Annotated in this window: 301 protein-coding genes, 6 tRNA genes, 32 pseudogenes and 1 riboswitch; of the genes and pseudogenes, 190 read left to right on the top strand and 149 right to left on the bottom strand. The window is 44.3% G+C overall.

The window, feature by feature from the left end; translation table 11 throughout:
• Nucleotides 1-725: pseudogene (locus tag AC0IYG_RS23830) on the top strand (homocitrate synthase/isopropylmalate synthase family protein); the annotation flags it as partial.
• 138 nt (nucleotides 726-863) lie between these two features.
• On the opposite strand, the pseudogene purU reads toward AC0IYG_RS23830, so the two are convergent.
• Nucleotides 864-1,668, bottom strand: a pseudogene (gene purU, locus AC0IYG_RS23825) (formyltetrahydrofolate deformylase).
• Between the two features lie 141 nt (nucleotides 1,669-1,809).
• Between purU and AC0IYG_RS23820 the strand changes: the two are divergent.
• Nucleotides 1,810-2,297 (top strand): annotated as a pseudogene (locus tag AC0IYG_RS23820) (GAF domain-containing protein).
• A gap of 63 nt (nucleotides 2,298-2,360) precedes the next feature.
• Here the strand turns inward: AC0IYG_RS23820 and AC0IYG_RS23815 are convergent.
• Nucleotides 2,361-2,657: a muconolactone Delta-isomerase family protein gene (locus AC0IYG_RS23815; RefSeq protein WP_471713557.1), complete on the bottom strand. Its 297-nt coding sequence runs from the start codon at nucleotides 2,655-2,657 to the stop codon at nucleotides 2,361-2,363.
• Nucleotides 2,658-2,939: 282 nt separating this feature from the next.
• Here AC0IYG_RS23815 and AC0IYG_RS23810 point away from each other — a divergent pair.
• Nucleotides 2,940-3,510, top strand: a pseudogene (locus tag AC0IYG_RS23810) (RNA polymerase sigma factor).
• On the top strand, nucleotides 3,479-5,029 hold the full coding sequence (locus tag AC0IYG_RS23805; RefSeq protein ID WP_471713556.1) for an outer membrane beta-barrel protein: 1,551 nt from the start codon (nucleotides 3,479-3,481) through the stop codon (nucleotides 5,027-5,029). The pseudogene AC0IYG_RS23810 and the gene AC0IYG_RS23805 overlap by 32 nt, the downstream one beginning before the upstream one ends.
• Before the next feature lie 308 nt (nucleotides 5,030-5,337).
• Here the strand turns inward: AC0IYG_RS23805 and AC0IYG_RS23800 are convergent, their stop codons facing one another.
• Nucleotides 5,338-5,490, bottom strand: a complete 153-nt coding sequence (locus AC0IYG_RS23800) for a hypothetical protein (protein WP_471713555.1) — start codon at nucleotides 5,488-5,490, stop codon at nucleotides 5,338-5,340.
• Between the two features lie 114 nt (nucleotides 5,491-5,604).
• On the opposite strand from AC0IYG_RS23800, the gene AC0IYG_RS23795 reads away from it, so the two are divergent.
• The 3 genes from AC0IYG_RS23795 (at nucleotide 5,605) to AC0IYG_RS23785 (ending at nucleotide 7,222) form a co-directional block, all read left to right on the top strand.
• Entirely contained in the window at nucleotides 5,605-5,802 is a 198-nt protein-coding gene (locus tag AC0IYG_RS23795) for a hypothetical protein (RefSeq protein WP_471713554.1), read from the top strand.
• 161 nt (nucleotides 5,803-5,963) lie between these two features.
• Nucleotides 5,964-6,419: an LVIVD repeat-containing protein gene (locus tag AC0IYG_RS23790; RefSeq protein WP_471713553.1), complete on the top strand. Its 456-nt coding sequence runs from the start codon at nucleotides 5,964-5,966 to the stop codon at nucleotides 6,417-6,419.
• 218 nt (nucleotides 6,420-6,637) lie between these two features.
• On the top strand, nucleotides 6,638-7,222 hold the full coding sequence (locus tag AC0IYG_RS23785; RefSeq protein ID WP_471713552.1) for a hypothetical protein: 585 nt from the start codon (nucleotides 6,638-6,640) through the stop codon (nucleotides 7,220-7,222).
• 19 nt (nucleotides 7,223-7,241) lie between these two features.
• Here the strand turns inward: AC0IYG_RS23785 and AC0IYG_RS23780 are convergent, their stop codons facing one another.
• Together AC0IYG_RS23780 and AC0IYG_RS23775 are read right to left on the bottom strand one after the other, a co-directional pair.
• Nucleotides 7,242-8,369 (bottom strand): glycosyltransferase family protein, encoded by a 1,128-nt coding sequence (locus AC0IYG_RS23780; protein ID WP_471713551.1) that lies wholly within the window; start codon nucleotides 8,367-8,369, stop codon nucleotides 7,242-7,244.
• Nucleotides 8,366-9,235, bottom strand: a complete 870-nt coding sequence (locus AC0IYG_RS23775) for a UDP-2,3-diacylglucosamine diphosphatase (RefSeq protein ID WP_471713550.1) — start codon at nucleotides 9,233-9,235, stop codon at nucleotides 8,366-8,368. The genes AC0IYG_RS23780 and AC0IYG_RS23775 overlap by 4 nt, the downstream gene beginning before the upstream one ends.
• A 175-nt stretch (nucleotides 9,236-9,410) precedes the next feature.
• Here AC0IYG_RS23775 and AC0IYG_RS23770 point away from each other — a divergent pair, with 175 nt between their 5' ends.
• The 6 genes from AC0IYG_RS23770 (at nucleotide 9,411) to AC0IYG_RS23745 (ending at nucleotide 15,019) form a co-directional block, all read left to right on the top strand.
• The gene (locus tag AC0IYG_RS23770; RefSeq protein WP_471713549.1) at nucleotides 9,411-9,677 is read left to right on the top strand and encodes a hypothetical protein; all 267 of its coding nucleotides are present in this window, start codon (nucleotides 9,411-9,413) and stop codon (nucleotides 9,675-9,677) included.
• Nucleotides 9,631-10,857 carry an energy transducer TonB gene (locus AC0IYG_RS23765; protein WP_471713548.1) on the top strand — a complete coding sequence of 409 codons (1,227 nt, stop codon included), beginning with the start codon at nucleotides 9,631-9,633 and terminating at the stop codon, nucleotides 10,855-10,857. The genes AC0IYG_RS23770 and AC0IYG_RS23765 overlap by 47 nt, the downstream gene beginning before the upstream one ends.
• Before the next feature lie 132 nt (nucleotides 10,858-10,989).
• Entirely contained in the window at nucleotides 10,990-11,853 is an 864-nt protein-coding gene (locus AC0IYG_RS23760) for an SPFH domain-containing protein (RefSeq protein ID WP_471713547.1), read from the top strand.
• 1 nt (nucleotide 11,854) lies between these two features.
• Nucleotides 11,855-12,043, top strand: coding sequence for a type II toxin-antitoxin system antitoxin (locus tag AC0IYG_RS23755; RefSeq protein WP_471713546.1), 189 nt, complete (start codon nucleotides 11,855-11,857; stop codon nucleotides 12,041-12,043).
• A 47-nt stretch (nucleotides 12,044-12,090) separates the two neighbouring features.
• Nucleotides 12,091-14,271, top strand: a complete 2,181-nt coding sequence (locus AC0IYG_RS23750; RefSeq protein ID WP_471713545.1) for a S9 family peptidase — start codon at nucleotides 12,091-12,093, stop codon at nucleotides 14,269-14,271.
• A gap of 10 nt (nucleotides 14,272-14,281) precedes the next feature.
• A complete protein-coding gene (locus AC0IYG_RS23745; RefSeq protein ID WP_471713544.1) occupies nucleotides 14,282-15,019 on the top strand; it encodes a hypothetical protein in 738 nt (245 codons plus the stop codon).
• Nucleotides 15,020-15,046: 27 nt separating this feature from the next.
• Here the strand turns inward: AC0IYG_RS23745 and AC0IYG_RS23740 are convergent, their stop codons facing one another.
• The 3 genes and pseudogenes from AC0IYG_RS23740 to AC0IYG_RS23730 all read right to left on the bottom strand — a co-directional run bounded on the left by AC0IYG_RS23740 (nucleotide 15,047) and on the right by AC0IYG_RS23730 (nucleotide 18,422).
• Nucleotides 15,047-16,573, bottom strand: coding sequence for a M28 family peptidase (locus tag AC0IYG_RS23740; protein ID WP_471713543.1), 1,527 nt, complete (start codon nucleotides 16,571-16,573; stop codon nucleotides 15,047-15,049).
• Nucleotides 16,574-16,612: 39 nt separating this feature from the next.
• Entirely contained in the window at nucleotides 16,613-17,593 is a 981-nt protein-coding gene (hemB, locus tag AC0IYG_RS23735; protein ID WP_471713542.1) for a porphobilinogen synthase, read from the bottom strand.
• Between the two features lie 141 nt (nucleotides 17,594-17,734).
• Nucleotides 17,735-18,422: pseudogene (locus AC0IYG_RS23730) on the bottom strand (response regulator transcription factor).
• Between the two features lie 63 nt (nucleotides 18,423-18,485).
• On the opposite strand from AC0IYG_RS23730, the gene AC0IYG_RS23725 reads away from it, so the two are divergent.
• The 3 genes and pseudogenes from AC0IYG_RS23725 to AC0IYG_RS23715 all read left to right on the top strand — a co-directional run bounded on the left by AC0IYG_RS23725 (nucleotide 18,486) and on the right by AC0IYG_RS23715 (nucleotide 21,348).
• A complete protein-coding gene (locus tag AC0IYG_RS23725) occupies nucleotides 18,486-19,505 on the top strand; it encodes an alpha/beta hydrolase (RefSeq protein WP_471713541.1) in 1,020 nt (339 codons plus the stop codon).
• Between the two features lie 115 nt (nucleotides 19,506-19,620).
• Nucleotides 19,621-20,430 (top strand): annotated as a pseudogene (locus tag AC0IYG_RS23720) (enoyl-ACP reductase FabI).
• Nucleotides 20,431-20,592: 162 nt separating this feature from the next.
• Nucleotides 20,593-21,348, top strand: coding sequence for a hypothetical protein (locus AC0IYG_RS23715; RefSeq protein ID WP_471713540.1), 756 nt, complete (start codon nucleotides 20,593-20,595; stop codon nucleotides 21,346-21,348).
• A 63-nt stretch (nucleotides 21,349-21,411) separates the two neighbouring features.
• On the opposite strand, the gene AC0IYG_RS23710 is transcribed toward AC0IYG_RS23715, so the two are convergent.
• On the bottom strand, nucleotides 21,412-22,086 hold the full coding sequence (locus AC0IYG_RS23710) for a Uma2 family endonuclease (protein ID WP_471713539.1): 675 nt from the start codon (nucleotides 22,084-22,086) through the stop codon (nucleotides 21,412-21,414).
• Between the two features lie 40 nt (nucleotides 22,087-22,126).
• Nucleotides 22,127-23,669: pseudogene (locus AC0IYG_RS23705) on the bottom strand (YifB family Mg chelatase-like AAA ATPase).
• A gap of 62 nt (nucleotides 23,670-23,731) precedes the next feature.
• Between AC0IYG_RS23705 and AC0IYG_RS23700 the strand changes: the two are divergent.
• Together AC0IYG_RS23700 and AC0IYG_RS23695 are read left to right on the top strand one after the other, a co-directional pair.
• Nucleotides 23,732-23,968 carry a hypothetical protein gene (locus AC0IYG_RS23700; RefSeq protein ID WP_471713538.1) on the top strand — a complete coding sequence of 79 codons (237 nt, stop codon included), beginning with the start codon at nucleotides 23,732-23,734 and terminating at the stop codon, nucleotides 23,966-23,968.
• On the top strand, nucleotides 23,965-24,723 hold the full coding sequence (locus AC0IYG_RS23695) for an N-acetylmuramoyl-L-alanine amidase family protein (protein WP_471713537.1): 759 nt from the start codon (nucleotides 23,965-23,967) through the stop codon (nucleotides 24,721-24,723). Before AC0IYG_RS23700 ends, AC0IYG_RS23695 begins: the two co-directional genes overlap by 4 nt.
• A 5-nt stretch (nucleotides 24,724-24,728) precedes the next feature.
• Here the strand turns inward: AC0IYG_RS23695 and AC0IYG_RS23690 are convergent, their stop codons facing one another.
• Nucleotides 24,729-25,577, bottom strand: coding sequence for a TIGR01459 family HAD-type hydrolase (locus tag AC0IYG_RS23690; RefSeq protein WP_471713536.1), 849 nt, complete (start codon nucleotides 25,575-25,577; stop codon nucleotides 24,729-24,731).
• A gap of 45 nt (nucleotides 25,578-25,622) precedes the next feature.
• Complete coding sequence (locus AC0IYG_RS23685; protein WP_471713535.1) at nucleotides 25,623-26,663, bottom strand: aminoglycoside phosphotransferase/kinase family protein; 1,041 nt, start codon at nucleotides 26,661-26,663, stop codon at nucleotides 25,623-25,625.
• A gap of 149 nt (nucleotides 26,664-26,812) precedes the next feature.
• Here AC0IYG_RS23685 and AC0IYG_RS23680 point away from each other — a divergent pair, with 149 nt between their 5' ends.
• The gene (locus AC0IYG_RS23680) at nucleotides 26,813-27,787 is read left to right on the top strand and encodes a 1-acyl-sn-glycerol-3-phosphate acyltransferase (protein WP_471713533.1); all 975 of its coding nucleotides are present in this window, start codon (nucleotides 26,813-26,815) and stop codon (nucleotides 27,785-27,787) included.
• Here the strand turns inward: AC0IYG_RS23680 and AC0IYG_RS23675 are convergent.
• Nucleotides 27,784-27,975 (bottom strand): VOC family protein, encoded by a 192-nt coding sequence (locus tag AC0IYG_RS23675; protein ID WP_471713532.1) that lies wholly within the window; start codon nucleotides 27,973-27,975, stop codon nucleotides 27,784-27,786. The two genes, AC0IYG_RS23680 and AC0IYG_RS23675, sit on opposite strands and share 4 nt — an antisense overlap.
• A gap of 19 nt (nucleotides 27,976-27,994) precedes the next feature.
• Nucleotides 27,995-28,840: a VOC family protein gene (locus AC0IYG_RS23670; RefSeq protein WP_471713531.1), complete on the bottom strand. Its 846-nt coding sequence runs from the start codon at nucleotides 28,838-28,840 to the stop codon at nucleotides 27,995-27,997.
• A 295-nt stretch (nucleotides 28,841-29,135) separates the two neighbouring features.
• Here AC0IYG_RS23670 and aroB point away from each other — a divergent pair.
• Both aroB and AC0IYG_RS23660 read left to right on the top strand, forming a co-directional pair.
• A pseudogene (gene aroB, locus AC0IYG_RS23665) lies at nucleotides 29,136-30,171 on the top strand (3-dehydroquinate synthase).
• Nucleotides 30,172-30,259: 88 nt separating this feature from the next.
• A complete protein-coding gene (locus AC0IYG_RS23660) occupies nucleotides 30,260-30,835 on the top strand; it encodes a DUF4136 domain-containing protein (protein ID WP_471713530.1) in 576 nt (191 codons plus the stop codon).
• Nucleotides 30,836-30,843: 8 nt separating this feature from the next.
• Here the strand turns inward: AC0IYG_RS23660 and mraY are convergent, their stop codons facing one another.
• The 5 genes from mraY to rsmH form a co-directional block, all read right to left on the bottom strand.
• Complete coding sequence (gene mraY / locus AC0IYG_RS23655; protein ID WP_471713529.1) at nucleotides 30,844-32,058, bottom strand: phospho-N-acetylmuramoyl-pentapeptide-transferase; 1,215 nt, start codon at nucleotides 32,056-32,058, stop codon at nucleotides 30,844-30,846.
• Nucleotides 32,059-32,140: 82 nt separating this feature from the next.
• Nucleotides 32,141-33,619 carry a UDP-N-acetylmuramoyl-L-alanyl-D-glutamate--2,6-diaminopimelate ligase gene (locus tag AC0IYG_RS23650; RefSeq protein ID WP_471713528.1) on the bottom strand — a complete coding sequence of 493 codons (1,479 nt, stop codon included), beginning with the start codon at nucleotides 33,617-33,619 and terminating at the stop codon, nucleotides 32,141-32,143.
• A gap of 7 nt (nucleotides 33,620-33,626) precedes the next feature.
• Nucleotides 33,627-35,771 (bottom strand): penicillin-binding protein, encoded by a 2,145-nt coding sequence (locus AC0IYG_RS23645; protein ID WP_471713526.1) that lies wholly within the window; start codon nucleotides 35,769-35,771, stop codon nucleotides 33,627-33,629.
• Nucleotides 35,772-35,831: 60 nt separating this feature from the next.
• Nucleotides 35,832-36,257, bottom strand: coding sequence for an FtsL-like putative cell division protein (locus AC0IYG_RS23640; RefSeq protein WP_471713525.1), 426 nt, complete (start codon nucleotides 36,255-36,257; stop codon nucleotides 35,832-35,834).
• A 21-nt stretch (nucleotides 36,258-36,278) separates the two neighbouring features.
• Nucleotides 36,279-37,196 (bottom strand): 16S rRNA (cytosine(1402)-N(4))-methyltransferase RsmH, encoded by a 918-nt coding sequence (rsmH, locus tag AC0IYG_RS23635; RefSeq protein ID WP_471713524.1) that lies wholly within the window; start codon nucleotides 37,194-37,196, stop codon nucleotides 36,279-36,281.
• A 140-nt stretch (nucleotides 37,197-37,336) separates the two neighbouring features.
• Between rsmH and AC0IYG_RS23630 the strand changes: the two genes are divergently transcribed.
• The 4 genes from AC0IYG_RS23630 (at nucleotide 37,337) to AC0IYG_RS23615 (ending at nucleotide 42,242) form a co-directional block, all read left to right on the top strand.
• Nucleotides 37,337-38,584, top strand: a complete 1,248-nt coding sequence (locus AC0IYG_RS23630; RefSeq protein ID WP_471713523.1) for a peroxiredoxin family protein — start codon at nucleotides 37,337-37,339, stop codon at nucleotides 38,582-38,584.
• Nucleotides 38,585-38,722: 138 nt separating this feature from the next.
• Nucleotides 38,723-39,187 carry a MarR family winged helix-turn-helix transcriptional regulator gene (locus AC0IYG_RS23625; protein ID WP_471713522.1) on the top strand — a complete coding sequence of 155 codons (465 nt, stop codon included), beginning with the start codon at nucleotides 38,723-38,725 and terminating at the stop codon, nucleotides 39,185-39,187.
• A gap of 16 nt (nucleotides 39,188-39,203) precedes the next feature.
• A complete protein-coding gene (locus AC0IYG_RS23620) occupies nucleotides 39,204-41,609 on the top strand; it encodes a 3-hydroxyacyl-CoA dehydrogenase/enoyl-CoA hydratase family protein (protein ID WP_471713521.1) in 2,406 nt (801 codons plus the stop codon).
• A 183-nt stretch (nucleotides 41,610-41,792) separates the two neighbouring features.
• Nucleotides 41,793-42,242, top strand: coding sequence for an RrF2 family transcriptional regulator (locus AC0IYG_RS23615; RefSeq protein ID WP_471713520.1), 450 nt, complete (start codon nucleotides 41,793-41,795; stop codon nucleotides 42,240-42,242).
• Here the strand turns inward: AC0IYG_RS23615 and AC0IYG_RS23610 are convergent.
• The 6 genes from AC0IYG_RS23610 to AC0IYG_RS23585 form a co-directional block, all read right to left on the bottom strand.
• Complete coding sequence (locus AC0IYG_RS23610) at nucleotides 42,237-43,844, bottom strand: hypothetical protein (RefSeq protein ID WP_471713519.1); 1,608 nt, start codon at nucleotides 43,842-43,844, stop codon at nucleotides 42,237-42,239. The genes AC0IYG_RS23615 and AC0IYG_RS23610 overlap by 6 nt on opposite strands.
• Nucleotides 43,845-43,849: 5 nt before the next feature.
• On the bottom strand, nucleotides 43,850-44,797 hold the full coding sequence (locus AC0IYG_RS23605; protein WP_471713517.1) for a glycosyltransferase: 948 nt from the start codon (nucleotides 44,795-44,797) through the stop codon (nucleotides 43,850-43,852).
• A 50-nt stretch (nucleotides 44,798-44,847) separates the two neighbouring features.
• Nucleotides 44,848-45,924 carry an NAD-dependent epimerase/dehydratase family protein gene (locus AC0IYG_RS23600; RefSeq protein WP_471713516.1) on the bottom strand — a complete coding sequence of 359 codons (1,077 nt, stop codon included), beginning with the start codon at nucleotides 45,922-45,924 and terminating at the stop codon, nucleotides 44,848-44,850.
• 243 nt (nucleotides 45,925-46,167) lie between these two features.
• A complete protein-coding gene (locus AC0IYG_RS23595; protein ID WP_471713515.1) occupies nucleotides 46,168-46,419 on the bottom strand; it encodes a hypothetical protein in 252 nt (83 codons plus the stop codon).
• Between the two features lie 76 nt (nucleotides 46,420-46,495).
• Nucleotides 46,496-48,229, bottom strand: coding sequence for a M3 family oligoendopeptidase (locus AC0IYG_RS23590; RefSeq protein ID WP_471713514.1), 1,734 nt, complete (start codon nucleotides 48,227-48,229; stop codon nucleotides 46,496-46,498).
• Between the two features lie 53 nt (nucleotides 48,230-48,282).
• Entirely contained in the window at nucleotides 48,283-49,551 is a 1,269-nt protein-coding gene (locus AC0IYG_RS23585; protein WP_471713513.1) for a cation:dicarboxylate symporter family transporter, read from the bottom strand.
• 177 nt (nucleotides 49,552-49,728) lie between these two features.
• On the opposite strand from AC0IYG_RS23585, the gene AC0IYG_RS23580 reads away from it, so the two are divergent.
• From AC0IYG_RS23580 to AC0IYG_RS23550, 7 genes are all read left to right on the top strand, one after another.
• On the top strand, nucleotides 49,729-50,568 hold the full coding sequence (locus tag AC0IYG_RS23580; protein WP_471713512.1) for a heme/hemin ABC transporter substrate-binding protein: 840 nt from the start codon (nucleotides 49,729-49,731) through the stop codon (nucleotides 50,566-50,568).
• Nucleotides 50,569-50,574: 6 nt separating this feature from the next.
• On the top strand, nucleotides 50,575-51,684 hold the full coding sequence (locus AC0IYG_RS23575) for a FecCD family ABC transporter permease (protein ID WP_471713511.1): 1,110 nt from the start codon (nucleotides 50,575-50,577) through the stop codon (nucleotides 51,682-51,684).
• A gap of 26 nt (nucleotides 51,685-51,710) precedes the next feature.
• Nucleotides 51,711-52,475, top strand: a complete 765-nt coding sequence (locus AC0IYG_RS23570; protein ID WP_471713510.1) for a heme ABC transporter ATP-binding protein — start codon at nucleotides 51,711-51,713, stop codon at nucleotides 52,473-52,475.
• Between the two features lie 27 nt (nucleotides 52,476-52,502).
• Nucleotides 52,503-53,306: a ChuX/HutX family heme-like substrate-binding protein gene (locus tag AC0IYG_RS23565; RefSeq protein WP_471713509.1), complete on the top strand. Its 804-nt coding sequence runs from the start codon at nucleotides 52,503-52,505 to the stop codon at nucleotides 53,304-53,306.
• A complete protein-coding gene (locus AC0IYG_RS23560) occupies nucleotides 53,230-53,550 on the top strand; it encodes a ChuX/HutX family heme-like substrate-binding protein (RefSeq protein ID WP_471713567.1) in 321 nt (106 codons plus the stop codon). Before AC0IYG_RS23565 ends, AC0IYG_RS23560 begins: the two co-directional genes overlap by 77 nt.
• 304 nt (nucleotides 53,551-53,854) lie before the next feature.
• The gene (locus tag AC0IYG_RS23555; protein ID WP_471713508.1) at nucleotides 53,855-55,939 is read left to right on the top strand and encodes an adenosylcobalamin-dependent ribonucleoside-diphosphate reductase; all 2,085 of its coding nucleotides are present in this window, start codon (nucleotides 53,855-53,857) and stop codon (nucleotides 55,937-55,939) included.
• Entirely contained in the window at nucleotides 55,882-56,403 is a 522-nt protein-coding gene (locus AC0IYG_RS23550; RefSeq protein ID WP_471713507.1) for a hypothetical protein, read from the top strand. The genes AC0IYG_RS23555 and AC0IYG_RS23550 overlap by 58 nt, the downstream gene beginning before the upstream one ends.
• 401 nt (nucleotides 56,404-56,804) lie before the next feature.
• Here AC0IYG_RS23550 and purB read toward each other — a convergent pair whose 3' ends face one another.
• Nucleotides 56,805-58,160 carry an adenylosuccinate lyase gene (purB, locus tag AC0IYG_RS23545; RefSeq protein ID WP_471713506.1) on the bottom strand — a complete coding sequence of 452 codons (1,356 nt, stop codon included), beginning with the start codon at nucleotides 58,158-58,160 and terminating at the stop codon, nucleotides 56,805-56,807.
• Between the two features lie 152 nt (nucleotides 58,161-58,312).
• Between purB and AC0IYG_RS23540 the strand changes: the two genes are divergently transcribed.
• The gene (locus AC0IYG_RS23540; RefSeq protein ID WP_471713505.1) at nucleotides 58,313-59,053 is read left to right on the top strand and encodes an MIP/aquaporin family protein; all 741 of its coding nucleotides are present in this window, start codon (nucleotides 58,313-58,315) and stop codon (nucleotides 59,051-59,053) included.
• 1 nt (nucleotide 59,054) lies between these two features.
• Here AC0IYG_RS23540 and AC0IYG_RS23535 read toward each other — a convergent pair whose 3' ends face one another.
• Entirely contained in the window at nucleotides 59,055-64,514 is a 5,460-nt protein-coding gene (locus tag AC0IYG_RS23535) for an alpha-2-macroglobulin family protein (RefSeq protein WP_471713504.1), read from the bottom strand.
• Between the two features lie 151 nt (nucleotides 64,515-64,665).
• Nucleotides 64,666-65,889 (bottom strand): 4-hydroxy-3-methylbut-2-enyl diphosphate reductase, encoded by a 1,224-nt coding sequence (locus AC0IYG_RS23530; RefSeq protein ID WP_471713503.1) that lies wholly within the window; start codon nucleotides 65,887-65,889, stop codon nucleotides 64,666-64,668.
• 202 nt (nucleotides 65,890-66,091) lie between these two features.
• Here AC0IYG_RS23530 and AC0IYG_RS23525 point away from each other — a divergent pair, with 202 nt between their 5' ends.
• From AC0IYG_RS23525 to AC0IYG_RS23515, 3 genes are all read left to right on the top strand, one after another.
• The gene (locus tag AC0IYG_RS23525; protein ID WP_471713502.1) at nucleotides 66,092-66,655 is read left to right on the top strand and encodes an RNA polymerase sigma factor; all 564 of its coding nucleotides are present in this window, start codon (nucleotides 66,092-66,094) and stop codon (nucleotides 66,653-66,655) included.
• A gap of 93 nt (nucleotides 66,656-66,748) precedes the next feature.
• Entirely contained in the window at nucleotides 66,749-67,357 is a 609-nt protein-coding gene (locus AC0IYG_RS23520) for a hypothetical protein (protein ID WP_471713501.1), read from the top strand.
• Nucleotides 67,317-68,375: a hypothetical protein gene (locus tag AC0IYG_RS23515; protein WP_471713500.1), complete on the top strand. Its 1,059-nt coding sequence runs from the start codon at nucleotides 67,317-67,319 to the stop codon at nucleotides 68,373-68,375. The genes AC0IYG_RS23520 and AC0IYG_RS23515 overlap by 41 nt, the downstream gene beginning before the upstream one ends.
• Before the next feature lie 14 nt (nucleotides 68,376-68,389).
• Here the strand turns inward: AC0IYG_RS23515 and bshC are convergent, their stop codons facing one another.
• From bshC to AC0IYG_RS23480, 7 genes and pseudogenes are all read right to left on the bottom strand, one after another.
• Entirely contained in the window at nucleotides 68,390-69,943 is a 1,554-nt protein-coding gene (gene bshC, locus AC0IYG_RS23510; protein ID WP_471713499.1) for a bacillithiol biosynthesis cysteine-adding enzyme BshC, read from the bottom strand.
• Between the two features lie 248 nt (nucleotides 69,944-70,191).
• Nucleotides 70,192-72,007: pseudogene (locus AC0IYG_RS23505) on the bottom strand (acyl-CoA dehydrogenase family protein).
• Between the two features lie 141 nt (nucleotides 72,008-72,148).
• Nucleotides 72,149-75,043 carry a putative Ig domain-containing protein gene (locus AC0IYG_RS23500; RefSeq protein WP_471713498.1) on the bottom strand — a complete coding sequence of 965 codons (2,895 nt, stop codon included), beginning with the start codon at nucleotides 75,041-75,043 and terminating at the stop codon, nucleotides 72,149-72,151.
• Nucleotide 75,044: 1 nt separating this feature from the next.
• On the bottom strand, nucleotides 75,045-76,160 hold the full coding sequence (locus AC0IYG_RS23495; protein ID WP_471713497.1) for a glycosyltransferase: 1,116 nt from the start codon (nucleotides 76,158-76,160) through the stop codon (nucleotides 75,045-75,047).
• Nucleotides 76,147-77,163 carry a glycosyltransferase family 2 protein gene (locus AC0IYG_RS23490; RefSeq protein ID WP_471713496.1) on the bottom strand — a complete coding sequence of 339 codons (1,017 nt, stop codon included), beginning with the start codon at nucleotides 77,161-77,163 and terminating at the stop codon, nucleotides 76,147-76,149. The genes AC0IYG_RS23495 and AC0IYG_RS23490 overlap by 14 nt, the downstream gene beginning before the upstream one ends.
• 102 nt (nucleotides 77,164-77,265) lie before the next feature.
• Nucleotides 77,266-78,445: pseudogene (locus AC0IYG_RS23485) on the bottom strand (acetyl-CoA C-acyltransferase).
• Nucleotides 78,446-78,608: 163 nt separating this feature from the next.
• Complete coding sequence (locus AC0IYG_RS23480; RefSeq protein ID WP_471713495.1) at nucleotides 78,609-78,842, bottom strand: PspC domain-containing protein; 234 nt, start codon at nucleotides 78,840-78,842, stop codon at nucleotides 78,609-78,611.
• A 292-nt stretch (nucleotides 78,843-79,134) separates the two neighbouring features.
• Between AC0IYG_RS23480 and secA the strand changes: the two genes are divergently transcribed.
• Both secA and AC0IYG_RS23470 read left to right on the top strand, forming a co-directional pair.
• A complete protein-coding gene (gene secA, locus AC0IYG_RS23475; protein ID WP_471713494.1) occupies nucleotides 79,135-82,482 on the top strand; it encodes a preprotein translocase subunit SecA in 3,348 nt (1,115 codons plus the stop codon).
• A gap of 133 nt (nucleotides 82,483-82,615) precedes the next feature.
• On the top strand, nucleotides 82,616-83,278 hold the full coding sequence (locus tag AC0IYG_RS23470; protein WP_471713493.1) for a phosphatidylserine decarboxylase family protein: 663 nt from the start codon (nucleotides 82,616-82,618) through the stop codon (nucleotides 83,276-83,278).
• 16 nt (nucleotides 83,279-83,294) lie between these two features.
• Here AC0IYG_RS23470 and AC0IYG_RS23465 read toward each other — a convergent pair whose 3' ends face one another.
• A complete protein-coding gene (locus tag AC0IYG_RS23465; protein WP_471713492.1) occupies nucleotides 83,295-83,924 on the bottom strand; it encodes a rhomboid family intramembrane serine protease in 630 nt (209 codons plus the stop codon).
• Between the two features lie 29 nt (nucleotides 83,925-83,953).
• Nucleotides 83,954-84,926: pseudogene (locus AC0IYG_RS23460) on the bottom strand (polyprenyl synthetase family protein).
• Between the two features lie 139 nt (nucleotides 84,927-85,065).
• On the opposite strand from AC0IYG_RS23460, the gene AC0IYG_RS23455 reads away from it, so the two are divergent.
• Complete coding sequence (locus AC0IYG_RS23455; RefSeq protein ID WP_471713491.1) at nucleotides 85,066-85,896, top strand: aminotransferase class IV; 831 nt, start codon at nucleotides 85,066-85,068, stop codon at nucleotides 85,894-85,896.
• A gap of 54 nt (nucleotides 85,897-85,950) precedes the next feature.
• Here AC0IYG_RS23455 and AC0IYG_RS23450 read toward each other — a convergent pair whose 3' ends face one another.
• The 4 genes and pseudogenes from AC0IYG_RS23450 to AC0IYG_RS23435 all read right to left on the bottom strand — a co-directional run bounded on the left by AC0IYG_RS23450 (nucleotide 85,951) and on the right by AC0IYG_RS23435 (nucleotide 88,512).
• Entirely contained in the window at nucleotides 85,951-86,817 is an 867-nt protein-coding gene (locus AC0IYG_RS23450) for a hypothetical protein (protein ID WP_471713490.1), read from the bottom strand.
• A gap of 125 nt (nucleotides 86,818-86,942) precedes the next feature.
• Nucleotides 86,943-87,963: pseudogene (gene thiL, locus AC0IYG_RS23445) on the bottom strand (thiamine-phosphate kinase).
• 92 nt (nucleotides 87,964-88,055) lie between these two features.
• Nucleotides 88,056-88,208 carry a hypothetical protein gene (locus tag AC0IYG_RS23440; protein WP_471713489.1) on the bottom strand — a complete coding sequence of 51 codons (153 nt, stop codon included), beginning with the start codon at nucleotides 88,206-88,208 and terminating at the stop codon, nucleotides 88,056-88,058.
• A gap of 13 nt (nucleotides 88,209-88,221) precedes the next feature.
• Complete coding sequence (locus tag AC0IYG_RS23435) at nucleotides 88,222-88,512, bottom strand: hypothetical protein (RefSeq protein ID WP_471713488.1); 291 nt, start codon at nucleotides 88,510-88,512, stop codon at nucleotides 88,222-88,224.
• 137 nt (nucleotides 88,513-88,649) lie between these two features.
• Between AC0IYG_RS23435 and AC0IYG_RS23430 the strand changes: the two genes are divergently transcribed.
• The 14 genes and pseudogenes from AC0IYG_RS23430 to AC0IYG_RS23365 all read left to right on the top strand — a co-directional run bounded on the left by AC0IYG_RS23430 (nucleotide 88,650) and on the right by AC0IYG_RS23365 (nucleotide 102,578).
• Nucleotides 88,650-88,889, top strand: coding sequence for a cytochrome b5 domain-containing protein (locus tag AC0IYG_RS23430; protein ID WP_471713487.1), 240 nt, complete (start codon nucleotides 88,650-88,652; stop codon nucleotides 88,887-88,889).
• Between the two features lie 4 nt (nucleotides 88,890-88,893).
• On the top strand, nucleotides 88,894-89,739 hold the full coding sequence (locus AC0IYG_RS23425) for an N-acetylglucosamine kinase (protein ID WP_471713486.1): 846 nt from the start codon (nucleotides 88,894-88,896) through the stop codon (nucleotides 89,737-89,739).
• Between the two features lie 44 nt (nucleotides 89,740-89,783).
• Nucleotides 89,784-90,902, top strand: a complete 1,119-nt coding sequence (locus tag AC0IYG_RS23420) for a sensor histidine kinase (protein WP_471713485.1) — start codon at nucleotides 89,784-89,786, stop codon at nucleotides 90,900-90,902.
• Complete coding sequence (locus tag AC0IYG_RS23415; RefSeq protein ID WP_471713484.1) at nucleotides 90,835-91,035, top strand: sensor histidine kinase; 201 nt, start codon at nucleotides 90,835-90,837, stop codon at nucleotides 91,033-91,035. Before AC0IYG_RS23420 ends, AC0IYG_RS23415 begins: the two co-directional genes overlap by 68 nt.
• Nucleotides 91,035-91,722: pseudogene (locus tag AC0IYG_RS23410) on the top strand (response regulator transcription factor). Before AC0IYG_RS23415 ends, AC0IYG_RS23410 begins: the two are co-directional and overlap by 1 nt.
• Nucleotides 91,723-91,814: 92 nt before the next feature.
• Entirely contained in the window at nucleotides 91,815-92,054 is a 240-nt protein-coding gene (gene rpmB, locus AC0IYG_RS23405) for a 50S ribosomal protein L28 (protein WP_031528537.1), read from the top strand.
• Nucleotides 92,055-92,276: 222 nt separating this feature from the next.
• Nucleotides 92,277-92,624, top strand: a pseudogene (gene folK, locus AC0IYG_RS23400) (2-amino-4-hydroxy-6-hydroxymethyldihydropteridine diphosphokinase); the annotation flags it as partial.
• A 221-nt stretch (nucleotides 92,625-92,845) separates the two neighbouring features.
• On the top strand, nucleotides 92,846-95,215 hold the full coding sequence (locus AC0IYG_RS23395) for a TonB-dependent receptor (RefSeq protein WP_471713483.1): 2,370 nt from the start codon (nucleotides 92,846-92,848) through the stop codon (nucleotides 95,213-95,215).
• A 35-nt stretch (nucleotides 95,216-95,250) separates the two neighbouring features.
• Nucleotides 95,251-95,490: a hypothetical protein gene (locus AC0IYG_RS23390; protein ID WP_471713482.1), complete on the top strand. Its 240-nt coding sequence runs from the start codon at nucleotides 95,251-95,253 to the stop codon at nucleotides 95,488-95,490.
• On the top strand, nucleotides 95,480-96,190 hold the full coding sequence (locus AC0IYG_RS23385) for a DUF4249 family protein (protein WP_471713481.1): 711 nt from the start codon (nucleotides 95,480-95,482) through the stop codon (nucleotides 96,188-96,190). Before AC0IYG_RS23390 ends, AC0IYG_RS23385 begins: the two co-directional genes overlap by 11 nt.
• An 85-nt stretch (nucleotides 96,191-96,275) precedes the next feature.
• Entirely contained in the window at nucleotides 96,276-97,397 is a 1,122-nt protein-coding gene (locus AC0IYG_RS23380) for a DmpA family aminopeptidase (RefSeq protein WP_471713480.1), read from the top strand.
• Between the two features lie 49 nt (nucleotides 97,398-97,446).
• A complete protein-coding gene (locus AC0IYG_RS23375) occupies nucleotides 97,447-97,926 on the top strand; it encodes a hypothetical protein (protein ID WP_471713479.1) in 480 nt (159 codons plus the stop codon).
• Nucleotides 97,927-98,024: 98 nt separating this feature from the next.
• Nucleotides 98,025-101,000 (top strand): protein translocase subunit SecDF, encoded by a 2,976-nt coding sequence (secDF, locus tag AC0IYG_RS23370; protein WP_471713478.1) that lies wholly within the window; start codon nucleotides 98,025-98,027, stop codon nucleotides 100,998-101,000.
• Between the two features lie 126 nt (nucleotides 101,001-101,126).
• Entirely contained in the window at nucleotides 101,127-102,578 is a 1,452-nt protein-coding gene (locus tag AC0IYG_RS23365) for an amino acid permease (protein WP_471713477.1), read from the top strand.
• 159 nt (nucleotides 102,579-102,737) lie between these two features.
• On the opposite strand, the gene lhgO is transcribed toward AC0IYG_RS23365, so the two are convergent.
• The 5 genes from lhgO to recQ form a co-directional block, all read right to left on the bottom strand.
• Nucleotides 102,738-103,937: an L-2-hydroxyglutarate oxidase gene (gene lhgO, locus AC0IYG_RS23360; protein WP_471713476.1), complete on the bottom strand. Its 1,200-nt coding sequence runs from the start codon at nucleotides 103,935-103,937 to the stop codon at nucleotides 102,738-102,740.
• Between the two features lie 24 nt (nucleotides 103,938-103,961).
• Nucleotides 103,962-105,155 carry an anhydro-N-acetylmuramic acid kinase gene (locus AC0IYG_RS23355; RefSeq protein ID WP_471713475.1) on the bottom strand — a complete coding sequence of 398 codons (1,194 nt, stop codon included), beginning with the start codon at nucleotides 105,153-105,155 and terminating at the stop codon, nucleotides 103,962-103,964.
• A gap of 77 nt (nucleotides 105,156-105,232) precedes the next feature.
• Nucleotides 105,233-106,327 (bottom strand): PSP1 domain-containing protein, encoded by a 1,095-nt coding sequence (locus AC0IYG_RS23350; RefSeq protein ID WP_471713474.1) that lies wholly within the window; start codon nucleotides 106,325-106,327, stop codon nucleotides 105,233-105,235.
• Nucleotides 106,328-106,443: 116 nt separating this feature from the next.
• Nucleotides 106,444-107,733, bottom strand: coding sequence for a phosphoribosylamine--glycine ligase (gene purD, locus AC0IYG_RS23345; protein WP_471713473.1), 1,290 nt, complete (start codon nucleotides 107,731-107,733; stop codon nucleotides 106,444-106,446).
• A 50-nt stretch (nucleotides 107,734-107,783) separates the two neighbouring features.
• Nucleotides 107,784-109,997 carry a DNA helicase RecQ gene (gene recQ / locus AC0IYG_RS23340; protein ID WP_471713472.1) on the bottom strand — a complete coding sequence of 738 codons (2,214 nt, stop codon included), beginning with the start codon at nucleotides 109,995-109,997 and terminating at the stop codon, nucleotides 107,784-107,786.
• Nucleotides 109,998-110,089: 92 nt separating this feature from the next.
• Between recQ and AC0IYG_RS23335 the strand changes: the two genes are divergently transcribed.
• Nucleotides 110,090-111,064, top strand: a complete 975-nt coding sequence (locus AC0IYG_RS23335; protein ID WP_471713471.1) for a KpsF/GutQ family sugar-phosphate isomerase — start codon at nucleotides 110,090-110,092, stop codon at nucleotides 111,062-111,064.
• A 55-nt stretch (nucleotides 111,065-111,119) separates the two neighbouring features.
• On the opposite strand, the gene AC0IYG_RS23330 is transcribed toward AC0IYG_RS23335, so the two are convergent.
• The 5 genes from AC0IYG_RS23330 to rpmG form a co-directional block, all read right to left on the bottom strand.
• Nucleotides 111,120-111,596, bottom strand: coding sequence for a DUF4293 domain-containing protein (locus AC0IYG_RS23330; RefSeq protein WP_471713470.1), 477 nt, complete (start codon nucleotides 111,594-111,596; stop codon nucleotides 111,120-111,122).
• 72 nt (nucleotides 111,597-111,668) lie between these two features.
• Nucleotides 111,669-112,979: a 30S ribosomal protein S12 methylthiotransferase RimO gene (gene rimO / locus AC0IYG_RS23325; protein WP_471713469.1), complete on the bottom strand. Its 1,311-nt coding sequence runs from the start codon at nucleotides 112,977-112,979 to the stop codon at nucleotides 111,669-111,671.
• Between the two features lie 125 nt (nucleotides 112,980-113,104).
• On the bottom strand, nucleotides 113,105-114,067 hold the full coding sequence (gene ftsY / locus AC0IYG_RS23320) for a signal recognition particle-docking protein FtsY (RefSeq protein WP_471713468.1): 963 nt from the start codon (nucleotides 114,065-114,067) through the stop codon (nucleotides 113,105-113,107).
• A gap of 109 nt (nucleotides 114,068-114,176) precedes the next feature.
• Nucleotides 114,177-114,329 carry a DUF4295 domain-containing protein gene (locus tag AC0IYG_RS23315; RefSeq protein WP_015813059.1) on the bottom strand — a complete coding sequence of 51 codons (153 nt, stop codon included), beginning with the start codon at nucleotides 114,327-114,329 and terminating at the stop codon, nucleotides 114,177-114,179.
• Nucleotides 114,330-114,357: 28 nt separating this feature from the next.
• Nucleotides 114,358-114,540 (bottom strand): 50S ribosomal protein L33, encoded by a 183-nt coding sequence (gene rpmG, locus AC0IYG_RS23310; RefSeq protein WP_026632037.1) that lies wholly within the window; start codon nucleotides 114,538-114,540, stop codon nucleotides 114,358-114,360.
• 275 nt (nucleotides 114,541-114,815) lie between these two features.
• Here rpmG and AC0IYG_RS23305 point away from each other — a divergent pair, with 275 nt between their 5' ends.
• The 3 genes from AC0IYG_RS23305 to AC0IYG_RS23295 all read left to right on the top strand — a co-directional run bounded on the left by AC0IYG_RS23305 (nucleotide 114,816) and on the right by AC0IYG_RS23295 (nucleotide 118,137).
• On the top strand, nucleotides 114,816-115,370 hold the full coding sequence (locus AC0IYG_RS23305; RefSeq protein WP_471713467.1) for a c-type cytochrome: 555 nt from the start codon (nucleotides 114,816-114,818) through the stop codon (nucleotides 115,368-115,370).
• Nucleotides 115,371-115,456: 86 nt separating this feature from the next.
• The gene (gene gatB, locus AC0IYG_RS23300; protein ID WP_471713466.1) at nucleotides 115,457-116,953 is read left to right on the top strand and encodes an Asp-tRNA(Asn)/Glu-tRNA(Gln) amidotransferase subunit GatB; all 1,497 of its coding nucleotides are present in this window, start codon (nucleotides 115,457-115,459) and stop codon (nucleotides 116,951-116,953) included.
• 29 nt (nucleotides 116,954-116,982) lie between these two features.
• On the top strand, nucleotides 116,983-118,137 hold the full coding sequence (locus AC0IYG_RS23295; RefSeq protein WP_471713465.1) for a peroxiredoxin family protein: 1,155 nt from the start codon (nucleotides 116,983-116,985) through the stop codon (nucleotides 118,135-118,137).
• 52 nt (nucleotides 118,138-118,189) lie between these two features.
• On the opposite strand, the gene AC0IYG_RS23290 is transcribed toward AC0IYG_RS23295, so the two are convergent.
• Nucleotides 118,190-119,071, bottom strand: a complete 882-nt coding sequence (locus tag AC0IYG_RS23290; RefSeq protein WP_471713464.1) for a Rossmann-fold NAD(P)-binding domain-containing protein — start codon at nucleotides 119,069-119,071, stop codon at nucleotides 118,190-118,192.
• Between the two features lie 15 nt (nucleotides 119,072-119,086).
• Here AC0IYG_RS23290 and AC0IYG_RS23285 point away from each other — a divergent pair, with 15 nt between their 5' ends.
• Together AC0IYG_RS23285 and AC0IYG_RS23280 are read left to right on the top strand one after the other, a co-directional pair.
• On the top strand, nucleotides 119,087-120,097 hold the full coding sequence (locus AC0IYG_RS23285) for a gliding motility protein GldB-related protein (protein ID WP_471713463.1): 1,011 nt from the start codon (nucleotides 119,087-119,089) through the stop codon (nucleotides 120,095-120,097).
• 49 nt (nucleotides 120,098-120,146) lie between these two features.
• Nucleotides 120,147-121,232: a complex I subunit 1/NuoH family protein gene (locus AC0IYG_RS23280; RefSeq protein ID WP_471713565.1), complete on the top strand. Its 1,086-nt coding sequence runs from the start codon at nucleotides 120,147-120,149 to the stop codon at nucleotides 121,230-121,232.
• 10 nt (nucleotides 121,233-121,242) lie between these two features.
• Here the strand turns inward: AC0IYG_RS23280 and AC0IYG_RS23275 are convergent, their stop codons facing one another.
• Genes AC0IYG_RS23275 through AC0IYG_RS23265 form a run of 3 tightly spaced genes read right to left on the bottom strand, consistent with a single transcriptional unit; the run spans nucleotide 121,243 to nucleotide 123,591 of the window.
• Nucleotides 121,243-121,695, bottom strand: coding sequence for a YEATS domain-containing protein (locus AC0IYG_RS23275; RefSeq protein WP_471713462.1), 453 nt, complete (start codon nucleotides 121,693-121,695; stop codon nucleotides 121,243-121,245).
• A 58-nt stretch (nucleotides 121,696-121,753) separates the two neighbouring features.
• The gene (locus AC0IYG_RS23270) at nucleotides 121,754-122,947 is read right to left on the bottom strand and encodes an ABC transporter permease (RefSeq protein ID WP_471713461.1); all 1,194 of its coding nucleotides are present in this window, start codon (nucleotides 122,945-122,947) and stop codon (nucleotides 121,754-121,756) included.
• A gap of 17 nt (nucleotides 122,948-122,964) precedes the next feature.
• Nucleotides 122,965-123,591, bottom strand: a complete 627-nt coding sequence (locus tag AC0IYG_RS23265; protein ID WP_471713460.1) for an ABC transporter ATP-binding protein — start codon at nucleotides 123,589-123,591, stop codon at nucleotides 122,965-122,967.
• 245 nt (nucleotides 123,592-123,836) lie between these two features.
• Between AC0IYG_RS23265 and AC0IYG_RS23260 the strand changes: the two genes are divergently transcribed.
• From AC0IYG_RS23260 to AC0IYG_RS23240, 5 genes are all read left to right on the top strand, one after another.
• On the top strand, nucleotides 123,837-124,850 hold the full coding sequence (locus AC0IYG_RS23260; protein WP_471713459.1) for a DUF6089 family protein: 1,014 nt from the start codon (nucleotides 123,837-123,839) through the stop codon (nucleotides 124,848-124,850).
• Nucleotides 124,851-124,934: 84 nt separating this feature from the next.
• On the top strand, nucleotides 124,935-125,297 hold the full coding sequence (locus AC0IYG_RS23255) for a DUF6089 family protein (RefSeq protein WP_471713458.1): 363 nt from the start codon (nucleotides 124,935-124,937) through the stop codon (nucleotides 125,295-125,297).
• Nucleotides 125,194-125,565, top strand: a complete 372-nt coding sequence (locus tag AC0IYG_RS23250; protein ID WP_471713457.1) for a DUF6089 family protein — start codon at nucleotides 125,194-125,196, stop codon at nucleotides 125,563-125,565. Before AC0IYG_RS23255 ends, AC0IYG_RS23250 begins: the two co-directional genes overlap by 104 nt.
• Before the next feature lie 4 nt (nucleotides 125,566-125,569).
• Nucleotides 125,570-126,109 carry a DUF2911 domain-containing protein gene (locus AC0IYG_RS23245; protein ID WP_471713456.1) on the top strand — a complete coding sequence of 180 codons (540 nt, stop codon included), beginning with the start codon at nucleotides 125,570-125,572 and terminating at the stop codon, nucleotides 126,107-126,109.
• Between the two features lie 22 nt (nucleotides 126,110-126,131).
• Nucleotides 126,132-127,022: a trypsin-like peptidase domain-containing protein gene (locus tag AC0IYG_RS23240; RefSeq protein ID WP_471713455.1), complete on the top strand. Its 891-nt coding sequence runs from the start codon at nucleotides 126,132-126,134 to the stop codon at nucleotides 127,020-127,022.
• 1 nt (nucleotide 127,023) lies between these two features.
• Here the strand turns inward: AC0IYG_RS23240 and AC0IYG_RS23235 are convergent, their stop codons facing one another.
• Entirely contained in the window at nucleotides 127,024-127,719 is a 696-nt protein-coding gene (locus AC0IYG_RS23235; RefSeq protein ID WP_471713454.1) for a YjjG family noncanonical pyrimidine nucleotidase, read from the bottom strand.
• Nucleotides 127,720-128,100: 381 nt separating this feature from the next.
• Here AC0IYG_RS23235 and AC0IYG_RS23230 point away from each other — a divergent pair, with 381 nt between their 5' ends.
• The 4 genes from AC0IYG_RS23230 to AC0IYG_RS23215 all read left to right on the top strand — a co-directional run bounded on the left by AC0IYG_RS23230 (nucleotide 128,101) and on the right by AC0IYG_RS23215 (nucleotide 130,594).
• Nucleotides 128,101-128,700 (top strand): RNA polymerase sigma factor, encoded by a 600-nt coding sequence (locus AC0IYG_RS23230; protein ID WP_026632052.1) that lies wholly within the window; start codon nucleotides 128,101-128,103, stop codon nucleotides 128,698-128,700.
• Nucleotides 128,675-128,923 (top strand): hypothetical protein, encoded by a 249-nt coding sequence (locus tag AC0IYG_RS23225; RefSeq protein ID WP_471713452.1) that lies wholly within the window; start codon nucleotides 128,675-128,677, stop codon nucleotides 128,921-128,923. The genes AC0IYG_RS23230 and AC0IYG_RS23225 overlap by 26 nt, the downstream gene beginning before the upstream one ends.
• Before the next feature lie 64 nt (nucleotides 128,924-128,987).
• Nucleotides 128,988-129,650: an endonuclease III gene (gene nth / locus AC0IYG_RS23220; RefSeq protein ID WP_471713451.1), complete on the top strand. Its 663-nt coding sequence runs from the start codon at nucleotides 128,988-128,990 to the stop codon at nucleotides 129,648-129,650.
• Nucleotides 129,651-129,727: 77 nt separating this feature from the next.
• Entirely contained in the window at nucleotides 129,728-130,594 is an 867-nt protein-coding gene (locus AC0IYG_RS23215) for an FKBP-type peptidyl-prolyl cis-trans isomerase (RefSeq protein ID WP_471713450.1), read from the top strand.
• Nucleotides 130,595-130,650: 56 nt separating this feature from the next.
• On the opposite strand, the gene AC0IYG_RS23210 is transcribed toward AC0IYG_RS23215, so the two are convergent.
• From AC0IYG_RS23210 to AC0IYG_RS23195, 4 genes are read right to left on the bottom strand one after another with little or no spacing between them, the layout of a single operon-like run.
• Nucleotides 130,651-131,778: a DegT/DnrJ/EryC1/StrS family aminotransferase gene (locus AC0IYG_RS23210; RefSeq protein WP_471713449.1), complete on the bottom strand. Its 1,128-nt coding sequence runs from the start codon at nucleotides 131,776-131,778 to the stop codon at nucleotides 130,651-130,653.
• An 11-nt stretch (nucleotides 131,779-131,789) separates the two neighbouring features.
• The gene (locus tag AC0IYG_RS23205) at nucleotides 131,790-132,413 is read right to left on the bottom strand and encodes an acetyltransferase (RefSeq protein ID WP_471713448.1); all 624 of its coding nucleotides are present in this window, start codon (nucleotides 132,411-132,413) and stop codon (nucleotides 131,790-131,792) included.
• Entirely contained in the window at nucleotides 132,394-132,936 is a 543-nt protein-coding gene (locus AC0IYG_RS23200; RefSeq protein ID WP_471713564.1) for a sugar transferase, read from the bottom strand. Before AC0IYG_RS23200 ends, AC0IYG_RS23205 begins: the two co-directional genes overlap by 20 nt.
• 37 nt (nucleotides 132,937-132,973) lie before the next feature.
• A complete protein-coding gene (locus AC0IYG_RS23195) occupies nucleotides 132,974-135,382 on the bottom strand; it encodes an alpha-ketoacid dehydrogenase subunit alpha/beta (RefSeq protein ID WP_471713447.1) in 2,409 nt (802 codons plus the stop codon).
• A gap of 210 nt (nucleotides 135,383-135,592) precedes the next feature.
• On the opposite strand from AC0IYG_RS23195, the gene AC0IYG_RS23190 reads away from it, so the two are divergent.
• Nucleotides 135,593-135,991, top strand: coding sequence for a DUF1573 domain-containing protein (locus AC0IYG_RS23190; protein WP_471713446.1), 399 nt, complete (start codon nucleotides 135,593-135,595; stop codon nucleotides 135,989-135,991).
• Between the two features lie 73 nt (nucleotides 135,992-136,064).
• Here the strand turns inward: AC0IYG_RS23190 and AC0IYG_RS23185 are convergent, their stop codons facing one another.
• Complete coding sequence (locus AC0IYG_RS23185) at nucleotides 136,065-138,932, bottom strand: putative LPS assembly protein LptD (protein ID WP_471713445.1); 2,868 nt, start codon at nucleotides 138,930-138,932, stop codon at nucleotides 136,065-136,067.
• A gap of 117 nt (nucleotides 138,933-139,049) precedes the next feature.
• On the opposite strand from AC0IYG_RS23185, the pseudogene AC0IYG_RS23180 reads away from it, so the two are divergent.
• The 4 genes and pseudogenes from AC0IYG_RS23180 to AC0IYG_RS23165 all read left to right on the top strand — a co-directional run bounded on the left by AC0IYG_RS23180 (nucleotide 139,050) and on the right by AC0IYG_RS23165 (nucleotide 143,475).
• Nucleotides 139,050-139,842 (top strand): annotated as a pseudogene (locus tag AC0IYG_RS23180) (N-acetylmuramoyl-L-alanine amidase family protein).
• Nucleotides 139,843-139,882: 40 nt separating this feature from the next.
• Complete coding sequence (locus AC0IYG_RS23175) at nucleotides 139,883-140,848, top strand: MlaD family protein (RefSeq protein ID WP_471713444.1); 966 nt, start codon at nucleotides 139,883-139,885, stop codon at nucleotides 140,846-140,848.
• A gap of 114 nt (nucleotides 140,849-140,962) precedes the next feature.
• Nucleotides 140,963-142,576 (top strand): acyl-CoA carboxylase subunit beta, encoded by a 1,614-nt coding sequence (locus AC0IYG_RS23170; RefSeq protein ID WP_471713443.1) that lies wholly within the window; start codon nucleotides 140,963-140,965, stop codon nucleotides 142,574-142,576.
• 20 nt (nucleotides 142,577-142,596) lie between these two features.
• Nucleotides 142,597-143,475, top strand: coding sequence for an NAD(P)-dependent oxidoreductase (locus AC0IYG_RS23165; protein WP_471713442.1), 879 nt, complete (start codon nucleotides 142,597-142,599; stop codon nucleotides 143,473-143,475).
• Nucleotides 143,476-143,526: 51 nt separating this feature from the next.
• Here AC0IYG_RS23165 and AC0IYG_RS23160 read toward each other — a convergent pair whose 3' ends face one another.
• Entirely contained in the window at nucleotides 143,527-143,820 is a 294-nt protein-coding gene (locus tag AC0IYG_RS23160; protein ID WP_471713441.1) for a hypothetical protein, read from the bottom strand.
• 93 nt (nucleotides 143,821-143,913) lie between these two features.
• Here AC0IYG_RS23160 and AC0IYG_RS23155 point away from each other — a divergent pair, with 93 nt between their 5' ends.
• From AC0IYG_RS23155 to AC0IYG_RS23130, 6 genes are all read left to right on the top strand, one after another.
• Nucleotides 143,914-145,539, top strand: a complete 1,626-nt coding sequence (locus tag AC0IYG_RS23155) for an SGNH/GDSL hydrolase family protein (RefSeq protein WP_471713440.1) — start codon at nucleotides 143,914-143,916, stop codon at nucleotides 145,537-145,539.
• Between the two features lie 8 nt (nucleotides 145,540-145,547).
• Nucleotides 145,548-145,850 carry a hypothetical protein gene (locus AC0IYG_RS23150; protein ID WP_471713439.1) on the top strand — a complete coding sequence of 101 codons (303 nt, stop codon included), beginning with the start codon at nucleotides 145,548-145,550 and terminating at the stop codon, nucleotides 145,848-145,850.
• A gap of 63 nt (nucleotides 145,851-145,913) precedes the next feature.
• The gene (locus AC0IYG_RS23145) at nucleotides 145,914-146,177 is read left to right on the top strand and encodes a DUF4160 domain-containing protein (protein WP_471713438.1); all 264 of its coding nucleotides are present in this window, start codon (nucleotides 145,914-145,916) and stop codon (nucleotides 146,175-146,177) included.
• Between the two features lie 11 nt (nucleotides 146,178-146,188).
• Nucleotides 146,189-146,476 carry a hypothetical protein gene (locus AC0IYG_RS23140; RefSeq protein ID WP_471713437.1) on the top strand — a complete coding sequence of 96 codons (288 nt, stop codon included), beginning with the start codon at nucleotides 146,189-146,191 and terminating at the stop codon, nucleotides 146,474-146,476.
• Between the two features lie 86 nt (nucleotides 146,477-146,562).
• A complete protein-coding gene (locus AC0IYG_RS23135; RefSeq protein ID WP_471713436.1) occupies nucleotides 146,563-146,802 on the top strand; it encodes a hypothetical protein in 240 nt (79 codons plus the stop codon).
• Nucleotides 146,786-146,983: a type II toxin-antitoxin system RelE/ParE family toxin gene (locus tag AC0IYG_RS23130; RefSeq protein ID WP_471713435.1), complete on the top strand. Its 198-nt coding sequence runs from the start codon at nucleotides 146,786-146,788 to the stop codon at nucleotides 146,981-146,983. The genes AC0IYG_RS23135 and AC0IYG_RS23130 overlap by 17 nt, the downstream gene beginning before the upstream one ends.
• Nucleotides 146,984-147,069: 86 nt before the next feature.
• Here the strand turns inward: AC0IYG_RS23130 and AC0IYG_RS23125 are convergent.
• Nucleotides 147,070-147,979 (bottom strand): annotated as a pseudogene (locus AC0IYG_RS23125) (2-oxoadipate dioxygenase/decarboxylase family protein).
• 14 nt (nucleotides 147,980-147,993) lie between these two features.
• On the bottom strand, nucleotides 147,994-148,797 hold the full coding sequence (gene proC, locus AC0IYG_RS23120) for a pyrroline-5-carboxylate reductase (protein WP_471713434.1): 804 nt from the start codon (nucleotides 148,795-148,797) through the stop codon (nucleotides 147,994-147,996).
• Nucleotides 148,798-149,108: 311 nt separating this feature from the next.
• Between proC and AC0IYG_RS23115 the strand changes: the two genes are divergently transcribed.
• The 9 genes from AC0IYG_RS23115 to AC0IYG_RS23075 all read left to right on the top strand — a co-directional run bounded on the left by AC0IYG_RS23115 (nucleotide 149,109) and on the right by AC0IYG_RS23075 (nucleotide 158,542).
• On the top strand, nucleotides 149,109-152,537 hold the full coding sequence (locus AC0IYG_RS23115; RefSeq protein WP_471713433.1) for a transglutaminase family protein: 3,429 nt from the start codon (nucleotides 149,109-149,111) through the stop codon (nucleotides 152,535-152,537).
• Nucleotides 152,538-152,565: 28 nt separating this feature from the next.
• Nucleotides 152,566-152,829 (top strand): hypothetical protein, encoded by a 264-nt coding sequence (locus AC0IYG_RS23110; RefSeq protein ID WP_471713432.1) that lies wholly within the window; start codon nucleotides 152,566-152,568, stop codon nucleotides 152,827-152,829.
• A complete protein-coding gene (locus AC0IYG_RS23105) occupies nucleotides 152,826-155,120 on the top strand; it encodes a circularly permuted type 2 ATP-grasp protein (protein ID WP_471713431.1) in 2,295 nt (764 codons plus the stop codon). Before AC0IYG_RS23110 ends, AC0IYG_RS23105 begins: the two co-directional genes overlap by 4 nt.
• A complete protein-coding gene (locus AC0IYG_RS23100; RefSeq protein ID WP_471713430.1) occupies nucleotides 155,110-155,985 on the top strand; it encodes a transglutaminase family protein in 876 nt (291 codons plus the stop codon). The genes AC0IYG_RS23105 and AC0IYG_RS23100 overlap by 11 nt, the downstream gene beginning before the upstream one ends.
• Before the next feature lie 172 nt (nucleotides 155,986-156,157).
• Complete coding sequence (locus AC0IYG_RS23095) at nucleotides 156,158-157,138, top strand: pyruvate dehydrogenase complex E1 component subunit beta (protein ID WP_471713429.1); 981 nt, start codon at nucleotides 156,158-156,160, stop codon at nucleotides 157,136-157,138.
• 192 nt (nucleotides 157,139-157,330) lie between these two features.
• Complete coding sequence (locus AC0IYG_RS23090; protein ID WP_233854227.1) at nucleotides 157,331-157,717, top strand: TraR/DksA family transcriptional regulator; 387 nt, start codon at nucleotides 157,331-157,333, stop codon at nucleotides 157,715-157,717.
• A gap of 127 nt (nucleotides 157,718-157,844) precedes the next feature.
• Nucleotides 157,845-158,105 (top strand): DUF6922 domain-containing protein, encoded by a 261-nt coding sequence (locus AC0IYG_RS23085; protein WP_471713428.1) that lies wholly within the window; start codon nucleotides 157,845-157,847, stop codon nucleotides 158,103-158,105.
• The gene (locus tag AC0IYG_RS23080; protein WP_471713427.1) at nucleotides 158,095-158,358 is read left to right on the top strand and encodes a nucleotidyl transferase AbiEii/AbiGii toxin family protein; all 264 of its coding nucleotides are present in this window, start codon (nucleotides 158,095-158,097) and stop codon (nucleotides 158,356-158,358) included. Before AC0IYG_RS23085 ends, AC0IYG_RS23080 begins: the two co-directional genes overlap by 11 nt.
• Nucleotides 158,359-158,392: 34 nt before the next feature.
• The gene (locus tag AC0IYG_RS23075; RefSeq protein WP_471713426.1) at nucleotides 158,393-158,542 is read left to right on the top strand and encodes a hypothetical protein; all 150 of its coding nucleotides are present in this window, start codon (nucleotides 158,393-158,395) and stop codon (nucleotides 158,540-158,542) included.
• A gap of 4 nt (nucleotides 158,543-158,546) precedes the next feature.
• Here the strand turns inward: AC0IYG_RS23075 and AC0IYG_RS23070 are convergent, their stop codons facing one another.
• Nucleotides 158,547-159,770, bottom strand: a complete 1,224-nt coding sequence (locus tag AC0IYG_RS23070) for a metallophosphoesterase family protein (RefSeq protein WP_471713425.1) — start codon at nucleotides 159,768-159,770, stop codon at nucleotides 158,547-158,549.
• Between the two features lie 69 nt (nucleotides 159,771-159,839).
• Here AC0IYG_RS23070 and AC0IYG_RS23065 point away from each other — a divergent pair, with 69 nt between their 5' ends.
• Complete coding sequence (locus AC0IYG_RS23065) at nucleotides 159,840-160,403, top strand: polysaccharide deacetylase family protein (protein WP_471713424.1); 564 nt, start codon at nucleotides 159,840-159,842, stop codon at nucleotides 160,401-160,403.
• Entirely contained in the window at nucleotides 160,361-160,639 is a 279-nt protein-coding gene (locus AC0IYG_RS23060; protein ID WP_471713423.1) for a hypothetical protein, read from the top strand. Before AC0IYG_RS23065 ends, AC0IYG_RS23060 begins: the two co-directional genes overlap by 43 nt.
• A gap of 2 nt (nucleotides 160,640-160,641) precedes the next feature.
• Here AC0IYG_RS23060 and AC0IYG_RS23055 read toward each other — a convergent pair whose 3' ends face one another.
• The 4 genes from AC0IYG_RS23055 to AC0IYG_RS23040 form a co-directional block, all read right to left on the bottom strand.
• Nucleotides 160,642-161,757 (bottom strand): acyltransferase family protein, encoded by a 1,116-nt coding sequence (locus AC0IYG_RS23055; protein ID WP_471713422.1) that lies wholly within the window; start codon nucleotides 161,755-161,757, stop codon nucleotides 160,642-160,644.
• A 29-nt stretch (nucleotides 161,758-161,786) separates the two neighbouring features.
• Nucleotides 161,787-162,308, bottom strand: a complete 522-nt coding sequence (locus AC0IYG_RS23050; RefSeq protein WP_471713421.1) for a KdsC family phosphatase — start codon at nucleotides 162,306-162,308, stop codon at nucleotides 161,787-161,789.
• Nucleotides 162,309-162,372: 64 nt separating this feature from the next.
• On the bottom strand, nucleotides 162,373-163,176 hold the full coding sequence (locus AC0IYG_RS23045; protein WP_471713420.1) for a Rossmann-like and DUF2520 domain-containing protein: 804 nt from the start codon (nucleotides 163,174-163,176) through the stop codon (nucleotides 162,373-162,375).
• A 52-nt stretch (nucleotides 163,177-163,228) separates the two neighbouring features.
• The gene (locus tag AC0IYG_RS23040; RefSeq protein ID WP_471713419.1) at nucleotides 163,229-163,957 is read right to left on the bottom strand and encodes a 3-keto-disaccharide hydrolase; all 729 of its coding nucleotides are present in this window, start codon (nucleotides 163,955-163,957) and stop codon (nucleotides 163,229-163,231) included.
• A gap of 134 nt (nucleotides 163,958-164,091) precedes the next feature.
• Between AC0IYG_RS23040 and AC0IYG_RS23035 the strand changes: the two genes are divergently transcribed.
• The 18 genes and pseudogenes from AC0IYG_RS23035 (at nucleotide 164,092) to ftsZ (ending at nucleotide 178,679) form a co-directional block, all read left to right on the top strand.
• Nucleotides 164,092-164,796, top strand: a complete 705-nt coding sequence (locus AC0IYG_RS23035) for a hypothetical protein (protein WP_471713417.1) — start codon at nucleotides 164,092-164,094, stop codon at nucleotides 164,794-164,796.
• A 165-nt stretch (nucleotides 164,797-164,961) separates the two neighbouring features.
• Nucleotides 164,962-165,405 carry a 50S ribosomal protein L13 gene (gene rplM, locus AC0IYG_RS23030; RefSeq protein WP_233854153.1) on the top strand — a complete coding sequence of 148 codons (444 nt, stop codon included), beginning with the start codon at nucleotides 164,962-164,964 and terminating at the stop codon, nucleotides 165,403-165,405.
• Between the two features lie 3 nt (nucleotides 165,406-165,408).
• Nucleotides 165,409-165,795 (top strand): 30S ribosomal protein S9, encoded by a 387-nt coding sequence (gene rpsI / locus AC0IYG_RS23025; RefSeq protein WP_026631735.1) that lies wholly within the window; start codon nucleotides 165,409-165,411, stop codon nucleotides 165,793-165,795.
• Between the two features lie 88 nt (nucleotides 165,796-165,883).
• Nucleotides 165,884-166,712, top strand: a pseudogene (gene rpsB / locus AC0IYG_RS23020) (30S ribosomal protein S2).
• 184 nt (nucleotides 166,713-166,896) lie between these two features.
• Nucleotides 166,897-167,733 (top strand): translation elongation factor Ts, encoded by an 837-nt coding sequence (tsf, locus tag AC0IYG_RS23015; protein ID WP_471713416.1) that lies wholly within the window; start codon nucleotides 166,897-166,899, stop codon nucleotides 167,731-167,733.
• Between the two features lie 136 nt (nucleotides 167,734-167,869).
• Nucleotides 167,870-168,205 carry an RNA polymerase sigma factor gene (locus AC0IYG_RS23010; RefSeq protein WP_471713415.1) on the top strand — a complete coding sequence of 112 codons (336 nt, stop codon included), beginning with the start codon at nucleotides 167,870-167,872 and terminating at the stop codon, nucleotides 168,203-168,205.
• Nucleotides 168,206-168,318: 113 nt separating this feature from the next.
• Nucleotides 168,319-168,468 carry a hypothetical protein gene (locus AC0IYG_RS23005; protein WP_471713413.1) on the top strand — a complete coding sequence of 50 codons (150 nt, stop codon included), beginning with the start codon at nucleotides 168,319-168,321 and terminating at the stop codon, nucleotides 168,466-168,468.
• Between the two features lie 98 nt (nucleotides 168,469-168,566).
• Complete coding sequence (locus tag AC0IYG_RS23000) at nucleotides 168,567-168,773, top strand: hypothetical protein (protein WP_471713412.1); 207 nt, start codon at nucleotides 168,567-168,569, stop codon at nucleotides 168,771-168,773.
• Nucleotides 168,754-168,942, top strand: a pseudogene (locus AC0IYG_RS22995) (DUF3078 domain-containing protein); the annotation flags it as partial. The gene AC0IYG_RS23000 and the pseudogene AC0IYG_RS22995, both read left to right, overlap by 20 nt.
• Before the next feature lie 162 nt (nucleotides 168,943-169,104).
• Nucleotides 169,105-169,491, top strand: a complete 387-nt coding sequence (locus AC0IYG_RS22990) for a DUF481 domain-containing protein (protein WP_471713411.1) — start codon at nucleotides 169,105-169,107, stop codon at nucleotides 169,489-169,491.
• Nucleotides 169,492-169,516: 25 nt separating this feature from the next.
• Nucleotides 169,517-169,849 carry a large-conductance mechanosensitive channel protein MscL gene (gene mscL / locus AC0IYG_RS22985; RefSeq protein WP_471713410.1) on the top strand — a complete coding sequence of 111 codons (333 nt, stop codon included), beginning with the start codon at nucleotides 169,517-169,519 and terminating at the stop codon, nucleotides 169,847-169,849.
• A gap of 146 nt (nucleotides 169,850-169,995) precedes the next feature.
• Complete coding sequence (murD, locus tag AC0IYG_RS22980) at nucleotides 169,996-171,345, top strand: UDP-N-acetylmuramoyl-L-alanine--D-glutamate ligase (protein WP_471713409.1); 1,350 nt, start codon at nucleotides 169,996-169,998, stop codon at nucleotides 171,343-171,345.
• A 24-nt stretch (nucleotides 171,346-171,369) separates the two neighbouring features.
• On the top strand, nucleotides 171,370-172,524 hold the full coding sequence (locus AC0IYG_RS22975; protein ID WP_471713408.1) for an FtsW/RodA/SpoVE family cell cycle protein: 1,155 nt from the start codon (nucleotides 171,370-171,372) through the stop codon (nucleotides 172,522-172,524).
• A gap of 1 nt (nucleotide 172,525) precedes the next feature.
• Nucleotides 172,526-173,623, top strand: a complete 1,098-nt coding sequence (murG, locus tag AC0IYG_RS22970; RefSeq protein WP_471713407.1) for an undecaprenyldiphospho-muramoylpentapeptide beta-N-acetylglucosaminyltransferase — start codon at nucleotides 172,526-172,528, stop codon at nucleotides 173,621-173,623.
• Between the two features lie 33 nt (nucleotides 173,624-173,656).
• Nucleotides 173,657-175,048, top strand: coding sequence for a UDP-N-acetylmuramate--L-alanine ligase (gene murC / locus AC0IYG_RS22965; RefSeq protein ID WP_471713406.1), 1,392 nt, complete (start codon nucleotides 173,657-173,659; stop codon nucleotides 175,046-175,048).
• A gap of 191 nt (nucleotides 175,049-175,239) precedes the next feature.
• Nucleotides 175,240-175,671, top strand: a complete 432-nt coding sequence (locus tag AC0IYG_RS22960) for a cell division protein FtsQ/DivIB (RefSeq protein ID WP_471713405.1) — start codon at nucleotides 175,240-175,242, stop codon at nucleotides 175,669-175,671.
• Between the two features lie 196 nt (nucleotides 175,672-175,867).
• Complete coding sequence (gene ftsA / locus AC0IYG_RS22955) at nucleotides 175,868-177,223, top strand: cell division protein FtsA (protein WP_471713403.1); 1,356 nt, start codon at nucleotides 175,868-175,870, stop codon at nucleotides 177,221-177,223.
• Between the two features lie 37 nt (nucleotides 177,224-177,260).
• The gene (gene ftsZ / locus AC0IYG_RS22950) at nucleotides 177,261-178,679 is read left to right on the top strand and encodes a cell division protein FtsZ (RefSeq protein WP_471713402.1); all 1,419 of its coding nucleotides are present in this window, start codon (nucleotides 177,261-177,263) and stop codon (nucleotides 178,677-178,679) included.
• Between the two features lie 33 nt (nucleotides 178,680-178,712).
• Here the strand turns inward: ftsZ and AC0IYG_RS22945 are convergent, their stop codons facing one another.
• On the bottom strand, nucleotides 178,713-179,255 hold the full coding sequence (locus AC0IYG_RS22945; protein WP_471713401.1) for an NADPH-dependent FMN reductase: 543 nt from the start codon (nucleotides 179,253-179,255) through the stop codon (nucleotides 178,713-178,715).
• A 238-nt stretch (nucleotides 179,256-179,493) separates the two neighbouring features.
• On the opposite strand from AC0IYG_RS22945, the gene accD reads away from it, so the two are divergent.
• Both accD and AC0IYG_RS22935 read left to right on the top strand, forming a co-directional pair.
• Nucleotides 179,494-180,336, top strand: coding sequence for an acetyl-CoA carboxylase, carboxyltransferase subunit beta (accD, locus tag AC0IYG_RS22940; RefSeq protein WP_471713400.1), 843 nt, complete (start codon nucleotides 179,494-179,496; stop codon nucleotides 180,334-180,336).
• A 1-nt stretch (nucleotide 180,337) separates the two neighbouring features.
• The gene (locus AC0IYG_RS22935; protein ID WP_471713398.1) at nucleotides 180,338-181,315 is read left to right on the top strand and encodes a radical SAM protein; all 978 of its coding nucleotides are present in this window, start codon (nucleotides 180,338-180,340) and stop codon (nucleotides 181,313-181,315) included.
• On the opposite strand, the gene AC0IYG_RS22930 is transcribed toward AC0IYG_RS22935, so the two are convergent.
• Nucleotides 181,312-181,788 carry a hypothetical protein gene (locus AC0IYG_RS22930; protein ID WP_471713397.1) on the bottom strand — a complete coding sequence of 159 codons (477 nt, stop codon included), beginning with the start codon at nucleotides 181,786-181,788 and terminating at the stop codon, nucleotides 181,312-181,314. The genes AC0IYG_RS22935 and AC0IYG_RS22930 overlap by 4 nt on opposite strands.
• Nucleotides 181,789-181,846: 58 nt before the next feature.
• Between AC0IYG_RS22930 and smpB the strand changes: the two genes are divergently transcribed.
• The 21 genes and pseudogenes from smpB to AC0IYG_RS22825 all read left to right on the top strand — a co-directional run bounded on the left by smpB (nucleotide 181,847) and on the right by AC0IYG_RS22825 (nucleotide 204,644).
• Entirely contained in the window at nucleotides 181,847-182,305 is a 459-nt protein-coding gene (smpB, locus tag AC0IYG_RS22925) for an SsrA-binding protein SmpB (protein WP_471713396.1), read from the top strand.
• 77 nt (nucleotides 182,306-182,382) lie between these two features.
• Complete coding sequence (locus AC0IYG_RS22920) at nucleotides 182,383-182,892, top strand: HNH endonuclease (protein WP_233854189.1); 510 nt, start codon at nucleotides 182,383-182,385, stop codon at nucleotides 182,890-182,892.
• A gap of 198 nt (nucleotides 182,893-183,090) precedes the next feature.
• Nucleotides 183,091-184,929: pseudogene (rpsA, locus tag AC0IYG_RS22915) on the top strand (30S ribosomal protein S1).
• A gap of 74 nt (nucleotides 184,930-185,003) precedes the next feature.
• A tRNA-Cys gene (locus tag AC0IYG_RS22910) sits at nucleotides 185,004-185,077 on the top strand.
• A 263-nt stretch (nucleotides 185,078-185,340) separates the two neighbouring features.
• Nucleotides 185,341-186,657, top strand: coding sequence for a c-type cytochrome (locus AC0IYG_RS22905; RefSeq protein ID WP_471713395.1), 1,317 nt, complete (start codon nucleotides 185,341-185,343; stop codon nucleotides 186,655-186,657).
• A gap of 47 nt (nucleotides 186,658-186,704) precedes the next feature.
• A pseudogene (locus AC0IYG_RS22900) lies at nucleotides 186,705-189,780 on the top strand (TAT-variant-translocated molybdopterin oxidoreductase).
• Nucleotides 189,781-189,831: 51 nt separating this feature from the next.
• The gene (gene nrfD, locus AC0IYG_RS22895; protein ID WP_471713394.1) at nucleotides 189,832-191,265 is read left to right on the top strand and encodes an NrfD/PsrC family molybdoenzyme membrane anchor subunit; all 1,434 of its coding nucleotides are present in this window, start codon (nucleotides 189,832-189,834) and stop codon (nucleotides 191,263-191,265) included.
• 34 nt (nucleotides 191,266-191,299) lie between these two features.
• The gene (locus AC0IYG_RS22890; protein WP_471713393.1) at nucleotides 191,300-191,830 is read left to right on the top strand and encodes a DUF3341 domain-containing protein; all 531 of its coding nucleotides are present in this window, start codon (nucleotides 191,300-191,302) and stop codon (nucleotides 191,828-191,830) included.
• Nucleotides 191,830-192,453 carry a c-type cytochrome gene (locus tag AC0IYG_RS22885; protein WP_471713392.1) on the top strand — a complete coding sequence of 208 codons (624 nt, stop codon included), beginning with the start codon at nucleotides 191,830-191,832 and terminating at the stop codon, nucleotides 192,451-192,453. The genes AC0IYG_RS22890 and AC0IYG_RS22885 overlap by 1 nt, the downstream gene beginning before the upstream one ends.
• A gap of 30 nt (nucleotides 192,454-192,483) precedes the next feature.
• Entirely contained in the window at nucleotides 192,484-193,842 is a 1,359-nt protein-coding gene (locus tag AC0IYG_RS22880) for a quinol:cytochrome C oxidoreductase (protein ID WP_471713391.1), read from the top strand.
• 22 nt (nucleotides 193,843-193,864) lie between these two features.
• Nucleotides 193,865-194,971 (top strand): cytochrome c oxidase subunit II, encoded by a 1,107-nt coding sequence (locus AC0IYG_RS22875; protein ID WP_471713390.1) that lies wholly within the window; start codon nucleotides 193,865-193,867, stop codon nucleotides 194,969-194,971.
• A 28-nt stretch (nucleotides 194,972-194,999) separates the two neighbouring features.
• On the top strand, nucleotides 195,000-196,880 hold the full coding sequence (locus AC0IYG_RS22870) for a cytochrome c oxidase subunit I (protein WP_471713389.1): 1,881 nt from the start codon (nucleotides 195,000-195,002) through the stop codon (nucleotides 196,878-196,880).
• Nucleotides 196,858-197,883, top strand: coding sequence for a COX15/CtaA family protein (locus AC0IYG_RS22865; protein WP_471713388.1), 1,026 nt, complete (start codon nucleotides 196,858-196,860; stop codon nucleotides 197,881-197,883). Before AC0IYG_RS22870 ends, AC0IYG_RS22865 begins: the two co-directional genes overlap by 23 nt.
• 16 nt (nucleotides 197,884-197,899) lie before the next feature.
• The gene (gene cyoE / locus AC0IYG_RS22860) at nucleotides 197,900-198,793 is read left to right on the top strand and encodes a heme o synthase (protein ID WP_471713387.1); all 894 of its coding nucleotides are present in this window, start codon (nucleotides 197,900-197,902) and stop codon (nucleotides 198,791-198,793) included.
• A 19-nt stretch (nucleotides 198,794-198,812) separates the two neighbouring features.
• Nucleotides 198,813-199,400 carry a cytochrome c oxidase subunit 3 gene (locus tag AC0IYG_RS22855; RefSeq protein ID WP_471713386.1) on the top strand — a complete coding sequence of 196 codons (588 nt, stop codon included), beginning with the start codon at nucleotides 198,813-198,815 and terminating at the stop codon, nucleotides 199,398-199,400.
• Between the two features lie 11 nt (nucleotides 199,401-199,411).
• The gene (locus tag AC0IYG_RS22850; protein ID WP_471713385.1) at nucleotides 199,412-200,182 is read left to right on the top strand and encodes a cytochrome c oxidase subunit 3; all 771 of its coding nucleotides are present in this window, start codon (nucleotides 199,412-199,414) and stop codon (nucleotides 200,180-200,182) included.
• 29 nt (nucleotides 200,183-200,211) lie between these two features.
• A complete protein-coding gene (locus tag AC0IYG_RS22845) occupies nucleotides 200,212-200,541 on the top strand; it encodes a cytochrome C oxidase subunit IV family protein (RefSeq protein ID WP_471713384.1) in 330 nt (109 codons plus the stop codon).
• 9 nt (nucleotides 200,542-200,550) lie between these two features.
• A complete protein-coding gene (locus AC0IYG_RS22840) occupies nucleotides 200,551-201,180 on the top strand; it encodes a hypothetical protein (protein ID WP_471713383.1) in 630 nt (209 codons plus the stop codon).
• 2 nt (nucleotides 201,181-201,182) lie between these two features.
• Nucleotides 201,183-201,722 carry a DUF420 domain-containing protein gene (locus tag AC0IYG_RS22835; RefSeq protein ID WP_471713382.1) on the top strand — a complete coding sequence of 180 codons (540 nt, stop codon included), beginning with the start codon at nucleotides 201,183-201,185 and terminating at the stop codon, nucleotides 201,720-201,722.
• Nucleotides 201,719-202,000 (top strand): hypothetical protein, encoded by a 282-nt coding sequence (locus tag AC0IYG_RS22830; protein ID WP_471713381.1) that lies wholly within the window; start codon nucleotides 201,719-201,721, stop codon nucleotides 201,998-202,000. Before AC0IYG_RS22835 ends, AC0IYG_RS22830 begins: the two co-directional genes overlap by 4 nt.
• A 127-nt stretch (nucleotides 202,001-202,127) precedes the next feature.
• Nucleotides 202,128-204,644 carry a glycosyl hydrolase gene (locus tag AC0IYG_RS22825; RefSeq protein WP_471713380.1) on the top strand — a complete coding sequence of 839 codons (2,517 nt, stop codon included), beginning with the start codon at nucleotides 202,128-202,130 and terminating at the stop codon, nucleotides 204,642-204,644.
• Nucleotides 204,645-204,646: 2 nt separating this feature from the next.
• On the opposite strand, the gene murI is transcribed toward AC0IYG_RS22825, so the two are convergent.
• Nucleotides 204,647-205,456, bottom strand: a complete 810-nt coding sequence (gene murI / locus AC0IYG_RS22820) for a glutamate racemase (protein ID WP_471713379.1) — start codon at nucleotides 205,454-205,456, stop codon at nucleotides 204,647-204,649.
• A gap of 161 nt (nucleotides 205,457-205,617) precedes the next feature.
• Here murI and AC0IYG_RS22815 point away from each other — a divergent pair, with 161 nt between their 5' ends.
• From AC0IYG_RS22815 to AC0IYG_RS22710, 22 genes and pseudogenes are all read left to right on the top strand, one after another.
• Nucleotides 205,618-206,208 carry an RNA polymerase sigma factor gene (locus AC0IYG_RS22815; RefSeq protein ID WP_471713378.1) on the top strand — a complete coding sequence of 197 codons (591 nt, stop codon included), beginning with the start codon at nucleotides 205,618-205,620 and terminating at the stop codon, nucleotides 206,206-206,208.
• The gene (locus AC0IYG_RS22810; protein ID WP_471713377.1) at nucleotides 206,189-206,989 is read left to right on the top strand and encodes a hypothetical protein; all 801 of its coding nucleotides are present in this window, start codon (nucleotides 206,189-206,191) and stop codon (nucleotides 206,987-206,989) included. The genes AC0IYG_RS22815 and AC0IYG_RS22810 overlap by 20 nt, the downstream gene beginning before the upstream one ends.
• Nucleotides 206,990-207,000: 11 nt before the next feature.
• Nucleotides 207,001-208,104, top strand: a complete 1,104-nt coding sequence (locus AC0IYG_RS22805) for an outer membrane beta-barrel protein (RefSeq protein ID WP_471713376.1) — start codon at nucleotides 207,001-207,003, stop codon at nucleotides 208,102-208,104.
• A 168-nt stretch (nucleotides 208,105-208,272) separates the two neighbouring features.
• Nucleotides 208,273-208,355 (top strand) — tRNA-Tyr (locus tag AC0IYG_RS22800).
• Between the two features lie 58 nt (nucleotides 208,356-208,413).
• A tRNA-Gly gene (locus tag AC0IYG_RS22795) sits at nucleotides 208,414-208,486 on the top strand.
• Between the two features lie 201 nt (nucleotides 208,487-208,687).
• Nucleotides 208,688-208,759: transfer RNA gene (locus tag AC0IYG_RS22790), tRNA-Thr, on the top strand.
• Between the two features lie 125 nt (nucleotides 208,760-208,884).
• Nucleotides 208,885-210,072 carry an elongation factor Tu gene (tuf, locus tag AC0IYG_RS22785; protein ID WP_471713375.1) on the top strand — a complete coding sequence of 396 codons (1,188 nt, stop codon included), beginning with the start codon at nucleotides 208,885-208,887 and terminating at the stop codon, nucleotides 210,070-210,072.
• A 101-nt stretch (nucleotides 210,073-210,173) separates the two neighbouring features.
• Nucleotides 210,174-210,244, top strand: a tRNA-Trp gene (locus AC0IYG_RS22780).
• A gap of 16 nt (nucleotides 210,245-210,260) precedes the next feature.
• On the top strand, nucleotides 210,261-210,452 hold the full coding sequence (gene secE, locus AC0IYG_RS22775; protein ID WP_471713374.1) for a preprotein translocase subunit SecE: 192 nt from the start codon (nucleotides 210,261-210,263) through the stop codon (nucleotides 210,450-210,452).
• A 36-nt stretch (nucleotides 210,453-210,488) separates the two neighbouring features.
• On the top strand, nucleotides 210,489-211,043 hold the full coding sequence (gene nusG / locus AC0IYG_RS22770) for a transcription termination/antitermination protein NusG (RefSeq protein WP_026631776.1): 555 nt from the start codon (nucleotides 210,489-210,491) through the stop codon (nucleotides 211,041-211,043).
• A gap of 77 nt (nucleotides 211,044-211,120) precedes the next feature.
• The gene (rplK, locus tag AC0IYG_RS22765) at nucleotides 211,121-211,570 is read left to right on the top strand and encodes a 50S ribosomal protein L11 (RefSeq protein ID WP_026631777.1); all 450 of its coding nucleotides are present in this window, start codon (nucleotides 211,121-211,123) and stop codon (nucleotides 211,568-211,570) included.
• Between the two features lie 37 nt (nucleotides 211,571-211,607).
• A pseudogene (gene rplA, locus AC0IYG_RS22760) lies at nucleotides 211,608-212,307 on the top strand (50S ribosomal protein L1).
• A 1-nt stretch (nucleotide 212,308) separates the two neighbouring features.
• A pseudogene (gene rplJ, locus AC0IYG_RS22755) lies at nucleotides 212,309-212,840 on the top strand (50S ribosomal protein L10).
• Nucleotides 212,841-212,925: 85 nt separating this feature from the next.
• Complete coding sequence (gene rplL, locus AC0IYG_RS22750) at nucleotides 212,926-213,312, top strand: 50S ribosomal protein L7/L12 (RefSeq protein ID WP_026631780.1); 387 nt, start codon at nucleotides 212,926-212,928, stop codon at nucleotides 213,310-213,312.
• 321 nt (nucleotides 213,313-213,633) lie between these two features.
• Nucleotides 213,634-217,498: pseudogene (gene rpoB, locus AC0IYG_RS22745) on the top strand (DNA-directed RNA polymerase subunit beta).
• 79 nt (nucleotides 217,499-217,577) lie between these two features.
• Nucleotides 217,578-221,901 (top strand): annotated as a pseudogene (gene rpoC, locus AC0IYG_RS22740) (DNA-directed RNA polymerase subunit beta').
• A gap of 138 nt (nucleotides 221,902-222,039) precedes the next feature.
• Complete coding sequence (locus tag AC0IYG_RS22735; protein ID WP_471713373.1) at nucleotides 222,040-222,369, top strand: DUF3467 domain-containing protein; 330 nt, start codon at nucleotides 222,040-222,042, stop codon at nucleotides 222,367-222,369.
• An 87-nt stretch (nucleotides 222,370-222,456) separates the two neighbouring features.
• Nucleotides 222,457-222,918 (top strand): (2Fe-2S)-binding protein, encoded by a 462-nt coding sequence (locus AC0IYG_RS22730; protein WP_471713372.1) that lies wholly within the window; start codon nucleotides 222,457-222,459, stop codon nucleotides 222,916-222,918.
• A 2-nt stretch (nucleotides 222,919-222,920) separates the two neighbouring features.
• Nucleotides 222,921-225,065 carry a xanthine dehydrogenase family protein molybdopterin-binding subunit gene (locus AC0IYG_RS22725; protein WP_471713371.1) on the top strand — a complete coding sequence of 715 codons (2,145 nt, stop codon included), beginning with the start codon at nucleotides 222,921-222,923 and terminating at the stop codon, nucleotides 225,063-225,065.
• A gap of 96 nt (nucleotides 225,066-225,161) precedes the next feature.
• Complete coding sequence (locus tag AC0IYG_RS22720) at nucleotides 225,162-226,127, top strand: hypothetical protein (RefSeq protein ID WP_471713369.1); 966 nt, start codon at nucleotides 225,162-225,164, stop codon at nucleotides 226,125-226,127.
• A gap of 44 nt (nucleotides 226,128-226,171) precedes the next feature.
• A complete protein-coding gene (locus tag AC0IYG_RS22715; protein WP_471713368.1) occupies nucleotides 226,172-228,112 on the top strand; it encodes a KUP/HAK/KT family potassium transporter in 1,941 nt (646 codons plus the stop codon).
• 292 nt (nucleotides 228,113-228,404) lie between these two features.
• Nucleotides 228,405-228,809, top strand: coding sequence for a hypothetical protein (locus tag AC0IYG_RS22710; protein ID WP_471713367.1), 405 nt, complete (start codon nucleotides 228,405-228,407; stop codon nucleotides 228,807-228,809).
• A gap of 97 nt (nucleotides 228,810-228,906) precedes the next feature.
• Here the strand turns inward: AC0IYG_RS22710 and AC0IYG_RS22705 are convergent, their stop codons facing one another.
• On the bottom strand, nucleotides 228,907-229,158 hold the full coding sequence (locus tag AC0IYG_RS22705) for a hypothetical protein (protein ID WP_471713366.1): 252 nt from the start codon (nucleotides 229,156-229,158) through the stop codon (nucleotides 228,907-228,909).
• A gap of 268 nt (nucleotides 229,159-229,426) precedes the next feature.
• On the opposite strand from AC0IYG_RS22705, the gene AC0IYG_RS22700 reads away from it, so the two are divergent.
• Nucleotides 229,427-229,738 carry a hypothetical protein gene (locus AC0IYG_RS22700; RefSeq protein WP_471713365.1) on the top strand — a complete coding sequence of 104 codons (312 nt, stop codon included), beginning with the start codon at nucleotides 229,427-229,429 and terminating at the stop codon, nucleotides 229,736-229,738.
• 87 nt (nucleotides 229,739-229,825) lie between these two features.
• On the opposite strand, the gene AC0IYG_RS22695 is transcribed toward AC0IYG_RS22700, so the two are convergent.
• Nucleotides 229,826-231,142, bottom strand: coding sequence for a YihY/virulence factor BrkB family protein (locus AC0IYG_RS22695; RefSeq protein ID WP_471713364.1), 1,317 nt, complete (start codon nucleotides 231,140-231,142; stop codon nucleotides 229,826-229,828).
• 136 nt (nucleotides 231,143-231,278) lie between these two features.
• Here AC0IYG_RS22695 and AC0IYG_RS22690 point away from each other — a divergent pair, with 136 nt between their 5' ends.
• Nucleotides 231,279-231,665: a hypothetical protein gene (locus AC0IYG_RS22690; protein ID WP_471713363.1), complete on the top strand. Its 387-nt coding sequence runs from the start codon at nucleotides 231,279-231,281 to the stop codon at nucleotides 231,663-231,665.
• Nucleotides 231,666-231,721: 56 nt separating this feature from the next.
• Here AC0IYG_RS22690 and AC0IYG_RS22685 read toward each other — a convergent pair whose 3' ends face one another.
• Nucleotides 231,722-232,777 carry an SDR family oxidoreductase gene (locus AC0IYG_RS22685; protein WP_471713362.1) on the bottom strand — a complete coding sequence of 352 codons (1,056 nt, stop codon included), beginning with the start codon at nucleotides 232,775-232,777 and terminating at the stop codon, nucleotides 231,722-231,724.
• Between the two features lie 260 nt (nucleotides 232,778-233,037).
• On the opposite strand from AC0IYG_RS22685, the gene AC0IYG_RS22680 reads away from it, so the two are divergent.
• Complete coding sequence (locus tag AC0IYG_RS22680; protein WP_471713361.1) at nucleotides 233,038-233,727, top strand: helix-turn-helix domain-containing protein; 690 nt, start codon at nucleotides 233,038-233,040, stop codon at nucleotides 233,725-233,727.
• On the opposite strand, the gene AC0IYG_RS22675 is transcribed toward AC0IYG_RS22680, so the two are convergent.
• Nucleotides 233,702-234,727, bottom strand: coding sequence for a LacI family DNA-binding transcriptional regulator (locus tag AC0IYG_RS22675; protein ID WP_471713360.1), 1,026 nt, complete (start codon nucleotides 234,725-234,727; stop codon nucleotides 233,702-233,704). The two genes, AC0IYG_RS22680 and AC0IYG_RS22675, sit on opposite strands and share 26 nt — an antisense overlap.
• Before the next feature lie 127 nt (nucleotides 234,728-234,854).
• Between AC0IYG_RS22675 and AC0IYG_RS22670 the strand changes: the two genes are divergently transcribed.
• Genes AC0IYG_RS22670 through AC0IYG_RS22660 form a run of 3 tightly spaced genes read left to right on the top strand, consistent with a single transcriptional unit; the run spans nucleotide 234,855 to nucleotide 238,379 of the window.
• On the top strand, nucleotides 234,855-236,270 hold the full coding sequence (locus AC0IYG_RS22670) for a Gfo/Idh/MocA family protein (protein WP_471713359.1): 1,416 nt from the start codon (nucleotides 234,855-234,857) through the stop codon (nucleotides 236,268-236,270).
• 33 nt (nucleotides 236,271-236,303) lie between these two features.
• Nucleotides 236,304-237,053: a glucosamine-6-phosphate deaminase gene (locus AC0IYG_RS22665; protein ID WP_471713358.1), complete on the top strand. Its 750-nt coding sequence runs from the start codon at nucleotides 236,304-236,306 to the stop codon at nucleotides 237,051-237,053.
• Between the two features lie 12 nt (nucleotides 237,054-237,065).
• Nucleotides 237,066-238,379 carry an alpha/beta hydrolase family protein gene (locus AC0IYG_RS22660; RefSeq protein ID WP_471713357.1) on the top strand — a complete coding sequence of 438 codons (1,314 nt, stop codon included), beginning with the start codon at nucleotides 237,066-237,068 and terminating at the stop codon, nucleotides 238,377-238,379.
• 15 nt (nucleotides 238,380-238,394) lie between these two features.
• On the opposite strand, the gene AC0IYG_RS22655 is transcribed toward AC0IYG_RS22660, so the two are convergent.
• On the bottom strand, nucleotides 238,395-239,105 hold the full coding sequence (locus AC0IYG_RS22655; protein ID WP_471713356.1) for a LytR/AlgR family response regulator transcription factor: 711 nt from the start codon (nucleotides 239,103-239,105) through the stop codon (nucleotides 238,395-238,397).
• Nucleotides 239,106-239,129: 24 nt separating this feature from the next.
• Complete coding sequence (locus AC0IYG_RS22650; protein ID WP_471713355.1) at nucleotides 239,130-240,185, bottom strand: sensor histidine kinase; 1,056 nt, start codon at nucleotides 240,183-240,185, stop codon at nucleotides 239,130-239,132.
• A gap of 220 nt (nucleotides 240,186-240,405) precedes the next feature.
• Between AC0IYG_RS22650 and AC0IYG_RS22645 the strand changes: the two genes are divergently transcribed.
• Both AC0IYG_RS22645 and AC0IYG_RS22640 read left to right on the top strand, forming a co-directional pair.
• Nucleotides 240,406-242,628, top strand: a complete 2,223-nt coding sequence (locus tag AC0IYG_RS22645) for an outer membrane beta-barrel protein (RefSeq protein ID WP_471713354.1) — start codon at nucleotides 240,406-240,408, stop codon at nucleotides 242,626-242,628.
• A gap of 202 nt (nucleotides 242,629-242,830) precedes the next feature.
• On the top strand, nucleotides 242,831-244,297 hold the full coding sequence (locus tag AC0IYG_RS22640; protein ID WP_471713353.1) for a Gfo/Idh/MocA family protein: 1,467 nt from the start codon (nucleotides 242,831-242,833) through the stop codon (nucleotides 244,295-244,297).
• 276 nt (nucleotides 244,298-244,573) lie between these two features.
• Here the strand turns inward: AC0IYG_RS22640 and AC0IYG_RS22635 are convergent, their stop codons facing one another.
• The 3 genes from AC0IYG_RS22635 to AC0IYG_RS22625 form a co-directional block, all read right to left on the bottom strand.
• Entirely contained in the window at nucleotides 244,574-246,256 is a 1,683-nt protein-coding gene (locus AC0IYG_RS22635; protein WP_471713352.1) for a RagB/SusD family nutrient uptake outer membrane protein, read from the bottom strand.
• A gap of 28 nt (nucleotides 246,257-246,284) precedes the next feature.
• The gene (locus AC0IYG_RS22630) at nucleotides 246,285-249,326 is read right to left on the bottom strand and encodes a SusC/RagA family TonB-linked outer membrane protein (protein ID WP_471713351.1); all 3,042 of its coding nucleotides are present in this window, start codon (nucleotides 249,324-249,326) and stop codon (nucleotides 246,285-246,287) included.
• 940 nt (nucleotides 249,327-250,266) lie between these two features.
• On the bottom strand, nucleotides 250,267-250,527 hold the full coding sequence (locus tag AC0IYG_RS22625) for a hypothetical protein (RefSeq protein WP_471713350.1): 261 nt from the start codon (nucleotides 250,525-250,527) through the stop codon (nucleotides 250,267-250,269).
• Nucleotides 250,528-250,746: 219 nt separating this feature from the next.
• Between AC0IYG_RS22625 and AC0IYG_RS22620 the strand changes: the two genes are divergently transcribed.
• Together AC0IYG_RS22620 and AC0IYG_RS22615 are read left to right on the top strand one after the other, a co-directional pair.
• Nucleotides 250,747-250,935 (top strand): hypothetical protein, encoded by a 189-nt coding sequence (locus AC0IYG_RS22620; protein ID WP_471713349.1) that lies wholly within the window; start codon nucleotides 250,747-250,749, stop codon nucleotides 250,933-250,935.
• Between the two features lie 64 nt (nucleotides 250,936-250,999).
• A complete protein-coding gene (locus tag AC0IYG_RS22615; protein WP_471713348.1) occupies nucleotides 251,000-251,152 on the top strand; it encodes a hypothetical protein in 153 nt (50 codons plus the stop codon).
• Nucleotides 251,153-251,185: 33 nt separating this feature from the next.
• Here AC0IYG_RS22615 and AC0IYG_RS22610 read toward each other — a convergent pair whose 3' ends face one another.
• Nucleotides 251,186-251,563 carry a VOC family protein gene (locus AC0IYG_RS22610; RefSeq protein ID WP_471713347.1) on the bottom strand — a complete coding sequence of 126 codons (378 nt, stop codon included), beginning with the start codon at nucleotides 251,561-251,563 and terminating at the stop codon, nucleotides 251,186-251,188.
• 23 nt (nucleotides 251,564-251,586) lie between these two features.
• Complete coding sequence (locus tag AC0IYG_RS22605) at nucleotides 251,587-251,952, bottom strand: DUF2200 domain-containing protein (protein WP_471713563.1); 366 nt, start codon at nucleotides 251,950-251,952, stop codon at nucleotides 251,587-251,589.
• A 176-nt stretch (nucleotides 251,953-252,128) separates the two neighbouring features.
• Between AC0IYG_RS22605 and crtD the strand changes: the two genes are divergently transcribed.
• Nucleotides 252,129-253,598 carry a 1-hydroxycarotenoid 3,4-desaturase CrtD gene (gene crtD / locus AC0IYG_RS22600; protein WP_471713346.1) on the top strand — a complete coding sequence of 490 codons (1,470 nt, stop codon included), beginning with the start codon at nucleotides 252,129-252,131 and terminating at the stop codon, nucleotides 253,596-253,598.
• Nucleotides 253,547-254,248 (top strand): carotenoid biosynthesis protein, encoded by a 702-nt coding sequence (locus AC0IYG_RS22595; protein ID WP_471713345.1) that lies wholly within the window; start codon nucleotides 253,547-253,549, stop codon nucleotides 254,246-254,248. Before crtD ends, AC0IYG_RS22595 begins: the two co-directional genes overlap by 52 nt.
• A gap of 67 nt (nucleotides 254,249-254,315) precedes the next feature.
• Here the strand turns inward: AC0IYG_RS22595 and AC0IYG_RS22590 are convergent, their stop codons facing one another.
• The 6 genes and pseudogenes from AC0IYG_RS22590 to AC0IYG_RS22565 all read right to left on the bottom strand — a co-directional run bounded on the left by AC0IYG_RS22590 (nucleotide 254,316) and on the right by AC0IYG_RS22565 (nucleotide 262,125).
• Complete coding sequence (locus tag AC0IYG_RS22590; protein WP_471713344.1) at nucleotides 254,316-254,978, bottom strand: spheroidene monooxygenase; 663 nt, start codon at nucleotides 254,976-254,978, stop codon at nucleotides 254,316-254,318.
• A 280-nt stretch (nucleotides 254,979-255,258) separates the two neighbouring features.
• Nucleotides 255,259-255,332, bottom strand: a tRNA-Pro gene (locus AC0IYG_RS22585).
• Nucleotides 255,333-255,449: 117 nt separating this feature from the next.
• Nucleotides 255,450-258,882, bottom strand: a pseudogene (locus tag AC0IYG_RS22580) (efflux RND transporter permease subunit).
• A 77-nt stretch (nucleotides 258,883-258,959) separates the two neighbouring features.
• Entirely contained in the window at nucleotides 258,960-260,018 is a 1,059-nt protein-coding gene (locus AC0IYG_RS22575; RefSeq protein WP_471713343.1) for an efflux RND transporter periplasmic adaptor subunit, read from the bottom strand.
• 129 nt (nucleotides 260,019-260,147) lie between these two features.
• Nucleotides 260,148-261,509 (bottom strand): TolC family protein, encoded by a 1,362-nt coding sequence (locus AC0IYG_RS22570; protein WP_471713342.1) that lies wholly within the window; start codon nucleotides 261,507-261,509, stop codon nucleotides 260,148-260,150.
• The gene (locus tag AC0IYG_RS22565; RefSeq protein WP_471713341.1) at nucleotides 261,499-262,125 is read right to left on the bottom strand and encodes a TetR/AcrR family transcriptional regulator; all 627 of its coding nucleotides are present in this window, start codon (nucleotides 262,123-262,125) and stop codon (nucleotides 261,499-261,501) included. Before AC0IYG_RS22565 ends, AC0IYG_RS22570 begins: the two co-directional genes overlap by 11 nt.
• Before the next feature lie 344 nt (nucleotides 262,126-262,469).
• On the opposite strand from AC0IYG_RS22565, the gene AC0IYG_RS22560 reads away from it, so the two are divergent.
• Nucleotides 262,470-263,951, top strand: coding sequence for a type III PLP-dependent enzyme domain-containing protein (locus AC0IYG_RS22560; protein ID WP_471713340.1), 1,482 nt, complete (start codon nucleotides 262,470-262,472; stop codon nucleotides 263,949-263,951).
• Between the two features lie 247 nt (nucleotides 263,952-264,198).
• Here the strand turns inward: AC0IYG_RS22560 and AC0IYG_RS22555 are convergent, their stop codons facing one another.
• From AC0IYG_RS22555 to AC0IYG_RS22545, 3 genes are read right to left on the bottom strand one after another with little or no spacing between them, the layout of a single operon-like run.
• Nucleotides 264,199-264,729, bottom strand: coding sequence for a D-glycero-alpha-D-manno-heptose-1,7-bisphosphate 7-phosphatase (locus AC0IYG_RS22555; RefSeq protein ID WP_471713339.1), 531 nt, complete (start codon nucleotides 264,727-264,729; stop codon nucleotides 264,199-264,201).
• A gap of 12 nt (nucleotides 264,730-264,741) precedes the next feature.
• Nucleotides 264,742-265,767 carry a uroporphyrinogen decarboxylase gene (hemE, locus tag AC0IYG_RS22550; protein WP_471713338.1) on the bottom strand — a complete coding sequence of 342 codons (1,026 nt, stop codon included), beginning with the start codon at nucleotides 265,765-265,767 and terminating at the stop codon, nucleotides 264,742-264,744.
• Nucleotides 265,768-265,795: 28 nt separating this feature from the next.
• Nucleotides 265,796-268,246, bottom strand: coding sequence for a TonB-dependent receptor (locus AC0IYG_RS22545; RefSeq protein ID WP_471713337.1), 2,451 nt, complete (start codon nucleotides 268,244-268,246; stop codon nucleotides 265,796-265,798).
• 37 nt (nucleotides 268,247-268,283) lie between these two features.
• A riboswitch (TPP riboswitch) is annotated at nucleotides 268,284-268,380 on the bottom strand.
• A 91-nt stretch (nucleotides 268,381-268,471) separates the two neighbouring features.
• On the opposite strand from AC0IYG_RS22545, the gene rocD reads away from it, so the two are divergent.
• From rocD to AC0IYG_RS22520, 5 genes are all read left to right on the top strand, one after another.
• On the top strand, nucleotides 268,472-269,725 hold the full coding sequence (gene rocD, locus AC0IYG_RS22540) for an ornithine--oxo-acid transaminase (protein WP_471713336.1): 1,254 nt from the start codon (nucleotides 268,472-268,474) through the stop codon (nucleotides 269,723-269,725).
• Nucleotides 269,726-269,728: 3 nt separating this feature from the next.
• Entirely contained in the window at nucleotides 269,729-271,123 is a 1,395-nt protein-coding gene (locus AC0IYG_RS22535) for a S41 family peptidase (protein WP_471713335.1), read from the top strand.
• A gap of 59 nt (nucleotides 271,124-271,182) precedes the next feature.
• On the top strand, nucleotides 271,183-271,437 hold the full coding sequence (locus AC0IYG_RS22530) for a GlsB/YeaQ/YmgE family stress response membrane protein (RefSeq protein WP_082216587.1): 255 nt from the start codon (nucleotides 271,183-271,185) through the stop codon (nucleotides 271,435-271,437).
• Nucleotides 271,438-271,547: 110 nt separating this feature from the next.
• Complete coding sequence (locus AC0IYG_RS22525; protein ID WP_471713334.1) at nucleotides 271,548-273,062, top strand: GH3 auxin-responsive promoter family protein; 1,515 nt, start codon at nucleotides 271,548-271,550, stop codon at nucleotides 273,060-273,062.
• Nucleotides 273,063-273,065: 3 nt separating this feature from the next.
• On the top strand, nucleotides 273,066-276,164 hold the full coding sequence (locus tag AC0IYG_RS22520) for an AAA family ATPase (RefSeq protein WP_471713333.1): 3,099 nt from the start codon (nucleotides 273,066-273,068) through the stop codon (nucleotides 276,162-276,164).
• A gap of 502 nt (nucleotides 276,165-276,666) precedes the next feature.
• On the opposite strand, the gene AC0IYG_RS22515 is transcribed toward AC0IYG_RS22520, so the two are convergent.
• Nucleotides 276,667-277,776 (bottom strand): hypothetical protein, encoded by a 1,110-nt coding sequence (locus AC0IYG_RS22515; protein WP_471713332.1) that lies wholly within the window; start codon nucleotides 277,774-277,776, stop codon nucleotides 276,667-276,669.
• A 95-nt stretch (nucleotides 277,777-277,871) separates the two neighbouring features.
• Nucleotides 277,872-278,417, bottom strand: coding sequence for a hypothetical protein (locus AC0IYG_RS22510; RefSeq protein WP_471713330.1), 546 nt, complete (start codon nucleotides 278,415-278,417; stop codon nucleotides 277,872-277,874).
• A gap of 148 nt (nucleotides 278,418-278,565) precedes the next feature.
• Between AC0IYG_RS22510 and AC0IYG_RS22505 the strand changes: the two genes are divergently transcribed.
• From AC0IYG_RS22505 to AC0IYG_RS22485, 5 genes are all read left to right on the top strand, one after another.
• Nucleotides 278,566-279,765 carry a hypothetical protein gene (locus tag AC0IYG_RS22505; protein WP_471713329.1) on the top strand — a complete coding sequence of 400 codons (1,200 nt, stop codon included), beginning with the start codon at nucleotides 278,566-278,568 and terminating at the stop codon, nucleotides 279,763-279,765.
• Between the two features lie 111 nt (nucleotides 279,766-279,876).
• On the top strand, nucleotides 279,877-280,263 hold the full coding sequence (locus AC0IYG_RS22500) for a sugar 3,4-ketoisomerase (RefSeq protein WP_471713328.1): 387 nt from the start codon (nucleotides 279,877-279,879) through the stop codon (nucleotides 280,261-280,263).
• Nucleotides 280,260-281,357: a DegT/DnrJ/EryC1/StrS family aminotransferase gene (locus AC0IYG_RS22495; RefSeq protein ID WP_471713327.1), complete on the top strand. Its 1,098-nt coding sequence runs from the start codon at nucleotides 280,260-280,262 to the stop codon at nucleotides 281,355-281,357. The genes AC0IYG_RS22500 and AC0IYG_RS22495 overlap by 4 nt, the downstream gene beginning before the upstream one ends.
• Nucleotides 281,354-282,274, top strand: a complete 921-nt coding sequence (locus AC0IYG_RS22490; RefSeq protein WP_471713326.1) for a glycosyltransferase family 2 protein — start codon at nucleotides 281,354-281,356, stop codon at nucleotides 282,272-282,274. The genes AC0IYG_RS22495 and AC0IYG_RS22490 overlap by 4 nt, the downstream gene beginning before the upstream one ends.
• Nucleotides 282,271-283,041 carry a class I SAM-dependent methyltransferase gene (locus AC0IYG_RS22485; RefSeq protein WP_471713325.1) on the top strand — a complete coding sequence of 257 codons (771 nt, stop codon included), beginning with the start codon at nucleotides 282,271-282,273 and terminating at the stop codon, nucleotides 283,039-283,041. The genes AC0IYG_RS22490 and AC0IYG_RS22485 overlap by 4 nt, the downstream gene beginning before the upstream one ends.
• Nucleotides 283,042-283,050: 9 nt before the next feature.
• Here the strand turns inward: AC0IYG_RS22485 and AC0IYG_RS22480 are convergent, their stop codons facing one another.
• A complete protein-coding gene (locus tag AC0IYG_RS22480) occupies nucleotides 283,051-283,929 on the bottom strand; it encodes a PIG-L family deacetylase (RefSeq protein ID WP_471713324.1) in 879 nt (292 codons plus the stop codon).
• Nucleotides 283,930-283,982: 53 nt separating this feature from the next.
• Between AC0IYG_RS22480 and AC0IYG_RS22475 the strand changes: the two genes are divergently transcribed.
• The 3 genes from AC0IYG_RS22475 (at nucleotide 283,983) to AC0IYG_RS22465 (ending at nucleotide 286,491) form a co-directional block, all read left to right on the top strand.
• Nucleotides 283,983-284,777 carry an SDR family NAD(P)-dependent oxidoreductase gene (locus AC0IYG_RS22475; protein ID WP_471713323.1) on the top strand — a complete coding sequence of 265 codons (795 nt, stop codon included), beginning with the start codon at nucleotides 283,983-283,985 and terminating at the stop codon, nucleotides 284,775-284,777.
• An 81-nt stretch (nucleotides 284,778-284,858) separates the two neighbouring features.
• Entirely contained in the window at nucleotides 284,859-285,437 is a 579-nt protein-coding gene (locus AC0IYG_RS22470; protein ID WP_471713322.1) for a TetR/AcrR family transcriptional regulator, read from the top strand.
• A 52-nt stretch (nucleotides 285,438-285,489) separates the two neighbouring features.
• Complete coding sequence (locus tag AC0IYG_RS22465) at nucleotides 285,490-286,491, top strand: quinone oxidoreductase family protein (protein ID WP_471713321.1); 1,002 nt, start codon at nucleotides 285,490-285,492, stop codon at nucleotides 286,489-286,491.
• A 21-nt stretch (nucleotides 286,492-286,512) separates the two neighbouring features.
• On the opposite strand, the gene AC0IYG_RS22460 is transcribed toward AC0IYG_RS22465, so the two are convergent.
• The 9 genes from AC0IYG_RS22460 to AC0IYG_RS22420 all read right to left on the bottom strand — a co-directional run bounded on the left by AC0IYG_RS22460 (nucleotide 286,513) and on the right by AC0IYG_RS22420 (nucleotide 298,104).
• Nucleotides 286,513-287,898 (bottom strand): high affinity choline transporter 1, encoded by a 1,386-nt coding sequence (locus tag AC0IYG_RS22460; RefSeq protein WP_471713319.1) that lies wholly within the window; start codon nucleotides 287,896-287,898, stop codon nucleotides 286,513-286,515.
• A gap of 104 nt (nucleotides 287,899-288,002) precedes the next feature.
• Nucleotides 288,003-288,296: a hypothetical protein gene (locus AC0IYG_RS22455; RefSeq protein ID WP_471713318.1), complete on the bottom strand. Its 294-nt coding sequence runs from the start codon at nucleotides 288,294-288,296 to the stop codon at nucleotides 288,003-288,005.
• 219 nt (nucleotides 288,297-288,515) lie between these two features.
• Nucleotides 288,516-288,815, bottom strand: a complete 300-nt coding sequence (locus AC0IYG_RS22450) for a Dabb family protein (RefSeq protein WP_471713317.1) — start codon at nucleotides 288,813-288,815, stop codon at nucleotides 288,516-288,518.
• Between the two features lie 29 nt (nucleotides 288,816-288,844).
• Complete coding sequence (locus AC0IYG_RS22445) at nucleotides 288,845-289,936, bottom strand: sensor histidine kinase (RefSeq protein ID WP_471713316.1); 1,092 nt, start codon at nucleotides 289,934-289,936, stop codon at nucleotides 288,845-288,847.
• Nucleotides 289,937-290,136: 200 nt separating this feature from the next.
• Entirely contained in the window at nucleotides 290,137-291,411 is a 1,275-nt protein-coding gene (locus AC0IYG_RS22440) for a Glu/Leu/Phe/Val family dehydrogenase (protein ID WP_471713315.1), read from the bottom strand.
• 291 nt (nucleotides 291,412-291,702) lie between these two features.
• Entirely contained in the window at nucleotides 291,703-293,517 is a 1,815-nt protein-coding gene (gene typA / locus AC0IYG_RS22435) for a translational GTPase TypA (protein ID WP_471713314.1), read from the bottom strand.
• Nucleotides 293,518-293,839: 322 nt separating this feature from the next.
• Nucleotides 293,840-294,226 (bottom strand): hypothetical protein, encoded by a 387-nt coding sequence (locus AC0IYG_RS22430; RefSeq protein WP_471713313.1) that lies wholly within the window; start codon nucleotides 294,224-294,226, stop codon nucleotides 293,840-293,842.
• Nucleotides 294,227-294,325: 99 nt separating this feature from the next.
• Nucleotides 294,326-295,396, bottom strand: coding sequence for a T9SS type A sorting domain-containing protein (locus AC0IYG_RS22425; protein WP_471713312.1), 1,071 nt, complete (start codon nucleotides 295,394-295,396; stop codon nucleotides 294,326-294,328).
• Nucleotides 295,397-295,398: 2 nt separating this feature from the next.
• Nucleotides 295,399-298,104 carry a hypothetical protein gene (locus AC0IYG_RS22420; protein ID WP_471713311.1) on the bottom strand — a complete coding sequence of 902 codons (2,706 nt, stop codon included), beginning with the start codon at nucleotides 298,102-298,104 and terminating at the stop codon, nucleotides 295,399-295,401.
• 565 nt (nucleotides 298,105-298,669) lie between these two features.
• Here AC0IYG_RS22420 and AC0IYG_RS22415 point away from each other — a divergent pair.
• The 3 genes and pseudogenes from AC0IYG_RS22415 to AC0IYG_RS22405 form a co-directional block, all read left to right on the top strand.
• Nucleotides 298,670-298,816 (top strand): annotated as a pseudogene (locus AC0IYG_RS22415) (two-component regulator propeller domain-containing protein); the annotation flags it as partial.
• Between the two features lie 431 nt (nucleotides 298,817-299,247).
• Nucleotides 299,248-302,223, top strand: a complete 2,976-nt coding sequence (locus AC0IYG_RS22410) for a histidine kinase (RefSeq protein ID WP_471713310.1) — start codon at nucleotides 299,248-299,250, stop codon at nucleotides 302,221-302,223.
• Between the two features lie 22 nt (nucleotides 302,224-302,245).
• Nucleotides 302,246-302,632, top strand: coding sequence for a hypothetical protein (locus tag AC0IYG_RS22405; protein ID WP_471713308.1), 387 nt, complete (start codon nucleotides 302,246-302,248; stop codon nucleotides 302,630-302,632).
• Between the two features lie 64 nt (nucleotides 302,633-302,696).
• Here AC0IYG_RS22405 and AC0IYG_RS22400 read toward each other — a convergent pair whose 3' ends face one another.
• Nucleotides 302,697-303,389, bottom strand: a complete 693-nt coding sequence (locus tag AC0IYG_RS22400; RefSeq protein ID WP_471713307.1) for a T9SS type A sorting domain-containing protein — start codon at nucleotides 303,387-303,389, stop codon at nucleotides 302,697-302,699.
• A gap of 13 nt (nucleotides 303,390-303,402) precedes the next feature.
• Complete coding sequence (locus AC0IYG_RS22395) at nucleotides 303,403-304,944, bottom strand: tail fiber domain-containing protein (protein WP_471713306.1); 1,542 nt, start codon at nucleotides 304,942-304,944, stop codon at nucleotides 303,403-303,405.
• A gap of 261 nt (nucleotides 304,945-305,205) precedes the next feature.
• On the opposite strand from AC0IYG_RS22395, the gene AC0IYG_RS22390 reads away from it, so the two are divergent.
• The 3 genes from AC0IYG_RS22390 (at nucleotide 305,206) to AC0IYG_RS22380 (ending at nucleotide 308,681) form a co-directional block, all read left to right on the top strand.
• Nucleotides 305,206-306,009, top strand: coding sequence for a hypothetical protein (locus AC0IYG_RS22390; protein WP_471713305.1), 804 nt, complete (start codon nucleotides 305,206-305,208; stop codon nucleotides 306,007-306,009).
• A 194-nt stretch (nucleotides 306,010-306,203) separates the two neighbouring features.
• The gene (locus tag AC0IYG_RS22385) at nucleotides 306,204-307,796 is read left to right on the top strand and encodes a M28 family peptidase (RefSeq protein WP_471713304.1); all 1,593 of its coding nucleotides are present in this window, start codon (nucleotides 306,204-306,206) and stop codon (nucleotides 307,794-307,796) included.
• Between the two features lie 21 nt (nucleotides 307,797-307,817).
• Nucleotides 307,818-308,681: a TraB/GumN family protein gene (locus tag AC0IYG_RS22380; RefSeq protein ID WP_471713303.1), complete on the top strand. Its 864-nt coding sequence runs from the start codon at nucleotides 307,818-307,820 to the stop codon at nucleotides 308,679-308,681.
• Here AC0IYG_RS22380 and AC0IYG_RS22375 read toward each other — a convergent pair whose 3' ends face one another.
• Entirely contained in the window at nucleotides 308,682-310,139 is a 1,458-nt protein-coding gene (locus tag AC0IYG_RS22375) for an NADH-quinone oxidoreductase subunit N (protein WP_471713302.1), read from the bottom strand. It abuts the gene before it with no gap.
• 102 nt (nucleotides 310,140-310,241) lie between these two features.
• On the opposite strand from AC0IYG_RS22375, the gene AC0IYG_RS22370 reads away from it, so the two are divergent.
• Complete coding sequence (locus AC0IYG_RS22370; RefSeq protein WP_471713301.1) at nucleotides 310,242-310,907, top strand: hypothetical protein; 666 nt, start codon at nucleotides 310,242-310,244, stop codon at nucleotides 310,905-310,907.
• A 79-nt stretch (nucleotides 310,908-310,986) separates the two neighbouring features.
• Here the strand turns inward: AC0IYG_RS22370 and AC0IYG_RS22365 are convergent, their stop codons facing one another.
• From AC0IYG_RS22365 to AC0IYG_RS22345, 5 genes and pseudogenes are all read right to left on the bottom strand, one after another.
• Entirely contained in the window at nucleotides 310,987-311,487 is a 501-nt protein-coding gene (locus tag AC0IYG_RS22365) for a hypothetical protein (RefSeq protein ID WP_471713300.1), read from the bottom strand.
• 31 nt (nucleotides 311,488-311,518) lie between these two features.
• Nucleotides 311,519-312,840, bottom strand: a pseudogene (ffh, locus tag AC0IYG_RS22360) (signal recognition particle protein).
• A 131-nt stretch (nucleotides 312,841-312,971) separates the two neighbouring features.
• Entirely contained in the window at nucleotides 312,972-313,301 is a 330-nt protein-coding gene (locus AC0IYG_RS22355; protein ID WP_234605430.1) for a DUF6787 family protein, read from the bottom strand.
• A gap of 140 nt (nucleotides 313,302-313,441) precedes the next feature.
• Nucleotides 313,442-314,575 (bottom strand): cytochrome-c peroxidase, encoded by a 1,134-nt coding sequence (locus tag AC0IYG_RS22350; RefSeq protein WP_471713299.1) that lies wholly within the window; start codon nucleotides 314,573-314,575, stop codon nucleotides 313,442-313,444.
• Nucleotides 314,576-314,587: 12 nt separating this feature from the next.
• Complete coding sequence (locus AC0IYG_RS22345; protein ID WP_471713298.1) at nucleotides 314,588-315,397, bottom strand: MbnP family protein; 810 nt, start codon at nucleotides 315,395-315,397, stop codon at nucleotides 314,588-314,590.
• Between the two features lie 274 nt (nucleotides 315,398-315,671).
• Between AC0IYG_RS22345 and AC0IYG_RS22340 the strand changes: the two genes are divergently transcribed.
• The gene (locus AC0IYG_RS22340; RefSeq protein WP_471713297.1) at nucleotides 315,672-316,352 is read left to right on the top strand and encodes a MotA/TolQ/ExbB proton channel family protein; all 681 of its coding nucleotides are present in this window, start codon (nucleotides 315,672-315,674) and stop codon (nucleotides 316,350-316,352) included.
• Nucleotides 316,353-316,388: 36 nt separating this feature from the next.
• Nucleotides 316,389-316,781, top strand: coding sequence for an ExbD/TolR family protein (locus tag AC0IYG_RS22335; protein ID WP_471713296.1), 393 nt, complete (start codon nucleotides 316,389-316,391; stop codon nucleotides 316,779-316,781).
• A 3-nt stretch (nucleotides 316,782-316,784) separates the two neighbouring features.
• Here the strand turns inward: AC0IYG_RS22335 and AC0IYG_RS22330 are convergent, their stop codons facing one another.
• The 14 genes and pseudogenes from AC0IYG_RS22330 to AC0IYG_RS22265 form a co-directional block, all read right to left on the bottom strand.
• Nucleotides 316,785-317,810: a Gfo/Idh/MocA family protein gene (locus tag AC0IYG_RS22330; RefSeq protein WP_471713295.1), complete on the bottom strand. Its 1,026-nt coding sequence runs from the start codon at nucleotides 317,808-317,810 to the stop codon at nucleotides 316,785-316,787.
• A 132-nt stretch (nucleotides 317,811-317,942) separates the two neighbouring features.
• Complete coding sequence (locus tag AC0IYG_RS22325) at nucleotides 317,943-319,298, bottom strand: M56 family metallopeptidase (protein WP_471713294.1); 1,356 nt, start codon at nucleotides 319,296-319,298, stop codon at nucleotides 317,943-317,945.
• Between the two features lie 23 nt (nucleotides 319,299-319,321).
• Complete coding sequence (locus AC0IYG_RS22320) at nucleotides 319,322-320,206, bottom strand: TonB family protein (RefSeq protein ID WP_471713293.1); 885 nt, start codon at nucleotides 320,204-320,206, stop codon at nucleotides 319,322-319,324.
• Complete coding sequence (locus AC0IYG_RS22315) at nucleotides 320,203-320,631, bottom strand: hypothetical protein (RefSeq protein WP_471713292.1); 429 nt, start codon at nucleotides 320,629-320,631, stop codon at nucleotides 320,203-320,205. The genes AC0IYG_RS22320 and AC0IYG_RS22315 overlap by 4 nt, the downstream gene beginning before the upstream one ends.
• Before the next feature lie 11 nt (nucleotides 320,632-320,642).
• Nucleotides 320,643-321,019 (bottom strand): annotated as a pseudogene (locus AC0IYG_RS22310) (BlaI/MecI/CopY family transcriptional regulator).
• Nucleotides 321,020-321,195: 176 nt separating this feature from the next.
• Nucleotides 321,196-321,798 (bottom strand): Uma2 family endonuclease, encoded by a 603-nt coding sequence (locus AC0IYG_RS22305; RefSeq protein ID WP_471713291.1) that lies wholly within the window; start codon nucleotides 321,796-321,798, stop codon nucleotides 321,196-321,198.
• Between the two features lie 161 nt (nucleotides 321,799-321,959).
• A pseudogene (gene pyk, locus AC0IYG_RS22300) lies at nucleotides 321,960-323,398 on the bottom strand (pyruvate kinase).
• Between the two features lie 26 nt (nucleotides 323,399-323,424).
• Nucleotides 323,425-325,918: pseudogene (priA, locus tag AC0IYG_RS22295) on the bottom strand (replication restart helicase PriA).
• A gap of 75 nt (nucleotides 325,919-325,993) precedes the next feature.
• On the bottom strand, nucleotides 325,994-326,293 hold the full coding sequence (locus tag AC0IYG_RS22290; RefSeq protein WP_471713290.1) for a type II toxin-antitoxin system RelE/ParE family toxin: 300 nt from the start codon (nucleotides 326,291-326,293) through the stop codon (nucleotides 325,994-325,996).
• Nucleotides 326,284-326,514 carry a hypothetical protein gene (locus AC0IYG_RS22285; RefSeq protein WP_471713289.1) on the bottom strand — a complete coding sequence of 77 codons (231 nt, stop codon included), beginning with the start codon at nucleotides 326,512-326,514 and terminating at the stop codon, nucleotides 326,284-326,286. The genes AC0IYG_RS22290 and AC0IYG_RS22285 overlap by 10 nt, the downstream gene beginning before the upstream one ends.
• Nucleotides 326,515-326,556: 42 nt before the next feature.
• Nucleotides 326,557-326,787, bottom strand: coding sequence for an aminotransferase class IV (locus AC0IYG_RS22280; protein WP_471713562.1), 231 nt, complete (start codon nucleotides 326,785-326,787; stop codon nucleotides 326,557-326,559).
• A 17-nt stretch (nucleotides 326,788-326,804) separates the two neighbouring features.
• Entirely contained in the window at nucleotides 326,805-327,419 is a 615-nt protein-coding gene (locus AC0IYG_RS22275) for a chorismate-binding protein (RefSeq protein WP_471713288.1), read from the bottom strand.
• Complete coding sequence (locus AC0IYG_RS22270) at nucleotides 327,398-327,787, bottom strand: chorismate-binding protein (RefSeq protein WP_471713561.1); 390 nt, start codon at nucleotides 327,785-327,787, stop codon at nucleotides 327,398-327,400. The genes AC0IYG_RS22275 and AC0IYG_RS22270 overlap by 22 nt, the downstream gene beginning before the upstream one ends.
• 11 nt (nucleotides 327,788-327,798) lie before the next feature.
• On the bottom strand, nucleotides 327,799-328,131 hold the full coding sequence (locus AC0IYG_RS22265; protein WP_471713287.1) for a hypothetical protein: 333 nt from the start codon (nucleotides 328,129-328,131) through the stop codon (nucleotides 327,799-327,801).
• A 118-nt stretch (nucleotides 328,132-328,249) separates the two neighbouring features.
• Between AC0IYG_RS22265 and AC0IYG_RS22260 the strand changes: the two are divergent.
• Nucleotides 328,250-329,260 (top strand): annotated as a pseudogene (locus AC0IYG_RS22260) (YpdA family putative bacillithiol disulfide reductase).
• 3 nt (nucleotides 329,261-329,263) lie between these two features.
• On the opposite strand, the gene AC0IYG_RS22255 reads toward AC0IYG_RS22260, so the two are convergent.
• Both AC0IYG_RS22255 and AC0IYG_RS22250 read right to left on the bottom strand, forming a co-directional pair.
• The gene (locus tag AC0IYG_RS22255) at nucleotides 329,264-329,464 is read right to left on the bottom strand and encodes a hypothetical protein (RefSeq protein WP_471713286.1); all 201 of its coding nucleotides are present in this window, start codon (nucleotides 329,462-329,464) and stop codon (nucleotides 329,264-329,266) included.
• Nucleotides 329,465-329,501: 37 nt separating this feature from the next.
• Nucleotides 329,502-330,392: an oxidoreductase gene (locus AC0IYG_RS22250; protein ID WP_471713285.1), complete on the bottom strand. Its 891-nt coding sequence runs from the start codon at nucleotides 330,390-330,392 to the stop codon at nucleotides 329,502-329,504.
• A gap of 58 nt (nucleotides 330,393-330,450) precedes the next feature.
• Between AC0IYG_RS22250 and AC0IYG_RS22245 the strand changes: the two genes are divergently transcribed.
• The gene (locus AC0IYG_RS22245) at nucleotides 330,451-330,753 is read left to right on the top strand and encodes a YtxH domain-containing protein (protein ID WP_471713284.1); all 303 of its coding nucleotides are present in this window, start codon (nucleotides 330,451-330,453) and stop codon (nucleotides 330,751-330,753) included.
• Between the two features lie 61 nt (nucleotides 330,754-330,814).
• On the opposite strand, the gene AC0IYG_RS22240 is transcribed toward AC0IYG_RS22245, so the two are convergent.
• The 21 genes and pseudogenes from AC0IYG_RS22240 to AC0IYG_RS22140 form a co-directional block, all read right to left on the bottom strand.
• Nucleotides 330,815-331,363 carry a DUF4136 domain-containing protein gene (locus AC0IYG_RS22240; protein ID WP_471713283.1) on the bottom strand — a complete coding sequence of 183 codons (549 nt, stop codon included), beginning with the start codon at nucleotides 331,361-331,363 and terminating at the stop codon, nucleotides 330,815-330,817.
• A gap of 24 nt (nucleotides 331,364-331,387) precedes the next feature.
• The gene (locus AC0IYG_RS22235) at nucleotides 331,388-331,759 is read right to left on the bottom strand and encodes a hypothetical protein (RefSeq protein ID WP_471713282.1); all 372 of its coding nucleotides are present in this window, start codon (nucleotides 331,757-331,759) and stop codon (nucleotides 331,388-331,390) included.
• A gap of 44 nt (nucleotides 331,760-331,803) precedes the next feature.
• Complete coding sequence (locus AC0IYG_RS22230) at nucleotides 331,804-332,541, bottom strand: toprim domain-containing protein (protein WP_471713281.1); 738 nt, start codon at nucleotides 332,539-332,541, stop codon at nucleotides 331,804-331,806.
• A 45-nt stretch (nucleotides 332,542-332,586) separates the two neighbouring features.
• Nucleotides 332,587-332,733, bottom strand: coding sequence for a hypothetical protein (locus tag AC0IYG_RS22225; RefSeq protein ID WP_471713560.1), 147 nt, complete (start codon nucleotides 332,731-332,733; stop codon nucleotides 332,587-332,589).
• Nucleotides 332,730-332,867 (bottom strand): hypothetical protein, encoded by a 138-nt coding sequence (locus AC0IYG_RS22220; protein ID WP_471713279.1) that lies wholly within the window; start codon nucleotides 332,865-332,867, stop codon nucleotides 332,730-332,732. Before AC0IYG_RS22220 ends, AC0IYG_RS22225 begins: the two co-directional genes overlap by 4 nt.
• A complete protein-coding gene (locus AC0IYG_RS22215) occupies nucleotides 332,860-333,411 on the bottom strand; it encodes a CHC2 zinc finger domain-containing protein (RefSeq protein WP_471713278.1) in 552 nt (183 codons plus the stop codon). The genes AC0IYG_RS22220 and AC0IYG_RS22215 overlap by 8 nt, the downstream gene beginning before the upstream one ends.
• A 58-nt stretch (nucleotides 333,412-333,469) precedes the next feature.
• A complete protein-coding gene (locus AC0IYG_RS22210; RefSeq protein ID WP_471713276.1) occupies nucleotides 333,470-333,664 on the bottom strand; it encodes a hypothetical protein in 195 nt (64 codons plus the stop codon).
• A 48-nt stretch (nucleotides 333,665-333,712) separates the two neighbouring features.
• Nucleotides 333,713-334,180 carry a TerC family protein gene (locus tag AC0IYG_RS22205; protein WP_471713275.1) on the bottom strand — a complete coding sequence of 156 codons (468 nt, stop codon included), beginning with the start codon at nucleotides 334,178-334,180 and terminating at the stop codon, nucleotides 333,713-333,715.
• A 454-nt stretch (nucleotides 334,181-334,634) separates the two neighbouring features.
• Nucleotides 334,635-334,916, bottom strand: a complete 282-nt coding sequence (locus tag AC0IYG_RS22200) for a glycosyltransferase (RefSeq protein ID WP_471713274.1) — start codon at nucleotides 334,914-334,916, stop codon at nucleotides 334,635-334,637.
• A gap of 57 nt (nucleotides 334,917-334,973) precedes the next feature.
• Entirely contained in the window at nucleotides 334,974-335,489 is a 516-nt protein-coding gene (locus AC0IYG_RS22195; RefSeq protein ID WP_471713273.1) for a hypothetical protein, read from the bottom strand.
• Between the two features lie 163 nt (nucleotides 335,490-335,652).
• Nucleotides 335,653-336,240 (bottom strand): O-antigen ligase family protein, encoded by a 588-nt coding sequence (locus AC0IYG_RS22190; protein ID WP_471713272.1) that lies wholly within the window; start codon nucleotides 336,238-336,240, stop codon nucleotides 335,653-335,655.
• A 2-nt stretch (nucleotides 336,241-336,242) separates the two neighbouring features.
• Nucleotides 336,243-336,614, bottom strand: a complete 372-nt coding sequence (locus AC0IYG_RS22185; protein WP_471713271.1) for a hypothetical protein — start codon at nucleotides 336,612-336,614, stop codon at nucleotides 336,243-336,245.
• Nucleotides 336,614-336,892, bottom strand: coding sequence for a hypothetical protein (locus tag AC0IYG_RS22180; protein WP_471713270.1), 279 nt, complete (start codon nucleotides 336,890-336,892; stop codon nucleotides 336,614-336,616). Before AC0IYG_RS22180 ends, AC0IYG_RS22185 begins: the two co-directional genes overlap by 1 nt.
• Nucleotides 336,880-337,917: a CDP-glycerol glycerophosphotransferase family protein gene (locus AC0IYG_RS22175; RefSeq protein WP_471713558.1), complete on the bottom strand. Its 1,038-nt coding sequence runs from the start codon at nucleotides 337,915-337,917 to the stop codon at nucleotides 336,880-336,882. Before AC0IYG_RS22175 ends, AC0IYG_RS22180 begins: the two co-directional genes overlap by 13 nt.
• 109 nt (nucleotides 337,918-338,026) lie before the next feature.
• Nucleotides 338,027-338,161, bottom strand: a complete 135-nt coding sequence (locus AC0IYG_RS22170; RefSeq protein WP_471713269.1) for a hypothetical protein — start codon at nucleotides 338,159-338,161, stop codon at nucleotides 338,027-338,029.
• A gap of 79 nt (nucleotides 338,162-338,240) precedes the next feature.
• The gene (locus AC0IYG_RS22165) at nucleotides 338,241-338,849 is read right to left on the bottom strand and encodes an acylneuraminate cytidylyltransferase family protein (protein WP_471713268.1); all 609 of its coding nucleotides are present in this window, start codon (nucleotides 338,847-338,849) and stop codon (nucleotides 338,241-338,243) included.
• Nucleotides 338,846-338,947, bottom strand: a complete 102-nt coding sequence (locus AC0IYG_RS22160; RefSeq protein WP_471713267.1) for a cytidylyltransferase domain-containing protein — start codon at nucleotides 338,945-338,947, stop codon at nucleotides 338,846-338,848. Before AC0IYG_RS22160 ends, AC0IYG_RS22165 begins: the two co-directional genes overlap by 4 nt.
• The gene (locus AC0IYG_RS22155) at nucleotides 338,947-339,162 is read right to left on the bottom strand and encodes a hypothetical protein (protein ID WP_471713266.1); all 216 of its coding nucleotides are present in this window, start codon (nucleotides 339,160-339,162) and stop codon (nucleotides 338,947-338,949) included. Before AC0IYG_RS22155 ends, AC0IYG_RS22160 begins: the two co-directional genes overlap by 1 nt.
• Nucleotides 339,098-339,355, bottom strand: a complete 258-nt coding sequence (locus tag AC0IYG_RS22150; RefSeq protein ID WP_471713569.1) for a hypothetical protein — start codon at nucleotides 339,353-339,355, stop codon at nucleotides 339,098-339,100. Before AC0IYG_RS22150 ends, AC0IYG_RS22155 begins: the two co-directional genes overlap by 65 nt.
• Complete coding sequence (locus AC0IYG_RS22145) at nucleotides 339,294-339,461, bottom strand: hypothetical protein (protein ID WP_471713265.1); 168 nt, start codon at nucleotides 339,459-339,461, stop codon at nucleotides 339,294-339,296. The genes AC0IYG_RS22150 and AC0IYG_RS22145 overlap by 62 nt, the downstream gene beginning before the upstream one ends.
• A gap of 23 nt (nucleotides 339,462-339,484) precedes the next feature.
• Nucleotides 339,485-339,861, bottom strand: a pseudogene (locus AC0IYG_RS22140) (UDP-N-acetylglucosamine 2-epimerase).
• Nucleotides 339,862-340,093: the final 232 nt, after the last annotated feature.

Below are 340,093 nucleotides of genomic sequence, written 5' to 3'. Positions count from 1 at the left end.
GTGCTGATCTCGTTTTCCTTGCGCAATTGGTTGAAGTGGTGATCGGCGTATAGTACAGTAGTGAACATTCCGGATACGACGGGATATTGCCTTCCGGATGAGCATGGTTTGAAAATCAAATACATTTTCGAGAATGTTTCAAACATTCATAAAGCAGTTATTTCCATTCACTGCCATAATGATCTTGGACTTGCGACTGCAAATTCGATTGCCGGAATAAGCCAGGGAGCGCGACAGGTTGAGGTTACGATCAATGGAATTGGTGAAAGAGCTGGAAACACGTCTTTGGAAGAAGTTGTAATGGCTTTGACGGTCCACAAAGAACTTGGTTTGGAAACGGGCGTTAATACGCAATTCATTTATCCGACCAGTCAGTTGGTTTCGAAAATGATGCGTACTGCCGGTTTAGGCGAATAAGGCAATTGTGGGAAGGAATGCGTTTGCACATTCCTCCGGAATTCACCAGGATGGTTTCTTAAAACACCAGTTGACTTACGAAATAATGAACCCGCAGGATGTGGGCGTGGACAAGTCGGACATTGTTTTGACAGCCCGTAGCGGTAGACATGCTTTGAAGCACCGCCTCGAATTACTTGGATTTAGCTTCGACAAGCCAGCATTGGACGAATTGTATACAAGCATCCCTTGAAGTAGCCGATTTGAAGAAGGAAGTGAATGATGCGGATCCGGTAGATTTGGCCAGAACGGCGATCCCAGTGGAATAATTAGAAAATCATTAAAAAGCATAACCCATTGAATCTGAATTTGATGTTTTAAAGAATTATTTGTAACATTACATATTCAATAACATCCATCAGATTGCAAAAAGCCCTCGGTGATTCTGACTAAGGGCTTTTTTCTTGTTATAGGATAATGGTTCGATTGCCGTGGATAAACACGCGATCATTGAAAACCAGCTTCAACGCCTTCGACAATATCTTTTCCGTATCCCTTCCCAATGTAGCCATATCCGATGCAGTTTGCCTGTGATCGACAGATTTTACGTCCTGTGCAATGATCGGTCCTTCGTCTAAATCGTTGTTTACAAAATGAGCCGTGGCCCCGATAAATTTGACACCGCGCTCGTAAGCCTGTCGGTAAGGATTCGCGCCGATGAACGCAGGAAGGTAGGAATGGTGAATGTTAATGATCTTGTCCGGGAATTGATTCACAAAATTTGGCGTGATCACCCGCATATATTTGGCGATAATGATATTCCGGCCGGTAAATGTCCAGGGTTCTTAAAATCGCTTCCTCATGCTCTTCCCGCGAGCGGTTTTCGTGCGAAATGAAGTGAAATGGAATGCCAAATTTACCAACCAGCGGCTGTAATGTGTTATAGTTGCTGATCACGGCCAGAATGGTCGCATCCAGTTCATCAAAAGCATATCTTATCAGCAATTCGCCTAGACAATGGTGCTCCTTGGTGACCATAAGCACAATGTCTTTCTTCTTTTTGGGGTTAATGCGCAGGTTAAGGCCTGCGGGCAGATCCGTCTTCAAAACTTCCATCAGTTTGTCAATATCCGTTTCACCCTCAAACTCCGTCCGCATAAAGAAATATTTGGAGGGGCTTACATATTCGTCATTGCGTATAATGTTCTGATTATGAGCAAAAAGTATGCGGGTAACCTGATAAATCAAGCCCTTGTGATCAGGGCCGTCCATCAATAGGATATGTCTTTGAATCATTCGTTTTAAACTAAATGGACTTAAAATTAATATTTAACCCGTTATCTTTTCCAAAGGTCGCGGTAACTAATCGCCCTCCACGCCTGTTTCAATGATTGACAAAGATATTTACCAAAAATGGCAGAAGAACTAATAGTCCCCACAAGCACAGACAGAGCGACCGTTTACAAAGCCCTGTTTCCACAAATTGAAGCATTAGTAACAACCGAAAGCGACCTCATCGCCAATCTGGCCAATGTTGCCGCGGCGTTGAAGGAAGCATTCGGCTTCTTTTGGGTTGGATTTTATATCGTAAAAGAAGGCCAATTAGTGCTCGGGCCATTTCAGGGCCCGATCGCCTGCACGCGGATTACATTCGACAAGGGTGTTTGCGGAGCCAGTTACACCCCCAGAAAAAGATATTAATCGTGCCCGACGTTGAAGAATTTCCAGGACATATTGCCTGCAATTCCGCTTCTAAGTCAGAAATCGTTTTACCCGTTTTTCACCGCAATGGAACAGTTGCGATGGTGCTGGATGTCGATAGTGATGAATTGAATGATTTCAGTGAAGTCGATGCCGAAGAACTGGGCAAGATCATCAGACTTATTGAGCGAAAACTATAATTGATTTAAAGCAAAAAAGCCCTGCTACGGTCTTGTAACAGGGCTTTTTGTATGGTCTTTGGCCTAGTTCAAAGAAAACATCGGCAATCTCAGGGCAACAACATTGTTGAACATGAGTTTGGAAATTTTTGGATCCATATAATCAATCAGCGGGAATTCTGACACGAGTGACATTACTTCAAACTCGCTGTCTGCTCTTACCACGCACCAGGCTTGGAGCAAATCTTCCGAAAGGGCATAGGACATCAGCCGTCCCTGCTCCATCATTTCATTAATCTTTTTTCTTTGAGCAGGTATTTTCGCTGTAAAATCTTCCGACATAACAGCCGGAAGTTGAATTTCAACCATGTATTGGCTCATTGGTGATAGAAGTTAGGTGTACAGAAATACCTTAGCGTTTACTTCACTACTAATAAAAGGATATGCGGTTCTGATTAGTTCCTGCACGTAATGTACTAAACATTGTATAAAAACCTTTTCCTCTTTTTCCAACCATTTCAACTTATAATGTGTCAAACCAATTACGAATTGCCGGTTACACAATTGCGCAATGCGAAAGCCATAACGCAGTATTCAATTTATCTTTGGGATAGTGGTGCTGATATTGAGTAACAAACCGAACGAAGCACCCCTAAACTTCGGATGACCTTTAACGAACAGGAATTAGTGCAAGGCTGCAAGCAGCGCAACCGCATTGCCCAGAAAAAAACTCTATGAGATTTTTGGGGGTAAGCTGTTCGCTATATGCCTGCGTTACACGAAGAACAGGGCGGATGCGGAGGATGTTTTACAGGATGCTTTTATCAAGATTTATGAGAATATAGATTCATTCAGGAACGATAGCCCATTGGAATACTGGCTCCGTTCTGTTGTAGTGAACACCGCATTGAATCATCTGAGGCAGCAGAAACATTTAAAAGACCTGGATGACATTGATTTACACCATAATGGCATTGCTGATAAGGAAGTAACATTGGGGGATTTTCAGTTGAGACAGCTTATGGAACTGGTTCAGGAGCTGCCCACCGGATGTCAGACAATATTTAACCTGTATGCCATAGAAGGTTATCAGCACAATGAAATAGCCCAAAAGTTGGGGATATCGGAAGGAACCTCAAAGTCGCAATATGCGCGTGCAAGAGGACTTCTGCAACAGAAATTGAACAAAGAAAAAAGATTTAATGATGGATCCGTCCGAGATAAACAACTTTGAAGATCAGTGGCGAAAGGCTTTGAAAGAAGCCTCCGAAGCTCCTCCTCAATCCGTTTGGGAGGGCATTGAGGCGCGTCTTGATCAGCAGGAAGACAAAGGAATATTGCCGCTCTGGTGGCAGAATTCTAAAATATGGTATGCAGCTGCGTCCATTGCCGCGCTTTTATTGGTAGGAGGCGGAATTTGGTATTCCAATTCTGGCTTGAAAGGAAATAAAGCGAACGTGGAAGTTGCAGTTAAGGAAAACGCAAACGCCCCTGTTTCGCCTGAAAACGAGCCGCTGAAAAGCGATCCAGTAGTAAGTGCTGATGTTAAGAAAGAAGCGCTGGCATTGGAAGAAACAGAAGCAACGTCAAAAGCAGTTCGTAAGCCTGAAATTAGCAAGCAAAATGAAGCCTTAGCATTCGAGAAGGCATCAAGAAGCGCTTCGGATGCACGGAGAAATAGCACATTAAGGTCTGATAACAAAGGATCCGTTTCAGCTGCAAAAGAATCTGCTGTTGAGCAAAATCATGACGTTAACAATGTTGCGAAAGTTGATAAACCCGTAACTGCTCCGATCGACAATGAGAAAAGCAATGTTTCCGTAGCCTCGGAAATTGAAGAACGCACGATTGCCCAGGCACCAGCAGTTTCGGCGGAGTCGGAAATGACTGTGGCGCAGCTTTCGGCTTTGCCTTACAGCGATTTGGATGTTCACATGCAGAAGCGCTACGTTTTCTTCCGCCCTGATGTAATAAAAGAAGAAGTTGCTGCGCCTACCAAAAACAAAGAATATTATGCAGCAGTGAGCCTTATGCCCGCGTCTTTTAACCCTAATCTGACCGTTAAAGAAGCTCCGCAGGCGTTTTCAAATCAAGGTTTGTCGATGAGGAAAGCGGTTTCCGGCAGCAGCGAATCGGGCTCTTCCTATGCAGTGCAAACCCAGGGCGGCGTGAAACTTTTCAAACACTGGTCGCTTGAAATGGGAGTAAGTTATCTAAAAGGAAATTCAAGTTACGAAGGCGGCGGATATGTGTTGAGCGCCTTCAATAACCGCTCGGCTAATGTCCTGGAAAATGCACTTGCGGACCTTGCGCCTTCGCCTAACAACGCTTATCAGGACAAAAACGGCTTTTTCGCCAATAATGGAGCGCTTTACATTGATGTTGCCAAAACGGTCAGCAACAATTATCAATATTTGCAATTGCCCGTTCAGGCAGGATTTACACTTTTCCCCGAGAAAAAGCTAAGCTATTCTGTTTTAGGCGGAATGATGGCGAATTTCTTTCTGAGCAATGACTTGGAATCTGCTTCCGGCGAGATCATCACGACCAAAGCGAGCGACGAAATTTACCGAAGCATGAACTGGGCCGCAACAACCGGACTTCGTTTCAATTACAGGCTTTCGCAAAGATGGAATGCCAATCTGACCGGATCCTATCAGCAGTCGGTAACATCTGGTTTCAGGTCCAATCAAAGTCTCGAATCACGGCCGCAATTGTATGGTGTTTCGTGGGGAATGCGCTATTCTTTTTGAAATAAATCCAATTTGGTTCCAACCATTTTTCCATCTGATGAATCTAGTTTAATGTAGATTCTGGAAATCTATTAGCCATGAACAAGATATTTTAAAGAAATCAAAAATAAAAAATGCCGGTAGTCCTGGCATTTTCGGTGCGTTATCGTCCGGAGGCCTTGCTTTCGGACGATTTTGTTTTCAGGGTTACAACCATTTTCCGAAGCGTTGTGTCATGGAGTTAACTAAGTATAAATGTAATTATTACTTGACTCTTTACCCTAATCCTATGAAAACCAAACTTCTACAACTGCTCATCCTTTTTGCTGCTACGGCGTTTTGGTCATGCAATGATCAATGTAAAAGAAGACACGCGCTTCCAGACGATTTACCAATGTGACGCGCTCGTTGATGGAGTTGCGTACACAGGTTGCCAAACAGTCGCCAAGGGCGATGGAGCGGCCCGGGAAAATGTATGTCAAGGGTGATTATTTGTTTGTAAATGAGGTTAAGGAAGGCATTCACATCATCAATAACAAAGACAAGTCACATCCTGAATTTCTACTCAATTCATCAAAATCCCTGGCAATGGTGACGTGGCGGTCCGGGACAATATTTTATATGCAGACAGCTTTTCGGATCTCGTTGCATTGGACATTAGCGACCCGCTAAATCCGGTCGAATTGAACCGGGTTAAGAATGTTTTCAAAAGCGGTGTTTTTGACGGCGGTTTTTGGTCATTAAATGAGCTGACAGGCGCGATTAATGACCCAGGACGTTCACTTTGTAACTGAAACTGTAACGGTCAATTGTGAACAAGACATTATGCCAAGTCCCTGGTGGAACTGGGGCTTTTTAGCGGACCGCGCTGCAGCGTCGAGCTTCTCATCCGGAGCGGCTTCGTCAGCTCCTAAGGCTGCCGGCAGCAGTGGCCAGGCGGGGTCAATGGCGCGCTTTGCGTTGTATCAAAACTTCCTGGTACACTGTTGGACCAACAGACCTGCATTTATTTAACATTACAAATCCATCCAAACCAAAGGATTTCGCGGTTGTAAGCATCGGAACCGGCATTGAAACCATTTTTCCTTACGAAGACAAGCTGTTCGTTGGCTCTTCAACCGGCATGTTCATTTACGACAACAGCAATCCCGCAGCGCCCAAACAGCTTGCTGTGTTCCAGCATGGCCGCGCCTGCGATCCGGTTGTGGTGCATGATGACATTGCATATGTGACGCTGCGCACGGGAACAGCTTGCCAGGGAACGCAAAATCAGCTCGATCTGGTGGATATCAGCAACCCGTCTTCGCCTCAGCTCATCAAGAGTTATCAAATGGAAAATCCGCACGGATTAAGCATTGATTTTCCAGCGCTGTATCTCTGCGAAGGCGACAAGGGACTGAAAAGTTTTTGACGTGAAGGACAAGTTTGCAGTGGACCAAAATCAAATCTGGCGCATTTCAAAGACATGGATGCTAGACCACGTGATTTCATTGGGGAAAAACATTGTTACTGATCGGTAAAGATGGTTTTTATCAATATGATGCGAGCAATCCGCGGGACATCAGGCTGCTTAGCAAAATTCCTGTTGGTAAGGCTATTTAAGCAACATTCATCGTCAAAAACCTCCTGATGAAAACAACATTTCTTACTCTGATTATATGCTTGCTTTTGCTCAGCAGAGCGCAGGCGCAAAATCACGTTCCGCTGAAATACGTGAACCATACCGAGCTTGGCGGGCTGCTCGGCAGGATCAAATATCCCAACCTGAACAATGTCAATATGGATGTGGTGGAAAACCGGTTGAGTGTGACTTTACAAACATTCAACGGCGTGAAGCTGAGCGACAGGCTGGCGGCGGGTGTTACAGTTGGGATGGATTGGTATAAAACCGCCCTTCTAACACCCATTTCCGGTGGAATCAGATATGATTTTACAAAAAAAGGAAATGTGAAATTGTTCGGCACGGCGGATGCGGGTTACGGATTCGCCTGGTTTCAGGAAGATTCGGAAGGTTTTGATACAAAAGGCGGATTAATGCTAAATCCAGGCATCGGACTCCGGATCGGAAAGCCGGGTGAGGCTGCATTTACGCTGACAATGACTTATAAAAGACAGGAAGCGCACATCACTAAAACGCCGCTCTGGGATCAGGTTAAGCGCTTTGAAGACCGGGTTTACAACCGGCTGGCTGTGCGGTTAGGAATTAGCTTTTAAAAAATTTGGAAAATGATGATTAATGTCGGGCCTGAGATTTTGCTTTGGGCCTGACATTATTTTTATGTTCAAATGCCTCAATTTCTTTCAAAAACATCGCTTCCCCGCGGTGATACCAGTTCCGGAATTTTGGTGATTGGTCTAAATGTTTTGGTAAATAGTCAAGCATAACCGAGAGGTCAAAAGTTTTGGAAGTAACTCCCGCTCCTGAAATTACGCCATCCATGGCATTGCATTCCTGCTCAAAATGATTGGGAACTGGCACCATCATCACCGGTTTACCCAAATACATCGCCTCACAAACAGATTCAAAACCCGCCGTTGTTACCAATGCTTTGCAGCTGGCCAGCATGCGCAGATACTTTTCGCTGTTAATGCGATGGAAAGTTAATGTTTCGTCATAATCAAACACTTCGGAAACATCGTGATTGTCCCAAAAACAATGCAGCCTCACGTCTGGGTGTTGCAGGTGCCAGCTGATAATCTGCTTGCTCAGGCTGTGGTGCGTCATGTACACCAGTATAAAATCCTCCTTAGTCGGTGTCGTTTTCAAAATCTCGCGTCGCAGCAATGGCGGCACAACGGTAATTTTCAGATCGTTTCTCGATTCAATTTCCCGGAATGAAAGCGCAAGCCGCTTTTTTGAAAACCAGGAAGTGAGTTTGGAATTAAAGTTGATAATCAGCTGATTAAGCTTGCTATCTTTTGGAAAAATAAATTTCGGATGCAGCAAAAGATATTGGTGCGCAATGCAAACCATCGGAATTTTGGAGCGATAAAGCGCATTGTAAAGACCGCTGTAAGTCTCGTAAAAACTCACAATCAGGTCCGGCTGCAAGCGCTCAATGGTTTGGTTAATAAGGCTTAGCCCAGCCAAATATTTGGAGCAATTGCGGAAGAGACTGTAAACTGTTGCGCCGAGGTTAATGCCCTCAGCCTGTGGATTATAAACAATGTTAGGAGCGGAGAAATGGTAAACCGGTGCACCGATCTGCTCCTCAAAGAATGTGGGAATAATGCGGCCTTCTGACGCACCAACCATTGCCGCAATGACCTCGTGACCTGCGCCGCGTAAAATCTGACTCAGCGAAATGGCTTGTGTCAAATGCCCGCGCCCTTCTCCCTGCACCAGAAATACGATTTTCATAAATATCGTTGGTTTTTAACCGGGAAGCCTGAAAACGCCACCTGCTTTTCAATGTTGGCAGGGAAATTCTCGATTCTGGATGTGCTATCGCCTTTTTTGTTAGCCGATTTCTCTTGCACAGCATGTTGATCGTAATAAAGCAAACTCCAATTTCCGTCAAAATCTTCCACCAATGCGCTTAATGTTTCCACCCAGTCACCCGAATTCATGTACATGATTCCATCGATCTCGCGGATGGCAGGATGGTGAATATGGCCGCAAATTACGCCGTCACAGTTTCTGGATTTGGCAAGTTCGGTCAGCTTTTCTTCAAAATCGGTCATGTAATTGACAGCCATTTTAACCGACTGCTTCACGCGCTGCGACAATGAATAATAGGATAAGCCCCTCCAGGCACGATAACGATTGTAAAGCTTATTTACCCAAAGCAAAAATGTATAGCCCATGTCACCGAGGTAAGCGAGCCATTTCAGGTGTGTGGTTATGGAATCGAAAACGTCGCCGTGTGTAATATAATAGCGTTGTGCGCCGGAGTTGAGAATGTAATCTTTCCGGATTTGAAAATGCTTTCCAAGGCGCAACGGAATGATCTGGTCGAGGAAATCGTCGTGGTTTCCGCGGATATAAATCACCTTCGTCTTGTTCTCCTCGATCATTTTCAGCACACGCTTGAAAAACATGGTGTGCTTACGCTTCCAGACACCATATTTTTTGAGCTGCCAGGCGTCGATAATGTCGCCATTTAAGATCAGCTTTTTGCAGGAATAGCTTTTCAAAAAGTTGGTAACCTCTTCCGCCTTCGAGCCGCCTGCGCCCAGATGTAGGTCAGAAATGATAATTGTTCGAAAATGAGTTGTCTCTCCCATGTTACAAATATTCTCATTTAACATTAACTGCATGTTACTGGCAGGTTATCAGATGATTAAGAAATACTTGAAATGGGTGACAAAAAATTTGTAGAATTAGCTTTATGTTATTAGCGGTGACTTTTAATTATAGAAAGAATACTTTTTTTATATTTGTTTGAACAATTCATAAGTTATGAAACAACTTTTACTGCTCTTAATCTTCTGCGCTCCCACTGTTTTTGGCCAAAAAATACATTTGCCGCATGAAGTCGAAAAGGTCGCTGAACCCGCAGGCGGATATGCTTATATGAGCCAGTTTATCGCGTCCAATGTGCAGATCCCATTTCTGAGTGCTGTTAAAGGAATCAATGGGCGGGTTTATGTGAAAAGGCGTTGTCGAGCCAGACGGAAGCATGTCGCAATTGGAAGTTTCAAAAGGTCTGGATTCGCTTACAAATAAGGAGGCGATCCGCATGATGAGCCTTTACAAAGCCTGGAAACCGGCAATGTTAAAGGGTGAAAAAGTCAGACAATCCGTAATTTATCCGATCGCATTCAAAGCTCCTGCAACACCAAACTTTGACAGCACAAAGTTCGCTTTGGTTGACTATTTTGATAGTCAGTACAGGCCTGAAACCGACCCGAAAAAATATGAATACAGAAGCATAATGCCGCTGAATGAGCAGGGTTACATCAAAGCCGATGTGATTTATGAACAGTTGAGGGGCGGAAAATGGAAAGAAGTTGCACGTGTTCCTTTTCAAAAACAGGAGCTTTGGTACAAAGGCGAACAGTTGCCTGATGGTGTTGATTCCGTAAAAACATATTTGATAAGTGCGAGAGACGACAATAATGCAAGCCACACTTCCGAAGCCATATTTCAGACAAATGGAAAACTGCTGGCTTACACGGAATACGGACCGAATAACAAGTCCTCATTGATAAAAAATTACGATCTGAACGGACTGCTCAGGAATTTGCGGGTAATGTCAGACAGCACAACTTTGCACTTGTCCTGGTTTGACAATGGGCAGGTCAAAACCGTTACGGAGCTTCCCGCGAAAGCCAATGAATTTAGTGAAGAATTATATGTCAATGCCTGGGATCGGGAAGGCAATCAAGTCGTTAAAGACGGAGACGGTTACTGGAAATCTTCAAACAGAATACAAGACGGGCCTTTACTTTGGGAAGAAGGAGCTGTTTCATCAGGGCGGAAAGAGGGGAAATGGACCGGCAAATGGTCGGATAGCACATTGCATTACGTGGAAGTTTATCAAAGAGGAATACTGACAGAAGGAACTGCATTTGAAAATGGCCAAAAGCGCACTTACGATAAGGCCGTGATCAATCCACAGTTTAAAGGAGGCATCAATAAATTTTACAGATTCCTTGCAGAAAACATTCAATATCCGTCTGAGGCTGCCAGAAGAGGTGTCCGTGGAAGAGTATTTTTGTCATTCGTGGTTTGCGAAGACGGCACAATGTGCGATTACAAAATTTTGAGCGGCGTAAGCTTCGGATTAAATGATGAAGCGCTGCGGGTGGTCAAAAAAATGAATGGAATGTGGGAGCCCGGCGTTTTGCGCGGAAAAGTGGTTCCTGTCAAATACAATCTTCCAATCAACTTCGAGCTGCGGTAAATAGTTATAAAAACCACTTATCCAATTCCAAAGCCGGTCAAAGGCTTTGGAATTTTTTTATCCCAAAATCAACAGAATTCCGATTGTGATTTGATAATATTGTGATATCATTTTACTATCAAAAATATGACCATGAATGAGAAAGAATTACGTTCAATGTCGGGCTATTTGCTCTTTGTAGTTGGACTGCTTTTGCTGTTTGGTGGAGTTGGTTATGGGCTTAACACAGGCGATCCGCTGGTGGGCGGGCTGCCTTTTATAACAGGTTTTATCGTGCTGATCGGACTTACGGTCATTAATCCGAATGAAGCAGTTGTGACCACTTTTTTTGGAGATTACATGGGCACAATGAAACAAAATGGCCTTCGCTGGGTGAATCCGTTATTTCGCCGCAAAAAAATGAGCCTGCGCGCCAGAAACCTCAATGGCCAGAAGCTAAAAGTGAATGACAAACTCGGTAACCCTATCGAAATTGCAGCAGTTGTGGTTTGGCGTGTTGGCGATACGGCAAAAGCTTCGTTCGAAGTTGATGATTATGTAAAATATGTCGAAATCCAGTCAGAAGCTGCGGTAAGGCATTTGGCAGGCGTCTACGCGTATGACACAATGGAAGATGAAGATCTGCAGATCCAGGAAGTGACATTGCGGGACGGCAGCGGAAAAATCAACGAAATGCTCGAAGCCGAGCTGACAGAACGTTTGAGCCGCGCAGGCATCGACGTGCTCGAATCGCGGATCAGTCACCTGGCTTATGCGCCCGAAATTGCCGGGGCAATGTTGCAGCGCCAGCAAGCATCGGCCGTCGTGGCAGCACGTCGCCAAATTGTGAATGGCGCCGTTGGAATGGTGGATATGGCCCTGTCAATGTTATCTGAAAAAGGCATTGTGGAGCTGGACGAAGAACGTAAGGCAGCCATGGTCAGCAACTTACTGGTTGTGCTTTGTGGTGAAAAAGCCGCCACTCCGATTTTGAACGCGGGCACTTTGTATCCATAATATGGCAGAGAAAAAAGCATTTGTCTTACGCGTGAATCCTGATATGCTCAAAGAACTCGAAGCCTGGGCACAGCAGGATTTTCGCAGTTTGAATGGCCAGATCGAATTTTTGCTCAGCGAAGCACTCAAAAGGCAGAAGCGCGCTAAGGGAAAGGATCAAAAATCAGATGGTTCTGATCAAATATATTAAGTTTGTGTAACTTAGTTGTCCTACTATCTAATTTCTAAAAAACACAGATGAAGCACTTCGTCAGCACATTACTCTTAATATTATTCTCCCTTCAGATCCAGGCTCAGATTCCGGACACATTTCAGTGGCTCAATGACGGAACCGGTTACCGCGATGTCACTGAGCAAGGAATTGTAGAAACCACATTGCCTTCGAGACAAGAAAAAGTGATTGTTTCGCAGGGTTCGCTTAAAAATGCAGACGGATCTCCTATGCAGATCAGAAGCTACACCATGAGCCAGGCTGGTGACAAAGTGTTGATTTACACCAATTCAAAACGCGTTTGGCGTTATCAGACCAGAGGCGATTACTGGGTTTTTGACATTGCCGGAAAAGGTTTGAAGCAATTGGGCAAAGGCCTGCCTGCATCGTCACTTATGTTCGCGAAATTCTCTCAATATGGCAAAAAAGCCGCTTATGTAAGCAAGCATAACGTATATGTGGAAGATTTGGCCAACGGCGAAGTAAAACAATTGACAACCGACGGAACCGATCGCGTGATCAACGGAACATTTGACTGGGCATACGAAGAGGAATTCGACTGCCGCGACGGTTTTCGCTGGAGCGGAGACAGCAAATCCATCGCTTACTGGCAACTGGACGCGCGCAAGATCCGCAACTTCCTGATGATCAACACAACAGACTCTATTTATTCATTTAATGTGCCTGTTGAATATCCGAAAGTGGGTGAAACGCCTTCTCCATATAAAATCGGAGTGGTCGATATTGCGACTGCACAAACCAAGTGGATGAACATTCCGGGTGATCCGCAAAATACTTATGTGCCTAGAATGGAATGGTCAGGAATCGCTAATGAGCTGGTTATACAGCAGTTGAACCGCAAGCAGAATGAGAGCACATTGTTCTACATCAATACAACAGATGGAAGTGCCAAGCCTTTTTACACTGAAAAAGACGCAGCCTGGATCGATATCAAAAGCCGTTGGGAAAATGACCCGATGGGCTGGGACTGGATCAACGGAGGAAAGGAATTTCTTTGGGTGAGCGAAAAAGACGGCTGGCGCCACACTTATCGCGTGAGCCGTGACGGGAAAAAGGAAACACTGATTACGGTTGGCAACTTTGATATGATCAATCCGGTGCGCATTGATGAGAAAAATAACACTTACTATTTCACAGCATCGCCTGATAATGCCACGCAGACTTATTTATACAAAGCATCATTGGACGGAAAAGGCAAACCGGAGCGCATAACACCCGCAACCCAGTCGGGAACGCATGCTTATGAGATTTCGCCTGCCGGAAAATTTGCAAGACACCAGTTTTCCAATGCTAAAACCCAGCCGCTGACCGAGTGGATTTCTTTGCCAAAACATGTGTCCATTGACCCGTCAAATTCCATTGCACAATCCACAGATAAGATCAATGCAGGGAAAATGAACATTCAGTTTTTTAAAGTAAAAACTGCCGAAGGAGTCGAAATTGATGCGTGGATGGTGAAGCCAACCAATTTTGATTCAACCAAAAAATACCCGATCGTCTTTATGGTTTATGGTGAGCCAGCGGGGAGCACGGTGAAAGACGTGTATGGAACAGGACGCAATCGCTTGTATGCAGGAAGCATGGCCGACGACGGTTACATTTATGCATCCATTGACAACCGGGGAACGCCTTCACCAAAGGGAGCGGCCTGGCGCAAAGCGATTTACAAAAACATTGGAAGGATCAACATTAAAGATATGGATGGCGCTGCGACGGCAATGTTCCAGCAATATCCGTTCATTGACACAAGCCGCGTAGCAGTTCACGGTTGGAGCGGCGGAGGATCGTCGACATTGAATCTTTTGTTTCAATATCCAAATCATTTCAAAACGGGGATTGCAGTGGCGGCGGTTGCTAACCAGCTGACTTACGATAACATTTACCAGGAGCGTTACATGGGCGTGCCGCAGGAAAACCGGGAAGATTTTGTAAAAGGATCGCCCATTACGCATGCTAAAAATCTGCAAGGCAATCTGCTTTACATTCATGGAACAGGCGATGATAATGTGCATTATCAGAATGCTGAAATGCTTGTTAATGAGTTGATTAAAAATAATAAAGTGTTTCAATTCATGCCTTATCCTAACCGTTCGCACGGCATTTCGGAAGGGGAAGGAACTTCGCAGCATTTGAGAAGTCTTTTTACTGATTATTTGAAAAAGAATTGCCCTCCCGGGGCGAAATAACATTTTCGCAATGAGACGATTTTCTTGCTTTTTAATGGCGTTCATTTTGCTGTTTGGCATTGCAAACGCACAATTGAGTGAAGGAACAAAAGTGGGTGTCGCAACCGGCAAAGGCCTCAATACGGATCGGTCCGGCGTGTTTTGGAGCACGCCGACCGAATCTTCCAATGTAGTCGGCGATTTTTACATCGACTCGACCTGGCACGAAGGAACCGTAAAACTGAATGCGCCTATGTCGCAGTTTGGCGGTCTGGAATCAGACAGCCTTTCGGGGATAACCATTCGTTATAATGTTTTGAATGAAGAGCTGGAAGTGCTGGCAAAAAAGAATGACGTGCGCGTAATCAAAGCCAGTTATATCAAAAGCTTTGAAATCAAAGGCGCTGGAAGTCAGCAACGTTTTGCAAATATCAAGTCAATATTTCCGGAGACTGAGCTGAAAGGAATGAGTGAAGTGGTCAGTTCCGGGAAACTTACATTGGTAAAACTTTATAAGCCAAAAATCACTAAGCCCAATTACAATCCAGGCTTCGGAACGGGCCAAAAGAACACAATTGTGCGTCTGGACAGCGATTACTACGTTGTTTCAAACGGTAAATCAGAGAAATTCAACTCAGGCAAAAAGGCTGTTCTGGCCGTAATGCGCGATAAGACAGCAGAAATCGAAGATTATTTGAAAAAAGAAAAAGTCGCCCTTAAGAGCGACCTTGAATTGAAAGATCTGTTTGACTTTTATAACAAGCTGTAATTGCTAATAAGAATGAACCGGGCAGCATTACTTTCCGTATAATTTTTTCGCAGCCGCCTCGTATTTATCGCCAGCAGTCCACTGCGGAGCCACTTTCTGTTCCGCGATCAGTCGCGTCGCATAAGCATATGCCTGACTGAATTTGAGCAAATAGTTGAAATCAATTGTGTCCGGATTATCAGAAACCTGGTGGTAATTTTTCATGATATCCGCATTAAACTCCTTAAAACCGGGCGTAAATGTCGGTGCAGGAATGCCTTCTTTGGCAAAATTCACATTATCAGACCTGTCAAATAAGCCTTGTTCAGGAGAAGGATCAGCGAAAACGCCCAACCCGAATGCTTTACAAGCCGTCTCAATTTCGGCACGAGCACCTGTTCTGTCCAATCCCATTACCGAAACAATGGTCGTGTCATTATAACCCGCGCCATCAGAATTGATGTTGAAAATGCATTTGTTCAAAGGCAACAACGGATGCATTGCATAATATCTGCTTCCCAGCAACCCAACTTCCTCCCCAGTCAGCGCCACAATCAGCACAGAGCGTTTTGGCGGGTTCTTAGCAAGAGCCTCCGCTGCTGTCAGCAAAGCCACAGTTCCGAAAGCATTGTCGCGCGCACCATTGAAGATGCTATCTTCGGCTGTAAACGGCTGTCCGCCCTGTTTTCCAACACCAACGTGGTCATAATGTGCACTTAGCAGCACATATTCATCTTTCAGTTTCGGATCAGTCCCGGGAATATATCCGGCAACATTATAGCTTCCCACGATCTTCGAACTTCTGCCCGAAGTCTTAAATTCCACTTCCTTAACGGCGCGTAATGCGCGTGCATATTTCGCCTCTTTTCCGTTGATCCAAGCGTGCGGGATCGTTTTTGCAGCAGCGCCATCACTTTCGGCCAATGCAATTTTTTCCGCTGCAAACGATTTATTTACAACATTCCAGGGAATGGGCGCATTAAATAACTCAATAACCGCAATGGCACCTTTGTCCATGGCAATCTTGCGTTTTTCGTTCGATGTATTGATAATTTCGCGTGGAGTCTGCGATTCGGTTGTGCCACTTTCGACCAGAACAATTTTTCCTTTAACGTCCAACCCTTTGTAATCATCCAGATTTTTAGAAGCGTCTTCGAGGCCAAAACTCGCGTAAACGATCGGTGCTTTTACATCCAATGGGCCGCCGCTCATCAGGATCCAGTCCTCTCCGCTTTTCATGATCTCGGCATCCGCTGTGATGACGCCCGTGCCATTAGGACTCATTTTTTCAAAAGGCACATTCTGGAAATAAGTTGCATTATTAGCGCCTCCATTGCCAGGAACTGGAACTACGCCCAGTTTACGGAACTGCTCCGCAATGTATCGTGCCGCAACCAGATTCCCCTGCTCACCAGTCCGCCGCCCAAGCAATTCATCCGCCGCCAAAAAACGCATATGCGCCTCCGCCTCCGCCTTCTTAATCTGAAATTCAGGAAGGGAGTTTGATTTCTTTTGGGAGAAGGCAGGGGCATTCAAAGCGCCGAGAAAGAGAACGCCCAACAATATTTTTTTCATGGAGAGAATTTGATGTTTTGTCAGCTTTGAAGATAGTGATTATCTGTTCAATATCACCGCCGCTTCTTTTGCGAAATATGTCAATATGCACTTTGCGCCGGCTCTGCGGATGCTCATGAGGACTTCCATCATGGCGCGGTCGCCGTCGAGCCAGCCGTTTAATGCGGCTGCTTTGATCATTGCATATTCGCCGGAAACATTGTAGGCTGCAATGGGAATGTCGAAATTTTCGTCGAGCTGGCGGATAATGTCCAGGTATGATAATGCAGGCTTAACCATCAGCATATCAGCGCCTTCGTTGAAGTCAAGCTGTGCTTCCAAAAGCGCTTCGCGCTTATTGGCCGGGTTCATCTGATAGGTCTTTTTATCACCAAACTTAGGCGCAGATTCCAATGCATCGCGGAAAGGTCCGTAAAATGCACTCGCATATTTAGCTGAGTAAGACATGATGCTGACGTCCGTGAAGCCATGATTATCAAGATGTTGTCTGATATAACCAACCCGCCCGTCCATCATATCGCTTGGTCCGAGAATGTCAGCCCCGGCTTTTGCCTGTGCCAGCGACATGTTTCCAAGAATTTCCAAAGTTGCATCATTCAGGATCTTGCCGTTTTCAACAAGCCCGTCGTGGCCGTCTGAACTGTAAGGGTCCATGGCCACATCAGTAATGATCGTCAGCTCAGGAAATTTCTCTTTAATGGCCGTAATTGCCTTTAAATAGAACGTGTTTTCATGATAACTTTCCGAAGCGTGTGCGTCTTTTTTGCTTTCCGGATAATTTGGAAACAGGTCAATGGCACGGATGCCCAGGTCTGTGACTTCTTTTAGTTCTTCGAGCAGATTGTCCAGTGAATAGCGGTGAATTCCAGGCATGGATTTCACTTCCACTTTCAAATTAGTGCCTTCCTGCACAAACATTGGATAAATAAAATCAGAAACCTGAAGCGTAGTTTCCTGAACAAGATCTCTGATTGCAGAAGATTTTCTATTGCGCCGCGGACGGCGGGATATATTGATCATGATGGATTGGCTTTCGGCGATCAGCGTGCGGCTGTCGGCTTTTTTACTATATGACTAGGTAAAGAACCATCCGGAAAATGTTAGAGTTTCCCGGTTAAAACGTTTTTTGCAATTTCTTCACCCCTAATGTGCATGGCCGCCTTAGCCAACCATTAGTTTGAAACCTTCGCCATGCAGGTTCATGATTTGAATAGCAGGGTCCTCGCGCAGATATTTTCGCAATTTGGTAATGTACACATCCATACTCCGCGCATTGAAGTAAGAATCGTCGCCCCAAATCGTTTTCAGCGCAAAGCTGCGGCTGATGGGCTGATTGAGATTTTGGCAAAAAAGTTTGAGCAACTCCGATTCCTTGCTGGTAAGCCGCACCGATTTATCATTTGCCGAAAGCTGCTGATGTGCATAATCAAAAGTATACTGCCCAACCTGATAAATTTTCGCTTCTTCCTGACCGTCAGGCTGTTTCTTGTAGCGACGCAGAATGGCTTCAATGCGTAAAAGGAGCTCTTCCCTGTCAAAAGGTTTGGTAACATAATCATCGGCGCCCACCCGAAAACCCTGCATCGTGTCTTCCTTCATCGATTTGGCGGTCAAAAAAATGATGGGCACATCGCGGCCGCTCATGCGAACTTCCTTAGCAAGCGAAAATCCGTCTTTCTTCGGCATCATCACGTCGAATATGCACAGGTCGTAAGTTTTGTCAACAAATGATTGCCAGGCCTTTTTGCCCATCAGTAGCTAAATCGGTAGGAAAGCCTTTATCTATCAGATATTCCTGAAGCAGTGATCCCAGGTTGGCATCGTCTTCGACGAGTAAAAGATTGGGCATGGAAAGGATAAATTAAATTATGTTTGCAAGATAATATCGATAAACCTTCTTAACTCATAAAAAATGTTAAAATTCCTTCTTTGGATTGTTGGAATCATTGTAGTGCTAGGCATCGTTTACATTGCCGGTCCCAAAGTGCCTGAGGCTAAACTGACGCCCGTTTTGCCAACAATCACTTCCAATCTGCCTTTATTGGAGCAGGAGGTGAAGAAACTCGAAATGGCAACTCCCAATCTGAAACCGGACAATGAAGCGCGGATTATTTGGGCCGATTCTGCTAAAAAAGAAAAGACGACTTACAGCATTGTTTACATTCACGGATTCGGCGCAAGCTGGGCGGAAGGCGATCCGATCCATAAAGATCTGGCAAAAAGATATGGCGCAAACCTTTATCTGGCGCGTATGCACGACGCCGGCATTGCGGATACAAATGCCCTGCAAGATCTGACGCCTGCAAATTTTATGGCAGGAGCAAAGCGCGCACTGGCCATCGGGAAAGCATTAGGCGACAGTGTAATTGTGATCGGAACTTCGGCGGGCGGCTTGCTAACGACTTATCTTGCCGCAACGCATCCCGAAATCAAGGGCGTTGTGCTTTATTCGCCTTGCATTGAAGTTGCTAACTCAACATTAAAACTGATCACGCGTCCGTGGGGAAAGCAGATTTTGCATCAGGCAATCGGGGAATATAGTAAGTCCCGGGACACCATTCCGGAGCGCGCACAATTCTGGTTACAAGGTTATCATACCAATGGCCTGATCACATTGCAGCAAATGATGGACGCAATTTCCCGGCCGGAAGTTTTTGCGCAGATCAAAATGCCGATTTTCGTGGGTTATTATTATAAAAATGAAGAAGAGCAGGACAAAGTTGTTTCTGTAAAAGCCATTGAGAAAATGTTTCCGGAACTGGGCACGCCCGATGATCAAAAAGTGCTTAAAGCATTTCCCGAAAGCGGAGACCATGTGATTGCGTCAAGGCTTAGGTCAAAGGATGTGAAAGGCGTTTATGAGGCTACGGACCTGTTTTTTCAGCAAAAGCTGCATCTTAAACCAGTAGAAAATAGCGTTTTACAGCCTTGAATTTTTGGCTGCGCAAAAGCAAGTGGGGCAAAGAATCTGGTTTAACAAATCAAAAATGCTTTACTTTGCCGCCTTTAACAGACTATCCTAATTAATCAATTATAAAAGGAAAAACATGGCTTACGGTTTATTAAAAGGAAAAAGAGGAATTATTTCAGGTGCATTGGACGAAAATTCGATTGCCTGGGAAAGTAGCGCTGAAAGCAAAAGAAGAAGGAGCCATTTTCACATTGACCAACGCACCGATTGCCATGCGCATGGGAGCGATCAATGATCTGGCCAAGCAATGCGACGCACAAATTATTCCTGCTGATGCCACTTCTGTTGAAGACATCGAAAACCTTTACACCCAATCCATGGAGATCCTTGGAGGCAAAATCGACTTCGTTTTGCATTCAATCGGCATGTCTGTCAATGTGCGTAAAGGCAAATCATACGGCGATCTGAATTACGAATGGATGCAAAAAGGCATTGACATATCGGCCATTTCGCTTCATAAATTTTTGCAGGTGGGTGAAAAAGCTGGATGCGATCAATGATTGGGGATCGGTTGTAGCATTATCCTACATTGCAGCACAACGCACATATTCTTTTTACAGCGATATGGCAGAAGCAAAAGCGATGTTGGAAAGCATTGCACGCAGCTATGGTTATCGTTACGGAAAAAGGCTAAAAATGTGCGTGTTAACACCATTTCTCAAGTCTCCTACCAAAGACAAAAGCAGGCTCAGGAATTGAAGGTTTTGATGCATTTTATGACTTTGCAGAGAAAATGAGCCCATTAGGAAACGCAACAGCAGATGATTGTGCCAATTACGCGATCACATTGTTTTCCGATCTAACGCGCTTTGTTACGATGCAAAACCTTTATCACGACGGCGGTTATTCGTCGACCGGGATTTCTGAGGTAGTCTGGTCACAATGATCCAGTAATCAGCACAAGTAAGCAGACCGAAACATATTTTCAAACCCTTCAAGGCACACGTTTTGAAGGGTTTCTTTTTTATGTAAAATAATGCAGCCGATCGTCCGTTTCGCGTTGTGTAATGTTCGTGAACCAGTTAGTTTCGCCAAATTATTAAGCCCTATGGATTTAAAGGTAAATGTGCCTGTTATGAAGACTTTCAATATGCAGTGGAAGCTGCTGTTTTTAGCTGTTATGATGCTTTCGCTGGCTGGTTGCGGAGGTGATAAAGAAGAAGAAAAGCCCGCTGCCCCCGACGCACCCATTTATACATTGGTTTTTTTGGACAAAACGCAAAGTGTCCATGTCGATAAGCAATATGTCAACGACAAATATCGTCAGGCGTTAACAGATATTATCGAAACGAATATGAAGAATAAAGGCGACAAGCTGGAAGTCTATTTTATTCATGAAAACACTTCAAAAGCGCGCGCATTGTCCTTGACTGTGAGAAGTGAAAAAGATAATATGGAAGGTTCCAACGCCACCGACCGCGAAGGGATTGAAACTGCGTTTCAGCTTGCATTACAAAAGGAAAAAGGCATTTATTTGCGCCAGCTTCTGGCTAAGTTAAATCAGCAAAATACAGGCGCATCCAATCTTTCAACGGACATTTGGGCAAGTTTGCCGGTTATTGCAAAAGCAGGAGAAAGCGGTTCAGAAGTGAAGGTTTATTATTTCAGTGATATGGTGGAAAGCGTAAAAGGCGCGAATCGCCGCGATTTTCACATTAAGCCTCCTCAAACTGACTCAGAGGCAGAAAAAGATGCAAAAGAAGACGTCAAACAACTCGAAAAATACACAATCGGCTCACCACAAGTCACAATCGTTTCGCCTTTCGAGCCCACCGCATCCAGCAAGAAAACAACCCGCACGTAGCACACTACTGGACGACATTGTTTCAGGAATTGGGCGGGGTAAGTGTAGAGGAACTTTGAGTTTTTAGATATTACGGATCGCTTTCGCGTTCTCTAATTTATCAAAAATGGCAGCAATGGGAATCTTGAATCCTTCAACTACAAAACTTTCGATAAAACCTTTTGAAGAATTTAGTATAAGTGCATATTCGTCCGCAACCAAATGATATTGTTCAACCGTTTGGCTTTCAGGGTCGACCATCCAGAACTCTTCAACTTTATGGTTTTCGTAATCTTTAAATTTAATACCTCTATCCCTTGATTCAGTTGAAGGCGAAATTACTTCAACAATTAAATCCGGTGCAGGGAAGAGTATTTGATCTTCTTTAAACTGATCTGCCTTTTCTGACCTGAAAAAACAAATATCCGGCTCATAATCGTTGCGGGTTAATGTAATCATCATTTTTTCGACTCCCACAAATCCTAAACCATGTTCTATTGAATAAAGGTTAAGAAGTTGTGCAAGCAACAGCGTTGCGCGGTTGTGTTGCAGTTTGGCGGGAGAGTGCACAACAATTTCGCCATTAATAAACTCAACCTTTTCTTGTTCAGTAATGGCGTTGTAAAAATCAATTCGTTGTTCCTGCTCTTCGTTCAGCATAGCAGTAATTGCGTTGATGATAAAAAATGCATTGGGTTCTTTAAGGATCTCAGAAGCAATGCGTTTTTCGGTCACTGTTTTCAACATCAGTGTTTCCAAATTTAACAAAATTTAAGTGTAAAAAAATTGATTTCAAACTTCACCCAGCCCAATTCTCCCTGTCCAGACTACGATATTGAATTGCTTCGGCGAGGTGTTCTACTTTAATGTCGGGGCTTGAAGCTAGGTCGGCGATGGTGCGGGAGACTTTTAGGATGCGGTCGTAGGCGCGGGCGGAGAGGCCGAGGCGTTCCATGGCGGTGCGCAGGAGTGCCTTTCCGGGATCGTTGATAATGCAGATCTCTTTTACCATTTCGGGCGACATCATGGCATTGGAATAGATGTCTTTGTTGTTCTTGAAACGCTCCGTTTGCATTTCACGCGCTTTGATGACCCGCGCGCGGATCTGCTCGCTGCTTTCTGATTTACGGGTCGAAGCAATCTGGTCAAAAGAAACAGGCGTAACCTCCACGTGCAGGTCAATGCGGTCTAAAAGCGGCCCACTGATCTTGTTGAGATACTTTTGAACTACACCCGTTCCGCATACACATTGTTTTTCGGGATGGTTGTAATAACCGCAGGGACACGGGTTCATGCTCGCAATGAGCATAAAGTTGGCAGGAAATTCGACTGTCATTTTTGCCCGGGAAATCGTCACTTTACGCTCCTCCAAAGGTTGGCGCATTACTTCCAGCACCGAGCGCTTGAACTCGGGCAACTCATCCAGAAACAACACGCCATTATGTGAAAGCGATATTTCACCAGGCTGCGGAAAGCTGCCGCCGCCCACGAGCGCCACATCACTTATAGAATGGTGCGGTGCCCGAAATGGCCTTCTTGAAACCAATGTCGCCCTTTTTCCAAGCTTGCCAGCAACAGAATGTATTTTTGTTGTTTCCAGTGCTTCGGGCAAGCTTAATGGCGGGAGAATGCTCGGGATCCGCTTTGCCAGCATTGTTTTTCCGGCTCCGGGCGGACCGATCATAATCGCGTTATGGCCGCCGGCTGCGGTGATTTCCAACGCGCGTTTAATGTTTTCTTGGCCTTGCACATGCTCGAAATCCGCATCATATTCATTCTGTGAAGTGAAAAACAAATCGCGCGTATCAACCACAACAGGCTGCACGTCGGATTGTCCTTCAAAAAATGCGATTGCATCGGCGAGCGTTTCGACCGGAATGACGTCAATGTTGTTTACAATCGCGGCTTCATGCGCATTCTCGGCAGGGAGCACAAAGCCTTTGTAACCTTGCTTTCTGGCCTCGATTGCAATGGGCAGCACGCCTTTAACAGGCCGCAAAATTCCGTCAAGCGAAAGTTCTCCGAGGATAATGTAATCTTCCAGGCTACGCTGGCAATTGAGCTGTTCGGATGATTGCAACACGCAAAGTGCGATGGGGAGGTCGTAAGCAGAGCCTTCTTTGCGGATGTCGGCAGGAGCAAGGTTAACGACGAGTTTTTGCCTCGGCATTTTGTAACCAAAAAAACTTCAATGACGCTTCAACCCGCTGCTGGCTTTCTTTTACAGAACTATCGGCCAGCCCGACCATATAAAAGCCCATTCCCTGGGCCACATTTACTTCAATCGTTGTGATCGTAGCATCAACGCCATAAACGGCGCTTCCATAAGTTTTTGCAAGCATGTGTGTGTAATTTTAATTTCGGCAAAAATGCCTATTTTATCCAAAAATTCAATCCTAAACCTATGAAAAAGTTCTTGCTGGTGATATGCATCTCGCATGCGCTTATAACCAACGCCTTTTCCCAAAATGCACAAACATTAAAGGACAAGATCATCTGCATTGATCCGGGACATGGCGGCACAGCCTTAACCGACAGTTATCGCGTTGGCCCGGGAGGTGAACGTGAGGAATGGATTAATCTGAGAGTTGGGTTAATGCTGCAAAAAACGCTGAAGAAAGGGGCGCGAAAGTCATTATGACGAGGACGGAGGACAAAGCAGTCACACTTCTGGAGCGCGCTAAACTTGCCGTGGATAACAAGGCCGACGTATTCGTTTCGATACATCACAATGCAACCGCAGACTCAACTGTGAACTTCCCGATTATTTATTTTCATGGAAATGCTTCCGAAAACTTGGCTAGTGTGGACCTTGGCAAAGCATTGGCAACAAAACTGCTCAATTATCTGCATAAGCCGGATTCACCCGTTTCGTTGGTTTCAGATTTTACTGTTTTTGCAACGTCCGGTGCATCGGTTTTGAGAAATACTTACGGCATTCCGGCGATTCTCGCAGAGGCTTCCTTTTTTACAAATGCTGACGAAGAGCAGCGATTGAAACAAGAAAAGCACAATCGCGACGAGGCGCAGGCTTATGCAGAAGCTTTGGAAGCCTTTTTTGCAAAACCCATTGCCAAAATTCAGGCTAAGAATGCAAAAATGCCGGTTATCCCGCCGTTTATGGTTTTTCAGGAAGCGGAGCGGATGACGCCAACTGCAAAACGCTGGAATCAGGATTTTCTGGATGCAAAAAGCCTTATGACAAAGAATGACACGACATCGCTTAGCAAAGCTTTCGATCTTTTTACAAGATCAGCGCGCTCTTTTCCTGATTCTCCCGTGGCTGCGGATTGTCACGCAAATCGTGCAAAAATTCTCGCCTTGAAAGGGAAGAATGATGAGTCAAAGCAGGAAATTCAACGGGTAAACGAATATTACGTAAAGCTTCGTAATTAGTCAACTCATTCTACCACAGCTGAAACGCAAATGTATGTGGGGATGATCCCGGTTGCCCTTATACGGACTTCCGCATCTTCTGCCTGCGTGTTTCCGGTTAGCACCAATGCCGTGTCCAGGCCGAATTTGTTTCCTCCCAAAATGTCCGTATGCAATGTATCGCCCACCATCAGAATGTTCTGTTTACTTACATTCGGATAATTCTTAATGTGCTGATAAGCGAAAATAAACATTTGCGGATCGGGCTTTCCGAAGCGGATAAATTGCCTTCCAATGGTGTCTTCAATCATTTTTGCCAAAGCGCCCACGGCAATGGATAACCGGCTTTTGGATGCAGGATACGTTTTATCCGTATTGGCCACGATAACCGGAATGTTGCGTTTCCGAAGCAGATTCAAGGTTTTGGTCAAATCAGTGTTCCAGTCAAAACCTTCGTCGTCAAGGAAAACCAATGCGTTTACATCATTAACAGAATTAAGGTCTAATTCTCTGATCGATAGCGTTTTGAGATCGTGTGAACCAATGTAATGTGCTGAATTATCCGTCCCTAAATAAGCCACAATCCCATTTCTTACTTTCAGTTCCAGATATTCGCGGGCCAGCATGCCGGATGATATAATGCGGTCGGGAGTAACGTCGTTAATGCCAAGTTTTACATACGATTCCGCAAGCTGTTCGGGGCTGCGAGAAGCGTCGTTGGTGACAACGTAAAAGTCTTTTCCAGTTTCACGCAAATAGGCAAATGTGTTTTCAATGCCTGGAATGAGGCCATTATAGGTTTTTAAAACCCCAAAAGCATCAAAGAAAATTACTTCATATTTGGATATTACTGACTTAAAATTGTCGAGGATCATAGCATTGGTGTCTTAGGAGTGAAAAAAGGAGCGCGTAAGAGCGGGTTACAGTTGCAGGACCCTCAGTATTTTTTCTTCATCAAAACCATCAATTGAAGGAAAATAAAGCTCATAAGCCTCCTTTTGGAGTTTGGCACAATATGACCTGTGGAAGAAATATTTGCCGTATTTAATAACATAATTAAGAATAAAGAACCGGTAAGCCTCTTTGATAAACCGCACTTCACGCTCTGTTAAAGGATAAACCTGATGATATTCTTTCAAGAAAATCATGAAGCGGTCCTCCATCAGCGGCCCCATTAAATAGCTGAAAACCGTCCGGTCGCCCACATTAGAACAGACGCGCGCAAAGAAATAGAAATCCATGATGCGTGAAGAAACGCGGAACCAGTCATAATCCCATCTTGAATACAATTTCAGATCGTCGGTCACTGAAAAGTTTCCAATGTTCCAATCCACAAAAACAGGCATTTTATCAAATGAACTGACGTTCAGGCGCTGAATGTTCTTCATGAAAATATCGCATTGCCGCTTTAAAAGTTGAATGTAACCGCGATGCTCATATTGGCCGGTGTCCGATTCAAGAATTTCAAGCAGATGCTGAATGTCCGTCCGCAGGTTTTTGGATGATTTTGGAATTGACTTTCCAGCCCGCAGGCAGGCGAGGTGAAATTTTGCAGTCTCGCGTCCCAGCGCGCGGATCTGATCTTCATTAAGCCGTTTCGGAAGCCGGTTCATCGCCCGGATCGGATTATAGAAGACGACCCAGGTGTCTACAAAATCCTCCTGATAACGATATGTGTAAACCTGATTATTTTTTACCAACGACCTTGCAAGCACATTTTCAAACGGATAAAGCAGGTTGTTGGCAAGTGCTTGTATGATCCGGTGGTCTTCCTTGAAATGCTCGTATTTACCAAAATAAGACAGCTTCGCAATCACAATGTCGTCGTTGTCAAGCGTGACGCGGAAGACGTGATTGGTTGATACTTTGGCACTTATATCTTCAACAAACTTAACTCCAATGGAATTATCAAACCCTGCCCAGGCTTTTCGGATAATTTCAGGATAATCTTTTAAACGCATTTATATTTTTATTTGGGCAATGCAAAATGTTGATGCTATGCTCTTTAACAGAGCTTTCGGGCACCAAAGTTAGCAACTTCGCGTAAGCCCGCACGAGGCAAATATCGAAACTTTGAATAATTTTGCGGTTCAATTTTACCTGATACATTTTGTTCTTCTACTTCTCCCGCTTCCTGGTTCGCCTGGCGCTGCCCATATATCTTAAAAAGCTTTGCGTCCAAGGTTTTGATAAAATGCATCAAGGTCCGGTGCTCCTGGCTTCAAATCATTCCGGTTCGTTCTTTGACGCCGTTGTAATCGGCGCAATTATGAAGCAGCCCATTTTCACGTTGACCCGCGGTGATGTTTTTAAGAAAAAAGCGGCAGCATTTTGGCTTCGTCAGATCAAGCTTATTCCGGTTTTCAGAGGTTCGGAAGGACGTCAATATGTGAAGAACCACGACGTTACTGTTCAGGAAGGCCATGATGCGATGAAAAGCGGAGGCGCTGTCATCGTATTTTCGGAAGGAATTTGCGTCAATGAATGGCGGTTGCGGCCATTAGGAAAGGGAACGGCCAGAATGGCTTATCAGGTTTGGCATGGCAGTGATCCGTTGAAAAATATGGGGGTCGTGCCCACCGGCGTTAATTACGAACACTTTCGTGGACCGGGCAAAAGGGTTTCCCTGCAATTTGGGGACGCTATTCTGATTAATGATATCAAAACGAATCCGGAAGAGTACGAAAGATGGCTCCGGGAATTCAATGACCTTTTGGAACAAAAAATGAGCCGGGAAGTTTGGTCAATTCCTGCGGATATTTCGAAAGTGGAGCAGAAGCAACGCTTAAATACATTATTTGGCGACTGCCCGCTGCCGCCAAGCGGTAATGCATTTCAGAATGCTATCGGCTGGTTTGGGCGTGCGATCCATAAGCCGCTTTATAACTTTTTTGAAGGAAAAGCCGCTAAATTAACAGCCAGGACGGTTTTTTACGACTCCGTTTTGTTTGGGATGCTGATGTATCTTTATCCTACAGTCGTCGTTTTACTCTCGTTAATCTTGGGATTGATAGCCGGATGGCAGGCAGGATTAGCATTATTCTTTGCATTGCCAATCCTGGCCTGGCTCGGAAGTCGTTATTAGTCTTTCACCCTGCTCAAACTCATCATTTTAAGCATCCAGTCAGGCAAAGGCCGTTGGTGTTTTCTTTTCTGAATATCCAGGAACCAGCCAATTTTCTTTAAAATCGGTAGTTTGTGTGTTTCAACAAGCTCAATCAATGTGCCGTCCGGATCTTCCAGATAGGCAAACCGGCCAGCTGCCGATTCCATGCCAAAAGACCGTTCGCTATCAATCGTAAACGGATAACCCTGCGCCTGCCAGTTTGATTTTCAACGTGTCCATGTCCAATGTGTCAAAGCACAAATGGATGAATCCGCAATCACCCCAAAAGCGATTCTGGAATATTTTCTTCGGCGTGCGATCGAGCGCCTGCACGAGTTCTATTTGAATGTTACCCAGCAAACGGCTGAATGCGCCATCGGGTGTGAAAGATTTTCTTAACAACATTCTGCGAAAACGCTGTCCTCTGACAGTCGTCGGCATATCTTCAAAAACGCCGGTGCGGTCGTAAACGACTTCCAGCGGTTGCAATAAGTTTTGATAAAAAACCACTGCTTTATCAATGTCCGAAACGCCAATAACGACGCCAGCGACGCCGCCAACTGGTTTTCCGGTTTTCTGAAACCAGGATTCATCGCTTGTGATCTGGAATGTGTTTCCGTAAGGGTCATTGCCCCAGAAACCTTCTCCTTCCGGCAATGCAGTCAATGGGCCGACGCCTTCTTTTGACTGACTTTTTAACCATTCATGTGCTTTCCTGACATCGGGCGCTTTGAACCGGATCGCATTAATGCCGAGGTCTCCGATTTCAGGTTTGAAATTAGCCGGTTCCGACTTTCTGCTGGTAAACGACCAAATTTCCAATCCGCCGCCGCCTGCCATATTAATAGCCAGAAGTGCATGACGCTTGTGCACAACACCGCCCGTATAAGGCGTCATGAGCGGCGCTTCGGCTTTTTCGTCAAAAACGGGCACGTCAAATCCGAGCATTTGGCGATACCATTTAAACGCGTCGGGGACATTTTGAACACCAATTCCTACTTGTTGAATTCCTGAAATCAGCGGAGCACTCATTCTGAAAGATTATAATGGATCAATGAAGCCAGACATTAATTGTCAGCTTGAAACGGAGGGCAATTTTACAAAATAAAAAGCAAACGAGACATCAGTAAACGCAATTGTGGATAAAATGTGGAGTGTGGAAAAATTTTCTTAGGATACAAACAGTAAATGGTTATCTCATCTACATTATAATTCATATCTTTAAAAGAGATTTCCAGAATATTATTTTTAAAAAGCTGGTTATCAACGCATCCATTAAGGTGCATTCATCGTATGTGTTACGAGCGCCGTCTCAATAAATTGAAGAATGAACGAGTCAGTAGTGATTGCCCCAATCAGTGAAAGTTTAAGTGGTTTTTTAGGTTCAGCGGAATATTCCAAAGTGTTTTTGATAGCTGATAACAATACAAAAAGGCTTTGTTATCCTCACTTGAAGGCAGTTTTGCCAAGTCATAATGTTGTGAGCGTTCCGAGCGGTGAGGCCAATAAAGTTTTGGCAACCTGCGAAAAAATTTGGGATGCGATGACGAAGGAAGGTCTGGACCGGCATGCACTGGTAATTAATCTGGGTGGAGGTGTAATTGGCGATATGGGCGGATTTTGTGCGGCGGTTTACAAACGTGGAATAGATTTTATACAGGTGCCGACGACCTTGCTTTCGCAGGTGGATGCAAGTGTTGGCGGTAAGTTAGGCATTGACTTTCAAGGGTTTAAAAATCATTTAGGCGTTTTTACATTGCCAAAAAGAGTGCTGATCGATCCGGTTTTTTTACAAACATTGCCGGAAAGAGAGATAAGGTCTGGTTTCGCTGAAATCATCAAACATTGTCTCATTGCTGACGCGAAAAAGTGGGATGAGATCAGGCAGAAGGATTTTGAAGAGCAAAACTGGACGGACCTGATCGCGCATTCAGTTAAAATAAAGGAACAGGTTGTAGATCAGGATCCTACGGAAAAAGGTTTGCGTAAGATCCTGAATTTTGGACACACACTCGGCCATGCGGTTGAAACTTGCTTTTTGAATAAATCGGCCAATCAACGGCTGTTTCACGGAGAGGCGATAGCGGTGGGAATGATCATGGAAAGTTACCTTTCGTTTTCGAGAAAGATGATTGACCAGCAGACGCTTACAGAGATTGAAGAGTTTTTGTTTGCAACATATGGAAAAGTGCAGATAGCGCCGGAGGATGTGGAACAGATCATTGCACTTACACGGCAGGATAAAAAGAATAAAGGAAAAGAAGTGAGATTTTCATTGCTGAAAAGGGGCGGGGCAATGTGATTATGATGTGGTTATTTCTGCTTCTGAAATGCGTAAATCAATAGCTTATTATTTGGGATAGTTTTAAAAAGCATCTGGCGTAAGTTATTGGTTCTGTTGGATTTGTATTAATACATTCTTGATATATATTTCATAACCTGACAAATTAAATGCTTATGCTAAGGTCTATTACAACTTATGCCGCTTTACTCCTAATTATTATTATAGCGGGTTGCTCCAGTGGTCGGAAGGTGTTTGTGGAGCACGATTACAGCTACGAAACCAACTTTAAGGATTATTCTTCCTATACATTTCTCGAATGTGAGCGCGATACAAACAATCTCTGCACGGAGATTTACGAAGCTATCCGCCGCCAGATGCAGGTAAGAGGCTACAAGCTTACCGCAGAAAAACCAACATTGCTTGTTAACTATGGTATTTTTTACGACAACCTTCGTTACCAGGGTTATATGCAGCCGGTTATCAAAAACTGGGTTGATACAGAAAACGACGGTTTCCGCTACGAACCGATCAAATACGCATTGGATAAAGGCACATTAATCGTTTCCCTTATCGATGCAGAAAGTGATCAGGTTGTATGGAGGGGATATGCATCCGGGATTTTTAATGGCGTTGAAACTTCCAACAACCATTACAGAAGCGTCGTAAGAAGGATTTTTGACCAATATCCGCTTTTTGCGAAAGGTTATGATCCGAGACGTTACAGTGAAGCGGTAGGACGATAAACCGCTCCTTATCGTAATTTCAATGTTGCAAGCGTCAATATGGCCAGGATGATTCCAACGATCCAGAATCTTGTCACGATTTTGGATTCGTGGATGCCTTTTTTCTGGTAATGATGGTGAAGCGGCGACATTAACAGCACCCTTCGGCCTTCGCCATATTTACGCTTGGTGTATTTGAAATAGCTGACTTGTACGATTACAGAAAGGTTTTCAGCGATAAATATTCCGCACATAAAAGGAATCAGCCACTCTTTCCGGATCGCCAGTGCGATAACCGCAATAACACCACCAAGCATCAAGCTTCCTGTGTCGCCCATGAAAACCTGGGCGGGATAGGCATTATACCAGAGGAACCCGACGCAGGCGCCTATGAATGCGGCACAAAAAATCACAAGCTCGCCCGAGTTCGGAATGTACATGATGTTTAGATATTGCGAAAACTTCGTGTTTCCTGACAAATAGGCCAGAACGCCCAATGTAAGCGCAATAATCCCTGAAACGCCTGCCGCAAGTCCGTCAATTCCGTCGGTAATGTTGGCTCCGTTGGAAACGGCTGTGATGATAAAAATGGCAATGATGGTGTAAATCACCCACGTATATTCCTCAGGTAACCAGCCGAAAAGCAATGCTTTATAATCAAATTCATTGTTTTTGATGAAAGGGATTGTCGTTACGGTTGGATGAATAATGTCCCGGTAACGCTGGATTTCTCCCAGATTTGAGCTTAGCAACGGCTGTTCATAAATCCGGATCCGCACATTGTCGTTAAACGAAAGCGTTAGACCCACGATCACGCCCAATCCCACCTGGCCGACGATTTTGAAGCGGCCATGCAGGCCGTCTTTATTGTTTTTGAATTTTTTAAGATAATCATCGACAAACCCGATCATCCCCGTCCAGAGCGCTGTAATGATGAGCAGCACGATGTAAACATTACTCAACTTTGCAAAAAGCAGCACCGGAATAAGCAATGAGGCCAAAATGATAAAGCCACCCATTGTCGGCGTTCCCGCTTTTTCCATCTGACCGGCCAATCCCAAATCCCGGATTGTCTCGCCCATTTGCTTCTTTCTGAGATAATTAATGATCGTTTTTCCGTAAGTGGCGGCTATGAAAAGCGACAGGACCGTCGAGCCAAGCGCCCGGAAGGAAATATATTGGAAAACGCCCGCTCCCGGGATATTGAAATGCTTGTCGAGATAATCGAATAAGTAATAGAGCATGAATAATGTATTGGGGATGACGCTGCAAAGTTGCTTCTTTTCAAAGACTACACAAAAGGGCCATCGTTTTTTTCATCCCTGATTAAGCGTGTCTTGCTGCAAAAGCTTCGAGCAAAACCTCCTTATCGTCGAAATGGTGTTTTATTCCTTTGATTTCCTGATAATTTTCGTGGCCTTTTCCCGCAATGAGAATGATATCATCCGGATTGGCTTCATCATAAGCCCTGAAAATGGCTTCGCGGCGGTCTTCAATCACCGTTGTCTTTTTGTAATCCAATGGTGGAACGCCTTTGCGCATTTGTTCTAAAATATCAGCCGGATCTTCGTAACGCGGATTATCAGATGTGAGAATGACCCTGTTACTGAATTTGCAAGCGATAGCGGCCATTTTAGGGCGCTTTTCCGCATCCCGATTTCCGCCGCAGCCCACAACCGTGATTACTTTCTCATTTCCGCTGCGCAAATGGTTGATGGTTTCCAACACATTTTCCAATGCATCCGGCGTATGCGCGTAATCCACGATTCCCACAATGTTATCGGGTGAATGAAACTGTTCAAATCGTCCCGGAGGGCTTTTCAGGTTAGAAAGTTCTGTTAAAACGGACTCAGGTTTTTCACCCAAAAGAATCGCCGTGCCATAAACGGAAAGCAAATTATAAGCATTGAACCTGCCGATGACCCTAAACCAGACTTCCTGCATATTAATGTCCATATGCATGCCCGCCAGCGTGTCAGAAATGATTTTTCCTTTGAAATTGGCCAGCGTTTGAAGAGAATATGTTTCGATTTTGGCTTTTGTATTCTGCACCATTACCGAACCACGGCGGTCGTCCACATTAACAAGCGCAAAAGCCGACTCAGGAAGTTGGTCAAAGAAGCCTTTTTTTGCTTTAATGTAATTATCAAATGTCTTGTGGAAATCGAGGTGATCGTGCGTAATGTTGGTAAAAATCCCTCCTGCAAACTGCAAACCCGTTATCCTATGCTGCGCAACCGCATGCGAGCTCACTTCCATAAACACGTGACTGCAATTTTTCTTCTGCATTTTCGAAAGCAGCTGATTCAATGCAACAGCATCCGGCGTGGTGTGCGTCGAGGGAATAATTTCATCCTCAATTTGATTTTGAACAGTCGAAATCAGTCCGCAGCGATAGCCTAATGCACGAAAAAGCTGGAAAAGAAATGTGGCAACGGAAGTTTTACCATTGGTGCCCGTAACACCGACCAAAGTCAGGTTTTGCGAAGGATTATCATAAAACGCTGAGGAAATGGAGCCCAGCGCTTCTGCCGAATCCGGGACTTGAATGTAAGTCACTTGCTCGCTCAATGTCTCCGGCAATTCTTCACATAAAATAGCAGCCGCGCCCAGCTGTGTTGCCGTGTTAATGTATTGATGTCCATCCGTTTGCGTTCCTCTTAATGCAACAAATAAACTTCCGGGCAAAACTTTTCTGGAATCCAGAATAATGCTTTTGATAACAGCTATATCAGAGCCGGTAATGTTGGCTCCGGCAACGCCAATCAGGATATCGCTTAAAATTTTGTCTGGGGTGCTTTCCATGAAGGAACTACTGTAATGTTAATAGGATCGTTTTATTGCCAGCCGGGTTAGTGCCGGGCGGTAAAGATTGCTCTACGACCTTGCCGGAGCCTTTAAAAGTGACATTAAAGCCTTTGTTTTCCAAAATATACAAAGCGTCGCGCATGGCCATTCCCAGCAAATCCGGAACATCTTTCGTATCCATCACACGCGCCTGATAATTCGTTTTACCCTTTTTCAAAAGAGAGGCAGCTGCATATTCCGTGCCGTCGGGGACAGGCGTCAGTTTAAGTTCTTTGCTGATGATTTTCAGGTCTTCCGCACGTCCGGCCCACCGTACATCTTTGGAAACCTCCGGAATTGAATCTTTAACCGGCTTCTGAATGCTGACGTCATAAGCATAAATGCGATCGGCCACTTCTTTGAAAACCGGCGCTGCAACGCTTCCTGCATATAAAGTATAGTTCGCACCCTCACCCTGCGGCGTGTCAATAATCACAATAGCACTGTATTTTGGCTTATCTGCCGGAAAGTAACCCGCAAATGACGTGTAATATTTTCCTGGTGTGTAAATGCCATTGATCAGCTTCTGCGCTGTTCCCGTTTTTCCGGCGATCTGGTAAAGCTCCGAGCTAATATTCTTCGCAGAACCCGCTTTTACAACGCCTTCCAGCATTTTCTTCACCTTTTTTATCGTTTCTGCGGACGCAATTGGCTTATCCTCAACATATGGCGGGATTTTGTCTTCAACGCCTTCTGCATTGCGGATCTCGCGCACGATCATAGGACGCACCCAGTAACCATCGTTTGCAACAGCATTGTAAAGCGCCAGTGTCTGCAACGGCGTCATTGACATTTCATAACCGTAAGACATGAATGTGAGCGAATATGCGCTCCATTGCTTCGATGTGCGGTCTTTGATATAAGGCGGCTTTTCCCCCTTCATGTGAATGCCCGTCGGCGTGGTCAGGTGAAAGCGCTTTAAATACGAAAGATAGGTGTCAGGTTTGGAAAAGAAATAGCGCTGCATGAGCATATGCACGCCAATGTTAGACGATTTTTCAAAAACCTGCGTCGCAGTCAGCACACCGTGGCCACCTCTTTTTGAATCATTAATAGAAGTTCCGCGAAAGCGAACCGAGCCGGCTCCTGTATTAACGGTCACCTGGTCAGGGTTCATTTTTGTTTCTTCCAAAAGCGCCATCATCGTCGGCAGCTTAAAAGTAGATCCCGGATCAGCGCCACCTGCGACCGCGTAATTGAAAACTTCCTCATATTTGCCATCGCCGCGTTTGGTCAGATTGGCCATTGCCCGAATTTCACCGGTGGCCACTTCCATCACGATCACGCAGCCATAATTGGCTTTGCTTTCCATGAGTTTTCTCCGCAATGCAATTTCAGCGCGGTCCTGGAAATTCATGTCTAATGTGGTGTAAACATCACGCCCGGCCTCTGGCTGCACATTTAATGCATCTCCGACAGGAATTTTCATGCCACCTTCAACCATTTCCACCCATCCTATGCCCGCTTTTCCTTCCAGATTTTTGTCAAAGCTCGCTTCCAGACCAATGTAGCCGCGTCCGCTTTTCGGATCAATGCCGCCAATGGTCCGGTCGGCCATCGGACTGAATGGTTTATAGCGTCTGTAAATCGTTTCAAACTTTCCGCCGCCACCTTTGCGGTTTCTTGCAAAAAAGGGCCACAGTTTAATTTTTTCCCGATCCAGATGGCTGATCTGGCGATTTTTCAGTCTTAAATATCTTTTGTTCTTGCTCACACGATAACGCATGATCTTGTTCTTGTAACCTGATGCGGTAAACTCACCAAAACTCTTGGCAAGCAACGAAGAAAGCTCATCAATGTGATTGTAGAAATAAGCGGAATCGGCCACTTTGGTGTCCAGACCCACATAATAGTAAGGCAGGGAAGTCGCCAGCAAGCGGTCGTCTTTGGAATAAATATTCCCGCGCATGGCCGGAATCGTATCCAGTTTCAAATCGTTTTTTGCAGAATATTCGGCCCAGGTTTTTCCTTTAAATTCATCGTAATACTGCACGCGGATCAGTTTACCAAAAACCGCAATAGCCAGTACAAACAAAAGCCAGCCCACGGTCCGGGCACGGGCGATCAGCGCTTTCTTATTATTCTGACCGCTTTCAACGTCGTTCTTCATGACCTTTATTCGAAGAAATTGAGCTTATTATTGAGTAAATATTATGAGCGCCAGGGCCGGCTAATCGTCTTCTTCTTCCTTAATGATGATTTTTTTGGGAGGGATAAGGTTTTCTTCAAGACCTTCTGCTTTCACTTTTTCAATGATCACCGATTGCAGCCCGCTTTTCATGTATTCAGCATGAATGGAAGTGTATTCTGCCCGAAGATCGTCCACTTCTTTTTTCAGCTTAATGCTGTTGCGGACATATTGCTCGGACTGAAATCCAATGCGTTCATAAGCAACGAGCAAGATCACGATCCAACCGAAATAATAAAAATACTTGACGGGAAGGCGTTCCTCTTTTCCCGGCGCTTTCTCTCCGAAAACCTTGTCAAGTGGCAGAAACTTGTTCAGCCAGTTGAATAAATGATATTCCCGCTTGCGCTTCGCTGGTTTTGGAGGCTTAGGCGGAATAGGCTTAGGTCTTCGTTTATTTTCCGACATTCTCAAGTGGGATTTTAAAAACTATAATTTCTCTGCTATCCGTAATTTGGCACTTCTTGCACGCGGATTACGGGCCACTTCTTCGGGAGTTGCTTCCACCGGCTTTTTGGTAACGCTGTTAAGCGGCCTTATCGCATTTCCATAGAAGTCCTTTTCTAGTTCTCCGTCAAATTTTCCCTTTAAAATGAAGTTTTTAACCAAACGATCTTCAAGAGAATGATAGGACATCACAACCAGCCGGCCGTTCGGATTTAGCACTTCGGGAACCTGCGTCAGAAACTCTTCCAGCACAGCCAGCTCATCATTCACCTCAATCCTTAATGCCTGAAAAACCTGCGCGAAATATTTATTTTCACGATGTTTCGGTGCATAGCGCATCAAAATTCCTTTCAGTTCGGCAATCGTTTCAATCGGGGAATTGTGTCTTGCAGAAAATATCGCTTCTGCGGCCGTGCGCGCATTGGTAACCTCGCCATACATGCCCAAAATGCGCTGCAATTCAGCTGTCGACCTCGAATTAAGGACTTCCCGGGCCGTCTTGTCAATGTTAGGGTTCATGCGCATATCCAGGTCCGCGTCAAAGCGCGTTGAAAATCCCCGTTCGGGCGTATTGATCTGGTGCGAAGAAACGCCGAGGTCCGCCAGAATGCCGTCTACTTTTTCCGCCTTATGCAGTTTGAGATAGCGTTTCAAATGCCGGAAATTGGCTGCTATGAATGTAAATCTTTTGTCATCTTTGAATTCCGCAGCATTTGCCGCCGCGTCCGGGTCCTGATCAAAAACCAGCAGTCGTCCGGTCGTAAGTTTTTCGAGAATCGCGCGGGAATGTCCGCCGCCACCAAAAGTCACATCCACATAAACACCCTCCGGTTGAATGTTAAGCCCTTCAAGGCATTCGGACAACATGACAGGCTCGTGATATGTACTTTGTAAATCCATTTGTTAAAAGCAACGTACTTAGGAACTAATTCTTGCCAGGGGGCAGTTACAAACTTAGCAATTTTCAAGCGTACGAATTGCTGTCAGCAAAGGATTTAATTTCGGCACCTTACCGTTAATTTAATAATAACCCACTGTATATGAGAGTCATCAATCAGCTTGCGGCAGTATTGATTTTATTTGCCATGATCAGCTGCAATTCTTCGGCTGAACCCGACCTGAAAACGGGCATCTGGCGGGCAACATTGAGCCGGGAGGAGAACAAGCTTCCATTCCTTTTTGATCTTGCTAAAAATCCCGATGGCAAAACCTATTCAGTCACGGTCATCAATGATACGGAGCGGCTCAAAATGGACACTGCGTTTTTTCAAAATGACTCGCTGGTAATCCCTATGGAGCTTTTTGACATGAAAATCGTGGCAAAAGCCGAAGCGGAACAGTTGAAAGGCACCTATTATAGAATTGCAAATGGCAAAATTTCCGGCGGCATTCCGTTTGAAGCTAAGTTTGGTCAAAATTATAAATTCTTCAAGCCGGGTGAGGCAAAGAGCGCAAAATCCGTAGCCGGAACCTGGGACGCAACATTCATTACCGAAGCAACCGGCGACACCACGCAATCCGTCGGAACGTTTGTGCAAAAAGGAACCGACGTTACCGGATCCATTTTGACAACAACCGGCGATTATCGTTTCCTCACCGGAAGCGTTCACGGCGACAGCCTGTTCTTATCAACATTCGATGGTTCCAATGCCAAACTTTTCAAAGCCGCCATTCAAAACGATGGTTCTTTAAAAGGCTCTATGTGGTCAGGAATCAAAAGTGTGAGAAGCTTTACTGCCAAGGCGAACAAAAACGCCAAACTGCCTGATGCTGGCGGACTTACATTCCTGAAACCAGGTTTTGAAACGGTCGACTTCACATTTCCTGATTCGGACGGCAAACCGGTTTCACTGAAAGATCCGCGGTTTAAGGACAAAGCGGTGATCATTCAGATCATGGGTTCGTGGTGCCCAAACTGTATGGACGAAACCAATTTCATTGCGCCCTGGTATAAGAAAAACAAAGATCGCGGTGTGGAAGTCGTGGGGCTGTCTTTTGAAAGATCAGCAGATCCAAAAGTTTCTAATCCGAAGCTAAAAAGAATGATCGAGCGCATGGGAATCGATTATCCGATTTTGCTTGCTGGCACCAACACCGACGAAGCGACTGCCAAAGCATTGCCTATGCTCAATAAAGTAATGTCCTATCCCACAACCATTTTTATTGATAAAAAAGGCAAGGTGCGCGAAATCCACACGGGTTTTTCAGGCCAGGGAACAGGCGTTTATTTTGACGAATTCGTAACAGATTTTAACAGCTTAATGGATAAGCTGATTGCAGAAAAATAGTTTTTTAAGAGCGCATCGTCAGTTCATTCCGGCGATGCGTTTTTTATTGAACTAAATTAGTATGCTTGCATAATACTCGACTGATTTCTTACATTTGTGACAAGGGGCACTCCCGATACTATTAAGCTTTTTCAGACGATGCGCAAGGAAAAAACCATCGATTTCCAGATAAAATGGGCATGGCATTCGATTTCGAGAATGTACAATGCTTACGCTGCACGTTTTGACACAACCATGGCCGTGGGCTATGTCTTGCTCAATATTGACATTGAAAATGGCACGCCTGCAACCAAAATTGCGCCATTATTAGGCATGGAACCGCGCAGCCTTGTGCGCATGCTGAAAAACCTCGAAGAGCGGGGACTGATCAAACGCGAAGTGAGTGAACAGGATAAACGCTTTGTCCGGATCGTGCTGACAGACCTTGGAAAAGAAAAGCGTGAGCTGGCCAGGGAAGGCGTAATTTCCTTTAATACAATGATCCGGGATAAAATTCCTTTGGAAAAACTGGTCGTGTTTTTTGATGTAATTAAAGATATCAATAAGCTGGTGGAAGAGGAAAATCAGAAACTCAAAGCCGGCGAAATACAGGAAGAGCTTTAAACCAAACCTTTAAATAATGAATCGTTCAATTCGTAAAGTAGCCGTTTTGGGCTCGGGCATTATGGGATCGCGCATCGCGTGCCACTTTGCCAATATCGGTGTGGAAGTTTTGTTGCTCGACATTGTGCCAAAAGAGCTCAATGACGCTGAAAAAGCCAAAGGACTTACCAACGAGCATCCTGTATTTCGAAACAGGATCGTGAATGATGCATTACAGCAAGCAGTCAAAGCGTCACCCGCTCCATTATACAGCCCGAATTTCGCGACGCGGATCAAGACAGGGAATTTTGACGATAACCTCGCCGATATCAAAAATTACGATTGGGTGATGGAAGTCGTGGTGGAACGGCTTGATATTAAGAAAAGCATTTTTGAAAAAGTGGATGCGCTGCGCAAACCGGGCACATTAATCACTTCCAACACTTCCGGAATTCCCATTCACTTGATGGCAGAAGGCAGGAGTGACGACTTCCGTAAACATTTCTGCGGCACGCACTTCTTCAATCCGCCACGTTATCTGCGACTGCTCGAAATTATTCCGACGCCCGAAACAGATCCTGCAATTGTCGATTTCCTGATGCATTATGGTGATCTTTTCTTAGGCAAAACGACTGTGTTAGCCAAAGACACGCCGGGCTTTATTGCCAACAGACTTGGGATTTACGCATTGATCCAGACCATTCGCGTGGCGGCTGAAATGGGTTTGAGCGTCGATGAGGTGGATAAATTAACCGGCCCGGTTGTCGGTCGTCCCAAATCCGGGACTTATCGCTTGTCCGACGTTGTGGGCTTGGACACAACGGTGCATGTGGCCAACAATTTATATGCTTCCGGCGAAGGAAAGGATGAATCCCGCGACGCTTTTGTAATGCCCGAGGTGATGCAAAAGCTTTATGACAACAAATGGCTGGGCGATAAAACAGGTCAGGGTTTTTATAAAAAAGTAAAAGACGAAAAAGGTAAATCCGTCATTCTGGCGCTGGATTTCAATACATTAGAATACAAGCCTTCAGAAAAGGTAAGGTTTGAAACATTGGAAGTAACGAAGGCCATAAGCGACGTTTCAAAGCGTTTCGGCGTGCTTGTGGGCGGCCGCGATAAGGCAGGCGAGTTTTACAGAAAGACATTTTCCGACATTTTCAGATACGCCTCATTGCGTATCCCTGAGATTTCAGACGAGATTTTCAGGATCGATCAGGCCATTTCCGCAGGGTTCGGCTGGCAATATGGCTTGTTTGAAACCTGGGATGCGATCGGCGTGAAAAACATGCTTTCTATCATGGAAAGCCTTGATATGAAGCCTGCTGACTGGGTTTATGAAATGATTGCGGCAGGAAATGAGTCATTTTATAAAGTAGAAAACGGCAAGCGTTCCTATTACGACATTGTTTCAAAAACCTATAAAAAAATCCCCGGTCAGGAAAGCTTCATCTTGCTCAGCAATTTGTCAGATAAAATTGTCTGGAAAAATGCCGGTGCAAATCTGTATGACATTGGTGACGGAATTCTGAATCTGGAATTCAAGTCGAAGATGAATACGATGGGTTCGGAAGTGATTGAAGGGATTAACAAAGGCATTAGTCTGGCAGAAAAGGATTTCCGCGGATTGGTGATTGGAAACGAATCCAGCGAAGCATTTTCGGCGGGTGCCAATCTGGCCATGCTGTTTATGTTTGCCATTGAGCAGGAATTCGACGAGATCAACATGGTGATCGCGCAGTTTCAGCAAACCATGATGCGTGCACGATATTCATCGATTCCGGTTGTAACCGCGCCGCATACGCTTGCGCTCGGTGGCGGTTGCGAACTTAATCTGCATGCGGATAAAGTTGTAGCACATGCAGAAACCTACATTGGCCTTGTGGAATTTGGCGTCGGAATTATTCCGGCAGGCGGCGGCACAAAGGAAATGGCGCTTCGTTGCTCGGATATGTATCAGGCGGGTGACACGGAGCTCAACATTCTGCAGACCGCTTTCATGAACATTGCACAGGCGAAAGTTTCAACTTCTGCGCAGGAAGCGCGTGAAATGAATTATTTGCAGGAAAAAGATCAGATTGTTCTCAACCGTTCACGACTGATTGTGGAGGCAAAACAAGCTGCGATTGATCTGGCGGATAATGGTTATACGCAGCCGAAACAGCGAAATGACATCAAAGTGCAGGGCAAAACGGGCATTGCTTTATTTATGGCGGGCATCGCGCAAATGCGTTTGGCCAATTACATTTCGGATCACGATGCGAAGATTGCGAACAAGCTGGCTTATGTCATCAATGGCGGCGATCTGAGTTATGCACAAAATGTGACCGAACAATATCTGCTCGATCTGGAACGCGAAGCATTTCTGTCCCTATGCGGTGAAAAGAAAACACTGGAGCGGATGCAAGGCTTGCTAAATGGCGGCAAACCGCCCAGAAACTGATTATTCGAGAACAAGCAGATCTTTCCTAATTTGTCAAGGGAATTATTGTTTGACCGATTAATGTTTTGCAATTAGCAGGATATTCGGTGAAATGTTCGATATTTAGAAATAATCATCTTATGAATGGGTGATGCGGACGATTCGCCTACATGCTAAATCGACTAAAAGTACATTTGATCAACAATGATTTCAAAAAAAGCAAAATACGCGCTTAAAGCGTTGAAGGTCTTGGCAGAACAATACGGAAAAGGACCCGTTTTGATCTCCTATATCGCTGAGAAAGAGAAAATTCCGAAAAAATTTCTAGAAGCAATCTTACTGGATTTGCGTAACAATGGTGTGCTGCAAAGTCAGAAAGGAAAAGGAGGCGGTTATTTATTGAGAGTGCCGCCGGGTGAAGTCAATTTTTCAAAAGTGTTACGGATCATCGATGGTCCGATTGCGCCGGCGCTTTGCGTTTCAATGTTCTTCTACGGAAGATGTGATGATTGTAAAGATGAGGAAACTTGCAGCTTGCGATCCGTGCTTGAAAGATGGCGTGACGCTAACCTTGCCGTTTTGGACAGAACAACGTTAAACGACCTTTTGCAAGCGGAAAACGCGCAGCAATCAGACTTGTTATCTCAATTATAAGCGATCCTTGCGCACATATAAGCGTGTGTCATCAAAGTCGCCGATGTATTGATAATTACTTTGAACATATTGAAAAAGCTCAGGATAACTCGTTATTCCCTGGGCTTTTTTGTTTTGCACCCACATGCTGTTTTTCCCAACCGCATCGAGCACAACAGCAGGCTTAGTTCGGTGAATGTCAGAAAGATAGCGCTTCTTGTATGCATCCTGCATGGCATGATTGAAAATGGAACGCTCGGAATGGTTTTCAGCAGTGCCCTGCGCGAGCTGAGCTTCTACATAATAAACACATTGCCAGCCCCATACGACCATATAATCGCCATTTTTACTATATTTCTTTAATGCTTTTACAACTGGGCTTTGTGCCAGCGCCCGGGCTTCAACGGATACGAATGCATTGAGCCTGCGCTCTTTAACAAAATAATAAGCGTCATTGCCAGCAAACCATAACAGCACGGTTGCAGGAAAAACAACCGACCACTTTTCAATGCGGGCGAGTCCGTAGGCGGCAAGAAGCGTCCATGGAATGATGCAGAAATTCAGATAATGAATAAAGTCGTTGCCGGATTTGGTAACAGCGAAAATGCTTGAAATGAGCAGGGCAAAGATGGTTATCGGCACCAGCATGTCATGCTTCCTACCAGAAATGCTTTTTACGATCTGGAAAAAACCTGCAATAATCGGAATGATGAGTGCAATGGTAAAGACCTGGAAATCAGCACTAAGTTTGATAATTTTTACAAATTGAGCCGGAATGTCAAGCATTCCTTTTCCTCCAGCATAAATCGCATTGCCAAAAATATAGAAATCAAGCAAATCAGTAAAGACATTGAATGCAAGCGTCCAGAGCAGCACAATAGTGGGAAATGTTAGCCCCCCGAGCAACAGCAGAATGACTGGCTTTCCTTCTTTTTGTTTATTAAACCATTGGTAACCAACCCATAACCCTGCCGCAGCCAAAACCAGAGCCTGGGGAACAGCTTGCAGCTTTGCAAAAGGAATTGATCCGGCAACTAGTCCGAGTAAAAATAGATTCTTGCCGACATTTCCATTGTTAATGCTTGCGCGGGAAAGCAACCATAAGCATAAAGAAAGGAGAAAAACTGGCAGCTGCTCGCTCGAATAATGTACAAAGTCAACTTCTTGAGTGAATGTTAAAAAGAGAAGCGGCGGAAGGAAAGCTTTCCTCGCAATGGAAGTTCCGAACCAGTTTTTTAAGGTAAGAAACAAGAATAAAAGCGCTCCACCCGCACAAAGAAGCCCCATTATGCGTCCGGAAGTGTAATCGATCTGAAAACCCAGGAGTTTAGGGATAACCAGCAAATAATTGTCGAGCGGGCCAATGGTCGTGCCGTCTACCGAACGCCAATAAACCGGATCCTGAAATAAGGTGATCGCATGGCTTAGCATCTGGCTTTCGTCAGGATTGAGCTCCCTATTGAAAACGATCACCGGTAAACGCATGAAAATCAGCAATGTAATTGCTGATAGGATAAATATTCTGGTGGAAATTGATTTGTAAAAACCACTAAAAATAACAAACGCCGCCAGCGCATAACCAATGAACCAATATACAGGCGGTGAGTTGTCAAAAGTGATCATACGACCTAACTGAAAGTGTCTACTTTCTCAACGAAATCGCGGTAATGAACGGCAGGAATGAAGTGCTGCTGAGAACGATATTGTAATACCATAAACACCAAAAACAGCGAAATCAGGAAGGATTGCAGCATTAAGATCATGAGCGTGCTGCCCAAAGTGGATGCCCAGCCCGGCGTTGCATTGCCGATGAGTTTCAGGAAAATGATGAAAATGATAAACGCGATCGCTATGCCTGACATAAAGATTGAGAAGATTAAAATGCGGACTGCCGTGGTGTCAACCAGCACGGAAATTGCGCTTAATCCATGCAAAACAAGCGAAACGAAGTTCATTTTGCTTTCTCCGGCCAATCTCTTTGCCCGGTTCGTCAGGACAGAATCATAGGGAATTCTTGATCTGATGATTCCGCCCGGATAATTGTTCCAGATTTCGGAAACGCGCACGAGGTTCTGCAAGCGGTTCTGAGGGACAAGACTGAAATTGCCAAAAGTGATTACTTTTCCAGTCAGCATTTTGAATAACAGCTTGTAAATCACGTAGAACGACCGGAAAAGTAGATTTTCCGTGCGCTTATTCCGCTCAGCAAAAATAATTTTACCCGGCTCTTGTAAAGATCTTTGCGCCAGTAAGTTAATGTCGCTCGGAGCATCTTCCCCGTCGGCATCCATAACGATCACTTTGTCAGCAGCAATGTGCTCAGCGACGTATGAAAGGCCGATTGCGATGGCTTTCTGATGGCCGAGATTGCGATATAGGCGCAGAACCTTTATCTCTTTACCGCCAAATTTGACAAACGGCTGTGTTCTGTCTTTGGAAGAGCAGTCGTCGACAATAAAAAGGGTTGTGTTTTGCAAGATCGAGGGGTTCAAATCCTCGTTGATCTTCTGTATAAGCAGGTTCAGCGCCTCCCAGTCGTTGAATTGCGGAATGATAATGACAAAATTTTCTGGCATGGGGGAGGAGTTTGAAAGCCTCCGAAATGACTTCGGAGGCTTTTAAATAATTAAACTGTTTTTACTCCTAATCGGGAAGAAATACCGTCGTGAATTTGGGTAAGCGTCTCAGTCAGGCCATATTCCCAGTTCCATCCCGGATAATGTGATTTGAACTTCGAAAGGTCGCTGACATACCAAATGTGGTCGCCGATCCTATTCGTTTCTGAATATGAGTAAGATAATTTGTTTCCTGTAATCTGCTCGCACAATGCAATGGCTTCAAGCATTGAGCAGTTTGCAAAACGTCCGCCGCCCGCATTGTAAACTTCGCCCGGACGTGGATTTTGATAAAAATGCCAGAACATGTTTACAAGGTCATGGCTGTGAATGTTGTCACGAACCTGTTTTCCTTTATAACCGAAAATCGTGTAGTGATTTCCTGTAATCGCGCATTTCATCAAATAAGCAAGGAATCCGTGCAACTGCGCTCCCGAGTGGTTTGGGCCTGTAAGACATCCGCCTCGGAAAACCGCTGTTTTCATGCCGAAATAACGGCCATATTCCTGCACCATAATGTCGGCAGCCACTTTTGAAGCGCCGAAAACAGAATGTTTTGTGTGGTCAATGCTATGTTGTTCGTCGATCCCGTTCTCGAAATATGGGTGATTCTGATCAATTTCCCAACGCGTTTCAAGCTCGATCAATGGCAGATAATTTGGATTATCACCATAAACTTTATTCGTGGAAGTGAAGATGAACACAGCTTCCGGCGTGTGCAGGCGTGTCATTTCCAGCATATTAAGCGTTCCAACTGCATTTACACCAAAATCCGTGAAAGGCTCTTTCGCTGCCCAATCGTGACTTGGCTGTGCTGCTGCGTGGATAATAAGCTTAATGTCGTTTCCGTATTCTTTGAAGATGGGTTCCAGCTGGCTAACCTCACGAATATCAGCTGAATAATGCTTGTAATTGTTGAACTGATCCTGGATCCTGTTGCGGTTCCATTCTGTATTTCCGTCAGCTCCGAAAAAGTATTCTCTCAAATTATTATCAACCCCAATTACCAGATCAAACTTATCCGCTAAAAAAGCAACCGATTCACTTCCTATGAGTCCGGCAGAGCCGGTTACCAAAGCTATATTCATGTTTTTGTGTACTTTTAATTGCTTGTCTATGCTCGATTATTACCAATGTATCCTGCCTCGAATACGTAAAGTAAATTAAAAATGTTCAATTGTCACAACTTCAGTTAGTCTATGGACACCTGTAAAAGGAATAATACGCCAGACCCTATATTGAAATTGTTCAATCGGTTCTAAATGCTGTTTCAAAAAAAAGATATCCCCGGAGAAACGAGGATATCTTCAATATGTTGGCAAGAAATGCTGTTATTGTTTTACAACTGCACTGGATTCGCCGCTGTATAATTTTGCTCTGATGTCGTTTACACGCGTTTCCAGCTCAGGTTTGGCTTCGTATTTGAGAGACATTTGACGTGGTAACGAGTCCGGGCTTACGCCGTAAACAGTTTCATTGCCGACATTCAGGTCTTTCTGCTCAATGTGATTGTATTTCTGATATTCGCAAGAAGATAGCAACGCAACACCGGCAACAAATGCAACAATTTTATAGAATTTCATTTCTTTGATCGTTCATAGTAATATGGGCAAAAATAACCGTCATTTTCATAACCACCAAATCAGCCCGGACGAAATGTTACTTTTTTAATTCGGCCAATTCATTACGCACAAATTGCATCAGATCAGTGATATGCTGTTCCGAAAAGTCAAAAGGAATGTTGGCAGCCTGATAAATTTCCCCGATGGTTGCCGTATAGCCCAGTTTCAATGCGTCCAGGTAACCTTTCAATCCTTGCTCAGGATTCTGGCGATAATTTTTCCAAACCCCAATGGCTCCCAATTGCGCGATGCCATATTCTATATAGTAGAACGGAACTTCATAAATGTGTAACTGACGCTGCCACAGGTATTTTTTATAAATTTCCAGATTCGACCAATCCATTACATTATCCGTAAACTCGCCATAAATGCGCACCCATGCTTCCGTGCGTTGTTCGGCCGTGTGCGCAGGGTTTTCGTACATCCAATGCTGGAATTTATCCACAGTTGCAACCCACGGCAATGTTTCAATGATTGATTCCAAATGCTGGATCTTCGCTCTTTTCAAATCATTTTCGTTTTCGAAAAATTCATCCCAAAAGTCCATTGTGATTAATTCCATGGACATAGAAGCGAGCTCAGCAACTTCCGAAGGCGTGTGTTTGAACGAGTTAAGCTTCAAATCCCGGGTCACCAGCGAATGCACTGCATGGCCTCCTTCGTGCAAAAGCGTCACCATATCGCGCAAATTGGACGTCGCATTCATGAAAATAAACGGAACGCCAATTTCATCCAGCGGATAATTATAACCACCCGGCGCTTTTCCTTTCCGCGATTCCAGGTCAAGATGCTTCATCGTTTTCATGGTGCGCAGGCAGTCGCCCAGAAACGGATCCAGACGAGAAAAACAGCGGATAGTTTTATCCAAAAGCTCTTCACCCGTTTCAAAAGGTTTCAACGGCGCAAGTCCCTGCGGGTCCACTTTTGTGTCCCATGGACGCAGCTGATCGACTTTCAACGCTTGTTTTCTGCTTTCAGCCATTTCATCGAGCATCGGCACAAGGGCTTTTTTTACAGAATCATGAAAATTGAAGCAATCCTGAGGCGTGTAATCAAAACGGCCCATCGCCGCGAACATATAATCGCGATAATTGGCGAAACCTGCATTTTTACCAACATTATCCCGAAGCGAAACGAGCTTGTTCAGCAGTTCGTCCAGTTTTTCGTGATCTTCATAACGTCTGCCGCTGATCGCGCGCCAGGCTTCTTCCCGCACATTCCGGTCTGTCGATTGCAAACGGTCGGCGGCTTTTTGCAAAGTCATTTCTTCGCCGTCCAATGTCACCGTCATCGCGCCCGCAATGGCTCCGTAGTGGCGCTCCTCGGTTTGCATTTCTGTGATCAGCGGAATGTTCTCATCGCGGAAAATCTCAATGGCCTTCTTCATGCCGCGGATCGTGATGGCAAATCCGGCTTCGGTCAGCTCGCTCAGGTAAGGGCTGTCCACGACTTTTTTGTCCAGCGCATTGCCGTATTCAGCAAGTTTAGGCTGGATCTCGGAGATGAAAAATTGCAAGGCATTGATAAGGCTGGTATTTGCCGTGTCGCAAGTCTGGCGGATATATCGCCACGCAAAGTTTTCTGACAAATAAGATTCAATTTCGCTGCGATCCAGAAACCATTGCTGTAAATCCTGGGCCGAGTTGATTTCCCTGTTTTTCAAATTTTCAAAAAACGGCTCAACATCTTCCCATTTTTTCAAATCAAATTCTTCCCCAATAAAAACCCTTTTCGCCCGGGTCGGTATATCAATAATGTTGTCGTTAGTCATTTTTAATGTTGCTTATTACTAATTTTTCAAAGTTAAATCCGAATTGCAAATTATTAAACAGAGTCCGCGCGTTGCGTTGTGTCCGTTAAATTATCCGTTACAACGTTTTCCGTTTGGTTAACATTCGCGAAGGCGTATTCCATTTTACTGCGGTCGAATTCTTTTTCATTGTTTGCAAGCCAGATTGTGGCAACGCCGTTTCCGATAAAATTCGTGATCGCGCGCGCTTCGGACATGAACCGGTCGACGCCCAGCAAAAGTGCCAAACCTTCGACTGGGATCACTTTAATGGCTGTTAATGTGGATGCTAGCACCACAAATCCGCTTCCGGTTACGCCGGCGGCTCCTTTGGAAGTGACCATCAGAATGCCAATCAGCGACAGGATTTGTCCGAATGTGAGATGCACATTGAAAACCTGGGCCAGAAAAATCGTCGCCATGGATAAATAAATCGTCGTGCCGTCGAGATTAAAAGAATAGCCAGCCGGAACAACCAGCCCGACAACCGGCTTGGAACAGCCCATGCGCTCTAATTTGACCATTAGCGAAGGTAAACCCGCTTCGGAAGACGATGTTCCCAGCACAATCAGCAATTCTTCACGAATGTATTTCAGATAGGACCATAAATTGATCTTGTAAGTCCGTAAAACGAGCCCCAGCACACCAAAAATGAAGATCGCCATCGTGGCATAAACCGTTCCCATCAGCTTGGCAAGCGGCAACAATGTATCAATGCCGTATTTCCCAATGGTGTAAGCCATTCCGCCAAATGCTCCGATAGGCGCAAAAATCATCACCAGATGCAGGGCGCGAAAAACATATTTAGATGCGAAATTCAGCCATTCGGTCACTTTTTCCTTTCCCGAATATTTGCTCAGAACCGTTCCTAAAACCAGTGAAAACAGCAGCACTTGCAGCGTAACATTGTCCAGAAAAAACTGTAACCAGCTAAAATCCTGAACCTTACTAGTGTAAACGGATGCGTCACCTTTCTGTAAAGTGCTGGTTACGACGCCTTTTCCGGGCTGGATGATGTTAGCAACGACAACGCCGACAATGAGCGCAAACGTGGTCACAACTTCAAAATAAAGCAATGCTTTCGCGCCGACTTTCCCAACCTTCTTCAAATCACCCATCCCGATAATGCCGAGCGTGATCGTCAGGAAAATGATTGGATTGATAAAAATCTTGACGATGGAGATAAAACCCTTTCCCAAAAACTCCATTTCAATGGCCTGCTGCGGGAAATAGTGCCCCATGAGCGCACCGGCAGTTATGGCAGTCAGAACCCAGAATGTGAGATTGGTGAAGAGATTTTTCAAAATGTTAAAGGTCTAAATGCTGGGCAGTTGGCGCCAGGTTTCAATTTACAATAATAAAAGTCTGAGGAATTGTCCGTTCGAAGGAAAAAGTAAATTTTTACTAATTATTTATATTTGGTCTAAATTATAATTTATATTTGCCTCCATCTACTGGCCAACTTTAATACTGCCCACACAATGCCGATAAGTCGTATTTGCAAGTTATTGACATTCATTTTTATCATTTGCTTAAAAGCTTCTCACGCTTTTGCGGGAGCTGATTTACGCATTGTTTCAGCAAACGGGACATTAAGTGAAATCCTGGTTGGGTTGGGTTTGGAAAAACAATTGGTAGGCGTCGACATTACGAGCACTTATCCTGCGACACTCGAAAAAATCCCTAAAATAGGCCATAACCGCAGCATAGCAGCCGAAGGCATTTTGACGCTCAACCCGGATGTGATTATTTATACAGACCAAAGCATGCTCTCGCCTGCTGTTGTGAAGCAATTAAATAGCAGCGGTAAAAAACTGGTCGAATTCAAGCATGAATATTCGAAAGAAGGCGCAGTAAAGCTTATTCGCGAAGTGGGGGCTTATTTCAATGCAAAGCCACAAGCCGAAAAGATGGTCAAATCCTTACAAGCTGATCTTGCAAAAACAACAGCTAACACATCTCCGAAAAAACTCTTATTCATTTACGCCCGCGGGACAGGGACTTTAATGGTGTCAGGAACCGGCACTTCTGTTGATAAAATGTTTGCCCTGGCCGGTCATAGGAATGCGGTTCAAGGCTTTACAGATTTCAAACCGTTGACAGCCGAATCGCTGATAACGGCTAATCCCGATGTGCTGGTGCTGTTTTCGAGTGGATTGGAAAGTCTGCAAGGCATCGACGGACTGCTCAAAGTGCCTGGCGTAGCTAACACAAATGCAGGAAAAAATAAAAAAGTGATTGCAATGGATGGCCAATTGCTAACCGGCTTCGGGCCGAGATTAGGCAAGGCGGCATTGGAGCTTTCCCAAAAGGTTAAATAGCAAGCGATGTTGGCAGAAATCATAAAAGAACCGGATCTGATATTGGACGCTCATGCAGAAGCGCCCGGTCATCGGCCATCCGCCAAGGGCAAAATGACGTGGATCATGGGCTCACTGCTTTTCGCAGCAATGATTTTTTCCGCATGCACAGGCGCGCTTTCTATTTCTTTAAGCGAGTTATGGGACATTATTTTGTTCAAAACGGGCATCATTGCACAAACCAATGTTGAGGAACAAAAGTCGATCGTCTTCTGGATTATCCGCCTGCCTCGCGTTTGTCTGGCCGTGTCAATAGGAGCGGGCCTTGGCATTGGCGGCGCATCATTGCAAGGACTTTTCCGAAATCCCATCGCAGATGCAACATTGATCGGTGTTACTTCCGGCGCGTCGCTTTTTGCCGTGTTCGTTATCATGCTTAATGTTAAATATTTAGGCATTATGAATGAGTGGGCCGGAGTTTATGGCATTTCGTTCGTTTCCTTTCTGGGTGCAGCGCTCACCACATTGCTTGTTTATCAATTGTCGAAAGTTGCTGGCGACGGCAGCGTAACCACCATATTATTGTGCGGCATTGCGATCAATGCATTTGTTGGCGCCATCACCGGATTAATGACTTATCTGGCCGATGACGCGCAGCTTCGTTCTATCACATTCTGGAACTTGGGCAGTCTCGGCGGTGCAAACTGGATGTCTGTGCTGGCCATTGCACCGTTTGTCGGCATTTCTGTTTTTGCGATGCCTTATCTTTCCAAAGCATTGAATTTGCTGGTTTTAGGTGAGAGCCAGGCCGGAAGCTTAGGCGTTAATATGAAGGTTTTAAAGCGCAAAGTCATCATTCTGGCCACATTAGGCGTGGGCGCATCTGTGGCGGTTGCCGGGACAATCGGTTTTGTCGGGCTAGTGGTTCCGCACATTATCCGCAGCACATTCGGGCCCGATCACAAAACGCTGTTGACCGGTTCAGCATTAGCAGGCGCAATTGTGTTAACATTGGCCGACACACTTTCGAGAACCATTGTTGCACCCGCAGAATTGCCGATCGGCATTCTCACCGCATTGCTCGGGACGCCCTTTTTCATTTATATTCTTTGGGAGCAAAAAAGAAAAAGGCTATGATCGAAGTTCGTAACGCATGTTTTGAGATGAGGAATCGTAAGCTTTTGCAAGATGTCAGCTTCGACGTGCAAGCCGGAGAATTTTGGGCAATCGTGGGTGCAAACGGCGCCGGGAAGTCGACATTGATCAAAATCCTTGCATCCGAACTTGCCCCGACTTCCGGTAACATTACATTTCGCAACAAAAACCTGCGGGATTACAAACTGAAAGATTTGGCCAAATTACGGGCTGTACTTTCTCAACAGAACTCAATAAACCTGGCATTTACAGTCCAGGAAATCGTGTTAATGGGCCGATATCCATTTTACCAATCGCAACCGACACAACGCGATCTGGCGATTGTTGATGCCTGTCTGAGGAATGTTGGCATTGAAACGTTCAAAAACCGCTTGTATCCGACGCTTTCCGGTGGAGAGCAGCAGCGTGTGCAGCTGGCAAGGGCGTTGGCTCAAATTTGGGAAATCAAAAATGGCCTGCTTTTGCTCGACGAGCCTACAACCGGAATGGATCTGCTGCATCAGTTTGAAACATTCCAATTAGCCAAGCAACTGACTGCCAAAGGATTCTCCGTTGTGGCTGTTGTGCACGATCTGAATCACGCATTACAATATGCTGATAAAGTGCTTATGCTTAAAAACGGGCAGAGTTATGCCCTCGGAACGCCCGCTGAAACATTAAACGAAACCATTATCAAGGCAGTTTTTGGATTGCCTGTGAAAATAATCCGGCCCGAAACGCTCGGTCATCCGATCATTGTGCCACACGTTCCGCTGATGGCGGCGCAACATTAATCTCAGTATTTTAACAAAAGAACCATTATGGAATCAACCCTTTCACCCGACAGAGCAGCACTTAAAGAGCGCTGGGCAGAATACAAAGCCATTAATCCCAAAAGCCGCATTCGTGATGCCGCCAAAGAGCTGAGCACGACAGAGGCCGAGCTGCTCGCCACCGGAATTGGAGAAAATGTGTCCTTACTGACCGGAGATTTCAGGGAATTGATCAAAGAAGTGCGTTCGCTGGGGCATGTGATGGCGCTTACGCGTAACGACCATGTTGTGCATGAGCGCAAGGGCGTTTATGAAAATGTGTCCTTTAATAATCATGTGGGATTGGTTTTAGGTCCTGACATTGACCTGCGCCTTTTTTTGGGTGACTGGAAATTTGGCTTTGCCGTTTCCGAAAATGATCGTCACAGCTTGCAGTTTTTCAACAGTTTCGGCGAGGCTGCGCATAAGATTTATTTAACTGAAAAAAGCAATAAAGAGGCTTACGATGCATTAGTAGCAAAATATCTGGCTTCTGATCAGGAAGTTGAACTTGCAATTGCAGATAAGCCGCAAAAAAGTGCTGATTCAGCAGAAAAAGTGGAAGTTGATCAGGCTGCGTTTCAAGCTGAATGGCTTGCTTTGAAAGACACGCACGACTTTTTCACCTTGCTGCGCAAACACAAATTATCAAGAAAGGACGCCCTTCGCAATGCGCCGGAGGGTTATGCTTATCGAATCAAGCCGGAAAGCATGAAGGCCATTTTCGAAGCCGCTTCTGAGCAGCAGCTTCCGATTATGGTTTTTTGTTTCAAATCCCAACTGCATTCAAATTCACACCGGACCGATCAATAAGATATTTGTGATGGGACCGTGGCTCAACATTATGGATCCTGAGTTTAACCTGCATTTGCGTGAAGACGCCATTGACGAAGCTTGGATCGTTAGAAAACCAACCGAAGATGGGGTGGTTACGGGAATTGAATTGATCGATAAAGAAGGTGTAATGTTCAACCAGTTTTTTGGAAAACGCAAGCCAGGTGTTCCAGAACTTCCCGAGTGGCCAGCGTTACTTGAAAGTGCTGCTATCCGACTTTAAAACATTAAAATATTGTCACTCAGGCTAAATTGCTGAGTCTTTAAGAATAAATTTCGCCATAGTAATTAAAAAATTTCCGGTTCCACTTAGAGCCGGTTTTTTTTGTGATATAGCTTTTTGAAATAAATTTCGCTGTGATTAAATTTTGCAAACATTGTATTGAGTTTAAAAAAATAAGTATTTGTAAGACAATGTGTTGTAAATATTTCCTGCAAACATTTATAATTTTAACTAAGATAAAAGTGTAAAAATAATTACATTTAGAACTGGATTTTACTATCAACGATCTGCTGATAATATATATATGGAGACAACAAAACAGTCACAAACTCAGCCAACTTACACGACCGACGAGGCTTATCAGGCTTCTCTTCAATACTTTAAAGGAGACGATCTTGCAGCCCGCGTTTGGGTGAATAAGTATGCACTTAAAGATTCTTACGGAGCGATTTTCGAGGCAACTCCGAATGATATGCACCGCAGAATCGCAAAAGAAATTGCGCGCATTGAAAAGCTTTATCCAAACCCGTTGAGTGAAGATGAAGTTTTCGATCTGATCAAAGATTTTAAATACATTATTCCGCAGGGAAGCCCGATGACGGGGATTGGAAACCCTTATCAGATCGCTTCGTTGTCCAACTGTTTTGTGATTGGAAATAATGGTGCTTCGGATTCTTACGGTGGCATCATGAAAATTGATCAGGAGCAGGTTCAATTGATGAAAAGACGCGGAGGCGTGGGTCATGATCTGTCGCATATCCGTCCGAAAGGATCGCCGGTCAAAAATTCCGCGCTGACTTCCACAGGCATTGTTCCTTTCATGGAACGCTTTTCCAATTCGACGCGGGAAGTTGCGCAGGACGGTCGCAGAGGCGCATTAATGCTTTCTGTCGCCATTCGTCACCCGGATTCTGAGGATTTTATAGATGCCAAACTGGAACAGGGAAAAGTGACTGGCGCCAATGTTTCCGTCCGCATTGATGACGAATTCATGAAAGCCGTTGACTCCGGAAGCACTTATCGCCAGCAATATCCGATCAAAAGCACGACGCCGACGCATGAAAAAGACATTGATGCCAGAACATTGTGGAAGAAAATCGTGCATAATGCGTGGCAGTCTGCTGAACCGGGAATCTTGTTTTGGGACACAATTATCCGCGAGTCGGTTCCGGATTGCTATGCAGACCTAGGTTACGAAACGGTTTCAACAAATCCTTGCGGAGAAATCCCCTTATGCCCTTACGATTCATGCCGGCTTTTGGCGATCAATTTGTTTTCATACGTTGATAAGCCTTTCACCAGTGAAGCATCATTCAACTGGACATTGTTCAAAAAGCACATTGCCGCAGCACAGCGAATGATGGACGACATTATCGATCTCGAATTGGAGAAAGTTGATGCCATTTTGCAGAAAATCGATGCCGATCCGGAAGATGAGGAAGTGAAAAGAGTGGAGCGCAATCTGTGGCTGAACATTCAAACCAAAGCCCGAGAAGGGAGAAGAACGGGAATCGGCATCACTGCGGAAGGCGATATGCTGGCAGCATTAGGACTGCGTTACGGAAGTGACGAAGGCACTGAGTTTGCGGTTGAAATTCACAAAACGGTTGCTTTGGAAGCATATCGTGCGTCAGTTCACACGGCTAAGGAAAGAGGTTCATTTGCCATTTTTGATTCGGAAAGAGAAAAGAATAACCCGTTCATACTAAGGCTTAAAGAAGCGGATGCACAGCTTTATTATGAAATGCTGGAATACGGCCGCCGCAACATTGCCATGCTCACCATTGCGCCAACCGGAACTACCAGCCTGATGTCACAAACGACTTCGGGTATAGAGCCGGTTTTCATGCCTGTTTATAAAAGAAGAAGAAAAGTTAATCCAAACGATAAAGATGTTCGCGTTGATTTCGTGGACGAAGTGGGCGATTCCTGGGAAGAATATGTTGTTTTTCACCACCGTTTTAAAGAGTGGATGGAAATTAACGGACTGGATATCAGCAAGAATTACGGTCAAAAAGAACTGGATGATCTCGTAAAAAAATCGCCTTACTACAAAGCGACTTCCAATGATGTAGATTATCTAAAAAAGGTAAAAATGCAGGGCGCGATCCAAAAATGGGTCGATCACTCGATCAGCGTAACCATTAACATGCCCAATGATGTGACCGAAGAGCTGGTGGGTGAATGTTATATGGAGGCGTGGCGTGCTGGTTGTAAGGGTGTTACGGTTTACAGAGACGGGTCTCGTTCAGGTGTTTTGATCGCCAATACGGAGAAAAAGAAGAAACGGTTAGCGGCCAGGTGCCATTCCCAACAACCCGTCCCCAGATTTTGGAAGCGGATGTCGTTCGTTTCCAAAACAAAAAAGACAAGTGGATTGCATTCGTAGGATTGATTGACAACCAGCCTTATGAAATTTTCACGGGATTAGCGGATGACGAAGACGGAATCCTGTTGCCAAGATGGGTTAATGAGGGCGTGATCATCAAAAACCGCGAAGCAGACGGAAGTTCACGTTACGATTTCCAATATAAAAATACGCGTGGCTACAAAACCACCATTGAAGGACTTTCGTACAAGTTCAATCCGGAATATTGGAACTATGCAAAACTGATTTCCAGCACATTGCGCCACGGAATGCCAATCGAAAAAGTGGTAGACCTAATTAGCAGTCTGCAACTCGACGAATCCATCAACACATGGAAAAACGGCGTTGCCCGCGCATTGAAACAATACATTCCAGACGGAACAGAAGCAAAAAAGCAGAAATGCCAGAATTGCAACTCTACAAATTTGCTATACCAGGAAGGCTGCCTGACATGTAAGGATTGCGGCTCATCCAAGTGCGGATAATTGCGATAACAAAGTCCCAGCGGGACATAAATCCCAGAGGGATGCAACATCGGTAGCAAGAGGCAATGCGGGTAGAAGCAAATCCCGGAGGGATAAAATATCGGTAGAAACAGCGTAATGCATTGAAAAAAGCAAATCCCAGCGGGATGCAATATAGGTAGCAACAAGGAATGCATTGAAAAAAGCAAATCCCAGCGGGATGCAATATTGGTAGCACCAACGCAATCCAATTTAAAAATAAAATCCCGGAGGGATGTAACAGCATGTACGCCGTTACATCCCTCCGGGATTTTTGATTTGTGGGACATTGACAATTGCTACCAATATGTCATCCCTCTGGGATTTGCCTGTGCTTGCCGATGTCTTTGTTCTGATCGTCGCTATTGCTTCCCGCCGCAATTTTAATGCGTGTCCTCGACAACACCCAAATAATTAAACGGCGATAACGCCCTTAACTCTTCCCTTATTTTTTCCGAAACATCAAGCGTTTCGATAAAGCGGGAAATGGACTCGTGCGTTATTTTTTCGTTTGTTCTGGTTAGTTCTTTTAGTGCTTCGTATGGCTTTGGATAGCTTTCGCGACGCAAAATGGTTTGGATTGCTTCTGAAACCACTGCCCAGTTTTCTTCCAGTTCAGCTTTCAGGATTTCACCATTCAACTCAACTTTACCCAAACCTTTCAGCAACGAATTCAATGCAATGGCCAAATGGGCAAGCGGCACACCGATGTTTCTCAACACGGTCGAATCTGTCAAATCACGCTGTAAACGGGAAACAGGCAACTTTGCAGCGAAATGTTCAAATAATGCAGTCGCAAGACCCAAATTTCCCTCGGAATTTTCAAAATCAATTGGGTTAACCTTGTGCGGCATTGCAGATGAACCCACTTCGCCGGCTTTGATCTTTTGCTTGAAATAACCCATCGATATGTAAGTCCACATATCCCGGTTAAGGTCAGTAAGGATCGTGTTCAGCCTTTTTAAACAGTCGAAAGTGGCTGCAAGATTGTCATAATGCTCAATTTGCGTAGTATGACGGCTTCTTTTAAGGCCCAAACCTTCCACAAAATGATTTGCAAATGCCATCCAGTCTTGTTTCGGATAGGCGGCGTGGTGCGCATTGAAGTTTCCAGTTGCTCCGCCGAATTTTGCAGAATGCGGGATTTTGTCCAGCATTTCCAACTGGCGTTCCAGTCTTTCCACAAACACCAAAAATTCCTTTCCTACGCGTGTCGGAGAAGCTGGTTGTCCGTGGGTGAAAGCCAGCATTGGCACATTTTTCCACTCGATTGACATTCTTTTTAATACAAAAAGAACCTGGCGGAATAATGGCTTAATCTGCCTTTCCAACGCATCTTTCAGCGAAAGTGGAATCGCCGTGTTATTGATATCCTGGGAAGTAAGTCCAAAATGGATAAATTCCTGGCAAGACTCGATGCCGAGCTTTTCAAATTGCTCTTTGATAAAATACTCAACAGCCTTAACGTCATGATTAGTGACCTTCTCAATATCCTTTATATGCAACGCGTCTTCCTCACTGAAATCCTCATAAATCTTGCGTAAGGAAGCATAATTCTTTTTGTCAAACTCTGCCAATTGCGGCAAAGGAATCTCGCACAATGCGATAAAGTATTCTATTTCAACGTATACTCTGTAATAAATTAAAGCATATTCAGAGAAATAGGCGGAAAGCTCGGAGACTTGTTTGTAGTAACGGCCGTCAACAGGAGAGATCGCCGTAAGTTGATTTAATGACATGATTTTCAATACAAAACTTGATTTTTACGCAAAGTTAGTAGAATTAAGCGTCGAAAATTGGTAAAAAATGCAGGAAATATTCTTTTTGGTATTGGCGTCAGAAATTATAAAACTATTCGCATATTCGTTGATTCAACCTTCACATAACACTCATGCAGCCTTCGCCCTTTCTTGGAGAATTAGTCGGAACAATGGTTTTAATTTTATTGGGAAATGGCGTTGTTGCCAATGTTGTCCTTAAAAATACCAAAGGCGAAAGTTCCGGCTGGATTGTGATTACAGCGGGGTGGGGTTTTGCTGTAATGATCGGGATTTTCACGGCGAATGCATTTGGAAGTGCGGCTGCGCATTTGAATCCTGCGGTGACAGTTGGTTTTGCATTTCTTCGCCAGGACTACAGCTTACTCGCCAGTTATATTCCTGCACAGCTTATAGGAGCATTTTTAGGCGCAGTTTTGGTCTGGCTTCAATATTTTCCGCATTGGAAAGCGACTGAGGATCAGGGTTCTAAGCTTGCTTGCTTTGCGACCGGCCCAGCTATCCGCTCCGCGGGCCCGAACTTCGTGAGCGAATTTATTGCAACCATTATTTTGATCGTCGGCGTTGTTGCCATCGGTTATGCAGGCACTTCGGATCCTGACAGAGGTGGCATTCCGGCTGGGGTAACGCCTTATCTTGTGGGCTTGCTGGTGTGGAGCATTGGGCTATCGCTAGGCGGCACAACCGGTTATGCGATTAATCCGGTTCGTGATCTGGGGCCGAGGATTGCGCATGCCATTTTGCCCATTCCTAATAAAGGAAGCTCCGACTGGGGATACGGCTGGATTCCCGTGGCTGGCCCCATTCTAGGGGCCATTGCCGGAGGATTGATTCTGCGCTTTTTTTACTTCTGAGTTATTCAACTGTCACTTTTCCGCCGCCCGAATAGCTGCGATATTCACCTTGATACATGGCGTCGGCTGCTGCTGGTCCCACGGTAAATGTGCCTTTCGAGACAATGCGAACCTGATAATAGAATGTCTTTGCGACATTGGTGGCTGCTGTGAAAAAATGAATGCGGTCGTCCCTAATGTCCAGATATTCGGGGCTGGAAGCATTCTTAATCCACGGCATATCACGCGGCTCAGTGATTCTGGGATTTTCAATTTCAAAGCCTGAAGGAAGTAAATCGGTAACAACCACATTGTCTACAGGTAATCCATTTGTGCTTGTCAATGTCAGTTTCACCACAACCAGATCATTTTGGCTGAACGTTTGAACTGGCGCACCGTCACGGGTCAGGAATTGACGCCGAATGCTAAGTCCCTGATCTTCCTCGACATAAGTGCCGGTTGCCGACATTCCTTCGGATTGCGCAAACCAGTATAAATCTCCAGAACCTTGTGTCTGAATTGCAACCTTTTGATTATTAATGCCTTTCGACACTTTCAATTCTTTCCCACTGAACGAAGCCAGGTTTTTTCCATTCACTGAAACAGTTGCATTAACAGTTGATCCAGCAGTTTTTTTTGCCAGTTTACCTAATGCAAGCACCGCAAACGACGCTTCCTGTGTATTAAGATAAGACGCGGATTGGACTGTCTTGGACAGCTGCCGAGCCAGAACAGGGATTTGCAAATTGTCCGGATCCGATTCAATGAGCGTGTTCAGCACCAGCGACATATTTCTCAGTGGCGAGGAATAACTGTTATCAAAGGCTTGCGTTCCATTTTCAGGAACATATTTTTTGGGCAAAATCGCGTTGAAGCTGCGCGTATCGCCAGCCAATTGGAAGGCTCCTGCCAGCAGATATTTGGAGTCAACGGTTAGCAGATTAGGATTCTGCTTATAATAGTTCATCGAAGCGCGGTTCGGCCGACCATTCAGAGCAAGCACATATAATGAATAAATGGCTTCTCTGCGCACGACTGATTTTCGCAATTGAGAGCCTGAAGACGGTTCACTTCCATACGCAAGCCCGTTGCCGGTCGTGGCCACAATGACTTCCTTATTAGCAGCGGTGCCCGTTTTGGTGCTGAGATAATCCAACGCGCGGCTTAATGTCTTCGCATTGATTTCAAAACCGGCCCTTCTTGCTTCTTCCAGAAAATGAACGGCATAAGCTGTTGTCCACCAATCTTCCTGCGTTGCGCCGGGCCACATGCCAAATCCACCATTGAAAAGCTGCTGCGACTCGATCTTTCGGATGGCTTGTTGCACATTGGTCATCGGATTGAAGTCGCTTTCGCCATTTTTGACCGTGTAGACGGGAGCGGCCATGGCTTTGGCCAGATCGGCGAAATAAATTTGTGGAAATGCTTTCGAGACGGTTTGTTCCAGGCAGCCATAAGGATATCCCAACAATGTCGAAAGCGCTTTTCCTCCGCCTTGCACCAACGGTGAACGGCTTAAAACAAGCTGACTTCTGCTGGTTGCCGGAATAAATGAAGACGCGAGATTGATAATGCCTTGCTTATTCCCCGCAATCTGGCCGGAACTGCTCGTTTTCAACAAAGGCGACGCAGGGCGCACGGTGATAGGAGTCTGGTTTACAAAAGTTTCTCCGAATGCGGTGACTTTGACAGTAACATTAGCCAAACCGATCGCTTGTAATGCTTTCAAAGAGAAAACCGCCCGCGTTTCCTTGCCAGCTGGAATGGTAAGATTTTGTGTTAACGGACTTTCGCCAGCAGCTAACGGTCCGTTTAATTGCACCGTAATGCTCGCATTCGCGGGTTTTTTCTCCGTATTGCTAACATTAACCGGTAAAACCAGCTCATCGCCTGGGCTCAAAAACCTCGGTAAGCCCGCACTGATCACAACCGGATCGGCCACTTTCATATTTTTAGTCGAAGAGCCGAATGCATTGTCTTTATAAGCAACGGCCATAATGCGCAAGTCGCCGCTGAATTGCGGGATATTAATGTCATATGTTGCCTCGCCGCTGCCATTTGCAGTAATCACGCCGCTCCAAAATGACACAAGTTCTGTACGGCCATTGCTCAATGGATTAATCCTTCTTTCAAGATCATAACCGTCCCCGCCAAAACTGGAAGAGCCGCTGATCTTCAAATCAGGAAATAACAGCGCATATAAATCATGCGTGGTCACTTCCAAAGCGTGTTTCTGGTAAAAATGCGCGTGGATGTCAGGCGTTTTTGAATTCTTTATTTGCAATATGCCCTCATCCACAACCGCTAATGTAATCTGTGCATTAGGAGCAGTTTTGATCTTGATCTGCTGTTTCGTTTTGGATCGTGACTTTTCGATAGCAGTAATAGCGACGGATAATTTCCTGTCCGGATCTTCCACCATAATTGGAAAAAAGCCGTGCGCCACTGTGAGCGGCATGTCGGACGTATCAAACGGCCGGATCAATGTTGCTGTTACAAACACATTTGGCAAATGCGCTTCCTTCAAATTCAATTTTAATTCAGCGGCTTTCTTTTCCGTTTTCAAAATGTGCTGCTCCAGAATATTATTACGCTCCACCGTAACCAGAAGCCTGCCGTCGAATGGCGTTTTAAACAGCACATTCGCCGATTCTCCAACTTTATAACTGCTTTTGTCCGTCTCCATCAACACCCGGCCTTCGTTACTAACTTCAAATGAAGAATATTGCGTGTAACCATAGCCATAAGCATAAAAATGGGCCAGTGTATAATGTTTAGCGCCCGGCCTGCTTACGCGCACTTCATATTCGCCTGAGATCGTCGGGACATATTGAAATGTGCCTTTTCCGCTTGCGAGGTTCAGTGTTGTGGCGTAAACAGTTTTTTCTTTTTTGCGGGACGTGTATTGCAGCACTTCATATTTTTTCTCTACAACAGTCTGATATTCAAGCCTTACAACCTCAATCTTGGCGGCACTTTTTTGTAAAACACCTTTGCTGTTCACCCCGATAATTTCAACCGGAACAGGAACATTGGTTCCTACATATGCGTCGGGAAGGCGGATGCCGTAAAAAACAGGCTGCGTGAAAATGTCAAAACGTTGCAGCCGGTTAACTGGACGGCCGTTTTCATCAAAAACGGTTACATATATTTTACCTTCCACTACACCAATGTCTTTTAAACTCGCGGCGATTGGAAAGCTTTCAGTAGCCTGTCCTTGTGCATTGGTAACGCCCTGACGGCTTTGTCTTTCAAATGTGGTTTCGGCTGGAATGTCAAAGACAAATTCAGGAAAGCCGGCGGCAGAAAAGCTTTTCCTTTTAAGCTGAGACGCCATTTCGTAATTTCTGTTGCTGGCTGGCGGCCCAAATAAATTGAATGCGGTTGCTGTAAGCGACACATTATTTCCTGAAACATATTCCTTGGCTGCACCGCTGAGATCAACCTTAATGCGGTCAGGCATGAATTCTTCGACGCTGACTGCGTGTGAAGCAAGCAGAATGTCGTTGCCATTATAAACTTCCAAAACGTAAGTTCCGGTGAGCCCGGCAGCGTCTACGGGAACTTCAATCTGAACCGCGCCCTGATTATTTGTGCTTTTGCGCCATGTCCTGTATTCGCGTCCGTTAGGCGTCAGCATGCGCAGTTTAAGCGGGATTTCACGCGCACTTTCCCACTTTTTTGTTCTGATAACAGTGTTAAAATACATGGTTTCGCCCGGACGATAAATGTCGCGCTGACCGTAAATAAATGCTTGCAAGCCCGAAGGATTATCGCGCAAACCTTCCACCTCAAAACGCGACGTTTCAACTTGTGTGTCGTTTAGAATGAGATAATTGAAATCTTCATCCATGCTGGCGGTGAGCATGGCAATCTTAAAACCAGGCGATTTTTCACTCAATTTTTCCACATGCGCAACGCCGTCGCCATCCGTATTACTTGTATGCACGTTTTGATTGCTATGACTTACCAGCGTAATCTCCACATTGCTCAGCGGCTCATTGGTTTTGATCGAATTGGCATAAATCCAGATTTCATCTTTTCCCTGTTTCACGATCAGTCCAATGTCTGAAATGGAAACCAGCTTTGTAGCGCCGAGATAGGCTTCGTCTTTTGAATTGACAGAAACTAGATAGACGCCTTTGCGCTTGTTATCCTCAGGTAAAGCGACATTCAATGCGGATATTCCCTTGTTTTTAGGCAGGTTTTCGGTCTCAACTGTTTTATCTACAATAATGTCACTGAGCTCATTTTCACGGTCTTCGCTGTAATTAAACGCACCGGTTTCCACCCAATCGTTGCCCGAATAGCCGTATTCGTTCCAGCGGTTGTTCCTGATATAGCTGAGTATATTATTGGCATAAAGTTTCGAAATGCGAACCTGAACTTTTGGAATGTTGACAATCTGCACGCCCAGGTTTTTTGAGCCTTTCGGCGTCATATAAAGTGCTTTCTTATTAGCAAAAGCCACCGATGCCGGCATTTTTCCAAAAAACAGATCCTTTGAAGTTTCATCTTCTGGAAAAGCGCCTAAGACGCCTTTCAGTGTCTTGTTAATGAGCAAATTATATGTTTCCGTCTCGTTAAATTCACCTCGAACAATGAAACCGTTTTCAGTCGGCTCTGTTTGCACGGCGATCTGCGGATTAAAAGTAAATCCGGCCGCAATGCTTTCTTTATCTAATTCTTGGCTCGTCACAATGCGCGCATAACCAGCATTATTTTCATAACCGGTCTTAATGTCAACAACTTCCAGGTGAAGCGGTGAAGGAATACTGGCGTTGCTGGCGATGATCTCCTGGCTTGTGTAAGCTGTATTTTGAACCTTAACCCCCTTTTCGATGGCTATTTTGACAGGAATCGGATTGTTATCTGCTTTGCCAACATTGCTTAGGGCAAGCGTTATGGTGTGATCATTGGAAGCAGGCAGAACTTTGTAATTCAAGGACTTATCTGCCAGTGTAACTTTCAGCTTTTCAGCGACATTCTGACTGTTTACCGGGTAATTAAATATTAATCTTAACCGCGCTTCCTGCTTTTCTGTTTCCTGAGAAATTGTCCACCAGCTTTCTGTTTCAATCAATTGCAGATAAGGCGTGTGGAAATCCAGCGGTTCTTTGGAAACTGCCAGTTTTGTGTCCTTATCGCCTTTTTCAATGAGCAGGTCCGTAAGTTTCGCCGTATATTTTGTCGCGGCGCCGAACCCTGAAACGGGAGAAAATACGAGTTCGTTTGGCGCGGCCCATTTGAATTTTCCACGCACCGCCGGCTCAAACTGAATATATTGTGTCGAGTCCCAGTCATTCAGCTGGCTTTCGGAAACAATGTCTTTGTTGAATGTAAAAACCAGGTTTTGCGACTGGCTGATTTCATCCGTGAAGTTGGTTCCGGAAATCCGGATTTCGTTGAGAGAGGAGCAACTGTCTAGTAAAATTGAGATAAAAAGGGACAAAAAGATCGCTGCGGCAGAAGTCTTTTTCATAATCACGAAGAGAGTAAACGTAGGTGAGAACACACGTAAGAAACGAAAAAAGGATGGCCGTTTTTAGCCATCCTTCGAATATAATTTTAGTAAAATCCGTAACTCGATTTAATTGAGCGAACGGTAAGTTAAATGCTTTTTCGGTCTGCGATCAAAACTGCTTCATCACTTCGCCAATCTCTTTGGTTCCTTCGAAAAATGTCAGCAGACGGGTCAAAATCCCTTCAACTACGGCATCCGGGCAAGATGCGCCGCAGGTTAGCATAATGCGGACGGGCTCGTGCTGCGGTAAATAATTTTCTGTAACCACTTCTTCCTTCGTGTGCATGTTAAAATGCCGGATCAGCTGTTTATCCAAAATTTTATTCACCGATTCAATGAAGTAAGTCGGGAATTTTTGCTCGCAAAGCTCAACTAAATGAGACGTATTTGAGCTGTTATATCCGCCAGCGACAATAACAAGATCGGCCTGGTGGGTTAGCAATGCATAAGTTGCATCCTGATTATCATTCGTGGCGTAGCATAATGTGTCACGCGTATTGGCAAAACGATCTTCTACCTGTTCCGGCCGCAATGCATAATGCCTGATCATTGTATTTTTCAGGAAATCTGCAATGCCTTGTGTATCCGATGCAAGCATTGTTGTTTGATTAACTACACCAATGCGCTGCAAATCATTTTCGGGGTTAAACCCAACGGAATACTGACCTTCAAAATCGGTGAAAAACTGAGTAGCAGGTAAAGCGCCAACCATATATTCGGCGAGGCGCTCGGCCTGCGCCATATTTTCTACGACGACAGTCGGGGCATTTTCCTTACTATGTGAGAATGTTGCCCTCGTTTCTTCGTGATTGGGTTTTCCGTGGACAATGATCGTGTAATTTTTCTCACCGATCTGCGCTGCCCGGTTCCATACTTTTTCTACAAATGGACAGGTTGTGTCGTAAACATAAGCGTTAATGCCTAGTTCTGTGAGTTTTTGCTGGTTTTCAATGGTCGTTCCAAATGCAGGAACAATGACAATGTCTTCCGAGCTCAGCGACTCCCACGGAATCAGCGGATTTCCTTTCGTATCCATAATAAACCGAACGCCTCTGTCGAGCAGGTCGCGGTTCACGTCCGGATTGTGGATCATTTCGCTCAGCAGGAAAATACGTTTATCGGGGTTTTCTGCAATGGCTTTGTAGGCAATGTCAATGGCATTTTCTACGCCATAACAAAAGCCGAAGTGGCGGGCGATCAGAAATTGGACCGGCCCGAAATCAAGCATTGTAGGCGAATAATCACGTTTCAGCTTGTCATTTTTACGACGGAATTCCTTGATCGGCGTGATAATCCGGCTCCGGTAAAAATCTGGGATATTGAACGTTTTCATCGACTAAATAGGTAGATTGCAGATAACAAAATAGAATATATTATAACCAATATTCAAGGAAACACCAGCCTTTTTTAACAACAAAGGCCAGTAAAACATTGTTCGCCAACATTGTTTTGAAAAAAAAATTCTGCTGGATGCAACATGTAGTCTCATCTACTGTCTTTTACACAGAACGTTCAAATATATATTAGCCTGCTGCTTGAAAACACAATTTTACCCTGACCGGCACGTCGAACTGGTGGAGCGTTGTAAACTCGGTGAGCGCAAAGCGCAATACGAGCTTTACAAATGTTACTCCAAGGCCATGTTCAACATCTGCATGCGGATATTAAACCATTTGGGGGAAGCAGAGGACGCTTTGCAGGAAGCATTTGTGGATGCTTTCACGAACCTGCACCAGTTTCGGCAGCAGTCGACATTTGGTGCGTGGCTGAAACAGATCGTTGTCAATAAAGCGATCAACCACATGCGGAGCAGAAAGGTAAAATGGGTTGAGATTGAGGAATGGCAGGAAACCATGGAAGATGGCGACCGCGATGAAAGTTATTTCGGAAGGGACGAGCATGAAACAAGTCTGGAAGTGGAGCGTGTCCGCAACACGGTGCAAAAATTACCGGATGGTTACCGTGTTGTGCTGAGCCTTTATCTTTTTGAAGGATATGATCACGAGGAAATAGGGGAAGTGCTCGGAATCAGTGAAACCACTTCGAGGACGCAATATATGCGTGCAAAAAGGAAGCTTACGGAAATGCTTTCAAAGTAATAGAACCAATGACTTTAAACTTAATTGATTGAGTTCCATCTAAACAAATAAGGATTTGAGAACATTATTTACACATGACAAGTTAATGAATCTATGAAAAATTCTTCTGATAAAAAAGATCGATTGGAGCGGTTTGTGCGAGATAACAGGGATGGATTTGATACTTTCTTACCGCAAGATTCTTTATGGAGCCAGATCGATAGCAAATTACATAACGAGATTCCGATTGTGCCGGAGCAATCCAAAAAAAAAATTAGGAGACTGAACAGCCCTTATTTTGACTGGCGTATAGCCGCCGGTGTGTTTCTGGCCCTTGGAATCGGATTTTTGGTTTACCTCAATAATGAATACGGCATAACCCGCGATCCGAAAGTGGCCCTCAAAGTTCCTACCTACGCTAAGGAATTCAATGCTTACAATGTTGCAATAGACCAGAAAAGAGAGGAAATCATCAAGCTCGCACGGAATAATCCGGAGTTGTACAAAGATTTTTCTGCGGATCTGGAAAGTCTTGAGGTGAGTTACAAAAACCTGCGTTCCAACTTATCAAATGCTCCCAATCAGGAAGCATTGCTGGAAGCGATGGTCCAGAACCTACAATGGCAGGTTGACTTGCTCAATCAACAATTAGAAATTTTGCAACGCATTAACAAAGTTAAAAATGGAGAAGATAAAGAAATTGATAACGCACCTGTTATTTAGCATCATTGCGGTGCTTCCACAGGTGGTTATGGCGGCAGGTCCTGACCCTGAACAAAACGGATTGGTTGAAAAAAGAAGGAATATCGTAAAGGTTTTTGATGTAAAAAATGATGATCAGCTGGTGGTTGATAACCAGTTTGGGCAGGTCAAAATCAATCTCTGGAACCGGGACGAGATTAAGGTCGAAATCATTGTTACGGCCAATGCGGCGAGCGATGGACGGGCGTCGGAATATCTGGGTGCAGTTACGATTGATGAACGCCGCGCGAGGAATTTAATCAACCTGACCACGCACATTGACAGAAGCCGGTTTGGAAACAATGGCTGGAACAACAAAAAAGGCGAAAAAAACTTCATTCAGATCGATTACACGGTTTATATGCCCAAGGAAAATGCGCTGATCGTGCGGAATAAATTTGGTGACACAGACATTCCTTCTTTTCACGCGCCGCTGACGATTGATTCGCGTTACGGAAACTTTGTTGCGAACCTTTTGGACAATGTTGAGAACAAAATCGATGTGCGTTATGGAAGCGCAAAAATCGGCAAAATGGACGGTGGAACGCTGGAATGCCAATATTCAAATCTGAGACTGGATCTTGCGAAAAAGATATTTTTGACTAATAAATTTGGCGAGCTGAATATCGGTGACGTTACCAATTTAGAAGCGGACATCGATTATTCCGGCGCGAAAATCGGCACAATGCGGGGATCAGGGAAAATCAAGCTTAATTACTCTGGCAATTTCAAAATCGATCAGCTGACCAATTCCGCAGAAAACATTGACATTCAGGCTTCCTATTCGTCGATTATTCTGCCGGCTGATGCCAACCAGTTCAATGTGACGGTGACGTATGGAAATTTCAGTTATCCGTCGTCGAATGTCAACTTTTCCATGCAGCCGTCAAAGGATGATAAGGCTTATAAACAAAAGCAATATCAGGGAAAAGTAGGAACGGGTTCCGGAACGAGAATAACGGTCGTATCTCGTTTTGGAGATGTGAAATTGAAAGATTAAGCCATTATCAGCCGTTATTTATCTTCAACAATCACATTGTATTTGAAATCCAGCGGGTCAAAAACGTCGAACAGTTTCTCGATAAACTCCGGATCATTAATATAAAAATTCAGCAGGTTATCATAGCGTTCCTGGGCGATTCCGTTCGGGAACAGCTTGTTTTTAAGGCTGATCAATTGATTGATTTCGGACTCATGATTTCGCTCTTCTGCTTTGATAATGCGCTTTTCAAGATGTTTTAACGAGTTAAGCAATCGCGTTTGCTCTGCTTTCACCGCGCCATGCATGGTTTGATCCACGGCAGTTGCCTTATCCAGAATCGCCTCAAAAATGCCGTTAAACGCTTCTTTCTGATCTTCCAGGCTAAGCACATGTTCTGAATTTCGCTCAATAAATGTCTTCCGCAAAGCCACTTCATCCAGAAAAAGATCTTTGTAATTGATCTTCAATTTTTGCGCCTTCTTACATTGCTGATTATTGATGTACAATGCAAAATTTCTTGGCATAAGCATGGGAAATGGCACATTGAAATGATCAAAAACGCCTTTAAGCTGCATCCAGTAAGGCACTTCTGACGGCCCGCCTATATACGCAAGATTTGGCAAAATAATCTCTTCATACAACGGTCTGAGTACGACATTAGGACTGAAAAAATCAGGCTTTTCTGACGCGAGTTCAAGGATTTCAGACTCAGTAAAGGATATGTCTGTATTCAGGACGCGATAAGTGTCGCCTTCTTTGGTAATCCTTTCGCGAATGTTGTTATCGAGATAAAAGAGGTTGATTTCTCTTGCGTGAAGCGGCGTATGATAGCCGAGGGAGTTGAGTTTGCCAGTGGTTTCGGTAACAAGCTTCTCCGAAATGGCGTTGGTAAGTTCTTCTTTAATGACGGGCAAAAAGTGCCTTTTTAAATCAGCATTGTCAGCGTCCAGCGTAATCAGGCCCTGCTGACCGAACAATTCGTGCATATAACATCGAACTGCATTGGCAAGGGTTGTATTTTCCAGATATGCTTTTGCAAACAGCATTGGCTTGTCCGGTAATTGCTTTAAAATGCTTTCAAGTTCCTTCGGATTCAACCTTCCGACCGCTCCTTTGTGCTCACCGGTCCACTTATGCGTTTGGCCAAACAAATGAAAAGTAGCAATTTCTTCAAAGTCATGATCCTCGGTTGCCATCCAGTAAATCGGCACGAAATTATATTCAGGATATGCCTCCTTTAATGCGCGTGCGAGCTTTACCGTCGTCACAATTTTGTAAATAATGTAAAGCGGGCCAGTGAAAATGTTTAGTTGATGACCGGTTGTAACGGTAAAAGTATTTTCCTTTAAAAGGGTCGAAAAATCAGGGAGATAAGGCAGTCCGTGATATTGTTTCTCTAAAACTTCGACGAGCGTTTTGCGCTTTTCAGCACCGAAATTTGATTTGCTAATGATTGCCTCCTTTGCATTTTCCAGGGTCGGATAAATACTGTAAAAAGTTTCAAGCGCAGGTTTCTGATCAAGATAATCAAGCAGCAACGCAGGAAACTGACCTGTTGTACGAAGGTCCAGGGAATGCAAGGTCATGAAAGGTGGTTTTTCAGTAGCAGTTAGAGAATCCAACGTAATTAATTTAACGATATTTTATATAAATGTGACCGATAACCTAACGTGAAACCGCTGGACTTTGGTTTCCCAAATTTGCGCATTTTGGGGTAGAATAAAAAACCATTCATCACAACAAAAAAGCCGGACCTGATTCAGATACGGCTTTTCGGTAATTCAATTTGGTTTTCAGTTGTGCAGGCTATTTTGCCTGAGATTTCTTAACGCTTTTAAAAAATATAATCGTTTTTGGCAATCAGCTCATCGGCTATGCGGCGGCGCGCATCCTTCAAATTTACCGGCTCTATCTTTGTAAATCTCTTCAAGCCCATGAGCATCACACGCAGCTCATCACTTTCAGCAAAGCTTGTTATAGCTGATTTTCCCGCATTATTAACCTTTTCCACAGCCCTATGCAGGTAAATCATTGCCAGGTCCTGATGCAATGCATTCGCTTTGGCACCGAGCAGGTCAATGCGTTTTTCGACCCGCAGCAAAACAGATTCAGCAGCGTAAATTTCAATAACCATATCGGCAAGGTTCATGATGATTTCCTGTTCTTCGGAGAGTTTCATCATAAATTTTTGGACCGCTGCTCCAGCCACCATTAATGCTGCTTTTTTAAGGTTCTTCAGCACTTTCTTTTCAGCTGCGAAAAGCGTTTCGTCTTCGCTCATGCTGAAATCCGGTATGGACATAATTTCCTTTCCAACCGCCGTTGCAGGCCCCATTAAGTCAAGCTGACCTTTCATGGTGCGCTTCAAAAGCATATCCACAACGAGCAGTCGGTTAATTTCATTCGTTCCCTCAAAAATGCGGTTGATCCGGCTATCCCGGTAAGCACGATCCATTGGCGCATCGGCTGAAAAGCCCATTCCACCATAAATCTGGACGCCTTCATCCACCACATAATCAAGCACTTCTGAGCCGTGCACTTTCATGATCGCACATTCGATCGCCAGCTCTTCCAATGCTTTGAGCTTGGATTCTGCGTCTGACATTCCTTTTTCCTGGAATGTCGAAATCAGGTCGTCAATGTTTTGTCCAACGCGATATGCAGCCGATTCCGTCGCAAACATGCCCACTGCCATCTCGGCAAGCTTGTATTTGATTGCGCCAAAACCGGAAATGGAAGTGCCAAACTGCTTGCGCTCATTTGCATACTGAATGGCCTGTTGCGTCACTTTTTTTCGCTCCGCCCAATGCCGCCGCAGCCAGTTTGATTCGGCCAATGTTGAGAATGTTGACCGCGATCTTAAAGCCATTTCCTCTTTCGGAAAGCATGTTTTCGACCGGGACAAGGCAGTCATTGAAAAATATTTGCCTCGTATCAGATCCCTTGATGCCCATTTTGTGCTCGGGCGCATTCATTGTAATGCCGCCAAAAGCTTTGTCGATGATGAATGCGCTGAGGTTTTTATCAGCCTGTCCATTTTCCTCTATTTTGGCAAAAACAATGAAAACGTCAGCAAAACCACCATTGGTGATCCACATTTTCTGGCCTGTAATCGAGTAATGTTTGCCATCAGCGGTTAATAGCGCTTTCGTTTTGCCCGAGTTCGCATCCGATCCTGAATCCGGTTCTGTAAGGCAGTAAGCTGCTTTCCATTCGCCAGTTGCCAGCTTTGGCAGATATTTTGCTTTTTGTTGGTCATTTCCATAATAAAGAATCGGCAATGTCCCGATCCCGGTGTGGGCCGATAAGGCAACTGAAAATGAATTACCCGCACCCGTGGCCTCAGCAACGAGCATGGATGTGTTAAAATTCATTCCAAAACCGCCATATTCTTCCGGAACAGCCGTTCCCAGCAAGCCCAGTTCACCGGCCTTATCCATTAATCCTGAGATCAACTCCGGGCTTTTTGCATGGTCAATCTCATCCAGAATCGGCCATATTTCCTTGCTCAGGAAATCCCGGCAAGTGTCTGCAATCATACGTTGTTCTTCCGTAAACTCCTCAGGAATAAAAATCTGGGCTGGTGAAGTTTCTTTAATCAAAAACTCTCCTCCTTTAATAGACGTCTTTTTATCTTCTGCAACGGCCATATTCGTACATTTTTATTGATGATTAAGGCTTAATAAAGGTATGCTTGCATACTACTTTGTCTGTTACAAATATATATCATTCACAGTATTATGCAAGCATACAGTTTGGGAAAATACAAGTCTGATTGAGGCCTGAAAAACTTACCGTTTGAAGATTTTAAATTGTTTCAGCAATGCTCCGTTGCTTTCCAGGCGGATGAAATAAATGCCCGATGAAATGCCCAGTTTAGATAAATCAATGTTTGCGAGATCATCAGAAACCGTTACGAAATCATTGGGAAGCGACATTTTCTTGCCGGAAACGGTTATCAGCTCGTAGGAGATTTCATTGGCGATCTGGTCGGCTGGGAGTTTAATGTTGAGAACATTCTCCACCGGATTTGGGAAAAAGCGCCAGTCTTCGAGGTCCTTCGTAATGTTGATCGAATCGCCGTAAGAAATGCTGAATTGAATGGAATTTGTGACAATGACCGAATCGTCTTTCGTTGCAGTAACCGTCAGCGTGTAACGGCCAATGTAAGGTTCAAATCCTTTGTCATTCTCATATAGGGCAAACGGGAACTGTTTCGTTTGCGATTTTTTATGATAAGGGCCGTTTAAGTCAAAATCAACCCGGTCATATTCAAAGTTACCGTAAGCATAAATGTTCAGCAACGGAGGTAACTCGCTATGCGCCAGCACATCGTCGCCGGATAATTTCCGGATGACACGCTGATCGACCTTGCTGCCACCGCTAACCAGTTCAAAACGCACTTCCGGGATTTCAACCTTCAAGATGAAAGGAATTTCCACGTATGCGCCTGCATTGTCATACGCCCGGATAATGAGCCTGTATTCACCCTCTTCGGTCGGCGTCCCTGAAAATACATTAAGCTGGAAATTCAACCAAGAAGGACGATTTTGTAACGAAATGGAAGAAATATAGCCGTCCGGATCACCAAAAATTTCAGTGGGAAGAATATAGTTAAAAGGCATATTCAGCTGTGCATATTTGATGGGCAGCGAGCTGCTTGCAAAAGGCGGTGCATTAAGGAATTGCGGCTCAACAACCTTGATCGTGAAGTAAGTTTCAACAAATGCATTCAAATCATCAAATGCCTTTAAACTAATGCGATACTCACCTAATTGCGTGGGTGTTCCTGTCAAATTACCGTTTGTGAATTTAAGCCAGCCGGGCAATTCGCTGACCTCGATCTTGGTAACTTCTCCGTCAATATCTTCAAATGCTCCTTGTGAAATGGGCAATGAGAAAGGCGTATTAAGGGCAATGGTCTGGTTAGAAAAGTTTGCATCAACCGTTGGTGGCTTGTTGGCATTTTCGCGCGTATCCACACGAATGGTCAGGAAAGCTTCTGTCGTTCCGCCTTCATCATCGGTTCCTTTAACCTGGATCCGGTAATCGCCGAGCGCAGTTGGCCTGCCCTTTAACTGACCGTCTTCAAAACGAAGCCAGCCCGGCAATCCGCCAACTTCCACTTTCACAATAGTCCCGTCTACATCTGAAAATGTGTCTGTCGGCAACCGGTAAGCAAAGTCTTTATTCACCGCAATGATCTGCATTGGAACCGGTCGGAACACATATGGCGGATAATTGGACGCATCTTTCCAATATTCAGGCGAAAGAATGTCTTCGTTCATCCCGATCCAGACCGGTTTTGGGTTATTAGGATCAGCATATGCACGTTTTCTCCATTCATCAAAAATGACATTGATCGGTCCGCCTTTTTCAACTGCCGCCGAAAGCCGGTAACTCACAGAATCTCTGTAAACAATCGGTTTCATGGCTTGCGTAAGCCAGGTTTGCGCTGCCTGCCGAAGGAATGGCTCGGCGCGGTTCATCGTATTTTGTACAGAAGCAACCACCGCAACGACATTAGCGCCGTGTTCAAAATTTTCATTAATCTGCTTTAAATGCGCATTGTTATCAAATGAAGTGTTGATAAACAATTCGTTAGCCGTAATGAAGTTCGCTGGCGCCGCACTTTTAATGATGTCAACCGACCAGCGGTGGTCATGCGAGGCGAGGTCGTCATTGATCTTGATTCCATCGGCTTTTTCGTTCAAATCCCTGAAACCGAGTGTTCCGCGTACATTAGAAGGTTTGTCAAAAACAGAACCATAATCCGACACAAATTTCACATTCGGATCAACCGACTTAACGGTTGCGATCATTTGCTCCGTATAACGTTTCAGCACAAGATGGCGGTAAATGTACCAGTCTTTCCCAGCACGCTGGCGAAATGATTCTCCTGGTTCCCACGGCGTTGCGGGTGGATATGCGTCATCAAAAGAAGTGTAAGTCGTTGTTCCCCACAAATAATTTAACCGCTGGATTTTCTTATAATTCGTTTTCAGAAAAGCGCGGAAACCGGTGATCATCGATTTTGAATAATCATACACAGCAGGGTTATCCTTGCCATTTTCAATGATGCCACCCGGATATTCTCCTTCCTGTGTTCCAGTGCTGGTGACCGACACAAACAATAACTGATTGTTGGTCTGAAGATGCTTGTAACGGGTCACCGTTTCCTTCACAAATGCCTGCGCTTTTGTCAGAATGGGTTGATTATCAAATCCAAAAGAAGTGTCCTGATATCCGCTCAAAACGGGTTTTCCAGTTGAGGTCATCTGCGCATCGGAAGGCTCCCAAAACCCTTTGATCCTTGTGCTATGCCTTCCTACATGGATGCGAAGGGCGACTTTCATGCCCAGGTCCGTGGCCGTTTTAATCTGCTGGTCAAACTTGTCCCAAAGCGGTTTATCATTCGGAGAAGTGTAATAAATCTTATCCCACGGAATGGTGAGATAAACGGCATTCATTCCATAAGCATGCGCTGACCTGATCAGATCAAGTTCAGGTCCCTTTTCATCCTTATCCAAAACGTTCAGCAGCATCAATGCCAGGTAACGCTGTCCGTCGGCCTCTGTTGTTGCAGCACTGGGTTGTGCCTGGGACGATTGAAAAGGAGTTGCCCAGACCATTATCACAAAAAGTATTTGTGCGAACAGTTTGGACCAGGATGTAGAGTAATGCATGCTAAAAATTTTTGTCAATTATTTTGATCCAATCGTTATAACCATTGTCAATATTGAAACGGCTTGCCACTTCAATGCTTTTTGCGCTATCCGTTTTCGTTTGCCCGTTCATGATCGAGCGTATTGCCGTAACCATTTGTTTTACGCTCAAATCCTGCGTAACGATTCCCATTCCTTCCTGAACAAATTCCAGAACGCCGCCCGAAGGAAATGAAACGATGGGTTTGCCTAACAACGCAGCTTCAATCATCACAAGTGGAAACGGATCTTGCCGGGAGGTTAACAAAAACCCATTTCCCATGTCAAGGTAATTATAATAATCCTCTTTTTGCTTGCCTACAAGGTGAATCTTGGTCGCTGATTTTGAATTTTTGCAACGCTGTTCTGTATAATAAACCAGGCCGTCATCAATGCTCGCGCCAACCCATACGAGATGAACGCGCGGATCATTCAGTTCTTGTGCAATCTCAGGCAACATATCAAAACCTTTTCGTTCCGATGTCATTCCTGATAAAACCCACACAAAATCATCTTTTGGAATGCCTAGCTTTTCTTTTAATTCATTCGTCCGCTTTTCATTTTTCTTAACCAGCGAATTATCAATAAAAGAATATAGTAAGTCGACATTTCTGCCGCCCGCGTCTTTTATGGAATTACAGGTTGTTTGCGAACATCCGATCAGTAAATCAGAATAATCAACAATGCTTTTAAAGTCCGGCGCGCTCAGATAAGCATAGGTCAAAGGCATTTCGTGGAAGTGCGTAATCACCTTAATCTGATATTCCTTCGCGACGACAATGGTTTCCGGGATCATCGTCGTGTTCACATACCAGAAATCGGCTTTGAATTCCCTGGCCAGTTTTCGCAAATATCTCAATGTTGGATTTACTCCCAGATGGAAAGAGATTTTTTGAGCAATGTTGAAGTTTCTTGGCGCAATGAAAACGGGAATATCCGCAGGGAATTCTTTTAGTAATTCTCCATTTGCAAAGCTTACAATGCCCACGTCAAACCGGGTCCTGTCGATTTTTTTCAGAATGTAGAGCAGCATCATTTCTGATCCTGTCCGGGTGGCGTAAGGCGTGAAGAAGAGGATCTTTTTTTTAACGTTGTTCATGAATGGCGGTTAGCAAATCAATGTTTTCGTTAGGCTTTATTTTATAAAGTCCCTTTTTTGCAAAAAGCGTTTTCCAGAAATATTTTAGAATGACTCTGGTTTTTCTGACGTAGATATATTGTGTGCGCAGCTCTGTAAATGGGTTTCCGTCTGTTTTCAGATTAAAAGCCATTTTCCAAATATAAATTACCGGGATCATCAGAATATAATGTGAGATCAGCAGCAAATATTGCAGAACGCCATATTGTTTCCGGATCCACAGAAAATTGGAAACCTGCATTTGCGTGCTGAAACGGTTGATCCAGGAGATATTTGTGCGGCGGAATGGATTGTTGTTTTCAAGGTGAATAAATATGCAATCCTTGAAATAGCAGAGTTTGCCCAATTTTCCCAGCCTTCCCGACCATTCTACATCCTCGCCATACATGAAGAAATCGTCACTGAAACCGCCGGTTTGCTCATATCCTTCTCTTCTCACGAAAATGAATGCGCCGACAAGCCAGTCATGCTGATCCGGATCAGAATAGTTTGGATCGGGATAAAACTTTTTAACAATCTTTTCTATAAAACCGCTGGGCGGAAGAATGAAAAAAGTCCTGCGAAACTCATTAAAGCTTTGGTAAAACGGCATAGGCAAGCCATCAGCATAATATTGCAGAGCGCCGCAAGCGATAATGTCGGTCCGGACATTCATTCTGTCAAAACAGCGGCCTATAACATTGTCAATCAGCAGAGTATCCGCATTGAGCAACAAGAAATATTTGCCTTTTGCGACAGCCATTCCCCTGTTGTTGGCGATTCCGAAACCGTCGTTCGACGGTGCGTCTATCCATGTAATGTTCGGATAATGCAGCTTAACCAGGTCGCCGCCTCCATTCTCCGGGTCATTGTCAACGATGATTACTTCGAAAGAAACGCCTGAGGTGAATTTGTGGATAGAATCTAAGCAATTAATGATAAGCTGAGGCGTCCGGTAATTGATAATGACAATGGATACATCCATGAAAAGGTGTGTATGTTTCGGCGCAAAAATAGAAAATCTCCGCAGAAGATAGGTAATTCTTCTACGGAGACTCTCAAAATAGTCGGTGAGTTACTAAGCGGCCTAGTTTAATCTTTCGTAGATCCCGGCCACGCCCTGGCCACCTCCCACGCATGCTGTTACCATGCCATATTTCTGATCGCGGCGCTTCATTTCGTTGAACAATTGCACCGAAAGCCGTGCGCCTGTCGAGCCTAATGCGTGCCCTAACGCAATGGCGCCACCATTGGGATTAACGATTTCCGGGTTAATGTCAAGCTCCTGAATCACTGCCAAAGATTGCGCAGCAAAAGCCTCATTAAGCTCAATTTGCTCGATATCATTTAGTTGTAAACCGGCTTGTTTCAAACGCAATCGGAATAGCCGCAACCGGCCCGATTCCCATAACCCGTGGATCAACTCCAGCAGTCGCGTATGACATCATTCGGGCAATGGGTTTCAGATTCAACTCTTCAACCAATCTTTCTGACATCACCATGACAAATGCAGCTCCGTCAGAAGTTTGTGACGAATTTCCGGCAGTTACAGATCCGCCAGCTGCAAAAACCGGTTTCAATTTATTCAGCGCATCAAGCGATGTATCCGCGCGGGGACCCTCATCCTGATTCACTATAATTTCTTTCGTTTTCTTTTTGCCGGATGCAGCATCGAAATAGGTTTCCTTTACTGTTACAGGCACAATTCCGTCAGCAAACCAGCCTTCTTTTTGCGCCCTTAATGCCTTTTGATGCGAATTGTAAGCAAACTCGTCCTGCTTTTCACGACTAATGTTGAAATCCTTGGCAACCTGCTCGGCCGTCAGCCCCATGCTCAGGTAATAATCCGGATTCGTATGTGCGATTTCATAGTTCAATGCGGTTTTCCAGCCCATTGTCGGTACAAGTGACATGGATTCTGTTCCGCCTGCAATAATGCATTCAGCCATTCCCGCATGGATTTTTGCCGAAGCCATTGCAATTGCTTCTACTCCGCTGCCGCAATAACGGTTAATCGTAATGCCTGAAACATTCTTAGGAAGTGCAAGCAAAGCAACATAGCGGCCCATTTGCATGCCCTGTTCAGCTTCCGGAACTGCATTTCCCACAATCACATCGTCAACGCGTGTCGGGTCCAGGTTAGGGACTTTTTCCAGCAAATATTTGATTACAGTTGCGCCAAGGTCATCTGGCCGTGTAAACCGGAAGCCTCCACGCGAAGCTTTTCCCACTGCGCTCCGATATCCGGCAACAATATATGCATTCATAAAGTATGGATTTTGAGTTCGATAATGGTCGGGCAAAAGGAATTAGTATGCCTGCATACCATTGGTAAAAATAGCAATTAATCATAAAACAACAAACCGCCGGAATTTGTTTTCCGACGGTTTGCAAATACAAAGTCTGTACTGATGAAAGTTTTAAATAATGTTAAGATGACATGCTGGTTTGCTCGAAAGGTTTGGGTCTTTTGGCGCCATCCGGCATCACGATCCAAAGAATGACATATAATAAAATGATTGGAAATGTGACCGGGATAAAAACGCCAAGGACGAAAAGTATCCGTACAACCGTTACATCAATGTCAAGATAATCAGCGATTCCGGAGGCAACTCCACCTAAAACTTTGCTGCTAGTATTGCGAAATAATCTATTGTTGTTCATGGCTATGGTTATTTGTTTTTGTTTGATGACTCAAAGCTACTGTGTATTGCATAGTAGTGTTATTAATTTGGTATAAACGGTTTCAGCACCTGAGAATGGGTACTTAATTCGTTTAAACAAGTGTAAAAAAGATTAGAGTTACATTAGGATTCTTGTGATTGATATGCAATACTATTTGCAATGAATTACCTTTGAGTTTGAAAATGATAGCTTTGCTGACAATCTGGCACTTCCGGATAGGCAGGCGCAATATTTTTTCTGTAAATGATCTGTTAAAAACATATATAAAATCATGTTTAAAATATTTTCAAAGCTGTTTGGCACCAAATCAGAACGGGACTTAAAAGAGCTAACCCCGTACGTTGATAAAGTCAATGCCGAATATGCACTTCTGGCTTCCTTAACCAATGATGAGCTTCGGGCCAAGTCCGAAGGTCTCAAACAACATATTGCCGATAACCTTAAATCCATTGACGATCAGATTGCGGTTTTGAGACAACAGGCTGCTGATGAGCCTAATGTGGATAATAAAGAAGCAATTTTCAAGCGGATTGACGCCTTGGATCTGGACCGTAATAAAGAATTGGAAAAGATCCTTCTGGATATTTTGCCAAAAGCTTTTGCGATCGTTAAGGAAACAGCAAGACGTTTTAAAGAGAACGATAAACTGGAAGTTACCGCTTCCTATTTTGATAGAGAAGTTGCCTCAAGAAAGTCACACGTGGTGATTGAAGGCGATAAAGCACATTGGAATACAACCTGGGACGTAATCGGGCAGCCTATTAAATGGAATATGCTTCATTATGATGTCCAGTTGATTGGTGGTGTGGTTTTGCACCAGGGAAAAATCGCTGAAATGGCGACCGGTGAAGGTAAAACGCTTGTTGCAACCTTGCCTGCTTTCCTTAATGCGTTGGCAGGAAATGGCGTTCACATTGTAACGGTGAATGATTACCTGGCAAAACGTGATGCCGAGTGGAATGCACCGCTTTTTGAATTTCACGGCATGAGCGTTGACTGTATCGATCGCCACCAGCCCAACACCATTGCCCGCAGAAATGCTTACAAAGCCTCTCTGACTTACGGAACAAACAATGAGTTTGGTTTTGACTATCTCCGTGACAACATGTCACGTACGCCGGAAGAGCTCGTTCAGCGTAAGCACCACTTTGCCATGGTCGATGAAGTTGACTCCGTTTTGATTGATGATGCGCGTACGCCATTGATCATCAGCGGACCGGTTCCTCGTGGCGATGAGCAGGAATATTTAGAATTGAAACCGCGCGTTTCAAGGATCGTTGAGGCTCAGAAAAAACTTGCAATGGATTTTCTGAATGATGCAAGGAAGAAAATTGCAGCCGGTGACAAGAAAGAAGGAGCATTATCCTTGTTCCGTGCACACCGCGGGATGCCGAAATATAAGCCATTGATTAAATATCTGAGCGAATCGGGTATTAAAGCGCTTATGCAGGAATCTGAGTCAATATATCTTGCAGAAAATCAAAAGCTGATGCCAATCGCTGATGAGCCGCTTTATTTTACCATTGATGAGCGTCACAACAGCATTGAATTAACTGAAAAAGGGATTGACTTCCTGACAGGGGAATCAGAAGAAACAAGCTTCTTTATCCTGCCAGACATTGCCGTTGATCTCGATGCAATTGAAAAAGATGCATCATTGAATGAGCAGGAACGCATTATCAGAAAAGAAGCATTAATCCGTGATTATTCTATAAAAACAGCCCGCATTCACACGGTTAACCAGCTTTTGAAAGCATTTACGCTTTTTGAAAAAGACGTGGAATATGTGATCATGGACGGAAAGGTTAAGATCGTCGATGAGCAAACGGGTCGTATCATGGACGGACGTCGTTATTCCGACGGTTTGCACCAGGCGATTGAAGCAAAAGAAAACGTGCGTGTTGAAGATGCGACGCAGACTTATGCGACGGTTACATTGCAGAATTATTTCCGTATGTATCACAAGCTGGCTGGTATGACCGGAACGGCGGAAACAGAAGCGGGTGAATTCTGGGAAATCTATAAATTGGACGTTGTTTCCATCCCTACCAATGTCAACGCGGTAAGGAAAGATCATGAAGATAAAGTGTATCGCTCCGTTCGCGAGAAATATAATGCGGTAACGGATGAAATCGTAGAGCTTGTGGAAGCCGGACGTCCTGTTCTGGTGGGTACGACTTCGGTTGAAAACTCCGAGATTATCAGCCGGATGCTCACATTAAGAAAAATCCCGCATCAGGTTTTGAACGCCAAGCAACATCAGCGTGAAGCGGAAGTGGTGACAGAAGCCGGTAAGCCCGGAACTGTGACCATAGCAACCAACATGGCTGGTCGTGGAACGGATATTAAACTTACTCCGGAATCCAAAAAAGCGGGTGGACTTGCGATCATTGGTACGGAGCGTCACGAAAGCCGTCGTGTAGACAGGCAGCTGCGCGGTCGGTCCGGCCGTCAGGGTGACCCGGGTTCTTCGCAATTCTTTGTTTCATTGGAAGATAACCTGATGCGTTTGTTCGGTTCTGACCGGATGGCGAAGGTTATGGACCGCATGGGACTGGAAGAAGGCGAAGTAATTCAAAGCGGAATGATCACCAAATCCATTGAGCGTGCGCAGAAAAAGGTTGAGGAAAATAACTTCGGCATGCGTAAGCGTCTTTTGGAATATGATGACGTGATGAACTATCAGCGTGACGCCATTTATACACGTCGTCGCAATGCATTGTTCGGAGAGCGTCTTGCGGTGGACATTGCGAACACATTATATGATGTTTGTGACGAACTGGTTAGCACAGCGGGAACGTACGCTGAACTGGAACTGGCCGTCATTACGACATTGGGAATGGAAGTTCCTTACAGCGAGTCGGAATATGGATCAATGAAGCCTGCGGATCGTTCGCAGAAACTTTACGATGCGGCTGAGCAGCAGTATCAGGACAAAAATTCAGGAATTGCTTCCAAAGCATTGCCTGTGTTGAGCTCTATTCATGCAGAACGCGGAGCGACCATTTCCGAGATTATGATCCCATTCAGCGACGGCATTCGCCAGACTGGTGTGGTTGTAGGCTTGAAAAAGGCGATCGAGAACGAAGGAAAGGAAATCACCACGGAAATGGAGAAAGCGATCGTGCTTTCACTGATCGATCAGGAATGGAAAGAGCATTTGCGTGAAATGGATGATTTGAAACAATCCGTTCAGAATGCTGTTTTTGAGCAAAAAGATCCGTTGTTGATCTATAAATTCGAATCCGTTGAGCTTTTCAAACGCTTCCTGAGCAAAGTAAACTTTGACATGATCTCCTTCTTGATGAAGGCGGATATTCCACAGGAAGAAGCGGTGCCGGCAACTGCGGTGCAACAAACCGTTCGTCGTCCAACTCCGGCCCCAGCATTGCATACGAACCGTGAAGAGGAATTTGACACGGAGCTTGACGGAGGTCCTAACGAGTATGCGCGTAATATGGAATCGACCACAAAAGCGCAGCCTGTCCGCACCATTAAGATTGCCGATAGAAACCAAAAAGTTTCTGTTCAATATCGTGATGGACGAATTTTACGCGATGTGAAATTTAAAAAAGTGGAGCAGGAAGTTAAAAACGGAGACTGCGTTGTGATCGAATAATTTGTTCACAAAAATATAATAATCAAAAGCCCTGCCTTTTCTGACTGGATTGGCAGGGCTTTTGATTGAAAGGAAATCAGGATTTATACGATATTTGTATTTTAGAGCGAGTCATTAACGAAACATTAGCTGCATGAAACTGCACAGAGAAGGATTCACCATTATGGCCATTACTGCCATTGTATTGATACTGATAAACTTAGGGGTAAACTATTTACTTCCCGATGGATATTGGATTCCAAGATTGGTGTTAATTGGCAGTGTAATCGTGTTCTTGCTCGTCGTTCAGTTCTTTCGTGTGCCTAAGCGTGTTGTTCACACCAGCGACAGACAGGTTGTTGCGCCATGCGATGGTCGCGTTGTTGTAATTGAGGAAGTTGTTGAAAATGAGTATTTTAAAGGCCCAAGAAGACAAGTTTCTATCTTCATGTCTCCGCTTAATGTGCATATCAACTGGAACCCGATCAGTGGCGTGGTGAAATATTTCAAATATCACCCCGGCCTTTATCTGGTTGCCTGGCATCCCAAGTCAAGCACGGATAATGAGCGTACAACGGTGGTAATCAAAACAATAGAAGGAATCGAAATCCTTTTCCGTCAGATTGCAGGAGCAGCTGCACGCCGCATACGCTGGTATGTAAAGGAAGGCGACCAGGTTGAACAAAGCACAGAAATGGGCTTTATTAAATTTGGATCACGCGTTGACATTTTCCTTCCGTTAGACGCAGAGGTGAAGGTTAACCTGCAGGACAAAACGGTCGGCAGTGTAACGGTTCTTGCTGAGTTGAAAAAATAACCTGTTCAGGAGCACATTAAGGCCTTAATGTGCCAATCCATTCCCCGATCTGCGCGAAGAAACCCGGCACAGAAGCAGGATAAACAACAGCCATAAATATCATTCCGAAAATTGCCCCAACCATGTGCGCGCTGTGATTGACATAGCTGGTTCCTCTGCGCGCTTCATAAAAAGAATATCCAAGAAACAGGATCCCAAAGATAAACGCCTTCATTTTGATGAAGAAATAAAGCGAAATCGTCATAGTTGGCGCAAAAAGGATGGCTGCAAATAAAACCGCAGAAACGCCTCCGGATGCACCCAGTGAATTGTAATTGGAATTGTTGCGGTGCTTTAAGAAGGTTGGAATGTCCGAAACAATGATGCCAACAATGTAGAGGAACAAATAATACAATGTTCCGCTCGGGCCGAACAACATGCCGAACAATCTTTCAATTCCTTCGCCTACGAACCACAAACTGAGCATATTAAACAGCAAGTGCCCAAAATCGGCATGAATGAAACCGGAAGTGACGAACCTGTAATATTCGTTACGCCGCGTGACTTTGGCCGGATTGAGGATCAGTTTTTCCATTAAACTGTAATTGTTCAACGCATAATAGCTGATGCCGCAAGTAATGATGACCAGAAGAAGGGTTACTGACATAGTGGGTTTTAATGTTTTGTTGGGTTATTCTATTTCTCTCGCTCAACCAATTGCTGGGCAAACTTGCAGCAACGGCGCTTTACGACTATCGTCTATTTTTAATTTATACAGGCTGGTAAGTCCTTTGGCAAAATATGCCTGGATTTTCTCCTCTGTAAAAGAACGGATGCCAAGCGTTTCATAAATGCCTGTTACAGCCGCCACTTTTTCCACCTTATCAAAATGCTTCTCGCCAATCCATTTATCCAATTCAGCCTTGGCATTTGCGTCAGCCTTGGAAAGTGCTTCAATGAGCAGAAAAGTCTTTTTATTTGAAATAATGTCGCCGCCTACTTGCTTGCCAAACTTGTCCGGATCGCCGTAAACATCCAGCAAATCATCTTTTAACTGAAAACCAATCCCCATATTTTCACCGGCAGCATAAAGCAAGCTGATCGATTCTTCATCGGCGCCGCCAATGATCCCGCCAAGCTCCAACGCAAAGCCAAGGAGAACCGAAGTTTTCAAGCGGATCATGCCAAGATATTCTTCTTCGGTAACGTCCCAGCGTGTTTCAAAATTCATATCCAGCTGCTGACCTTCACAAACTTCGGCAGCCGTTTTATTAAATCTTTCCAAAACACGGCGCAGCTTGTCTGCAGGAATGTCAAGCAGCAAGTCATAAGCCTTGATCAGCATCACGTCACCAGACAGGATCGCGGTGTTCGCGTTCCATTTTTCATGCACGGTGGGCTTTCCTCTGCGCAATGGTGCCTGATCCATAATGTCGTCATGCATGAGCGTGAAGTTGTGGAAAACTTCTACCGCCATGGCCGGTTTAACGGCTTTTTCCCAATCTTCCAGATAAATTGAAGCTGCCAGCAAGGTTAATAACGGCCGGAAACGCTTGCCACCAAGCGCCATAATGTAGCGGATCGGTTCGTATAGTTCCGAAGGATATTCGCCATAAGATTGTTCTTCAAACTCAGTTTGCAGCGCTTGCAGTAATTGTTCGGGTTTAATCATTCGCAGGATAAAAAAGATCCGTTAACACAGATCCAACGGGTAATGTAGTAACGGTTTGATTTGATAAGATATGTATGCAAAGTAGGGAAAATTAATAACTTTGAGATTCCGCCCATCATATATTAATTCATTCAGCATGCCTTTTCACCAGTATTTTAACGGAGAAATTCTTCCTGTCGACAGTCCGATTTTCAAAAGCAATGATCTCGGGCTGCTCCGCGGTTTTGGGCTATTTGATTATTTCAGAACATATAATGGTGTTCCGTTCCGGTGGGACGATTACTGGCAGCGGTTCGAAAACTCAGCGCGATTATTAAAGCTCTCCTTGCCCGTTTCTCAACAAGAAACCGAAAAAGTGTTAGCCGATCTGCACGCTTTGTCCGGTGAGCAGGAAGTTGCTTTTCGTTTTGTGCTCACGGGCGGTTATGCGCCGGATAGCGTCAATGTTGTCGAGCCTAATTTTCTGATCAGAACGGAAGCATTGCCGCAAGATAATCCAGCGGGTCGTTTGAAGGGAATCAAGGTTTTGCCTTATGATTACGTGCGGGATTTGCCTGAAATAAAAAGCACAAATTACGTGCATATGGTGCTTATGGCCGATGAAATGCGCCGTCAGCAGGCAGCAGATCTGCTTTTTCACAAAGAAGGAGAAGTTAGCGAGCTCACGAGGAGCAACATTTTCATTTTCCAGGGGAATAAGCTCATTACTTCTGACCGCAACATTCTGAAAGGCATCACCAGAAAGGTTGTTATGGAGCTTGCTAAGGCACATTTTGAGGTTGAAATCCGGCCTGTAATGTACAAAGAAGTGATTATGGCGGATGAAGTTTTCACAACCAGCACCACAAAATGGGTTATGCCTGTTGTGCAAATCGGCGACTTGCCGGTTGGGAGCGGAGAAGCAGGGAAGCAGACGCTGTTTTTGCAGGGTTTGTTTGAAAAGCTGGTTGCCAATTGGGGTAAATAAAAAAGTGGCCAGCCAGATGGCCGCCACTTCTCAATTTTTGTAATAAGCTATAATTTATTTAGGTGCATTAGGTGAATCTTTGTTGACGATTGGCCAAACGCCCGGTCTCGGAACGCTGACCCCTTTTGTCATGCCTCTTTTCATTTCGTCGGGCCCGAAGTAATAAAGCGGCCATCCTTTATACGTAAGCTGCTTTTTGCCAAAAACGTCGATGGTGGCAAACATTGTTTTGTCGAGGTTGGAGGGAAGTTCCTTTATTTCACTCACCTCGTAAATTGGCCAGGTTGCATCTTTGGCAGGATCATTGGTCGTCCAGTTGTTAATTCCGGATGAATCGCGGGCAAATGCATATAATGTTCTTCCCATGCCATCCACAAAAAACTGCGTTTCGCCGGTTCCTTCGGTCAGATCAGGTTTGTAAGATTTTCCATCATTACCCACGAGTTGCGCATTGGCCAGCATGATCGTGTAGTCCGTTTTGGCGACAAACCATATTCCACCTACATTCTCACCATTCGCTTCACCGGCAGCTGCATCATTTTTATAATAATACAAAGGCCATCCTTTATAAGTGGTCTGTGGTTTGCCGTCAGCACGGGTAATGTTCGCAAAGTCGCCCGCGGTCAGGCCAGCGTCAGTTTTAAGTTTTGAAAGGTCGGTTACAGCAAAAACAGGCCACGTAGCCTCGCAGTTGCCAGTGCAAACCGAAGTTCCCGCAGCGTCTTTTGAAAAGAAATACAGTGATTTGCCATCCTTGTCGGTCAGGATTTTGCCAAACTTGCTGTTGTCTTTGATCTGAATGTCGTTGGCAACAGGAATCGGATCTGTGTCCGGATCGTTGTCGTCGTCCGAGCAGGACATTGCGACGGACATGAGTAACCCCATGGCAAACAGCATGCGGGAAAGGTTGAAGATTTTCATCGGATTCAAATTTTTATTGTTAGAGATGAATTGGTTTGTCGTGAATACGAGCAAAGCCTTCCGATGGTTGCGCAACAAAAAAAGCATAACCAGTGGCTATGCTTTCATAAATAAGTCAGGGAATTTCAGCTCCAACCTTGTGCCGTGATTGGAACGCGGCTGTCGCCTTTGGTATGCAACACGATTTCTTCTTTGTTGCCCGTCATGTAGCCGATAAAGCTGATTTTCGGATTGTTTTTGATCAAATCATATGAAGCCTGTGACACCGTGAAAAGCAGATTCATAATCTTCACCGCCGTTCATCGCCGCCGTAATGGGCCCAATGTTGAGCTCCGAAGCAGCAAGATAAGTCTGGTCGTCAATCGGAATGCGCTCTTCAAAAACCACAGCGCCCAAGCCCGACTGCGCACATATATGCAGCAGATCAGAAGCAAGTCCGTCAGAAACGTCGATCATGGCTGTAGGCACAACGCCCGCTTCCGCCAGCTCATAAACGACATCCATACGCGCTTCCGGACGAAGCTGGCGCTGGATCACATAATCTTTTCCTTCCAATTCAGGCTGCATATCCGGATTGGCCAGGAAAACCTGCTTTTCTCTTTCCAATAATTGAAGGCCCAGATAAGCACCACCCAAATCGCCCGTTACGCAAAGCAAATCATTCGCTTTTGCCGTGTTTCGGTAAGTGATTTTATCCTTATTGACTTTGCCAAAAACACTTACAGAAATCAATAATCCGGATCTCGACGAAGACGTGTCGCCTCCAACCAGGTCTACATTGAAATCGGCGCAGGCCGCCTTCATGCCCACATATAGCTCGTCTATTGCTTCCAGTGAAAACCGGTTGCTTAATGCGAGATTCACAGTCACTTGCCTTGGAATGCCATTCATAGCCGCAATGTCAGAAACATTGATGGCAATGGCTTTGTAACCCAAATGTTTGAGCGGGAAAAAAGTAAGGTCAAAATGTACGCCTTCCAGCATCAGATCAGAAGAAAGCAAGCCATATTCCTCACCCGTATCAATCACTGCCGCGTCGTCGCCAATGCCGCGAATGGTGTCCGGCAATACTGTTTTTATTCCGCTGTTTATTCTTTTTATAAGCCCGAATTCGCCGAGGCTGCTGATTTCAGTTCTTGTTTCCATAGTACAAAATTAGCTAAAAAAAGCGAAGCCACTTCCGGTTGGAAATGGCTTCGCTTGATATGAATGACATTAACAGACCTGTTTGAAGGTTGTTAAGGATTGGTCAATGTGTATTCGTTGATTGTGCCGCCTGTTTTCGGACTCGTTTTCAAACGTGTCAAAACAACTTTGGCATCGTCCAGCGAGTTGATCGTAAATTCAATTGTGCCGCCGCTGCCGGTTGGCTGCGGAGTTAACTCTTTCAAAATCAATTTAGAATCACCTTCCAGATCCCAAACTCCCGCTGAATGTGCTTCCGTCAAATTCTGTGTAAGAAACCGTCTTTGTGCCCGAAGCATTGTTAAGCGTAAGCCTGAAACCCGAATAAGCAGGCAATGTGTTGGTAGAACCTCCTCTTGTGTACACGACCGTTGGCCCATGTTTCACAGATTCCGCAGTCCAAGCTTTTGCAATGCGCTCTGAAACAGGCTTTACCTTTTTCTTACATCCGGTTGCAATCAGTGTTAGTGCGAGTAATGTACACCAAATTAGAGAGTAACTTTTTTTCATATTTCTTTTTCTTGAATTTCTTTAACAGAACGCCAAGTTCTTACATTTTAGTCTGAATATCAAAATATTCACCCAAGATGATTTTTAATTTCAAAGCGAAGTTGCCTTATCGCTAAATTGCGGCTCAAATGGCAGCAATGAAAGAATATACGAAAGCGCAGCTTGCACTCAGAAACGGACAGGACAGAGAGGAAATCTGGTGTGCATATAAAGGCATTATTTACGACGTGGGCTCCTCACGGCTTTGGCGAAACGGGCATCATTATGAACATTGGGCAGGGCAGGACCTTACCAAAGAATTAGGCGACGCCCCGCATACAGAAAAGGTTTTCGAGCGCTTTAATGCGATTGGAAAATTGCAGTCACAGGATAAATAAGTCCATGCAGAAATCATATTTAATTGCAGACAGCGGGTCTACCAAAACAGATTGGGTCTTAAAAACTGCGCAGGCAGAACATTCCTTTCAATCAACGGGGATTAATCCGTTTTATCAGACTGCGGAAGAAATTATTCCTGTTTTGGAAAAGGAAGTTGTGCCTAATCTGTTTTGGCCTGTTGAAAAAATATATTTTTTCGGAGCAGGTTGCGCAAATGAACAAACTAGCCGGCCTGTTTTCGATGCATTAACCCGATGCATTTCCTCAGCCGAAACGATCGAAGTTGCATCCGATATGTTGGGTGCTGCCCGTGGATTATGCGGACATGAGCCCGGGCTTGCGTGTATTTTGGGCACAGGGGCCAACAATGCTTATTATGATGGAGAAAATATTGTCCGCTCAATCGGTTCGCTGGGTTTTTGGCTGGGCGACGAAGGCAGCGGTTCTTATTTGGGTAAAACATTAGTTGTTCACTTTTTACAGCATGAACTTCCGCAAGATTTACACGAGCAGTTTGCGGCGCAATATCCGGATATCGACCGGCTTTCGGTCTTGGATAATGCTTATAAGAAACCTTATCCAAATCGCTATTTCGCAGGTTTCTCGAAATTTATCGCTGAAAATAAAGAACATTCATTTCTTATAAATCTGGTTTCAGATGCATTTTCAATTTTTGCTGAAAAATACATTTGCAAGCATCCTGAGGCGGAGGTGGTTCCGGTTCATTTTACAGGATCCATTGCTTTTTATTACCAGAACATTCTGGAAGATGTTTTGGAAAAAAAGGGTTTAAAGCCTGGAAGAATCTTGAAATCACCGCTGGAAGGACTTTTGCATTACTATTCTTGAAATTTGTTCACAATAAAAAAGCCATCGCGCGTTAATTCTGGGCAATGTCGAGACGTACAATCCAATTACTAACTGTTTTTTCTGCTGTGCTCATCATTAGTGTGGTGATCACACAGATCTATTGGGTGAAGCAAGCATTGGATTTGCGGCACCGTCAGTTTAACCAAAATGCGCACGTCGCGTTGCAGGACGTGGCAAACAAGCTGGCCAAAGTGAATGGCGTCATGCAAACGAGCAACCCGGTGGAGCAATTGTCGCCGGAATATTTTTTGGTCGATACGAACGCAACCACGCAGCCCGACCTGCTGGAACATTTCATCAAAGACAGCTTTCAAAAAAATAATCTGATCACCGATTTCGAAGTCGGCATATACGATTGTACGACCAATCGCATGCGTTACGGAATGACGCTGAGCACAAAGAATAATGATAAGATCCCCACGCCAACTTCCAACTGGATCAAAACGGATAAATATCCTTACTATTTCGGTGTGCGGTTTCCGGAACAGGACGCTTATTTTGCAGGCACGCTGAATGGTGCGATATGGTCATCTACACTGGTGCTAGTTGCGGTTTCCTTTTTTGCATATGCGCTTTTTGTTATTTTAAGACAAAAACAGTTGTCAGAAGTGCAGCGCGATTTTGTCAATAACATGACCCATGAGCTCCAAACGCCTATTTCAACCATCCGCATTGCTGCTGACGTGCTCAATTCTGAAAGCATTATTACGCAGCCCAAACGACATAAGCGCTATGTCCAGATCGTGCAGGATGAGATTTTAAGGTTGCAGGGACAAGTGGAAATGGTGCTTTCCATGGCCAAAGCCGAGCGCAATGTGCTGACGCTGCAAAAGGAAACCATGCGCATTGAGGAGATTATAGAATCGGTTTTATTGCCATTTGAAAACAAAATTGCCTTCCTTAATCACGCAGAAAATACGCTGATCGAAGCAGATCCATTTCATTTCAGGTGCATGATCAATAACCTGATCGATAATGCATTGAAATATTCAAATGATGTTCCCGATGTGAAAATTGAGACCTATAACAAAGGCAAATGTCTTGTAATTGCGGTTCAGGATCAGGGCATTGGCATTGCGCCGGAATATCGCAAAAAGATTTTTCAACCAGTTTTTCCGCATTCCTTATGGCGACGTTCATAATGTAAAAGGGTTCGGAATCGGGCTCAGTTATGTCAAACAAATCGTCCGCGCACATCACTGGAAACTCGATCTGGAAAGCACATTAGGCAAAGGCAGCACATTTATCATCACAATTCCTCAGAAACAAGGATAATGAAAAAACGAATTTTGTACGTTGAAGATGATCCCAACCTCGCATTTGCAACGAAGGATAATTTAGAGGAATATGATTATGAAGTGGTTCACGCACCTGACGGCATTAAGGCATTGGAACATTTCGGAAAAGACCATTTCGACATTTGCGTGCTGGACATTATGCTTCCAAAAACGGATGGATTCACACTGGCTGAAAAAATCCGCAGCTCAGACAGCCAGGTCCCGATTCTGTTTCTGACGGCGCGCGCCTGCAGGAAGACAAGATCAAAGGCCTCAAGCTTGGAGCGGATGACTACATTACAAAGCCATTCAGCATTGAAGAGCTCAAATTGCGGATCGACGTGTTTTTGCGGCGAAGCAAATCGGAACAGCCGCTTGCAACGAAGGCCGATTCCAGCAAGGTAGGACAATATACATTCGACTTTCAGAAGCTTACACTGGCTTTCAATGGGCAGGCAGCCAGAATCTCACCTTCCGGGAAGCAGAAGTGCTGAAATATCTTGCGGAAAGGCCGGACCAGGTGATCCGCAGAGATGAACTTTTGAAGGCAATCTGGGGCGATGATGACTATTTTATGGGTCGGAGTTTAGATGTTTTTATATCAAGGTTAAGGAAATATCTTTCAGCAGATCCTGACATCAAAATTGATAACATTCACGGCGTAGGGTTCAGAATGAGGTGGTAGGCGTGTTTTTTTGAAAATTTCTTTTCTCTAAGTTTGGTCACGAAAAATTAATTACGCATCTTTGCACCCTCATTTGGAAAAAAAGTAAGGTTATGGCTAAGGTTTGTCAAATTACAGGTAAAAGAACTCGCGTTGGAAATAACGTTTCTCACGCTAACAATAAAACAAAGCGTAAATTCTTCCCGAATTTGCAAAAGAAACGTTTCTTCCTTCCTTCGTCTGGAGAATGGGTTACGTTGAAAGTAGCAACATCTGCACTTCGTACTATCAATAAGAATGGTATTGAAGCAACGATTCAAAAAGCATACGATAAAGGAACGCTTACGTTCTAAAAATATTTACGAGTTTAAAAAAGGACTTCTCCTATCCGGGAAGTCCTTTTTTCATGCACCGTGCTTAATGTGCAGATCATGGCTGACAACGAAAGCATATTTCTTCTTCTGGGTTCCAATTTAGGGGATCGTGCTGCTACGCTTTCAGTCGGCTATCCGGCACATTTCAGAACGGGTTGGCGTTGTGTCCCTGCATTCTTCGGTTTATGAACGGAGCCCTGGGGCGTTGCAGATCAGCCTGCGTTTCTTAACCAGGTGCTCCGCGTTGAAACTAAACTCGCTCCTGAGGAAGTTTTAAGAATTATTTTAGACATTGAGCACGAACTTGGCCGGGTTCGTTATGAACGCTGGGGCGCACGTGTCATTGACATTGATCTCCTTTATTACAGCGACTTAGTCCTGGACACTGCCCGGCTCACCCTTCCGCATCCTCGTTTGCAGGATCGACTTTTTACCCTTATTCCACTCGCTGAGATTGCCCCTGATTTCATTCACCCGGTGTTCAAAATGACGTCTGCTGCATTGCTCGAATCGTGCCCCGATAAAGGCGTTATCACAAAATTACCGTAAAAAAGTACTATTTCTTTTCGGGCTGTCCGTTTTCTGCATTCAGCCACTTATTCCCTTTTTTTTCCAGTTCATCACTTTTTTCTGTCATATTAATCTGATTAACACGTGCTTTGTCGGACAGTCAGTTGATGCCTGCAAAACTTTTTAAAATAAATTGGCAGGGTATACGTCATTACGATTGTCATACGAATAGGAAAAGTTCAATAATGAAATTAAAGCCCATGAAAAACAAAGTACTTACTCAATGCTTCTTCTTCCTGATTTTTTGCGTCAGCGCAGCGTCTGCCCAGAACAAGCATACGGTTAGCGGATATGTGAAGGATCAGTCTAATGGCGAAGGGCTTATCGGCGTTTCGGTTTACGTCCGCGAGGCCGAAACGGGCGTCGTAACCAATCCTTACGGCTTTTACTCGCTAACCTTGCCCGAAGGCAGCTACACGCTGGTGTTTTCTTACATTGGTTATCAGAAAGTAGAAAAAACGGCTAATCTCGATTCGGACAAAACGGTCAGCATTGAAATGAGCGATGAGAGCACGGACTTGCAGGAAGTGACGGTTTCGACACAAAGAGAAGATGAGAATGTGAGAGGCATTGAAATGTCTGTCAATAAAGTGGAGATGAAAACGATCCGTAAAATGCCTGCATTGCTTGGAGAAGTGGATTTGATCCGTAGCATTCAACTTTTACCCGGCGTAACTTCCGTGGGTGAAGGTGCATCCGGTTTCAATGTGCGGGGTGGGGATATTTCTCAAAACCTCGTTTTACTGGATGAAGCGCCAGTTTATAACTCTTCTCACCTTTTTGGGTTTTTCTCGGTGTTCAATCCGGATGCTGTTAAAGACGTGAAATTGATAAAAGGCGGAATTCCTTCCTTATATGGAGGCCGGATCTCTTCTATTCTGGATGTCAGGATGAAAGAAGGGAACTCTAAAAAGCGCGAAATCAATGGCGGAATCGGGACTATTTTCTCACGATTGACCTACGAGCAGCCATTTGCGAAAGGAAAAGGATCATTCATTGTTGCCGGCCGCCGCTCTTACATTGATATTCTTGCCAAGCCTTTCCTGAATTCCGATTTGAAAGATTCGAAATTCTTTTTCTACGACCTTACTGCCAAAGTGAATTATAAGATTGGTGAAAAAGACACATTTTTCGCTTCAGGTTATTTTGGAAAAGATGTTTTTGGGGGCGGAGACTTTGGTTTTGGATGGGGCAATGCAACTGCAACGGCACGCTGGAATCACGTTTTTTCTAACAAACTGTTCATGAACCTGACCGGTTATTACAGCAATTACGATTACACGCTCGGTCAAAACCAGAATAAGCCGGATGCGAAGGACCGTTTCGACTGGAAATCAAAGATCATCAGCACAAGCGTTAAGCCGGATTTTACATTTTATATTACGCCAAACAATCAGCTGACATTCGGCGGGCAATACATTTATTATGACACCCGTCCGGGCAAAGCAATAGCCGTTTCCGAAGGTCAGGACACCGACATTAGCCTCGAACCACGATATGCGGATGAATCAGCATTGTACATTGGTAATGAACAGAAAATCTCGGATCGCATTTCGTTGCAATATGGTGTGCGCTATTCTTATTTCAGGAGCCTGGGGCCGGGAATGGAATACGATTATCTGGAAATTGACAAAGGACAGCGCAAGTTTCCCGTGCTTCCTGGCAAACAATACAAAAAGGGTGATGTAATCCAAAGTTACGGAAATTGGGAACCACGCGCTTCCCTGAACATTGGTTTAACTTCAACCGCTTCTATCAAAGCAAGTTATAACAGAACAGCGCAATATTTACACCTTTTGTCCAACACCGCAGCAAGCTCGCCACTGGACGTCTGGACTTTGAGCTCGGTTAACATTGCACCAGAAAAAGCGGATCAGGTTGCATTAGGCTGGTTCCAGAATTTCAAGGACAACACTTACGAGGCATCGGTGGAAGTTTATTACAAAAAGCTTTACAATCAGATCGATTATGTGCCCGGTTCTGAATTATTATTAAATGAATTTGTGGCTGGCGACCTGCTTTTTGGCAAAGGCCGTGCTTATGGAGCGGAGTTTTATCTCAAAAAGAACAAAGGCAAACTCACCGGCTGGATCAGTTACACGTTGGCGCGCACGGAACGACTTGTTGAAACGATTAACAATGACGACTGGTTTCCTGCAAGGTTTGATAAGCCGCATAACTTTACTTCTGTGGCGATTTACGAAATGGGAAAAAGATTGTCGCTTTCGGCAAACTTCACCATTACTTCCGGGACACCAGCAACATTCCCCACAAACCGTTACGAATATGGCGGCTGGCCGATTGGAAATAACATTAACAACGTAAGAAACAACAACCGCATTCCGGCCTATCACCGCCTGGACTTGGCTGCAACATTGAAATCGAAGAGGAAATTGTTCAATGTGGGACAAGGCGAGTGGGTGTTCTCCGTATATAATGTATACAACCGACGCAATCCATTCTCGGTGTACACCCGCAGCAATGAAGACACGCCATTGAAAACCGAAGCGGTCCGTTACTCGGTAATCGGAAGTTTGATTCCGGCAATCACCTATAATTTCAAGTTTTAATTAGCCATCCAAATCATCTGGCAAAATACAACGCCATGAAAAACATGATCAAAATATCAGATATCAAGAGATTAAGTTTCCTGCCACTATTTTTTGCATCATTCTTCATCCTTACCGGATGTGAAGATGTGATCGATCTGGATGTGGAAACGGGTGCTGAGCAACTTGTCGTTGACGGCTGGATTACGAACGAAGCCGGGCCGCAAACCATTAAGCTAACCTGGTCAGCCGCTTATTTCAACACATGGGCCAGCCAAGCCGGTTTTGGGCGCTGAGGTCACGGTTAAGGATGACAAAGGCAAGATTTATGAATTCAAAGATCTGGCTGGAAACGGACAATACATTTGGGGGAAAACCACCGCTGATACGCTGGGACATATCGGCCGCACTTATTCTTTGACGATTAAAAATCAGACTGACACCTATACAGCCAAAACCGAATTAAAGCGCGTTCCGCAAGTTGACTCGATTGTGTATCGCAAAGAAAAATTGCCTTTCGAGCCTGATAAGGGGCCTCGGGAAGGTTATGTTGCTCAGTTTTATGCCCGGGATTTTGTAGGCGAAGGGGACACTTATTGGATCAAGCCGTTGATCAACGGCAAGCCTGCTGTTGATAAAGCAGTGAACATTTCGATTGCTTATGACGCAGCATTTGGTTCGGGCGCTCCTTCGGATGGTTTGATTTTCATTTTGCCAATCCGCGAGTCACTGACAACCGATTCGCTCTACTCCGCTGGCGCTTCCGTGGGAGTTGAGCTGCATAGCATTACAAATGAGACATTTGAGTTTTTGAAACAAGTCAGAGAACAAGCTGGAAACGGCAGACTTTTTGCTGTTCCCATTACTAATATCAAATCCAATGTTGTAAATGCGGATCCGAAAGGGATGAAAGCGCTGGGTCTGTTTGGCGCTTCTGCCGTAAGCCGGATGCAAACCATCATTGATCCTGAAAAAGCACGTCCCGACGAAGACTAATGTGCGTAAAAACCTCACTGATCCACTGGTAAAGCTGTTTTGCCAGTGGATTTTTTGTTATATTTCATTTTATTAAAACCTTGCTATGAAACAAATTATACTGATCCTTCTCTGTCTGTTCTCCGTAAGCGTTTCTGCCCAGAAAAGACCGCGCGATCTCGGGATAAAAATCGGCATCCTTCCCACCGGCGCGCTCAATGCCATCACCGATGTTGCCGGCGTGAAAGTAGGGCACGTGACATTGAAAGAAGGAGCAGATGTCCGCACGGGCGTTACGGCCATCATTCCGCATGACGGCAATGTGTTCCAACAGAAGGTCCCGGCGGCTATTTACATTGGAAATGGTTTTGGTAAACTAACCGGATATTCGCAGGTTGAGGAGCTTGGGACGATGGAAACGCCTATTTTGCTGACCAACACATTGAGCGTTCCCACGGTTGCCGATGCGATCATCGACTGGACATTGGGGCAAATGGGTAACGAAAATGTAAGATCTTTAAACCCGATTGTCGGAGAAACGAACGATGGGTTTTTAAACGATATCCGCGGCCGGCATGTGCGAAAAGAACATGTTTTGAATGCATTGGCGCAAGCAGAAAGTGGACCCGTTGCAGAAGGAAATGTGGGCGCCGGCACCGGAACGGTTTGTTTTAACTGGAAAGGAGGCATCGGCACAGCTTCCAGGAAATTGCCCGCGAAGCTTGGCGGATACACAGTGGGCGTGTTGGTGCAGACCAACTTTGGAGGCGTTTTGAAAGTGAATGGTGTGCCGGTAGGAGAGGAATTGGGCAAGTTTGCATTTAAAGAGTCTTTGGACAAAACATCTGACGGATCTTGCATGATGGTTGTGGCGACCGACGCGCCACTGGATGCCAGAAATTTGAAGCGACTGGCAAAAAGGGTTTTCATGGGCATGGCGCAAACAGGCGGCATTGCATCCAACGGAAGCGGCGATTATGTCGTTGCATTTTCAACGGCTAACCGCACTCTTCACGAAATCGCTGAGCCTACATTCAGTGCCACTTACTTGCATAATGATGCCGTTTCGCCGCTTTTCCTCGCTGCCATTGAATCCACAGAAGAGGCGATTATCAATTCACTTTTCATGGCAACTACAACCGAAGGAACCCAAGGGCATAAGGTGGATGAGATTCCGAAAGAGCAGGTGCTGCTCATTATGAAAAAGTACGGAAGGTTAAAAGAGTAACTTAAAAAAATAACTTGCGTTTGTAATTTTTTAGATTAAAATTTGCGGTTTGAAAAGAACCTGTATTCGAAAAGTGAGAGCGCAAAGAGTTATCAGTCAGACAATGAGCTTCATGCTTGCCATCATGCTTTTGATGGCTGCTGGCATGCGCACATGGTCGGATCATTCGGATGTTGCTCAGAAGCAGGTTGCACATGCAAAAGCGGTTGGTAAGGATTTAACAAAACGGTCCTCCCAATCAACGGAGCCGAGCCAGGCAAAAGTGAGCGCATTGTCACTGGACGCTGTCATTACGCCAGCATTATCCTTTGATTTTTCTCATTACTTCTCATTTTTTACCGCAGCCCGTCTGGCATTTCGTTGCCAAAGAGGCGGTTCTTCCGGTCGTTTTCAAGGAATCAGTCTTCCTGTTCTCTTATTTTCACAGGATATTCGGCCGGTTTATAGTCACCAACGCCCCCTAAGCTTAATTTTTCGGCAGATCTTCGCTGTCTGGTGTGTGCACTTCAATGCACTTTGCAGCCGTTGATATGTGCTGTCCATTCAGATCGTCTTTCAGGTTACCCTTATCAGGTTAATCTTCTTCATTTTACTGGAATATCATTTTAATTTTTTTTACTAATAATAATGGCTAATAAGAACGGAATTATAGGGCTTACCATCGTGATTGCCCTGATTAGCGTCTATTATCTCTCTTTTACTTTTGTTTCGCGCAACATTAAAAGCAAAGCGGTTGCTTATGCAACTGACTCAAAAGGAGAAATAGACGTAGCAAAAAAACAACGCTATATCGATTCATTGTGGCGTGAGGATGTCTACCTGGGACACACTTTGCAGGAAGTAACAGAACGTGAATTGAACCTCGGTCTTGACCTTCAAGGCGGTATGCACGTGGTGATGGAAGTTGCTCCTGCTGACATCCTGAAAGGAATGGCAGGTGGAAACGCCCGCAGCCTGGCTTTTCAAAATGCTTTGAAGAAAGCAAGTGAAGACAAAACAGCGAGTAACAGCACTTTCATCAATCGTTTCGCGGCTGCTTATAAAGAAGCTGCTCCAAATTCAAGTCTGGCTGCACTTTTTGCAACAAGCTCAAACAGAGGCAAAATTAGCAGCAGCTCATCAGATGGCGATGTGATCAAAATGCTTAACACTGAGGTGAATAGCTCAATCGATCGTGCATTTCAGATCACACAGGCGCGTATTGACAAATTTGGTGTAACGAACCCTAACATTCAGCGTTTACCAGGTCAAAACCGTATTTTGGTGGAGCTTCCTGGCGTTGATAACCCTGAGCGTGTGCGCCGTTTGCTTTCTGGTGCTGCGAAATTGGAATTCTCTGAGGTTTATCTGACCAACGAGCTTGCTGCCGGATTGGACGGTTTGGGTAAATATCTTGCAAGACAAGAGGAAATTAAAAAATCAACTTCGAAGCCATCCGCAACAGTTGCCGCTTCAACAGATACGACAAAGAAAACAGATGGCGGTCTGGCTGCGCAGTTGGCACAAAAATCAGCTGACTCAACTGCAACCGATTCTTCCGCATTGGCTGCACAAAGCGCTGCATTGACCAACTTGTTTGTTCCAATGCCACAAGGCCTGGGCGTTTTCCTTAAAGACACTGCACGTGCGAGCGAAATCCTGCGCCGTCCGGAAGTTAAGGCGTTATTCCCTGCTGACCTTGTTTTCATGTGGGACCGTAAGGGAACAGAAGGTGTAAGCAATCAATTGATCCTGCCATTATATTTTATCAAAAAACAAAATGGCGAGCCTGCAATGGAAGGCGATGTGATTGTTGACGCAACACACGATTACGACGAACGCGGCCGTCCGGAAGTGACCATGCGTATGAATGGCGAAGGCGCGCGCAAATGGCGTTCACTAACTGCCCGCAGCATTGGCCGTCCGGTTGCTATCATTATCGACAACCTGGTTTATACAGCCCCGACTGTTCAAGGCGAGATTCCAAATGGTAACTCCAGCATTACGGGAAGCTTCACTGTGGAAGAGACAAAAGATATGTCCAATGTCTTGAAAGCGGGTAAATTGCCAGCTCCAACGCACATTGTTGAGGAAGCGGTTGTAGGTTCTTCATTAGGAGCAGAAGCGATTAACGACGGTTTGATTTCATCTGCTGTTGGTTTGCTTATCGTTTTGATTTTTATGATTGCTTATTATAGCAGAGCCGGTTGGATCGCTGACATTGCGTTGCTGATCAACTTGTTCTTCCTGCTTGGAATCATGGCTTCATTGGGAGCGGTGCTTACATTGTCTGGTATCGCGGGTATCGTCCTTTCTATTGGTATGGCCGTGGATGCGAACGTGCTTATTTATGAAGGCATTAAGGTTGAGCTGGAAGAAGGCAAGCCATTTGCACAAGCTGTAAGAGACGGTTTCAAACATTCGCTTACTGCCATTATTGACTCCAATGTTACCACGCTCTTGACGGGTATTATTCTTTATACATTGGGAACAGGGCTTGTACTTGGCTTTGCTACAACGCTGGTTCTTGGTTTGCTTACTTCATTGTTCTGCGCAATTTTTATCACGCGTTTGTTCCTGGAACAACAGATTAAAAAAGGCAAAGTCTTCAATTTTTATTCTGGTTTGAGTAAAAACTGGTTTAAAGACAATCATTTCGACTTCGTTTCACAGCGTCGCCGTTTCTACATTATCTCAGGAATTATCATTGCAATCGGGATCGGCTCATTCATTTTCAAAGGCTTCGGTTTGGGAATTGACTTCAAAGGAGGCCGTACTTATGTGGTTCGTTTCCAGGAATCTGTTGATGCTGACAATCTGAGAACGATTATGGATGATGTGCTTGGTTCAACTACGGAGGTGAAAACATTCGGAGGACAGGATCAGGTGAAAATTACAACAGCATATCTGATCGAAGAAACGACTCCGGACGCTGATCAGAAAGCAGAATCGAAAATCCTGGAAGGCGTTAAAAAGATCCCTAACAATCCTGCACAGATTGTAAGTTCTAACAAAGTAGGCCCTACAATGGCCAATGACACGCTCTGGTCTGCTGTATATGCGATCCTGCTTGCGTTGGCTGCCAACTTCGTTTACATTTTCATCCGTTTCAAAAGAGTTGCTTTCAGTTACGGTGCGGTTGTGTCACTTGGGCATGACGTGATCATTATCCTTGCAATCTTCTCTTTATTTAATGGCTGGTTGCCATGGTCATTGGATATCGATCAGGCATTTATTGGTGCCATCCTAACCATGATCGGTTATTCAATGAACGATACAGTTGTAATTTATGACCGTATCCGTGATTACCTGAAAGATGACAATGCACGCGGACAAAGCTTGCCAACGGTAATCAACAACGCCTTGAACAGTACATTGAGCCGTACAGCTGTGACGGGTATCTCGGTAATCCTTGTTTTGATCGTGTTAATGATCTTCGGAGGCGCCGTAATTCGCGGATTTACATTCTGTATGCTTCTTGGGGTTATCGTCGGAACGTATTCATCTCTATTTGTAGCGGCACCAATCGTGGTTGACTTGCTGCAACGTGAAAAGCTGAAAGAGCCTGCATTGGCAGTAGCAGAACCAGCTGCTCCGGCCGGAAGCAAAAAGATTAAAGCGTAAAGATATTTTAGAATAAAAAGGGGTTAAGTTTCGTACTTTCCCCTTTTTATTTTGTCTATATACGTAAAAGGCAAATTTTCTCTTTAAGTTTATAGCGAGTTAATATAACTACAACAAACGCATTATATGGCAAATCAACTATGGGTCAAAAAGCCTATTGACAAATTATTACTTGAATCATCGGGGGAAGGAAACCAATTAAAGCGCTCACTTAGCTCAACCAGTTTGGTTGCCTTGGGAATCGGCGCGATCATTGGAGCCGGCCTTTTTTCTTTAACCGGGATCGCCGCTGCTGAACATTCCGGACCAGCAGTTACGATTTCATTTATACTTGCAGCAGTGGGCTGCGGCTTTGCAGGACTTTGTTATGCAGAGTTTGCTTCCATGATCCCCATCGCAGGAAGTGCTTACACATACTCATATGCAACAATGGGCGAGTTCGTCGCCTGGATTATCGGTTGGGACCTTGTTTTGGAATATGCGCTCGGTGCTGCAACTGTTTCAGTAAGCTGGTCGCGTTATCTGCTTGAATTTCTAAACAAATTTGGCATTCATCTTCCTGCTCAACTTGTTTGCTCTCCCTTTGAAGTTGTTAAATTGAGCGACGGGACTGTGATCGACAACGGCATTATCAATTTGCCTGCCATCATTGTTGTATCCCTGCTTTCGCTATTACTCATCAGAGGAACGCAAGGATCAGCGTTTTTGAATAATGTGTTGGTTGTGGTAAAAGTAGCAGTGGTTTTGATTTTCATTGCCCTGGGTTGGAACTACATTGATCCACAAAATTATGTCCCATACATTCCTGAAAATACAGGAAAATACGAAAACTTTGGCTGGTCGGGTATCGCAACCGGTGCTGCCGTTGTGTTCTTTGCATTTATCGGTTTTGATGCGGTTTCTACTGCCGCTCAGGAAGCTAAAAATCCACAGAAAGGAATGCCGATCGGGATCCTGGGGTCATTGGTTGTTTGTACGATCCTGTATGTGCTTTTCGCACACGTAATGACGGGTTTGGTAAAATATACTGAATTTGCCAATGATGCGAAGCCTGCTGCAACTGCATTTGCCAAAACAGGTTACGACTCACTTCAAACTGCATTGATCATTGCTATTCTTGCTGGTTACACGTCTGTAATGCTGGTAATGCTTTTAGGCCAAAGCCGTGTGTTCTATTCCATGAGCAGAGACGGACTGTTGCCGAAATTTTTCAGCGATGTGCATCCTAAATTCTCGACGCCATGGAAGACAAATCTTTTCTTCATGGGCTTTGTAAGCATCTTTGCCGGATTTGTTCCTGTAAGTGATTTGGGCCATATGGTGAGTATCGGGACACTTTTCGCATTCTGCCTCGTATGCGTAGGCGTATGGATGCTACGTGTGAAAAGACCGGATCTGCAACGCTCATTCCGCACACCATTGGTTCCTTTTGTGCCAATTATGGGAATCGTTGTATGTCTTTATTTAATGTATTCTTTGCCTATTGAAAGCTGGTATCGTCTTGCGATCTGGCTGGCAATCGGACTTGCGGTTTACTTTGGCTACGGCAAGAAACACAGTAAGTTAGGGAAAGAATAGGTTTGGCTGTCGGCGATCAGTTGTCGGCCGTCCATTTCATAAAATAATAAAAAGACCCTGCTCTCGAAACGAAAGCAGGGTCTTTTATTTTTGCCGACCGCCGACCGCCGACCGCCGACCGCCGACCGCCGACCGCCGACCGCCGACCGCCGACCGCCGCTATATTCTTGCTAAAACGCGCTCCGAAACGGTCTGGCCGATGGATAATGAGGATGTCGCTGCGGGTGATGGCGCATTGCAGACGTTGATGGCATTTTTGTTTTCAATGATCGAGAAATCATCGAGCAAGCCGCCGTCGTAATCACATGCCTGCGCACGAACTCCTGCGCCTCCCGGAATCAGATCTTCACTCTGAATTTCGGGAATAAGGCCTTGTAATGCCTTTGTGAATGCGGCCTTCGAGAATGATCTGTAATATTCGCCCATGCCTGTTTTCCAATATTTCATGGCCACTTTTCTGAATCCAGGCCACGCCAATGATTCCATTAGTTCAGGAACATTGAAGTCGAGCTTATCATAACCTTCCCGACGAAATGCAAACACGGCATTAGGACCCGCTTCCACGCCGCCTTCAATCATTCTGGTGAAATGCACCCCCAGGAACGGGAAATTAGGATCCGGAACCGGATAAATCAGGTTTTTAACCAAATAATGCTTCTCAGGTTTGATCTTATAATATTCGCCCCGGAAAGGGATAATGCGCACTTTAATGTCTTCCGGCTGCGTCAATTGCGCAACTTTGTCGGAGTACAAACCTGCGCAGTTCACAACTAATTTTGTTTCAAATATTTTGCCGGTCGCTGACACAACTTCTGAATGTGTGTTGCGGTTTTTAATGTCAGTCACTTTTTCACCGAACCGGATTTCTCCATCGAGCTTTTGCAGGCATTCCGCATATTTTTCCGAAACGGTTTTATAGTCAATAATGCCCGTATAAGGCACCCAAATGCCTTCCAAGCCTTTTACATGCGGCTCAATTTCACGGATTTCAGCCTGAGAAATCATCTTATTTTCGACCAAACCATTCTGAATGCCGCGTTCAAAAAGATTGCGTAACAACGGCCTTTGTTCCTCGCTCGTAGCAACGACAATTTTACCGCAAAGGTCATAATGCACACCTTCCCGATTACAGAAATCGATCAGCATCTGATAACCGCGAATGCAATTGGTGGCTTTCAGGCTGCCCGGTTTGTAGTAAAGTCCTGAGTGGATAACACCACTGTTATGCCCGGTTTGATGTTTGGCAACTTCATTTTCCTTTTCAAGAAGCAGTAATTTAAGCGAAGGGCGTTGCTGTTTGATCCTCAGCGCCGTGGCCAGGCCGACTATGCCTCCGCCGATAATGGTGATGTCGTACATTGAATTCTTAATTACTAATTTTAGTTAACCGGGAAATGAGATTTTCCCCATCGATACACCCGGCACACCGTCTTTTTCTCCGAAATGCATGGATTCGCCGGCAATGGCTTCATTAGCCAGAACAGCAAACAGAACAGCTTCTTTCGCATCGCCTGAAATTCCAAGCTCATCGATTCGCCTAACCGGGCGGTTTAATGCTGCGGAAATGGCCTGCATTAAAATCGGATTATGCGCTCCGCCTCCGCTCGCATAAATAGCATACGCGCTGTCGGAATCCATCACGCTACGAATAGCGTCTGCAATCGTTTCTGCGCTCAGCTGCGTTAACGTGGCAATGATATCCTGCCTTGAAAGCGAAATCAGCTTGGATTGCTGAATGGCTGACTCAACATAATCAAAATTGAAAACCTCCGGTCCCGTGGTTTTAGGGAAGGGCGCTTTAAAGAATGGAAATGCCTTTAAGGCTTGCAGCAATGTATCATTTACTTTCCCGCTGGCCGCAATCGCGCCTTTGTCATCGTAAGGTTTGTGAAAAAAGCGCTTTGTATATGCATCGAGCAATGTGTTTCCTGGGCCCGTATCGGTTGTGAAAATTGTTTTTGTATCCAGATTCCCCGGTAGGAAAGTGAAGTTGGCAATGCCGCCCATGTTCAGCAAAACCCTGTTTTCACCTGCTTTGGAAAACAGATAATGATCGCCATAAACCGCCAGTGGAGCACCTTCTCCGCCTGCCGCAATGTGTTTTTGCCTGAAATCACTTACAGTAGTAATGCCTGTGCTCATGGCAATGTGATCGCCGTCACCAATTTGTAATGTTGCATTGGGAAAGCCCGGAATTCTATGCTGTTTTTTTGGTGCGTGGAAAACCGTTTGTCCGTGGCTGGCAATCAGATCAATGTATTCAGGAGCAATATCCCACGCTTGAAGCGTATCCAGGATCATGCGTCCGTGCGTCAATCCAATGTAGGGATTCAGCAAGCAAAGCTGTTGAAAATCTATCTGCCTTTTGGCGAATATTTGAAGAATTTCGTTGCGGAAATCGTCTGTGTAAGGGACCGTTGTGAAATATTCCAGTTCCAGAACCGTGTCCGTGCCGTTGCCTTCGATGTGGCAAACTGCAATGTCCAATCCGTCGAGGGAAGTGCCTGACATGAGTCCAATGATCCGGCGCGATGGTTTGCCTGACAATTCATAAAGATGCTCGATATGCTTTTTCATAGGCGGCATGCGTAAAAAAAGGAAGTCAAGCGCTAAGTTAGTCTTGACTTCCTTCCGGTTAAAAATCTATCAGCATTTTAGTCAGTTTTCTGGGGAGAAGAAGCTTGCGGTTTGTTAGCATTGTTCTTGTTTTTACCAGACCTGCTTTTTTTCTTTTTCTTCTTCTTTTGCTCCTCGCTGTATTTTTTATCGAGGTTTTCCAGATCGCTGTTGATCTTTCCAGGCGCCCGGTCAACAGCAGTTTTTTCAGCTTGCGGCGTAAGGATTTCCAATGATTCCGGAATGATATCCTTCTTGTTAAGCTCCATAATTTCCAACACTTTACTGATCGCCACCGGATACCAGTTTGTGTCTTTATCAAAACCAAACCACATGATCTTTTTGAAAATGTCTGTTTTCTGCAAAACAGCCACGCCTTTTTTGGTCTTCAATGGCACATCCACGGTTGGAATGTCCCGTAAAGCATCAATGTAAGTTTCGAGCTCGTAATTCAGACAGCATTTCAACCGCCCGCATTGCCCTGAAAGTTTTGCAGGATTCAATGACAGGTTTTGGTAACGCGCTGCCGCCGTTGATATATTTTTGAAATCCGTAAGCCAGGTCGAGCAGCATAATTCGCGCCCGCAAGAACCCAATCCGCCTAAGCGGCTCGCTTCCTGACGCAGACTGATCTGCCGCATTTCAATCCTAACCTTGAATTCCGAAGCCAATGATTTGATCAGCTCACGAAAATCGACACGTTCTTCGGAAGAATAATAGAATGTTGTTTTCGTATTATCAGACTGAAATTCCACATCCGAGAGCTTCATATTAAGCTTCATTTCGCGAATGATCTCACGCGTGCGATACAATGTTGGCATTTCACGCGCCATTGCCTGCGTATGCTTATCGAGGTCCTTTTCAGTTGCTACGCGGTAAATGACGTGCATGTCATCATTGATAACCACGCTTTTACGCTTCATTTGCAGCCTTACAAGTTCTCCTTGCAGTGAGATTGTCCCGATATGCTGGCCAGAGGCCATTTCGCAAACAACATAGTCGCCGGTGATAAATTCCAGCTGATTTATATTTCTGAAATACTCTTTTCTTCCTCCTTTGAACTTAACTTCTACGACATCAAAGCGCTGGCTAACAGGCACATCCATGTGACTCAGCCAATCGAAGACATTCATTTTATTACATCCGCCTGTTCCACAGGTTCCATTACTTCCACATCCGGAGACTGCCGATCCACTAGTACCGCATCCCCCGGATGAACATGATCCACATCCCATAGTTACTCATATCATCAATCGTTATAACGTATTAAATCCACACCGATGTCATGACGGAAATATTTACCCTCGAATTGCACAGCCTGTGCGGCGCGCTGCGATTTATGAACCGCATTTTCAAGGGAATTGGCAAGGCCCGTAAGCGCCATAACCCTTCCTCCATTTGTCACAACTTCGGTGTTTCCATTGAAAGTAGTGCCCGCGTGGTATAAAAACACATCTTCTACTTTTTGGCTGCCGGAAATTACCTTTCCTTTTTCATAATCTCCTGGATAACCTCCTGACACAACCACGGTCGTCACGGCCACCTGCGGGGAGATTTGTAATTCGAAATCATTCAAAGTTCCCTTCGCCGTCGAGGCCATGAGCATAGCAAAATCGGACTGTATCCGCGGAATAACAACTTCCGTTTCCGGATCACCCATTCTTACATTGTATTCGATCACAAAAGGCTCCCCTTTTATGTTCATTAAGCCGATAAAAATAAAGCCGACATATTTGATGCCTTCGCTTTTCAAGCCGTGCAATGTGGGCTTAACCACTTTTTCATCAACTTTTTTAAGAAAATTGGCATCGGCAAATGCAACTGGCGAAACGGCGCCCATTCCACCGGTATTTAGTCCAGTATCGTTTTCCCCAATTCGTTTGTAATCTTTTGCTTCGGGTAATATTTTATAATGCTCTCCATCTGAAAGGACAAATACGGATAATTCTATCCCTTTCAGAAATTGTTCGACCACAACTTTGTTTCCAGCATCGCCGAATTTATGGTCTAAAAGCATTTCTTTAAATGCGGTTTCGGCTTCCAGATGCTTTTCAGCAATGATAACGCCTTTTCCGGCGGCTAATCCATCGGCCTTCAAAACAATCGGCAGCGGTTGTGCTTCCAAATATTCGAGGCCTTGTTCCAATGTCTCAGCAGTGAATGTCTTTGAAGCAGCGGTAGGAATGCCGTATTTCTGCATGAATTGTTTGGAGAAATCCTTACTTCCTTCCAGCTGAGCTCCTGCTTTATTTGGGCCAATGATCTTTATTTTTGATAAATCATCCCTTGATTCGAAATAATCAACAATTCCGTTCACCAGCGGTTCTTCGGGGCCGACGATGACCAATTCAATTTTGTTTTCGAGCACCGCATTCGCGATAGCATCGAAGTCATTGTAAGATATAGAGAGGTTCGTTGCAATTCCGGCAGTTCCAGCATTGCCGGGTGCCACATATAAACTGTCACAAAGAGGGCTTTGGGCTATTTTCCAGGCAAAGGCATGTTCTCTTCCGCCTGATCCCAATATAAGTATGTTCATAAAAGGTTAATTGTTTCACTAAAACACTGATAACAAGTTTTTCCGGCTTGTTAATTCGCCAATTCCGATAAAAACTTGATGCGCATAAGCCGCAATTCTTCTTCGCTGATCTCGTCGTTGGCAAATTCACCTAACGCGGCGGCTATATTATCCGTTTCAGCGGTCATGAAATAGTCGTAAATATCCTGCTGTCTTTCACGGTCAATCACCTGATTTATATAGTAATCCAGGTTAAGCTTCGTTCCGGAATAGCAGATATGTTCAACTTCTTCAATAACGTCGGCGAGGGCCAGGTCTTTAACTTCTGCGATTTCATCCAGACTCACCTTGCGGTCAACCTGCTGAATGATAAATATCTTTATTTTCGATTTATTGACTGTCGATTTAATAACAACATCCTTGGCAGTCTCAATCTCGTTTTCTTCAACATAACGCGTGATCAGGTCAATGAACTGACGGCCGAATTTCTGGACTTTACCCATTCCGACGCCGTTGATCTGCGCCATTTCCTGTTGAGTAGTCGGGTAAGTCGTTGCCATTTCTTCCAAAGACGGATCCTGGAAAATAACGTAAGGAGGCAGGTTTTTCTCCTTTGCAACCTTTTTACGAAGTGCTTTGAGCATCCCCAAAAGTGCCTCATCATAAGCATGCGCACTTCCGCCTCCGGCTGCTGCATCCTTGTCGTCGTCTTCGGGTTTTACTTCTTCTTCGTCAAAATTATGGTCTTTGTGAAGCGTAACCGGGTAAGGATCATTCAGGTAATTGGTGCCTTTTTCGCCCAATCGAATGACGCCATAGTTTTCAATGTCTTTTTCCAGATAATTGAAAATCACGAGCTGACGGATCGTTGAAATCCAGTATTCGCGGGATTCGTTGATTTCTAACCCTTTGCCATACACATCGAGCTGGTCGTGCTCGTAGCTTTTCACATATTGATTTTCAGTGGCCGTAAGAACATCCGCAATATGCTCGCAATCGAATCGCTGTTCGGTAAGGTGAACGGCTCTTAAAACCAAAATTACGCCGTCCTGAACCTTTGTCTTTTCGGTCGGCTTAATGCAGTTATCGCAGAAGCCGCAGTCTTTTTCAAGATATTCTCCGAAATAGCTTAGCAATTGTCTTCTCCGGCAAACGCCTAATGTTGAGTAAGCCACCATTTCATTCAGCAAATGGCGTGCATTATCGCGTTCGGTGACCGTCTTGTCTTTATTGAATTTTTCCAGCTTCTGAATGTCTTCATAGCTGTAAAACATGAGGCAATTTCCTTCCAAACCATCCCGTCCGGCCCGTCCTGTTTCCTGATAATAACCCTCCAATGATTTTGGAACATCATAATGGATCACAAAACGAACGTCCGGCTTGTCAATTCCCATCCCGAATGCAATGGTTGCAACGATCACATCTGCTTCTTCATTCAGGAACGCATCCTGGTTGGCCATGCGCGTGTTGCTGTCCAAACCGGCATGATACGGTAATGCACGAACGTCGTTAACCGTAAGCAGTTCAGCCACTTCTTCAACCGTCTTTCTGCTCAGGCAATACACGATCCCAGATTTGCCCTTATTGTTGCGAACGTAGCGGATCAGTTGCTTTTTAACGTCTTTTTTCGGACGAATCTCGTAGTAAAGGTTTTTCCGGTTAAATGAAGATTTGAATGTTTCAGCTTCCTCCATTTGCAGGTTTTTGCGAATGTCCTGCTGCACTTTAGGCGTTGCAGTGGCCGTAAGCGCGATAATGGGAAGTCTGCCTATATTTTCGATAATGCCATAAATGCGGCGATATTCCGGTCTGAAATCGTGGCCCCATTCCGAGATACAATGTGCCTCATCAATGGCGACGAATGATATTTTTACTCTTTTAAGGAAGTCGAGGTTATCTTCTTTCGTAAGTGACTCAGGAGCAATGTAAAGCAATTTTAGACTTCCGTCTAAGGCATCGCTTTTCACCCGGTTCATTTCGGATTTGGTAAGCGTAGAATTGAGAAACTGAGCATTGATGCCGAAAGCGGTCAACTGGTCGACCTGATTTTTCATTAATGCAATAAGCGGCGATATAACGATGGTAAGGCCATCGCTGACAAGAGCAGGCAATTGATAGCAAAGTGATTTTCCCGCTCCGGTGGGCATAATCACAAAAGTATTCTTACCAAGAAGGATGTTTTGAATGATAACTTCTTGCTCACCCCGGAACTGACTGTATCCAAAAATTTCTTTTAGCCTTTCTTTTAACGTGTCTAAAACGACTGCATCAACATTCTTTACCATACTCTGTTAACAAAATGGTTATCCCAAACTTCTATATCTTTGCTTTTGAAAGTGAAAATCCCATTGGTTCCCAATAAAACTGTGTTTCAGATTTGAAATTAATAAAAAATATTCAGTCAATAGCAAAAGAAGTGTTGCGGCAAGAGGCCGAAGCATTGCATAATCTGATCGGATTGATTGATGAAGAATTTGAAAACTGCGTATATGCCATAATCAACTGCGGAGGTCGCGTAGTGGTGTCTGGCGTAGGTAAAAGTGCGATTGTGGGACAAAAAATCGTAGCCACACTCAACTCCACCGGAACACCCGCATTGTTCATGCATGCTGCCGACGCAATTCATGGCGATCTCGGCATGATTCAGGATAATGACGTGGTCATTGTGATCTCCCGGAGCGGCGATACAGCTGAAATTAAGGTGCTTATCCCGCTGTTAAAAAGGACCGGCGTGACAATGATCGCAATGGTGAGCAACAAGGATTCTTATCTGGCCAAAAATGCAGATCACATCCTGCACGCTCACGCTCCCGAAGAAGCTGATCCACTGAATCTTGCGCCTACGACAAGCACTTCCGTGACTATGGCATTGGGTGACGCGCTGGCCATTTGTTTATTGGAAGCGAGGGGATTTACACACGATGATTTTGCCAAATTCCATCCGGGCGGTGCTTTGGGTAAAAGGCTTTACCTCAAAATCTGCGACATTTACCCGCACAATGCATTGCCGGTTGTGTTAGAAGATGCTGGTTTGCAGGAAATTATATTAGAAATGACTTCCAAAAGGCTGGGTGCAACGGCTGTTAATAATGCTGATGGAAAAATGGCCGGCATTATCACCGATGGCGATTTACGGCGAATGTTAAAGCAACACGATGGCGGCGATATTTTGCATTTAAAAGCCCGCGACATTATGACAAAGTCGCCCATTTCCGTTTCACCAGACGAATATGCTGTAAAGGCTCTCGAACTGATGCAATCCAAAAGCATTACGCAGGTTGTCGTTGTGGAAGACGATGCGATCCTTGGCTTTGTGCATTTGCATGACCTTTTGCGGGAAGGCTTGGTATAAAAAAAGCATTAACGATGCTCGATCATTAATGCTCTCTTTTAAGTAAAAACCCCTTTTATCTAAATCTCTTCGACTGCTGCACTTCACGCTCATCTTTTCTGATAAAGCGATTCGCGAACACATTGGCTAACATTGCGCCTACTAACCCATAAAACCCAATTTCGTAGCTTCCTGGGAGGTTTGGATCAAAAAGCTTTGCGGTTTTGTAAAATGTGAAGTAGATCACAAGTCCCATAATGATGGTCATCAGAATGGAATTCACTGCGCAAAGTGCTGATTGCAAAACCCTGTTTTTGAATTGGATAATGGCATATGCCGCAATTGCCGCAACAAGAATGGCCAGAATAATGAGATAATAAACTGGCTGAACATTGGCCTGAACCGCATTAGCCTGGTGCGTAAGCTTGATCGCTGTCAGATCGGCTCTTTCCTCACCGGCTGTTGCGACTTTCGTCCAGATAGGGAAAGCAAGAAATATTCCCATTCCAACTACGGTAAGGGCTAGAAAAATGGTTTGAATACGTTGTAACATATTTTTTTAGTATTGAGCTTATTCAGAATAAGCCGCAAATGTAATAAAGACAAAATGAGACGGAAAGCGTTATCAGGAAATAACCGATCCGTACAAGTCAAATTCCTCAGCCGAAGTGATCTTAACATTGGCAAAATCGCCCAAACGCACATATTGGCTGGCTGGCACAAGCACTTCATTATCCACTTCCGGCGAATCAAATTCCGTGCGGCCGATAAAATGTCCTCCTTCTTTGCGATCGAAAAGGACTTTATAAGTATTTCCGATTTTCTGCTGGTTCAATTCATAAGAAATGCCTTGTTGCAGCTCCATAATCGCATCTGCACGCTCTTGCTTGATTTCAGCAGGAATGTCGTCCGGCATTGTGTATGAATGCGTGTTATCCTCGTGTGAATATTGGAATGCTCCTAAACGATCGAAACGCATTTTTTCAACAAAATCGTAAGTCTCGTCAAACAATGCTTCCGTTTCTCCCGGGTGACCGACGATTAATGTCGTTCTTAATGTAATGTCCGGGACTTTCGCGCGGATCGTTTCTATCAATGCTTCTGTTTTTTCGCGCGTAATGCCGCGTCGCATCGATTTCAAAATCTCAGTAGAACCCGTTTGCAAAGGCATATCGAGATATTTGCAAATGTTGCTGCGCTCGTTCATCACGTCCAGAATGTCCATCGGGAATCCAGCCGGATAAGCATATTGCAACCTGATCCACTCGATGCCTTCCACATCCGAAAGTTGAGCAAGGAGGTCAGAAAGGTTTCTTTTTTTATAAATATCAAGACCGTAGTAAGTCAAGTCTTGTGCAATGAGGATCAGTTCCTTAGTGCCGCGTTTTGCCAGGGATTTCGCTTCTTTTACAAGCTCTTCAATGGAGCGCGAAACGTGGCCGCCGCGCATAATGGGGATCGCGCAAAAGCTGCATGGGCGATCGCATCCCTCGGCGATTTTCAGGTAAGCGTAATGCGTGGGCGTGGTCAGCAAGCGCTCGCCAACGAGTTCGTGCTTGTAATCGGCTTTTAATGTTTTGAGAAGGCGGGGAAGTTCATTGGTTCCGAACCAGGCGTCAACGGTTGGGATTTCCACAGAAAGCTCGTCTTTGTAACGATGTGACAAACAGCCCGTAACATAAACTTTATCCACCATTCCGGCTGCTTTTGCGTCGGCATAGCGCAGGATTGTATTGATAGATTCTTCCTTCGCATTATCGATAAATCCGCAAGTGTTGATCACAACAATCTGCGAATCGTCTTTCTTTGACTCGTGGTCAACGGTAAATCCATTGCCTTTGAGCTGTGTATAAAGCACTTCTGAATCCACCAGGTTTTTAGAACAACCCAGCGTAACAATATTGACTTTATTCTTAACTATTCCTTTGGTTTTCATTGGTTTTAGCTATCAACGCAAGGCTTTTAGCTTTAAGTGAGAATTGATATGCAGCCCCTGACTATATGAAAGTGACTGATAATGAACGGCGAAACGGGGTGCAAAGTTCGGAAAAAATTTGTTGCTCAGCCAATCTTCTTAAACAAAGAATCAACAAACTCGCTGCGATCAAAAACTTGGAGGTCGTCCATTTTTTCTCCTACGCCGATGTATTTTACGGGGATCTTGAATTCGTCGGAAATCCCGATTACGACTCCCCCTTTGGCTGTTCCGTCCAGTTTGGTGATGGCTAATGCAGTAATCTCAGTGACTTTGGTAAATTCTCTGGCTTGAATAACAGCATTCTGACCTGTGCTGCCATCGAGAACAAGTAAAACTTCGTGCGGCGAATCGGGGATGATCTTCTGCATGACGCGTTTGATCTTCGAAAGCTCGTTCATCAGGTTCACTTTCGTGTGCAAACGTCCGGCTGTGTCGATAATGATGACATCGGCGCCTGTTTCCATTCCCTTTTTCAATGCGTCATAAGCCACCGCAGAGGGATCGGTGTTCATTCCGTGGTCGATAACCGGGACGTCCACGCGTTTTCCCCAAAGTTTGAGCTGGTCCACCGCTGCCGCGCGAAATGTGTCAGCGGCTCCCAGCACGACTTTATGACCGCGCTGATGAAACTGATGCGCCAGCTTCCCAATCGTAGTCGTTTTTCCAACGCCATTGACACCCACAACCATTATGACAAAGGGTTTGGGCAAATGCTCCGTTTCGAAGCTGTCTTTGATATCAACCGATTTATTTTCGGTAAGCAATGCAGCAATCTCCTCGCGCAGAATGCCGTCAAGCTCGGCAGTTGTAGCGTATTTATCTCTTGCAACACGCTCTTCAATGCGCTTAATGACCTTTACAGTGGTTTCAACGCCTACATCCGAGCTTACGAGAATGTCTTCCAGTTCATCCAGAACATCTTCGTCAATAGTGGTTTTGCCAACAATGGCGCGGGAGAGTTTCCCAAAGAAACTGTCTTTGGTTTTTTCCAGGCCTTTATCTAATGTTTCTTTTTTCTCTTTTGAAAAAAAACCAAATAAGCTCATATCGGTGTGAATGTAATAAGATCTGAATCGTGTAAGTGCGCTCAAAAATAAAACAAAAAAAGTCCCAAAAGGGACTTTTTAAAAAACTCAATATCGCAACCTGAACAACTTAGTTTTTCAGGGCACCTTGAACACCGTCCAAAGGAACGATTTCTTCTTTGAAGGTGTAAGCTCCTGTTTTAGGAGATTTTACAGCCTTAATAACCTTAGCGAAAGCTTTTCCGCCTTCTTTTTTCAGGGTAGCAACTACTTTCTTTGCCATGTCTGTATATCTTTTAAAGTTAAATAACTTATTTAATTTCTTTGTGGACTGTATAGCGTCTCAGGAATGAATTGAATTTTTTCAATTCCATACGGCCAGGCGTATTTTTCCGATTCTTTGTAGTCACATAACGTGACATTCCAGGAACACCACTATCTTTTTGTTCTGTGCATTCCAATATAACCTGTACTCTATTACCTTTCTTAGCCATTGCTTTACATCGTTTTTACAAATAGGACTGCAAAAGTAATAACATTTAGTTTTATTCACAATGCTCATTTATAAATTTAGTGTAATTTTTGAAAAATTTTATTTGCGTCCCGTGACATTAAAATCTTGGTGTGCAGATAAATAAGTTACGCTTACAGTCATCTTGCTTCCAATTTCTGTCTTAAATTTGAAGGAAATCTAGCGCAAACTTACTTTCTTCGTGTGCGATTTATTTTGCAAATCCTTATTCTGGCGGAAATTCTTAATTTAAAAACAATGACTCTTAAAAAAAGTACCCCTTTGGCGCTTGTTGCGCTGGCGGTTTCACTACTCATCGGCTGCTCCTCTCAGGAAGACAAGGATAAATACGATCATTATTATGGATCAGGCAGCAAATCCAGAGAGGAAACAGCGCTTGTAACATTACAAAACGAAAGAAAAAATCAACCTGCACCTGCCCAGGCAGCAGCACCGGCTTCGGCACCAGCTGCCGGAGATTCAGGAAAAGCAGCGCCAGCGGGTGATACAGCAGCCACTGCGGCACCGGCGGCAGCAGCACCGGCGGCAGCGCCTAAACGCAAGCCAGTTCCGGCGGACGTTTCAGCATTGCTTAACAAACATGCTTGTCTAGCTTGCCACCAGCCTTATGACAAGGTGATCGGGCCGGCTTATGCGGAAGTTGCAAAGAAAAAATATACTGCTGACCAGATCGTGGAACTGGTTCACGCTCCAAAACCGGAACATTGGCCTGGTTATCCTCCGATGGCGCCTATGGGCCACGTTCCAAAAGGTGATATCGTTACGATCGCCAACTGGATCAACTCTTTATAATAGTAAGCTGACATTTAGAAAATACGGGCCGTTCATGCTATGGACGGCCCGTATTTGTATCTTTGCGAAAGCATTTGTAATATAATATGACTCAAAACGCACTGCAACCTGCCGACATCACGGACGAACTTCTGGCCCAATATGAAACTGTAATCGGGCTTGAAGTGCATTGTCAGCTATTGACAGAATCGAAACTTTTTGCCCAGGACCGCAACCTATTTGGTGCGGAACCTAATACGAATATTGGCCCGCTTACGCTTGCGTTGCCGGGAACATTGCCGAAGATCAATAAGAAAGCGGTTGAGTATGCGATTCGTTTGGGATTGGCATCTGGCTGTTCGATTAGCCGCAGGACGATTTTTGACCGCAAAAATTATTTCTATCCGGATCTTCCAAAGGGTTATCAGATTTCTCAGGACAAAAAGCCGATTTGTGAAAACGGCGGTGTGACGATTTCTGTGAAGAATGAAGAAGGCAAAATGACTGAAAAAGTGATCCGCTTTCACCACATTCATTTGGAAGAGGACGCAGGGAAATCCGTTCATGATGGCAGCGTCACCGAAACATTGCTGGATTATAACCGCGCCGGAACGCCGTTGGTGGAAATGGTTTCAGAACCGGATCTGCGTTCTGCTGAGGAAACGGGTGCTTTTGTAACAGAAATCCGCCGTTTGGTTCGCTATCTGCACATTAGCGATGGCAATATGGAAGAAGGCTCGTTGCGCTGCGATGTGAATGTTTCGTTACGGAAAAAAGGAGCGGAAAAGTTGGGCACAAAAGTCGAGATCAAGAACATGAACTCGATCCGGAATATGATGCGGGCGATTAGTTTTGAGGAAAAAAGGCAGGTCGCAATGTTGGAAAATGAGCAGGCAATCCAGCAGGAAACGCGCATGTTCGACGTAGAAACCGGGCAGACTTACGGGATGCGCGTAAAGGAAACGATGAACGACTACCGCTATTTCCCCGATCCGGATTTGAGTCCGGTTGTGGTTTCTGACGAATGGCTTGAAAGTATAAAAGCGTCCATGCCCGCCTTGCCGCATGAATTGCGCGAAAAGTTTGTGAATCAATATGGCATTCCGGCTTATGACGCGGCTGTGCTTACGGACACACGCGAAATTGCGGCTTATTTTGAAGCAGTCTGTGCCAAAACTTCTGCTTATAAAGCGGCTTCAAACTGGTTAATGGGCCCGGTTAAGTCTTATTTAAATGAGCATGAAGGCAACATTGAGCATTTTCCGATAAGCCCTGAAAATCTGGCTGCGTTAATTGATCTGGTTGAGTCGGATACGGTGAGCAATTCTGTTGCCACGCAAAAGATTTTTCCAGTGCTTTTGGCTGAGCCACAGCGTGATCCCAAAGACATTGCAGCAGCAAATAACTGGCTGCAAAACAGCAATACAAATGAGCTTGAATCGTTGGTAGATGAGGTAATTAACGCAATGCCTGACAAGGTGGCCGCTTTCAAAAAAGGGAAAAAAGGCCTATTGGGACTTTTCGTTGGCGAGGTGATGAAAAAATCAAATAACACCGCCGATCCAAAGCTTGTCAGTCAGTTACTGACCACAAAACTCGGATAAATACACCTAACAAAGCAATAGAGCAGGTTATGAAAGGAATTGTCAGACAAGGTATTTTTATATTAAGCATTGCTTTTTTCAGCATTCAGGCGCACGCGCAGCAACTTGCTCCGAAAGATTTTTCAGTAAAAGGCAAGGTGAAAAATGGTGCAAAAGGTGAGAAAGTAACATTGCTTCGCGCGACAGCCGGAGGATCTTCAATAAAGCTCGATTCTACGCAGCTTGGAGCTGACGGTTCGTTTGCATTAAAAGGCGTTGAAAACGATAGAGGCAGCTTTTTCGCAATCAACATTGCCGATCGTCAAAAAGTGACTCTTCTTGTGGAAGGTGGTGAAACATTCAATGTTGTTGCCGATGGAACGCCGAGAGACGAGAAAGGAAATGGCGGTAACGCTGAGATCACCGGTTCTAAAAACATGGAATATTACGATCAGATAGACAAGCTGATGCGGTCTTTCGCGGCCAAGGTGACGGGTTGGAATGAGGAATATGCCAAAGCAGAGGAGAAAAAGGACGCGAAGAAAATCCAGGAAGTGCAGCAGAATTTTGCCAAAGCAGATCAAGAGCGTTTAGACGTGATCAAGAAGCTTTTGCCAGAAATGGGAACATCATTGGTTGCACTTTTTACAGCAAACAACTTTTTAAGTCCGGATACGGACCTTGAAGTTTTGAAAAAGCTGGCGGACGACTACGAAAAAGTGCAGCCTACGCCAACATTAGCAAAAGGTTTTATTGGTCAAATTAAGAGGATTGCAGGCGTTGCAGTAGGACAGCAAGCGCCTGATTTTACATTGAATAGTCCGGAAGGAAAGCCGGTTGCATTGTCATCTTTGCGTGGAAAATTTGTTCTGATCGACTTCTGGGCTTCTTGGTGCGGACCTTGCCGGATGGAAAACCCGAATGTTGTGCGGATGTATGACAAGTTTAAGGACAAAGGATTTGACATTTACGGCGTTTCACTTGACGATAACGAAAAAGCCTGGAAAACGGCAATCGAGCGCGATAAATTGAAATGGCAGCACGGATCAGAACTGAAAAAATGGAATTCGGGCGTTGCGCAGAGTTATGGCGTAAATGCAATTCCAGCAACATTCCTGATTGATAAGGACGGGAAAATCATCGCCAAGAACTTACGCGGGCCGGCATTGGAAAGCAAGCTTACCGAATTGCTGGGCGCACAATGATAATAGATTAGATGTAGTTAAAAATCCGCAGGATCTGTTCTGCGGATTTTTTTTATGCACCCTGATCTTCCAGACTGTAAAAGAATTGCAAGGGATCGGGAAATCTGAAATCGTATTGATAATGCTGGCTGAATTTCTCAGCTGAAATAATCTTGAAATCCGGCTTCTCAGCGGAATCAGCGAATGTTGGTGCTTCCCAGCCGAATTGCGCGCAAGACGCTTCATACACTTCCCGTCGCGTGGTGTGCACGGGCGCCACAATGTTGAATGTCTCATTCAAAACACCCGCTTTCAGAACCGTAAGAATCATTTCCGCAGCGTCGTCCCGGTGAATGTAATTGACTGGAATTGAGCCCGTATCCATGTCTTTTTTACCCTGCACATATTTTCCCGGAATGCGAGTATAACCCAGCAAACCGCCGAGCCTCAAAATGCTGACATTCCGTCCGGGCCGTAATGCTTGCAGCAAATTTTCAGCTTCCACCATGTCCGGAGACGCAGATTGCTCTGGCGTTATAACATCAGCCTCGACAACAATGCGGTTTAGTTCTGGATAAATGCCCGTTGAACTGATAAAAATGAGATCTTTAATCGGAGACTTTTTTACTTGTTCAACGACTGCTGCAATCTGTTGCTGATAAAATCCCGGTTCATTTTTACTCAATCGCGGCGGAAGGGAAATGACTAGCATGTCCGCTTCAAAGAAAGATTGCAAAACACTTTGTTCAACCTCAAAATCGGGAGTTAATGGCAGCAAATAGCCCTCGATTCCCTTTTCTGCAAACATTGCAATCTTGTTTTCGGAGGTTGTGCTTCCTTTTATAGCCGATGTAATATGTTCTTCGCGCAGACGTTGAGCTAATGGAAATCCCAGCCAGCCGCATCCCAGAATGCTTATGCGCTTTTTTTCTAAATTTGAGCCTTTATCTATCATTTTAGTTGCTTAGCAATGATCCTTTCGAGAATTCTGCTGTTTTTTTGTTTAATATCAATGTGCTTAACTGCTTGTAACTCCGACAAACGCCAGGATGTCGATACGAGCACCGATGCTGTTAATCTGGTTTCCGAAAACCTTGATCAGGAGCTGCTTGCGTGCAAATCGGTTGAGGACGTTAAGGCTTTTCTTAATAAGCGTCCGTATTTGCTGCAAGTTTATTTCGCTGAGGCCCAAATGGATGCAAATCAACTGGCTGCCCATTTATTTAGCATTATACAAAATCCTGATTTCCGCGCTTTTAACCAGCAGCTGGACAGTTTAATCGGTGATCGCAAAGCAACGATTTTAAATCCATTAGGCGAAGCATTCAAGCAAATCAAATATCATTTTCCTGCATTTAAATCACCTAAAATTCAGTTCATAACCTCAGGATTTACCGGGACGGACTTATACATTTCCGACTCGCTTATCATCATCGGCATTGACTATTTTGGTGGCTCTAATGCAATGTATCGGCCAGATGTGTTTGATTATCAGCTTCGAAGATATCAGAAAGAATACATTGTGCCTTCCATTGTGTTTTTCGAATCCAATCAATTTAATAAAATGGATCCAGCCGATAATTCGCTGCTTGCGGATATGGTTGGTTATGGAAAGGGCTATGCTTTTGTGAAGCAAGTGATGCCTAATGCGGCCGACAGCCTTATATTGGGCTATTCAGCAGATAATCTGCGGCGAACTTACGCAAGCCAGCGCGACATTTGGGCTTATTTTATTTCAGGAAAGCTCTTGTATGAGAAAGTGGAGCTGAGGAAAAAGAAGTTTATTGAAGAAAGGCCATTCACAACGGAAATCGGGCCGAAAGTGCCTGGCGCCATCGCACGCTGGATAGGCTGGCGGATCGTTAACCGTTACAGAGCTGAAAATCCGGGCATAACCCTTGCCGAATTAATGGAAACGGATAACGCTGCCCAGATTTTGCAGGATTCGGGATATAACGGGGAGCCAGACGAAGAGGAGTAAGTTTTTTGCTTACTTTTGCGGCTGTCACTAAGATCCCAAAAAGCAGTTGATACCGTTTACGCTCATTATTTTCCTACTTCTTGTGCCTGGTTTCGTGGTCATCGGTGTTTATCTGGAACGCAAGGTGTCGGCATTCATTCAGGATCGGATGGGGCCAATGGAAGTGGGTAAATGGGGATTGCTGCAACTTTTTGCGGATTTGCTCAAATTGCTTCAAAAAGAAGACATTGTGCCCAAAGCGGCTGACCGCCGGCTTTTTCTGATCGCTCCGTTTGTCATCTTCGTTTCCGTTTTTGCAGGCTTTGCAGTTGTGCCGCTAGCACCTGATTTGGCCGGATCCGGCGCTTCTGTGGGTGTTTTCTTTTTACTAACCATTGTTTCCGTCGATGTGATCGGCTTGCTGATGGCGGGCTGGGGGTCCAATAATAAGTTCGCATTGTTTGGTGCAATGCGTGCAGTTGCTCAGATTATCTCCTACGAAATTCCTTTGGGATTATCCATTTTGTGCGTTGTAATGCTCACGCAAACGCTTGATTTGCAGCTGATGAGTTATCAGCAAGGCATTTATTCCAACGAGCCGGTTTTTCTTTTTGGAATAAAAGACCTGGGAATTGACGTGACCAATATTGGCGGTTTCTTATCCTGGAACATTGTCAGAAATCCCTTTTTATTACTCGCATACATTGTGTTTTTTATCGCCTCATTGGCAGAATGTAACCGGGCGCCTTTCGACTTACCCGAGGGCGAATCGGAAATTGTAGCCGGTTTTCACACGGAATATTCCGGAATGCGGTGGGCGTTGTTCATGCTTTCGGAATATGGCATGATGCTTCTTGTCTGTCTGCTAGGCGCAATATTGTTTTTAGGAGGCTGGAACACGCCATTTCCAAACATTGGTCCAATAAAACTAGCCGATTGGACAAGTGGAGAACCAGGAACCTGGTTTGGTTATATAACCGGAATTTTTTGGCTGCTAAGCAAAGCAATGCTCGGCATTCTCATTCAAATGTGGGCACGCTGGACACTTCCGCGGCTTCGCGTTGATCAGCTGATGTATCTGGGATGGAAAGTCCTGACACCAGTCGGACTGGTGCTTTTCTTCATTTCAGGCGTTTGGAGGCTGATTGGAATATAAAAAAAATCGCTTACTCAGCGATTTCTGCCCCGTCCAGAATGTAATTCATCTGGTAAATATCATCCGCATTCAATTTCAATGTTCCGACAAAAGTCAAACGTTCATCCGTCTTAAACTTACGTCCGTCTTTTTTCTTGAAATTCAACGTCATAACTGTCTCAGGACCAGCTCCGCCGCAAAAAAAACATGCGCTGAAAGGAAATGCAGAAAGCACATATAAATTGGCATCCAAGTCCACAGGAAGAATGTAGCCTGTAATAGAAACCTGCTGATTTTTCAGCTTCTGAACACTCGGCCCAAAAGTCGGGTGAAGCATATAAATAGATTCTTCGGCATACCATTTCTTCTTGAAAGTCACGTCGCGAAGCACTTCCCAGGTCACTTTTACTGGATTAGAAGCGGGTGTAAAAGCAAACAAAGAAGTTAAGCAGCAAAGCAATATTATGATTCTTACGGGTTTCATCAGCGCCTGATTTTGTCTTGGTTAGGATTTAACGAAGTAAACAAATTTACAAAGAATATCATTCCTCTGCCAGCGTCCGGGAGATATTCAGCCTGTAAATGCCCAGCGAAGGCAATGCTGACGCAAGAAAGCCAATTAGCAGCGCGGCAAAAAACAGATAGATTTCCTGCGGCAGAATTGTGAATTTCCGCAATGAATAATGGAAGTCTTCCTCCGCAGCTTTCGAAAACAGCCAAAGGCCGACCCGGCTCGCGATAATGCCAAAAACAAAACCGATCACGGCAAGCATTAATCCTTCCAATAAGAGCATCAGAAAAAGCCTTGTGCGTGTGGCGCCCATCGAAAGCATCAGCGCCATCTCGTATTTTCTTTCTTTCAGCGAATTATAAAGTGAAATGAAAACGCTCACGCCGGCAATGGTGATAATGATGATTGCAAGCGTACGAAGTGTTTCAATTCCGACGCCTAATAATGTAAAAAGCCGATTAATTTCAATGCTGGGCAATGCGGCCTGCATGGAAGTGTTCGCATTAATCTGTCGTGGAAGGGTGATGAGTCCCATCGGATTCCTGAATTGGATCAGTGCGCTAGTAACCTGCTTTTCTTCGGCTTCTTCGTGTTCGCCATGCTCTTCTTCATGCGCATGCACATCCCAAACGCTTGATAACCGCGTGATAATCAATTGATCAACAACTGATCCGCTTGGCTCGAAAATGCCGGTAACCTTGTATTTTTTCTCATCGTGCGCATCGCCTTGTGAGTCGAGTCCGTGGGAGCTGGCAAATGTATCACCGACTTTAAGACTGGATTGCGCCGCAACCTTACTGCCGATCGTAACTTCCATCGAAGCATTATAAAGTTGTCCCTTCGCCAGTTTTGCCTGGAAATGTTCCGTGTATTTTGGTGTCGTGCCCACAATCCGGAAGCCCTGATAACTGTCACCCATCGAAAGCGGGATCACGTTTTTGACAAATGGATTTTTGCGTAAAGCATCCACCTCTGATAACGGAACATTGCCCGTAGGCGCGTCGATTTGATAAATGCTTGATAAAATCAATTGCAAAGGACTTCCTTTCGCTCCGACAACCATATCGATTCCCCGAATGTTGCGGCGAAACTGCTCGTCCAGTTGCTTATTGAGCAAAAGCAGGAGGGAGATCATGCCGATGCCGAGTGTGAGCAGCAGCGCGCTTAAAAAACTGTTAAGCTTTTTATCTCTCAGATTAGCCAGACTTATTTTGAAAACATTCATGAATTACGGCGCGTTTTTTACAAAAAAACCTGGTTAGAAAATTCATCTTTCAGACGCTGATCATGTGTCACAACGATCAGACTGGCACCAATCGACGCAGATTGTTCCTTCAAAAGTGCGATGACTTTTTGCGTGTTGTTATCGTCCAGGTTGGAGGTCGGCTCGTCGGCCAGGATCACATTCGGATTGTTCATCAGCGAACGTGCGATGCTTACACGCTGCTGCTCGCCCTGGCTGAGCTGGGAAGTTTTTTTGTTCAAATGTTCTGCAAACCCAAGCTTTTCGGCCAGTAACCTTGCTTTTTGTTTGTTTTGGGGCTGGTCTGCCAGGTAATTTGACAGTAAAATGTTGTCCATTACAGACAGTGAGCTGACAAAATGAGGCTTTTGGTAAATAATGCCGATGCTTTTCGCCCTCGCCTTCGTTGCTTCTTCAGAAGAAAGCTTGCTCACCGGCTGTTGGGCAATGATGATCTCACCGGAATCAGGTTTCAGCAGCAATGCGAGTAAATGCAGCAATGTTGTTTTGCCTTTCCCGGATTGGCCGAGGATAAGCAGCGTTTCCCTGTCCTTGCAATGAATATCCGGAAAGCTGAACGTTTTTTGCGCGGAGTAAGCGAAACGAAGATTAGTGCTTGTAATCATTTAATAAGCATTTTTTCCATGCACAATGATAATGAAGTTTTGTTTCCTTTCCAGTCAAAAAGCTTGTTAATCGAAGTTGTAGACCTAATTCGTATGTTTCCCGATGACACAAAAGCTCGCCCATGTTTATCAATATTAAAAAGCTTTGCCGCTACAAATAAATCATTGGGAAATACGTTGAAATGGTGTTACACCCTGAATAAAACCAACAACTGTTCTATTTTTGCAAAAAATTGATCTTAAAAATGCGTAGAAAATCTGAATTGAAGAAAGTATCCGGAGCGGTGGCATTGATCATGACTTTTGGGCTTTTGTTTTTGAACCGGGACGCCCAAGCGCAGAGCAGGGGGATTTTTGTTCCGTATTCTACGGCAGGATTTGGAGTTGGAACTTCCAGCTATTTCGGAGATTTAGCTCCGTACAGAAGACCAATTGCTTCCACATTTAAAATGATGCGTTGGAGCGTTGGTGGAAACTACACACGCCACTTCACGCCACGTCTTGCAGCCAGGGCCAGTTTCATTTACGCCCGCATTGCAGGAGATGATTACATTATGAACAGAAGTTCGAAGCATGAAACCAACATTTTTTACGCTAGAAACTTACACTTCCGCAATGACCTGAAAGAATTCTCAGTTCAGGGGATTTTTAAATTAACACCCGATAACCGCAGTTATGACAGAAGGCCGCAATTCGGCACTTATTTGTTCGCAGGGATTGCATTAACGGCACATAATCCAAAAGCATTGGATTCTTTGAATGGTGACTGGATCAAATTGCAGCCATTGGGAACAGAAGGTCAGGGAAATGAAGGTTATGCAAAACCATATTCTTTGGTTCAGTTCGCTATCCCGGTCGGAATCGGCGTCCGTTACAAGATCAATTCAAAACTGGATATTTCTGCTGAGTTAGGGTTTAGAAAAACATTTACAGATTATCTGGATGACGCACACGGCAGTTATGCAGATCCTGCTTTGTTTGCTGACAATCCTACTGCACTTGCATTGAGCAATAGAACCAGAGAGCGTTATGCTGCAAGAAAAGGAGCGGACCGGACTGAGTCTTTGAAGAAATTTTTGACCGTGAATTACAATTTGACAGATGTTGGTGATCCGCTTGCCGTCTTACCGACAACGGGCTTTGGGGCTCCTGGAACAGATCGCGGAAACAGCCCGACTTACACGGACAATTACTTATTTGGTATGATCCATATCAACTATATGTTGCCGTCACAAATCAAATGTCCTCCATTAAGATAACTGAGACATCCATTGAAGTCTTTTTTGAAGTTTATTACTCGCAAATACTTGCTGTTTCAGATAACAGCGAGTATTTGTTTTTTTGTGGCCGTTGCCATCCCGGCATCAGCACAGAAAATTGAGGTCGGTGCCGGATTGGGTGCGCTCAATTATAAGGGAGACATTTCTCCGTCGCTCAGGCTGCGTTTTTTCAAGCCGGCCGGAAGCGTTTTCTTTCGTTATAACCCTACTCAGGCGCTTTCGCTGAGAGCAGAATTCATGGCCGGTGTCATTGGCGCTGACGATAAACACAGCAAAGATCCTTTCCAAAAAGTGAGGAACATGTCGTTCAAGTCCCGGATCTTTGAAGGAAACGCGGTTGCAGAATATAATTTCCTTAATTTTCAGGATCGTCGCTTTGCGGTTAACTGGGAGTCCCTATGTTTTTGGCGGCGTCGGTTATGCTAAATTTAATCCGGATGTGCAGACAACTGCTTATAAAACAAGCTCATTTGTGCTTCCCTATGGTGTCGGGATCAAATATCAGGTAAGACGTCCATGGAACATTGGAATAGAATATGGCGCGCGCAAAACCTTTACAGATTATCTTGATAACTTGGGTGGAGAGCCTGTTAATACTGATAAATTGCAGCAAGGCGATCCATCTCTAAAAGACAATTATTATTATTTGCGACTTTCCGTAACCTATACTTTTTACAAAATCGTTTGCCCCTGATCATATGAAAAGAATTTTCCTCATTGGTGTTGTTATACTGGCAGTCGGATTAGTTGGTTTTTTTGGATTAAGAAAATATACGAAGTCTTTTAGTCCGGAGGCTGTTGCCGAAACAACCGCAAATGGCGTCAGCGTCAAGGTCACATACAGCAAGCCCGGTAAAAAAGGGAGGTTGCTTTTTGGCAGGGAGCAGGACAAAGCGTTGCTGCCATATGGCAAAGTTTGGCGCACCGGCGCAAATGAAGCAACATTAATAGAACTCGGAAGCGGCCTTTCGATTGGAGGAAAACCCGTTAAGGAAGGCACATATTCACTTTACTCAGTGCCAGGACAAAGCACCTGGAAAATAATCTTAAACTCCGAAGTGGGCCAATGGGGAACGGAATACAATGACGGCAAAGACGTCCTTAATGCTGAAGTGCCCATTCGAATCAGACCCAAGGTGCAGGAATTGTTTGACATTTACTTTGAAGAAATACCCGGCGGCGTAAATATGGTTTTGAGTTGGGACCAGACAGAAGCACTCGTTCCCATCACCAAATAACCGTCTGCCTGCATTCCATTCTATGTTTGTCGAAGCGATTGAGAAAGTAGACCAGTTCACCCGTCCCATCCATTTCATACTCCGTTATTACACAGGCAGCGACATTGTGCCGGGGACAGCCACATTGTTTTTTGTAAATGAAGATGGTTTCGCCATAACCTGTCGGCACGTGGCGCAGCAGATTTATTACGCCAGCTCCATTTATGAGAATTATCTGAAATTCAAGAGTGAGTTACGGAAATTCGAAAAAGATCCCAGCCTGGAATCCCAGCGGCAATTTCTCGAAACGAAATACAAGATCAACGGGGACAATCCGATCCGGATTCTATATAATTTCATCAATTGCGTGACCGCATACAAGGGTCTGGCCATTCATCTGCATCCGACACAGGATCTGGCGATCATTCAGTTTCGTGATTTTGAAAGCAAGCAGTATCAGGGCTATGCGCGGTTTTTGAAAGATTCAAGGAGTGTAAAGCAGGGGAGATATTTGTGCCGGCTTGGCTATCCTTTTCCAGAATTTACAAATTATCAATTTAATAAAAACACAGGCGACATTGAATGGTTGAAGACCGGTCGCATCAACACGCCTAGCTTTCCGATTGACGGCATCATCACCAGGCACATTGGTGAAAGCAGCGGCGTCGTTGGCATTGAAATGAGCACGCCCGGCCTCAGGGGACAGAGCGGCGGGCCGCTTTTTGATCCCAATGGCACCATTTATGGATTACAAAGCTCCACCCGACATTTGCATCTTGGGTTTGACCAGGTTAACCGGGAGGTGATTACAGATGGTCACCGGAAAAGGGTTTCAAATTATCCTTTCCTGAATGTCGGTCAATGCGTGCACGTGGATGTGATCAAGCAGTTTCTCCGCGAAAAGCATGTTTCATTTTATGAAGCAGAAGCCTAGGCTACAAAATCAGCATTAACTCTTCCAGTCGCCGGATGTCGTAAGTTGGACTTTCGTCAAAGCGCAGTCCGGCTGGATTGTAATAAACCGTATCGATGCCGAATTGCTTCGCACCCATAATGTCCGCAATCCAGTTGTCGCCAATCATAATGCTCTCGGCGGGCACAGCACGTGCGGTTTCAAGCGCATAAGCGAAGATTTTCGGATCGGGCTTTTTAGCATTTGCCGTTTCAAACGTGATGATATTTTCGAAGAAGTGACCGATTTCGGAGCTCGCAATTTTCCTTGCCTGAATTTCATTGAAGCCATTGGTGATGATGTGCATCGCATATCCAGCCGAATTTGCGTAGTTTAGCAAATCCATTGCGCCTTCGAGCAGGTGTTTCTTATCAGGCAACGTCCGAAGGTAAGCTTCCCCAATCTCGGTATGGTTGGCAGGTAACTCAGCGCCAAGCTCCTCAAACACCATCTTGAACCGGTTCTCACGTATATAGGTATGGTGTAACTTTCCCTGATCGAATGCGTTCCAAAGTTGGGTGTTAATTCTTAAAAAAGACTGAATGAATGCATCCAATGAGGAAACGCCGTACTGGATCAGCGTAAGAGTGTGAAAAATTTCTTCCAAAGATTCCGAAGAATTTTTCTCAAAATCCCAGAGTGTATGGTCCAGATCGAAGAAAAGATGCTTGTATTTCATATCTGGTAAAAATTCAAATTATATTAGAAAAGTGAAATTTAATTTTTATTCGGGAAAAAACATAAATAAAAATTAAGAAGTGATCCAAAGCCCATCCATGGGACGTATGTCATTCGATAAGTTCTATTATTTATTGCAATAGCAACAGGAGAAACGTATAGAAGTAGAATATTCCTAAAAAGAGGGGTTTATTGTTAACAGTTGTTAATAGAATTTATTTTAGAAAAAAAAGAAACCCAAAGATTTGCAAATTATTTTTCAAATCTATTTCTTTGATATGTATAATTCAAAATATAGAAAAGACAGTTCAATATTTCACTAAACAGAAAGGAGAAACAATATCGACGAACCGCTCTACGTTAACTAAATCGAATAGTAAAAATGGAGAAAGTCCAAGTTAGCGACAGTGAGTTGGTAACATTGTATATCCGCGGTAATGAAAAGGCATTCGAAAAGCTTGTTCAGCGCCATAAATCAAGAATATACACCACTATTTATCTAATTGTCAAAGATCAGTATGTAGCCGAAGATTTATTACAGGATACATTTATTAAGGCCGTTGACACGATAAAAGGTGGTAGATATAATGATGAAGGCAAGTTCCTGCCATGGATCATACGTATCGCACACAACCTCGCCATTGATTATTTCAGACGCGATAAACGCTACCCCAATGTAGTATTTGAAGATGGAAGCAGTGTTTTCAATACGCTGGATTTTTCGGAAGATTCCGTAGAGTCAATCCAGATTCGTCAGGAAACACATGAGCAACTGCGGGAGATGATCCAGCGGTTACCTGATGTTCAGAAGCAGGTCTTGATCATGCGCCACTATGAGGACATGAGTTTTCAGGAAATTGCCGATGCAACAGGAGTGAGTATTAATACGGCATTGGGACGAATGCGTTACGCGTTGATAAACTTGCGTAAGCAATTCAACCAACGTGCCCCACAGTATGACAAAAACTTTTACTTACGATGATGTTGTAAGGTATTTATATGCCGAGACGACAGAGAATGAAAATGACCTGATTGTTGAGGCCCTAGCGCTTGACAATGATTTGATGAGCTTCTACCTGGACTCGCTTGATATTCAGAGCCAGATGGACAAAATCGTTCGGACTCCTTCGGATCAGTCGGTTTTAAAAGTTTTCAAATACTCTCAACAGTTTTCACCAAAAAGACCCACCGCTCTTTCTTTTTAAGAGGTGGGTCTTTTTTTATTAAAATCTGTAACCGGCCGTATGCCTTTACGGTCAGGATTCCTTTATGCTTAGAAAAGACCGATTCAAGTTCTTCCTGGAATACTTTACCATTAACTTTCCTGAGCCTGAAACCGAACTGCATTACGGCAGTCCTTATGAATTGCTTGTAGCAGTTGTTCTTTCTGCGCAATGCACAGACAAGCGTGTCAACATTGTTACGCCGCCGCTTTTCGAACGCTTCCCCGATCCACAGGCATTAGCGTCTGCAACCGTAGAGGAGGTTTTCAGCTATATCCGTTCCATTTCCTATCCTAATAACAAGGCTAAGCATTTAGTCGGTTTGGGTAGGATGCTTGTCGAGCAATTCAATTCCGAAATTCCTGCTTCGGTTGACGAGCTTCAAAAGTTGCCTGGCGTAGGACGTAAAACGGCTAATGTAATCGCTTCTGTGGTTTTCAACCAGCCCACGCTTGCTGTTGATACACACGTTTTTCGCGTTTCCCGACGACTCGGTCTGGTTCCCATGACAGCCACAACGCCGCTGGCCGTTGAAAAGGGATTGATGAAATATTTGCCTACTAACCTCGTTTACAAAGCGCATCACTGGCTGATTCTGCACGGACGCTATGTTTGCCTGGCCAGAAGTCCAAAATGCATGGAGTGCCCACTCTCACCATGTTGCAAATACTTTGAGAAAAATGTAAAAATGGAGCTTTTTCAACCTTGATTGCAACCTTTTTACATTTAGCTGAGTCTCTGTTAAAAGTATAAATTCCACTAATTTAAAGCACGAAGTAAAAAGAAATGAAGCGCATTAATTTATCATTGATCATCGTATTTGCCCTGCTGATCGGACTGTCGGGTTGTATGGATTCGGACAAAACGGATGATTCGGAAAAAGTAAAAGAAAATGAAACCGCGATTGAAAGCTATTTGAAAACCGATAGCCTTGGCTCAAAAGCAGTTAAAGACAGTTCCGGACTTTATTACATTATCCGCAAAGCAAACCCAACAGGCGAGCGTGCAAAAAGAGGCGACGCAGCAACAATCAAATACACCGGTTATCTGCTCGACGGGACCAAAGTTGTATCGTCTGTTGTTGACAGCAAAACCACGCTTAGCTTCCCGGTTGAAGGTTATATTTACTGGGCCGGCATTGAAAGAGGGATTTTCCTGATGAAAACGGGAGAAACGGCAACTTTCTTTTTGCCATTTTACCTTGCTTCCGGCAATGTGGATAAGGTGAACATTCCAGCTTATTCTCCGATCCGTTTGGAAGTTGAATTTATCAAAACCCGTTCGGAATCGCAGCAAATTGAGGATTATATCACGGCGAAAAACTTTAAACCATCAGAAAGATTGACTGACAACCTGGTATTAATCCGCACGAGCACGCCGCCGGTTACGGGTGATACATTGGGTTCAGGAAAAACGGTCAATGTTAAATATATCGGCAAAACACTTGATGACGTGAAGTTTGGTGAAGGCTCAATGTCTGTTACAACCGGAACGAACAACAATATCAAAGGATTTGACCGGGCCATCCGCAGAATGCGCCTGAAAGAAAAGGCGATTGTTATCTTCCCTTCTGCACTCGGTTACGGCAAAAATGGAAACGGTTCAATCGTTCCCTACGCACCACTTCAATTCGAGATCGAAGTATTACCGTAAATGTTCTATATCAGTTAAATTTGAAAGTGTCCGCGGAGTTAATTCGCGGGCATTTTTTATTTCAACAGCTTCAAAATCAGTTGCGTAACCCTTTCGACATCCTCCGAAGATAAGCTTGAACCGGACGGCAAACAGATTCCGGTTTGGAACAATCGTTCTGAAATGCTTCCTCCAAAGTAAGGCGCGTCTTTGTAGACAGGTTGCAAATGCATGGGTTTCCAAATTCGTCTTGACTCAATGTTGTGACTTTCTAACATTTCGCGAAGGCACTCCGGTGACAACCTTGTCAATTTCGTATCCAATGTCAGCGCTGTAAGCCAGCGATTCGATACGCAATTCCCTGGTTCTTTTTGAAAATTCAATCCGGGGATAGTTTCTAAGGCGGTTTTATAAAAATAAAAGTTAGCCCTTCGCTGCGCAACGCGCGCTTCGACCGCCTCCATTTGTCCCAATCCGATTCCAGCGCAAATGTTGCTCATGCCATAGTTGTAACCGATCTGCGAATGTTGATAATAGGGCACATTGTCACGGGCCTGCGCGGCTAAAAACCTTGCTTTGTTTATCAATTCTGAATTGTCTGAGAGCAGCATGCCGCCCGCAGATGTGATGATGATTTTGTTTCCGTTGAATGAGAAAATGCTCATCAGGCCAAAAGAACCGATCTTTCTCCCTGAATAAGTTGAGCCCAACGCTTCGGCCGCATCTTCAATCAAAGGAATTTCATAGTAATTGCAGATGGCCAAAATCTCCGTCAGCAAAGCGGGCATGCCATATAAATGCACGATAATGACCGCTTTCGGCTTTTTGCCTATTTTAATGAAGTGTACAAGTGCTTCTGTTAAAGCTTGCGGGCAAATGTTCCAGGTTAAAGCTTCGCTATCGACAAAAACAGGCGTTGCACATTGATAAACAATCGGATTGGCGCTCGCAGCGAATGTGAGCGACTGGCAGATTACAATATCTCCCTTTTTAATGTTCAGTGCGAGCAAAGCAAGATGCAGCGCCGCCGTTCCCGACGACACTGCTGCGGCATAATTTCTCCCGACATATGACTGCACTTTTTCCTCAAAAGCATCAACATTAGGCCCGACGGGTGCGATCCAGTTTGCTTCAAAAGCCTGCCGAATGTAAGTCATTTCCGTTCCGCTCATGTGCGGTGGCGAAAGCCATATTCTCTTTTCCATAGTGTGTTTATTTAATGATTCTGGCAGGGATTGCCATATGCAGTTGCTCCGTCGGGAATGTCCTTTGTCACAACGCTTCCTGCGCCGATAATGCAGTTTTTACCAATAGTAACATTTGGAATAATCACACTTCCGGCGCCAATAAGCGTGCATTGTCCAATGCTGACTCCACCACAAACAACAGCTCCCGGCGCAACTTGCACGTAATCAGCGATAATGCAATCGTGCTCTATAATAGCGCCCGTGTTAACAATAACATGGCGGCCAATAATCGCCTCGGGCTGAACAACTGCTCTATGCAAAATGACTGAGCCTTCACCAATTGAAATTTGCTTATTAACAAGCGCGGACGGATGAACAACATTCCCGAAATGATGACTCAGCCGCTCAGAAAGCAGTTTTCTAATAAAATTATCTCCAACAGCAATGATCAAAAGTTCCTCCAAGTGCACCTTATGATCGTATGGTTTTACACTAATATTGCTCAGCGAATGTTTTGCAAGATCATCGTCAAAAATCGCCATCACTTCTTCGTTACAATCCTGCAAAGTGCTTAGCACAACCTTGGCGTGCCCGCCTGCTCCGTAAATCAGCATAATGTGTGTTTTGGTAAAATTATCCTTTAAACCGTTCAAATTCTGACAGCGGGTTTACATTCTTTTGCCTCAAAACATTGAAAAACGTCATCCACAAAATCTTCATATCCAGCCCAAATGACCGGTTCCTTACATACCAGATATCAAATTCAAATTTCTCTTCCCAGCTGATTGCATTGCGTCCATTGACTTGCGCCCAGCCCGTTATGCCGGGCAAAACGGCATGGCGGAGTCGCTGATCTGGATTGTATAATTTCAAATATTCAGGAAGCAATGGCCTCGGCCCGACCAGGCTCATGTCACCTTTGAGCACATTCCACAGCTGCGGGATTTCGTCTAATGAAGATTTGCGCAAAAATCGTCCGTTTCGGGTTATTCGATGGGTTCCGTCGTTCGCTAATGTTCTGAATTTAAACAGGATGAATAACCTTTCCTTCAGTCCTGGCCTGGATTGTAAGAAAAGCGGTTTGCCATCGGTTTCGTGCCAAATCATTATTGTGATATAAACCAAAAGCGGCGACAGGATGATTAGTCCTGCCGCCGCCATAATGATGTCAAATATTCTTTTTCCTATTCTTAAATAAACAGCATTAAATGCATCAGAAAATCTCCGGATAACGATCCGGATTTGCTTCCCGCATGATTCTGTAAGCTGTTTCAAAAACATCATCTGCATTAGGTTTGGAAAAATAATCGCCATCTGAGCCGTAAGGCGGACGGTGATCTTTTGCTGCAATGGTTGTCGGCGCGGAATCGAGCCAGCGGTAAACATTCTGCTTTTCCACGACCTGCTGCATCATATAAGCAGAGGCGCTTCCTGGCAAATCTTCATCCGCAAAAATTACCCGGTTCGTCTTTTTGACCGACTCACCAATTCGGCCGTTGATATCAAAAGGCAGCAATGTTTGCACATCGATCACCTCAGCCTCAATGCCGGATTTATGCAATTGCACAGCAGCTTCCATTACTATACGGCACATTGAACCATAGGTAACGATCGTAATGTCATTTCCTTCACGAATTATTTCCGGTTCGCCTAATGGCAGGCAGATTTCGCCGATATTATCTGGAAGAATTTCTTTCTGGCGATATGAATTCAAAGGTTCAACGACCAATGCAGGGTCATCGCCTTTGATCAATGTGTTATAAAATCCAGCGGCCTGAACAAAGTTTCTTGGCACGATCACGTGCATTCCGCGGATACTGCTCAGCATCGTTCCCATCGGCGAGCCTGAGTGCCAGATCCCTTCGAGCCTGTGCCCGCGTGTACGAACGATCAGAGGTGCTTTTTGCCCGCCAGCTGTGCGGTAACGCAATGTTGCCAGGTCGTCTGTCAATGTCGCCAGTGCGTAATAGATATAATCGAAATATTGAATCTCAACAATGGGTTTCAAACCGCGCATGGCCATCCCGATTCCTTGTCCAACAATGGTGGCTTCACGGATGCCGGTGTCGGTGATACGCAACTCACCGAATTTCTCCTGCAAGCCCGCAAGTCCCTGATTTACATCACCAATGAAACCGACATCTTCGCCTAAGGCCAGAACGCGCGGATCTTTTTCTAAAAGTGCATTGAAGAATGACCTGATGACTTCCCGGCCGTCCACAGTCGGACTTTCGTCTGAATATGCCGGTTGGATTGGCTCGACATTTAATGGAGATTCAGCAGATTCGCTGTAAAGATGCGTGCTGAAACGCTGTCCATTGTCTCTGAGACTGTTTTGCAGTGATGCTTTCAGCGCATCTTTCATTGGATTATCCTCTCTTCCAAGCAATCGCAAAGCTTTCCGGACACTGGAAACCATATCCCTTCTTACAGGCAAATAGGTTTTGGTCAATTCAACGATGATGTTGCTCAGCTCATCTGAGAATGCGCTGGACCGCATTGTATCCTGCAAAAGCTGGACAGTTTCCAGATATTCTTTATCAAGATCCTTTCGATATGCCTGCCAAGCCTGGTTGCGCGCATTGCTGGCAGTTTCTTTGGCCTCAACCTCTATTTGTTCAAGTTCTTCGTCTGTGGCGTAACCGTTTTGTAAAATCCAGTTCCGGAAGAGAATGTTGCAGTCGCGCTCATTTTCCCATTTGAGGCGCTGTTTGGATTTATATCTTTCGTGGGAACCCGATGTTGAATGTCCTTGTGGCTGCGTAAGCTCGGTAACATGGACTAAAACAGGAATTTGCTCTTCCCGGCAAAGTGCCGCAGCGCGTTGGTAAGTCTCTATAACGGCTGGATAATCCCATCCTTTTACAGTAAAAATTTCCAACCCAAGCTCTTCCTCATTGCGTTGCAAACCAGCCAGCGCCTTCGAAATGCTTGATTTCGTTGTTTGATATTCAACAGGAACGGAAATACCGTAACCATCGTCCCAAACCGAAGTAAGCAGGGGAATTTGCAAAACGCCTGCCGCATTCATGGCTTCCAGAAACATTCCCTGAGAAGTGGAGGCGTCGCCGATTGTGGCAAAAACAATTTCATTTCCCTGCCGCGTGAAGTTGGTCAGATATTGCAGGTCTTTATTTTTTCTAAACAGTTTGGAAGCATAAGCAAGTCCAACAGCCCTTGGAATCTGTCCGGCAGTTGAAGATATATCACAGACCGAATTGTAGATTTTTGTCTGATCCAGCCATTGGCCTTCTTCATCAAGCCAGCGCGTAGAAAAATGGCCGTTCATGGATCTGCCGCCCGTGCTTGGCTCGTGTTCAAGATCCGCATGGGCGTACATTTGAGCAAAAAATTGTTGCCAAGTAATGTTGCCGAGAGCCGCCTCAATGGTCTGGTCGCGGTAGTAACCCGAGCGATAATCGCCCATCTTAAATGCCCTCGCTAATGCAATCTGGGCCACTTCTTTTCCATCTCCAAAAATGCCAAACTTAGATCGGCCGCCCATAGTATCCTTCCTTCCCAGCAAACTCACCTGACGACTTTCGCAAGCAAGGCGATAGTCTTGGATGATACTCTCCTTACTCAATACACTGGAACCGGTCAAACTATCATTTTGAAGCATAAGCAAAATTTACTTGGATTATTATCCGTAGTTAAATTACGTTTTTTTGAATGCAAGCCAAAATTATGCAGGAAAATAATAAACATCGCCCTGGGACGTATAACTTTTGACAGCATTGTTAATATTGGTTAATGATTATTAATTTTAAGTTTTATAACTTAATCTTGTTTGGTAGTTACTTTTTTCACCACTAAATGTCTAGTTTCTATTATGAAAGTATTTTTTTCGGCGCTGGTTTTATTGGTAGGCCTCTCCACCGTTAGTTTTGCGCAAAAAGGTGTTTTGAAATTCAAAGAAGAAACACACAAATTCGGCAAAGTACCACAAGGAACTCCTGTTACGCATGAGTTTGTGTTTACCAATACAGGTTCTGATCCTGTTGTGCTTTCCAATGTAACTGTATCTTGCGGATGTACTACGCCAGTTTGGTCGAAAGATCCCGTTCTTCCAGGTAAAACTGGTTCTGTTAAAGCAACATTCAATGCAGCAGCAGCAGGTCCTTTTAACAAACCTGTAACTGTTTTCAGCAACACTGAAGGTGGTTCAATTACACTTTATCTGAATGGTGAAGTTGTTCCAAAAGCAGCAGCAGCAAAATCTTCTAAATAATCAGTCAAGATTATTTGTAAAAAAGGCCGTTCTGATCCAGAACGGCCTTTTTTATGCCTTTGTGTGAATAATGTTAATAAGCAGAGCGGTCGTAGAACGAGCGGCGGCGTGTCACTTTCAAATCTTGCAGAATAGCCGATTTTACTTTCAAAGTAAAGTTGTAATTGCTTACACGTGAAGCACTTCCCGCAAATGGTGTCCAGCTGAAACTCATATCCCAGCAGTGCAGATCCCGATAAAGGGTTAATGATGTGATCGTTGGCTCAAAAGCAGTAAAATCAAAACCTGTATTAACACTCACCTTGAAGTTTTTAGACAAGCTAAGATCACCCGTAACCTGAATTGCCTGAATAAGTTGCGCATTCGAAAGGCCGGTTTTCGTTAAGCCAAAGTTGTAGTTAAGCGACACATTCCAGGGAATGTTAAAATCGACATACAATTCAGGATTTTGTGCGATAAATTCACGCTGCTCCTGGGTTGCTGTTGTCGTTCCGTCGGCGGCCGGTGCAGCTGTTTTCGATTTGTCGGAGCTTTTAGGAGCAAAACTTGTCCCCAGTGTAAAGCCAAGATTTTGAAGATTTGCCAGGCCTTGACCTTGCGTAATGGCATATTTATTAACCCTCGTTCCGATCTGATTGCCTAAAATCCTTGGATTCGCCTCATAAGCATAAGGATCCAGGTTCATATTGAAGTTCAAGTTCAGGTTTTTACCAATTCTTGCATTGGCATTGACCGTAATATTCGACAAGTTAAGCGAATCCGCAAGCAGGTTATAATTACCGCCCAAGCTCAGGTTATCCAGCAATGACACCTTCTCAAACTGCTGCGCAGCCGTATCACTTTTCGTTTTCAGCTTCATTTCAAATGAGTTGTTCAAGCTGAATGAAACTACACTCGAAGCCCGTCCATTGCTCACGCCGGTTCCCACACCGCGAAATCTGGAAAGTGAATATTCCCGGTCGTCCAGTCCGCGGTTTTTTAAGGTTACTTTTTGATAAAAACCAAATGCATCACCCGTAAAATCAGGTGTATAAGTAAATGATAATGAAGGGATAACTGTATGCCGGATCGCTTCCAGGCGCTTTCCTTTAACAAAGAACGTTCCGTAAAAACGCGTGTTTACGCCCGCTCCGAAGTTATACGAATATTCCGTTCCTACTTGTCTTAATGTATCAATGCGAACCCGGTTTCTTTCAACCGAATAATTGTATTGCTTGGTGAAAACCTCTCCTTGCAATGACAAACTTGGCGTAACATTGATAAAGCGTAAAACCTTGAAGTTAGGAAGTGAAATCGGAAGACTATAACGGCCCGTGAACTGCGCATCCCGTAACATTTCAGGAAGGTTAGCAAGGTTAAATTGCACCACTTTTGTCGTCAAGCGGCTTGGATCAAAGTCGTTTACGATTGAAAACCCGAGCGATGCAGAAGAGGTGTCAATAGGGGTTAATGAGTTTGTAAGGGCATAATTACCGCTAAAATCAAGTCCTAGCCGGAAGCTTTCATACCAGCGTCCTCTGCCGCCTTTCAATGCAAAAGGAGCAATCTGGTTCACACCAAAACTGAAATCAGTTGAAACGTTTGTCTTACCATTCTTTCTCCTGTTGTTCGGATCGGTCTGGTCGACTTGTCCAAAGTTCTGGTTCACGCGCAAACTACCCGCTGCACGCATAAACTGCCCGAATGTGCGGTTATATTGAACGGACGAGCTGGCAACATTGGAAATGTATTTATTTGTTTCAAACTCCTGCAACTGGTTGTAACTGTTGCTCTGCACATTAACGTTTGCAGAAAACTGGGAATTTCCTCTCGGCCTTGGCGCATGCGACCACACAATGCTGAAATCGTTGGCCGTGTTGCGACCGAGATCTCTGTCAACCTCATCACTCGATTTGTTCCGGTTGAATCTCAGACTCAGGTTTCCACTATACTGGTAACGCCTGAGATAAGTCGAGGCAAGTCCTAAACCCCAGCTTCCGGTTGAATAAATCTGACCGGTCAGGGAAGCATTCACAAATTCATTAATCGCAAAATAATAACCGCCTTCCCGGAGATAAAAACCGCGTCCATTGGGTTCCTCGCCATAAGTTGGGAAAAGAATTCCGGAAGTCCCGTTCTCTTTTTTCTTTGGAAAAGGGAAAAAACCGAAAGGCAACGCGATAGGCAAAGGCACGTCGCTGATCACAAGATTAAACGGGCCGGAAATGACCTGTTTTTTGTTAACCATCTTGATCTTAGGCGCATTAATGTAATAATGGGGATGCGTCAGGTTACAGGTCGTGTACATGGAGTGGCGAATGTAGAAATTCCCTTCCGCATCTTTTTTTACCTTTTCTCCCCGAATGTTCCCGTCGCCTTCTTGTGTGATAATGCCTTGAATTAGAGCCTTTTTCGATTTGAAATTGTATCGGATCTCTTTGGTATTATACGTTTCAGGTCCATCCTGAAATATAGGATCGCCAATTGTTTTCTTGGAAGTAGAATCTTCGGGATCGGGCGTTCCGATGGCGTAAACTTCGTTGGTGACCCAGTTGAGCCGGATGTAACTGGCTTTCAGATTAATGGTCCCGTAAGTCACTTCCGCATTGCCGTACAAATGCACTTGTTTCAAAACGGCATCCATGATTGTGGAATCCTCAGCCGTATATTGCACTGTACTTTGCAGGTCATCAGGATTGGATAATGTATCCGTTGCCGTGGAGTCTGCGGTTAAGCCTCTGTTAGTGAGAGAAGTATCGCCCGGTGTAACTGCACCATTAAGGGACGCAGCATTCTTCCCGGCACCGGTTGTGTCGGCGCCAGATTGTTTTTTTACAGCAAGAAGAGAGTCCGCTGATTGCTTTGCAGAAGTTGTAACGTTCGGCTTGCCCTGATTTTTCCCGGACCTCTTGGTGCGTTGCTGTACACAGGCGACTGTGCTAAAGATGAGAAACGCTGCCACTACTGACGATATAATAATCGCCTTTCTTTTCAGTTCTAACAAATAGCGTATTTTTGCATAACGAATTTCAAAATTAGCAGAGAAACCTCTAACGAGTAACGCCCTAATTAAAAAATAATGTTAAAAGTTCTTAAATTAGTAATTGTCGCAAGCACCCTTTTTGCAAGTCTCGCTTTTGTATTCAAAAATGACCCCGCGCCCGCAAAATCAAGTAAAGTTAATACTGTTGTCATTGATGCCGGCCATGGTGGAAAAGATCCCGGAACCCGCGGACGCGTTACCAAAGAAAAAGACGTTGCATTAGCAGTTGCACTTGAACTTGGGCGTAAGATCAAAGAGGAGACACCGGACGTAAAAGTACTATTTACCCGATCAACTGACGTATTTATTGAGTTAGGCGAGCGCTCTGCATTTGCAAACCGCAACAATGCAGACCTTTTCATCTCGGTTCACTGCAATGCCACACCCAGCTCGAGGTCGGTGCGAGGAACGGAAACATTCGTGATGGGGTTGCATAAAACGCAAGGAAACCTTGACGTTGCGAAGCGTGAAAACTCGGTTATCTTACAGGAAACGAACTATAAGCAGAAATACAAGGGCTTCGATCCCAATTCACCACTGGCACACATTATGCTGGCCAATTACCAAAGTGCATTTATTTCCAGCAGCCTTCGCCTTGCCGATTTAATCGAAAAGAAATTTCAATCTGTTTCAGACCGGGACAGCCGCGGCGTTAAACAAGCCGGGTTTCTGGTGCTGGAGATGCGCTATGCCAGCGGTTTTGATCGAGACGGGTTTTTTATCCACACCCGATGAAGAAGAATATCTGGGATCAGAAGACGGTCAGAGAGAGGTTGCAGAGTCAATACATCAGGCATTTATGGCCTACAAAAAAGATATGGACCGCTGATAAGGCCATATCTTATACTTCGATATCAATTAATTAGCCCATGAAAGTATCAAAAGAAGCAAAAGTCGGAATCATGGCAGTTTTCGCCATCGTAATGTTATATTTTGGCTTTCATATCCTCAAAGGCTCCGACGTTTTTTCAAGAACCCACAAATATTACGTGGTCTACGACAACATTGATGGACTTACTGCCTCAAACCCAGTGTTATTGAATGGTTTGAATGTGGGCAGGGTGCAAGAAATCAAATTACTGCAAAATCAGAAAAACCGGCTTTTGGTCGCCATTGACGTGCAAAAAGGCGTCATTGTCCCAGGCGGAACTGCGGCTATTCTGGCAGATGGCGGCCTTTTGGGAGGAAAAGTGATTAATCTTTCAGTTGGCACCGGCGCTCCATTGCAGGATGGTGATACGCTTGTATCCAAAAAAGAAGCTGGGATTTCCGCTGTTTTGCAGCAACAGGCTTTGCCTTTGGTTAATCACGCAGATTCATTGATCAAAAACCTGGACGTAGTTGTAATGGGATTTAAGGAAACGGGTTTGATATTGAACCAGGTTTTGAAAAATTACAATCAGACCGGAACAAATTTGCAAGGCTTATTGACAGAAAACCGCTCAAATCTGGTGGCATTAACATCGAATTTGAACAAACTTTCCACCTCACTTGTCGAAACCGAAAAAGAATTAAAACCGCTTCTTGCCAAAACAGGCACATTAGCAGACTCATTGAATGCATTGCGGCTTGGCGAAACGGTTCAGAATGCAAACCGGACGATCGGCGAGTTGCACACACTTTTGGCAAGTGTTGAATCAGGCAAGGGAACCGCTGGAAAGCTGATTAAGGATGAAACGCTTTACAATAACATTGACCGCACGGTGGTGAGCTTGAACAAGCTTTTGACCAATCTTCGCGAGCATCCGAAACGTTACATTAACATTTCTGTTTTTGGTAAAAAAGACAAAGGCCCGTCAGAATCACCACTGGACACCACAACGGTTATTAAATAGGTTTTAAGTCATTTTAAATAAAATTGAAGTCGTTTGCTTACGGGTAAACGACTTTTTATTTTTGAAAATAAACCTGACCTTACTCAGGCTAAGCATTATCTTACTTCATCAAACATGGCCAGCCAGGACAGCCTTCCGCAATTGTTACAGGTTCTCAACGAGAAATATGAACAGGTCAAACTCGGCGGAGGCCCGAAAAAAATCGAGGCTCAGCATAAGAAAGGAAAGCTTACTGCGCGGGAACGCATTGATTATCTGATTGATACCAACTCTTATTTCCTGGAAATCGGTGCATTTACTGCGGATGGCATGTATGCCGATGAAGGCGGTTGCCCTTCCGGCGGCGTTGTTGCCGGAATCGGTTATGTGTCCGGAAAACAATGTATGATCGTTGCTAATGATGCCACCGTGAAAGCCGGGGCGTGGTTTCCCATTGCGGCAAAAAAGAATTTGCGAGCGCAGGAAATTGCCATGGAAAACCGGTTGCCAGTCATTTATCTGGTCGATAGCGCGGGCGTTTATTTGCCCATGCAGGCGGAGGTTTTTGCTGATAAGGAGCATTTTGGAAGGATTTTCAGAAACAATGCACAAATGTCGGCAATGGGCATTGTCCAGATTTCGGCCATTATGGGCAGCTGCGTTGCGGGCGGGGCTTATTTGCCGATTATGTCCGACGAAGCATTCATTGTGGAAGGCACGGGCTCCGTTTATCTGGCAGGCCCTTATCTCGTGAAATCGTCCATTGGGGAAGACGTTGATTCTGAATCTTTGGGCGGCGCTGCCATGCATTGCGAAATCTCGGGCGTGACGGATAACAAGTTTCCCGACGACAAATCTTGTCTGGACGCCATTAAAAGACACATTGATAAAATAGGAAGGCCGCGTTCCGCAGGTTTTGACAAAAAACCATCCATTGCACCTAAGCGGCTTGCGGAGGAAATCTACACATTGCTGCCAACAGACCGTCTCAAACCTTACGACATGCGCCAGATCCTGGAATGCATTGTCGACGATTCTGAGCTGGACGAATATAAGCCCGATTACGGCAAAACATTGATTTGCGCCTATGCGCGTGTTGATGGCTGGGCAGTGGGAATTGTGGCCAATCAGCGTAAAATGGTGAAATCGGGCAAAGGGGAAATGCAAATGGGCGGTGTGATTTATGGCGAATCGGCTGATAAAGCTGCGCGATTCATCATGAATTGTAACCAGAAAAAAATCCCTTTGCTGTTTTTTCACGATGTCACAGGTTTCATGGTCGGAAGTCGAGCCGAGCAAGGCGGAATTATCAAAGACGGGGCAAAAATGGTGAATGCTGTGGCCAATTCTGTTGTTCCGAAATTCACATTTATTGTTGGAAACTCTTATGGAGCAGGCAATTATGCGATGTGCGGAAAAGCATATGACCCGAGATTGATATTTGCATGGCCCACCGCGCAAATGGCGGTGATGAGCGGAGCGACAGCAGCCAAAACACTTTTGCAAGTGCAAACCGCGACCCTCAAAGCCAAAGGCGAAACGATCACACCCGAAGCCGAAAAAGCATTGCTGGACGAAATCACCGACCGTTATAACCAGGAATTATCCCCTTACTACGCCGCGGCACGATTATGGGTCGATGGCATCATCGATCCGGTGGAAACCCGGAACATTATTTCTATTGGCATTGCAGCAGCAGATCAGGCTCCGATTGAAAAGCCTTTTAATGTGGGCGTAATGCAGGTTTGATTTACTAAACGTTAACTTTTATGTCTGAAAAAATAGCATTTCTGGGTCTTGGAAACCTGGGAACACCCATTGCCGAACGTCTTATCAATGCAGGTTATGAACTTACTGTCTGGAACAGGACGGCCTCAAAAGCGGATCTGCTGATTAAACTTGGCGCAAAGCTGGCCGAAAATCCAATCGACGCGATTGAAACCGGTGGGATCGTTGTTTCTGTGCTTGCCGATGACGCAGCGGTTGAAGAGATTTTTTCAATGGAACTGGTCGAAAAGCTTGGGAAAGGTGGCATACACATTTCGATGAGCACGATTTCTCCTGAAACTTCACGTCAGCTGAGCCAGATTCACGATTGGTATGAAGCCACTTACGTTGCTGCGCCCATTTTTGCCAGACCGGAAGCGGTTGTTGCGGGCGTAGGCAACATTGCGATTTCCGGAAAGGCGGAAGCAAGGGAAATTGCGAAGCCGATCCTGCAAAATTTTGTCAAAGGAATTTATGACTTCGGCGATGATCCCGGAGCGGCCAATGTGGTGAAGCTCGCCGGAAACTTTATGATTGCAGCAAGTTTGGAAATGATGGGTGAGGCCTTTACAATGGCGGAGAAAAACGGCATTTCGCGGCAAAGCATTTATGAAATGCTGACGCAAACAATATTTGCTGCGCCCATTTTTCAAAATTATGGGAAACTTGTTGCCAGTAATGTTTACGAACCGGTGGCATTCCGGCTGCCGCTTGGCTTGAAAGATATCAATCTGACATTGCAAACGGCGTCTAATGTAAATGTGCCGATGCCAATGGCCGATCTGGTCAGAAACCGTTTTATCTCAGCAATGGCAAAAGGGCGTGAAAATATGGACTGGGGCGCCCTGGCTATGGGGCCTTCGGACGATGCGGGATTATAAGACAACAAAAAAGGCTGCATATGCAGCCTTTTTCAAGTTTCAGCGGGATTATTAACTATTATTCTCGCTGAATTCAAGTAACATCTCATCAGTTATATTATTCTTCTCTTTGAAATCAGCAACGGTTTCAGTGAAAGAAGTATGAAGATCTTCCACTTGTTGCAGATTTTTGTAAACGCCATCATAAATCTCGTTAAGCGATTTATCCAGATTCTGAACGTTCACATTCATATTTTCAGTTTCGATCTGACCTATCTTCTTGATCACTGCAGTTTCACTGTTCTTTAAATCTTCGATTTCACGGAGAATTTTCTCCATGGTCTTGAACTTTTCGATCTTATCCATAAGTCTTTTATATAGTTTATGATATGGCTTAAAATATCATACCAACTGCTATACGTCACCGGTAAATTTTAGGGCTTTGTTCCTTTATCGGGAATGACAAAGAGAATTCTAACATGGGTTTGGTTCGCATTTCTTGCATTAACAGGACCAATTATAGCCGCTCAAACGGCCGAAAAAGTAACGTCCTGGAAAGGTTTTGAAAAGGTCACATTTACATTTGAAGACCGGGAAGCGTGGTTTGTAAAACCTAAAACGGCCATCGCCGGAAATCCCTGGGTGTGGCGCGCACATTTCCCAACCTGGCATACGGACATGGACAGCATTCTGCTTTCACGTGGTTTTCACATTGCCTATATCAATACAAATGATCTTTTTGCGCATCCCAAAGCGATGCAGGTTTGGGATAGATTTTATGATTATCTGGTCAATCAAAAGCAGTTTGCGCCCAAAGTTGCGCTCGAAGGTGTGAGTCGGGGCGGTTTATATGTGTATGGCTGGGCCAAGCGAAACCCGGATAAGGTGAGCTGCATTTATGCCGAGGCGCCTGTTTGCGATCCTAAAAGCTGGCCCGGTGGAAAAGGGAAGGGGCTGGGCTCCGAGAAGGATTGGGCAGCATGGCTCAAACTTTTCAATCTTTCAGAAGAAGAGGCAGCGAAATTCACGGATATTCCGGTCAATGATCTGGCAGGCCTGGCTTCGTTTAAAGTGCCGATTGTGCATGTGATTGGCTTAAATGACAAGCACGTTCCGGCTGAGGAAAACAGCGATTTATTGGTTAAAAACTACATGCAGCTCGGTGGCCCCGTCAGTGTTTATCCAATGACGCGCGGCGAACAGGAAATGGAAGGGCATCATTTTCCGATTGAGCATCCTGAATTCTTTGCCAATTTTATCGAGCAACACAGTGTTCCTGTTCGAAAAATGTTACCGCACCAGCCTTACATTCAGTTCAATAAAGGTTTGGGAAATGCTTTTGATAAATTCAGGAAAGAGAAAAAAGGAACTGTTGCTTTTTTGGGCGGTTCAATCACGCATAACCCAGGCTGGCGCGATAAAACAGCGCAATATTTTAAAGAGCATTTTCCGGAAACAGACTTCACATTCATTGCAGCTGGAATTCCGTCATTAGGCAGCACGCCGCATGCATTTCGTTTTGAACGGGATGTGCTGGCAAAAGGCACTCCGGATTTGCTGTTTCTGGAAGCCGCAGTCAATGACCGGGGAAATGGTTTTAGTGAAAAAGCACAAATTCGTGGTCTGGAAGGCATTACAAGGCATTTATATGCAAGCAATCCGCAGGCCAATGTTGTGTTAATGGCATTTGCAGAGCCAGCAAAAAACGCTGATTACGAAAAAGGAAAAGAGCCCGTTGAAGTTGCTGTGCACGAGCGTGTTGCCAAACATTATGGCGCCGCTTACATTAACCTGGCCCGGGAAGTTTACGACCGGATCCAGGCGAACGAATTTTCATGGAAGTATGATTTCAAAGATTTGCATCCGTCGCCTTACGGGCAGGAAGTCTACTTTCAAACCATAAAGGAATTGATTAAAATGGACACGTCAGTGGCGGTTAAAGCCACGCTTCCGGTGCCATTGGACAAGTTTTCTTACGAAAGGGAAGTTATCACGAGATTGCCGAAGCAAAAAACCTCAAAGGATTTTCACGCATTCCCGACTGGAAGCCCGCCGATAAGGTTTCAACCCGTCCCGGCTTTGTAAATGTTCCGATGCTCGTCGGAGAAGAAAGTAATGCTTCGCTGGATTTTGAATTCAAGGGAAGAGGCATCGGCATTGCCATCATCTCCGGTCCCGACGCAGGCAAAATCAGTTACACCATCGACGGCAAAAACCCCAAGTCACTCGACCTTTTCACACAATGGAGCAATCAGTTGCATTTACCGTGGTATCTGATGCTAGGCGACGAACTAACTTCCGGCAAGCACAAACTACATCTCAGCATTGCCCCCGATAAAAATCAAAAAAGCGCCGGAACTGCTTGCAGGATCGTTTATTTTTTAGTGAATGAATGATTTTATAGATTTGAAACTTGTATAATCTGATTTTTATTTCACACACTTAATTCTTGCGAACCGATGCCGGAGATTTCTCGTTTTTTTGGAATAGTGATTTATATGTATTTCAAAGATCATTTGCCACCTCATTTTCATGCGGAGTATGGTGATCAAGAAGCACAATTTTCTATTGAAACAGGTAATATAATTGTTGGCGATTTGCCTAGAAAGCAAATAAGACTGATCCAGGCCTGGGTTGAGCTCTATCGAGAAGACTTGGTCATTAATTATCAGGAGTCACAGAAGGACAACGGCCAATTTCGCAAAATCAAACCTTTGCAGTAATGAATCCTAGGGTGAAAGAAATATTATCAATTGAACCGTTTGTTATCAAAGCTTTGTGGAGTGATGATAAGGTCAGGATTATTGATTTTGGCTCTTTTCTTGCTGAGTATTTCGAAAAAGGGCAAAGCGTTTATTATAAAATACTCAATAAGGACCGATTTTTGGAAGCCAAGACCGATGGTCGGACGATTTACTGGGACAATGTTTCCGAAATGATTGATTATGACGGCAAAGTAATTCCTTCACCACTTGATTTTTGTCCGGATGTTTTGTTTCAGCAATCGGTGTTGGTTGGTTGACTTAATCCAAACGTCTTAACCGAGATTTCGGTTGTTTTGAATCAATAAACTAAGTCATAACTTAGATGAGATAAATTGAATCGCCCATGAGCAAAAATGATCTAAAAACGAGCCTTCATGCGCTTATAGACAGCATTGAAGACTCTACGGTTTTACAGGCCTATCTGATTTTGCTTTCTCGGGAGGCTCAGTCACATGAAGATTTTTGGCATAATGTTGATGACCAGACCAAGTCTGCAATTAATCAGGGAATAGCTGATTTTGCTTCTGGCAGGGATTCTGATTTCTTCGATTATATGAAATCGTCCCATGGCATTGAACGTTAGGTTATCTGATCGCGCCAGGGCTGATATTGAAGATATTTCAAATTATTTAGCAGAAAATTTCTCTGAAAAATCTAAGATAGATTTCCTGATCAGGTTGACTGACCAAATGAAATTGATCAGTGAAATGCCACTTATGTTTAGAGCATCTGCAACCAAGGTCGGCGTGAAGAATGTGTGTTGAATAAACACACGATCATCTACTATCAGGTCACAGCTGAGCGCATTCAAATTTTGACGATCAGAAACACAAATCGAGATAATGCGTGATCACTTCGAAGTCTGCGTGGTGTAGGTGCTTTCGAAGATTTTGTCGGCGTTTGCTGCTTCGAAACCGTCACGGCGGTGCTTTCTGGAAATTTCGGCTGGTGGCAGGTTTAAGAATTGAGGTAGGACTTTCCGTTCAGCGAATTCTACGTAGGAGCCGGAAATTTCTAAATGCTCACTGGATGCGAACTCTGCATTGATCATTTGCGCGACCGTTGCGCTTTGCAACAAGCCGCCATCCGGACTAACCTTAATTTTTCCTCCCGAAGTATTTAACCGGATCCCATTCTTTTCTAAAAAATCATTAAACGCAGCAACTGTGTTATAACCTTCCGGCAGGTTATGAACGCTGATAGTGAAATGGTTAAGGTAATATCTGTTATAAATCACCCAGGCAGCATATTCACTTTTCCTGCAAAAGTGCCTTATAATCCGAGACAGCGGGCGTCCGCCATAATGGTCGATGTAAAAATGCATCGACTTCCAGGCCATTATCCAGATCGAGCGCGTCAACAGGATCGCTCGTTACTTCATCCGTATAACTCCTGATGATTCGCTGGCTTTCGTCGGATAAGTCATTTACCCGAAGTTCACTAACAAAAATCCGCGGATCAGTTTCACGCGGCGGACTATACCACCATGCGTCGAGCTTCTTTCCTTCAAAAAAGTAATGATCCCGTTTTTGGTAACCATAATGCAGGAATATCTTTTCAAACGACTGCACGCCTAAGTGAGGAACGCCCATTGTTCTGAATGCAATGTGGTCATTCTCAATATGGTCCGGGCTCCCGACAATGCCGTCTGAAACCATCGCCTCCAGAATAATGCTAACGTCCGGAACGCGTTCCTTATAACGACGCATCAACCCGTCCAGCACAATGTCAAGCTTTGCAAGTTTGTTTGATAGACCCATAATCGTTTTTCTTCTTAACCTTTTGACAGTTCTGCTGACCTAACCTGCGCTGCTATAATGCCGTTTTTCAATGTCTCATCCAGTTGGCCGGCTTCGAACTGCCTTAATGCTGCCTCGGTCGTTCCGCCTTTTGAAGCAACGGCTTTAATCAGTTCATCCAAAGATTTGTCCGCCGTGTTGATCAAATGAAATGATCCGAGCATCGTTTGTTTTACCAATAATGCAGCCACAGATTCTTCAAAGCCCATTTGTTTACCCGCTTCGATCATGGCTTTTACCACATAAAAGAAATAAGCAGGCCCGCTTCCGCTCAATGCGGTCACGGCATTCAACTGTTCCTCATCTTCCAAAAACACCGAGCGTCCCGTCGCGTTGATCAGGTTTTCGATTTTTCTCAACTGATTTATATCCACTTCCGGCGATGCAGAATAAGCAGTAATGCCCATTCCAAGCATTGCAGGCGTATTTGGCATAGCCCGAATTACGGCTTTATGATCAAGGGCGTTTTGTATAATTTCAATGGTAACACCCGCCATAATGGACAATATCACCTGATTTGGCTTTACAACTTCACGCAGCGCCTGCGAAACGGAAGTGAAATCCTGCGGCTTAACAGACAAAATGATCAGGTCATATTCACCGATCTGCGGCCCGATGACGCCGGAAATAACGCCTGGCTGAAACGCATTCAAACTTTCCATGCGGTCTTCACTCTTTTCGACCAATAGAAAGTCTTCCTTTTTTACAAGATCAAATTTCAGGAAAGCGCGTGCGAATGCCATTCCCATATTGCCGCAGCCGATAATTGCAATTTTCATTTTGAGGATAAGTATTTGTAACGTAAGCTTTGAACGAATTACGTAACTTTTATACAATTATCGGCTTCGTTAAAACAAATTGTAAAATTTCGGCTGGAATGAATTGTGATAGCGCCATGTTTGAAAACATATGCCGTTATTGCACCGACCAAATCAAGGAATTCGGAAATCGCCATCGCCTTGGCAATTATGTTTTGCCAAAGTAACTTTTGACAAGCATATATTTTGAAAAATTGGTATAATACATTTTTTTAAAGCCTGGAAATTTCTTGGCGACCAAATCTAACAAAGACTATTGTAATACTTCAATTATGGCTATAAAAGTTGCTATTTCTCATAAAACAAAATACCAGTTTGACCGCAGTGTTTCGCTTTCACCACATATTTTCCGGCTTCGTCCGGCGCCGCATTCCAGAACTGCCATTGAAGGTTACTCATTAAAGATTTCTCCCGAAAACCATTTTATAAACTGGCAGCAGGACCCTTTCGGCAACTACCAGGCACGCGTTGTGTTTCCCGAGAAAACTACGGAATTGAGCGTGGAAGTGGAGGTGATCGCTAAAATGCAGGTCATTAATCCGTTCGATTTCTTTGTGGAAGAATATGCGGAAATGTATCCGTTTTCGTACGAACAGACATTAAAAAAAGAGCTCGGCCCTTATCTCGAACCAAGAGAAGCAGGGCCGGCTTTAATGGAATGGGTCGAGAAAGCGAAGGTTAACCGTGACATTAAGATCGTTGACTTCCTGGTTCATCTTAACCAGCAGATTTACAATGCAGTACATTACAACATCCGCATGGAGGTGGGTGTGCAAACCTGTGAGGAAACGCTGAACATTCAAAGCGGTTCGTGCCGTGATTCTGCGTGGCTGCTGGTGCAGATTCTGAGACATTTAGGCATTGCTTCGCGCTTTGTTTCGGGTTATCTGGTGCAGCTTACATCGGACATTAAATCGCTCGACGGGCCGTCTGGTCCTGAGGAAGATTTTACGGATCTGCATGCCTGGACGGAGGCGTATGTTCCGGGTGCAGGCTGGATTGGTTTGGACCCGACTTCCGGACTTTTCGCCAGCGAAGGTCACATTCCATTATGCTGCACGCCCGATTACGCCAGCGCGGCGCCGGTTTCGGGGGCGACGGACATTTGCGAGGTTACATTTGAATTTGATAACAAAGTTTTCCGGATTCACGAAGATCCACGGGTTACGAAACCATACACGGAAGAACAATGGAATGCTGTGATGCAGGTGGGTTATGACGTGGAAAAGGATTTGCAGGAAGGTGATGTGCGCCTGACAATGGGTGGCGAGCCAACATTCATTTCAATCGATGATTTTGAATCGCCAGAGTGGAATACGGCAGCCGACGGACCTTTGAAGCGACAATTGGCCTATGATCTTGCATTGAGGCTTAAAAAACGCTTTGCCCACGGCGGACTTTTACATTTTGGTCAAGGAAAATGGTATCCGGGCGAGCCATTTCCGCGCTGGCAATATGCGCTTTACTGGCGCAATGATGGCGTTCCCATGTGGCGCAATGATGATCTGGTAACCAAAGAAGGACAAACGAAATATACATTCAGAGAAGCGGAGCTTTTTACAACGGAGCTTACGAAATATCTGGGTCTGGACGTCAATAACATTACGCCTGCTTACGAAGATCCAATTTATTGGGCAATGGAAGAAGGGAAATTGCCCGTCAATGTTGATCCGTTAAAGGTTAATCTCAAAGATTCTATTGAAAGAAGGACTTTGGCCAAATTATTGGAAAAAGGGCTTAATAACCCCGCTGGCTTTGTTTTGCCCGTCAAATGGAATGAAAAAGGCAAGCATTGGTCGAGCTCAGCATGGCAGTTTAAGCGTAATCATTGCTTTCTGATTCCAGGTAATTCTGCGATCGGATTCAGGCTGCCGTTGAAATCGTTGCCGGAAGTTGCGAAAACGCACCGTGAGCAGCCGGTTGAGCGGAGCCCGTTTGAAGATTTGCCACCATTAATGGATTTCAAACCGTTTGTTGAATCGCGTTATGGTTCCGTTGCTCCGCCTTATGAGCTTCCGGTGAATGCCATTTATGAGGAAGACGAAGAAGAAGACACGCGAACGAAAGAGCAGAAAGATGCCGATGCTAAATTGCTGTTTGAGATCCCGATCATTAAAACAGCCCTTTGCGTAGAAGAGCGCGATGGCATTATTTACATCTATTTGCCGCCAACAGATTATCTGGAGCATTATCTGGATTTGATGGCTTCGATTGAGGCCACTGCGGAAAAATTGCAAATGCCGGTCCGCATTGAAGGTTATGCCGCTCCGTCAGATCACCGCGTTCAGAAACTGATCGTCACGCCGGATCCCGGCGTTATTGAAGTGAATATTCATCCGGCTAAAAACTGGCAGGAACTGGTTGATAACATTAGTGCACTTTACGAAGAGGCATTCTTTTCGAGGTTAGGAACGGATAAATTCATGGTTGATGGCCGTCACACGGGAACAGGAGGCGGCAACCACGTCACCATTGGCGGAGCCAAACCTGCCGACAGCCCCATTTTACGCCGTCCTGATTTGCTAAGGAGCTTGCTGACTTACTGGCAACATCACCCTGCACTGAGTTACTTGTTTGCCGGTCCGTTCATTGGTCCTACGAGCCAGGCGCCGCGCATTGATGAAGGCCGGGATGAACGGCTTTATGAAGTTGAAATTGCATTTGAACAAATCCCCGAGGGAGAAGAAGTGCCATTCTGGATGGTGGACCGCATTTTCAGGAATTTGCTGGTGGACATTACCGGGAACACGCACCGCTCGGAATTCTGTATGGATAAGCTTTATTCGCCAGATTCTGCAACGGGCCAGCTCGGGATTCTGGAATTCCGTGCATTTGATATGCCCCCGCACAAGCATATGAACCTCGTTCAAACATTGCTCGTAAGAGCATTGATCGCGAAGTTTTGGAAAAATCCTTACAAGCACAAGCTCATTCGCTGGGGAACCGAATTGCACGACCGTTTCCTGCTTCCTCACTTCGCTTATCTGGATATGGTGGATGTGGTGAATGATTTGAAGGACGCTGGTTATAACTTCGACATTTCATGGTTTGACCCATTCTTTGAATTTCGTTTTCCACATTATGGCGGCATTACGGTTGACAACATTCAGCTTGATCTCCGTCTTGGCATTGAGCCGTGGCACGTTTTGGGCGAAGAATTGTCCAACAGCGGCACAGCTCGTTTTGTAGATTCCTCATTGGAACGCTTACAGGTGAAAGTGAGCGGATTTGTGGAAGGAAGGCATATTTTGGTTTGTAATGGCTGCCGTGTTCCGCTCCGGAGCTCAGGCATAAAAGGAGAATATGTTTCCGGGATCCGTTACAAAGCCTGGAACCCGCCGTCTGCATTGCACCCGACAATCGGAGCTGATGCGCCGCTGGTTTTTGATATTGTGGATACCTGGAATAACCGTATCTTGGGCGGTTGTACTTATTTCGTTTCCCATCCCGGCGGACGCAGTTTTGACACTTATCCGGTGAATAGTTTTGAGGCAGAATCGCGGAAAATAAGTCTGTTCCAAGGGTTTGGTCACACACCGTCTGCGAAACAGGAAGTTCCTATTTTGGAAAAATCAACGGGAAGTGTGTCGCGGTTCATCGCTGAGACTAAAAAGGAAATGAAAAGTGACACGCCGATTGAATTAATCAATCCGGAGTATCCAAATACGCTGGATTTACGTAAATACTGGAAATCGAAATAGATTCCGGCAAAACCCTATTCATTGAATTATGCTTACCGAGGCTTCCGTAAATCTCTTACAATCCTATCAGAGCGGGCTCAGCTCGTATGACGAAGTGCTGGATTCGAACGGGAGGATAAAGCCTTACTGGGAAGCGCTTTTTTCAAAATTGGAAAAACTGGGGCTGGACGAGCTGAAAAGCCGCAACCAGGAAGTGATCAGTAAGCTCAGGGAAAACGGGGTTACTTATAATGTTTACGGAACGCCCGACGGCCTCAACCGTCCCTGGCAGCTGGACCCGATCCCTTTTTGATTGAGCAAAAAGAATGGAACGGCATTGCAAAAGGCCTGGAACAACGCGCAATCCTGCTCGATCTGATTTTGAAAGACCTTTACGGGCCGAGAAATCTGGTCAAAGACGGCATTATTCCGGCCGAGCTGGTTTTTGATAACACCGGCTTTTTCCGTCCCTGCATCGACATTAAGCTTCCTGCCAGCAAACAATTGACGCTTTTTGCTGCTGATATTGCGCGCGGACCGGACGGACAAATGTGGGTTGTCGATAACCGCACCCAAGCGCCTTCCGGATCTGGTTATACATTGGAAAATAGGGTGGTAATGAGCAAGCTGCTTCCTGAACTTGCTGAGGGAATGTTTGTTAGCAAGCTCTCGCCTTATTTTAACAGTTTACAAAACACCGTTTTAAAAATATCCGATAAAAGCAAAGACGCGCCCAACATTGTTTATCTCACGCCCGGGCCCAATAACGAAGCTTATTTTGAGCACGCTTATCTGGCTTCCTATCTGGGTTACACGCTTGCACAAGGCGATGATTTGCTTGTTCGGAATGGCTCTGTTTGGCTAAAATCAATTGATGGTTTACAAAAAGTGGACGTCATCCTTCGCCGCATCGACGACGACTGGTGCGATCCGTTGGAACTTCGCGAAGATTCAAGATTGGGTGTTCCGGGATTGCTTCAAGCGATTCGGCTAGGCAATGTGCAGGTGCTGAACCCGCCCGGAACGAGCATTTTGGAAAATCATGCTTTTCACGCCTTTATGGGCAACATTAGCAACTATTTTTTGGGTGAAAAGCTGCTGATGCCATCGGTGGCCACGTGGTGGTGCGGTCATGTGAAAGAGCTGAATTACGTGCTGGATCACATTGATGAGCTGATAATCAAGAAAGCCAACCGGAAAACGAGATTCAAGTCGATATATGGCAGGTTACTGAGTTCGGCTGAAAAAGCAGATCTGAAAAAAATGATCTTGCAGCGGCCGCACGAGTTTATAGCCCAGCAGGAAGTGAGCTTATCTACAACGCCGTCTTTCGTAAATGGCAACATTGAGCCGCGATATGCAGCTTTGCGGGCATTTATGGTGGCCGATGAGAATGGTTATCACGTCATGCAAGGCGGCTTGACAAGGAGTTCGGCGGTTAAGGATCGTTTTGTGATTTCCAATCAAAATGGCGGATTATCCAAAGACACGTGGATTGTGTCGGATAAAACGGAAGACATTCAGGAGAAAATCGTGCTTACTTCGCCCATTTCGGTTAATAAGCACGTTTCGCTGCCCAGCCGCAGCGCTGAAAACCTTTTCTGGATCGGGCGTTATTGCGAGCGTACGATGGCGGTGATCAAGTTTATGAACATTACCATCAATGTGCTCAATCTCGACAGAAACTTCGGGGGCTCAGCCAAGCAGGAGCACATTAAGATCTTGCTGCAATCGCTTACGCATCTTTCCTCGACATATCCCGGTTTCTTAGACGAAGAAGATCCTTTGTCGGATCCGTATCATGAAATTATCGACCTCATTTCCAACACGGACAGGCCAGGAACCATTGCGGCGAATATTGGATCGTTTTTAAATGCAGTAGGAGCGGTCAGGAACCAGTGGGACCAGGAAATATGGCGGATTGTGGACCTGATCGACAACGGTTTTCACGAGATCCGCAATGCGTCTTCGATGAACAATAATAACATTCAGAAGACGCTGGACGGTCTTTTTAATAACATGTTTACATTCTTAGGCGTAATCGCCGAAAGCATGCCTCGGGACAACAGCTTTTTGTTGCTCGAAACCGGAAAGCTGATTGAAAGGATCTTGTCGCGTATCAGCGTAATCCAGTCCAATTTTGGTGTTAAAAATGCGCCCGGCGTTGAGAATGAGCTGATTGAGGCGACATTGATCAACCATCATTTGCTCGTTAATTATCGTCAGATCTATAAGTCGCATTTGAGTGTGGAAGCGATGCTGGATATGGTTTTGTTGGAAAAAACATTGCCTTACTCGCTCGTTTACATGCTGGACGAATTGAAAAGCAACATTGGGAAATTGCCGGTCACAACTCGGGGCGAAAGGCTTAATGATGCGCAGAAATATGTTTTGAAAGCCTCAACATTAATTAAGCTGGCTAATGTGCAGGATTTAAGCAAATGTAGGGCTGGTTTTGAAAGAAAAGAATTGTTTGACCTGCTTTCAGAAGTTTCGAGGCTGATCAGCTCCGTTTCTGTGAATCTGACCAACATGTATTTCAGCCACACGCTGATGCATCATTCATTTTTTGAACCAGTGGATTACGACACGGATGAAATATAAACTGATCCATAAAACAGAATATAAATACGCCGAGGCTGTAAACAATTATCACAGTCTGCTATGCTTGGCACCGCGTTCGCTGCCTAATCAGCTTTGTAAGGACTTTACGATCAATGTTTCTCCGCAGCCATCGCAGATTGTTGCGCGCACTGATTTTTACGGAAATACAACGCATTATTTCTCATTACATTCTCCGCATAAGACGCTTACGGTGCTTACAACCGCAACGGTGGAGCGCCTTGAAGATCCAACCGGACAGCTGTTTTCGCCTTCCGAAATCACTTGTCAGTCAGCGCGCCAACGTTTGACGGGCGACAGGGCACTGAAAATCTCACTTCTGGAATATATGCTGCCCAGCCCGTCTGTAAAATGGGACCAGGAAATCAGGAATTATGCGGCAGATTGTTTTCAGGAAAATCTCCCCCTTTATGATTGCGTAAAAGCGCTTTGCCAGAAGATATATACAGAATTCGATTTCGTTCCTGATTTTACGACGGTTAACACGCCCATTAAGGAAGTGCTGGCTGCGAAAAAGGGCGTTTGTCAGGACTTTTCACATCTGGCCATTGCCTGCATCCGCAGTTTTGGGTTTGCTGCACGATATGTAAGCGGATATCTGGAAACATTGCCTCCGCCCGGGAAGCAGAAATTACAAGGCTCAGACGCATCGCACGCGTGGATCTCGGTTTACATTCCCGATTATGGCTGGTGCGATTTTGATCCGACAAACAACATTGTCCCCGGCGAGCGCCACATTGTGACTGCCTGGGGCCGTGATTATACGGATGTGCCGCCTTTGAAGGGCATAATTTTCAGTTATGGAAAACATACGCTTTCTGTGGAAGTGGATGTGATTCCGGTGTGAAGAATAGTTCAGGTAAAGCATTTGAGAATTGGCCTCCTTTCTCTAATTTTACCAGATCATTTTGAAATAAGTATACAAAACGTCTTTTAATGTAACCGTTTACCGTAAATCCACGAAATAGCATGGACAAGCGATGGTTTCCTTCTAAGAATTAAATATTATAACATTACGAATGAAAGAATTAGCATTCAGAGATGCCATTCGCGACGCCATGTCGGAAGAGATGCGCCTTGACAAGAGTATTTTTCTAATGGGAGAGGAAGTTGCAGAATACAACGGCGCCTATAAAGCAAGTCAGGGAATGTTGGACGAATTCGGTCCCGAGCGCGTAATCGATACGCCAATTGCAGAGCTTGGCTTTGCGGGGATCGCGGTAGGAGCAGCCGGAAACGGACTTCGCCCGATCGTTGAATTCATGACTTTCAACTTTTCTCTGGTTGCAATTGATCAGATCATTAACAGCGCTGCCAAGATTCTTTCAATGTCTGGCGGACAATATGGCTGTCCGATCGTTTTTCGCGGACCCACTGGGAATGCAGGACAGCTTGGTGCACAGCATTCTCAAAACTTCGAGAACTGGTTTGCCAACACGCCTGGTCTGAAAGTGGTTGTTCCTTCCAATCCATATGATGCAAAAGGCCTTCTGAAATCATCTATCCGTGACAATAACCCGGTTATTTTCATGGAATCGGAGGTGATGTACGGAGACAAAATGCAGGTTCCTGAGGAAGAATATCTGATTCCATTGGGCAAAGCAGATGTGAAGCGTCAGGGAAAAGATGTTACCATTGTTTCTTTTGGTAAAATGATTCCGCGGGTGGTTATGCCGGCCGTTCTGCAATTGGAAAAAGAAGGCATCGATGTGGAAGTTGTGGATTTGAGAACAGTCCGTCCGATCGACTATCCAGCTGTTATTGAATCCGTTAAGAAAACAAACCGTTGCGTGGTTGTAGAAGAGGCCTGGCCGCTTGCTTCCATTTCAACAGAAATTACATATCACATTCAGCGTCATGCATTTGACTATATGGATGCACCGGTGATCCGTGTTACAAACCGCGATGTGCCGCTTCCATATGCACCAACATTGATCGAGGAGATCTTGCCAAGTGTTAAGCGTGTTGTTGAAGCAGTAAAGTCAGTGCTTTACAAGTAAGCAGATCATTAAAGAGACAAAGCCATTTCCTGTTCCGGGTAGTGGCTTTGTTGGGTTAAGGTGCCTGATGTCACCCTAAGTTAAATTTTTTTGAGCGGAAGCTTGTTGTATTAAAATATTCCAAAATAGGCAGAATACTAGTACTTTTGTACTTTGAAACGCTCCTTAATATAGATTTACAAATCAATTAAGATTATGCAAGAAGAACGCACAAGATATTCAGAGGAAGAACTTAGGGAATTTGAAGAACTCATTCGTGGAAAATTGGAAGCGACAATGAGTGAGCTTAATTATATCAAAGGGGGTTTAAGTAAAAAAAATGACAGCGGAACGGACATTACAGCCGGCTCTGCCAAACTTGTAGAAGACGGCGCTGACGCAAGCGAGCGTGAAAACCTAAGCCAGCTGGCAGCCAGATTGCAGAAATATTCAATTCAATTGGAAAATGCATTGGTTCGCATCAAAAACGGCACATACGGCATCTGCATCGACACAGGAAAACTTATCCCAAAAGAAAGATTAAGGATCGTTCCACATACACAACAAACCATCGAAGCCAAGCTAAGAAGAGCAAGCTAAGCAGTTAAATATTTTAAAAAAGCGACAAGTGGTCTGAGGATTGCTTGTCGCTTTTTTGTTACTTGAAATCGTGCCGTTGCCTGTTAACTGGATTCCAGTAAATTTACATAGGCCTTAACATTAGATTATGCAGAAACCTGACAAGCCTAATATTCCTTCAAGATTGCTTTGGGAGTTTGACTATGAAAATTTTGACTTTAAAAGGTCCTATAAGATCGTCATTGAGCGAATCCTGGAACGTGGGACTCTGGACAACTGGCGGGAAATGATCCAATTCTATTCAAAAAGCCAAATTTTGGAAACCATTGAATGGTCTTCGCAAATGGAGGAAAAAGACAAGCGCTTTTCCAGATTATTTATCAACTCGGATTTTGTAAATGTTATATAAAGATCCATTTATAATTGATCCTGAAACATTCCGTCTGATTCAGCAAATCCAGGCTATTCCTGAACTTAGTAAGTTTTATTTAGTTGGAGGAACTTCACTTGCCTTGCAGATCGGACATCGGAACTCAATTGATATTGATCTCTTCACCAATGAGCCTTTCGACACTGATGAAGTGATTGATTATCAACTCCGGCAAGCGATTAAAGGACTTTGTGGACATCTATTTCCTGCTCGAACATTTCAGTTTGAATGAAATGATCCGGTTTTTCGAGATAAAATATCCTCATATGAATGCAGTAATCGCATTGAAATCATTGTCTTATTTTGAAGACATTGATCCCGACATGGATCCGCCTAAATTGAGAGTAAAACTGCCATTATCAAAGATCAAGCAAAGAATTGAACAGGCAATTACCAATGGAAAAGGTCGTTTTTGACAACCTAACCTTCCTCTTCCGTCCCTAAAACCTCCCGAAAAACTTGCATTAGGCCGTCTGAGGGTTCCTGGCCTTTGTTTTTGGTTTTGAAATATTCCTGGAAAAGCTTTTCCATGCTTAGCGAAAGGTCGATTTCAGAGGTTGTGGTTGCAAGCTCACTCTTTTTGATTTGGGGAATGATCTGGATAATGCCTGAATGCGCTTCGTTCAGCCGTTTTTTATCTGCGGCTTCAAGATAATTGTCTGAAATGATCGTCAGCTCTATCAAATCTTCGCTGTGCTCGCCGAGCCATGCAATTGCATTATCAATGTTATCAAAGCTCTTTCTGCGCAGCTTTTTGCCTTTCATCAATTCAATCGGGCGATAAGAAACCAACTTTCCAGCTTCTGCCTCAATCAAAACCACATATTTGCTCTGATTAGACTCGGAAAAGCTGTACGCCAGCGGACTGCTTGAATAAATTGAGGGTGCCGGACTTTTGTCAACAACGTGATAACGATGCAAATGTCCGAGCGCAATGTAATGGACTTTGCTGGGGAAATTCTCAGTGTAAATGGCCTGTGCGCCGCCTATATGCAGGATCGGTCGTTCTTCTTCTGGCTCTTCCGTAACGGGCTCACCTTTTTTCATCACAAATAAATGCGCCATCAACAGGTTAAACCCTTTGTCGTCCAAATATGCGTCAGCGAGCTCTTGCCAATGTTTTTGCAAATGAATGCGAAGCGCTTCTTCTGAATCCTCGACGCCGAGGAATGTCTTAAGCCGCTGTTCATTGGCATAAGGCGTGTGTAAAATCCGGAGCGGGAAAGTTGAATTCGGAAGCTCGATTTCTATAAATCCTTTTGCCGTCCGCAGCATGTCAACTTTGGCTTGCGTGCAGAATTGCGAGATTTCTGTATTGGGAAAACCAACGAAAACAATTCCGCAAACTTTCGCCAATGCATCCGGAACCTGAATGCGCTCCGGAGAATCGTGATTTCCGGCAATGGCTATGACCGCCCGGCTTCCGTTCGCCGAAAGTCGATGTAACGTGCTGTATAAAAGCTCAGTAGCTTCGGAAGATGGATTAAAATTATCAAACAGATCACCCGCTACAACAACGGCATCGACGTTTTCGTGTTCTGCAATTTCACAGATTTCCTGCAAGACAAGTCGTTGTTCTTCGAGCCTTGAGTAATTGTCGAGCTTTTTGCCAATGTGCCAGTCAGCGGTGTGGAGGATTTTCATTTTGTGTGATTAATTTAGCGAAAATAACATTTCATCCGGTAAGTATTGAAACATTCAGCTGAGACATTAGTGCGTAATTTCATTCCAAAATGCATTTTCCTGCTTATTGGCGTGTCAATGATGCAATGTCTGCCGGATTCAGAAACAAGTGAAAAAGCGGGCGTTGCCATTTCTTTTGATGATCATTTTATAGACGAATGGTTTGCATTAAGGCCCATGTTTCAGCAATACGGCGCAAAAGTCACATTCTTCATCACTTGTCCGGATAGTCTTACAGCCGATGAAATTGCTAAACTGAAACAGCTGCAAAGCGATGGCCACGAAATTGGTTTTCACGGAACCATTCATGGCAAATCAACCGAACTGATCGCTGCGGGTCCTGAAAAATATAAGGAAATTGAATTGACGCCTGGACTGTTGCACATGGCCAAAGCGGGATTTAAACCCACATCCTACGCGCATCCGGGCGGGAATCACAATGAGCAGGTCGATTCGGTTTTATTGGCAAGCGGCTTCAAAATCCTGCGTGACGTTGCCATTTCAAAACGCAAGTACAAAGGCTTTCAATTGTATGAGCTTGCCCCCGGCTTATGCCCTGGATTTATTATGATTTTGATAATGAGCGCATTGTAGATGCATTGCTTATTGATGAAGATGCGCAATTAGCGCCGGAATCCATGACGAATGCATTAGCAAAAGCGAAAAGCTCCAATACGGCAATCATGCTTTTTGGCCATGAACCATTGTATGGAAAGCCGAAAAACGGTGAATATGGATTTGATGTGCGTTTTTTGGAGCAAATATTAAAAGAGGCGAAGCGGCAAAACCTGAAATTCTACACCATGTCTGAATTGCCGGACACAAACTAACATTATCTCCCGAAACGCTTGTCTTTGTAAGCCAGCAACGGTTTTTCGAAGTAGGAAAAGGAAAGCGAAGCCACGGCAACCGAACCTACGAATGTGATCACATATAAGCCAATGTGATAAGATGTTCCATTCCAGTCGGGTAAATATTTGTTCAATACATTGATAATAAGCACAATGACGAACACGTGGTAAATGTAGAGTCCGTAAGAAATTTTTCCCAGGTGATTCATAACCGCATTATTTAAGCTGATGACCGTGTTGGGGTTGCACGACACATTCAGGATAAAAAAGGCAAAGAAAAGTGCGTAGATTTCCAGAAAGCCATAAACGTGAATGCCTGACAGGAACAATGCCGCAAGCAATGTGTAAACGACAATTTGGAGATCTTTCCGGAAAATGACTTGCAGGATCTGCGTTTTTTCATTGTAAACGAGCCACGCGCATAACCCGCCCAGCGCCATCGTCTGAATTCTGAATTGGCCTAAAAACGTGGAAATCATGGTGCTTTTGGTACCCTCGTCAACATTGACATAATGCAGACCGATGAACAAAATGGCAGCGGTGATGCCCAGGAAAAGCAAAATAATAGGAATGCGCTTTTTCGGATATTTGATCAGCCACGGCCACAAATAATAAAACTGCTCTTCAACGCCAATAGACCAGGTTTGTGCACACCAATAAGGCAGATCATAAAGCACAAATGCGAAGTTTGGTAAAACCAATAACAGCAATGTAAGCCGCTCAGCTGCATGCACAGACAACTTTTCGTCCGTTCCGGGATAATTTAACAGCTCAATGTGTGGGAAAACGAAAAACGAAAGTCCAATGATGAGAAAGTAAATGGGCCATATTCTAAAAACCCTTCGCAGATAAAACTTTTTCGCGTCCACATCCCCAAAACGACCGCGCTCTTCAAGCAATAAATAAGTGATCAGAAAACCGCTTAATACGAAGAAAAGCCCGACGCCGAGCCGGCCTGCATGCTGAATGATCGGAAGTTCGTAAAGATTGGCAATTCCCAAAGCATGCTTTGCTTGTTCCAAATGATGAAAAACAACCAGTAGGGCAGCAATGCACCGGATTCCGTTGAGGTTTGGGAAGTAACGCTTTTTTTCCACTTATGCTAAGCTCGATTTCTTTTGACCGATTATTGAAACCAAGCCATCCATTTGCCCTGAACTTTCATAACCTGCTCGATCAGGTCGCGGACAGCGCCGTGGCCGCCGTTTTTTGGAGAAATGTAATCTGATAATGCAAGAATTTCATCCACCGAATCTGCCGGGCAAGCGCTCAGCACATTGGTTTTCATGACTTCGTAATCAGGCAAGTCGTCGCCCATAAAAACGATTTCATCTTCGGTCAGATTGGTTTCTGCAAGATATTTTTTAAAGATCGGCAGCTTTCCGTCGGGTGAAGTTCCGATGAAAATGTCGCTTACGCCCAGATATTCAAGCCTTTTGCGAACGCCCATTTGATTTTGTGCTGAAATGATCGCAACTCGGTAACCCATTTTTATAGCACGATTGATGCCATAACCGTCTTTCACATTAAAACTTCGCGGTTGCTCGCCTGATTCCAGAGCGATCACGCTGCCGTCTGTCATGACGCCGTCAATGTCAAAAATGAATGTGGTTATGCGTTTAAAGCGGTCAATTAATGCTGGATCCATGAAATTCAAAATAATGAAGTGCGCAAATATAGCCTAACTTTTCAGGAGACAGCGCCGGTTTCTATTATTTTGAAATATAGAAGTTGCGGATCTTGTCGGTCATCAGCCTGTAAATTTCTGTCCAGTCCTCATTGGTTTCCTGCAGATATTCCAAATGCCGGTTGGTCGTTTTCCAGTCGCCGCGGCGCGCGGGGCCCGTTTGGCCAAGTGCAGGATCATTTGAGACAAGCGCTTTGTAAATAGTGGTTTGAATGAGCGGTTTCAGCAAATCGAAGTTCAGCTGTTCGCGCTCCAGCATATTTTGCGAAACGGTTAGCATATAATTGGTAAAGTTACTCGCGAAAACCGCCGCCACATGCAGAATGAAGCGTTCATCGGAATCCATGCGGCTTACATTGTCACTAACACTTTGTGCAAGTTGAATGAGCTTATTTTCAATGAGTTCTGTTTTAGATTCAATGCAGAAAGGCAGCTCTTTATAATCCATTTCAATGCCTTTGGTAAAAGTCTGAAGTGGATAAAATACGCCGGTGTGCACATAAACGTCGCTGTAAATCTCAACCAGATTTTGAAATTCAGCCAAAGATCTGGTTCCTGACGTGTGGACAAGGATAACGCCTTCGGGGAGCACAATTCGTTCGATCACACTTTCCAATGCATCGTCAGAAACAGCGATAACGATCACATCTGCTTCGCTGTCTGAGAAATTAAGGTCGGGCTGAATGTTTGTGTCGTAAAGGGAGGAAGCCAGTTGACGGGCTTTTTGTGTGTCGCGGCTGTAAACTTCGCAAATCCAATGACCGGCATCTTCAAAGGCCTGGGCAAGATGCCAGGCCACATTTCCGGAACCAACAAAGGAGATTTTCATGCAGAAAACGTTATAACTGCCCTAATATATGGCATAAAGTTAATTTCGCAAATCAGTTAACGAGCGGTGCAGTTTGCGCTGCACTGGTTACGCCATCTGGCAATTCCATAATGCGCAGGTTACGGAAATGGATTTCAGCGCCTTCGGCTTCGAGACAGATGTAGCCTCTTTTTCTTTCAGAGTTGCGCAATCCGTTCACAAACTTGCCATTAACGGAGAGCTTAACCGTTCCATCCACGCACACGACGACATATTTATTCCATTCGCCCTTTCCTTTGGCGCGTTTTTCAATGGATTTGCTTCGGATTCCGCGTGGATTATCTGGAATGGCCGTCATGCCCATGGTCGGGAAAAGCTCGCCATGCACGTAATCTTCCGTTGCATTATGCTGTCTCGCGTAATCGAGTTCGAGCATTTGCACTTCAATGGCTTTGGTTAGCGGATCGTTTTCCTGCGGCGTGCCTTCACTCCATATAAAGATGCCCGAATTCCCACCCGCTTCCATATGCTTCCATTCCACTTCCAAAATGAAGTTTTCATATTGCCGGTCCGACCGCATGACGCCAATTGGTTTTCCTGAACAAATGAGCGTCCCGTTTTTCACCTTCCAGGTTTCCTTCGAAGTGTTCACATCGACCCAGCCATTCAGATTTTTACCATTAAAAAGTGGCCGGAATGCTAATGTTTCTGATTCCTGCGCAATGCTTTTACAAAACATAGAGACAGCCAGGAAAAGGCCCAGAAATGCTGAAAAGGATCTTTTGGTCAATTCGTTTTTCATAGGGCAAATGTTAAATCTCAATGAAACAGGTTTGGGAGCGTTGCAATATCGCAATTCTTCGGAAGCCGTAACTATCTTTGCCGAAGTTGACTTTTAAATCAATTTCTCACACTAAAAACATTAAAATGCTTCGAATGAAACTTCTTTACCCGTTTGTAGTTGCGGTAATCCTGTTAGCAACATTAAAAGGTCATTGTCAAACCCAATCTCAGGCAAGCGCCGTCATTGATGTAGGAAGTGGTTTTAGCAATGACAAGTCATGGGCGCCCTCTGTATTATATTATGAACAAGTGAGCTTGAACCGTGTGCCGTGGTTCCGTTTCGGGCTGGGCATCAGGGCATGGGGCTATTACGCAGATCGCACAAATCTTTACACCAAAACCGATTCCCCGCAGGATTATCTTGAATATGGCAAAGTTTCCGCCAATGGTTTGAGTTTTGTAATCGGTGCAAATCTCCATTTCTGGAAAATTGATCTGGGCGTTAATACGGATTTGATAGGAGCGTCTTTCGGGTCAAAACGAAGCGGTTACTATGAAAAAGCGACGAATACGCCGGGCACGGGAGCGACTAATTACAATAAATGGCTGACGACTTCACCCGTAATCTTCAATGCGGCACCATTGTTTCTGGAAAATTACAATGGACAGTCCGAAGCCTATGCAAGGTTCTATCTCAGCAGATGGATTGGCGTTAAGGTTGGCTATTTATATGGCCACATTGCTTATCGCACCAGGAACAAGGACGACAGCAAAGTTTTCCTCGACAACAATCAGCGACGCTTTTCGCAAAATTATGGCATGCCGTATGCGGCGGTTAGTTTTCCTTTGTTTCAATAAGCATTAAGAAAATGCAAATACGCGCTGATTCCCCGCAGCGGCGTGAAATTTCACAAACATACTTGTTATTCAATTTGTTAAACTCTATATTTGCACTCCCATTTTGCGATGGGACTGTCTTGTTACAGTGTAATTTATTGAAAATCAATTAAATTTTTGTTAATCGTGGATACGTTAAGCTACAAAACCATCTCGGCGAACAAAAACACAGTGAACAAGGAGTGGGTTGTTGTGGATGCTCAGGATGCAATTTTAGGCCGTTTGGCTAGTGAAGTTGCTAAAATTATCAGAGGCAAACACAAAGCAAGCTACACTCCTCATGTGGACTGTGGTGATAATGTTATCATTATCAACGCCGATAAAATTAAGTTGACAGGAAAGAAGATGTCGGACAAAATTTATGTTCGTCACACCGGATATCCAGGAGGTCAGCGTTTTCAGACTCCCCGTGAGTTGCTCGAAAAACACCCAGAGCGTGTAATCGAGAAAGCCGTAAGAGGCATGCTTCCAAAGAATCGTTTGGGACGTCGTTTGTTTACTAATCTGTTTGTTTACGCTAAGCCGGAACATCCGCACAGCGCGCAGCAACCAAAAGAAATCCAGTTGTAATTCATGGAAGTTATCAACACAATAGGTAGAAGAAAAACAGCCGTGGCCCGTATTTATATGACGCCAGGAAAAGGAGATATTAAGGTTAACGGACGCGATTACAAGGAATATTTTCCTTTTGAAGTGCACCAAATCGTTCTTCAGCAGCCTTTTGCTGTGATCAGCGGAGGCAATGGTTATGATCTTAAAGTAAATGTAAGAGGCGGTGGAATTTCAGGACAGGCGGAAGCAATCCGTATGGCTGTTTCACGTGCACTTTGCGAATACAACGGAGAATTCCGTGGCGCGTTGAAAAAAGAAGGATTCCTTACTCGTGACCCTCGTATGGTTGAACGTAAGAAATACGGTCGCGCTAAGGCTCGTAAGAGATTCCAATTCTCGAAACGTTAATATTCAAATGTCCAGACAGTACTTATCGTGCCCGATGTGCTGTGCTGCGTAATTTTATTAAGACATTTTTTCAAAACATTAATCTGTAATGGCACAAATAGAATATAAAGAACTATTGGATGCAGGTGTACACTTTGGTCACCTTACCCGCAAGTGGGATCCACGTATGGCTCCATACATCTTCATGGAGAAGAACGGGATCCACATCATTGACCTGAACAAAACTTTGAGCTGCATCGATCAAGCAGAAGCAGCTTTGAAACAAATCGTTCGTTCAGGACGTAAGATCATGTTTGTTGCTACTAAAAAACAAGCGCAGGAAATCGTAACGGAAGAGGCGAAACGCCTTAAAATGCCTTACGTAACTGATCGCTGGTTGGGTGGTATGCTTACAAACTTCGGCACAATTCGCAAGTCTTTGAAAAAAATGCAGACTCTTTGAGAAGATGCTTAAAGACGAAACCACGGTTAGCAATATAGCGAAGAGAGAACGCCTGATGCTTACACGTGAAAAGGATAAATTGGAAAGAGTGTTAGGTGGTGTAGCTGATTTAACACGTCTTCCTGCTGCCCTTTTCATCGTTGATGTAAAACGCGAGCACATTGCAGTTTCAGAAGCAAAAAGATTGAACATCCCCATTTTTGCAATCTGCGACACCAACTCAAACCCTGAATTAGTTGATTTCCCAATTCCAAGCAATGACGATGCTTACAAAGCAATCTCATTGATCACATTGGCGATCGGAAAAGCAATCGAAGAAGGTTTGATGGAACGCAAACAAGATAAAGACGATCAGCGCCTTGTAGAGGAAGAAGAAGCGAAGCGTCAGGTTGACAAAGGTAACGAAGAAGCAGCTCCTGCTGCGCCACGTGCCGAAGTTGCCGCAGAGCCAAGCGCTGCTGAAAGCGAAGAGTAATCAGGGCGATATGGAATAGGTTTCTGACCTTTCCTGTCTGAACAGATAAAGTAGCCCATAGCCTAATTGCTATGGGCTACAGTTTTTTAAAATTCAACTGGAACCGGATTTCTTAATGATTTCATCATTTGATCGTAACGGCCGTTTCCATTCAAATCAGTAATAATCAATACTAAAATAAATCATGGCAATTACCGCACAAGATGTAAACAAACTCCGCCAAATGACTGGCGCGGGCATGATGGATTGTAAAAAAGCACTTCAGGAAGCTGATGGTGATTTTGACAAAGCCGTTGATATTCTTCGTAAACAAGGACAAAAAGTTGCAGCAAAACGCGCTGACAATGCAGTTTCAGAAGGCACAGTGGTTGTAGAAATCAGTGCAGACGGAACAAACGGCAAACTGATCGCACTTGCTTGCGAAACTGAGCCTGTTTCTAATGTTGAAGATTTCAAAAATCTGGCAAAAAGCATTTTGGACAAAGCAGTAGCAGATAACATTGCTGATAAAGAAACTTTGCTAGCTGCAACATTGGCTGACGGCCGTCCTGTAAGCGAGCACATTGTTGACCTTGTTGGTAAATTGGGTGAGAAACTTGAAATCACTGCTTACGAAAATGTAACTGCTGACCAGGTTGTTCCTTACATCCACTCCAATGGCAAATTGGGCGTTCTTGTAGCGTTCGAAGGTGTTAACGGAACAGATGTCAATGAGCTTGGAAAAGACGTTGCTATGCAGATTGCAGCCATGAAGCCAATCGCTTTGGATAAAGACGAAGTGGATTCTGCAACAGTAGAGCGTGAGATCGAAGTGGGTAAAGAACAAGCAAGAGCAGAAGGCAAGCCAGAAGCAATGCTTAAGAAAATTGCACAAGGTAAATTGCAGAAATTCTACAAAGACAACACATTGCTTAATCAGGAATTCGTAAAGGATTCTTCATTGACAATTCGTCAGTTGTTAGAGAAAACCGCTAAGGGATTAACGGTTAAATCTTTCAAAAGAGTTGCGATAGGCGCTTAAAAAGCCCTTTTCATAAAATAATCTCGACAACGCCTGGTATCTATTTGTATACCAGGCGTTGTTTTTTAATATTTACAAAAAATTGACTTATCCGTTAATTTTTTGGACACACATTATAAGTGACTTTTGAATTAAGATGATTGAAGCATTTGCTGATTGTGCATGGCATAATTGTACCGACGAGGAATTAGTTAAGCGCTTTTTACAAACTGGCGAAAACCGATATTTCGAGATACTTTACGACCGATACTCCTTCAAAGTTTTTCAGAAATGCTTTTCCATCACGCGTGACGCAGGCATAGCCGAAGACGTTACCCACGATATTTTTCTTAAACTGGTCAACAAGCTTGATACATTTAAGACAGACGCCAAATTCTCCACATGGCTTTTCTCTGTAACCTACAACCATTGCATGGACCTGATCCGGTCCAAAAAAGAAAAAGATCATTACCATCCACAAAGAAAGCGCTGACACCATTGAGCACATGGACCTCGACGAAATGTTCGGGATGGAAGAGGTCAATGCCAGAACATTAAGACTCGCGCTGCGAGCGCCTTAATCCCGAAGAAAAGGCATTATTGTACATGAAGTATATGGATGACCGGAGCATTCGATACATTGCAATTGCTGTGCAATTGACCGAAAGTGCCGTGAAAATGAGGCTAATGCGTTCGCGGAAGAAGCTGAGAAAAGCTTATCAGGAAATTGCGTATTTGGCTAAATTCCGCAAATAGCTATGAAATATGGCAAACTATTGATTACTTACACCGGCAAGCCCTCTTCTACCTGAAAAAGTGAACCTCAACCATTCCATTCACTAAAACCATCAGAAATGAGCGGAAAACTTCGACGTAACCTCTTTATTATCTGCCTTCTCGTAACAACAACATTTCACACTTTTGCTCAAAAAGTTGATCTTAGCAACTCCATCAATGCGGGCATTTTGAAAGCTCCGGGAGATACAACCTGGAAAAAAATTGAATTTGGTGCCAATCTTAATCAGGGATCTTTAGCTCAAACTGGACGGGTGGCGGCGTAAACTCCGTTGCATTAGGTTTGTTTTCAATGCGCTCAATGAGAAGATCAAAGGCAAGAATGCCTGGCGTAATGACTTTCAATCTCAATACGGGATTGTTCGGAACAAAGGCCAGCAAAGCCGGAAAAACGTAGACCGGATTTTCTTCGACACCAAGTATAACCGTTCCATTGGCGCCAAATGGAGTGTTTTTGCCAACATCAACTTCTTATCTCAGTTCGGAGCAGGCTACAACTATTCCTCGGCTCCCGACTCCGCGGACGTAAAAAGAAAGGTTTCAGGCATTCTTTCGCCGGCTTACATAACCGAAGCGATCGGTATAGAATATCGTCCCGTGTCTTATTTCTTTATTGACATAGCTCCCGGCGCATTGCGGCAGACAATCGTCGTGGATAAGGATCTGTATGTCAACACGCCTGACCAAAAAAATTACGGCGTGCCCATTGGAAAAAGGATCAGGACAGAAGCGGCATTAATCCAGATCGTTGCGAATTTCGATAAGGACATTGCAAAAGACATTAACTTGAAATTCAGATATTTAATGTTTTCAAGCTTTAAAAATCCCGGCAACATCGACAACCGCCTGGACGCAATGCTAACGGCGAAGATCAATAAATATGTCAACGTTAATCTCGGCGCTATAATGGTTTATGACAATGACCAGAGTGATAAAGTGCAGTTTGCCCAGGCCCTAAGTATCGGATTTTTGTATTCATTTTAATATCTCAAACTAACCTCAACTTGTTATGCTTCAGGAATTCAAAACGTTTATTGCAAAAGGAAATGTCCTCGATCTGGCCGTCGGTGTTGTTATCGGTGCGTCATTTGGAAAAATCACCACATCGCTCGTTGAAGACATTATCAACCCAGTTCTGGGTCTGCTGATTGGTGGCGTGGACTTTACGCAGCTCAAAATTGTGCTGAAAGAAGCGGTCGGAAAAACGCCGGAAGTCGCTATTAAATATGGCAATTTCATTCAGGTTATGATTCAGTTTATCATTATCGCATGGGTTATTTTCATGATCGTGAAGCTTGCCAACAGGCTGAGAATTTCCGAGTCGCTCGCACCGAAAGAATAGGCTTTTGTATATAAAAACAGGCAAACGAGGCACATTTGATGTGTCTCGTTTTTTATTGCAGTTATTAATTCAAGACGCAAAACTTTTTCTGGAAAAGATTTACCTTCGTGTTCAGTGCTGTTTGTTCAACGTTTAAAAGAAGTCTTGTGCAAAAAAAGGTCGTTATTTTGGGTGGAGGAGAAAGCGGAACAGGTGCTGCAATCCTAGCCAAATCCAAAGGTTTTGATGTTTTCCTATCAGATCGGGGCCAGTTAAATCAAAAGTACATTGACATTCTCAACCGTGAAAATATCCCTTTTGAACAAGGAGCACATTCGGAGGAAAGGATTTTAGACGGTGAGCTTGTCATCAAAAGCCCCGGAATTCCCGACACAGTCGCGCTGATCGTTGCATTAAAAGATAAAGGCATTCCCGTTATCTCAGAAATTGAATTCGCTTCGCGATACACCGATGCCAAAATAATCGCCATAACAGGCAGCAACGGCAAAACAACCACGACACTTCTTACTTATCACCTGCTCAAAAACGCGGGGTTAAATGTTGGCTTGGCCGGGAACATTGGCGACAGCTTTGCCTGGCAGGTTGCGGAAAAGCAATTTGATTATTATGTGCTGGAGATAAGCAGTTTTCAGCTGGATAACATCATTGATTTCCACCCTAACATTGCCGTTTTACTGAACATTACGCCGGATCACCTGGATCGTTATGCTTACAATTTCCAGAACTACATTGACTCCAAATTTAATATCATAAGAAACCAGACCGAGACTGATCATTTTATCTTTTTTGAGGATAGTGAAGTGATCATTTCTGAGCTTTCAAAAAGGAATGTTTTGTCACAAAAAACAAGCATTTCCCTTCAAGAAAGACCCGCCAATGGTGCTTATTTGAATGACAATAAACTGGTTTCTCATGTTGCAGCAAATGTTTTTGAACAGCAGTTTGATCAGTTGCCGATAAAAGGCCCGCATAATGCGATTAATGCATTGGCATCCATAGCAGTAGCGCAACTCGTTGGCATTGACACGGAAAAGATCAGTAACGGATTAAAGTCATTCACAAACGCTCCGCATCGGCTCGAACAAGTGGCGGTGATTGACAATGTTACTTACATTAATGACTCCAAGGCGACTAATGTTGATTCGGTTTTTTATGCCCTGGGAAGCTTTGATCAGCCTGTGGTTTTGATCGCAGGTGGCGTGGACAAAGGCAATGATTATAGCCAGATAGAATCGCTGGTGCGTAATAAAGTGAAAGGTTTAATAGTTTTAAGTAAAGATACAGAGAAGCTGGAGCACTACTTTTCTGAAATCGTCCCTCAAATATATACCACCCAAGACGTTCAGGATGCGGTTAACAAAGCGCAAGAATGGAGTATCCCAGGTGATATAGTGCTTCTTTCGCCGGCCTGCGCAAGTTTTGATTTATTCAAAAACTATGAAGACCGGGGCGAAAAATTCAAAGCAGCAGTCAGAAATCTTTCCATTCAAAAATAATCAATCATTACTCCGGTCACTAATATGGATTTCTTGTTAAAATCAAGAGAAGACACGCAGGCATGGTTTAGCAAAAATCTCAAGGGCGATCCTTGGATTTGGGGCATTTGCATTGGAATGCTCATGTGGAGCATTGTGGTGGTTTATAGCGCGAGTGTGAAAGATGCGTACAGCCAAATGGACGGTAACACCGAATATTATCTTTACAAACACGTTCTACTTTGCTTTTTGTCGCTGATGGTCATGTATTTCGTCCATCGCATTCCTTATATCAAGTTTGTTTACGTCACGCGGCTCGCAGTATGGAGCTCCATATTGCTGTTGATTTTTACCATGTTTTTCGGGACTTCGGTGAACGACGCTGCGCGTTGGATTGAGATTCCTGTGATCGGGCAGCGTTTTCAGCCTTCGGAATGGGCCAAAGTTGCATTGATAGCACATTTGTCGCTGATCCTTGCAAGGCACATTAAGGGCGGCTGGAACACGCGCGAACTTTTTACGGAGCCGCTGGCATTGGTCGGGATCGTTTGCGGATTGATTTTTACAAGTAATGTTTCTACGGCCGTCATGCTGGCCGGCATATGCTTCCTGTTGATGTTTGTAGGGAAAGTCCCGTTGCATTATCTATTTTTCACGGCGCTGGGGCTTGTATTTTTCGCGACCATTGCCATTCTGCTTAATTCTACCCAAAGATCAGGCACAGCTCAAAACAGGATTTCCGCTTTCTTTGACAAAGACATTGTGGTTTATCAATCTCAGCAATCCTACATGGCCATGGCCAGGGGCGGACTTTACGGTGAAGGCGTTGCAAAAAGCCGTCAGCGCCGGTTTCTTCCTGAGCCACAAAAAGATTTCATTTTTGCCGTAACCGTTGAAGAATACGGCACATTAGGCGGCACAATCCTGATCGTCCTTTATCTCATTCTTTTATACAGAGGCTTAAAAGCCATTGAGGCGACTAAAAGGCCGTTCGGCGGACTGCTTTCGGCCGGGTTAACATTCATTGTCGTCAGCCAGGCATTTTCGGCCATGGCGGTAACCGTCGGCCTGGTGCCGGTGACGGGACAAACATTGCCATTTTTCAGTCAGGGCGGAACGTCTTTGCTCTTTACCGGAATTGCCATGGGGATGATCCTCAGTGTAAGTCGCGGAGAAACAGTGGAAGAGAAAAGAATTTAGCATGTCAAAAAGAGTCGTAATCAGTGGTGGAGGAACCGGGGGGCACATTTATCCCGCAATTGCAATTGCTAATGCCTTGCAAAAGAAAGATCCGAGCCTCGAAGTTCTTTTTGTAGGTGCTTTGGGCAAAATGGAAATGGAAAAGGTCCCGCGTGCAGGTTACGAGATCGTGGGCTTGCCCATTGCCGGCATTCAGCGAAAATTGTCGCTTGATAACCTGCTTTTGCCATTTAAGCTCGTGAACAGTTTGGCAAAAGCAAAAGCAGTTATCGATGATTTCAAGCCGGATGCTGCGGTCGGCGTAGGCGGATTTGCGAGTGGACCATTGCTAATGATGGCTTCATTGGCCGGAATTCCTACATTGATCCAGGAGCAGAATTCTTACGCTGGAATCACGAATAAACTGCTTGCTAAAAGAGCCAAAAAAATATGCGTCGCCTATCCGGGCATGGAAGCTTTTTTTCCAAAAGACAAAATTGTAATGTTAGGAAATCCGGTCAGGAGCGACATTGTGGACGTTTCTGCAAGGAATAAGGAAGCGCTTGTGGAGTTTTGTCTGGATGGCGCTGCGAAAACTTTGTTCGTTATGGGCGGAAGTTTGGGAGCAAGATCGATTAATGAGAGCATTAATGCAGGGCTTGAACGATTGCTGGAAGCGGGTTATCAGGTTTTATGGCAAACGGGAAAAAGCTACATTGATACAGCCAAAAAAACCATTGCAACCCTTGGAACGGAGAAGGTTAAGGCGTTTGAATTCATTTACACAATGGATCTGGCTTATGCGGTTGCAGATGTGGTCGTTTCCCGGGCAGGCGCATTATCTGTTTCGGAGCTTTGTCTGGCTGCAAAGCCTTCCATTCTGGTTCCGTATCCGGCCGCTTCTGAGGATCACCAAACGAAGAATGCATTGACGTTGGTGGAGCAAGATGCGGCATTAATGGTCAAAGATTTTGAAACGGGAGAAAAGTTGGTGGCACAGGCGCTGGCGCTTTTGCAAGACATTGAAAAACAGGAAAGTTTGAAAGCAAATATCCGAAAACTCGCCAGGCCAAATGCTGCGGACGACATTGCAGCAGAAGTTTTCAAATTAATCAAGTAAATAAACTCTGGATAAGATCTTATGTCATCATCTATGACAAATTGGAAATACATATATTTTGTTGGAATCGGCGGCATAGGAATGAGCGCATTGGCTAGGTGGTTTGCAGCAAACGGATTTGCGGTGGCGGGTTATGATAAAACCTCAACAACATTGGTTCAAAAACTAATGGAAGAAGGCATTCCGGTTACGCTTGAAGACGAAATTGAAAGCATTCCAGCTGATTTTCTGAAAAATTCAGAGGACACGCTCGTGATTTACACACCGGCGGTGCCTGTGCAGCATAAGCAAATGCATTATTTCCGCGACCATAATTTCCTGATTTTGAAAAGGTCGCAAGTTTTAGGTTTGTTAACAAAAAATCTCAGGACCATTGGCGTTGCCGGGACGCATGGAAAAACGACAACGTCGTCATTGGTTGCACATATTTTGCGGCATGCAAAAGTTAACAGCACGGCTTTTCTGGGCGGGATTACGCAGAATTATGGCACCAACTTGCTGCTTAATGAGCCGACAGATAATCTGGAAGAGGTTTTTTGTGTGGTCGAAGCAGATGAATTTGACCGGTCGTTTTTAACACTTTTTCCGGAAATAGCGATCGTTACTTCTACGGACGCGGATCATTTGGATATTTACGGCGCACACGAAGCTGTGCTGGAATCTTTCAGGGATTACGTAAGCCAGATTGATGACGACGGTGTGCTTTTCATGCGCGACGGACTGGAATTAGCAGCTGCCACGAAAGCGCAAGTCTTCACATATTCCTTGAAAACAGGAGATTATCATTCAGAAAATATTCGGATCGCGAATGCCCGCTTTGTGTTTGATTTAATCCATCCCAATGGGAAAGTCGAAGCGATTGCAATGAAAATTCCTGGCTATCATAACATTGAAAATGCCATTGCGGCGAGTGCAGTGGCTTTGCACATTGGTGTAAGCGAGGATAAAATTAAGGAAGCGCTTGAAAATTATGGCGGTGTGAAACGCAGGTTCGAATATCAGGTTGAAGAAGATGGCTGCATTTACATTGATGACTATGCGCACCACCCGACAGAGATCGAAGCATTTCTTTCCTCGGTGAAGGGATTATACCCAGGACGGCACATTACGGCCGTTTTTCAGCCCCATTTATTTTCACGGACACGCGATTTTGCAGACGGTTTTTCAGAGAGTCTTTCACTGGCAGACAGGCTTTTGCTGCTGGAAATTTATCCGGCCAGAGAGTTGCCCATTGAAGGGGTAACTTCCCAAATGCTAATGGAAAAGGTTACTGCTCAGGACAAGCAGGTTATTGCTAAAGATAAAGTTTTGAGCGTTTTAGCTGATTTAAATACGGATATTGTGGTCACAATAGGGGCGGGAGACATTGATACTTTGGTGGAACCGATCAAGGAGTTGCTCAAAAATTCAATTGTGAATAATTAGTCAAAGCATTTTTAATATTACTAAGATGTTACGTAAATTTGACTATCCATGGCTTTTGTTGAAACGCAGTTTGTGGCTCATTTTGCCAATTGCAGGGATAGGCATGGCCGAAAGTAAGCTTGGTAATCAGCGCTGTACGAATCTCGTAATTTCGATTCAAGGAGATTCAGGCACGCGGTTGCCTTAATCAAATGGACGTCCGGATGCTCGTCACCGAAAATGGCGCGGATCCGTTGCTGGGAAGCAGGTTAAGTGATGTTGCCTTGCACGATCTTGAAGACAGGGTCCGCAGGAACAAGCTTATCAGGAAATGTCAGGTTTATCGGGACCTGAAAGGAAATGTTGTAGTGGAAGTTGAGCAGGAAAAGCCTTTGGCCAGATGGATCAACACTTCCGAAAATGGTGAGATGCGCAATTCATCCGGATACTATATCAGTGATGAAGGCGTTTTTTTTCCATTGTCCGATAGTTACAGTGCGAGGACATTGCTCGTTTCAGGGCCTTATTTTAAAGAACCTGAAACATTGAAAACCGTAAAAGGGGCCACTATGATGGAGTTTTTGAGGTTTTTGAATGCAGATCCTTTTGGGAAAGCGGCAAGTGGCACAGCTGAATGCAGATAAAGATGGTGAAATCTATCTTATGACAGTTCTCGGAGATCAGCGGATTGAATTTGGCACCGCAGAAAATTATGAGGCCAAATTTAATAAGCTTAAAATGTTCTATAATAAGGTGTTAAGCCAGGACTGGAGCAGGTATAAAAAAATTAGTATTAAGTATCAAGATCAAATAGTTTGTGAATAATAATTCACCATCAGCATGGCACACGATAAAATTGTAGTAGGAGTAGATATTGGGAGCACGAAAATTACCGTGGTTGCAGCACAGGGAGCCGCGTCAGGTTCTCGTAAAAGCAATATTGAGATATTGGGTTTTAGCGAAGTTCCGGTGCCTTCGGGTGCAGTTGTCAACGGGGCAGTTGAAAATATAAAACAAGTTGGAAGTGCAATTCGTGAGGCCCTGACAGAAGCCTCATCCCGCTCAGATCTTGACATTGCGGTTGTTAATGTAAGCTTCGGCGGAACGCAGGTGAAAGTTAGCAAGCAAAGTGATGGCGTCATCAGGCCGTCGGCTTCGTCAGGCGAGGAGGTTACGCAGCGTGACGTGGACCAGTTGGTTGATGATATGTATCGCGCCAAAATTGAGCCTAACTACGATGTGCTGCATGTTTTGCCAATGGAATTTGTGGTTGATAATTCCATGAATGTCCGTGAGCCGGTTGGCCGCACTGGCATTAAATTGGGCGGTAATTTTCTGATCGTTTCTGCAAACAGCCAATCCATTTTACGCACGAACAAAAGTCTGGCCGATGCGGACCAGAATTTGAAATGTGATAAAATGATCTTCGCGCCGCTCGCAACGAGCCTTGCCGTTTTGAATGAAAATGAAATGAAAGCCGGCATTGCGCTGGTCGACATTGGTGATCATACAACCGACCTTGTCATTTATCACGATAACATTATCCGTCACATTGCCACATTCCCGATCGGTGGCCGCCACATTACCAATGATCTTGCAACAGGATGCGGCATTCAGATTGAAAATGCGGAAAGATTGAAGCATGAATATGGCGTTGCGATTGCCAACGACGTTCCGCTTAACATTGAGATATTTGTCAATTTCCTTGCAGGACGCGCGCCTAAGCAGGTTTTGAAAAGGAATGTTGCCTTAATCATTGAAGAAAGATTGAAAGAGATTGCTGCAATGGTTTATGCAGAAATCATTAAATCAGGATATTTAGACAAACTGATTGGCGGACTGGTTCTTACGGGAGGTTCTGCAAATATTGACGAAATAGAAAAGCTTTTTGAGAAAGTTACAAACCTGTCTGTTCGCGTAGGTTTTCCTGAAAATCTGGAAAGAACTGCCAAAGCGGACGCAGTAAGCAATTCTTCATACAGCACAGCGATTGGTCTGGCCTGGGCTGGACTGAGAAACATTGATCCAAGGGTTAGATCCATTTGCAAACCAACTTCTGTTCATACGACGAGCACAGTTATACAGAGAGAGAAACCGAAACCCATAACGAAAGAGCCAGCGAAGAAAAATGGCACTTTCTGGGACAGTTTCAACAGCATTATTGGTAAAAAAGATGATAGTCTGGACGACTATTGACAAAACATAGCAGTTACACGCGTTAACCTCGGAAAATATGAATAAAAGCTTGTTGCAATCTTTAGACCAGGACTACATTGTTAATGAAATCATAAAAGATCAGCCTACTGGTGAACGCCAGGAAGAGCCGGCGATCATAAAAGTGATAGGAGTAGGAGGCGGAGGAAGTAATGCTGTAAACTACATGTTTGAAAGAAAAATCAAAGATGTAGAATTCGCAGTTTGTAACACAGACCGTCAGGCCCTGGCCAATAGTCCGGTGCCGGTGAAAATCCAGCTTGGTGCGACATTAACGCAGGGACTGGGAGCCGGAACGGATGCTACGAAGGGAAAAGAGGCCGCTCTCGAAACAATAGAAGAAATTAAAAACCTGCTCGGCGGATCAACACAAATGGTGTTTATCACGGCTGGTATGGGTGGAGGAACAGGAACAGGCGCAGCTCCCGTAATCGCGCAGCTCGCGAAGGAAATGGGCAAGCTGACCGTTGCCGTTGTAACCGCGCCCTACACCTGGGAAGGCCTTGATAAGAAAGAGCAGGCTTTGGAAGGGATCGAGCAGCTGAAAGAATACAGCGACACCGTACTGGTGGTGTTGAATGATAAGCTGGAAGAGCTTTACGAAGACATGACGCTGACGCAGGCATTTGCGGAAGCGGATGGAATTCTTCTGAATGCTGTGAAAAGTATTTCTGAGATCATTACGACAAACGGAAATATCAACACGGATTTTAAAGACGTTGAAAAAGTGCTGAAAAACGCTGGACAGTCTGTGATGGGAACATCAGAAGCGACCGGCGCAGACCGTGCACAGCTTGCGATAAAAGAAGCATTGGATTCTCCATTGTTGAATGACAGGGACATTCGTGGTGCAAAACGTATCCTTGTAACACTTGCGACAAGCAAGAAAAAAGAGGCTACGATGAAAGAGCAGCGCGAAATCTGGCGTTACGTTCTTTCGCAGGTTGGCGGAGAAGCAAGAATGTTCAAACTGGGAACGATTACAGATGATTCATTAGGCGACAAATTGCGTGTTACAATCGTAGCAGCAGGCTTTGACAGCATTGAATCACCAATCCCGGGCATTGAGTTGAAAGGCAGACTAATCGTTCCAGCGCCCGCTGCACCAGCGAAGCAGGAGATTATTGAGCCGGTCAATCAGGAAATTATTTACACAAGCGAATTAGAAGAAAGTACGCCAACCGGCCCGATAGATTTGATTCTTGACAATGAGATTGTTTCTGACGGATATAATCCTTTGCCCATTACAAACATTGAAGGAAACAGCGATTGGAATAACGAAGAAATTGGAAAACTGGAACTGATGATCGCCTCGTTCAAAGACGGGCTTGTCAAATACACAGATCTTGAAGGACCAGCCTTCCGCCGCAGCCATGTGGAACTCTGGAAACGCCCGGCCATTCCGGCGAGCGAAATGGAGCAGCATTGGTTGAAATAAGTCATTAGAAGGGAGCGAAAGCCCCCTTTTTTATTAAAAGTGGATCATTTGCCCAGCTTGTAATTCCAGTAACTCTTTATACAAAACATTTGACATCACGCGGTCACTGTAATTAGACCGGATTTGCCCCAGTTTGACGCGCAATGCAAGTGTATTCATGCCTAGATAACTGAAGACGTCATTAAGGTGGCTTAATGCAAGCGCAGCGCCCTGCATATTAGACGACAGGCCAACCAATGCAGCCTTCTTATTTGTAAAGCTGTTGGGATAAGGAAGTCCGTCAATGAAAGCTTTAAGCACGCCAGGATAGGAACCATTGTATTCCGGAACGATAAAGACAAATTTGTCTGTCTGTTCAAGCAACGATTTGAGGTTATTGAACTGCTCGTTTTTTCCGCTGTTTTCATACATCGCAGAAACTGTAAAGTCGTTAGGCAGATTAATGAGATCCAGGATCACATTAGGCGCATTCAGGTGATTTAATATCTCCTGATAATATTCAGCAATCTTGCGCGACATCGAATTGGGCCGGTTCGTGCCAACGATAATTACTATGGGGGAAGAAGTTGTTGTCATTGAAAAGCAAAAATGAGAGCAGCAGACTGGTTTGTCCGCTTAATAATGGCTTACTAAGTAACAAATTAAGGACAAAATTGTTCAAGAAGCAGTCCAAAGCGCGGCCTCAATTCATGTTGGCACCAAATATCGTTTTACGATACACAACATTTATTGCTATCTTTGAGGCCAATATTCATCATGAAAAGCAATTAAGAATCTGATTTTCAGGTTTTTATGTATTAACTCACGTAATAATATGTCCTGGTTTATTCGGAAAGAGAAAGGTATTAATACACCCACCGAAATGAAGCGTGAAGCTCCTGATGGGTTGTGGTATCAGTGTCCTAATTGCAAGAAAATTACGCCTACCAGAGAACATAAGCAGAATGCTTTCACTTGCCCCCATTGCAATTATCACGAAAAAGTGGGTTCTGATGTATATTTCAACCTGCTGTTTGACGATAACGAATTTATAGAGCTGGATGAAAATCTGACTTCCGGCGATCCGCTTCATTTTGTTGATACAAAAGCTTATCCCGACCGGATTAAATCCACAATGCAGAAAACCGGGCTGAAAGACGCCGTTCGCACCGGACATGGAAAGATGAACGGTCTGGACGTTGTCATTGCCTGTATGGATTTCAATTTCATCGGCGGATCCATGGGATCTGTTGTTGGAGAAAAGATCGCGCGTGCTATCAGTTATGCTTTGGAGCATAAGCATCCTTTTCTGATGATTTCGAAATCGGGTGGAGCGCGTATGATGGAAGCAGGATTTTCATTAATGCAAATGGCAAAAACTTCCGCGCGCCTGGCGCAGCTTTCCGAAGCAAAAGTGCCTTATATATCATTGCTGACAGACCCAACAACGGGTGGGGTTACGGCTTCTTATGCAATGCTCGGCGATTTCAACATTTCCGAACCTGAGGCATTGATTGGATTTGCGGGACCGAGGGTTATTCGTGAAACCATTGGTAAAGATCTTCCGAAAGGCTTCCAAAGCGCAGAATTTGTTCTTGAGCACGGATTTCTTGATTTCATCGTTGACAGAAAAGATTTGAAAGACAAACTGACAAGTCTCCTCAACATGCTCCGATGATATGCGTTTGATTTCCCATCCAGTCCTTTGCAATTACTACGTAACTTATCGCTGCAATGCATCATGTAGTTTTTGTGACATTTGGGAAAAGCCTTCGCCTTACATTACGGTTGAAAATTTAAGAGAAAATTTACGGGATTTGAAAAAACTCGGCGTTAAGGTCATTGACTTTACCGGAGGCGAACCTTTACTGCACAGGCAGCTTGATTTGCTTTTAAAAGAAGCCAAAGACCACGGCATGATCACAACCGTGACGAGCAATGGCCTTCTTTATCCCAAACAAGCAGAAAAACTACGGGGACTTGTTGATATGCTCCATTTTTCACTCGATTCACATGATCGTGATGAGCATGATAAATCAAGAAATGTGAAGTGCTTTGATAAAGTGATGGAATCCATTGCCGTTGCCAAATCACTAGGCGAGCGTCCGGACATTATTTTTACGGTTTTTGAAGATAATGTTGGTAAAATAAGGCAAATGTGGGAGGAGATTTGTTTGCCAAATGATTTGATTTTGATCCTGAATCCTGTTTTTGAATACAACAATGTTGGTTCGAATCTCTCCAAAGAAACATTGAGCGAGCTAACTTGGTGGGGAAAGCAGAAGAATGTTTACCTCAACGATGCCTTTGTCCAGCTGCGACTTGACGGCGGAAACCATGTCGATAATCCCGTTTGCAAAGCCGCCAGCACAACCATTGTTATCTCTCCCGAAAACAAGCTTGTTTTGCCTTGCTATCACTTAGGGCTGAAAGATTTTCCGATAGAAGGAAATTTATTTGATCTCTACCATTCCGACGAAGTGCAAAAACTTGTTGCGCTCGAAGGAAAATTGCCAGCTTGCGAAGGCTGCGCGATCAACTGCTATATGCAGCCGTCATTCGCAGTTGAAATGAACAAATATTGGTGGAAAGCGCTTCCAAGCACCATAAAATATAACCGCATTAAGGGCACCTGGAAGCAAATGGTGAAGTTTTAAAACGAGCAATAATCTTTTCTGCGTGTATCAGTGATGGAGCTGATCTTCCAACCCTGGCTCAGTTTAATCATAGTGAACACATTTACGCCGCAATGTGAAAATTTCTCGCCGAGATAGAATTTATAAGGTGCCCATACGACTGCCATAGGTCCATCCACTATTATCCTTTCATTAGAAATTTGCTCATCCCATATTTCTGAATGCGGTGTTCCAACTGCCTTAACGAAGTAATCTATTGACGCGGTAGTCATCGCAACTGAATCCGATGGATTTCTAGGAATGGACATCAACGTGCCTCCGACTGCAAAGGCGCTTCTAACCATCGTTGAATCTCCGGCACGCATTCCATCGAATAAAGTTTTGACCGTTTGCATAATGCCAGGATCATATTTCTGACAAAATCCACTAGAGGTGTAGAAGGCGCAGATGACGCATAGCAATGCTAGTTTAGTGTGCTGCTTAGTGATTTTCATTATTGGTATAGTTTTAACAAAAGCTTAATTTTAAGCCCTTTTGAATTTGAGAATCAATATGTCCGAAAAAATAGTTAAAAAAGTAGATATTAAAAATCGCAAGGCATCCTTCGAATACTTCTTCTTGGAGGAGTTTACCGCTGGAATGGCGTTGACGGGAACAGAAATAAAATCAATAAGACAAGGCAAGGTCAATTTCCAGGATGCATATTGCCTTTTCATGGACGGAGAATTGTACATCAGGAGCTTACATATATCGCCCTACACCGAAGGAACGCATTACAATCACGACCCAATGCGTGACCGTAAGCTGTTGATTACCAAAAGAGAAAAGAAGAAGCTGATCGAAAATTTAAAAGATCAGGGGCTGACTATTATTCCTGTGCGGTTGTTTACAAGTGAGCGTGGACTTGCCAAATTGCACATTGCCTTAGCAAAAGGTAAGAAGCTTTACGACAAGCGTGATACGATCAAGGAAAGAGATGTAAAGCGGGAAACAGATCGGATGAATTTCTAGTATAATAATGGCTTTCCTGGCGCGTTTTTTATGGTAAAAAATTCCTATATTGTCGGAATCAAATACCTCTAGGGCTCATGGGTAAAGTACTGGTTCTTAATCAAGATTATAGTGCGTTAAGTGTTTGCACGGTTCCAAAGGCGTTTTTATTAGTCTACATGAATAAGGCTGAAATGCTGGCCGAGTCACCCCGGCATTATCTTAGGACGGTCAACGATAAATATCCCATGCCCGTTGTGATCCGCCTTAACCGCTACATTCATATTCCTTATCGCGGGGTTGTCATGACGAGGCAAAACCTCTTCAAGCGGGACAGTAACCGATGTCAGTATTGCGGAACACACGATAATCTCACACTCGATCACGTTATCCCGAAATCAAGAGGCGGAAAAACAACCTGGGATAATTTAGCCACCGCCTGCAAACGCTGCAACTCCCGAAAAGGAGACCATACACCAGAAGAAGTTGGCATGCCCCTCCGCCAACGGCCATTTCGTCCCTCATTTTTAATGTTTATCAGAGATTTTTCTGGCCTGGCTGACGACGAATGGCTTCCATATCTGGGTGTTAAGGAGCGCACATATTAACATTTGAGCTTCATTCCCGCCTTTTATTACCCTCCAACATTTCCTTTCTTCTGATTTTCAAATAAAAGTCCTGGCATCCTGGGATAATATTTTGAAAACGTGTACTTTTGCGCTCTATTTTTCCAAAAAATACTTGTTTAACTAATTTTCAGCTATTTAGCTCGGAAGCTGATGTACACAGAGCAATAATTCCTATTTATGTCTAAGGAAATTCAACATCAACCACTTCCTGATTTCGATTGGGATAAGCAGCAGACAAAGGTTTCGGTACTGGTTACTCGACTGCAGACCGCGATCGCCTAGAACAAATGTATGAGACTACGATTTCTCCTGTTCAGGAAAAAGAAGTAGTAAAAGGTATTGTAGTTGGTATTACTGACCGTGAAGTTATCCTTAACATCGGTTTCAAATCTGATGGTATCGTTTCTTCAAATGAATTCCGCGATTTGCCAGGAATGAAAATTGGCGACGAAGTGGAAGTTTACGTAGAAAACCAAGAAGACGCACAAGGTCAGCTTGTTCTTTCACGCAAAAAAGCAAAAGTTATTACTGCATGGGATAACATTCAGAAATCGTTTGACGAGGATGTGGTTATCGATGCTAACGTGAAGAGAAGAACTAAGGGTGGTCTTATTGTTGATATATTCGGCATCGAGGCTTTCTTGCCAGGTTCACAAATCGATGTTAAGCCAATCCGCGATTTCGACATCTTTGTTGGAAAGCGTATGGAAGTTAAAGTTGTTAAGATTAACTATGCAAATGATAACGTAGTTGTATCTCACAAAATATTGATCGAAAAAGATCTTGAAGCACAACGTCAGCAAATCTTGAACAACCTTGAAAAAGGCCAGGTTCTGGAAGGCGTTATCAAGAACATGACAAACTTCGGTGTGTTCATTGACCTTGGTGGTGTTGATGGTCTTCTTCACATTACGGATATTTCATGGTCGCATCAACCACCCGACCTGCACCTGCTTGCGCTTGATCAGAAATTGAACGTGGTTGTTCTTGACTTTGATGAAGAGAAAAAACGTATTTCTCTTGGCTTGAAACAACTTCAGTCTCTCACCCATGGGATTCTCTTGGCAGAAGAAATCCAGGTTGGATCGAAAGTTACAGGTCGTATCGTTAATGTTGCTGATTACGGCGCATTCCTTGAAATCAAACCAGGTGTTGAAGGTTTGATCCACGTTTCTGAAACGTCTATGGTCTCAGCACCTGCGCAATCCTCAGGAATTCATGAACGTAAATGACGAAATCAGTGCAGTAGTATTGACGCTGGATCGTAACGAGCGCAAAATGTCTCTTGGTATTAAGCAATTGACTGAGGATCCTTGGACTCAGGCTTCATTGAAGTAGAGAAATACGCAATCGGAACACGTCACAAAGGTGTTGTTCGTAACCTGACTAACTTCGGCTTGTTTATCGAGCTCGAAGAAGGAATCGACGGCCTTGTTCACGTTTCTGACCTTTCTTGGACTAAGAAAATCAAACATCCTTCTGACTTCGTTAAAGTAAATGACGAGCTTGAAGTTGTAGTTCTTGAACTGGACGCTGACAACCGTCGTCTGGCTCTTGGTCATAAGCAACTTGAAGAAAACCCATGGGATACTTTCGAAAGCATCTTTGAAGTGGGTTCAGTTCATAAATCTACGATCGTTGCAAAAGGTGATAAATTTGCAACACTTGAACTTCCTTACGGAATTGAAGGCGTTTCGGCTATCAAAAACCTGACGAAAGAAGACGGCACCGTTGCAGAAGTTGGTGAAAGCCTTGACTTCACAGTGCTTGAATTCCTGAAAGACGAGAAGAAAATCGTTCTTACGCATTCCAAAGTAACGAAAGCAGCACCTGCTCCTGAGGAGAAAAAAGAAGACCGTCCTGCAAAGGCACAATCTTCCGCTCCTGCAAAAAGCGCGCCTGCTTCGGACTCAACCAAAGAAGGGGAGAAATCTACTTTCGGAGGTTTCCAGCGTTCTTTCAGCATTGAAAGAACAAATGGAAGAAAGCGAAAGAAAGGAAAAAAGTAAACAATAGTGCGGAGTAGCGGATTTTTTTGATACTTTTGCACCGGATTAGCTGCCAGCGAGAGCAGCAGCTAATCCAAATTTGGTTCCGTGGCCGAGTGGCTAGGCAGAGGTCTGCAAAACCTCGTACAGCGGTTCGAATCCGCTCGGAACCTCCACAGTGTCATGATGAAATTGGCACACAATTTTATACCAAAAAAATGCCATTTGTTTGAAACCTTGCATTGGGTTTCCAAATGGCATTTTTTGTTGCTAAGTAGTTGAAAATCAGCTAAAAATTTAATGTGTAAATGTGCTAAAAAACATGGGTAAATTAGACAAATGATAAATAAGATAGGCGTTCAAAATATCCCTTAAATACTTTTGTGGATAAAAAATCGTGAACTAGTTTTGTCTGTTGAAGAATAATGAATAGTTGATTATGAATATACCATTCCGAAAGGACGCTAAGTTTTGTTCCTTCTTTAATTTCTCAAAAACATTTATAGCCAGCATAGCTGTGGCTATCTTATTAAGTGTTCCAAGCTTAATATATGCGCAGGACAGCACTGCAGCGGCTGGTGGAGCTGCGGCAGGAGCGGCACCGGCTGGTGGCGGAGATGCTGCCAAAGGCGAAGCTTTATTCAAAAATAACTGTGCGCAATGTCACGCTGTGACGGACGAGCGTGTGGTTGGACCTGGTTTGAAAGGGGTGAGTGGACGCCATGATTTTGCCTGGTTGTCAAAATGGATTCGCAACTCTCAGGCTGTTATTGCCTCGGGTGATCCGTACGCGGTTAAAATCTACAACGAGTTTTCAAAAGCTCAGATGACAAGTTTTCCTAACTTATCAGATGATGATATCAAAGGAATTCTTGCTTACATCGATCAAGCGGGTACGGCTGCACCAGCTGCCGCAGCGCCTGCTGGTGGTGGAGCTGCTGGCGGAACAGCGTCTGCACAAGGCGGAGGAGCACCGTCGGATTTGTTTGTAATTGTGCTTGCCGCACTTGTTATTGTAATGTTGTTAGTGCTTGGTGTTCTTCTGGTTATCGTGTCATTGCTTTCAAAGGCAGTTAGCGGTGAACAAGGCACTGTTGTGGAAAGAACGAGATTCATGACGCGTTTAGGAGCTTCATTGAAAAGAGTTGCTGGGGACCCTGCAATTCGGTCTGCTACAATCTGGATCTTTGTTTTGCTTGTTTTAAAAGCAACATTGGATGGTGCGTATAGCGTAGGTGTACAGCAAGGATATGCGCCTAAACAGCCGATTTCTTTCTCACACAAATTGCACGCAGGTGAATACAAGATTGACTGTAATTACTGTCACACAGGTGTTAACCGCGGTAAATCTGCACATATTCCTTCGGCAAACATTTGTATGAACTGCCATGGAGTTATCAAAAAGGAATCTCCTGAAATTCAAAAGATTTATACTTCGATTGAAAATAATCAGCCAATCGAATGGGTAAGGGTGCACAACCTTCCTGATTTGGCTTATTTCAATCACGCACAACACGTTAATGTTGGCGGACTTGAATGTCAAAACTGTCACGGAGAAGTAGAGAAAATGGAAGTGATTCAGCAACGCTCATCACTTACTATGGGATGGTGTATCGATTGTCACCGTAAGACAGAGGTGAATACGAAAGACAATAAGTACTACGATAAATTAGTACAGCTGCATGCCGGCGAAAGCAAGGAAGCACTGAAAGTGGCTGATATTGGTGGGTTGGAATGTTCTAAATGCCATTATTAATCAAAAAACATTAATACCAGAATACAACTCATTGTATTTAAAATTTTATGGAAAATACAAATAAAAGATACTGGAGAGGGCTTGAAGAACTGCGGAATGACGAATCATTCGTGAAAAACGCATCTTCAGAATTCGGTGAAGCTCCTGCTCAGAACCAGTATGAAAATTTGCTTGACGGATCGGGTACTCATAGACGTGACTTTCTTAAAGTTTTGGGCTTTGGTATGGCGGCCGTTTCACTAGCAGCTTGCGAAACTCCTGTTAAAAAAGCGATTCCTTACGTAAACAAGCCTGAGGGCGAATTCCCTACAATTGCAAACTGGTATGCGTCAACTTATTCAGAAGGTGGCGATTATGCTAGCATTCTTGTAAAAACGCGTGAAGGACGTCCTGTTAAAATTGAAGGCAATGCTTTGTCTAGTATTTCAACGGGAACAAGTGCTAGGGTTCAGGCTTCTTTGCTTGGGCTTTATGATAACGAAAAATTAAGAGGTCCTAAAAAAGGCGACGATGCAAAAGTTAGCTGGGACGCAGTAGATAAAGAAATTCAAGATCAGCTTAACCAGATTGCTGCAAGCGGTGGTGCGATTCGCATTATTTCGCCAACAATTGTAAGCCCATCTACAAAAGCAGTTATAGCAGACTTCACAACGAAATTCCCGACGACGCGTCACATTATGTATGACGCCAACTCGTCATACGGAATTGTTAAGGCCAATGAGCTTTCATTCGGTAAAGCAGTTTTCCCATCGTATGATTTCAGCAAGGCGAAAGTAATTGTTGGTATCGATGCTGACTTTCTTGGTGCTTGGGTTATGGCTGACGGTTTCGCGAGCAAATATGCTGAAACACGTCGCTTAAGCAGCGGAAAAGATGGTAAGAAGGAGATGTCCAGACATTATCAGTTTGAGACAAGATTGTCATTAACTGGTTCAAATGCAGATTACCGCAGCGCAGTTAAGCCATCTCAGATTGGAGCGGTTGTTACAAATTTATATAATAAAGTCGCTGCGAAACTTGGCGGTACAAGCATTGCTGCGTCTACACTGCAAGTTGCAAACCTAGATAAAGCTGCTGCGGACCTGATCGCTGCAAAAGGACAAGCACTTGTTGTTTGCGGAATTAATGATCCTGCTGTTCAAACTGTTGTTAACGGATTGAATGCATTGCTAGGAAGCTACGGATCAACAATTGATCTGGATACACCTTTGAATTTGCGTCAAGGAAATGATGTGCTCATGAATGAGTTCATCGACGAAGTGAAAGGCGGAAAAGTTGCTGGTGTAATCATTTACGGATCAAATCCTGTTTACGACCATCCACGCGGTGCAGAACTTGCAGCTGCACTTCCAAAGGTTAAGCTTGGTGTTTCATTCAGTCACCGTGCAGACGAAACTTCGTCTCTGGTAAAATATATCTGCCCGGCTCCTCACGATCTTGAAGTCTTGGAACGATGCAGAGCCAATGGCTGGCTTGTTCAGCTTGGCTCAGCCGACGATCAGCTTGATCTTCAACACGCGTCAGGCGCAAACAAGTCTTTTGAAATGGGCAGGTCAGCCATCTGACTTCCACGAATATGTCAAGGCTTACTGGAAAACGAATGTTTTCCCGCAAGGCGGAACTGGTGATTTCGAAACGTTCTGGGTAAAATCATTGCATGATGGTGTTTTCCAATCAACTCGTGCTGCCGGTGGCGGTGCTAGTTTTGCAGGTAACATTGCCGAAGCAGCTGCTGCTGTTGGCAGAAGTGCAAAAGCTGGTTCAGGGATTGAATTAGCATTGTATGAGAATGTTGCCATCGGAACCGGTGCATTTGCAAACAATCCATGGTTACAAGAATTGCCTGATCCTGTTACAAAAGCAACCTGGGATAACCACGCTTGTGTTTCTCAGAAAACAGCAACGGATCTTGGCGTCGTGCAGGGAGATGTTGTGAAAGTTGAAGCCAAAGGAAAATCAGTTGAAGTTCCAATTTTGATCCAGCCGGGACAACCTAACGGAACAGTTGCAATTTCAATAGGTTATGGACGTGAGAAATCTGGTAAATCCGGTGATGGCGTAGGAAAGAATGTCTATCCATTTGCTTCGGTAAATGCAGGCTTTGTTTCCTTGTATCCTGGTGAAGCAACGATAACAAAAACGGGCGATTTCAGAGAGATCGCTCAGACGCAGACACACGACACTGTAATGGGCCGTAAGTCTGTTTTGCAAGAAACAATCTTATCTAAATTCCAGAAAGATCCGTTGGCCGGAAGGTTTATACCAAAAGTTGAAACATCGGAAGGACCAGTTGATGCAACTGACCTTACATTGTGGAATGGACATAAATACAAGAACCACTCATGGGGAATGGTCATTGACCTTAACTCTTGCGTAGGTTGTGGATCTTGCGTTGTAAGCTGTATTTCGGAAAATAACATTCCTGTAGTTGGTCGTCAGGAAGTAATAAACAGTCGCGAAATGCACTGGCTGCGTATTGACCGCTATTATAGCTCAGACGCGGAAGTTGGCGATTACAAAGCAATGGAGATTGCTTCTGAAAATCCGGAAGTTACTTTCCAGCCAATGCTTTGCCAACATTGCAACAATGCTCCTTGTGAAACGGTTTGTCCTGTTCTTGCGACAACCCACAGCTCAGAAGGCTTGAACCAAATGACTTACAACCGTTGCGTGGGCACACGTTACTGTGCAAATAACTGCCCTTACAAAGTGCGTCGTTTCAACTGGTTCAAATATTTTGATAACGACAACTTTGATTACAACTTCAATAATGATCTTGGTAAAATGGCCATCAACCCTGATGTGACTGTTCGTTCAAGAGGGGTTATTGAAAAATGCTCAATGTGCGTTCAGCGTATCCAGGAAGGCAAGTTGACTGCAAGAAAAGAAAGAAGACGTGTTGCAGACGGTGAAATCGTTACAGCTTGTGCACAATCTTGCCCGACAAATGCGATTACTTTCGGTGATATGAACGATCCGGAAAGCAGAATTTCACAAGTGCTTGAAGAAGAAAGAGAAGGGCGTGCATTCCACATGTTGGAAGAAATTAACACCCGTCCTCAGGTTGCGTATCTTACAAAGGTTAGAAACAAAGATTCGGAGTCAGCGAAGCAGCCGGCCTAAATCTCGTAATTGAAGTTAAGAAGGTTAAATCATTTTATAAATTATAGTAGTATGCATGTTACTTCACCCGTAAGAGAACCGCTGATTCAAGGTGGGAAAACGTACGCAGACGTGACGGAAGATATATGCCGACATGTAGAAGGAGCCCCAACAAAGGAATGGAAAATTGCTTTCGGGATTTCCCTTATTGTTTTGGCGTATGGATCTGTGTGTCTTGCATGGACCTGGTGGGAAGGGCTTGGCGTATGGGGTCTGAACAAGACAGTTGGCTGGGCATGGGATATCACAAACTTCGTATGGTGGGTTGGTATTGGTCACGCAGGAACGCTTATTTCGGCGATTTTGCTTCTTTTCCGCCAAAAATGGAGAACATCCATTAACCGTGCAGCGGAAGCGATGACTATTTTTGCGGTTATCTGTGCAGCATCTTTTATACTTATGCACATGGGCCGTCCTTGGTTAGCTTATTGGGCGCTTCCATTGCCAAATGCATTCGGATCACTTTGGGTTAACTTCAACTCACCGCTTGTATGGGACGTATTTGCGATCAGTACATATTTCTCAGTTTCATTGGTATTCTGGTATATCGGTCTTATCCCTGACCTTGCTACAATCCGTGACCGTGCTACTAGCAAAATCTCTCGCTTAATGTATGGCACATTTGCAATGGGTTGGGATGGTTCAGCTAAGACATGGGCTAGATATGAATACATCAGCTTAATTCTTGCGGGTCTGTCTACTCCACTTGTACTTTCAGTTCACACGATTGTAAGTATGGACTTTGCAACCTCAGTAATTCCTGGATGGCACACGACTATTTTCCCTCCATACTTCGTTGCAGGTGCGATTTTCTCCGGATTCGCAATGGTGCAAAACCTGATGTTGATTACAAGGGTTGTTTATCGTCTTGAAGATTACATTACATTGGAGCACATTGAAACCATGAACAAGGTTATCACCTTGACCGGTTCTGTGGTGGGTGTGGCTTATATCACTGAGTTCTTTATTGCTTGGTATTCAGGTGTTGAATACGAATATTATGCATTCTTTAACCGTATGACCGGTCCTTACTGGTGGGCATATTGGGCGATGATGACATGTAACGTAATCTCTCCACAGCTTTTCTGGTCTAGAAAACTGCGTAGAAGTATCACATTTACATTCTTCATTTCAGTTGTTGTAAACATTGGTATGTGGTTCGAGCGTTTTGTAATTATCGTAACATCGCTTCACCGTGACTACATTCCTTCAAGCTGGGCAATGTTTTCGCCGACACGTTATGACATTGGTGATTACATTTTCTCTTTTGGTTTATTCTTTACTTTATTCTTACTATTCTCTAAATATTTACCTGTGGTAAATATGGCGGAAGTTAAGGCTGTAATTCGTTCTACTTCTGCTCAATTGCCTGGCAAAATTGCTGGTGTAGCAAAAGTGAGACAACGCGGAACAGCTGAGCCTGCTTTTGATAAAGACAAAGAATAAAATAGACTGACGGGTATTTAATATAAGTATTGATATGGCAGAATTATCTGGTAAATATTTAGTCGGAGTTTATGACGATGACGATACTGTCCTTCACGCGGTTCCAAAGCTTAGGAAGGCAGGAGTGAAAATTAAAGAAGTGTATTCTCCTTTTCCTATACATGGATTGGACGAAGCATTGGGACACCCAAGAACCAGAATCGGCATTGCCGCATTCATGTTCGGTGTAACAGGGTGCTGCGTTGCATTGACATTGATGATCTGGACAATGGGTATCGACTGGCCAATGATTGTGGGTGGTAAGGATCCAATTTCGATCCCCAATTACATTCCGATCACATTTGAATTAACCGTATTGTTCACAGCCTTTGGTATGGTAACTACGTTCTTTATCTCAAATGGCCTGGGACCCGGAACACACTTTCATCCAAGATTTGATGTGCGTTCTACTGATAATAAATTCGTTATGGCAATCGATCTAGGTCGGAATTCAATGACGGAAGATGAAATATCGCGTGCTTTGAGAGACAGCGGTGCCGAAGAAGTCAACGTAAAGCAATTTTAATGGAGTTTGAAAAAATGAAATTTAACGATTTATATAAATATCTATTGGTTGCTGCCGTAATTCTTACAGCTGCTGCTGGTTGCACCCGGGACTTGAGTGATCCGGGTAAAGAGTTCGCTCCTAACATGTATTTGCCAGTAGGATATGAACCTTACAAACAGGAAAAAGCGAATCCTATTAATCCAATGGGGTTGACAATGAGACTTCCGGTTGCAGGAACAGTTGCAAGAAGAAATTATCAGACATCATTCGGAGACAAGGATTCCGTAAGTACTGACTTAATGGTTTACAACATTCCGGCAGACAGTATTTCAATTGCTGAGCGCGTTTTGAAAAACCCGATTCCATTGAATGACAATACATTGGCCGAAGGTAAAGTATTGTATGACAGATATTGCCAGCATTGCCACGGCGCCACCGGTGCAGGTGACGGCAAAGTTGGAGCGATGTATAAAGGGGTTCCTAACTATGCAAGCGACGCTTATAAGAATTTAAATGAAGGTCACATTTTTCACGTGATCACACACGGTAAAGCCCGTATGTGGCCACACGGATCTCAGATAAACCCTGAAGAGCGCTGGAAGATTGTACATTATGTACAAAAACTGCAGAAGGGAGCTTAATTTTTTGATAACAGAGAAATAAATTAAATAATGGCATCAGCACATTCGATTCCTTCTATTGAAGAACGGTTTGAATTTACATCGGGGGCTAAAAGAAATTTACTCATAGGCGGTGGCGTGGGCGTTGCCCTGATATTATTAGGCGCATACCTCGCGGCTAATGGCGGAGGCGGTCATGAGGCGGCAGCACAAGGCGCTGAGCATGCAGCAGCAGCGGTTGGACATGGTGCAGCAGAACATGGAGCTGCGGCAGGTCACGAGGCAGCAACGGCTGGACATCATGAGGCAAGCTGGGTGACACGTATTTGGGCAAACCTTTGGGTTAATGCCGTATATTTTACTGGTATCGCTGTCATTGGAATGTTCTTCATCTCTTATAACTATCTGGCGCAAGCAGGGTGGTCAGCAGTATTCAAAAGAATTCCGGAAGCAATGCCCGCATTCTTGCCATTTACAGGTGTAGTAATGTTGCTTACATTTTTCTTCGGTGGTCACGATCTTTTTCACTGGACACATGAGGGACTATATGAAGTGGGCGGACCAGAATATGATCCGATCATTGCTGGAAAAAGAGGGTTTCTAAACACGCCGTTTTTCGTTTTCCGTTTGGTATTTTACTTTGTAGTTTGGTACGGAATGTGGCGCGTGATTCGCAATCTTTCATTGCAGGAAGATGAAATCGGGGGAACTGAATTCTACGAAAAATCAATTCGTTTCGGAACTGCCTTTCTTGTTGTGTTCGGTGTAACATCGTCGACATCAGCGTGGGATTTCGTAATGTCAATTGACACACACTGGTTTAGCACAATGTTTGGCTGGTATACACTTGCGAGCTGGCACGTAGCTGGTCTTGCGGTGATCACATTGACAATCGTAATGCTGAGGGAAAGAGGTTATCTGAGAGCGGTTAATTCAAGCCATTTGCGTGATTTGGGTAAATTCGTTTTCGCATTCAGTATCTTCTGGACGTATGTATGGTTTGCACAATTTCTTTTGATCTACTATGCTAACTTACCAGAAGAAACAATTTATTATTTGGAGCGTTTTAGAGGACACGATGGATATTTCAAAGCTCCGTTCTTTATCACGTTGTTTTTGAATTTCTTTTTCCCATTCCTTGTCTTAATGACAAGAGATGCGAAGTTTACACATTCAATTCTTAAAGTGGCTTGCTGGAGTGTGATCATTGGACATTATATGGATTTCTACACCAATATAATGCCTGGAACACTCGGTGCAGGTGCAGGGTTCGGTCCGTTGGAATGGGGTTTTTTCCTTCTATTTATTTGTGCGTTCGGTTATTCAATTGCAAGTCAGTTAGAGAAGGCGAATTTGATACCAAGAAACCACCCAATGTTGGAGGAATCATTGCATCACGATATCGCCTAATTGCAAAACCAGTTTCATCATCATGTATATTATTATCGCGTTAGTTGCTCTTGTATTTCTAGTTATCACAGGTGTTGTGATATCGAGACTTCAGAATGTACTTAAAAGTGTCAATAACTCCGATTCACCCGATGCAGAACCATCCGGGAACAAATGGAACGGTGCTATGTTCATTGTTATCCTTATTGCCGGAGCAGTAGCCATCACTTGGTCTTATCTCCATGCTAGGGAATTCTTCTTGCCGGAAGCGTCTTCGGTTCATGGACGTAGAACGGATGATCTGTTCTGGTTCTCAATGGGTATTCTGACAATTCCGTTTATCATTGTTAATTTCCTGATCTTCTTTTTCGCCTGGAAATACCAGCATAAAAAAGATCACCGTGCATCTTTTTATCCGGATAACCATAGATTAGAGCTTATCTGGACAATTGTTCCAGCTATAGTCATGGCGCTTCTTGTATTTACTGGATGGAAAGCTTGGTCTGATATCACCTCTGACGCGCCGAGAGATGCAGAAGTTATTGAGATTACGGGTAAGCAGTTTAACTGGATCGCGCGTTACTCAGGTGTAAGCGATAACAAACTTGGTGATTATAATTACAAGTTAATCGATGCGCAAAATGAAGTTGGTATTGACCTTTCGGATGAAAATTCTTTCGATGATTTTACCAATCCAAGTGAGATGCACATCCCTGTTAATCGTCCTGTTTTGTTAAAAATACGTGCGAGAGATGTGTTACACAGCGTTTTCATTCCTCACATGAGGGTTAAGATGGATGCAGTGCCAGGTATGCCAACTAAATTCTGGTTTGTACCAGACAAGACAACAGCTGACATGCGTGCAGAAACAGGCAATCCAAATTTTGATTATGAAATTGCTTGTACAGAGGTTTGTGGTCAAGGTCACTTCTCGATGAAAATGAGATTGATCGTTGAAGACGAAGCTTCTTACAAAAAATGGTGTGCAGAGCAGGCGACTTTCTTGCAGACTTATCCTGAGTATCTTGCAAAAGTGCCAGAGAATTTGAAAGCGAAAGCGATGAAATATGTGCCAGCCGAAGCAGCAACTCCTGCTGATAGCTCAGCAACTTCCACCGGAGGAGCAGGAACCAGTACAAGTCTACGCTAATTTGTTAATTTAAATACATTAAAAGTATATGTCAGCTATTGAAGGATTGGAAACAGCTCATCACCACGAAACTGAGCATGAACACCACCACGAAGCACAAAACTTTTGGCAGAAATATATATTTTGTGAAGATCACAAAGTTATAGCGAAGCAATATCTTATCACCGGTATCATGTGGGCGGTGATAGGGATTTCCATGTCGGTTATCTTCCGTATTCAACTTGGTTTGCCGGACTCTAATCTGTCCTGGCTTAAACCTGTTTTGGGCGGATGGATCAGCGATGCTGGAAAATTAGATCCGAATTTTTACCTGGCTTTGGTAACAATGCATGGAACGATCATGGTGTTCTTTGTACTTACAGCAGGTCTGAGTGGTACATTCAGTAACTTTTTGATCCCGCTTCAAATTGGAGCGCGCGATATGGCATCAGGTTTTATGAACATGTTGTCTTATTGGTTCTTCTTCCTTGCAAGCGTAATCATGTTTGCCTCCCTTTTCTTACAAAACGGACCAGCAGCAGGTGGTTGGGTAATATATCCGCCGCTGAGCGCATTGCCTCAGGCTCACCCAGGATCTGGGATGGGTATGACGCTATGGCTTGCAAGTATGGCATTTTTTATCGTGTCGCAGCTTTTAGGTGGTATCAACTACATTACGACAGTTATCAACCTTCGTACGAGGGGAATGTCATTCGATCGTCTTCCATTAACGATCTGGTCATTTCTGATTACAGCGGTGCTAGGATTGATTTCCTTCCCTGTTCTTTTGTCTTCCGTATTACTATTAATTTTTGACCGTCACTTTGGAACAAGCTTTTACCTTTCAGATATCTATATCAATGGTGAAGCATTGCCAAACGTAGGTGGTAGCCCGATCTTGTTCCAACATTTGTTCTGGTTCTTAGGTCACCCTGAGGTTTACATTGTTCTATTGCCAGGACTTGGAATTACTTCCGAGGTAATCGCAACCAATTCACGCAAACCGATTTTCGGTTACCGTGCGATGATCGCATCCATGTTAGGAATTGCATTCCTTGCATTTATCGTATGGGCTCACCATATGTTCGTAACGGGTATGAATCCATTCCTGGGGTCCGTATTCATGTTCCTTACATTGATCATTGCAGTCCCATCAGCGGTTAAAGGCTTTAACTACATTACAACACTCTGGAAAGGAAACATCGTTTTCACGCCAGGTATGTTGTTCTCGATCGGTTTGGTTTCATTGTTCGTATCGGGTGGTTTGACAGGAATTATTCTTGGAAACAGCGCATTGGACATTCAGCTCCACGATACTTACTTTGTAGTTGCTCACTTTCACCTTGTAATGGGTGCAGCATCAGCGTTCGGTCTGTTTGCAGGTGTTTACCACTGGTTCCCTAAAATGTTTGGGCGAATGATGAATACGACTCTTGGTCAGATTCACTTCTGGTTGACATTCATTGGAATCTACCTGGTCTTCATCCCGATGCACTATGTTGGTATCGCTGGTTTCCCACGGAGATATTACCAATTCACAAGCTACGACTTTACGCATAAGTTTATGGACATGAACATGTTCATATCGATCGCCGCGATCCTCTCATTCCTTGCACAGTTCATTTTCCTTTGGAACTTCTTCTACAGTATTTTCAAAGGCAAGAGAGCACCGCAAAATCCATGGAGATCAAACACATTGGAATGGACTACGCCAATTAATCCTGGTCACGGAAACTGGGTAGGTGAGATTCCAGCAGTATATCGTTGGTCTTACGATTACAGTAAGCCAGGTGCTAAGGAGGATTTTATTCCGCAAAATATTCCATATTCTCAAACGCTTGAATCTAACTTCCCTCATGAAAATGAGCAGATAGCAAACGAGAAAGCGATTGAGTCACAAAACTATAATGACCAGTTCAACTCACATTGACGTTAAAGCCAATCGCCGGTTCCGGCGATTGGCTTTAAACACTGTCATTGTACTCTATTTTCTGATTATTGCAGGTGGGGTTGTGAGAAGTACGGGCGCAGGCATGGGATGTCCGGACTGGCCCAGATGCTTTGGAAGCTGGGTTCCGCCAACAGAAGTTTCTCAGTTGCCAGCAAATTACAAGGAGCTTTACGGAGCCAAGCTGAAAGGTGAGGTTGAGTTTAATCCGGTCAAAACCTGGATTGAATATGTCAACAGACTTCTAGGCGCTTTTACCGGTGTCATGATCTTTTTGACACTCCTTGCTTCCATTCCTTTTTTCAAAACCAGCAACAGGCGCATCTTCTATTTAAGCTTGTCTGCATTCATTTTGGTTGGATTTCAGGGTTGGTTAGGGGCGAAAGTTGTTTCATTTGAGCTTATGCCGGTTGTTGTAACAATGCATATGCTCGTTGCAATTGTGATTGTCTTCTTGCTGCTTTATCTTTTTACGTGGTCAGCATATGCGGGCAACATTCTTAGACTAACAGATTCAGGAAAGCAGGCACTAAGTGGCATTGGGATTGTAGTAATGGTGCTGTCACTTGTGCAGATTTTGCTTGGTACGCAAGTCAGGGAAGCAATCGATGAAGTAATTGTCAAATTGGGTTACGGTGCGAGAAGTGAGTGGATTGACCAGTTAGGAACCAATTTTTACATTCATCGGTCCTTTTCAATAATCCTTTTCGGTGCGAATCTGTATTGGATCAATAGAATCAGGAAAGCGGAAGGAACAGCTTCAATCCCAGGAAAAATTGCGATTGCATGCTTCTGGATTTTGATAGCAGAAATAGGAACCGGAATTTTAATGGCTTATTTCGGAGTTCCGCCATTTGCGCAGCCATTACATCTTACCTTTGCAATATTATTAATTGGTCTCCAGTTTGTGATTTGGCTTTTGGTAAATGGAAAGAAATTTCTGAATGTTCCGGAGGATTACAAGCTGAAACACAATAGAGTTTAAAGTAAATAACTTAGTAATGATAGCAGCAGAGGAAAGCTTAAGTGTTGTTGGCAGGATCAAGGAAAGAATAGGCGTTTTATTTGAGTTATTAAAGTTTAGACTGGCTTCACTGATTGCGTTTTCAGGTGCAATGGGATATTGTCTTGGTGCTAAGGAAGTGGAGACAGGGAAGTTAATTCTGTTTATAATTGCTTCAATCGGGATTACCGGAGCTGCGAATATCATTAATCAGATTCTTGAAAAGGATCTTGATAAAATGATGAAGAGAACTGCTAACCGTCCCCTACCAAGTGGGCGCATTACGGTGGATATGGCCATTGTTTGGGCTGTTTTCCTCGGGTTGGTTTCAATGGTGATCTTTGTGTTCGTGTTCAATTTGAGCACCGGGTTGATATCACTTTTGTCGCTGGTTCTTTACGGATTTGTTTATACGCCGTTAAAGAGGGTAGGACCTATAGCCGTTTTCGTAGGCGCATTTCCAGGAGCATTTCCTCCAATGATTGGCTGGGTGGCTGCGACAAATCATTTCGGTCTGGAACCGGGGATTTTATTTGCAATCCAGTTTTTCTGGCAATTCCCACACTTTTGGGCGATTGCATGGGTGCTCGACGAAGATTATAAGCGGGCTGGTTTCAAGCTGTTGCCTGCTAACGGACTGAAAGATCTTGATACGACATTGCAAATCATGATTTACACAGTCTTTTTATTACCGATTGGCTGGTTGCCTTACGAGTTGGGTATGACCGGAATCAACTCGGCTTTTGTAGCGACAGTGTTTGGCGTATTGTTTTTAGCGCAAACATTTCATTTAATGCGGAAGTGTACGGATAAAACGGCCCGTCAGTTGATGTTCGGGTCATTCATATACTTACCGATTGTTCAGATAGCGTTTTTATTGGATAAGTTGTGAAATTGAATTTAAAGTGAAAATGGATAGTGTTCAGCAGTATAAAGTAGAAAGAGAGCCACAGGAAACATTAGCAATGGATCCTAAGAAATTCATTTTGTGGCTGTTTTTGGTTAGTATAATCATGTTATTTGCTTCTCAGACAAGTGCTTATCTTGTGAGAAGAGCCGAAGGAAACTGGCTGGAATTTGAGATGCCTCAGATTTTCTGGTATAGCACGGTGGTGCTTTTAGTGAGCAGCGCAGCTATGCAATGGGCTTATTATTCGGCAAAAAAAGATCTGTTCAAACAATTGAAAATAGCAATTTCTATTACTTTTGTACTTGGTCTGGTCTTCCTTTGGATGCAATTTGAAGGCTGGAAGCAGCTGGTTGAAATGAATGTATATTTTGTTGGAAATCCGTCGGGCTCGTTTTTTTATGTATTTACGGGATTGCACGGTTTTCACATCATTAGTGGGCTCATTGTGTTGCTTTTCGCTCTGACCGCATCATTTCGTTTGAAGGTGCACGGAAAGAATCTAAGACGCATTCAAATCTGCACCACTTACTGGCATTTTTTAGACATACTCTGGTTATACCTTTTTGTTTTTTTATTGACTTTTAATTAATATTTTTTTCAATGGCTGCAAATGTAACAACACCTGGCGCGGTAGAACCCAAATTGTGGATGGGGGGAATTGAGCCTATGAAAGCAAGTTATGGTAAACTGATGATGTGGTTTTTCCTTATCTCGGATACCTTTACTTTCTCAGCCCTTTTGGTTGCATACGGCACAGCAAGATTCAGCTTCCCTGCTTTTTCAGGAGAAGTAGCTGATTTTACATTTTCAAACATGTACTGGCCAATTCCTGAAAAGGTTTATGAGGCCGTACCATTCCTTCACGGTATTTCCTTGCCGCTCGTTTTCGTTGGTATCATGACATTTATCCTGATCGCGAGCAGTGTAACAATGGTTTTAGCTGTTGAAGCCGGACATAGAATGGACCGTGCGAATGTTGAAAAATATATGCTTTGGACGATTCTGGGTGGCTTTACTTTCTTAGGTTGCCAGGCTTGGGAATGGGCTCACTTTATCCACGGAACGGATACGGGAACAGTTATGAAAGTTATTGAGAACGGATCGTGGGTGGAGCGAACAATATTTGGAGCCAATTTGACCGAAAATCAATACGGCCCGCCAGCATTCGCTGACTTCTTTTTCTTCATCACCGGATTTCACGGAACGCACGTTTTCAGCGGTGTTATCTTGAATATTCTGATTTTCTTCCGCACGGCGACAGGATTTTACGACAAAAGAGGAAGCTACGAAATGGTTGAGAAAGTTGGTCTTTACTGGCACTTTGTAGACTTGGTGTGGGTGTTCGTGTTCACATTCTTTTATCTGGTTTAAATCATTCCATAATATTAATTCCTAGTCAAATGTCGGAAGTACACCATATTCATAATCAGGATCCGAACGCAGGCGCTGAGCAACGCAAAGCCATCTGGAAAACTTTCTGGATTCTTCTTATCCTTACCGCTGTCGAATTCCTTATTGCATTCACAGTTCCTCACGGTCTGTTGAAAATCACAATTTTCATCGTGATGACGATTGTAAAAGCATTTTATATCGTGGGTGAGTTTATGCACTTAAAGCATGAAACGAAGTCGCTTATCTGGTCAATTCTTGTTCCTGTGATCTTCGTAGCCTGGCTGATTTTAGCTCTCATGTTGGAAGGAAACGCAATATTTGAAGCAGTATTTGATTAAATAGTGCCCATGAAGAATTTCCCCAAGGCCGGATTACTGATCGTAACATTAGTAATACCGGCTTTGATTTTTGTAATGCTCCGGTTATTTGCAACAAATCATTACATTCTCCCATTTTACAATCCTGAACTTGCTTCTGATGGCAAGGTTAAGATTGTAAACGGCGATACGATCTTTCAGAAACGGTCAGAAATAAGTGCCATTTCTGGAAAGTACAAATTGGGTAACGAAATAACGTTGCTCAGTTTTTTGCCAAAAGATTGTGGCGATTCTTGTAAGCTCGTCCTGGCAAACCTCGAAAGAATGTATGCCATGCGAAGCGAATCCGAGAAACTGGCCATAGTAACGGTTATGGAGGACAGTTCAGCTCTTTCCAAAAACTATCCTGAAAAGATAGGGCAGAACGGATGGAAAGTAATGCTGGCAACCGAAGCCGAAACCTCAGAGATCATGGAATCAAAGTCAGCAGCTGGCGTTAAAAGCCCTGAACTTTATGCTGGTGAAAACAGGTTGATATTAATTGACGACAAGGGTTACACCAGAGGTTATTACAATGGCGCAGACGCCGACGATGTTGATCGCCTGATGGCCGAAGTGAAGATTTTAAATTACGAAAACAAGGCAAGTGCCAACCCATAATTATGGCAACATTAGTTTTAGAGAAAAAGCCCAAATACGAGAGCATTATCAATATCCTGGCAATAGCAATCCCTGTTGCGGTGGCAGCATTGTTAGGCATCAGACAAAAGATCGATCTCGGGGCTTGGACAAAAGTTCTGCCTCATGTTATTGGGGTCATCAATACGCTTACGGCAGTTATGCTGATTCTTGGTTATTATTTTGTGAAAAAGAATAACCTATCGGCCCATCGCCAAGCTATGACGGGTGCATTTCTGCTTGGCGCGGTGTTTTTGGTGTGCTACATTCTTTATCACATCTCCAATGAATCGACTCCATTTGGTGGTCAGGGCGTCATCAGGCCTGTTTATTACTTTTTATTAATTTCACATATCACGCTGTCAATTGTTGTCGTTTGGTTTGTATTAAGAGCAGTTTATTTCGGTTATACCAATCAGTTACCGGCGCACAGAAAAGCAGTGAAATGGGCTTTGCCAATATGGCTGTATGTCAGCATTAGCGGTGTTGTGGTTTACTTAATGATTAGTCCTTATTACGTATGAAAAAATTAGCGATCATCTTCGGTTTAATGCTTTCAATGCTGTTAACAAGCGCGGACACATTCGCCCAATGCGCAATGTGTCGGGGATCGGTTGAAAGTTCGATGGGAAATGGAAGGAATAATGTCGGCGTTGGTTTGAACACGGGGATCATGTTTCTCTTTGTAATGCCTTATTTGCTGGTTGCTGTCATTGGTTACTTGTGGTATCGTAATAGCAGAAAGGCGCTTCAAGAAAGGCAATTCGTTGCGGCGCGTGTAAAGCAGGCTTACCAAGGCTAGCATTTTCATTCAAGATTATTTGCAAAGCGAAACCCCACAGGTTTCGCTTTTTTGTTGGCCAATCAAAATTCTGGATGAGAAAGGCGTAGATATATTTTCTAATGCCTTTAATGAGAAAAAATACATTATGCGCCTACTTTTTTTCCTGCTGTTTCTATGCTCCTGCAAACTGACTAATGCGCAGCAAATATCCACAGCAAAGCCCTGGACTTATTGGTGGTGGATGGGAAGTGCTGTTAACGAGGCTGACATTACTACCCAGCTGAAATATTTCCAGGAAGCAGGCGTTGGCGGCGTTCATATTATTCCGATATATGGTGTTAAGGGCTACGAAAATCAGTCGATCTCTTTCCTCTCGCCAAAATGGATGCAGATTGTTCAATTCACGGTAAGAGAAGGCAAGCGTCTGGGATTGGGCGTAGATATGACAACCGGAACAGGCTGGCCGTTTGGCGGACCTAATGTCACGACTGCATTGGGAGCAAAAAGTATGACCGTCAAGAATGGTCAGCTCCATGTGCAGCCCACAAAACAGAAAGTCAAACGCGCGGCGCCAGGCGGGGAAGGACTTGTTCTCGATCCATTTCATCCGACAGCAATGGCGCAATATCTGACGCGGTTTGACTCAGCATTTGCCGGTAAGCAAGATTTGCCGCGCGCGATGTATAACGATTCCTACGAAGCCTACGGAGCCAATTGGACCAGCGATTTCCTCTCAGAATTTCAAAAACGGCGCGGTTACGACATCGCGGCACATTTATCACAGCTTGCCGATTCCACAGCGAATAATGTGGCAGAGCTTGTCAGAATGGATTATCACCAAACGCTTTCTGAGCTGCTGAGGGAACGTTATGCGCAGCCATGGACGGCTTGGAGCACAAAGCATGGATTTTTGACAAGATATCAGGCGCACGGGTCGCCTGGGAATTTGCTCGATCTTTACGATGCAGCGACGATTCCTGAAACAGAATCGTTTGGAACCAGTCGTTTCAAAATTCCCGGTCTTCGCATTGATCCTGATTATTCGATTGACCAATTCGGAACGCCGAATCCGCTCGCTATGAAATTCGCCTCTTCGGCAGCTCATTTTTCGGGTAAAAAACTCGTGAGTTCTGAAACCGGAACCTGGCTCGCTAACCATTTCAAAGTTTCGTTATCACAGGTCAAGCCGCAAATTGATGAGCTTTTTACGGCCGGGATCAATCACATATTTTACCACGGAAGCACTTTCTCGCCAGAAAAAGAAGCGTATCCCGGATGGCTGTTCTATGCCTCGACTAACTTTAATAAGCATTCACATTTCGCTGAGCACTTTCATCTGCTGAATAAATATGTACAGCGCTGTCAGCAGCTGTTGCAAAACAGCAAGCCAGATAATGATGTGCTGGTTTATTTTCCTATCCATGACTTATGGGCTACTCCCGCTAAATCCTCGGGTAATGTGCATTTACTCGAAGTGCATCATGTGGACCGCTGGCTTCTGGATTTGCCGTTTGGGAAATTAACGCAGCAGCTTTGGAATAAAGGATTCACGTTCGATTTTGTGTCTGACCTGCAACTCGCGCGCCTGAAATTGACCAAAAACGGTGAACTTACAAGCGGTAATGCGGTTTACAAATCGCTCGTAATCCCCGCAAGCACATATATGCCGCAGGAAACGCTTATAGAGTTGAAACGGCTAGCCGCAGCCGGAGGGAAAATTATTTTTGAAAAAAATCTTCCATTAAAGGTTACAGGTTACTCAGGCAATCAGCAAAAGCAAAAACGCTTTATACAAGATCTTTCAGCTTTGACAAAACATAAAAACGTGCATGTTTCTGCTAATATTGAAAAGGAACTTGTCTCCGCAGGCGTCAGGCCTGAGGACATTGCCGCAAAAGGTTTAACATTTATCAGGAAGAAAACAGCGACGGGCAAAACGCTCTATTTCATCAGCAATTTATCCAACTCCTTTTCTGAGGGATGGGTTAATTTGAACTCAAAAGGAAATTTTGAAAAAATGAATCCATTGTCGAATGATGAACAATGGCATTCGACTGCACAAAAAGGATCAGAGATTTATCTTACATTGTTATCAGGCCAATCTGTGTTTTTGCGGGAAACAGATAAAGTCAACGAAGCGCAACCAGAAACTTTGCCTGCAAAACAGTTTGCATTAACTGGAAGTTGGAAGCTCACTTTTCTCAAAGGCAGACCCACACTTCCAAAGCCTGCAGTCCTGAATGAATTGAAAAGCTGGACAGAATTGCCTGATTCAGCCGTTTACTTCTCCGGAACTGCTCGCTATGAGCTTCGGTTTGACTGTCCGGATGATATTTTAGCAAGCAAAATCAGAACATTGGATCTGGGTGATGTGCGGGAAGTGGCTGTTATAAAGTTGAATGGCAAAGCAATCGGAACAGCTTGGAGCATTCCATTCCAATTGGAAATTAAGGATCAGCTTAAAGCCAAAGATAATGTGCTAGAAATTGAGGTTACCAATCTTTCTGCCAACTATATGCGGCTTAGGGACAGCCAAAAGCCCGATTGGAAGAAGTTTGAGGACATTAACATTGTCGATATCACTTATAAGAAATTTGATGCATCCAAATGGGAGCCGATGCCCTCAGGTTTAGTCAGCCCGGTGAAAATCCTTTTTCAATAAGCCTATTCCCAAAGCGGATAATGTTCCAGCTGGATCTGACGGCCAAAGAAAATGTTCGTTGACTGCTCGAAAGAAAGCGTGTAATCCGAAACGTAGAATGAGCGTTTTCCTTCGCCTTTTTCATTGACCAGATAATGCTGTTCCAGCCAGGATTTCAGTGAAAATGCCACGATTTCAGATGTGTCAAGGATTTCAACATTGTCATTGTAAAACTGACCGATCTGATTTTTAATAAGCGGATAATGTGTGCAGCCCAATATCAACGCTTCAATGTCGGAAATCAAAGGATCTGACAAATAACTCGTTATAATGCTTTCACTGATGTTATTGTCAAAAAATCCTTCCTCAATCATGGGCGCCAGCAACGGCGTAGCGAGTGATTTTAATTGAATATTCTTGGCCAGCGCATCAACTTTCTTTTTATAAACATTGGAAAGAACCGTCTGTTTTGTCCCGATTAAGCCAATGGTTTTCCCGTCATAATGTTCCTTAATGTAATCCACCACGGGATCAATCACATTCAAAACCTTTGCTTTACTGCCCACATATTCCCTAACCAGCTCATATGCAGCCGCTGATGCGGAATTACATGCGATCAGGATCAACTTACAGTTTTGCTGCAGAAGCATGTTGCAGATTTTTATCGAATAAGCCTGTATAGCAGCCGTAGACTTATCGCCATACGGTAAATGTGCTGTGTCGCCGAAATAAATGGTGTTTTCTTGTGGCAATAATCTCGTAACTGCACTCGCGACGGTCATACCGCCAATGCCGCTGTCAAAAATGCCGATGGGCGCCGAAGAATCAAGCATAGTGTATTGGGTAAATCTTTTCGAATAAAAGATATTTGATCCAAAACTAAAGGAACAACCTGAATAAAGGTTTTAAAAAAACATCATTTCGATAAAATTTTAAAATCTGATGCAACCTCGGCAGGAGGAATGCGCATCTTGCTATTGAAACCACCAATTAAATGGGTCGAATTCTATCATTTTTTAATAACGAATCACAGCTGATCAAAGCGCTTCGGAAAGAAGATTCAAAGGCGCAGAGACAGTTGTACGATAAATACAGCGCTCGCATGCTGGCTTTATGTTTTCGTTATGTATGCGATGATATGGCGGCTGAGGATGTGATGGTTGAAGGTTTCATGAAGGTGTTTACCAAAATTGAGCAATTCAACGAAGAAGGAAGTTTCGAAGGCTGGATTCGCAGGATTATGGTGAACGAGGCTCTCGGTTATTTGAGAAAGCAAAAGCGAATGCTGGAAGATACATTGTCAGACGAGGCAAATGAGATTCCGGATTACGCGCAGGCGGATCAAAATCTGGGAACGCAAGAGCTGCTTGCATTGATTGAGGCACTTCCAACCGGATATCGCACAGTTTTTAACTTGTATGCAATCGAAGGTTATCCGCACATTGAAATAGCTGAAATGCTTGGAATAGCAGAAAGTACATCGAAATCACAATTGCACAGGGCGAGGGCAATGCTGCAAAAGATGGTTTTGGATTGGGAAAATGATTTTAAAAAAAAAGTAGAATATGAGAAAGCATCCGATTGATGACCTTTTCAAAAGCAGGTTGTCGGACATTGAACTAAAACCGTCGTCTTCAGCGTGGCAAAAAATTGAGGCAAGAACTAAAAAAGACCGCCGGCTTGGCGCGTGGGTTTGGTATGCCGCAGCCAGCGTTGTGCTTGCAATCATTGCGGGTTATGCGGTTTGGAATGCTGAGCGGGCAAATATGAATGCAATTGGTTCTAAAAAGGAAGTGGCGACTGTGCGTCAGAAGCCAGTTGAAGCATTGGAAAATAAAAAAAAGCTTAACCTGGACACGGCAGTCATAGAAAAACCTTTACTCGCTCAACAACAGGCGAGTGCCATTAAGGAGAAAGAGCCAAAATTGGTTAGCAAAATAATAGAAGATCTCCGTGAGAAACCGGCGGCGAGTTCAGAAAGAAAAGAAGTAGAGCCTGAGCAACCAACAGCGCCCGATGTCATTACTCAGCAGGAAATTATAGCAGAAATAAAATCAGTTGAAACAAACCCTAAAATAGAAGGAATAGCATCTGCAAAGATTAATCCTGAGGTTCCGGAGCCTTTAAGGGTGATTGTTGTGGCTGTTGCAACAAACAGTGAAGACGCTGAGGAGAAGCCGAAACTGTCCAAATTTTCAAAAGTGTTCCGCCAGCTAAAAAATGCGAGAGCAGGCGAGCGCGTGGATTGGGAAGAAGTTGGGTTTAATCCAAAAAGTCTCGTTGCGAAAGTAGACGACCGGCTGCGCAATGGTGAAGAGAAAGTGTCGGAAAAGTATCATAACCTCAAAGAGAAAACCAAACTTTAAAAGTTACGGCCATGAAATTCAAATTATATATAGCAGTAATCTTCCTCTTATCGGCGTTCAATGCCAGCGCCTACAATATTTACGGCAAACAGTCAGAGCGTTCCAATGAAAAAGATTCTATTATCGTCACGTTCGGCAACAAAACCAGACTGATTATTTACGGAGAAAATCGCAAGGAGCTCGACAAGATAATGGCATATGACCTCAACACTTTGTTGAAGGATTTAAAAGTCAGATTAGATAGCACCGATGCGGATACAACTTATTTGCGAGAGGAAATTGATGGAAGTAAATATCGAAAGGACCAGTCTGACGAAAGGGATTATGTTCGCATAGGATTACGCGGGATACACATTAAGGATGGAGACACTGAAGTGAGCATCAATGCAAAAGGTGTCGAGGTCAATGATGAGGACATGACGGTCAGCACAGATTCTGAATACAGACGGACTGGAAAGCGTTTTTACAGCAGATCAGGCGGCAGTTCAAGTCCTCGTAAAGGTTTTAACATTGCATTGGGATTAAACACATACGGGACCAACAAAGCCACACAAGGCTACAACAAAGCAGATTATGACCTGCGGCCCTTCGGTTCACGTTATATTAGTTTGGGATACATTGCGAGCACAACTATTGTAAAAGGCAAAAAACCCCGGCTGCACTTGGATTTCGGGGTTGACTTTTCCTGGTACAACCTGATGTTCGAAGGCAATAACACAATCGCGAAAGATTCACTCCGAGTCTCTTTTCCAACAATCGTTGATGCAGACGGAAACGATGTGAATATGAAAAAGACAAAACTCACGGTTCCGTTTGTCAATGTTTCCTTTATGCCAACATTGAGTTTCAGCAGGTCATTTGTATCTTATATCAGCGCAGGAGTTTACGGTGGATATCGGCTTGGCAGTTATACCAAGCTGAGACGGGAAGGCAGCAAAGATGTCGACCACGTCCGCAGAAACTTCCACATTGAAGACCTGCGCTACGGCCTCACAGCGGAACTCGGCATCAGAAAGTTTCCCGATATATTTGTCACCTATGACTTCAATAATCTGTATGACGAAGGTAAAGGCCCGTCAGTTCGCATGTTAAGTTTTGGAGTGCGGTTATTTTGAGTATTGAAAATGCGTTCATTAGCGGCTCAAAACAATGTATTTTGTTTGGGCCGCTATTTTTTCTTTTATTTTTTTTCAAAACAATTTGAGAATTTAAGAAAAGGGTATAATTTTGCGACTCCAAAAAGTGAGACAAGCGGTTTTCACGGTTGTGTTGAAATGTTGATTGGGGGTGTACCAGAGCGGCCAAATGGGGCAGACTGTAAATCTGCTGGTGTATGCCTACGGTGGTTCGAATCCATCCGCCCCCACAGTTATTGCCACAATGTGCTTCTGAAATTACCAGTTTAGAAGCAGGCAAAAACAAATGCGGAAGTAGCTCAGCTGGTAGAGCGATAGCCTTCCAAGCTATAGGTCGCGAGTTCGAACCTCGTCTTCCGCTCATTTTAAAACACCATCGAAGCGATTAGCGAAAACATTCATTAGATACTTTTTCGCTAATCGCTTTTTGGTTGTAATCGGTTTTCTGCTTTTGTAGCTCAGGGACGGTCCGCCGCGCGGTAGAGCACTTCCTTGGTAAGGAAGAGGTCAGGCCGGTTGCTTGGAAATGTTTAAAGTAGCATTTCAAATGTATTGAAATTTTGCTTTTGTAGCTCAGGGGTAGAGCACTTCCTTGGTAAGGAAGAGGTCAGGGGTTCAAATCCCCTCAAAAGCTCGGAAAAATTTTGATCCTTGTATTTAGTTAAATTGATTTTGGGGTGCTTGGCTAGTGTAAGCTAAACAGGATCAATCATTAGTGTTTAATAAATTGTAACTTTTAATTTTAAGCGTACTTAAGTCATGGCAAAAGAGACGTTTGACCGCTCGAAACCCCACGTAAATATTGGTACTATCGGGCACGTTGACCACGGTAAAACTACCCTTACTGCAGCTATCACAACTGTGTTGGCGAAAAAGGGTCTAGCAGTACTTCGCGATTTCTCATCAATTGATAATGCTCCTGAAGAGAAAGAGCGTGGTATTACGATTAACACATCCCACGTTGAGTATTCGACAGCAAACCGTCACTATGCTCACGTTGACTGTCCAGGTCACGCGGATTATGTAAAGAACATGGTAACTGGTGCTGCACAGATGGACGGCGCTATCATCGTAGTTGCTGCTACTGATGGACCAATGCCACAAACTCGTGAGCACATTCTTTTGGCTCGCCAGGTTGGTGTTCCTCAGCTTGTTGTGTTCATGAACAAAGTGGATATGGTTGATGATCCAGAACTTCTTGAACTTGTTGAAATGGAAATTCGTGAGCTTTTGAGCTTCTACGATTACGATGGAGACAACATTCCTGTAATCCAAGGTTCTGCTTTGGGCGGTTTGAATGGAGAAGACAAATGGGTTAAGACTATCGAAGAGTTGATGGACGCTGTTGACAGCTACATTCCAATTCCTCCACGTATGACTGATCTTCCTTTCCTTATGCCTGTTGAAGACGTATTCTCGATCACTGGTCGTGGTACTGTTGCAACCGGTCGTATCGAAAGAGGAGTAATTAACTCTGGTGAAGCAGTTGATATCCTTGGTATGGGTGCAGAAGGTCTTAAATCAGTAGTAACTGGTGTTGAGATGTTCCGTAAGATCCTTGACCGTGGTGAAGCTGGTGATAACGTAGGTCTTTTGCTTCGTGGTATCAACAAAGAAGATATCCGTCGCGGAATGGTAATCTGCAAGCCAGGTTCAGTTAAGCCTCACGCTGCATTCAAAGGCGAGGTTTATGTACTTTCGAAAGAAGAAGGTGGACGTCACACTCCATTCTTTAACAAATACCGTCCTCAGTTTTACTTCCGTACCACGGACGTAACAGGTGAAATTTCTCTACCAGCTGGTGTTGAAATGGTTATGCCTGGTGATAACATCACAATTGATGTGAAATTGATCAACAAGATCGCTATGGAAAAAGGTCTTCGTTTCGCGATTCGTGAAGGTGGACGTACCGTAGGTGCTGGTCAGGTAACTGAAATTCTTGACTAATCAAGATTGAATATTAAAACAAGTGCATTTCTTACGAGATGCACTTGTTTTTTATAATAAAATCGTATCTTTGCAGCCCGAAAGTACGGGTCATGTGATAAACGGGTGTAGTTCAAGGGTAGAATAGCGGTCTCCAAAACCGTTGATGGGAGTTCGAATCTCTCCACCCGTGCATAATAAAAGGACAAATGGATAAATTTACTTCTTTTTTGAAAGCTTCCTGGGAAGAAATCACCCAGCACGTGACATGGCCTCCTTTTAACGAGCTTCAGGCTAATACTACGTTGGTACTTGTCGGTTCTCTCATTTTTGCCTTTGTGGTAGGAGTGATGGATTTTGTCTTCGAGAACGCACTGAATTTGTTTTATCAGTCTTTCTAAGGCTATTTTTATTATAGTGGCAACCCCCAGAATGGTATGAGTAGTCTAAATTGGTTTGTATTGAGAGCGGTGTCTGGACAGGAGAAAAAAATCAAGTCCTACATTGAGAATGAAATAGCAAGACAGAAATTGGATGAGTTCGTTCCGCAAATTCTGATACCGTCTGAGAAGATCTATGAAATGCGTAACGGTAAGAAGCGCGTTAGGGAAAAAAACTTTTTTCCAGGATACATTATCATCTCTGCGGATCTGTCAAAAGGTGAGGTTTTACACATTATAACCAGTATTCCTGGTGTCATAGGCTTCCTTGGAAGTGCAGAAGGAAACTCAAAAGTTCCTGTGCCGCTTCGTCAATCTGAAATCAATAGGATTTTAGGAAAAGTAGACGAAGCAGAGCAGCACGAAGAAGCACCAAGCATGTCATTTATCAGAGGGGAAACTGTCAAAGTTGTAGACGGTCCTTTCAGCGGATTCATCGGCGTGGTTGAAGAAGTATTCGATGAGAAGAAAAAACTCAATGTAGTTGTAAAAATATTCGGGCGTAATACACCCGTGGAACTCAGTTACGCACAAGTAGAAAAGGATAGTTGAAAGAGTAACGGGCAGGGTAAGCTTCCACTTGCATGTTAAGCCGTTAAACAATCAATGAACCGACAAATTACAAAACAATGGCAAAAGAAATAGGTGGATACGTCAAACTACAGGTAAAAGGTGGCCAAGCCAACCCTTCACCTCCAATCGGTCCTGCATTAGGATCGAAAGGTTTGAATATCATGGAGTTTTGCAAGCAATTCAATGGCCGTACCCAAGACAAAATGGGTGTGGTATTGCCGGTAGTTATTACATACTATAAGGATAAGTCTTTTGACTTTGTCATTAAGACCCCCCCGGCCGCGATTCTGCTTCTGGAAGCATCAAAAGTAAAGACAGGTTCGGCTCAGCCAAACCGTTTGAAAGTAGGTTCGGTATCATGGGATCAGGTTCGTACGATCGCTGAGACTAAAATGCCAGACTTAAACTGCTTTACAATTGATTCTGCTATGAAAATGATTGCGGGAACGGCTCGTAGTATGGGTATTACTGTAGCAGGCAAAGCCCCGTGGGAAGAAAACAACTGAGCGTAGAAATTTTTATACGCTGAAAGAAACAAAGAACATGGGAAAACTAACCAAAAAGCAAAAAGAAGCTCTTTCGAAATTCGACGCAAATCAAGTTTATTCTCTTGAACAAGCAGCGGACGTCCTTAAGACGATTTCTTATACCAAATTTGATTCTTCCGTGGACATCGACGTTCGTTTGGGCGTTGATCCTCGTAAAGCTGATCAAATGGTACGTGGCGTGGTAACATTGCCACACGGAACCGGAAAGGAAGTGCGTGTATTGGTTTTGTGTACTCCAGATCAAGGAGGCAGAAGCGAAAGAAGCAGGAGCAGATTTTGTTGGTCTTGATGAATATATCCAAAAGATAGAACAAGGCTGGACAGACATCGACGTAATTATCACAATGCCGAGTGTGATGGCAAAAGTGGGACGGTTAGGTAAGGTTTTAGGTCCTCGCGGATTGATGCCAAACCCTAAATCAGGAACGGTAACACCGGACGTAGCGAAAGCTGTGAAGGAAGTAAAAGCAGGTAAGATTGATTTCAAAGTTGATAAAACAGGAATCATTCACGCAAGTGTTGGTAAAGTTTCTTTTGGAAACGAGCAGCTTGTACAAAATGCTACAGAAGTTATCAATACTCTGGTCCGCCTTAAACCGTCATCGGCAAAAGGAACTTACGTTAAAAGCATTCACTTGTCAAGCACGATGAGCCCGGGTGTTACTATTGATAAAAACACGATTCCAGGATTATAATATGACACGGGAAGAGAAAGCAGTAATTATAGACGAGTTAAGTCAAAAATTCGCTAGCACCCCATACTTCTATATCACTAGCGCAAACGGAATGTCTGTCGGTGAAACAAACCAGCTAAGAGGCCTTTGCTTCGAACGCGGTGTGGAGTATCGTGTTGTTAAGAATACATTGATTAAGAAAGCACTAGAAACATTAGATACGGATTATTCCTCTTTTGACGAAGTTTTGAAAGGATTTTCCGGAGTTATGTTTCACCCGGAGTCAGGTAAGGTTCCTGCACAATTGATTAAAGAATTCAAGAAGAAATCAGGTAGCGACAAGCTTAAATTTAAAGGAGCTTCCGTTGATTCATCTGTTTTCGTTGGCGAAAGCCAGCTTGATGTTCTGATCGCTCTGAAATCAAAACAAGAAATGATTGGAGAGATTATCGGATTGTTGCAATCGCCTGCTGAAAAATGTTATCGGCGCTCTACAAAGCGGTGGAAACAAATTAGCTGGTATCTTGAAAACCTTGTCTGAGAAAGAAGACTAATATTAATAGCCAGGCTGAGCTCTCCGGGAAAAAAAATGGAGCTTTTAAAATCATCTTATTGTATAATCAAAAAATCTAAATAAAAATGGCAGATTTGAAAGCTTTCGCAGAACAGCTTGTTAACCTTACGGTTAAAGAAGTGAACGAATTGGCTACAATTCTTAAAGACGAGTACGGTATTGAGCCTGCAGCGGCTGGTGCGGTAATGGTAGCAGGTCCTGCTGCTGGTGGTGGTTCTGATGCTCCTGCAGCAGAAGAGAAAACATCTTTTGATGTGATCTTGAAAGCAGCTGGTGCAAGCAAACTTGCTGTTGTGAAATTGGTTAAAGACCTTACTGGTCTTGGCTTGAAAGAAGCGAAAGAACTAGTTGACGGCGCTCCTAAGCCTGTTAAAGAGGGAGTTGCAAAAGACGAAGCAGAAGCTTTGAAAAAACAACTTGAAGAAGCAGGTGCAGAAGTTGAAGTGAAGTAATTTGCTTTATACCAATAGCCTATAATTCTAAGGAATGAGGCCTGATTTACGTCAGGTCTTTTTCCTATTTATGTGTATACCAAACGAAAAACTTGTTTTTTGCGTTTGTATTTAGATAGCCCTTCATTTATTCCGGGTTTATCATTCTTCTTTTCAAATAATTTGCGCGAAACACTTCTTTACTCGTAGGAAAGGAGAATAGGGGCAGTTATTTATCTCTACGAGGCAAAAGATTAGGTTTAAAACTAATTATTACGATTGCGTTGCGTAAGAGTCACTTCAACGCATTAGTTTTTCTACTAACCAAAATCAAACATAGCCTTGGCTACAATTAAAGCAACACCTAGAAAGAATTTTTCCAGGATTAATCAGATTATCGATTATCCAGATTTGCTAGGAATCCAGGTTCAATCATTCCGGGATTTCTTACAGTCTTGATACATCGGTAGAAGATCGTTCGGGAGAAGGATTGTACAAAGTTTTCGCAGAGAACTTTCCTATTGCCGATTCACGCGACAATTTCGTTTTGGAGTTCATTGATTATCTTCTTGAACCACCGAAATATTCAGTCGATGAATCTATTGATCGCGGACTGACTTATGCAGTGCCGTTGAAAGCTAAATTACGTTTGATCTGTAATGATGCTGATCACGAAGAATTTGAAACCATTGAGCAGGAGGTTTTCTTAGGAAACATTCCTTACATGACCGAAAGAGGTTCTTTCGTAATCAATGGTGCTGAGCGTGTTATCGTTTCACAACTTCACCGCTCACCAGGTGTGTTCTTCTCTATGAGCAAGCACACCAACGGTTCTAAATTGTACTCTGCGCGTATTATTCCTTTCAAAGGATCTTGGATTGAATTCTCGACAGACGTTAATAATGTGATGTACGCGTACATCGACCGTAAGAAAAAATTCCCGGTTACAACGTTGCTTCGTGCCATTGGTTTCGGATCTGATAAAGATATCCTTGACCTTTTTGGTCTTTCAGAAGAGATCAGTGCAACACCAACAAACTTGAAAAAAGCTGTTGGCCGTCGCTTGGCTGCAAGGGTTTTGAGAACCTGGACAGAAGATTTCGTTGACGAGGATACTGGCGAGGTTGTTTCTATTCAACGTAACGAAGTGTTACTTGAGCGCGATTCGACTATTTCTGCTGAGGACATTGAAGTTATCGTGGAATCAGGACAGAAATCTGTCATCCTGCATAAAGAGGATATGAATGTTGCGGATTATAACATTATATATAATACGCTTCAAAAAGATAGCTCAAACTCTGATAAAGAGGCAGTTGAGCAAATTTACCGCCAATTGCGTAATGCAGAGGCGCCGGACGAACAAACAGCTCGTGATGTAATCCAGAGCTTGTTCTTCAGTGACAAACGTTATGACCTTGGTGATGTTGGCCGTTACAGGATCAACAAAAAATTAGGTTCTGACACTAGTTTGGACGTTCGCGTTCTAACAACAGGCGATATCGTTTCGATCGTGAAGTATCTGATCGGTTTGATCAATGCAAAAGCGGTTGTCGATGATATTGACCACTTGTCAAACCGTCGTGTGCGTACAGTAGGCGAGCAGCTTTATGCTCAATTTGGTGTAGGTCTTGCACGTATGGCGCGTACGATTAAGGAGCGTATGAACGTGCGTGATAATGAAGATTTCAAGCCTGTTGATTTGATCAATGCGCGGACATTATCTTCTGTTATCAACTCATTCTTTGGTACAAACCAATTGTCGCAGTTCATGGATCAAACCAATCCATTGGCTGAGATTACGCACAAGCGTAGAATGTCGGCACTTGGGCCTGGTGGTCTTTCTCGCGAAAGAGCTGGTTTTGAGGTTCGTGACGTTCACTACACGCACTATGGTCGTCTTTGTACGATTGAAACACCGGAAGGTCCAAACATTGGTTTGATTTCATCACTTTGCGTTTTTGCAAAAGTGAACGGAATGGGCTTTATCGAAACGCCATATCGTGTAATCGATGGTGCTGGTAAGCTGACTGATGAGCTTATATATATGACTGCCGAGGAAGAAGATTCCAAATACATTGCACAGGCAAATGCTTCTGTGGATGACAAAGGAAACTTTACGGTAGAAAAAATCAAAACGCGTTTTGAAGGTGACTTCCCGATGGTGGATCCTTCGCAAGCGTCGTTCATGGACGTTGCTGCAAACCAGATCGTTTCAGTTGCGGCTTCATTGATTCCGTTCCTGGAACATGATGATGCCAACCGTGCATTGATGGGATCTAACATGCAGCGTCAAGGTGTTCCATTGTTGCGCCCACAAGCGCCAATCGTTGGAACGGGTCTTGAAAAGCGTGTTGCAATGGATTCAAGAGCATTAGTTGTTGCAGAAGGTGACGGTGTAATTGAGTTTGTAGATGCGAAGAAAATCGTTGTTAAATACGACAGAACAGATGACGAGCGCCTTGTAAGCTTTATTGAAGACAGCGTTTCTTATGATCTTGTTAAATTCCGTCGTACCAACCAGGACACTTGCCTTAACCTTCAACCAATGGTTCTTAAAGGCCAGAAGGTGAAAAAAGGTGAAGCACTTTGCCAGGGATATGGTACAGAAGGCGGTGAACTTGCCTTGGGCCGTAACCTTTTGGTTGCGTTCATGCCTTGGCAGGGATACAACTTCGAGGATGCGATTGTAATCTCAGAGAAAGTGGTTCGTGAGGATATCTTTACTTCTATTCACATTGAAGAATTTGAATTGGAAGTGCGTGATACAAAACGTGGTGAAGAAGAACTTACAGCTGAGATTCCAAACGTAAGTGAGGAAACTGTTAAGAATCTTGACGAAAATGGTATCGTTCAGGTTGGTACGGAAGTAAAAGAAGGAGATATTTTAATTGGTAAGATCACTCCAAAAGGAGAATCGGATCCAACTCCGGAAAGAAAAATTGCTTCGTGCGATCTTTGGTGATAAAGCCGGTGATGTGAAGGATGCTTCTAGAAAGCGCCACCATCGATGAAAGGTGTGGTTATTGACACTAAACTTTTCTCTCGCCCAACCAAAGAAGAGCGTGCGAAACACAAAGACGAGCTTCGTTTGTTGATGAAAAAATACGGACGTGAGCTTACAGCGCTTCGTGGACGTATCATTGAGAAGTTGGTTGCATTGGTTGACGGTAAAACTAGCCAAGGTGTTAAGCATAAATTCGGTGATGAATTAGTGAGCAAAGGAATGAAGTTCAATGTGAGAAATATCTCTGAGAACCTTTTCCCTGCAAACAACCCTTATCGCGATGAGTCTCAATATGCAGTTGCCGAAGAAGTTAACTTGATCGGTGACGTGTTGACAGATTCCTGGACTGAGGATTCTGAAACCAACCTGCAAGTTTCGTTGGTTTTGAAAAATTACCTGAATGCCCGCAGTGAATTGATGGGCCGTTTCAAACGCGATCGTTTCGCGCTTGAAGTAGGTGATGAGCTTCCAGCTGGAATCGTGAAATTGGCGAAAGTATATATTGCTAAGAAACGTAAATTGAAAGTTGGGGATAAAATGGCAGGTCGTCACGGTAACAAAGGGGTTGTTGCCCGTATCGTTCGTGATGAAGATATGCCATTCCTTGAAGACGGAACACCAATGGATATCGTGTTGAACCCACTTGGGGTGCCTTCACGTATGAACATTGGTCAGATATATGAAACCATTCTTGCCTGGGCAGGTCTGAAACTGGGTCGTCGCTATGCTACTCCGATCTTCGATGGAGCTACGGAAGCAGAAGTTGCGGCTGAGTTGAAAGAAGCTGGTTTGCCAGACTGGGGACGTACATTCTTGTACAATGGTTTGAGCGGAGAGCGTTTCGATCAGCCAATTACAGTTGGTTTGATGTACATGATGAAGCTGGGTCACTTGGTTGACGATAAAATGCACGCGCGTTCTATCGGGCCATACTCACTCATTACACAGCAACCGCTTGGTGGTAAAGCACAATTCGGAGGTCAGCGTTTTGGAGAAATGGAAGTGTGGGCGCTTGAAGCATTCGGTGCATCTCACATTCTTCAGGAAATCCTTACGGTTAAATCTGATGACGTGGTGGGCCGTGCCAAAGCATATGAAGCAATCGTGAAAGGTGAAAACCTTCCGAAACCGAATATTCCGGAGTCATTCAACGTACTTGTTCACGAGCTTCGTGGATTAGCATTGGAGATTACACTGGACTAATATTTAGTCGTTGGCGCGGGAAACCGCGCCATAATGAAATCAATTGAGTTTCGACTAACAGACAAACGACTTTTTAATTATGTCTTTCAAAAAGAACAAAAAACTTAATAGTGATTTTTCCAGAATGACGATCAGTCTGGCTTCACCTGAGTCTATCCTTGAGAGCTCATTTGGTGAAGTAACCCAGCCTGAAACCATCAACTACCGGACTTACAAACCGGAGATGGGCGGATTATTCTGCGAAAGGATCTTCGGTCCTGTGAAGGACTGGGAATGTCATTGTGGGAAATACAAACGTATCCGTTACAAAGGAATCATCTGCGACCGTTGCGGTGTAGAGGTTACTGAGAAAAAGGTGCGTCGTGAGCGTATGGGCCACATTGAATTGGTGGTTCCGGTTGCACACATCTGGTATTTCCGCAGCTTGCCGAACAAAATCGGTTACCTGTTGGGATTATCGACCAAGAAATTGGATCAAATCATTTACTACGAGCGATATGCAGTGGTTCAGCCTGGTGTTAAAGAAGAAGATGGCGTAGGTTATCTTGACTTCTTGACCGAAGATGAATATCTGGATATCATCGACAGATTGCCTCGCGAAAACCAAATGCTTCCGGACACGGATCCAAATAAGTTTATCGCGAAAATGGGTGCTGATGCGCTTGAAATGCTTTTGAACAGAATTAAACTGGATGAGCTTTCATACGAACTTCGTCACCAGGCAGCAACAGACACTTCTCAGCAACGTAAAGCGGAAGCATTAAAGCGTCTGAAAGTTGTAGAAGCATTCCGTGATGCAAATACACGCATTGAAAACCGTCCTGAGTGGATGGTGATCAAGATGGTTCCGGTTATTCCACCAGAACTTCGTCCGCTTGTGCCTTTGGATGGTGGTCGTTTCGCGACTTCCGATTTGAATGACCTTTATCGTCGTGTTATCATTCGGAACAACCGTTTGAAGCGTCTGATCGAGATCAAAGCACCTGAGGTGATCTTGCGTAACGAAAAAAGGATGTTGCAGGAAGCGGTTGATTCGCTTTTCGATAATAGCCGTAAAGTAAATGCGGTGCGTTCAGAAGGTAACCGTGCATTGAAATCACTTTCTGACATGCTGAAAGGTAAGCAAGGACGTTTCCGTCAAAACTTGCTTGGTAAGCGTGTCGATTATTCTGGTCGTTCGGTAATCGTCGTTGGACCTGAATTGAAATTGCACGAATGCGGTTTGCCAAAAGATATGGCGGCAGAATTATTCAAGCCGTTTATTATCCGCAAGCTGATCGAACGTGGAATTGTTAAAACTGTAAAATCAGCGAAGAAGATCGTAGATCGTAAAGATCCTGTGATCTGGGATATTTTGGAAAACGTTTTGAAAGGACACCCTGTTCTGCTTAACCGTGCTCCAACATTGCACCGTTTGGGTATTCAGGCATTCCAGCCTAAACTGATCGAAGGAAAAGCGATCCAGTTGCACCCATTGGTTTGTACTGCATTCAACGCAGACTTTGACGGTGACCAGATGGCCGTTCACGTGCCATTGGGTCAGGAAGCCGTTTTGGAAGCTTCGATGCTGATGCTTTCGTCACATAACATTCTTAACCCTGCCAATGGTGCGCCGATTACGGTTCCATCACAAGACATGGTTTTGGGTCTGTATTATGTTACAAAAGGCCGTGTAAGCACAGATCATTATCCGATTATCGGAGAAGGAATGATTTTCTACGGTCCTGACGAGGTGATCATTGCCATCAACGAAGGCAAATTGTCAAAACATGCGAATATCAAATGCCGCCTTCGCGTCCGTAACGACGATGGAACATTTGAAACGAAAATGGTTGACACCGTTGCCGGACGTATCCTTTTCAATCAGGCTGTTCCTTGAGGAAGTAGGTTACATTAATGAGTTGCTGACTAAGAAAAAATTGCAGCAGATCATCGGTTTGGTGTTCAAATTGGCTGGTGTTGCCCGTACAGCTCAGTTCCTGGATGAAATCAAAGAACTTGGTTTCCAAATGGCCTTCAAAGGCGGTTTGTCAATGGGATTGAACGACGTAATGGTGCCAGACGAAAAAGTGAAACTGATCGAGCAAGCGAAACTGGACGTTGAAAACGTTTGGAGCAACTACTTGATGGGTCTTATCACTGAAAACGAGCGGTATAACCAAGTTATTGATATCTGGACACGTGTTAACTCACGCATTACAGAAACGTTGATGAAGCAATTGGAAACTGACCAAGGCGGATTTAACTCAATTTATATGATGATGCACTCAGGTGCACGTGGTTCGCGCGAGCAAATCCGTCAGCTGGGTGGAATGAGGGGTCTTATGGCCAAGCCTCAGAAAAACATCGCGGGTGGTGCAGGTGAAATCATTGAGAACCCGATCCTTTCTAACTTTAAAGAAGGTTTGGACGTTCTTGAATACTTTATCTCAACACACGGTGCACGTAAAGGTCTTGCCGATACAGCGTTGAAAACGGCTGATGCGGGTTACCTGACACGTCGTCTGCATGACGTTGCACAAGATGTAGTTGTTATCGAAACAGACTGCGGATCACTTCGCGGAATTGCAATCTCTGCTTTGAAAGACAACGAAGATATCGTTGAGCCACTTTCTGAGCGTATTTTGGGTCGTGTGAGTGTTCACGATGTATTTGATCCTTTGTCTAACGAAATGATCCTGGCTTCCGGTCAGGAAATTACGGAAGAGATCGCTTCATACATTGATGAAACGAGCATTGAAACAGTTGAGATCCGTTCGGTATTGACTTGCGAAACGCGTAATGGTGTTTGTGCGAAATGCTACGGACGCTCATTGGCATCTGCTCATATGGTGAACATTGGTGAAGCTGTGGGTGTAATTGCCTCTCAGTCAATCGGTGAGCCGGGAACACAGTTGACACTTCGTACATTCCACGTCGGTGGTACAGCTTCCAACATTTCTGTTGAAGCAAACATCAAGGCGAAATTCGACGGTGTAATTGGTTTTGAAGATCTTCGTTTGGTTCAGTCTGTCAATTCAGAAGGCGATGAAGTAACAGTAGTAATGGGTCGTTCAGGAGAAGTTAAAATAACAAATCCTGAAACAGGTCAATTGCTGATCTCAAACAACGTTCCTTATGGAGCGCACCTTTTGGTAAAAGACGGAGAGAAGGTTCTTAAAGGACAAGAACTTTGTACTTGGGATCCATATCACGCAGTAATCTTGTCTGAATTCACTGGTGCCGTTTCATTCGACGCTATTGAAGAAGGCATTACTTACCGTGAAGAATTTGATGAGCAAACTGGCTTCCAGGAATCAGTGATCATTGAAACACGTGATAAGACCAAAAACCCTGCATTAGTGGTAAAAGGTAAGAGCACGTTGTTGAAAGATCAAACTGAAAAAGGATATAACCTACCAGTAGGAGCCCGTTTGGTGGTGAAAAATGGAACGGCTATCAAAGCAGGTCAGCCATTGGCGAAAATCCCACGTGTAGTTGGTAAAACACGCGACATTACGGGAGGTTTGCCACGTGTAACTGAACTTTTCGAAGCTCGTAACCCGTCTAACCCAGCAACTGTTTCTGAAATCGATGGTGTAGTTTCTTATGGAGGTGTGAAACGCGGTAACCGTGAAATTCATATCGAATCAAGAGACGGAACACAACGTCGTTACATGGTTGCCCTTTCGAAACACATTCTGGTTCAGGATGGTGACTTCGTAAGAGCAGGAGATCCATTATCCGACGGAGCGATCACACCAGCTGATATCCTTTCTATCAAAGGACCAACAGCGGTTCAGGAATATCTTGTAAATGAAATTCAGGAAGTATACCGTCTGCAAGGTGTGAAGATCAACGATAAGCACATCGAATGTATCGTACGCCAAATGATGCAGAAAGTAGAGATCCTGGATGCAGGTGATACCAACTTCCTTGAAATGCAACCGGTAGACCGCGTTGTATTCCGTGAGGAAAATGATAAGATCCTCGATATGAAAGTGGTTGAAGACTCAGGAAGCTCTGAAACACTGAAACCGGGTATGATCGTTTCAGTTCGTCGTTTGCGTGATGAAAATTCAAGCTTGAAACGTCGTGACTTGAAACTGGTTACTGCTCGTGATGCGCAGGCAGCTGTTGCGAAACCTACTTTGATGGGTATCACACAAGCTTCATTGGGTACTGAAAGTTTCGTTTCTGCGGCTTCGTTCCAGGAAACAACCAAAGTATTGAGCGAAGCAGCTGTTCGTGGAAAACGCGACGAACTGAAAGGCTTGAAAGAAAACGTGATCGTAGGTCACTTAATCCCAGCCGGAACAGGAATGCGTCAATACGAAAGCCTGATCGTTGGATCAAAAGAAGAATTCGATGCCTTGACTGATTCCCGTGAAAAACTTTCACGTAAGAAAAAGGAATTGGTTTAGATCAATCTGAATAAATAAAAAGAGCCGGTTCTGCTTATAGCAGGATCGGCTTTTTGCTGTTTTGATGGTAATTTTTAGTAATTTCCCCAGCGATAAAAAATTGCTGCCAGGCATCCAAAAGCCAATAATATTCAACTCATGGAAGACAATAACAAAGAAAACGAACAACAAATTAATGTAGAGTTATCGGAGGAAATGGCAGAGGGTGTCTACTCTAATCTGGCCATGATCGCGCACTCGAACAGCGAATTTATTCTTGATTTTATCCGTCTCATGCCCGGTGTTCCCCGCGCTAAGGTTAAGGCGAGAATCATCATTACGCCAGAGCACGCCAAGCGTTTGATAGCAGCGTTGAAAGACAACATTCAAAAATACGAAGACCAATACGGGCCTATTCCAAGCTCTCAGGACAGCGAACCTTCTTTTAATTTCCCCATCAGCTTCGGCGGCCCAGGCGGCGAAGCATAGGAATATTTGGGGTAATTCTTTTCAGATTTTTTGTAACTTCGGTATCTGCATAAGGAACAAATATTTCCGAACCCAATAAAACTCACCATGGCGTTATTTAAACTTTCAATTAACAACCGCGCTTACGATGCGGATGTGGAGCGGGATACTCCGCTTTTGTGGGTGCTCCGGGATAACCTCGGACTCGTAGGCACCAAATACGGCTGCGGAATCGCACAATGCGGCGCATGCACAGTTCACATTGACGGCAAAGCAGTTCGTTCCTGTGTTCTGCCGGTTTCCGCTGTTGGAAAATCAAAAGTTACCACAATAGAAGGACTGTCTGAAAAAGGCGATCACCCTGTTCAGCAAGCGTGGGATGAGGTGGACGTAGCACAATGCGGCTATTGCCAAGCAGGTCAGATTATGACGGCTGCGGCATTGCTCAAAGAAAAGCCAAAGCCAACCGAAGAAGAAATCGTCTCCACCATGAGCGGTAACATTTGCCGTTGCGGAACTTACCACCGCATTCGCGAAGCAGTGAAAGTAGCAGCATCCAAAACCAACTGACCATGCAGACATTAGAACAAACTTCGAGGCGCAATTTCATGAAAATTGCAGCCGCGGCAGGTGGTGGACTGTTTTTAGGTTTCAATTGGACCAACTCCACTGCGCTTCCCGTGGTTGTCGATGCGAAAAGCATTGCCGCCGGCTCTATAAATTTTAACAGTTATTTGTCAATCGGCACAGATAACATTATCACCATTGTTTCCCCTAACCCGGAAATCGGACAAGGCATCAAAACAGCATTTCCAATGGTTGTGGCCGAGGAACTGGATGCAGATTGGAAGCAAGTGAAAACTGTTCAGGGAAATCTGGATACAGGAATTTTTGAAAGACAAGTTACCGGTGGAAGTGGCGCAGTTCCTCATTCGTGGGAACGCTTGCGCAAAGCAGGAGCAACCGCTCGCCACCTGTTAATAGAAGCAGCCGCTGCAAAATGGAAAGTGCCAGCATCAGAACTGACAGCCGAGAATGGCAAAGTTTTGCATAAAACATCAGGCAAGTCAGCCACATACGGAGAACTCGCCGAGGCCGCTTCAAAACTGACAGCGCCTACCGAGGTTAAGCTTAAAAGTGAAAAAGAATTCAAGCTGATCGGACAATCTGTTCGTAATGTTGATAATAAAAATATAGCGACCGGCAAGCCCCTTTTTGGTCTTGACTTCTATAAAGAGGGAATGCTTTTCGCCGTTATTCAGCGTCCGAAAGCATTTGGTCTAAAACTAAAATCTGTTGACTCAGCTGCAGCCAAAGCAATGCCGGGCATTGTGGACGTAGTAACATTCGATAACAGTGTTGCCGTCGTTGGTAAATCCACTTGGCAAGTCAAAAAAGCCAAAGACGCATTAAAGATAGAATACGAAAAAGCAGCCGATCTTGAAAGCACAGCAGACCATAACCGCATTTTTAGCGAGTTGATGGATAATGGCGAAGCAACCGTAAGGCGCAAAGACGGAGATGTGGAAGCAGCATTCAAAGGCGCTGCAAAGGTCATTAAGGCAGAATATCAATGCCCATTCCTGCCGCACAGCCCGCTCGAACCGATGAACTTCTTTGCACATGTGCGTGAAGATGGCGTTGAACTGGTCGGCCCGACGCAGACGCCGGAACGTGCGCGTACAGAAGTTGCTAAACTCGTCGGCATTGCTCCGGAAAAAGTTACAGTTGAAATCACCCGTCAAGGCGGTGGATTCGGACGGAGACTTGCTGCGGATTATGTTCTGGAAGCCGCTAATGTTTCCAAACTCGTTAAAGCACCGGTTAAGGTCATTTGGACGTGTGAAGACGACATGACCGGTGGAATTTACCGTCCGGCCGTTCGTTACCGCTTCGAGGCGGCATTGGATAAAAACGGAACAATGATCGGATATAAATTGCGCGGAGTCGGGATGAATTCAGGTAACTCTACTCGCGAAGATAATTTCCCATCCGGATCTGTTGAAAACTTGCTAATCGACTCCGTTGAACATAAATCGCCTATTACAACCGGTCCATGGCGCGCGCCGATCACCAATTTCCTGGCCTATGCCGAGCAATCCTTTCTCGATGAAGTGGCAGAAGCGGCTGGAAAAGATCCCGTTGCATTCAGATTGGAACTGCTTGAAAAGGCCAAAAAGTCACCGGTTAATGCGATCAAATATGATGTTGACCGGATGATCGCCGTCATTAAGCTGGCAGCCGAGAAAAGCAACTGGGGCAAGAAAAAAGGCGTTTACCAAGGTTTCAGCGTTTACTTCTCACACCGGTCATACGTTGCACAAGTGGGCGAAGTGGTGATGCTGAAAGGCAAACCAACATTAAAAAACGTCATTGCAGCCGTAGACTGTGGAATCGTAATCAATAAAAGCGGATCGCTTCAGCAGGTTAGAGGAGGTGTTGTTGACGGTCTTGGCCACGCAATGTATGGCAACATGACATTCAAGGACGGCACGCCCGATCAAAGCAATTTCAACGGTTTCCGCCTGATCAGAATGAATGAAATTCCAGAAGTGGATGTGCATTTTGTGGATAACGGCATTTCACCGACCGGACTCGGCGAGCCAGCCTTGCCGCCAGCCGGAGGCGCAGTTGCGAATGCATTTTATAAAGCAACCAAGCAGCGACTGCGAAATCAGCCGTTTATCAATGAAGAAGCCTTCAAAGGGATTTCTTAATCAAAAGCGCATATAGCAAATCAGACAGTAAGAAAATGTATCATTGCATTGTCTTACTGTCTTTTTATTTGTCCAATATATTTCCTGAACCTTGACATGAAAAAACGATCCATTATCGGCGCGCTGATTTGCCTCATTGCCACAGCATTTACACTCATTGATTTCCCGCAAACAGATATTTCCAATGGCATTATTAAAGCCAAACTCTTTTTGCCAGACAGCATTAATGGTTATTATCGTGGCGTAAGGTTCGATTGGGCGGGGCAGGTGCCGAGTCTCGAATACAAAGGACATTCGTATTTCGGGCAATGGAACAGCACTTATGACCCCAAGCTGCACGATGCCATCATGGGACCGGTTGAAGAGTTTGTTGCCCTCGATTTTGATGCTGTAAAACCCGGCGAAACTTTCGTGAAGATTGGCGTTGGTGTGCTCGTGAAACCCGACGATAAGAAATATTCGTTTGCCACAAATTATCAGATTAAAGACGGCGGTAAGTGGACGGTTGACAAGAAAAAGGATCACGTAACATTCACGCACACACTAAAAGACGGCAACGGATACGCATATGTGTACACCAAAACATTGAAGTTGATTCCCGGAAAACCGCAGCTTGTTTTGGAACATACATTGAAAAACACAGGCACAAAGGAAATCGCAACCAGCACTTACAATCACAATTTTTTTATGATTGACAAAGAGCCCACTAATGAAAATATAAGGATCGTTTTTCCGTTCGATGTAAGCGGTGAAGGCGCCGGTTTTGGTTCCTTGATCAACGCAAAAGGCAAGACATTAAATTACGCGCGGGCGATGGAGAAAAGTGACCAGGTTTTTAGCGCAGGGTTAAAAGGTTTTGGGCCAACAGCAAAAGATTATGACATCCGGATTGAGAACACTAAGACATCAGCCGGAGTCAGGATTACAGGAGATAAGCCATTGGAAAAACTCGTTTACTGGGCCTGTCCAACCACTTCCTGCCCCGAACCTTACATTCGCCTTACTGCCAAACCGAATGAAGAAATAAAGTGGAACGTTAATTATGAGTTCTACACTTTTTAATGCGCCGGAACCTTAATTTCGCGCACTTTCAATTAACTAAGTAAATGGGATCCCATAAACATCTTGATAAAGCATCCGCAGCCGGTCTTTTAGTTGCGTTAGGAATTATTTTTGGCGATATCGGCACGTCGCCGCTTTATGTGATGCAAGCCATTATTGGCAAAGAGGTGATTTCTGCAGAAGTGGTTTACGGCGCTGTTTCCTGCATATTTTGGACCCTTACATTACAGACCACACTCAAATATGTGATCCTTATTCTACGGGCTGATAACAAGGGCGAAGGCGGGATTCTTGCATTATATGCATTGGTCCGGAAAAATGCCAAATGGCTTACTGTTCCAGCAATCATCGGTGCCAGCACATTGTTAGCGGATGGGATCATTACGCCGCCCATTTCCGTCTCTTCCGCAGTCGAAGGGCTCAGGTTACTTTACCCGCAGATCCAGACGATTCCTATCGTTATCGGCATCCTGACATTACTTTTCATCATTCAGATCTTCGGAACAACGATCGTCGGCCGTGCCTTTGGACCCGTTATGATGATCTGGTTTCTGATGCTGGCCGTGTTAGGCGTCAATCAGGTTGTGGGGCACATGGAAATCCTGAAAGCCCTCAATCCCTATTATGGTTACCAATTATTGGCCAATCACCCCGGCGGATTTTGGATGCTCGGAGCCGTTTTCCTTTGTACAACAGGTGCAGAAGCATTATATAGCGACCTCGGACATTGCGGCAGAGGTAACATTCGGGTTAGCTGGATATTCGTAAAAACCTGCCTGATACTAAACTATTTTGGTCAGGGTGCATGGCTGATCGCACATTCAGGAACATTCCTCGAAGGGAAAAAGCCGTTTTACGAAATCATGCCGGAATGGTGGTTATTGCCAGGAATTTGTATTGCAACGATGGCAACCATTATCGCAAGTCAGGCATTGATAAGCGGCTCATTCACGCTGATTTCCGAAGCAATCCGCCTTAATTTTTGGCCAAAAGTGAGACTTGTTTATCCAAGTGATCAGAAAGGGCAGCTTTATGTGCCGAGCGTCAACTGGCTTTTGTGGGCGGGTTGCGTTGGCATCGTGCTCTATTTTAAAGAATCATCGCAAATGGAAGCGGCTTATGGACTTGCCATTACGCTCACGATGATCATGACGACCATTTTAATGTCCGTCTATTTGTATGTAAACAAGGTTAAGAAGGCGTTTCTGGCTGTTTTCCTGGTTGTTTATCTCGCAATTGAAGGATCTTTTCTGGCTGCTAATTTATTGAAATTTATGCACGGCGGCTGGGTTTCGCTCGTGCTCGCTACGATTATCGGACTTGTTATAACCGTTTGGCTGAGAGCTTATTTTATCAAATTGCGACTCACCGAGTTTGAAAGTCTCGAAAAATACATTGGTCCGCTGCGCGAGTTGAGCAATGACATCAGCATTCCGAAATATTCGACGCATTTGATCTTCATGTCCAATGCTTCGCACGAATCTGAGATTGAAACGAAGATCATCTACTCCATTTTTTACAAGCGCCCGAAGCGCGCTGACATTTATTGGTTTGTGCACGTGGAAACAACCGATGAGCCATATACGATGGACTATCACGTCAACATTATGGCTGAGGATGACGTCATTAAAGTCACATTCAGGCTGGGCTTCCGGATAGAACAGCGCATCAATCTCTTCTTTAGGAAAGTGGTGGAAGATATGGTTTTGAACAAAGAAGTGGACATCACAAGCCGTTACGAATCGCTTAACCGACAGAATATTACAGGTGATTTCCGGTTCATTGTCTTGGAGCGGTATCTCTCTATCGAAAATAATCTGCCTTTCATGGAAGAGCTGATTATGAAGGTTTATTTCGCCATCAAGAGCATTACCACGTCAGAAGATAAATGGTTCGGGTTGGACAGCAGCTCGGTTAAGGTTGAAAAAGTGCCGCTTGTACTCACGCCTAGCGAGAAAATTCGTATGAAGCGGGTTTATCATTGATCTAGGCTAGAACTAGTTCTAAGAACGTAGTTTTCGATCTAATTTTGTTCCAAATATTCGATATGGATAGTTTGGGTAAAGCAATACGCATTTTGGGGTAACTAATTTGTTCGTAACTAGATTAGTATCTTGTAGTTAACTTATTTGGCAAATAAATCTGTGCTGACGCCGCGCATGCTGGGTCTGTTACCAAATGATTAAATTATGAGTGATTTTCATTTTCAGGAATAGTTTTAGATGACTATATGAATACGCAGGTAAATCCTGGATTCATCACTAAACTTGATTGAAAATGAAGACATTAAAAACACTTATAATCATAGCATGCCTTGCCGGCGCCACAGCCGGTTATGCGCAAACTGTTCCTACAACCCCTACATCGCCAGCGACACCGTCGACGCCAGCAACTGTTCCTGCGCAGGACTCCACAACGACGAGTCCGGCATCAACAAATCCGACAACGGAGAAGAAAGCAGAATTCAATTCACCCCAGTCTCCGGTGAAGCCATCGGGAACGCCTTCGGAGGATACATTGATTAAATCGCAACGCGTTGGCGGAGCGATCATTCAAGATTCACTGGTGCCAACGAGCGGAAAGAAAAGTGACCGGATGAACCGCAAAAGGAACAGAAAATCTGGCAATGAAGCTGATACTGCGTCAATTCGTTCAACGACTGAGCCAACCAGAAAACCATAATCATCAACAGATAAGAAAGCCAAAAAGCCCGGGAATCTGATTCCCGGGCTTTTTCTGCATTGAGCTTGTTATGGTCGAAACAAACATCAGCACAAAATCAGTAATTCGCTGCAATTTGGGGGACAGCCGGCTCTAATTCCGATTCAAGAAAAGGCTGCGTAACTACGGTCTTGTTTTCATTGACCCATGTGCACCAGACTTTTCCATTATAGACTCTTTTCGTTATAGGCGTTGAGTTTCCATTTGCGTAAGTTACAGTTTCTACAATCTGATATTCGTCAACTTGCATAAGTCGGGATCCGTTTTTCTCCTTCACCCACTCGTCTTTGATATAGTTTAATGTGACCATGGAATATGATGTTTACATCGATCTCGATTTAAATTTTTGTGCCAAAATTTAAACTCGAAGCCGTACTAAGTATGAATTTTTTATATGTAGAATTAGTGGGTAGAAATATTTGTACAAGTTACGTGGCAAGACTTTTGAATGCAAAAATATTGTCAGAAAAACACTGATTTCTATAACACACATCGATCCTTTCGAAACATCAAAACGTATATGACGGCGGGGTTTATACTATTTAAATATTTTTTAGGATAATCTAAATTTTCGAATCATGAGACATGCAAACAATAGGAAAACGGTTTTGTCTTTGAGTAATGAGAGCTTTAAGCATTATCTTTTGTTGCGGTACGTAAACGACTCCGCAGACCCAAAATGGAAACAGCTGGCGTTTGTTTCAGCTGAATTAATAGCACCCGAAGTCTGGGTTCAATTGCACAATTACGCCAGAGCCGACGTCGAAAGTCATGGCGGACGACTTATCGGATACGAGCTGGTCGATCAGGAATTGGTTAGACACGACAGCATTAATTCAGACGCATGGCCCGCAAACTGGATGTGGGTGATCCAGAAAAAAGAGCTTTAATATGCCGCACTTCAACTTCATCTATTACTAAAAAGAGGACCCGCAAAGGTCCTCTTTTTTCATGTTTATTAAGATGTAATGCTAATGTCAGCTAACCGGCTCTTCCACACGGCTTTCGTTCGCCTGGACCTTTTTAGCGACAATCCTTTTGATTAAACGCAGCAGGTTTTCCCGGAAAATGAAACACAATGCAAGCAAAACGAGCGTAGATCCAAGCAACACTACGAATCCCAAATAATCGCTATTAAAGGCATTATTAAGTAAATGTCCGAGCAGCACGATAACAACAATGGCAATGATGAAAGTAATGATCGCAACAAACCCATAATATGAAACAGGTGCCGCAATGCTCGCGAGTTTCGCCTTAATCTCTGCCCTGATCGCATTCAGCTTTTCATCAATAAAATCAGTAACCGTGTCCAGTAATTTGTGTGTTACTGCCTTTGGATTAATGGAACTAGAATCAGATGAAGCATTTAAAGTTGGAGACTTTGCATCCGGATGATCTTCCTCCACTTCCCGCCTTACCATAAGCACCGCATGCTCATTTGGTGAAATGCCGACGCCATCTGTTTTAGCATAAACCTTGGTAAACTCAGCGCCAAAATACAGGATTATAGAAGAATAGTAAACCCACGTAAGCAGGATCACAATCGAAGCAGACGCTCCGTAAGTCGCTCCCAAATCTTGTTTACCCAAATAAAACGTGATTGCGAATTTTCCGATTGCAAAGAGGATCGACGTAAAAGCTGCACCAACCAGACATTCTTTCCAGCGCACGTGACCGTCGGGAAGGACTTTGAAAATCACAGCAAACAGCGCCGTAATGATCACCAAAACAAGCCCGATATTGAGTATGGAAAAGAAAATGACCGACACTTCGGAAAAATAACGTTCAAGTCTGCCGCTTAGCAAATCGACAGCCGTGTTCACGCCCAATGATACAATTAGCAAGAATCCGAGTGTGATAATGATGGAGAAAGACAGCAGCCGGTTTTTAAGATATTGCAGCCAGCCCTTCTTCGGCTTTGATTTAATCGACCATATATAATTGATGGAATCCTGTATTTCGGCGAAAACCCCGGTCGCACCAATGAGCAATGTAACAATCCCAACTGTGGCAGCAATACCTGATTTATTAGATAGTTCCGCGTTTTTAATCAGTTCCTGGATCTGTGCCGCGGCATCTTTGCCCACCAATCCCGCTATTTGCCCAAACAGCTCACCCTGAAAAGCCTCTTTTCCAAACACAATGCTCGCGATGGAAATGATCACAAGCAACATCGGTGCAAGCGAGAAAATGGTATAATAGGACAGTGCAGCGCTTAATTTGAGGCAGTTGTCGTCCAGAAATTCGGAAAAACTGTCTTTTGCGACCGACCACAGGAATTTAGGTTGAGTCATAGATAACTTCATAGTATGCAGGTTAAAGTCGTTAACAGCGCCACTTGTAAATATCCATGCCAATAGGAAAACCGTCGTTTCGGGTATGATTTTTACTGTAAGCCCATTGAAAATTCATCAACCAAAAACTTGAATCATGAAAAAGTTAGCAGCTAGCTTAATATTTGTTTTCGCGATTTCGTCTGCAGTGTACGCGCAAAGCACGACGCAATCCACAAATCCAAAACAAGCGTCAACGACAACATCAGATAACGGCAAACCCGGAGGCAGAAACGACGGAACCGATACGCAAGGATCTACGCAAGGTGCAAACCATGAAGTAGGCAACAGCAAAGCAACCCAACCTGGAAAAGCCGGACAAGTTAACGGCTCCAACTCAACCGCCGGAACGGGAAAAGAAGGAAACCAGGCAAACGGCAAATCCAATGTCTCAAAAATGAACAAGGAAGGCGCGCCAGAGAAAAAGACAGGTGAGAAATCCGCCGACGCGAAAAAAGACGGCCGCGGAAATACACCGAAGTAATAAGCATTGCATGAGAAATAGGAGAGGTCTGCCCATTGAATTGAGCAGACCTTTTTTTATGGAATAACGCTTCGCCTTCTCAGATCATTGAAAATATCTACGAACATTGCTTCCGTATCCACATATTCATGAAAACCGAATCTGCGAGCTTTGGAGCCGTCCGCAAACATGTCGTAATCCCAAGAAAAAACAAAGTCTGCGAAATTCCAGGATGAAAGTTCTTGGTATGCGTGCTGATTCAAGCCAAACTGTTCCGTTATTTTATTCCAAATCGATTCCTTATCTGCCATAATCGTCGCCAGCGGCATCTGCAATGGTGGCGCAACTTCCATTTCAAAGTAGCGGGCGATTTTCGGCCACATTTCACTCCATCTGAAAAGATCACCATTGTTAATGTTGAAAGCCTGATTTGCACATGTTTGCTCCGTCGCCGCCCACACCGTCGCCTTAGCCAGTAAGCTGGAATCGGTCATTTCGAGAAGCGAATGGTAAGCGCCTGGCTTTCCCGGAAAGCGAAGCGGCAAGTTGAAATGCTTAGATATAGAGGCATAAACCGCAATCGCAACTGCCAGATTCATAGGGTTACCTAATGCAACGCCTCCCACCACCGACGGCCTGATTGCAGACCAGGTCCACTTTTTTCCCTTTTGCGCTGCTTCCAAAAACTCCTGCTGATCCACATTAAATTCCGGTGGCATATGGCCCGCGTCATCTTCTCGTGCAGGAGTTTTAAATGGTCCCAGATGCGCACCGTAAACCTTATAACCTTGCATCAGACTGATGTGTTTTAGGTTTGGCGCGGCCTGCTCGATCGTCTCAACTACATTTTTAAACATTGTCATGTTCGGCTCAACTAATGCTGCCCAGGTTGGCCGGTCCTGGTAAGCGGCGTAAAAAATATGCGTTACGTCCGAGAGATTTGCAAGTTTTGCCTGCACATCAGATTCATCCAGCAAATCCACTGCAACGTATCTGACATTTCCTGCCGCCGTTCCACCTCTCCGCGACACCCCGATGACTTCCCAGTCCGGTAAGCTGGATAAATGTTGAATCAAATTTTCACCTATCACACCATTTGCACCCACCACGAGCGCTATTTTCTTTTCTTCCATGATTTACTTCATTTTGTTAAAGCAAAACTATGGCAGATTGTAGGCATGACGCTTGTATATTTGTCCGGTTTTACGGTAGTTTTTGATTGTATGAAAAAGTATTTTCAGCACGAATATTTAAAAATTTCGCATTTTACTGCCAATGAATGGGAGCATCCTGTTCATAACCATAACCATTTTGAAATTATATTTATACATAAGGGAAAAGGCAGCATTGCATTTCAGGGTCTTATATTCCCTATAATGCGCAGGAATTGTTCTTGTTGGCACCATGCGATTTTCATAGCTTTGAAATTGCGGAAGAAACCGAATTCACATTTATCAAATTCAATCATACTTATCTAAAAAGTATTGATAATGTACAAGCAACCGATGCCTGGAATAAAGATATGGATCAGCTTTTGATGAAAGCCCAAAACCGCAGCGCTCCGCTCTTGAAGGATGACAAGGAAAAGGCCATTATGAACAGTCTAATGAAGCTGGTTGTAAATGAATGGCTTGATCATAAAAGTGAGGGAAGTGAAATCATGTTCTTTTTAATCCAGGCAATCCTCGCCACTATAAAGCGAAATTTGACTCCGCATTTGCCAGCGTCCGCTCAGAAACATGTTGAAAAAATCAATCAGGTTATTCAATACATTCACCTTCATATTTATACCGCAGAAAAAACGCAGGCGAGCAACTTAGCTGACACTTTTGGGCTTTCAAGACATTATTTTGGAACATATTTTAAAGAACAAACTGGTTTCACGCTCCGGGATTATGTGGCGCAGCACAAGCTGCATTTGATCGAAAATCGTTTGCGATACAGTTATTTTTCAATCAAGGAAATTAGTAATGAGTTGGGATTTACCGATTTAAGCCATTTTAATAAATTTGTAAAGTCACATCTTGGACAGACGCCCTCTGCGTTTCGGAAACAAATTAATCATGCATTGCGCGCAACGTAGACCCCCGCACGATCAGTTCACCGGAAAGTACGACCTCCTCACCAGCGAAGGTGGGTTTCTTAATGTGGTTAAGGAGCAGTTCACAGCTTTTGCGGCCGATTTCATGAGCCGGCTCAGCCACGGTTGATAAGGTTGGAGAAATGATCTCGCAGATCGGATCATTGGTAAAGCCAATAACACCCACTTCGGCTCCAATCCGCATGTTTTTACGCTTCAAAGCCACCATTGCGCCGATTGCCTTGCGGTCATTCACAGCGAAAATGGCGTCCGGTTTTTTGTTGTTTTTGCCAAATAACTGCTCAATGTCAGCCTCACCATCTTTTTGGGAAAATCCGGAATAAACGACCCAATCAGGCTCAAAATCGAGGTTATGCTCGCTAAGTGCATCTTTAAATCCGCGCAGCCGGTTCTCGGTAAGAAACACGCCTTTGGGTCCGGTAATGTGGGCTATCTTTTGATAACCCATCTCAATCAAATGATTTACAGCCTGATAAGCGCCGTTATAATCGTCCTGCATAACTTTTGAACCGCGCATATCCTCCGGAACCCGGTCGAAAAACACAATCGGAAGGCCGTCATCAATCAGATCCTGAAAATGTTTGCAAGCATCCGAAGGCGAAGAGACGCAAGCCAGCAAACCATCCAGACTGCTCAGCGAAAGGTCATGAACGATCTTTTTTTCAAGCTCGGCGGAATCATTTGTAATGTATAAAATGATGTTATAACCCTTACTCTGAGCCACTTCCTGAATGCCCGTAATGACCGTAGAAAAATAGTAATTCGTAATCGCCGGAATGATGATGCCGATCTTATGCGTGCTGCTTTTGACCAAACCCGTCGCATTGAAATTGGGCTTGTAATGCAGTTCCTCAGCCTTATCCAGCACCAACTGCCGTGTTTGCGCACTCACATCATACGCATCGCGCAGCGCCCTCGAAACCGTCGCGACGGATATGCCAAGTGCTTTTGCAATGTCTTTAATCGTCGCTAATCTGCGCATGGATCGGGGGCTGGAAGCATTGAAAAACAGCGGAAGTTTTCGATAACGTTCTCGCTAATAATTACCTGAAATGTCAGAGAAAGCCAATTGAATCCTTGTAAAATTGTAAGTATATCAAACTAAACCCATGAAAAAAAGAGATTTCCTCAAAGTCACCGGATTAAGCAGCATTGCTTTGCTGAATGCGGCTTATGGCGCCGCCAGGCCGCTCGATTCGCCCGCAATCCACATTCCATCCGCTCCTAAGTTCAACATGAGCGGTTATGCAGCGCCGAAGATCGACACCGTTCGCATTGGATACATTGGACTCGGTAACCGCGGCGGCGGAGCGATCGAACGGATCAAAAAGCTCGAAAATGTGCAGGTGAAGGCACTTTGTGATATCAGGACGGAAAAAGCTGAGGCCGCAAAGAAAACATTTGAAGGCACAGGCCATAATCCAAAAGTATATTCCGGCACAGCAGATGCGTGGAAGCAAATGTGCGATCAGGAAGATCTGGACCTTATTTACATCTGCACCCCTTGGAGCCTGCACGCGGCGATGGCCATTTACGCGATGGAGCACGGCAAGCACGCGGCCGTTGAAATTCCCGTCGCGACAACGGTGGACGATTGCTGGAAACTCGTGCAAACTTCCGAAAAGACAAAAAAGCATTGCATGATGCTGGAAAACTGTTGTTATGATTTTTTTGAATTGCTAACCCTTAATATGGCCCGCCAGGGTTATTTTGGAGAAATTATTCACGCCGAGGGTGCTTACATTCACGACATTTATGATTCGTTTTTTGACAAATCAAAACGTTTCGATCTCTGGCGCTTGAAGGAAAATCAACGCAACGGCAATCTGTATCCAACCCACGGACTGGGCCCTGTGGCACAGATCATGGACATTAACCGCGGCGATAAAATGGATTATCTGGTGAGCATGGCGAGCAATGATTTCATGCTGCAGGCCCGTGCTGAAAAACTGGCCGCCGAAGATCCGGAGTTCAAGCAATTCAAGGGCAAGACATTCCGTGGGAATATGAACACAACCACGATCCGGACCGCAAAAGGCAAAACGATCATGTTGCAGCACGACGTCACTTCGCCGCGCGTTTACTCCCGTTTGCACGTCATTAGCGGCACAAAAGGATCCGCACAAAAATATCCATTGCCCGAAGGCCCGGCCGGAACTCCCGAAGGACGCATTGCACAAGGCCACGAATGGCTCAAAGACGCTGAATTCAAAGCATTGGAACAAAAATATCAGCCCGAAATCGTCAAAAGAATCGGCGAGCTCGCTAAAAAAGTTGGCGGCCATGGCGGCATGGATTTCCTGATGGACTGGCGCCTGATCGACTGCCTGAGAAACGGCTTACCACTTGATCAGGACGTTTACGACGCAGCTTCATGGAGCGTGATTGCACCTTTGAGCGAATGGTCGGTGGCGCACCGATCCAATTCCATCGACATTCCAGATTTCACAGCCGGAGCCTGGAAAACCAACAAACCGGTGGACATTGCGCTTTCGCAAGGTGGAAATACCAGCGTAAAATCGTAATTTTTTAAAAGTAATAATCAAGATCACATTGTAATGAACATTGTCATTTCAGAGAATCAACACGAGCTGGGCGTGGAGGCTGGAACGCTGGCGGCAGCCTTGATCCGCAAAACCATAGCAGAAAAGGGATCTGCCAACATTATCCTCGCCACAGGAACCAGCCAGTTTCAGACTTTGGAACAATTAATAAAGGAAGAAAATATTGATTGGGACAAGGTAACCATGTTTCACCTCGACGAATTTATCGGTTTACCATTGGCTCACAATGCCAGTTTCAGAAACTATCTCAAAGAGCGCTTTCTCGACAAAGTCCCGGCGCTGAAAGCCGTTTATCTCATCAATGGCGAAGGCAACATTGACCAAGAAATCGCAAATCTGAACAGCATTATCAGCCAGCATCCGATTGATGTGGCTTTGGTTGGCATTGGTGAAAACGGACATTTGGCATTCAATGATCCCCCGGCGGATTTTGAAATTGAAAACGCCTATCACGTTGTAAATCTGGACGAACCGTGCCGCATGCAGCAAATGGGCGAAGGCTGGTTTGGCGCATTGGAGGAAGTTCCGTTGCAGGCCATCAGCATGACAGTGAAGCAGATCATGAAATCCAGATACATTGTATGCTCCGTGCCGGATGCGCGTAAAGCGCTGGCTGTGAGGAATAGTTTGATGGAGGAAGTGAGCAACATTTATCCGGCGAGCATTTTGCAAAACCACACCCGTTGCACATTTTTCCTCGATAAAAATTCCGCCTCGCTGCTGCCCGAAAAAGTGGTCGCTTAACCTGAATGTAACATGAAACCTGAAAATCCAGCGGAACAAAATGCAGCAAACGACAGGCGGGAATTTTTGAAAACGTCATTGACTGCGATGGCGATCCCTTTTACTTTTGATTTCGATGTAATGTCAAATTTTATCCCATTGGAAAATATGATTTCAGAAGATTCGCAATTGCCGGACAAAAGCATCATTGGCGACTATGGAAGCTGGGCCGCTTCATTGCTGAAACCCGTTCCGCCGCTCTCTTTCAGGGACCCGAAATTCAAGGATTTGAATGCCTGGAAAAAGGAAGCTTATGCCAAAGCGCAGGAACTGATTGCCAGTCCGCCAAAATCGCCTTTGCCAAAGGTTAATGTGGAAAAAAAATACGTTTACGACGGTCTGGACATTGAGGAAATCTCCTGGCAGCTTCCCTATGGGCACAAAACGCAGGCAGTTGTCTTAAAGCCTCAGGGTGTCACAAAGCCGCTTCCGGCGATCCTGGGCCTTCATGATCATGCAGGCAAAAAGTATTTTGGATATAGGAAAATTGTCAAAACATCCGATGATCAGCATCCGCTTTTAAAGGAGCACCAGGCAACGGATTACAGCGGTTTGGCGTGGGCAAATGAGGTTGCAAAACGTGGTTACGTGGTGCTTGTGCATGACGCATTCACATTTGGCAGTCGGCGTGTGCGGTTTGAAGATGTGCAGGGACTAACTTGGGGCGATGTGGATACAAAAGGAAAATCGGATGAGGACCCGGAAAACAGTGAGAACATTGAAGCTTATAATCAATGGTCAAATGCGCACGAGCATGTGATGTCCAAATCACTTTTCAGCGCTGGAACGACCTGGCCGGGTGTCTTTCTGGCCGAGGATCGGATTGCACTTGACATTCTGGAACAGCGGAAAGATGTGGATCCGCAGCGTATCGGATGTGGCGGTTTGTCCGGCGGCGGTTTGCGGACCGTTTATCTCGGCGGCATGGACCCGCGTGTGAAGTGTGCCGTTTGTGTCGGTTTCATGACAACTTGGGCAGATTTGATCTTGAATAAAGCCGTAACCCACACCTGGATGACTTACACGCCCCTTTTGCCTAATTATCTTGACTTTCCGGAAATTCTCGGGTTAAGAGTTCCATTGCCAACATTGATTCAAAACAACAATCAGGACGAGCTTTACACACTTCCCGAGATGAAGAAAGCAGATCAGGTTTTGGGCGAAGTTTATACAAAAGCAGGAGCGAAGGATAAATATCTGGCCAAATTCTACGACGGAGAACACAAGTTCGACGCCGCAATGCAGCAAGATGCATTTGACTGGTTTGATAAGTGGCTGAAAAAATAAGCCCGCGAGATGATTTCAAAGCCCGATGCTCTTCATAAAACCTTCCCGGTAATTCTGCCCGATGGGGATTTCAACACCATTAATAAAAACCCGATTTCCCTCAATATGACCGATTTTGGCCTTGTTAATGATGAAAGATCGATGAATGCGCAAAAATAATGTTGCCGGCAGAAGCTCTTCAAAACTTGAAAAAGTCATGGCCGGCAGCAGCGTGTTTTGCGTTGTGACGATTTTGGTATAATTGCCATTTGCCTCGGCATATAGCAGCTCATCGTGCTGAATTTTATAAATCTTGTCACCAGCTTTGATGAAAATGTAATCAGTTGTTTTGTCATTTTGAGCGTCTGCAACAGGTTTCGGCGGTTCCTGCAAATGTTCGAGCGCCTTGTCGACGGCAATGATGAAGCGTTCGAGTGAGAAAGGTTTTAGCAAATAATCACAGGCCGCAAGGTCGAAAGCATCCACGGCGTGTTCCTTATATGCCGTTGTGAAAATGACTTGCGGCTGTTTTTTCAATGTTTTCAAAAATGCGATCCCGTCCATCACCGGCATATTAATGTCCAGAAACAGGACATCCACTTTTTGCGCTTGCATGACTGCCTTTGCCTGCAATGCATTGCCGCATAAGCCCACCACTTCCAGGTTGTCCAGATGCCCGCAGTAGGTTTTCAAAATATCCCGCGCAATAGGCTCGTCGTCAACGATAAGGCAATTGAATTTTTGCATAAACAGCTTTTTCAGAGATGCATTTTACTTTGTTTTCAACCTTAAAACCACTTGATAAATGTCCGGTTCGTTTTTGATAACCAGCTCATGCTCATGAGGATAAAGCAATTCGAGTCGCTTATTTACGCTGGCAAGGCCGAATCCGCTGTGCTTTTCTACAATTGAAATCTCTTTTTCTCGCTTATCATGTGAGTTTTTAATTGAAAACAGGATCAGGTTTTCCCATGTTTTCAATTCAATGTTAATGTAAATCTTTTCGTCGGCAGTGTTTTTGGAATGCTTGAATGCATTTTCGATAAAAACGATCAGCAGCATCGGAGCGATCTTAATGTCTGAACTTGTGATTTCTTCGAAATTCGTGGTCAGAACAAGCCGGTCGCCAATCCTTATTTTTTCAAATTCAATGTAATTATGAATGTAAACCAGCTCGTCTTTGAGCGGGACAAAGACTTCATTCGCCTCATAAACGGAATATCGGAGCAGATCCGAAAGTTTCAAAAGCAAAGGGGGAATGCGCTCGTGCTGGGTGAGCGACAAGCCGTATAAATTGTTCAATGTGTTAAACAAAAAATGCGGGCTTAACTGCGATTGTAGCAAATGCAGCTCACTTTTACTATGCTCCGCCGCCGCCCGGGCTTCTTTTAACTGGTTTTGCGTGACGCTCCGGGCCAGCTTAATGAGCATGCCCAATGTTAAGCCGCTCAGCAAAAATGGGATCCAGTATAGCAGCAGATTGAGCGGTCCGTAATCGTCGTGCAGATATTCTGCATGCACAAACAGGAATACAATGCTGCCAAAACTGATCACGGAAAGGGTGATAAGCAGTTGGTTTGTGACCTTGTTTTTCAATGCCCACAATTGCCCGAAATATCGGCCGAGGAAAATGCAGAAGATCAGGCAAGCCGTCGCTGCTGCGGCCACGGCTTCATCATTATTGGTGCCGACAGCATTTGCAAAAGCATCAACCGCCAGCCAGATCGGCCCCGCAGCAATGGCCGCCAGCACATAGTAAATGTTGGTGCGCACAAACTGCACTGCTTCATTTTCAGCCAACTGCTTCATGATTTTCCCTGTCTCCATTAGGTTGCAAATGTGCTCAAATGCTTCAATGTAAGTAAGCTTTCCGGTCAGACACAGCCTGGCTCCTGACGAAATGCACGTTCGTTTGGTTGAATCGGTTCGACCTGTGAAAAATGAGTTTTGTCACTGAAAAAGCATTGTCCAACAGCTCAGTTTTCATCCCGGTTAACGGCCTTCCATATTTGACCATCAAAATTGATTAGCCATAAAACCTGAAAAGATGAAAACGCTCAAAATAATCCTGTTCTCCACATTGCTTTCTGGCCATGCAATAGCACAAACGCCCGCGCCTCAGGCTGCCCCGGCCGAAAAGGCGCCGGAAAAAGCCAAAGATATCAATTTGAATGAAGTGGTGATTACGAAAAAGAAGCCGCTGATTGTCCAGGAAATTGACAAAACGGTTGTGAATGTGCAAGCCATGATCAGCGCGGCCGCCAGCAGTACTTTGGAAGTTTTGGAAAAAACGCCTGGCATCTCCATTAACAGCAATGGAGAAATCAGTCTGAATGGCCGCAGCGGCGTGCTGGTGCTGATTGATGGGAAAAATACTTACATGTCCGGGCAAGATCTGGCGGCTTATTTAAAGTCATTACCCGGCGGGAACCTGGATAAAATTGAGCTCATCGACAATCCGTCTGCAAAATATGACGCTTCTGGCAATGCGATCATTAATCTCAGGCTTAAAAAGAACAGGATAGGAGGTCTTACGGGCAATGTTTCGCTCGGTGTTTCGGAAGGGAGATATGCCCGGAACAATGATGCGGTCAATGTTAATTACAATTATAAAAAATGGAATGTCTTTGCCAACCTGGGCTATAACTATGAGAAGAATTATCGCAAAGATCACTTCGACAGACGCTTTTTCGATGAAGGCGGCGCATTGAGCTCAACAGTTGATCTGCAAAATAATCTGGTTTACAAAGACCGTGGTTTCAATGCCAATGTCGGAATGGATTTCGCGGCCAATCCGAAGACGGTTTACGGTTTGATATTCAATGTAAATAAGGGTCAGCGAAATGGTCGGTTTGATTTTGAAAGCAGCGATTTTAATGCCAGTAACCAATTGGAACGCATCGGCGAAGGCATTACCAAAGCGAAAGACAGCAGAACGAACCTGGGTTTCAATTTCAATTTGCAGCATAAATTTAATGATAAAGGCAGAGAGCTGTCGGCTGACGTGAACTATCTGAACTACAAATCAACGGGCAGACAGGATCTGCAAAACTTCGCCTATTCACCGGAAAACGCATTGTTAGGGCAGGAAACTTTCCGCTATTTCATTCCGGCGAGCATCGATATTTATACTGCCAAAGCCGATTATGCGCATCCGTTAAAGAACAAAGCCAAACTTGAAGTGGGTTTGAAATCCAGCATTGTGGACAATGATAATGTCAATAAGTTTTACAATGTGAACGGCGCTGAACAAACGATTGATAATGGCAAATCCAACCATTTCAAATATCATGAAAACATCAATGCCGTGTATTTTAATGGCCAAAAATCATGGAAACGGTTCGGCGTTCAGTTCGGCTTGCGTGCTGAAAACACATCGGTGCGCGGCAACCAGCTGGGGAATGACGAAGTGCAGGGCAGCCGTTTTACCAAAAATTACACAGGGCTGTTTCCAAGCGCTTATATCAGCTATAAACTGGACTCGATGGGCAACAATACATTGGGATTAATGGCCGTGAGAAGGATCACCCGCCCGAATTATCAGCTGCTCAACCCATTCGTTTTTTACCGCGACCAATATTCATACAGTTCAGGAAATACGCTCCTTAATCCGCAGTATCAGAGTAGGATAGAGTTGAAATTTCAGCATAAGCAATTTCTGAACATGGGATTGAGTTACAACAAATTTTCGGACCTGATTTTTCAGACCACCGAAGCCGTTAGTGACGTTTTCACAACCCGGCCCAAAAACATTGCAGGCGGATTTATGGTTTTGCTGAACACGACCGTGTCCACTTCGCCCGCAGAATGGTGGTATCTCAATTACACCGCACGACTTTCGCACATTGGCATGAATGGCCGCGTTTACACAGAAAACCTGCAATTCAACGTGAATATCCTGCGCCTCGAAGTGAATAATTACTTCACGATCAGTCCCAACTGGAGTGCTGAGCTGGGCGGTTACTATGCCAGCCGCGATATGAACGGGCAAACATTGACCAAAGGAATGTATCGCGTGAATGGCGGTATTCAGAAAAAAATCTGGAAAGGAAAAGGTAGTCTGCGCGTTGCTTTTGATGATTTGTTCCATTCCTGGGTTTACAATAACCGGTCATTAAGCCTCAGACAATCCGAATATTTCCAAACCAGCGAATCGGATACGCAGCGCATTAGTTTCGCGATGACTTATCGCTTTGGCAAAGCAGATTTCGCCCGCAAACGCCGCCATAACAACAATGCATCCGACGAGGAAAAGGGCAGAATCGACTGAGACTTCGTTAAGGTTGTATTATTTAATGTATCTGAATGGTCTTAACCTTTCGTTTTAGAGTAGAATCAATGCAGCAGGAAACCACCGGATTATTTTCGAGTAAATTATGAAAATAACCTGCTTAACAAATTATTAGGCCTCCAAAAGTTGCTGGAAAAAGGCTGGATATTCTGCTTAAAAAAAGCGCTAAACCAAAACCCAGATGGAAAAAAAGAGTACAACGAATGAAAAGTCAACCTCTTCCCGGAGAGACTTTGTGAAAGCGGCCGGCATCACCGCAGCCAGCTTTATGATTGTCCCAAGGCACGTGCTGGGCGGAAAAGGCTTCACAGCGCCAAGCGATAAGCTGCTAGTTGCGGGTGTGGGCGCAGGTGGAAAAGGAACGTCGGATCTTGCCAATTTTGCCAAAAGCGGAAAAGCAGATATCGCCTATCTCTGCGATGTGGACGACCGCCGCGCTGCAACCAGCATTACCAATTTTCCCAAAGCCAAATATTACAAGGACTTCCGGGAAATGTTCGAAAAGGAATCCAAGAATTTCGATGCCGTTTCCGTTTCCACACCCGACCATACGCACGCCGTTGTAGCGATGGCGGCCATGCAGTTGGGCAAGCACGTATATGTGCAGAAACCCATGACGCACGACATTTACGAAGCAAGAAAACTTACTGAAGCAGCTGCAAAATATAAAGTAGTGACCCAAATGGGCAACCAGGGCTCATCCGGCGACGGCGTAAGAACATTGCACGAATGGTATGACGCCGGCATTATTGGCGACGTAGACACCGTTTATATCTGGACCAACCGCCCAATATGGCCGCAAGGCATTCCCTGGCCAACGGAAAAACCACCGGTTCCAAAAGAACTGGATTGGGACCTCTGGCTGGGAACGGCTCCTAAAAAAGATTACGTAGACAACCTCATTCCGGGAAGCTGGAGAGGCTGGTGGGATTACGGAACAGGCGCGCTTGGTGACCTGGGCTGCCACTTGATGGAAGCTCCATTCCGTGTGTTAGGACTAAAATATGCGACGGATATGCAGGCAAGCGTAGGAAGCGTCTTCACCGCTTTTGGCAAAAGAGGCATTTTCCCGGACAGCTGCCCGCCATCCAGCCACGCAACATTAACTTTCCCCAAAACACCAAAAACCAAAGGCCCGGTAACCATGCACTGGATGGACGGCGGCATCAAGCCAGAACGTCCGGAGGAATTGGGACCAAACGAATTGTTCGGCGACGGTAACAGCGGAATTTTGTTTGTGGGATCAAAAGGCAAAATGATGGCCAGCGAATATGCGGCTAATCCACGTTTGCTGCCACTAAGCAAAATGGAACAAGTAAAAGTAAAACAGAAATTTGCCCGCGTGCCGGGAAGCGCCGAAGGTCACTACGCGCAATGGGTTGAAGGATGCATTGCAGGTTACGGTAAAATGGAGTTGAGCTCACCATTCGAGCTCGCAGGCCCATTAACCGAAGCCATTTTGGGAGCAAACCTCGCCATCCGCGGCGCAGACATGCCAAAAGCAAGAGAAGATGGCAAAGGCTTCACTTACCCAGGCAGCAACATGAAAATGCTTTGGGACGCTCAAAACATGAAGGTCACCAACTTCGACGAAGTAAACCAATTCGTCCGCCGTCAGTATAGGGATGGTTGGAGTTTGGGGGTTTAATCGCGAAGCGATGCCATATCGGTAGCAAAAAGCGACGGTTGTAAATGGCAAAATCCCGGAGGGATGTAACGACATACACATCGTTACATCCCTCCGGGATTTTACGTTTGGTTGAATGTTGATTTTCTACCGATATTTCATCCCTATGGGATTTGCTTCTGCTGGGCTTTGTTTTCTACCGATATTTCATCCCTCTGGGATTTGCTTTCGGTTGGCCGTCAATGTTCCCAACATTCTATCCGCTCCGAAGTTCCCAACATTCTATCCGCCCCGAAATTAATTATACCCAGGGTTTTGGCGGAATTCTTCTTTGTTTGTGATGGCATCGAGTTGTACTTGGGGGATTGGGCGAAGCATGTGGGTTTCTTTGATGTTGGCCTTGGCGTCCATGTTGTATTTCTGCACGTAGCTGACGAGTTTTCCTGTGCGTTTCAAATCATACCAGCGGAACAATTCGCCGGCTAGTTCGCGGGCGCGTTCGTCAAGGATGAAGTCGATGTTCAAATCTTTTGCTGTGATCAACATGGCTGCTTCTTTGCCTGGGATCGCACGTTTTTTGCGCAGGTCGTTGATATATTGTAATGCTTCTGCCGGGTTTGTTTTCATCAATGCTTCCGCTGCGATGAGATACATTTCGGCGATCCGGATTACAAAACCATCGCGTGAGCTCCATTCCTGATTGGCTGTCAGACGCGTTGGGTCCATGAATTTACTCATTTGGATAAATTGCGATCTTAGCAAAAGCGAGCCGTCTTCCTTGTACATGGTGTTGCGGTCGAAAATTTTATAACGGCCTGCTGCTCTCGCAGTTTGTGCTGGTGTTGCAACGGTTTTTAGAAACAACATGGAAGTGTCTCCAAGCGCCATTTGCGGATAACCATTTACCGTCCCTGCTTTCAGATTAGCCATATTTGCTTTCCATACAGTCTGAAAAGTGCCGTCATAACGCTGATCGACTTTTTCATTGAACAGGTCGAGCAAGTGCAAAGTGGGAACATAACGCTGATAGGGGCGGCCGTAAGCAACCGAACGCTCCATGCCGGGCTGCTTGTCGTAAACCATTACGAAATGCAAATGGCTGTTATTCCCTTTTCCCGCAGCCGGATCGTAATCACCATTCATGGTGTCGTCGTTGGTGTAATTCACGTAATAGACGACTTCTGAATTCGTACCGCCTTCCGCATTTTTCATATCCCAGAGTGATTTGAAATCGGAAAACAGCGTGTAACGGCCCGATGCGATCACTTCTTTTGCCAATGTTGCCGCTTGTGCATACATATCAGCATTGTTGGTTGCGCTTGCACGTGTGAGCGACATTCTGGCTTTGAATGCCTTTGCGACGTCTTGCGTAATGCGTCCGTTTGTGGATTTTGCAGGAGCGAGATTAGCAATCGCAATGTCCAGATCAGCGAAAATGACTTTGTAAAAATCTTCAACACTTGATCTTTTTGCGGTTGTAACAATGCCTGTAGTCGGTTCCGTTGCTAGCACAACATCGCCCCATGTTTCTGTGATCAGCCACAAGTAATGTGCTCTCAAAAACCGCACTTCACCTTCATATTGCTTATTTAATGCTTCGCTGATTACTGGTGACGGAAGCAGTTTCAATGCCGTGTTGCAGGTGTTCAACGCTTTGTATAAATGTGCCCAGTAATCTTTCAAATTGGTCTGGGCGCCGTTTAAGTCAACCGTATAATCAGAAATTTGATTGGCTTTGTTATCGCCGCCGCGGAGGAAAAGATCTGTTCCTGTTTCGGCAAATGCAGAAGGGAATTCTTTTCCATACCATAATCTTGTTCCTGAATAAGAGGCGTTTACAGCTGCGGTTATGCCCAATTCTGTATTTAAAAATGGATCTTCGGTGAGTCCGCTTTTATTGGTTTCGGCAAGATAATCCTCGCAGGAAGTGAGCGCGGCCAGTGAAATAGCCAGGAAAAAGGCTGCTATTTTGATTTTCATCGGAATGTCTGTTTTAAAATTCAATTGGTCAAAAATCAATGTTAACACCAAAGATCATCTGCTTCACCAGCGGGAATGACAGGTCGCCGCCACGTTCCGGATCGTAATCCTTGATCTTGCTGAAAGTGAAATAATTTTGCAGCGTTCCGTAAACCCGCACACGGCCGACGCCGATCTTTTTTGTCAGTGGCGAAGGAATGTTATAACCCAGCGAAACGTCCCTGATCTTCACAAATGAGCCTTTTACATAACCCAGCGTAGACTGATACAGATAGTTTGTTGTTGAATAAGAGCTGTTTGGTCTCGGGAATGCATTGGTCGGATTTTCCGGTGTCCAGTAATCAACATTCGATGAATTTTCCAATGCGCTTGGCTTGTATGCACTTGCATTGTATTCGTAGTTGATGTAATGTCCGATGCGACCGTAGACAAAGACGCTCAGGTCAAAGTTTTTATATTCAAAATGGTTATTAACCCCAAATGAAAACTTCGGAACCTGTGAAAAAGTGGTCCGATCACCCGGGTCCACCACGCCGTTGCCGTTCATGTCTGCGACTTTGACATCACCGGGTTTGTTTTTACCAAAATTCAAAGCAGCATCTTCCTCGCCCAATTGCCAGATCCCGATTTTTTTGTAATCAAAAAACACTTTGGTGGGCTCGCCTACGAACCAGCTGTTGGCTTCGTTGCGTGTAACGCCGTTGTTCAAAGCGATGATTTTTTCACGGTTCAATGTAAACGTCCAGTCGGTCGACCAGTTGAAACCTTTGCCGCTGATGTTCTGCGAAGTGATCGCCAACTCAACGCCTTTGTTTTCAACCTGACCAATGTTTTCGAGGATTTCGCTGTAACCTGTGTGGGTCGGCAGCAAGCTTGGCAAGAGCAAATCCTTCGTTCTGGACCGATAGACATCGATTGTACCCGAGATTTTGTTTCCCAGCAAACCAAAATCCAGACCAGCATTCCAGGTGCCCGTCGTTTCCCAGGTCAGGTTCGGATTTGGGATAATGCTTGGCCAGTAACCATAAGCAGCACTGGTTCCGAAAGCATAGGCAGACAATCCCAAACCGCCTTTTGTAGCATAAGGATCAATGGCCGCGTTACCCGATTTACCCCAGCTAATGCGCAATTTAAGGTCATTGATCACTTTACTATCCTGCAAAAATGGCTCTTCGATGACGCGCCAGGCTCCTGAAACGGAAGGGAAATAGCCCCATTTGTTTCCGGCAGCCAGCACCGAGGAGCCATCCGCCCGCAATGATGCCTGGAAAATGTATTTGTTGCTCAGCTTGTAGTTGATCCGCCCGAAAAACGAGGCAATGCGCGTTTCACGCAATCTGCTGCCGATGGCTTTTGAGATTGTGTTGGAATTAAGATCGTGGTAAGACGTGATCGGCGATGCCTGGTTGTTTCCCGATGATGTATATTCCTCCAATCGGGTTCCCAGCGAGCTGGTTCCTAAAAGCCCCTGAATCTGATGGTTACCAACTGTTTTGTTGTAATTCAATGTGTTTTCCCAGGTGTAATTGAAATAATTATTCAACTCCACACCCGAAGAGGAATTGCGGCCCACGTTCGCAATTGTGTTGAAGCCTTTGTAATAGCCGCGGCGAAAATCTCTGAAATCAAGTCCGATTGTTGATTTTAAAAACAATTCGTTAGTGATTTTGACATCCAGATAGGCAGAAGAAAACAAGCGTTTGTCGACAATATTGTTTACGAAAACGCCCGGTTGCTCATCGGCCAGCGGCGTAAATTGCGCGCTGTAACCCGGAGCCGGATTCAGGATCAGTGTTCCGTCGTCATTAAACGCCTTAGCGATCGGAAGGATTTTGTTCGCCATATTCAGCGGATTATCGCGCTTATCCTGGTTTTTGTAAGAATAAATTGCACTTAACCCTACGCGGAAACGATCATTCAGCTTGTGATCGACACTGATCTTGCCATTCAGTCTGCGGTAAACGTCATTGAGAAGCAGGCCTTTGTCTTTTTGATAACCAAAAGATGTTGAGAATGTTGTTTTTTCGCTTCCACCAGTGAGGTTGATCTCATAATTCTGCATGAGGCCGTTGTGGAAAATATAGCTTTGCCAATCTTCAAACTGCTTATCCTTAATGTATTGCAATTCGGTAACCTGGAAAATGTCCTCGTCTTTCCTGTAAACGTCGCCGTTCGTCGTTCTGTAAGCTTCGCGTTTTTGCTGCGCATATTCCTCGCCGTTCATCATGCGCGGATACAATGCCTTTTTGTTCATCGAAACATAAGAATTGAACGACAATGTAGACTTGCCAGCCGAGCCTTTTTTCGTGGTAATAATGATAACGCCGTTCGCACCACGCGTTCCATAAATGGCCGTTGAAGCCACGTCTTTCAACACTTCAATGGATGCAATGTCCGTTGGGTTTATATCAATAAAAGAGCCGTAGGGGATTCCGTCCACCAGCACAAGTGGCTTATTATCAGCTTTCAAGGAGCGGTTTCCTCGCAAAACAATGTTAATGTCCGCGCCCGGCTGACCAGAGCTTTGGGTAATGTCGATCCCGGAAACTTTTCCCTGCAAAGAGCGCAAAGCATTCGTCGTGGGAATGGCCGTAATGTCCTTCGATTTCACGGACGTGATCGCGCCGGTAACATCACTTTTTTTCATCGTTCCATAACCCACCACCACAATTTCTTCCAGCGCCTTCGTATCGGCCAGCAGTTTGACATCAATGACCGAACGATTATTCACCTCAATTTCCTGACTCACATAACCCACGTAGGAGAACACAAGTGTGGCACTTCCAGCCGGAATCGATAATTTATACAAACCGTTGGCATCCGTGGTCGCGCCAGTTGTCGTTCCTTTTAGCAAAATACTTACGCCCGGCAACTCCTCGCCATTGTCACCCGTCACTTTTCCGGAAATATCAATCACCGCATTTGGAGTGTTGTTTCCATTCACCATCGCAATCATTTCCTTCTCAGCATTCAGACGGTTCGCGGCATAAACCTTCTGATTACCAATTGGTAAGATTCCATACATGAGCAGCAGCCCGAGGGCCGACGCACTTTGTAGTTTTCTAAACATACATCATCTCAGTTTATATTATTCTATTTATTAATGCCAAAATCCACTTTCAAAAACATCGTGTTCATGCTGTTTACAAATGGAGCTTTACGAGAAAGTTTCAGATTATTTCAAGATGGAGTGAATATGAAAAATCAAAGAAATATTTGATTGTCTTATTCCAGTTCCGTTGTACCAGCAAAAGGAAGGTTAGATATTAGCCAGAAATGGCCAAGGTTTTGCCGATATTTTTTTATGCAAACGATGTCGGGAACGTAGCCAAAATAGACTTGAACCACTTTTTTGTTGGATAATTCGTGATTTTTGATCCGTTTTTAATTCAAAAGCAGCATTATGTGCCCGGGAGTAAATTGGATAAAATTGATAAATTGAAGTGGGTGATAGGTGGAGCAAATCCCGGAGGGATGCGGTTGATAGAGAGTTGATGCGCATGAAAACCACAAATCCCGGAGGGATGTAATATCGTTGAATTCGGAACGACGACAAGTTACAAATCCCGGAGGGATGAAATATCGATAGAATTTGGAGCGTCGGAAACGTTAAAATCCCAGAGGGATGCAATATCAGTAGCAAAAAACAACGGACATAAACGCCAAAATCCCAGAGGAATGAAATATTGGTAGCAAAAACAACGGACATAAACGCCAAAATCCCGGAGGGATGAAATATCGGTAGAATTCGGAACGACGACAAGGTTTAAAATCCCGGAGGGATGAAATATTGGTAGAATTCGGAACGACGACAAGGTTTAAAATCCCGGAGGGATGCAACAATGTGTACGCCGTTGCATCCCTCCGGGATTTGATATTGGCGTGTAATTTCGTTTCCTACCGATATTACATCCCTCTCGGGATTTGAATCTCGCATTTTCACACGACCTTTCTACCAATATTGCATCGCTCCGCGATTTTTATTCTCCAATGATAGGCTTACAAAAGCATCAAGCAACAATGAAAATTTTATCTTCCAATGCACATTCCAATATAAATTCCTTGGCAGATTCTTCGGAATAATCGGAGACAAACCGCATTGCTGATCCTGAATCGGCAAATTGCGCAACGGTCTCTAACATCAATTCTTGTCCCGTCGAGTCTATTAAAAATGTGGTAATTCGAACGATTTCCTGATTTTCCTCGCTTCGATCACGATGGAGGCAAACTTGGATTGGTGGGTGGGCTAATGTTAGGATTTTAAAGTTCATGTGTGTTGATTCAGTTGGATGTGGCTAGATTGGTAAAAGTAAATTGAATGAAGAAAGCATTGCACATCCGATCCGTTGTAATGCTGAGAATTCCGGCTGGTCTCAATTTAGCTTAGTTGACATGACAATTGCGCTTAATTTCAGGGAGATTCTTGCCAAATTTGCTTACTATCAAAATCTTACAAATATTAGCGCGGCAACAATCCAAACAAAATACATATGACAAGCGAAAAGAAGGGCTTTCCGATCATCCTGGCGATTTTAGCAATCATTATCGGTGCGGCATTGTATAAGGAATTCGATTTTGAGACCCTCAGATTTAAGAAAATTGGTTTGGGAATTGTATATCTGATCACCTTTGTCGGCTTAGTTGTTATGATTGTGCGGGGAAGCATTAGGAAGGGCTGATCAACTAGGCAATTCATTTTTATAACACAGTAATGATTAATTTGAGTTGTAACATACATACATTATGTCAGCAATCACCGTCAAGACTTCTGAAAAAGCACCCTCCAAAGGTAATTCTGGCCGTACAAATGTGGCTGCACAAGAGGAAAATGTTATTGTGAAAAAGACTTACAAAATGGCTGAGACTATGAAGAAATTTCCTCTTCCCACCAAATAATGCTCTATCAAAGCAACTATTAATTATAACCCCTCACAAAGGACACCCGATTTCCCAAATATGGCCGAAAGGGTCTTTTAATTTTCCGATTTTCCAGGATTCTTCGAGCGTTACCGGGCAGATTTGCGTGGCTCCTGATTCAAGCGCTCTTGTGAAGATAATTTCGGGGTCGGGGGTGGTTAGAACCATGCGGACGGGTGATCCGCCGATTGTGGTTGGGCTCAGATTGCCGAATTCAGGTTCTTCATCGCCGATCCAGAAAGATGCATTTCCGATTCTTATTCCGGCAGATGTCTTGCCTTCATTCGTAAACTTTTCATACACCGTCGCTCCGAATGCTTTGGTATAAAAGTCTATGGCATTTAAAGCATTGTTCACAACCAGGAAAGGTTGGATCGTCAGTTCTGTCATCGGAATGATGGTTGAGTGATTTTTTAAGCTTTTCGCAAGATTTTCTCCATCTTCCTGCCTTTTGCCAGTTCGTCCACTAGCTTGTCCAGATATCGCACTTGCTTTGTCAATTCATTGTCAATTTCTTCAATGCGATAACCGCAAATCAAACCCGTGATCAAATGGGCATTTGGATTCAAATTTGCTCTTTTGAAAAACGCGTCGAAAGTCACTTTCTCCTCGATCAAGTCGTTGATTTGCTTGTCGTTAAAACCGGTAAGCCATTCGATCACCTCGTGCAATTCCTCCTTTGTCCGGCCTTTGCTTTCGACTTTCGTAACATAATGCGGATACACGGAAGAGAATGTCATCTTCGCCATTCGCTCGTTGTGTTCGGGTGTAATCGTCATAGGTTTGGCCTGCATGTTTGAAGCTCAATTTTACATTAAACCCGGCTATTTTTCAAGTGTTTTTTGCATTTACCAAACTGTGCTTCGGCCGCTTGCAATCCACATGGTACAAACCACACGCATTCTTTCGTACTTTTATTTTAATCAACAATCATTCATAAAAATACATCATCAAAATGCCATCGGCAATTATAATTGGTTCAGGAATAGCCGGCATTGCCACTGCACTGCATTTGCGGGCTGCAGGTGTTGAGGTGGATGTATTTGAGAGCAACGCTTATCCCGGTGGCAAGCTGCATGCTTTCGAAATAAACGGCTTCCGTTTTGATGCCGGGCCTTCGCTCTTCACCATGCCGCAACTTATTACTGAGCTTTTCGAACTGTTTGGAGAACAACCAACGGATTTTTTTCAGTATCACCGCGTGAAGTCGGTTTGCAACTATTTTTGGGAAGATGGCATGCACTTTATTGTTGATGCCGATCGCGAAGTTTTTGCAAAAGAGGCCGCAGCCAAATTTGGCATTGAAGCCGCAACGATTTTATCTTATCTGAAAAACGGCCAGAAGAAATATGAGCTTACCGCTTCTTTATTCATTGAGAAATCTTTGCATAAAATGGGCACTTATCTTTCTGTGGATACACTTAAGGCCCTGGCTCACTTATCGGGAATGAATTTGGGCACTAGTCTGGATGCGCTTAATGAGGCAGCCATCGGCGAGCCGCATCTGGTTCAGTTATTTAACCGCTATGCTACTTATAATGGCTCATCGCCGTATCTCACACCGGGGATCATGAGTATGATTCCGCATCTTGAACTTTACCTGGGCGCTTATTATCCAAATGGTGGTATGCACAGCATCACAACCAGTCTGTATCAACTGGCACTTCGACATGGTATTAGATTTCATTTTAATCAAAAAATAGAACGAATACTGGTTGAGAAGAATAAGGCAGTTGGGGTTAAAACGGCAAGTAGCGCGCATTTTGCAGATAGCATTGTCTCAAACATGGACATATTTTCTACCTATAAAAAACTGTTGCCATCACAACCGCACCCCGAGCGCACGCTCAGGCAGGAGCGGTCAAGCTCTGCCGTGATATTTTACTGGGGCATTCGCGGCACATTTACGCAATTGGACTTGCACAACATATTTTTCAGCAGCGATTATCAGCAGGAGTTTGCGCATTTGTTCGAGCATAAAACGCTTTTTGATGATCCTACGGTTTATATCAACATTAGCAGTAAAGAAACGCCGGGTGACGCACCACCGGGATGCGAAAATTGGTTTGTGATGATTAATGCCCCGGGCGATTATGGTCAAGATTGGGAGGCATTGGTGACGCAGGCGCGCCAAAATATCATCAGCAAATTAAACCGCCAGCTCGGCACCGACATTGCAGCATTGATTATGGCAGAAGATGTGCTAACGCCCCCGCTTATCGAAAAACGAACAAGCAGTTACCGTGGCGCATTGTATGGTGCGGCAAGCAATTCCAAACTTGCGGCCTTTCTCAGGCATCCTAATTTTTCAAACAAAATAAAACAACTCTATTTTTGCGGAGGATCCGTTCACCCCGGTGGGGGGATTCCTTTGTGCATGCATTCAGCAAAGATTACTTCAAAGCTCATCATTTCGGCTTTATGAATAACGAACTATCATTTTCGGCTGTCAGAAGCAACGCTTCTATATTTGCGATATGGCTGGTAACCATTTCAGGCATGATAGGCATATGGCTGGGTCATGGCGCTTGGTTTTTGCCAAAAACACCACTCAACCTGCTGCTTGGCGTGGCACTTTTGTACTGGAATTTTCCGCTGAAAAATGCTTGGCCAGGCATCTTGATCTGGTCACTTGTTTACATCACTGGTATGGGCGTTGAAATGATTGGTGTAAACACCGGCTTGCTTTTCGGAGACTATTGGTATGGTGAAAATATGGGTCCTAAACTGGCCAATGTTCCCTTGCTGATTGGCATCAACTGGGTGGTGCTCACTTTTATAACAGCCACGATTGCAAAGCGTTTTATACGTAACCCATGGATGGCACCTGTTTGCGGAGCTGCGCTAATGGTTGCGCTCGATTTTTTTATTGAACCTGTGGCTTCTGTATTCGATTATTGGCATTGGAATGCAGGATATGCACCGTTGCGCAACTACATAGACTGGTTTGTAGTTTCATTAGCCATGCAGTTGCTGGTAAAAAACTTCGTACCGCAAGCAAAGTATCCGCTGCCGTTACATCACTTTGCGTCCCAAGCTCTATTTTTCGTCTTTTTCTATTTGATTAATAAATAACTACGAAATAGCAGTGCTCAATTTTGGCAGCTAAACACAGCGCTAGTTTGGGGCATTCAGCAAAGCGTCAATGGTTTAAAAAAGGAGCCAGAACGTTTTCACCATCCCAGGTTCCTACGGAGCGATAAGGCTGAAAACGCGCAAATAACTCTTCTTTGTACCAATCTATTTTTCGGGTTTTCTGGATGGCCTCCTGATGTTCGGGGCTATTGTAGGCATAGTTTTTCAGCGCGTCTATATTTTCCCATATGCTGAACGTGGCCATCTGAACCAGCGGTGCTTCGCCAATTCCTTTGGTATAAATCAGCCCTTTACAACCTTGCACAATCGGCCTCTGGGATGTAGGAACATAGTCCCAGAATTTTATCAGTTTGCCCGGCTTAATGGTTGCACGCGTAATGACTGCAATAAGCGGGTTTTCATCATCCAGATCTGTTGAGGGAATAAACGGATTACGGCCCGACCAAAGCCCCTTGACCTGTTTGGGTTTCATGTAGATGGTCCACTGTTCGCTGCTGTGTGCCTCGTATCGCTTAAAAATTTCAGCATCTTTAAAAAAATGATCAGCGCATTGCTCGTTGTCCCAAACACCCAGCATGGCATATACACCCCAGTCGGGCAAAGGACTAAAACCCGGCTCGCGACCGCTGCCCATGAGTTTGTAAAATTGCAACCCGGGCGTTTTACGGATATAAGCATGTGCAAACTGCATTTGCCCGAAAGCCCACATTTTAGATCGTGAATGATGAAACCGAAATAAAGTAAGCGTAGTGATGGAACGCATTAGAACTGATAAAGTAACCAATCAAGAAATCGATCCAATATAAGGGATAAAAAATGTGCGACCTAGCAACCCAGGCTGGTGCGCTAAAACCGAAAAAGCCCGGTCGTTAGACCAGGCTTTTGTCGGGATGACAAGATTCGAACCGCGCGGCGGCGGCTTGCGACCCCTAGCACCCCAGGCTAGTGCGTAAAAACCGAAAAAGCCCGGTCGTTAGACCAGGCTTTTGTCGGGATGACAAGATTCGAACTTGCGACCCCTAGCACCCCATGCTAGTGCGCTACCGGGCTGCGCTACATCCCGAAATTATTGCTGAGTTAACTCAGCTCCCGAACTCTTTGGGGTTGCAAATCTAGGAATTTTTGGAATACTGCCTATTTCAATTTGAAAAAAAATGAGATAGGCAGTATTCCAGCGTTTTTATATAGTTTCCTGCTGCCAATTTGGGTTAACAACTTCTTCTTTGCCTTTTCTAAACCACTTTTCACGGACACGCTCGTTTACGTAATACATGCACGGCACCATGATCAATGTCAGGATGGTCGAGAATGTTAGTCCGAAAATGATCGTCCAGGCGAGAATGTTCCAGAAAATGGAGCTCGGGCCACCGACAATAAGGTGCGGTTCGAGGTTTCTGAAAAGTCCCACGAAATCGACTGTGATACCCAATGCAAGCGGCACAAGTCCGAGTACAGCTGCCGAGGCTGTCAGCAATACGGGCGTTAATCTGATCGCTCCACCTTCGATAATGGCTTCACGCATTGGATAACCTCTTCCGCGGAGCTCTTCGATAAATTCAATGAGCAAAATCCCGTTTTTCACCACAATTCCAGCCAGTGCAATGATCCCGACTCCGGACATGATGACTGAGAAATCCTTTTTGAATATGATGAAACCGAGCAATACACCGATCAGCGAAAGCAGGATCGTGAAGAAGATAATGAATGGCTTCACAACCGAGTTGAACTGCGTCGCGAGAATCAAATAGATCAGCAAAATCGCTGCGCCGAATGCAGTTCCAAGGAACGCCATCGACTCGTTTTGCTCTTCCTGCTCACCGCCCATTTTGATCGTATAACCATTCGGAACTTCCATATCCTGGATCAGCGCCTGGATTTGACCAACAATTTCATTGGCATTGTAACCCGGCAAAACGTCCGAGCCTAATGTTACAATCCGTTGCTGATCCTGACGGTTGATCTGGCTGAAAGTCGTTGAGTAATGGATGTTGGCCACCGAAGTGATCGGAACCTGACGCAATGCACCGCCCATATTCATGTCGCGGTAAACGACATTCAAGCTCAAAAGCTTCTCAATTTGCTCCCGATCGTCTTTTTCCAGCCTTACCATGATCGGATATTCGTCTTTATCGTCCCTGAATTTGGAAACTTCCAGACCGAAAAGTGCCGTTCTCACTGCAAGTGCAATCTGTTGTGAGCTAATGCCTTCGCGTTGTGCTTTTTCGCGGTCAATATCAATGACAATCTCAGGTTTGTTGGTTACGAGGTCGGAACGCAGCTGATCAATTCCTTCAATGCCGGATTGCTGCACTTTTTGCAGAACATCCTTTTCCAGTTTTTGAAGTGTTGCGAAATCGTCACCCGAAATTTCAATGGAAATTGGCTTACCAGTCGGCGGCCCAACAGCCTCGCGCTCTACTGAAATTTCCGCTCCCGGAATGCCTTTTACAGCGTCCCTGATCTTGCGCAAAATGGCTTCTGACGAACGTCCACCCCGTTCTGTTCCGTAAACAAATGCTACGGTAACTTTCGATTTATGTGGCGTTGCGGCACGGTCTGGGTTAAAAGGGTCACCTGCGTTTTTACCAACATTGGCAATTACCGAGTTGACCATATCCATAGCCTTTTCTTTTTCCAGAACATCAAAAACCTTTTTCTCAATGATTTTGGTCACAGAATCCGTCACACGTGCATCCGTTCCGATTGGCATTTTGTTGTATACATACACATAATCCGGATCGCCGCTTGGGAAGAAAAGTACTTTGGGCTGCACAATGCCTGTTAAAACAAATGTGAAGATCAAAAGTCCGAATACAATCACGATCGCAACAACCGGTCTCCAGCCTCTTAAAAGCCAGTCGATCAGCTTGCGGTAATTGTTTTTCAGAGCAGGCAGTAACTTGTCCTGGAATGGAACCAGGATTCTTGGTGTCAGAATATAATGGTTGAAAATCCAGAGAATGAGGATGAATACGAAGAAGTTACCTACGCCTCGATCGATAAAATAACCGATTATAGCCGCTACAACCAGGATAATCAATGGTCTGCGAATTGCTTTGAAACTTGTATCATGCGCTTCTTTTTCATCATCATGACGACCCATAAACGACACCGCAAAAACGGGGTTCATTACATAAGCCACAAAAAGTGAGGCTCCCAAGGTGATAATGAGCGTCAGCGGCATGAATTTCATGAATTCCCCGACTATACCAGTCCAGAAAAGCAATGGGAAAAATGGCGCAATCGTCGTTAATGTTCCTGAAAGTACAGGAATAAATACTTCACCCGCAGCAGCTTTCACAGCTTGCTGGATCGTCCAGTCTTTATGGTTGTTGAAAAGCCTGTGCGTGTTTTCAATTACCACAATCGCATCATCCACCACAAGCCCTATTCCGAGCAGGAACGCAAAAAGCACGATCGTGTTCAATGTAAATTCTGTTCCTACCAATGGCCCGATGATCGGCATCATCACAAATGCAACCAATGCTGAAAGCGGCACGGAAAGTCCTACGAAAATCGCGTCGCGCACACCCATGAAGAACATGAGCACCATTACTACGAAGATAAAGCCGAGTACAACCGTGTTGATAAGGTCATGCAAATCTGCTCTCGTCTGAATGGACTGATCGGCAGTAATTTTCACGTCCAAACCGGGGGGAAAACGGTTTTCTTTATAATCAGCAATAACATTCTCAATCTTATCCGCAGCGTCCACGAGGTTTTCCGCCTGAACGTTTGATGACGTTCAATGTGATTACGGTTTTGTTGGCCAGACGGGCAAAATCCTGTTGCTCTTCAAAGTTATCAGAAACCTCAGCCACGTCGCCCAGGCGAATGGTCGCGCCGGTTGCGGTGCGGATACGAATGTTCGCCATATCGGCCACATTGGTATATTCCCCTTTCACACGAAGCGTTCTGCGCACACCTTGTACATTCAGTTCACCACCCGAAACGTTGATGTTTTCACCCTGAATTGCGGTTTGAACGTCGAAGAATGTCAGACCGGATGATTTCATTCGGTCGAGGTTGACATTGATCTGGATTTCGCGGTTCAATGCACCCAAAATATCCACACGCGTAATTTCCGGCAACGCTTCAATTCCGTCCTGTAAGTCTTCCGCATATTGCTTTAACTGTTTCAGGGAGAAGTTACCCGCAATGTTCACGTTCATGATCGGGAACTCCGAGAAGTTCACGTCCTGCGCCGTGGGGCCTGAATCGAGGTTTTGCGGCAAGTCTGTTTTAGCCTTATCGATCGCATCCCTGACTCGCTGGAGCGCGACTTCGACGGCCACATCCGGTGTAAATTCCACAAGGATTACTGAAACATCCTGTAATGCATTGGATTTGATCTTTTTAACCCCACTCAGCGATTTAAGCTGCTTTTCAATGGGCTTGTTGATCGTGTTTTCAATATCCGCAGGCGCCGTTCCGAAATAAATCGTGTTGATATAGATCTGCGGGATCTTGATATCCGGAAACTGCTCTTTCGGCAGGTTGTTATAAACCATAAACCCGGCGAGCGTAATGATGAACGTAAAGATGTAAATCGTCGTCCGATTCTCTACGCACCAGTTGGTGAAGCCTAAGGTTTTATATTCGTTAAATTTCATAAAAGCAATTTTGAATGATTGAATGATTGAATGAGTGAATGACCGATTGCCGGATCGTTTCACTCATCATTGCTTCTTTAATAGCTTATCGGCTGGCCGTCGGAGACTTCCTGGTAACCTAATGTAATGAGCTGGTCGCCTGCTGTAAGTCCGGACAGGATCTCGACTTTGCCGTTGTAGCTCAAACCGGTTTTCACTTCTTTGGCCCTGGCGATCTTTTTGTTGCCTTCCGTAACTGCAACATACACCACATTGCCTTTTTCTGTGCTCTGAACATAGTTTTGATCCACAGCCAATGCGTTTTTGCTGATCGCATCATTGATCTGCACCTGCGCCATCATGTTAGGCTTAATGTCTTTGCTCGTCGGAAGGTTTGCTTCGATTGTAAATGTGCGGGACAATGGATCAACTGCGGTGCTCACAAATGTGATTCTCGCTTTGTATTCCTTTTTTAGATCAGGAAATTTGATGATCACTTCGTCGCCTTTTTTCACGCTGGCAGCATAAGTATCAGACACTTTTGCAGTCACTTTCAGGTTGCTCAGGTTCACGATACGAACCACGCCAACGCCCGGAGAAGCCATTTCGCCCACTTTCACATTCACCATATCCACCACACCCGCCATCGGCGACACAATGTTGGTTTGAGACAATTGCGTGTTCAATGTGCTCATTCTTCTTTCCAGCGATTCCTTATTGTTCTTGGCTTGCAGATATTGCAGCTCAGTTCCGATTTTTTGGTCCCAAAGATTTTTCTGCTTCTCATAAAGCGTGTTAGCGAGCGACATTTGCGTTTTCAGTTCTTCCACTGATTCCGTCAAAATGCTGTTATCGATTTTACCGATAATGCCTCCTGCTTTTACGTAATCGCCTTCTTTAACATACATTGCAACCACTGCGCCGCCTGTTTTTGGCGTTACTAGCACATTGTTTTTTGCATCCACCGTGCCTTGCAGTTCCACGTAATGGCGGAATGTCTCAGCATTTAATGTGTCTATACTCACAGGTTTCACTCTCGCCTCGGCAGCTTTGTTAGGATCCATTTTGGTGATCTGAATTTCAAGCGCTTTGATCTTTTTGTCGTTCTCTGCCTGCTCCGCTTTCAGCTTAGCAAGTTCTTCTTTCTTGCCTGCCACACTCTTCTTTCTTTTCTCCCCCGCCGCACGCTGCAAGCAGGATTGTCATGGCTGTTATTATTAAAATATTTCTTTTCATGATATAGGTAAATAGCAGTTTCAAATTTTGTTTTAGTGTTAATGTGATGCTCATTTTTCTGTATAAAGTTCTCCTTTGGCGCGGCTCAGATCCACTTTCGCGATCATCAGATCATATAATGCCGTGAAGTAATTGGTCTGCGCTTCTTTCAGGGAAGATTCCGCATTGATCACCTCAATGTTAGAGCCAACGCCTTCTTTGTATTTGATTTTGGAAACCCTTACAATTTCTTCTGCAAGCGTAAGGTTGCGTTTCTGCGTTTCCAGCGTTGCAAATGCATTTTTAATGTTAATGCTCGCCTGATTGTTTTCCAGATCGATCGACTGTTTCAGCAATGACTGGTTATTTTTTACCTTATCAATCGCGATCTTTTTCTGGTTAATCTGGTATCTTTTGGTAAAACCGTCAAAAATCGGAATGTTCAGGTTCACAGTTAAGACCATGTTGTTATACCAATTGTCGGTAAAGAGCTGTGAAAATTTATCATAACCAGCATTGTATCCGTATCCCACGGAAGCAGACAAGCTTGGCAGATATCCGGCGCGCACATTACGCAGGTCAAGACCAGCCAATTTCTCCTGCGTGTTCAGCAAAGAATATTCTATTCGGTTTTCGTAGTTAAGGTCATTAACAACCAACACTCCTCTGAGTGAATCCACATTCACTGCATTGATATCGTCTGTAAGCTTAATTGGTTCATTAGCAGGCATAGCCATCTGAAATTTCAGCAAAGCATAACTAAGTTCAATAAGGTTTTGCACTTTCTGACGTTCTGTTTGCAGGTTATTGATCTGAACTTCAATCCGGTTTACATCCAGAAGTTCTACAAAGCCGCTTTCATTCATGATTTTCGTTTCGCGCATGAGCGAGTCCACACGGGAAATATTCAGGTCAAGCAACTTTGCGCGTTCTTCGGCAACTTGTGCTGAGTAATAAGCTTTTGTAACAGCCTCAGCCACCGAAACTTTGGACGATGTAGTCGATTTTTGTGCCAATTCGCGATAAGTTGCCGCTGCTTTTAAACCAATAAAATAAGAACCGCTAAAAATGAGCTGGTTCAAATTCGCAGAAGCCGAACCTTGCCAGGGAATCCCGAATTCCACCGCAGCAGGCGGCGCATCTGCAGGAGCAGTTGGATCAAAAGCATTGGCAGGAAGGAAAAACCTTGGGATAATAATGTTGTTGGTTACCGAAACGGCCGCACTCAACTGTGGCAAACCAGCTGCCCTGACTTCTCCAATGCGGGCTTCCGCAGACAGCGCGTCGAGCTGCGCATTTTTAATGTTTAAATTGTGCTTAATCGCATAGTCCACAGCCTGTTCGAGGGAAAAATCCTGGGCACGTGCGGGCATAAAGCTGAGTAAGATCGCCAGCAGCATCAGACTGCGGCGTATTATTTGTTCATTTTTCATGGAAATTGATTTCAATTGCTGATCTGTCTTTTATGGTGTTGTAATATTCAAATCCTTTTTCTGATAAAATCCCCCTCAGAAAATGTAACAGGAACTGCATTTGGGTGTGCATCATGTTAAACTTTTTCTGTGGGTAAATGGTAGGGTCAAAAGCCATCACGATCTGCTCTATGCGTAACACTGCAAGCACTTCAACGTCAATGTCTGGCCGGTAAAAACCTTGTTCAATGCCCAGAACGAGATTTTCGCGGATGCTCTTAAGCAAATAATCATGCTTATAAGCCTCAAATAACTCCCAGGCATTGGGATAGTATTTTTTCAAATCATAAAGCAGGGCCGGGTTCATGTCAGAAAGCGTGTCGCGCATTTGGGCCGATGCATACATCATTTGCTCGATCGGGTTGGCGGCTTTCTCATCCAGCTTCTCCATTTCACACTTTTGATCCATAATTTCCTTCTGGATCACCAGTGCCAGAATAGCCTCTTTATCGGAGTAATGCTGGTAAATGGTCCGCTTCGAAATCCCAAGATCTTTGGCAATATCGTCCATGGTAACGCTCTTGACTCCATAGCGCCAGAACAGATTTAGGGCCGATTTTATAATTCGCTCTTTCACGAGAGCAAATTTGAAATATTTGAATCAAATAAACTAAGAAAACTTTGAGAATGTTGAAAGTTTTCTAATGTTGCCTAAATGCTATTGATCAGATGGTTAGGAGCGCCCTGGCTGACTAACATTGTCAAAAGTAGGCTTGCCTGGACATTATGGACAACCAAAAATTTATTAAGCGGATAATTTGGGGTATGAACTTGTGAAATCAGGCGATAAAATGCTTTCCCGCGGGAATGATTTACTAGCAATTGATGTTTGGAAATGACACATATTCTGACCAATTTTCCGGTCTTTTGTCTTAGTTATTAACTCACAATTCACTAATTGCTATCGCGACAAACAAATCAATGAAAAGCTACATTGACCTGATTCAGCAAACGTTCGAGTTCCCTACGATGGAGTTTAACGTTGATAATAACGAATTGCTGTTCAACAATGTCCCTCTGATGGATATCATTAAAGAACATGGTACGCCGTTAAAGATCAATTATCTGCCAAAAATCGGGGAGCACATCGAAAATGCAAATATGTTTTTTCGGAATGCTTTCAAGAGACATAATTACAAAGGAAGCTACACTTATTGTTATTGCACAAAATCCTCGCATTTCAGCTTTGTGCTGGAAGAAGCGCTGAAGCATAATATACATCTTGAAACTTCTTCGTCTTTTGACATACCCATTATCCGCGAATTATACCGCAGAGGCAAGGTAACTAAAAACACTTTCGTTTTGGCGAATGGTTATAAGTTGCCTCGTTACACGCAGTATCTGAGCGAGTTGATCAACGAAGGGTTTAATGTTATCCCTATTTTGGATAACCTGAAAGAGATCGAATCCTACGAACAGCAGGTTACCGCGGACACGGTCAATTTCGGAATGCGCATTGCAACGGATGAGGAGCCTAATTTTGCTTTTTATACATCCCGTCTGGGAATCCGTTACAACGATGTACAGCAGCTTTACAAGGAGAAGATTGAGTCTAATCCGCGTTTCAAGCTTAAAATGCTGCATTTCTTTATTAATACGGGCATTAAGGACAGCGCATATTACTGGAGTGAACTCACCCGGTTTATGTTCAAATACTGCGAAATGCAGAAAATTTGTCCTGAGCTTGATTCTATTGACATTGGTGGCGGGTTGCCGATCCAAACCTCATTGCAGGCCGGATACGATTATCAGCAAATGATCGATGAGATCATTGAGAACATCCAATGGATCTGTAACAAAAACAATGTTCCGGTTCCGCATATTTTTACGGAATTCGGAAGTTATACGGTGGGAGAGAGCGGAGCGGTTATTTACGAGATCATTGACAAAAAGCTTCAAAATGACAAAGAGCTTTGGTACATGATCAACGGCTCGTTCATTACGCAGCTTCCCGACTCCTGGGGCATGAACCAGAAATACATCATGCTGCCGATCAACAACTGGGACAGTCCTTACCAAAAAGTTAACCTGGGCGGATTAACGTGCGATTCACAGGATTTTTATAACAGTGAAATGCACAGCGCCGACTTGTATATGCCGATTTTTGAAGAAGATTCGGAAAAACAATACATTGGATTCTTCCACACGGGCGCTTACCAGGAATCGCTCGGCGGCTACGGCGGCATTCAACATTGCCTCATTCCGGCTCCAAAACACGTTTTGGTTGACAAAGATGAGGACGGAAAAATCGTTACACGCGTTTTTGCAGAAGAGCAGAACAGCGATTCAATGCTTAAAATCTTAGGCTTTAAAGAGGAGTCGTTTGTTGTTCCTGAAAAAAATGTCGGAACGGAAATGCAGCCGATTGAAGAAGAGGAAGAATTGGTCGAAACAAAAATCTGACCATTGATATAAAGTTCTTTGAATGAGTTCGTTATTAGTCAAACTAAAAGTCTCATTCAAAGAACTTTTTTTTATATTTTTGCGGTGACAAATATTTACACGAACAGAAAAAAATGAAAAAGTTATTACTTCTCCTTACTATTTGCGGTTCACTGGCATTTGCATCTTGCACCAAACATGCTTGTCCGGCCTACGGTTCTACGCAAAAAGCAACGCAAACAGCACCTGTTGCATCAACTGAAAGAGTCTAAATTTCGCCTTCAAGGATTATTTTCGCTGCCTCGAACAAACTAACCGCAGCAAAATCGCCTGTTGAAGCTTCTGTTTCGGGAACAATTTGAATTGTTCTCGCCCCCACACTTTTTCCAGCCTCCATATCCCTGTCGCGATCCCCGATCATCCAGGACTGATTTACATCTATATTATATTTCGCAATCGCCTTTTCCAGCATCAGCGAACCTGGTTTCCTAGAAAGCGAAACGCCTGACACATTGGGGTGATAAGGCGAAAAATACAGGTCGTCCAATGCATTTCCGGATGCCTGTTGCATGGCTCCGTGAATGGCGTAAACATTGTCGGCTGTATAAAGTCCTTTTGCAATCCCCGCCTGGTTTGTGATTACAATCAGCAGATAACCAGCCTTTTTCAATGCTTGAAGCGCTTCCGCAACGCCTTCGGGAATGACCAGTTTTTCCAGCTCGTATAAATAGTCCGGGCAATCCTCATTCAGCACTCCGTCGCGGTCGAGGAAGATGCATTTTGTTTTTGGTAAAGACATAAAAAGGATTTGCTAGGAAGAAAATTCTTTAACGGATTCGATGAAACAACGCACTTTATCAGGATCTGTGTCCGGATAAACGCCATGACCAAGGTTCGCGATATATCGCTGTGTACCAAATTGTTGCACCATATTTTTCACCTCTTTCCGGATCTGATCATAAGAAGCGTAAAGCACGCAAGGGTCCAGATTTCCCTGCAATGTCTTATTTGGAATCAGCGAACGGGATTCTGCAATGTCCATGTTCCAGTCTAACCCTACAACAGCGCAATGCAGCTCACTAATCGCCTTCCGTGCGAAGAATGCGCCTTTTGCAAAAACAGTAACCGGCACTTCATCAATGGCGTCGCAGATCTGCTTAATGTAGGGAAGGGAAAATGTGTTGTATTGCTCCGGAGAAAGGATTCCGGCCCAGGAATCGAATACTTGAACCAGGTTAGCACCCGCCACAACTTGGGCTTTCAGGTAAGCAATTGTGCTATCCGTTATTTTTTGAAGCAATAAATGCGAGAATTCGGGATCAGCGTAAAGGTGTTTTTTAGCAACAGAGAATGTTTTAGAACCTTTTCCTTCTGTCATGTAACAGAAGATTGTGAAAGGCGCGCCTGCAAAACCGATCAATGGAACACGTCCGTATAAGCCTTCTTTTGTAAGCTTAATTGCGTCCAAAACATATTTCAAATCCGTTTCCGGTTCAGCAATGTGCAGTCTGTCAAGGTCTTGAGTGGTATGAACGGTTGCAGGAAAAATCGGCCCACTTTTTTCTACCATTTCATAAGGCAATCCCATCGCTTCGGGAATCACCAGAATGTCAGAAAATATAATGGCTGCGTCAACACCCAATAAATCAACAGGTTGCAATGTAACCTCGGCAGCCATTTCCGGCGTTGTCGCCAGCTTTATAAAACTTCCGGCCTTCTCACGAACGGCCCTGTATTCAGCCAAAATCCGGCCAGCCTGCCGCATCATCCAAACAGGCGTGCGTTCTGTTTTCTCCCCACGCGCCGCCCGAAGCAAAAGATCATTTTTCAATTCCATGCGGCAAAGTTAGGGAGAAAGCGGCATATCAAAACCTAAAATTCACCCCAACCAGAAAATTCCTGCCTGCTTGCGGGAAGTAGAAATTCTCCTGCGTTAATGCGCCGCCCGCGAAATATCCGTAGGTGTAGCCGTTGGATTCGTATTTTTCGCTGAACACGTTATTGACCAATAAATTGAATGCAATCTCGCGCGCCCAGGTTGGACGGATGGTCCAGGAAAGGCGGATGTCGTTGGTGAAATAGGCGTCGAGTTTGCGGGTTTCTGACGATGTGTTGTCCAGATATTGCTTGCCGACATATTTGCTTAGTAATGCTATTTCAAGGTCTTTTCTCAAAATGTAAGTCAGCTGGCTGCCTGCAATGGCGTTCGGTGAAAACGAAATATCTGATTTTCCGTGGTTGATCGTGTTGTAATCGCCGGTGTCATAATTGATCACATATTCGGTGAAATCATTGATCTTGTTCTGGCTGAATGTGGCGTTTACATTCCATTTCAAAGCTTTGCTTAATGCAATCGCGCCTTCCAGCTCAATTCCCGTGCGGTAACTTTTTGGAACATTCACACGGATTGAATTGCCGACATCATTAATCTGGCCTGTCAGGACAAGTTGGTTTTTGTAAGCCATCAGATAATAGTTGGCAGAGAACGCGAATATGCCACGCTGTGTTTTAAAGCCAGCTTCCACATTCTGCAACTGCTCACTCTTTGGAAATAAACCAGCCGTGGAGGAAGTAAAATCATCCCGGTTCGGCTCACGATTTCCGACGCTGTAAGAAGCGTAAACCGAACTTTGATCTGCTAATTGATAGGTTAAGCCTGCTTTTGGATTGAAAAACGAATAAGATTCGTCCGTGGCCAATGCAATTTGATCATTGTCCGTGCCTTGAATGTTGTGGTTTACGCTGCGGAATTGCAGATCAGCGAATGCATTCAGTTTTGGTGTAAGCTGGTAATAAACCTTTCCGTAAATGTTGAAATCCTTCTTAATGCCTTTGCTGTAATAATATTGATGGTCGTTTTCAATGTTACCCGCATTGCGCGCCCAGATAATGCGGCCGTAGTGATCGCCGTCGTAATAATTATAACCGCCGCCGAAGCTCGCAGTCAGCTTTTTGAAACTGTTGTATTCCAATGAAAAAGTGGAGCCGTAAAAGTAATTATCCAGCCAGCGGCGACGAATTAGATCCGTGCTGGTCAGCGTATCCTGGCCAACCACGACATTAGGCAGATTGTACTTGCTGTAATCATCCCCATTGCGCGACTGCTCATAATAACCCAGTCCGCGCACCAGAAATGCATTGAGGTTGAAGATCCATTTGTCGCTCAAATTGTGCGACGAAACGATCTGATAATGATCCTGGCGATAGTTGTCGACCTCGTTTTTATAGGTGTAAGAATTATAAGTCCGGTTATCCGATTCCAGCAAATTCTGCGCATCCTTTTCACCCAAACCATTCCGTTCAATGTAACTCAAAATGCCTTCCCGATCGCCGCGCAACTTGGCCTCCGGCACGCCATTCCAGGATTGATAAGTGCGCTCGTTTCCAGAAAACACATTCACCCGCACAAAACTCTTTTTACCAAAATAGCCTCCCGATAAATAATAGGAATGCAATTCCGAAGAAGCCCGGTCCACATAACCGTCGGAGGAAACACGCGACAGCCTTGCATCAAATGTAAACTTGTCCTTAATCAGCCCCGAACCCACTTTCAATGTATTTTTGAATGTGTTAAACGAGCCGTAAGAGTTGTTCAATTCCGCATAAGCTTCCTGTCTGAAAGCATTGGTGTTAATGTTCACCGTCGCCCCAAACGCCCCTGAGCCGTTCGTCGAAGTTCCCACCCCGCGCTGAATCTGAATGCTGCTCACCGAAGAGGCAAAATCCGGCATATTGACCCAGAAAACGCCCTGACTTTCTGCATCATTATAGGGAATTCCGTTCACCGTCACATTAATGCGCGTCGCATCCGAGCCGCGTATGCGAATGCCCGAGTAACCTACGCCTGCACCTGCATCACTCGTGCTTACGAGCGAAGGAGTGAAATTGAGCAGAACAGGTAAATCCTGTCCAAGGTTTTGTTTATCAATGGCTTCTGCCGTGACGGTGCTGTAAGCCATGGCTGATTTGTCATTGGCGCGGGTTGCGTTAATGATCACTTCATCGGCTTGGAATGTGCTTTTTGTAAGCTTGATATCCAGCTGGTTATCATTGGTTAAGGGCAGCTTTTGGGTTTGATAACCGATGTAAGAGACTTCCAATGTGGCAATGTTCTCAGAAATGTTGCGCAGGCTGAAATTCCCAGAACCATCAGTTTGTGTGCCACGAATTTCGCCGGCTTTAATGGTGGCTCCGGGCAAAGCTTTTCCGTCTTCCGCATCGGAAACTCGGCCGGAAATGGATCGTTGTGCAAACGCAGAACGGAAAGATAATGTGCTGATTATAAGTATAAACAGATAGGTAGTAACGTTTCGCATTGCGATTGTTTGGTTACAACAGGCAGGGGCCACCTATCAAATGGTTGCTTTTCTCTCCCTACGCCGGCATTACCCGGATCAGGTCATATGGGTTTGATCTCAGCCCGTTCGGTAGGGCACCCCTTGAGATTATCATGCAAAGCTACGCCGGAACAGCGGATGATTCAAGCTTTTCCTTATTTTTACATAACATATAAAACCAACCTGACTACCCCGAAAATTACCATGGCTAACTATACAGACACGATTGAGATGAATGCTTCGCGGCAGGCGATGGAACTGGAATATCGCTATGGCGCGCATAATTATAAGCCGATGCCGGTTGTGCTGGAACGTGGGCTGGGCGTGCATGTCTGGGATGTGGAGGGGAAGCAATATCTGGATTTTTTGTCTGCTTATAGTGCTGTTAGTCAGGGGCATTGTCATCCGAAGATTGTGGATGCGATGATTGCGCAGGCGCAGAAGCTAACATTGACTTCGCGGGCTTTTTATAATGATAAGCTTGGAGAATGTGAGCAGTTTCTTTGCGAATATTTTGGGTTTGATAAAGTGCTGATGATGAATTCCGGGGTGGAAGGTGGAGAAACGGCTTTGAAACTGACGCGGAAATGGGCTTATAAAGTGAAAGGAATTGAGCCTGATAAAGCCAAAACAGTTTACGCTTCGGGCAACTTCTGGGGAAGGACATTGGCTGCGATTTCTTCTTCAACCGATCCTTCGAGCACGAATGATTACGGGCCGTTTTTGCCTGGTTTCGAAATAATCCCTTTTGATGACCTGGAAGCATTGGAAAATGCCTTCAAAGCTGATCCCAACATTGCCGGTTTTATGGTAGAGCCGATCCAGGGCGAGGCTGGTGTCGTAGTTCCTAAGGAAGGTTATCTCAAAGGCGTGCGGGAGTTGTGTACCAAATACAATGTGCTTTTCATTGCTGACGAAGTGCAAACGGGCATCGGGCGCACAGGGAAGCGTCTTGCTTGCGACTGGGAAGGCGTTAAGCCAGACATTCTGGTTTTAGGAAAAGCGCTTTCAGGCGGTGTAATGCCTGTTTCGGCAGCATTGGCGGACAACGAAGTGATGCTGACCATCGCACCCGGCGAACACGGTTCTACATATGGCGGAAATCCTTTGGCTTGTGCGGTTACGGTTGCTGCTTTGCAAGTGGTTATAGATGAAAATCTGGCTGAAAATGCTGAAAAAATGGGTCAGCTTTTTAGAAACAGAATGAATGATTTGAAACAACAATGTTCTCTGATTGAAGTCGTTAGAGGAAAGGGTTTGCTGAACGCGGTTGTGATCAATGACACGGAAGATAGCTCCACAGCCATGGACCTTTGTTACAAAATGATGGAAAAAGGATTGCTCTGCAAGCCTACACACGGCAACAAAATCCGCTTTGCACCGCCATTGGTGATCAACGCAGAACAGATGAACCAGGCTTGTGATATAATCGAAGAGGTGTTTTTAGCAAATGCGTGATTTATGAAAATAAAATTATTTCTGGCACTTCTGCTGATTGGTGCGTCGGTGCTTTCGTGCAAGGATAAAAATGTGGATCCGGCCACAGAAACGGAGACCAATCAGTGGATTTACGAAAACATGAAATACTGGTATTATTGGAACGATAATATGCCAGCAACCCCCGATTTATCCAAAGATCCCGCTGCTTTTTTTGAATCACTTTTATATCGTTATGACGCGGTTGCGAGGCCGGACGGCGACCGTTTTTCATGGATCCAGGAAAGTGCTGACGAGCTGCAGGCTTCATTAGGAGGCGAAACGAAGACATCGGGAATGGAATATAAGCTTACATATTTCCCCACGGGCAGCCAGAATGTGATCGGCGTCGTGCTGTATGTTTTGCCGGATTCACCTGCGGCTAAGGCAGGCTTCAAAAGGGGCGACATTTTCAGCAGTGTGAATGACCAGAAACTAACGGGCAGCAATTACAGCAAACTCCTTAATACACAGGAAAAAGTCACTTATACGCTTGCGAGTATCAATGCAGCAGGCGCTTTGGAAGAAGGTGCGACGAAGCGTGAAGTTACACCAATCGTTTTCCAGGAAGATCCCGTTTTCTTTGACACATTATATAACATTGGCGCTAATAAAATTGGCTATGTGGTTTACCATCAGTTCAATCCGGAGCCTTATAAAGCCAATAACGGTCAGTATGACAAGAAGCTGGACAACATTTTTAATGATTTCAAAAATGCGAATGTCAATGCGTTGATCGTTGACCTGCGTTACAATCCGGGAGGATATGTAAGCTCGGCCACAAATCTTGCCAGTCTGATTGCGAAGGCAACCGCGAATGATATTTTTTATTACAAAGAATATAACACCGAGGTTACCGAGACGAATATGAAGAAATTCGGAGAAACTTACTTTTACGACAAGTTTGCGAGCAAGAGCCAGAACATTGGTAATCAGCTGAATCACGTTGTTTTTCTCGTTTCTTCCCGTTCCGCTTCCGCGAGTGAGCTTTTGATCAATGGGCTGAAACCTTACATGAATGTGACGCTTGTCGGCGGAAAAACGGTTGGCAAAAATGTGGGTTCAGTAACATTAACAGATTCAAAAAAGAAGGTAAAATGGGGATTGCAGCCCATTGTCTCGAAATCGTTAAACAGAGATAAAAAGTCAGATTACAGCGTCGGATTTACGCCCGACATTGCGGTGAACGAAGGCAATGTGCTTTATCCGTATGGAAGCCCGAAAGATCCTTTGCTCGGAGAAGCGCTTTTCAACATTACAGGCACGCGCATCACCCGGCAAACCAGAACTGCACGCTCATTGCAGGAGGAAGACGGACAGGAAATAATGTCTACGATCCAGAAAAAGGCAGGGCATAGCAATATGTTCTTTGATCGATAGATTCGCTAAAGGGCATGGTTTTTGTAATTGTAGAAACATCATTAATCTAAACTACAAACATGGGAATCATCACTTGGATCATCGTCGGCCTGATTGCAGGCGCAATTGCAAAGGCAATTCACCCTGGTAAAGACCCGGGCGGTTTCATCGTTACAATTTTGATCGGTATTGCGGGCGCCGTTGTGGGTGGCTGGATTTCTTCAATGCTAGGTTACGGCACAGTGGATGGTTTCAATTTTGGAAGTCTTTTCATCGCTATTTTAGGAGCGGTTATTCTGCTCTTTATTTATAGAAAATTTAGTACAAGATCGTAACAGATTGATCTTAAATTGAATGGTGAGGGAAGGTGTAAAAACTGTTCGCTCACCATTTTTTATTGCTATTTTTACAAATTGCAATGCTAAGTTCCTAACTGATTTAACTCATGAAGCTGGTTAACGATATGACTGTCTGGTTTTTGAAGCGACGCTTCGAAAGGATCGAGCAGTTTATGAAATACCCAATTGAGACCCAGCAACGCGTTTTTTCTGAATTAATTGAAACAGCGCGATACACGGAATGGGGAAGCAAATACAATTACGGCCAGATCCGGACCATCAAGGAATTCCAGGATCAGGTGCCCGTTTCTACTTACGAAGAAATTTATCCTTATATCGAACGTGTGCTGCGCGGCGAGCCCAATGTGATGTGGCCATCACAGATCGATTGGTTCTCAAAATCTTCGGGAACCACGAATGCCAGGAGTAAATTTCTGCCAGTTTCACCCGAAGCATTGGAAGAATGCCATTACGAAGGCGGGAAGGATATGATGACATTGCTCATCAATAACCGACCCGATACAATGGTTTTTGATGGAAAAGGCTTATCCATAGGCGGCACTTTGCACGCAAATCCATTTGATGATTATACCCAAATAGGCGATGTTTCGGCGGTTATAATGCAAAATCTGCCTTCCTGGGCTGAATTTATGCGCACGCCGCCATTGGACGTCGCATTAATGGATCATTGGGAAAGCAAATTAGAGAAAATGGCTTCCATATGCTCGCAAGAAGATGTAACGAGCATCTTGGGCGTGCCTACCTGGACCATTGTTTTGCTCGATCAGATCCTCGAACTGACGGGCAAGAAGAATATGCTTGAAGTGTGGCCGAATTTTGAGGTTTTCGTGCATGGAGCCGTTTCATTTGAGCCATATCGGGATTTATTTATGACCAAATATTTTCCATCCGACCAGGTTTTATATCTGGAAACTTACAGTGCTTCCGAAGGCTTTTTTGCCATTCAAGATGATGTGAACAGGATTGGGGAAATGCTCTTAATGCTTGATTACGGCATTTTCTATGAATTTGTGCCGGTTGAAGAAGTGGGTAAACCACATCCCAAAGCATTACTTTTGGATGAAGTGGAGATTGGGAAAAATTACGCACTGGTTATTTCTACAAATGCCGGATTATGGCGTTATCTGATCGGTGACACGGTTAAATTCACGTCAACTTATCCGTTCCGGGTAAAAGTAAGCGGCCGGACAAAGCATTTTATCAATGCATTTGGTGAAGAAGTGATTGTGGAAAACGCAGATCATGCAATCAAGGTCGCGGCGCAAAAGACAGATTCGCTCGTCGCAAATTATACAGCCGGGCCCGTTTATATGGGCGATGGCTCGCGTGGGCGGCACGAATGGATCATTGAATTTACCAAAGAACCGGACGATCGTGACCATTTTATCACCTTGCTGGACGAAGCATTGCGCGAAGTGAATTCGGATTACGACGCCAAGCGTTATAAAGATATGGCGCTGCTCATGCCCCTAGTCCATTTTGTTCCATCGGGCACGTTTTACGCCTGGATGGGCAAGCTCCACAAACTGGGCGGGCAAAACAAAGTTCCAAGATTAAGCAACAGCCGGGAATATCTGGACGATCTGTTGGCAAGTTTATAGCAAATGATCCCTATCTATCTAAAAATCAAAGGTCTGTATTCCTACCAGACCGAGCAGGAAATTCATTTCAATGCATTAACCGATGCGTCGTTATTTGGGATTTTTGGCGCGGTGGGGAGCGGGAAATCTTCCATTCTTGAAGCAATCACATTTGCATTATACGGCGACACCGAGCGGCTTAATAAGTCGGGCGATGACCGCACATATAACATGATGAACCTGCGTTCGGATGAGTTAGCCATTGATTTTGAATGCGTTGCGGGGAAAAATGCAGAGCGTTACAGATTTACCGTCCGCGGAAAACGAAATAGCAAAAATTTCAAAGAAGTAAAAACCTTTGATCGGAGAGGTTATTTCTGGCAGGACGAAAACTGGGTTCCGCTTCCGGAAACGGAGAATGCAGAAAGCATTATTGGTCTCAGTTACGACAATTTCCGCAGGACGATCATCATTCCGCAAGGCCGCTTTCAGGAGTTCATTGAGCTGCGCGACGCAGAGCGGACGCGGATGATGAAAGAGCTTTTTCAGCTTGAAAAGTATGATCTGAGCCGGAATGTTGGGTCATTAACTAAGAAAAATGATCTTGCCATTTCAAATGTCGACGGTCAATTGACCGGCCTCGGAGAGGTCACGCCTGAAATGGTGGAAACGGAGGAAAAACGCAGAACGGAAGTCCGGCTGGAAATCAAGAATATCAATGATGAGCTGCTCGTCCAAACAGCACTCGAAAGCAGTTTTCAAAATCTGAAAGCCATTGCAGAGAAAGTGAATGCATTGCGCAATCAGTTGCAGCAACTGGAAATCCAGCGACCTCAGATGCAGGAGCGGGAGACCATGTTAAGGACTTTTGAAACGTGTTCTTTGCATTTCAAATCCATTTTAAACCAAAAAAACAGCCTTAACCTTAATATTGAGCGAGATGAAAAAGTTTATCAAAACAATAAATTAAGGCTTGATGATTTGCTGAAATTGGTTGATAAGCAGCAAGAAACAATAGTCCGCCTCAAACCGCAATATGACAAGCGCGAAGAACTGCTCGACGCAGCCGACGAACTGGAAAAAGTAATTCAGATCCTCGAAAATAAATCAGCCGCAGCCAAGCGGAAGGAAGCATTAGCAAGAGGAAATGATCAGTTGAAGGCCAAGGAAAGCGAAATCGAGCGCTTAGCAAAGCAAAAACTCAATGCTGAATCTGAAAATGAACTGCGCAAAAATGCACTGTCAGACATTCAGGAGCTAAGCCTGGTAAAAGCTTGGTTTACAACTTGTGACACTTTACTCGAAAACCGCCAGGCCATCAAAAATGAAGCGGAGAATTTACAGGCGGAAATCGGCATTCAGCAGCAATTACTAACATCAAAACTGGCGGAATTAGCGTCGCTACTTTCTGAAAGTTTTCCGGAAAATATTTCGTTGGATATGTTGCAAGACATTGTGCAACAGTGTTTTGTAAAAATTGATAAAAAATCAAAGGAGCAGCGCCAGCACTTGCTTGGCTTGCACACAAGGCTCGCTTTGCAACAATATGCCGGGGCGATTGTAGACGGAGAACCGTGCCCGCTTTGCGGCGCGACCGATCATCCGCTCGTCATGCATGCAGATAATGCGGTGGCGGAAGAAATTAAACTGGCTGAAAATGAGATTATCAAGCTAGAAGAAAAGGAAAAAGCGATCCGGCTTCGTCAGTCGCCTATTGAGCGTATTTACAACCAGATTGAGAACCTGGAAAAGCTGAAAACAGCCATCAAACAGCGTTGGGTGGAAGCGAAGGAAAAGATCGAGAAGCACGAAAATGAATTCGTTTGGAGCAAATTCAATAAAACTGAGCGTGCTGGTTTTGAAAAGCATTTTAATGAAGCCAGCAAAACGCAATCTGAAATTAAGGAGGCAGAAACCGCTATAAAAGCGCTTTCTGTGAAGCTTGAAACGGAAAAGTTTGAAAAAACTGAAAAGATAGAAAAGCCGCTTCAAGCCTTAAAAGACGAGATCCTGCGTTTTGAAAACACGGTCCTAACGCTTTCTGCGCAGTTGGAAAAAGTTGATCTGGCTGAATTTGAAGGGAATGACAGGCCCCCGATCGCAGAGAAGATTTTCGCGCTGAAAAACAGTTATAAAGAAATTACCCAGCTTTTTGAACAGGCAGAAAAGCAAATTGACGCATTGCAAAAGGAGAAAGATATGCTTTCCGGCGCGCAGGCGACTTTGGAAACTGCATTAGGAACAAATCGCCAGGATCTTGCGCGTTTGCAAACTCAGATTAATGAGCAGATTGCAGCGTTTGCATTTGATTCGGAAGAAGAGGTCAAGGTGATTTTACAAAAACCAATTCAAATAGATGCGGAACGGAAGGCCATTGAAACCTTTAAATATGCAATCGACACCACGACGCGGGATCTGGAAAATCTGTTAAAGGAAAATCCGGAACAGCAATATGATGCGGATAAGCATGAGGCGGTTATCAAGGCAAAAGAGTCGCTAACGGAAAGGCTCAATGCGCAGCGCAAAGAAGAAGGCGGATTGGATCGGTTGCTTAAAAAAATGGCAGAAGATCTGGCAAAAAAAGCAGCATTACTAACCGAAAAAGCACGTTTGCAGTTGAGAAAAGAACATTTAGACGATCTGACCAAGCTGTTTCGTTCGAGTGGTTTTGTTGATTATGCGTCGAGCATTTACTTGCAAAATTTGATTCAGGCCGCAAATCATCGTTTTCATCAAATGACGCACCAGCAGCTGCATTTGGAATTGGGCGAAGGCAACAGTTTCTGGGTGCGCGATCTGCTCAATGGCGGACATTTACGTTTGCTTAAAACATTATCCGGCGGCCAGAAATTTCAGGCAGCATTGTCATTAGCATTGGCCTTGGCGGATCACATTCACGTCAGAAATGGCTCAAAACACAATTTCTTCTTCCTAGACGAAGGTTTTGGTTCGTTGGACAAAAATGCGTTACAGACCGTTTTTGAAACATTAAAATCATTGCGAAAAGAGAACCGCATCGTGGGCATCATCAGCCACGTCGAGGATTTGCAGCAGGAAATCCAAACATATTTGAGCATCCAGGAAACCGAAGAAGGCAGCCGGATCATTCCAAGTTGGAAATGATAAATCCCGGAGGGATGAAATATCGGTAGCAAAAAAGTATAATGCGTAATACCAAATCCCAGCGGGATGTAATAGCGGTAGCAAAAAAAAAGTGACGGACAAATATTAATCCCAGCGGGATGTAATATTGGTAGCCAAAAAACGTGAAGGACGAAATCAATCCCAGCGGGATGTAATATTGGTAGGAAACGAATTTACACGCACATATTAAATCCCGGAGGGATGCAACGGCGTACACATTGTTGCATCCCTCCGGGATTTTAAACTTTGTCGTCGTTCCGAATTCTACCGATATTTCATCCCTCCGGGATTTTGGCGTTTTTCGACGTTCCCGGTTCTACCGGATATTTCATTCCGCTGGGATTTGACGTTTTATCGTCGTCGTTTATTCTACCAATATTTTATCCCTCTGGGATTTTGGCGTTTTTCGACATTCTCGGTTCTACCGATATTTTATCCCTCTGGGATTTTTGTGTACGACCATTTCCTTTCTCCGGGATTTCTAAAACCACCGACTTACGCTGAATGAAATAAGGTAATCCGCGAAAGCGGCGTCTCCGTGGGCTTTTCCTGTAACGTCCTGCTTGTCAGCATAGCTTTTCGTGCGGTTGCGATAGAGTGCGATGGGCACGGATGCGGAGGCTGAAAATTTGTTTTTAATGTAAGCAACGCCTGGCTCGCCGGAAATTACGTAGCCCGGACGGCGGTAACCTTTGCTGCTGCCGATCAGATCATCTGAAGGAACGCCTTCCGCACGACCGCCTAGCAATACCGAAAATCCGCCACCAAGCGACTGGCTCACACCAAGTCTGGCTGCAAATTGGTCCACGGCAGCGAAATAGCCCACTATTGGATCGATTGTCGCAGATTGCGGATTGCGGTTTACGCCATTGTGTTCTTTGGGATTGGACAAATAAAATCCGTTAAAATAAAGTGCTGTTTTCGAAGAGAAAGAAACATATCCCTGCGTTTCCAGGAAGAAACCTACGGTGCCGTCACCAAGTTGAATAGACTGGTCAAGGGGTTTTACGATGGTGTAATCATTGCCTTCCTTGTCCAATCTGTGAAATTCCCCTTCCACAGCCTTATCGCCCGTAGGCAGTTTAACGCCACCGCCAATCGACATGTTGAATTTTGGCATTTTCAAGGGATCTCTCAGCCAGTAACTGGTCGAGATGCGTAGGTCGCCAATGCCTTTTGAGCTCGTATGAAAGCGCTTTTGCTCCGGATTGGAAGCAACCGGATTTCCATAATGTTCGTATAGCGACGAGCGGTCATTGTGCTGAACGGGCAATGTTGCCGAGATTGACCAACGCATATTTGGCTGATAAGTGATGCCCAAATCCAATGCATGCGCCACATTAATAACCTGTGTGCCTTGCTCTACGCGCTCTTTTTCTTCGTGATCGCCGCGGAAATGCTTATACGATCTGAAAAATCGATAACCCGCGTTGACCTGGAATTTGCCATTTTGCTGTTTGAAGAAATCCGCGGAAGTTGCGCCTCCATGGCTCATGCCGCGAATCGCGACGCATCCTTGTGCAAAAGCATTATTAGAAATTTGTGTAGCGCAAAGGCACACGAAAAGGACGATAGTAAATATCTTTTTCATTGATCTTAGTTTTCAGAATAAATAAAAGGAATGCAGTCTCAGCAACATTCCGGAATGGAAGTGCGAAGTCTGACTTGAAAGTTTTGCTGAAAAAACTAAGCGAATTCGGGAGGAGGGGAATCGGAAGTTCGGGAGGGCGCTAGATGAAAAGATGCACGCTCACGGAAAGAAACAAGGACTGGTAATGAAGTATATACGTAAGGGATTTCGGACTTGGTTTCAGTGGGTAAGTAGCTTTTTACCAGGTCATGCAGCAGCTTCAAAGCACGGTCGGAAGGTGATTTCTTACTTTTTTCGTTATCCGACAAATCATTCATATTGCCCGCTAGCTCAAAGAACTTTTCCCGGGCAGAGCTGTTGACCTGCAATGTGACGAACAAAGTGTCATTCTCAATTTTCTGATGAACAATGTTATAAAACTCACCGTTTTTCTTGATCAGACCCGCCGTTCCGTCCTCGTTTTCCCAAGAAGTTGTGTAAGGCAATGAAGGTGCAGGAATGGCTAAAATAGCCCGTTTTGAGGCGTTTTCGTACGGAGAAGCGGTCTCGAAAGACTTGTTAAAACACAGCACAGCAACTGCCAGTCCAAACGTGTTGTACAGGAGCAAGCCGAGAAGTGCTATGGGTATAAGTCTTTTCAAAAAGTGACAATTTTTCCAAAAATAATATAGTTTATTTGAATTTTCATAGCATCCCTAGATTTAACTTTGGTTGGGGCGCCTTGCTTCTTCATAATTCAATAATATATAAAAATGTATATTTGGATACAATTTGCCCTAAGGAAGAGTTATGCTTTTTGAGAATTTTTACGCGTCTGTATATCATTGGTTTGAAGCGAAATTATCCGGTAGAAACTGGCTGTTAAAGATCACATTATTCGCAGTTGCGCTTTCCCTGTTCCTCGCTTTTCCCCCGTATACATTGGTGGTTTCTCATTTTCAGGAGGGCGGTGTGAAGCTTGATGCATGGGAGTTTGTGCATAACCAGGCGCAGGACTTGCTTCATCCCAAAGACATGCATTACGACGTGCGGCGCGAAAACATGATCCTTCGCTGGACATTGCCGCTTTTTTCATTCGTAACCGGGCATAATGTCATTCTGATTCTGATTGCACAAGCCCTTTGCGGGATCCTTTTTTTATACAATGCGGGCAAATGGGTTTTCGAAATATCAGGTGACAAGGCGTTGGTTGGCATGTTCGTCCTTGCCATGGCCAATATTTTTGTCAGCGTATGGACATTTGCTGACGTTCACGGTTATGGCGATGGCTTTGCATATTTTTCCTTATTGACCGCATTGCTGAGCCGTAATCCTATTGTCATATTCATTTGTCTGCAGCTGGCCTTTTTTACAGATGAGCGGGCGGTAGTGGCGGGCGGTTATTTACTATTATGGTGGATCACAAACCGGGTGTACGAAAAAGAGGATTTTAGCCTTCCTACTATCATTAAGGCTGGTTTAATGCGTGAAAGTGCGGTGGTCTGGATTGCCTGGATTGTCTATTTTGGCGTTCGCAATTATGTTTTGGCAAATTATTTCCCTCATCACAGTTACTCGACGATCGGGACGCCTGTTTTGTTTGCCGATGCACACCGCAACGGACTGGGCAGCAGCATATGGTCGGCTTTTGAAGGCACCTGGCTTCTGTTGGGCGGCGCAATGGTGGCGTTGTTTCTAACCAGACGTTATTGGCTGATCGCCGCGCTATTTGTCGGTTTTGCGATACTCGTTGCAACAGGGATTTATGTACATGACATTGACCGGGCGCTTGGTTATGGATTCCCTTTTATTCTGATGGCATTTTTTATCCTTTACAAAACCGCATCCAATTCATCTTTAAGGCTTATTTTATTCTTTACAATGCTGATTTGCGTTGGACACCCACAGGTTTTTTACATGGGCTATAACCGGATTTTGTGGCTTGAACCGCTTCCTATGAAGTTTATAATGCTGCTCGATAAAATCTGGTCATGGAATGTGTTTACCTGAAAGCTTAAAGAAGCATTACCGAAAGATAAATATTTGTACTTTACTAAGCGGATTGCCGCAACCACCGACCTCAACGCTATTTTAATATAAACGCCATTTGTAAACTTCTATATGTCGCTATTAGTTGAGCTGAACACTTTTAACACGGGTGCCGGCAACTTAACCGTTTTTGAAAAAATTATCCCTGGCACGATCAAGCGTGTATTTTACATTTATGGTGCGGGCGAAACCCAACGGGGCGGGCACAGGCATCACAAAACCTGGAATGCGCTCATTTGCATTCATGGAAGCTGCCGGGTGTATTGTAATGATGGAGAAAAGGAAGATTATTTCTTGTTGGACAACCCTATTTCCTGTCTCATCCTCGAACCAAAGGACTGGCACATTATGGATTCATTTTCTGAGGACGCTATTTTGCTGGTGCTTTCCAATGAATACTATGACATTGCCGACTACATTGACGAGCCCTATTTGCAAAAACAGATCGTATCGCAATGATCCCTTTTCTGGATTTAAATCAGGTAAATGCGCCTTATATCAAAGCCATTGAAGAAGCATCATTGAGGGTCATCCGTTCTGGATGGTATATTCTGGGCAATGAGCTGAAATCTTTTGAGGCATCGTTTGCAACATATTGTGGTGCAACACATTGCGTAGGCGTTGCCAATGGTTTGGATGCCATTACGCTGATCACGATGGCATTTGATTTCCCGGAAGGAAGCGAAATAATCGTTCCTGCGAACACGTACATTGCGTCTGTTTTGCCTGTCGCTTATTTGCGGTTTACACCTGTATTTGTAGAGCCCGATCCTGTGACAATGCTTCTGGATCCGGACAAGATCCTGGAAAAAATCACTTCAAAAACAAAGGCAATTATTGCTGTTCACCTTTACGGGCGGAGTTGTGAAATGGATCCCATTATGGCGCTTGCAAAGCAATATAATCTCAAAGTCATTGCAGACGCAGCACAAGCGCATGGCGCGATTTATAAAAACAAAAATGTTGGCTGCCTTGCCGATGCGACTGCATTCAGTTTTTATCCAACTAAAAATCTTGGCGCCCTGGGTGACGCCGGCGCAATTACAACTGATGACGAGTCACTTGCCAAAAAAATAAGAAATCTTCGTAATTACGGATCAGTCGTTCGCTATAGGAATGATTATAAAGGTGTTAACAGCAGGCTGGATGAAATTCAGGCGGCAATATTGAATGTCAAACTGCCTTTTCTGGATCCCGAGAATGATCGCAGCCGCGCCATTGCTGAGCGTTATCTGAGTGAAATTCGCGTGAAAGATCTTGTTTTTCCGCCGGGAGATCAGGTTCAGGATGATGCATGGCATTTGTTCGTCATCAGGCATCCCAATCGTTCCGAATTAGTGGCATATTTAGATGCGCATGGCGTGCAGACCAACGTGCATTATCCACTGCCAATTCATAAACAACAGGCTTTTATAGAATATCAAAACCTGGATTTGCCGATAACGGAGCAAATTCATGAACAAGTGATCAGCTTACCGTTAAATCCTGTGCTGACAGACGAAGAGGTGTCTTATATCATTCAAACCGTTAATCAATTCGATAATAAGCGATGAAATTATCCGTGGTAATCCCGGTATATAACAGCGAAAAGACGATCAGGCCGCTGGTAGAAAATTTGCAGTCCGCATTATCGGAAATCAGTTTTGAAATTGTAATGGTGAATGATGGGAGCCGGGACGGATCGGAGCGGGTCTGTAAGCAATTGGCAGAAAACTACGCCAACGTCCGTTTCATTTCTTTACGCAGGAATTACGGTGAATTTAATGCCGTAATTTGCGGCCTCAACTGGGCTTACGGCGACTATTGCGTTATGATCGACGACGATTTTCAAAATCCTCCGGAGGAAATTCTTAAACTAATTCAGGTTGCTGAAAGTGGAGATAATGATGTGGTTTACACTTACTACGCTAAAAAACAGCATTCGACGGGGCGGAATTTGGGAAGCAAGCTGGTTAACTGGCTTACCAGTTATTTGTTGAACAAGCCAAAAGACCTTTATTTGTCCAGTTTCAAGCTGATCCGGAAGGAAGTGGTTCGGGAAATCACCAAATATCAGGGTCCATATCCATACATTGATGGTCTGATTTTCAGGATAACCCGCAATATCGGAACGGTTCAGGTCGCGCATTTGAAGCGGGAAGAGGGCAGTTCAAATTACAACTGGAAAAAACTTATCTCGCTGTTTCTGAACATTTTATTTTGTTACTCCGCACTTCCGATCCGCCTGTTTATGCCGATAGGGCTGGGGTTGTTTATGTTCGGCTTTTTGCTGCTGTCTTATCTTACCCTTCAATGGGTCATCGGGCCGGATCCGAAAGGGTGGCAGGTTGTAACGGCCACATTGATCTTCATAGGAGGCATTCAATGCACATTACTAAGCGTTTTAGGGGAATATATTGGCAAAAGTTTTATGGCGCAAAGCGGTCAGCCGCAATACGTTATAAAATACAATAGTGCAGAAGCATTATGATCGGCAACAGACTCGAATATGAGCGCATGTTTGATGTTGAGCGCGGGCTGTGGTGGTATCAGGTGCTGCACGAAAAGGTTTTAAATCAGCTCAAAAGACATTTTGGAAAAGACAATAAGAACCTGCGCATCCTCGACGCGGCCTGCGGAACCGGTGGTTTGTTGTCCTTTTTAAAAGAAGCCGGATATCTTAATCTTGTCGGATTTGATTACTCCCAGGATGCCATTGACTTTTCCCGGCAGCGCAGTTTGAATGTTGGTTTTGGTGATTTGAAAAATGTTTCTGCATTTCAACCTGGTGAAACATTTGATGTGATTTGCTGCAATGATGCGCTGTATTTTCTGACAGATTCCGAAATCATTTCAGCATTAATAGCATTCAAGAGAAAACTAAATGCTAATGGGTTGATTATAATTAACATTCATGCATTCGAGGTATTTTCCGGAACACATGATCTCGCCGTGGGCAGTTTCAGGAGGTTCAAACTCGATCAATTCATACATTATGCAACGGCTGCGGGCTTGAACATTCATCGCAACACTTATTGGCCTTTCGCATTGTCACTGCCTATTTTGGCTGTTCGGCAATGGCAGAATTACCGCATCCGTAAGCAAAAAATAGATGTTGATCAATTGGATTCCGATGTCAAATTTCCGGGTGAAATGATCAATTCAATACTTAAAGCGATTACAAAAACTGAACAATTGCTGATTCCCAAAGCTCCGTTCGGGAGTTCGTTGTTCCTGGTAATGAACTCCAAAGATTAGTTAAAGGGATTATTTTTTGGAAAAACCTGAACTGTTAATCTTATCAAATAAATCCTTCACTTCGCCAATTCTAGCTGCGCCATTGATCTCGAAATAGATAAATGTTTCCAGATCGCCGCGGTGCATGGCTTGGTTCATATCACCGCTCTGCGACTTGTGACAAGCTTTCACCCAGTCCGCCACGATCATGTAACTGTGTTTTTTGTCCTCTCCAAATCCATATGTTCGGTCAAATTCAAAAATAGGCGCCGTCAGATTCACTGCCGTTTCCGGATAACCGTCGAGCCGCATGAAGCTTGGTGTATAGCCTTTATTTTGTGATTGTCCGCCCAATACAATTGGCTTTTTAGCGCCTTTGTAACGCTGAACTGCCCTTAATGCGCTTATTGAAGCCGTTTTGTGATGTGCGTGCTGGCCTTCGCTCGGAATGAGACAAAATATAAAATCGTAGTTTCCTCGCGCCAGAATTTCGTCCAGACGGCTCTCCACATATTTAATATTCCAGTTTTTCCCTTCGAGATAAGGCTTTTCATTTTTGTTATAGTAATCGTCGAGCTGATCCAGAAAGAAGAAATTTCTGATCCCAAGCACTTCGCCCGCTGCGAGCATTTCCTTTTTCCGGATCAAAGGCAAATGTTTCCTTCCAACCACAGAATCAACGAGGTTCATGCCATAATAAGACGAAGCGACCAACCCATTGTAACCACCTGAAGCATCGGTGATCAGTGCCAGATCGGCCGAACCTTTGAGCTCGTGCGTAATCTTGAAAATGGTCACCGGAAACATTGTTTCATCATCCGGGTGCGCGGTAACAATCAGAATCCTCGGACTTTGCGCATAAGACGCGAATGAAACGAGGAAAAAAACGAAAAGATAAATGTTTTTCATGCGGACGATTTCTTTAAGTGACGTGTTATGAACTCATAAAACATTCAGACAACATGGATTTACAGCTTAAAGGGAAAACAGCATTTATCAGCGGTTCTACCCAGGGGATAGGGTTTGCCATCGCCCAAAATTTGTTAAAAGAAGGCGCAAGCGTTGTAATCAACGGCAGAACGGCCTCAAAGGTAGAAGACGCCGTAAAGCGACTACAAGACATTGTTCCGAATGCTGACGTATCTGGCATAGCGGCAGATTTTTCAAAAGTAGATGAAATCGATGCGTTGTTGCAGCGCTTGCCGGAAGTTGACATTCTTGTTAACAATGCCGGCATCTTCGAACCAAAAGCATTTACAGAAATTACAGATGCGGATTGGATGAAATTTTTTGAAGTGAATGTGTTGAGTGGCGTGCGTTTGGCGAGACATTATTTTCCAAAAATGCTTGCGAAAAATTGGGGTAGGATCATCTTTATTTCCAGCGAATCTGCCGTGAACATTCCCGAAGAAATGATTCATTATGGCATGACAAAAACTGCACAATTGGCTGTAAGCAGAGGTTTGTCAGAGTTGACGAAGGGCACTAATGTTACGGTTAATTCCGTTTTACCAGGCCCTACGAAGTCAGAAGGCGTTGCAGATTTTGTTAAGCAGTTGGGCGATGCCAATCAGGTTAGTGCCGAAGAAGCGGAAAAGGATTTCTTCAAAACTGCCCGGCCGAGTTCACTGCTGCAACGTTTTGCATCGGTTGAGGAAGTTGCAAACCTTGTCACTTATGTTGCCAGCCCGCTTTCCTCGGGAACCAACGGCTCAGCATTGAAGGTTGACGGCGGCGTCGCCAAGTTTATACTTTAAAAGATAAAGCTCTTGCCTTTCCAAGCATATTGAAAGGTGCTTTTTCTGGAACGATCATTCTTAAATATTTGTCTGTAAATCATGGCACGTAACAAATCGTTTGAACCGGAAGAAAAGTTAGGAAAGGCAAGAGATCTTTTTTGGCAAAAGGGATATCAGGCCACCTCCATGCAGGACCTTGTCAACACCATGGGCCTGAACCGTGGAAGCATTTATGACACTTACGGGGATAAGCACAGCTTATTTTTAATGTGCCTTAAAAGTTACGCGGACAGCCTTCTGGACGAATATTTGAAAGCAGCGGAAGGTGCCAAATCTCCCTTAAAGGCAATCGAAAAAATCGTAAGACGAGCAGCGCTCCGGACCATTGAAGAAGGCAAAACTTGCATGGGCGTGAAGTCTGCTTTCGAGCTGGCGTCTGTCGATGAGGAAGTGCACGGAATTTTGAAAGAGAATACGGTGAGTATTGTCAGTGTGTTAAAGGAGTTGCTTAAAAAAGCGCAGAAAGCAGGAGAAGTCAACCCTAAGCGCGATCCTGCGGTGCTCGCCAATTTTATAGTTTCCAATTTTACCGGTTTTTGGCAGCTTTATCTGGTCTACGGTGATGCAGATCTTGTAAAGGAGCAGGCTGAATTTTTGGTAAAATCAATTAAGAAGTGATGCAAGTAGTCAATTATTGAATGTTCGTTCAATAATTTTATTTTAAAAGGCCATGTCAGAATTAATTAAAGAACAAGCATATAGATCAAGCTTTATAAATATCAGCAGGCAAGGAGATCCGTCCGTACTAACTTACAATGAGGACGTTATAGCGGAACCGGGCCCGGGAGAAGTGAAGATCAGGCAGGCAGCCATCGGGCTGAACTTTGTAGATACCTATTTTCGTAGCGGCGCTTTTCCGGTCAGGACATTTCCGTACATTCCAGGCATTGAAGCAGCTGGTGTAATTGACGCCGTTGGGCCTTGGGTTTCTGATTTTAAGGTTGGTGACCGGGTTGCGTATCATTTTATTCCCGGCGCTTATGCTGAAGTGCGTGTTGTGGGAACGCATCAACTGGTGCACGTTCCCGATGGCGTGACATTAGAAGATGCTGCTGCGTTGCTGGTTAAAGGATTTACAGCCAGAATGCTGGTTAAGGAAACTTATCAGATAAAACCTGGTGACACAGTGCTTGTACATGCTGCTGCCGGCGGCGTGGGACAGTTGGTTTCGAAGTGGGCAAAAGCGCTCGGAGCGACGGTTATTGGCACAGTGGGTTCTGAAAGTAAAAAGGAAATTGCCCTTGCTAATGGCGTTGACCATGTATTTCTGGTCGATTGCTCAGGTTTTGCAAAATCCGTTGCAGAAATAACAGGCGGTGCAGGAGTAGATGCTGTATATGATGGCGTAGGCCGCGACACGTTTGCGGAATCCATTGGCCTGATTCGAAAAGGAGGAAAAATTGTTTTGTACGGATCATCATCCGGCCAGCCCGAACATATCGATCACGCTGCATTACGGGCGAAGTCGATTAATATGCTCACGCCTGTCCTGAATGCATACATTACGGATTATGACAGTCTGCAATTGTTTGCGAAAGACACATTTGATGCCTTGCAGTCAGGCATTTTTGGCAAGCTCGCCATTACGCAATATCCCTTATCACAAGCGGCTCAGGCGCATAGCGACATTGAATCGAGAAAAACGACCGGGTCTGTAATTATGATTCCGTAGTTGCCGGCTTAGCAAAGCAATTCAGGAAGCAGGATGTTGTGCTGCGATTCTTTCCCACAAAATCCCCGTCACCATTCCGGCCATACTCGCAATCAACCCATAAATGAGCGGAGGATATTCGGTTTTCAGATAAGCGCAAATCAGCCAAACGACGAGTCCCAAAGCCATTGAAATAATGCAGCCGAGCTCATTTGTGGCTTTCCAATAAAGGCCAGCTGCCAGGGGGACAAACAGCGAAACGAGGCTGAATGCAGACGATTCTGCAACAAGTTCGAAGATGCTGTCGCCGCGTAAAGCCAGGAAAATGCAAACAATGGTGATGACAACTATTCCGCAGCGAATGATTTTTAGCAACTGCTGATCGCTCATTTCGGGGTTGAAGAATTTGAAAATATTTTCTCCCAAAACCGCTGCCGGCGCCATTGTGGCACTGCTCGTCGTGCTCAAAATGGCCGAAACCAATGCGCCAAAAAAGACGATCTGCAACGGAACGCTCATATGCTTCAAAACCATGTTGGGAATAATGAGCTGGCCATCCTGATCTGACTCAGGATAAAGGTGATGCCCGCAAAGCCCGATGAAAAGCGGAAGCAGCGCAATGGTCAAATACATGAGCGAGGATAGCAATGTTGCTTGCACAGCAACGTTTGCTGATTTGGCAGACATAACCCTTTGAAATACATCCTGTTGTGGAATAGACCCAAGTCCGATTGTAATCCACGCTGCAAAATATTCGACTGAGGATTTTAATGTGAAGTCGGGATAAAACTTGAAAAACCCCGGTGGAGCGGCTTCAATAAGGGGCGTAAATCCGCCTACTTTGTCATAGAGCACAGCCGCAACGACAAACAGCCCTGCAATGATCATAATGGTTTGTATAAAATCGGTAATTGAAATCGACCACATTCCGCCCCAGATCGTATAAAGGATCACAACGATAGAGCTGCCCAAAACACAGGTTATCAACGACCAGCCAAGCACGACTTTCAGCACAATGCCCATTGCGAGGAGCTGCGCGGCTATCCAGCTGAAATAGGAAGGAATAATGAGCATTGCGGACAGCAGTTCTGCTTTGCGTCCGTAACGGATCCGGAAAAAGTCGCAGAACGTGATAATGTTCATTTTGTAGAAACGCCGGGCGAAAAACAACCCAACCAGCAGCAGACAAAGCGATGCGCCGAACGGATCTTCAATCACACCCAGCAAGCCGTTTTCAACAAATTCTGTGGGCGCACCCATGATCGTTTCTGAGCCGAACCAGGTTGCAAATGTCGCTGATGCAGCCAGCACGAGCGGTAAACGCCTTCCTGCAAGTACAAAATCCTGTGTTGTGGAAATTCTTTTGGAAGCCCATAATCCAATTCCAAGGTTAGCAAGCAGATAAGCAAGAATCGCGAAGGCGAGCATAGAAGTCTGGTTTCTCAACAATGTTCGTGAAACCAAATATATACAAAAAGCCGTATGACCAGGGCTAACCCCGAACATACGGCTTTGCAATTTATCTCAACGCATTATCTCGGCCCGCGCGTCCTGTTGCGCTGACCATAATGGTTGCCATTATCATATTGTCGCCTGTAAGCTTTGTTGCTATAACGGCTTGACCTGTAACGATCAGCATGAACAACTCTCGGATGACGTGGTTTCACGACAACGACCCGGGGTGGTGGAGGCGGAACCCGATAATATCGCGGGCCATAATATCCATAATCATAACCCGGATTATGCGATCTGTATGTACAGGAGGAAATGCTTATTGCTGCAATAATCGTCACGATAACTGACAGCATCAATTTGTTTGATCTCACGGCTTCGTTCGTTTTGTACTGTTGATAAAACGATTTTGCCCGCTTAATAGTGCCCGATTGCAGACTTTCGACCGTTTGGCTAGGATTCCAAATAGCAGTTATCCACACTTGTTGGAAAGGCTAAATGTAGCGTAATTGACTCAAAATGCATGAAATACAACTTTGTTAACAAGTTATCCACAGCACGATTGTGGATAACTTGTTAACAAACATTAGCAACTAAGCTTCAACGTCGTAAATCAGCACGCGCTCCCAAAGGTGAGCACATTCTTCAACGAATTTTTTGTGAAGCGGGTGAACCTGATACACATCGTGTGCAGCCTCATCTGCAAAAACAAGGATTTCAGCAAAGTCATAAGTTGCGTCGATAACCGGACGGCGCGTTGCTGCTGGTGGGCCAATGTAGACGGAATCAATGGATTCAATCGCTTCCAGAGACTTTATGCCGGTAAGCAGTGCCTGACGGGCTTCTTCGTTATCTTTTTCTTTAAGCCAAAAAAATACGTTGTGAACAAACATGGAAAGTTGTTTATGAGTTAGAAAATATATTAAGGATTCATTTGTTTGAGGGCAGTTTCAGGGACATTTTCTGCAATAGGATTGATGAAAGCCCTTTCCAGTTTGAATGAGAAAGTTGTTCCCTTTTCCGGTTTTGACATGACGGCAATTTTGGTGTCATGCCCGTTCAGAATGTGTTTTACAATCGCTAATCCAAGCCCTGTGCCGCCTATTTCTTTGCTTCTGCTTTTATCAATGCGGTAAAATCTTTCGAAGATACGGTTCAAATGTTCATGGGGAATGCCCGGGCCGTTATCGCGCACCGCGACTTCAATGTACTTTTTGCCTTCATTGAAATGCACGATTACTTTTCCACCTTCATTTCCATATTTGACGGCATTTTCGATCAGGTTTAGCATTACTTGTTCCATGCGGTCTGCATCTGCCAGCACCCACACTTCGGTCATGTCATCGGGTTTGACTTTCAGCGATACATTTCTGTCGTTCGCAATGTTTTCCAGCCTGCTAAATATATTTAAAACCAGCAGCCGCATGTCCAGCGGTGCAATATTCATCTTAATGTCCCCCGTTTCCATTTGGGATAAAACAAGCAGATCTTTCACAAGCACGTCGAGACTGTCGAGATTTTTAGCCGCTTTAACTAAGAAGCGTTCCCTTACATTCTCATCTTCCATCGCACCGTCAAGAAGCGTATGTATGAAGCCCTGCGCGGCAAAAATGGGCGTTTTGAACTCATGGGAAACGTCTGCCAAAAATTCGCGGCGAAACAATTCGAGTTTTTTCAGTTCATCAATTTCCTTTTGTTTTTTGGTAACATAAACAAAAATCTCGTCGTTGATCGTTTTCAGCGGATTTGATTCTGTAATGAGCTTTTTACGTGGCGCAAGATTAAAATCCTTCATTTTGAGCTTGTGGATCGTCCTGTACATTTTGTTAACCTCCCGAAAAACCAGGATGTCAACGGCGTACATGACCAGGAAAAATGAAGAAATAAACGCTGAAATGGCGGAAACAAAGAGCATTCCCCTCGATACGCCTTCTACAAATGCAAGAAAGGAAGTTGTAATGAGTGAGATCAGGAACGCCAGTATGAAGGCAATAAAACGCGGGCTCAGTGACATGATTTAATATAGGTAAGGCTGTCGGCAATCGGCTGTCAGCCATCTGATTCGAGCCTTAAAGTTAACATTCTGTTTTCAAGATTACCTTATCTGCTGTGTAGGCATTTGTTTTAATAACCCATGGTTAACAATGGACGGCCAGTAAGGGCACAAAAAAAGCAGCCTTCGTCTGAAAGCTGCCTGTCATCCGGAATGGGAAGTTAAAATCCTCCCCGGAATTTGTATGTGCTTGACACTTTGTCAATGGCCACAATGTATGCCGCAATCCGCAACGAAACCTTATATTTCAATGATGTTTCGTAAACCTTATCGAAAGAATCTTTCATGATCCGGTCCGTCCGGCGGTTGATGCGTTCCAGCGTCCATTTGTAACCAATGCGGTTTTGGACCCATTCAAAATAGGAAACCGTCACGCCGCCAGCATTGGCAAGAATATCCGGCACAACCATTATTCCTTTTTCATTGATAATGTCGTCGGCTTTGAAAGAAGTCGGTCCGTTGGCGCCTTCCACGATCATTTTGGCTTGGATTCCCGCAACATTCTTCCGTGTAATAACGTCCTCCTTAGCGGCAGGCACCAGCACATCCACAGGCAAAGTCAGCAAATCGTCTCCCGGAATCAATTCGGCACCCGAAAAACCTTCCAATGAGCCTTTGTTGGCGTCTCTGTAAGCCACCGCAGCAGCCACGTCAATGCCTTTGTCATTATAATAAGCACCAGAAATGTCACTGATCGCATGGATGGAGACGCCTCTTTCACGAAGCAGCAATGCGGCATGCGAGCCAACATTTCCAAATCCCTGAACCACAGCTGTTGCGCGATAAGGATTAATGCGCAATTTTTCCATCCCGGCAAGCGCCGAAACCATTACACCGCGACCAGTCGCTTCCGTCCTGCCCAGTGAGCCGCCCAAAACCAACGGTTTGCCGGTAACCACAGCTGGAACGGTCATGCCTTTGGATTTCGAATATTCATCCATCAGCCAGGCCATTTCGCGTGGGCCTGTTCCCATATCCGGCGCTGGAATGTCCTGATCCGGGCCAAAAACATCGAGCAACGCTGTTGTATAAGCACGCATTAACCGCTCAATTTCACCTGCAGACATTTCGCGTGGGTTGCAGGCAACGCCACCTTTTGCCCCGCCATAAGGAATGTCCACCACGGCGCATTTCCAGGTCATCCACGCAGCAAGCGCCCGCACTTCGTCCAGATTTACATCCGGATCAAACCGAATGCCGCCTTTGCTCGGTCCCAGGATCGTGGAGTGGATAACGCGGTAACCTTCGAATGTCTTAATCTCACCAGAATCCATCGTAACTGGCAGACCTACAATAACTTGCTTTCTAGGGACTTTCAGGATGTGATACATTTCCTCTGATATGCCGAGGAGGTCAACTGCTTTGTCAAATCGCTGCATCATGGACTCCAACGGATTTTCTTTGTCCTTGATTGGCGCCGGTTCTATATATGACATTTCTAAATATTTAAAGTATTGATATTAAGTAAGTTAATGAATATTTTCTCATTTCTCTTACAAACATAGTTGATTAAATTTTATAAAAATAAAAAACCAATATTTCTTGAAATAGTATAAAAACGCCTCCGACATAGAATGTTTCAGGAGTTGTAGTAAGCTTAAAATTATGCCGAAGCAATCAGCTTATCCTCCAAATTTCCTGGAAGCATTTGGGCAAAACCTGAAATCACAAAAAACAAAAAAAGGAGGCATAAGTTATGCCTCCTTTCAAATATTGCTAATCTTAGCTTACGCCATTTCCATCTTACCGGAGTTGCGCTTGCGATCGTTTTCTTCCAGATAAATCTTGCGCATACGCATGCTTTGCGGTGTCACTTCAAGATATTCATCTTTCTGAATGTATTCCATTGATTCTTCCAATGAGAAATTGATTTTCGGAGCAATGCGCAAGCCGTCGTCTGTTCCGGATGCACGCATGTTCGTCAATTTCTTAGCTTCCTGCAAGTTAACAACGATGTCGTTCGGACGATTGTGTTCTCCAATTACTTGGCCACCGTAGATTTCATCACCTGGCTCAACGAAGAAACGACCGCGATCCTGCAATTTGTCAATAGTATAACCTGTTGCAGGTCCAGTGTTTTTTGAAATGATTGAACCGCTGATACGTCCTGGAATTGGTCCACGGAATGTGCCGAATTCTTTAAAACGGTGTGTCATTACGGCTTCACCTTGTGTTGCAGTCAATACATTTGAACGCAATCCAATCAAACCTCTTGAAGGAATCTCGAATTCAAGGTGTTGCAAATCTCCTTTCGGTTCCATGATCAGCAACTCACCTTTACGCTGTGTTGCCAATTCGATCACTTTTCCAGCAGTTGATTCAGGCACGTCAACAACCAATGTTTCGATCGGTTCCAGGCGCTCACCTTTTTCATTTTCTTTGAAAAGAACCTGTGGCTGACCAAGTTGCAATTCATAACCTTCGCGGCGCATTGTTTCGATCAATACAGACAAGTGAAGGATACCGCGTCCAAAAACAAGGAATTTATCTTCTGTATCTGTTGCTTCTACGCGAAGTGCAAGGTTCTTTTCAGTTTCTTTCATCAAACGGTCACGAAGGTGGCGTGATGTTACAAACTTGCCTTCTTTACCAAAGAAAGGAGAGTTGTTGATCGTGAAAAGCATGTTCATTGTAGGCTCATCCACCGCAATACGTGGAAGTGGCTCAGGATTTTCAGCATCAGCAAGCGTATCACCGATTTCAAAATCGTCGATACCAGTTACAGCGCAAATATCACCAGCAGAAACTTCCGCCACTTTCACACGGCCAAGGCCTTCAAATATCTGTAATTCTTTGATTTTTACTTTTTTGAAAACGCCGTCCGCTTTGCAAAGCATCATGTTTGCGCCTTCTTTCAAAGTCCCGCGTTTCACACGACCGATTGCGATACGACCAACGAAAGCATTGTAGTCAAGAGAAGTGATCTGCATTTGTGCATTTCCCTCATCAATGACAGGAGCAGGAATCGACTCGATAATCGTATCAAGCAGGAACGTAATGTTGTCCGTTGGTTTTTGCCAGTCCGGCCCCATCCATCCTTGTTTCGACGAACCGTAAACAGTTACGAAATCAAGCTGGTCTTCTGTTGCACCCAGGTTAAACATCAGGTCAAATACGTTTTCCTGAACTTCTTCCGGGCGGCAGTTCTCTTTATCAACTTTATTAACAACCACGATCGGTTTCAAGCCAAGGCCGATTGCCTTGCCTAGTACGAAACGTGTTTGTGGCATTGGGCCTTCGAATGCATCAACAAGCAACAAAACGCCATCCGCCATTTTAAGTACGCGTTCCACTTCACCACCAAAGTCTGCGTGACCTGGTGTATCAATTACATTGATTTTTACATCTTTGTAACGCACCGATACGTTCTTAGAAGTGATGGTGATTCCACGCTCCCTTTCAAGATCATTATTATCAAGGATTAGGTCATCAAACTCCTGGTTATCGCGAAATAACTTTGAAGCGTGAATGATTTTGTCAACCAATGTAGTTTTACCGTGGTCAACGTGCGCAATGATTGCGATGTTACGAATGGCTTGCATTGTTTTATAGATCAATTGTTTACGGTTTTCCTTTCGGCGGCTTAAAACCGGTAGTTAACCGTTTTGCTTTTAGTTTGACTGATATTTTGTCAAATAGGGTGCAAATGTACGGACTTTTTTCGCTGAATGACAGTATTTTACAATTAATTTATTGTTACCAGCTGAAAAAGGCGGTTTGTACTGAGAGAAGTGCAAAATGTTATTTTATTTATTGGATGGTTGCTATTATGATTTTCCGGCATATTGGCGTAAAAACAAAAAAGGAGACGCTAATCTTAGCGCCTCCTTTCCGAACTATACACACTTTAATGAAAGATGGAAACTACTTTCTTTTAAGGAACACCTTATCTATTCCCTCGACGTCAAGCACAATTGAGTCGCAGGCATTTTCTAATGCGGAGAAGGCGTATATGGCTGTCGTGTTATTTGAAAATTTGCTTGCGACTTGAAGCGAATCATTATCTGCCGTCCAGGTAATTTTTGGTTCATTCTGCTTACCGAAGAGCAAACCGCCGTTTTCTGTAAATGTTCCGTTATCCAGGAATGCGACCTCATCGAATTGCATTGGACTGGATTCCAAACTTGCCGTCCACGACCCGATGATATTCTTTTCAAAGTCCGGCGCAACACAAGGTTTTTCTTTATCCTTTTCATCGCATGAAAAAATAGCGAAAAGCACGAAAGCATAAGTCAGGGTTCGCTTCAACATATTTTAGAATTCTAGTGTGACTAAAAGTGGCTTTAATGAGGCCAGACCATCAAGTAAACTTAACACAGATGAGTCTGGCCGGGCGAACGAATGTTGCAATTACTTGTTGACGACAATCTTGTAAGTGCTCTGCGTCCCGTTTGTATTTGTGAGCTGAACCAGATAAACACCACCCGGCATATTTTTCACATTCACTTTCGGCGATGGCTTTCCAGCGGATTTGTAAACTTCATTCCCGTTCGAGCCCACAATCTGAACCTTTGAAACTTTGGTCCAATCGGCTGCCTTAATTGTCAATTCGTCTGTCACTGGATTGGGATACAGATAAGTAGCAACCCCTTCAAATTTTACAGTCCGAATACGGCTATAAGCGCTGGTGCCATCTTTATCAATCATATGCAAGCGATAGAGGTTGTCACCATTCAAAGGATCGTTATCAACCGCCACGTAATCAACCTGAACTTTACTTTCTCCTTTTGCTGCAACCGTCTGGATTGTTGACCATTCCTTCCCGTCCCCACTGCGCTGCACATCAAACCGATCACTGTTTGTTTCCTCAGTCGTGGACCAGGCTAAGTTGATTGCGTTGCCTTCTTTGGCCGCGTTGAAGGAGGTCAATTTCACGGGCAAAGCAAATTCTAATGCCATCGTAAATGGTCTCCTTATCGGTGCTGCTAGATTAGCCCAAAAACTTCCTGAGACAATTGCTTGAGGTCTTGGAGTTGCTGGATTGCCTTGTAGGACAGGTCCTGAAAAATTCACTGTATAAGTCGCCAATTTTACAAAATCTGTTGTGTTCAGATCAGTTTGGTCAGTTCTAGCCAGAGTGAATCCGACTTCTGTTTGTCCCATAGGAGGTGATCCAGGAACAATTGTTTGGACACCAACAAGGCCAGTTGTAAAAGTAGGGTTTCCGCTACCTGAGCCGTTAAGAACGGTTACGCCAGCAGGTAATGCCAGGTCAAGACGAATATTAAAGCCCTGCCAGTTGTTACCATTCGGAGCTAAATAATTAGCGTCGCCCTTTGCCTCAACGTCGAATGTCCATGAAAGACCATCTGCACTTAACTGTCTATTTGTGAAATCCAGGATGATATTCTGCCCCTTTACGCCGGGATTTAATATTAGTAATAGTGTTACTGCTAAAATGAGTTTTAAAAATTGCTTCATAATTAGTTTAGATTTAAAATAGTTGAAAAAGATCCTTGATTAAATGGATTGTTGAGGTAAAAAATGTCAAGACTGTCGACGACACCATCTAGATTAAGATCCTGACTAGTGTACATATCAGGAGCGCCATTGTTATAAGCAGGATTAAAGGTTGTCAGGTCAATACTGTCGACATTCAGGCTTGCATCGATATCCCCGCTGATCATACACCAAACTCCGTTAGTTAAAACCATCTGAGGCGGAGCGTCAACATTGTAAGCTTTGGATAGATCCTTAGTAAAGTCATAACTAACCGAACCAGCATTGAAGAAAGGCAAACCCAGCCCAACGACAGCCATGTGATTCCTATGTTTGACGGCTATTCGAACACCTCCAAATTGCGGATTGAACTTTGGAGCCATTCCATCCACATCTAGAACTGTTCCGTCAACGCGTAGCAAGAGACTCTTTGATTCGAGAACGATTGATGGATTTTGCATACTGCGTATTTCGACTTTTACCCAATCGACTACATTACCTACTTTTAAGAAAGTACTCTTGATTTCCGGATAGACTGCGCCGCTGCCATAGGGATCTTGTGAAGGAAGCAGCCCGAAAGTGGAAGGACCGGTTGGATACACTTGCAGATCGTTTCGCATGAATGCTTCACCACCACTTTGTGTCGTTGCACCTTGTAGGAAGACTTTAAGATTGAGTGATACTTTGGTTTCGCAAATAATGATAGATGCGACTACTTTTGCGGTTGATAAATCTGTATTGAAGCATCCCGAGACATTATCTTTAAAAAATGCATAATAGTTTCCAGCTACAACTTTTGACGGATCGGGGACTGCATTTGTGTGAGAGGCGTCTGTAAACCATACTACTGAAGATCCTTGTGGCTTATTGGAAATAATCAAGCCGGTCAAATCAGCAGTTTGGCTAGGACACTTATTTGCTATGTTCGTTCGATTAAGAGAAACCTGTTCACTTCCTGCATTACAGCATGGAGCTCCGGTAATGGTAACTTGAGCTGTAGAATTATCAGTATTGTAACATTTGTTAACAGCATCATAAATGAAAGCGTAGTAAGTGCCGATCCCAACTGCCGCTGGATTTGGTACAGGCGTTGTATGTGCTGCATCTAAAAACCATTGTATAGAAGTGTTAAGAGGGGGAACTGTTGAAATACTGGTTGCAAGGTCCATCGTTGCTGGACAATTAACGGTATATGAACTTGCCTTAAGTGCGACTTGGGTTGTTCCAGCATTGCACGGGCACGGAAGGAATATACTAACTTCGACAACCGCAAAAGACAAATCAGTGTTAAAGCAATTGCTAGCCGCATTATAGAAAAATGCATAGTAATTTCCTGTTGTGACTTTTGTAGGATCTGAAACCGCTAAGCCATGATGCGTTGGGTTAGTATACCAGACTAACTTCGATCCTGATGGAACTGGGCTGTCATATTCGCTATTTAAGTTTACAATCTTGTCTGGACATTGATTTGAAGCATTATTCTTGCGAAGAACGACTTGCTCAGAAACGGCTACCTTGGAAGTTGAGTTATTAGTGTTGTAGCAATTGGCACTGCCATCATAATAAAACACATAATAAGTGCCAGGTTTGTCGATCTGCGACACGAACGAGTAATGATTACCTGTATGATTAGGATTATTAAACCAGCGTACTTGTAGACCTGCCGGTGTGGGATTCGCTAGCAAGCTATTTAAATTGACAGTCGAAGTGTTTGTGCATGATGATAGATTTAAATAGTCATCAATCAGTTTCACCTGTTGAGTGCCAGCTTTGGAAGGAGATGGCAAAACGACCACTTTCGCGACGGAGTTGTCAGTGTTAAAGCACTGGTTACTTGAATTGTCAAAGTAGAACGCATAGTAGGTGCCAGGTGTAGCATGCGAAGGGTCAGTAACAACCGTATTTTTGACATGATTTGGTGTGTAATACCAAGCGACCACAGTGCCTGGCGGTGGCGATCCGCTATATGAATTTTTAAGATCTACGGTACCGTCGCAATCCGCTGTGAGTGTAGTTGATGATAGTGAAACCTGCGGTGTTCCTTTTGCATTACATGCAAGCGATATGCCATTGGCAGCAATATCAAGGGCCATATATCCACCGTTTATGTCGTTGCCTGTTCCTGTAAAAACCAAGGTTGCTTGGGTAGCAGATGCAGTAAACTCAATAAATCCAGGCACCCAGGAGCCAACATTGTCAAGTGGCGGTAGCGGATCAAAAGGTATTGTCTGCGTGCCGCTGGCACCATTAGAGAATGTAAGTGTTCCGCTTGTGCCAAAATCTGAAACTGGAATGTCGGAATGCTGATATTGCATTGCAGCTGAAAGCATATGATATTCCAACCAATATTTTCTGCCGGGGATCAGATTTTTGATGATTGCCGCAGCTGCACTTTTGTGAGGAGTATTATTAAGAAACTTACTCTGATTAAATATTGTGAGAAATGTGCTGTTTCCAGATGGTGTGGGTTTCAAGACAGGACTCCATGGCCTATCAACACCCATGCCTCCCGTTTGTCCAGATTCATGGGTAATATTAGAGGTGTGCCCTGGTTCATAATCCGAATAGTTAAACCATAACGTTGGCGGAAACTTACCTGGTATAACACCTGCTGTCGAGGCATTTTGAGCTATAAGACTTTTAAGGCTTATCAGTAAAAATGCTAGTGTGTAAAAAATTATTTTTCTCATAATCGTACTGTTTAGTGTGTCAGGTTTGTAGCCTGGGAAAAATCGGATTGGTCATACATTATTTTTTAAGAGAGGGAAATGTTAGGCTTGTTATGCTGCTGGCCGCTGCTTTGTTACTTGAACATCCGCTGCGAGCGGGTGATCTTTTGTTTATGTAAGTGTTTTCATAATGGAGTGATGATTAAGTGATGAGAAATAAAAACTGACCCTGCTGTCGAATCAATGCTTGAAATTGGCGGCAATCTTTGACATCCTCCCAAAGCATTGATTAAAGGGACGGTGGGAGTGAACTAACGGTATTTTAAGCGATAATTGCTTGACTATTAATGCTTAGTAATTTTAGCTTTATAGTGCACTTTGTAGAATTACTGTATCTGCTTAGGAGTATTTACTAGAATATAAGTGATGCTTATATTCCTAAATATTTCGATAAAGTGACACTTTCTTAGCTACTTTTTCGGGTGATTTTTCCTTTAATCAATTCGCGCCCGCCGTTTAATAACTAGTTTACGGCCTTCCCGCAAAAAGGCAGAAATTCAGTTTTATTCATTTTTCAAATGCGGCGATGTATCGACTTTGTATACTGATTTGTCTATTTCCTTATTGGGCCAGTGGCCAATTTATCTTTCAAAACCTGCGCGTAAGTGACGGTTTAAGCAGTAAAGTCATACGATGTTTTTATAAAGACAATGATGGTTTTTTGTGGATTGGGACTATTAAAGGATTGAATCGCTTCGACGGAGCTATTGTAAGGCAATATGCCGAAGCCGGTTCGAAGGACCTTTACGTTACAGCAATCCAGCCGCTGGATTCCATTGAGCTTGTAGTCGGGACTAGAAATGGCGTTAAAGTTTTTAACCGGAGAACGGGCGCTTTCAGGAGCGATCAGCGTTTTGCACTTTTTAAAAATGAGGACATATATAATATACATGTGGACGGGCAATCTCGTCTATGGTTTACTACCAGACTGGGTATATATATATATGTAAGAGGAAAACTTGTCCAACTCGAAGAAGAGATTCCAGAAACGAAAGTTTTGCGAGACGTAGAATATAATCTATCAACACTCGCTTGGGACTCTGGGAGAGGTGGCTTTTGGATGGGGGGAAGAAACTCTATTTTATTGATTGTCTTAAAAAGGCCGTGTACCATAAGTCTAATAACCCGAATAAAATCTCGATTTTCGATGACACCAATATATTCTCAATTGCAGTCGATAAACAAAGCAATGTATGGTATGGCTGTAATACGACTAAGTCATTGAATTTTTGGGATCACAATACCAACCAGGTTACAGCCCATCAAAAACTTGACGGGGAGAAAATTTTTGAGGGGTGCAATTATCTATTTGTTGATAAGAAAGACAGAGTTTGGATCTCTACCTGGGCATTCGCCGCTTATCTTAAAGAACCTGGGGAGCCTATTCGAAAAGTTCCATATAGCCAAGACCGAAAGTATTCAATAGGATATGGATTTTTCTGGTCCGCCATCGAGGACAAGGAAGGTAATGTATGGCTTGGTACTTTAAATGGCATTAGCAAAGTGCAGGCAAATGCACCTGTTCAGGCAATTCATCAGTTGCCGAGCTATAAATATTTTCTTCACACAGGTTTTGCGCATTCCAATTCTATTGTTGTAGATGGCGATACAGTAATGGCTTCCAAAGAGGATGGCGTTGTGAAGTATAATATGAAGGATAGGACATCTCAGCGCTATGTTGCCACAATGGGTCCGGATATCCTGAAAAATAAGTTTTTCATGGCAGTGAAATCCAATGATAAATGGTGGTTCGCCGGATTAGACGGAATCCTTTTTCTGAAAAATGGCAAAAAGGAGCTCGAAGCATTTACAAATGGCCCTTATAACTTTAGAAAGAAAGTAGCCAACTTAATTTTTGTCGATTCGGCAGGAAAAATTTGGTTCCAAATCCTGAATGATGCATTGTACCGTTATGATCCATCCACAGATTTGATTGACCGCTTCGATGGAAAAGATAAAAAGCACGGCACATTTCAATTTAATAATATTCAAAGCTTTCTGTTAAAACGCAATGGGAATATTTTGTTTGCTGTAAACGGACATGGCTTACTAGAATTTGATGCACAGAAGCAAACCTTTTCTGAGATTCGGTTGGGCGAATCCAGAGGATTTTTTGCGAATCAAATGGTCGAGGACAAGGATAAAAATTTGTGGATGGTCGTCTGGGGTAAAGGAGTTTTGAAGTTTGATAAAAGTTATCATCTTATCGACAGCTTAAATACTAGCAACGGGCTTCCTTACGACAATCTAAGTAATATAGCCATCGACCACCTTAATAACATTTGGGTGTCAGGTATTGAAGGACTATTATTCTTTAATCCAGTTTCAAAAGCGCTGACAAAAGTTGAAATAGATCTTGGGCAAAACCTTCAGGATTATTGGAATGACATATTCGTAGCAAATAAGAAGGTGTACGCTGCAATGCTTGATCATGTGGTAGTTTTGGATCCGGCGAAGTTTGCCGCTTTGAAAGTCAGAAAGGCGCCGCATATCACATCCGTCAAAGTATTTGGAAACGAAAAGGAGGATTTCATGAAAAATTCACCTTTAAGGCTCTCAACAGACGAAGATTATCTCACCTTTCAATTTGCCTCTCTTGATCACAGAGATGTTCCAACATTGCAGTACAGTTACTTTCTTGAAGGGTTTGACAAAGGCTGGATGAATGCAGGGCGGTCATTGGTGACTTCTTATAAAAATCTGCCCTGGGGCAAATATACATTTAAGGTAAGAAGCACGGACGAGCATGGAAGGTGGATGAACCAGGCCGGCGAGCTGAATTTTTTCATTGAACCACCCTGGTGGCAAACTTATTGGTTTGTTTCAAGTGCCTCAATACTAGCGCTTTTCCTAGTGGCAATTCTGTTTCGAATGCTTCAACAGCACAGAAGACAAGTGCAGGCGGAACGTTGCATTGACTATTTTGCCAATTCAACTTACGGTGAAAATACGGTTGATGAAATATGCTGTGATATCGCACGCAGCTGCATTTCACTGCTGCAATTTGAGGATTGTGTGGTGTATCTGTTAAATGAAAAGACAAATGTTTTACAGCTCAAAGCTGCTTCCGGAACCAGGAATCCAAGAGGACCGGAAATCTTCAATCCAGTAGAAATTCCGTTGGGAATGGGCATTGTCGGGGCCGTGGCTGTAAGTGGAAAACCTATTTTGTTGGCAGATACGTCACAGGATCCGAGATATGTTGTAGATGAGGTGAGGCGTTTTTCTGAGCTTTCCGTTCCAATTCTGCATGATGGAAAGGTTATCGGGGTTGTGGACACGGAACATCCGGAAAAAGATCATTTCAAGGAAGAACACCTTCGGGCACTGACCATCATTTCTACAATAAGCGCCGGGAAAATCGCGGAAGCGATTGCAAGGGCGGCCACGCGTGAAAAAGAATTTGAATTATTGGAAATCAACAAAATACTTGCCGAAAGTCAGTTGATGGCGTTACGGGCGCAAATGAATCCGCATTTTGTTTTTAACTGCTTAAATGCCATTCAGGAGTGTATTGTAACCGAGAAATTCGTTGAGGCGAGTAAATATCTTAATCTTTTTTCCAAACTGTTCCGGACGGTTTTAAACAATTCAGGAAAGAAACTGGTAACCATGGAAGAGGAGCGGGACGTGCTGGAACTCTATCTCAAGTTGGAAGAAATGCGATTCGAGAAAAGCTTTTCTTACGAAATTATAACGGATGATGACCTGGAAGATGAGGAAATTTTGATTCCATCTATGTTGATACAGCCTTATGTTGAAAATGCGATTTGGCATGGATTAATGCATTCGAGACGAGAACGGAGGCTTTTGGTTGAATTCAAAAAAGTCGATGAGGATATTTTTCAATGCAGAATCGATGACAATGGTGTCGGAAGACAAAGATCATTTGAGATAAAAAATTCTCAAAGCAGAAGCCGGCCTCACAAATCGATGGGCCTGCCGATTTCAGAAGAACGCCTCAATGTCCTTCGGAGGCAGGGATATCATGCACATGTAAATTTTATTGACAAAGAAGACCGAAATGGAGACGCTGCCGGAACGCTCGTCGTGGTCGAGCTCTCCACCTTATTAAAATAGTAATTTATAACCTACCTAATTTATGATCTGTACAATATTATTAATCAGTTTTCGCGCAGCAAATCCTTACACACACGCAGCTATAATGGTTGGTGTTGCAGCACTTGCCATCGTATTAGCCTATTATCTATGGTCTTATCTGTATGACATGTACAAATCCAATAGAATTTTAAAGATTCATAAGTTTGGAGTTGAATCAGAAGCCAGAGTATTAATTCTCATGCCTGTTCTTGGTCGGCGGAAAAATGACTTTATCACAGTGCGTGTTCAGGTAGAACCATTGTCTAAAAGAAATTTCGTTGCTGACGTGGATATACCTAAGCTTGAAGCTGATAATTATGTTAAACCGGGACGGAAAGTTTTAGTAAGGTATCTTCCCGACAAACCTAGAAGAAATTGTGCTTGTTAGAATCCTAGGGTAAGGTTCTCTGCCATTGCCTGATCCCAGCAATGGCAGAATTACCACGTAAAATTTAGCGTAAGTTACTGACTTTTAATGTCCTTGAACCTCCTGAGGTTTCTACCCTAAATAAGAATGCTCCGCCGTAAGAAAGTGGTATGGTCTGCTCACCTGTCGGATTTTGTTGTTTGAGGATAAGCCTTCCGGATTGATCAGTTATGGTTAATGAGGTTGCCTTTTCAGGAATCCTAACTTTGACGACGCCATCCGTGACCGGGTTTGGATATGCAAGGAAATAGTTTGTGCTTTCTTTTTCGGGGATTACTTGCACAATGCGACTCATCGTAAACTTACCGTCAAAGTCGATCTGTTTGAGCCTGTAATAACTTGTTGTTTGCAAATTTGAGTCGACAAAACGATAAATGTTTGTCGAAGAAGAATTTGCAACGCCGTCTATCCAGCCCACAGACATAAATGTTTTCGCATCAACTGACTTTTGGATTTCGAAGCCAGCATTATCGGTTTCCTGGGCTGTTTTCCATTGCAACTCAGCGTCTCCCGCTGCGGTCAGTTTAGCGGTAAAGCTGATTAATGTAACAGGTAATACAGATAATTGCGTTGATCCATGCAAATTGCCCAGAACCCAAGCCACACTTGCTCCGCCGGCTGCACTGGTATTTGAGGCTGCGTATACACCTGAGGGTGATATTTTCTGAGCTATTGCAAACCCAACAGGAAGCGCAAATAACAGGACGAATAATCTCATTTTCATGTCCATATTAATTTGATTCCGGGTTTAGCTTTTGTTGCAACTGATCAAGCTTTGCTTCCAGCGATTTGATCGCATCATTCGTTTTTCCCGTTTCAATCTGCATCTTTTGATTCTGCGATTTTAAAACATCATTGGCTTGTTGCAATTCTTTTACAGCTTCAATCAAATGCGGGACAAGGCCAATGTAGTTAACTGATTTAAAGCCTTTGTCATCAGTCTGGACAAGTTCAGGAAAAAGTGTTTCCACCTCCTGTGCAATGAGACCAGTCTGGATTGTTTGATCTTTCAAAGTGTCTTTCCAAAAGTAATTGTAACCCTGAAGCGCACTCAGCTTGCTTAGACTTTCTGATAAAGAAGTGAAATTTCGTTTAAGTCGGCGATCGGAATTTTGCGTTAATGATCCCGTTAGGTGAGCGTTTCCGTTGCTATGCACATAAAATTTCCAGCCATCAAGATAAAAACCAATCTGATTGTCATCGACCATGCCGACAAAGCCAGCAGAAGATTTGGTTGAATTGTCAAAGTAAATTCCGGCAGTTTCATTATAGTTGTGTCGAATTCTCATCCGATGCCCGACATCCATAGTGAACTCGGGAACTGTTACTTTTCTGCCGATACCAATATTTCCATTTTTAAGTATTGTTAAAGCATTAGACCTGTTTTGATCAGATACACCATTGCCGACTTCAAAGATTCGTTGTTCATCAACTGAGAAACTAGATGGGTTATCATTGAAAAGTCCGCTAGCAAAGGCACCGTCGGCATGAGCTATGACGTTTATTCCTGATACAAATGAGCTATTTCCAAGTGCTTGCACACTAGTTCCGACAGCGAAGGATGCATGCCCAATTGCCTTCGATTTATTTCCGAAAGCCGCACTCCATTGGCCCTTAGCCAAAGTGGACTCGCCGGTCGCAAAGGATGCATAGCCCATGTTCTGCTGATCCCACGAGTCGTCAAAGATTCCGCCTGCTCTGAATACAGATAAGCTTGGATGCCAGATCAATCTAGGACCCATAGATTGTATATGAGGCAAGGCTGGGCCAAAATCTTTTCCCGTCTGCACAATTGGCATATCATTCACCCAGCCATTAGATTCTTTCGCATGAAGCGCGTAGGGAATGCTTAGTAATTGTGTAGAACCTAAGTCAATGAAGTTCAAGCCGTCATGCTTGAGTTCAATTTGCATAAAATACTCAGATGAGCCCCATTGAATGGTCTCGAAATATCCAGTGTTTACAAATCCGGTTCCTATGGCTAAATTAAATATCCCATTGGCATCAGTTTGAAGCGCATGCGTTTCACTATAAGCAGTTTGGCCGTTAGCACTTCCCTGGTGAATTGTAGCGCGAATGGCAATGTCTTTTTTCGAGACGATTTTCCCAGCGGCATCTCGCGCTACGCCTTGGAAACTAAATTTTTGAGGAGCTTGCGCGAATAATGTATTAGCGCATAAGAGCAACAGAGAGAGAATGAGGGAATGTTTCATTTGAAGGAATAAAGCTGGTGAGTACTTTTTTAGGAAAGTAACTACTTCTAGGAGCTTCAATGCGAATCCAATTATTCTCAGGATGTTATGGATTATTATTCGGTGTTTAGCACTATTTACAAAGATTATGAGCGATTGAATTGTCGGATTTACGCTATTCGGGAATCATTGCGACGGGAAAGCAGCGGAATTAATCATTTAAGTGACCGATAAATAATTGAACTAAGGCCGTTAGTTCATTGGATGTGCGGCATGTATCAATGAAGATGCAGCAGTCATTTATTATTGCAACTCAGAACAACATTCAATCAGTCACAACTTATGAAACGGATTTCTCTCCAGTTTGCTGGAATGCTCACCGCTCTTTTTCTCTTCGCCTTTTCTTGTCAGGATCATTATGTACCGGAGGAGCCGGAGCCTGAAACTCCTGTGGAAGCACCCAAGGTTAAAACGGTGGCACTATCTATCGAGAACCAGGCACTAAATCAGTACAGATATAAGCTGAATGTTGAAAGCCTAGGTAATATCCAGATTACAGGTTTTGGAGTTGTTTATTCAGCGGAGTTTGATAGCAATGCTCCCTTCACGAAAATGCCAACCATTGCAGATAACAAAGTGGTATTTCCAATGCCGATTGCCGTGGGCGAAAAGTCAAAAGTCGATGCGGCCCCACTAGTTGGTTACAAAACAATCTATTACAGGGCTTATGTTACTTATGGTGTAAACTCTGTCGCTTACGGGGATGTGATGCAATTTTCTCCTGTGCCTCTAAAGGAAGCCAAAATAAAAACACTGGCTTTGGATTTGATCAGCAATCAGAACTTTAAGTATATTCTTTCATTTGAGGATTTAGGAGAGGTGGATATCGTAGAGTATGGTATGCTCCTGACTTTTAGAAAATCAGAAAATGATGTTAATTACAATAAGATCCCAGACGTAACGAGCTTTGATAAGAAAGTTGTTTTTAACACTGAACCTGCATTGGGTGAACTATCATTTAACATTAGCATCCCTGAAAGTATAGCATACTATGAACAGTATTACAGGGCATACGCCATATTAGCAAACGGATCTGTGGTTTACGGAGACGTTTTAGATTTCGACTTAAAGATTGTGTGTGTGTGATGGTCCCCGGATTGCCTTGCCTTATTTAAAAGTAAGCAGGATCAATTCGGGGTTTTTTTGTGGTCTGTGTCTCGTTGTGCCAATGAGTCTAAGAAGTGATGTGCTGAGATTCGGAGCGCTGTTCGGTTTAATGAAATTTTGCAATGGGGCTGGCGTTTAGTTTCTTTGTGGAATTTGAATTATTAAGCATTGATATGAATAGAAATTTGCTCGCAGGCATGCTCCTGTCAATTACAACGCTAAGTTTTGCACAGGACGATGCAGCCAAATATGCCGAAAGCATTACACCCGAAGATCTTAAAAAGCATTTAGTGATTATCGCATCCGACAGTTTGGAAGGTCGGGATACGGGCTCGCCTGGTCAGAAGAAGGCTGCTGAATATGTTTCCAAATATTACCAACAATATGGCTTGCAACCCGCTGCAACTGCCGCCGACGGATCTAAAAGCTTTTTGCAAAAATATAATTTGTATAAAAGGAGCTGGGGAGAGGTTTATGTGAAGGCTGACGGCAAGCAATATGAATTTAACAAAGAGTTTTACCTTAATGGAGTGCTTAATGTTCCCCAAGAAGCCAGCTCTGACGTGATATTGGCTGGTTATGGTATTGACGAACCGAATTACAGCGATTACAGTAATCTTGACATAAAAGGAAAGTCGGTAATCGTTTTCGAGGGCGAGCCAAAGGGCGCCGATGGGAAATATCTTGTAAATGGCACAACGGAAAAAACCAAGTGGAGCGGGCCGGTTTCATGGCAAGTGAAGGCGCGGACTGCCATAGACAGAGGTGCTAAATACGTTTTTATTATTACAGAAAAGACTGGTGACGATCTGGATAAGGAGATCAGGCAGCGGGCTGTGATGGCACGACGGTTCAGTGCACCAACTTTAAAACCGGTGGTTGAAGCGTCGAATAGCATTGCAGCATTTGCAGTTTCTTCGGAAATAGCAGCGAAGATCTTGAATACTTCGGCTTCCAAACTGCTTAAAGAAAAGGCTGCAATTGAAAAGTCGGGTAAGCCAACGGCGAAGCATTTGACGGGGAATGTGGCTTTGAAGGCAGAACGCGTTAGTGAGACAATTGAAACAGAAAACGTCGCTGCATTTTTGGAAGGTTCGGACAAAAAGGAAGAAGTGCTCGTAATAAGCGCGCATATTGATCACATCGGCATTTCCGATAATGGTGAAATTAACAATGGTGCGGATGACGATGGCTCCGGAACCGTTTCTCTACTCGAACTCGCAGAAGCATTCAGCAAAGCGAAAGCGGAAGGCAAAGGTCCGAGAAGAAGCATTTTGTTTTTGAATGTTACGGGCGAGGAAAAAGGACTTTTTGGTTCTGAATATTATTCTGAGAATCCGTTGTTTCCACTCGAAAATACGATCGCTGATCTGAACATTGATATGATTGGTCGTGTGGATCAGGCGCATGCCAATGATCCGAAATATGTGTATTTGATTGGTTCAGACAAGCTTTCATCCAAGCTGCATGAAATTAGCGAGGAGGCAAATAAGAAATATGTCAATTATAAACTGGATTACACATTCAATGATCCAAAAGACCCAAACCGTTTCTATTATCGCTCGGACCATTACAATTTTGCCAAAATGGGCGTTCCGGTGATCTTCTATTTTACCGGTGTTCATGAGGATTATCACCGGCCTGGCGACGATGTTGAAAAAATCATGTTTGAAAAGCAGGCTCCAATCGTAAAACTCGTTTTTCACACGGCTTGGGAATTGGTGAATCGCGAAGATCGCATTAAGGTGGACAGCAATAAGCAGTAACAAAGTAAAGCAGCGAAGGCCATGAAAAAACTGTTATTGAGCATCATTATACTGGGTATTTCGGCGCTTAATAGCAGCGCTCAGGCTCCCACGGAAAACACTTTACTGTGGGAAGTAACCTCTCCTGGTCAGGCGAAGCCTTCCTATTTATTCGGAACTATCCATTTAATCTGTCCATCCGACTTTTCGCTAAGCGATTCGTTGAAAGCAACATTGGCGCGGACGCAACAAGTTGCTTTGGAACTCGACATGGACGATCCGAACATGATGGCCGGAATGATGAAGTCAATGAATATGTCGGATGGCAGTGAGTTGAAAAAGCTTTTAAACGAGCAAGATTACGCGCGGCTGAGTAAATTTTACAAAGATTCTGTTGGCATGGGCCTGGCCATGTTTGAGAGAGCAAAACCTTTTATTTTGATGGGACCGCTGTTCAATGCGGTCCTTTCTTGTCAGCCGCAATCATACGAAATGGCGCTGGTGCAGCTGGCAGCCAGTCAAAAATCCGAGGTGATCGGCATTGAGACTTTGGATGAACAAATGGCGATTTTTGATACGATCCCTTACAAAGATCAGTTGAAAATGATCATGACAATGATCGACAGCCTTCCAAAGGCCCGCAAAGAGTTTTCGAATCTCATTGCTTTATATAAATTGCAGAAAGTGAACGATTTATATACATTAATGATGCAGAGCGATTACGGGATGGAGGGGAATGAAGAGGTGATGCTTTTTGCAAGAAACAAAAAATGGGTGCCGCGCATTAAGAAAATCGCAGCTGAAAAACCGACCTTTTTTGCCGTTGGAGCCGGGCACCTTGGCGGAGATCTGGGCGTAATTTCACTGTTGCGGAAAGATGGATTTAAAGTCCGTGCGATTCTCTGATCAGAAAGCAGCAATCCATTTTGTAATCAATGCCGGATTGAAAAATAACAAAAGGATTGTCATAACCAGCAGCCCAGCAATGACCTTTCCTGTTAAACTCTGATTGGAAGATGCGGTTTTCTGGTTTAATGCCTTGAAAAACAACAAGTAAGGAAGTCTCAAATAATAAGCCAGCGATATCGCAGCATTAAGGATCCCACCAATGAGCAGCCAAAGCATCCACGGAAATGCTTGTTGGTGATAACTTTCCCAAAGAGCAGAAAATACGAGCAATTTGGAAGTAAAACCTGCCGTAGGCGGCAAACCGGCTAATGCAATCATTACAATCGTCAGAATGCTGGAAATCCACATATTGCGGCGCCCTAACCCTTCGAAACAAGTCAAATTTGTATTTGAAACAGGCTGTAAAAGATCAATCAGGAAAAACACAGCGAGATTAATAATCAGATAAGCAGCCGTGTAAAAGACTGCGGATTCAAACCCAAACCGGCTGTAAGCCGCAATGCCAACCAGCAGATAACCTGCTTGCGCGATGGACGAATAAGCCAATAACCGCCTTGCATTGGTCTGCAACAATGCGGCAACATTGCCAATGGTCATACTTATCAATGCTATTCCTCCCAAAACAGGGAAATACTGCGGGGGCAAAATGCCTGCAAGCCGCATAAGCACAAGCACGACAGCAGCCTTGGGTGCAACAGATAAAAACGAAACAAGCGGGGTAGGAGCAGCCTCATAAACATCTGGCGTCCAGACGTGAAATGGAACAAGCGAGAGCTTGAAAAGTAATCCGGCAAGCGTAAGTACAATGGTCACCGTTATCACGAGCGGCGAATTATTCATCAGCCCCACGGTCATGGCTTCGCTGGTAATGTCCATTGTTCCCGTTAAACCATAAATGAGCGAAATTCCGTAAAGCATTACTGCTGAGCTTGCTGCGCCGAAAAGCAAATATTTAATCCCGCCTTCTGCTGCCTTTTTATTAGGAGAAATCGCTACGAGCAAATAAGAGCTTATGGAAATGAGTTCAAGGGAAAGGTAAATTGTCAGCAAATGTGTCGACATTGTCAGCAGATTCATCCCTGCAACGGCAGCAATGAGCAGCGCATTAAATTCGGGAGGAAAGTTATATTTCAAGACGCGGACGTGGATTAAGGTGAAAATCCAGGCGAGCGTAATCATGATTTTGAAAAAAACAGCCTGCCGATCGAGAAAAAGAAGAGGCTGGAAACGGAAAGCGGGCTCAGCATTCCATTGGCCGAGAATCAATAAAAGTGTTATAATGCTGCCTCCCAGCGCTATATTTTGTAAGTAGGAGGCTATTTTGTCTTTTTTAAGCCAGCGCAAAAAAACAAGTTCCGCAAACAGGAAAAAGCAAAAGAGCAGGGCCAGGAAAATCTCAGGAGTGATTCCTGCAAGGCTGCTGCGTATATGTATAAGCTGTTCGTTAATATCCAATTTGAGCGGGTACAATTTTTTTGGCAAAAGTACAGAAAGATGCCAGCAATCTAAATTCTCGCATTATCAGACTTCGAACTTATCAAATTAACCAACTTAATCATGAAATATGTACTAAGATTTTTTTTGCTCTCTTTCTTTCTTTGGAGTAATGTATTGATTGCGCAGGATTCAACCGGATTAGCAGGAACGCCATATAAGGAGACGGCAAGCGCCGACGGAGAAAGCTCGCCATATCTGTTTCAAGAGTGGTATATGGGCACAGTTCGGACCAATGATGACATTGTGCATGACGGCGTCAAGATCCGATATGATCTAAAAAAAGACGAAGTGGAATATATGGCCGATTCCGGCTTATACAGGGTTTCGTCTGGCGTTAAGGAGTTTACGATCCCGACGGGAACGGATCTGTACATCTTCAAAAACGGTTTTCCAGCGGTTGGCGAGCAAACGGACAAAAGTTTTTACAGAGTGCTTTATGACGGCAACACCAAACTTTTGAAGAAATACGTTGCACCGATAAAGGTTGAAAAGGCAAGCGCAACGCGCACCATGGAGCCGAGTGCGAAGCTTTTTATTCTAAAAAATGATAATCTTAATCCCGTTCAACTTAGTAATAGAAATAGCTTCTTGAAATTGCTGACTGATGAGAAAAATAAGATGAATTACATCATCAGAGAATCGCAACTGGATTTTGCCGGTGATGATGATCTTCGGACGCTTTTGGAAGAATACGATTCCTACAAAGCGGGCAGAGGCGGAAATTAAGAGAATAAGACAAAGAAAAAGCGCTCAAACGCAGCATTGGCTGATTTGAGCGCTTTTTTATTTTGAACAAATTATCGTGTTAAGGATTACTCACTGGCTCTACGACCGGTTCTTGTTGTTTTCTTTTTCCAAAAATATAAACCAGACCAAAGTGACTTTTCAGAACGCCGCTCTCGAAATCGTCTTTAACATATGGATTAAGCTCTAATGCGACCTGGAAACGCCTGTTTTTTGGTAAAGGCGAAATACGGACGCCAACATTAACCGAGTAACCATCAATCGTGATCAAATCTGCATCTGCGTCTGCAATGCGGTAAAGTGGGTTTAATCGCAACCCGCCGCCCAGATACCATTGCACAACTTCACCTCTTTTCAGATTGATCATCGGCAGCAAATCCACGCTTAAACTGCTGAAAAGTGAATTCGTCTGAAACCTTGCATCCAGCCAAATCGCTTTTTTTGAATTCGTGCTGATCGTCAGCAGGCTGCTCCATGGATAATATCCCACAGAAGCCTGCGCTCTGAGTTTCTGTTGACTAAGTAAAAGAATTAATGTCAGTACAAAAAGAGTCCGTTTCATGAAGGAGGAATGAGTGAGTGACACTTGCAATTTAGCGGCGCAGCGCTTTGCCCAGCTTGCCAGCGGCTTGCATCGTGTTCATTTTCTTCATCATTTTCCGCATTTCATCAAATTGCTTGATGAGGTTGTTCACCTGCAAAATAGAAGTGCCGCTTCCTGCTGCAATGCGTTTTTTGCGGCTTCCGTCGATCATATCCGGGTTCTCCCGTTCCTTTTTGTCATCGACTCAATGATCGCTTCAATAGGTTTAAACGACTCATTGTCAATGTCCATATCTTTCATCGCATTGCCCATTCCAGGAATCATTCCGATCAGGTCTTTTACATTACCCATCTTTTTGATCTGCTGCAATTGACCTAAAAAGTCGTCAAAATCGAATTTATTCTGACGCATTTTAGCATTAATGCGTTTTGCTTCATCTTCATCAAAAGCCTGCTGTGCGCGCTCCACGAGGGAAATAACGTCACCCATCCCCAGGATTCTGCTCGCCATACGATCAGGATAGAAGGAATCAAGCGCTTCCATTTTTTCACCCGTGCTGATGTATTTGATAGGCTTATCAACGATCTGACGAATGGAAAGGGCCGCTCCACCACGTGCGTCACCGTCTAATTTGGTCAAAACAACGCCGTCAAAATTAAGGCGTTCGTTGAATGTTTTGGCCGTATTAACCGCATCCTGACCCGTCATAGAATCCACAACGAACAGAATTTCAGAAGGCTTAACGGCTGATTTAATGTCCTCAACCTCTTGCATCATGACCTCATCCACAGCCAAACGTCCGGCTGTATCGACGATCACGATTTTCTTTCCAATTTTTCTTGCGTGAGCGACTGCATTACGCGCAATGTCAACCGCATTTTTGTTTTCGGGTTCTGAATAAACCTCGACACCAACCTGCTCTCCAAGCACTTTCAGCTGGTCAATCGCAGCCGGACGATACACGTCGCAAGCCGTAAGCAAAACCTGGCGGCCTTGTTTTTTGAGCAATGCGGCAAGTTTACCCGAAAAAGTGGTTTTACCCGAACCTTGCAAACCAGCAATCAGGATCACCGCAGGATCACCTTTAATGTTAATGCCTTCTGCTTGGCCGCCCATGAGCTCGGTAAGCTCTTCCTGAACGATTTTTACAAACATTTGTCCCGGTTCAACAGAGATTAATATCTTTCTGTCGAGCGCTTTTTCACGAATCCGGTCTGTAATTTCCTTTGCAACTTTAAAGTTAACGTCGGCATCGACCAATGCTTTGCGGACTTCCTTTGTGGTTGCGGCAACATTTATATCTGATATCCTATCCTTTCCTTTTAGTGTGCGAAAGGCGTTATTTAGCTTGTCCTGTAAGTTTTCAAACATGGAATGATATGTATGATTCTAAACTTTAATGAAATAAAACACAAAGGTATAAATAAAATAAGGAGTACAGGAAGGTTAATTCCGGCACTCCTACAATATTTGGTTTGAAGCCTAAGCTTCTGAAATGACTGTTATTTGCTGAATTTCGCTTTAATCCAGCGGAACATTTTCTTTTCTTTTTCCCAAAAAAACGAAAACTGGCCCAACAGGAAGCCGTACATCAGCAGAAGCGTTTGGTAAGTTGGAAAAATAAAAAGAATGTAAGTAATGGTTTTGAGCCACATGGGGGTCAGCTCATCGTAACCCAGCAGAAAGAAAAGCCCTTTCCTAAGCCAAACCACAGACGAACCCGCCAAGCTAAAAACCGCTAAAACCAAAAGAACTTGTCTGGTTGTCTCCAATCCCCACTTTTCCTGCATTTTTCCCAACCAGGGCTGTGCGCTTTTTTCTCCGCTTTGCATATTTTATCTAATTGACAGCTTTAATATTTTCACAAAGTAACAACTCATCGGGCAATTTTCCCCTATTTTAATGAATGTTTAATCATGGTTAAAGACATGATCAAGGTCATTTTTACTGTAAGAAAAAACCACATCTTCGCTTACAATGATGTTCCGATTCCGGGGTCTGAAAAACGTTTGTCGTTGATGAACTGCTCATCATTTAATGTTCTTAGAAAAGCAATGATCGCTTGCTTTTCGGTCGCAGAAAGCTTAATTCCACGCTTTTGACCGGCAATTTGCAATAACGGATCAAGCGTGGGCGAGACGAAAATGCTATCCTTGCTTCCGCTCTGATCATTGGCATAATGGTTCAAAACCTGCTCCAAAGTCGTAAACCGCCCGTCGTGCATGTAAGGCGCTGTTAGGCCAACATTACGGAGACTTGGCACTTTAAATTTGAGCCGGTCCGCTTCATTCAATGTGATCGCATATCTTCCCTGGTCCTTGATTTTGTTGGGAATCAAACCATTGTTTCTGAAACTGAAATCTGTAAAAAGCTCGCTGCTGTGACAGGATGAGCAATTTTGTTTAAAAAGGGTCATTCCTTGTTTTTCCAATGGCGTTAATGCTGTTGCGTCGCCTTGCAGAAAATAGTCATAACGCGAAGTTGCAGAGACCATCGTCACCATAAACTGTGATAATGCTTTCATCATCCGGTCTGCGTTAATTTCATCCGTTCCAAAAGCTGCTTTGAACATCTTGGGATAATTTACCTGCTTTGCGGCTCCGGCAACTGGCGTTTTACGCAGTTTCTCAATGACATTTCCCACGCGCTCACCCATTTCAACCTCATTTTGGATCGGAACCGGCGGAACAAGATCCATGTCATGCACGCCGCCATCCCAAAAGAAAACCGGACTAAATGCCATATTCTGGACCGAAGGCGAATTTCGCGTTCCCAACAAATCGTCCACGCCGTGGCTCAAATCATGCCCGTGATGCGTGAATGCGGCCTGTTGCTGATGACAGGTTCCGCAGCCAATCTTGTCTGTGCGGGAAAGAATGCCGTCGTAAAACAGGAAACGCCCGAGTTCAACGCCTTCGGGTGTTAATGGATTTTTGGACAGATCATAAACGGGATCAGGAAAATAAGCTGGCTTTTTCCATTCCAAAGGTGGGGTAATTGTATCAACAGGAAGCGTTGGTTCAGGCGTTTCCGAGTCCTTCTTGCAGGAAATTGTTCCCTGCAAAAGGATGAAGAGCACACCAAAAAGCAGAACCGTCTTCTTCATCAAGCTTAACACTTATTTATTAATGATCTGATCGAGACTGAACATGCTCACGTAATTGTCCGCAATATTTTTGGAATAAGGCATAAACATAACGTTCCCATTTTCCTTAATGCTCACTTTGGTGGAACCGTTGAACACTTTGAGAATGTCCGCTTTCAGGTTAATCTGCGCGCCTGCATTCCTTGAAACACCCGCCCGTTGCGTTCCAAAGTTGATTTTTGCTACACGAATGTTGTTTAATGTCTTCTCTGTAAGTCCGCCAAAACCGCCAATGTGATAGTAAAATTTACCATTCGCAGAAGTCGCAGAATCCGACGTTCCTTCCAGTTTCAGGAAAATGTAACCAGGGTTCCAGTCCCAATACATGGCTTCTTCATTCGTAGGGCCGGAATCTTTATCCAAAATTCCTTTCCGCTTCGAAATGTCAGACACGCTTCTGAGGCTGTCAATCCCAATTACGAACTCGATGCCTTTATAGTTGCCTGCCGCAACATTATTAATTGTAATTGTTTGAGAACCAACATTGCCTTCGCGAATCAGAAAATAACTCGAATCTTGCGGAACAGTAAAGTCGTCGCCATTCGTAGCGATCAACTTGATGTTTGAAATGTAATAATTCAGCATGCTAACCGTGAAATCCTGGCCAGACGCATTGATGTATTTTTCAGAATCGAGCTTTAAATCCTTTGACCCGACGACATTGTCGAACTTCACTTTTATTGTCCCGGTTGGAAGTGGGACGGGATCGTCTGAGCAGGAATTGAGAGCGGCAGCGAAAACTGCTATGAAGGGCAGCAACAGATAGGAAAATGTTCTTTTCATGCCGATCAGGTTGAGTAAATGATGAGAGTTTATACAATCTATTAAACAGAAAAGTAGGCGGATTTATGCGAAAACGGATCAGCCGGAGACGGAAAAATATTCTTTATGCGCAGAAACCTGCAGGGAATAGTTTCTGCGTAGAATCGCGAAGAGTAATTTTCCTATATTTGCCCTTTAAACAATAAGGGGGCACTAACGCCGTTTAAGTTCAAAGCTGTTTTTTGACCGGATCGACCTCTATTTCATTAGCTTAACATTCACTTTTATAACCAATATGATGCTTCTACAAGCACTTGCTGATTCTACTTTGGCCGCACCCGTTGCCACAGAAGGGCTTTCTGTTATTGATCTTCTTGCAAAAGGAGGCTGGGTAATGTTGCCGCTCGGATTACTTTTTCTGGCAACGCTTTTCCTGATTATTGAGCGTTTTCTGGGCATTGGTGCTAACGGAAAAATTGATCCGGGAGTGATTGATAATGTTAAAGATTTTATTCAGCAAGGAAACCTGAAATCTGCCGAATCCCTTTGCCGCAACCAGCGCAATGCTTCAGGCCGGATTTTGGAAAGAGCCATCGGACGCATTGGTTACCCGATTAAGGACATTGAAACCACAATTGAAAACGCAAGTCAGATCGAAATTCAGCGCATGGAAGGAAATCTTCCTTATCTGGGAGTTATCGCGGGTATCGCGCCTATGCTTGGTTTCGTAGGAACGATTTCAGGGATTATCCGGATTTTCTACGACATTTCTATTTCTAACGACTTCAATATCAGCACAATCGCTGGTGGTATGTATGAAAAAATGATCACTTCCGGGTCTGGTCTGATCATTGGTTTGATCGCCTATGCCGGTTATCACTTGCTGAACATGAAAATTGACCGTTTTGCTTTACGCTTGCAAATGGCTGCTTCCGATTTCCTTGACGTGTTGCAGAAGCCAGTTGCTGCGAAGTAAAAGTAGGACCAATACTAATTTCAGTTCCCCCAAAATATGAAAATACGTCGTAAGAGTCGTTTTGCCCCTGAGGTGTTCACGCACTCGCTGAACGATATTATGTTTTTCCTGCTGCTGTTCTTTTTGATCATTTCTACAATGTCCAATCCGAACGTGATCAAGCTGATGTTGCCAAAAGCATCCGCGACGCAGCAGATGTATAAGAAACAAATTACGCTTTCTATTGACGAAAATAAAGGCTATTTTATTGATAAAGAGCCCATTCCGTTTGATAGGTTAGAAGCAGAATTACAGAATATTTTTGCCAATGTTGAGGATAAGACCATTGTATTAAGGGTCGATAAAAACCTTGCTGTTCAGGATCTTGTAGATGTGCTTGAACTGGGTGCGAAGAACGAAATCAAAATGGTAATGGCGACTGCGAAATGATCATCATTTCGCAGCGCTTTTATAAATCTCCTCTACAATTTTTTGCAAGATAGCGCCCTGCGAAGCATCGCAGATGTTGCTTGACTTCCCTTCGCACGCATCCAGGAACGCAGTCGTATTTTTAAGCTGAATATCCGCTACTTCAAGATGTGGGAATTCCATATCGACGAGCTCTCCATCCACTTCGCTGTAAACTGTAAACGGATTCAGCACTGCGCCAGCCTTCGTTCCAAAAACTTCCAGATTAACACTTTTGTCCTTTTTTGTATTCAATGCAAATGATGCAGATAATGTAATGCTCGCATTATTCGGGAATGATAAATGAGCAAAACACGCGTCTTCCACTTCAAATTTTTCTGCATCCCAACTTCCCATAAGACCTTTTCCCCCCGCTTTTCCAATGAAGTCATACGTGTTGGCAATGATCCGGTCCGGTTCGCTGTAATCGAGCAACCCAAGTGCAAGATCCAGCACATGAACGCCCAAATCCATTAATGCACCGCCGCCTTGAATAGATCTATTCGTAAAATTCCCCCAGCCCGGAATGCCTCTGCGGCGGAGAAAATTAGCCTTGATATGATAAATTTCGCCCAGCCGGCCATTTTCCAGAAAGCGTTTTAATAAACTATATTCCGGCGTATGCCTGAGTTGAAAGTTATAGGCGAGCACTTTGCCCTTTTCTTCTGCCAAATCGGCCATTTCAATTGCCTGCGAAGCATTCATTGCTGGCGGTTTTTCGCACAAAACATGGCAGTTGTTTTCCAAAGCCTGCATCGTAAATGGATGGTGCAGATTATTCGCCGTGCAGTTGATAATCATGTCAGGCTTATTCACACCTTCAAACATGTTAGCCGCGTTATCAAAAGCATCCGGAATGCTGTGCTTGTCGGCTAGCGCGCGCGCTTTCTGAATGTCGCGACTGCATATAGCAACAACTTCAACGCGCTCTGAAAGCGCTTTCAATGCAGGAATGTGGTTTTGATCTGCAATATGGCCGCCGCCGATAATGGCTGCTTTGAGGATTTGCATAAATAGGGGTTCGGAATGAATGCTGAGGAAGCAAATGTATCAAATCATGCCGAAAAGTCTCATAAAAAATGCCCGGCAGAGCGTCCGGGCATCGTCATTTAATGTTAAGCTAATATAGCTTTTCGCGAAGCGTCATTTTTTCGTTTTGATGACAATAACTCCCTCTTTTCCTGCATCACCATAAACATCAAGGGCACTTTGCTCTTTCAAAACATTAATTGACTCGATCTGATCGGGTTCGATTTGCTTGTATCCCATCGAGCCTCGCTCTGCTTGCTTGACGCCATCAATAATGATTAAGGCTTTACTTCCGGGGCTTTTGTTGCTTCTAATTGTTATCGCCGCCCCGACTTTTGGGAACGAATCTATTTCAGCAATAGGACCGATGTTGGCTGCATAGCGATAATTTGAAAACGTCGCTTTTTTCTCAGTTGCCGGGAGTGTGTCCGAAACTAAGGAAGTTAATGTTCTTGTTGTATAAATCGCATTAAAGTCTTGACGATTCTCACCCCTAATCGATTTGGATTTCGGTTTTTCTGATTTTGTTTCTGGCATTGCAGCAGCTTTAAACTCAGGTGCTTTGGTTTGCTTAGAAACAATTTCAGAAACGACAGGCGGAATGTGTTTTTCGATAGAAGCCGAAACTTGTTTTCTTGCTGCCGTCATAATAATGACAAAACAAATCAATGGCAGAATGATGAAGTATTTGCTTCTTAACCATTCAGAATTCCGGCTTTTGTAAATCATTTTGATCCTGCTTTTCAACAATGGGCCATTGAAAAAATGGTTTGTTAATGAAGCTCCGGGTGCATTGAGTGCGTAAGCAACCAGGAACCGCGCGTATCCATCCCGGTCCGGTGCGTTCTCGTCTGCTAGAAATTCGTGCACTTCCTGAATCGACCGCTTATAAAACCAAAGCACCGGATTAAACCAGAATGCAATCTTTAAAATCTCGACCAAAAGAATGTCCAGGCTGTGCAATTGGCGAATATGGACAGATTCATGCCTCAATATCGGCTCGAAATTCTGCTCGTAATCCATCCGGTTCATAACAAGCCATTTGAAAAATGAGAATGACCCAACATTGCTATGAGAAAGCAGAACGAGATTATATTCATCCAGATCCATTGAATCGCCATTTTTAACAAGCATAACCAGATCTCTGACCGACTTAACGAACATCAGGAATAAGGTTAATGATCCGGTTGCGAGCAAGGGAAACACAATATTGCGCCAATCTGAAAACCACGAAACCGGCTCAGAAGAAATGTGAACAGGAAGACTGGAAACTGCATAAACCGCTGGCCTAGACGCTGTAACCGACTCCGGAAATGTCACCAGCGGCAAAATGAACGCCACTAGCAACGACCCGATCAGATAAATCCGGTTCCAGTTAAAGAATGTATGGTTGCGAAGTAAAAGTCGATACGTAAGGTAAAACAGCACCCAGTACAAATTGACCTTTGCGAGATACAGCAGTGTTTCCATCTTGTTTGGTGAATGTAGGCTTGTTACTTCGCTGTACTATAATGCACCACGGTCGGCACCGATTTGCCAATTTCGCTGCTTGCGCTTCCATCATCAATGTTTTCCTCTAATTGGAAGTTGATCGGTAAATTGAATTTAACATTAACGGGCTTGCCGTTTTGTCGCCCAGGCTTCCATTTTGGAAAAAGCGCCAGCACGCGCGCAGCTTCTTCATCGCATCCCGAACCAATGCCCTTCAACACCGCGATGTCTCTCACATTCCCGTTTTCCGTGATAATGAATTGAAGGAAAACTCTGCCTTGCACATTCGCTTTTGCAGCCTTTGTTGGGTATTTAATGTTTCTGCCCAAAAATTGAAACATAGCTTCCCGTCCACCCGGAAATTCAGGTTCTTCCTCCACAACTGAAAATACAGGACCATTCAGGATGGCCTTATCCTCGGCAGTTTTCTCTTTCATAGCAGCGATTTCCGCCTCATCTTGTTCCGTTTGTTCACAACCTGCGACAAATAATGCGGTGCTGCCGATTACTGTCAGGGCAATCATGTAGGTGCTGAGCATCCATTTCGAAGTTCTGTTCTTGTAGATCATACGAATTCGGTTTTTGATTTGCGATGGTTTGAAAAAATGATTTGTCAAAGAGGTTATTGGCGCTTTTAAGGCATAGGCAACCAGGAATCGTGCATAATAATCTCGGTTTGGAGCCTGTGCATCTGCAAGAAATTCGTGAATTTCCTGCATGGAGCGTTTGTATAACAATAGAAATGGGTTGAACCAGAAAAAGACTTTTAAAATCTCAATAAGCAGAATGTCTAAACTGTGCATCTGCTGCGTATGAACCATTTCATGCCGTAAAATGGCGTCAAAATGATGTTCATAGTCATTGCGGTTGATCACAATCCAGTTCAAAAAGAAAACGAGCCTGTATTGTTAGAATCAATCAGCACAACCGTGCAGTCGTCGAGTTCGATGATCTCGCCTGCTTTTAAAAACCTTCTTAACTGGATAATGTGTTTGAAAAACTGGAATGCCGTAAAGAGCAATCCGATTACGTAAACTGTCCAGAAAAGCTGGGTCTTGGTCATGATCGGCGCCACTTCCGCTTGGTTTGCCCCAACCGTGAAAGCGCCAGCGTCAAGCTGATATACAATGGGAATAGCGGGCGCATTCGCTGGATAAATAAGCAATGGAAGGAGAAAAGCCACCAGCAACGACCCCAGCAAATAGAAGCGGTTCCATTTAAAAAATGTGTGGTTCCGCAACATAAGCTGATAACATGCGATCAGCAGGATCCAATAAAGGTTCACCTTTCCGATATACAATAATGTTTCCATGGCTAACGGATTTACTGTTCGCTTTTGTGATCGTTAATCAACTTCATAATTTCATCCAAATCATTGGTTTTCAGATCATTGTCTTTTCACAAAAAACGAAACGAGATTGGGCAGGGAATTGTCAAAATAATTAACCATCAGCTGCTGCATTTCGTGGCGCTTATATTCTTCCTCGCTGATCAGCGGGAAATATTCATGCGTTTTACCGTAAGCCGTGTAACCCACCACTTCCTTTTTTTCAAGAATCCGGATGATCGTTGAAACGGTGTTATATGCTGGCTTGGGTTCCGGCATTTCTGCTCGATAATGTCTTTTACAAATGCTTTTTTCAATTGCCAATAAATTCCATGATCTCTTCCTCGGCGCGCGTCAAAGTGCGTATTTCCATAATTGAGTGATTATAACAGTAGTGCTTCGAAGTACTAATTCAAAGTTAATACTATTTAGTTAGTTTCAAAACTATTTTATTAGTTATAAAGAGAAAATAAAAAAAACGGAAATAATTAAATCATCCGTTTCAAAGGCGTAAGGGGAATTTTCAAGCAAATTCCGAACCCTTATCTTTCAAGTATTTTCCAGATTACAAACAATGCCATCCAGAATTTCAATGTCTTGATTCCAGTTAACTGTTATCCAATCATTATCTTTTGTAGCGATTATTACATTTTTCGATCTTGTCAGAAACCAAATCACTTTTTCTTGTTCTAACAAGTTGAGGAGCTTTTGGGTTTTGATAGTTATATAGCCATTTTCTGTGAATGTTTCCAGTTCAATGTCCAGGTCAATCTCGATCGAAATTGTTGGGTGGACAGTTGAATAATGCGTGTCGATTTTATCAATAGTTAGCACATTCCTGTCAAAAATTACAATGTCTCCTGACAAGTTGTTTCGCTTATCAATGTGTAGACCAGCTTCATTTGTTGCAATGAGATACTTGTTTCTGTTGATCCAAGAAAACAGGATGCCGAGAATGTAATCAATAATAAAAAACTGCAATGAACTGCAACCCATAATTTCTTCTACCGTTTTCGTTTTGGCCAACACGTCACGGTAACCTTTGCGATACAAGGGTATGCCGTCTATTATTTCATGGATCAGAACGTCAGGTATTTTTTCCACAGCGATTCTTTTTGGTAAAACCTTCTGCGCATTTGAAGAAGCCATCATGTATCTCTTGATTTGCTTGTTTTCAAATGTAGCAAATTTTGCAGTTCGGTTAGGGATCAATGTCCTACCGGTCAACATTCAAAGTTAACGGTAACCGATTGTCTTATAAACCAAAAGCAGCAGAAGTTGCCTCCTGCTGCTTTCGAAATTGTAATGCTTTCTTATTCTACAACGCTCAACTTAACCGTGTTGGTCTTACGTTGTCTTGCAACTGGATGCTCAGGGTGTTGATGAACACATCACCTTTTTGCAATTCACCTTTTTCAACTAAAATCTGTTTGATATCTTCGATCAGATCATCCGTAGACACATCCTGGTCGCGGTCATAATAGAATACTTTCGTTCCCCAGTACAATGCCAATTGATTCATTAACACTTTGTTGGAAGTGAAAATTAGCAAGCCAGCCTTTGGGCGGTGATGGGAAAGACGGAATGATGTATAACCTGAGCGTGTAATCCCGATAATTGCCGTTGCCTGCGTATCACGAGCCAGACGGCAAGCGCTCATCACAACGTAATCATTCAGTTTATTAATGCTTGTGCTCTCACTTACAGCAGCATGGTGTTTGAAATAAATGCTGTTTGTAGATGTTTCAACTCTTTCGATTGTTCTGGTCATGCTTTCGACGGCCAGCAACGGATATTTTCCCGAAGCCGTTTCAGCACTTAGCATTACCGCGTCAGCGCCATCCAAAACTGAGTTAGCAACGTCGTTAAGCTCCGCACGTGTTGCACGAGGGCTGTCGATCATGCTTTCCAGCATTTGAGTCGCTACAATAACTGGTTTTCCAGCCTTGTTACATTTATCAACGATCATTTTCTGGATCATCGGCACTTCCTCCGCAGGAAGTTCAACACCCAAGTCGCCGCGGGCAACCATAATTGCGTCCGTTGCTTCAATGATTTCGTCGATGTTCAAAATCGCTTCCGGCTTTTCGATTTTCGCAACCAGACGCGCCGTTTTGCCTTTGCTGGCAATATATTCTTTTACTTTGATCAATTCAGATGCTGTGCGAACGAATGACAAAGCCACCCATTCAACATTATTTTCAAGACCAAAGTCCAGATCTTCGTAATCTTTTGCAGTTACCGAAGGCATGGAAACCTTCGTATTAGGGAGGTTTACGCCTTTTTTGGATTTCAGGTAACCACCATAAATTACTTCCGTAACCACGTCAGTTCCGTCCATTCCGGTTACAAGCACTTCCAGCTTCCCATCGTCCATCAGGATGCGGTCGCCGATTTTCACGTCATTATACATGCCGTCGTAAGGCGTGCTTACTTTTTCAGCTGTTCCAAGCACCTCAGTGTTGGATAATATCAATTTATTGCCCGCTTCGATCAGGACGCCGTCTTTTTCGGCAACCATTCCAATGCGGATTTTTGGTCCCTGCAAATCCTGCAAAATGGCAAGATTTAAACCATATTCTTCATTGATTTCCCGAATGGTGTTTAATCTTTGAAGGTGATCAGCGTGAGAACCGTGAGAGAAGTTAAGGCGAAAAACGTTTACCCCGGCTTTGGCCAACGCATACAATGTTTCTTTTGTTTCGGAGGCTGGACCTACGGTAGCAACAATTCTGGTTTTTTTGGAAGACATAGATTAATATGCAGTAAAAATGATTTTTATAAACAGTCCACGTCAATCACGACCTGGATGCTTTTGAGCGTCTTATCGGTTAAAATATCAATAACCTTTTCTTGTATAAATGACTTTGCCGCCTTAAAATTAATCTTTTCTCGTTCAAGTTTAATGAGAATGTCGAACAAAAACTGATTTCTTAATCTTTCCACCAATGGCGGCTGCGGTCCGAGAACCCGGCTGGCACCCAGGTTAGCAGTGAGTTTCTCCGCCAGGATCTTCGCTGCCTTGCTGGAAGTCGCTTCGTCGACGTGCTTAACCGTCACTTTTATGAGCCTGGTGAATGGCGGATAATGGAACTTTTCCCGTTCTTCAATTTCGGCTTCATACATCCCGATATAGTCGTTATTGATGATTTTTTCGAGCAATTTCTGGCCGGGATTGTTTGTTTGAATAAGCACTTTTCCCGGCTTATCAGCACGTCGGCCAGCCCGTCCGCTCACCTGCGTAAGCATTTGGAACGCCCGTTCCGATGCGCGGAATTCAGGAAAATGAATGATCCGGTCTGCATCGAAAATCCCGACAATGCTAACATTATCAAAATCAAGTCCTTTGCTCACCATCTGCGTTCCTACGAGAATGTCAATGCCGCCTTCTTCAAATTCTGAAATAATCTGCTGATAAGCATTTTTGGCTCTTGTCGTGTCCAGATCCATCCGTTGCACGCGCGCTTCGGGAAACATGGAATGGATTTCGTCCTCGATCTTTTCAGTCCCGAAACCCATCGTTTTTACCTGCGTAGAACCGCATTGCGGACAAGTTCGCGTAACTTCCCTCTTTATGACCGCAATAATGGCAGCGTAATTCACCCGCTTTCATGTGATAAGTGAGGCTCACATCGCAATTGGCACATTCCGTGATCCAGTTACAGACTTCGCATTGCAAATAAGGCGAGTAACCGCGGCGATTTTGGAAGAGAATGGTCTGCTCTTTGTTTTGAAGGTTGAGTTTCAAATGGTCAATCAGCACAGATGAAAACTCGTTTTTCATCTTGCGCGATTTCTTTTCCTTTTTTGTATCAATCAATTCAAATGTCGGCAATGCTGCATTTCCAAAGCGCTGCTTCATTTCTACAAATCCATATCTGCCCGTTTGTGCGTGATAATAGCTTTCTAATGAAGGCGTTGCGGAGCCGAGAAGCGTTTTGCCTTTGTGCATATAAGACATGATCACCGCCACGTCACGCGCATTGTAACGCGGCGCAGGATCGTGCTGCTTGTAAGAAGTTTCGTGCTCTTCGTCGACAATAATGAGTCCGAGATTATCAAAAGGAAGAAAAACTGCCGAACGCACACCGACAACAAACTGAAATTTCCCGTCTAAAATGCCCTTCCAAACTTCGACGCGTTCGTTATCAGAAAATTTGGAATGATAAATGCCCATTACATCGCCGAAAACCTTTCTTAGCCGGACAACAATTTGCGTTGTCAAAGCAATTTCAGGCAAAAGGAAAAGCACTTGAGAACCGCTTTCCAGGACCTGTTTGATTAACTCAATATAAACTTCCGTTTTGCCACTGCCGGTAATCCCGTGCAATAAAACGACTTCCTTTTCAGCGAAAAGTGCGTGGATTTGCTGGGATGCCTGCTTTTGCGTTTCCGTCAGCGTAATGACAGCATTGCTCGCCGGGATTTCGTCAAATCTTGAAATGAAGATCTCGAACTGCTCAAAAATTCCCTTCTTAATTAATGTGTTTAATGACGCATCCGAAACATTATCATCCTGGCTGAAAATTGATTTATCCAAGCCCTTTTGATTCAAATCCGGATTGTTATAAACCGGAATGTAACTCAAATATTTCATCAGGATTTCCTGCTGTTTGGGCGTTTTGTCCAATGAAGCAGCAAGTTTGGAAAGGGCGTCGCTTGAAGTGTAACTAGCATTCAGCCTGATTTTTCTCAAAACCTTTGGCTTATATCGCTCCTTAACCTCCTCAAAAAGAATAACAGCACGTTTCCCAACAAGCGATTTGATCAGCGCCGTAATGTTGGACCGCTGCAAAAGCCGCTCGACTTCCTCGTAGGAAAGGGTTTGATGTTTTTTAATTTCGTCTACAACGATCCGTTCCTGATCCGTTAGCAAATCGTCATAGTCGAATTCGGGATTCATTTGAATTCTTGACTGACTTGTAATTTTCAGTCCGGCAGGCAGGGCAATGTTGAGGACTTCACCAATGTTGCAGAGATAATAATCCGCAACCCAGTTGAACAGTTCCAATTGTCGGGTTGTAACAATCGGTTCATCATCAAGCAATTCCAGGATATATTTGGCCTGATACTTCGAAGGCGGATTGGTATGAATGTTAGCGACGACAGCCGTAATGACCCTTTTTTGTCCAAATTGCACAATCACCCGCGCACCGACCTTGATCATCCCGCTCATTTCCCTCGGCACCCTGTACGTAAACGAAGAAGGAATCGGAACCGGCAATATCAGATCGGCAAAAAAAGTAGTTTCTTCCTCAAAAAGGGAGGCCATTGTGCAGTGGGAATGTTTTAACTAAAATATGGGGCAAGTTACGATTATCATTTAACCTGCCGGAATTTGATGGAGCTAGAAGATACGTTTCTTCTTCGGATGCTGACGTGTATCAAACACAGCCAGCACAATTACTTTGGTTGCTGTTGCTTTGTATATCAGCAAATTGTGCTTGGTCACTACGGCTTCACGAATTAGGCTATTTTCTGAAATTTGCCTGAACATATTCGGATGATCTGCGATCATATGCAGCACGTTTTCAGTTCTTCTTACAAAATCTTTTATAATAGACTCGTACCAATTCTCTTCCAGATATTCGATGACGCCATGGAAATTGTCAAGTGCTCGGGGAGACCAAACTATTTCTAAAGCCATTTTTTATATGTTTCCCTCGCCTTGTCATGTGATAATTCTAACCCAGCATCGATCTGTTTCAAAGATTCCTTTACATCTGAAACAACTTTTTCAGGAAGATCACCCCATTCGTTATCGAGGTCGAAGTTTTTAAAGATGGATTTGACAGCGTCGATAATGCTCTTATCCTCCGTGTCAAGAAGCCGTTTTGCTAATTCGATCTTTTCAGTTTGCATGTCCATATGATCAAATTTACGGTTTTTGTTTTAAATAATTAGTGAGGATTAAACAATGCAATTTATCTTCAATTCCGCCGAGCTATCCCAGCCAACCATTGCATTGAACAACTTCACTTTACTAAATTTTTCCAAATCATTTTCACTAATCTCAGCTTCCTGAATAATGCCGATGTCGAGCAGAAAAGCCCGTTGGCGGCCCGGTAATAATGGTGAATTTGGTGTTAGCCAGGCGCTTCCGTTGTAGAAGGCGACATTGCAATATTGTGTGTCGGTTATAAGGCCTTTTTTAATGATCAGGATTTCGTCGGCGTCTTTTCGTTGTGCAAAGAGGGTGTTGAGCTCGTCGCGGTCTTCGTATTTGTAACGGTAATCAATGGTGTCGTCATATACGCGCTGGATTTGTGGATTGTTGGCGTGTAGGGCTCCCATTTGATCGCATCGATTTCTTCTTTGTATGAAAGCCTGCATTTGTGCTGTTCATTGCCGAGGCTGTCCGGAATAATGATGAGCTCGCTCAGGTTCCAGTCGTCCGTGAATCCCCAGAGTTCGCGGCGCGTTTTGTTAAGCCGGGCTTCATGGTAAGCCAGATTTTTCAGCACACGATTTTCACAGCAGATCGTTTCAAAACATAATGTGTGGGACATGGAAAAGGGTAGGTAAACTTTATCGATTAACTCTTGATATTCATTCTGCGCATTGCTGCGGGCCGTAATGCCGCCACCACTTTTGAAGACCAACTTTCCAGCCTGATTTTCAATGAAGCGGATCATGACGGCGCTTTCAAAATTTTCTCCGTCAAAATAACCCATCACACCCGTGTAATAACCCCGATCATAATTTTCGGCCGTTTCTATGATTTTTAAAGTGCTAGGCTTTGGCGCACCCGTTATGGATCCCGCCGGCAGCATTTTGAGGAGCAAGTCGCCATATTTTCCATCAAAATCAACGGGGTCCCTGCAATTTCAGAGCTTACCTGCAACAATGTCTTCTCATTCGTTTGAATCCGATCAATGTAACGATATTTTTCAACCCAAACCTTTTCAGCCACCATGCTCAGATCATTGCGAATCAGATCCACGATCGTAGCGTGTTCTGCTGCTTCTTTTGAATCGGATAAGATCACATTTTCAGCATCCTTCACAGACGCATCAATTGTGCCTTTCATTGGAAATGATGAAATCCGGTTTCCTTTGATTTTAATAAAAATCTCCGGGAAAAAACAAACGAACTCGTTCCTATATAAAAACTTATAAGGCGCTTCACTGTTGTTGAATATTTCGCCGAGCGTCAGATTTGTGTCAATAGGAGTCGGGACTGAAGATTGACCAGAAATGAATTTCCTGCATTCAGACTACTGACCACATAAGCGAACTTTCGTTCGTAATCCGCAAATGGAATTGGTGATTTTCGAAAGTGAAAGTCTGTTAGTAATGTTTCTTTCTCGCGCTGAACGTGATTGGTAAAACCATTCAGGTCAAAGCGGCTTTCATTCAGCTCCGGATCATCCAATGTCCAGGCGACTGGTTTTTTGATTCGGTAGTCCACAAGAAAAACAAATGGAGTTTTTGATTTTCCCCAGCCATTCAGTTTTTCTGCAAAATTGCGGATCTGATCTTCCAAATCTTTATTTTAATGTAAACAATGAACATTTTCAACAGCCAGCTAATTTAAAATTCAGAAACCAATTGAAATTGGGTTTATCCGGGTAGAGAAGACACATTTTATTGAGATTATCGCAATGCATATATATGATGTAATCGTCATTGGCGGCGGTCCTTGCGGACTTGCAATGGGCGTGGAGCTGGCCAAAAGCGGTCTTGATTATCTGATCCTTGAAAAAGGCAATCTTACAGAATCCATTCGCCGTTATCCGCGACGGATGCGCTTTTTCTCAACTGCTGAAAACATTGAAATCGGCGGCGTCCCATTTGCGATCTCAGAAGTGAAGGCCAATCGGAATGAAGCATTGCAGTATTATAGAAAAGTTGCAGGCTATTATCATTTGAATTTCAAGCTCTTCATCGACGTCAACCGCACCGAAAAGCAGGCTGACGGAACATTCCTGACTTTTTCCAATGATGGTCAGATCTTTCAGTCGAAAAACGTGGTGCTGGCGACGGGCTATTTTGATGTGCCGAGAATGCTGAACGTGCCGGGTGAAGATCTTCCGCATGTTTCACATTACTATGATGAGCCTTTCAAATATTCTTTCACCAATGTCGTCCTGGTAGGCGGGTCAAATTCTTCGGTTGAGGCTGCATTGAAGCTTTACAGGCATGATGCGCACGTCACAATCGTGCATAAGGAAGCTGATTTTCGCACAAAAGTGAAATATTGGCTCGTTCCGGATGTCAAAAACCGGGTTAAGGAAGGGAAAATTCATACGCGCTTTAACAGCATTACAAAAAGGATCGAGCAGGGCAGGATTGAAGATCCAAAATCTGGAAAGAGGCCAAATGGTTAATGAACCACGGATTTTGTGTTTTTGCTCGTGGGTTATTTGCCGGACGAACATTTGCTTTCGCGCTGCGGTGTCGAACTGGACACAGTCACCAAAGTGCCCACATTTGATAAGGATACATTTGAAACCAATGTGCCCGGACTTTATCTCTGCGGGACGGTTATGGCCGGTGTTTTCACTGAAAAAGTTTTTTATAGAAAAACGGCCGCGACCATGCAGCCGCAATCGCCGATCATTTGTCTGGCAGGGAAAGTCAGGAAAGTGAAGGAGCTGATCGATCGTATTTAAAGCTCATTGCTCAACCAGCACGAGCTTGCGCTTTCTATTTTTGGTCGAAAACTTTTGAATTTTTCCAATCAATCCGTTAGCCCCAACGCCATAACCGACATTTCCGGCAAAACTCATGGCGTGAAAACCTTCTTTGCCCAGCTCACGCCAGGTTTTCCCCCAATCAGGAGAATAACTGTTTCCGGATGGCCCGCTGGCGATCAATGCGAAATCGTCGGACCGAAGTCTTCTGATTCACCATTCATACTGCATCTGTCTTGTGATAAAGCGCAACGCTTTCTTTCAATCCAGTGGGTTTGGTCATGCCTGTGAGTTTCCAGGTTATGCCTCCATCGCGTGTTATGAGCACATTTTGTGTTGAATCGGTTGTTTTCTTGTAATCGCCGCCCACTGCAATTCCGGTCGGCTTGCCCCAGAAATGCAAGCCAAAAATCCCGCTCGTCGGACCGGCTGGCAACGGCGTGGCAGACACTTCCCAGGAACGCCCGTAATCTTCCGACCGGAACACGCGCGCCATTTTACTTCCGCCGGTCCCGATGTAAACTTTGTTTTTTCCCGAGACCAGAATGGAAGTGCCGCTAGCGGCGAAACAAGCTTCGCCTGGTTCGGCAACGGGGCGCTTTTCAATTGGCAATTCCTGCCAGCTCTTTCCACCATCTTCTGTCGTCAAAATGAAGAGCTTTCCGTCGATCGGGTCGCCGAGGCAAATGCCTTTATTTTTGTCCCAAAAGTCGATTCCATCCAGAAAAACCCCATTTTGTGTAGTTTGGTACACAAGCGTCCAGCTGATTCCGCCGTCTTCTGTGCGGTAAATTTTGGCCTTATCTTTCTGCGCTTCACCGGCGCTCATTGCGATTGCAACATCCTTACTGAAAGCATGAATATCCCGAAAGTCCAGCGAGTCCCCGCCTTCAACTTTGGCGGTTAACCATTCTTTTCCGCCATTAATGGTTCTTAAAACAGTTCCTTTCGTGCCGCCAATCCAGCATATAGAGGGCGAAACGGCATGAACAGCACGCATATGGATCTTGGTTTTCAAATCAATGACATTCCATTGCGCTGTCACAAAGTGCGGAGCGAGTGCAAGAATGATCGCGAATAGCGTTAAGATGGGCTTTAGGCGTTGTGGCACAGTATTTTTATTGGAGTGAAGTTCTAACGTATTTATTTTCACAAAATAAGAAATTCATATGAACAAGAACCAAAAATTTCTGATTGGCGCAGTAGGCGCGCTTTTGACAGGCATTGCAATTGGTCTTTTGGTTGCTCCGAAAGATGGAAAAGACACTCGTAAACTGATCAAAACGAAGGCAAATGATCTTGGCGGAAACGCAAAAGACAAGTATGAAAAAAGCCTTGACGAATTGACAGCTTTGGCAGATAAGCTAAAAGACGGGTTTTTGAAAAATGTTTCTGCCGCCAAAGAAAAAGCTGGTTCAGTTGCAGATAATGTGAATGACAGAGTGCGTGGAGTTGTAAACAACAATGCATAATTCCGACATCAAAAAATATTGAAAAGGGCCGTTTCTTAATAGAAGCGGCCCTTTTCGTTGATTAGCGCGGAATCTTTTCGATAATTTCTCTGATCGCCAGATTAATATCTTCCGTAAAGTTTTTGCTCTTCTCAGGAATAATCCCTTCTGCACCGCCTTGCCAGACCATCTTATTGGTTGCCGCGTCCACCAGGTCGATCATAATGGTGCCTTCCCGATATTTCCCTACAACCACTTCCTGACTTTTCCAGGAATAGCGCCTTTGACCCATGTAACGCGGCAAACCGTCTGTTCGGAAATCCGTTTGTCTGGTTTGCAATTCCTCTTTTACATTCAGCGCAATGTTGATTTTCAGGTTCGAATCCCGTTCCTCATCCAATCCTCTTGCTTGCAGATTTTGCGCAATGGCAGCTTTGATAATGCCAACATTCTTTTCAAAATTTTCGGAAACCGTATCGCCTTTTGCCTCAATGTCGTAAAAGCCGAAGGTGGCGTAATCAGACAGTCGGAAATTGTCTTCTTGTTTGGAATTGAGAACCTTATAAGAAGATCCGCAGCCAGAGAGCAGCGCAATAAACCAGATTGAAATGGAAAACAGGGAAACTTTCATCGTGATAAACGGTAAAGTGATCAATTACCCAATAACGCTGCCCAATTCTTTCGCCGCAGCCATGCTGATGCCTTTATAATGCATAAATTCACTCATAATCGCAGTTTGCTCCGCCTCAGTTTTTGCATGGACCGCCTGCTGCAAGCACACTTTCATTTTCTCTTCAATAAATGCTTTTTTGAGCCGGAGAATGTTGATAAAAGCGGTTTTATCCAAAACATCTGTCTCAAACGGGACGAAAATCTCGTATTTCTCAGACCATAATTCGCTAAGCTCGTATTTATTAGCAAGCCAATCGATCGTCAGATTCCTGATATCAGGCTCATGGTGATTCAGGAAATAATCTGTTGGCAAGACCTGATTGCGATTATAATGTTCGCGGAAAAGCACCAGCAAGTGGTGAAAAACGCTGTCTTTAAAATCTATGCCTTCGATCTCGCTCAGAACATATTGACAAACCGTGATCGTAGGTTCCAGTTCACGCGCTCCGTGAACGACCAGAAGCTTAATGAATGCCTCTTCCTGATAATATAGTTTGCTCCGCTGAGGAGCCTCATTTTGCGGTTTTTGCGGGGCAAAAAGATCATCCGGCGACACATTGGATCGATTCCATCGCGGTCGTCTCTCTGCAAATAATGCATCAAGATCGGCCGGACTTTCAGGGAGCCTGATTGCTTTGTCTTGCCGTGCGGTCCTGCGGCTTTTGCGTGTGCAGTTTCCGGAGAAGTTTTATTGCCCTCCGTTATCAGCATTTGCTCAGCCGCTTTCATCATTTCTGACGTTCTGTGGAAAAAGACCTGTCGCTTGATGGCATCCGGAATTTTCACAATGCTGTTTACCACTTCGCCGATGACGGCCGCCAACCGAAAAGGATCATTGCCGGCATCCTGCAACAACATTTCAGTTTTGAAAGTGATAAAGTCCTTGGAATTATATTTCAAATAGGTCTTAAACGCCTCAGCGCCCACCTTACGGACATAACTGTCGGGGTCGTCGCCATCGGGAAACAGCACAATGCTGACATTCAAACCTTCTTCCAAAACCAGGTCCAGACCACGCAATGCGGCTTTTATCCCTGCAGTATCACCATCATACAAAATGGTAACATTGGGCGTAAAGCGGCCGATCAGGCGTATTTGTTCAACGGTTAATGAGGTTCCGGAAGTACGCAACAACATTCTCAATTCCGCCTTGATTCAGGGAAATAACGTCCGGCGTAACCTTCAACCAAATAACAATGATCCTGCCGCCCTGATGGCATTTTTGGCTTGGAAAATGCCATAGAGGACGTCGCTTTTGTGATAAACTTCGGTTTCAGGCGAGTTGAGATATTTCGGCTGGTTGGCCGCTTTGCTTTTATCAGATTTCAGAATGCGGTGCGCTCAAAAGCAATCACTTTCCCGGCAACATTATGTATTGGGAAAATAACCCTTCCGCGGAAGCGATCATAACCGGCCGTCTGGCTTCCTTCTTTATGGATTAGTAACCCAGCTTTTTCAAGCAATTGGGAAGAATATCCTTTTTCCAAAGCCACTTTTGAAAACGCTGTCCCAGGTATCGAGGCTGTAACCAAGCTCAAATTTCTTACGGATCTCACTGGTAAAACCGCGCTCTTTGAAATAACTCAGACCAACCGCCTGGCCCTCGACCGGTCTCCGTGCTAACCGTCGCACGTAAAAGTTTTTGGCAAAATTGAGGATAATGTAAAGGCTTTCACGCTCATTCTGGCGCAATGCTTCTTCGTCCGTAATTTCCTCTTGCTCAATCTCAATGTTGTATTTATCAGCCAGATAGCGCAAAGCTTCTCCATAACCAATGCCATCAATGTCCATCACAAACTTGATGGAATCACCGGCAGCCCCGCAACCAAAGCATTTGTAAATCTGCCGGACCGGGTTTACATTGAAAGAAGGCGTTTTTTCATTGTGAAAAGGGCAGCAAGCGGAATAATTGGCTCCCTTTTTTTTGAGCGATACAAAGTCCCCAACCACTTCGACAATGTCAGCGGTTTGTTTGATCCGTTCAACGGTTTCGGGATTAATGCGCATTTTAAGTTTATTATTTGACGCGGTCGCGCAATTTCACAGGCTGCTTCGTCGGTTTTTGTCAAGCTTCATATTGAGCAATTCTACTAAGAAAGAGAAACGCCATTGCGAAATAGGCATAACCTTTTGGAATTTCATAATGGAAAGCCTCCGCAACGAGAAGCGTACCAATCATCAACAAAAAAGACAGCGCTAAAATTTTAATAGACGGGTGATTATTTACAAAGTCGCCGATTTTGCTCGCAAAAGCGATCATTATAAATGTTGAAGCTCACAACCGCTGCGATCATAATAGGAATTTCCTTCACCAAACCCACGGCGGTAAGCACCGAGTCGAAAGTAAAAAATAATGTTTAGCAACGCGATTTGTATCAATCGCACCGCCGAATGTGAGCGCACCTTTTTTGGCAATGCTGCCGGCCGAGACGTCTTCCGTTTCGCCTTCAAGCTTATGGTGAATTTCCTTAGTTGTGCTGTAAAGCAGGAAAAGTCCGCCGCCTAAAAGGATCAGATCACGCCCGCTAAATCCTCTGCCGAAGATTGTAAGCAAGTCTTCTTTCAGTCCGATTACCCATGAAATTGCAAATAACAGCGCAATTCGCAGACCAAGTGCGATGAGCAAACCATAATTCTGGGCTTTTTTTCGTTGTTCAACCGGCACCTTTCCCGAGACGATCGTAACGAAAATAATGTTGTCGATACTTAATACAATTTCAAGAAGCGTCAGGGTGAGTAAACTTATCAGCGCGTCGGCCGTGAACAGTGCATCCATGATTGATGTAATAAGATTTTAGTCTGATGCAAAGTAGCCCGGTGGTTGACTTTGCACAATTTATACGCCATCTTTCATTAAATTTGATGCCAGTTGCTTAATGGAGTAAAATTTTTTTGAAGAATTGTCCATGATTTTAACTGACGAAAGTAAGAAATTCACATTGGAAAGCTTTTTTCTAATTACTTTAATTTGTTATTTTGCGGTGTTGAAACATATCCAAGAACTTATCAAATCAGATATATAGATATTTAAAATATAGTGTGTGTATAGTGTGAAAGCAGGGCATGGAAATTTTTCTATGCCTTTGTTTTTTTATAACTACTTTATTTTAAGCCTGCATACACATTCTTTATATAACTTTATCAATTGCCCTGCAACGTCCGTTTGCCAGCTTTCATCGGCACAATTAAGCTTCTCCCGTGCTTCCTGCAATGTTGTAATGAGATCCACCTCAGAAATATCCGCAAACACATAACAGAAAATCGGTACGTGTTACTGCATCGGAAGCCAGCACAGCCACGCCAAGCGAACGCGCTTCGAAAATAGAAAGTGACACGCCGTCCGTGCTCGTATTTCTGATAAATGCATCGGAAACGCGCAATACATTCCTAAAATCATGAAGTCCTTGAATGAAAAGAATTTTAAATGGAATGGTCCCAAATGAATTTTTGATAAAAGGCAGATAATTCCCGCTCGGATCTGATATCACCAAGCCAGCCGAATCAGTCTTCATCAGGTGAGTGACGATTGCTGAAATTCCCATACAGCTCAACGTCACGCTTATCGAAAACTAGATTCCATGCATTGGTGCAAAAGATACTTCTTTATAGCGCTTTCTAAATTCAGAAAGCTTTTTGCTATCAGGTTCATTCAGACGCGCAATGTGCTTCGAATCAATAAAAGTTGAGATCAGTTTTGCATTGCTGTTCCGATATTTGGCGCGATGAAGGCTTTCTGGATTCTGGACAATCGCGACCGAAGCCAGCTTTGCTGAGATATTAACTGCCCAGTTTCCAAACAATCCATATCTGCCCCAATTTCCATGATAAGTCAGGATTAACCGTTTGAAACAAATCCGGCAGCATAATGCAAATAGCGCTTGCGCAAACGGATTAGACACATGTAAATGGATTACGCGATGTCTTGCTATGCTGCTTAAAATGCTTTCTAATCGCTCATTATTGAGGTTGCAAAATGAAAACTGCTGAAAACCACTCTCTGTCAATGCTGCAATTAATCTGCTGACATGCACCGTAACGCCACCGATTGGAGGCGGGATTTTTCCGATGATTAAGACTTTTCGCATTTTTCAAATCGTGCGGCATTATCGCACGTTACATTTCTCGCATAGAAATAAAGGCACATTAACAGCACCGGAGCAATGCAGTTTACGGTGACACTTTTGGCTGGCAAAATCACAAATACGCTGCCGACCGTGTGATTGAAAAGTAAATAGAAAATGAGGCTTATTAGTAAAAGAGAATGGTTTCGCTGGAACTCATAATCTTGAATAACAGAATCAAAAAGTGTGCATACAAACCGTAAATGCAAACAATCCCAATCAAACCCTGCTCCGCGAGCACGGTGTAAAAAAGTGAATGTGCCTCGCGGTAACCCGGCCCCATGACTTCAAAACTCGCTGTGCCGTGACCAACTAATGGGCTTTGCAAAAACAACGCATAACCGATTGCATGAATTTCAGCGCGGCCACTGCTTTGTTGCAGTTTCGCCAGGACAGAATCTGATCCGGCAATGTCCCCAAATCTCAATGTCCAGAAATAAGCCATATCCAGGTCTTGCAAGCGTAATGTTAAATCCGGAATGCATAAGATTGTTATCAACACGAGCACAGGCAAGCTCGTAAACGATAACTGAATTTTAGCAATAAGCGCTGTAATCAGGAGATAGGGGAAACTGAGAATCACTGCACCTCGAGAAAATGAAAAGATGACGATGCTGACAAAGAGCCCAATGCACCCCAATCTGATTAGGCCCGAAAAATTCCTTTTGGGATTGTAAAGCAGCACGAGCGGCCATAGCAAGATGAAATAAGCCATGGTTACGTTTGTGTCTGTAATGTTTCTGGTTGCCAGTAAGTTATCAGATCCTTTGTAAGCCGCGCCTGCGAAAACCAACCCAAAAGTGCCGGTTCCAGAGAATAAGAAAAAGGACGAAAAAGTACATTTCCCAGAAAATGCTGAAAATCGCTCGCCTCCGAAGCCGCTTTGAGATAGATGAAAAAATACGGAAGGAGCACAATGAAAATCAAAAAGCCACCAAGGGCAACATTTACCAGATTAGGAGAAATCAGGAGGAATGCGGTTTGGAAAACGACCCATAACGTTAAAAAATAGCGTTCACCTGTGCTGAGCAAAGTGTTTTTTGAAATGAAAAAGAGCCCGAAATAGATGCTCAGAATAATAAAAGGCATCAATCGCCAAAGCGAATTTGCACCTGCGGGAAAAGAATATTTTTGAAACAGGTGAATGAACTGCGTGAATATGGGCAGGGGCAAGCACATGAAATAATTTGTGCGCCGAAGCTGAAAAACAAGCTGATTAAACAATAGATGTAAAATGCAAAGACAACAGTTACTTGCAGATCATTCTCACCGAATGTAAGCAACTGATCAAATACACTCACACCTATCACGGCAATCACCAGCGACATTGCAGCCTTGCAGCCTATTTCGATCACTAACCCAAACATTCCACAATTGTTTGGGCTGTGAACTTGACAGACTTTGCTTCGTTAAAGTGCGTAAATGGCCTGATATCGGGCGCTTGGTAGGCTATTTTGTGATTTAAAATGTCTGTCAGCGCCTCAAACAACTCGTTTTTATTGGTCACGACATTGTCCCATTGCAACACGTTTAGGGGAACTTGATGCGAATAATCATAAAGACTTTTTACTGATTGGTGACGAGAATTTGTGTTGGGGCCGTCATAAGCAATGCTTATAATAGGTTTGCCACAAGCCGCTGCATCCAGCTTAATGGTCGAAGCGAATTGAATGCAGACATCACAAACATGCAGCATTTCAGAAAGCGAGTTGAGGAAGTCAAAGTCGGGGAGCCAGTGATAAAAATCCTTTGAACTATGCGAACTCATGCTCTCCGGGAACCAGATTGTAAGTGCTTTCTTCTGCACAAGATGCTGATATGCAGCATAATTGTCGGCCGGATGGCATCTGATGAGCACATGCACGTTGCCTTTTAATTTTGCATAATCCAGCACATCATTGATAATCTCCAACTGATTTGGAAAGTGCCTAATCGCGCTGGTTGCTATCAAAATGATTTTGTCAGCAACAATGGAATAACGTTTCCTTATCTCAACATGAAAACCTCTATTAATATGTTGAAAATGAATGTCAAAGCGTGGAATGCCTGTTATCCTGACCACATTAGCCTCAACCCTGAAAACAGAATAAAAGCGCAGAAATTCATCTTTCATGAATTGATTCCATACTAAAACGCGATCATGATTCGCATTAATGACGCCTTTTGAAGTGAGATTATCCCAACTGATCACCATTGCAAGCGACTTAATGCCTCTTTTTTGCGTGAAATTGATGATCTGGTTTTCTCTCAAATCCAATGGTGAAGTAGAAATGACGCCCTCAAAACCGTAAAGCAAAAGCGGCCTAAGCTTGCAGGAGAACGACGTTAGAAAGATGAGCAGCCAGCGTAAGAGCCTCAGAATAATAAGGTTTACACCCAGGAAATTCAGCATTTTCAAACCTATTTCAATGAAGTAACGCGTTATTTAAGGCAAGTTTCCATATTTGATATTTTGCGTTACAATGTTGTGATAATTCGCAAAAAGGGCTTTTTCGAGCTTCCTAAGCAGCCTTAAACATTTTGTTTCCGGCTAAGCCCACATCAAACAGCACTAAGTCAATTTCAAAATGGCTATTAATGAATTCAAGCTCTTTGCTGCCGATCATTGTTGAAAGCAAATGAATGTCATAATGCATGGCTAGGCATTTAATCAAACCGCTATGAATGACGTTGATAGCGGCGAAACTGTTTGTTAGGAGCAACAGGACAGGTTTTTTACACATGCGCATCATGCATTAAGCGCGTCGCCATTTGCCAATCGTCCATCGTGTCAATGTTTACATTCGGCTCATCATCCGTTCGGTAACCGACACATTTGCCTGCCATTAAACCTTGCGATAGCCATGCGGTTTTTGACAAATAAATTTTCCCATCTCGGCTGAATGAATCGGGCAAATCCTGTCTTCTCGTTGCGAATTGTGTTTTCGGAAAAATTTTACGCAGCTCATTATGAGACATTTCAAAGGCCCAATAAGGATTATATTGATCAGGAATTTTGCAAATGGTAACGAGGCTATCGGCATCCGACTGTAACATGTGTTTCACAGCATTATCTATTAGACCTGCACTTCGGAAAGGGGAGGAGGGTTGCAAAAGGCAAATGCAATCGAAATGGATGTTGCTATTTTGGTAAAATGTCACGGCATGTTTAATTACGTCAAGAGATGTGGCTTCGTCACCCGACAACTCGGGCGGTCTCACAAACGGCGCTTCGATCCTTTCCCAGTTTTTGGCAAAGGCAATTGTTTTCTCACAATCACTCGACACAACGATTTTGGTCAAAAGCTTCGATTCCAATGCGGATTCGATGGTGTATTGAATCAATGGCTTGTTGCCTGAAGCAACTTCATATTTTTTCCGGGCACACCTTTCGAGCCTTTTCGCGCGGGAATAATTGCCAGGATTGTTGGGAAATGCCTCATTAGTATGTCATTCGTTTGTCAATTTTCAGTGCCACATTTGCCAGCAAATCCGCAATCTTAACACCCGCATCGCCGCTTCCATAAAGGTGAACGCCAGGATAGGATCCGTGAAGAGTCTGTTTTTGTATAGCATTCATTATCGCGTCACGGTCATGAAGGACGTCCATAACATGCTCTGCTTTTTCCCTTCCACGTTGCCTGTTGCCAATGTTCACAACCGGAATTCCCCAAAAAGGAACCTTCCCGAATGCCCGCGCTCGAATTGCCGACGAAGCAAGCGCAGCCTTTAATGAGTTTGAGAAAAAGCTCAGGATTCAGATTTCGTAAGAAATAGATCAGCAGATTTTTATTCGTCATTTTGAATGTCTTGATTCTTTCCAGCACTTCTATTGGATCCGAAATCTGCATTCGGTGTGAACCAGAATGTAGGAATCTGCAATGTGTCAATTGCTTGTAAAAGGCTGTTTGTCTGTTGTTTAATGCAATGGTTTTCTGTTGTGACCGGGTGATGCATGACGACAAGATATTGACCGGACTTTAACGATTTTCCAGAAACAGTTTGTCCGCTTTCGTAATCAAAGCGGACATTTCGATCACCTGTGATTTGATGCGCAAGGTCAATGGAAGGACAGCCTGTATGCCAAACAGCGCGTCAGGAGTTTCACCCATCTTTATCAGCCGCTGACGTGCCGCATCCGTAGCGACAAAGTGATAATCAGCCAACTTGGATACAGCATGCCTTACTTTTTTCGTCAAATGTTCCCCGTAACCTCGCCACCCTGAACGTGAGCCAGCGGAATGTTCATAAAAGATGCAGCAATGGCTGCCGACATGGTTTCATACCGGTCCGCAATGGTCACCACAATGTCGGGTTTGATGTTTTCAAAAATCGACGCAAGTTCAATGATTCCCAGGGCAGTGGTCTTGGCCGCAGCGGTCAGATTTTCGTTGTCCAGCAGATTTGAAACCTTAATAATGTTGTCGAATCCGTCCTTTTTTTATCAGCTGAAACAGACCTCCGTATTTTTCGAGTTGAAGCGGCGCACGAAAATGCGAAAGCGTTTCACGATAAATGCGAAAACTAGAGAACGGACAATGAGAGGCTCGGTCAAATATCCGGTTTTTCAAAACCCAACGAAGCAGCAC

The organism is Dyadobacter sp. AC419, from assembly GCF_979253085.1.
Note: the sequence above shows the minus strand (reverse complement) of the source record. Positions and strands in the feature narration are given on the sequence as shown.

Excerpts from the sequence above, each read along its gene's own strand:
- AC0IYG_RS22805 (WP_471713376.1), top strand. The coding sequence starts at position 207,001 with ATGAAATTCAAATTATATATAGCAGTAATCTTCCTCTTATCGGCGTTC.
- AC0IYG_RS23240 (WP_471713455.1), top strand. The coding sequence starts at position 126,132 with ATGTTTGTCGAAGCGATTGAGAAAGTAGACCAGTTCACCCGTCCCATC.
- AC0IYG_RS23165 (WP_471713442.1), top strand. The coding sequence starts at position 142,597 with ATGTCTGAAAAAATAGCATTTCTGGGTCTTGGAAACCTGGGAACACCC.
- AC0IYG_RS23770 (WP_471713549.1), top strand. The coding sequence starts at position 9,411 with ATGAAACAACTTTTACTGCTCTTAATCTTCTGCGCTCCCACTGTTTTT.
- AC0IYG_RS23590 (WP_471713514.1), bottom strand. The coding sequence starts at position 48,229 with ATGACTAACGACAACATTATTGATATACCGACCCGGGCGAAAAGGGTT.
- AC0IYG_RS23215 (WP_471713450.1), top strand. The coding sequence starts at position 129,728 with ATGAAGCGCATTAATTTATCATTGATCATCGTATTTGCCCTGCTGATC.
- AC0IYG_RS22850 (WP_471713385.1), top strand. The coding sequence starts at position 199,412 with ATGGCTGCAAATGTAACAACACCTGGCGCGGTAGAACCCAAATTGTGG.
- AC0IYG_RS22385 (WP_471713304.1), top strand. The coding sequence starts at position 306,204 with ATGAATAGAAATTTGCTCGCAGGCATGCTCCTGTCAATTACAACGCTA.
- AC0IYG_RS23625 (WP_471713522.1), top strand. The coding sequence starts at position 38,723 with ATGCGCAAGGAAAAAACCATCGATTTCCAGATAAAATGGGCATGGCAT.
- mraY (WP_471713529.1), bottom strand. The coding sequence starts at position 32,058 with ATGCTCTATTACTTATTCGATTATCTCGACAAGCATTTCAATATCCCG.
- AC0IYG_RS23330 (WP_471713470.1), bottom strand. The coding sequence starts at position 111,596 with ATGTTACAACGTATTCAAACCATTTTTCTAGCCCTTACCGTAGTTGGA.
- AC0IYG_RS23630 (WP_471713523.1), top strand. The coding sequence starts at position 37,337 with ATGAGAGTCATCAATCAGCTTGCGGCAGTATTGATTTTATTTGCCATG.
- AC0IYG_RS23495 (WP_471713497.1), bottom strand. The coding sequence starts at position 76,160 with ATGAACAACGTTAAAAAAAAGATCCTCTTCTTCACGCCTTACGCCACC.
- proC (WP_471713434.1), bottom strand. The coding sequence starts at position 148,797 with ATGAAAATTGCAATTATCGGCTGCGGCAATATGGGAATGGCATTCGCA.
- AC0IYG_RS23080 (WP_471713427.1), top strand. The coding sequence starts at position 158,095 with ATGTTATATAAAGATCCATTTATAATTGATCCTGAAACATTCCGTCTG.
- rpsI (WP_026631735.1), top strand. The coding sequence starts at position 165,409 with ATGGAAGTTATCAACACAATAGGTAGAAGAAAAACAGCCGTGGCCCGT.
- AC0IYG_RS22855 (WP_471713386.1), top strand. The coding sequence starts at position 198,813 with ATGGATAGTGTTCAGCAGTATAAAGTAGAAAGAGAGCCACAGGAAACA.
- AC0IYG_RS22845 (WP_471713384.1), top strand. The coding sequence starts at position 200,212 with ATGTCGGAAGTACACCATATTCATAATCAGGATCCGAACGCAGGCGCT.
- AC0IYG_RS23075 (WP_471713426.1), top strand. The coding sequence starts at position 158,393 with ATGAATGCAGTAATCGCATTGAAATCATTGTCTTATTTTGAAGACATT.
- AC0IYG_RS22340 (WP_471713297.1), top strand. The coding sequence starts at position 315,672 with ATGATGCTTCTACAAGCACTTGCTGATTCTACTTTGGCCGCACCCGTT.
- AC0IYG_RS23765 (WP_471713548.1), top strand. The coding sequence starts at position 9,631 with ATGTCGCAATTGGAAGTTTCAAAAGGTCTGGATTCGCTTACAAATAAG.
- AC0IYG_RS23815 (WP_471713557.1), bottom strand. The coding sequence starts at position 2,657 with ATGAGCCAATACATGGTTGAAATTCAACTTCCGGCTGTTATGTCGGAA.
- AC0IYG_RS23295 (WP_471713465.1), top strand. The coding sequence starts at position 116,983 with ATGAAAGGAATTGTCAGACAAGGTATTTTTATATTAAGCATTGCTTTT.
- AC0IYG_RS22810 (WP_471713377.1), top strand. The coding sequence starts at position 206,189 with ATGAGAAAGCATCCGATTGATGACCTTTTCAAAAGCAGGTTGTCGGAC.
- AC0IYG_RS23565 (WP_471713509.1), top strand. The coding sequence starts at position 52,503 with ATGGAATCAACCCTTTCACCCGACAGAGCAGCACTTAAAGAGCGCTGG.
- AC0IYG_RS22240 (WP_471713283.1), bottom strand. The coding sequence starts at position 331,363 with ATGAAAGTTTCCCTGTTTTCCATTTCAATCTGGTTTATTGCGCTGCTC.
- AC0IYG_RS23155 (WP_471713440.1), top strand. The coding sequence starts at position 143,914 with ATGACAAAGAGAATTCTAACATGGGTTTGGTTCGCATTTCTTGCATTA.
- AC0IYG_RS22835 (WP_471713382.1), top strand. The coding sequence starts at position 201,183 with ATGGCAACATTAGTTTTAGAGAAAAAGCCCAAATACGAGAGCATTATC.
- AC0IYG_RS22650 (WP_471713355.1), bottom strand. The coding sequence starts at position 240,185 with ATGGAGACAGGGAAAATCATGAAGCAGTTGGCTGAAAATGAAGCAGTG.
- AC0IYG_RS23535 (WP_471713504.1), bottom strand. The coding sequence starts at position 64,514 with ATGAAAAAGACTTCTGCCGCAGCGATCTTTTTGTCCCTTTTTATCTCA.
- AC0IYG_RS22465 (WP_471713321.1), top strand. The coding sequence starts at position 285,490 with ATGTCAGAATTAATTAAAGAACAAGCATATAGATCAAGCTTTATAAAT.
- AC0IYG_RS22480 (WP_471713324.1), bottom strand. The coding sequence starts at position 283,929 with ATGAAAAACATTTATCTTTTCGTTTTTTTCCTCGTTTCATTCGCGTCT.
- AC0IYG_RS23650 (WP_471713528.1), bottom strand. The coding sequence starts at position 33,619 with ATGGAAAGCACCCCAGACAAAATTTTAAGCGATATCCTGATTGGCGTT.
- AC0IYG_RS23235 (WP_471713454.1), bottom strand. The coding sequence starts at position 127,719 with ATGAAATACAAGCATCTTTTCTTCGATCTGGACCATACACTCTGGGAT.
- AC0IYG_RS22170 (WP_471713269.1), bottom strand. The coding sequence starts at position 338,161 with ATGCATTATGACATTCATTTGCTTTCAACAATGATCGGCAGCAAAGAG.
- hemE (WP_471713338.1), bottom strand. The coding sequence starts at position 265,767 with ATGGAATTGAAAAATGATCTTTTGCTTCGGGCGGCGCGTGGGGAGAAA.
- AC0IYG_RS22490 (WP_471713326.1), top strand. The coding sequence starts at position 281,354 with ATGAAATTATCCGTGGTAATCCCGGTATATAACAGCGAAAAGACGATC.
- AC0IYG_RS22335 (WP_471713296.1), top strand. The coding sequence starts at position 316,389 with ATGAAAATACGTCGTAAGAGTCGTTTTGCCCCTGAGGTGTTCACGCAC.
- AC0IYG_RS23740 (WP_471713543.1), bottom strand. The coding sequence starts at position 16,573 with ATGAAAAAAATATTGTTGGGCGTTCTCTTTCTCGGCGCTTTGAATGCC.
- AC0IYG_RS22620 (WP_471713349.1), top strand. The coding sequence starts at position 250,747 with ATGACAAGCGAAAAGAAGGGCTTTCCGATCATCCTGGCGATTTTAGCA.
- AC0IYG_RS22500 (WP_471713328.1), top strand. The coding sequence starts at position 279,877 with ATGTCGCTATTAGTTGAGCTGAACACTTTTAACACGGGTGCCGGCAAC.
- AC0IYG_RS22935 (WP_471713398.1), top strand. The coding sequence starts at position 180,338 with ATGCGTTTGATTTCCCATCCAGTCCTTTGCAATTACTACGTAACTTAT.
- typA (WP_471713314.1), bottom strand. The coding sequence starts at position 293,517 with ATGCAAGCCATTCGTAACATCGCAATCATTGCGCACGTTGACCACGGT.
- secE (WP_471713374.1), top strand. The coding sequence starts at position 210,261 with ATGGATAAATTTACTTCTTTTTTGAAAGCTTCCTGGGAAGAAATCACC.
- AC0IYG_RS23580 (WP_471713512.1), top strand. The coding sequence starts at position 49,729 with ATGCCGATAAGTCGTATTTGCAAGTTATTGACATTCATTTTTATCATT.
- AC0IYG_RS22945 (WP_471713401.1), bottom strand. The coding sequence starts at position 179,255 with ATGACAACAACTTCTTCCCCCATAGTAATTATCGTTGGCACGAACCGG.
- hemB (WP_471713542.1), bottom strand. The coding sequence starts at position 17,593 with ATGATCAATATATCCCGCCGTCCGCGGCGCAATAGAAAATCTTCTGCA.
- AC0IYG_RS23435 (WP_471713488.1), bottom strand. The coding sequence starts at position 88,512 with ATGAAAAAAAGTTACTCTCTAATTTGGTGTACATTACTCGCACTAACA.
- AC0IYG_RS22920 (WP_233854189.1), top strand. The coding sequence starts at position 182,383 with ATGGGTAAAGTACTGGTTCTTAATCAAGATTATAGTGCGTTAAGTGTT.
- AC0IYG_RS23700 (WP_471713538.1), top strand. The coding sequence starts at position 23,732 with ATGAAAAAGTTCTTGCTGGTGATATGCATCTCGCATGCGCTTATAACC.
- rocD (WP_471713336.1), top strand. The coding sequence starts at position 268,472 with ATGGCTAACTATACAGACACGATTGAGATGAATGCTTCGCGGCAGGCG.
- AC0IYG_RS22205 (WP_471713275.1), bottom strand. The coding sequence starts at position 334,180 with ATGGATGCACTGTTCACGGCCGACGCGCTGATAAGTTTACTCACCCTG.
- AC0IYG_RS23490 (WP_471713496.1), bottom strand. The coding sequence starts at position 77,163 with ATGGATGTATCCATTGTCATTATCAATTACCGGACGCCTCAGCTTATC.
- AC0IYG_RS23675 (WP_471713532.1), bottom strand. The coding sequence starts at position 27,975 with ATGGAATCGGCAGCTGGCCGGTTTGCCTATCTGGAAGATCCGGACGGC.
- ftsZ (WP_471713402.1), top strand. The coding sequence starts at position 177,261 with ATGAATAAAAGCTTGTTGCAATCTTTAGACCAGGACTACATTGTTAAT.
- AC0IYG_RS23465 (WP_471713492.1), bottom strand. The coding sequence starts at position 83,924 with ATGTCAGTAACCCTTCTTCTGGTCATCATTACTTGCGGCATCAGCTAT.
- AC0IYG_RS23190 (WP_471713446.1), top strand. The coding sequence starts at position 135,593 with ATGAAAGTATTTTTTTCGGCGCTGGTTTTATTGGTAGGCCTCTCCACC.
- rplK (WP_026631777.1), top strand. The coding sequence starts at position 211,121 with ATGGCAAAAGAAATAGGTGGATACGTCAAACTACAGGTAAAAGGTGGC.
- AC0IYG_RS23060 (WP_471713423.1), top strand. The coding sequence starts at position 160,361 with ATGCCCTGGATTTATTATGATTTTGATAATGAGCGCATTGTAGATGCA.
- AC0IYG_RS23040 (WP_471713419.1), bottom strand. The coding sequence starts at position 163,957 with ATGAAAAACGAATTGACCAAAAGATCCTTTTCAGCATTTCTGGGCCTT.
- AC0IYG_RS23610 (WP_471713519.1), bottom strand. The coding sequence starts at position 43,844 with ATGATCACTTTTGACAACTCACCGCCTGTATATTGGTTCATTGGTTAT.
- AC0IYG_RS23290 (WP_471713464.1), bottom strand. The coding sequence starts at position 119,071 with ATGATAGATAAAGGCTCAAATTTAGAAAAAAAGCGCATAAGCATTCTG.
- AC0IYG_RS23760 (WP_471713547.1), top strand. The coding sequence starts at position 10,990 with ATGAATGAGAAAGAATTACGTTCAATGTCGGGCTATTTGCTCTTTGTA.
- AC0IYG_RS22605 (WP_471713563.1), bottom strand. The coding sequence starts at position 251,952 with ATGACGATTACACCCGAACACAACGAGCGAATGGCGAAGATGACATTC.
- purD (WP_471713473.1), bottom strand. The coding sequence starts at position 107,733 with ATGAACATACTTATATTGGGATCAGGCGGAAGAGAACATGCCTTTGCC.
- AC0IYG_RS23530 (WP_471713503.1), bottom strand. The coding sequence starts at position 65,889 with ATGAAAACGTTCAATATCCCAGATTTTTACCGGAGCCGGATTATCACG.
- AC0IYG_RS23135 (WP_471713436.1), top strand. The coding sequence starts at position 146,563 with ATGAGCAAAAATGATCTAAAAACGAGCCTTCATGCGCTTATAGACAGC.
- AC0IYG_RS23035 (WP_471713417.1), top strand. The coding sequence starts at position 164,092 with ATGAAACTTCTTTACCCGTTTGTAGTTGCGGTAATCCTGTTAGCAACA.
- AC0IYG_RS22380 (WP_471713303.1), top strand. The coding sequence starts at position 307,818 with ATGAAAAAACTGTTATTGAGCATCATTATACTGGGTATTTCGGCGCTT.
- AC0IYG_RS23750 (WP_471713545.1), top strand. The coding sequence starts at position 12,091 with ATGAAGCACTTCGTCAGCACATTACTCTTAATATTATTCTCCCTTCAG.
- AC0IYG_RS23685 (WP_471713535.1), bottom strand. The coding sequence starts at position 26,663 with ATGCGTTTAAAAGATTATCCTGAAATTATCCGAAAAGCCTGGGCAGGG.
- AC0IYG_RS23775 (WP_471713550.1), bottom strand. The coding sequence starts at position 9,235 with ATGGGAGAGACAACTCATTTTCGAACAATTATCATTTCTGACCTACAT.
- AC0IYG_RS23395 (WP_471713483.1), top strand. The coding sequence starts at position 92,846 with ATGAAAAACAAAGTACTTACTCAATGCTTCTTCTTCCTGATTTTTTGC.
- accD (WP_471713400.1), top strand. The coding sequence starts at position 179,494 with ATGTCCTGGTTTATTCGGAAAGAGAAAGGTATTAATACACCCACCGAA.
- tuf (WP_471713375.1), top strand. The coding sequence starts at position 208,885 with ATGGCAAAAGAGACGTTTGACCGCTCGAAACCCCACGTAAATATTGGT.
- AC0IYG_RS22715 (WP_471713368.1), top strand. The coding sequence starts at position 226,172 with ATGGGATCCCATAAACATCTTGATAAAGCATCCGCAGCCGGTCTTTTA.
- rimO (WP_471713469.1), bottom strand. The coding sequence starts at position 112,979 with ATGAAAACCAAAGGAATAGTTAAGAATAAAGTCAATATTGTTACGCTG.
- AC0IYG_RS22285 (WP_471713289.1), bottom strand. The coding sequence starts at position 326,514 with ATGGACATGCAAACTGAAAAGATCGAATTAGCAAAACGGCTTCTTGAC.
- AC0IYG_RS23160 (WP_471713441.1), bottom strand. The coding sequence starts at position 143,820 with ATGGATAAGATCGAAAAGTTCAAGACCATGGAGAAAATTCTCCGTGAA.
- AC0IYG_RS23170 (WP_471713443.1), top strand. The coding sequence starts at position 140,963 with ATGGCCAGCCAGGACAGCCTTCCGCAATTGTTACAGGTTCTCAACGAG.
- AC0IYG_RS23420 (WP_471713485.1), top strand. The coding sequence starts at position 89,784 with ATGTCGAGACGTACAATCCAATTACTAACTGTTTTTTCTGCTGTGCTC.
- AC0IYG_RS22160 (WP_471713267.1), bottom strand. The coding sequence starts at position 338,947 with ATGAGGCATTTCCCAACAATCCTGGCAATTATTCCCGCGCGAAAAGGC.
- AC0IYG_RS22345 (WP_471713298.1), bottom strand. The coding sequence starts at position 315,397 with ATGAAAAGAACATTTTCCTATCTGTTGCTGCCCTTCATAGCAGTTTTC.
- AC0IYG_RS22880 (WP_471713391.1), top strand. The coding sequence starts at position 192,484 with ATGGCATCAGCACATTCGATTCCTTCTATTGAAGAACGGTTTGAATTT.
- AC0IYG_RS22370 (WP_471713301.1), top strand. The coding sequence starts at position 310,242 with ATGAAATATGTACTAAGATTTTTTTTGCTCTCTTTCTTTCTTTGGAGT.
- AC0IYG_RS23085 (WP_471713428.1), top strand. The coding sequence starts at position 157,845 with ATGCAGAAACCTGACAAGCCTAATATTCCTTCAAGATTGCTTTGGGAG.
- AC0IYG_RS22870 (WP_471713389.1), top strand. The coding sequence starts at position 195,000 with ATGTCAGCTATTGAAGGATTGGAAACAGCTCATCACCACGAAACTGAG.
- AC0IYG_RS22725 (WP_471713371.1), top strand. The coding sequence starts at position 222,921 with ATGCAGACATTAGAACAAACTTCGAGGCGCAATTTCATGAAAATTGCA.
- AC0IYG_RS23305 (WP_471713467.1), top strand. The coding sequence starts at position 114,816 with ATGACTCTTAAAAAAAGTACCCCTTTGGCGCTTGTTGCGCTGGCGGTT.
- AC0IYG_RS23175 (WP_471713444.1), top strand. The coding sequence starts at position 139,883 with ATGAAAGTATCAAAAGAAGCAAAAGTCGGAATCATGGCAGTTTTCGCC.
- AC0IYG_RS22930 (WP_471713397.1), bottom strand. The coding sequence starts at position 181,788 with ATGAAAATCACTAAGCAGCACACTAAACTAGCATTGCTATGCGTCATC.
- AC0IYG_RS22420 (WP_471713311.1), bottom strand. The coding sequence starts at position 298,104 with ATGAGAAAAATAATTTTTTACACACTAGCATTTTTACTGATAAGCCTT.
- AC0IYG_RS22890 (WP_471713393.1), top strand. The coding sequence starts at position 191,300 with ATGGCAGAATTATCTGGTAAATATTTAGTCGGAGTTTATGACGATGAC.
- AC0IYG_RS22730 (WP_471713372.1), top strand. The coding sequence starts at position 222,457 with ATGGCGTTATTTAAACTTTCAATTAACAACCGCGCTTACGATGCGGAT.
- AC0IYG_RS22840 (WP_471713383.1), top strand. The coding sequence starts at position 200,551 with ATGAAGAATTTCCCCAAGGCCGGATTACTGATCGTAACATTAGTAATA.
- AC0IYG_RS22275 (WP_471713288.1), bottom strand. The coding sequence starts at position 327,419 with ATGCTGCCGGCGGGATCCATAACGGGTGCGCCAAAGCCTAGCACTTTA.
- AC0IYG_RS22630 (WP_471713351.1), bottom strand. The coding sequence starts at position 249,326 with ATGTTTAGAAAACTACAAAGTGCGTCGGCCCTCGGGCTGCTGCTCATG.
- AC0IYG_RS23260 (WP_471713459.1), top strand. The coding sequence starts at position 123,837 with ATGCGTAGAAAATCTGAATTGAAGAAAGTATCCGGAGCGGTGGCATTG.
- AC0IYG_RS22720 (WP_471713369.1), top strand. The coding sequence starts at position 225,162 with ATGAAAAAACGATCCATTATCGGCGCGCTGATTTGCCTCATTGCCACA.
- AC0IYG_RS22330 (WP_471713295.1), bottom strand. The coding sequence starts at position 317,810 with ATGCAAATCCTCAAAGCAGCCATTATCGGCGGCGGCCATATTGCAGAT.
- AC0IYG_RS23805 (WP_471713556.1), top strand. The coding sequence starts at position 3,479 with ATGATGGATCCGTCCGAGATAAACAACTTTGAAGATCAGTGGCGAAAG.
- AC0IYG_RS22530 (WP_082216587.1), top strand. The coding sequence starts at position 271,183 with ATGGGAATCATCACTTGGATCATCGTCGGCCTGATTGCAGGCGCAATT.
- AC0IYG_RS23425 (WP_471713486.1), top strand. The coding sequence starts at position 88,894 with ATGCAGAAATCATATTTAATTGCAGACAGCGGGTCTACCAAAACAGAT.
- AC0IYG_RS23725 (WP_471713541.1), top strand. The coding sequence starts at position 18,486 with ATGTTAAAATTCCTTCTTTGGATTGTTGGAATCATTGTAGTGCTAGGC.
- AC0IYG_RS22830 (WP_471713381.1), top strand. The coding sequence starts at position 201,719 with ATGAAAAAATTAGCGATCATCTTCGGTTTAATGCTTTCAATGCTGTTA.
- AC0IYG_RS23500 (WP_471713498.1), bottom strand. The coding sequence starts at position 75,043 with ATGCATTACTCTACATCCTGGTCCAAACTGTTCGCACAAATACTTTTT.
- AC0IYG_RS22735 (WP_471713373.1), top strand. The coding sequence starts at position 222,040 with ATGGAAGACAATAACAAAGAAAACGAACAACAAATTAATGTAGAGTTA.
- AC0IYG_RS22450 (WP_471713317.1), bottom strand. The coding sequence starts at position 288,815 with ATGTTTGTTCACAACGTATTTTTTTGGCTTAAAGAAAAAGATAACGAA.
- AC0IYG_RS22365 (WP_471713300.1), bottom strand. The coding sequence starts at position 311,487 with ATGAAACGGACTCTTTTTGTACTGACATTAATTCTTTTACTTAGTCAA.
- AC0IYG_RS22560 (WP_471713340.1), top strand. The coding sequence starts at position 262,470 with ATGAAAAGCTACATTGACCTGATTCAGCAAACGTTCGAGTTCCCTACG.
- secA (WP_471713494.1), top strand. The coding sequence starts at position 79,135 with ATGTTTAAAATATTTTCAAAGCTGTTTGGCACCAAATCAGAACGGGAC.
- tsf (WP_471713416.1), top strand. The coding sequence starts at position 166,897 with ATGGCAATTACCGCACAAGATGTAAACAAACTCCGCCAAATGACTGGC.
- AC0IYG_RS23600 (WP_471713516.1), bottom strand. The coding sequence starts at position 45,924 with ATGAATATAGCTTTGGTAACCGGCTCTGCCGGACTCATAGGAAGTGAA.
- AC0IYG_RS22865 (WP_471713388.1), top strand. The coding sequence starts at position 196,858 with ATGACCAGTTCAACTCACATTGACGTTAAAGCCAATCGCCGGTTCCGG.
- AC0IYG_RS23270 (WP_471713461.1), bottom strand. The coding sequence starts at position 122,947 with ATGAATGTTTTCAAAATAAGTCTGGCTAATCTGAGAGATAAAAAGCTT.
- AC0IYG_RS23315 (WP_015813059.1), bottom strand. The coding sequence starts at position 114,329 with ATGGCAAAGAAAGTAGTTGCTACCCTGAAAAAAGAAGGCGGAAAAGCT.
- AC0IYG_RS23430 (WP_471713487.1), top strand. The coding sequence starts at position 88,650 with ATGAAAGAATATACGAAAGCGCAGCTTGCACTCAGAAACGGACAGGAC.
- AC0IYG_RS23785 (WP_471713552.1), top strand. The coding sequence starts at position 6,638 with ATGAAAACAACATTTCTTACTCTGATTATATGCTTGCTTTTGCTCAGC.
- AC0IYG_RS22905 (WP_471713395.1), top strand. The coding sequence starts at position 185,341 with ATGAATATACCATTCCGAAAGGACGCTAAGTTTTGTTCCTTCTTTAAT.
- AC0IYG_RS22405 (WP_471713308.1), top strand. The coding sequence starts at position 302,246 with ATGATCTGTACAATATTATTAATCAGTTTTCGCGCAGCAAATCCTTAC.
- bshC (WP_471713499.1), bottom strand. The coding sequence starts at position 69,943 with ATGACCTTGCATTCCCTGGACCTTCGTACAACAGGTCAGTTTCCTGCG.
- rpmG (WP_026632037.1), bottom strand. The coding sequence starts at position 114,540 with ATGGCTAAGAAAGGTAATAGAGTACAGGTTATATTGGAATGCACAGAA.
- AC0IYG_RS23195 (WP_471713447.1), bottom strand. The coding sequence starts at position 135,382 with ATGCTTCAAAATGATAGTTTGACCGGTTCCAGTGTATTGAGTAAGGAG.
- AC0IYG_RS22675 (WP_471713360.1), bottom strand. The coding sequence starts at position 234,727 with ATGCGCAGATTAGCGACGATTAAAGACATTGCAAAAGCACTTGGCATA.
- AC0IYG_RS23095 (WP_471713429.1), top strand. The coding sequence starts at position 156,158 with ATGAAAGAATTAGCATTCAGAGATGCCATTCGCGACGCCATGTCGGAA.
- AC0IYG_RS22615 (WP_471713348.1), top strand. The coding sequence starts at position 251,000 with ATGTCAGCAATCACCGTCAAGACTTCTGAAAAAGCACCCTCCAAAGGT.
- AC0IYG_RS22150 (WP_471713569.1), bottom strand. The coding sequence starts at position 339,355 with ATGCAGATTTCGGATCCAATAGAAGTGCTGGAAAGAATCAAGACATTC.
- AC0IYG_RS23690 (WP_471713536.1), bottom strand. The coding sequence starts at position 25,577 with ATGATCCTCGACAATTTTAAGTCAGTAATATCCAAATATGAAGTAATT.
- lhgO (WP_471713476.1), bottom strand. The coding sequence starts at position 103,937 with ATGTACGACATCACCATTATCGGCGGAGGCATAGTCGGCCTGGCCACG.
- AC0IYG_RS22470 (WP_471713322.1), top strand. The coding sequence starts at position 284,859 with ATGGCACGTAACAAATCGTTTGAACCGGAAGAAAAGTTAGGAAAGGCA.
- AC0IYG_RS22245 (WP_471713284.1), top strand. The coding sequence starts at position 330,451 with ATGAACAAGAACCAAAAATTTCTGATTGGCGCAGTAGGCGCGCTTTTG.
- AC0IYG_RS23130 (WP_471713435.1), top strand. The coding sequence starts at position 146,786 with ATGGCATTGAACGTTAGGTTATCTGATCGCGCCAGGGCTGATATTGAA.
- recQ (WP_471713472.1), bottom strand. The coding sequence starts at position 109,997 with ATGGTAAAGAATGTTGATGCAGTCGTTTTAGACACGTTAAAAGAAAGG.
- AC0IYG_RS23670 (WP_471713531.1), bottom strand. The coding sequence starts at position 28,840 with ATGAGTGCTCCGCTGATTTCAGGAATTCAACAAGTAGGAATTGGTGTT.
- AC0IYG_RS22660 (WP_471713357.1), top strand. The coding sequence starts at position 237,066 with ATGAAACCTGAAAATCCAGCGGAACAAAATGCAGCAAACGACAGGCGG.
- AC0IYG_RS23230 (WP_026632052.1), top strand. The coding sequence starts at position 128,101 with ATGGAGAAAGTCCAAGTTAGCGACAGTGAGTTGGTAACATTGTATATC.
- AC0IYG_RS23660 (WP_471713530.1), top strand. The coding sequence starts at position 30,260 with ATGCTTATGCTAAGGTCTATTACAACTTATGCCGCTTTACTCCTAATT.
- murC (WP_471713406.1), top strand. The coding sequence starts at position 173,657 with ATGACAAATTGGAAATACATATATTTTGTTGGAATCGGCGGCATAGGA.
- murI (WP_471713379.1), bottom strand. The coding sequence starts at position 205,456 with ATGCTTGATTCTTCGGCGCCCATCGGCATTTTTGACAGCGGCATTGGC.
- AC0IYG_RS22210 (WP_471713276.1), bottom strand. The coding sequence starts at position 333,664 with ATGATCGCTTTTGCGAGCAAAATCGGCGACTTTGTAAATAATCACCCG.
- AC0IYG_RS23555 (WP_471713508.1), top strand. The coding sequence starts at position 53,855 with ATGGAGACAACAAAACAGTCACAAACTCAGCCAACTTACACGACCGAC.
- AC0IYG_RS22350 (WP_471713299.1), bottom strand. The coding sequence starts at position 314,575 with ATGAAGAAGACGGTTCTGCTTTTTGGTGTGCTCTTCATCCTTTTGCAG.
- nth (WP_471713451.1), top strand. The coding sequence starts at position 128,988 with ATGCTTAGAAAAGACCGATTCAAGTTCTTCCTGGAATACTTTACCATT.
- AC0IYG_RS22190 (WP_471713272.1), bottom strand. The coding sequence starts at position 336,240 with ATGGCTTATTTCATCTTGCTATGGCCGCTCGTGCTGCTTTACAATCCC.
- AC0IYG_RS22555 (WP_471713339.1), bottom strand. The coding sequence starts at position 264,729 with ATGTCTTTACCAAAAACAAAATGCATCTTCCTCGACCGCGACGGAGTG.
- AC0IYG_RS22440 (WP_471713315.1), bottom strand. The coding sequence starts at position 291,411 with ATGTCATATATAGAACCGGCGCCAATCAAGGACAAAGAAAATCCGTTG.
- secDF (WP_471713478.1), top strand. The coding sequence starts at position 98,025 with ATGGCTAATAAGAACGGAATTATAGGGCTTACCATCGTGATTGCCCTG.
- murG (WP_471713407.1), top strand. The coding sequence starts at position 172,526 with ATGTCAAAAAGAGTCGTAATCAGTGGTGGAGGAACCGGGGGGCACATT.
- AC0IYG_RS23010 (WP_471713415.1), top strand. The coding sequence starts at position 167,870 with ATGATTGAAGCATTTGCTGATTGTGCATGGCATAATTGTACCGACGAG.
- AC0IYG_RS23780 (WP_471713551.1), bottom strand. The coding sequence starts at position 8,369 with ATGAAAATCGTATTTCTGGTGCAGGGAGAAGGGCGCGGGCATTTGACA.
- AC0IYG_RS23695 (WP_471713537.1), top strand. The coding sequence starts at position 23,965 with ATGACGAGGACGGAGGACAAAGCAGTCACACTTCTGGAGCGCGCTAAA.
- AC0IYG_RS22180 (WP_471713270.1), bottom strand. The coding sequence starts at position 336,892 with ATGTTTGGGTTAGTGATCGAAATAGGCTGCAAGGCTGCAATGTCGCTG.
- rsmH (WP_471713524.1), bottom strand. The coding sequence starts at position 37,196 with ATGGATTTACAAAGTACATATCACGAGCCTGTCATGTTGTCCGAATGC.
- AC0IYG_RS22200 (WP_471713274.1), bottom strand. The coding sequence starts at position 334,916 with ATGAAGACTGATTCGGCTGGCTTGGTGATATCAGATCCGAGCGGGAAT.
- AC0IYG_RS22975 (WP_471713408.1), top strand. The coding sequence starts at position 171,370 with ATGGATTTCTTGTTAAAATCAAGAGAAGACACGCAGGCATGGTTTAGC.
- AC0IYG_RS23645 (WP_471713526.1), bottom strand. The coding sequence starts at position 35,771 with ATGAAGAACGACGTTGAAAGCGGTCAGAATAATAAGAAAGCGCTGATC.
- AC0IYG_RS22590 (WP_471713344.1), bottom strand. The coding sequence starts at position 254,978 with ATGTGGGCTTTCGGGCAAATGCAGTTTGCACATGCTTATATCCGTAAA.
- AC0IYG_RS23355 (WP_471713475.1), bottom strand. The coding sequence starts at position 105,155 with ATGAAAAAGCATATCGAGCATCTTTATGAATTGTCAGGCAAACCATCG.
- AC0IYG_RS23745 (WP_471713544.1), top strand. The coding sequence starts at position 14,282 with ATGAGACGATTTTCTTGCTTTTTAATGGCGTTCATTTTGCTGTTTGGC.
- AC0IYG_RS23145 (WP_471713438.1), top strand. The coding sequence starts at position 145,914 with ATGCCGGAGATTTCTCGTTTTTTTGGAATAGTGATTTATATGTATTTC.
- mscL (WP_471713410.1), top strand. The coding sequence starts at position 169,517 with ATGCTTCAGGAATTCAAAACGTTTATTGCAAAAGGAAATGTCCTCGAT.
- AC0IYG_RS23620 (WP_471713521.1), top strand. The coding sequence starts at position 39,204 with ATGAATCGTTCAATTCGTAAAGTAGCCGTTTTGGGCTCGGGCATTATG.
- AC0IYG_RS23275 (WP_471713462.1), bottom strand. The coding sequence starts at position 121,695 with ATGAAACCCGTAAGAATCATAATATTGCTTTGCTGCTTAACTTCTTTG.
- AC0IYG_RS22685 (WP_471713362.1), bottom strand. The coding sequence starts at position 232,777 with ATGGAAGAAAAGAAAATAGCGCTCGTGGTGGGTGCAAATGGTGTGATA.
- AC0IYG_RS22525 (WP_471713334.1), top strand. The coding sequence starts at position 271,548 with ATGAAGCTGGTTAACGATATGACTGTCTGGTTTTTGAAGCGACGCTTC.
- smpB (WP_471713396.1), top strand. The coding sequence starts at position 181,847 with ATGTCCGAAAAAATAGTTAAAAAAGTAGATATTAAAAATCGCAAGGCA.
- AC0IYG_RS22625 (WP_471713350.1), bottom strand. The coding sequence starts at position 250,527 with ATGAACTTTAAAATCCTAACATTAGCCCACCCACCAATCCAAGTTTGC.
- AC0IYG_RS22515 (WP_471713332.1), bottom strand. The coding sequence starts at position 277,776 with ATGAAAAAGATATTTACTATCGTCCTTTTCGTGTGCCTTTGCGCTACA.
- AC0IYG_RS23480 (WP_471713495.1), bottom strand. The coding sequence starts at position 78,842 with ATGAACAACAATAGATTATTTCGCAATACTAGCAGCAAAGTTTTAGGT.
- AC0IYG_RS22885 (WP_471713392.1), top strand. The coding sequence starts at position 191,830 with ATGGAGTTTGAAAAAATGAAATTTAACGATTTATATAAATATCTATTG.
- AC0IYG_RS22475 (WP_471713323.1), top strand. The coding sequence starts at position 283,983 with ATGGATTTACAGCTTAAAGGGAAAACAGCATTTATCAGCGGTTCTACC.
- AC0IYG_RS22495 (WP_471713327.1), top strand. The coding sequence starts at position 280,260 with ATGATCCCTTTTCTGGATTTAAATCAGGTAAATGCGCCTTATATCAAA.
- AC0IYG_RS23755 (WP_471713546.1), top strand. The coding sequence starts at position 11,855 with ATGGCAGAGAAAAAAGCATTTGTCTTACGCGTGAATCCTGATATGCTC.
- AC0IYG_RS22960 (WP_471713405.1), top strand. The coding sequence starts at position 175,240 with ATGGACGTCCGGATGCTCGTCACCGAAAATGGCGCGGATCCGTTGCTG.
- AC0IYG_RS22545 (WP_471713337.1), bottom strand. The coding sequence starts at position 268,246 with ATGCGAAACGTTACTACCTATCTGTTTATACTTATAATCAGCACATTA.
- AC0IYG_RS22640 (WP_471713353.1), top strand. The coding sequence starts at position 242,831 with ATGGAAAAAAAGAGTACAACGAATGAAAAGTCAACCTCTTCCCGGAGA.
- AC0IYG_RS22315 (WP_471713292.1), bottom strand. The coding sequence starts at position 320,631 with ATGGAAACATTATTGTATATCGGAAAGGTGAACCTTTATTGGATCCTG.
- AC0IYG_RS22645 (WP_471713354.1), top strand. The coding sequence starts at position 240,406 with ATGAAAACGCTCAAAATAATCCTGTTCTCCACATTGCTTTCTGGCCAT.
- AC0IYG_RS22705 (WP_471713366.1), bottom strand. The coding sequence starts at position 229,158 with ATGGTCACATTAAACTATATCAAAGACGAGTGGGTGAAGGAGAAAAAC.
- AC0IYG_RS23045 (WP_471713420.1), bottom strand. The coding sequence starts at position 163,176 with ATGAAAATCTCCTTTGTTGGTTCCGGAAATGTGGCCTGGCATCTTGCC.
- AC0IYG_RS22460 (WP_471713319.1), bottom strand. The coding sequence starts at position 287,898 with ATGCTCGCCTTCGCGATTCTTGCTTATCTGCTTGCTAACCTTGGAATT.
- AC0IYG_RS22665 (WP_471713358.1), top strand. The coding sequence starts at position 236,304 with ATGAACATTGTCATTTCAGAGAATCAACACGAGCTGGGCGTGGAGGCT.
- AC0IYG_RS22535 (WP_471713335.1), top strand. The coding sequence starts at position 269,729 with ATGAAAATAAAATTATTTCTGGCACTTCTGCTGATTGGTGCGTCGGTG.
- nrfD (WP_471713394.1), top strand. The coding sequence starts at position 189,832 with ATGCATGTTACTTCACCCGTAAGAGAACCGCTGATTCAAGGTGGGAAA.
- AC0IYG_RS23575 (WP_471713511.1), top strand. The coding sequence starts at position 50,575 with ATGTTGGCAGAAATCATAAAAGAACCGGATCTGATATTGGACGCTCAT.
- AC0IYG_RS22305 (WP_471713291.1), bottom strand. The coding sequence starts at position 321,798 with ATGATGGCTTCTTCAAATGCGCAGAAGGTTTTACCAAAAAGAATCGCT.
- AC0IYG_RS23245 (WP_471713456.1), top strand. The coding sequence starts at position 125,570 with ATGAAAAGAATTTTCCTCATTGGTGTTGTTATACTGGCAGTCGGATTA.
- AC0IYG_RS22670 (WP_471713359.1), top strand. The coding sequence starts at position 234,855 with ATGAAAAAAAGAGATTTCCTCAAAGTCACCGGATTAAGCAGCATTGCT.
- AC0IYG_RS23210 (WP_471713449.1), bottom strand. The coding sequence starts at position 131,778 with ATGGAAAAGAGAATATGGCTTTCGCCACCGCACATGAGCGGAACGGAA.
- AC0IYG_RS22655 (WP_471713356.1), bottom strand. The coding sequence starts at position 239,105 with ATGCAAAAATTCAATTGCCTTATCGTTGACGACGAGCCTATTGCGCGG.
- AC0IYG_RS23520 (WP_471713501.1), top strand. The coding sequence starts at position 66,749 with ATGAAAAATTCTTCTGATAAAAAAGATCGATTGGAGCGGTTTGTGCGA.
- AC0IYG_RS22230 (WP_471713281.1), bottom strand. The coding sequence starts at position 332,541 with ATGTTGTTGCGTACTTCCGGAACCTCATTAACCGTTGAACAAATACGC.
- AC0IYG_RS23225 (WP_471713452.1), top strand. The coding sequence starts at position 128,675 with ATGACAAAAACTTTTACTTACGATGATGTTGTAAGGTATTTATATGCC.
- AC0IYG_RS23390 (WP_471713482.1), top strand. The coding sequence starts at position 95,251 with ATGAAAAACATGATCAAAATATCAGATATCAAGAGATTAAGTTTCCTG.
- AC0IYG_RS22185 (WP_471713271.1), bottom strand. The coding sequence starts at position 336,614 with ATGCCTTTTATTATTCTGAGCATCTATTTCGGGCTCTTTTTCATTTCA.
- AC0IYG_RS23455 (WP_471713491.1), top strand. The coding sequence starts at position 85,066 with ATGCCTTTTCACCAGTATTTTAACGGAGAAATTCTTCCTGTCGACAGT.
- AC0IYG_RS23050 (WP_471713421.1), bottom strand. The coding sequence starts at position 162,308 with ATGGATCCAGCATTAATTGACCGCTTTAAACGCATAACCACATTCATT.
- AC0IYG_RS23285 (WP_471713463.1), top strand. The coding sequence starts at position 119,087 with ATGATCCTTTCGAGAATTCTGCTGTTTTTTTGTTTAATATCAATGTGC.
- rplL (WP_026631780.1), top strand. The coding sequence starts at position 212,926 with ATGGCAGATTTGAAAGCTTTCGCAGAACAGCTTGTTAACCTTACGGTT.
- purB (WP_471713506.1), bottom strand. The coding sequence starts at position 58,160 with ATGTCATTAAATCAACTTACGGCGATCTCTCCTGTTGACGGCCGTTAC.
- AC0IYG_RS23540 (WP_471713505.1), top strand. The coding sequence starts at position 58,313 with ATGCAGCCTTCGCCCTTTCTTGGAGAATTAGTCGGAACAATGGTTTTA.
- AC0IYG_RS23380 (WP_471713480.1), top strand. The coding sequence starts at position 96,276 with ATGAAACAAATTATACTGATCCTTCTCTGTCTGTTCTCCGTAAGCGTT.
- AC0IYG_RS23265 (WP_471713460.1), bottom strand. The coding sequence starts at position 123,591 with ATGATTACAAGCACTAATCTTCGTTTCGCTTACTCCGCGCAAAAAACG.
- AC0IYG_RS22875 (WP_471713390.1), top strand. The coding sequence starts at position 193,865 with ATGTATATTATTATCGCGTTAGTTGCTCTTGTATTTCTAGTTATCACA.
- AC0IYG_RS22145 (WP_471713265.1), bottom strand. The coding sequence starts at position 339,461 with ATGCATCACCCGGTCACAACAGAAAACCATTGCATTAAACAACAGACA.
- AC0IYG_RS22175 (WP_471713558.1), bottom strand. The coding sequence starts at position 337,917 with ATGCTGAATTTCCTGGGTGTAAACCTTATTATTCTGAGGCTCTTACGC.
- AC0IYG_RS23605 (WP_471713517.1), bottom strand. The coding sequence starts at position 44,797 with ATGCCAGAAAATTTTGTCATTATCATTCCGCAATTCAACGACTGGGAG.
- AC0IYG_RS22290 (WP_471713290.1), bottom strand. The coding sequence starts at position 326,293 with ATGGCTTTAGAAATAGTTTGGTCTCCCCGAGCACTTGACAATTTCCAT.
- AC0IYG_RS23070 (WP_471713425.1), bottom strand. The coding sequence starts at position 159,770 with ATGAAAATCCTCCACACCGCTGACTGGCACATTGGCAAAAAGCTCGAC.
- ftsA (WP_471713403.1), top strand. The coding sequence starts at position 175,868 with ATGGCACACGATAAAATTGTAGTAGGAGTAGATATTGGGAGCACGAAA.
- AC0IYG_RS22695 (WP_471713364.1), bottom strand. The coding sequence starts at position 231,142 with ATGACTCAACCTAAATTCCTGTGGTCGGTCGCAAAAGACAGTTTTTCC.
- AC0IYG_RS22710 (WP_471713367.1), top strand. The coding sequence starts at position 228,405 with ATGAAGACATTAAAAACACTTATAATCATAGCATGCCTTGCCGGCGCC.
- AC0IYG_RS22690 (WP_471713363.1), top strand. The coding sequence starts at position 231,279 with ATGAAAAAGTTAGCAGCTAGCTTAATATTTGTTTTCGCGATTTCGTCT.
- AC0IYG_RS22355 (WP_234605430.1), bottom strand. The coding sequence starts at position 313,301 with ATGCAAAGCGGAGAAAAAAGCGCACAGCCCTGGTTGGGAAAAATGCAG.
- AC0IYG_RS22430 (WP_471713313.1), bottom strand. The coding sequence starts at position 294,226 with ATGTTGAAGCGAACCCTGACTTATGCTTTCGTGCTTTTCGCTATTTTT.
- AC0IYG_RS22485 (WP_471713325.1), top strand. The coding sequence starts at position 282,271 with ATGATCGGCAACAGACTCGAATATGAGCGCATGTTTGATGTTGAGCGC.
- AC0IYG_RS22195 (WP_471713273.1), bottom strand. The coding sequence starts at position 335,489 with ATGCGAAAAGTCTTAATCATCGGAAAAATCCCGCCTCCAATCGGTGGC.
- AC0IYG_RS23640 (WP_471713525.1), bottom strand. The coding sequence starts at position 36,257 with ATGTCGGAAAATAAACGAAGACCTAAGCCTATTCCGCCTAAGCCTCCA.
- AC0IYG_RS23365 (WP_471713477.1), top strand. The coding sequence starts at position 101,127 with ATGGCAAATCAACTATGGGTCAAAAAGCCTATTGACAAATTATTACTT.
- AC0IYG_RS22445 (WP_471713316.1), bottom strand. The coding sequence starts at position 289,936 with ATGTCACTGAGCCCGCGTTTTATTGCCTTCATACTGGCGTTCCTGATC.
- AC0IYG_RS22610 (WP_471713347.1), bottom strand. The coding sequence starts at position 251,563 with ATGACAGAACTGACGATCCAACCTTTCCTGGTTGTGAACAATGCTTTA.
- AC0IYG_RS22325 (WP_471713294.1), bottom strand. The coding sequence starts at position 319,298 with ATGGAAACACTGCTGTATCTCGCAAAGGTCAATTTGTACTGGGTGCTG.
- AC0IYG_RS22570 (WP_471713342.1), bottom strand. The coding sequence starts at position 261,509 with ATGAAAAATGAACAAATAATACGCCGCAGTCTGATGCTGCTGGCGATC.
- crtD (WP_471713346.1), top strand. The coding sequence starts at position 252,129 with ATGCCATCGGCAATTATAATTGGTTCAGGAATAGCCGGCATTGCCACT.
- AC0IYG_RS23450 (WP_471713490.1), bottom strand. The coding sequence starts at position 86,817 with ATGAAAATCTTCAACCTTTCCCGCATGCTGTTTGCCATGGGGTTACTC.
- rpmB (WP_031528537.1), top strand. The coding sequence starts at position 91,815 with ATGGCTAAGGTTTGTCAAATTACAGGTAAAAGAACTCGCGTTGGAAAT.
- AC0IYG_RS23000 (WP_471713412.1), top strand. The coding sequence starts at position 168,567 with ATGAGCGGAAAACTTCGACGTAACCTCTTTATTATCTGCCTTCTCGTA.
- AC0IYG_RS23350 (WP_471713474.1), bottom strand. The coding sequence starts at position 106,327 with ATGAATGTCTTCGATTGGCTGAGTCACATGGATGTGCCTGTTAGCCAG.
- AC0IYG_RS23150 (WP_471713439.1), top strand. The coding sequence starts at position 145,548 with ATGCTCGTCGGAGAAGAAAGTAATGCTTCGCTGGATTTTGAATTCAAG.
- AC0IYG_RS23005 (WP_471713413.1), top strand. The coding sequence starts at position 168,319 with ATGAAGTATATGGATGACCGGAGCATTCGATACATTGCAATTGCTGTG.
- gatB (WP_471713466.1), top strand. The coding sequence starts at position 115,457 with ATGACTCAAAACGCACTGCAACCTGCCGACATCACGGACGAACTTCTG.
- ftsY (WP_471713468.1), bottom strand. The coding sequence starts at position 114,067 with ATGAGCTTATTTGGTTTTTTTTCAAAAGAGAAAAAAGAAACATTAGAT.
- AC0IYG_RS23115 (WP_471713433.1), top strand. The coding sequence starts at position 149,109 with ATGGCTATAAAAGTTGCTATTTCTCATAAAACAAAATACCAGTTTGAC.
- AC0IYG_RS22635 (WP_471713352.1), bottom strand. The coding sequence starts at position 246,256 with ATGAAAATCAAAATAGCAGCCTTTTTCCTGGCTATTTCACTGGCCGCG.
- AC0IYG_RS22390 (WP_471713305.1), top strand. The coding sequence starts at position 305,206 with ATGAAACGGATTTCTCTCCAGTTTGCTGGAATGCTCACCGCTCTTTTT.
- cyoE (WP_471713387.1), top strand. The coding sequence starts at position 197,900 with ATGATAGCAGCAGAGGAAAGCTTAAGTGTTGTTGGCAGGATCAAGGAA.
- AC0IYG_RS23110 (WP_471713432.1), top strand. The coding sequence starts at position 152,566 with ATGCTTACCGAGGCTTCCGTAAATCTCTTACAATCCTATCAGAGCGGG.
- AC0IYG_RS23470 (WP_471713493.1), top strand. The coding sequence starts at position 82,616 with ATGAAACTGCACAGAGAAGGATTCACCATTATGGCCATTACTGCCATT.
- AC0IYG_RS22425 (WP_471713312.1), bottom strand. The coding sequence starts at position 295,396 with ATGAAGCAATTTTTAAAACTCATTTTAGCAGTAACACTATTACTAATA.
- AC0IYG_RS23715 (WP_471713540.1), top strand. The coding sequence starts at position 20,593 with ATGGATTTAAAGGTAAATGTGCCTGTTATGAAGACTTTCAATATGCAG.
- AC0IYG_RS23570 (WP_471713510.1), top strand. The coding sequence starts at position 51,711 with ATGAGGAATCGTAAGCTTTTGCAAGATGTCAGCTTCGACGTGCAAGCC.
- AC0IYG_RS22815 (WP_471713378.1), top strand. The coding sequence starts at position 205,618 with ATGGGTCGAATTCTATCATTTTTTAATAACGAATCACAGCTGATCAAA.
- AC0IYG_RS22215 (WP_471713278.1), bottom strand. The coding sequence starts at position 333,411 with ATGCGCATTAATCCCGAAACCGTTGAACGGATCAAACAAACCGCTGAC.
- AC0IYG_RS23615 (WP_471713520.1), top strand. The coding sequence starts at position 41,793 with ATGATTTCAAAAAAAGCAAAATACGCGCTTAAAGCGTTGAAGGTCTTG.
- AC0IYG_RS22400 (WP_471713307.1), bottom strand. The coding sequence starts at position 303,389 with ATGAGATTATTCGTCCTGTTATTTGCGCTTCCTGTTGGGTTTGCAATA.
- nusG (WP_026631776.1), top strand. The coding sequence starts at position 210,489 with ATGAGTAGTCTAAATTGGTTTGTATTGAGAGCGGTGTCTGGACAGGAG.
- AC0IYG_RS22700 (WP_471713365.1), top strand. The coding sequence starts at position 229,427 with ATGAGACATGCAAACAATAGGAAAACGGTTTTGTCTTTGAGTAATGAG.
- AC0IYG_RS22520 (WP_471713333.1), top strand. The coding sequence starts at position 273,066 with ATGATCCCTATCTATCTAAAAATCAAAGGTCTGTATTCCTACCAGACC.
- AC0IYG_RS22825 (WP_471713380.1), top strand. The coding sequence starts at position 202,128 with ATGCGCCTACTTTTTTTCCTGCTGTTTCTATGCTCCTGCAAACTGACT.
- AC0IYG_RS22505 (WP_471713329.1), top strand. The coding sequence starts at position 278,566 with ATGCTTTTTGAGAATTTTTACGCGTCTGTATATCATTGGTTTGAAGCG.
- AC0IYG_RS23595 (WP_471713515.1), bottom strand. The coding sequence starts at position 46,419 with ATGAAATTCTATAAAATTGTTGCATTTGTTGCCGGTGTTGCGTTGCTA.
- AC0IYG_RS23515 (WP_471713500.1), top strand. The coding sequence starts at position 67,317 with ATGGAGAAGATAAAGAAATTGATAACGCACCTGTTATTTAGCATCATT.
- AC0IYG_RS23100 (WP_471713430.1), top strand. The coding sequence starts at position 155,110 with ATGAAATATAAACTGATCCATAAAACAGAATATAAATACGCCGAGGCT.